Here is a 461,373-nt window from a genome sequence, read left to right as displayed (position 1 = left end):
CCGACGCACTCGGCCCCGCCGCGGGCGATGGCGACCGTCGTGGCGCCGGTCCCGCAGCCGACGTCGAGCACCAGCCGCCTGCCCGCGACCTCCTTGGCCAACAGGTCCTCCAGCGGCCGGAACACGCCGTCCAGCAGCGCCTGCGCCTCGACCCAGGCGTTGCCCGCGGCCCCGTTCCACCGAGCGCGCTGTTCGTCTTCGAGCGTCATCTGCCCATTCTCCTTGATCGTCACCACCGGTCGGAGCTAGCTTCCTACTTCAAGCCGACTTAAGGTCAAGGTCATGCTCGACATCGGTGAGGTGGTGCGGCGCACCGGCGTCCCAGCCTCCACTCTGCGCTACTACGAGGAGAAGGGCCTGCTCGCCGCGAATGGCAGACACGGTCTGCGCCGCCAGTACGACGAGGGCGTGGTCGACCGGCTCGCGTTGATCGCTGTGGGCCGCGCGGCGGGCTTCTCCCTCGACGAGATCGCGGGCATGTTCGCCCCCGACGGCACCCCGCGCATCGACCGCGTTCTCCTCACCGCCAAGGCCGACGAACTCGACGCGACGATCACCAGACTCACCGCCCTGCGCGACTCCCTCCGCCACGCCGCTGCCTGCCCAGCGCCCAGCCATCTGGCATGCCCAACCTTCCGCCGCATCCTGGACGAGGCCACCTGGAACCAGCAGCCGAGCTCGCGACGAAGTCGATTGGTGCCCATCCAGGAGTGACAGGAGCGCGCGGCATCCTGATCGGCTGGATGAGCGACCTCGCCGTGGCGGGGATCCACGTCGCTGCCCCGTGAAGGGTCCCTGGTGACGATCGACGGTGTCGCCACGCTTGTCCAGCGGCCGCCGCGAGAGCTGAGCACGCTCGACGGACAGGGCCACTCTCTTGGGGAGTTCGACCTTGCCGGGACCCGCGGTTTCGAGGCGTCCCAACACTATTGGGTCGATGTCACCTTCGAGTCATCGACGCGGCGGAAGTCGGCCTCGACCTCCTGGTCGGCGAAGGCCACGCCACCAGACTCAGGTGCGACACCTCGAACCGGGCAGCTGACCCTTGACCGCACCCGGTCCGCCGATGAGCTCGACCGTCATTCGGTGAGCGGCACCCGATTCAGCGCGAACCGCTCCGCGGCGGCAGCCGCCAAGTCGTCAGCCTGCCGCGTGCGTGGTAGCCCATCGCGGTGTTCAGGGCGGTCATGGGCGTGTTCGCCTCACTGTTGGTGGTGTCGACGAACCGAGCCGAGGGTCTCGCTCGGCGGGCGTTGGCCAAGTTGGTCAGCTTGAGCGCGAGGCCCAGTCCATGGCCCCGGTGGGCGTGGTGGACGACCGTCATCCCCTGGAACAGGTGCTCCCGGTTGGCCTCGACCGTGGTGATGTTGGTGTAGCCGACCAGCATCCCGGTCGCCTCGTGGATCGCGCCGACGTGGTGGGCGTGCCGGGCCCGGCCCGCGCGCATGTGTTCCAGTCCGCGCAGATAGCTTGTCTCGACGGGTTCGGCGGGCGGTTCGACGGCATCGTCGCCGAGCGTGCGTTCGAGCCAGGCGGCGCCGAGGACATACCGGTCGGGGGCGGTGTCGCCCCAACTGGTCAGCCGGTACCCCGTGGCCGTGGGTTGGGGATCCAGCGGCCCGTGGGTCGACAAGTCCATGCGCATCCGCAGGTAGGTCCCCGGGAGCGGGACCGCGCTCACCGCGCGGGCGAAGGCCGTGTCCAGCACCAAGGCGGTGATGTCGGTGCGGTCACGGGCGTTCGACCGCGCCAAGTCGAGCAGCAGCCTGCCCAGGCCCTGGCCGCGCAACGCCGGGTGCACCAGCAGGCGGTCGACTCTGGCCGCGGTGGCGCCCTCGTCGAACGCCATCCGGAGGGTGCCGACGACCTGTCCTTCGCGGCGCACCACCCAGTCGGCCAGGTCGATGCCCGGCGGGGGAAAGCGCAGCGACCCGGCCAGGTCCGACGGGCACAGCGGCGGGTCGTCGGGGGTGTCGGCCGCGCCCGCCGCGAGCAGGGCGAGCCAGCTCGCCACCTGGTCGGCGTGGTCGCGGTCGAGCGGCTCGGCGGGCGTGGTCAACTCCGGTCTCCTCACTCGGCGGCGGCGAGTCGGTCGGCGATGGTGGCGAACAGCGCGTTGGACACCTTGGTCTTCTCCGGCTCCGGGAGATCCTCGAACGCCGCCGACACGGTCATCCACTCGTTGAACACCGGGCCCGCGTCCGACAGCAGCCAGTCGATGCACAGGTACGGGCTCTCCAGATCTCGGGCCAGCCGTTCGCTGTGCTCGCGGATCTCCGCGGGCACCGACATCGCCGAGCCGGACCCGCCCTGGCTGACGTTCGCCAGGTAACTGCCCGAGGCGGGTTTGCGCAGCAGCCCGGCGATGACCTCGCCGCGGTGCACGTACACCCGCAGGTCACCGGAGTTGGCGTAGAACGGCTGCACGACGCAGCCAAGGCCGCTCGGGGTGAGCAGGTCGATGGTCGCGGCGAGCTGCTCGATGGTGTCGACCTTGAGCACGCCGAACCCGCGGGCCATCTCGCGCGGCTTCACCAGGTATCCGTCGGCGCGCAGGTGCTTGGCCGCGGGTTCCAGCGCCGCGCTCGCGTGCCTGCCCCACGGGATGGCCACGGTCGGCAGCACGGGCACACCGCGCTCGCCGGCGAAGTGGTACATCGCCAGCTTGTCGCCGCCCAGGCCTTCCGGGTCGAGGATGCCGTCGGTGAGCAGCACCGACGACGACGCGCGGATGGCGCGGGAGATGGCGCTGATGTGGGTGGCCGCGGCGGCGTCCCACGTCCAGCCGGTGACGATGAAGCCGCGGCGCTCGTCGAGCAGGTCCTCGCCGTCGACCCACAGCCGCGGCCCGCCTGCCCAGCCTGCGACGATCAGCGACGACTGCACCACCCGCAGCGTGTAACCGTGGTGGGCGAACAGGTTGAGCCGTTCCCGCGCGTTCGCGCCGATGCCCTGCAGCGTCGCGGGGCGGTAGTTGTCCGGGTGGGAGATCCAGACGATGTCCACCGAGGAGTCCTTCCAGTCAGGGTGTGCCTGCGGGCACCGGAAGGTGGCGCAGGGTGCGGAGAGGGGAGAAGTACAGCCAGAGAGCGGAAAGCGAGGTTCCCGCCGCGCCGACCCACACCGCGTAGCGGACGCCGACGACGGTGGCGACCAGCCCGCCGACCAACGCGCCGAGCGGGCGGGCGCCCCAGGCGAAGAACCGGATCGTCGCGTTGACCCGGCCGAGCAGCTCGGCGGGCACCGTGCGCTGCCGGTAACTGACCTGGGCGACGTTGTAGACGACCAGGCCCGCGCTGATGGAGAAGGTCGCCACCGCGATCAGCCACACCCGCCAACCGGGTTCGGCCAGCGGTGCGAGCAGGGTGCACGGCCCGGACAGGGCGATGCTCCAGCGGATCGCGGCGCCGTCGCCGAAGCGGTCGATCAGCCCGCGCACGACCAGGGTCGCGGCGATGCCGCCCGCGTTGCCGACGGCGAACAGCACCCCGATCATGGTCGCGGACACCGCGAGCGTGCTCGCCAGCAGCACGATCAGCATCGAGCCCGCGATCGCCCAGAAGAACGTCAGACTCGTGGAGCACAGCGCGATCGGCCGCAGCAGCGGGTTCTGGATGATCGCGCGCACCCCGTCGGCGATCTCCCCGCGCAGCGGCGTTCCCGGCGTGCGGTCCGGTTTCGGCTCACGGTCGCGGATGCGGGACACGCACACGGCCGACCACACCCAGCCGAGCACGGCCACCACGGTGGCGAACGGTGCGGTGAGCCGTTCGATGAGCAGCCCGCCCAGCCCGGGACCGAGGGTGCCCGCCACGGAGTCGATCACCACGAGCTTGGAGTTCGCCGAGACCAGCTGGTCCGGACCCACCAGCCGGGTCAAGTAGGTCTGGTTGGCGACGTCGAAGAACACGGTGAACACGCCGAGCACCAGCGACGCCGCGCACAGGAACGGCACCGACATGCCGCCCACCAGCCACATCAGCGGCAGCGTGAGCAGCACGCCCGCCCGCACGAGGTCGCTGACGATCATGACCCGCCTGCGGCGCAGCCGGTCGACGATCGCGCCCGAGGGCAGACCCACGAGCAGGAACGCCCCCATCTGGCACGCGGCGATGACGCTCACCTGCAGCGGTGTCGCCCCCAGCTCGGTCACCGCGATCAGCGGGATGGCCAGCACCATGACGCGGAAGCCGAGCTCGCTCAGTGACAGGGCTAGGAGGAGCTGCCGCAGACCGTGTCCCGAGGCGGGTGTGACGACGGCGGTCACACCCGCCCGCCCAGGGGCGTGTGCGGGACACGACCTAACGCCACAGCGGGTCCCGGAAGTCGGCGTCCGGCCAGGTCGCGCGCTGCCAGGCGCGCTGCTCGCGCATCGGCACCCCGTACGGGGCCATGATCAGCCGCTCGTCGAACCAGGCGGTGACCTCGGCGAGCCGCCGCCGCAGCGCGGGCTCGGACTCCGCGGCCACCAGGACCTGTCCGACTCGGTGGTTGGTGCTGTCGACCTCGTCGCCGAGTTGGCTGCCGAACGCGTACTCGATGCGCACGTATTCCACCCCGGGCAGCGCCCGCATCTCCGCGGGCGAGGGGCAGTGCAGCAGCGTGCCGGGCCTGCCCAGCAGGTAGGCGCCGCCGACCGCGCCCGGCCGGACCCGCACGTCCAGGACGGGCTCGCGGCCCAACGCGCTGAGCAGCGTCGCCTCACCCATGTCGACGTTGAACTTCGCCTGGATCTCCTCGTGGATCAGGGCGCCGCCGCGTCGGGCGGCGCACTCGCCGAAGGTCAGGACGCCGGTCGCGGGATCGTGGAACAGTTCCAAGTGGAACGCGCCGTCGCGCAGGCCCAGTGCCGCGATCGTGGCCCGCACGAACGGTTCACCGCGCTCGTAGGCCCAACGCTCCTGTTCGGGGTCGAACCGGCGCAGCCGCAGGGGCAAACCGTTGTCGACGGCGGTCAGGCAGGGCGTGCCGTAGGCCCCCAGGGCGAAGAAGACGATCTCACCGTCGAAGACGATGCCGTCGGCGACCCACTCGTCGCCCTCGACGTACTCCTCCAGTGCGAAGGTGCGCTGCGCGACGCGTTCACGGCGGTACCGGGCGCTCTTCGCCCGCAGCTCCTCGATTCCGGTGATCAGCGAGGTCTGCAGGGTGGCGAGTCCGGCGATCGGCTTGAGGACGGCCCGCCGGTACGGCAGCTCGTCGAACGCCGAGACGTCGAAGATGTCGTCGATCACGGTCGTGCGGGCCGTGGGCAGGCCCGCGGCGGCGATCCTGGCCTTCTGCAAGGACTTGTCGCGGAAGCCCAGCCCGGTGACGGGGTCGATCGCGCGGGCGCCGAGGTGGCAGGCGAGGATCCCCGCGGTCACCACCGCCCGCTCGTCGCTGGTCAGGACCGCGGCGAACCGCCGCTCGCCCAGGCCCGCCCGGTGCAGCGCGGCGAGCACCGACTCCGGGTTGACCACGTCGTCCACCCGCACGACGGTGGTGCCGTCCGGGACGGGCATGAGGCCGAAGTCGTACATGGCGTTGCCCATCACCACGACCGCCTCGACGCCGTGCCGCTCGCACGGGTCGAGGAGGTACTTGTCCGCGTTGAGCAGCAGGACGGACTCGCTCACGGCCGCTCTCCGATCCGGTACACCTGGTCCTTGAGCGTCTGGATGGTCTTGTAGTCCAGGTCGAGCTCGACGGTGTCCGGTGAGGTCATGAAGATCCGCAGCGGGCTGGTGAGCAGGTCCTCGGTCGGCCGGATTCGCTTGCCCGGGGCCAGTTTCACCCCGACCAGGTGCACGCTGGGCAGCTCGCTGATCGCGTCGACGGCGGCTTGGTCGACCTCGCTGACGATGCCGTCGAGGTCGGTGGTGGTGCTGTGCACGATCGCGGGCTGCAGCCGGGTGTAGACGCGGTCGGCGTAGCGCTCGACGAACTCGTCGGGTCGCGCGTACGCCAAGGCGATCAGGTCGGCCTGGTTCGCGCCGAGGCACACGTCATGGAAACCCGGGTTCATGTTGCCGTTGAGCCGGGCGCCGATCTCCACCAGCGCCGGGCCGTCGGGGGTGATGATCACCTCGGCGTGCGCGGGCCCGTGGACGATGCCGAGCGCGGCGAGGACGGTGTCGAGGTAGGCGACCAGCTCGGGCACCGGCGACTCGGCCGAGTCGAGCAGGATGTCGCGGTCGTAGGTCCGCTTGCCCGCGGGCGTGGTGGTCTTGTCGTACTCCCAGACGCCGCACACGTACCGCCTGCCCGCCACCGCGACGGTGTCCACGATGTACTCGGTGCCCGAGAGGAACGACTGCACCAGGACCTCGGTGTTGGGCCGGTCGAAGATGTCGACCGCGGCGAGCACCGCTGCCGCGCCCGCGGCCACCTCGCCTGCGTCGCGGCACACGCTGACGCAGTCCGACGACGCCGAGCTCAGCGGCTTGACCACGACCGGGTACTCGCCGCGCTCCTGCGCCCAGGCGACCGCCTCCGCCGCGGTCGTGGCGAGAACCTGGTCGGCGCAGTGGATGCCGGCCGCGCGCAGCGTCTCGATCATCGTGTACTTGTCGCGCCGCGCCCGCGACAGCGCCGACCCGTTGGTGGCCAACCCCAGCCGTTCGCTCAGCGCGTCGGCCAGCGGCACACCCGGCTCCTGGCCGGTGAGGACCGCGACTGGCTTGAGCTCGGCCAGCTGGGCGCAGGTGCGTTCGAAGGCCTCGGCGTCGGGGCAGACGAACTCGGCGTCGTAGTGGGCGATCGACGGCGCCAGCATCGACGCCATGAGCTCCGCCGAGCTGCGCACGTGCACCACGCGGACGCCGATGCGGGCGAACGCGGCGGGCAGGAAGTTGCCCGTGGAGTAGCCGTCGACGATCACGGCGGTGGGCTGGTGGGGGACACCGGTCATCTGGTCATCGCCTTTCGGTGGTCGGGCGGGGCCCGCGGCGGTCAGGACAGGGTGGTGGTCAGCCCAGGGCGAGCATGACCGGGGTGAAGCCGCGGGTCGGGTCGGCCGCGATGTCGGCGCCGAGGACCATCACGGCGGTGGTGAAGCGGTGCGCCAAGCCGTGCTCGCCCGCCCAGGCCAGGACTTCGGGCCTGCGGTGGTCGATGTCCATCCGCACCGGACCGGGAGCGCCCGCCGCCAAGTCGGCGAGCAGGGCGAGCGCGGTGTCGCTGTCCTGGGCGGTCACCGGCCCAAGGACCGTGGTGTCGATGTTGAGCCAGGCGCCGCCGAAGCCGCTGATGCCGTCGGGAGACTCGACGACGCGGAAATCGCCTGCGAACTCGGGCAGGGCGGCCACGAGGTCGTCGCGTGGCGCGCCGAACACCTCGGTGTCCAAAGTGGACACGTGGGCGTGATCGGCTTCGGTGTAGGACCGCGACACACCCGCCGGGGTGAGTCCGGTCGGCGTGCCGCTGAACGTCGAGCACTGCCCGACCGTGCGGAACCCCATGGCCTCGTAGAGCGGCTTTCCCATCGGGGTGGCGGTCAGCAGGGCGCTCGCGGTCCCGGTCTGTTCCAGGGTGTGCGCCAGGACCCGCCTGCCCAGGCCGCGCCGCTCGTGCTTGCGGGCGACGAGCATCATGCTGACCGCCGTGACCGCCGTGCCGTACGGCGCGCCGACGACGACCGCGGCGAGCCCGCCGTCGGGGTCGTCGATGCCGTAGACCTGCCCGATGGCGAAGAGCAGCCGCCACTTGTGCTCCTCGCGCGGCCAGTCGCGGTCCGCCCCGAGGTCGAGGCACGCGGTCAGGTCGTCGAGGTCGAGTGGGCGGATCGGCGCGGTGATGGTCACGAGTTTTCTCCGATGGTCGTCTTGTCCCTCAGCGTGCCCGTCTAGCCCGGCATGCCCTGGGAGGCCGGGACCAGCAGCGAGTCGCGGATGACGTCGAAGGGGCGGTGCCGGATGAGGTAGAAGTGCTCGCCCGGCAGGACGTGCCGGTCGAAGCCCGCGGTGGTCAGCTCGCTCCAGCGCTGGGCCCGGTCGCCGGTGACGTGGGAGTCGTCCGCGCCGTTGACGGCGGTGATCGGGCAGCTCAGCGGCGCCCCGGGCACGTAGTCGTAGTTCTCGAACATCATGAAGTCGGCGCGCACGTAGGGCATCACCAACTCGGCGAGCAGCGGGTCGTGGAGGAGATCGGCGTGCGTGCCGCCGAGTTTGGCCAGCGACCGCATGATGCTCTCGTCGCTGCGCTGGGCGGCGCCGACCGGCGCGAAATCCGGGTCGTGCGCGGCGCGGGCGCCGGAGACGAACAGATGGACCACGCGCGCGCCGTCGGCGAGCAGCATCCGGGCGACCTCGAAGGCCACGACGGCGCCCATGCTGTGGCCGAACAGCGCGATCGGCCGGTCCAGCAAGGGTTCCAGCGACTCGCGGACACCACGCGCCATCTCCAGCATGTCGGTGGGCAGGTCGTCGGCCATCCGGTCGGCCCGGCCTGGGTACTGCACGGCGTGCACGTCGAACTCGGCGAACTCCTTGTCCCAGTCCCGGAAGAAGGAGGCGGAGCCCGCGGCGTGCGGGAAGCAGACGAGCACGCGGTCGGCGTCGGGACGCGGGTCGACACTGCGGAGCCAGGTCATCGGCGGGTGCCTTTCTCGGTAGGGGCGGTCATGACAGCGCCGACTCGGCGGACCGGACCAGGTCGCGCAGTTCGTCGAACGAGCGCAGGCCGTAGACCTCGGCGAAGTCGAGTTCGACGGCGAAGCGGGTATCGATCTCCTCGATCAGCTGGATGAGCCCCAGCGAGCTGCCGCCGCAGTGGAAGAAGTCCTTGCCCGGCGCCGGGGGCGAGCCCGCGAGGGTGGTCCACAGCGCGCTCAGCGCGGCGGTGTCCTCGTCGGTGTCCTCGCCGCCAGGCGCGGCCGGTTCGGCGTCGGGACGGTTGGCCCAGAGGTGGACCAGCGCGCGCTTGTCGACCTTGCCGGTGGGGCCGAGGGGATACGTGTCGAGGATCATGATCTTGTCGGGCACGACGTGCCGCGGCGCGCGTTCCCATGCCCGCTCGCGCAACGCGTCCACGTCCACGCCCGCGGTGTTCGGGCGGACGAACCCGATCAGTGAGCGGTCGCCGGGATCGCCGACGGCCACCACGACCGCCTGGGCGACCTCGGGGTCGGCGGCGAGGACCACCTGCGACTCGGTCAGGTTGACCCGGTAGCCGCGCACCTTGACCTCGGCGTCGGTGCGGCCGAGGAATTCCAGCGCGCCGCCTGCCAGCATGCGGACCCGGTCGCCGGTGCGGTACATGCGCGCGCCCGGCTGGTCGGAGAACGGGTCGTCGAGGAACCGGCTCGCGGTGAGTTCGGCGTCGTTCGAGTACCCGATGGCGATGCGGTCGCCGCCGACGAACAGCTCGCCCGCGACGCCGTCGGGCACCGGCGCCAGCGCGTCGTCGAGCACATGGCAGACCGAACCGGCGAGCGGGTGTCCGATCGGGACGGTCGCCGACTCGGTCTCGTCCCAAGTGGACACGTCGAACACCGTGCTGACGACACAGGCCTCGGTCGGTCCGTAGCTGTTGACCAGGAGCAGCCCCGGATGGGCGGCACGCACCCTTGCCGACTGCGCGGTGGGCATGACATCCCCGCCGGAGCCCAGCAGCCGCAGCCCGCCGAGGGCGTCGAGATAGTTGTCGACCATCAGGGCGAACAGGACGGGACTCAGGTGCGCGACGGTCACCCGGGGGTCCGCGACAACCGCGGCCAGTCCCTGCAGGGTGGTGCTCGACCCGCGGGCGCAGATGACCGACGCGCCGACCAGCAGCGCCGACCAGATCTCCAGGACCGAGGTGTCGAAGGCCAGTGTGGCGCTCGCCAGGACGCCGTCTCCGGGCTCCGTCCGCAGCGGGCTCGGTCGCAGCAGCAGCGCGGTGATGCCGCCGTGCGGGACGGTGACGGGCTTGGGCACTCCGGTGGAGCCGGAGGTGAACATCATGTACACCACCGAGTCCGGCGATCCGGTGGGGGCGACCCGCGGTGCGCCCGCGGTCGCCTCACGCACGTGGCGCGCGGGCACGCCGAGGTCGGTCGCGGGCCGGTGGTCGTCGGAGAGCAGCACCAGCTTCGCGCCGGAGACCTCGAGCAGCCACCGCGCCCGCTGGTCGGGGAACGTCGGGTCGATCGGCACGTAGAACGCCCCCGCGACGAGGATGCCCAGCATCGCGGTGATGGCCTCGCGGCTGCTCTGCGCGTACACGGCGACGGGGTCTCCCGGCTGGATTCCCCAGGCGCGCACGGCGGCGGCCAGGTCCTGGGCCTTGTCCCAGAGCTCGCCGTAGGTGAGGTCGCCGCCCGCGTCGGACACGGCGACCTTGTCCTGACTCGCCGCGGCGACCCGGCCGACAATGGTGTCGATGCGGTCGACGTGGCTCAGTGGGTCGGCCCTCAGAAGGTCGGACATAGTGCGCCTTTCTCGTGCGTGAGGCTGTCGACCAGGGCGATCTGTCCGCCCAGGGTGCGTGCGGTCGCGAAGTCGCGGATCGGGATGGTGATGTCGAGTTCCTTGGCGAGCCTGCGGACGAGCCGGATGGCGACCAGGGAGTCGCCGCCGAGATCGAAGAAGTCGGCGTCGTCGGCGAGGTCGGGGTAGCCGAGCAGGTCGGCCCACAGTGCGGTCACGAGCGCGCGCGGCGTGTTCGGCGCCTCGGAGTCGGCGACCTTGCTGTGATCCGCCGTGTTATCCGCCGTGTGATCTGCGGTCTTGACCGGCTGGGCGAGGGCCTCGGGGGCGATCCACCTGGGTCCGGCGAACGGGTAGGTGGGCAGCCGGGTGGGCTTGCCCTGGCCGCTGACCGCGCCGAGGTCGACCGGCTGGCCGAGGGTCCACAGCTCGGCCAGTGCGCTCAGCGGCTCGGCCTGCCCGCCGCGGCCGGGCGCCATCGCGACGGTTGTCAGGCCGACGGCCGCGGCCATGCCGCTCAGCGCCCGGCCGGGCCCGACCTCCACGGCCACCGCGTTGGGGAAGCGCGCGGCGAGCGCGGCCAGCCCGTCGGCGAAGCGGACGGTGCCGCGCGCCGACTCGGCGAACATCCGCGGGTCGACGGCAGCGCCGGTCGGGATGAGCCCGCCGGTGGCGTTGGCCAGGAACGGGATCGCGGGGGCGCGCGCGGTGAGCCGGTCGAGTTCGATGGTGAGCCCGGTGACCGCCGGGTCCATGAGCGCGCTGTGGAAGGCGTGGCCGGTGGCGAGCGTCTTGTGGAAAACCCGGTCGCCGATCCACCCGGCGAACGCCTCGACCGCGGCCGTCGGCCCGGCGACCACGCAGCTGTCGTCGGTGTTGACCGCGGCGATCTCCAGCGCGGAGACGTCGACGGTGTCCGCGGCGTCTTCGAGGAGTTTGACCGCCTCGTGCTCCGCGCAGCCGACGGCGAGCATGGTCCCCGGCGGGCAGTGCCGCATGAGCCTGCCGCGGGCGGTGACCAGTCGCAGCGCGTCCGCGCGGCTGAGCACACCGGCCAGGCACGCGGAGGTGATCTCGCCGAGGCTGTGCCCGGCGACGGCCACCGGCGTGAGCCCGAGTCCCCGCAATGCTTGCGCGGCGGCGTATTCGAGGACGAACAGCGCGGGCTGGGCCAGTTCGGTGCGTTCGATTCGCTCGCGGGTGAGTTCCGGGTCGAACAGGGCGGCCTCGATCTCTCCCGCGAGCTCGGATGGCAGCTCCGCGAGACAGTCGGCGACGGTGTCGGCGAACCCCGGCAGGTGCGCTCGCCACGGCAGGCCCATCCCGGGCCGCTGCGCGCCTTGACCCGGCAGCAGAAACACCAGTGGCGCGGCCCCGGTGGCCGGGCGGGTGCCGGTGACCTGGTCGGCGGGGGAGCGCAGCCGGTCCGCGACCTGCGCCGTGGTCTGCCCGACGACGGCCATCCGGTGCGGCTGGGCGGCCCGGCCGCGGCGCAGCGTGTGCGCGACGTCGGCGAGGTCGTCGGTGTCGGCGAGGTGCGCCGAAAGGCGGGCGGCGGCCCGTTCGACCGCGGTCGGGTCGGCCGCGGACAGCACCACGATGGTGTCGCGGGCCGGGGCTGCGGCGGGCGGTGCCACGGGATGCGGCGCTTCGATGACGACGTGGGCGTTGGTGCCGCCGATGCCGAACGCGCTCACGCCCGCGCGGCGCGGTGTCGGGCCGGTCCACGGGCGTTCCTCGGTCGGGACGAGCAGCGGCACGCCCGCCGTGGCGAGCAGCGGGTTGAGCTCGGTGAACCCGGCGACCGGGGGCACCACGCCGTGCTTGACCACGTGCAGGGCCTTGACCAGCGACGCCAGCCCGGATGCGGCGTCGAGGTGGCCCATGTTGGCCTTGACCGCGCCGAGGGCGATCTGGCCTTCGGGCACCCCGGCCAGTGCGGCGCACATCGCGGTCCACTCGATCGGGTCGCCGACATAGGTGCCCGTCGCGTGCGCCTCCAGGTAGCCCAGGGAATCGGCGCGGACATCCGCGGCACGCAACGCGGCCCGGATCACCGCTTCCTGCCCCAACGCGGAAGGCGCGTTGTACCCGGCCTTCGTCGAGCCGTCGTTGTTGACCGCGGTGCCGAGGATCACCCCGTGCGGGGTCACGCCGTCGGCGCGGGAGTCGGCGAGCCTGCGCAACACGACAGCGGCGACGCCCGCGCCCGCGAGGGTGCCGTCGGCGCCCGCGTCGAACGGGCGGCACACGCCGCCCGCGGACATGATGCCGCCGCGCACCCGCAGGTGTCCCTCCTGCGGGAAGCCGACGGACGCGGCGACGACGACGGCCTGGTCGCACTCGCCGTTGAGCAGCGCCTGCACCGCGGTGTGCACGGCGACAAGCGATGACGAGCAGGCAGTGAGGACGCTCAGGGCCGGTCCGCGCAGGCCGAGCTTGTAGGCGATGCGGGTGGCCATGTAGTCCTGGCCGGTGCTGACTTCCAGCCGGTCGTGCATGTCGTGCGGCAGCCTGCCGCCGACCAGGATGCGGCGCTGGTAGGCGCTGCTGCTGGAGCTGGCGTAGACCCCGGTGCGCACCGAGTCGTCGGACGGGTCGCGGCCCGCGTCCTCCAGTGCCGACCACGCGGCCTCCAGCATGAGCCGGTGCTGCGGGTCGGTCAGCTCGGCGTCGCGAGGGCTGAGGCCGAACAGGGTGTTGTCGAACCGGTCCGCGTCGTCGAGGTAGCCGCACACGGGAACGTAGTCGGGATCGGCGACTTGCGCCTCGGGCACGCCCGCGGCCAGGAGCTGGTCGGGGGTGCGCCGGGTGGTCAGCACTTCGCCCGCGCGGATGGCGGCCCACCAGCCTGCCAGGTCGGCGGGTCCGGGGAACCGGGCGGACAGGCCGGTGACGGCCACGTCGAAGGCGTCGTCGCGGGTCACTGGGACACCTCGTCGCGGCGGCGGGACCGGGCGGCCATCCGCGCCCGACGGTCGTCGGGCGCGGGCTCGACGGCCGCCACGGCGGCGGTGCGCACCAATTCGGTTTGGGCGGTGATGGTGGTGGCGGTGAAGAGGTCCACGATGGACAGTTTCGCGCCGGTTTCGGTTTCCAGGGCCGCTTGTAGCGCCGGCACCAAGAGCGAGTGGCCCCCTACGTCGAAGAAGTTCGCGTCGACCGCGACGGTGACACCACCCAGGAGTTTCGACCACGCGGCGGCGACCTGTGCCGATACGTTGTCGGCGGTCTTCGCGGCGTTGACCAGTTGGGTTTGGGCGGTGATGGTGGTGGCGGTGAAGAGGTCCACGATGGACAGTTTCGCGCCCGTTTCGGTTTCCAGGGCCACCTGGAGTGCGGGGACCAAGAGCGAATGACCGCCCACGTCGAAGAAGTTCGCGTCGACCGCCACGCTCACGCCACCGAGGACCTTCGACCACGCGGCCGCCACCCGTGCCGTCACATCATCCCCGGCGCCTGCCGAGTTCGGGGCAGGCGCTTCGGCGAGCTTCGCGAGTGCGGTGCGGTCCACCTTGCCGTTGGGGGTGCAGGGAAACGCATCGAGGACATGGAGGGTCCGTGGGGTCATCGGCTCCGGGAGCTGGTCGGCCAGCCGACGCTGGGCGGCCGTGGGGTCGAAGCCCGCGTCGGCGACGACGAAGCCGATGAGGCGGGCACCCGCTGTGTCCGGTAGCACCGCCGCGTCGCGGACGCCGACCAGCGCGCCGAGTGCGGTCTCCACCGCACCCAGCTCTACCCGGTGGCCGCGGATCTTGACCTGCTGATCGGCGCGGCCAAGGAACTCCAGGGTGCCCGCGTCGGTCCAGCGCACCCGGTCGCCCGTGCGGTAGACCCGCGCACCCGGCGTGTCGGCGAACCGGTCGGCGCCGAAGGAGCGTGCGGTGTCGGCGTCGCGGCCGAGGTAGCCGCGGGCCACACCGGCGCCGCCGACGTGCAACTCGCCGACCGCACCGTGCGGCGACAGGCCGCCCTGGCTGTCGACGACATAGAGCCGTGCCCCCGCGATGGGACCGCCGATGTCGATCGGGCCGGGCCGGTCGTAGCGCCGGTAGCTCGCCCACACCGTGGCCTCCGTCGGCCCGTACTCGTTGACCAGCTCCGCGTCCGGCACGAGCGCGAAATGCTCGCGCGGCAGGGCTTCGGGCAGCGCCTCACCCGCGACGATCACCCGGCGCAGCGAGCGCAGCGCGGCGCCGTCGCCCGCGCGGGAAAGCACCAGGCGGTACAACGTCGGCACGCACAGCAGGTCGGTGACCTGGTGGCGGCGGACCAACGCGATCAGCCGCTCGGGGTCGCGCACGTCGTCGCCGTCGGCGACCACCACCGCGCCGCCCGCGGTCAGCGTGCCCCACAGGCCCGCGACCGAGGAGTCGAACGCGAGCGGGGACACGTGCAAGAACACGGGCGCGCCCGGGTAGGCGGCCCGCCGGGCGGCGGTGGACGCCGCCAACTGGCCGTGCTCGACGACGACACCCTTCGGCTCGCCGGTCGTGCCGGAGGTGTAGATCACGTACGCCGCGTCACCCAGGGCGGGTGCGACCTGAGGGGCCGTGGTCGGCACGCCGCGCTCTTTGTCGACCCGGATGCTCGCCACCACCGTCCGGGTCGCCGTGGTGTCGGTGACCAGCACGCACGTCGCGCCCGCGTCGGCCAGGACCGCCGCGATCCGCTCGTCGGGATGCGCCGGGTCGAGCGGCACATAGGCGGCGCCCGCGCGCAGCACGCCGAGCACGGCGGCCACCATCGCGGGCGATCGCTCGGTCAGCACACCCACCGTCGCGCCCACGCCGATGCCCCGCTCTCCCAGGCGTTGCGCGATGACCCCCGCCCAGTCCTCGAGTTCGCGGTAGTCCAAGCTCGCGTCGGCCCAGATCACCGCGGCCCGGTCCGGATGCGCCTCGGCGATCTGGGCGACGAGCACCGGTACCGTGGTGTCGGCTCCGGCGACCGGTCCACCCTCACCGAGGGCGATGGCCCTCGCGGTCTCGGCGGCGTCGAGCATGGGCACGGTGTCGACGCGAGCCGCGGGCCCGGCGACCAGACCCGCGAGCACGGTGCGCAAGTGCCCGGTGAACTGCCGGATCTGCGCCTCGGTGTACTGCTCGGCGCGGTACACCGCCGCCAGCTCGGCGGTCTCGCCCGCGCCACGCAGCCACATGGTCAGGTCGTACTTCGACACCTCGACCGGGAAATCCAAGGTGGTGACGTCCAGGTCGGGAACGGTGAAGTGGGCCGGACCGCCGACATAGTTGAACAGCACCTGGAACACCGGGCTGCGGCCCGCCGCGGGGGTGGCCCCCAAGCCGCGCACCAGTTCCTCGAACGGCAGGTGCCGGAAGGTGAAGGCGCGCAGCAGCGCGCGGTGCGCGGAACGGAGGTAGTCGGCCGCGGTGTCGTCGTCCGCCACGCGCAGGCGAACCGGCGTGGGGTTGATGAACATGCCCACCGTGTCGGCGTAGGTGCCGGTGCGGGTGTCCATCGTGCCGCCGAGCACGATGTCGGGGGTGTCGGTGTAGCGGCGCAGTGTGAGGCCGAGCGCGGCCATACCGATCACCTGCGGGGTCGTTCGCAGCTCCCGTGCGGCTTCCCGCACGGCCGCCCAGAGCGCGGCGTCGAGCCGAACCCGCACGACCGCGCCGCGCTTGCCGTCGACCGGGCGCGGTTCGCCCAGGCCCAGCGGCCGGTCGGCGATGGGGACGCGCAGCTCCTCGACCCAGGCGGCGATCTTGTCGGCGGCGGGCCGCGACGAGGCCTCCTCCCACGCGGCGTAGTCGACATAGCTCGCCGCCGGCGTGGCCTCGGCATCGCCCGCGTAGAACCGGAAGAGGTCGTCGGTGATCAGGTGGACCGAGCGCCCGTCGGTGACGATGTGGTGCGCCGTCAGCAGCAGCACGTGGTCGTCCGGTCCGACGCGAAGAATCTCCAGTTCCGCCAACGGACGTGCGGACAGGTCGAACACCCTGCTCGCCGCGCGGCGCAGTTCCTCGTCGACCTCGGCGGCGTCGACCGCGCGGACCTTGGCGGGCAGGTCGTCGACCGCCCACTCGGCGCGACCGGGCTCGCCCGCCTGGTCGGTGACCCGCAGCCGCAGTTCGGCGTGCCGCTCGACCACCGCCCGCCAGGCGGCGGCGAGCGCGGCGGCGTCGAGCGGGCCACGCACGCGCGCCGCCCAGGGAACCGTGAACTCGAAGCTGTCCGGTTCGACCTGAGCCGCGAGCCACAGCCTCCGCTGGGCCGCGGACAGCGCCGGACTCACTGCGGCCGTGAGGCTGCCGTGCACCATTGATGAACTCCTCTTGGAACTGCGACTACGGGATGGAATGAGTGAAGGTCGGGCGGAACGCGTCCTCGACGCGGGCGGCGAGCGCGGCGAGCGCGGCGTGGTCGGGGACGCGGCCGTAGGCCGTGCCGAGCCTGCCGAACGCGCCGTCGCGCCAGTCGACCCGCTGGCCGCGCGCCACCCGCAGGTCGAGCAGGTCGATCCCGGCGACGGCGCGCAGGTCGGCGAGCCCGTCGACCGACACCACGGTGCCCGCCTCTTGGGGCGGCAGGAACACGTATTGGAAGGTCACGTCCGCGCAGCCCCGCTCCGGCGCGGCGGGCGCCTCGCCGAGGGCGAGCCGGAACGCGGTCTCCACCACCGAATAGCCCAGCGCCCGGTCGAACAGGTCGGGCACGTGGCCGCCCGCCCGGCCGTTGACCTCCAGCACCCGCGGCCCGGCCGCGGTGAGCTTGAGCTCGGTGTGGACGACGCCGTCGCGCACCCCGACGGCTCGCACGGCCGCGTCGGCCACGGCCAGCACCCGCTTGGTCGTGGCCGCGTCGATGGTGGCGGGCAGGAAGAATCCGCGCTCCCGAAACGGTGCCACCAAAGGGAACTTGCCGACCACGCCGAGCGGCAGGCAGTGCCCGTCGTGCACGGCCGCCTCGACCGAGACATAGTCGCCGAACGCGGCCCCCGCCACCGTCGGGTCGCCCGACAGGAGCTCTTCGGCGACCATCTCGGCGCCGGGTGCCGCGTCGAGGAAGAACCGGCGGGCGGCGGCCCGCGCCTCGTCGACGCTGTCGACCCGGCTGACGTGCTGACCCGCGGTGCCGCCACGCGGCTTGAGCACGGCGGGCAGGCCGACCGCGGTCAGCGCGGAGTCCACTTCGGACTCGGTGGCGACCACGGCGTGCCTGGTACTGTCCAAACCCGCGGCCGCCCATGTCCGGCGTTGCGCCGCCTTGTCCAAGAGCACGGCGGTCACCTCGGGCGAGTGCCACCGTCGGGTGCCCAGTCGCTCGCCGATCGCCGCGGCGATGGGCAGGCAGAGGTCGCTGAAGGTGACCACGCCGGCGGCGCCCCGACCGGCGATCGCGTCCGCGGCGTCGGAAAGGGACAGCCCGGCGGTGTCGAGGACGTCGAACCGCCTGCGCAGCACGGGAAGCACCTGTGCGACATGGTCGGACGTCGAGTCGACCACGAGCCGGACCTCGACCCCGCACGCCGTGGCCGCGGCCGCCAGCTCGGTGGGACCCGCCGACCCGCGGTCGTAGCCGACCGCCAGCACCGCGTTCACGGCGCCGCTACTTCGTGCGGGTCGGGACGACCGCGTCGGAGCCCGCGGGCCAGCTGCGCTCCGCGGTGATGTAGAGCAGCTCCGAGGGCACGCCACGACGGCCGCACAGCTCCGTGAGCAGCGTGGACTGCTTGATCTGCTCGGCTTCCGGGTCGTACCAGCAGCCGCTGAGGTGCTTGAGCCACGGCTCCATGCCCAGCGCGTAGACGAACACGTTGCGCGCGCCGACCTGCTGCGCCACCTTGTCGGCCGGGCCGGCGAACGAGCCCTTGAGGCCGCGGTCGTTGTCGTGGTCGCGGCCGATCGGGGTGTCCAGGAACGGGCCGTAGAGCCAGCTCATCGGCGCGCCGACGCACTCCAGGCCGATGAACAGCGCGTCGATGGTGCCGATCTCGCGGCCGACCAGCTCGTAGATCGACGGGTCGATCGGCGAGGTGTCGGTGGCGAAGAGGAACCCGCGCCCGCCCAGGCGCACCATCGGCACCATCTTCGCCCGGATGTCCATGTCGCCGTGCTCGCCGAGGAACGGCAGCGCGGTGATCCGTGCCGCGCCGAGGTCGACCGACTGGACCTCGCCGAGCTCGACGACGTTACGGAAGCCGAAGCCCTCCAGGAACACCCGCAGGTTGAAGTCGGGCAGGGTGCCGCCGGAGGTCTGCGGCACCACGATCGTGCCGATCCGGTCGCGCAGCTGCAGCAGCGTCTCCAGCGAGAAGTGGTCGGAGTGGCCGTGGCTGATCACCACGACGTCGATGCGTTCGGGCAGGTCGGCGAAGGTGAAGTGCTCGTGTCCGTCGTCGTCGTAACCCAACGTCGGGTCGGTCATCACCGTGCAGCCCTCGAACTCCAGCAGCACGCTGGCGTGCCCGAAGTAGCGCATGCGCACCTCGCCCGCCGCGGCGTGGTCGTAGGGGCGGGGCTCGCGGTCGGTGAACAGGCCGCGGAAGATGTCGAGCTGCCCGCCTTCGAGCTTGAACAGCTCGGCCAGTTGCTCGACGTCGACCTTGCGACGGTGGCCCGCGAACAGCTCGCCGAGTTCCGGCGCGGAGAACGGGACGTTCAGCTCGGCGCGGCCATGGGGCAGGACGGGGGAGCCGTAGACGAACGGCTGGTTCGGGTCGTGCCGGGGCAGCAGCGAGACGCACTGCGCCTCCGGCTGCAGCGCCGCGGTGCGGTACAGCAGCGACTCGAAGAAGCGCAGCGACGCGTTGCCCGCGGTGTCGTAGACCAGTTCGGACACTCCGTGCAGGCTCGGCGGGAGCTCGGCGTAGAGCGGGGCCAGCGACCCGCCGTCGGCCTTCGCCTTGAGGACCGCGCGCATGGTGTCGATGTCCTCGGCGAGCCGCAGTCGCGGCGTGCCTTCCTTGAGGGTGCGCTCGACGAGCTCTTCGATGGCGGCCGGGCCACCCTCGCGGGCGTTGACGAAGGGGGCGCCGAACATGTCGCGGTTGGTCAGCGCCATGGCGTGCGCCTCGGGCGCGGCGAGGTAGCCGCGCAGCGCGGGCAGCTGCCGCTTGGCGAGGTTGAGCGCGCCCGTGTGCGGGGCGGCGAAGTAGGGCACGGCATACCACCGGTGGATCAGCGGCTGCACCACGGTCGATGTGGCGAGATAGCGCATGGCGGCATTGCTCGAACTCATCGGGATTCCTTAGACAGTGTGAGCGCGTCGCCTGCCGCGGCAGGCGACGACTGAATACGTGCGTTTACCAGCGGAGTCGACGACATTCTTCGACGCGGGTCCGCGGGAAACGACGGCCACGCGCGAGCCGAGTTTATCCGCCAATCGGGTTCATGCGGTGGTTTGAATCAGCACTCGTGAGGAAATCATGTGCACCCCACTGTGCGGGGGCCATCCCGTGAGCGACCGCTGAGTCGTCCGAGGAGGCGTGGTTACCGTCGAACTGCCTTGAAAAGTTGCCAGAATACGCTCCCATATTGCGACTCGCCGAAACTCCGCATTCTCGGAGTAGTCGGGCATATAGGCAGTATTGAGGAAGACATCCTGGTTGGCGCCTGCCATTCTATCGTCTCGATGTTCGACTTCCTCTTGTCCGCTGTTCGGGCCTTGGCCCGGTCATACCGGAAATGCGATGGATCAGATGACCGCTGCACCCAGACCGCTGGTGTTGATGCTCGGCGTGGACAAGTACGTCCTCGAAGCCTGCCAACGCCATGACGTCGAAGCCGTGGTGGCCTGGGGCGCGGGCGCGCACGACTATGGGCTGCAGCTGGTGCCCGACGGGATGACCGTGCTGCGCGTCGACCAGGTGTCGAGCCCGGAGGCCGTGCTGAGCGCGCTGCACCGCGCCGGGCTCGGCGACCGCCGGTTCGACGCCGTGCAGACCAGCGACGAGTGGGCGATGGTGACCGCCGGTGTGCTCGCCGAACACCTTGGGGCGCGGGCGATCGACCCGGTCACCGCCGTGCGCTTCCGCGACAAGACCCTGCAGAAGCAGCGGGTGCGCGAGGTCGGGATCCCCGCCGCGCGAACCACGGTCATCGACGACATCCATGACGTGAGCGGGATCGAGGCGCTGCCCTACGAGCGCGCGGTCCTCAAACCCATCGCGGGCGCGGCCACGGCCATGACCACGGTGGTCACCTCGCTTCAGCAGCTGCGCGATCTCAGCGACAAGTACCGCGCGGAGCGCACCGCGCAGCGCACGTTCGCCCTGGAGGAGTTCGTCGACGGCGGCGAGGAATGGGTCGCCGACGGCATCGTCCACGACGGCGAGGTCATGTTCTGCGCGCTGGGACGCTACGGCCTGCCCTGTCTGTCCACAGTCGACCAGGCGCTGCCGCTCTGGCTGCGCCGGTTCGACCCGGACACCGAAGCATGGGCTTACGAACTCGGCGAACCCGTCGTCCGGCGCGCCCTGAAAGCGCTGGGGCTGCGCGACGGCGTGTTCCACATGGAGTTCTTCTACGACGCCGAGGCGGGCACGCTGACCTTCGGCGAGTGCGCCGCCCGCCGCGGCGGCGCCTTGGTGCACGAGGAAGTCCAGGCCAAGTTCAACGTCCACCTCGGCGAGGCCGCCCTGCTGGGCGCACTGGGCCGCAAGCCCGACCTCGACATCCAGATCCGACCGGAGACCATCGGCGGCACCTACCTGATGGGCAGGCCGGGCACGCTGTTCAGCTGCCCGTCGCCCGCGGCGATGCGGGAACTGCCCGGGGTCGAGTACGTGCGCGTCGAGTTCGCCTTCGGCGGCCAGATCGCCGCGGGGGTGGGCAGCACGAACGCCCGCATCGCCCAGGTCCTGGTCTCCGCGGAGTCGGAGGAGGCGATGCTGCGCCGGTTCGACGAGCTGCGCGTGTGGTTCGACGAGCGGCTGCTCATCGCGCCGTCCGGCGGGCCGATGCGCGAGCTGCGCGCCTGGCAACGCGACACCTGGCCCGACGAGGACTACAAGGACCAGCTGTGGAGCTGACCGAGGCTCCGGCCAAGCCCGGCCCGGTGGCCAGGCTCCTGCCGGAGACCCCGCCGCAGAAGGCGCTCGCGGCGGCGTCGTTCGTCAACGCGCTCGGCAGCGGCATGTTCATGGCGGGCAGTGTGCTCTACTTCACCCGCATCGTCGGGCTGCCGATGGCGCAGGTCGCGCTGGGGCTGTTCGTCGGGGCCATGGTCGGCCTGGTCGCGGGCGTGCTCGCGGGCCGGATCGCGGACCGCTTCGGCGCCCGCGAAACCCAGATCGTGGTCATGGTCGCGGGCGCGGCGGCCATGACCGGCTACATGTTCGTCACCACCCTGGTGCCCTACATCCTCGTCTCGATCCTGGTCGGACTGGTGTTCGCCGCCGACAAGTCGAGCAAGGCCCCGCTCATCCGGGGCTTCGGCGGGGACAATCCCGCGAAGTTCCGGGCGTATCTGCGCTCGGTGGTCAACCTCGCCCTGGCGCTCGGATCGCTGGCCGCGGGCATCGCGATCCAGCTCGACACCGAAACCGCCTACCTGGCCCTGATCGGCGGCCGCGTGCTGGCCTTCGTCGGCGGCGCGATCATGCTCACCCGCCTGCCCCGACTCGCCCCGGTCGCCGCACCGGTGCTTGTCGGCCGGTGGGAGGCGCTGCGCGACCGCCCGTATCTCACCGCGACCGTCCTGAACTCCATGATGTCGCTGCACTTCGCCGTGCCGACTTTCCTGATGCCCCTGTGGATCGTCGACCACACCGCCGCGCCGAGGTGGATGGTCTCCGTGGCGCTCGCGCTCAACACCGTGATGGTCATCACCTTGCAGGTGGTGGTCAGCCGGGACGTGTCCGACCACGAGACCGCGGGCCGCCGCATGCTGTGGGCGGGGGCGGCCGTGGCCGCGGGCATGCTGATCATGGCGGCCGCGGGCGACCGGCCCGCGGGCATCGCGATCGCCCTGCTGCTGGCGTCGATGGCGGTCTACACGATCGGCGAGCTGTGGCACTCGGCCGCGTCGATGGAGTACTCGTTCGGCTTGGCCGCACCACACGCGCAAGGCCAATACTCGGGTGTGTTCGGCCTCGGCGGCGGGGTCGCCGAAGCGCTGGCACCCGCCGTCCTCGGTCTCGCGCTCACCTACGGCACGCCCGCGTGGCTGGCGATCGCCGCCGGATTCCTCCTGGTCGGCGCGGCTTGCAAGCCGCTCGTCGACTGGTCACTGCACAGGTGGCGTCCCGCACACCTGTGATCTCCGCACATCACAACCGTTCCAAAGGGGTGCGTCTTGTCCCAGTCCGTTATCGAATCCGTGAACATCGAGATGGTCGAACTGGTGCCCGGTCTCCAGTTCGAACACGAGGAAATCCTCAAGGCCTACCAGCAGGTCGTCGACCGGGTGCCGGTCACCGACCCGGAGAACCCCGACCACCGGCTGCGCAGGCTCGGCCTGACCCACCGCGCGAACGCCGAGGACCCGTGGCACGACGCGGGCAACGGCCAGTTCAACCAGGTGACCGGGGAGAAGAACTTCGAGGAGGCCGACTTCGCCTTCTTCAACGAAGAGCTGAAGGACACCTACTTCTACGAGATCTACCAGAGCCTGCCGTTCCAGATCGGCCGCATGCGCCTGGTCGCGCTGCACCCGTCGGAGATCTACCACATGCACACCGACGCCTCCCGTGTCGCGCACATGGCCATCACGACCAATGAGGACTGCAGGCTGCTGCTGCGGACCGGGCACACCTACCACGTCCCGACCGACGGCCGCATCCACATCCTCAACACCAAGCTGCACCACTCGGCGTACAACGCCGGTGGCGACACGCGCATCCACCTGACCATGACGAAGGTCGAGTGACCGCGTTACCCACCCGCGCAGCCCAACGAGAAACCCTGAGTAGGAACATGTCTGAACAACCGCGCCCAGTCGCCGCGATCGTCGACGGGTACACCTCGGGCAACCACCTCCCTCCCGCGTTCGCGCGGGCGGGGGCGGACGTGGTGCACGTGCAGAGCAGCCTTGAGCTGATGACCTCGATGATGCTGCCGGATCTGACCGCGTATCGGGCCACTATCGCGTGCGCGACGCCGGAGGAGGCCGCGGCCGAACTCGCCGAGTACTCCCCGGTGGCGGTGGTCACCGGCCAGGAGCCCGGTGTCGAGTGGACCGACCGGCTCAACGAGCTGCTAGGCCTGCCCGGCAACGCGAGCGCGGGATCCAAGGCCCGGCGCGACAAGTACGAGATGATCGAAGCGCTGCGCCGGGCGGGCGTGCGGTGCGCCGACCAGTTCAAGAGCGACGACGCCGAGGAGATCGTGGCCTGGGCCGAGCGCCGCGCGGACTACCCGGTCGTGGTCAAGCCGCTCGCGTCGGCGGCCACCGACGGCGTCGCCGTGTGCACCTCGCCGCAACAGGTTCGCAAGGCCGCGGAACAGGTGTTGGGCTCGGCGACCATCTTCGAGGACGCCAACCGCGAAGTGCTCGTCCAGTCCTATCTGGCCGGTCACGAGTACTCGGTGGACATGGTGTCCCTCGGTGGTCGGCGCTACACGAGCGCGGTCTGGAAGTACCGCAAGCGCTTGGTGGGCGTGCACAACATCTATGACCGGGACGACATCCAGGACCCGGCGTCGCCGGAGGTCGCGGAGCTGATCGCGTACACGTCCGCGGCGCTCGACGCGCTCGGCATCGACCACGGTCCCACCCACGCCGAGGTGATCCTCACCGCGCAGGGACCCACTCTCGTCGAGGTCGGCGCCCGGATGACCGGCGGCGTCGTGCCCGCGTACAACGACGCGTGCCTCGGCGCGAACCAGGCGGACCTCACCGCGCTGGCGGCCGTGCGCCCGACGGAGTTCCTGGAGCGCTATGCGGGCCGCATCTACGAGCGGCTGCTGCACGGGTGCATGGTGATCACCCCGACCGAGCTCGACGGGGTGATCGAGAGCATTGATGAGGACGTCGTCGCCGAGATCAACTCCCTACCATCGGTGCTTCACCTGCGGGTCAAGCTCAAGCCAGGCGGGCGGATCAAACCGACGATCGACCTCTACACCAGCACCCTGGCGGTGCACCTGGGTCATGACTCGGCTGAGCGACTGGAGCGCGACTACGAGCGCGTGCGGGAACTCAAAGACCTCGTATACCGGCTGCGTTGACCCCGCCCGAGCACGGAGAAGTCGAGCATGACCACTGAAAGCGAAGCAGGTCGCCTGCTACTGGTCGGCGGGGCGGGTGACATGTCGCTGAGCGTGGACGTCGCGATCGCGGCGCTGCGCCAGGCGAGCGACCGCGGCCTCAGTACGCACGTGACCAACCAGGAGACCACCCTGGCGGCCACCCCGTCGGTCGCGGCGGCCGCGGACCGAGCCTCCTCTGTGGACCACGCGGACCCCGGCGCGGTCGCGCGGTGGGCCCGCGAGCAGGCAGGAGGGTTCGCCCTCGTCTTCGGCGTGCGGGAGATGGCTCAGGTCTCGGTCGCCGAGGCGGCCGAGGCGCTCGGGCTGCCGGGCAACTCCCCGCACGCGGTGCGGCGGATCCGGACCAAGGACGCGTGCCGGGCCGCGCTCACCGCGGCCGGTTTCGCCCAGCCCGCGGTGCGCTTGTGCGCGGCACTGGCCGACGCCGAGGAGTTCGCCCGCGGCACCGCCGGGCCTTGGGTGGTCAAGCCGCGCGACGGGTCGGGCAGCGAAGGCGTGCGCAAGGTGTCCACAATGGACGAGCTGGCGGCCGCGGTGGCCGCGCAGCCGAACCCGGCGGAGTTCCTGATCGAGGAGTTCGTCGAAGGCCCCGAGTTCAGTGTCGAGGGTGTGTTCCTCGGCGGCCTGCCCACCGTGCTGGCCATCACCGCCAAGGAGAAGCTGCCTCCGCCGCACTTCGTGGAGATCGGCCACGTCCTGCCCGCCGACCTCCCGGCGGCTGACAGCGAACGCGTGGAGCACGAGGTGCTCGCGGCGTTGAAGGCGCTGGAGCTGCGCTTCGGGCTCTTCCACGTCGAGTTGTGGCTGACCGCGCGCGGTGTGGTCATCGGCGAGGTGCACGTGCGCGTCGGCGGCGGCTGGATCCACCGCATGCTCGAACACGCCATTCCCGGGATCGAGCTCTACGGCCTGGTCTACGACGACGCCCTCGGCACCGCCGAGCCCGGCCCGCGCACCCCGGTGCGCGCGGCGGCGTCACGCTACTTCGCCCCGCCGCCGGGCCGCGTGCTCGGCATCACCGGCTGGGACGAGGTCCGGGCCCACCCCGCGGTGGTCTACGCGGAGCTCGCCGTCGGTGAAGGCGACGTGATCAACGAGTTCCGCGACGGGGAGGACCGGGTCGGCGCGATCGTCGTCGGCGCCGACACTCCGGCCGCCGCGCGCGCTCTGGCCGCGGAGCTGGCGGCCTCGGTCGAGTTCACGGTGGCCCCGCCGGTCACCGCGGAACGGAGGGACCTGGCATGACGAGCACTTCCCTGGCCGACGGCGCCATCACGGTCGCCGTGGAGCAGCTGCGGCTGCCGCGCTCCTTCGAGATCTCGCACATGACCATCGAGACGGTCGACATCATCGCGCTCACCGTCGGCGACACCGGCGACGGGCACACCGGCGACGGCGAGATCGCCGCCGATCTCGGCTACGGCCAGGACGCCCGGGTGATCGCCGAGGAGGCGGCGGCGATGGCGGCCGCCGTGTCCGCGCGCGGGCCGCTGGAGTCGGACCGGCTCTTCACCGCGCTGCTCGACGTGGCCGCCTCGGTGTCCGGACCGGCCAGGATGCTGGTCGAGATGGCGTTCCTCGACCGGGCCGCCCGCCGCGCGGGCGTGCCGGTGTGGCGGCTGCTCGACCTGCCCGAGCCGGGGGAGGTGCGGCTGCTGCACACCGTCCCCATCGGCGAGGAGATCCCGGCCGACGTCCGGCCGGTCAAGATCAAACTTGGCGGCCCGGACGACGACGCGGTGCTGCGCGGCCTGGTCGGCGTGCCCGGCCCGGTCATCCTCGACGTCAACCGCGGCTGGGGAGCGGGGGACTGGGCGCGGCTGCGCGGCCTGGTCGCCGAGATCGCCCCCGCCGTGCTGGAGGACCCGGTCCACGACCGTGACCTGCTCGCCGAGGTGCGCGCCGCGCTCCCCGGCACCGCGGTGATCCTGGACGAGGGCGTCAACACCGTGGCCGACGTCGAGGCCGCCGTGGCGGTCGCGGACGGCGCGAACACCAAGCTCATGCGGCTGGGCGGACTCCTGCCCGGCAGACGGGTCCTCACCGACCTCGGCGCGCGGGGCGCCACCCGGATGCTCGGCTGCTTCCTGGAGCCGCCGCGCGCCATCGCCTATGCCGCGCAGCTCGCGGGCCTGTGCGAGTGGACCGACCTCGACGGGCACTTCTGGCTCACCGACGACCCGTCGGTCATGTCCTACCGGCTCGACAGCTCGGTGCCCGGCGTGCCGCGCATCGCCTACTGATCGCGCCGAGCCTCCTGATCTCGCTGACCCGCACCACTGGCGGGCGGTTCTGTTTACACCGAAAGGGAACACCCAACCGATGGACCATGTCCGCAGCACGGCCCCCTATGGCACGTGGCCCTCTCCCGTCGACGCCGACAGCGTCGCGGCGGGGGAGGCGCTGCTGGAATGGGTGGGCTTCGTCGGCGACGAGGTCTGGTGGACCGAGGTCCGACCGGAGGACGGCGGGCGCAACGCGCTCATGCGCCACACCGACGCGGGCGTCGTCGACGCCTTGCCCGGCTGGGACGTGCGCAGCCGGGTGATCGAGTACGGCGGCAGGCCCTGGGGCCCGACCGCCGACGGGATCGTGTTCACCCACTACGCCGACCAGCGCGTATACCGCTGGCGGCCCGGCGCCGAACCGGAGCCGCTGAGCCCCGAGAGCGACGAGATCTCCTTGCGCTACGCGGACTTCGCGGTCCGCGGCGCGGAGGTGTGGTGTCTACGCGAGACGGTGTTCGACCCGGAGAGCACCAAGGTCACCCGGCACCTGGTGGCGCTGCCGCTCGACGGCTCCGCGGCCGCGGAACCCGACGCCGTGCGGGTGCTCGCCGCGACCCACGACTTCATGACCGGGCCCAAGGTGGAGCCCGGCGGCGACCGAGTCGCCTGGCTCGGCTGGGACCACCCGGCGATGCCGTGGGACGGCACCGCGCTGATGGTCGCTGACATCTTGCCCGACGGAACGCTCGGCGAGCCCCGGCAGGTGCTCGGCGGTGAGCGCGAGTCGGTCACCCAAGTGGACTGGGGAACCGACGGCGGAACCCTTTACGCGCTCAGCGATCCCGATGGCTGGTGGAACCTGCACACCGTCCACATCGGACCCGACACCGAGAGCCGTGCGCTGTGCTCGCGGCCCGAGGAGTTCGGCGAAGCGCTGTGGCGGATCGGACTGCGGTGGTCGCTGCCCCTGGCCGACGGCACCGTCGCGGTCATCCACGGCACGAGCGGGCGCGAACTCGGTGTGCTGGGCGCCGACGGGTCGCTGCGCGACATCGCCACGCCGTACACCGAGTGGGCCTACCCGGCCACCGACGGCACCCGGATCGCCGTGGTGGCAGCGGGTCCTCGGCATCGGCGGGCGGTCGTCCTGGTCGATCTCGCCGAGGGCACCACCCGGGTGCTGCGCCCGCCGACCGGATCCCACGACGAGTGCACCGCGGTTCCCACGCACCGGACCGACCGCGGGCCCGACGGCGCCGACGTGCATTCGCACGTCTACCCGCCGACGAACCCGGACTTCGTCGCGCCCGAGGGGGAACTGCCGCCCTACGTGGTGTTCGTGCACGGCGGGCCGACAAGCCGCAGCCACCGGATCCGCAACCAGGAGATCACCTACTTCACCAGCCGCGGCATCGGCGTGGTGGACGTGCAGTACCGGGGGTCCACCGGCTTCGGCCGCGCCTACCGCGAGGGGCTGCGCGGCACCTGGGGCGTGGTCGACGTCGCCGACTGCGCGACCGTCGCCCGAGCCCTCGTCGCCGACGGGGTCGCCGCGGCGAACCGGATCGCCATCCGCGGCGGCAGCGCGGGCGGCTGGACCGCGGCGGTGTCGCTGACCACCGAGCCCACCCTGTACCGCGCGGCCGCCATCTACTACCCGGTGCTCGACCTCGAGGGCTGGCGCACCCGCGGCACCCACGATTTCGAGTCCCGCTACCTCGACGGGCTGGTGGGCCCATGGCCCGACCGGCGCGCGGTTTACCGCGACCGCTCACCGGTGCACCACGTCGACCGAATCACCGCCCCTTTCGTTCTGTTCCAAGGGCTCGACGACACGGTGTGCCCGCCCGCGCAGGCGGAGCGGCTGCTGGCCGGGCTCGCGGGCAGCAGCCGCTCCGCCCGCGCGGGCGGGCACGAGTACCTGACCTTCGAAGGCGAGGGGCACGGCTTCCGCCGCGCCGAGACCATCGCCCGCTGCCTGCGGGCCGAAATGCACCTCTACGGCCGAGCCCTCGGGTTCGCGCCCGCCGAAGATTTATGACGCGTGGCCGCCACGGCGGCGCACGCGATCGGAAGGAGCCGAGAATGCCGTTACGGGAGATCTCTACGGGACCTAAGGGTCTGGACTCCGTGCTACAACTCAGCTTCGACCGGTTGGAGCCGAAAGTCCGCCGTGGACTCAAGCAGCTGTGCAAGCTGGACAACTTCCACGGCCTGCTGGCCGTGTTGTTCGAATTCGCGCTGGTCGCGCTGGCGATGACCCTGTGCGTCGGAGTGTCCTATTGGTTCTACCCGGTGGCGCTGGTCCTGATCGGGTCGACACACCGGTTCCTGGCCCACCTGTTGCACGAGTCGTCGCACAAGACGTTCGCGCGCAACCCGATTCTCAACGTGATTGGTGGCACTGTCCTGAGTGGATACCTGGTGTTCCACTTGCAGGGCCCCTATCGCAACACCCATGTCGGGCTGCACCACCGCAATCTGGGGGACCCCGACCTGGACCCGGATTACCGCTTCCACATCGAGTGCGGGCTCTACGACAAGAGCAAGTCGAGTCGGGCGTTCGTGGTGCGCGAGGTGTTCCTCTCCGCCATCGGCCTGCGGACCTTCTCCTACCTGGCCTACCTGTTCCGTGACCGGTTCTGGTCGGACTCGTCGGTGCCCCAGGTGTCCACCCCGGTGCCGCTCAAGGTCGAGCGGATCATCCTGATCGCCGAGTGGGCGCTGATCATCGGCTTGTGCGCCTGGTTCGGCGCGCTGCCGGAGCTGCTGCTGTTCTGGTTCGTCCCGCTGTGCACGGTCAACGTCGCGATCGGGTGGCTCTCGGAGCTGGCGGAGCACTACCCGTTGCCCGAGGGCGAGTCCAAGCGCGTGCTGCTGACCCGCAACCGGCACGGCAGGCTGTGGGAGCGATTCCTGCTGAGCAGGCACAACGACCGCTTCCACCTGGTGCACCACCTCAACACCGGGGTGCCGTTCTGGAATCTGCGCCGGGCGCACGAGGTGCTGCTCGACGACCCCGCCTACGCGCGGTGGGACGGGATGTGGGCCGGGGTGTTCAGCGTTCCCGCGTCGCGGCGGGGCAAGGAGACGGTGATCAGCTACGCCGCGAAGTACCGCGAGTGGCGGCAGGCGGGCGGCTCACCCGGGGTGGGCCCGAGCTTCGCCACCCTGATGATGATCACCGCCGAGGCGGACACGCAGCAGTCCGACGTAGGCGACGACCGGAAGGCAGCCTGATGACACAGTCCATAGTAGACACCGAATCGGCCCTCGCGGGCCGCGCGTTGCGCGCCTTGGCGGCCAATCCCGCCTGCCGCACGGCGTTCGCCGAACCCGACGCGCTGCTGCGGACCCTGCTCGCCCCCGCTGCCCGCCGCTACGTCGCCGCGGCGAACGCCGACGAGGTGCTCGACCGCGCCGCCACCCTGCAGGCCAAGGGCTACCAGGTGTCGGTCGAGGCGGTCGGCGAGGAGATCACCGACTCGGGTGAGATCGAGGACGTCGTCACCGGCTACGTAGACCTGGTGCGGCGCTCGGCGACGCCCGTGCAGCTCGGCTTCGACCTGTCCAACGTCGGGCTGCTGCTCTCCACCAAGCTCGCGCTGGAGAACACCGCCCGCATCCTCACAGCCGCCGCCGCGCACGGCAGCGACGTCGTGATCAGCATGGAGCGCTCCGGGTTCGTCGACAACGTCCTCGACGTGTTCGCCAAGCTCGCCGAGCACCACACCAACGTCGGCATCACCGTGCAGGCCCACCTGCACCGCACCGCCGACGACCTGCCCGCCATCCTGGCCACCGGCGCGAAGATCCGATTGGTCAAGGGCGTCTACGTCGAGCCCGCCGACATCGCGCTGCCGCGCGGCGCCGAACTTGACGCGCACTACCTCGACCTGGCTCAGCAGGCCATCGACGCGGGCGCCAGGGTCGCGCTCGCCACCCACGACGCGGCCCTGCTCGCCCAGGCCGCCAAGACCGGGGTGCTGGCGGGGGCCGCCGAGATCGAGATGTTGCACGGCGTCTGTCCCGAACTGCTGCGCGCGCACCACGAAGCGGGCCACACTTGCCGCGTCTACCTGACCTACGGCGAGAACTGGTGGCTGCACCTGCTGCACCGCATCGCGGAACACCCGCCCATGGCGATCACCGCGCTGGCCGACCTCGCCGACCCGGACCGAGTCGTCTTCGGCGCGGACTACTAGGACGAACAGCCGCCGAAACCCTCGGCGGTAAACACCTAGGGGCACACCCAGCCCCGGGAAAGGCTCTTGATGATCCACCTGAACACCGCGGGCGCGGGCCTGATGCCCGAGTCGGTCGCGACCGCCATGGTCGATTGCGTGCGCCGCGAGGTCGAGCACGGCGCCTACGAGACCGAGCTGCACTACGACAAGATCCTTCAGCAGGAGGTCTACGAGCGGATCGCCGCGCTGGTCAACGCGCCGGGCGAGGATATCGCGTTCTTCGACAGCGCCACCCGCGCGTGGTGCGCCGTGGTGTGCAGGCTCGATCTCAAGGCGGGCGAGAAGGTCTGGGTGACGCCGTACGAGTACGCAGGCAACCTGATCTCGCTGCTGGCGCTGCGCGACCGCACCGGGTGCGTCATCGAGACCATCCCGACCACCGGCACGGGTGACCTGGACCTGGAGTGGATGGCGGCGAACATCAGCGACGACGTCGCGTTCGTCTCCCTCACCTACATCCCGTCGGGCTGCGGCATCGTCAACCCGGTGGCCGAGATCGGCCGGATCCTCGCGCCCTACCGCGCGTTCTACGCCGTCGACGCCTGCCAGGCGATCGGCCAGGTCAAGGTCGACGTCGCCGAGATCGGCTGCCACCTGCTCAGCGGCGCGGGCCGCAAGTTCCTGCGCGGCCCGCGCGGCACCGGCTTCGCCTACGTGGCCCCCGAACTGCGTGCCGCGCTGATCACCGACACCTACGACCTGCATGTGGCCCGAGTGGTCTCGTCGACCGAGTACGTCGTCGAGGACACCAGCGCCCGCGGTCTCGAACTGGCCGAGCGCACCACGGCCGCGGTGCTCGGGTTCAACGCGGCCCTCATCCATTTCGACTCGGTGGACGCCTTCGCCCAGCACGAGGTGTTCCAGGCGCTGCGCTCCACCCTGGCCGAGCTGCCCGTCGAGCTGATCGAGCCGGGCACCCGGCACTCCGGCATCGTCTCGTTCCGGCACGCGAGCATCCCCGCCGAGCGCATCCGCGACGAGCTCGGCGCCCGGGGGATCAACGGGTGGAAGATCCGGGGCGACCACACGCCGATCTTCATGGCCGAGCGCGGCATCGACACCGCGGTCCGGCTTTCGGTGCACTACTACACCAGCCTCGACGACGTGGCCGAGGCAGGCCGCGCGCTGAGCGAGATCCTGAGCGCGGGCGCCTGACCGTGTCGGTCGACGCCCCCACCAAGCCCTCCCGCGTGCGGTCCGGGGTCAGTGGGTTCGTCAACGCGCTCGTCCCCGGCACCCGGCCCGGGCGGGTGCTGGCCTACTGCGCGACGGTCGACTCGGTCACCATCGGGCTGTTCCTCGCCGCGACGACGCTGTACTTCGTCGCGGTGCTGGGCATCCCGGCGGTGACCATCGGCGCCGCGCTGGCCGCGGCCAACATCGCCGGGCTGATCGCCCCGGTGCCGCTGGGCGGGCTGGCCGACCGGATCGGCGCGCGCAAGGTGTACGTGGCGCTGATGGGGGTGCGCGCGGTCGGGTTCCTCGGGTACGTCTTCGTCACCGAGGTCGTCGGGTACCTGGTGGTCACCTGCGTGATCGCCGGGGCCACCCGGTCGTGCCTGCCGCTGCTGCAGGTGGTGGTGGGCGAGGTCGAGAGCGAGGCCGCGCGCACCCGCACCATGGCGTCGATGCGGGCATTCAACAACATCGGCCTCACCGCGGGGTTCCTGCTCTCCGGGCTCGCGCAGCTCACCGCGTCGCGGGTCGCGTTCCAGGCGTCGTTCGCGTTCAGCGCGCTCGCCTTGGCGTCGGTCGGCGCGGGGATGCTGCTCGTCGGCAGGCTCGTGTCGGCGACGCCCAAGGCCGCGGTCGCGGTGGAGCAGACGCCGGGGCGCACCCCGTTCCGCGACCCGCGCTACCTGGTCCTCATCGCGGGCAACGCGGTGATGATGTCGCACGACGCGATCCTGTTCATCCTGCTGCCGCTCTGGGTCGTGCGGCACGGGCTGCCCGGCATGGTCAGCTCGGTGCTGTTCGCGGTGAACACCGTGCTCACGATCCTGTTGCAGATCTACGTGTCCCGCTACGCGAGCGGGGCGACCGCGTCGCTGCGGCTCTTGCGGTGGGGGCTGGTGGCGCTGCTCGGATCGTGCGCGCTGTTCGTCGCCGCCGACAGCCAGGGGACCGTGGTCGCCGTCGTGCTGGCCGTGCTCGCGGTGATCACCCTGACAGTGGGGGAGAACCTGCACGCGATCGCGGGCTGGGAGATGTCATTCGTCATGTCGCCGACCAACGCGCGCGGCCGCTACCTGACGCTGTTCAGCGCGGGCACGAGCACGCAACTGGTGTTCGGGCCGGTCCTGATGACGGCGGTGATCCTGCCCGCGGCGACGCTGGGCTGGGTGATCATGGCCGGCCTGTTCCTCACCGCCACCGCGGCGATGGTCTTCGCCGTCACGCCGTTCGTCGCACGGCAACAAGCCCAAGGAGAGTCATGATGGCCGAGCACGTGCTGATGTTCGGCAGCGGACCTGTGATCGACTACGGGAGCAGGCTGCGCGCGATGGACGAGACGGTGACCACGACCATGGTCTGCCGCCTGGACTACGTGCCCCGGCTGCTGGAACCGGGCGGGCACCAACAGGTGCTCGCGGTGCGCAAGGACGCGCCGGTCGAGGAGGTCGTCACCCTGGCCCGCGCGCTGCACGCGGTCCGCCCGGTCACCCGGATCACGTCGTTCTGGGAGTACGACCAGGACCGCGCCGCCGCCGTCGGCGCCGCACTGGGCCTGCCCGCGCACGCCGTCGAGACCGTGCGAGCGGTCCACGACAAGGACGTCATGCGGGAGCGGCTGCGCGAGTCCGGTGTGGACGACACCCCGGCCGCGCTGGTCACCAGCTCGGAGGAGGCCGCGGAGTTCGGCGCCCGGCACGGCTACCCGTTCGTGGTGAAGCCGGTCGCCGCCGCGGGCAGCTGCGGGGTGCGCATCGTCCGCGCCGAGTCGGAGACCACCGACGCGTTCCTCGCCGCGTCCGGCGACTTCGCGGGCGTCACCCGTGCCGAAGTCCTGGTCGAGGCTTATCACGACGGACCGCAGTACAGCGTGGAGGCGTTCTCCGAAGCGGGGGAGCACGTCATCGTGGCGGTGACGAAGAAGTACTCCGATCCGGTGACCCTCGTCGAGCTCGGGCACGTGACCCCGGCGCCGCTCGATCCCGTGGAGCGCAAGGAGATCGAGAGCTACCTCCACCGCGTCTTGGACGCCCTCGCAGTGGCGTTCGGTCCCACCCACACCGAGATCGCCATGACCGCGGCCGGGCCCCGGATCATCGAGACCCACCTGCGCGTCGGCGGCGACGACATCTTCGACCTCGTCCGCGACGCGGTCGGCGTCGACCTGATCGACCTGCAGGTCCGGCAAACCCTGCGGCAGCGGGTGCTGCCGGGCATCCGGGCGACCCTCGACAGCGTCCGCGCATCCCGCTGCGAAGCGATCTGGTACGCGCCGCCCGCCGCGGTCGGGACCTTCGTCGGGATGGTCGACCCCGGCGCGCCGGACGCCACCGTCACCGCGTTGATCGAGCCCGGCGTCGATCTGGCGACCCTGACCGGATCACTCGCCCGGCTGGCGAAGGCGCGCGCCAGCGGCCCTACCGCGGAGGCGGCCGTCACCGCCGCGCGGTCGGCCATCGCGTCGCTCGCCTTCGATGTTCGCCTGACCCCGGCGAATCCACCGACCATCTGACGAGGTCAGTTCCACAAAGGCAGCACCAGAGCCCTGCCATTGAGCGGCTGGACCGCTCGGGCGTTGCCGTCGGCGAACATGCCCTGGAAGCGCGCGATCGTCGCCGGGGACACGGTGATGCCCGTGGTCAGGAACCACTGCGAAGATCCAACTCGCGCAGCCGCCACGACCTGGAGATCTCCCGGTTGGGTGTCCGAGGCCGGATTTCGTGCGTACCGGGTTCCTACCCGCACCTGAAGAACGACCGTCCACTTGACACGGTCGAGACCGGTGCCGATCAGGTCGTGGTGTGGGTGAGCAGGCACCAAGCTGGCCCGGCCCGTTCCCCTTCGGCCGCGGTCCACGCCCGCCAGGACAAACCCGCAGGGCGGGTGTCGGCACACCGACGACCAGACCGGGGCGATCGTGACCGTCGCGGCCGGAACCCTGGGCTGACCGTGAAGGGGTGGTCGGTGCGGGCGGGGCGCACTCAGGTCCGGCTTGCCCAGACCTGGTCGAACTCGACGCCTGCGAGCCGCGCCGCGTGCACGCGGTCGATCACGGCGTCGGCGAGGAACAGCGGTCCCCGTAGAAGTTGCGGGACCTTGAAGACCGCCGCGACCGCGTCGGGCTGGAACTCGTAGCGTTCGACGTGCATGATCTCGCCGTCGTCGAACCGGATCAGCTCTGAGGCCTCCTCGTCGAGCGCGTCGACCACCGTCAGGACGTTGAACAGCCAGAGGTCCGCGTCCGGGCAGTCGAGCGGTAACAATTCGCCGTGCGGTTCCAGGACCGGCCGCAACGCCGTGGCCGCGCGTTCACGCAGGACCAAGACGTGGCTGCCGAGCCACGGGAGGTCCGACTCCGCGCGCGGGGCGCCCTCGTCGTCGACCGACAGCCTGGCGACCGGGATCGGTCGCCAGGCCGCTTGCCGCGAGGTGCCGTCCAGGCCCCAGAGATACTCATGGTCGGTGTCATTCACCGGGAGCACCCACTCGAAGCCTGGACAGACCTCCGGCTGGTAGACCCTCAATACTTCCTCCGGATCACGGGAATCCGCCGGACAACAGCTTCTGCCGGATGTAAGCCAACGACTGAACCGCCTGTTCCCGGCTCTTCGCCCTGCCGAGCAACTGGTTGACCGCAGCGTAGTACCTGTCGGTGTGCAGCGTGGAGTGCACAGCCGCACCCGTCGGGTTCGCCGACCGGAGATTTTGCGGCAGGAACACACCGTTCGCCGCGTCATTGATGTGGATGCCAAAACGCTGCAGCACGGCCTGCGCGGGCCGGGATGCCTCCGCGCCGCCTGCGGCGATATGGTGCGCCGCGGTCTCGGCGGGCCGGACAGTGCCCGCGCGGACCATATTCAGCCCGAGTCTCGTCGATGAGTGCTTCACCACCGCCCCGGTCGCGGTGATCGTCGGCGCCACCGCCCTCGGCGCGTTGGCTATCGCCGAGGTGCCCATCGACCCGACGATCGACACGCCCGCGTCGACGAGTTCGGCGTTCTCCCTGCTCATGCCTGCCGCCTGCAGGCCCTGGCTGGTCAGCGAGCTTTCCTGCTCGCCGCTCAAGATCTGGCGCAGCCCGGATCCGGCGACGTCGGCGCCGTGCACCACGACCACCGCACCAGCCACCGCGCCGACGCCGGTCCACGACGTTGCCGCGCCGCCCGCCGCGCCCGCGGCCATCTCCAGCACGCCGCCGACCAGCTTGACCCCGCCCATGACCCGGTTCCAGTTGCTGGCGCCGGTCGGGTCGGTCATGCGGACCGGGTTGTTGTTGCCGTAGGTGTAGGCCGCGAGGTTGAACGGCTGGTAGACGCCGTCGTTGGGGGATCCGTCGAGGTAGCTGTCCAGGGCCGGATCCGGACTCTGCCACAGGTTCGTCTTCGGGTTGTAGTACCGGGCCCCGTGGTAGTAGAGGCCGGTCTCCTCGTCGAGTTCCTTGCCGCCGAACTGGTAGGGCACCGGGGTGGGCTGAGCCGGGTGCTCGTTGACCCACGTCTCGCCGAAGGCGAAGAACTCCAGGTGCTCGGTCAGGTTGGCGTGCTCGTCGGTCACGTAGCTCGACGAGCCCAGGTGGTCGGCGTGGAAGAAGAACTGGTGGTTCTCGTAGGACTCGATGGGTTTGACGGTCTTGGTGGCCAGCCGGGTCTCGCCGACGAACACGTGCTTGAACCCGGTCCCGTTGCGCTCGCTGAAGTTCTGGTTCGGGTAGATGTGCTGCGGCCCCGCGTCCTTGACCACCCGGTTGCCCTGGTCGTCGTAGACGTAGCGCACCGTCGGCGGCTGCTTCGGATTCGAGCAGGTGCTCGGGTTCTGGGCCACGGTCGTGTTGCGGCTGTGGTCCTGGTTGCAGGCGAGCCGGTTCTCCTCGTCCCACACCAGCTGCCTGCGCTTGCCCGGCGCGGGCGGCTCGGTGTTGACCGTGTCGATCAGGTTGCCGTTCTGGTCGTACTTCTGGTCGACCGGACCGACCTTGCTCGCCGCGTGCGGCTTGCCGCCCGCATAGGTGTAGTCGTAGGAGTAGCTCGTCTTGCGCTGCGGCTGCACGGTCTGGCCGCCCGCCTGCGCGGAGGACTCGGCGGTCGGCTCGGCGACGAGGGCTTCCTCCGGCTCCTCCACCGGTCCGACCGGCGCGAGCGTCGGGTCCGTGCTCGCGTCGACCGGCTCGGACACCGTCGTCATCGACGTCTCGTCGGCCTGCTGTGACATCGGGTCCGGGTTGACCACGATCTCGTGCACCTGCGTCTTGGCCGTGGTGTTGTGCACCGTGTCGTAGCGCAGGGTCAGCTGCTGGCGGTCCAGCTTGTTGTCCTTGTTGCGGTACTCGCCGGTGGCCGACGTGAGCTGGTACAGGTCGTCGTAGGCGAAGGTCTGCCCGCTCGGTCCGCCGATCGGCTTGCCGTGCGGCAGCGCGACGTCGTTGCGGATCTTGGTGATGTTCCCGACCTTGTCGTAGCCGTAGGTCAGGTTCTGGAACTCGTGCCCGTCGGGCAGCCGTGCCTTGAGGCCTGCCAGCTGGCGGTCTGCCGGGTCGTAGGCGTAGCTGGTGCGCACGCCGGTGCCGGTCTCCATCAGCGCCCGCTGCCCGAACTTGTCGTAGTCCAGGCGGGCGAGATAGGTGTAGTTGAACGCGCCCTTGACGCCGGTGGCCCGGTTGACCTGGCCGCCGGTGTCGTAGTCGTAGGTCAGAGCCTCGCCGTCGGGGTAGGTCAACTGCAGCACACGGTTGAAGGCGTCGTACCGGTAGGACGTCGTGTAGCTGCGCGCGGGCCCGTTGATGGCGGTGACGGTCCGGCTCTCCCTGATCATCTCACCGAGGGGGCCGTAGGCGCGGTTGACCGTGCCCGCGGCGTCGCGCACCGAGGCGATCCGGTTGGCGGTGTTGTCCGCCGCGCCGGGGGCGCCGTAGGTGTAGGTGATGTTGTTGCCGGGGAACGTCGGGTACCGGATCGCGGTGGGTCGGTTGAACTCGTAGTCGTACTCGATCGCCTGGTTGGCCGCCCGCAGCTTCGCGGTGACCTTGGCGATGGTGTTATCCGCCAGGTCGTAGCGGGTCTCGGTGCGGCCGCTGTCCGGACTGTCCACAATGGTGCGACGGCCGAGGTTGTCGTAGGCCGAGGTCGTCGTGCTGCCGCGGTCGTCGACGACGGCGGTGATCCGACGCAGCGGGTCGTAGCCGTAGCTGGTCCAGATCACCGGCTGGCCCGCGGCCGGGTTGAACTCCTTGACCGAGGTGGTCACGCCGCGCACGTCGGCGTAGGTGCGCCGCTGCTTGGCGTTGGCGTCGGTGGCCACGGTCTCGAACCGGGTCGTGCCGGAGCGGTCCGCGCCGAATCCGTAGACCATGGTGGAGGCGGTGTGGTCCGGGATCACCGTGCGGGTGGTCCGGTCGAGGATGTCGAAGCTCTGCCGGGTGGGTTGGACCGAGTCGATGGCCGGGTTGAAGGTGGTGTTGTTGTCGCCCTTGGGTTCGGTGACCGGGTAGTAGTGCTCGATCCCGCGCCCGACGAAGTCGAGGACGCTGCGGCCGGAGACCGTCATCACCTGTTGCGAGTCGGCCCCGGCCGCGGTGACGACACTGGCGTCCTTCTTCGTCTGCAGTGTCCTCTTGAGACCGTCGGCAAACATCACGGTGTCGATGGTGTCGGCACGCACTTCGCTCGCGGTCCGGTCGACGTGTCGGGTGATCGCATACGGCACGACCGCTTCGGGGTGGTACTCGAAGTCGATGGTGGCCCGGTTCTCGGCGATCTCGTACGGCCCGGTGACGGCGTCGACCCGGCCGACGGTGTCGTAGACCGTCCGCACCCGCTGGTTGTTCTGGTCGGTGGTGCTGTTCGGCAGGCCGTACTTCAGGTTGTGCGTCGAGGTCGACCGGTAGCCGAAGCTGTCGGTGATGGACTCGATGTGCACGCCGACGACGCTGTCGTAGCCGTAGTCGAGGCGGAAGCGTTGGCCGGTCTTGTTCGCCGGACCGGTGAACGCCTTGAGGTTGCCGTCGCCGAAGTACTCCATGTCACTCACCGCGGCGGCGCCGTCGGCGAGGTATTTGCGCACCTGCGTGACGTCAGCGGTAACACAGTCCACTGTGGACTGGGTGTGCCGCAGGCGGACACTGGGCGAGGTGCCCCGGACTTCCTCGAAGTTCGCCACACCGACGATGTGCCGATCGCGGCAAGCCTGGATGGCAGAGGAGTAGCCCAATCGGGTCTCCACGTCGTCGGACGCGCCGTCGTCGGCAGCGTCGAACGTGCGGGTCAGGTTGCCGAACTCGTCGTACTCGTGCTCGGTGTATGTGGACTTCCCGGCGACCGGTTGGCCTTCGTAGAACCGCTTGTCGGTGCGGGAAAGCAGCGGGAACACCGTGGCGGTCGCACCCGCCGGGTCGGCGGGTGCGCCGGTGGCCACGTCACGCAGCTGGTAGGTGTGCGCCGTCTCCAGGAAGGGTTTCCCGGCACCGTCAGCGGTCAGCGCGCGGGCAGGCAGGCCGCGCGTGTAGAAGCTGTCGGTGCGGTACTCGTTGGTCGCGGTGCGGTACACCGCGTCGCCCGCACCGGCGTCGCGCTGTTCGGTGACGACCTTGCCGAAGCCGAAGAACTCGCGCTCCAGCCGGTCGTACTTGCCGTTCTCGTAGCGGAACGTCGACACCTGCAGGTCTTGGCCGTCGCCCGGGTGTCCGTCGAACAGGGTCGAGCGCGACAGCACCCAGCGCGACTCGGGCGAGTCGTAGGTGTTGCCGTCGCGGGTGTAGTCGAGATCGATGCGCGCGCCGAGCGGTCGGGCCACCGACCGCAGCAGGTTGGTGCGCCCGGTCCGGTTCTCCGCGACCACCAGCTCGTGGTCCTTTGTGGACTTCACGTGGTCGACGTAGCCGTCGCCGTTGACGTCGCGCAGCGCGACCTCGGTGCGGCCGATCCCCGCGGTCACGTCGGCGCCGGGGTTGAACACGATGCAGCCGAAGAAGAAGCAGAAGCCGAAGGTGAAGTACGCGCCGCCGCCGACCGAGGCGTTGGCGTCGGCGTTGACCCCGGCCATGCTGCCGCGAAACGGCGTGGGCGCGGCGAAGCCGTTGCCGGTGTTGATGGCGACGCCGACCGGGTTGCCGCCGTTGGCGAACACGCGGTCCATCAGGCCGTCGCCGTTCATGTCCATCAGGCTCGCGTCGGTCTTCGACGTCCCGACCGCGGCGGACACACCGCCGGCGAATCCGTAGTAGTCGGTGTTGAAACCGAGGTTGACCCCGCCGTTCTTCGTCTCGCCCGCGTTGAGCGGACCGCCCGGCCACGGCTCGCGCCCCGCGAAGGAGTAGCCGAGGTTGAGCGCGGCATCGCCGTTCTCGAAGACCTTGTCGGGCAAGCCGTCGCCGTTGATGTCGATCAGGTCGTGGGCGGTGTCCGAGTCACCGCCGCCGAGGTTGCCGCCGACGCCGAGCGTGGGCATCTCGGTGCCGGCCTTGGCGGTGTTGGCGTTGGTGCCGCCGGCAGGAATGTCCTGGCCGCGCGCGGTCGAGCTGGTGCGCGCCGGGCTGCCCGCGTTCGCCGAGACGCTGTAGGCCAGCGATTGCGACTCTCGGACGCTGCCGCCGACGCTGCCGCGGGTGCTGCCCAGGCCGCCGACCATGTCGGAGTACTGCACCCCGGCCGAGCCGACGACGTCGGGGAACCGGTCGCCGTTGAGGTCGAGGAAGTCGACCTGGCCGGTGCTGCGGCCCTTGGCCACGCTGCCGCCCGCGCCGATGCCCGGCCCACTCACGCCGAGCGTGGTCGAGATCTGCTGGGTCCGTCCGCGCCGGGTCACACCGGTCGCGCCCGCGAAGTCGTTGTCGCTCACGACGTCGATGGTGTCGAGCCCCAGGCGGGAGCTGGCCGCGCCGTCGGCGGTGACCCAGGTGTTGTCGTCGGCGCCCGCCCAGCGGCCCTGCGCGGGCATCGGGGCGAACACCACGATCTTGGGCGCGGTCACCTTCGGGTCGGCGGTGAAGCCGGGGACGTCGGCCTCGGTCGGCCCGTCGGGCAGGGAGTCGCGGTAGCTCTCGTCCAGCACCAGGTCGGCCTGCACGATCGGGCTGGTCGCCCGGCCGCGGTTGCCCTGGTAGCCGATGGCCGCCCAGCCGCGGTACGGCTGGGCGAAGGCGCCCTGCTCGACTGCGGCGTGCAGCGCGCTGGGCGCTGCGGCGCCGTTGACCGTCACGGACTGCCCGGTGAGCTTGGACAGCAGCGAGGTGTCGACAGTGGAGTAGTCGAAGAACAGCTCGTCGCCCTCGGTCACCGCGACGCTAAGCGGCTGCAGTGCGGGGACCTGTCCGTCGACGATGTCGATCAATTTCTTGGCCAGCAGCGCGCCGCGCTTCTTGACGGTGAAGACAACTCGGGCGTCCGGTGTCTGGCCCGCGAAGTCGAAGGCCAGGCTCGGCTGGACGGAGAGCTGGCCGGTGTCCGCCGCGGTGTAGAAGCCTTGGGGGGCAGTCAATGTGGACGCCGGGTAGACGTCGAGGTCGTACGGCGCGCTGATCGTCAGCGTCGGGTTGCCGTTCTCGTCGACGACCTGGTCGACACCCTGCGCCGCGGTGTAGTGCGCGCGCGGCACCCAGCGCAGGGCGCCCGCGTCGATCGGCGAGTCGGCTTTCAGCCGCCAGGACAGCGTGTCGTTGGCGGTGACCGGGATGTCGAGGTCGACCGCGACGGCGCCGCCCGCACCGCCCGGTAGCGGTGCGCTGAGGACCTCGGCGCCGTTACGGGTGATCACGACGGTGACGTCGTCGCTGGTCGGGCCGGTCTTGGTGACATCACCGGACAGGTGCAGTGTGCCGGTCAGCGGCGCGGTCACCAGCGACGGGCGGCCCGCCAGGGTGAAGTCCCGCGAGGCGAGATAGCGGTTGTTGTCGAGACCGTTGACGTCCCTGCTCGCCGGGGCGGCGACGTAGCTGATGTCGGGATCCCAGGCGACCTGGTCGTAGCTGCCGTCGAGCACTGACTGAACGCGGAAGTAGATCGCGTCGCCGCGGCGGACCTGGATCGAGTCGACCCCGGTGGGCGCGAACTCGATGTAGTCGTCGGGCCCGATGCGCTGCGCCCACAGTTCGGTGTCCCCGTGCTGGATCGTGGTCCGGACACCGTCGGCGGAGCGGTAGGCGGCCCGCTCGGGGCTGGTGTCCTGGACGAGCCTGACCCGGCCGTTGACCCTTACCGCGCCGTCATACGGCGCGACCCAGCGGCGCACGCTGTCCAGCAGCGGGAACGTGTCGATCTGCCGCTCGAACTCGGCGGTCTGGTCGCCGACGATCGTGCCGGACACCGCGCCCGCGCCGATCGGGACCGGGGTGTCGTGGCTGTTGGCGCTGTAGGCGGGATTGCCATTGGCGTCGAGGTGGCCGAAGAGAACGCCGCCGTTGTTGACCAGGTCGGTGATGCCGTCGCCGTTGACGTCGGCGAAGTAGCGGTCGGACTTCGTCGTGGTGGACACGTAGTCCAGTTGGGCGGCGACACCGAAGTACGACTCGATGCCGACGGTGCCCGAGCGGGTCTTCTCCGAGGAGATCGCGGGCAGGTTGTTCAGCCGGACCGGGGTGTCGGCGAAGCGGGTCTCGCCGCCGGGACCGGAGAGGTTGGCGCGATAGAAGATGCCCCCGCCGGAGCGGAACACCTTGTCCGGCAGGGTGTCGCCGTTGACGTCGGCCAGCGCGAGCAGCCCGTCGGACGAGCCTGTGTTGTAGCCGACCTTGACCCCGGCGGAGTTCGCCTTCTTCGGCGCGGTCGGGTTATAGCCCACGTAGAGGTGGCCGCCCGCGCCCTTGGACGTGCTCGACGACAGCGCGCTCGCTTCGCCGTTGCCCCGCAGGCCGACACCGAGGCCGTCGTCGGGGATGGACCAGCCCTTCGACTCGGCGAATGCGTTGTAGGCGCCGGAGTCGTCGCGGATGTCGTCGAAGTAGTCGAACGTATGGGTGTTGAACAGCGCGTTGTCTTCGCCGAACCGCGACACCGAGTGCAGCAGGGTCTTGTGGAACGCACCGGTCCGATAGTTCAGCTCATAGGCGCGCACCAGCTGGTCGTCGAGCTTGACCTCGACTCGGCGCAGCAGGTCGGCGGAGACCTTCTTGAAGCCGCTGCGGGCGTCGATCTGGACGTCGGCGCGGCGGGGCTCGCCGCGCTCACGGTCGCGGGTGAACGTCACTGAGTAGCGGCCCTCGGCACTGCCGTGGCCGGTGTAGGTGATGCGCTGCGGGTAGAGGTTGACGCCAGGCACGGTGGAGTTCGCGACTCCGCCGTCACCGACCCGGATGTTGTGGTAGCGCACGAAGTTGTCGTTGGCGTCGCGGGTCTCGTGCAGCGCCCAGGTGGCGATGTTGCCCGAGCCGTCGGTGAGGGTGGCGTTCTCGGTCGCGGAGCCGCTGCCGCCGAAGAGCTGCCGGGTGCCGCTCTTGTCGGTGACCTCCCACCAGTAGTTCGACGGGCTGTCGCCGTGGCGCACGATCTTGCTGAACCGGCCTTCCACTCTGGTGTGGAACACCTTCTCAGCGGTGCGCGCCTTAAGTTCGCCGCGGTGGGCCACCGGGGTGAGCTGCTCACCGTTGAGCAGGTAGGTCTCGGTCTCCAGGCCGCCGTGGTAGCGCGGCACGCCCCAGCGGGTGTCGATCGTGATCGAGGGCGTGGCCAGGTCCCAGCCCGTGCCAGTCCACCCGTTGCCGCCGCCGGAGTTGTACTGCACCGCGACCTGCGGCTGCAGCCCCGCCCGTCCCGGCGGCACCTCGATCGGATAGCCGAGGCGGGCCTGACCCAGGTTGTTCGCCCCGGGCGCCTCGATCAGGGTCACCCCGGCGCCGGGGTCGGCCGCCTTGATGTCCTTGATCTGGTTCGGGTTGAAGGACGCGCCCTCGGGATGTTCGGGCGCCTCGATCGCACTGGTCCCCGCGGTGGGCGCCGCGGAGTCCTGCCGCTGCAACGGGGTCAGCCCGGCGGCGACAAGGGCGAGGATCACCGCCAGAACCACACCGCTGCGACGGACGGATAACGGACGACGTCTGCGATCCCGAACGATCATGGCGCGGTGACTCCCTCAGTGGACGACTCCCGACCCTGCATCGCCACGACCCGTGGGAGAGTTACCGAACATGAGCAATCGGATTCACGTCTCCGCCGAATGGCGGCACCACACACGGTGATCTCGCAAGGGCCGGAGTTCGGCCTGCGTCGAGTCAAGTCCATAATGGATAGTGCTGGGGTCGCAGGCAACCCCAGGGTGTCGGGCGTTCCGCCGAGCGGGCTGGTAGTGGCCAGTCAACTCACCGTGGGTGATCGTCGGCGGGTAGGCGAGCCGCCACCACCTATGGCGACTGACAACCGCGTAGTGCGCAGGAATGAAACCCGCGACGGCGCGCTCGATGACCTACGGGCGGACCTTGTCGTAGGTGAGGATGGCGTCGACCTCGTCGGACATCGTCGCTCTCAGCCGTTTGAGCAGGGTTCCTCGTCCCAGGTGTGGCAGGCGATCGCGTCGGTGACGTCGAACAGCGGCAGGGACAGCCGATCGCGGGTTGACTGGTAGCCGGCGAACAGGGGACCGTGCCATCGCCGGAATCGCGGAACGCCCGGAGATCTTTCCCCAATCGATCTCGCCGGACATGGGGCCGAGGTGGCTCCCTGGACGACGACCGGGCCGCAGACCTCCGCGCGGTCGTCGCGACCTGTCCCCTCGGGAGCGCTGCGTATCGAGGAGCACTGACCTGGGTCAGTGCTCCTCGATGTGCGCGCGGAGCGCTTGGACCCGGTCCTCGCGCACCGGGGAGTCCCAGCCGGACCGCACAAGGCCGCCTACGTGGATCGCGTCGACCCCCATCGCCCGCAGCACTGGGACATGCTCGGGCCGCAGGCCGCCGCCCGCTATCAGCCTGACTCCCTCCAGCGGTCGCGCCGCGCGGTCGGCGAGCACGGGAAGGCCGGTGGGCAACCCCGCGGTCGATCCCGCCGTCAGGACGAAGTCGAGGCCGGGCAGGCCGTGCAGCGCCGACCACGCCGACTCCTGGTCGGCGGCGTGGTCGATGGCCCGGTGGAAGGTCCACCGCGCCCCGTCCAGCCCCTCGACGAGGGCCGTGGTGGCCTCGATGTCGATCCGGCCGTCGGCGGTGAGGAATCCGAGAACGAACTCGTCCGCGCCTGCCGCACGCATGCGCTTCGCCGTTCGCGCAAGGCAGGCGACTCCTTCGCGGTCGATGGTGAAGCCCAAGCGGTCGCGCAGCATCACGCGCAGCGGGATGTCCACCGCCGACCGCATGCGCTCGACCAGGTCGTTAGCCGGGGTCAGTCCGTCGGCTGCCATGTCGCTGACCACCTCGACCCGGTCGGCGCCACCGCGTTCGGCCGCGCGGGCGTCGGTCACGGTCAGCGCGATGACCTCAAGCAGACAGCCGGTCAATCAATCCTCCTTCGCCGGAACTATGGTTTAGACCATAGTGCGATCGCGAACCTACGCCAATGTGCTCGGCGGAGGCTTCGTCGGTCAGGCGCAAAGAGGCCTGTAGCGCGCACGCGGATTGGCCGGTCCAACCGGTCGACTAATTAGGTCTCCGTGCTGCTGCGCCTCGGAGGAACCACTACGCCGTCGGCGGGGGCGTGGCGTCGGGGTCGATGAGGACGAGGTCGATGTCCCACCGGCCCTCGCAGTCGCCGCGCCGCACCAGCGCCTGGCCCGCCGCGTACGAGCCGGAGGTGAAGAAGACCTCCGCCTCGAACCCCTCGTTGTCCATCCCCGCCGGTCGGTAGCCCGCGGCGGTCACCGCGTCCTGGATCAGCACGGTGACCTCGTCGATGGGCTTGGTCGTGACCGCCCGCACCGTCACGTGCCCCCGCGTGCTCACGACGTGCGTGACTGTGCCGACCCGCTCGAAGGACAGCCCGGCGGGCATGAGAGCGGTCTGCGCCGGGGGAGCCGGGGTCGGGGCCGGACAGCCCGCGTCACCTTCGGACCCAGCCGAGCACCCGGCCGCGACGACCGCCACCGTCCACATCAGTGCCAGAGCGCGCATGCCACCTTCGATCATGGCGGCCACTCTAGGCAAAACTCGCAAATCGCGAGCCTATCATCCGACCTTCTCGGTGTACGGTGACCTCCGCCACGCCACACACCTCCGCGGCCAGAAGCCGCGGAAGCGGTGATCGGCACGGCGGAGTGGGCGCAAGGGCGCGCCCGACTTGACCCTGGAGGCATGCGTGGCCTTACGCAGAAAAATCCACGTCCCGATCTTGGCCGCGACGGCCCTCACGGCGCTGTTGGGCGCCAGTGCCGTCTCGGTCCCCCGGTCCGAGAGCCCGGAGCAGGCACAAACCGTCACGGCCGACCCGGTCGGCGCCGAGGAGTGGATGTACCTCCAACGCGCCAACGCCGACGGCTCCATCCCGGACTCCGCCGTCAACGAGGCGATCGCGCAGTCCAAGCAGATGGGCGAGGCGAGCATGGGCTCGCCGAGCACCGCCCAGGTGTGGACGGGGCTCGGACCGAGCAACATCGGCGGCCGCATCCGTGACATCGCCGCCGACCCCACCACCAAGGACGTCGCCTACATCGCCACCGGCACCGGCGGCCTCTGGCGCACGGCCGACGGCGGCGCGACGTTCACGACCGCGTGGGACGACCTGCTGCCCCAGTCGATGGGCGCGGTCGCGGTCGACTCCAAGGGAACCGTCTGGGCGGGCACCGGCGAGCCCGACCACGGCGGCGGCTCGTCGTACTACGGCAAGGGCGTCTACAAGTCGACCGACGATGGCGCCACGTGGGCCAACATGGGCCTGAAGGACGGCGACACGGTCGGCCAGATCGTCATCGACCCCCGCGACGACAACCGAGTGTTCGTCGCCGTCATGGGCGCGCTGCACGACACCGCGCCGACCCGCGGCCTGTTCATGACCGAGAACGGCGGGGCCACCTGGACCCGCGTCATCGTCCCGGGCAGCGCCTCCACCGGCGCGATCGACGTGACGATCAACAAGTCGAACCCCGACATCATGCTCGCCACGACGTGGGACAAGATCCGTGACGAGAAGTCGCGCATCTACGGCAAGAACTCCTACGTCTACCGCTCCACCGACGGCGGCCGCACCTGGGCGAACGTCCACCAGGCGCCGCTGCCGCAGAGCGTCGACATCGTGGGCCAGCCGGTGACCGCGACCTACGTCGGCCGCATGGGCGTCGACTTCAGCGACAGCGACCCCAACCGTGCCTACCTCATTTCGAGCACGGCAGGCGGCAACTTCAACGGCTTCTTCACCAGCACCGACGCCGGCGCCACCTGGGTCCCGGTCGGCCCCACCTCCGGCGGCACCCTGCAGAGCATCAGCGGCGGGTTCGCCTGGTGGTTCGGCCGCGTCTACGTCGACCCGACCGACCCGCGGCACGTCTTCGTCGCGGGCGTCAGCCTCGCCGAGAGCCTCGACGGCGGCCTCACCTGGACGACGTCGCAGACCCCGCACGCCGACCAGCACGGCCTCGAATGGGACCCGTTCACCCCGGGCACGGTGTTCCTCGGCAACGACGGCGGCTTCTACCGCTCGACGCAGAACGGCGCCGCGCGCGGCCTGTGGTCCAAGACCCCGCACCTGCCGGTGACCCAGTTCTACGCGATGGACGTCTCGGTCCAGGACGGCAAGCGGCTCAACGCCGGCTCCCAGGACAACGGCTCGCTGAAGTCCTGGGCGGCGGACAACACGGTCAACGGCGACTGGTTCAACTTCGTCGGGGGCGACGGGATGATGAACCGCATCGACCCGACGAACGACCGCAAGTACTACGGCTGCTTCCAGAACGGCGGCTGCCGCGGCTTCGTCGACGGCGTCGGGTTCGTCATGACGATCCCCGGCGCACGCAAGAACTGGGTGGCACCGCTCGAATTCGGCGCCGACTCGCGCGTCATGTTCGGCGCGAGCGAGTTCGTCAGCCGGATCAACACCGACGCGGGCCAGCGCGTGTGGCAGCGGATCAGCCCGGACCTGACCGAGGGCACTGAGCCCCGGGCTCCCGGCTTCGGCACCGTCACCGCGCTCGGCACGACGACGGCCGACCCGAACCTCGTTTACGCGGGCACCGACAGCGGCCTGATGTGGGTCAGCCGCAACGCGATGGCCGCCCCCGACCAGGTGACCTGGGAGAAGATCACCAGCCCGGTGTTCCCGGGCCGCTGGGTCACCCGGGTGACCGTCGACCCGCAGGACCCGAAGGTGGCGTGGGCCAGCTTCTCCGGCTGGCGCTCCGGCGACCCGTACCCGCACCTCGTCATGACCACCGACGGCGGCCGGACCTGGGCCGACATCGCGGGCAAGCGCGTCCCGCAGGCGCCGATCAACGACGTCATCCGGCACCCGTCGAAGAAGAGCTGGCTCTTCATCGCAACCGACGTGGGTGTCTTCCGCACGACCAACCTCGGTCGGACGTGGGTCAAGGTCGGGGCGAACCTGCCGCTCGTTCCGGTCAACGACATCGACCTGCCCGCGGGCAGCGAGACGCTCTACGCGGCGACCTACGGTCGCAGCATCTGGACGACCTCGCTCGCCGACGCTTCCTGAGGCCGGTTGAGTCCTGAGTAGACAGCGCGAGACCCGGTCACCCCGGCGGACCACCACTTGGTGGGCTGTCGGGGTGACCGCGCTGTGCGTGGTGTTCCTCGCGCCGATGGTCGTCATGGTGCTGGGTTCGCTGCAGCGCCCGCTGCAGCCGCCGCCTGACGGACTCGACCTGTGGCCCAGCCCCGCCGAGTGGTCGAACTACCTGGCCGTGCCGCGGTTCCTGCCGCTCGCCCGGCTGCTGCTGAACTCCCTGCTGCTCGTCGTCGTCGCCGTCCCGCTCACCGTGGTCGTCACCTCGATGGCCGGGCTCGCGATCGTGACCGCCCACGGCAGGCTCCGGCGCGGGCTCATCGGCGTGTCGGTGTTCATGCTGCTCGTGCCCGCCGCCGCGCTCTGGGTGCCGCGGGTCGTCCTACTGCGCGGTGTCGGCCTCGCGGACACGCCGCTCACCGTGGCCTTGCTCGCGCTCGCGGGCACGACACCTTTCTATGTGCTGCTTTTCGCGCTCGCGTACTCGCGCATCCCCGTGTCGCTGCTAGAGGCGGCCACGCTCGAAGGGCTGAGCCCTTACGCCGTGTGGCGTCGGGTCGCGCTGCCGCTGGGCCGTCCGGCGGCGGTGGCCGTCGCCGCACTGTCCACTTTGTACTATTGGTCGACGTTCATGGATCCGCTGACCCTGGTGTCGTCGCCGGGAAACTGGCCGGTGGCACTGGGTCTGCGAAGTCTCAGCGAGATGGAGGCTGCTCTGTACCCGATCTACCTCGCCGGCGCGGTCATCGTGACCGCCCCCGCGCTGCTCGCGTTCGCCATCGGCCAGCGGTCGTTCTTCTCCGCGGTGGAACGCTCATGAGCGCCCGGAGGCTGGTCGCGGTGCTGACGGTGCTGGTCGCCGTGGCCTGCTGCGCCGCGGAACCGGCCGGAAGCGATGTCGCTCCGATCAAACTCCAGGTCAGGGCCGACCCGGAGGAGGCGGCCGTCTACCGCAGCTTGGTCTCCGCCTACAAGGACGCGGGCGGTGGTGAGGTCGAACTGGTGACGGTCGGCCGCAAGGACCACCTCACCCGCCTCTCGACCGCCTTCGCGTCAGGGGACGCGCCGGACGTCTTCCTCATCAACTACCGGGATTACTCCCCGTTCGTGCAGCGCGGAGCCGTGCGGCCCGTGGGCCCGCTGCTCGAGCAGGAGGGTGTCTCCACTTCGGACTATTACGAGCAGCCACTGCGCGCGTTCACCTATCAGGACGCGCTGCAGTGCATGCCGCAAAACATCTCGTCCCTTGTCGTCTATTGGAACCGGGCGTTGTTCAAGCAGGCAGGCATCGCCCCGCCCGCGGTGGGCTGGACTTGGGACGAGTTCGTGCGCACGGCCCAGGCGTTGACGACCGGCGGGGTGAAGGGTGTCGGCATCGACCCGTCGATCACCCGGATGGCGCCGTTCATCTGGAGCAACGGCGGCGCCATCGTCGACGACGAGAAGGCCCCGACCCGCACCACCCTGCACGAGCCCGCCGCCCGGGCGGCGCTGCGAGCCGTCGTCGACCTCATCGCCACCGGCGCCACACCCACCAAGGACCAACTCGCCGCGCAGGGTCTCGAAGAGCAGTTCATGACCGGGAAAGTGGCGATGTTCCTGAGCTCGCGGGTCGAGGTGCCCGCGCTGCGGGAGCAGCGTGGCCTCGACTTCGACGTCGCCGCCCTGCCGGTGATGGGCGCACCCGCGTCGGTGCTGCACTCCGACGCCTACTGCGTGGCGAGCACGTCGAAGAACACCAAGGCGGCAGCGAAGTTCATCGCGTACGCCGTGGGCCGACAGGGCCAGACCGTCACCGCACTGGGCGGGCGCACGGTGCCGTCGCTGCGCTCGGTCGCGGCCTCGCCCGCGTTCCTCAGTCCGGCCCGGCCGCCCGCGTCGTCGCAGGTGTTCCTCGACGCCATCCCGCACCTGCGGCACACGCCGGTGACACCGTCGTGGCCGGAGGTCGAGGACGTGATCGGCACCCAGCTGCAGCGGGCCTTCGAGGACGGGGTCCCGCTCGACGAGGTCCTCGCCGAGATCCAGAAGCAGGCCGACCCACTCTTGCGGCGCCGATGAGCCTGCGGATCCTCGGCGCCCACAAGGTTTTCCGCGCCCGTGGCGGGACGCGGGTGACAGCCATCGACGGGATCGACCTCGAGGCCAGGGACGGCGAGCTCCTCGTCATCGTCGGGCCGTCGGGGTCGGGCAAGTCGACCCTCCTGCGCGCCGTCGCCGGCCTGCAGCCGCTCGACACCGGTCGGATCCTGATCGGCGACCGAGATGTGACCGGCGTGCCCGCCGGCCGACGGGATGTCGCGATGGTGTTCCAGGAGGCGGCGCTGTTCCCTCACCTGAGCGTGGCCGCGAACATCGGCATCGGTGAACGCGCCCGCGGTTCCGCCCGCCGCGCCGTCGAGGCCCGCGTCCGAGAGGTGGCCGGGACTCTCGCCGTCGACCATCTCCTGGGCCGGATGCCGGGCGAGCTCAGCGGTGGGGAGCGGCAGCGGGTGGCGCTCGCCCGGGTCATGATCCGCGCGCCCGCGGTGTGCCTGCTCGACGAACCCCTGGCGTCAGTGGACGCGGAGCTCCGACTGCGAATGCGCGGCGAGATCCGGACGGTGCAGCGGTCGCTGGGCGTGCCGATGGTGCACGTCACCCACGACCAGGTCGAAGCCATGGCGATGGGCGACCGAGTCGCCGTCATGGACGCCGGGCGCGTCCTCCAGTGCGACACCCCCGCCGAGGTCTACGCCCGCCCCGCGACGATGGCGGTGGCCCGCATCTTCGGCCCGCTGCCGATGAACCTCCTGCCAGTCGGAAAGGAGACGGTAGTGGGGCTGCGGCCCGAGCGGGTGCTGGTGTGCGGGATCGAGGCAAGCGGTCGCGCGGGGTCGGTGGTCGAGGTGGAACCCGCGGGGGAGGAATGCCTCGTGCGAGTGCTGCCAGACGACGCGAACACCGCCCTGCTCGCCCGCCTGCCGTGGGCCGACGCCCCGACCGTCGGGGACCGAGTCACGGTGGCTTGGCGCCCGGAGGACGAACACCACTTCGACGCCACGACGGGCGAACGCCGATGATCGGCAGGCATCGAACCGGAGATGGCTCACCCCACGCCACCTCACCGATGCGTGTCGATCATGGCATCATTCATCGCCCGCGCCTGCCACGGTGTCGAGCCGGCGGCGGTCCACCCCACGCCCTCTTACGGATGTGCGCGGATCACGGCATCGAACTCGACTCGCCTTCTCGACGCCTACGCGCGTCCCAGAATCGAGCCGGTGGCGGGTCACCCCACTTCTTCTCACCGAAGCGCGCCGACCACGGCACCGACTCGAATGCCGGGTTCGACCACGACACACCCGCCCGCCACCCACGCCGAACCGGCGCGCGCCGGTGAAGCGGCATGTGGAGACCGTCGTCGGGCCGGAGGCGGGCACGGGCACCGCCCCGAGCACCTTGTCCCGCGTCCGCGGCGTGGTCGCGGCCATCCGGCGATGGCCCCTCGGCATCCCCTACCTCCTCGGCTCGCTCCTCCTCGTCCTCGTCCCTCTCGCCCTGGCCGCCGCCCTCGCCTTCACCGACTACTTCGGCTTTCGGGCACCAGAGTTCACCGGCGCCGACAACTTCGTCCGCCTGGCGGGCGACCGCGCGTTCTGGGACGCCGTCGGCGTCAGCGCGGTCATCGCCATGATCGTCGTACCGCTGCGGCTGTTCCTCGCGGTCGGCGCGGCGCTACTGCTGGCTCGGCCTCGTGGCGCGCGGACGGCTATCGGCCGGGCCGCCGCCTACCTGCCGTCCGCGATCCCGGACGCGGCATGGGCGTTGCTGTGGCTGTGGATCCTCAACCCGCTCTACGGCCCGCTGCCCGCTGTCCTCGGCGCACTCGGCGTGCCGGATCCGGGTTTTCTCACGACACCGTGGGGCGCGCGCGTAGGGCTGGTGCTGGTCATGGCCTTCCAGGTGGGGGAGGCGTTCATCGTCGCTCTGGCCGCGCGGGCGGCTATCCCCAACAGGCTCTACGAGGCCATCGAAGTCGAAGGCGGTTCCGCCTGGTTCGCGATGACCCGGGTGACCCTGCCGCTCATGGCGCCCATCGTCCTGGTCCTCGCGGTCCGCGACATGGTCGTCGTGGTGCAGAACGCGTTCGTGCCCGCGATGCTTGTGACCGACGGCGGCCCGGCGAACGCGACCCTCACCGCACCGCTGCTGATCTACCGCCGGGCGTTCGAGTACGGCGAACTCGGCTATGCGAGCACGCTGTCGGTCACCCTGCTCGTGCTCACCGGCATCGCGGCGGCACTCCCGCTGTGGCTCGCCGCGCGTCTCGCCGCCCGTCAGCGAACCCGCGCCTGATCATGGCCTCTAGAGTGGACCTGTGGGACGCGTGGGCCAACGGTGACCGGCGACTGGCTGTAAGACCTGCTCATCGGCTATAGCGTTGCTGGTGGCCTGGAGCGCCTCGATGAACGGGCCGGTCAGGCGATGCGGTTGCTGGCGACCGTGGTGGGCCAAGACATCACCAGGGGCGATGACGGGACCTTTCGGATCGCCCGCAAGGTCGCCGGAGACCGGATCATCTCCATCGCCCAGCCCACGACGGCCTTGGTGTGGCAGTCGATGACGGTCGCCAGATCGACCCAACCTTCCCACGTTTCGATGTAGGTTATGTCGCCCACCATTTTCACGCCGGGGGCGTCGGCGGTGAAGTCCCGCTCGAGAAGGTCCGGGATGTGGTGCTCTTGCCCGTCGTACTCGGTGAGGCTGAACCGCCAGGGCTTGGGCTGGCAGGGCTCCAGGCCCAGCTCACGCATGACGGACCGGACGAGTTCGGGCCCGCATGGCACGCCCCAGGCGGCGAGATCGGCGTGGACCCGCCGATACCCGTAGGTGCCATCGGAGTCGTCGAAGGGCTTGGCGACGAACAGTGCCAGTTCCTCGCGCCTTTCCGCTGTCGCGGATGCCGGACGGTTTCTCCATTCGTAGAATCCGGAGCGAGAGACCTCCATCTTCCGCAGGCGCAACGCTGCCCGATTGGCCTTGCTGCCATAGGCTTTGTCCCCGGTCAGCGAGTCCGGTCGCTGCCGAGGCCGACCAACACCACCAGGCCGGCGCACCGCGATCTGCTCCAGCAGCGGCACCAGCTGGGTCACGTCAGCGGCTTGACCTGGTGTGACCCGGGTCGCCAGTGATCTTCCCCGACCATCGGTGATAGTGTGGATCTTGGACGTGAGACCACCCCGAGACCGGCCCAGTCCTTGCGCTGCCCGCGATTCCTCGGCACTCAGCCCCCTTTACGGGCACCTGCGGCGTGCTGATGAGCCCGCACGATCGTGGAGTCGACCTGGGCGTCCCAATCGATCTCCTCGTCGACTTCGGCACGCCCGATGACCTGCTGCTTGAGCTGCGCCCATGTGCCATCCGCAGCCCACCGCCGATACCGTTCATAACAGGTCTTCCACGGCCCATACCGTTCCGGCACGTCCCGCCAGGGCGCACCAGTGCGCATCCGCCACAAAATCCCGTTGATCACCCGACGTCGATCTCCCCAACGCCCGCCCCGGCTTTGGCTCACCGCCGGCAGCAACGGCTCCAAGATCGCCCATTCCGCATCTGTCAGATCACCACGCGCCACACCAGTATTTGATCAGATGCTCCGGCGGACACGCCCTAGTCCCGGACGTCGTGCTGGGGCAACGGAGATCTCCGTCCACGTCGACATCCCCCTTCGCGAGGCACACCGACTCGCCGCTCAGCGGGAGACGATCCGTCGCTCCACCGACGCCCTCGCCGAACTAGCCGCCCGAGAGTGAGTCGGCGAGGCCTGCCGAGTGGCATCCGAGGTGGTTCTACAAGTCCATCTGGACCAGTGGGCGACGGCAGGGTCGATGGCCGTCGGCTTGGGACGTGAATCGGCTGCTGAGCCAGACGAGTGAAAGCGCATTCCGGCGCGCTGTCGTGCCACATGGTCGGATGCGACGAAGGTGCGCTGGTGGATACCGAAAAGGGTCGGTTTCTGGTGAGTGTCAACCCGGTTATGTGTGATCTCGGTCACGGTAACGGCCGTGATCACGGTGTCGACGTCGCTCGGGAAGGTTCCGCGAACGAGGGGGACGAAGATGTCCGTCCGAGGCCAGTCTCGCCGTCGCCAGTTGAGCGTCCGCCGCTCCAGCGTCGTGCTCGGGGTGATCCTGGCCGTCGTTGCGGGCAGCCTCACGCCACCAGACCTGGGCGCGTCCATCGCCTCCGGCGACGGTGCGGACGCCGTGAGCGTGCCGGACCATCCCGAAGGTGCGTCGTTCAACCCCAACCAGCTCAAGGGCATCAAGGCGGCTACGCCGGGATCGGGTGTCAACCTGATCGGCGCCCCGTCGGCCAACAACATGGGTGATGCCAAGTTGTCCTACCCGTTGGAGACCCCGCCCGGTCGTGCGGGCATGCAGCCGCAGCTGTCCGTGCGGTACAGCTCGTCCGGGGGGAACGGCTGGACCGGCGTCGGCTGGGATCTACCCGCACCGGCGATCACCCTGGACACCCGTTGGGGCGTCCCGCGCTACCACGCCGGTCTGGAGACCGAGACCTACCTGCTCAACGGCGAGCAGTTGACTCCGGTCGCGCACCGCTCCGAACTCCAGGCACGCACTGCCGAGAAGGTGTTCCACACCAGGGTGGAAGGTCGCTTCGAGCGGATAGTCCGGCACGGCGACAGCCCGGCCAACTACTGGTGGGAGGTCACCGACAAGCAGGGCGTCCGGACAACCTACGGCGGTGGCCAGGACGCCACGTTGACCGACGGGGTTGGCAACATCGCCACCTGGGCGATGCGGGAGACCCGCGACACCCACGACAACTTCGTGCGCTACGACAACGTCCGCGTGGCCGACGGTGGCGTCGTGAACGGTTCGGTCCCCGGGAGCAACCTGTACCCGGCACGGATCACCTACACCGGGCACGGCGACACCGACGGTCGCTACTCGGTCACCTTCGTCCGGGACCGCGAGCGCGGCGAACCACGCCGCGCCGACGTGCAGATCGACGCCAGAGCCGGGTTCAAGCGGGTCACCGCGGACCTGCTGCGCCGCGTCGAGGTCAAGCTGGACGACCAGTTGATCCGCGCCTACGAGCTGAACTACCGCACCGGGGCGTTCGCCAAGACGCTGCTCGCGTCGGTGACCCAGTTCGGCGAGGACAACCAGCCGTTCACCACGCACACCTTCGACTACTACGACGACATCCGGGATTCCACTGGCAACTACGACGCCTTCGACACCGCCGGCGGCTGGGCGATCCCGGACGACGGCCTCGGCGGCGGCGTGCGCGACGGCGAAGCGGGCGCGGTGTCGGCGACCACGTCGAAGGGCGCGGGTGGGCACCTGTACGTCGGCTACAACCCGACGGCGCCGCGCAAGTCGAACTCGGCAGGCGTCAAGGTCGGCTACAGTTCCGGCTCCTCCGACGGGCTGCTCGCGCTCGCCGACGTCAACGGCGACAACCTGCCGGATAAGGTGTTCCGTACCGGCGGCGGCGTGTTCTACCGCCCCAACCTGTCCGGCCCGAACGGGCAGACCCGGTTCGGCGACACCCCGATCCGGCTGACCAACCTGCCAGGGATCTCCTCCGAGCGGACCCGATCCGGCACGGTCGGCATCGAGTCCTACTTCGGCGTCGCGGCACAAATCGACCACGTCTCCACGACCACGACATCGGGCCGCTATTTCGCCGACGTCAACGGCGACGGCATCACCGACCTGGTGAACAACGGCGGCGTCCTGTTCGGCCACCTGGACGCGAACGGCCAACCCGCATATTCGGCGAACAGCAACGACACCGGCGTCCCGGTCGGGACCGGCGTCGCATCCGGCACCATCGTCGGGGACCAGACCGCTGAGTTCGAGCGCCAGGTGAACGCGTTCCCATTGCTGGACAGCGTCCGCAGGTGGGTCGCGCCGTACGACGGCACAGTGCGGGTGGACGGCAGGGTCAGTCTGGTGCAGGACACCAGCCCGGAGCGGGCCGCGTACCGCGCCGCCGACGGCGTTCGGGTCGCGGTGCAGCACCGCGACACCGAGCTGTGGGCGCAGCGGATCGGACCGGACGACCACATCGAGTTCGCGCCGAGCGGGGTCAGCTCCATCGCCGTGCGCAAGGGTGAGGCGCTGTACTTCCGCGTCCAGTCCATTCTGGACGGTCAGTACGACACGGTGTCCTGGGACCCGAAAGTCAGCTACGTCGGCGTCCCGTCCGGCACCGACGTCAACGGGCTGAGCACTGACACTTACCTCGCCTCGCGGGACTTCACCCTCGGCGGCCGCCCGTCGCTGGTCACCGCGCCGCTCACCGGCGTCATGCACCTTTCCGGCGACGTGACCAAGACCGGGCCGACCACCGACGACGTCACGGTCGTGGTCACCCGCAACGGAACCGACGTGTACTCGCACACCCTCGCCCGCGGCTCGGCAGGCACCGCGCCGGTCGACCTGGACATCCCGGTCACCGCGAACGACATCCTGTCCTGGCGGCTGCGGGTCGACTCGCCGATCGACGCGGGCGCCTTGAGCTGGGTGCCGCGCGCGCACTACACGTCGGCGACCGGCGTCGACTCCGTAGTCGACGACAACGGCGACCCGGCCCTGGTCGTCAACCCGCCGTACGACCTGGACATGTACCCGGCGACCACGTTGGGCGCGCCGCAGGGGTCCCACCTCGCGACGCAGAGCGGCCACCTCACCGTCACGCCGAGCCTGGCGTTCGACTTCGCCGGGCAGACCCCGGACACCAAGGTCGTGTTCACCGTCAAGAAACGGGGCTCCCTGCTGGCCAAGCAGGTGATCGACATCGTCGACGGCCACATCCCGGCTGCTGAGCCGCTCGCCGTCGCCGTCACCGACGGCGACGAGCTGTTCTTCGACTTCGCCACCACCGACACCACACTGCTCGGCAAGCTGAGCGGCCAGTCCGTGACCGTGAGCCACGACGGCGCCACCGTCACCCCGGTCCCGAGCGCGCTGCACGCCTCCGCCGAACAGGGCGCGTTCGCCCAGCCGTACCGGGGCTGGGGCGCCATCGGCTACCAGGGCAACCGCGATCGCGCGACGACGCCCATCGTGCAGAGCGAGCTGGTGATCGACGAGAGCTACCGCGACCAGTTGCCTGGCGCGCCGACCGAGGCCGACCTGCCCGGCTTCACCGCGAACCCGTCGGTCACCCAGCCGAGGATCGTGGTGTTCGCACCGCTCCCGGCGCAGGGCCGCTGGTCCGGGGCCGACGACAACACCTGGGTCGCCGCCGACTCCTCGGCAAGCTCCCGGCTCGGCCTGGACAGCATCGACGTGGTGACCGACGCCGACTTCGCGGGCGCGACCTCGGTGTCCCGACGCGGACGCACCCAGCAGATCTCCACGACGTTCGGGGTCAGCGTCCTCGGCGGCAGCGTCGCCAAGGGCCGCACCGTCGGGCAGGTCGACTTCCTCGACCTCAACGGCGACCGGTTCCCCGACGTCGTCGGCTCCGGCGGGATCCAGTACTCCGACATGGTCGGCGGGCTCGGCTCCACCAGGGGCAGTCTCGGCGGCCCGGTGCGCGAGTCGGACTCGCTGGCCTACAGCGTTTCCGCCAACGCGGGCAGCCCGGCCAGAACCAGCGGCACCGCCCGCGGCGTGGACGCGCCGTCCGGGGCCAAGAACGCGAACACAGCCAAGTCCGGCGTGGAGATGCCCGCGCTCGGCGTCGGCGGCAACCTCGGCGGCGGCGACTCCGACGCAGCCCACGACCTGATCGACATCAACGGGGACGGCCTGCCGGACAAGGTGTACGAGAACGGCGACGCCGCACTGAACCTGGGCTATTCGTTCGCCGCGCGCGAGGCGTGGCCTGGTGGCCCGGTCAACGCGGGCAAGACCGAGAACGGCGGCGTCAACCTCGGCTTCAACACCGACTACTACGGCTTCGCAGGCGGTGTCTCGGCCGCGCTGGGCACGTCGGTGACCGACGCGACCCTGCTGGACATGAACGGCGACGGCCTGCAGGACCGGGTGTTCACCAACGGCGGCGCCCCGGTCGGGGTGGCGATCAACACCGGCACCGGCTTCGCCGCGCCGACCCAGTTCCGAGGCAGCCTCGGCGACATCTCGAAGGACAAGAACTCCACCCTTGGCGGTGGCGTGTATTTCACCTTCGGATTCTGTTTCCTCTTCGGTTGCATCGTCTTCAACCCTGGAGCCGACGTGTCGAAGGGCATCGGCCGCACCGAGGTGGCGCTGCGCGACGTCAACGGCGACGGTTACGTCGACCACGTCCGCTCCACCAGGGACAATGAGTTGGTCGTCGCCGGCAACCGCACCGGTCGCACCAACCTGCTGCGCACCGTCGGCCGTCCGCTCGGCGCCCGGATCGACCTCGACTACGCCAGGTCGGGCAACACCACTGACCAGCCGGAGTCGCGCTGGGTGCTGTCACGCTCGACCGTGTTCGACGGGCACCCCGGTGACGGGCAGGACGTGCAGCTGGCCACCTACCGCTACGAGCGGGGCCGCTATGACCGGCTGGAGCGGGAGTTCTACGGCTACGGCCGGGTCGTCGCCGAGCACCGCGACGCGGGCGCGGGCGACGCTCTGTACCGGTCCCTGACCAGCGATTACCGCACCGACAGCTACTACGCGCGCGGTCTGCTGTCCAGGACGCTCACCACCGACGCGGCGGGCAGGCCGTTCGTCGAGGAGGTCAACACCTACGCGCTGCGCGACACCGCGACCGACAGCGCGGCCGACCCGGCCGGCACGACGGCATCGGTGTTCCCGCTGCTGTCCAGGAAGGACAAACACTTCTACGAGGGGCAGCCCAGCCCGGGCAAGTCGACCCACGCCGAGATGGCCTACGACCAGTACGGCAACCTGACACGGTCGTTCGACGCCGCCGACGCGGGCAGTGCCGACGACGTCACGGCGACCTTCGGGTACACCTCGTCCACCCAGGCGTGTCGGGACCGACACATCGTCGGGGTGGCCAACACCATGCGCAAGGGCGGTGCCACGCCGCAGACGACGTCGCGGCACCGGGAGTCCGATGTGGACTGCGGGACCGGCGAGGTCCGGTCAGTGCGGGAGCACCTCGCAGGCGGCGCGGTCGCGGTGACAGACCTGGACTACTTCGCCAACGGCAACCTGCGCGTCGTGACCGGGCCCGCCAACAAGACCGGTCAGCGGTACCGGATGGAGTACGGCTACGACACCGCGGTCGGCGTGCACGTCGAGTCCGTCGTGGACAGCTTCGGCTATACCTCCGGTTCGACGCACAACATCAAGTACGGGCTGCCGAACCGCACCGTCGACGAGAACAACCAGGAACTGCTGGTGTCCTACGACAGTGTCGGCAGAGTGGACTCGGTGACCGGGCCGTACGAGATCGGCGGCGGCAAGCCGACGATCGACTTCGAGTACCACCCCGAAGCCGCGAAACCGTATGCCGTCACCAGGCACCTCGACCGGACCGCGACCGGCGTGCGCGACGACACCATCGACACGGTTCAGTTCGTCGACGGGTTGCTGCGATCGGTGCAGACCAAACAGGACGCGTCGGTCGCCGAGACCGCGGGCGCCGAGCCCGCCGCGGTGATGACGGTGTCCGGTCACGCCCGCTACGACTTCCTGGGCAGGGTCATCGAGCAGTCCTTCCCGGTGACCGAGCCGAAGGGCGCGGCGAACACCTCGTTCAACCCGGCCATCGATCCGGTTCGCCCGAGCAGGCTGACCTATGACGTGCTGGACCGAACCGTGCGCTCGGAGCTGCCGGACGAGACGGTGTCCACGCTGGCCTACGGGTTCGGTCAGGACCGGTCCGGGACCGCCAGGTTCGAGACGTTGGCCACCGACGCCAACAGCAAGCAGCGGCGCACCTACACCGATGTGCGCAAGCTGACCACGTCGGTGAAGGAGTTCAACCCGGCAGGCGGGCAGCCGCTGATCTGGACCAGCTACGGCTACGACCCGCTCGGCCAGCTCACCGCCGTCACCGACGACAAGAACAACGTCACTAGGGCGGAGTACGACAACGCAGGCCGCCGCACCATTGTGGACAGTCCGGATTCCGGTCGCACCGAGACCAGGTACGACCTGGCAGGCAACACCATCGCCAAGATCACCGCGACCTTGCGGGCGGCGAACAGGGCCGTCGAGTACGACTACCAGTTCAACCGGATCTCCGGGGTCCGCTACCCGGTCTTTCCCGGCAACAACGTCACCTACACCTACGGCGCGCCCGGCGCGGCGGACAACACGGCCGACCGGGTCGTGCAGGTGCGCGACGCGGCAGGCACCGTCACCCGCGCGTACGGCCCGCTCGGCGAGACGACCCGCGAGACCCGCACGGTCACCGCGCTGGTCACCCCGGCCAGGACGTACACCACCCAGTACCAGCACGACGCCTTCAACCGGGTGCTGCGGATGACCTATCCGGACGGCGAGGTGCTCACCTACGACTACGACAGCGGCGGCCAGGTCAACCGCGCCACCGGCCACAAGGGCACGTTCGACTACACCTACCTTGCTCGGCTCGACTATGACAAGTTCGGCCAGCGGCTGCTGCAGGAAACCGGGACCGGCGTGCGCACCACGTACGCCTACGACCCTGCCGACCGCCAACTCGCCACCCTGAAGTCAGCGCTGCCGGACGGGCACCGCTTCCAGGACATCGCCTACTCCTACGACAACGTCGGCAACGTGACGTCGCTGACCAACACCGTTGCGCTGCCGCACGGCAAGCCGATCGGCGGGCCTAGCACGCAGACGTTCGGCTACGACGACTTGTACCGGCTCACCTCGGCGGCGGGGGAGTACCGCAACAAGGAGAACAAGCTCGACCGGTACTCGATGAACCTCGGCTACGACTCCATCAACAACGTCACGGCCAAGAGCCAGCGCCACGACATCGTGGTGGACCCGGACTCGCCGCAGCCCGCGCCGGTCGAGGAGCAGCCGGTCGAGGAGCAGCAGCCGGTCGACTCGACGCTGCTCCCGCCGCTCGGCCCGATCGAGGAGCCGGGCGGAGCGACCAGCGGGGAGAGCACGTCCGGCACGGAGCCGGTGATCGAGCCGGTCGCCTTCACCATGAACGCGCCAGCCGAGAACGCACAGGAGCAGAAGCAGACCACCTATGACTACGCCTACGGCTATGGCAGCGGGAAACCGCACGCGCCGAACGCGGTCGGCCCGGTGAACCAGCGCTACGACGCCAACGGCAACCTGGTCGACACGGTCAACACGCTGCCGCCCGCGCCGGGCAAGCGCAGGCAGCTGGTGTGGGACGAGGAGAACCGGCTCGCCTGCAACCAGGACCACGCCCGGAACACGACGGTCGCGCAGGACCCGAGCACGTGCGTGAGCCCCAAGCAGCCCGCGACAGTGCGGTACGTGTACGACGCCGACGGCAATCGGGTGGTCAAGAACGCGGGTCCGCAGCACATCTACCCGAACCGCGGCTACAGCGAGCGCAACGGGACTGGGTTCAAGCACGTCTTCGTCGGCGACACCAGGATCGCGACGAAGACGGTCAAGCCCGACGGGACCTACGAGAACCACCACTTCTACTTCCACACCGATCACCTCGGCTCGTCCGGTTACGTGACCGACGAGCACGCGAACCTCACCGAGCACCTGGAGTACTTCGCCTTCGGTGAGACCTGGGTCAACGAGCACCCCGCGCAGCCGACCGCGGTGCCGTACCAGTACGGCTCGAAGGAGCTGGACGAGGAGACCGGGCTCTACTACTACGGCGCCCGCTACTACAACCCGCGCACCCAGCTCTGGCAGAGCCCGGATCCGATCCTGGGCAGCTACCTCGACGGTGCTCCCGGCGGCGGGGTCTACCAGCCGTCCACCCTCGGCCTGTACACCTACGCCAAGAACAACCCGGTCAAGTACACCGACCCGGACGGTAGGCAGACGATCAGGACGACGCCGCCGACGATGGGGCAGCGCGGCCCGTTCGGCCAGGGCGGTTCAACAGTGGTCGGCGACCGGATCGTGCTCACCCCGCGCGACCGGGGCGTGCCCAGCGTGTCGATCCCGAACAACACCAGGGCACAGGGCTTCGAGGTCGGCCCGATCTACGACGTGATCAGCAGCGACCACACTTACAAGACGGTCACGCTCACCCCGATCCCGTTCGGCGAGGCCGCCGACCTGGTCGGCCAAGCGTTCCACAACAACCCGGTGCCGACCTGGAAGGATCGGCCAGCCACGCCGGGCGGCACGCGCAACGACGCGCTGTACAACGACTACGTCCGCTCGTTCACGGTCCCGTCGCCCGATCGGAGCAGGTACACCGACATCACGGTGAACTACACGATCGCAGGTGAGCACCGCCTGCATGAGGGCTACGTGATCCGCTACGGCGAGCGTTCGGCGTTCGGCCTGACCAAACTGGTCAGCTATGGCGAGGGCAGCGGCGTGCTGCAACACCCGTTGATCCCGTTCAACAAAGAGGCCGCCGAGGCCGTGTGGGCGGTGAACCACGTCGAGATCATCGCCGAGGTGATGCGGAGGCGGAACGAGCCGTGACAGACCGAGGGAATCGGCACGGGCCGGTTCCCTCGGTCTGCGTCATCGCGGCACCGTTCGCGGGAACAGAGGCGCTCCGAACCTTCCGGACAGCGGCCCACGACCGCTACGACTTCCGGCCGGGTATCCCCGCACATCTCACCAATCCCGTGCACCGCAACGATTTTCTGACCGTCGTACGGGAGACCAGTATGTTCATCGGCGCTCACACGGGCGCCATCGCCCACCGGACCGTGAGGGTTTGGCTACGTGACCACCTGCGCATCGGGTGACGAGGGCCTGGCAGGCGCACAGCGTGGGCACGTCAGTTTCTGGGTCTATTGGCGGCGCGACGCCTACATCCGCGCAAGCGCCGGCATGCGGATGGCTAGTAGTGTGTCGCTGCTTAGTTGTGGTGCGTGTGGCTGGGAGGCTGGTGTCCGGCAGGTCCTTCTCCTGCCGGACGGGGATGGTTGTCGTGCGTTCGGAGTTGAAGCGGCCGGTCATGTTGACCGCGCGGGATCGTGAAGAGCTGTTTCGGTTGACCGTGACGGGTGTGCGGTCGGCGTCGTCGATCCGGCGGGCTCGGGTGCTGCTGGCGTTGGACACCTCGGTGGGTGAGGTCGATCCGAAGGAGGTGATCGCGGCCCGGCTCGGGGTCTCGGGTGAGATGCTGCGACTGGTGGCCAAGCGGTTCGCCGAGACCGGCGGCGATGTCCTTGCCACGATCTCGCGTAAGAAGCGTGACCTTCCGCCGGTGCCGTCCCCGGTGACCGGTGAGGTGGAGGCCCGGCTGATCGCCCTGGCGTGCTCGCAGCCGCCGGCGGGGCATGCCCGGTGGTCGTTGCGGCTGCTGGAAAAGCACGTCGAACTCACCGAGGACATCCCGAACCTGGACCACTCCACCATCGGCCGGGTCTTAAAAAAACGGAACTGCGCCCTCATCTGAGGAAATGCTGGAACATCCCGCCACGCGCGAACGCGGAGTTCGCGGCCCGCATGGAGGACGTGGTGGCGGTCTACGCCCGACCGTATGACCCCGCCCGCCCGGTCGTGTGCATGGACGAGAAACCCTTCCAGTTGCTCGGTCACGTCCGCGACCCGCTCCCGGCCCGGCCCGGCCGCGATGCCTGTCAGGACAGCGAATACGTCCGGTGCGGCACCTGCTCGATCTTCGTGTGGACCGAGCCCCTGCGCGGGTGGCGCCGCGTGCACGCCCTGGCCCAGCGAACCAAGATCGACTGGGCCGGGCAGGTCAAACAACTACTGACCGTCGACTACCCCGACGCCGAGACCGTGGTGCTGGTCATGGACAACCTCAACACCCACGCCCATCGCCTCGCTCTACGAGGCCTTCACACCCGAGGAGGCCTTCGCCCTCGCCCAGCGCCTGGAGATCCACCACACCCCCAAACACGGGTCCTGGCTCAACATCGCCGAGATCGAACTCTCCGCACTGACCCTCCCGATGGCCGGCCCCACATCGGCCTGGGCGAGGGCGGGGGCGTCGTTGATGCCGTCGCCGACTATACCGATGTCGCGCTCGACGACGCCCAGGCCCACGTGGTGGTGAGCATCGTCGCGGGCCTGGCGATCCTGGGCTCTTTGGTCCTCAACGTGGTCGCCTGGGGCAGTAGGGCCCAGGAGGATTGACGACCTTGGGTGGCCCGACCCGTCGGGGGCGAGTCGGGCCACCGCGGCCTCCCACCGGACTCAGTCGGCGATGGGCAGGTTCTCGATGTACTTCTTCGCCGCTTCCTCCGTCTTGGCTTCGACGACAGCCTTGACCGACGCGTAGTGCGACATGTCGAGGGTCTGGTCCGACGTCGCGTAGAAGATGCTCGTGTTGGCGGTCTTCAGGGTCGTGAACAGGATGTTCACGACGTTGGACTCGGCCGAGATCGCGAAGAAGACCGGCTTGAAGGTCGGCCAGCCGTGGTTGTCCGTGCCGACGACGCCGAGGTCGAAGTTGACCTCCTTGTCCGCGGCGTGGTCCTTTCCGAGCAGGCGGATCTGCTCATTGGACGAGTAGCCGGACTTCAGCACACTCAGCGCGGTGTCGAGCAGGGCCAGTTCCGGGCCGGTCAGCAGAACCGTCAGCAGGTCGACCAGCACCTTGCTGACTTCCAGACTGGAACTGCTGACGTTGTACTGCCGCCACTGGCTGTAGTTCTGCACCCAGCCGCAGTAGCCGAGGATCTCGACGTACTTCTGGTAGTACTGGTCGGTGTCCCGGTTGACGTCGAAGGCGGTGCGGGCGCCCATCTGCGCCAGCAGCTTCGTGCGCATGATGGCCGTGTAGTTGGCGTCGCTCATCGCGTTGGGGCTGACGATGGTGTCCTGGCCTGCCGAATTGCCGTTCGCCGGGGCCACCTTGGAGGTCCCGAAGGTGTCGCCGGTGGGCAGGAAGACCACGGGCGGGCCTGGGTGTCTTTGAGTGTCGAGGCTGTCGATTCGCAGGTTCTCCAGGAAGTTCACCGCACGGTCCCGCTGCTCGGGAATGGGCAGGTCGACCTGATCCGTGGGTACGAAGTGCTTTTCCTTGGTGATCATCGTTCTCCTCGTTTCACTTGATCGGTGTGCTGTAGAGGTATTTCTGCACGCGGTCGCCGAGCACCTCGCTGATCCGCTTCTGGATCCCGTCGTACCCCGCCGTGGTGGTGTCGATGGAGTACTTCGACACCCGCAGGAGCGCGTCCGCCACGTCGGCCCAGGGGCGGGACGCGAGCGGGTCGTCCACGGGCAGGTCGGACTTGAACTGGAAGGCGACCGTGCCCAGCACGACGGACAACACGCCTGGCCGCGCCGTCACGTCCGACACCGCGCAGAGCACGGCGACGTCCGTGCTCGCCACCGCGCCGAACCGCAGGGCACCCCGCTGCGGGTAGTAGTCCGCACGCAGGGCGACCAGCGCCTTTTCGGTGTCCGCAGTGCCGTTGGGAAGGAGTTGTGTCAGGTCGAACGTGCCACTGGTCCGGGTCACGCGTTTCCACGATCCCGCCTGGACGATCCACTCCGCGCCGGTCTGGATCGTGTCGTCGAACGTGCGGAACCAGTCGTCGCTCTGGGTCCCGATGTTGTACTTCGCACCGGCGGCGAGCACCGCGAGCAGCAGCACGTTGTCGATCTGCTTGCGGTTCACCTCCTGTACAGCGGCGGTGTGTCGGACCGACGCCACCGACGCCACCACGGTCAATGATTCGCCATCGTTTCCGATATTCGTCACGATTCGCCCACTTTCCATGCCGGTGATCAATGCAAGGCGAACGGATTCGCATGAGCAATCAGATGCTACTTGCGGGGCCCGTGGCGGCAACATGCAAAAGCCACGATTACCCGAAAGAGTGGCTCGGTATTGAAATGATTTCATGAGCAACCATCGGCAATTTTCGACACAACGACCGGCAATTGTTCCAAATGCGACCTATTTCGTGTGCTGAAATGCCGAATAGGGCGAATTCGCTAGGCCACTCAGGTGAGACCTCGCGATGCCATGAACACGGAAAGTCGTCTTTGGTGACGATCTGTCACCACACCACTCGGACGAAACCTGCCCTGAGCCACATTGATGCCGCGCTGAGCCGACATGGTTGCGCGTGGTGCCACGAGGTACCAGCAGGGTCAGCGCGGCGAACACGGTCAGCGCGCCCATCGCGGCGATGATGCCGCGCGGCATGTCCCGCTTCGGGTCGCGTGCCTCCTCCGCGGCGAGCGGAACCCCTTCCACGGCGAGGAAGAACCAGATTCCGTAGACGAGCGCCGCGAGCACGCCGGTGACGCCGAACGGCAGGAACGCGCTGGCGCCGAACGCGTCGGTCGCGGGGATGTCGAGCAGCTTCCCGGCGTCGAACTTCGGCACCATGCCGACCACGAAGGCCACCAGCGCCACGACCGCCACCGCGGTGATCGCGAACATCACCCGCAGCGCCTCGCCGACCCCGCGCAGGTGGATGCCGATGAAGATCAGGTAGCAGGCCAGGTAGACCGGCCAGCTGTTGGTCAGCCCGAACAGTCCGAGTGTCTCGACGTAGCCGCCGATGAACACCGCGATCGCGGCCGGGGCGATCGAGTACTCGATCAGGATGGCCACACCGGTGGCGAACCCGCCGAGCGGGCCGAGCGCCCGCCGCGCGAAGCCGTAGCCCGCGCCCGCGACGGGCAGGGCGGAGGACATCTCCGCGAGCCCGAACACCCGACGAACTCGGACGCCGCATCGACGACTTCGTCCTAATTTGCGGTACCGCACGTCAAGGACACTTTCGGTGCCTGTTTCCGATTTTCGGGCAAGTGGGTCACCGATCGTGTTACGTTGAGTGAGTACGAACTTACGTTCCGTGCGCATGCTTGATCTTCAAATCAACATATTCAGAAGGAACTGTCATGATCGTTATTCGCCCCTCCGTCTCTGCTCGATCGAAGCTTTCGGCTGTCCTGACCCTGTTTCTGACGGCGGTCCTGATCGGCGTGATTGGACCGCCTGTCGCCAGTGCGGCCACTCAGACGGTCCCGTTGGGCACCGCCGCTGATTTCGCGGTACTCGCCGGTTCGACGATCACCAACACCGGTGCCACGGTGATCACCGGGGATCTGGGACTGAGCCCCGGCACCTCGGTGACCGGATTTCCGCCTGGTGTGGTGAACGGGACCATTCACGCCGCCGACGGCGTGGCGGCGCAGGCCAAAAATGACTTGGACGCCGCTTACAGCAATGCCGCGAGCCGGCCGACCACGGCCACTGTGCCGGTGGAACTGGGCGGGACGACCAAAACTCCTGGTGTGTATGACTCGCCCGCCGGGACGTTCGGGATCACGGGCACGTTGACCTTGGACGCCCAGGGTGACCCGAACGCCGTGTTCATCTTCAAGGCCGCCTCCACTCTCATCACCGCTTCGGCAAGCGAAGTGGTTCTCGTCAACGGCGCCCGTTCTGCCGAGGTCTTCTGGGTGGTCGGTAGTTCCGCGACCCTGGGCACCTATTCGGTCCTACGCGGAAACGTGATGGCGCTCGCCTCGATCACCGTCACCACCGGCGTGCTGGTCGATGGCCGCACCATGGCTCGCACCGCCGCGGTGACCCTGGACACCAACAAGATCACTATTCCGGCCAAGAATCAGCAACCCGTCGCCACGACCACCCGCCTGACCTCCTCGGCCAATCCCGCCGCGTTCGGTCAGCCGGTCAGTTTCACCGCCGTGGTCACCGCGGCGACCGGCAGTGCCGTGCCGACCGGCATGGTCGTGTTCAGCGACTGGGGCGTGCCGATCGCCGTCGTGAGCCTCGACAGCACCGGCCACGCGGTGTTCACCACGTCCGCCCTGGCCACGGGGCTACACCCGATGACCGCCACCTACATCGGTGTGAACCAGTTCACCAGCAGCACGTCACCCATGCTCATCGAGGTAGTGAGCGTCTGACCGGCATCTCGGCGCTGACCCGAGTAGCGCGGCGAAGTTCGTCATGAACCTCTTCGCGCCCTGCTTGGGTACGCGCCGCGTTCGCACTGCTGATGCCGGCCTTCGCCGGGACTTCACCGAGGCACGGCTGTGTCCACAGAGGACTCCTGGTCTTCCGTCCCGGCGATGATCACGCCGACGACCGAGCGGCGGGTCGACACGTCGGCGAACGGGTCTACCAGCAGCCATCTCTTCTGCTCGTCCGAATCACACCCAGATCAACCTATCGCCGGTGTATATTATCAATTATTCGCTATCAAGATATTCAGTTGCTACGCTCGATCCAAATCTCACCTTCAGAACGAGACACAAAAGCCGCCAGGAGACCCGGGTCTCCCCTGGTCGACGCCCGCACCACGATGACATCGCCAGCATCCTCGACGCCCTCGATCGACAACGCCGAAAGCCCCGAGAACACCACACCAACGAACTTCGCCATCTCAGCCACAAATGATCATGACAAGCCGCCAGCTCACCCCAGCCGCGGACTCCGCCGCACCACCACCGAAAGTGCTCCAGAGCCGAACGTTTGACAGACCCACACGGCGCTGCCGCGCGCCGTGCAGGCTCAATACCGCCGCGCGATCGAAGACGGGCATGGCGCCGAGGGGTGGACCCGGATCATCGACGGTATCCGTGCCCCGCGAGTGAACCCAGGAATGCCGTCCGCCGTGCGTGGCGACAGGGCATCTCAGCCAGCTCGTTGGCCCAGCACGACGTCGAGCACGTGCAGTACGGCGGCGCCGATCAACGTGGTGCTCTGGCGGTGGGCCTGGTGGGGTTGCCCTGCGGGGTCGGGTATGGCGTCCTCGGCGGCGGTGACGGGTGGGCGGAGTCCGCGTTGCCCGCGGGCCGCGGCGACGGTGGCTCGGGCATGGTGAACCGGGTCGTCGAAAGACTCCGTCGGCGTCACATGGGTCAGCAGCCGGCTGAACTCGCGTAGGCAGAACGTTCTGGGCAGTGCGCCGGGGTACTGCCAGACGACGTGGGCGCGGTGCGTCCGCTCGGCGGTGAGCACGAGGTCCGCGCCTTCCACGTCGGCTGTGTCGAGTCGCTGCGCGAGGTGATCCAGCCCGGCCGCGCCGCGCATTCCCCACCGCACCAATTCGTCATGCGTGAACGGGTGAATCGGGGCGTCGGGCGTGGCGTGGGTGCCCGCGCTGCTTACCACGAAGCGGGTCGCGTCGGGCGGGGGGAGACGCATGGCGAGCGCGTGCCGCGCGAGCAGTTCGGCGAACGGTGAGCGGCAGATGTTCGCGGTGCACACGAACAGAATCCGGAAAGGGGAGCCGTCCACCCTCATCTGGGGGCACTGCCCAACACATTTTCGGGGTCGCCCCGCAGATATTCGGCGATCCGGTCGGTGCCGAGCGCGCTCCACAGGCTGTCTCCGCGGGCGCGGTCGAGGTACACCACCGACTGGGCGCCCTCCCGCCCCAACCTCGTCACCGGCGCGGTGAGGAACGTGACGCGGCCGGGGGACTGGTTGCGCAGGCTCATGGCCAGCGTCCGCAGGGTCTGGTCGTCGAGGGTGTCGTCCATGCTGACCGCCCTTGTCACGGAGTCGACCAGCCGGTAAAGGCCGAGGGGATCCTTCAATGTCCCCGCGGCCGAGATCTTCGCCATCAAGGCCCGCAGGGCGTTTTGCTGTCGCTGGACGCGGTCCAGGTCGCCGCGCGGCAGGCCATAGCGCTGTCGCACGTAAACCAGCGCCGTGTTGCCGTCGAGGTGGTTCGACCCGGCCTGGAAGGTCACGTCGCCCTCTCGGGTCTGCTCGGCGACGACCACGTCGATGCCGCCGACGGCGTCGACGACCGACTTGAAGCCCAGGAAGTCGACGGCCACGAAGTGGTCGACGCGGACGTGGGTGAGCGCCTCGACCGTCTGCACCATCAGGGTCGGACCGCCCCAGGAGTAGGCGGCGTTGATCTTCGCCATGCCGTGCCCGGGGACTGAAACCCAGCTGTCGCGGGGAATCGACGCGACGGTGACCGTGGTCCGGTCCTGGGACAACCGCACCAGCATGATCACGTCACTGCGTTGAGCGCCGGGCGTGAAGGACTGCTCGGCGGCCTCGGTTCCCGTCGTCGGCTCGGCCGAGAGGGAGTCGCTGCCCACGATCAGGAACGTCAGGCCCTGGCTTGCCGGTCCGGGCGGGACGGGCGGACGCTGTTCCGGGTCGAGTGGTCCGAACACGGTCGGCACCCGCTGCACGTTGCCGGTCAGGCGTTCGGTCAGCACATAGAGCCCGCCTGCGGTGGCGCAGACCAGCACGGAAACCAACACGACCGCCATCCGGAATGCGCGAAGCCATGTCGAGCGGACGCGCGCCGACTGGGGTCCCTGCTCACGTGCGCCCGTGTCCATGATCAGGCCTCCGAACGGCTCTTCTGCTGGTCCGTCTCCGGGACGGGTGAACCGTTGGGCTCCGGAGCGGGCCGCGGCGGGGCGAAGCCGAGAAGGGACGACCCGCATGACCTGATTCCGCCGGTTCACCCGCGCCCCCTGCCGTGCGGCTGCCTGCTTCCCGCACGCCGCCTATCGGGGCTGGGGCCCGGCTGCCCGTCGACGTCGAGCGTTTGGCGACGGGGCCTGGACGACACCCTTAGAAGTACTGTGGTGTACTTTTGTGGTCTTGGCCGCCGCCACGACGCGCCGATGCTGGAGGACGTCCTCATGACTAACCCGAACGAACAGTTGATCCAGCGCTTCTACCGCGCCTTCGATCGGGGTGACGGCGACGATATGGCCACCTGCTACGGCCCGACCGTCGCGTTCAGCGACCCCGTCTTCCCCGACCTGCGCGGAGATCGCGTCGGTGCGATGTGGCGAATGCTCACCCGTGGTCCCGGCGAGGTCCGGGTCGACCTGATCGACTGCCGTGCCGACGCGGAGACCGGTTCAGCGCGCTGGAGGGCAAGTTATGTGTTCAGCGATACTGGACGCCCAGTGGTGAACGACATCCAAGCCAGCCTGCGGTTCGCGGGCGGACTCATCGTGGAGCACCGCGACGACTTCGACTTTCACCGGTGGGCTCGCCAGGCGCTCGGCTCAACCGGTCTGCTGTTGGGGTGGACGCCGATGCTGCGCGCGGCGGTCCGGCGCAAGGCCGCCGTCCGGCTGGAGAGCTTCATCGCCGAGCCCTCGCCTCGTAACCGGCAGCAGTCCTGACGGGGCGGGCCGGGGGACGTTCTTAGTCGGCCCAGCCACGTAGGACGGCCACGTGCAGTTGTACGGCGGTGTCCTCAAGTTGCGGCAGTGTCGCCGTGGCGTCGGCGCGGACCCGGGCGGCAACGAGTTCGTGCATACCGCCGACCAATGCGACGAAGGCGTCTTCCGGGACCGGGGGCCACGAGGGGTCGGCCCGCCTGACGTCGGCATGCCAGTTCCGGTTCGTGGCAATGAAGCGCTCGTGCGCCGCGACGAACCGGGCCTGGGCGAGCGGACCCGCGGCCAAGCCCTCGATGACGAACGTCCGCGCGAACTCCGGCTCCTCGGCGAGGAACTCCAAGTAAGCCCGCAGGCCACGGCGCAATCGGTGCACCGGGTCATCGCAGGGCGTTTGAGTCGCCTGCTGAATCCGCGCGAACATAAGCTCGACGCCAAAATCGGTGGCGGCCAGTAAGCAGGACTCCTTGTCTGTGAAATGCGCGTAGAAGGCATTGCGCGACACACGCGCCCGGCGCACGACGTCGGCGATCATGACCTTGGCGTACCCCTGCTCTGCCGTGGCCGCGATCATGGCCCGAACGAGGCGGTCGCGCTGCGCCGACCCGACCACGTCTACGGGGAGGCTGCTCCGGCCCCGCGGCAGGCCGGGGAGTCCCGCCTGTGTGCGAGCCAGTGAACCGACAGGGAAGCTCTTGTTGTCCATCCCAGAAGTATCCTAGAGTACTTTTGAAGGTCTCGTGGTCCGGGCAATGCCGGAGGTGGCGCGGATGACTCGTCGAATCCTATCCCTGCTGATGGGCTTGGTGGCCGCGGCCACCGCCGTCGTCGCACCATCGATCGTTTCAGCGAAACAGGCCGAAGCAGCGGTACGCAAGCAAGTGAACACCGACTACACCCTACTTCGCCGTGGGCCGCGGTCCTACGTGATCGGCACGGCTACCGCGGACGTCCACGGCGAACAGGACGCGGGTTACCGATGGGCGCGAGTATACGGCGACATCAACACCTGCCTGTGGATCTACTCCGGTGCTGTCAGCGGCAGCAGTCCCGTCAACGCCAGCTGTGGTGACCCCACGGTCATGTCGACCACGCAGTTCACCAACGGCCAGATCGGCGGAAGCGCCGCCGACGGTGCCCTCGTGGCGACCACGCCTGGACCCGGATGCGCCACTTGGAACGGCACAAACATCATCGGTTACGGCAATGTGCGCCCGTGGCTGGTGCCGACGACCGCGAGCGCGGCGCTGGCGGGCCAGGTCGCCATCGGCCAGTCGGTGCGGGGGCGATGCGTGTCCAGGGACGGCCGCTGGGTCATGGTCCGCGATCCCAGGGCAGGCAGCACCGACGGTGTCGGGCAGCAGGGTTGGTACTTCATCCCACGAGGCTGCCTGCCCGCCACGCTGCCGAGCTGACCGGGACGGGCGGCGCACCTCGACAAATCGCCCCGTTGTTCCCGCACGAACCGATCCTGCCGATTCCCGGCCGGGCCGGACCATCATTCCCAGGAGGAACATTATGCGCCGAGCACTGCCCGTGGCTGTCGCGATCGGGGTGGCCTCACTGCTCTCCCCGCCAGCCGCCCAGGCGGCCGTCGTCCCCGACCACGCCATCGTCGTGTGCCAGAGCGCGAGCTTCTACGCCAACTACGACAGCAGCTCCGGCCCGGTCGGCCTCAAGCGCGTTCTGTACTACGGCGACAAGATCGGCCACACCCGTGGCGCCCACCCGGTCTACAACGGCTGGGCGGCCGCCTTCGACTTCGGGCCCAACGATTGGGGCTACATCCGTTACGAATGCATCGGCGGATACGGCTCCTGGTAAGCGACCCACCCACCGAACCGCCAGGGAGATCTCCATGCAGCGCACCGTCACCGTCCTCGCCCTCACCTCTGCCGTCCTCATAGCGGCAACCGGCACCGCCCACGCGGCCAACGGCACCGTCGGCCACCGAGAAACCGTTTGCGCGCAAAGCCTCGCCGTCCGCACCGAACCCCTCGGCGCCTGGATGGGCACCCTCACCTATCCCCAGACTTTCCTCGTTGAGCACATCTCCGGCCAATGGGTCTACGGCTTCGCCTACGGCAACATCAACCGCCGGGGCTGGGTCCAGGACGGTTGGTTCTGCTGAACCATGCTCGATGTGTCGGGCTACCAGGTCCGGATCGCGCCTGACAATCCCTGCTGACCCGCGCGCTGGCAACACCGACGGCATCGGCCCGCAAGGCTGGTATTTCACCCCACGTGGCTGCCTACGAGCGATGCTGCCGGGCTGAGCCCTTCAGGCACGGCTCAGCCCGGGAGCGGTTGGCGGGACCGGCACGTGCGCCCACTTCGTTGTAACGCGCAGCCGGTCGGTCGGAGGAGCGGAAGCAGGAGCGCACGGTCCAGCTCGCCGGACGGGGTGTATTGATGGATCTGGCCGGGCCCCACGGCTCGTCGCGCTAGGGCGTGTCCGCCGGAACATCTGATCAAATACTGGTGTGGCGCGTGGTGATCTGACAGATGCGGAATGGGCGATCTTGGAGCCGTTGTTGCCGGCGGTGAGCCAAGGCCGGGGCGGGCGTTGGGGAGATCGACGTCGGGTGATCAACGGGATTTTGTGGCGGATGCGCACTGGTGCGCCCTGGCGGGACGTGCCGGAACGGTATGGGCCGTGGAAGACCTGTTATGAACGGTATCGGCGGTGGGCTGCGGATGGCACATGGGCGCAGCTCAAGCAGCAGGTCATCGGGCGTGCCGAAGTCGACGAGGAGATCGATTGGGACGCCCAGGTCGACTCCACGATCGTGCGGGCTCATCAGCACGCCGCAGGTGCCCGTAAAGGGGGCTGAGTGCCGAGGAATCGCGGGCAGCGCAAGGACTGGGCCGGTCTCGAGGTGGTCTCACGTCCAAGATCCACACTATCACCGATGGTCGGGGAAGATCACTGGCGACCCGGGTCACACCAGGTCAAGCCGCTGACGTGACCCAGCTGGTGCCGCTGCTGGAGCAGATCGCGGTGCGCCGGCCTGGTGGTGTTGGTCGGCCTCGGCAGCGACCGGACTCGCTGACCGGGGACAAAGCCTATGGCAGCAAGGCCAATCGGGCAGCGTTGCGCCTGCGGAAGATCAAGGCGGTGATCCCGCAGCGTCGGGATCAGGTCGCCAATCGGCTGCGTAAGGGATCGGCCGGTGGTCGCCCTCCGAGTTTCGATGCCGAGCACTACAAGCGACGCAACCAGGTCGAGCGGGGTTACAACCGCCGCAAGCAGTTCCGGGCGTTGGCCACACGCTACGACAAGCTGGGTCTGCACTGGCAAGCGACCAACGACATCGTCGAGACCCTCGACTGGATCCGCGCTAAACCAGACAAATCACGACCTGATCCGGCGGACACGCCCTAGCCCCTTTGGCATCCCACACTTGTGCCGTCCGAGAGACCGGTCCGTCCCTTGGGCAGGCCGCCGGATCGGTCTTCCGGACTCAAGTTGCACTGAGCGCAACGCGGTGTTGTGGTCGGTGGCGCCGTGTGCGCAGGATGCATCCGCATGGATGCGACGGGGCGTTCGACGGCGGCGAAGCTGCTGGCCGCGCTGGAGGCGCTCGGTGTCGGCGCCGGCGGGCGGGACGGCCTGACGGTGGTGGGACTGGCCCGGGCGCTTGGCCGGGACAAGTCGGTCGTCTCACGGCAGTTGCGTGCTCTTGTCGATCTCGGCTTGGCGGAACGTGACGAGAATGGGCGACACCGTCTGGGGTGGCGATTGTTCACGTTGGCGTCGCGGGCCGGTGACCAGCGGATGCTGCTGCTGCACCGCGGATGATGCGCAGGTTGTCGGACATCACGCAAGAACGCGTTCACTGCAGCGTGCTGCACGGTGGCGAGGTCCTCACGATCCTCTCGGAGAGCTCGCTTGGACTCCCGGATCTCGGCAGCCATAACGAAACTGAGCGGTGCACGCGATCAGTCTCTTGTGGACACTTAGGGTCGACTTGTGGGACAGGGTAACGTCAGTGTGGCCAACCCATGAGTACCGCGTGGTGTAGCGCGACCGCGGCGTCCTCCAAGGCGGGTAGTTCGGCGGTGCGACCCCCTCGGACCCGAGTGGCCACAAGTTCGTGCATCGCGCCGACCAGTGCGACGTACGCGTCGTCGGGGACGTCCGGCCAAGAGGGGTGTCGATCGCGTGCTGCCCCGTACCAGCGCCGGTTGAGTTCGGCGAAGCGCTGATGGGCGGTGATGGACCGCTCTTCGGCGCGTGGGCCGGCGGCGGACGCGTTGAGCAGGAAGGTGCGGGCGAATTCCGGTTTCGTCCGCGAGGAATCGAAGGTACGCGCGCAGGCTGGCGCGCAATACCGTCCACGGCTCCGCTGAGTGGGTCTTGCGGGTCGCGTCGGCGAGCGTGGCGAACATCAACTCGACGCCGATGTCGGTGGCCGCCAGGAAGCAGGACTCCTTATCCGCGAAGTGTGTGTAGAAGGCCTTGCGCGACACGCGGGCCCCTCGCACGACGTCGGCGATCATCACCCGCGGCGTAGCCCAGTTCCGACGTGGCGGCGATCACCGCGCGCACCAGTCGGTCGCGTTGGGCAGTTCCGACGACGTCCGCGGGCAGGCTGTTGCGGCCTCGGGGCAGCCCCGGCTGGTTCTCGTGGGTTCGCGCGAGCGATCCCTGTGGTTCCTTGACTGGCATCACAAAAAAACCTTAGAGTACTTTTGGATGGCCTGGAATGATCGGAGGGACTGCGGATGCGACGACATGCGGCGATATTCCTAGGGTTGGCCACGGCCGCGATGGTGGTGGCGGTTCCGATGAACGGGAAAGCGCCCACGGCGGAGGCCGCCGTTCGCAAGAGCGTGACGACGGACTACACCCTGTTGCGACGGGGGCCCGCGTCTTACGTCATCGGCACCGCCTATCGCAATTGGACATTCGACGTGCATGGAGAGGCGCAGTCCGGCTATCGGTGGGGACGAGTGTACGGCGACCTCAATGTCTGCCTGTGGATCTACTCGGGCGCTGTCGCGGGCAGCCAGTCGGTCAACGCGAGCTGCTCTGACCCGGTGATCTTCTCCACCTCGCTGTTCACCAATGGCCAGATCAGCGGTGGCGCCGACGACGGGTCCAGCGTCGCCACTATCGCGGGCGCCGGATGCGGCACCTGGAACGGAACCCACATCATCGGCTACGGCAACGTCCGTCCCTGGCTGGTCCCCGCGTCCCCGAGCGCGGCGCTGGCGGGCCAAGTCGCGATCGGACAGACAGTGCTGTGGCGCTACGTCTCCCGCGACGGGCGCTGGGTCATGATCCGCGATCCGCGGGCGGGGAGCACCGACGGCGTCGGCCAGCAGGGTTGGTACTTCATCCCTCGTGGCTGCTTGCCCGCGGCGCTGCCCGGCTGAGCTACGAACCCGCTTATCCCGGTAGCAATGCTCCAGGGGGAGCCGACATGTGTCCCGACGACGTTCCGTTCGAGGAGTCGATATCACTGCCGCCTGAGCTCGTCGAGGTCTACCGGATACTGCTGGACGGGCCTTCCACCGCCGACGAGTGCGGCCAGATCGCCGGCCGCTCAGCCGAAGACATCGACGAGATCCTGCGCCGCCTCGTGGCACTCCGACTCGTCCGTCGCACGCTCGCCGACCGTTCCTATTGGGAGGCCGTGCCGCCGGACATCGCGATCGCCGAGACAGTCGCACCGATCCAGGCCCAGGTCCACCGGCTGGCCAGGCGTGGTGAGCAGGTGCGCGCGGAACTGGCTGGATTGAACTCCATCTACCAGGCCACCTTGCGCAAGCAGCTCGCCGCCGAAAGCAGCGAAGTGCTGTTCGGCTGTGATGACGTGCGCAGGCGGCTGCGAGACCTGGCGGTGCAGACTCAGCGCACCGCGATCGCGATGCACCCCACCATGGCGCCAGTGGAGATGCTGACCGCAGGATGGGAACTTGATCGGTGCTTGCTCGAGCGCGGCGTGCGGTACCGGGTTATCTGGCCGCACTCCGCGCGCCGCCAGTCCGAGTCGACGGAGCACCTCGGGCTGCTCCGGAGACTGGGGGGTGACATGCGGACCGCAGCCATGCTCCCGTCGCGGATGATGCTGCTCGACGAGACGGTCGCGCTCGTGCCGCTGCCCACCGACCACGGCCCCGGCGCGGCCATCGTTCGGGACCCGATGGTGATCGAATTCCTGGTCCGCGTCTTCCAGGACATCTGGGAGCGTGCTCAGCCGCTCGGCGGCGTGGCCACTGACGAGCCCGCCTTCGAGGAGATCGAGGTGGCGATCCTCAACGGCCTCGCGTCGGGCTGCGGTGACGACGCGATCGCTCGCAGGCTCGACATCTCCACCCGCACGCTGCGCCGCTACCTCAGCGCTCTTCTCGAGCGGCTCGGGGTGGAGACTCGGTTCCAGTTGGGACTCGCGGCGATGCGCCACGGCTTGATCACCTTGGTTGGTGACAACGGTCAAGACGGGACCGGCAACCATTGACGGCCGGGAGTGGTCAATGCGGCTCGATCCCGTAGGCGTACACCGCGCTCTCCTGCTCGACTGGGACGTCGTCATCAGCATGCGGATCGGAATTCCGCCCCACAGTTTCGTCGTCCTCGGCACTGGCCGGGCGGGCCAAGCTTCTCCAGTCCTTGGCCGTCGACGGATCGCCATCGTCACCTGGGACACGCGGGCGGGCCGCAGCGGCGGCGATGGCCGATTCTTGCCAGCCGATGACCTGGTCCGGACAGGCAGCCTACTGGCCATCGAGCTGCGCATGGGGTTCATTGATTACCAATCGCTGACACCGTCGCGACCGACCCGAGTCACGCGCCCGGTTACCCCGTTTCGGCGTGGGACTCGGTACGACCACGGATCGAGAACCAGATGAGCACTCCCATCCCGCAAACACGCAGAGATCCGCGGATCCGGCCGGAAGCCGCCGTGTGGTCGAAGGACCCGGTTGCGAGGAAGGTCCAGCAGTTCGACGAGTTCATCGAGCGACTGTTGACCCTCGGCGTGTGCCACGAGGCCCTGTTGTTGCTGCCCAGCTGCAGCACCTCCGCGATCAAGCTCTCCGCTCAGATCGCCGGTACCGTCCGGCGTCGAGGCGGGCGGATACGCTTGGTGATGCGAGCCGAACTGCGCGATATCCCTGAGATCGCGGAGCACGTGCGATGGTTGCGCGCCCATGATGTGGTTCCGCGAATGGTCGAGCAGGTACCCGTGATGGCGGCGGTCCTCGATCGACGCGTGGGCGTCGTGTTCGATCGGACGTCAGGACCGACGGTCCGTACCGGGTCGTCGGTCCGCTTCCTGTGTGGACTCGGTGACGCGCTCTGGGATCGCGGAACTCCCATGTGCGCAGCGATGTCGAGCAAACCGAACCAGCGCGCGGAGCTTGTCCTGCGCATGCTCGCAGAAGGTCTCACCGACGACGCGGTGGCTCGCAAGATCGGGGTCAGCGTCCGTACCGTCCGCGCTGATGTGGCGTTGGTCATGACGGACATCGCCGCGCACAGCCGCTTCCAGGCAGGAGTGCGCGCTGCGCGGCTCGGACTGATCTGAACACTTCACGAACTGCCGCTCCGGCGTCGTATGCGGCTGTCCGACCCTGATCCCAGCAGTTGCACCACTGTCAACAATCAGTCACCGAGGAGACCAATGGAAACGATCGCGCAGGTCCTCGTCGGAGTCGTCGCGGTGTTCCATCTGTACTTTCTTGTCCTGGAGATGTTCCTGTGGCAACGTGCACCAGGACGCAGACTCTCCGGCTTCGACGCGAAAACCGCCGAGTTGACCGTCCCTCTGGCTGCGAACCAAGGCCTGTACAACGGTTTCCTCGCCGGAGGTCTCGTCTGGGGACTGGTCGCCGGCCCTCCGAGCGGATTCGGTGTGCTGGTGTTTTTCTTAAGCTGCGTGGTGATCGCGGGTCTGTATGGGGCTGCGACAGCGAGCCGGACCATCTTGTTCGCGCAGGCGTTGCCCGGCGCGACCGCGTTGGTAGCGGTGCTCATCGCCCACTGACGATCAGGTCTACATCGGTCCGCGCCGTCCTGCCGAACAGCCGCTTTCCGAAGGTGCCAAGTGCTGCCGCGGGCGGTGGCGGTCGCCCTCGTGTTCGGCGGGTTAGCCGCCTTCCTCCAGTACGACGCGCGCAGCGAGGAGATCGCATCGCACGTCGCCGTTGCCAGCCCGGTCAGCGTGGAGGTCGTGGAGGTCAAGGATGCCCCTCGACGTCCAGGTCGCGCTGCCGAGCGGGCAGCGGGCATGGCTGGCTCCCCTTACCCCCGAGAACTTCCGGACAGGCAAGGCGGTGCCAGTGCTCGTCGACGGCGACTGGGTCCAATTGGCGACCGAGCCGGAGGACGTCACGTGGTGGCTGACCCTCGGGGCCGCCGCCCTGGTGCTCGCGGGCATGGTGATGGTGTGGGAGCGGCGCCGAACCCGGCTGTGGGCGGATCCGGTGACGGCGGTCCGGCTCCAGTCGGTCGGCCGAGGAGTCCTGATCACCGACGGCGGAGTCACGGTGGCCAGGGTGTCGGGGCTATCTGACGGGTACCGCGACGTGCTGGTGGCGGGGGAGTGGCACCATCGCGGCCAGGTCGTCGTCGTGGTCGACGGTGAGGTCGCGGCGACGGGCACCCTGAGGCGCGTCCGCTCCCGGGATCTCTTTGTGGCCGACCCGGGATCGGAGGTGACCGCGGTTGCGGTGACCGAGGGCGAGCCGGTCGACCTGCCACACGCGGTGTGGTCCACCCGACCCAACCAGCGGCTCGTGCCGTTGCTCGCGCTGGGCGCGTTCGCGTTCGCCTTGGCCGCGTACCTGTGGCGTGACGGGTTCGGGGTGCTGCTGGCCGGGGCGCAGTGCGTGCTGTGGGCTATCACCTGTACCCAGCCGATGATGCGGATGGACGAATCGGGGGCTGCAGCTCAACACGACGCTGTGGAGGTTCCGGGTGCCGTGGGGCCGGCACGTCGGCCTTGTCCTCGCCGCCGTCGACGCGGACCGTCGCCAGTCAGTCGTCCCAGTGCGCGGTGAGGTGCGTTCGGCCCACCGTGACAGACACGGACTTCTTTCGCCGCACGGTGTCGCGGTGGATCGCGGTGGTGGCGTCCCCCGACCTGATTCCGATCACGACGTCCTTCGGCGGGAAGCGGTCGTCGGTCGCCAATACCGGGAACAACGCCCCGTCCTCGACGTAGTAGCCGCTGCGCCGCGGATAGGAACCGTACGGGTCGGTGCCGTAGCGGCGCAGCGCCCCGGTCTCGGTCGAGAGCACCCGGGTGTCGGGATGCTTTGTCCGCCAAGCCTTCCACGTGGTCCACAGCAGCGGCACGGTGGCCAGGCGCCGCCCCTTGTGCGCTCCGCTGATGGCCGTGCCCAGCAGCTGCGGCCACCGGGAGTCGGTCTCCCGGTCATACATGAGCAGGTTCGAGTTGACCAGGTCGCCGCTGGTGCCGAAGGTCGCCGCCGGTCCCTCGCGCATACCGGTGAACCCGATGACCGTGCCGGTGAGTGGGCAGTAGGTGACCGAGATCGGCTGCCCTGCCACGGTGTCGTTGACGACTCGTGCCAGACCAGCACGAGTTGCGGATAGGCCCGGACCTCACCCCGGTAGGCCAAGCCGAACACAGGTTCGTCGTCGGTCAGGAACTCGGCCTGGTCCGCGGCGACGAACCGTGGGCGGTCGATCGGGGGGATACCGTCCTTGCCAGGGCCGCCGGAGGTGACCGCGGCCGCCAGAGCGTCGAGCGAGGGCGGTTCCCCGGGAGCCAATGGCGCCACGTTCCGCGCGTGCGACGACGGCCAGAGCGCTACTCCTCCCGCGACCCCGAGCGTGCCGAGCCCGCCGAGCACCACCGCGCCTTTGAGGAACTGCCTGCGCGACGGGGGCTGAGGTTCGAGAGCCATCGTGCATCACCTCCGCCAAGACCCATGGGACTCCCATAGGCGGCCGGATGCGGCGCGCACTGTCAGGCAGGTGACACAGCTTCGGGCTCTTCGCCGAGGGCGAGCAGTCCGCGCACGACGGTGACAAGGTCGCCTCCGGTGACGTCCGGTGGGTCGAACAGCTCGCCGAACCGGCCTTCCAGGCTGCTGACCCATCCGGTGAGCAGGCCTGCCTGGCGCGCGCCGTGGGTGTCCCAGGCGTGTGCGGCGACCAGTGCCAGTCGCTCGGCGTCGACACCGCAGGTTGTGACGGCGTGCCGGTACGGCTCGGGGGCGGGTTTCCACCGGCGCACGGCCTCCACGGACACCACCTGTTCGACGTAGCGGTCCAGCGCGGCACGCCGGAGCAGGGTGGTCGTGGTGGTGGCCGAGCCGTTGGTGAGCGCGATGACCCGGACACCCGCCTCGCGGGCAAGGTGCATCGCGTCGGCCGCCTCCGGGTGTGGGTCCAGGGTGGCGAAGGCGGCCACGACCCCGTGCGCGGCTTCCTCGGACAGGTCGCTGACGCCGCGCAACGCCCCGACGGCGACCTCGGCGAACGGGCGGAAGGCGCCTGATGCGGTGAGCGCGAACGCGTCGCGCAGCAGGCGGGTGAACCAGAGACGCAGCAGCTCCGGGGACTCTCCGGCCCGCTGGAGCACATCGCCGAGCGGATCGAGCGGGAAGAGCGTCTCCACCACGTCGAACGCGATGACCAGTGGACGCTGGGGCATGGTCACTCCTGGCCTGCCGGGCGGGCGGTGCGTCCACCGTGGCCGCCGACGAACTGGGCTGCCGCCTGCTGCACCGCCACCGACCACGTCGGGTAGGCGTGCACGGCTTGGGCGAGCCGACCGGTGAACATGCCGGTGTGCATGGCCAATGCCGGTTCGTGGATCAGCTCCCCGGCCCGCTCGGCCATGATCGTCGCGCCGAGGATCCGCCCGCCGCCGAGACCGCGCAGCACCGGTCGAGGGCCCGCGATCAGCTTGACGAACCCGGTGGTGCGGTCCGCCGTGATCGCCCGGTCCACTTCGGACAGTGGGAGAAACGCCACCCGCGCTCGGCCGCCGGTGAGCTCGTGCTCGGCGACGCCGACGGTGGCGATCTCGGGGTCGGTGAACACCACGCGCGGGACCGCGTCCGAGATGAAGGTGGGCCTGCGGGTGCGGCGCAGTGCGGCCCCGACCGCGACGCGCCCCATCGCGTAGGCGGCGTGGGTGTGCGGGAACAGGCCTGTGACGTCGCCCGCCGCGGACACGCCGTGGCCGGTGGTGGCCATGTGCCGGTCGACGACGATGAAACCCCGTTCGTCGGTGCGCACCCCGGCGGACTCCAGGCCAAGGCCCGCGGTGGCGGGCCGCCGTCCCACCGCCACGAGCAGCCGTCGCGCCGCCACCTCGGTGCCCGAAGTGGTCCGCAGCAGGACCTGGTCGCCGTCGCCCCGCACGGTGGTGACTTCGGCGTCGGTGTGCACCGTGATGCCTTCTTCGGCGAAGACCTTGGCGAGCAGGCAGGCGGCCTCCGGGTCCACATCGGACAGCAGCCGGTCGGCGGCCTCCACGAGGGTCACGGCCACCCCGAACCGGGCGAACGCCTGCGCCAACTCACAGCCCACCGCGCCGCCGCCCAGGATGGCGAGCGACTCCGGCCGCTCGACCAGGTCGAACACCGATTCCGTGGTCAGGAACGGGACCTCGGCGAGCCCATCGATCCGGGGCACCATCGGCGAGGCGCCGGTGGCGATCACGATGTGCGAACCCCGCACCCGCCTTCCACCGACTTCGACAGTGCCGCCCCCGGTGAGGCGGGCGTGCCCGCGCGAGACGTCGACGCCCTGCCCGCGGAGGACCGATTCGTCCTCGGTCGCGGCGATCCGCGCCACCGTGGCGCGAACACGGGCCATCGCGTCGGGAAACGACAGGCCCTGCGCGGCGGCGGCGATGAGCGTCTTCGACGGGACGCACCCGGTGAACGTGCAGTCCCCGCCGATCTCGCCCTCGGCGACCAGCAGCACCCGTGCCCTGGCGCGCGCCGCGGCGCTCGCGGCGGCCAGTCCCGCGGCGCCGCCGCCGATCACGATCACGTCGTAGTCCACGTCCCCAGCAAAGCAGAGTCGGGTCGGGTCGGCAGTGGGCTTGTCATCCGGCTGACACTCCGTGCCGCGGACACGGTGCGGCGATGTTCAGCTGGGTAGGTATCGACCGGCTCGGGAGTGAGGAAAGTTATGTCAGCGCGCAACGTCGACGTCGTGGTGATCGGGATGGGACCTGGGCGGGGAGGACGCGGCGGCCCGGCTGGCCAAGGCCGGGCTCGCCGTGGTCGGTGTGGAAGCCCGTCTGGTCGGCGGTGAATGCCCCTATTACGCCTGCATCCCGACGAAGATGATGATCCGTGCCGCGGACGCCCTCGGTGAGGCCCGCCGGGTCGCCGGGTTGGGCGGGACGGCGGCGATCCGGCCCGACTGGGCGCCGGTCGCCGCCCGGATCCGGGCCGAGGCCACCGACGACTGGGACGACACGGTCGCGGTCGAACGGTTCGAGAAGGCGGGCGGGCGGTTCGTCCGCGGCCGGGCGAAGATCACCGGGCCGCGCCAGGTCACGGTGTCGACGGCGAACGGGGACCAGGTCTTCGGTGTAGGGAAGGCGATCCTGCTCAACCCGGGCACCGAGCCCGCTGTCCCGCCGATCGATGGCCTGGCGGGCACGCCGTACTGGACCAACCGCGAGGCGGTGGCGGTCGAGCAGGTGCCGGAGTCGCTGGTCGTGCTCGGCGGCGGCCCGGTGGGGTGCGAGTTCGCCCAGGTCTTCGCCCGTTTGGGCGCGCGGGTGACCCTGGTGGAGGCCCAGCCCAGGTTGATGTCCGGTGATGAACCCGAGTCAAGCGAGTTGATCGAGGGTGTGTTCTCGGCCGAGGGAATCGACGTGCGCACCGGTGTCTCCGCGGCGCGGGTCGGCTACGAATCGGGTCGGTTCAAGGTTGATCTTGACGGCGGCGACGTGCTCAGCGCCGAGCGGGTGCTGGTGGCCACCGGCAGGCGCACCGACCTGGTGGCCCTCGGCGTGGGCGCGGTCGGCTTGGACGACCAGGCGCGGGGCATCGAGGTCGACGAGCGGATGCGCGCGGCCGACGGGGTGTGGGCGATCGGCGACGTCACCGGCAAGGGCGCCTTCACCCACGTGTCGATGTACCAGGCCCGGATCGCCGCCCCCGACATCCTCGGCGAGAACGCCGAGCCCGGCGATTACCGGGCGGTGCCTCGCGTGACGTTCACCGACCCGGAGGTCGGCTCCGTCGGTCTGACCGAGTCCGGCGCGCGCGAGCGCGGTCTCACCATTCGCACCGGCACCGCCCAGATCCCGTCCTCGGCTCGGGGGTGGATCCACAAGGTCGGCAACGAGGGGTTCGTCAAGCTGGTGGCGGACGCCGACCGGGGCGTCCTCGTGGGTGCGACCTCGGCAGGCCCGACCGGCGGGGAGGTGCTCGGCGCGCTCGCCGTGGCCGTGCACGCCGAGGTGGCCGTCGAGCGGCTGCGAGAGATGATCTACGCCTATCCGACCTTCCACCGCGCCATCGAGGACGCACTGCGCGACCTGGGCGACTGAGCCGCCGGGGTCGGCTCAGTCCGGCCCCGCCCGGCCGCCCCGCCTGGCCAGCCACCAGCCGAGCCCGGCGCCGATGGTGACCATCACCGCGGTCTCGGCGAGTGCTTCGTCGCCGCCGATGACATCGGGCCCGGCGAACAGCCCCCGCGACCGCGCCACGGCGGTGGCGGCGGAGGCGATCAGCAGGCTCACCGCGGCAAGAGCGGTGGCGGCGCGTGCGGGTACCGGGGTGCCGGTGAGCAGGCGCCGGGTGACCGGGGCCGCCGCGGCGACCAGGAGTGGGGCGAGGTGGTAGGTCGTGGTCGGCGTGCGTGATGCCAGCAGGAGCCAGAGCAGCGCGAAACCGAGCGCCGCGATGAAGGGACGCCACACCGGTGCGGCGGGCGCGGTGGTAGGCGCGAGGTCCGGCGCGTGGTCGCGGACCGCGGCCAACACTTGACGCATGCTCGGGTTGACCATGGCGTGGGAGCCGACGAACACCGTCGGGACGGTCTCGTTGCCGTCCGCGACCGAGCGCACCCTGGCCGCGGCTGCCGGGTCGGTCCAGATGTCGACCTCGCGCAGCGGCAGCCCGCTGCGCCGCAGCGGACCGCGCAGCGCCATGCAAAACGGGCAGCCCGGCCGCCAGTAGACCTCGACCACATCGGTCATGCGAACGTGCCCAACCAGGTGGTGAGCGCGTACAGCGCGACGTAGGTGCCCACGGCGACGGCCAGGACGGCGAGCAGCCGCCATCGCCACCGGCGCACCCCGGCGACGCTGCACTGGTCGCGGCGGCGCAGCGACCACCACACCAGCGCTGCCAGCACCGCCAAGCCGCCGAGGCGGAACCACCATGCGTAGTTGTCGTAGAGGTTCGTCGCCCACGCGAACGCCGTCCCCGCGCTGACGATTCCCACCAGCGCGAGCACGGTCGGGCCGACGCAGCACAGGATGCCGACGAGTCCGCCGGTCAGCCCCATCTGCCACACCGGCAGCCGATCCGACTTCGTCTTGCTGGAGGTGCCCGAGGCGTCTGTGGCGGCTGGGTCGCTCACCGCTTCCCGCCAAGCCACTGCGGCAGCCGCTCCAACAGACCGGAACGGTCGCCTTCGGGTTCGCCCTCGACCTGGACACCGTTCCAGAACGCGACGTGGTTCTTGATCCGCCGGGCCAGGGGACTGGGATGCGGGTAGTACCAGGCCGCGTCCGGGTTCACCTCGTCGTCGACGGCCACGGTGTAGTAGCGGGCCAGCCCCTTCCACAGGCACACCGACTTGCTTCGGCTCTCCATGAAGAACTCCCGGCGCAGCGAGTCGGGTGGGAAGTAGTGGTTTCCCTCCACCCGCACCGTCCGCGGCGCCTCGGCCAGCACCACACCGTTCCACACCGCACGCATCATCGACGATCGACCTCCATGGTCCAAGTCCACACCACCACGGGACTCCTCGCGCGACAAGTGTGGGCCGAAGCCCTCGAACCGGCTGAACTGTGCCTGATGAGCCGCACCGACGTCCGCGGACTGCTTGCCTGGACTGCGCGCACTGTCTGCGGCGCCGCAGCGCTCGCACGCCACGATGAGCGGCACCCCACACTCGCGCCGTGGCTGCGGGCCCGGCTCCAAGCCGTCCGCGACCACGTCATCGGCAAAGGGCTCCATGAACGCGGACTTCTCGCGTCGCTGCTGCGCCGGATCGACCGCCACCTGCCATAGCTAGTCGGTGCCCTGTGGGGTTTTGTCTGGTGCGCAACAGTTCTCCGATCCGGGTGGGCGGGCGGGTTCGCCCCGGACGCGTCGCACGACGACCGCGATAAGGGCCAGGACCGCGGCGCCGAGCAGCCATGGGTTGCCGAGAACCGTGCCGACGGCCCCGAACGCCGCCGCGGCGACCAGTAACGGCAGGCCGCAGCACAGGATGGGCAGCGACACCAGGCCGAGTGTGGTCAGCGTCCGACGTGTGCGTTCGGAATTGGCCACGGTCGGCTCCCGTCAGGCTGTCGGAGTGATACGCATGCACGCCGCCAGCGCGGCGGCGTTGTCCGCCGCCAGCGAGCGCGCCAGCGACACCAACTGGGCCACTCGCGGGTCGGCGACCCGGTAGTGCGCGAACCGTCCCTGCCGTCGAACCTCGACGTAGCCGCAGTCCGACAGACACCCGAGATGCGAGGACACCCGTCCCTGGGACAAGCCGACGTGGCTGACGCATTCGGTGACGGTGTGCTCGTCGTGGGCCAGGAATTCCAGCAGGCGCAACCGCACGGGGTCGCCGAGCGCGCGGAAGGACTTGGCCACCATCTCCACTCCGAGTTGCTCGGTGGGCAGCAGCGCCACTGGTTCGGAAACCGCGGCCATGTCGTGTCTCCTCCGAGATATGCGGATAGGCAAATATGACGTTACCATCATTCGTATCCGCCTAAGCGAATACGTCTGGGTCGAGGAGAGGAGCGCTGGAAATGCGGTACGACCTCGCGGTGATCGGATCGGGCGGTGGTGCGTTCGCCGCCGCTATCGCGGCACGACGCAAAGGCAGGACCGTGGTGATGGTCGACCGCGGCACGGTCGGCGGAACGTGTGTGAACACCGGATGCGTGCCGTCGAAGGCCTTGCTCGCGGCCGCTGAAGCCCGCCACGCCGCGATGGATCAACGGTTTCCCGGCATCCGCACCAGCGCGGCCGAGGTGGACGCGGCGGCCCTGTTCGGCGCCAAGCGTGCGCTGGTCGAGGGATTGCGCGCCGAGAAGTACCTCGATCTGGCCGCCGAGCACGGATGGGAGATCATCCAGGGGCACGCCCGCTTCCGCGACGGCCCCCAGCTGCGCGTCGTGCGCGCTGATGGCGGGACGCTCGACATCGAGGCCGACCACTTCCTGATCGCGACCGGGTCGAAGCCATGGGCGCCGCCGATCGACGGGTTGAGCCAGGTCGATTACCTCACCTCGACGAGCGCGATGGAACTCGAGGCACTGCCCCGGTCCCTGCTGGTCCTCGGCGCCGGATACGTCGGGCTCGAGCAGGCGCAGCTGTTCGCACACCTCGGAGTCGAGGTGACTGTCGTGGCGCGCTCGCGGCTCGCCTCCGCCGAGGAACCGGACATCTCCGCCGGCATCGAGCAGGTCTTCGTCGACGATGGCATCGCCGTGCACACCAACACGGTGGTGCACTCCGTGCGCACCCAACCGGACGACGCGATCGTGGCCACCGTGTCCGGTGGCGACGGACCGCCCCGGGACCTGGCCGCCGAGCGGCTCCTGGTGGCCACCGGGCGCATGCCCGTCACCGACGGCCTGAACCTCGACACCGTGGGCGTCAAGACCGGCCCGCGCGGCGAGATCGTCGTCGATGAGCGGCTCCGCACCCACAACCCGCGGATCTGGGCGGCGGGCGACGTCACCGGGCACCCGCAGTTCGTCTACGTCGCCGGCGCGCACGGCACCCTGGTCGCCGACAACGCCTTCGACGACGCCGGACGCACGCTGGACTATCACCACCTGCCACGGGTCACCTTCACCAGCCCGCAGGTCGCCTCGGCCGGCCTTACCGAAACCCAAGCCCGCGCCCAAGGTCTCGACTGCGACACCCGGGTCCTGCCGTTGAACTACGTGCCCCGGGCTCTGGTCAACCGGGACACCCGCGGCTTGGTCAAACTTGTTGCCGACCGCCACACCGGCAGGCTGCTCGGCGCCCACCTGCTCGCCGACGGAGCGGGCGAGGTCATCGCGACCGCCGTCTACGCATTGGCGAACAACATGACCGTGGGGCAGATGGCCGAGCTGTGGTGCCCCTACCTGACCATGGCCGAAGCACTCAAACTCGCCGCCCAGACCTTCACCCGCGACGTCGCGAAGCTCTCCTGCTGCGCGTCCTGAACACCCTCACGGAAACGGAATCGAACCATTTCCCGGTAGCTCCACGCATTTACGTTGCGTCACAGCGCATCTAACTCCTGCGATGAGGCCACAGTGGACATTGATAAGCGTCTCCGGAAACGCCCCCCGCTACCTGTGCGTGTCGCGTCCTGATAGGGGCGGTCGAGCGTCTCGACCTCGTATCCCGAGCAGGGCCGATGTCCGGAGGTTCCACAGGCCGGCCGCCTCGGCGGACCCGGGGGGAGTCGGTGTCGCGCCGGTCGGCTACGCCACACGCACGGGACGAACGGCGAAGGGGAACGGCTGCGTCTCGGCCTCCTTCCGCACGCACGGTGGACGACCGAGGGGACCCGTTACTAGGTCCAGCACCACACCAACGGCGGCCTGCCGCCCTTCGGCAGCGCGGCGGCGTGCTGGGCGGTGCGTTCCAGGCCGGGCACCCGCTCCATGGTCCGGCCAAGGTTGGCCGGGTAAGGACGGACGCCGGTGAGGGATTCGGTCACGTCCAGCGCCTGCGCGGTGGTGAACTCGCGGCCCAACAGACCGGCGGTGAACGCGGTGTCCCGCCACAGCCGGTCGGCGAGCATCGGGCGGCAGTCCTGGACGATGCGGTCGTGGTCGAACGCCAACGGCGGCACCTCGTCCAGCGGGGTCCACGTCGGGCCGTCGCCGATCAGCGGGCTCGCGTCGATCGTGGACCACAGCGCGATCGACAGCGTCGGTCCGCGTGGGTCTCGGGACGGCTCGTCGAACGTCGTCAGCTGACCCGACGCCGAGATCGCTTCCTCGGGCACGCCGAGCTTGCCGGTCACCGCACGCCGCGCCGCGTCTCGCAGCCGCTCGCCCTTGCCCAGCAGCACACCGGGCAGGGCGAGCGCGCCCGCGAACGGTTCGAACGCCCGGGGAGCGACACAGAGCAGCACGGCCCGCGATGTCGGGTCGAAGCGCAGCGCCAGCACGTCCACCGACACAGGGGTCGACTCGATCATGGCCCGATTCTCCCGCATCTCACCGGTGGACCGGTGTCCGCACCGCGTAGTCAGCCCGGTCCGGCCCGGCGCCGGTCACGACCACCGGCACGTCCAAGTCCTCCTCAAGCCACGCCACCGGGTCCGGCATGTCGACCAACGCCGCCCTGCGTTCGAAGAGGAACTCGGTAAGCCGAGAGGACGGCAGCGGCGCGTCGTACGAGGTGGCCACCTTGAGACCATCAGCGTCGAGGTGCGTCACCGCCAGCGCGTCCACGCCACCGCACGTGGCCACCGCGTACCGCAGCAGCACGGCGTCGAGGTGCCCCGCCCGCCACGCTCCCTGGTACTCGCCGGTGCCGTTGTGGCGCTCCGGGAACCGCGCCCGCACGCCGTGATCCTCAGTCGGGAGCGGCCCCGCGCCGTGGCGGGTCTGGTACGTCCTGGTCACGCCGATCACCGTGGCGCAGCGGTGCCCGAGCAGGCTCCGGGCGTTGTCCGGGGTCACCGTCGACCACGTCGTGTGCGGGTGGAACCCGTGCCACTGGTCGAGCAGCACGCCCTGGGCGCCCTCGAACACCAGCCGTCCACGATCGGCGAGCCTGCCGACCTCGTCACCGGTCGTCACGCGGACCGCACCCGCGAAGTCCCGGTACAACGCCACCAGGTCGTCCACCGACGGGCCCGCCCCGATCAGCGGCTCGTAGAAACGGGCCAGCGCGTCGAGCTTCCGCCGCAGCACCGAGGGTTGAGCGCAGTCGCCGACCACCAAAGGCAGACCCGCAACACCGGGCACCCGCTGGTTCTCCACCGTGTCACCTGGGACTGCACCGCGCGCCGCGAGCAGCGAGTACCACACGGTCTCGCCGATGCCCTTGCCGCACGACCCGTGCCGGGCGTGGCCGCGGGCGTCCTCCCGTGTCCGGTTCGCGGCCACGTGGATCGGGGTGGTGAGCAGGGCGTCGGCGTCGATCGACAGCAGCCGCAGCGGGTCGGCGACGCCCAGCGCCGCCAACTCCTCCGACTCGCGGGCCAAGGCGATCGGTTCGACCAGCACGTGGCGGGAGAGGTGGGTCGGCACGCCCGAGAGCGTGCCGGACCCGAACTGGCTGAACGTGTGGTGCCGGTCCCCGACGACCACGTTGTGCGCGGCCTGCGCGCCGCCGTTGAACCGCACCACCGACGTCACCGGGCCGTCGTGGCACAGCGCGTCGACGACCGCTCCCTTGCCTTCGTCGCCGAACCCCAGTCCGACGACGACGATGTGCCGGTCCATCAGGTCAGCGTCACGTCGTCGGGGCCGTCGAGCAGCGGGGGAGTGGCCGACTTGGTCAGTGCCTTCCCGCCCGCGTGGACGAGCGCCTTGCCGACCGCCTCGCTCTCCGCCGCCGACCCGATCTCGGCCAGGTCCACCATCGCCTGGTCCAGGTCGACTACCCGCTCCTCCATCCCGATGGTGGCGGCGATCAGCTCGCACACCGCGCCCGGGTCGTCCAGCTTGAGGAAGTTCTGGCCGAGCAGGTCGCGCCAGTGGTCGGCGATCTGCGGGTCGTCGTAGTACGACGACTGCTTGGGAAGCACGAAGTATACGTGCCACTTGCGGCTCAGTTCCCGGTACACCGAGGCCGGGTCGATGTCCTCCTGAACGTCGTCCCCGATGAGCCTGCGGATGTGCTTCGCCTCCAGCCGCGGCTTGTTCAGCTCGTCGCCGATCAGGAACAGATAGCCCTTGCGCCCGCGCTTCTGCCACGCGTCGGTCACCACGTGCCGGGCCACGAAGTAGGCCGCGAGTTCGTACGACTCGCTCTTCTGCCCGCCGCCGTTGCCCTCCAGGAAGATGGTGCGCAGCTGCTCGTCCATCCGGTTGTCCGACTCGAACTGCCCGACTTGGAGCGGTACGTGGTCGCTGTCCGCGTCGCCGATGCCGCCGAACATCAGCTGTGGGTCGGTCAGGTAGCCCTTGCGCTGCAACAGGCCGTGCAGCTTGCCCAGCTTGCCTTGCATGATCTGCGGCACCCTGCCCATCGAGCCGGTGACGTCGAACAGCACCGCGATCGGCGTCGAGTCGGCGTGGTCGGGCGAGTCGCGGCACTCGCGCGCCACCACGCCCTTCGGGTCGAGCGACGGGTCGGCCTTCCACTCATCTCTCGGACGCGACCGCAGCGCGGCGGTGTAGCCGAAGTCGTCGATGCCCTTGGCGGCGCGGAAGGTCCGGCCCGCCGCGTAGGCGTTGTCGTCCCACTTGCCGTGTCCCATGTCAAGCTCCTGTCCTGGGTAGCGCGAACGGGCGGAAGGTCCGTTCGCCGTAGAGTTCTTCGAGCAGTTCGTCGTACTCGGTGAGCAGGTCGGCGGCGTCGGGCCGGCGGTCCGGGTTGTCCTGCGCGCACCACCGCGCAAACGCACGCTGCCTGGGTTCGTTGTCTGCCACCATGTCCAGCATCAACGTGTGTGCCATGTGGACGTCTGTGGCGGCGGCGACCGGTCGTCCGCCGAGGACTTCCGGCGGGTAGGCGATCGTCTTGGCGGTGGCCAGGAGCCGTTCGCCTGCCGTGACGCCGAACGTCCAGCCTGCCAGCACGATCCCGTGCTGCTCCGGGTGTACCAGCACGTTGTCCGCGACGATCGCGCCGTGCACCAGGCCGATCCGGTGCGCGCCCGCGATCGCCCGCAGCAGCCTGCGGTGCATCCACGCGTAGTCTCGGCCGTCGAGCCCGCGGGGGAACGCCCGGCGCACGTCCGCCAGCGTCACGAACCCGTCCACCAGCGGTTCCAGCACGGTGAACGCGCGCTCGCCGCGCCCCACGTCGCCGGACTTGTCGACCAGTCGCGGGTAGTAGGGCCGGAGCCACCGGTGGTGGTCGGTGAGCTGGTCGAGTCGACGCAACGCGTCCCACTCGGCGTGCAGCAGCGGGTTGAGCGCGGGGTTGCGCACCACCTTGACCACGTGCGGGCCGTCGGTCCGATAGACGTTGGCGACGCTGCCGACCGCGTGCCGGTCGGAGATCCGGTAGGCGGCGCGTGCGGTGCGCAGTTCGACCGGCGTCGAGTGGAGCCAGTGGTGGTGCAGCCGGGTCAACTCCGCCGACGCCGCGTGCGCCCTGGTGTCGCCCGGGCCCACCCGGTCGGGGTGCAGCACGGCCGCCAACGCCCGGAACAGCCGCTGCACCTCCTTCTTTCGGGTCGCGTCGAACGGACCGAACAGGCCAGCCGGTGAGCCTGCCCGTTCGACCCGTTCGAGCGCTTCATCCCTGGTGAACATAGTTTGAGTCTACTGGACTCAAATTAACGGTGGGGTCGAACTGGAGTGTGTCCCCGGTCACGTTAGCCGGCTATCTGGGTGGCGGCGGCTTTGGTCGGCACCGCGTGGACGTGCGGTCAACCGTAGGGACAGAAGGAACTATCGACCGGCTACCGTCAGTTCCCTGATCGAATATCCGTAGTTGGTGGCGCGGTGGTTGCCCTGGATGCCGATATAGCGCGTGCGCAGGCCGTCGAGGGGGATGAAGTCGTGGTCGCCGTCGCCGGAACCGGTGTGGTGGGCGCTCGCCCAGGTGGTGCCGGTCCAGTGGATGACGTTGTAGTCGGTGGCGTAGCCGTCCTCCCAGGACACCTGGACGCCGTTGACGGTCTTGGTGGTGCCGAGGTCGACGTAGAGCCACGACGGGTAGGCGCTGGCCCACCGGGTGCCGTGGTCGCCGTCGACGGCGTTGGGGCCTTGGTACGCGGTGCTTTCCGTCGAGGAGACGGGTCACCGGGCGGTTGAGGGCGAGGTTGGTGTCGCCGGGCTTGCCGATGGCGTAGTCGCGCAGCGGCGGCTCCTGGGCCACCCAGGGCGCGGTGAAGATCGCCATGAGGACGTCGTCGAACAGGTCGAGGTAGGTGGTCTTGGCGGACTGGTCGACGCCGTCGACGTCCTGGGTGTGCTCGACGGCGGGTCGGCGCCCCGGTGGCCACAGGTCGGTGCTGGTGGTGCCGGTCCGCCGGTCGATGACGAGACGGCGTTCGCTGATCTCGGCGAGGCGCAGTGAGCGGCGGCGGCCCTGCGGATCGTCCCTGGCCATCGCGCAGTACCGCCGCTCAAGCCCGACGAGAGCACGATCGACCCGGCACGGTCCCGACACCCCACCACAGCCCGGCTGACCCGGCCAGAGAAGGCGATCGGGCCCGCGGGCCCGGGAGGAGACCTTCGTCCCCGTCCGGGCCTGACCCGTCAGCGCAGCAGGTCCTGGTAGCGGGCAATCTGAACCCGAGCCTCCAGTTGCTTCGCCGCGCGGAGCACGACGTCCACGGCGAAGATCACGCACATCAGGATCGCCACCCCGGCGAACGGGAACCGGGGCGCCGCGCCGATCACCACGAGGCCGAGCTCCACGACCAGCGCCGCGCCCGCGAGATACGCCGCGCCCGCGCGCGCAAGCCGCGTGTGCACGTAGGCGAGGTACTCCTCGGTCGGTGGGCCGGGGCGGATCCCGGGAATGAACCCGCCTGTCCTGGCCAGTTTGTCGGCGACCACGTCGGCGCGGAACTCCAGCCCGATCCGGGCGAAGGACAGCAGGCCGACCAGGACGGTGTAGGCGGCCAGGCGCACGGGGTGCGTCTCGGCGGCCCAGCCCGCGCCGAACGCGGCCGGGATCGCCACCAGGCACCCGGCTAGCAGGATCGGACCACCGTGCTGCGTCGCGCGCAGCGGCACGTAGCTGGGCGTGACGCCGTGCGGCAGGCGGGCCGCCATCCGCCGCTGGTACTGGATTGGCACCCGGCGCTGGGCCTGGGCGACCAGGATCGTCCCGAACGCCACGGCCGCCACGACGACCACGGCGACGGGGACGGCGATGAAGCCGTGGTCGTCGACCGCCCGGGACAGCTCCCGCCACGCCGTGGCCAGGATCTGGGTCAGCAGCAGAACCTGGAGGCCGTCGCCAAGCCCGCGCGTCGAGATCACGTGCGCGAGCACCAGCGCGACGACCGTGCCCGCCGTGCTGATCAGGACCACCACGCCCAACGCGAGCCCGCCGCGCCCGGTGAGCACGGCGACGCCGTGGTTCGGCACCCCCGGGAACACCTGCCCCGTCGACGCGCCGAACCACGCGAGGGCAACCGCCCCGGCGATCCCCAGCACGATGGCCACCGCCCGAGTCCGGCGCGCGAGGACGCGCGCGCCTTCGTCGCCTGCGGCCTTGAGGGCGCGCAGCCTCGGACTCACCACGATCGCGTACCGCATGAGAAACGGTGCGGCGACCAGCGGCAGCACGCCGAAGGTGATCACCGACCAGGACAGGACGCCACCCGCGAGCAGGTCGACCAGCCAGTACAGCGGACTGTCCACAGAGGACGACACGGTGCGCGCCGCGGTGTCGGTGAACGGCAGCGGCAGCGCCTGGCCGACCCGGAACCCGACCACCGCGAGCAGCGTCACCGCGACCCGGCCCGCCACCACCCGGTAATCCCGCTTGCGCTCAGCCACGACCAAACGCTGACATGATGGCCATAATCTGGATTAGGGTCATAATCTGATCTTAGCGGCCAAGCCCGACTGGAGACTGCCGCGCGGTCGTGGAAAGCGCCTAAAGCAGGGCGCATTTGCGCCAGTCGGAGTGGCCACGTCGATCCAGGGTCTGGATGCCCAGACTCGGATCATGGCAGGGCGACTGGCCAAGTTCACCCGTGACGGGCTCACCTTCGACGTCGTCGACCGCGGCCCCATCGGCGGCGAAGTCATCGTGCTCCTGCACGGCTGGCCGCAGACCGCCTCCGAGTGGGATCGCGTGACGCCCCTGCTGCACGAGCGCGGCTACCGGACGGTCGCCCCCACCCAGCGCGGGTACTCGCCCGGCGCTCGCCCGCGCCTGCGCCGGGACTACCGGGTGAGTGAGCTCGTCGGCGATGCCGCCGCGCTCGTCGACGCGATCGGGGCCGGTCCGGTCCACCTCGTCGGCCACGACTGGGGATCAACGGTCGCCTGGGCGATGGCCGCGCGCAACCCGGCGATGGTCAGGACGCTCACGTCCGTGTCGGTGCCGCACCGGATGGCGTTCATCCGGTCCATGCTCAGCAGCACCCAGGCGATCCGCTCCTGGTACATGCTGGCCTTCCACCTCCCGTGGCTCCCCGAGCTGGTCTTGCGGCAGCGCGGACAGCTGGGCCGGAGACTCGCCGGAACCGGCATGGACGACGAGCAGATCGCCCACGTCCTCGACGAGGTTCTCGACTCGGGCGCGCTCACCTACAGCGTGCACTGGTACCGCGCGATGTTCCTGACGAACCCGTTGCCGCGGGCCGGAATGTCCTTGGGCCGACAACGCATGCCGCGGGCACCCGCGACCGGTTCATCACCTGCCGCGCGGCGGACCTCGCCGGACGGTACGTCACCGCCGCGTACCACCTCGAGGTCCTCGACGCGTCCCATTGGATCCCCGAGGAGAAGCCCGCGGAACTCGCGGCGATCATCGCCGCGAGGGCGCGGTCCGCTGCCCCCGCTTGAACACTGGGTCGACCCGCCGGGTGCCCGCAGTCGTCGACGGCTTTGCTCTCGATCCACAAATGGTCGGACGGGGCGAAGCGCCGTTTTGGACCGCCATGGCCGCGCCTGCATAAATCTGCTCCATCCTGTTGACTCCTGATTGAAACGGGCAGAAACTGTGCAGAAATGTGCAGACACGGCGGATGGGAGTGCAGGCCATGACGGATCTTGCCCTGGCGGCTTGGTGTGTTGGCGGCCCCACCAGTGCTATGCCCGCCCGGCCGCTGTCGACCGACCAGGAGCTGTCCTGGGTCGACGGCGCCGCGGGGCGGCTGCACGTGACCCGCTGGCGGGACGGCCGGCCGGCGCACTACCTAAGCCTTGCCGTGGACGCGCCACTGGTGGCGGCTGTGCCGATCGCGGGTGGTCTGGGGTGGGTCGGTGTGGCGGGCACGCAGGTGCTGGCGCTGCGGCGGGACGGTGGGCTGGTCGCGGTCGGCGCCGCGCAGGACGTGCTCACCGATGCCGCGTGCGATCCGCTGGGCAGGCTGTGGGCCGTGGGCGGCGGCGTGCTCTACCGGTTCACCCTCCGCGGCACGGCCATCGCGGTCGATGCGGGGGTGGGCGGCGGGCCGTCGTGGAGCCCCGGCGGCGACCTGCTTTACCACGCCGTTCCCGGCGGGATCGCCGTGCGCGACTTCGACGTCCTCACCGGCGAAACCGGCGCGCCGCGGACTTTCGTCGATCTCGACGGCGACGCCGTAGGCCTGGCCGTGGACGCCGACGGCGGCGTCTGGGTCGCAAGCGGCGATGCGTGCGTCCGCGGGTACGGACCGGACGGTGCGCTGAGCACGGTCGTGCGCGTCCCGGTCAGCGGCGTCACCGGCTGCGCGTTCGGCGGCCCGGACCTCGCGACCCTCGTCATCACCACCGCCCGCGGGCCGGAACCCGACGCGGGCAGGCTCTTCCTCTGCGAACCAGGGGTCCGGGGCCTGCACGCCTCGACCTACGTCGGCCACACCGGGCGCGGCTACGGGTACTGACCCGTTCAGACCTCCGCGGCGATGCCTGCGACCGTGGTGGTGGACGTCGTCGTGTTGTTGGTGATGTCGGCTTCGGTGCCCGCAACCGACAGCGCGGTGCGCGCGGAGACCTCACCCGACACGTGGCGCTCGATCCGCACCCGGATCAGCACCGGCGGGAACGACTCCCCGGCCGCCACGGTCCGCCTCGACATGGCCGTGACCCTGTTCCCCGACACCGAGCAGCTCCACCCGTCGCCCTCGACGGACTCCGCGGTGATCCCCGATGGGAGGACGTGGGTCAGGCTCACCAGCTTGTCCGACTGGGCGTGCCCCGCGCCGGCGCTCACCACCAGCGTGTAGGTCCCGGTGCCGCCCGCCACCCACGGCCCGTCCCTCGTCGACTCCACCGTCAAATCCGCGACCGACATGGCTGCTCCTTCGTTGTCGGCGCCATGATCTCCGACCTGGCGTGGCGGCAGCGTGGCGGGGGCCCGGATGTCCGACAGGCGGGACATGTCCGCTGCCCAGTGGCGCGGTGGCGCGAACGACTTGTCCCCTCAACCGCAGGCCAAGGGGACCGCAAAGCAAAGCGCCCGGGGAACCCACTCATCGTGGTTCCCCCGGGCACTTGCGCCGTGGGATAAATCCGGGGAGGCGGACCTAGTCGGTGCCGGACTCCATGGCGGCGGCGTCGAGCAGTTCGTCGGTCTCGGAGTCCACGCCGCGGGAGGCGATAACCTCCGCGCCGCCCTCGGGCATGGTGCCGATCAGGTTGGTCGGCACCGGGGTCGGGATCAGCATCGCGTGCGCGCCGCCGACCATGCCGATGCGGGCGTAGTGCTCCAGCTTGGCTCGCGAGTCGGCGATGTCCAGGTTGCGCATGGTCAGCTGGCCGATGCGGTCGCCGGGGCCGAACGCGGTGTCCTCGGTGCGCTCCATCGACAGCTTGTCCGGGTGGTAGCTGAACGCCGGGCCGGAGGTGTCGACGATGGAGTAGTCCTCGCCGCGGCGCAGCCGCAGCGTGACCTCGCCGCTGATGGTGGTGCCGACCCACCGCTGCAGCGACTCGCGGATCATCAGCGCCTGCGGGTCCAGCCAGCGGCCCTCGTACATCAGCCTGCCCAGGCGCCTGCCCTCGGCGTGGTAGGCGGCCAGCGTGTCCTCGTTGTGGATCGCGTTGACCAGCCGCTCGTAGGCCGCGTGCAGCAGCGCCATGCCGGGCGCCTCGTACACGCCGCGGCTCTTCGCCTCGATGATCCGGTTCTCGATCTGGTCGGACATGCCCAGGCCGTGCCGTCCGCCGATGGCGTTGGCCTCCAGCACCAGGTCGACCGCGGAGCCGAACACCTTGCCGTTGATCGACACCGGGCGGCCCTGCTCGAACCCGATGGTGACGTCCTCGGGGACGATCTCCACCTCGGGGTCCCAGAACCGCACACCCATGATCGGCTTGACGATCTCGATGCCGGTGTCGAGGTGTTCCAGCGACTTCGCCTCGTGCGTGGCGCCCCAGATGTTGGCATCGGTGGAGTACGCCTTCTCCACGCTGTCGCGGTAGGGCAGGTCACGCTCGAGCAGCCACTCCGACATCTCCGTGCGGCCGCCGAGCTCGCCGACGAACCCGGCGTCGAGCCACGGCTTGTAGATCCGCAGGGACGGGTTGGCCAGCAGGCCGTAGCGGTAGAACCGCTCGATGTCGTTGCCCTTGAACGTGGAGCCGTCGCCCCAGATCAGCACGTCGTCCTCGAGCATCGCCCGGACCAGCAGCGTCCCGGTCACCGCGCGCCCGAGCGGGGTGGTGTTGAAGTAGGTCCGCCCGCCGGAGCGGATGTGGAACGCGCCGCACGTCAGGGCCGCCAGGCCCTCCTCGACCAGGGCCTCGCGGCAGTCGACGAGGCGGGCGATCTCGGCGCCGTACGCGGTCGCGCGGTCGGGCACGGAGGCGATGTCCGGCTCGTCGTACTGGCCGATGTCGGCGGTGTACGCGCAGGGCACCGCGCCCTTCTCGCGCATCCACGCGACGGCGACGGAGGTGTCGAGACCACCGGAGAACGCGATGCCGACGCGCTCGCCGGCCGGGAGGGAAGTCAATACCTTGGACACAATGGAAGAGTATGCACTCCACTGGATGGCTATGCAAATCGGGGGTCGTCGCAGGTCAGCGTGAGCGCGGCCCCGAAAAGCGCGGCACTACGTCTCCATTCCCTTGAGGCGTAACAGGTTGCGTACCCGGTTGTTACCCGGGTGGACCAGGTTCGAGTCCTGGCAGGGGAGCCGCGCCCAGCCGAGGCCGGGGGCTTGGGGGAACGCGCTGGGCGCAGGCGATCCTTGCACGATCGCCCGGGAGGGTCCGATTCCCTCGGATCTACGAGTTCGAGGTGTACGGCACCTGATCGCGGCGGACCTTGCGCGGAACCTGGCTTCGGTGTCAGGTTCCGCAGAAGGTCTGATAAGTCGTGCCGAAGTCGACCGGGGCGGGGGTGGCGTACCGCTCGCGGTCGGGGCGCTCGTCGTACGGGTTGGTCACCGCGTCGAGGAGTCGTTCGAGCGGTCCATGCTCGCCCCCGGTCGCGGCGGCGAGCGCTTCCTCGACGAGGTGGTTGCGGGGGACGTAGGCGGGATTGACCCGCCGCATCACGTCGGCGTCCGGTTCCATGGCCCGCCAGCGGGCCAGCCAGTCGTCGATCCCGGCGAGGTCGAGGAACAGTTCCCGCACCGGTTCGGCGTCGCCGTGGACGGCCCCGGCGAGGCGGCGGTAGACGGACGTGTGGTCGACGTGGTCGGCCTGGAGCAGGGTGAGAAGGTCGTCGACCAGCGGTGAGGTCACCGCGTCGTCGGACACACCGAGTTTGGTCCGCATACCGGTCGACCAGGCGTCGTCGTACTGCTTGCGGAACGCGCCCAGCGCCTCGACCGCCAGCGCGATCGCCTGCTCCTCCTCTTCGGCGAACAGCGGAAGAAGCGCTTCGGCGAGTCGCGCAAGGTTCCATTCGGCCATGGCGGGCTGTTGGCCGTAGGCGTAGCGCCCGGCGTGGTCGATGGAGCTGAACACGGTGGCCGGGTCGAACGCTTCCATGAACGCGCAAGGTCCGTAGTCGATGGTCTCACCGGAGATCGTCATGTTGTCGGTGTTCATGACCCCGTGGACGAAGCCGACGAGCATCCACTGGGCGACCAGGGACGCCTGGGCGGCGACCACGGCCTCGAACAGCGCGAGAGGGGGGCGCTCGGCGTTCGCGGCGGCGCGATGGTGCCGGGCGATCGCGTGGTCGGCGAGCCGGCGCAGGAGGTCGACGTCGCCCGTGGCCCGGGCGTACTGGAAGCTGCCGACTCGCAGGTGGCTGCTCGCGACCCGGGCGAGCACAGCACCCGGCAACAGGGTCTCGCGGCGCACCGGCTGTCCGGTCGCCACGACGGCAAGGGAACGGGTCGTGGGGACGTTGAGGGCGTGCATGGCCTCGCTGATGACGTACTCGCGCAGCATCGGGCCGACCGCTGCCAGACCGTCGCCGCCGCGGGAGAACGGCGTGCGCCCGGATCCCTTGAGGTGAAGATCGCGCGGCAGGCCGTCGGCGTGGACGAGCTCGCCGAGCAGCAAGGCACGCCCGTCACCCAGACGCGGGGAGTAATGCCCGAACTGGTGCCCGGCGTAGGCCTGGGCCACCGGAGTCGCGCCGTCGGGAACGTGGTCGCCGACGAGCACGCGCACCCCTTCGGGACCGCGTAGCCAGGCGGGGTCGAGGCCGAGTTCGGCGGCCAGTGGGTCGTTGAGCACGAGCAGGCTCGGCGCGAGAGCCTGCTCTGCCTGCCAGGGAAGAGCCATCTCCGGGAGCGCGCGGGCGAACTGGCTGTCCAGGGTGACGGTCGGCGGCGGGGTGATACTCACGCCACCCACGGTACGTGGCGTCGGCGGGCTTGCCGAAAGCGCGCCCGCGGTCACTTGGGCTGGGCTATCGCGATAGGACCACTGAAGCCGTTGGCTACAAACCCGGTATTCAATCCGGCGATCCGCACCACGGCGGCGTCATCAGCGTGTGGTGGTGACTGCCGTGGTCAGTGGTACTGATCGGTGGGGGACTCGTGGTGGTTGTCATGGTCGTGGCGGCCGACGGGGGAGTCGGAGCCTCAGCGAAGGCGCTGTAGCTGAACCAGATCGTGGCCCCGCTCTTGGGCTGGGTAGCGGTGACCATCCCCCGGACCGGGCTGCGGTCGATGACCCACACGAAGGACAAGACGGGTTCGATCTTCGGTTCGAAGAGCACGGTCCGAGCGGACGCGTCCGAGGGCATTGGCAGCCTCACCGCGCAAATCACCGCCGCGCTGCAGGGCAGCCCGGCGTCGGGGCGGCTCTCGGTCACCGACGTCCCGACGAAACTGGATTTCCAGATCACGACGTACTTCTTTGCCGTGTCGGCCTCTACGACCGTTTCGCGGGCCGGATCTTCAGCGCCACCGAGGTTTCCCACGGCAAGCCCGCGCCGGACCTTTTCCTGCACGCGGCCGCCAAGATGGGCGTCGCCCCGTCCGCGTGTGTCGTGGTGGAGGACAGTCGCTTCGGTGTCCAGGCAGCTCGCGCCGCAGGCATGCGCTGCCTGGGCTATGCGGGCGGCGTCACCCCCGCCGAGCGGCTCGAGGGGCCGGAGACCACCGTCTTCCACGATATGCGGACCCTGCCTCACTTGCTGCGGAAAGTCGCCTGACTGGCCAACGGCGGTCAGGAGGGGAGCGCGGCCCGGAAGGCGAGTCCGGTTCCGCTGACGTGCAGCGGGCCGCCCGCGGCGGGAATGAACAGCGCTTCACCGTGGCGCAGGGGCTCGTGGGTGGAGCCGCGTTCGACGGTCAGTTCGCCTTCCAGGCACAGCAGTGCGCCCGGACCGGGCTCGGTGATCTCGATCGTGCCGCCTGCCGGCTGGAGTCGGGTGAGTTGGAACTGGGCCGCCGCGGTGGGGAATAGGTCCTCACCGTTGCGCAGCCGAACCGCGGTCGTCAGCTCGGGCGTCGACGGGGTGAAGTCGGCGACGGCGCGGAGTTCGGCGATGTCGACGTGCTTGGCCGTCAGCCCGCCGCGCAGGACGTTGTCGGAGTTGGCCATGATCTCGACCGCGGTGCCGCGCAGGTAGGCGTGGATCGTTCGGGGTCGGGTGAACAGCGCCTGGCCGGGTGCGAGCGTCACCAGGTTCATCAGCAGCGCCATGACGACCCCGGGGTCCCGCGGGTGCAGCGAGGCCAGCCGGCGGGCCCACACCAGCTCGGCGGCGTCGGCCTGGCTCGCGCGCACCTCGACCACCAGCGCCGCGCGGTCGGTTTCAGGCCAGCGCGCCAGTGCCGTGACCGCCGCCCGCGGTCCGCCGTCGAGCAGCACGTCCGCCACTTGACGCAGCCGGGCGCCGCCCGCGGCGGTGAGCAGGTGCCATGCGCGATCGGAGAACCCGCACAGGGCTTCGAATTCGGTGAGCGCGTAGACGAGTTCGGGCTTGGGCCAGGCGTCGTTGTAACTGCCGCGCGCGTGGCCGGCGCGGGCCTGGTCGGCATCCGGGTGGACCTGAATGGACAGTGGGCGCTCCACCGCGAGGACCTTCAGCAGGAACGGGAGCCGGTCGGCGTCGGGTCCGATCATCGGGACCGGGTCGTCCGCGATCACCCGGTCCAGCGGTCGGCCGTCGGGCAGGCGCGACGGGGCCACGGGGTGCGCGCCGATCCACAGTTCCGCTTCGGGCCCGACTGTCGGGCGGCCGAGCAGCGCGGCCAGCACGGTGCGCGAGCCCCAGTCGTAGGCCCGGACCGGGTTGACCAGCCGCAGCAGTTCGCTCATGGCCACCTCCGGATGACAGGTCGCGCGTCCCGGATCGATCCCCGGGACGCGCGACGGCGGCTCACTTGGCGAGTGGGGACAGCTTCGGGTCGGTGGCGTACGCCTGCGCGGCGTTGGCCTTGGTGACGATCACCGGCGGCAGGAGGAACGACGGGACGACCTTGACGCCGTTGTCGTAGGACTTGGTGTCGTTGACTTCCGGCGTGCCGCCGCCCTGCAGGGCCTTGACCATCTTGATGGTCTCCGCGACCAGCTTGCGGGTGTCTTTGTTGATCGTGGAGTACTGCTCGCCCGCCATGATCGACTTGACCGACTCCACCTCGGAGTCCTGGCCGGTGACGGTCGGGAGCGGCTTGCCCGCGCCCTTCACCGAGGTGAGAACCGCGCGGGCGAGGGTGTCGTTCGGCGACAGGACGCCGTCGAGGGTCTTGCCGCCGCTGTAGGTCGAGGTCAGCAGCGAGTCCATGCGCTGCTGGGCGGCCTCGGCCTTCCAGCCCTGGATGGCGGTCTGCTTGACATCGGACTGGCCGGAGCCGACGACGACCTCGCCCTTGTCGATGAGCGGCTTGAGGACGTCCATCGCGCCGTTGAAGAACACCGCCGAGTTGTTGTCGTCCGGTGATCCGGAGAACAGCTCGACGGTCCACGGACCGGTGGCCTTCTTCGCCTTCATCCCCTCCAGCAGCGCCGTGCCCTGCAGTTGGCCGACCTTGAAGTTGTCGTAGGCGATGTAGTAGTCGACGTCCGGCGTGTTGGTGATGAGTCGGTCGTAGGCGATGACGACCGCACCGGATTCCTTGGCCTGCTTCACCTGGGTGGACAGCTGGGCCGCGTCGGTCGCGCCGATGACGATCACCTTGGCGCCCTTGGTGACCATGGCGGAGATCTGACCCTGCTGGTCGGCGACGGTGGTCGACGCGCCCGCGTACTGCACGTCGGACTTGAAGCCCGCCTCCTTGAGCCCGTTGGTGAACAGGTCACCGGCGAGGACCCAGTTCTCCGAAGTCTTGGACGGCAGCGCGACACCGATGAGGGCGTCCGCGGCGAAACCTTTGGCAGGCGCGTTCGCGCCGCCCTGGCCCTCGCGTTCGGTGGAGCAGGCGGTGGCGCCGAGCGCCAGCATGGCCGCGGCGCCGACCGCGATTGTCTTGGTGAAGTGGTTGCGCATCTTGAGGTCTACCTTTCTTGGTTACCGCTGGAGGTGGGCACGTCAGGCTGGGGCGGTCTCGCGAACCGGTTCGCTCGGCGACGCGACGGGCGGTGGCTCTGAGCGGCGGAACGGGCGCATGATCGAGTCGAGGACCGAGAAGCGGCCCTGGCTCTTGTTGTAGACGTCGAGCGCGACGGCGAGCAGCAGGACCAGGCCCTTGATGATCTGCACCAGGTCGGCGCCGACCCCCATGAGCTGCAGGCCGTTGTTGAGCAGGGCCATGACCAGGCCGCCGACGATCGAACCGCTGATGGTGCCGAGACCGCCGGAGACCGCGGCCCCGCCGATGAACACCGCGGCGATCGCGTCGAGCTCCCAGCTCAGTCCGTCCTGCGGGCCGGAGGCGGCCGACCGGGCCACGAAGATCATGCCCGCCAGTGCGGCGAGAACCGACATGTTCATCATGACAAGGAAATTGACTCGCTTGAGCTTCACGCCGGACAGCTCGGCGGCGCGCGCGTTGCCGCCCACCGCGTAGATGTGCCTGCCCGAGACGGTGTTGCGGGTGTAGAACGAATACGCGATCACCAGCGCGCCCAGGATGATGCCCGACACTGGAAGGCTGGTGCCGACCCGCCCGCCCGCGAAGCGCAGCGTGGCGAAGACGATGACGCCGAGCATCACCGCGAGGCGCACCCCGGAGATCCACAGTGGAGCGGGCATGGCGCCCAACTCCAGGCGGGTCCGCCGTGAACGCCACTCCCGCCACCCGACGGCGACGCAGGCGGCGAGGCCGAGCAGGAGAGTCAGGTTGTTGTACCCGGTGCTTGGCCCGACCTCGGGCAGGAAGCCCGCGCCGATGGCGCGGAAGCCCTCGGGGACCGGCACCGTGTCGGCGTTGCCGATGAACTGGTTGCCGCCGCGGAACAACAGCATGCCCGCCAGTGTGACGATGAACGCGGGCACTCCGATGTAGGCGACCCAGAAGCCTTGCCACGCGCCGATCACCGCGCCGACGAACAGTCCTAAGAGGATCGCGAGCGGCCAGGGCAGGTCGTAGTCCCGCATCGCTTTGGCGACCACGATTCCGGTGAACGCCGCGATGGAGCCGACCGACAGGTCGATGTGCCCGGCGACGATCACCATCAGCATGCCGATGGCGAGGATGAGGATGTAGGAGTACTGGCTGACGACCGCGATGAGGTTGCCTGACGTCAGGGTGAGGCCGTCGGTCAGGACTTGGAACAGCAGGATGATCGCCACCAGGGTGAAGATCATGCCGAACTGGCGGCTGATGGACGTGGTTCCTCCGAAGAGGTTCTTCTTGAGGTCTTGGTATGTGCTCATGAGATCGACATCTTCTTGTTGGTGGTCATCTGTTTCATGAGGAGTTCGGGATCCGCGTCGGCGCGCGCGACCTCGCCGGTGATGGTTCCCTCGAACACGGTGTAGACGCGGTCGCACAGGCCGATCAGCTCCGGCAGCTCCGAAGAGATGACGACGACGCCTTTGCCCTGCTTCGCCAGGCGCTGGATGATCGCGTAGATCTCGTACTTGGCGCCCACGTCGATGCCTCGGGTCGGCTCGTCGAGGATCAGCAGGTCGGGATCGGTGAACATCCACTTGGCCAGCACGACTTTCTGCTGGTTGCCGCCGGAGAGCTTGGTGACGTCCACGTCGACGTCCGGAGCCTTGATCCGCAGACCGCGGCGGTACTCCTCGGCGACCCGGTGCTCCGCGACCCGGTCGACGACTCCGCGTCGGGCCACTTTGGACAGTTTGGCCGCCACGACCGAGGTCTTGATGTCGTCGAGCAGGTTGAGCCCGATCGCCTTGCGGTCCTCGCTCACGTAGGCCATGCCGTGCCGGATCGCGTCGGCGACGGACTTGACGTGGATCTCCTTGCCGTCCTTGTGGACGCGGCCGCCGAGCCAGACCCCGTAGGACCGGCCGAACAGGCTCATCGCGAGTTCGGTGCGTCCGGCGCCCATGACGCCCGCGAAGCCGACGATCTCGCCGCGGCGCACGGTGAAGCCGGAGTTCTTGCACACCATCCGCTCGGTGGAGATCGGGTGGCGCACCGTCCAGTTCTGGACCTCGAAGAACACCTCGCCGATGTCGGGGGTGTGGTCGGGGAAGCGGCTGCTGAGTTCGCGGCCCACCATGCCGCGCACGATGCGGTCCTCGTCGACCCCTTCGGCGCGCAGGTCGAGTGTCTCGATGGTCCGGCCGTCGCGCAGGATCGTGATGGAGTCGGCGATCGCCTCGATCTCGTTGAGCTTGTGGGAGATGATGATCGAGGTGATCCCCTGCCGCTGGAACTCGCGCAGCAGGTCGAGCAGGTGCCGCGAGTCGGCTTCGTTGAGCGCCGCGGTCGGCTCGTCGAGGATGAGCAGCCGCACGTCCTTGGCGAACGCCTTGGCGATCTCGACGAGTTGCTGCTTGCCGACGCCGATGTCCTTGACCAGGGTGTCGGGGTCCTCCTTGAGGCCGACCTGCGCCATCAGCTCGAGGACGCGGCGCTGGGCGCGCTTCCAGTCGATCGCACCGCGCCTGCGCGGCTCGTTGCCCAGGAAGACGTTCTCGGTGATCGACATCCCGGGCACCAACGCGAGTTCCTGGTGGATGATGACGATGCCCGCCTGCTCGCTGGCCCGGATGTCGCCGAAGCGGACCTCCTCGCCCTGGTAGACGATCTCCCCGCGGTAGGTGCCGTGCGGGTGCACGCCGCTGAGCACCTTCATCAGCGTCGACTTCCCGGCGCCGTTCTCCCCGCAGACGGCGTGGATCTCGCCGGTGCGGACCACCAGGTCGACATCGGCCAGGGCGGTCACGCCGGGGAACGTCTTCGTGATCGAGCGCATCTCGAGCAGAACCGGTGCGCTGGGGCCGAACCATCCGATTGACATCAACCTCTCCCGTCGCTCGGGACTTCATGTCCTGCGGGTTACAGCGAGTGGCGAGGACTGTAAATCCATTTGATTTACTTAGTCAACGCTTTAGGGCAGAATGCTCGGCAGGCATCGAGCAGAGAGGATCTTCGGTGCGTCAAGCAGGCACGAATCTCCCCAAGGTGGGGCGCTACAACCGGGCCGTCGTGCTGGAGGAGATCCAGCGCGCGGACGGCGTGAGCCGCTCGGAGATCGCCGAGCACACCGGCCTCACCCCGCAGTCCGTCTCCGGGATCGTCCGTCGGCTGCTGGACGAGGGCATCGTGCGCGAGGACGGCGCCAGCCGGGTCAACAGCGCGGGGAAACCGCGCATCACGCTCCGGATCAACGCCGACGCGGGCAGCGCGGTCGGACTCCACTTCGACCCGGTCGAGCTCACCTGCGTCGTGGTCGACCTGCTCGGGCGAGCGCTGGTCACCAAGCGGATCCCGACGCCGCCGGGCGCGGTCCCGGCGGAGGTCGTCGCGGCCATGGCGGACCTGGTCGCCGACGTGCTCGCCGAAGCGGACGTGCCCCGCGACCGGGTGCTCGGGCTCGGCCTGGCCAGCCCCGGGCCGATCGACCAGGAACTCGGCATGATCGTCGCGCCGCCCCAGCTCGCGCACTGGACCCGGGTGCCGCTCAAGCAGCTGCTGGGCGAGGCCACCGGCTTGGCCGTGACCCTGGACAACGACGCCACCGCCGCCGCGGTCGGGGAACGGTGGTCCGGCGCGGGGCGCGGCGTCCGGAATCTCGCGTACTTCTTCTTCGGCACCGGCATCGGCGGCGGGCTGATCCTCAACCACCAGGTGTATCGGGGAGGCTCATTCAACGCCGCGGAGTTTGGGCACACGTCCGTGCTGCCGGACGGTCCCGAGTGCTACTGCGGCAACCGAGGCTGCCTGGAGACCCTGGTCGGCACAGCGGCGATCGTCGCCGAGACACACCGTCGGCTCAGCGCGGACCCGAGCGGGAGCGTGCTGTCGGCGCCGTTCGCGAGCGATCCGGCCTCGGTCGACCCGGCCGCGATCCGCGACGCCGCCGCGGCGGGCGATCCGCTCGCCACCGCGGTGTTCGAAGAGGCCGCGCAACACGTCGCGTCCGTCGCGGTCAGCATCATGAACATCACCGACGTCGACCTCATCGTGTTGGGGGGACACGGAATCCGGCACGTGGAGAAGCTCTTTGTCGACGCCGTCGCCGCCGCGGTGGCCACCAGGGTGATGTCCCGGCGCATCCGGGTGGTCGACGTCGCGCTCTCCCCACTCGGCGCGGACGCCGCCGTCGTGGGGGCGGCGGCGCTCGTCCTCCACACCACCTACTCACCGCAGCTGTCGGCGCTGCTTTCCGAGTGATCCCAACGGGAAGGACCTCGATGGACCAGGAAGTCGTGCTCGCGGTGGACGTCGGGGGCACCAAGATCAGCGCGGGCCTGGTCGACGCGGCGGGGCGCGTGCACCGGCACACCGAGGTCGCCACGCCGCGCACCGAACCCGACCTCGGCGCCGCGCTGCTCGGGGCGATCACCTCGGTGGCGGACGGCGCGACGCCCAGTGCCGTCGGGCTGGCCTGCGCCGGGCCGGTGGACCCCGCGCGCGGCACGGTGAGTCCGGTGAACATCCGGTCATGGCGGGACTTTCCTTTGGTGGAGCGGGTAAGCGTCATCGTGCCCGGTGTCGCCGTGAGCCTGGTCGGCGACGCCATCGCGGCCGCGGTGGGGGAGCACTGGCTGGGCGCCGGACGCGGCGCGGCGTCGATGCTCGGCATTGTGGTGTCCACCGGCGTCGGCGGCGGCCTCGTGCTCGACGGCACGGCGTACCCCGGCCCCAGCGGGAACGCCGGCCACATCGGACACGTGGTCGTCGACCCGGCAGGTCCGCCTTGCGGCTGCGGTGCGACCGGGTGCGTCGAGGCCTACGCGAGCGGCCCGTCGATGGTCCGATGGGCCCGCGGCAACGGCTGGACCGGGCCCGACGCCCGAGCGCTCGCGGCCGACGCCGCGGCGGGCGACGCGGTCGCCTTGGCCGCGTTCGACCGGGGAACCCAGGCACTGGCCCGCGGCATCGTCGACACCGCGACCCTGTGCGACGTCGACCGGGTCGTGATCGGCGGCGGGGTGGCCGCCGCGGGCCCGGTGCTGTTCGACCCGCTGCGCCGACACATCGCCCGCACCGCCACCCTGGCCTTCGTGCGGCGGGTGACCGTCCACCCGTCCGAACTCGGCCGACACGGCGGCCTGCTCGGCGCCGCCCGCACCGCTCTCCTCGACGCCACGTCGAGCAGCTTGGTCCCGTGACGTCAGTGCGCTACACCCGCCACTCACCGGCGACCATCAGGTCCCGGCCCGCGCTCTCGTCGACCTCGCGCCAGGCCTGGACCGGACCGGCCCGCGTTCATGGGCGAGCCACTGCGCGGGACACGGCGCTGATCCAGACACTCACGTTCGGTGGAACGTCGTACAACTGGGCGAAGTAGCGCAGGTTGTCCAACCGGACAGTCGTTCGTAGAGCCCCCGGTCACCACCGAAGACCCTACCCGACCTTCCGCCGAACCGCCCGCGCCTCGGCGACCACGTCGTGCCCCAGGACACGGGCCACACCGCCGCTGGGGATCAGCAGCGTGATCAGCATCTTGATGGTGGTGGTCTTCCCCGCGCCGTTGGGCCCGAACACCTCACCCGCCTCGACGTGCAGTCGACACCGCGAACAGCGGCAGCGCTGACTGGGCTTGGACGTATGCCTGCAGGAGTTCAGGGAGTTGTCGCGCTGCTCGTGCGGACACTATCTCGGCACCGTTCTTGGGTTAGAGAGCGGCGATGACGTTGTCCACGGCCGTGACCAGCACGCGGTCCAAGAGTTCGATGGTGGCCGCAGGAGGTGGCGAGTGCACGTAGGTCCACGTCACGCTCGCGTCTATGACGTTGTGTCCGACCGCGGCGATGTATTGGTTGTCGATGATGACGATCAGCGTCCCGTGCCGACGCCCCGAGAGGGAGATGTTCAGCCTGCGCGACGGGTAGGGCCGCTCCGGGACTGCTGCCATCGCGGCGGTGTTGTCGAGTTCGCCGCCGTCATAGAACGCGTCGGGGCTGCGGAAGTGGGCGCAGGCGTCGACTTCCTCGTCCAGCGGCGACAGGTCGGGTTGCGGGGTGACCAAGGACGTGACCTGAATCTTGACGATCGCACGGAGCAGCAGGCCCTCCGCCTCGAACTCGAAAACGCGGGTTTGATCGGCCGTGTGCGATTGGGCCAGGTCGGCATCGCGGTTGCGCTTGCTGATCGTGTCGCAGGAAGCTGGCGTGAGGGTGAGGGGCTGCACCGGACTGTCCTCAATAGGCTCCGCGCCCTCCGGAAGGGCCGTGGTCACCGCGTCCAGCGCGCTGTCTACTTCGGACTGGTCGAGTGGGCGGCCGTGGTCGCGGTGGTTGTGGGGCGGCGTGGGCGGGGGAGTCGAGGGCCTGCCGGTGGCGGCCAGGGACGTCTGCTGGTCGTGTTCGGACACGGTCACCGCGGACAGGAGCCCGCTGAGCAGGGCGACGGCGAGCACGACCGTCGCCGTGGCGGCGAGAGCGACCCTGAATCCTGGACCGCGGTCGCCCATCAGGCGCACGGCGAGGCCCAGGATGGGTGAGGTCGCGACGAGGGTGAGGAGCAGCAGCCATCCGGGTAGCTGCAACGAGTTCAGGTAGATGTCGGCGTTTGCGCCGTATCCGGCGAGCCGGGTGGCCACGCGTGTGATCACGCCCGCGAGGGCCGTGGCGGTGAGGCCGGAGGCGACTGCGAGCGGTGTGCTCGCCAACGCTGTGCGCTCACGCGCCCCGATCTGCACGGCGACGGTTGCGGCGAGACCGGCGAGCGCGCAGATCCACCAGCGCTGGTAGACCATCAGGTACGCGGTAGCGTCGGGCAGGTTGTCGTGCGGCTGGAGCAGCCGGCTCGCCGTCGCCGCGCCACCGCCGATCAGGCCGGTGACCACCACGACCGCCAGGGTCCACCGGCCGGGGCGCAACCGTTTGGAACGCGCTACCGCCAGCCCGAGTGCGACCAGGATCGCGGCCGGGACGAATTTCACGGCTTCGTCGCTGCCCAGGCCCCCGAGGGCGCCCCGGACCGCGGCGCTGTCCTTGATGATCAGGTAGGTGGTGGTCGAGGAGATGACCGCCCGCCACGTCACCACCAGCACGATGGCCACGGCCGAGATCCCGCCGATCCTGCTCAGCCGGTCGGTCACCGCTCCGGCGGCTGGCTCGGCGAGAGCGGTCGCCACGGCGGCGGTGAGCACCGCGACGGCGAACGCGGCGACCAGGAGGGGGCCGATGAGCAGCCATAGGTGCCCGGAGTAGATCGCGACGATGGTGGAGATCGCCCCCGGCGCCTCCAGGCAGTACCCGCCGACCAGGCCGACGACCGCGCCGACGACCGGCCACGTCCACCGGTTGCCGGGCCGGGCCGCACGGCGAGTCCACGCGGGCACGACTACCGCCGCCCAGAGCGCCGCCGCGACAAGCAAAGCCACGCTGACCGACAGCATGGGATAGGGCTCGACCACGCCGAGAAGCTTGCCCAACGCCGCGTAGACGGCGTGGAAGGCCAACATCGCCACGACCCCGACGGCGGCGGTGAAGACCGGCCCGCCGTCCCAGTCGGCGTCCTCGTCGTGTTCACCCACCTCCAGGCGCTCGGCGGCCGTGGGGTGGGTGGCAAACACCCGGCCCAGGCGCGTTTTCGGCGGCTTCACCGGACCGGTGATCAACGCGTGCACGGCTCGCGGATCACCCATCGCCCGCACGAGGTGGCGATCGGCGCCGAGTTCGCGGCGGCGCAGCAGCGCGGCCCGGGTGGCCAACAGCCCGACGGCGGAGAACACCGAGACCGCCAACCCCTCACCGTAGAACGTGAGCAGCACCGACGGTCGGGTCAGCACCGGAGCCAAGGCGATGAGCAGCACCGGGGCCACCAGCCACCCCGCCCACCAGACCGCCGAGGCCCACTGCACGTCGCGGGCCCGGACGTGCCCGATCTCATGGGTGGCCACCGCGTCGAACGCCGCGGGCGCCGCGTGGACGTACGCCTGCGGCACCACGACCCACGGCCGCGCGCCGGGCAAGCCGGTGGTGAACGCCTGACGGACACCGGTCGCGGGTGGGGCCACGACGAGCCGCGGTCGCCCGCCCACTCCCTGGCTCGCACACAGCTCGGCGAAACGCCTGCCCAGGGCGGCTGCGCCCGCGGCGGGGACCTCCGCGACCCGCCGCGGGCGCAGCCACCACCGAGCCCACAGGCCGCCGATGACCATCAGCAGCAGCGCCATAGCCGGAAGTGCGGCCGCCCCGATGAGTGTCACCCTGCCCAGGGCGTCGTTGTACTCCCCGGTGCAGGCGGCGTATGCGGGCGCATCGGTTTGCGGGTCGATTCCCCCGCCCAGGGAGAGCCCATTGCGAGACAGGCAGGTCTGCACGGTGGCGTAATCACCGAGGTCGAGCGTCACGAACAGCGCCTGCGCCGCGCCGGAGCCGCTCGTGGCCAGAGCCACCGCGGTCAGGAGATAGACCCACCACAACCGGTCAGGCGACGGTGCCCGACTCACGTCCCGTCCTGCGCACGCCCGCGCAGCAGAACCGCCTGGACCGCGTCGGCCAGCATCGTCGCCTCGGCCTCGTTCAACCCCAGCGTCACCCCGTGCCGCACACAAGCCCCGTGCGCCGCGTCCACCTGCCCGGCGGTCAACGTGATCAGGACCGTCGGCGGGATCGCCCGCCTGCGCCACCAGCGCCTGCGTTGCAGCCCGGCGAACGCCGCCGCGCCCGCGATCTGGGCGACAGTGCCGGTCAGCAGCGGATAGATCACGGTAGCGAGCACATTCGGGTCCGTGCCCGACCCCACCGTCCCACCCAGCCACGCCCATCGCCTGGGCCGCGCGGCCGTGACCTGCTCCAGGAAACCCAACTGGTCCGGAGCGGCCGCCGCCACCACTTCTCGGGCCAGATCAGCCAAGCCGATCGTCACACCCGCGGTCGGGCGTGCCATCTCCGTCATTCCAACATCCGATCATCAGTTCCGCGGCTCACGACCGTTCGCCTGGTAGTCGCGGAGAAAGATCGACTCGTTACGGCCCGTGGGCGGGTGTGACCACTGGATCGTTGTGCCTCGGCGCGCAGCACGATGATTAAGCACGACCCGCGGGAAGGGCGAAGCCGACCACTAGCAGTCCCACTTCACCCGTCTGAGGACGCGCGGTGCCCGTTGCCCGCCCTCTCGTCGCGGCCGACCGCGTTCCGGGACGTTCGAGCCGGTCTCGTCGACGGCCGACGGGCACCCCCACCGCTGGATTCCGGGCGTCTACTGCTGGGGTACGGACCCAGGCCGTCGTGTGGTCTTGGGTGGTCGAGGAGTCCACGTTCGTCGCGGTCCAGCGGATGCGGGCAGCTAGGTTGTCTCAGGATGGTGCGACACGGGAGTACGCGTTGGCCGGGTTGGTGGTGTGCGGGGTGCGCCAGCGGCGGATGGAAGCCCACTGGGTGCACGAACGGCCCGGGTACCGGTGCCGCCATGGGTACACCAGCGCCACACCCCGACCAAATGGGGCACCGCGCAACATTTCGAAGGCGTCGTCCGGCACGGCGCACGGGCCGGAATCCGGGTCGACGTCGTCAAACGTCCTACTGTCAAAGGGTTTCACGTGCTGCCGCGTCGCTGGGTGGTGGAGCGCACGCTGGGATGGCTGATGCAGCACCGTCGCCTGGTGCGCGACTACGACGCGTTGCCCCAGCGTTCGCGCGCGATGGCCCACTGGGCGATGACTAACATAATGAGCCGATCTCTGACCGGCGAATCCACCCAAACCTGGCGAAACGACCTACGCGAATCGAACAAAGCCACCCAAACGTAGATCAGATGCCCTCTTAGCTTGTTGTTTAAGGTCCGTGTCGGCGACGGGCGCCCCGGTTGATCATGGATGAAGCCCTTGGTTGATCATTCCTTCTTGCGACAGTTGGAAGATCAAACCAAGGGCTTCGGTGATCAGTGTGCATGATGGCGGTACGACCGGCGCACTCGGGGACTTGTCCGGGTTCCGCGAGGAGTTCCATCAGTGCCTCACTGTGCGGGCGGACGCGTTGTTCGAGCTGACCGACGCTGTGCTGTGTGCCGACGGGCCGATCACCTCACTGGTCGAGTTGTCGCTGGCGACCGAACACCGACGCGGCCACGGCAGCCTGTACGACGGCCTGAACTCCGGCCGGATCGACATCGGCCGATTCCGTAATCTTGTTGCCCGTCAGTCGATTCCCCGCTGCGGCGACGGTCGCATCGTGCTGGCCATCGACGTGAGCAACTGGCTACGCCCCGACGCGAACACCAGCCCGGACCGGCTGTTCTGCCACACCTACGCTCAGATGATCCCTGGGTGGCCCTATTCGTTCGTGGCGGCGTTGGAATCGGGCCGAACATCGTGGACGGCGGTGCTCGACATCGCGCGAGTGCGCCCCGATGACGACCACACCGATCTGGCCGCCACCCAACTGCGCACGGTGGTGCACGCTCTGATCGCCGCTGGGCACTGGTGTGAGGGCGACCCCGAGATCTGGATCGTCGGTGACAGCGGCTACGACGGTTCCCGGTTGGCGTTCCTGCTGGCCGATCTCCCGGTCCAGGTGTTGGTGCGACTGCGATCGGACCGGGTGATGGCCTTCCCCGCGCCACCCCGATCCCCGGGCACGCGCGGCCGCAGTGCACATCACGGGGCCCGGTTCGTGTTCAAGGACCCGCAGACCTGGCCGAGTCCGGCACACACCACGACGACCCCGACCACCCGCTACGGCGACGCGCAGGCCCGCTCGTGGGATCGGCTGCACCCCAAGCTGACCCGCACCGGCGCCTGGGCCGCCCATGAGGGCCGGCTGCCGATCACGGAAGGCACGGTGATCCGCCTGCAGGTCGATCGACTACCCGGCACGGGCACACCGAAACCGTTGTGGCTGTGGTTCTCCGACACCGCGACCCCCGCCGCACAGGTCGATCGACTCTGGCAAATGTTCCTGCGTCGCTTCGATCTGGAGCACACCTTCCGGTTCCTCAAGCAAACCCTGGGCTGGACCACACCTCGTATCCGTTCACCCGAAGCGGCCGATCGATGGACCTGGCTGATCATCGCCGCCCACACCCAACTCCGGCCGGCCCGTCACCTCGTGGAAGACCAGCGGCGCCCATGGGAAAGAAAACCCGTCACACCCGGCCGGTTGACCCCAGCCCGCGTCCGGCGAGCATTTCGCGCCATCCGACCGGCAACCGGCCTGCCCGCCACCGCACCGAAACCCTCCCGGCCCGGCCCCGGACGTCCCAAAGGATCACGAAACGCCCACCGAGCCCCCCAACACAACCCCGGCAAAACCACCAAAACGGACACCAAGGGTTAAACAACAAGCTAAGGCTTCTGACCAGGGTTTCCTGGTGGGGGGGTGCCGGTGGCGAACCAGCTGTTCGCGGACGAGGAGTTGGAGCGTCTGCGGGGCTTCCCGGACATCGGCCGGGATGAGTTGTTCCGGTTCTTCACGCTGATGCCCGCTGATCTGGCGTTTGTGGATCCGGGCCGCGATATCCGCCGTATTTCGGCCGATGCTACGGCGACCCCACCAAGGACGACTGTCAAGCGCAGGCCGCCGCCCTGCAGCCACCCGGCCGGGAACCGGTCGTCGTGCATGCACGTCAGGTTCGGTTCAGTCCCCCACCCGGCCGGTGTCGTACGCCCACATCGCGATCTCGACCCTGTTCCGGGCGCCGATTTTGGTCAGCAGGCTGGCGACGTGGGTCTTGGCGGTCGTCAAGCCGATGAATAGCTCGGCGGCGATCTCGGCGTTCGTGCGGCCACGGGCGACCAGCGTCAGCACCTCCTCCTCGCGTGCGGTGAGCGGCTCGATCGGTTGGGTCCGTCGGCTCGATGGTTCCCTGGCGGCGAGGGTGGCTAGCAGCCGCCGGGTGATGTTCGGCGCGATCAGGGCATCGCCGACGGCGGCGGCATGGACGGCCTGGACGAGCAGCTCCGGCCCGGCGTCCTTGAGCAGAAAGCCTCGGGCGCCGGCCCGGAGCGCGCCGTGGACGTACTCGTCGAGGTCGAATGTCGTGATCACCACTACCGCGATCGGGTCCGGGACGCCCCGCCCTGCGAGGAGCTCGGTCACCTCGATGCCGTCGAGCCCGGGCATCCGGATGTCGACCAGGCACACGTCAGGGCGGAGCCGACGGGCCAGCTCGACCGCGGCGTGGCCGTCGGCGGCCTGGCCGACGACCTCGATGCCAGGCTGGGCGTCAAGGATCATCGACAGGCCGGTACGCACCAGATCATGGTCGTCGGCCACGAGCACTCGCACCGTCATCGGCGTACCTCCGTCGGCAGCTCGGCGTCGACCGCCCACCCGCCCCCAGGCGCCGGCCCGGCACGCAGCGTGCCGCCGAGCAGCTGCACGCGCTCGGTCATCCCCAGCAGCCCGAAGCCGTGGCTCACCGACCGTGCAGGGTCGATCTGTCCGTCGTCGGTCACTCGTAACCGCAGCCTTCCTCCACCCTCGACGACCCGGATCTCCACGCGCGAGGCGTTGCGCGCGTGCCGCAGGGCGTTGGTCAGCGCCTCTTGCGCCAGCCGGTAGACCGCCGCGTCGACCTGGAGCGGAAGTTCGTCCAGGTCATCTGGCAACTCCACGTCGACGACCGGGACCGGGTCGCGGCGGGCGAGGGACACCAGGTCGGCAACGCCGGGCTGGGGGGCGTACTCCGCCGGCGCTCCGTCGCGCAGCACCCGGACCATCGCCCGCATCTCCGCGAGCGTCCGCGACGCTTCCCCTTCGATGACCGCCAGCGCCTCGAGCGCCGCTTCAGGTCGCTGCCCGGCCATCGCCCGGCCCGCCTGCGCCTGCACAGCGATCGCCGAGACGTGGTGGGCGACAATGTCGTGCAGCTCGCGCGCGAGGCCGACCCGCTCCTGGCTGCGGATCTGGTCCAGAGCCCGGCGCCGGCTCTCTGCGCGGTAGCGGAACGCCGCTCCGCCCGCCGCCGCCGCCGCCAGGACGGCGAACCCGCCGAAGAGCTCGGTCGGCCCGGTGTAGTCGGTCGCAATGCTGAATACCGCAGCGACCGCCACCACCGCCAGCCCGATCACGATCTCGCGCCCTGAGCCCCAGCGGACCAGCGCGTAGACGAGCACCAGGATGTAGATCATCGTGTTCAGGCCCACGCCCGGGACCCCGCCCAGCAGGCTCGCCAGTCCCAACGCCATGCCGGTGCCGAAGCCCACCACGACGCAGGCCAACGGCCGGGTACGCCGCCACAGCAGCACCGGCGCAAGTCCGACCGCCACGATCGTCACGAACGGCCGCCAGGTGACGTCCGACCGAAACGCTCCCTCGAGCAGCGCCGTCACCATCAACACCCCGACCAGCACCCAGTCGCGCCACACCCGTTCGGGAACGTCCGTGGCGCGGGGCTCGGCCCACAGCGAGCGCAGGGCGGTGGTGATCACACACCAAGTCTAGAGACCGCCGAGGCGTCGGGGACCGACCGAAAGAACGAGACACCGCTCCTCCCACCGAACGAGGCGGGTCCGGCCTCGACGCCGATGTGCCCGCCGCCGGGCTCAGCGATCGTGGACCTACCGATCCTCACCACAACAACGGAGCCCATGATGAGAACACGTCAACCCACCACCACCACACTGGAAGACCAGCGGATCCCGGTGAGAGCCAAGCTCGCCGCAGCGTGGACAAGCTTCATGTTCCTGTACGCCTACGTGGACATTCTCGGCTTCTTCACGCCCGGCATCGTCGAAGACATCCTCGACGGCCGGGTCTTCGAGTTCGATCTCTCTCAGGCCTTTTCGACCACGGCGCTGACCCTCATGGCCATCCCGATCTTCATGGTCGTGCTGTCGATGACGCTGCCCGCCCGGGTGAACCGCATCACGAACCTCATCGTGGCCTCGCTCTACGTCCCCGTCACGGCATTCAACGTGGCGGGCGGGTTCTGGCTGTATTTCTACGGCCTTGGTGTCGTACTGGAATTGATCGTTCTCGCCCTCATCGTGCGGTACGCCTGGACCTGGCCCCGCACCGCACCTTCGGCGACCGTGGCGACCAGCCCGGACCGTGAAACCGTTCGCGCCCAGCAGCAAGCGTGAACCCAAGAGCAGTCCCCGTCCTGTTCGGAGCCATCTGCCTCGGTGCCGCGGTGTGGGCCTCCTGGCGGTGGGACACCAACTACCACTGGGGCGTCGCGTAGGGGCTTTCCAAGGCCCCTACCGGCAGGTCAGGTCATCGGATGCGCACACAGGCCTACCGCATCGTCGACACCGACCCCAAGCGCGGCAACGTCGTCGTCCGCGTCATTGACACCCGCCACGACGAGCCGACGTATCAGGTCCGCCAGTCCCCACCGAACACCCAGGAGGTCCCCGGTCATGATCCAGGCACACCAGCTCACCAAGCGCTACGGCGACAAGACCGCCGTGCACACCCTCAGCTTCACCATCGCGCCCGGCACCGTCACCGGGTTCCTCGGTCCCAACGGTGCCGGCAAGTCCACGACCATTGGCCGACGTTTCGGGCGACCCGCGCCGACTCGAGGCAGTCTATTGCGGTGCGGGCGTGCATCGCCGGTTCAGTGCGTGGCGAGCGGGTGGGGTTATCCGGTCCATGACAGCGAGGGCAGTAGGTCAGCCAAACGTCGTCGGCAAAATGGAGATGCCTCGTGTGGCGATCCACGGGAGACGTTGGCTGTCGCGGTTCCAGAGGTGATCGAACCGGTTGCTGGTGATGCGCCGACCACTGCGGCAGCGTCGCCCGCTCCAGCAGGCCGCGGCCGGGCTGGCCGTGAGTTCCTACATTCATTTCGCCCTTGCCGCGGCCTATTACGGCAACGTGGCCGATATCAGTCAGGGCACCCTGTTCCGGGTTCAGGCCTCGGTTGCCGCTCTCGCCGCGGTTCTTGTCCTTGTCACCACCCGCCGAGTAGTGACGGCGCTGGCCCTGGTTGTGGCCGTGGCGTCGCTGGCTGCGGTCGTGGCGTCGGTGTACGTCGACCTCGGAGCGATCGGCCCGTTTCCGAACATGTACGAACCCGACTGGTATAGCGACAAGACCATCAGCGCGATAGCCGAAGCGGTCTCGACCCTCGCCGCCGCCGCCCTGCTCGTCTCCCGGCGTCGAACAGTGCGCGACACAGTGACCGACTGACCGCTGGACCGGTCACAGGCCCAAGTCCGCCCGGATCGCACGGATAGCCTCATCCACCAGCACGCCCACAGCGGGGTCGGCGGCAGGCAGGTCCGGGCTCAAGTGGACCATCCACACCAGACTGTCCGACCCGTGTGCGCGCCGAGCTGTGATCCGCGCTCCGCCGGTCCCGATCGGCACCCGCACGGTCGCCAGAACAGCGGCCGCCACAAGGTCACGGGCGATCGCCGCGATGCCGTCGCCCGGTGGCCGGGGCGAGCACGTGACGACCCGCCCGCTGAGGTGCCTCAATGTGAGCACACCGGTATCGGGCCGCCACAGCACGCGATCCACTTCCTCCCACCCGGTCCGCGCCCAAGGGCCGCGGCCAGTGTCGCGGTGATACAGCGCTCGCAGGGTCGCGATCAGGCCCAGCTCGGCGGTGCCGGACAGAATCCGCTCCCCCCGGGCGACCGGGGACTCCGACAAGGGCGAGTCGGCGGACACTTTTCTCAGCACCGTCATCGGCCAACCCGGTATCGCCACGTGAACGGCCATCAGCGCCTCCTGGTAGGTATGACTCCAGTGAACTCGCGAGCGACGCTCAGATGGTGACTTTCGCTTGTGCGGTAAGAACTTCGCAAGGTCGTCGACCAGACCACAGGCTGCTATCGGATCACTGGCCGGCGCGTTCGGATCCGCTCCGGTTTCCCACCCGTCACGGCTCGATCACTCGCTCCTGCCGCGGCTTATGCGGGCCGCGGGGTCGGCTGCCCTCACTGGCTGGTGGTCAGAAGTACGACGTCGAGGACGGCGACCGCGATGACGGCCCGGAATGGCGACTTCGACCCCCGAGTGTGCTGCCGGGCCTGAGCGCGGTGGGCGACTACGTGACCGCGCGCGGCAAGCCCGCGGTGCTGCTGTGCCTGGAGCTGCCATCGCTGCACCTGCGGCCCACGACCACCGACCCGCAACAATTCGTCACCCACGCCCTGTTCGGCGACGCCGCCGCGGCGGTCGTGGCGATGCCGTAGGGGCCGGGGTTGGAACTGGTCGACATCGCGGCGTTCACCAGTACTTCCACGAGCGACTACATGAGGTGGGACATCACCGACCACGGGTTCCGCATGACTCTCTCGCCCAAGGTCCCCAAGGTCCCCAAGGTCCCCGCGGTGCTCGCCGAGCACCTCCGGCCCACAGTGGCAGATTTGCTCGATCGCAACGGCCTGGCCATGACTGACGTCGCGGCATGGGCAGTGCACCCCGGCGGTCCAGCGGCCGGACAGTTTTTGGACGAGCTTGAGCAACCCGGAGTGGTCCCCGGATCCTCGACACCGCGGTCGAGCGCCTCGACCTGCTCCCCGACGCGCTCGACGCGTCCCGACAAGGATCCCGTGGTGGTGATGGCATTCGGACCCGGCCTGACGATCTACGCGGCCTTGCTGCGCCACCGTGCGTGACTTCCTTGGGCAGAGGTGCGAATGCCAGCTGATCGATACGCGCAGTGAGCGTTGGGCCGTCGAACCTCGGCGATCGACCTGGATCGGGTTAATCCGCGGTCCGACTCTTCTTTCGCGTGTGCCCGGGGCGACCCACCGATCAAGGAGCGTCTCACCAGCCCCGGTGACGGCGCGGTCCCGGTGGGCGCACCCCATCGGGACCGCAATTGGACGTAAGGGGACGGTAAGCATCCACGGCAGGCGGCTATGTCGCCCCGGGAGCATCATTGAACTACATCGGGAGCGCTGCCAGGAGGCTTCTACCCGGCTCGGCGTAGTGAGCCGTGGGCGAGTCCGCGAGCCGATCCTCCGGCGTGCGCCTGTTCGCGAATGGAAGCAGAGGTGGCCGCGATGGAGGGTGTCACTGAGCGGGTCGATCGCGAGATCGTGTCCCCCCGGGTGCTTGGCGGCGGGTTCGCCGTGCTGCGCGTCCTGTTCGGCGCGGTCTGGCTCAGCAACGGGTTGACCAAGGTGTTCTTCAACCAGGACAGCAACTTCGACTGGGGCTTCCTGTCGTTCAACCTCATCAACCAGCCCGCGGCCAGGTCGATCCTGGAAGGCGCGTCCGACGACACGTTCCAGCCGCTGCGGTGGATCTATCAAGACTTCGTTCTGGCCAACTGGGGATTCTTCCAGTGGTTCCTGACCATCGCCGAGATCACGGCAGGCCTGTCGTTGATCCTCGGGGTCGCTGCCCGGCTCGGTGCCACGATCGGACTGCTCCTCATCGGCCCGATCTGGGTCATGTTGCTCGACAGCAACCTTTACTTCTGGGAGTACCCGGTCGAGTTGCTCCCACTGCTTGTGCTGGCCATAGTGCCGAGCGGTCGCTGGTTCGGGCAGGACCGCAAGCTCGCACCCCGCTTCGGGTGGCGCTGGCCGTTCTGACCCGCCGGCGGGCGACTCTCCTCTTGCGAGGGTCCGCGTACGGCGATTCGATGGCCTTGGTCACAAGGAACATCAGGGAGATCGTCCGCTCACCAGAAAGGACATCGAACCAGTGGATCTGAACACACGCCTCGATCCGGTCCTGGCCATCGCCGCGAAGTCGGCCAGCGAGGTCGACGCGGACGCCCGCTTCCCCGACGAGGCCGTCGCCGCGCTGCGGGAGTCCGGTCTGCTCGGCCTCACACTGCCCGCCGACGTCGAGGGGCTGGGCGGCGGCCCGCACGAACTGGTGGAAGCGGTCGGGTCGCTGGCCGGGGTGTGCGGCTCGACCGCGATGATCTACCTGATGCACGTCAGCGCGGCGATGCCCGTCGCCGCGGCACCCCCGCCGGGATTGCCGGATCTGCTGTCGGACTTGGCAAGCGGCCGCATGCTGGCGTCGTTGGCCCTGTCCGAGGCGGGGTCCCGTTCACACTTCTGGGCCCCGGTGTCGCAGGCGCAGCGAAATGGCGCCGGGATCCGGTTGCGGGCGGCTAAAAGCTGGGTGACCTCGGCCGGGCACGCCGAGATGTATGTGGCCTCCACACTCGCGGCGGGCGTCGAGGGCGTCGACCTGTATGCGATCCCCGCAGACACCGATGGCGTCGACGTCGCCGGGTCGTGGCACGGGTTGGGCTTGCGGGGCAACGCTTCCGCGCCGATGAAGCTCGACGTCATGGTTCCCGAGAGCCACCGGCTCGGCCCGCCCGGCGGCGGGTTCGAACTGATGCTGCAGACGGTGATGCCGTGGTTCAACCTCGGCAACGCGGCGGTCTCAGTCGGATTGTCGCGGGCCGCGGTGGACGCGGCCGTGCGGCACGCGGGCGCCGCCCGGCTCGAGCATCTGGACGAGAGCCTGTCCGCGTTGCCCACCATCCGCGCCCAACTGGCCAGGATGTCGATCGAACTGGCCTGCACCCAGGCATATCTGACCCAGGCGGCCGGCAGGCTGGCCGAACCGGCCGAGGACACCATGTTGCACGTCCTTGGCGTCAAGGCTGCCGCCAACGACGCCGCGCTGCGCATCACCGATGCCGCGATGCGGGTGTGTGGCGGGGCCGCGTTCTCCGAGCACCTGCAGGTCGATCGGTACTTCCGCGACGCCCGCGCGGGCCACGTGATGGCGCCGACCGCCGACGTGCTCTACGACTTCTACGGCAAGGCCATCACCGGACTGCCGGTGTTCTGATCAAAGGAGCCTCAGTGGACAAGCCATTGATCGTCGGCGCGGTTGCCTACACGCCCAACGTGGTGACCATCTGGGAGGGGATGCGCGACTACTTCGCCGAAGGGCCCGCGGAGATGGACTTCGTCCTGTTCTCCAACTATGGGCGTCAGGTCGACGCGTTGATCGACGGCACGATCGACATCGCCTGGAACACCAACCTCGCCTGGCTGCGCACCCAGGCACAGACCGGCGGGGCGTGCCGGCCGCTGGCGATGCGCGACACCGACACGGTGTTCCAGACGGTGTTCGTCGCGCGCACCGGCAGCACCTTGCGAGGTCCCGGCGACCTGCGCGGCAGGCGGCTGGCGCTGGGTTCCAAGGACTCCGCCCAAGCGGCGATCCTGCCCGTGCACTTCCTGGCCCGCGCCGGTGTGGACCCCGACTCGGTCGAGTTCGTCCGGAGCAACAGCGATGTCGGCAAACACGGCGACACCGGCCGCAGTGAACTCGACGCGCTGCGCGCCGTCCTCGACGAGCGGGCCGACGCCGCGGCGATCGGCATCAACACCTGGGACGCGATCGGCCGTGACGAGCTGATGCCGGGCGCGTTCGAGGCGTTCTGGACCTCACCCACCTACTGTCATTGCAACTTCACCGCTCTCGCCGCAACACCCGAGGACCGCACCACAGCATGGGTCGAGCAGCTGCTCGCCATGGACTGGGACAACCCCGACCACCGGCCCATCCTGCAGATGGAGGGCCTGCGACAGTGGGTGCTCCCGGAACTGGACGGCTACGACTCACTCCTGGACGCGGTGCGGGAGCAGGAAATCCCGCTCCGATGGTGAACCACCGCCTGATCCTCGACCTCCTTGAGCGCACCCGCGCCGCGCCCCGAGGCGCCATGGTCACGATCGCGCTCGACGCGGACGACTCGCCGGACACCGTCAAGGCATGGTGCGCCCACGCGGGCCACGAACTCCTCGAGCTGCACGAGGACACGGCGACAATCCGATGTGGACCGTCAGTGGACGTCCTGGCGGAGATCGCGGTCGAGCAGGTGCCCGGAGCCCGGGTCTGGCTCTACACCAACTTCGACTGCAACCTCGCCTGCGACTACTGCTGCGCTCGCTCATCCCCGCGCACACCGCGGCGGGCACTGGGCATCGACCGCGTCCACCGCCTGGCCGCCGAAGCGGCCGAAGCAGGGGTGAGCGAACTGCTCCTCACCGGCGGTGAGCCCTTCCTCCTGCCCGACATCGACGAACTGGCCAATGCCTGCACCCGATGGCTGCCCACCACACTGCTCACCAACGGCATGCTGTTGCGAGGTGCCCGCCTCGACCGACTGCGGGCCATGGACCGCACCCGGCTCGCCCTGCAGATCAGCCTTGACTCCGCCACCCCCGCCCTGCACGACGAGCACCGCGGCCGCGGCACCTGGGAACGCGCCGTCGCCGGAATCCGCACCGCCCACGGGGAAGGATTCCGCGTGCGCGTCGCGGCCACCCTGTCGCCGGACCACACCCACCGGCTGGCGCCGTTGCACGACTTCCTCGACACCCTCGGCATCGACCGTCACGACCAGGTCATCCGCACCCTCGCCCACCGCGGCGCCGCCGAAGAAGGCGTCGAACTCACCGTCGAGACACTCATCCCGGAAGTGACCGTCACCGCCGAGGGCGTCTACTGGCACCCCGTCGGCGCCGACCACACCGATCAGCTCGTCACCCGCGACCTGTTCCCCCTGGCCGAGGCCATCACCGAGATCCGCAAGCGGTTCGCCGACCACCGGGCACGCGCCACGATGGCTGCCCAATGGTTCCCCTGCGCCTAGCCCACGGTGCTGCGAAAGGTGCTCTCGGGGCACGGCTCGAGGAATTCCACGTCGGTGCGGTGAGAATCCCACACCTCGACATCGACGGCTCCGGATGACGCGCCGCGGTTGAGTTTTCCGCGGTGTCTGAGCCGGGCGCTGGTGTCGTCGCAGCCCGGCCGCTCGGCGTGGTGCTGAGATCGCGCGCATGAACGCACCGGATCAGTTCATGATCTCACCGGTCCCGCTGCGGTCTTCGCCCTCTGGCGGGGATCAACCCCGGCGACGGCGGCCGGGGGCTGACCGGGACCGCCGGGCCGACAGTGTCGAGTGGGTGGCACACCCACCAACAGGTCAGCGGTTGAGCAGGGTCAGGCCGATGAGGGTGCTCAGTGCGCTCAGGTGGGCAAGGGCGGGGGCTGCGATGCCGCCGGTGCCCAGACGCAACACACCTAGTGTCGCGCCCCAGCACGTGGCCGCCGCGACGGCGAGTACGACCCATGGGCTCCACGTCAGCTGGGCGAGCAGGACAGTGTGCAGCAGGCCGAACGAGGCGGCCTGCACGGCCAGGGCGGGTATCACTCTGATGCGGTCGGTCAAGGTGGCCAGGAACATCCCGCGGTACAGGGTCTCCTCGACGGCGGCGTTGACGACGGCGTAGCCAAGGCCGAGGGCCGCGAAAGCCCACACAGCGGTGTCCGGGGCCAGCCGCAGGACCTGCGGCGGCATCGGTCTTGAGGCGACACTCAGCCAGGCCACCGCGCCTGCGAGCACGCCAAGAGCGACCGCGGTCGCGAGCCATCGGCCCAGGCGCCCTGCGGGCTGGTCCTTGCGCCAGGCAGCCAACCAGCCAGGGCGCCAGCGCAGCTGGGGTACAGCCCGGCCGATGAGGTAGGCGACGATGGCGGCGACGAGCGCGGGAAGCGGCCAGAATCCGAATACATCCACCACGGTCGCGGCGAACACCCCGTCGATGAGCACGACCACCCGAATCACGTCCGGGTCGCCACTGACAACACCCGCCGCGGTGAGCGCGACCAAGACCACGACTGCGGCGCTCAACGACACCGGGTTCCGACCGACCGTCGTGACCAGCCCGAACACCAGGACCGCCACAACCGCCGTGGCTGCGGCGAGCCGCACCCGCCGCACCGAGGTACCGCCCATGGCCGTCCTTTCCCGTATCACCGCCCGCGACGAGCAACGAACCAGGCGTTCCCACATCATTGTCGCTGGACAGACCTCCGACGGCGGGCCCGGCCGCAAGATCACCACCCAGAGGAACCAGGGCACACACCATTGAGAAGATCCTTTTCATGGCTGGAGGGCGGGGCCCTGGCCACGAAAGGTGCCCACACAGAGTGACTAACCGTGGTGTCCGAGCGGAACCCCGGCAGGCACGATTCCAAAGTCACGACCCCGTCGGCAGGTGCACCGAGCCCGCCGTGCGCTCGGCTCGACCCGCGGCGTGGCGGGCGGACACTGATCGAGTGGAGCGACAGGTCCGAATGGCTGTGCGGGTCACCGGCGTGATGCAGGGCGTCGGCTTTCGGCCCTTTGTCCACGGACTGGCCCGCGGGCTCGGTCTGGCGGGACACGTGGGTAACGACGCGGAGGGGGTGTTCGCCGAGGTCGAGGGGGGTGCGCGGGCCGTGGGCGAGTTCCTGGACCTGGTGCGGTCGCAGGCACCGCCGCTGGCGGTGATCGAGGACGTCCGGGCCGAAGAGGTGGTGCCCGCAGGCGCGGGCGGGTTCACGATCCTGCCCAGCCCGGCGGGCGGCGCGGCGCGGACGCTGGTTTCGGCGGACAGTGCGACCTGCGCGGACTGCCTCGTGGCGGGACATATCGACTCCGAGCGCCGGGATTCCGCGGGCGTGCAGCGCCTCGATCAGTCGTCCCGGTCCGCAGCCCAGATCGATGGTCGGACCGTGGCATTGGTCGAGGAGCCACTGGTCGCCCTCGTCGTCGCGATGGTGCCGGCGGTGTGGGTGCAGCGGCACTCGCCTGCCGTCGTTGAGTTCCAGTTGGCCGGCGGCGCCGCTCAACGCCGTGTCGAAGGCGCCGTGGCGAGGTTCGCGGACAAATACGTCGGTTCTCGCGTCCCCCTGGCTCACAGCAACTCCCGCACCGCGAAGGCGAACCGGGTCGCGGGCGCGTCGGCCGCCACCTGTCGCGCATCGGCCATTACGTCCACATCGGACAGCACCGGCGCGGTGGCCACCCTCAACCCGTGACGGCGCAGGGCGAACGCGGTGCGACGTCCGGTGTCGGGTCGGGAGGTCGGCACGGCGGTGATCACCTGGGCGGCAAGTGGATCGCGCAACCCGAGTATCCACCAGCCGCCATCGGTGGCGAACCCGAGCAGTGCGTCAGTGTCGGGGCGGGTCAAACTCACGCGGCAGGAATCGAGGAGTTCGGTGGAGATCTGCGGTGTGTCCATGCCGATCTGCAGGATCGGACTTCCCGGCAGCAGCGCGGCCGCGTCGGCGTGGGCGGCGGCGATCCGCTCACCTAGGGACCCGCCCCGTTGGGCGATGACTGGCAGGTCCCGGACCGCTTCGCGGATCTCATGTTCCCGGGTCGCACCGGTAAGGTCGCCGCTCAGCGCGATCACGGGCGCAAAACTCGGCGCGGCGCGCACGGCCGACAGGGTGTCCAGCAGTGCGGCGGCTGCCATACGAGCCGCCTGCTCGGGTGTGGCGGGCGGGCACAGCCGGGTCTTCACCCGGCCCGGGTGCGGCGCCTTGGCCAGCACCAGCAACACCGTGGGCACGCTCATGTGCGGATCACCACTATCGCCATGTCACGCACCGCGCGCAGGGTTCCACGCAACGAACCGGACACTTTGGACTTTCCAGCCGCGCGCGGGCGGTACTCGACGTCCACTTCCCGCAGGATCCAGTTCTTCTTTCCAGCCCGCAGCAACAGCTCCAGCGGGTAGCCGAAGGCTCGATCGGTCACCCCGAGGGACAACAGCGCATCGCGTCTGCCGACCCGGATCGGCGCGATGTCGTGCACCGGCACGCCTCGGCGGCGCAGCAGTGCGGCGAGCAGCGCGTTGCCTGCGCGCGCGTGCCAGGGCTGTACGGACCGGCCCACCGAAACTCGGCGACCCACGACGAGATCACACCCGCCGTCGGTGACCAACTTGACGAAGTCGGGCAACACGGCCGGATCCAGTGATCCGTCGGCGTCGAGCACGGCGACCACGTCACTGGTCGCGTTCTGCAACCCCGCGTGTACCGCCGCACCGTAGCCACGCCGCGGCTCGTCGATCACCCGTGCGCCCCACTCGCGCGCCACGTCCGCCGTGCCGTCGATGGAGCCGTTGTCCACGACCAGCGCGGTGAAGCCCGATGGCAGACCGCGAAGAACCGCTGGTAGCGCGTCGGCCTCATTGAGGCACGGCAGCACGACATCCACAGTGCTCATATCCAGCATTTCTACGCCTATCGCACTGAAGTTTCTCTTACGGCACACGTAAGATGATTCAAGTTGCGGCCGACGTGTCGCGGTGAGATCATTCGTGGCTCAATTCAATCGAGAGTCCACGGCGTGCGCGGAGCTTACGAGAGAGTTTCCATTCCGGACGGTGAGTACCGCTTCCCGACCGGAAACCGGCCGAAGCACCGAACCCGCCAAGCGGGACCTATTCTTCGACTTGATTGCTGTTGTGGTCGCCACGTTGGTGGTGGTTGCCGCCGCGCTGGCCGGCAGGCAGTTGAAACGCGACGAGATCGACATCTTTCTCCCGTTTCCGCCGTTACTGACCGAATGGCTGCCGCACCTGGGCCCTGGGACCGCCTTCGCGTTGATCATCGCGACGGTCGTGGTGGTGTTCGGGCAGTCGTTCGCGGCGCGTGCGCGGTGGCCGGTTCTGCTTGGTGGTGCCTGGCTCGTGTCGGCAGCTTGGACCACGTCGTTGGCACTGGTCGACGGCTATCGCGTGGGCATCGCCGGCCGATTGACCAGTCGCGACGAGTACCTGAACGACGTGCCGCTGGTCGACGACATTCCGGACATGCTCCGGGAATTCGCCACCCGCGTTCTTCCGGACCAACCCGATTCCTGGACCACCCATGTCGGGGCGCACCCGCCGGGAGCTTTCCTGGTGTTCCTGGGGCTGGACCGGATCGGTCTCGGCGGCGGCACGGCCGCGAGCATGTTGTGCATCCTGGTCGGCTCGTCCGCGTGCGTCGCGGTCGCCGCCACGCTCCGAGCACTAGGCTGCGAGGCCATCGCTCGGACCGTGCTGCCGTTCGGGGTGCTGTTCCCCGGCGCGGTGCGGGTCGGCGTGTCAGCCGACGGGCTCTTCGCGGCCGTCCTGGCCTGGGGCGTGGCCCTGCAGGCCATCGGCGCGATGGCGAAGGGTGCGCGCGCGGACCTCAGTGCGGTGTGCGGCGGAATGGTCCTGGGCTACGGCCTCTATCTGTCCTACGGACTAGCCCTGGGTGTATTGCTGTCCCTGGCGGTGATCGCGGTGACGCGGCGGTGGCGGCCAGTGCTTCTCAGCGCATTCGGCGCGGTTCTGGTGGTCGCCGCGTTCACCGCCAGTGGGTTCTGGTGGTTCACCGGTTACGAGCTGACCAAGATCCTCTACGCGGGCAGTGTCGCGGCCGACCGACCCTATTCCTATTTCCTGTGGGCGAATCTGGCCGCGTTCCTGTTCGTAATCGGACCCGCCGCCGTGGCGGGTCTGCGTCGCCTTGCAGTGAGTCCGCGGGTTCTGGGCACAGCGGCAGGTCTGCTGGTCGGCGCCGCCCTGGCCGCGGTGATCGCCGCCGACATATCCGGACTGAGCAAAGCCGAAGTCGAGCGGATCTGGTTGCCGTTCGCGGTGTGGCTGATCGTGGCGTGCGCACTGCTGCCGCACGCGCAGCGGCGGGGCTGGCTGGCGGGGCAAGCCGCGCTGGCGCTGTCGGTCAACCACCTTCTGCTCACCGTCTGGTAGCCGAAGACCTCAGCGGCGCCCGCGCGAACTCGTCCATGCCGTCGGCGAACGACACCGACGCTCGGAAACCGAGCCGCTGCGCGGCCAGACTCGGATCAGCCACGACATGGCGCACGTCGCCCGGGCGCGCACCACCCACCACACGGGGGCGCGGGCCGCCCATCGCGGCCGCGAGCGTCGCGGCAAGCTCGCCGACCGTGTGTGGCTGTCCCGAACACACGTTGATCGGGGTGCGAGCGCCGGCCGGGGCGGGCGTCGCCAGCGCCAGCACGTTGGCTCGTGCCACGTCCGCGACGTTGACAAAGTCCCGCAGCTGCCGCCCGTCCTCCATGACCTCGGGTGCGTCCCCGCGCTCCAGCGCCGAGCGGAAGATCGATGCGACGCCTGCGTATGGCGTGTCTCGCGGCATCCGCGGACCGTAGACGTTGTGGTAACGCAAGGCCCACACCCGACCCCCCGTCTGCCGAGCCCAAGCACCCGCCAGATGTTCCTGAGCGACCTTCGTCGCCGCGTACGTGCTGCGCGGATCCAACGGCGCGTCCTCGGACACGGTCCCAGGTGTCAACTCCAGGCCACAGACGGGGCACGCCGGATCGAACCGGCCGGCGGCGAGATCCTCGGCCAGTCGCGGCCCTGGATTCACCCGGCCGTGCTCCGAACAGGTGTAGCCACCCTCACCGTAGACCACCATGGAACTGGCCAGCACCAACATGTTCAGCCGATGAGCATGCATCGCGGCGAGCAGCACAGCCGTGCCGTAGTCGTTCACACTCGCGTAGTCCGGCCCATCCGACGGGTCCAGCCCATGGCCCACCATCGCCGCCTGATGACACACGGCGTCGACACCCGGCAACACCCGGTCCAGCACAGCACGGTCCCGGACGTCGCCCAACACCACATCGTGACCGTCCACCCACGACGGAAACTGGGCGCCGCCGTGCGCTTGAGGAAGCAAGACGTCCAGCAACACCACTGAATGACCCTCGGCGACCAGCGCGTCGGCAATGTGAGAACCGATAAAACCGGCGCCCCCAGTGATCAATACTCGCATCGCATAACGGTAACCGTCCCGCGCCCACCCCGCTGCCACGCGGCGCTTCGAGACCAGCTCTGGATCACATGTTTCCGAGGTTGGCCTGCGCACGTCCACAGCCTGAAGAGGAAATGAGAACCCACCGCGTCCGCGTCCGCGGTGAGCGCTGATATGTAAACGGTTGCGTCAATGCCTCGAGCCGCAACGGCAGGCACGCGAACCCAGCGCCCTCCTCCCCGCGGTCGGCGACGCCTATGTGCTTCGCGCCGAAGAACGCGCCACTCCACCCATCGCGGCGCCTACGGCAGCCCACGAGTCACCGTGGAACTGGGCCGCAGAGGTGAGCGGGTCAACCACAAGCGGGTCGAACGGATCATGCACGAGCGTGAGATCGTCGGCATCACTAGGCGCCGACGCAGATCACTGACCAAGCCCGACACCGCCGCCGTCCCGGCACCGGATCTCATCGGACGCGGCTTCACCGCCAAGGCGCCGGGTGAGCGCCTCGTCGGCGACATCATCTACCTGCCCACGCAGGAAGGCTGGCTCTACCTGGCCACGGTGATCGACTTGCATACCCGCGAGGTCATCGGGCCCGCGATGGCCGAGCACATGCGCGCCGACCTCGTCAGCGACGCGATCACTCTCGCCGCCGGGCGCGGTCTGACCAGCGATGACTCGGTATTCCACTCCGATCCGGTCAGGGAGCGGACGAGCCAGATGATGGCGAGTACAGACAAGGGCCAGCACTGCCAGTCCGATCACGGTTCGTTCCCTGTTGACCCGGTACTCGCGGTCGCCCCGCGTGACACGCAGCGCTGTGAGCTTTGCCGTAGGTCCACACTCGCCCATTCGGGATAACGTCACGGGTGGACGCCGCCGCTGGGTCGCTCGTGGCGTAGTCGAGTTTCACCCGAATCGGGAAGAGACGTGCACGCCGCTCAATGGAACGCTCAACTCGGCCGCACTATGGCGGCGCGCGCGTTTGAACTCCGACGGATGGGCCAAGATGGTAATCGACCGGACGTTGAACTACCCGGCAATCTGGAGCGCCATCGCCGAGTTGCGCGCCAGTCTCCACCCTGGTGAGACGTGCATGGATAGCAGCGGCAGGCACTCGCGGACCGACGAGGAAGAGGAGTCGTCGGCAACCGAGCCCGATGAGGACGACGAGGAGTGAATCTGCCGTCGCGGCGCTGCCCGAGGGCGACGCCGACCACACGCACTGAGCGTGCTCTCGCTGACCGCCATCCGACGCAGCACCCGGCCCCAACGAGACTGTCCCGGTGCCGCGTTTCACCGACCGCGGGGCGAGTTTCAGTCCTCTGGCCGTCAACGCCACGGCCACGGGTGACCGGCCGAACTTCCCAGCGGTCGCCATCTCGCCGGACAGCATTGGTGAACACAGCGACTTCCCGTCCTGTGCAAGGAGTCGTGCGCCACGTGGAGGTCTCCGCCGGTCGATGAGGGCGTCCAGCGGTGGCTTCTGGGAGCGATCTTCGATGAGCAGTCCGCCATTCGAGCCGCAGGCCGCCCGGATCCTGGATCCGTCTGACTACGCGGTATCGGCTTGCGGGGAGAGGCGGTCGGCCTCGGCGGATCCGAGGTCGCGGTAGATCCGGATCGCGTGGGCGCGGTGTTCGGCCGCGGTGACCGGGTCGGAGCCCGCGGCTATGCCCTCGTGGGCCCGGGCTTGCTGGATGTGGTCGTCGACCTCCTCGGCGATCACAAGAGCGTTCCGATGCATGGCGACGGCTTCCTGTGGTCGCGGCCCGCGGTGCAGGCAGTTGCCGAGGTGGTTCATCGCCGCCGCCTCGTGATCGCGGGCGCCGAGATCACGGGCCACGACGATGGCCTCGTTCAGGTGCCTGGTCGCGTCGTTGTACCGGCCGAGGGCGACTTCGGCCGCGCCGAGGGTGCCGAGGCTTTCGGCGAGTTGGGCGTGGTGCCCCAGCCGACGACTGGACTCGACCGCTTGCCGTGCGATGGGCTCGGCCTGGTCGGCGCGGCCGACGAGCAGGTGGAGTTCGGCGGCGTTGCTCAACATGATGCAGGTGAGCTGCTGATCACCGCCCGCGTCAAGGTCGAGCGCGGCGAGTTGGTGGGTGAGCGCTTCGGTGAACCGGCCCGTTCTGCGGCACACGGTGGCGAGGCTGTTCAGCACTGTCGAGACCCGGACCGGGTCGCCGAGTTCGCGTTCGATGTCGAGCACCGCTTGGAACAGGTCGATCGCCTCGCCGCAGCGGCCAAGCAGGTCGATCGCGATGGCGGCGGCGTGCGTGGTGGCGGCCTCGTTGCGCCGGTCGCCCAGGTCGCGGTAGATCGACATGGCGCGCTCGAGGTGAGCGGACGCTTCCTGATAGCGGGTGAGGCGGATGAGCGTTATTCCCAGGTGCCGCAAGGCGTTGGCCTGACCTGCCCGATCAGCATATGCGACCGCCGCCGTGTGGGCCGTCGTGTGCACGCGAAGCGCGTCGCGGAACTTTCCGGTGTAATTCAGATCCCAGGCGACGGCCGAGGCGAGCCGGATCGCGGCGGCCGGTGCGCCGGTGCGGGCGGCGTGGTCGATCACCGTCATCAGGTTCTGGTGCTCGGCGCTGAGCCAGGCCCGCGCCCGGTCCGGGTCGCCGGTGGGAAACACCCCTGCCGGTCGCGGCGGCAGATCCCCTCTCCGCGCGGGGTTGAGTGTGTGGGCGGCGGTTGTCGCCCAGTTCGCGTAGTGCTCGAACAGGCGGGTGAGCGCGGCCTGGCGGTCTGCTCCTCGGTCCTCGTCGTGCGAGCGGGCCATGGCGGCGGCGCGGACCAAGTCGTGCAGTTCGTACCGGTCCGATCGCCGCGACAGCATGGTGTTCGCGACCAGGTCGTCGATCCCGGCGCGCGCGGCACTGACACCGATGCCCGCGAGGGCGGCGACCGCGTCGGTGTCGACCGACTCCCCAGGATGGATGGCGATGAGCCGGAGCAGTCTGCGCGAATCCGGCGACAGGCTCTCGTAGGACAGGTCGATGGACACCTGCACGGCGGTCGGCAGCCGAAGATCGTCGAGTCGGCGCAGCAGCGGGTCGACATGGTCGGCGATCGTCCACTCCGGACTGGCCACGATTCGGGCGGCGGCCAGGCCGAGGGCGAGCGGCAGGTACCCGGTGGCCCGTGCGATGTCATCGGCGGCCCGCGGTTCCGCCGCGACCCTGGCGGGCCCGGCCGACCGCCGGAGCAACTCGGTCGCCTCGGCACTGGTGAACACCGGCAGGGCGAGCTGTCGGACACCGGCGAGCGCGCGTCTGCTGGTGATCAGGGTGACGCACCCCGGCTCGTCGACGAGCAGCGGTCGAATCTGCCGCTCGCTTGACGCGTTGTCCAGCACGATGAGCGTTCGGCTGCCGCGCAGCCGCCGCGCGTAGAGGGCGGCACGTTGGTCGAGATCGTGCGGAATCCGGTCGCTCGGCGTCCCGAGCAGGCTCAGGAACTGTTCCAGGACAGCGGAAGCGTTGGCCGGGGGCTGGTCGGGGTCCGGGTGGAAGCCGCGCAGGTTGACGAACAGCACCTTGTCGATGCGCCCGGCGTCGATGAGTGCTTGGCCTGCCCGGGTGGCGAGTTGGGTCTTGCCGATCCCGGCCATCCCGGTGATCGCGACGGTGCCGCCTGCCCGCTCCACCAGCTCGGCGAGCTCGGTCCGCCGACCGCTGAACTCCGGGACGGCACAGGGCAGCGTGTCCGACGCGGTGACGGTCGACGCGTCGGCGACAGCGGTGTCGGTAAGGAGGTCGGCATAGGCGCGGGTCAGCACCTGACCTGGGTCGATCCCGAGTTCATCGACCAGCGCGCCGCGAACGCGTTGGTACACGGTGAAGGCGCCTGCCCGATTGCCGGTCGCGGCATGCAGCCTCATCAGCAGGGCATGCAGGGATTCGTCAAGCGGATTGGTGGTGGCCGCGCGTTCGACCAATGCCACGACGTCGGCGGCGCGGCCGTCGGCGAGTGCCGCCCGCGCGCAGTCGGTCACCGCGAGCGTGTGCTCGGCTAGCAGGCCGGTCGCGAGCGGGCCATTGGCCAGAGAGGTTCCGGCGAGCGGGGGCCCGTGCCACAGGTCGAGTGCGCTGATCAACGTGGCTGTCGGGTCGTCGGCGTCGACCGTCCTGGTCAGCGCGCGGAACCGCCCGAGATCGGTCTCGAGTGGGTCGACGCGCAGGGCATAGCCCTCGCCGACCGTGGGCAGCACGGTGCTCGCCTGGCGTGCCGCGCGGTCGGGTTCGAAGCAGCGGCGCAGCCGTTTGAGATATGTCTGGATGACGTTCGCCGCCGCCGAGGGCGGGCCGTCCGGCCACAGCAGGTCGATCAGCTCCTGCTGTCCGACCACCCGGCCGGGGGTCATCGCCAGCACCGCGAGGACAGTGCGCTGCTGCGGGGACCCGAGGGCGATCTCCTGCCCGTCGCTCCAGGCGCGCACCTGTCCGAGTAGGCGGATACGCGGCATGTCGGCGGTCCTTCGGGTCGGTGGGCGCCCATTATGGCGTCCAGCGCACGTCCAGTGGTGCCGCGCACCCTGCTCGTCGGAAGGCAATCGACCGGATGAGGAGCAAATGTCGTGGGAATGATGGACGGGCTGATCGCGAAGCACATGGCGAACCTGCCCGACTACCGGGCTGCGCTGGCCGCCGAGTTGGGCCAGCACGACCGGGTGCGGGCGTTCGCGTTCGGCAACCATATGGCGCAGAAGGGCAACGACGGCGTCACCGACCTGACCTGGTTGACCGGCTTCAAGTTGTCGCACGTGCTGAACCTGGCGATGACGGTCTACAACGGCAAGAAGCATGTGGCCGGGCCTGACGGCTCGGACGCGCGGGCGATATCGCGCAAGGCCGCGTACCCGCTGCTGGTCATCAGCGAGCGCACGTTCTCGGTGTGGAACCTGGGCGCGGACGGCACGGACCTGCCGCCGGTCTGCTACGCCAGGTTCGGCCTGGAGCGCCTCGCGGGATTCACCGAGATCGGCGCGGTCAAGAGCATTCGCCACCCGATGCGGATCACGTTCCGGGACGAGTCGTTCATCGACTTCACCGTCTACGACGCGGGTGTGTTGACGACCCCGGACAAGTTCGGCGACTTCTTCGCCGCCGCGAGCTCGATCGGCTGAGCGCTCGGGTTGAGTGGTCCTCGTGGAGCCGCAACTGTCGTCGGTATTGGTTGTGAGGTGCCGTTCCCGCGAAGAGAGGCCTGAGCGGAACACTTGCCGATACCCCTGGAATATCCATGCGATGGGGGCATCGGCCACGCTCGGGAACAATGTTCGGCTCTCGGGGAAGGCATGGCCTCAGGATGGAAGACGACGGGTCGGGGCAAGCCCTTCGGATCGACGCGGCGATGGCCGCCGCGGTGGACCACGTTCGGTTGTCGTACCACTACCTGGACACCGGGGACGTGGAGGGTTACGGATCGCTGTTCGAGGACGGGGCGCTGCTGACCCTTCCCTGGTGCCCCACGGCCCGCGGCCGTGACCAGGTGGAGCGGTCGGCGGCCGATCCGGGCGTGGAGCATCAGGTGTTGCACGTGTTCGGTTCGAACCGGCGACTGGCTGTGGTGGGCCGAATGGTCGGCCCCAACCGTCGAGCTCGCGAGTTCATCGACGTGTTCGTCGTCTCTGACCGGGCCCTGTTCGTGCAGCGGCGGCGCTTTACAACGGTTGCGGAGAGTGACGGAATTCCGGTGTTGTAGTCAAGGTCCTCGGCAGTCCGGTGACGGCGCGGGGCCGACAAAGAAAGCCGGCCCGCCGCAACCTGAGCAAACATCACCTTCGCCGATTGTCGATGTCACAGCTGCTGATCGCTCACGAGACATCTCTTAGGCCGTTGGGCGTCATCTCTGATCTTGCCATTGTCAGCCTGTGGAGTCCCGGTTAGCGTTTGAGAGCGGCTATTGCGGCACTGGGGGCGAAAGCAAATGAACACGGCGGAGCAGAGCGATTCGATCCTGTTCCACATTCTCGGCCCGGTGGAGGTTCGCGCAGCTGGCGCGACCGTGCGGATTCCGCCCGGCCGCCAGCAGATCATCCTCGGTGCCCTGCTGCTCGAGCCCAACCGCGTCGTGCGCACCGAGCAGCTCATCTCGCTGGTGTGGGACGAGAGGCCGCCGAAGACCGCGCGCAGCCAGGTGCTGATCTGCGTCTCGGCGCTGCGCGCGACACTGGCCGCGGTCGGACTCGGCGAGTCGATCATTACCCGCGCACCCGGTTACCTGATCAAGGTAAACGTGGGCCAGGTCGACCTGGAGGTCTTCCGCGACCTCGTGCGCCGGGCCGGGGCGGCGTCCCGCGAGGGGCGACTGCCGGAGGCGGCAGACCTGCTGCGCCAGGGGCTGGCGTTGTGGCGGGGGCCCGCGCTCGGCGGTGACGTGGGCTCCGCGCTGGCCAACCGGGTCCTGCGGTTGGAGGAGGAGCGGCTCGGCGCGCTCGAGGACTGCCTCGACTGGGAGCTGCGGTTGGGCAGACACCACCGTCTCGTCGCCGAGCTGAGCACGCTGGTCGGCGAGCACCCGCTGCGCGAACGGCTGCGGGGGATGCTGATGCTCGCGCTGTTCCGCGCGGGCCGCTCCGCGGATGCGCTGGCCCTCTACCGAGAGGGCAGGCGGATCTCGGTCGATGAGCTGGGCATAGAGCCGGGGGAGGGCCTGCGCCGTATCGAGGCGGCGATCCTCACCGAGGACCACACGATGGACCCCGGGGCGACCGACGCCCCGCCCGCCCAGCCGAAGGTCGCCCCGCACCAGCTCCCCGCCGACCTCTCCGACTTCACCGGCCGCGGTGACGTGGTCAGCGACCTGTGCGCGGTGCTGGGTGAACCGGACGACCGGGCGGTCCGGGTGGTCGCGGTGACAGGCAAGGCCGGTGTCGGCAAAACCGCGCTGGCGGTGCACGTGGGGCACCTGATGGCGAAGGACCGCTTCCCCGACGGCCAGCTCTACTGCAACCTCGGCGGAACCCAGCACGCCCGCGTCGACCCCGCCGACGTGCTCGCCCGGTTCCTGCGCGGGCTCGGCCCGCCAGGCGTCAGCATCCCCGAGCAGGCCGACGAGCGCGCCGACCTCTACCGGAGCCTGCTGGCCCACAAGCGGGTCCTGGTAGTACTGGACGACGCCGGGTCGGACGCGCAGATCGCCCCGCTGCTGCCGGGCAGCCACACCTGCGCGGTGTTAGTCACCAGCCGCGTCCGGCTGACCGGGACCCCGGGAGCGCGGCTGGTCGGGGTGGACGTGCTCGGCCCTGACGACGGGATGGAGCTGCTCGGCCGGGTCATCAGCACCGAGCGCATCGAGCGCGAGCCCGCCGCGGCCCGGTCGCTGGTGCGCCTGCTCGGCGGGCTGCCGCTGGCACTGCGGATCGTCGCCGCCCGGCTCGCCGCCCGCCCGCACTGGTCGCTGGCCTCGATGCTGGGCAGGCTCGCCGACGAGCGCAACCGGCTCGACGAGCTCGCGCACGGCGACATGTTCGTCCGCGCCAGCCTGTCGCTGACCTACGACGGCCTCGACCCCGCCGCGGCGAGGCTGTTCCGGCTGCTGAGCATGGTGCCCGGCGACAGCGTGGCACCGTGGTGTGCCGCCGCCCTGCTCGACGTGGACGCGGCGCGGGCCACCGCGCTGCTCGACCACCTCGTCGACACCCAACTCCTCGACGTAGTCGGGATCGGCGTCGATCCGCGCTACGCCTTTCACGACATCATCCGGATCTTCGCCAAGGAGTGCCTCGCCGAGGAGGACCCCGCGGTGTCGGCCCCGGCCGGGGCCCGGCTGCTCGGCGGCTGGCTCGGCCTCGCCGAACAGGCCCATCGCAGGCTCTATGGCGGCGACTACACCGTGCTGTGCGGCACCGCGGACCGTTGGGCACCACCGGACGGGTTCGACCGCGGCCTGCTGCTCGACCCGCTGGCCTGGCTCGACGCCGAGCGGCCGAACCTGTGCGCGGCGGTCGAGCAGGCCGCCGAGGCGGGTCTGCACGAGACCGCGTGGGAGCTGGCGGTCAGGCTGGTGACGCTGTTCGAGGCCAACGGCTACACCAGCGATTGGGAGCACACGCACGAGCGCGCGCTGAGCGCGGTCCGCGCGGCGGGCGACGCGCTCGGCGAGGCCGCGCTGCTGTGCTCGCTGGGGTCGCTGCACCTGAGCCGGAACCGGTTCGGCGCGGCCAGGTCGGTGCTCGACCCTGCGCTGGAGCTGTTCACCGCTCTCGACCACCGCCAGGGCCTGGCGATGATCTGGCGCAACCGCGCCGCGATCGACTACCAGGAAGGCGCACGCGACCGAGCCGTCGCGGGGTTCCAACGGTCGATGGAGCTGTTCGTCGAGGTCGGTGACCTGGTCGGGCAGGCCCACGTGCTCACCAGGATCGCCAGGGGCGAACTCGACGCGGGGGAGTACACCGCGGCCACCGACCACCTCAACGCCGCGCTGGTGATCAGCCGCGACGCGGGCGGGGTGCGGGTCGAGGCCCAAGTCCTGTACTGGCTGGGCACCGCGATGCGGCTGCAGCGCCAGTACGCCCAGGCCGAGGTGATCATGGAGGCGGTGCTGGACCTGGTGCGCCGCAACCACGACGTCCTTGGCGAGTACTACGCCATGCAGTCGCTCGGGCTGGTCCTCAGCAGGCTCGACAGGCACGACGAGGCCGAGGCGGTGCTGCGGGAGGTGGTGGCGTCCTGGGAGAAGATCTTCGACCAGGTCGGCGCCGCGCGCGCCGCGGTGGACCTGGCCGTGGTGCTGGCCGCGCGTAACCGGGTGGAGCAGGCCGAGGCCCTGGCCGAGGCCGCGCTCGGCACGTTCCTCGAGCGTGGCCTACCGGTCTGGGTGGCCCGTGCCCGCGAAGTCCTCCACTCGGTGCGCACCGGCGCACCACTGGCCGACACCCCCCTCAACTAGCTTGAGTTTCGACCCCTGTGCGGTGTCGGCATGGTGTGCCCGGCTTGTCGTTTGACTGCGCTGGCGGTGACGACGTGCACGTCGTGGCGTGCTGCCGGGTGGCTGTTACCGCGCCGTGGCAGGCGTACAGGGCCGGATCGTGAGTGTTTCGGTGCGCACGGCCGCGTACAAGCTGCCGTGTCCTCGGCGGTGTTCGCCGGCCAACGACATCTCGACCAATGACCGCACGGGTCCCTCGGTGCGCAACACCGCGTCGGTCAGTTCGACAACGCGTCAACGCGCGGTGAGGCACTGATACAGCTACCGGCGAACGCCAGCAGCTCCCCGAATGCCGCAGATGTGTCGGGGTCATGCACTCCGATCATCGGAGCCCTTGGTGGATCATGGACACCCTCGCTTCACGTCCTCAGATGCCCCAGCCCTTGGAATCAATCATCTAGGACCAGGGCGTGTCCGACGAGATGACGGCGCTCCACGGGGTGTCCGAAGCGAGGGCGCTTAAGGTGGGGGCGGCCGACCACGGAGTGTCGCCCGCGGGCGAGGCGGACCACGGCGTGTCGTCGTTCGCCGCCGCCGCAGTCGGGGCGGCGGCCGCGGCGATCCCGATGGCGGTGAGTCCCACGATGACGACCCGGCGGACGGCGTACATGGCTGCTCCTTAGATGGTGTTCCCGGTCCCGCCGCTAACCGGCGGCCGGGCGACACTGACGTTAAGTTGCCCGGCCATCGTGGGTGTATCGCCGCCCTTACCCAATCGAACGCGGATTCATACCCCGCGTTGGTCCGGCGATATCGCACCAATATGCCGGGTCCGCACGATCAGCCCATGCAACTTGAGCACCACGGGCCGCCGCCTGCCGGGATCGGGCTCGACATCGTCGTCAGCAGTGTTGCCTCGGACGCGCACACCTGGAACCTGGTGTTCTTGCGGTCGGTGCTCGAGGAGCTCGGCCACCGGGTCACCAACCTCGGCCCCTGCGTCCCGGACACGCTCCTAGTCGACGAGTGCGTACGCGCCGCGCCCGACCTCATCGTGATCAGCAGCGTCAACGGCCACGGCCACCAGGACGGCCTGCGGCTGATCGAGCGGGTGCGGTCGCAGGCGCTGCTGGCGCACGTCCCGGTCGTGATCGGCGGCAAGCTCGGGGTCACCGGGGCGGTCGGCGCGGCCGAGCGCGGTGCGGCGCTGGTCGAGGCCGGGTTCGACGCGGTCTTCGGCGAGGACGTGGTGCACGTCGCCGGCCGCGGGGCGCTGGCCGTCGCCGACGGGCTGCAGGCCTTCCGTTCCTTCGTCGGTGCGTTACCCACCGCGGCACGGTCATGCTGACCACCCGCACCAGCTCGTTCGGGGAGTTCGTCGCCGAGCAGGCGGCGGCGGGTCGGTTGGTGGTCCAGACCAGGATGGGGTTCAGTGACCCGGCCGCCATGCGCGCGGGGCTCGCCGCCGTCCGTGGCGCCGGGGTGACCGCGGTGGGCACCCTCACCCTCGACAGCTACACCCGCGTAGGCGACCACGGCGCGGCCCTCGATGCGCTCGCCGCCCGCGCAGACCTCAACGGGTACCCGCTGGTCGCGCATGATTTGTCGACGACCCGCGCGGTGCTCGACGGGCTACACGGCCCGCGCTTCCCGGTCCAGGTCCGGCACGGCTCCGCCGACCCGCGCGAAATCATCGTGGCGCTGGCCCGCGCGGGGCTGCACGCCACCGAGGGCGGACCCGTCTCCTACTGCCTTCCCTACGGCCGTACCCCGCTCGCTGTGTCGGTCGACAACTGGGCCCGTTCGTGCGAGCTGCTCGCGGGCTACACCGAGCGCCCGCACCTGGAGACCTTCGGCGGCTGCCTGATGGGCCAGCTGTGCCCACCGAGCCTGCTGGTGGCGATGAGCGTGCTGGAGGCGATGTTCTTCCGCGCCCACGGCGTGCGCAGCGTCTCGCTGAGCTACGCCCAGCAGACCGACCCGGACCAGGACACCGAAGCAGTGCGCACGCTGCGCGCACTCGCGGGTGAATACCTGTCCGATGTGGACTGGCACGTGGTCGTGTACGCCTACATGGGCGTCTACCCGCGCACACCCGGCGGCGCGACCCGGCTCCTGGAATCGGCGGCCGAACTGGCGGTGCGCACCGGTGCCGAGCGGCTGATCGTCAAGACCGTCATCGAGGCGTTCCGCATCCCCACCATCGCCGAGAACATCGACGCGCTGCGCGTTGCCGCCGCGGCGGCCGAGCGGGCACAGGCGGTGGTCGCGGTCGCGGAACCCGACGGCGAGATCCAGCAGGAGGCCAGGGCGCTCATCGACGCCGTGCTTGACCTCGACACCGACATCGGCCGGGCGCTGATCAGCGCCTTCGCCCGCGGCCAACTCGACGTCCCCTACTGCCTGCACCCGGACAACGCGGGCAACAGCCGCAGCCACATCGACGGCGGCGGCAGGCTGCGGTGGTCGCGAACCGGGGCGATGCCCATCGCCGCGACCGCCCGGGAACAGCTCCGCCCCACCGCGGCCGCACTGATGAACGCCCTGTCGCACGTGCAGCGCCGGTACGACCTTGCCGATCGCCGACCCCCGAGGGAAATGGTGCAGTCATGACCCAGACCATCCGACCGGCCAAGCTTCCGGGCGAACCCGGTGCCCACCTGTCCGACCCGAACACCAAGGCGGTTTTGCGGGTGCAGGCCACGATCCTCGCCGCGGCAAGGGAGTTCCTCGCCGAGGAAGGATTCATCGAGCTGCTGCCGCCGATCATCGGCCCGGTCACCGACCCGGGCGCCCGCGGCGCCAAGCAGGTCGACGTGGACTACTACGGCCACCGGTACAAGCTGATGACCAGCGCGATCCTCTACAAGCAGGCGTCGCTGCTGGCCTTCGACCGGATCTTCTACGTCGCGCCGAACGTGCGGTTGGAACCGCTGGAGACCTGCAACACCAACCGCCACCTCGCCGAGTTCCACCAGATCGACGTGGAGATGGCAGGCGCCTCCCGCGACGACGCGCTCACCCTGGTCACCGGCCTGATCACGCACGCCGTGCGGCAGGTCGTCACCAGCAACCCCGCCGAGCTGGCGGTGCTGGACCGTGATCCCGCGGCGTTCACCGGGCTGCTCGAAGGGGTCTTCGGCAGGCGCACGCACGAGGCCGCCGTCGCCGAGTTGCGCGACCTGGGCCACGACCAGAGCCCGGACGCCGAGATCGACTGGGCGGGGGAGGCGATCCTCTCGCTCGCCGCGCCGAGCCCGTTCTTCGTCACCGACTACCCAAAGGGCTCCCGCGGCTTCTACGACCGCGAGGACCCGGCGCGGCGCGGCTCGCTGCGCAACTTCGACCTGATCGCCCCGGAGGGCTTCGGCGAGCTGATCAGCGGCAGCGAGCGCGAGTCCGACTACGCCAGGGTCGTCACCCGGATGCGCGAGACCGGCGAGAACCCGGCCAAGTACGGCTGGTACCTGCGGATGCTGCGCGAGGGCATCCCTGCCAGCGCCGGGTTCGGCCTTGGCGTGCAGCGGTTCACCCGCTACGTCACCGGGGTTGAGTCGGTGTGGCAGGCCACCGCGTACCCCAAGGTCCCCGGCGTGGTCGCCCCGTGAAAGCGCTGCGGGCGGAGGGGTTCGCCGAGGCGGAGATCCGGTCCAGGGCCACGGACGGCACGTCCGCGATCTTCCCGCCACACGGCGAGTATGGGCACACCCTCTACGGCGCCACCGAGCAACCGCCCGGCGACCGGCTCGACGCACTGCGCCTGGTGCCGCCGGTGTTCATGCCGCGGCGGCTGGAGAAGCTGATCGACCTGGGGCGGGAGCCGATGTACGGCGACGTCGACCTGGCCACCGGAATCGGCGGGTTCACCGCGCCGCTGCCGGTCTACCTCTCGGCGTTCGGCTCCACCCAGGTCGCGGGTGCCGATCTCGGCCGCGCGGTGGCCCGCCAGGCCGGTGCGGCCGGGCTGCCGATGGTGATCGGCGAGAACGTGGTCCCGGTCAACGGGTACGGCAGGCTCGACGCGGGCGAGAGCGCGCTGCTGGGCAGGCTGCGCGAGTACTGCGCGGCCGTTCCGGACGGGCTCGGCGGCGTCGTGGTGCAGCAGAGCACCGAGGACGCCGACGCCGAGGTGTGGAACCTGGTCTACAGCGACCCGTCGGCGCTGCTGCTGCTGGAGTCGGGCAGGTTGGGTTTCGAGCTGAAGGTTGGGCAGGGCGCCAAGCCCGGCCTGGGTGGCATGACGGTGCTCGACCGGCCCACCTCGCGCCGGGTGGGCGCGCAGTACGTCATCGACCCGGTGTTCGGTGCGGACGCGGACTGGGTGCTGCGCTCGGGCTCGCCGGGGACCTTCACCGAGGAGATCCTGGCGCACCAGATCCACCTGATGCGCAACAACTACCCGCGTGCCCGGGTCTGGGTGAAGCTGCACCCCGGCCGCGACGTCGGCAAGGCCGCCGCAGTGGCCTGGGCGGCCGGTGCGGACGCGGTCACCGTCGACGGCGCCGAGGGCGGCAGCGGGTGGGCGCCTACCGCGTTCCTCGACCACGTCGGCCTCCCGCTCGATGAGTGCCTGCGTCGGGTCGGCGCGCCGGTCGGGCCGGGGTCGCTGCTGGTCAGCGGCCGGATGTGGGCCGGTGCCCGCGCGCTCAAGGCGCTCGCCCGCGGGGCGAGCGCGGTGGGCCTCGGCCGGGCGGCGCTGCTCGCCGCCGACACCGACCCGTGCGCGGGCCTGAGCAGGGTGCTCGACTGCTTGGCGCTCGAACTGCGGCTGCTGATCAGCGCGCTGGGCAAGTACAGCGCGGCCGACGTGTCGACCGAGGACATCTGGGACCCCACCGCCATGGACAGGGAAAGAGAGTTCGTATGACCACCACCGAGGGGGCACGCGTGAGTGGTGCCCTGAAGCGCAACGGGGACTTCCGGTTGCTGTGGATCGGAGAGGCGGCCAGCAAGGTCGGCAGTGCCATCACCGGCGTCGCCTTCCCGCTCGTCGCGGTCGTCACGCTGGGGGCGACCCCGCTGGACACCGGCCTGATCAACGCGATGGCGTGGCTGCCGTGGCTGCTGGTCGGGCTGCCCGCAGGCGCCTGGATCGACCGGCTCTCCCGCAGGCGAACCATGTTGTTCGCCGACTACGTCTCGATCGTCGCGTTGCTGAGCGTGCCGATCGCGGCCTACCTCGACGTGCTCTCCATCCCGCACCTGATCGCGGTCGCCTTCGTCACCGGCGCGGCATTGATGTTCTTCACCACCGCCTACCAAGCGTTCCTGCCCGACGTGGTCGGCAAGGAGCACCTGTCGGAGGCTAACGCGAAGCTCCAGGGCACCGACCAGGTGGCGAACTTGGCGGGCCCCGGCCTCGGCGGTCTGCTCACCCAGATCGCGGGCGCGGTTTCCGGGCTCGTGGTCGACGCGGCCACCTTCGTGGTGTCGGCGCTGGTGCTGAGGAGGCTGCGGGTCGAGGAGACGGTGGACCGCACACCGCGCGAGACCACACTGCGCCAGCAGATCGGTGAAGGTCTGCGCTACGTCGGGCGGGACCGCTACCTGCGCGTCCTGGCGATCAGCGCGGCGGTGGACAACTTCACCCTCAACGCGATGTACGCGCTGACCATGGTCTTCCTGATCCGCACCGTCGGCGCGGAACCCGGCGTCGTCGGCTTCCTGTTCGCCGCCGACTTCGTCGGCGGCCTGCTCGGCGCCATGATCGCCCGCAAGGTGGCGGCGAGAATGGGCACCGCCCGCGCGCTGCTCGTCTTCTCCATCGGCACCGCCCCATTCGCCCTGCTGATCCCGGCCACCCAGGACGGCTTCGGGCTGGCGCTGTTCGTGCTGGGGATCATGATCCCCTCGATCGGCATGGTCGTCGGCAACGTCGTGGTGACCGGCTTCCGCCAGTCCTACTGCCCGTCGCACCTGCTCGGCAGGATGTACGCCAGCTCCAGGGTCATCCAGTTCGGCGTGATTCCGGTCGGCGCGGTCCTCGGCGGTGTCCTCGGCACCGTGCTGGGGGTGCGCGAGGCGCTGTGGATCATCACCGCCGCCGCCGTGCTCGGCAGGCTCGTCCGGCTGATCGGCCCCATCAAGTCCACTCGGGACCTGCCCACCCACCCCCCGGAGGAAAAGCCATGAGCACCAACCCTTTCGACGACGCCGACGGCACCTTCCTGGTGCTGGTCAACGCAGAGAACCAGCACTCGCTGTGGCCGGTGGCCATCGACGTGCCCGCAGGCTGGACGGTCGTGTTCGGCGAGGACTCCCGGCAGGCCTGCCTGGACTACGTGGAGGCCTCGTGGACCGACCTGCGGCCCGCGAGCCTCGCAACCGGCTGACCGCGCTGTTCCCGCTTTCCCGGCCATGACCGCCGACGCTGATCGGTGTGCGGCCCCGATCGGTTCCTACATCGAGCTTGTCGAGCAATGAGGTGGATGAGGGTGACCCAGTCGCGCGAACGGCTGACCGAGCACGACGAGGCCGTGGTGATCGACCGGCAGTGGAACGAGACTGCCGCCGCGGTGTCGGACCGGTGCCTGCACGAGTTGGTCACCGAGCAGGCGCACCAGGCGCCGCGCTCGGTGGCCCTCATCGCCGGCGACGACCGGGTCGACTACGGCGACCTTGACACCAGGGCCGACCGGCTGGCCGCGGTGTTGCGCGAGCGCGGGGTGCGCGACGGCGAGATCGTCGGGGTCTGCCTGGAACGAAGTGTCGACCTGGTGGTCACCGTCCTCGCCGTGCTCAAGGCGGGCGCCGGGTACACGCTGCTGGACCCGACGTTCCCGCCCGCCCGGCTGCGGTCGGTGCTCGCCGACGCGGGCTCGACCCTGGTGATCACCGAGTCGGCGTATACCGAGGGGCTGTGCGCGTTGGGCACGGCGTTCGTCTGCCTGGACACCGACGCGGCGGCGATCGCCACCGCTGAGCCACTCCCGCCGATTGTGGTCGACCCGGGTTCCGTGGCGTGTGTGCTGTTCACCTCGGGCTCTTCGGGCCGGGCGAAGGGTGTCGTGGTCTCGCACCGGGCTGTCGTGGGCACGTTGGTAGGCCAGTTCTTCCTCGGCGGCACGGAAGAAGTGTGGCTGCAGTGCGCCCCCGTCTCGTGGGACGCGTTCGCGCTGGAGTTGTTCGGTGGCCTGCTGGTGGGCGGGACCTGTGTGCTGTACCCGGGGTCTCAGGTGGTTCCGGGCGTAGTGGCTGAGTTGGTCGTGGACCACGGCGTATCGACACTGCACGTGTCGGCCAGTCTGCTGAACTTCCTGGTCGACGAATTCCCCAGTGCCTTCACGGGTTTGCGGTCGGTGCTGACCGGTGGCGAGGCCGCGTCGGTCGTGCACGTCGGTCGACTGCTGGAGTTATGCCCCGACCTGGTCCTGGTGAACGGTTACTCGCCCGCTGAAAACACGATCTTCACCGCGTGCCACCGGATCACCCCGGCCGACGTCGCCTCCGGCTCGATCCCGGTGGGCGGTCCCATCGCCAACAAGCGCGTGCATGTCCTCGACGGCGCCATGAACCGGCTCCCGGTCGGCGTCGCAGGCGAGCTGTACATGGCGGGCATCGGCCTCGCCGACGGCTACCTCGGCCAGACCGCGGCGACGGCGACCCGGTTCGTGGCGAACCCGTTCGGCGCGCCGGGGGAGCGGATGTACCGCACCGGCGACCTGGTGCGCTGGCGGGCGGACGGTGTCCTGGAGTTCCTGGGCCGGGCCGATGACCAGGTGAAGATCCGTGGCTTCCGGGTCGAGCCCGCCGAGGTGCAGGCCTGCCTCGCCCGACACCCCGCAGTACGCCAGGCCGCGGTGGTCGTCCGCGAGGATCGGCCGGGCGACAAGCGGCTCGTCGGCTACGCCGTCGGCACAGCTGAGTCGGCGGAGCTGCGGGCGCACCTGCGCGCCCACCTACCCGAGCACCTGGTGCCCTCCGTCGTGGTCGTGCTCGACGCACTGCCGATCACCCCGAACGGCAAGCTCGACCGCGCCGCCCTCCCGGCGCCCCGCGTCGAGGTGCGCGGCCGGGCGGCCCGTACCCCGCGAGAGGCCCGGCTTTGCGCGCTGTTCGCCGACCTGCTCGACGTGCCGAGGATCGGGATCGATGACGACTTCTTCTCCCTCGGCGGCCATTCCCTGCTCGCCGCCCGGCTGATCACCCTGGTCCGCGCCGACTTGGGTGCCGAACTCGACATCCGCGCCGTGTTCGCCGCGCCCACTCCGGCCGGGCTGGCCGAGGCCCTCACCGACGCCCCGGTGGCGCGCCCCGCGCTGCGTCCCCGGCTTCACCCCGCCGAGCTCCCACTGTCCGCCGCGCAGCGCAGGCTGTGGTTTCTCGATCGGTTCGAGCAGGCACCGGAGAAGTACAACCTCTGCCGTGTGCTGCGCGTCGACCACGAGCCCGACCCGATCGTGCTCTCCGCCGCGGTGGCCGACCTGGCCGACCGGCACGACGTGCTCCGCACGGTGTTCCCCGCCGTCGACGGCCTGCCCCGCCAGCATATTTCCCCCGAGGTCCGCCCGGTCGTGCGGTCGGCCGTCGCGGGTTCGGACTCGGCCGCTGCTGTGCGCGCGGAGGCCGAGCGGGTATTCGACCTCGCCACCGAGTCGCCGCTGCGCGTCACCGTGCTGACTGGCGGCGACCGCCCGCTCCTCGTGCTCGTCATGCACCACATCGCGGGCGACGGCTGGTCGATGCGCCCGCTGTTGCGCGACCTCGGGCTCGCCTACGCCGCCCGCTCGGCCGGGCACGCTCCCGAGTGGGACGCCCTGCCGGTCACCTACGCCGACTACACCCTCTGGCAGGAGGAACTTCTCGACAGCGGTCCCGCCCGCGACAGCCTCGGGCACTGGACCCGGCTGCTCGCCGACGCGCCCACCGAACTCACCCTGCCCACCGACCGCCCCCGGCCCACCACGCCCACTCACCGCGGCGACACCGTGCCGTTCGAGGTGGACCAGTCGGGCCACGCCGCGCTCGTCCAGCTCGCCAGGTCGGCCGGTGCCACCGTGTTCATGGCGCTGCGGGCAGGGTTCGCCGCCGCGCTGACCCGGCTCGGCACGGGCACTGACCTCCCCATCGGCTCCGCGGTCGCCTGCCGCACCGACGCCGCGCTGGAAGACCTCGTCGGGTTCTTCGTCAACACCGTCGTGCTGCGCACCGACACCTCCGGCGAACCGACGCTGCGCGAGCTGATCAGCCGGGTCCGCGCAGGCGACCTCGACGCGTTCGCCCACCAAGAAGTGCCCTTCGACCAGGTCGTCGAGGCGGTCAACCCGCCGCGCTCGACCGCGCGGCACCCGCTGTTCCAGGTCATGCTCGTCGTGCAGAACACCGACGGCGCCGACGCGGTACCCGGCCTGGCCGACGCCGTGCACGAGGTCCGCACCCGGCACACGAAGTTCGACCTGATGCTCGACGTCGCCGAGCGGTTCACCCCGTCCGGTGAGCCCGCGGGCATCTCCGGCGTCCTGGAGTTCGCCACCGACCTGTTCGACCGCGACACCGCCGAGTCGATCGCCACGCGGGTCCTGCGCGCCCTCACCGCCGACCCGGACGTCCCGATCACCCGCACAGACCTGCTCGACACCGCTGAGCACACAGCGCTGACCAGCTGGAACGACACCGCGGTGCCGATCCCGGACGTGACCTTGCACGGCCTCGTCGCCGAGCAGGCTGCTCGAACGCCCGCCGCGACCGCACTCGTCTGGGCCGACACGACGGTGACCTACGGCGAACTCGACGCCCGTGCCGACCGCCTCGCCCACGTGCTCGTGGCTCGCGGCGTGCGGTCCGGCGCCATCGTCGGCGTGCACCTCGACCGCGGTCCCGACCTCGTCGTCGCGCTGCTCGCGGTGCTGAAGGCAGGCGGCGCCTACACGCTGCTCGACCCGGCGTTCCCCACCGCCCGGCTGACGGCCATGGCGGCGTCGGCCCAGCTCGTGGTGACCGCGGCGGAGGGCTTCGGCCGCCCGACCGCGCACCCCGACGACCAGCTCGCCGCCGCATTGGCCGGACCGGTCCCCGACCGCGCGCAAGCGGGCGACCTCGCCTGCGTCATGTTCACCTCCGGCTCCACCGGCACACCCAAGGGCGTCGCCGCAGCGCACCGGGCACTCGTCGGTACCTACGCAGGTCAGACCTACGCCGACTTCGGTCCGGACGAGGTGTTCCTCCAGTGCTCGCCCATCTCGTGGGACGCGTTCGCGCTGGAGCTGTTCGGCGCGCTGCTGTTCGGCGGTGTCTGCGTGCTGCACCCCGGCAGCAGGCCGGAACCGGAGCGCATCGCCGAGCTGGTCGGCCGACACGGCGTGACGATGCTGCAGACCTCGGCAACCCTGTTCGACCACCTGGTGGATGAGCACCCCGCAGCCCTGCGCGGGCTGCGGCGGGTGTTCACCGGCGGCGAGCCCGCCTCACCGGGCCACGTGGCGAAGGCGCTGCGCGAGTTCCCCGGGCTGCGGGTGTCCAACGGGTACGGGCCGGTAGAGAGCCTCGGGTTCACCACCTGCCATGAAGTGATCTCTGTGGACGGCCCCACGGTGCCGGTCGGGCTGCCGGTCGCCAACAAGCGCGCGCACGTGCTCGACGCCCGGCTGGCGCCCGTGCCCGTCGGTGTGGTGGGCGAGGTCTACCTGTCCGGTGTGGGTCTGGCGGAGGGTTACCTTGACCTGTCGGGGATGACCGCTCAGCGGTTCGTCGCCGACCCGTTCGGCCCGCCCGGCACCCGGATGTACCGCACCGGCGACCTCGCCCGGCGCCACCGCGACGGCGCGCTGGACTACGCGGGCCGCGCCGACGAGCAGGTCAAGGTGCGCGGCTTCCGGGTCGAGCCCGGGGAGATCACCGCCGTCCTCGCCGAGCACCCCGCGGTCGCCCAGGCCGTCGTCCTCGCGTTCACCGACGCGACCGCCGGGACCCGGCTCGCGGCCTACGTCGTCGCCGACGGCGTCACGACCGCCGAACTGCGCTCGTACGCCGCCGACCGGCTGCCCGAACACCAGGTCCCGTCGTCTTTCATGCTGCTCGACGCGCTCCCGCTGACCCCCAACGGGAAGCTCGACCGAGCCGCGCTGCCCACGCCGGACCTGGCGGCCGAGTCGGCGGGCCGCGCGCCGCGGACCGCCCGCGAGACGATCCTCTGCGGACTGTTCGCCGAAGTGCTCGGCGTGCCCGCGGTGACCGTCGACGACGACTTCTTCGCCATGGGTGGGCACTCGCTGCTCGCCACCCGGCTGGTCAGCCGCGTCCGCACGACGCTGGGGGTCGAGCTGGCCCTGGCGGCGCTGTTCGCCGCGCCCACCGTGCGCGCCCTGACCGCCGCCCTCGACTCCGCCGTCGCGGCCCGGCCCCCGCTGCGGCCCTGCGCGGGCGAGGCACCACTGTCATTCGCCCAGCGGCGGCTGTGGTTCCTCGACCAGCTCGACGGCGGTGTCACCTACAACGCACCGCAGGTCATGTGGCTGCACGGCGACCTCGACGTCGACGCGCTCGGTGACGCGCTCGCCGACGTCGTCGGCAGGCACGACGCGCTGCGCACCGTCTTCCCGGTGGTCGACGGCGAACCCCGCTCGGTCATCCTGCCGCCGGGGCGCCCGCACATCACAACCGCCTCCTGTGCGCCCGACGAGGTGTCCGCCGCGGTCGCCGCCGCCGCCCGGCACCGGTTCGACATCGCCGTCGAACCGCCGCTTCGGGTCTCGGTGCTCGACGCGGGCCCCGGCGAGTGGGTCCTGGTCCTGGTGCTGCACCACATCGCCTCCGACGGCTGGTCGCTCGGCCCACTGCTGCGCGACCTCTCCACCGCCTACGCCGCCCGGTGCGCGGGGACCGAGCCGCACTGGGCGCCGCTTCCCGTGTCCTACGGCGACTACTCCTCGTGGCAGCGCGACCTCCTCGGCGCCGAGGACGACTCGGACAGCGTGGCCGCCACCCAGCTCGCGTACTGGGCGTCGGCACTCGCCTGCCTGCCCGAGGCGCCCGCGCTGGGCGCCGACCGAGCGCGCGACACCGCCGAAGACCCGGTGGGCGACACCGTGCCGCTGCGGCTGGGCGCGGACACCCACGCGCGACTGCGGGAGCTGGCGCGCGCCGAGCACGTCACCGTCTTCATGGTCCTGCACGCCGCACTGGCGGTCCTGCTCACCCGGCTGGGCGGTGGCACCGACATCCCGATCGGGACGCCGGTGGCAGGTCGGGTGGACGAGGCGTTGGACGAGGTGGTGGGGTTCTTCGTCAACACCTTGGTGCTGCGGACGGACTTGTCGGGCGACCCGTCGTTCCGAGAGCTGCTGGCCCGGGTGCGTGAGGTCGACTTGGCGGCGTTCGCCAACCAGGACGTGCCGTTCGACCGGGTCGTGGAGGCCGTCCACCCCGATCGGTCGACCGGCCTGCACCCGCTGTTCCAGACCATGCTCGTGCTGCAGAACACCGTCGAGGACGAACTCCACCTCGGTGCGATGTCCGCGCCGGTGGAGCCGGTGCGCACCGGAACCGCCAAATTCGACCTCGTCGTGGACGTCCGCGAGCGCCTCGACGACGCCGGCGCGCCCGCCGGGATCGACGGAGTGCTCGAATACTCCGCGCACCTGTTCGACCGCGACACCGCCACCGCGCTCGCCGACCGCTTCAGCACCGTCCTCGACGCCGTGACCTGCGCCGCGGACGCCCCGGTCGGCCAGGTCGACCTGATGGCGCCGGGCGAGCGCGACACCCTGGTGCGCCGGTGGAACGACACCGGGCCCGCCACCGCCGACCGCTGCCTGCACGAGGTCGTCCGCGACGTGGCCGCGGCGAACCCCGCCGCGACCGCACTTGTCTCAGGTGGCGAGTCGGTGTCCTACGGCGACCTCGACCGCCGCGCCAACCGGCTCGCCCGACGGCTCGCGGGCCGCGGGGTCGGTCGGGGAGACGTCGTGGGCGTGCACCTCGACCGCGGCATCGACTTGGTCGTCGCCGTGCTCGCCGTGCTCAAGTCCGGTGCCGGCTACACCATGCTCGATCCCGAGTTCCCCGTCGCCCGGCTGCGTGCGGTCCTCGCCGAGACCGGCACCCCGCTGGTGATCAGCGCGAGCCCGGAGGTCGCCGGTGTGCCCGCGATCCCCGCCACCGACCGCGCCGACGAGTGTTCCGACGATCTCGGCATCGCGGTCGACCCGGGTGCTGTGGCATGTGTGCTGTTCACCTCTGGCTCCTCCGGCCGGGCGAAGGGTGTCGTGGTCTCGCACCGGGCGGTTGTCGGGACGCTGGTGGACCAGTTCTTCGTCCGTGGCGCGGACGAGGTGTGGTTGCAGTGCGCCCCGGTGTCGTGGGACGCGTTCGCGCTGGAGTTGTTCGGCGCGTTGCTGGTGGGCGGGAGCTGCGTTCTCTACCCGGGTTCACGAGTTATTCCCGGTGTGGTGGCGGAGTTGGTCGCCGAGCACGGCGTTTCGGTGTTGCACGTATCGGCGAGCCTGCTGAACTTCCTGGTCGACGAACACCCGGAGACGTTCGCGGGCCTGCGGACTGTGCTGACCGGTGGTGAGGCTGCGTCGCTGGTGCACGTCGACCGGTTGTTGGAGCTGCGCCCCGATCTTGTCCTCCTGAACGGGTACTCGCCCGCGGAGAACACGATCTTCACGCTCTGCCACCAGATCCGACTCGACGACATCGCGCGGAAGTCCATCCCGGTGGGCCGGCCGATCCGGGGCAAGCAGGTGTTCGTCCTCGACGACCAACTGCGGGTCGTCCCCGTCGGGGTGGTGGGCGAGCTGTACATGGCCGGTGTCGGCCTCGCCGACGGGTACGCGCGGCAGTTCGGCCAGACTGCCCTCTCCTTCGTGGCGAATCCCTTCGTCGCCACGACGGGGGCGCGGATGTACCGCACCGGCGACCTGGTGCGATGGCGTGCCGACGGTGTCGTGGAGTTCCTCGGTCGCGCGGACGACCAGGTGAAGATCCGCGGCTTCCGGGTCGAGCCCGCCGAGGTGCAGGCTGCCCTCGCCGGGCTCCCGGGGGTCCGCCAGGCCGCTGTGGTGGTCCGGGAGGACCGCCCGGGGGACAAGCGGCTCGTCGGCTACGCCGTCCTCGATCAGGACGGCGCCCCGACCCCCGCCGCCCTGCGCGACGACATCGCCGCCCTGCTCCCGGCGCACCTCGTGCCGACCGTGGTCGTGCCGCTCGACGCGCTGCCGATCACGCCCAACGGCAAGCTCGACCGCGCCGCCCTGCCCGCCCCGGGAGCCGCCCCCGCCACCCGCCTGCCCACGACCGCCCGCGAACACATCCTCTGCGGACTGTTCGCTGACCTGCTCGACCTGCCCGAGGTCGGCATCGACGACGACTTCTTCGTGCTCGGCGGCCACTCGCTGCTCGCCGCCCGGCTCATCGCGAGGGTGCGGACCATGCTCGGCGCCGAGGTCGACATCCGCACCCTGTTCGCCACCCCCACCGTCGCCGGGCTCCTGCGCGGCATCGACCGGACCGGTCCGACCCGGCCGCCGCTGCGCCCCCGGAGCGACCCGGACGACAGCACCGCGGCGTCCTTCGCGCAGCAGCGCATGTGGTTCCTGCGCGAGGTCGACCACGCCGCCGCCTACAACGTGCCGCTCGCCTACCGGGTCTCCGGTGACCTCGACCGCGCCGCGCTCGTGCACGCCCTCGCCGACGTGGCCGACCGGCACCAGATCCTGCGCACGGTCTTCACCGCCGACGCGGGCGTGCCGCGGCCCACTGTGCTGCCCGGTGCGCGGCCGGTGGTCGAGGTGGTCGAGTGCTCGGCGGCCGACTACCCGGCCGCGCTCAGCCACGCGATCGGTGCCGGGTTCGACCTCGCGGTGGACATCCCACTGCGCGCGACCGTGTTCGACCTCGGCGACGGCCAATCGGTGCTGCTGCTCCTGCTGCACCACATCGCCTGCGACGGCTGGTCGGTCGGCCCGCTCACCCGCGACTTGGCCGCCGCCTACACCGCCCGGCGGTCCGGGGAGAGTCCAGAGTGGACGCCGCTGCCGGTCCAGTACGCCGACTACGCCGCGTGGCAGCAGCAGCTGCTCGGCGCGGAGGACGACCGGGACAGCGTCGTCTCGGCCCAGTTGCGATTCTGGACTGACGCGCTCGACGGCCTGCCCGCCGCCCCGGTCGTGCCCACCGACCGCGGCCGCCCACCGATCGCCGGGTTCGACGGTGGCACAGTGCCGGTGACCATCGACGCCGAGACCCGCACCAGGCTGCTCGCCCTGGCCCGCTCCGCCGGGGTCACCCCGTTCATGGTGCTGCAGGCCGCGCTCGCCGCGCTCCTGACCCGCCTCGGTGCCGGGACCGACATCCCGATCGGGACGCCCGTGGCGGGCCGGGTGGATGAGGCGTTGGACGAGGTGGTGGGCTTCTTCGTCAATACCCTGGTCCTGCGCACGGACGTCTCCGGGAATCCCTCGTTCCGCGAACTGCTGGCCCGGGTGCGTGAGGTCGACCTGGCGGCGTTCGCGAACCAGGACGTGCCGTTCGACCGCGTGGTCGAGGCGGTGAACCCGGCCCGGTCCACAGCGTGGCACCCGTTGTTCCAGACCATGCTCGTCCTCGGCGACGCCGCCGACGGCGACCTCGCACTGCCCGGGATGGACTGCACGGCCGAACCGGTCGACGTGCCGATCGCCAAGTTCGACCTGACGCTGACCCTCACCGAGGACGACATCGGCTTCACCGGCGGCCTGACCTACGCCACCGATCTCTTCGACCACAGCACCGCCGAGACGATGGTCGCCGGTCTCACCCGGCTGCTCGCCGCCGTCGTCGACGAGCCGGACCGGCCGGTCAGCGCGGTCGACCTGCTCGACCCGGCCGAGCGCAGGCGGATCGCGGTCGACTGGAACGACACCGCGACCGACGCCCCGCTGGATACCTCGCTGCCGGAGTTGTTCGAACGACAGGCTGCGGCCACCCCGACCGCGACCGCGCTGGTCTTCGGCGAGGCCCGCATCGGCTACAGCGAACTCGACGCCGGCGCCAACGCGATCGCCCGGCACCTCGTCGCGGCGGGGGTGCGGCCGGGTGTCGTGGTCGGCGTCCACCTCGACCGCGGTCCCGACCTGGTGGCCGCGCTGCTCGGCGTCCTCAAGGCGGGCGGCGCGTACACCGTGCTCGACACGGCGTTCCCGGCCGAGCGGCTGCGCGCGGTGCTCGCCGAGACCGACGCCCCGCTGGTCATCTCCGCTGAGAACAGCCTCGCCGACGCCGCCGACGTACTGCTGGTCGACGACCTGCGTGGCGACGGCGGTCCGGTCGGGATCAGGGTGCGCCCGGACTCGCCCGCCTGCGTGATGTTCACCTCCGGCTCCACCGGCAGGCCCAAGGGGATCGTCGCCCCGCACCGCGCGCTGGTGGGCACGTTCACCGGTCAGTCCTATGTGGACTTCGGGGACACCGAGGTCTTCCTGCAGTGCGCCCCGGTGTCCTGGGACGCGTTCGCGCTGGAGCTGTTCGGCGCGCTGCTGGCGGGCGCGACCTGCGTGCTGCACGAGGGCGCGCGCCCCGAGCCGGACACCATCGCCGCCCTGGCCGTGGCGCACGAGGTCACCATGCTCCAGATGTCGGCAAGTCTGTTCAACGTGATGCTCGAGGAGTATCCGGCCGCCTTCGCGACCCTGCGCTGGGCGATCACCGCGGGAGAGGCGGCTTCGGTGAGACATGTCGACAGAGCGGTGCGCGAACTGCCGCACCTGGCCGTGGTGAACGGTTACGGCCCGGCGGAGAGCATGGGGCTGACCACGGCGCACCGCGTCGAGGGCGCCGTCGGGTCGGCCACCGTCCCGATCGGCGTGCCGGTGTCGAACAAGCGGGCCTACGTGCTCGACTCCGCGCTGCGGCTGGTGCCGCCCGGTGTGGCGGGCGAGCTGTACGTCGCCGGGGTCGGGCTGGCCAACGGCTACATCAACCGCGCCGCGTTGACCGCGGAGCGGTTCGTGGCGAACCCCTACGGCGACCCGGGCGAGCGGATGTACCGCACCGGCGACCTCGCCCGCAGGCGAGTCGACGGCGTACTGGAGTTCCTCGGCCGCGTCGACGACCAGGTCAAGATCCGCGGCTTCCGGGTCGAGCCCGCAGAGGTCGAGGCCGTCCTTGCCCGCCACCCCGCCGTCGCCCAGGCCGCCGCAGTGGTCCGCGAGGACCGGCCGGGCGACAAGCGCCTGGTCGCCTACGTGGTCCCGGTGCGCGGCACCGACCCGGCCGCCGACCTGCGCCGCTACGCCGAGGACCGGCTGCCCGCGCACCTGGTTCCGGCCGCCATCGTGACCCTTCCCGCGCTCCCGCTGACCGCCAACGGCAAGCTCGACCGGCGTGCGCTGCCGGTCCCCGACATCGGCCCGGACGCCACCGGCCGGGGTCCGCGCACACCCCGGGAGGAGATCCTCTGCGGGCTGTTCGCCGAGATCCTCGACCTCGACCACGTCGGCATCGACGACGACTTCTTCGCCATGGGTGGGCATTCCCTGCTGGCCACCCGCCTGATCAGCCGGGTCCGCGCCACCCTGGGCGCCGAGCTGCCGATCCGATCGCTGTTTCAGGCTCCCACCGTGGCCGGTCTGAGCGGGCACCTGGTCGACGCCACCCGACCGGCGCTGCGCGCCCGTACTCGACCGGACCGGCTGCCGCTGGCCCACGCCCAGCGGCGGCTGTGGTTCCTCGACCGCCTCGACGGGCCCAGCGCCACCTACAACGCGCCACTGGCCGTGCGGCTGCGCGGCAGGCTGGACCTGGCCGCGCTGGCCGCGGCGGTCGCCGACCTCCTCGACCGGCACGAGGTGCTGCGCACGGTGTTCCCCGTGGACGACGGCGTGCCGTACCAGTGGATCCTCACCGACGCCGTGGTCGACTTGTCGATCGTGGACTGCTCGCCTGTCACCCTCCCGGACGCGCTGGCCGACGCCGTGGCCCAGGTTCACGACCTCGAACGCACCGACCGCGCGCCGATCTCGGCCACCGTGTTCGCCGTGGACACCGACGACCACGTCCTGCTCCTGTTGCCGCACCACGTCGTCAGCGACGGGTGGTCGCTCGGTCCGCTGCTGCATGACCTGTCCACCGCCTACGCCGCCCGCACCGCGGGGGCCGCACCGGATTGGGCTCCGCTGCCGGTGCAGTACGCCGACTACACCCTCTGGCAGCGGGACCTCCTCGGTGCCGAGGACGACCCGGACAGCCTGCTGACGCGTCAGCTCGCACACTGGACCGCCGCGCTGGCCGACCTGCCGGAGGAGCTCACCCTCCCCACCGACCACCCGCGGCCCGCTGTGCCCAGCCACCGCGGCGCCGTGCTGCCGCTGCGGCTCGATGCCGAGTTGCACACCCGGCTCGCCGATCTGGCCCGCGACAGCCAGACCACACTGTTCATGGTGTTGCAGGCGGCACTGGCCGCGTTGCTGAGCAGGCTCGGCGCGGGCACCGACATTCCGATCGGCACCCCGGTCGCGGGCCGCACCGACGAGGCACTCGACGAACTGGTCGGGTTCTTCGTCAACACCCTGGTCCTGCGGACCGACACCGCGGGCGACCCCACTTTCCGCGAGCTGCTGGCCAGGGTGCGCGAAACCGACCTGACCGCCTACGCCAACCAGGACGTCCCCTTCGACCACCTCGTCGAGGCGCTCAACCCGACCCGCTCGGCCGTCCGGCACCCGTTGTTCCAGGTGAACATGGTGCTGCAGAACAACACCCGCGCCGAGGCCGAGTTCGCCGGCCTGCGCGCCGAGATCGAACCGGTGGGCGCCGACGTCGCGAAGTTCGATCTGGCGCTCGCCTTCGAGGAGAACCGCGTGGACGGCAGGCCCGCCGGGATCGACGGGTACCTCGAATATGCCTGCGACCTGTTCGACCGCGCGACCGCCGAGTCGATGGGGGAGCGCCTGCTGCGGCTGCTGGCCACGGTGGCCGCCGACCCCGACCGGCGCCTCGGAGGTGTCGACGTGCTCGACCCCGCCGAGGCCGTGACCATGCTGGGCGAGTGGGCGGGCGAGCCCGCCGCGGTCTCGGCGGACGCCTGCCTACACGAGCTGTTCGAGGCGCACACCGCGCGCACCCCGGACGCGGCGGCCCTGGTCTTCGACGGCCGAACGGTCAGCTACGGCGACCTCAACGACCGGGCCAACCGGGTCGCGCACGCGTTGATCGCCGCGGGCATCGGCACCGGACGGCTGGTCGGCGTCCACCTGGAGCGTGGCCCCGACCTGGTGGCCTCCGTGCTCGGCGTCCTCAAGGCCGGCGGCGGCTACACCATGCTCGACCCCGACTTCCCCGCCGACCGGCTCGTCGCCATGCTCGTCGGCGCCCGCGCCGACCTCGTGCTCACCGACTCGGGTCTGCCGGGAACACCGGTCGCCGAGATCCGCTTCGCCGACGTCCCGGACGGCTCCCCAGGCGGCGCCCGGCCGGCGAACCCACCGAGCCGCGCCCGGCCGGGGGACTTGGCGTGCGTCATGTTCACCTCCGGGTCGACCGGCACGCCTAAGGGCATCGCCGCCCCGCACCGCGCGGTGGTTGGCACCCTCCTCGGCCAGGACTACGTCCACTTCGGACCGGACGAGGTGGTGCTGCAATGCGCCCCGGTGTCCTGGGACGCGTTCGCGCTGGAGCTGTTCGGAGCGCTGCTGTTCGGCGGCACCTGCGTACTGCAGCCGGGCGGCAAGCCCGAGCCCGCCGTCGTCGCCGACCTCGTCGTCCGGCACCGGGTGAGCACCCTGCACGTCTCGGCGAGCCTGCTCAACTTCCTGCTCGACGAGTACCCTGGCATGTTCGCGGGGGTGCGCCAGGTCATGACCGGTGGTGAGGCGGCGTCGGTCCCGCACATCGCCGCCGCCCTGCGCGAGTACCCGCACCTGCGCCTGGTCAACGGCTACTCGCCCGCTGAAAGCATGATCTTCACGACCTGCCACGTCATCACCTCTGCGGACCTCGCCCGGCCGTCGATCCCGGTCGGCACCCCGATCCGCGGCAAGCGCGTGCACGTCCTCGACGCAGGTTTGCGGCCGGTGCCGCCCGGTGTCGTCGGCGAGCTCTACATGTCCGGTGTCGGCCTGGCCGACGGGTACGTCGGGCAGGGCGGGGCGACTGCCCAGCGGTTCGTCGCGCACCCGTTCGGCGCTGCGGGGGAACGGATGTACCGCACCGGCGACCTCGTGCGGTGGCGCGACGGCGGGGTGCTGGAGTTCCTCGGCCGCGCCGACGACCAGGTCAAGATCCGCGGCTTCCGGGTGGAACCGGGGGAAGTCGAGGCGGTCGTCGGTCGGTACCCCACGGTGGCCAGGACCGCGGTCCTGGTGCGGGAGGCGGCCCCCGGCGACCGGCGGCTGGTGGCCTACGTGGTGCCCCGGCCCGGTGTGGCGCTTAGCGCGGGCGACCTGCGCGCCCACGTCGCCGCGCTGCTGCCCGAGCATCTGGTGCCCTCGGCGTTCGTCGTGGTCGACGCGTTCCCGCTGACCCCGACCGGCAAGCTCGACCGCCGCGCCCTGCCCGTCCCTGACTTCGCCGCTGCGGCCGACAGCCGCGCCCCGCGTACCCCGCGCGAGGAGATCCTGTGCGGCCTCTACGCGGAGCTCCTGCGGCTGCCCGGTGTCGGCATCGACGACAGCTTCTTCGACCTCGGCGGCCACTCGTTGCTCGCTGCCCGGCTCATCAGCCGCGTCCGGTCGGTGCTGGGCGTCGAACTCGTCATCCGCACGCTCTTCCAGGCGCCCACGGTGGCCGAACTGGCCGCCCGGCTCGACGACGCCGCCACCCGGCGGCCCGCGCTCGCGCGGCGGCCCCGGCCCGACCGGGTCCCGCTGTCCTCGGCGCAACAGCGGCTCTGGTTCATCGACCAGCTCGACGGCCCCAACGCCACCTACAACGCACCCGTCGCGCTGCGTATCACCGGCGCGCTGGACCTGCCCGCGCTGAGCGCCGCCGTCGACGACCTCGTCGAGCGGCATGAGTCGCTGCGCACGGTGTTCCCGGTCGCGGACGGCACGGCGCACCAGGTGGTCCTCCCGTTCGCGGGCGTTGCGGTCGCCGTCGGCCTCTGCGAGGAAGCCGACCTGGCCGGGGAACTGCGGCGGCTCGCGAGCACACCGTTCGACCTGGCCACCCAGCCACCGGTCCGCGCGGACCTGCTCGGTCTCGGCGGCGACGAGCACGTGCTCCTGCTGACCCTGCACCATATCGCGGCCGACGGCTGGTCGATGGGACCGCTCCTGCGCGACCTGTCCACCGCCTACACTGCGCGGTGCGCGGGCCACGCGCCCGACTGGGCCCCACTGCCTGTGCAGTACGCCGACTACGCCCTCTGGCAGGGCGAGCTCCTCGGCGCCGAGGACGACCCCGACAGCCTCCTCGCCCGGCAGTCGCAGTACTGGGCAGGCGCACTCGCAGGCTTGCCGGAGGAGCTCACCCTGCCGACCGACCGGCCGCGTTCGGTGGCCGACCACCGCGGCGCCGTGCTGCCGCTGCGGCTCGATGCCGAGTTGCACACCCGGCTCGCCGATCTGGCCCGCGACAGCCAGACCACACTGTTCATGGTGTTGCAGGCGGCACTGGCCGCGTTGCTGAGCAGGCTCGGCGCGGGCACCGACATTCCGATCGGCACCCCGGTCGCGGGCCGCACCGACGAGGCACTCGAGGAACTGGTCGGGTTCTTCGTCAACACCCTGGTCCTGCGGACCGACACCGCGGGCGACCCCACTTTCCGCGAGCTGCTGGCCAGGGTGCGCGAAACCGACCTGACCGCCTACGCCAACCAGGACGTGCCATTCGACCGGCTGGTCGACCTGCTGCGGCCCGCGCGGTCGCTGACCAGGCACCCGCTGTTCCAGGTGAGCCTCGCGCTGCAGAACAACACCGGCGGCGAACTCGTGCTGCCTGGCGTGTCGGTCCGCGTCGAGCCGGTGGGCACCGGGTCGGCCAAGTTCGACCTGACCTTCGCCCTGGCGGAGAACCACGACGAGGCGGGCGCCCCTGTCGGCATCGACGGCGCCATCGAGTACGCCTGCGACCTGTTCGACCGCGACACCGTCGAGGTGATCGGGCAGCGGCTCGTGCGGATGCTCGCCGCCGTCGCCGGGGACCCCGGCCTGCGGGTCGGCGAGGTCGAGCTGTTGACCGCAGCCGAACGGCACCGGCTGCTCGTCGAGTGGAACGACACCGCCGTCGACGCCCCGCTCGACCGCTGCCTGCACGACCTGTTCGCCGAGCAGGCCGCGCGCACCCCGGACGACACGGCTGTCGTGTGCCAGGGGCGGCTGATGTCCTACGCCGAGCTGGACAGCCGGGCCAACCGGCTCGCCCACCACCTGCTCGGTCTCGGTGTGCGCCGCGGCGTGCTCGTCGGCGTCCACCTCGAACGCGGTCCGGACATGGTGGTCGCCCTGCTGGCCGTGCTCAAGGCGGGGGCGGGCTACACCTTGCTCGACCCGGACTTCCCGGCCAAGCGGCTGCGCACCGCGCTGGCCGACACCGGGTCCCCGGTCGTGATCACCCGAGCCGCCCTGCTCGCCGCGGTCGACGCGCCGGGGGTGCGGCCCGTGCGGGTCGACACCGACTCCGCCGTCATCGCCGCCGAGCCCGACTACGACCCGGCCGCACCCACCGACCCGCGCGACGTCGCCTGCGTGATGTTCACCTCCGGGTCCAGCGGCAGGCCGAAGGGCGTCGCCGCGCCGCACCGGGCGCTCGTCGGCACCTTCGCCGGGCAGTCCTATGTGGACTTCGGGGACACCGAGGTCTTCCTGCAGTGCGCCCCGGTGTCGTGGGACGCGTTCGCGCTGGAACTGTTCGGCTCGCTGCTCTTCGGCGGCACGTGCGTGCTGCAACCCGGTCAGAACCCGCAGCCCGCGGGCATCGCCGACCTGGTCGCCGAGCACGGCGTGACGATGCTGCAGATGTCGGCCAGCCTGTTCAATTTCATGGCCGACGAGATCCCGGCCGTGTTCGATGGCCTGCGCTGGGCCATCACCGCGGGCGAGGCCGCCTCGCCGACCCACGTGGCCAAGGCGATGGACATGTTCCCCCGGCTGCGGGTCCTCAACGGCTACGGCCCGGCCGAGAGCATGGGGCTGACCACCGCCCACGAGATACCGCGCCGCACGGGGACCGTCCCCATCGGCACCGTGCCCATCGGCGCCCCGGTGTCGAACAAGCGCGGGTACGTCCTCGACGCCGTGCTGCGGCTCGTCCCGCCGGGCGTGGTCGGCGAGTACTACGCCGCGGGCGTCGGCCTGGCCAACGGCTACGTCAACCTGCCGGGCTTGACCGCGCAGTGCTTCGTCCCCAACCCGCACGGCGCCCCGGGGGAGCGGATGTACCGCACCGGCGACCTCGTGCGGTGGCGGGCGGACGGGACGCTGGAGTTCGTCGGCCGGGCCGACGACCAGGTCAAGGTCCGCGGGTTCCGATTGGAGCGCGGCGAGGTCGAGCGGGCCCTGCTCGACTGCCCCGGCCTCACCCAGGCCGCCGTCGTGGTCCGCGAGGACCGGCCGGGCGACACCCGGCTGGTGGCCTACGTCGTGGGTGTGGTCGACCAGCACGAGGTCCGCCGCCAGGTCGCGGACAGCCTGCCCGCGCACATGGTGCCCGCCGCCGTGGTCGTACTCGACGCGCTCCCGGTGACCGCCAACGGCAAGCTCGACCGCCGCGCCCTGCCCGCGCCGGAGTTCACCAGCCACGGGCGGGCACCGCGCACTCCGGACGAGGAGAGGCTGTGCGCGCTCTTCGCCGACGTGCTCGGCCTTCCCGAGGTCACCATCGACGACGACTTCTTCGCCCTGGGCGGGCACTCCCTGCTCGCCTCCGTCCTCATCGGACGGATCGGCCGCGAGTTCCCGACCGCCATCGGGGTCCGGGCGCTGTTCGAGGCACCAACGGTCGCCCGGCTGGTGGACCGACTGGGCGAGCGCTCCGACGACCTCGCGACGCTGCTGCCGCTGCGGGTGGAGGGCAGCAGGCCACCGCTGTTCTGCGTGCACCCCGCCGCCGGGTTCGGGCAGGTTTACGCAGGCCTGCTGCGCCACCTGCCCGACCGCCCGATCCACGCCCTCCAGGCACCCGGGGTGGCCGACCCGGCGCACCGCGCATTCGACGTCGACGCCGTCGTCACCGACTACCTCGCCGAGATCCGCGCTGTGCAGCCGCACGGCCCGTACCACCTGCTCGGTTGGTCCTTCGGCGGTGCGCTGGCGCACGCGATGGCCGTCCGCCTGCAAGCCGAGGGGGAGCGAGTCGAGTTCCTGGCGATCCTCGACGGCCACCCGTTCGCCCCCGACCCGACCAGGTTGCGAACCGACGACCAGCAGGCCCTGGCCGCCGTCCTCGACTCGCTCGGCCACCCCTTCCCCGACGGCCCGTTGCGGCCGCACGACCTGGCGCGGCTGCTCGACACCGACCGCCTAGGCGCGACGGCCGACGCCGTGCTCGGCGTGTTCGTCGACCACGTCAACCTGGCCAGGTCCACCACCTCCGGTGTCTTCGACGGCGACGTGCTCTTCTTCGCCGCCGAGGACTCCGCCGCCCCCGGCCTCTGGGGCCCGCACCTCACCGGCGCCTTCGAGGTGCGCCAGGTGCCCAGCACCCACGGCCGGATGACCAGTCCGCAGTCCCTCGCCCACATCGGCCCCGTCCTCGCCGCCGGGTTGGCCGCAGCGAATGGAGAAACCCCTGCCTGACAACGAGATCCGCGCCACGCACGCCGAGACCGTGCGCCGCTTCTTCGGCTTCGTCGACGACGGCGACCTGCACGGGGCGGTCGACCTGTTCGCCCCGGACGGGGTCTACCTCAGATCGGGGTACGAACCGTTCGAGGGCCGCGACCGCGTCGCCCACTTCTACCTAGACCTGCGCACGATCCGCTCCTGCAGGCACAGCCTCGACGTCGTCATCACCGAGGACCACCGCGTCGCCGTGCACGGCGGCTTCGTCGGCGAGACGTTCGACGGCGCACCGGTCGACCTGCGCTTCGCCGACTTCTTCGAATTCACCGCTGCGGGCGAGATCTCCCGCCGCGACACCTACTTCTTCGCCCCCGTGGCCTGAGAGGACACCGCCGTGACCATCACCGACATAACCGCCCCCGCCGCCGAGCACGGGGCTCTGTTCACCGAAACCCTGGTGACCGCCCACTGGACCGACACCGAGGGCTGGGGCCCGGCGCGCACCGGCCCGCTCACCGACTTCGCCATGCACCCCGGCATGATCGGCCTGCACTACGGCCAGGTCGTCTTCGAGGGTCTCAAGGCCCACCGCCAGGCCGACGGCTCGATGGCCGTGTTCCGCCCGCGCGACAACGCCCACCGCTTCCGCCGCTCCGCGGCCAGGCTCGCGATGCCGGAGGTCGATGAGGAGATGTTCCTGCACGCGGTCCGGGAAGTGGTGGCGGCCGACGGCCACCACATCGGTGACGACCCGGCCATGAGCCTCTACCTGCGCCCGCTGTTGTTCGCCAGCGAGGCCAACCTCATGCTGCGCCCGTCGCGCGAGTACACGTTCATGATGATGGCCTTCGTCGCGGGCGGTTTCTTCGGCGAGGTCGTCGAACCCGTCCGGGTCTGGATCGGCCGCGACCACCCCCGCGCCTTCCCCGGCGGCACTGGCGACGTCAAGTGCGCCGCAAACTACGCGGGCACCTTCCTGGCCCAGCGCCAAGCGCAGGAGAACGGCTGCCAGCAGGTCGTCTGGCTCGACGCGGCCGAGCGTCGTTGGGTGGAGGAACTCGGCGGCATGAACCTGTTCTTTGTCCGTGGTACCGGCGCCGACGCTGACGTCGTCACCCCGGAACTCACGGGCACCCTCCTCCCCGGGGTCACCCGCGACACCCTCCTCACCCTCGCCGACCGTCTCGGCCTCCGCGCGGGCACGACCCGCATCACCGTCGACGACTGGCGAGCCCAGTGCGCCGACGGCACCATCACCGAGGTCTTCGCCTGCGGCACCGCCGCAGTCGTCACCCCGGTGGGCACCGTCGCCGACGGCACCACCGAGTGGACCATCGGCGACGGCACCGCAGGCCCGGTCACCGCCCACCTCCGGCGCGCGCTCCTCGACCTTCACCACGGCAACACCCCTGACTCCGACGGCTGGATGTACCCGGTCCGCTGACCGGAGCGCCGCCCCGCGGCTGCGCCCGCACGCTGTGCTCAGTCGGGATGGCCGCCGATCGCGGCACCACCCTGCAGGTCAACCGGCGTCTGCACGGCCTTGTCCCGCAGGGCGAGCGCGACCGGGACGGACAGGCCGCCCGCGCCGCCGAGCGCGCCGATCACCGCAGCGGGCACGAGCGCGAACTCGTCGTCGGTGCAGCAGGAGCCGTGCTGCCGCCAAGTCGTCATCGATGTTCAACGTCGTGGTCCTTTGTGGATCGCACGCTCACGGCCCCCAGGGCGAGTCGCTCGTACCGTTCGCGCGTAGCCGGTCGTTAGATTGCCGGTCCAGAGATGCTGGTCCGAATTGCGAACAGGACGACCTGCTCGCTGTGACGGCGCCGGCTACGAGCGGGCGCGGACGGCGGCGCGTGTCGGGCGCGCTGGTCGCGAGCTGTAGGTGACGTATCGAGCGATGGATCCGCGCATGATTCCCTCGTGTCCCGCCTGCCCCCTGCAGGCGTGGTACTGCCCGGTCCTTGACGTTGTCGGCCCGAACCGGAGGTTCGGATCCGTGTCTCCCCAGACTGTCTGGACCTGTGGGCCACTAAACCGCAAAACTCACCCAGAGTCATCATTCGAGCTTGAGCGGCAAGCTATGCCGCTCCTAGGCACCGCCTCTGTCACGGAGTGTAAACAGAGTAGTGATCCATAGTTCCCTCGTCGCTCTTGGACCGGCCGGGGCACGCGGGGTGCGTCCATCCTCGAACCCCGGCAAAGTCCGGGTTCGTGCTCGCTGCGATGAACGACGTTGTGCGTCCTGGAGAGCCTGGGGCCTGGGGCCCACTGCCAAGTAAGGCCAAGAGGAGATCGGCTTTGGTGGTGGCGGACTGATCAACTGGACGTCAGGGGAAGCGGTACCGGGTCGGCTTTGCTGCACGTCCTAGCCATTGCTTTGGTGAGCGGTAGGACCGGTCGGGCCTGATGCCAGGTGGTGGACACCAGCACCCGACCGGTCTGTCCGATGAATATCGACTACAACGGGCGCGCTGGTGGAGCGCCTGGTTTTCGCGACCGGTGCCGCTGGTGGTGCCGATGGCGCCGCTGGTGTTGCTGGTGTTGCTGATGGCGAGCAGGGCGAGCAGGGCGAGCGGGGCGAGCAGGGCGAGCGGGGCGAGCAGGGCGAGCGGGGCGAGCAGGGCGAGCGGGGCGAGCAGGGCGAGCGGGGCGAGCGGGGCGAGCGGGGCGAGCGGGGCGAGCGGGGCGAGCGGGGCGAGCGGGGCGAGCAGGGCGAGCAGGGCGAGCAGGGCGAGCAGGGCGAGCGGGGCGAGCAGGGCGAGCGGGGCGAGCAGGGCGAAACCCGACACCAGCATGAGGCCGTCGAGCACCAGCGGGCCGACGCTTGCTGCCACCGGGTCGTAGCCCCAGGCGATGAGGTCGGCAGCAGCGGTTGGGTTCGGTCCAGCGCCTGGATCCCGGTCTTCTCGTCCACCGAGAGCACCACCGCGCCGCCGGGTGGGTCCAGATACAGACCGACGACGTCGGCGACCTTCTCGGCGAACGCGGGATCCCGCGACAGCTTGAACGTGCCATGCCGATGCGGCGCCATCGCCGCCGCTGGCGCTCAGGTATCGCCCGAGACATCGGTTGTCATCCGAGATTCCGTGACGCGCGCAGAATGCCAAGGCCTCGTTCCCGTCCCGAAACTCCTCACCGGAGTAGTAAAGGAACCAATAGCCGGGTCTGAGCGACGCGTAATCTGAGCTCGACACGCTGTAGACCTGGACATCCAACTCCGAGCTCAACTCCTTCAGCCGCTGCGCGACTTCTTCCTCGGTAACGGACGACTTCGCATAAGACCCGAGCTGTGCGACCCACTTCCCAGTACCGGGCATCAACGAAGAACCGCCGGTCCTTGGCCCGGTTGGCGCGGCACTCGACGTGAAGCCGATCTCCTTCAACCGCTCACGGAGACTGTCGATCGACGTCGAGTGATCACCGGACGAACTGGCGTCTGCGAGCATCATGATGTTCTGCTGGATGCAGCTGGTGCGGTCTACCCCTTGCCGCAGCCCCTCGTTGACCAATTCGACCACGCGATCCACGCCTGTGAAGCTCATCAGTATGAATTGGCTAATTAGTCGCGAGGACGTTGTCGGCCTCGCTTGTCGAACTTGGATCTGTGCCCGACGTTGACCGAGCTCCATGGGTGGCCGACGACGCGGAACCAGAACATGTGCCGCGCGGTGATGTCGCCGCTGCTTACCTCCACCAAGCCGAGTTTCAGCGGCCATCCGTCGCGACTGGCGTACTCGACGTCCAGCGCCACGAACGAGTCCTCGATACCGCTCATCCTTGAGCGACGTCGTGTCGGCTTGTAGCCGCTGCGCCGGTGAAGTGTGTCCTGGCTGTGTTCGACGGTATGGGGACCATCCGGAAGTCGTTCAGATTGGCCCAATGCCAGCCGTGGCCTTCGTCGTAGCTGACAAAGTCGAACGCGGCGGCGCCAGACACGAAGCGCTGGAACGCGGACATCGCCAGGTCGACGTCTCCGTCGGCATGGGCGGCGAGCATCGTCGCGACCACCTGGGCCGGTACGACGATCTCCAGTTTGCGCTGATGTTGGTAGGTGCCATCGGAGTCATGGCCGCGCACATGCAGTTCTCCGTCGATCACGACCAGCGCCGGGTTCGCCCGGGCGCACCCTCGTTGTCGCGAGCCCCTGGGTGATCATGTCCCGGCGTCGCGCTCGCACTATGTCGGCGGCGGGGGTCGGCGCGGTCGAAACTGTGGCATGGCGCGGATGCTCCCACTGGCTACCGACAATTCGCCGACGCCCGGAATCGGGTCTGGTCAGTTTACAAGCTTGTAGCCGCTGCCCGGGGTCGTGGCCGCGCAGCGCGCCCAGCAGGTCCTCGACGCCGCGTACTTGCGCCTCTGAGGCGATCAGACGGACTCGTAAGCGGTCCGCCCGTCACCCGACGAGCTTGGCCTCCGCGATCGTGCCGGCACAGCCCATCGCCGCGTCTGGCGCGGCGCCACCGTGGGTGCGCTGAAGGTGAGCCTCACCCCATACCCGCACTCCTTCGACGACGGGCAGGACAGTGGTCCCGTAGGGAGTGAGCCGGTAGATGACGCGCGCCGGAACCGGTCCGGTCACCACGCGTTCGACGAGCCCGTCGGCCTCCAGCTCGCGCAACTGTTCGGCCAACACCTTGGGCGTGATCGGTGCACCCCGGCGGCGAAGGCCGGCGAAATGGGACTCCCCATGGGCGAGCCAGTACAGCAGGGTCAGCTTCCACTTCCCGCCGATCGCGGCGAATGCCGCGGCCATTGGACAACCGGGCAGCGGGTTCGGGCGTGAGGGGTTACCTGCAGGTGCGTTCTTGCTCATGGTCGTGCTCCGCTCCGATAGTCGGACCATGACCTTGCCACACAGAGGGAACCTGGCCGAGGGCCATTCGGTGCTCGTGCCGATCGCGGCGGAGGCGTCGGCGGACGCCGCGACCTGAGCAGGGTCTCGGAATCCGGCGCTGTCCGCGCGGGCACCGGAAACGCTCGACGCAAGGCTTTCGTGGGCCGTATCGCCCGCGCGGACGAAGGCCGAACATGCCCGCTTGCCGTGCGCGTTGCCGGCGAGCGACAACTTCTCCCCGGGCAGATAGCCAACAGATATCCAGCGGTGTTCCGGGACACCAACCAATCAAGAGGGGTGGGTCTGTGGCTAGATCGCTGTTTCTGCGTGGTCCCGACAGTCGGGTGGCACGTCAGCTGTCGATCATGTTGATCGCGGTGGTGGCATTCGCGGCGGTGGAGGTCGCCGAGCCGCCGCAGGCGGCCGCCGGGCCGCAAACGGTCGCCGCGCCGCCGATCACGCCGGTGGAGTCACGGCCGGACGTGGTGTCGGCGGCGGTGTCGGCGCGGGCGCAGGGGTCCCGGGTCGAGGTCGAGTCCGAGCGCGCGGAGACCAGTTCTACGTGGGCGAACCCGGACGGGACGATGACCACGGAGGCCCACGCGGCGCCGATCCGGTTCAAGGACAAGGCGGGGCGTTGGCAGGCGATCGACCTGACGTGGCGCAAAGACCGTGACGGCGCGGTCGTACCGGGCGGTCACCCGCTGGGGCTGAAGCTGGGCGGGAAGAGCGCGAAGACGGGCATGGCGTTCGTCGCGACGGACCCGGCGGCGGACCGGCAGGTCGAGTGGGTGGCGCCGTGGGCACTGCCGGAGCCGGTGCTGGACGGGACGAAGGCCACCTACGCCGACGTCGAGCCGGGGGTTGACCTGGTCGTGCACACGCGTCGCTCGGGGTTCGAGTACGACTTCGTGGTCAAGCGCAAGCCGACGGCCGCGCCGGTGTGGCGGATCCCGTTGCGCATCAAGGGTTTGACCGTCAAGCCGCAGGCCGACGGTTCGATCCACTTCGTCGACGCGAAGGACCAGGTGCACTCGGTCATCCCGGTCCCGATGATGTGGGACTCGGTGATCGACAAGCGCAGCGGTGAGCACGTCAACCGCGCGCGGGTCGGCATGACGGTGGAGTCCACCAACAATGGCGCGGCGACCCTCGTGGTCAAGCCGGAACCTGCGTGGTTCAACGATCCAAAGAGGACATATCCGATCACCGTGGACCCGACCTACGCGGTCGGCACGGCGTATTCCAGCTTCGACACCTGGGTTCAGTCGGACTACACGACCGACCAGTCCGCGTCGTCGGAGTTGAAGCTGGGCACCTACAACGGCGGCGCGGTCAAGGCGCGATCGTTTCTCAACTTCTCCGTCGCCCCGTTCAAGGGCAAGCAGGTCCTGAGCGCGCACTTGTCCCTGTTCGAGACGTGGTCCTACTCGTGCACTCCGTCGACGATGATCGTCCGTAGCACTTACCAGTTGGCGTCCACGGCCACGCGGTGGACCGCGCAGCCGACGTTCGGCTCGCAGTACGGTTCGGCGAATGTGGCCAAGGGGCACGACAGCGGCTGCCCGGGCGGACGGATGTCGGTGCCGATCACCAGTCTGGTGCAGGCGTGGTCGAACGCGACCTACACCGTCGGCGGCATGGTGTTGATGGCAGGCAACGAGGCGGACTCCAACTCGTGGAAGAGGTTCCATTCCACGGAGGGCTCGGCCGACCCGTACATCTCCTACACCTACAACCGCCCGCCCACCGCACCCGCGATCCCGACCGTCTCCGGCACCGTCGGCTACGCCGCACCGGGTGGCGCCACCTACTACTACACCGCCAACCGACGGCCTTTCGTGTCGACGAAGGGCACCGACGCCGACGGCAACACGGTGCGCTATGAGTTCGAGTACCACACCTCCACGGTGGTGTCGTCCACGACGTTGAAGGCCACCTGCACCAGCTCGACCTACGCCTCCGGGACCACAGCGGGCTGCCTACCCTCGGTCGCCCTCCCGGACGACACGGCGATCGTCGTGCGCGCCCGCACCTTCGACGGCACGCTCCGTTCCGGCTGGTCAGGGTGGGTCCTGTTCCGCGTCGCGGCGGGCACACCGGCCCCGGCCACCGTCACCTGCCCGTACGCCAACGGTTCCTGGACCGACCCGCTGCCCGCGTCGAAGGTCCTGTGCACGATCACGGCCACCGGCACCGGCTTCAACGCGCCCGGCTACGTCCGGGTCAACGTCGACGGCTCGCCCTACCCGACCAACTTCGCCGGCGGTGCGCCCGGCCAGCTCAAGATCAACCCGACGAACCTGGGCGGCGACGGCAAGGCCCACGTCTGGGTCGGGCGGAACCCAGGGCAGCACTCGATCTCCGTGCGGGCCGAGAGCCCGTCCGGCAAGCTGTCCGAGATCACGCACTACTCGTTCGGCTACGGCTCGGCGACGTTGTCCAGCCCGGCGGCGAGCCCGCGCACGACCACCACGGGCGCAATCCGCATCAGCGCCTCCGGTCCGCCCAAGGGAACCTCCGGCAGCGTCGCGGCCACGGTGAAGTGGCGCCTGTCCGGCTACGGCGGCACCAGTGAGACCACCGGCTGGAACCTCGCGACCACCGCCCCCCTCACGGTCACCGACAACGGCGGCGCGGGTGTGACGGTCTCGGGCATCTGGAACACCTCGGCCGAGACCAAGGACGGGCAACTGGACGCAGACCCCGCCACCACGGGTGTCCAGCCGACACCGCTCAACGACCGCGTCCCCACCCTGCTCGACGTCCAGGTGTGCCTGGCGTACTCCGGCTCCACCCAGTGCACCTGGTCCCAGACGAGGACCACGGTGCTGCGGGTGCCGCACGCGTTCGGCAACGGATTCCCCACCGCTGAGGCAGGCCCGGGACAGGTCGCGCTGTGGACCGGCGAGTTCCACACCGACACCACCGACGTCTCGGTGCCCGGATACACCGGCGACCTGTCGCTGTCGCGCTCGCACTCGACGTTCGCAGGGACGACCGACCCGGTGACCGGCGTGTTCGGGCCGGGCTGGACCGCCCAGTTCGACGGCGCCGACACCGGAGTGGCCGGGATGCGGGTCATCGACAACACCCGGATCGACGGCACCATCGCGCTCCTCGACGGCGACGGTTCCGCGCTGGTCTACGAATCGCCCTCCGGCGCCCGGCGCACCACCGCGACCCTCCAGTCGGGCACCTGGGTGCCCGCCGACGAGGAGACCTCGCTCGACGCCGGGAAACTGACCGTCGCCGGCACCGGCGCGGCGACCACGATCGCCTACGTCCAGGACGACGGCACCACCACCACGTTCGCCACGACCGCCACCACCGCGCCGACCGCCACCACGGCCGGACAGTTCCGACCGGCGGGCATCACCGAGGCGGGCGTGACCGGAAAGACCACGTACACCTACGACCCCGTCACCGGCCGCGTCACCCGGATCCTGGCGCCCGCCGCACCCGGCATCGTCTGCACCGACGCCCAAGGCGCCTACACCAACGCGACCGGCTGCCGCTCGCTGCGGCTGGAGTACGGCACGGTGGGTTCGGCCGCGGGCCGCCTGGTCGCGGCGTGGCTCGACATCCACAACCCCGACCGCGCCGGTGGCGCGGGCATGGACGCGATCAAGGTCGCGGCCTACACCTACGACACGGTAGGACGCCTGGCCACCGCCACCGACCCGCGCAGCGGCCTCGGCACCGGCTACGAGTACGACTCCGCCAACCGCCTGACCTCGGTGACCCCGGCAGGCCAGGTCCCGTTCCAACTCGCCTACACCGCGGCACCCGACGTCAAGCTCGCCAACGTCAAGCGCGACCGCCCGGCGGGCGACCCGACCGGCGGAACCGCCACCCTGGCCTCGTTCGTCTACGACGTGGCCACCACCGGGACAGGCCTGCCGGACCTCTCGCCGACCTCGGTCGACCGCTGGAACCAGGCCAAGTCCCCGGTGAAGGGCTTCGCGGTCTTCGGCCCCGGCCACCCGGTGAACTCCACGACGCCCACCGGCATCGCCGCGGGCGACTGGGAGTACGCCGACCTGCGGTACACCGACTCCGAGGGCTACACCGTCAACACCGCCACGTACGGCGCGGGCGCGTGGCAGCTCACCGCCACCGACTACGACGCCCAGGGCAACGTGGTGCGCGAACTCGACGAACGCGCACTACGCCTTGTGGTGGACGACCAGATCCCACCAGGGGCGAGCGCGGACCAACTCGCCACCCTCACCACCTACAACGCCGACATCACGTCGGGCGACACCGTGCTCACCCCGGCGGGAACCCTGATCACCGACACGTACGGCCCGGCCAGGACCGCGTCCCTGCGCGACGGCAGCCTCCGCAGGCTGCGCACCCACACCAGGACCGACTACGACCAGGGTGCCCCCAACGCCGGAATCAATCCCGCGACCGCGTTGCCCTACCGGCTGCCGACCTCCCAGACGACGGCGGCCCACGATCCCGGGACGGGACAGGACGTCGAGGTCCTCTCCCGTGAACTCACCTCCTACGCCGCCCCGGTCGCGAGCGACCCGGACGGCTGGGCACTGGGCCAGCCGGGCATGACCACCACTGACATCGACCTCGACGGCGTCGTCTCCGCGGGCGACATCGTCAAGCTCACCCGCCACGACGCCGAGGGGCGGATCGTGGAGACCCGTCAGCCGACCTCCAACGGTGCGGACGCGGGCACCACCAAGACCATCCACTACACCGCCGCCGCCAACACCGCGCACCCCGAGTGCGGGTCGCGACCGCAGTGGGCGGGCATGGTCTGCAAGACCTACCCGGCTGCCGCGCCGACCTCAGGGCCGAGCCTGCCCTCGACCACCACCACCGGCTACAGCTACCTGCTGGAGCCCACCGCGGTGGTCCAGACCTCGGGAACGGTCACCCGGACCTCCACGACGACCTACCTGCCCGACGGCCGCATCGCCTCGACCTCCACGGCGGTCACGGGTCTGGCGGGCTCCACCGCGAACACCCGCAAGGAGAACGAATACGATCCGCTCACCGCCGCGTCGACGAAGGTCACCGCCCGCAACGCGGACGGCTCGGTGGCGGGGTCGGTGACCACCGGATACGACGGCTGGGGGCGCCAGACCAGCTACCAACCCTCCGGTGACGCGCCGACGACCACGGTGTACACGCCCTCCGGGGCCGTGGCGACCGTGACCGACCCCAACGGGTCGACCAGGTACACCTACGACGGTGCCGACGCGGCCGGGCGGACCGAGCGCCGGGGCCTGGCCACCAAGGTCGAGGTCGCCACCGCGGGATCGGTATGGACTTCCACCGGCGCCTATGACGCCGACGGCGCCCTGGTGACCCGGCGGTTGCCCGGCGGGATCACCCAGCACACCGACTTGGACAACGCGGGTGAGCCCGTCGGCCTGCGCTACACCGGCCGGATCGCCACGGTGAACGAGGACGGAACCACCACCGTCGACTCCGACGGCGGCTGGCTCGCCTGGTCACAGGACAACGACGTCGCCGGCCGCGTGACCCGTGAATGGACCCCCGACGGCGGCGCCTTCACCGGCCCGGCCGCCGGAGAGCCCACGGACGTCGGCGACGCCATCCCCTATGACCGCGCCTACGCCTACGACACCGCGGGAAGACTCGTCCAGGTCCGTGACCGGACCGCGACCGCGACCGGCGTGGACATCACGGACCCGGCGGAGACCCCCGCCTGCGTGACCCGCTCATACGGCTTCGACGGCAACCACAACCGGCTCACCAAGACGGTTTCCCCCGCCGCCGCTGACGGTTCCTGCACCGCGACCGGTGGTGCGATCACCAGGGCATTCGACTCCGCCGACCGCCCTGTCACCGGCGCGGGCGGCCAAGGTGCCTACGCCTATGATCCGCTCGGCCGCGGCCTGATCCTGCCCGCCGCGGACGCGCCGAATCCCCAGGGGGGTGACATCGCCTTGGCTTACCACCACAACGACCTGGTCAAGTCGATCTCCCAGGGCGGTGTCACCACGACGTTCGCCCTCGACGCCCTCGACCGCCGCGCGAGCGAGACCGTCGCGGACGCACAAGGCTCCAGCACGACGTTCCACCACTACACCGACGCCACCGACAATCCGACCTGGGTGACCGAGAACGGCGCCACCCGGCGCTACGCCGAACTGCTCGGCGGTGACCTGTCCCTGGCCGTCGACCAGGCGGGCGCGGCCGTCCTGACCATCGCCAATCCTCACGGTGACGTGGTCACCGAGGTCGACTTGCCCACCGCAGGCGCGCCGGCCACCTCGATCACCGGCTGGAGCTCCTACGACGAGTACGGCAACCCCGCCGCGGCCAACACCGCCACGACCGGCGAGGTGGAGTACGGCTGGCTCGGCACCAAGCAGCGGGCCGTCTCCGGCGCGGGTCTCACCCTCATGGGCGCGCGCGTTTACAACCCCGCCACCGGCCTGTTCACCTCCGACGACCCGGTGACCGGGGGCGGAGCGAACCGTTACGCCTATCCCACCGACCCGATCGGCATGACCGACCTGGATGGGAAGGCGTGGCCCGCGCTGGGGCTGCTCCTGGTCGCGTTCGTGCTGCGCGCGTGCGCGCGGTCCTTCCGGGTATGCCGGCAGGCGGTGAAGATCGCCAAGCGCTACATCTGGTCACAAATCAAGCGCGGTGCGATCTGGTTGGCCAAAAAGGCAAAGTGGCTCCTGGGCAAGGCGCTCGCCGCACTCGGAGGGGCGCACGCCGTCACCACTTGCTACAAGAACGGCAAACGGGGCTACCTGGAGAACCGCCGCAAGAACTGGTTCAAACGCATCTGGCGGACTGCCCGGCGCTGCGTGACAGGTTGATCATCCAGCTCCCTATCCGGTAGCAGAACGTGCCCGGTGTGCCGCCTGGCCTGCGGATGTCATGTGCCGCAGGCCAGGCGGCCCTTGTGGATAGTTCTTGGGGCGCTTGGGACTCCGCCGGAGAGAGTCCTTTGTGGTCCCAACCGGCGTCACTCCGGATACCGCGCGCCGTTGAAGGTCCTGAGGTTTCGCACTTTTCGCGGTGCCACGGTTGGTTGATCTTCGTGTGACACGGGGCGATGTCGGCGGTCATGGCCGGACATGGGGGAAGCATCGGCGTGGGCTTCCCCTCGTATCGTGGAGGCATCGCCTTTAAGGAGAGCGGCGATGACGATGGCGGAGTCACGACGGAAGTTTGATCAGGACTTCAAGGAAGGCGCGGTGCGTCTGGTGCGCGAGACCGGGAGACCGGCCGCGCAGATCGCGAAGGATCTGGGTATCAATGAGGGCACCCTGGCCAATTGGGTGGTGAAGGACCGGAGGGCCCGTGGCGGCGATGGCCGGTTGAGTGAGGACGAGCGGGTCGAGCTGGCGCGGTTGCGGCGGGAGAATGCCGAGTTGGCGATGGAGCGTGATGTCCTCAAGCGTTCGGTGGCCCTCTGGGTCACCGACGCGATGGGCCGGTAGACGTGGCCGCGTTCATCGCCTCCCAGAGGTGCGAGGTCGATGTCCCGCACGTGCTGGCCTGCCGGGCTCTCGGGGTGTCGCAAGCGTGGTTTTACAAGTGGCGCAACGGTGATGTGTCGCTGCGCCGGTCGCGGCGTGCGGCGTTGGCGGCGCTGGTAGCGCATCTGTTTCGGGTGCATCGTGGCACCTACGGGTCGCCGAGGATCGGCGCGGATCTGCGGGATCTGGGATGGCGGGTGTCGGTGAACACCGTCGCGGTGCTGATGGCCGAGCAGGGCTTGGTGGCCCGGCCGAAGCGGAAACGCCGGTCGTTGACCCGGCCGGACCGCTGCGCGCGGAAGGCGCCGGACGCGTTGGGCCGTGACTTCACCGCACCGGATCGGCCGGACTGCCGGTGGGTGGGTGATCTGACCGAGATCCCGAACGACGAGGGACGGTTCTACCTCGCCACGATCCTGGATCTGCACTCCCGCCGATGCGTCGGGTTCGCCCTCGATGCCCACCACGACGCGGCGGTGGCCACCGCCGCGTTGCGGGTGGCGATCGCCGTGCGCGGCGGTTCGGTCACCGGGGTGGTGTTCCACACCGATCAGGGTGGGGAATACACCGGTGGCGTGTTCGCCGCCGCCTGCGTTCGGGCCGGGGTGATCGGAGTCGATTGGCCGCACCGGGTCGGCGCTGGACAACGCGGTCGCCGAGTCGTTCAACTCCACCCTGGAGTTCGAACTGCTCCGCGTCCGGCACTTCGCCACCCGCGAGCAGGCCCGCAGAGCGGTCGCGGCCTGGATCGATGAGTACAACTCGATGCGCCGGCACTCCACCGACCGGATGCTGGCCCCGATCGACTACGAACTGGCCCAGGCCAACCACCGGGACGCGGCATGACCCGACCAACCGACAACGACACCATGGGGGCGGCAGCGCCGCCGCTGCCCGATCAGCGCCGCGCAGGCTACGGGGCCGCCCTCCCGCCTCAAGGGTCGCTCCGCGATCGCTACCGCGACGGCCCTGCGGGCCGCCCTTGACCCCGGAGCCTCTACGGCCCCCCTACACAGGAAGCGCGGCCAGGCCCAGAGGGCCTGCCCACCCCCAAACACGCGGCGCGAAACGACAAGACCCACCCAGTGAAGGGCGTCACCAGGGCGGACGCGCGCCGTATGGCTACGTGGTCGTTGACGGCGGGCCGCATCCGAATCCGAGGAAGGCGGCGGAGGGATTCCGACTGCGACTGCTCGCGATTGACGAGCCGTCCGCCGAGGCAGTTCGGCGCTGACCGGGGACAAAGCCTATGGCAGCAAGGCCAATCGGGCAGCGTTGCGCCTGCGGAAGATCAAGGCGGTGATCCCGCAGCGTCGGGATCAGGTCGCCAATCGGCTGCGTAAGGGATCGGCCGGTGGTCGCCCTCCGAGTTTCGATGCCGAGCACTACAAGCGACGCAACCAGGTCGAGCGGGGTTACAACCGCCGCAAGCAGTTCCGGGCGTTGGCCACACGCTACGACAAGCTGGGTCTGCACTGGCAAGCGACCAACGACATCGTCGAGACCCTCGACTGGATCCGCGCTAAACCAGACAAATCACGACCTGATCCGGCGGACACGCCCTAGCCGAATAGGCCCAGACCGCGCCAGCGGCTGTCGCCGACGTTGTCGTAGTGGTACCCGATGCGGTTGCGTAGCCGTGCGATCCCGGTGACCCGCTGGACGCGGCGGGCGATGTCCTCGGCTTCGCCGCTCCACTGAACCCGGCCGACGAGCAGCACGTCGGCGCCGTCGACGGCGGCGCGGACGAGGCTCGTGTCGACGCCGGGGACGTCGTTGAGGGCCGCCCGCACGCGCACGCCCAAGTCCGGTGGCCCGGGCGGTGTCCGTGGCGCTGGGATGTCTGTCTGGATCGTGTCCTGGATGGTCATTTCTCTCACCTCCACCCCAGGCTGTGTCATCCCACCGTGACCTTGAAGGGCCCAACCGGCTCGATCGGGATGGGTCAAAGGTCCCGCCGACGACCACTTTGGTCCCTGTCGAATGAGGTCTCCGGGCTGCGTCCCCGGCGAGGCCGGGCCGGTCATGGTTGGACGAAGCCGAAACGAGGAGACCTCCACCATGACCGTGTTTCCGATGACCGCACCGAGCGACGCCGACGAGCTGGCGCTGGGGCGGGTCGACGCGTGGTGGCGGGCGGCGAACTATCTGTCGGTCGGGCAGATCTACCTGCTGGGCAACCCGCTGCTGCGGGAGCCGCTGAGGCCCGAGCACGTCAAGTCGCGGCTGGTGGGGCATTGGGGCACGGTCCCGGGAATCACCCTCACCTACGCCCACCTCAACCGGGTGATCATGCGCAACGGTCTTGAGGTCATGCTGGTCACCGGGCCTGGGCACGGCGCCGCGGCGCTGAACGCGGCGGCGTGGTTGGAGGGGACGTACTCCGAGCTCTACCCCGAGGTCGGGCAGGACGAGGCGGGGATGGCGGCGCTGTTCCGCCAGTTCTCCTTCCCCGGTGGTGTGCCCAGCCACGCCTCGCCGCAGGTGCCGGGGTCGATTCACGAGGGCGGTGAGCTGGGGTATTCGCTGGCGCACGCCACTGGGGCGGCGTTCGACAACCCGGGGCTGGTCGTCGCGTGTCTCATCGGGGACGGGGAGGCCGAGACCGGGCCGCTGGCCGCGAGCTGGCAGGCGCCGAGGTTCCTGCACCCGTGGCGCGACGGCGCGGTGCTGCCGATCCTGCACCTCAACGGCTACAAGATCGCCAACCCGACCGTGCTGTCGCGGATTCCCCCGGAGCAGCTCGCCGGGTACCTCCGGGGCCAGGGGTGGGACCCGATCGAGGTCGCCGGGGCCGACGCCGCCCAGGTGCACCGCGCCTACGCCGCCGCGCTCGACGAGTGCGTGGCGCGGATCGAGCGCATCCGGCGGGGGACCGCGCACGGCGCGGGCAGGCCGATGATCGTTCTACGCACGCCGAAGGGCTGGACCGGTCCGTCCCATGTGGACGGGCAGGCGGTCGCGGGTTCCTGGCGCTCGCACCAGGTGCCGCTCACGAATGTCAGGGAAGACCCCGCCCGGCTGGACATGCTGCGGCGGTGGCTCACCGATTATCGGCCTGAGGAGCTGTTCGGCGCGGACGGCGGGCCGGCGCCGAGCCTGGCCGCGTGGCGGCCCGGGGGAGAGCGGCGGATGTCGGCCAACCCGCGGGCCCACGGCCAGGTGCAGCGGGATCTGCGGCTGCCCGCCCCGGCGGCGCACTCCGTCGCGGTCTCCGCCCCCGGCGAGGTGACCGCGCAGGCGACCAGCGTGCTGGGCGAGTACCTGCGGGAAGCGCTGCTGCGCAACGAGTCTAACGCGAACCTGCTGCTGTTCGCCCCCGACGAGCACGCCTCCAACCGGCTCGACGCCGCGTTCGACGTCACCAGCAGGCGCTGGCAGCTGCCCACCGAGCCGAACGACCAGTACCTCTCGGCGACCGGCCGGGTCGTCGAGGTGCTCTCCGAGCACTTGTGCCAGGGCTGGCTGGAGGGCTACCTGCTGACCGGCAGGCACGGCCTGTTCTCCACCTACGAGGCGTTCGCGCACATCGTGGACTCGATGGTCGCCCAGCATGCGAAGTGGCTGCTCACCGCCGACTCCGTGCCGTGGCGGCGGCCGGTGCCGAGCCTGAACTACTTGCTGACTTCCCACGTCTGGCGTCAGGACCACAACGGCGCCTCCCACCAGGACCCCGGGTTCATTGATCACATCCTGTCCAAGCGGCCCGAGGTGACCCGCGTCTATCTGCCGCCGGACGCGAACACCCTCGTGTGGGTCGCCGACCACTGCCTGCGCACCCATGGGCAGGTCAACGTGATCGTGGCGGGCAAGCAGCCCGCACCCCAGTACCTGTCCGCCGAGAAGGCCGCCGCGCACTGCGCGCAGGGCCTGGGTGTGTGGGAGTGGGCGAGCACCGACGGCGACGGCGAGGCCGACGTGGTGCTGGCCTGTGCGGGCGACGTGCCGACGCTGGAGACCCTCGCGGCCGTGCACGTGCTGGCCGAGCTGGCGCCGGACGTGCGGGTCCGCGTGGTCAACGTGGTCGACCTGACCCGGCTGTTCACCCCCGGCAGGCACCCGCACGGGCTGTCCGACCAGGACTTCACCGAGATCTTCACCGCCGACCGACCGGTGATCTTCGCCTTCCACGGCTACCCGTGGCTGATCCACCAGCTCACCTACGACCGGCCCAACCACGACAACCTGCACGTCCACGGCTTCCACGATCTCGGGTCGACGACCACGCCGTTCGACATGTGCGTGCTCAACGATCTTGACCGGTTCCACCTCGCCCTCGCCGCCCTGGAGCGGGTCCCGAGACTCGCGGGTCGGCTTGGGCATCTGCGGCAGCGGATCCTCGACCGCCTCGCCGAACAGGCCGAGTGCGTCCGGCGCACCGGCGACGACCTTCCCGCGGTCCGCGACTGGACCTGGCCAAGCCCACGCCCGGACGGAGCGATCTCATGACCATCCTCGACACCGAGAGCCCGCTGCGAACCGCGTTGTCGGCCGCGATCCGGGCGCCCTCGCCGCACAACACCCAGCCCTGGCGCTTCGAGGTGCACGGTGATCGCGTCGAAGTACTCCTCGACCGCGACCGCGTGCTGCCCGTCACCGATCCGGAAGGGCGTGAGGCCAGGCTCGCCTGCGGCGCCGCGGTGTTCAACATCCGGTTGGCCCTCAACGGAATCGGCCGCGCCGCCGTGGTGCACCTGCTGCCCGACCCAAACCGGCCCGACCTGCTCGCCATGGTGCGGATCGCGGGCAACCGCGTGGTGATCCCCAGCGAGCGGGCGCTCGCGGAGATGATCCCGACCAGGCACACCAACCGCAGGCCGTTCCTCGAACGGCCGGTGCCCGCCCCGGTGAAAGCCGCGCTCATGCGTGCCGCCGAGCGGGAAGGGGCGTGGCTGCGGCTGGTCGAGCGGCCGCCGGAGGTCGACGCCGTCGCCGCGCTGATCCGTCGGGCCGACACGCTGCAGAGCGAAGACCCCGCTTACCGGGCCGAGTTGCGCGACTGGGTCCACGACAACGCGAATCGTGTCGACGGTGTCCCGACCCGGGCGCTGGGCCCGCCGACACGGACACCCGGTCTCATCACCCTGCGCCGCTTCACCGACGACGAGGACCCCGCGCGTGAGCGCCCGTTCGAGCAGCAGCCGCTGCTGGCGGTGCTGACCACGCCCGGCGACACCCCGATCGACCACGTGCAGGCGGGCAACGCGATGCAGCGGGTCTTGCTCACCGCCGCGGACCTCGGCCTGTGCTCGTCGTTCCTGTCGCAGCCGATCGAGGTGCCCGCTGTCCGGGCGGCGCTGCGGACACTGCTGCGGGCGGGCAGCCCGCATGTGGTGCTGCGCCTGGGCTATGGGTACAGCGGCTCCCCGGCGCCGCGCAGGCCGATCAGCGAAGTCACCCGCTTCGTCTCCGACGAAGCCCCTACCGGCATGACACTCCATGGAGGAACGCAGTGACCATTCACGACCGCACCCGCCCCATCCTGGTCGGCGTCGACGGGTCGGCCTCGGCGATCACCGCGACCCGCTGGGCCGCGGCCGAGGCCGACCGCCACAAGGTGTCGCTGCACATCGTCAACGTCTACACCTGGCCGGTCTCCGGATACCCGGAGGCGCTGATCGCCGGACACGACCTCCTCGCCTCGATGAAGAAGGTCTCCGCAGGGGTCCTCGACGAGGCCCGCGCCGCCGCTGAAGAGGCTGCGCCCGAGGTGGCGGTCACGGTCACCTCGCATGGCGGCGAGGCGGTGCCGTACCTGCGTGCGCAGAGCAAGAAGGCGTCACTGCTGGTCGTCGGTTCCCGTGGACTCGGCGGGTTCAGCGGGCTGCTGCTGGGCTCGGTCGCGGTCGAGCTCGCCGCGCACACGCAGTGCCCGGTCATCGTGGTGCGCGGCGAGCCGAACGACGGCCCGGTAGTGGTCGGCGTCGACGGATCGCCGGTGAGCGAGGCCGCGATCGCGTTCGCCTTCGAGGAAGCCTCCGCCCGCGACGCGGACCTCGTCGCCGTGCACGCCTGGCACGACTCGCCGCTGGTGGACGTGTTCGAGAAGGGCTACGCCTCGCTGTACCTCGACACCGCCGCCGTCGACGCCGAGGAACTGCTCGCGCAGCGACTCGCCGGCTGGCAGGAGAAGTACCCCACCGTGTCGGTGACCCGGGTGGCGCCGCGAGGCCGCGCGGCGAAAGTGCTCATGGACCACGCCGGCGGCGCCCAGCTCCTGGTCATCGGCAGCCGCGGCCGCGGCGGCTTCACTGGCCTGACCCTGGGTTCGACCAGCCAGGCCCTCATCCACCACGCGCCGTGTCCGGTCGCCGTGCTTCGCGCCGCGGACGGCCAATGATGTCCACAGTGGACGACGTAGGTGCGCGGTCGCTCCTCCTGGACGGCTCGATCGTCGTGCTTCGGGAGATCGGCCCGGCCGATGCCGACGCGGTGCGCGAGCTGCACCGCGAGCTGCCGCCCGAGGACCGCTACCGGCGGTTCTTCACTCTCTGCGCGGTCAACGCCGACCTGTACACCGACAGCATCACCAGCGGGAATCCGCTTAACGCCGGCGTCGGCGCGTTCGCGGGCGGCAGGCTGCTTGGACTCGCCAGCTATGCGACGCTCTCCGGCGGCACCACCGCCGAGTTCGCCATGGTTGTCGCGCACGAGCGGCACGTGCACGGCATCGGGACACTCTTGATCGAGGAACTGGTCTCGTTGGCGCGCAGCCGCGGGCTGACCGAACTCAAAGCCGAGATCCTCACCGAGAACGCGCCGATGCTGCGGCTGCTCGACGAACTCGGGCTGCCCCGCACGCACCGCCGGACCGACGACGAGATCGAGGTGCTGATCCCGCTCGCGCCGACGCGCGAGTACGACCTGGCGGTGCACCAGCGCGAACAGGTCGCCGACCGGGCCAGTCTGAGCGCGGTGCTGCGGCCGGAGTGCGTCGCGGTGATCGGGGCGGGCCGCGCGCCCGACTCCATCGGTCACGCCTTGCTCGCCAACATCGTCGCGGGCGGGTACACGGGTTCGCTGTACGCGGTGAACCCCCATGCCCGCGAGGTAGCCGGGGTGCCCAGCCACCCGCGGGCGGCCGACCTGCCGGTCGTGCCGGATCTGGCCGTGCTGTGCGTGCCCGCGCGGGCCATCGCCGACACCGCGCGCGAGTGCGGAGAACTGGGTGTCCGGGCACTGCTCGTCGTCACCGCGGGGCTCAGCGCCGACGATTCGGCGAGACTGCGCGCGACGGCCCGGGAGTTCGGGATGCGGCTTGTGGGGCCGAACTGCATCGGCGTCTACAACGGCGATCCGGTGGTGCGGCTTAACGCCACCTTCGCCCGCAACCGGGTCCAGGCGGGCTCGGTCGGGGTGGTGACGCAGTCCGGGGGAGTGGCGATCGCCCTGTTCTCCGCGCTCGACCAAGTCGGCCTGGGTGTGTCGAGTCTGGTCTCAACCGGGGACAAGTACGACGTCAGCGGGAACGATCTGCTGCTGTGGTGGTCCGGGGAACCCGAGACCAAAGCCGCTGTGCTGTACCTGGAGTCGTTCGGCAATCCCCGCAAGTTCTCGTCGCTGTGCCGACGGCTGTCGAGGACCAAGCCGATCCTGGCCGTCCGGCCGCCCGCGACGCCCGCGGCGCAGCGCGCGGCCAGTTCGCACACGGCCGCGCTGGCCACGCCGGCGGTCACCGCCGACGCGCTCTACCGGCAGGCAGGCGTCATCGCGGTCGACCGGCTCTCCGAGTTGCCCGAGACCCTCGCCGCGCTCGTCGACCAACCGCTGCCCAAGGGCCGCCGCGTCGCGGTGATCAGCAACGCGGGTGGGGCGGGCGTGATCGCCGCCGATGCCTTGGGACGCCAGGGATTGGTGCTGCCCACGCTGCCCGCGCGGGTCGTCGAAGCCCTGCGGGCGCACCTGCCGGTCCAGGCCTCGGTCGCCAACCCGCTCGACACCAGCGCCGTCGTCTCCGCGCAGGTGTTCCAGCGGTGTGTCGAGTCGCTGCTGGCCGAACCGTCGATCGACGCCGTGGTCGCCATCGCGGCGCCGACCGCGCTCGGCGACCCGATCGATGCGATCGCCGCGTGCGGACCGGCAGCGGCCCGCACGGGCACGCCGCTGCTCGCTGTCCACCTTGGACAGTCGGCTGCGGTCACCCGGCTGCGCGGCGCGGTTCCCTGCTACAGCGACGCGGTCGCCGCGGCCACCGCGCTGAACCGGTGCGTGCAGCGGCGCGAATGGCTCGACCGACCAGTGGCAGACGCACGCGAGCCGGAGGGTTTCGACGCCGCCCCGGCCACCGGGATCGTCCGTGAGTTCCTGGCGTCGAACCCCGACGGCGGATGGCTCGACCCGGCGCGGTGCCTGCGCGTCCTCGACGCGGTCGGCGTCCCCACCGCGCCGGGCGTCGTGGCCGACTCCGCCGACGCGGCGGTCGCGGCCGCGACCAGAGTGGGCGGACCGGTGGCCCTCAAGGCGGTCGCCGACGGCCTGCTGCACAAGAGCTCCGGTGGCGGCATCGTGCTGAGCGTCGCGGGAGAGCACGCGGTTCGCTCGGCGTACGAGACGTTCGCCGAGCGCTTCGGCGGCGCGCTGCGCGGGGTGTTCGTGCAGCCGATGATCGACACCGAGGGCGTCGAACTCCTCGTCGGCGTCAAAGGCGACCCGATGTTCGGGCCGCTGGTCGTCTTCGGTCTCGGCGGCACCAGCACCGACACCATCGCCGACCGCACGGCGCGACTGGCCCCAGTCTCGGCGGCAGACCTCGACGAGATGCTGCGCGGCCTGCGCGGCTCCCAGGCCATCTTCGGCCACGCACGGGCCGACGAGGCCGAAGTCCGCGACGTGGTCGCGCGCGTCAGTTGGCTGGCCCAAGCCGTCCCGGAGATCGCCGAACTCGACGTCAACCCGCTGATCGCCACCGAACACGGCTGCGTCGCCATCGACGCCCGCATCCGGCTCGCACCGGTCACGGCCTACGACCCGCTCCTGCGCCACCTGCGCATCTGAGGTCCCACGGCGGGACCTCAGGACCGGTCGGCGGGTCCTTTGGTCCCTCGTGGCCGAACCCCAAACGGTGGTGTCGTTGAGGTGTTCGTCCCACCAGAACTGATCAGAGGAGTTGACCGACCGTGGGCAGCACAGTCCCCTCCGTCGAGTGGAGCGTCGGCGAGGTCGCCCTGATGGCGGCGGCGGTCGGCCGGGCGCCGTCGGTGCACAACACCCAGCCCTGGTTCCTGGAGACCCACGGCCGGGTCGCGTCGGTGTTCGAGCGGTTCGACCTCACCCTCCCGCGCCACGACCGGGCGGGGGAGGGACCGGATGATCTCCTGCGGAGCGGCCGTGACGAACCTGCGGCTCGCGGTGCGCAGACTGGGCTGGGCGGCGACGGTGGCGGAGTTCGCCGACCCGGACCGGCCCGACGAGGTGGCCCGGGTGCGCGCGGGTAAACGGGTGCCACCCACTGCTCGGGAGCTGGAGCTGTTCCAGGCCATCGCGCGCCGACGCAGCTGCCGCGGCCGCTTCTCCGGCATGCCGAGCAAAGACGAGATTTCCGCACTCGCCCACGCCAGCACCACACCGGGGCTCAACGCGCACGTGGTGCGCGACACCACCGAAGTCCGTGCCATCGCCCACCGGCTCGTCTACGCGGCCACGACGCTGCAGCACGACCGTGCCTACCTCCGCGAACTCGCGGCGTGGACCAGCGATGCCACGCGACCCACATCGGATGGGATCCCGGAGGCGAACCTGCCGCGCGGCAGCCTGCCGTGGACCGGGCTGGTCGGCCCGTCGACGCGAATACCCGACGAGGACACCCTCACCGAGCGCATCGCCGCGGAGACGCAGCTGATCGTGCTCACCGTCGGCGACGGGCGCAGCGACCACCTGCACGCGGGTATGGCGCTGCAGGAGATGTGGCTCGCCGCCACCGCCGCCGGTCTCGCCGCGTCCGTGCTCACCCAGCCGCTGCACCTGCACGAGGTCCGCGCCGGGCTCATCGAGGCCATGGACTTGCCCGGCTACCCCCAAGCCATCCTGCGTGTCGGCCTGCCCTCCGGCGAGGTGCTGCCGACGCCACGGCGCCCACTTACCGACGTCATCCGACACCGGACGAAAGGCACGACATGACCACCCAGCCCCTCCGCCCGCCCATCGTCGTCGGCGTCGACGGCTCGGACTCCGCGCTGCGCGCCACCGAATGGGCCGCCGCCGAGGCGCTGCGGCGGAAGCTGCCGGTGCGCCTCGTGCACGTCTGTGTCCTGCCCCCCATCCGCCACCCGGCCACGATCTCCGATCAGGCACTGTGGATCGACGTGCTCGCCGACAACGGGCAGCACATCCTCGCCGAGGCCGCCGCCACCGCGCGGGCCGCCGCGCCCACCGTCGAACTCGTGACCGACCAGCGCATGGGCTTCGCGGCGGAGGTGCTCATCGAGGAGTCCAAGGGCGCCCACGCGATGGTCCTGGGCAGCCGGGGTCTCGGCGGGTTCCGCAGCCTGCTGGTCGGCTCCGTCGCCGTCGCCCTGTCCGCCCACGGGCACTGCCCGGTCATCGTCGCGCGCGGGGCGCTCCCCGGGCAGGCCGCCTCGTCCGCGGGCCCGGTGGTGGTCGGCGTCGACGGCTCGCCCGCCTCGGAGGCGGCGATCCGGTTCGCCTTCGACGAGGCCTCCGTCCGGCGCACCAACCTGGTCGCGGTCCACACCTGGCTCGACATCGCGTTCACCGGCGCGTGGACCGCGCTGCCCACCACGATCGACTGGGCCGCGGTCGATGTCGACGAGACCATGCTGCTCGACGAGCGCCTGGCCGGTTGGCAGGAGAAATACCCCGACGTCGCGGTGGAGCGGGTCGTGCTGCGCGACCGGCCGGTGCGGGCCCTGCTCGACAAGGCCGAGGGCGCGCAGCTGATCGTCGTCGGCACCCGCGGCCACGGCGCGCTGGTGGGTATGGGTCTTGCGGGTGCTGGCGCTGGCGGCGGTCGCGCTCTCCGGTGTGGTGGCGGTGTCCGGCCTGCTGCGTGGGGAGTCGTTGGCCGAGATGGCGTTGGTCGGCATCAGCCTGGCCGTCGCCGCGGTGCCCGAGTCGCTGCCCGCCGTGGTGACCCTGGCTTTGGCGCTCGGTGCGCACCGGATGGCCAAGCGCGGCGGAGTCGTGCGTTCCCTGCCCGCGGTGGAGACCCTCGGGTCGGTCACCGTGCTGGCCGCGGACAAGACCGGCACCCTCACCGAGGGCCGGATGCTGGTGGAACGGCTCTGGACCCCGGAGTGCGGCGAGGCCGCCGTGACCGGCGCCGGCTACGAACCGGTGGGGGAGATCAGCCCGGACACTGGACTGGCCCGGCTGCTGCGCGACGGCGCGCTGTGCAACGACGCGGACCTCGCGCCACCGGACGAGCCAGGCGGCGCCTGGCGGGCCGTTGGCGACCCGACGGAGGCGGCGCTGGTGGTGCTCGCGGCCAAGGGCGGCGTCGACTCGGCGGCGCTGGGGGAGCGGTACCCGCGGGTCGCCGAAATCCCGTTCGACCACGACAGCAAGCGGATGACGACCGTGCACCGCGCACCCGACGGCTGGCTTGTCGTGTGCAAGGGCGCGCCGGAAGTCCTGCTCGACACCCCCGGCCTGCTGTGCGAGGTGCCAGTTCAGGCGCGGGAGACGGCTCTGTCCCTCGCGCGACAGGGGTACCGGGTGCTCGCCGTGGCCGACCGCGCCTATCCGGAGGGTCCGCGGCCCAGTGCCGGTGACCAGGGCCTGGTGCTGGCCGGGTTGGTCGCGATCATCGACCCGCCGCGCGAGTCCGCCGCCGACGTGGTCGCCACGTTCCGCCGCGCGGGTGTGCGGCTGCTGCTGATCACCGGCGACCACCCGCACACCGCGCACGCGCTGGCCGCCCGGGTCGGCATCGACGCGGAGGGTGTCTATGCGCGGACCCGACCCGAGCAGAAACTCGACATCGTCGCCGAGTTGCAGGCCCGTGGCGAGGTCGTAGCGATGACCGGTGACGGTGTCAACGACGCCCCCGCCCTGCGCCGAGCCGACATCGGCACCGCGATGGGCGGCGAGGGCACCGAGGTCGCCCGGCAGGCCGCCGACCTGGTCCTGACCGACGACAACCTGGGGACCGTCGCGGCGGCGATCGAAGAGGGCAGGCGCATCTACGCCAACGTCCGCACCTTCCTGCGCTACGCCTTGGCCGGGGGAGTGGCGGAGGTCGTGGTCATGCTGCTGGGACCGCTGTTCGGGCTGGCGCTGCCGCTGCTACCCGCGCAGATCCTGTGGATCAACATGCTCACCCACGGCCTGCCCGGCGTCGCCATGGGCGCCGAACCCGCCGACCCGGCCATCATGCGAGCCCGGCCACGCCCACCCCAGCAGTTCATCCTCGGCGACGGCCTCTGGCGGCGCATCGCCTGGACCGGCGCCCTTATCGCGGCGGTGACCCTGGGCGTCGGCGTGTGGGCCTCCACCACCGGACGCCCGTGGCAGAGCCTGATCTTCCTGACGCTGGGTCTGGCTCAGCTGGGTGTCGCCCTCGCCGTGCGAACACGTGGAACGAATCTGCGGCCCCGCTTCCTCGACATCGCGGTCGCCTGCGCGGTGCTCCTGCAGCTGGGCGGGGTCTACCTCGCGCCGCTGCGCGCACTGCTGGGAACGGAGCCGGTGGGCCTGACGGACTTGGCCACCGTGACGGGATTCGCGCTGCTTCCCGCCCTCGCCGTGCTCACCGCCCGCCGCGCTTCACGGGCCACCTGAGGCCACTGCGTCGGCCTCGATCTTGGACAGCGCCCCGTTGCGACGTTTCAGGAGATCCTCCGCGTTCAGCCCACCACAGGCAGGCGTCCCAGTCTCGCTCGGCCCGCCACAATACGATCCGCGCACGCGCGTCGCGATCGTACCGCAAGCGCAGCCTTTCGCTTGCGTGCTTGGGAAAGCGCGTCAGCAACCAACCACCAGCCCGCACCACCCAAGGGCGCCAACAACCGGCAGGCAGGCTAGCAGCGGCCACACCTCACAGCCGCCCAACCTTGCGGGCCTGCCGGACAACGAACCTGTTCGCAAGTCGGATGACGAACACCCCACCGGCCACCACCAACACCACCAACCCGACACTCACCGGAAGTCCCGCGCGCTGGGATCGACCTCACGGCAATGCTTCGGCCGGTTCACGGCCGCCAGCAGCGTCGCCGAACTCACCCAGTCCATTCGGCTCAAGTCCAGCCCGGAGATCGTGCCAAGATAGGTCGTGGCCTTGGCCTGCATGTCCGCGACCGGTGGCCACTCGCCCCACACGCAGGTTGGTCGTTTGGTGTTCCGGTTGTGCCGGATGAGCACCACCACCCCGAAGTCCATGGACAGGTAGAACGCCAACCGCCTCAAGGCACCGTGACGAGTTGCGTTCTGCTTCGCCTTGTGGCGACGCAGCGGGATACTCACCCTGGCCACGCCTTCTGCCCCCGGCACAGCTTCTGCGCCACCTCCGGCAAGCCGCCGTCCTGCACCCAGACCGCCGCACCTGTCCGCCGAATTTGGGCCACCAGCGCTGCCGCCACATCCGCTCGGTAGGACAGGTGACAACTGTTGAGCAGAACGGCCGCACTGGCGGCTGGCAGGGTCAGCGCCTGCACCAAGCCGCGGAAGCCCACCCGGTCTTCGATGTCCAACGACGAGCCGACATCGGAGAACGTTGCCCGGGTGGGCACCACCGTGAGGGGCAGCTCCGGTTCAGCACCGAGATCCCCGCCGGAGCAAGTGTCGAACTGCGGCTCACCGGCCTCGCCTCGGACGTGGCCGCGACCTGGACCGCGCCGTGACCACGACACTCCCCTGGCCACTACACCATCAATCCAACTAACCTCTATTAACTATCAAGATATCCAGTAGGACCGTCCTTTGGTGACGGTTGCGCTTGCAGAACACCCAAAACGCCAAGACAGGGGACAGGGAGTTCTTTCTGGCCGAAGGAAGGCGGTGAGTCACATGAGCGCGGTTGTGATGGTGGAGGCAGTGTTGGAGGCGCGCGGTATCGAAAAGAGATACCGGCGCGGGGCGGGCCCGGGCGCCGGGGGTCATGGGCAGCCCGGCGACGGTGACCGTTCCGGCGTCGGCGGTGAGCAGCCCGCACACCATGCGGATCGTGGTGCTCTTGCCCGCCCCGTTGGGGCCGAGCAGCCCGTAGGTCTCGCCGGGGGCGATGCGCAGGCTCACGTTGTCGACGGCGAGCCGGTCGCCGAAGGAGCGGGTGAGGCCGACGCAGTCGAGGACCGCGGCGGGAGTGTCCGCGCCGCGGTCGGATCGGGTGTCGGTGAGGGTGAGTCCGCCGTCCATGGCGTCGTTCAGCCGGTCAGGGTGGATCGGCGGGCGCGGTACTCCTCGGCGTCGATCTCGCCGCGCGCGAAGCGCTCGTCGAGGATCGCGCGAGGGCCGGAGTCGTTGCGGTGCTTGCCGAAGTGGCGGATGACCAGGACGGCGACGGTGATCAGGCCACCCCAGAACACGATCATCGCGATGACCATCATCAGCGCACCAAGCCAGCCAATGCCGCCGTAGTTGCCGTAATCCCATCCATGCATGTCGAACTCCTTCGTGGGGCCGCGATCAGCGGGTCAGGTGGGTGGGCTGGTGGGTGACGGCCTCGATGTCGGTGACCGCGGCTTCGAGCAGCCGGTGGGCCAGGTCCGACAGGGCGCGGGCGGTGGCGAGTTCGTCGCCGATCTCGGGGACGTTGGTGTCGTCGGGGGAGAGTCGGGCGAGGCCGATGCCGACGAGAGTGGTGTTGTCACGGGTGGTCAGGCGTGCCTTCGCGCGGGTGCGCTCCTCGTGCTCGTCGATGAAGATCTCGACGCGCCAGTGCTTGGCTTCGAGCATGGTGTGCCTCCCGGGGTCGTGGTTCCAGGGTGCGCGCGGGTAGGTGGGGCGGCAGAGGGGCGAAAGTCCCGTCACGTCGGGACGATCGCCGCGCGTCAGCGGCGGGACGGCTTGCGGCGCAGCGAGTCGATGGCGGCCCACGGGTCGTCGCCGGTGCCGGCGGCGGCGGCGGCGAGACTGGCCCGGCAGGTGCGCACCAGCTGGCGGGTGGCGGCGGTGTCGGGGGTGCGCGCGCACTTGGGGCAGCGCAGCCGGACGTCGCCGGTGAGCGCGTCGATCGCGATGTCGACCGCGCGGGAGCAGTCGCGGCACCAGCGGTGTCCGGTCACGGGGATCACGTGCAGCGGCGAGGAGACGCAGTCGTGCAGCCAGCGGCGGTGGGTCCAGCAGGTCATCCGGTCGAGCGGATTCAGACCCGCGGCCTCCTGGCCGTCCTCAGTGGACAGTGCGGCGGCAAGCCGGCCATCGCGCATGTCGGTGTAGCGCTCGTGGACGCGGCCCGCCGGTTCGACGAGCGCCGTCCGAGTGGCGGTGGTGACTCGCTGCTGGGCGGACATTGTCGGTTCCTTTCACCGTGGTTTCGGCACCTGTCCACCATGACCGCCTGGCTGTGACCGTCACCACATTCCAACTCCCCGTTTGTGTCGCACCTTTCAGTCCTGGTCAGCGGGGTCCAACGGCGCGACGAGGGCCCTGGTGAACGGGGACCTTCGGCCGCCGTCGGCGGGGACTGCTGCTCTGCCGTCCCCTCGGGATGTGGGGTTGCGTGGCGGTGAGAGACCAACGACCCGGGAGGCGAACATGCCCGAACTGACAGTGGCGGCCGTGATGACGAAGAAGGTGGTCGCGGTCGACCCAGGCACACCGGTCAAAGAGGTGATCGCGACTCTCGCGCGCGAGGCGATCAGCGCCGTACCGGTGCTCGACGAACAGCTGCGACCGCTCGGGGTCGTGTCGGAGGCCGACGCGATGGCCAAGCGCGAGTACCACGCGGGAACCGACGACCCGCCGCCCTGGTATGCCCGGGGTGGGCGCAAAGCCCGGTGGCTCAAGGCGAAGGGCAGCACCGCGGCCGACATCATGACCTCGCCCGCGGTGACCGTCGTCGAGTACGAACCGGTGACCGTCGCCGCCCGCACGCTGGCCGAGAAGCGGCTGCGCAGACTGTTCGTCGTGGACAAGAAAGGCCGCGTCGTGGGGGTGCTGTCCCGCCGGGACATCCTGGCCACGTTTCTGCGTGACGACGAGGACATCCGCGCCGATATCGAGCGCCTGGTCCTGGCCAAGGGCATGTGGCTGATCCCGGGAACCGTGACAGTCAAGGTCCACGACGGCATCGCCACCCTCTACGGGACGCTGCAGCACCGCAGCACCGCCGAGGTCGCCCGCGTCCTCACCGGGGCCGTGGCAGGTGTCGTCGGGGTGCGCAGCAACCTGCGCTACGAGATCGACGACGCGGTCAGCACCGGTCTGTGAGTCAGGAGAATGACATGACCCGCAAGAAGTGGAGTGACCTCAAGCCGGGGCAGCGCCGGGGATTCATCGCGGCGAGCTTCGTCGAGTTCGCGCTCGCGGCCGCCGCGTGGACCGACCTGGCCCGCCGCACCCCGGCGCAGGTGCGCGGCCGCAAGCCCCTGTGGGCGGCGGCGATCGCGGTGAACTTCGTCGGCCCGATCGCCTACTTCTGCTGGGGCCGGGTGCCTGCCGACCGCGGACACGTGTCGGGTGGCGCGGACGTTCTTCGATTCCACGTCGGTTCGTGACCGGTGGGCCAATGCCCGCCGGTCACGTCCGTTTGCCCGGAGACTCAGTCGTGGGCGCGACGGGGTGCGGCACCGGGTAGGTACGCGGTGACCTGCTCGGCCGGGCGGCGCCTGCTGCGGGGCAGCGCTGGAGCCGCTATCGGCGCCCAGCCGACCCGCAGCACGAGGTGCGGCGCACCGGCCGAGTCGAGGATGTCCTCCTGGATGTCGCGCCTGGGGCCGGGCACCTCGAAGGCTTGCGACAGCGGGCAGGTGGCCAGCCCGAGGTCGGTGGCGGCGAGGAGCATCGCGCCGGCGGCCTCACCGGCGCGCAGGCGGGACACCGCATCGTCGTGGGGGGTGGTCAGGACGAGCAGTTCCCCACCGTCGAGCGCCGAGGGTTCCACTGTGGACTGGAGGAGCGCCCCTGCGGCGAAGGTGCGCATCCGGGTGTCGCCATGGGTCTGTCGGCCCGCGGGCGCGCTCGCGCTCAGCACACCTTCGGTGGCGCCGAGGCCGAGCCCGCTCCAGAGGGCCATCTCCGTGTTGTAGGCGGGGTCGCTTTCCTGCTTGTCGGCCGCGAGCCCCATGGCGGTGGCCAGCCGGTGCCTGCGGATCGGGTCGGTGACGGGCACCGCGACGACACCCTGCCGGGCGGCGTGCTCGACCAACAGGTCCAAATGGCCCTGGGGCACCGGCCACGACGAGTACCGGCGCCGGTCCGTGCGCCTGCCCATGATCGCCGCCGCCAGCGCGACGTCCTCATCGGAGGGATCGGCAGGGTGCAGCTCGATGGCCGCCAGGTGGTCGGTGTCGGCAGGGTTGGGGATGCGGTGCACCCGGCTCGCCCAGCCCAGCGCCGCGAACGCGACCCTGGCGTGGTGCAGGGTGGCGCCGCAGCTGAGCAGCAGGTCGTGGCCGTCAGGGTCGGTGACGGGCACCTGCCGGGTCCAGTCGGCCATCAGGTGCAGCGACTGCCGCCCGATGAGCCAGCGCCACGGCTGCGTGTTGTGCACCGACGGGGCGCGCGTGGCCAGGGCCAGCGCGCCGTACATCGTCTCGGGATCGGGCCGGTTCCTACTCATCGGTGTTCCTCGCGGCCACCAGTCAGCGCCGCGGCGAGGGTTCGGGCCCAGGCGAGGATCTCGTCCCAGTCGCGGGCGTCACCCGCCATCCGCTTGGCCAGCATCCGGTCTATCAGCCCGGTGGCCAGCTTCGGGTCGAGGCGCCCGCCGAACACCGTGGGTGCCGCGGCGCCGACGCGTCCCGCCCATTTCGTGGCGAATGGCGACGGGGTGATCGTCTCGGGTCGCTTGCCGAGCCAGCCGCTCTCGAAGAGCCACACGCTGCGGGCGGCCAGCCCCGGGGCGTTCCGCTTGAGGAAGCGGGACGCCTCCGGGCGCCACCGGCCCGCGTAGACCGCGCTGCCCAACACGACGCTGTCATAGCCTTCGAGCGTGGTCACGTTGTCCACGTCACGCACGTCCGCCGACACCCCGAGTCGCAGCAGTTCCACGCCGATGGCGTCGGCGATTTCCTTGGTGGAGCCCATTTTGCTCGCGTAAGCGATGAGTACCTGAGTCATGCGAACAGCGTCGCGCCCATGCGTGCGGTGGTGGCAGGGCAGTTGTTCCCGACCCGGGTCGACCTAAGTCACGCGGGCACCGTCACGACTGGGCAGTGAGCATGGCGCAGGCAGTACGACGCCACACTTCCGAGGACGAACTCGGCCAGCCGACTGTGTCGGGTCTTGCCGATCACCAGCATGGCGGCGGACTCGGCGACCCTGGTCAGTTCAGTCCCCGGATCACCGTCGACGTGCAGCCGCCGGACCTCCGGGGCGCCCCGCACACCCGCCCGGGCTCGCCACGACCACGTCGTAGAGGCGCGGGCTCCGGCGGGCCTGTTCGAGCGGGGGCGCGGTGCCGTAGGGCGTCGGGGCGAAGGAGGTGTCCGCGGCGACGGTCACCGGGTAGCCGACCTCCACCGCGGTCACCGGCGCCCCTGTCGTGGCCGCGAGTTCCACCGCCCAGCGCAGGGCGGAACGGCTCGCGGGCGAGCCGTCGACACCGACCACGATCACGTTGTTCGTCATTCGCGTGTGCCCCGGTGCGTTCATCGGGCGAGGTTCACGGGGATCTCGGCCACGACGACGCGGCTGCCGTCCTCGGCCGAGGAGTACCAGGCGATCAGCTTGCCGGTGCCTGACTGGGGCACGGTGAAGCGCAGGGTGACGTCGAAGGTGCCGCGGGTGCCGGTGCCCGACGTGGCCATTACCCGCCAGTCGGCGAGTGAGCGGCCCGCGGGGTCGACGACCTGGAGTTGGAAGACAGCTTCGAAGGTGTTCGCCGTGCCGTACACGCGCAGGGGGCTGCGCGCGGTGGTGCCGATGGTCGGCGATTCGATCAGCACGGCGGGGGAGAGGTCTTCGTAGTCGGCCCTGATCTGCGGGTGGTCGAGGATGATCCCCTCGCCGCCGAAGGCGGTCACCGGGACACCGTCGAGCCGGAAGTTCACCCGGTCGACCGTGGCGAACCGGGTCAGGGTGAACACGACCTGCGCGAGGCGCGAGGTCATCGACAGGGTGCCGCCGCCGGAGGCGAAAGTCCCCGACAGGTCGACGGTGGCGAGCCCGCCCTGCAGCGCGACGCCGCGCAGGGTGGTTCCCGCGGGGACGCTCGACGACATCCCCGCCTGCTGCTCGGCCGCTGTCGGCCCCTGCAGCAACGCGCTCACCGCCGCCGACGCGACCGCGGGTGTCTGGACCTGTCTGCGGGTCGCGATCAGCTTCTCCCCGCGCAGGAAGTACACCGACACGCCCGCAGTGGCGGCTGGCGGCTGGGTTGTCGCGGCGGGTGCGCTGGTCGTCGTCGGCACGCTGGGCGGTGTGGTGGGCGTCGAACTGGTGCCCGGTCCGCTGCTCGCGGTGCTGGTGCTGGTGGGAGGGGTCGGCTCTGGCACGCCCGGTTCCGAACGGCCGCAGCCGGTCGCGGTCGTGGCGACTGTGGTGACGGCGATGAGAACAGCGAGGCGGATGGACATGTGATGCCTCCATGGTCAGGTGACTTGATCGGACACGGAGACCGGATGGGCGCACAGTCGCGTAGGTCCCACCCTGACGGTGCCCTTGGACCGCAATGCACCCTCCGGGCGCGGATCCTGAGACCCACGACATCGACTGAAACCGTATGCGGTCCGCTGCGCACCGCACACCAAAATCGGCGCCCGCTGTGAAGGCGGACGCCGACGATCGGTCCTACGTGGTCACCGGGACGGACACCTCGGTGACGAGGTCCGCCACGCCCACCGCTTGGTCCGGGCCGACGAGATAGGTCTCCGTGGATGGGCCCGCCGCGTGCCTGCCCGACGTTCGGATCCAGTCGGCAAGGGCCTGGTGGGCGGCGCCGATGTCGTCGTAGGCGCCGAGGTGCCGGGTCGTGGCGACGGTGGCGGCCTCCTGCCGGATCACTCCGGCGGAGTCGTCCGCCGAGCCCACGGGGACGGTGAGGTCCACTTCGATCGGCTGGTCCGGGCGGAACTCGCCGCGGTAGCTGATGGCAGGCGGCCCGGTGATGGGCAGGTGGGCTTGGCCCGCCCCCTGGTACAGGGCCGCCATCGCCTCGGCGACATCTTCGCCCATGTTGTCCGTGCGCAAAGCACGGCTCATTTTCAGCATCAAGCGTGGAGCGGTGTCCACGACCGAGATCTCATACGCCATGGTGATCGCTTCTTCCGGGGATCAGAGGGAGGCGCAGATGTCGGCCACCGGGCGGCGCTGACTGGCCGGGAGCGGCTCGGCGGAGGTGGGTGCCCACCCCACCCGCAGCACCAGTTGGGGGATTGCGGCGCCGTCGAGGACGGTGTCGCGGATCAGGATTCGGCTGTCGGTGACCTCGACCGCCTGTGACAGCGGGCAACTCGCCAACCCGAGATCGGTCGCGGTCAGCAGCACCGCGCTCGCCGCCTCACCGGCCCGCAACCGTGACAGCGCGTCGTCGCCGGGGGTGGCCAGCACGATGAGTTCACCGGCGTCGGGCTCGTTGCGGCGCACCGGCGATTCGCGAAGCTCACCACCGACGAACGTCCGCATCCGGGTGTCGCCGTGGTGCTCGCTGCCCGCTGGTGCGGCGGCGGCGGCGGGGACCCCGTCGGTGCTCACCCGGCTCCGGCCGCTCCACTCGCCGATCTCCGCGACGTAGTCCGGATCGTGCTGCTGCCGCTCGGCGGCGAGTTCCATCGCCACCGCGAGCCGGTATCGGGTGTCCGCGTCGGTGACCGGGATAGCGATGACACCCTCATGTGCCGCGCGCTCCACAAGCAGGTCCAGCAGTTCGGCGGGGACCGGCCACGACGAGTACGCGCGCCGGTCGGTGCGCCTGCGGGTGATCGCCGAGGCCAGCGCGACGTCCTCACGTGACGGCTCGGCCGGCACGAACTCCACGGCGGCCAGGTGATCCGGCGTCGCCGGGTTCGGGACGCGGTGCACCAGCGTGGCGTATCCCAGCGCGGCGAACGCGACTCGTAGGTGGTGCAGGGCCGCGCCGCAGCTGATCAGCAGGTCCCGGCCCTGCGGGTCGGTGGCGGGCACCTGGCGGGTCCAGTCGGCCATCAGGTGCACCGAGTCGTCTCCGATCAGCCAGCGCCACGGCTGCGAGTTGTGCACCGAAGGCGCCCTCGCGGCGAGCTCGATCGCGTCGTTCACCGTGACGCGGTCCATATCCGTTGCGGCCATGGCCTTTCCCTCCACCAGCTCGTTTGCGGTCATCTCCACTGTCGGTCGCGCGCGGGGTGCGGGCGAGAGACCGAGGTCCCGCCGCGGCGGGTCCAGATGCCCTGTCGACGGCACGGCTCGGCAACGACCGTGATGGGTGAGACAGCGCCGAGCGGACGGAGGACCGAGCATGCACGCCGAACCTGGTGACTGGCTGGTCATCGAACGCTCCGACATCGAGCACCACGCGCGCCGCGGTCGCATCGAGCGGGTCCGCGGGGCGGGAGGCACGCCGCCGTTCGTGGTGCGGTGGCTCGACACCGACCGCGTCGTACTCGTAGGCCAGCGGGTGTTAGGCGGCTTCCGTGTCGGTCTTCTGGCCGGTGTCGTCGTCGGCTGGTCGGTTGATCCAGACGGTGTCGAGTAGATCGAGCATCTTCGGTGAGACGGACTCGGGGCATGCACGCATGATGAGCCACAGTGGTACTCATGGTCGAGTTCGTTGCTCGCGTCGTCGTCGCCCTGCCTCCAGTGTGTCGACCGCGGATGTCATGCCGGCAGTGGCGGTTTCCGGGACGTGGACATTGGTGAGCGTCGCGCCCGTGAGGTCGGTATCGGTCAGGATCGCATCGGTCAACACAGCCATCGTCAGGTCAGCGTCGGCCAGTACCGCACGTGTGAGGTCGGCGCCGGTCAAGTCGACGCGGGAGAAGTCCGTCGAGCTGAGATCCGCGCCGGAGAGATCGATTCGCACGTTCTTCCAGTACTCGTCCGGCTCGCTCACCCGTCGATGAGAGATCAGGATCCGCTGGGCGGCGACCCGCACCAACCGTTCTTGGACGAGTGCGGCCTGGTCGTCGGCATTGTCCTTCCGAGTTGGGGGATAGGGCATCCGCAGATACGCACACACGAGACTAAGCACAGTTTCGCGCTGGGATTCCGCGGTACGACCGAGCCGCTCCAAGGCGTAAAGACTCGCGAGCCGTACCGGGGCCTTGTCGGAGCCCAGTTGTTCCGCGGCCTTGGTGTACAGCTCCGTGATCCGCCGCTCGGTCGCGTCGTGGCGCAGGTCGGAGGTCGCGATCTCTTGGTGCCATTGGCGGCGCACCGCGAGCAGCAATGCGAACGCGGCGCCGATCCCCCCAGCGATAGTGAGCCCGGTTTTGACGGCGTCCACGCGCGCGGCAGCCGGGTCCGCGGCGTGAGCGGCCTGTTCGAGCAGCCATGTGGTGGTTTCCCAAGCGGCGGTGAGTGTCAACACGAGTCCAAGCCGGACAAGCCACCACCGCAGGGGTGCTGCTTGCCAGTTGGTGCGTCGGGCACGGTGGCGGACCAGAACGGCGTTCAACAGCAAGCTGGCGGCGAGACCGAACAGGATGATCTCCAGGGCGTATGGTGCGACCCAAGCCAGGACCGACGCCCAGTCCGGGTGACCGATGACCATGCTCAGGCCCCACAGCGCGAGCGCGCAGGCGACTGAGACCGGGCCTGCGATCCGACCGAGGGTGTCGTCGGTCATTTGTCCACCCGGAGCTGCCACACGTCGAGATAGCCGGATCGGAAGCCGGCCTCCGAGTACGCGAGGTAGAACCGCCACAGCCTGCGGAACGTTTCGTCAAAGCCGAGCGCATCGACCTGCTTCTCCGCCGCGTCGAACCGAACGCGCCATTCGAGCAGAGTGCGGGCGTAGTGCTCGCCTAGCCGCCGCCGAGCGCCGATCCGCAATGCTGGTCGTACGGCGATCTGGTCTTCGATGGCCCGCAGCGAGGGGATCTGTCCGCCAGGGAAGACGTACTTGCGAATCCAGGTGTGCACGTCCTTGGTGGCCAGCATCCGGTCGTGCGGCATGGTGATCGCTTGTAGCGCGATTCGACCGCCACGGACGAGGACCCTGTCCAGGGTGTCGAAGTACGCGGGCCAGTAGTCGGCGCCGACTGCTTCGATCATCTCGACCGACACCACCGCGTCGAAGTGGCCGTCGGCCTCCCGGTAGTCCTGGAACAGTACCTTCACCCGGTCACCGACGCCCGCGGCTGCGACGGATTGCTCCACTGCTTCATGTTGTCGCGCCGAGATGGTCATGGTCGTCACTCGCGCTCCCCGCAGGGCCGCCCGGATGGCTAGGGAACCCCACCCGGATCCGATCTCGAGCACCCGATGACCTTCGCGAACCCCAGCGTCATCCAGCACGGCGTCGATCTTGCGCAGTTGGGCGGCGCGCAGATCGTCGCCTGGACCGAACAAGGCCGACGAGTAGGTCATGGTCTCATCCAGGAACAGCGCGAACAGTTCGTCGGACAGGTCGTAATGCCGCTGGATGTTGGTCTGAGCGCCGTCAATGGTGTTGCGCTCGACGATGGGCAGGGCCTGGTCGACTGTGCGGCGGATCGCGGCACCGATCCGGGACGCGGGCCGGGCGAGACGGGCGGCGAACGGCGTCAGGACGCCTGCGATGTCAGTGCTTGTCCAGTCACCAGCCATGTACGCCTCGCCGAGCGCGACCGGGCCCGCCACGCCGAGACGGCGGAATAGGTGCTCCGGGCGGAAGATTCGCATCACCGGGGAGCTGGGGCCGCCTTGGCCGATCCGTTCCCCGCCGGGGAGTGTCACCATGATCGGCAAAGGTGCGGCGAGGGTCCGGAAGACCTTCTCGATCATCCATTCCCGGACCGGGGCAGGCGACGGTGCGGCCAGTGACGGCCAGGCATGTGACTGGGTGGCGATCGTCATTGGTCTTCTCTCTCCTGGCGGTTGTGATACCTGGGTATGATGCGAAGGCCCCGCAGTCGAAGCGTGATCCCGTGGAGCCGGATCAGGGCGCTCACCCGTTGCGGCATCATGGGAGTAGTGAGCGCGATCCGCAGCGCGTCGCGTGGGCGCGCGGGCAATCGTTCTCCGCTCAAGACGGCCGTGAACAACGTCCGACCGTGGTCGAGCAGGGAAATCGTCAGTGACAATCGTTCGCTCGGTTCCGGCAACCGCATCCGATAGCGGCCGCTCACTTCAAAGAACGGCGAGACGTAGAACTCCTTCTCCAACGCGGCCGAGTCGAAGGCGTCCGGGGGTACCAGATAGCAATGGCGTTCACCGTAGGTGTTGGAGACTTCCGCGATGATGCAGGCGAGCGTGCCATCAACATGGTGGCACCAATAGACGGTCAGCGGATTGAACACGTATCCGAGTACCCGCGCCGACGTCAGCATCGTCACCTGACCACCGTCGAGGTCGACGCCCCGATCGGCCAGCCACTCATCCACTTTGGTCCGGAGAGGACGGTCGGACTGGTCGAAGTGGTCGGTGGGGTCGAACCGCGCGAATGGCCGAACCCACCATGGGAGCGCTGGGAGGTTGTCCACGTCGACAAACCACAGGTACAAACGGTGCCGGAACGTCCTTGTGATCGGCTGCCGCCGGATGTGCACCAAGTGGCCGCGATAGATCGCCGGATGCGTTGTCACCACCGCACACCGAACCCTTCGGCCGCGCGAACTCCGGACCGGCATCCGTCCTCGTGAAATCCCCACCCGTGGTACGCGCCTGCGAACGCGGTCCGTCCGGAGTTCAGATCCGCCAAGTGGCGCTGGGCGGACATGGCCGCCACGGTGAAGATCGGATGCCGATATGCCATCCGCGCCAGGACCCGTGCCTCGTCGACTTGCCCTGCGCCGTTGAGGGTGACCACGTAGTCGATCGGTTCACTGAGCCGCATGATCCGGTTGAGGTCGTAGCTCACCACCACAGGCCCGCCGGTGTGACAGGTCGGTTTGACATAGTTCCAAGACGCGCGGATCCGGCGGTTGGCGGGAAGCACCCGCGTGTCGGTATGCAGCCACGTCTCGTTCTCGCTGTACTCGAAAGCGCCCAAGACCTGTTTCTCAGCAGGCGTCGGATCGACCAGGATTGTCAACGCCTGGTCGGCATGTGTCGCGAGGACGACCTTGTCGACGTGGTGGATCGCCCCCGCTTCGGTGATGACCTCGACACCGTCGAAGTGTCTTCGTACCGCACGCACTGCGCAGCCAAGCGCTACCCGCGGAACCCGCTCGACGACTTTGTCGACGTAGGTTTGTGATCCACCTGCCACAGTGCGCCAGGAAAGCGACCCAGTCGCGGACAGCATTCCGTGGTTGTCCAGGAACGTGAACAGTGACCGTGCCGGATACCTCATGCTGTCGCCCTCGCCTGCCGACCACACCGCTGAGACAACTGGAAGGGCGAAGTGGTCGATGAAGTACCGCGAGTAGGTCCCGGCCTTCAAGAACCCCCCGAGCGTGACGTTGTCGTCCGACGACGCGAGCAGCGCGCGCGCGGCTCGGTGGAAGCGCGGGATCTCGCTCAGCATCCGGGTGTATTGGGGCATCAAGCCGGGCGGACACAACGGGATCAAGCCGAATCCACGCTTCCCGCCCGCGTATCGCAGCCCGCAGCCGCGGCACCCGACGCTCATCGACATCTCCGTCGCTTGGGTGCGAACCCCTAACTCCGCGAACAGTCGGCGGAGTAAGGGATACGTCGAGTCGTTATGCACCAGGAAGCCAGTGTCTAGCGCGACCGATGTGCCATCCGGCGTGGCTACCACATGGGTGTCCGCATGGCCACCAGCCTTCGTCGCCGTGTCGAAGAGAAGGACGTCGTATTGCAGCCTCAGAAGATAGGCGGCGGTGAGGCCTGCTACCCCGGCGCCGATCACTGCCACTTGTTCGCGCGTCATCGCGGCGCCCCGAGGTCATAGTCCCGTCGGATGGCGCGAACTGCGTCGAGCGCGCTGCGCACAGCGCCTTCCGCAGCATCGATCGGATAAGAGTTGCGCATCGCGGAGCCTGCGAAGTACAGCCCGCGCATGGGGCGGCGCAACAGCCGGTCCGGACGCAGGTAGTCGCCGATGAACACTGCCTCGCCGGGACGCTGGTTGGCCCGGGATCGGACGTCCACCAGGTCGTGGTTCAACTCGAGGTAGTCCCTGACTTTCATCACCACATAGTCGCGATCGGTCCGCGCGGCCAGGGTGCACAGCACGAGACACCGGGCGTGGTTCGGCTGCACGAGGATGTTGACGCCCTCCCGGCAATACATCGCCGGGCTCGGGTCGATCAGGACCTGTTCGCGCGGATCGAGTCGGATCGTGTAGGCGACGCAATGGGTGTTGTCGGTATCGATTCCGGTGTGGTCGATCCTGGACGCGTCGAGCAAGTTCACCAGGTCGGGCACGAATGCGGTGACCACCACCGCGTCGAACACCTCGTCTCCCACCGCGGTCGTCACCGCCACGCCTGAGCCGCGCTCGGCCAGCCTGCTCACCCGACGGTTGGCCGTGAGGGTCACGCCTCGGCGCCGCAGCTCCCGTAGCCATGGCGTGATCAGGTACACGTCGGTCGGTCCGGGGAGGACGTAGCCGGTCTTGGAGCGCACGAGGTTCAGAGCCATGCGCAGCAGTCCGGCAGGAGAATAGTCCCGCAACGAGCCGAACCGGTTCGCGTTGCGGCTGTGAATGTCGGCAAGCAGTGGGGATGGCCGCCATTGCCAGGCCAGGGCGATCCGCTCAGTCAAGGGGATTTCCCTGGCAAGAACCCGATAGAGGTGGGAGATCTCCACCCAGCCGGCCCTGTCAGTGTGGCTGAACCGTCGAACCTTCTGCATCGTTGAGCGGACACTGGTTCCGTCGTCGCCCTCGATTGTGTCGAGTATGGCGAACAGCTCGGTGTAGTCGTCCATGAAGAACCGCGGACAGTGTTCACCGTCGGCGTCGACGTCCGCGCGTCCGCCGAAGTGCCCGGCCTGTTCCATAACACTGACCTCGACAGCGGGGTGATCACTGAGTCGCAGTGCGGCGGTGAGGCCCGAGATGCCGGACCCGATCACGCAGATCCTCATCGCGTGGCCTCCCCACGGTGGGCAGCGGTCCCGGCCAGGAACCCGCTATGGCCGTCGGCCCCGGTGCGGACGGCAAGCACCTGGTGCACGCTCATGCGATTCTCCTCGAACGCGAGTCCGCTTCCGGCGAGGTAGAGCCGCCAGATGCGGGCTCGGCGTGCGCCGAACCGGTGCAGGATGTCGTCCCATCCGTCGGACAGGCGTGCGGCCCACGCGTCGATCGTGCGTGTGTAGTGCTCGCGCATCGACTCGACCGAACGAATCTCGAGCCCGGCGTCCTCCAAGTGCCCGAGCGTGCGGTGCAGCGGCCGCATGGCCATGTCCGGCGCGATATACGCCTCGATGAACGCCCCTCCGCCGGGAGAGGGTCCGTAGCGGGACATCTGTTGGAGCACGAGCCTGCCACCCGGGCGCAGCGAGTTGGTGAGCGTGGCGCAGTAGGTCGGGTAGTTCCGGTCGCCGACGTGTTCGCCCATCTCGATCGACGCGACAGCGTCGAACGGTGGCCCAGTGGCGTCCCGGTAGTCTTGCAGTCGCACTTCGACCAAATCCGCGATACCCAACTCGGCGGCGCGTGTCCGAACGTAGTCACACTGTTGCGCCGAAAGTGTCACGCCGGTCGCTCGGACGCCGTAATGCCTCGCCGCGTGCAGGACCAGCGAACCCCAACCGCAACCGATGTCGAGCAGCCGTGCTCCTGGGCGCAGCTCCAACTTGCTGCACACCAGGTCCAGCTTGTTTCGCTGGGCATCCGCCAGGTCCTGCCCGGACTCCGGTTGGGTCCAGCAGGCGCACGAGTACGCCATCGATGGGTCAAGAATCGACGCGTAGAAGTCGTTGCCGAGGTCGTAATGGTGCGCGATCACCGCGCGATCGCGGCCCTTGCTGTGCCGCCTGCCTGCTGCAACAGCTTCCTCGCTTGGCTTACGCGGGAACGTGCCAATCGCACCCAGGCGCAAGGCCAGCGACACCACCGAGGGCCACCGCGCGACCGTCGGCGTGCCGCTCGCGCGGACCTGGTCGGCGAAGTCGCGGCACGACTTCAGTGCCGCTCGCAAATCACCGTCGACGTCGACGTCACCTACGACGAACGCACGGGCGAGGCCCAGTTCACCTGGACTCCGAAGGACATGGCGCACCGCCCGCGGAGACTTGATCACCATCTCCGGCCCGTCGGTTGGACCAGCCACGTCCCCGTCCCACGTGCGCAGCCGAAGGGGGAACGGCGCTCCGAAGACCGCCCGGGTCACCTGGGCGACGCTAGTGGCAATGCCCACGCGTTCGGTCCGCACTTGTGTCTCCGGCATTTCGGCCACCTTGTCTCCAGGGTCCGAACGAGCGGCCGCACGGACTTGTCGCGGCAACGACAACAGATCAAGTCCGTCGAACGACTCCAGGACTGGAGAACACTGAAATATGCTGAGCGGAGCCGGAGAGCGCCGTCGATAGGGGAGGAGCCTGGTGCCCGATGACGGTTCAGCGGTCGACGCGACGGCCTTACGGCACGCGGTGGCCGAAGAACTCACCCTGCTGATCATCCGGGCCGAACGGCGCACGGGCCACGGCATCGACCGCGGTGACCTGGCCCGACGTGCGCTCGTGTCGCCTTCGAGCCTGTACGCCTACCTCAACGGCGCGACCCTTCCCAGCGCCGACGTCTTCGCGCGCCTGATCGCAGAACTCGGGGTGACAGGACCGGAATTGGGTGTCCTCAGTTCGCGACGGGACTCTGCGGAACTAGCCCGCAAGCGAGCGAAGCCCGCTGGGAGAATCGGTGCAGTCGTCCTTGTGCCACAACAACTTCCCGCCCACGCCGACCAGTTCGTCGGGCGTGCCGACGAGATCGACGCCCTGGACAGCGTGCTTAGCGACGCAGGCCTTAGGCATGGTCCGATCGTGATCACGATCGACGGTATCGCCGGTGTGGGAAAGACGACGCTGGCACTCCGCTGGGCCCACCGTGTCGCTGCTCGCTATCCCGGTGGCCACCTCCACGTAAACCTGCGTGGCTTCGACGAGCGATCACCGATGACGCCCGGCGAGGCACTGCACGGATTCCTCCAGGCACTTGGCGTGGCGCCCTCGGCGATTCCGGCGAGCGTGGACGACAAATCCGCGCTGTACCGCACGCTGGTCGCCGGGCGCCGTATGCTCGTCGTCGCCGATAACGCCCGGTCGGCCGAACATGCCCGTCCACTGCTGCCTGGGACCCCGGGCAGCGTCGTCATCGTGACCAGCCGCAACCGCCTGGACAGCCTGGTAGTCCGCGACGGCGCGCGGCGGGTGACTCTGGACGTGCTTTCCACCGACGAGTCCACAGACCTCCTCACCCGACGCCTCGGAGTCCAGACCGCCGCGGCTTCCCCTGCGGCGGCCGAACTCGCCGACCTCTGCGGTCGGCTGCCCTTGGCGCTGAGCATCGCGGCGGCCCGGGCTGCGGCGCTGCACGACGAGCCACTGGACGTCCTGGTCGCCGGACTGCGGTCGCACCACGAACGTCTGGACGGACTCGGCCTCGGAGAACCCGATGTCGACCTGCGGTCGGTGTTCCGATGGTCATACGACGTTCTTCCCGGGCAGGCTGCGGCGTTGTTCCGACTGGTTGGGCTCCATCCGGGTCCGGACATCGACAGCAATGCTTGCGCAGTGCTCCTTGGTGTCGCCATGCCGCCGCGCGCGGAACTGAGCATCCTGTGCGCGGCCAATCTGCTGGTGGAGAAAAGGTCCGGACGGTTCGGCATGCACGATCTCCTCCGGGTGTACGCCCAGGAGTTGGCGGGTGAGATCGCTGCCCGCGAACGCGGCGCCACGGTCCTGCGAGTGGCCGACCACTACCTCGGCGCCGTCGAGCGCGCCGGTGACCTCATCCAGCCCTGCCGTCCCACGCGGGCGTCCGCCCCCGGGCCGGTCCCGACCGGTCCGGCGATAGATGGCTACGCCCAAGCGATGACCTGGTTCGCCGACGAATTGCCGGTACTGCAGGCCGTGATCCTGCTCGCCGCGGCCGAGGGGGCCGAGTCCCACGCATGGCGGATTGCTTGGGGCTGCACGGTCTTCCTGCGGCGGACCGGGCGACGAGCCGAGCGGGCCGCCATCCACCGGGCCGCATTGGAAGCCGCGCTTCGCGCGGGTGACCGCGGTGCCTACGCGACGACACTGCGGCTGCTGGGTGACGCGCTCGCCCGGTTGGGCCGCCCCGCAGACGCGCTCGACCTGCTGCATACCGCCCTGGCGGAATTTGAGACCTTGGGCGACAGCGACGGCGCTCGCCAGACGCATCTGTCCCTGGTCCGCGTCCACGAGAACGACCAAGGTGTCGAAGCGGCACTCCAGCACGCGGAGATCGCGGTCCGGCTTGCGCGATCGGATGTGGACCCGCTAGCGAAGGCTGACGGGTTCACCGCGTTGAGCAAACAGACTTGCGCGGCCCGTCCCGCCGACGCCCGCGCGCTCGGCCTGCGCGCGCTGGCGCTCTACACCCAGTTGGGACACCAGGAAGGCGAGGCGGACGTCCTGATGACTCTGGGCTTGGCCGAACAGCGTCTCGGTCGCCATGCCGAGGCGATGGCGCACTACCAGCGCTCGCTCGATCTCGACCGGCAGCTTGGGGACCGGTATTGGGAGGCGTGTGCGCTCGATCGCCTGGCGGATGTCCACTATCTGGTCGATGATGTCGATCAGGCTCGGTCACTGCGCCGGGAGGCGATCGGCGTCCTTGACGGGCTGCACCATCCGGACGCCGATGTCCTTCGGGCGAAGTTGGATGTCGACGCCTGATCAGCCATCAGGATGGCCCGCGCATGTCCGCGGGCAGTCCGGCCACACTGCGGCCAGGATCCGGCGGGCCGCCGCCACCCGACTTCGCTGCCGCGCGGCGTTGTCCCGGACGGCCGCGGCGGTGGCGAACGCGGCCACAGGGTCCCTGAGCACCGCTGCGACGTGGTGCCCCCACCGTGGGACGTCGATCCGCTGGTCCAACGTCATCGGGACCACCACGCGTTCGGCTAGTCGGGTTGGCAGGATCTCGCCCAGGAGCATGCCCAGGCCGCTGCGTCCGCTGACCAGCGCGGGAATTCCGCCGCAGATGGCTTCGGCGCCCACCAAGCCGAAACCTTCTGCCCTGGACGGCATCAGCACGAGGTGCGAGCGACTGAGGTCCTGCTCGAGCCGGTCACCGTCCACCGAATAGGGCCTCACGCTCACGTGGAGGCTCGGGTTGTCCGCCCATCCTCGGATGCGGTCCCGCAGCGCGGCACACTCACCGGGTGGCGCGCCTCGGACCAGCAGTTCTACCTCCATGTCGGCGGCCGCGCGTAACCCGATTGCGTGGGCCATGATCCTCGCAGCCAGGTCGACGCCCTTGATCTCGTGGTTCTCCAGCCTCCCCATCACCAGGACCTGCAGAGGTCCGCCGGGTGCCGGACCGCGTGCGTCGGTGGAGGGTACGTCGAAACCCGGGTCGTATCTGAGCGGTCGCGCGGCTTCGGGGTAAGCGTGCAGGTCGCGTTCGAACCGCATGTGCAGGCGAGGTCCCACCGCTACCACTTGGGTGGCGCCCCGACCAAGCGCGAGTTCGGCCTGGGTGCGCGCATCGGCGCGCTCGGCCGCATCGCGTTCGCGACCCGCTCGCCACCACTCCAGTTCGTCCGGGGCGGCGTGTACGAAGTGCAAACGGGCGGCGCCAGGATAGTGGTTCTCGACGAGTGCCTTGGCTTCGAAACCGCTGACTCGGCCATGGCCGATCACGATCTCCGGAATCACCCCACCAGGGAGACCGGGCTCGCGGCACAGGGCGTGTGACTCGGGTTCGCCCGCGGCCGGGCAGGCCTCGATCAATTGGACTCCGTTGGCCGCGGCATGAGCGCGTTCTTCCTGTGCGGCCCGCGGGACCAGGCAGAACACCGTGGCACCTGCGTCGACGAGACCCGCGCACAAGTGTCGGTTCAGTGTGCTGAGGCCGCCGTGTCCGGAGAACCACTCGTCGGCGACGGCGAGCACGGTGTGCGTGCGCGAACACGGACTCGAGGCCGGGGCGGTGGCGCGTGAGAAGATGGTCATGAACGGAGTCTGTGAGAGCCGGATCTTGTCCGGCGACCAGTGTCCGGCGGCTGCCAGGCCCGGACTCGCCGGTGCCCGCCGCGACAGCGCCCGATGACGCCCTCGTGTCCGGAAACTCGTCCGGCCCCGGACGACCACCTACCTCAGGGGATGCGCCAGATGTCTCGTCCCAACCCGACCAATCGGGAACGCTTCCAAGCAGGCGTCGTCAGGGCGGTGTCGGAGTTGGGCGGTGATCGCTCGGCCGAGGAGATGAGCGGAGTCAGCAAGAGCGTTTGGTACGACGCGAAGAAGGGACGCGCTATCCCGGATGAGGTCACCACGTGGCCCGCCATGCGCGACCTGCTCGCCACGGTCGCGGCTTCGCGCACCGGGGTCGCCGACTGGGATCGGCTGTATGAGGCGGTCCGGGTCGAGTCGGGCAGGCCCCGCCGCGCCCCACCAGCCGTCCGCGCTTCCGTCGACGTCGGCCAAGCCCGATCTCGGCCGCCGCGTCAGCTCCCGCCCGGACCCGGTGTGTTCGCCGCGCGTACCCGGGAGATCTCGTTGTTGGACAAGATGCTGCGCGATGACCCGCGGGATGACACGGTGCCGATCGCCGTCATCGTCGGCCAGCCTGGCGTGGGCAAGACCGCGTTGGCAGTGACATGGGCTCACCGGGTCAGTGAGGACTACCCCGACGGCGTCCTCTACACCGATCTGCGTGGTTGGGGGCCAGGTGAGCCGGTCGCCGTCGAGGAGCAGCTTCCGGCCTGGCTTCGGGTGCTCGGCATCAGTCCGGAGACCATGCCCGACGACAGCGACTCCCGATCGGCGGCGCTGCGCACCGTCCTGGCGGGGAAGCGGATGCTGTTGGTCTTGGACAACGCTCGTACGGAAGACCAGGTCCGGCCGCTGCTGCCGGGCACAGCCTCATGCGCGGTGTTGATCACCTGCAGGAACGGTATGCCCGGCCTGGCCATCCACCAGGGCGCCGGGGTCGTTCGTCTGGGACTGTTGACTGCGGACGAGTCGTGCGCGCTCCTGCGGGACCTGGTCGGCCGCCGAGTAGACGAGGAACCGCGGGCGGCGGCCGAACTCGTAGAGCTGTGCGGACACCTCCCATTGGTGCTGAGGGTCGTGGCCGAGTCCGCACGTGCCCGGGACGCCGTGACACTGGCGTCGCTGGTCGCCGAACTGGTCGACGTGTCGCGCAGGCTCGACCACCTTGACTCGGACGATCCCAGATCGGATACCCGCACGGTCTTCTCGTGGTCCTATGACGGCCTGACTGACGACGCGGCGGAGATGTTCCGCCTGCTCGGTCTGTCTCCCGGTCGTTTCGTCGACGCGAACTCCGCGGCCGCGCTCGCGGGCATCGCCCCTGCTGTGGCAGGCAGGCGGCTGCGCGCGCTCCAGCGCGCACACCTCGTCGAGGAGATCGCGGGGGAGCGGTTCACCATGCACGATCTGCTTCGCCTGTACGCCATGGAAGTAGCCGTTCGCGACGAGTCCACGTCGGTGATCGCCGACGCGCGCCTGCGGCTGCTGGACTACTTCCTGCACACCGCATGGCGCGCGGACGAACTGGTCGTCCCGCAGCGATACCGTGTCGCAGTCCCGGGCGCCACGCCGATCTCGCCCCCGTTCCACGACCACGACGGGGCGCTGGCCTGGCTGGACGCCGAGTACGGCAACGCAGTCGCGCTGTGCGGTCTGGACGTCGCGGAGCTGGACGGCAGGCGCTGGCGGCTGGCGTTTCTGCTGCGGGGGTACTTCTTCCTGACCAAGCGCGTGCACGAGTGGATCGTCAGCCATGAGAGCGCGTTGGCGGCGGCGACCCGGTGTGGCGAGTGGCTGGGCGTGGCGATGACCCACAGCAATCTCGGGGTCGCGTTGCACGAGCGCGGAGACGACGAGGCCGCGATGCGGCACTACGAGTCGGCGCAGCGTCTCTTCACCGAGATCGGCGACCATCACGGCGTGAGCAACGCGCTTGCCCATCAAGCGGCGATCTATCGGAGGCGGGGTGAGCCTGAACGCTCGCTGGAACTCAGTGAGCAGGCGCTGGACTTCTATCGTGCGGCCGGATCACTCCGCAACGTGGCGATCACCTTGCGCGGCATCGCTTTGGCGGAGATCGAATTGGGCAGGCTTGACGCCGCCGAGACGCATCTGGTCGAGTCGTTCGGTATCTGTGCCGACCTGCGGATGGACATGGACTCCGCCAGGTCGCGCAGCACGCTCGGCAGGGTGTTGCTGATGGCCGGGCGCCTTGAGGAGGCTGCGGGGACGTTTCGAGAGGCGGTCACCGCGGGCCAAGAGTGCGGTAGCGAGTTCGAGGAAGGCCTCGCGCACTGGGGCCTTGGCCAGGTGGCTGTTTCCCGAGGCGACGATCAGGCGGCCGAACGGCACCTCGAGACCGCGCTCGGGCTGCTCGAATCCGTAGGGGCGGCGAAGGCGGACCAGGTTCGCGACGACCTGGCCGATCTGGTCAACCGTCGGCGTACTCGATCTTCTCTCTGATCCACTCGACGATCTGCCGCACTGTTTCGACGTCGTCGGCTGTGACATGTTCCGCGCCGTCGTCTTGGGAGTCAGCCAGGCCGTCGTAGGCGTCTTGTGCCATGTACGCGGCCGCTTCCACTTGACCGTCCAGTTGGTCTCCAAGCGCCAGAGCGTAAGCGAGGTACGCGGTAGCCAACATCGTCCGCGGATCGTCTGGGCCGAAAGTGTTCACGCGGACCTCCTGCAGGTCGATCAGGTATCCCTGCAGGTCGATCTCCGCGTCGACGTGGTCGCCGTCGAGGCGCACGCCGTCCGGCCCGACCCCGATGGGCAGCGCGCCCGGTGTGCTGCCCGCGCTCGTGACGCCCAGAAGTGAGCCATGGACCAGATTGCGCAGAGTCATCCTTGTGCTGGGATGCCCCGGACCCTGCCCCCGCATTCGTGCCAGCAGCAGGGACTCGAACCGGCCTTCGAGGTCTACTTGGCACTCATCCTGGAGGATGAGCAGGTTCTCCAGTGAGTCGAGCGTGTTCGGGTGGCCTGGGCCGAGAACCCGTGACCGTCTCTGGTGCAGATCTCGCATCAACCCCAATGCCTCGCCTGGCATGGCGAGCGCTCGATAGCTCAGCGCTGTCCCGTTCCGGGTGTCGAGCGCGTACTGGTCATCCAGCCTGCCAACTTTGTGCCAGGCCGCCATCGCACCCAGCCAATATCGGTGGGCGACGCGGCGGTTCCTGTTCTGTTCGGCACGCGTGTCACCAAGACGTCCCTTGGTGATGGCCAGGTTGTTGAGAATCCGGAGTGTGTCCCTGTGCGTCGGGCCGAGCACACGCCTGCTTCGCCTGTACGTGTCCCGCAGAATCGAGTTCGCCTTGGTGTAGTCGCGGACGGCGAGGTGGGCGAGACCGAGGTTGGCCTGGGTAAGCAACACGTCCTGATCGTCGGGTCCCAGCTCGCGGGTCAGGCCAGCGGCCACCTCGTTCTCCAGGCGTAGGGCCCGTGTGTGATGGCCCTCAAGACCGTAGGCGACGGCAAGTCCACTGAGTACGCAAAGTCTGGTGTACGCGTCGACAGCAGGGGAGCCTTCACACGCGGCGTAGAGCGCCTCATAGGTGCGCAGCGAGGCGTCGGTATTGCCCGATTCCGCGTGCACCCGACCGGCTTCGCCCATGATGTGGCGTTCGTTCCCCGTCAACGCCCAGCGGTCACCACCTGGCAGCAGGCCCGCGACGGCGTGCACGTGTGGCAGGTGGTGGCCGACCTCACGATGCCGGTACTCGTCGCGGGTGGTCTCCATGACGGCGGCTAGTTCGTCCACTGCGGCCACGCGGAGCCGCGCGCGTCTGCTCGACGCCTCCGGGAGCACCCTGACCGCACGTGAGATCAACGCGTGGACGGTGGCCGCCGCAGGCGTCAATTCCTCGACCAGTCCGCGGTTCGCTGCGAGCCTCAGCCCGTCGGCGACCTTGTCGATGTCACCCCCCACTGCGCCCACCATCGCACTCAGTAGCCCGATCGGGATCAACGTCGGCGCGAGGACGCTCGCCGCGCAGAGCGCGTCCCTCGCCGAGTCGGTGACAGCGTGGTAGGCGCGCAGCAAGGCGTTTGAGAACGGGAGAGCGCAACCCGCGGGGAGTTCGCGTTCCATGTGCGCCGCGTGCTCGAGCTGTTCGGGCTCACTTGACGACAGGTCCGCCAACAGAGTTCGGTAGTCGGTGAAGTCCGGCAGCGTCGTCAGCCCGGCGGCGATGGTCAGCCCAAGTGGATGCTGGCCGAGCAGTCCGACGATTTCCGACACCGACCTACGGTCGGCGGGTTCGGCGGTCCGGTAGGCGGTGAGCACCACACGACTGATCTCCAGGCCGAGCGGTCCGAGTGATAGGCCATGGGAGGCGAACCTCGTCAGCGACCCGCGGGTGGTAACCAGTGTGCGACCTGCCCGCGTCGGTGCGTACAGATCCATCAGGACGTCGCCGGTCGTACTGGACGGCAGGTCGTCGAGCACCCACAGGTAGGGCTCGTCGAGTCGCTCAAGTGCCCTGGGCACGTCGTCCGGCCCCGAGACACCCAGCCGCAGGGCGATGAGCCTGAGTTGGTCCTCGAATCTGGACCGGACGAGGTTGTCCCCGACGTCGGCCGTGCCCGCGCTGCCTTCCAGCCTGATCACGAACACGCCACCCGGATGATCGCGCTCGAACAATCGCGCGTACTGCAGGCACATGGCGGTCTTTCCTTGGCCGCCCAGCCCGTGCACCACTACCACAGGGTGGCCTCGATCACGGTTCTTAGACCGTGCCAGCAGGCCCTCGTGCAACTCCCACATCTCGGCATAGCGGCCACGGAAGTAGCTGTCTCCCGGTAGTTCTCGGGGGTACCACTTCGGTTCGCGCGGCCTCGGCGCGTCTCCGAAGGTCTTTTCGTCGTGTTGGTGGACACCCGCGACGATCGATGCCACGAGCCCAGCCGCCGGCAGTCCGGAGCGGGGCAGCCTGAACCTGGTCAGCTGTCGAGGCCGGATGTCGTCGGGCGAGACACCCTGAGCCACGGCCATCACCCGTGATGTGTCGCCGGCGTCGAGGTGATACGCCGCGGTCAACGCGATATGCAACTCTTCGCGGCAGTGCGGGCTGATCGGGAAGTGTGGGGTGATGAGCGCGACGAGTGTGCGCGATCGCAGCAGCGCCTGTTCGATCGAGGTACCCAGCGGCGCCCAGTCGGCACCGCTGATCTCGTCGCGGAACACCGTCAAGCCCTTGTCGAGCAAGGCAAGCCGTAGTTCTTCTGCTGCCACGGCGTCCTCGGACTTGTAGCAGAGGAATACGTCATAGCCCGGGCTGTCCTCAACCATTAAGACCACTCACCGTGTCGACCCCCACCACGCACAAGCCTGCCCACTCGAACGGACCGAGCTCAGGATGGTCCGTCCGAACGCGGCGTTGGGCGAGGCGGACCGCCGCGCCGACCGATCCACCCTCGCCGATGATCGAGAGCGCTTGGGCGCTGACGGCCGCCGACCCCGCTCCACCGATGGAACCTGTGCCCGCGACGACGGTTCTCGCTCCACCGAGCAGGGCGCCGACCGCGACGCTCAGTGGGTCCGCACCGTACCGGCTTGCCGCGGTGCCACTCCAGCATCCGTTCAGGAAGACCAGAGACGGCAATTCCCGATGCGCCAGCTCGTGCATCGTGGTCCGCCCACTCCCCAGAGCCGATTCTTGGCCTGCTTCGTCACCGTGACCGCTGATGTAGAGCAACGACGCGGTCGAGAGCTCGGTCAGGTCCGAGATAGGACGGTGACCGTCTTTCCATGCCTCGAGTGCGGCCAGTTCCTGGTCGTATCCGCCGAGCGTGGGGTCCAGGATGCTCAGTGCGGGTCCGGCGGTGGCGCTGGTCCCGCGGCTCATCACAAGGCGGGAGGTGTCGAGGCTCGGTGTGAGCATCAGTTCCGCGACGTCTGATAAGTAGGTCTTCCCCCGGGTGAGTGCGCCGAGAGGGAGCTGCCACAGCCTGGGGTCAGGGCAGACGACGACCAAGCGGGGCTTGAGCTCGGTTCCCGACCAGATCTCGTCGGACGGGAAGAGGAACGATCCGAGTGCGTCCCAGGTCGCGCGGGTGATACCCCGGTGCGGCAACACCTCACCTGACCGCAATCGTCGCAGCAGGGCATGAATCGGGGGAGATGCCACCTGAACCGATGTCTGCCAACCGGTTTGGTGTGTCCAGATCGAACTGACGCAGCACCAGTGTTCGGTGTCCTCTCCGACCTGGACCATTACCACGACATCGCCGAGTTCACCGAGCATGTCCTCTGTGGGCAGGGTGCCCGCCAGCGGCAGATCGGGCAGCCGAATGTCGAGTAGCGGGGCTGGACCGGTATCCCGTAGCAGCGCGGCTCCGACCTCCGCCGCGGCGGAGAAGACGAGGTCAAGACGCGCCGTTTCCGTGGACGGCATCGTCATGTCGGTCAGGCCCGTGTCCGGATAACCGCCCACGAGCAGTTGGTTGAGCACGTCCGCGCGCCCGGTCTCGGTGATCTGGGCGACGGCCGCGGCATCGCCGGCCTCGGCGTGCACCAGCGCCGCCGCGAGATAGATCTGCTCGCGTTGGCCGTGCAACGACCAACGGGGCCCGGGCTCCCGCAGTTCACCCCGCTGGATGTCGGCACCGAGCAGAGCGGCCCGGCACGCGACGAACCTGATGTCGGGCGAGCGCAAAGCATGTTGGGGCACGCGGTAAATGGCGAACAGTGCCAACATGGTCCGGTTCAGGTCGCGTCGCACGCCTGCGGCAATCGTGAGGACGAAACCCAGGTGAGCTGCCGCGGCGTGCGGATCTTGGCCGAGGTCGAGGATGTTTCGGGCCAGATGGCGGCGCCACCGCAGTGCTTCGAGCCCGGAGTCGTCCAGGTATCGAAACGCCGCGGCGGCCAGAGCATCCGCGACTCCGTTGTGATCGCCCAGATCCTGGAGCACCTCGGCCTTCTCCAAGAGAATCTGGCCCAGTCCGTATGTGTCGCCCTCGGCTCTGCACGCCGCCTCCACCCGGATCGCCACCGGGAAAGCCTCTCTCGCCCTACCCGCTTCCCGAAGACAGGTGACCTGCCCGATCCGCGCGATCCGCACGTTGCCAGGGCTGCGGCCGGTGAAGATCGACTCAGCTCGCTGATACGCGGCCAGAGCGCGGTCTGGACGCCCGATTATCTTCTCGATCCCGGCCTCGCGCAGCGCCACCTGTCCCTCGGTGATCGAGTTCACGGCCTCGTCCCGGGCGAGCGTGCGTGCCAGTTCGACGCACTCGAGAGCGTCGCTGAGCGCTCCGCGCTGCCGGAGCAATGCTGAACGCTGTAGCAGAGTCAGTACGCGCGCCTGTGAAATAGCGGCGACTCGTGGGTACCGTTCGCACACATTGATCGACCGCGCGGAGCAGGCCAGTCCCGCGTCGTACTCGGCCGTGGCCTCACGGATCGCGGCCAGTTCCCGCCAGGCGCGGGCATGGTACAGCGCGGTCTCATCCCGCAGGGGCGTCATGAGCGCCACGTGGTTCCACATCTCCGCGGGGACGAAGCGGGCCCGTACCCGGTGGTGTTGGGCGAGGAAATGGACCGCTGAAGCCGTTTGCTCAGCATCGCCGTTGCGCCTGGCCGCGCTTCGCTCGGCGAGCAGCATCCGGACCGCTGTGCGGTCGTCGCCGCTGTGCATGGCCCGCACGCTTTCATCGTGGTACAGCGCGGCGAGGCCGCCGACATCCCCCGCAGCGAAGAGATCGCGTGCCTCGTCGTGGCAGACCCCCGTCCCGGCGAACGCGACGATCGGGTCGAGCAACGTGTCGAGCAGTTGCTCGGCTGGTCTGGCGCGCATCAAACCATGTAACCACGCGAGGTCGGCGGGATGACATCATCAGGTGATGACCAGTGGTCCGCTCGCCGCGGTGATCAGATTTCCCAACAATGTCGGTGAGGCCGCCCGAGAGGAACTGGCCGATGCGCTGCGTGCGCGTGATGTCCCGGTCGTCCACGGCCTTGACCTTGGCGATCGTGGGCCCCTCGACGAGTTCACGCAGGCGGTGGTCAGTGTCGCGGGCGGCTTGGCAGACAAGGTCGGCGACTTCGCCTTCGTCTCCCGGAACTGGCTCGACGCGCTTTCCCGCAACGCGACAGATGGCCTGCTCCGGTGCGTGGAACTCGAGGATCGGGACAGCGGTGTCACGGTCCGAATCACAGCGCACGACCCCGACGAGGCGATTCGGGTACTCAAGCCTTTAATGGCTTCGGCCGGGGATGAGCCGGTCAGCTGGCTCGGGACGTCTTGGGGTGTGCGCCCGCAAGCCACCCGCGCCCACGAACGACGGGTATTCGTGGTCCACGGTCGGGACAAGCGGGCCCGGCGCGGCCTGTATGACTTCTTGCGCGCGATCGGTCTTCAGCCAATCGAGTGGCCTGCCGCGCTGGGTTTGACTGGGCAAGGCGCTCCGTACATCGGCGATGTGCTGGACACCGTCCTCGCCACGGAGGTGCCGGTGATCGTGTTCCAGACCCCTGATGACGTCGCCTACCTCAAGGTCGAGCACGCAGACGACGAGGAGGACCTCGACCTGCGGCCCGCCGGACAGGCTCGGCCGAACGTGTTGTTTGAGGCGGGCATGGCCATGGCGCTGTGTCCGGACCGAACCCTGTTCGTCGAGTTCGGCAAGGTTCGTCCCTTCACCGATCTTGGTGGACGCAACGTCGTGCGGCTCTACGACTCGCCGCAGCGGCGAATGCTGCTGGCTCGGCGCCTGGCGGATATCGGATGTCCGGTGGATGACAGCGGAACGGACTGGCTGACGGCGGGTGACCTCACCCCGCCGAGCACGTCAACAGCGATGCCTCGGGGTGATGGCGGCGACGAGAATCCTGCAGTAAGGTTTGGACCAATCTGAGCGATTGTGCCGCCGCACATCTACTGCTACGCGCTATACAAGTCGACCGTTCTCAAACGTCTCGCGGCGCAGCACGGCACCAGGGAAGAGGTTATAGACGACCTCTTGCGCCGCATCACCCTGGTCAACCTCTACGTGTTGGTGCGCAAGGGAATCCCGGTCTCCAGCGGTCGTACTCGATCAAGGCACTCGAACCGCTCTACATGCCCGACGCCAGAGAAGCAGGTCGAACAGACCGAAGTTGACCAGCATTACGCCGTGGGTGTCGGTGGCGTGTTCGGTGACGGGGACGTCGGTGGCGTTGCCGAGGATCGTCGAGGACGTAGTGGGCCTCGCGATTGGTCGCGACGATGATCTTCGTGCCGTAGGTGGTGTGTTGGTCGGTGACGTGGGTGTAGGTGGAGAGGACTTGCCCGCCGTGGATGACCATGTCCCGGCCGTTCAACGTCTTGCCGCGCACCGGGAACCGCTGCCCGTCCGACGAGGACAGGGTGCCGGTGCCGAACACCGCGGCCAGCGGCAGGCTGGCGTGGTAGCCGATGATCGCCAGGTTCGCCGCGCGCAGCGTCTCCTCCCGCACATACCACTCCGCGGTCCAGGCCAGGATGTCGTAGGAGATCCCGCACGCATCTGCCATCCGCGTCAGGCCGAGGTTGGTGGAGTGGCTGATCACCACCGCGATCAGGTTCCGCTTCAACTCCGGTGACCTGGCCTGTTTGCCGCCGGCGTGGGTGAAGCAGTCCAGAAACCCGGTGCGCTTGTCCAGCTCGATCAGCAGCGACACGATCGGCGCGAACGGCAGCATCGCGGTCAGCTCCGCCTTCAACGCGGTCGCCTCGGCCGGGATGTCCTCCGCCGACATCGGGGAGATCACCAGGTCGCCGCCCTCGTCCAGGCGCACCGGCCCGTCACCGGCGGCCAGCACCGCCTCCAGCTCGCCGAGCGCCTGGCCCAGCTCGTCCTCGGCGGCCGCCAGCGCGCGGACCGGGTCTGCAGGCTTGCCCACCAGTCGGCAGAACTCCACCCGCTGCCCCACCCATTTCTCCGGGGTCAGCAGGTAGGTCGCGGGGTCGGAGTAGCGCCGCGACCCGGGCACGTACACGTCGCCGGTGCGCAGCCCGTCACGCAACCCGAGCAGGGTGCACAGCTCCCACTAGTGCCGGTAGGCGCTGGCGTTGCCGGACGTGCGGGCGGTGTCGAGGTAGCCGCGCCACCGTGTGGGCACGAACCCGTCTGGTGCGCCGTCGGGCACGCGGCGGGCGCCGGTGGCGTTGAGCTCGCGCAGGATTTCCACCGCCTCCAGCAACCCGGCTGCGGCGGTGCCGCTGGCGAACCGCACCGCCGCGAGCACCTGCGGAGTGAACTGGCGCAGATACCCGTACGAGCCGTCCAGCGCAGCGAGGTGCCCGTGATCGCGCGGCAACCTCGGCGCGGCCTGCGCCACCGCCGACCGCAGCCGCGGCCATCCGATCCGCTCGCCCCGGATCCACCCACCGATCTGCTCGTCGCTGATCTGCGGGTCGGTGATGATGGCCAGCAGATCGTCCAGCAGCGCTTGACGGTCCTCTCCGGCCTTGCCCCGCTCGGCCAGCGCCTCGCGCATCTTGCGTTCGGCCTTGCCCTCCCGCGCCGAAATCGCCTGGTCGAACAACCCCACGACCTCGTCGAGCACATCGGTCGCCGACTGCGCCAACAAGGTGAGCAGGATCGGATAGCGGTGCTGCGGATCACGTCGCTCCAGCGCTTGGGCGGTCAACCTGCGGCCGATGGTGGCCAGGAACCGAGGAGGCGCAGCGGGAGACCTACTTCCGGTTGGCGCACGAGTTCACCGACGACCGATGTGCCGCGCTGGACGGGCTGCTGGTCACCGACTCCGAGGTCAAGACCACCCGGTTGGGGTCGTTGGCCACCGGGCCGGTGGAGGCGTCCCTGGCCGCGATCAAGGCGGAGGTCGCGAAGCTGGAGTTCATGCGCGGTCTGGGCGCTGATGGGCTGGACCTGTCGGTGCTTCCGGCCGAGCGGCGGTCGAAGGTGGTGCTTGTCAGCCTCGATCAGGCGTCGCCGCGTGAGTGTGAGACGAGTACTCGGGTGCAGACGGCCGGCTACCGGCTCTGTTGACGGTCACCGCCTCACATGTGCGGTGAATATTCGCCGACCGCGGCGCCGGGCGCAGCGCGGCATCCATCGCCCACGACCTCAACGACCGGGGTGTGCATGCCCCGTCAAGCAGCGACCGTAAACAGCATCGGTCGAACACCGTGTGGTCGCTGCGCACGATCATCGAGATCGTGGAGAACCCGCTCTACACCGGCCGCCAGGTCTGGCGACGAACCAAGCTTCGCCGTGGGGGACACCGCTTCCCGACACGCGCTGAACGAGCGGCGCACTCCCTGGAGAGGGTCCGCGTAGACCCATCCGAATTGATCTGCCGTTGCAAAATCGACGTCGGCTGACCGACTGGCGGTGCCAGGTCTCCCACACGGACCGTCGCGACCAGATCGCTATTGCTAACTATCCTCTATTAACTATCAAGATATCTATTACTTCTCGTCACGGCGGTGTCTCACCTGCGCGACCAAGAACAAAGATGCCAGGACTGCTCGACGGCCGCACGGTCAGTCACCGTGGGACTGGCTACAGGGTGCTCGGTGCAGATTCCGCGTAGCCCCGGCTGGCCGCCGCTGCAGGTTTGCCGGTGATGTTGGGCTGTTCGGGTGCTTAGTCGGATGTGACGCGTCATGCGTGAGCCGGTGGTGCGGTCTCGTTCCCGACCTCGGAGGGAGTCGGGATGGCTTCGTCGGTCAGGACGCCGGTAGCGATCGCGGCCCAGAACCTCACACGGTCCGCGCGCCAGGCGATGGTTGGTCGACCCGGCGAGGGGATCTGCCCCCGATACTGACGAACCTGCTTCTGCCTCGGGCCAGCCATCGCTCCACCTCGCAATCAGGGGTGTTGCGACGATCAGTTGAATCCGCCACTTCTCTACATCGCTCATCGTTGATCAACAACATCGCCTACCTGATCACACATCCAATTGAGATGCGGTCTTAGGGGTTGGCTTCCCGGTGAAGCTGACAAGACTGGTGAGGCGGGGTCGTCGCAGGGGCGGTCTCGCCCAACCTTGCGGAGGTCTGTCATGGCAGTCCGACCCCTGATCGCTTTACTCGCCGGTGCCGTCGTCGCCGGTCTTGGCGTCCCGGCCACCGCCGAGGCCGCACCCCCTGATCTGTCGACCGTGGTCACCCAACGACTGATGGCCCACGCTTCCGACGGCACCAGCCCGGTGGTGACCCCGTCGCGACAGAACGGCGACTGGGCGTTCGGCACGGCGGTGCTGGCCACCGAACGCGGCGCCGACATCCACCCTGAAGGCTGGCTGTTCGTCGCCGAACGGGTGCGCGGACAGTGGCAGGTCGCGCTCGAAGGCGAGGCGGCGTTCGCCGAGAAGTCCCGCCGCGCTCCGATCGTGGCTGATCACGAGCGCGCGAACCTGGCGCCCGACGGGCCGCAGGTGTTGGCGGGCAGCGACTTCCGCACCGGCATGGCGCTGCCGTTCTCGGTCGGTCAGACCTGGACGATGTCGGGCGGGCCACACGGCTGGAGTGGCGCGGCGGCACCGTGGAGTTCGCTGGACCTGCACGGCGGCGACCAGGTGGTGCGCGCCGCGCGCTCGGGGACGGCGTACACGATGTGCAAGGGCTGGATCCGGGTCATCCACGACCGCGGCTACGCAACCGACTACTACCACCTGTGGAACAACATCAACGTCAACGGCACCGTAGTCGCGCAGGGCACGTTTCTGGGCAACACCGGCACCGACGTCACCTGCGGCGGGTCGGCCAGCGGCCGACATGTCCACTTCGGACTGCGGCAGAACAACGTCTATGTCGGCATCGCCGGGCACGACATCGGCAAATGGGTCTACGAGAACGGCGGCTCGGCCTACCAGGGCTCGGCCCGGCACGGCAGCAAGCGGGTCTACGCGGGCGGCGCGCTCTACAACTACGGCGCCCTCGGCCTGACCCAAGCCGTGATCGACACCAATGGCGGTACGACGGTGAACAAGCGCACTGGTCCCGGAACCAACTACGCGCTCGCGGGTTCGGTCGCCGACGGAGCCACCGTCACGGTGTCCTGCTCGGCGAATGGCACCACGCACACCGGCCGCTACGGCTCCACCAGTCTGTGGAACCGACTGTCGGACGGCACCTGGGTGACCGACGCCTTCATGTGGACCGGCGTGAACGGCCCCATCAACGGCTACTGCTGACCACGATCACTTGACCGGCCCTGGACACCGACAGGTAGGCAGTTCCCCACTACCGCCCGAGTTTCGTCACGGGTGAGGCCCACCCGGCTTCGATCGCCTCCGCGCGCGCTGATCCGGCGGCGCGGAGGCGTCGGATCAGGAGACCAGGTCCGAACAGGTGGAGGTCGAGTTTCGGACTTATTCCGCGGATTCGAAGTCGACGGACCGCGGCGTCCCGGTCAGTGGTGGCGTCCCGGGCTGGTGGCCTCCCGGGTGCGTGGCCACCGACGGCAAGGAGCACCGGTGAGCACTCCGCCTCCCGTCACCGTCGCCCTGACCACCGCCGCCGACGACGGCCGGGTCGTCGTCGGCCTGGGCGGCGAGATCGACCACGCCACCGCCGCCCGGATGCACGACGAGGTCTTGGCTCTGGTCGACGGCGGCAGGGAGCACGTGCTGCTGGACTTCTCGCACGTCCGGTTCTGCGACTCCTCGGGCATGAGCGCCCTGCTGGGCGTCTGGCGGCGCCTACACGCCGACGGCCGCACCCTTGCCGTCACCGCGGTGCCCGCCAACATCGCCAAAGCCCTGCACATCGGCGGCCTGGACCAGATCATCCCCGTTGTCGCACCCGAAACACCGGCCTGAGCACCCGCCGGGCGCGGCCCACGTGTCAATGACCATTCCACGGCACCAGCCGGGTTGCTGGACCCGGTCGCCGGACTTGCGGATGGCGGGACTCAGGGTGGTCACCACGGCCAAGACGATCATCGCCACGGCCAGCCCGACCGCCGTCGGCACCGGTCCCGGGCTCCGCGGGGCGAACCCGGCGGCCAGCGCCCCGAACGGAAGCCGGAACACCAAGTTGGGGACGGTTGCGGCGAATCCCGCCACACCCGCGTCGGCCGCCGCTGAGCCGCTCATGTCCAACACAACACACCATTGACGGCCCCTCCGGTCAGCGCCCGCTGCTGTTGCGCGCCAATCCCTGAGCGTCAGTCGACGACATCCGTCCGCCTCCCGGGTGCGGGATATCGAGAGGAACCGCCAAGCGGGATTCGGTGATCGGTCAAGGTGAATGTCCCGGGTTCATGCCGCCTCCTTTGAGGACCGCAGGAAACCCGGGACCGTTCACGGATCGAACTCTTCGAGTATTCGGGTACGCCGGTCAAGGACCTATATCGCGTCGGATGCGATATTCGCACCGTTGAGATATGGGGCCGCACAAACTGTTCATCGCTGGTCGTCCCTGTCCTGTCGCCGACCGGAAACCGCACCCGGGTTCCGCTCCGCGGATGTCGATCCCGGTGGTCGACTTCGTGGCCGACTGGCTTGACCGTGTGCATGGCTGCCGCCGATTTTGGGAGCATGGTGTCAAAAAGCCCGTGGCTGGAGGACTCGAACAGCTGGACACGAAGGCGGACTCGGCGACGGTGCGCGAACGCGTCGGTGGTGCCGCGACCGCCGAGACAAGCAGACGGCCGACGATCGTCACGAGTCTCCGGGGGCGGCCCCGTCAAATTTTTCATTGACCACAATCCGCCCTGGGAATCGGACGATCCAGCGATCAACCTCGACTGATCGCTCCTCCTGCCCGGCCTGCCGCACGCAAGGCGCGCATTAGAACGTCATCCATGTCAACCCCTGAATCATTGTTGTTGATTAAACCTCGGAAAGCGGTTGGCCGCCACGAGATATGGATCAATCCCGATGCGAGCGAGATGATGTTCGAATACGCCCGCTGCCCCGGGCGGGTGAGAGAAGGAGATACCTGATGAAGCGATGGCCCAATGTCACCGTGCTCGTGATCGCGATGTTCTCTGTTCTGATCGGCGGTGCGGGAACAGCCGCGGCGACCGGTCCAGCGGGCGCGACCGCAAGGCCCACCGAGGTATACAGCCAGATCACGTCCGCCGACATCGCCGACCCAAACGCCGTTCTGCCCGCAGGCAGCGATGAGTTCGGCACACTGCAGACAGTCGAAGGCGCCATCGGCTGGTTCCGGGCCCGCCAGGGCAGCACCGCCTATGAAGGCTACTGCGAGCGCGCCGTACGCCTCGCCTGGGACCGAAGCACCCACCACGCCAGCGCCATCGCTCACTGGAACTCCTCCGACGGTGCCCGCCACACCGGCACGAACCCGCCGCGTGGCGCGTTCGTCTTCTGGAACATCTCCTCCTACGGCCACGTCGGCCTTTCCGACGGTAACGGTGGCGTCTGGGCCACCAGCGTCAACGGACGCATCGGCCACGTGTCCCGCACCTACTTCGCCAACTACCTCGGCTGGAAGTGGGGCAACAGCAACTAACAGCGATGAGCAGGTTCGCGCTCCGGCACCACTGGCCCCAACGGTCTCATCCAAGGTCGGGTCCAGCGGCCGGTAGATGATTGGAAAGTGTCGGGGTACGACGCTGTTGGTTCGATGTTGGTACGACGCGGTGTCGGTGGTCGGAGATCAGTCCGACCACCGGCTCGCTCGGTGTGGTCGGAGGTACTCGGCGGACGAGGTGCCTGGCCATGGGACACCAGTTCTTCAGGTGCACAACGGGTGCCCCCTACCCACCGATCGCACGCCCTGGCCCTGGCTGGCACCCACGCGACAACCGACACGGTCGGCCACCCCGCGACCGCTCGACGGTGAGCGGTGCCAGCCCGGTTCGAGCGAAGTGCGGCGCACGCGCCATCGGGATCGTGGCGGCGGCGGCCATGCTCGACCACACCAGCCTCCCAGCCTCGCCCTGGCCGTCGTCGGCCTGCTGATCGGGTCGGCCACCTGTCTGAACATCATGGACCGCGGCGCACAACCATGGCTCGGCCTGGTGTACCTGGCGGGCAACTTCACCTACACCTACCTCAACGAGTCCCTCCCGACGGACGGCTCAACCTGGCTGGCCCTCCTCGCCACCGCCGCCTACACAACCCGCGAAGCCTCGACCCACTGGCGCGAGTGGACCACCCTCGACGAACAACCACGGCACAGCCCGTGACTTCGCGCCTGCCTGCCAGGCACAGGCGACCGCGCTCGGACGGGTAGCGGGCGGAAGCACCCCCCAACGTCATCGTCGTCCGCGAGCGGGAGACCTACCCGGACAGATCGTCGAATTCGTAGCGGACCTGGCCCGCCACGGCCAACATCGGCACCCCGGACGCGGCAAGCTCGTGGGCGCCCATCATGTGGTGACCACGCGGCCACGGGGCGCGGGCGCCGGTCAGCGGGTTGACCACTGTGGCGCCGTGGTGCATCCGAGACTTCGCGTCGCGGATCAAGGCTCGCCACAGCTTCATCGCGACCGGGTCCTCGCCTGCCGCGGAGAGCTCCGATTCCCGCAAGCCCTCGGCGGTTCGCTCCCCCACGTCGATCACGAACGACTCGGGGTTGCGGGTCAGGAACGTGTGCGGGGCGTCGGCCGTGAGGTCGAACGGTGCGCGCGCCAGGATGATCCGCCGCACCCCCTCGACCTCGGCGGGCCACGGCTTCACCACGAATTCCGGCGTGATCCACTGGACGACCGCGTTCAGCTCGTGCCGCGAGATCCACGCGGAGGCCAGTGCCACCAGCTCACCGGCCTCCGCGTGGAACTGCAGTCGTATTCCCGCCATCCTTGCCACTCTGTCAGTTGTACGGCTCGAACCGCATCTCCAGACCCGTGCCGCGCAAGTCCTCGAGCGCTTCGACCTCGCGCTTGATCGGCTCGCCGGTGGTCTTGTACCGCTTGCCGACGTTCACGCCGTAACGCGACCCGTCCGGCCGCTCGACCAGGATATCCGGCCGCCGCGACCCCTTGTGCCCGCCCGGTGTCGGGATGACCGCCTCCCTCTTCCCGGGCACCTGGCCACCGGCGACCACCTTGTCGCCGGGCGGCAGGTTGTCCGCGATCTCGGAGATCTTCTGGTTGTGCGGGCCGGTGCCCGCGGGCTTGGGTCCGCGCTTGGCCCCGCCGCAGTTGTGCACGAGCAGATCGGCCGCGCCCGCCTGCACGTAGTACGTGTGCACGCCGTCGACGGTCAGGTTGTGCACCCGCGCCTGGGCCGAGTACGGCCGCGCGCCCACCACCTCCAGCAGAGTCCCGTCCGGCGCCCGCAGGCGGTCGCCCGCGGACAGCTGTGCGGCGTCGACCCACGCGCCATCGTCGTCCACCCAGAACGGGTGGCCGTCGGTCGCGATCACGACGCCCTCGGCGGACCCGAGGGGGCCGTCGGTGTCGACCGTGATCTCGACCAGCGCCTTCTGACCGTCGCCGGTGATCAGCGCGGTGACCGGCCGGGCCACCGTCTCGCCCGTGTCCGGATCGGTGGCGAGCACCTGGTCGCCGACTGCGACGTCCGCGATCGGCTTGCGGGAGCCATCGGCCATCAGCACGGGGGTGTCCGGTGTGAAGCTGTTCGGCACCGGGCACGGCGAGCCGGACGGCGCCGCCTTCGTCGCCGTCTTCGCGGCGTCACCGCCCGCGTCGACGGCCTTCGCCCCGGTCCGCGCACCCTCCACGGCGCGTTCCGCGTCGCGGGCGCGGTCCACGGCCTTCACCACCTCGACGCCCTTCTCCGCCGCGCGGCCCGCCTTGATCAGCGCGCCCGCGCCGCCGGGCACCACCGGCAGGATCAGCGCCGCGCCGTCGGCGACGATGCCCACAGCGTCGAGCGCCGCGCCCCAGCCGTTGCCCTCACGGACGTTGCTGACGAAGCTCGCCACGCCCATGCCGAGGCTGACCGCGTCCCAGGCGCTCTCGATCCACTGCCCGTCCGGGTCGGTGTACTTGACCGGGTTGTTCCCCGCGTACGTGTAGGACGCCAGGTTCACCGGCTGGTACACGCCGCCCGCCGGGCCGCCGTCGAGGTACGGGTCCAGGATCGGGTCCGGGCTCTGCCACAGCTGTGTGCGCGGGTTGAAGTAGCGCGCGCCGTAGTAGTAGAAGCCGGTCTCCTCGTCGAGTTCCTTCGACGAGTACTGGTACGGCACCGCGGTGGGCTGCGCCGGGTGCTCGTTCACCCACGTCTCACCGAAGGCGAAGTACTCCAGGTGCTCGGTGAGGTTGGCGTGCTCGTCGGTGACGAACCCGGACGAGCCGAGGTGGTCGGCGTGGAAGAAGAAGTGGTGGTTCTCGTACGACGAGTCTGGGTTGACCGTCTTCGTCGCGATCCGGGTGTCGCCCACGAACACGTGCTTGAACCCGGTCCCGTTGCGCTCGCTGAAGTTGCGGTTCGGGTAGATGTGCTGCGGCCCGGCGTTCTTCACCACCCGGTTGCCGTCGGCGTCGTAGACGTACCGCACGGTCGCGGGTTGCTTGGGCGCCACGCACGCGCTGGGGTCCTGCGCGACGGTGGTGTTGCGCGCGTGGTCCTGGTTGCAGGCGAGGCGGTTCTCCTCGTCCCACACCAACTGCCTGCGCTTGCCCGGCGCGGGCGGCAGCGTGTTGACCGTGTCGATCAGGTTGCCGTTCGCGTCGTAGCGCTGGTCGATCGGGCCGATCTTGCTTGGCGCGTGCGGTTTCCCACTGCCGTAGGTGTAGCCGTAGTCGTAGGTGGTGCTCTTCTGCTCCTGCGCGGTCTCGCCGGTGGCCGTGGTGAACGAGACCGGCGCCACCACCGGGTCAGGCTCAGGCTCGGTGGGCGTCGCCGTCTCGCCGCTGGTCTCTCCGTCCGGATCCTCGATCGGACCGAGCGGCGGCAACAGCGTCGGATCGGACGCAAGCGGCTCCTCCGCCACCGGCGCCGGGGGCGGCGCGTCCGGGTTGACCACGATCTCGTGCCGCTGCGACTTCGCGGTGAGGTTGTGGATCGAGTCGTAGGCGAGCGTCATCGAGTATCGGTCGAGCTTGTTGTCCTTGTTGCGGTACTCGCCGCTCGCCGACGTGATCCGGTACAGGTCGTCGTAGCCGTAGGTCTGCGTGCTCGGCCCGCCGACCGGCTTGCCGTGCGGCAGCGGCACGGTGTTCGTCAGCGACGTCACGTTGCCGACGTTGTCGTAGGCGTAGGTGAGGTTCTGGAAGTGGTGTCCGTCGGGCAGCTTCGACTTGAGATTGGCCAGTTGGCGATCGGCCGGGTCGTAGGCGTAGGTGGTGCGCACGCCGGTGCCGGTCTCCTGCAGCACCCGCTGGCCGAACTTGTCGTAGTCGAGCCGGGCGAGGTAGGTGTAATCGAACTCGCCTTGCGCCCGGTGGCCCGGTGGCCCGGTTGACCTGGCCGCCGCTGTCGTACTCGTAGGTAAGCACCTCGCTGTCGGGGTAGGTCAGGCGCAACACCCGGTTGAACGAGTCGTATTGGTACTCGGTGGTGTAGGTCCGCTCGGGCGTGACCAGCGCGGTGACCGTCCTGGTCTCGCGGGTGGTCTCACCGAGCGGGCCGTAGGAGCGGGTCACCGTGCCCGCCGCGTCGCGGACCTCGGCGATCCGGTCGGCGGTGTTGCCGGGCGCGCCCGGCCCGCCGTAGATGTAGGTCACGTTGTTGCCGGTGAACGTCGGGTACCGCACGCCGGACAGTCGGTTGTACTGATAGTCGTACTCGATCGCCTTGTTCTGCGCGCGCAGCACCGAGGTGACCTTGGCGGTGAGGTTGCCCGCCAGGTCGTAGCGCGACTCGACACGGCCGTGGTCGGGACCGTCCACAATGGTCCGCCGGCCGAAGTTGTCGTACTCGGCGCGGGTGACGTTGTTCTTGTCGTCGATCACCGTGGTGAGCTGACCCATCGGGTCGTAGGCGTAGCTCGTCCACACGGACGCGCCCGCGTTGAACTCGCGCACGGACATGGTCAGCCCGCGCACGTCAGTGTGGCTCTCGCGCTGCTTGCCGTTGGCGTCGGTGCCGACCGTCTGGAACCGCGCGACCCCGGCCCGGTCCGTCCCGAACCCGTAGGACAGGGCGGACGCGGTCTGGTCGGGCAGCTCGGACCGTGTGGTGCGGTCGAGCACATCGTAGGTCAGCTTCGACGGCGTGACCGAGTCGAACGCGGCGTTGAGCGTGGTGTTCGCCGGGCCCTTCGGCTCCGCGAGCGGATAGAACTGCTCGACGACGCGGCCGAGGAAGTCGACCTTCGCGCGCCCGGAGACCGTCATCGACGCCACCGGGTCGTCGCCCGCCGCCGCGGCGACCGACGCGTCCTGCTTGGTCTGCAGGGCACGCTTGACGCCGTCGGCGAACGTCACCGTGTCGATGGTGTCCTCACGGACGCCGTTCGCGGTGCGGTCGATGTGCCGGGTCACCGCGTACGGCACGGCCGATTCGGGGTGGTATTCGAAGTCGATCGTCGGGCGGCCACCGCCGATCTCGTACGGCCCGGTCACGTCATCGACGCGGCCGACATTGTCGTACGACGTGCGCAGCTCCTGGCTGTTCTCATCGACGACAACCGTCGGCAGGCCGTACTTGATGTTGTGCGTCGTCGTCGACCGGTAGCCGAACGCGTCGAGGACCGACTCGACGTGCACGCCCACGGCGGTGTCGTAGGTGTACTCCAGCGTGTAGCGCTCGCCGTTCTTGTTGGTCGGCTCGGTGAGTTTGCGGAGATTGCCGTTGTCGAAGTACTCCAGGTCGGTCACCGCGACCGAGCCGTCGGCCAGAAACTCCTTGACCGTCCGGATGTCACCGTTCGCACAGTCCACATCGGACGCGCGACGCCGGGTGGTCGTGGCAGGCGACGTGCCGCCCTCGCGCAGGGAGTTCGCCACGCCCACGATGTGCTTGTCCCGGCACGCCGGATCGGCCGCGCTATAGCCGAACTCAGCCTCGATGTCGTCGGCGGGCCCGGTGTCCGCCGCGTCGAACGAGCGGGTCAGGTTGCCGTACCCGTCGTAGGTCATCTCGGTGTAGGTGGACTTCCCCGGATTCGGTTGGCCCTCGTAGAAATGCTTGTCGGTGCGGGCAAGCAGCGGGAACACCGCGCCACTCGGCTCAGTGCGCAGCTGGTAGGTGTTGACCGTCTCCAGGAACGGTCTGCCCGCGCCGTCCGTGGTCAGCGTCCGCGACGGCAGGCCCTTGGCCGCATAGGCGTCGGTGCGGTACTCGCCGATCACCGTCCGGTATACGGCGTCGCCCGCGTCACGGACCTCGCTGACAACCTTGCCGTAGCCGTAGAACTCGCGCTCCAACCGGTCGTAGCGGCCCTGCTCATAGCGGTAGGTCGACACCTGGGTGTCCACACCGTCGCCGGGATGCCCGTCGAACACCGAGGAACGCGAGAGCACCCACCGCGAGTCCGGCTGGTCGGCGGTGTTGCCCGACCGCGTGTAGTCGAGGTCGATCCGGGCGCCCATCGGGCGGCTCACGGTGCGCAGCATGTTCGTGCGCCCGGTCTTGTTCTCCGCCACCTGCAGCTCGCCGTCGTTGCCCGACCGCAGGTGGTCGACGTAACCGTCGCCGTTGACGTCGCGCAGTGCGACCTCGGTGCGGCCGACGCCGGTGGAGACGTCACCACCCGGGTTGAACACAAGGCAGCCGAAGACGAAGCAGAAGCCGAAGGTGAAGTACACGCCGCCGCCGAGGGTGGCGTTGCCGTCCTTCGAGATCTCGGTGAGGCTGCCGCGGAATGGTGTGGGCGCGGCGAACCCGTTGCCGGTGTTGATCGCGACGCCCACCGGTCCGCTGTCGTTGGCGAACACGCGGTCGGCAAGGCCGTCGCCGTTCATGTCCTGCAGGCTGGCCTTGGTCACCGACGTGCCGAGCGCGGCCGACACACCGCCGGCGAACCCGTAGTAGTCCGTGTTGAAGCCGAGGTTGAGGCCGCCGTTGGTGGTCTTGCCCTCGTTGACCGGGCCGCCCGGCCACGGCTCGGCCGCGGCGAACGAGTAGCCCAGGTTGAGTGCGGCGGTGCCGTTCTCGTACACCTTGTCCGGCAGGCCGTCGCCGTTGATGTCGACCAGGTCGTACCCGGCGTCGGACTCGCCGCCGCCGAGGTTGCCGCCGACGCCGAGCGCGGGCATCTCCACGCCCGACTTGGCTGTGTTGGCGTTGCGGCCGCCGGAGGGCGCGTCGAGGCCCCGGGCCGTGCCGCTGGTGCGCGCCGGGCTGCCCGCGTTCGCGGACACGCTGTAGGCCAGCGAATCCGACTCACGCACCGCTCCGCCCAAGTCGCCTCGCCTGCTACCGAGACCGCCGACCATGTCGGAGAACTGGATCCCGCCGGAGCCGACGACATCAGGGAGGCGGTCGCCGTTGACGTCGAGGAAGTCGACCTGGCCCTTGGTCGCGCCCTTGGACAGGCTGGCGCCCGCCCCGACCGGAACACCGGGAATGCTCACACCGAACGTGGTGGAGATCTGCTGGGTTCGGCCGCGACGCGAGACCGCCGTCGCGCCCGCGAAATCGGCGTCGGTTGCCACGTCGATGGTGTCGAGCCCCAACCGCGAGCTGGACGCGCTGGTGGCCGACACCCAGGTGCTGTCGTCCGAACCCGCCCAGCGATCCTGCGCGGGCAGTGGTGCGAACACCACGACCCGGGGCTGGCTCACGGTCGGGTTCTGGGTGAAGTCGTCGACGTCGCCCTCGGTCGGGCCGTCGGGGAGCTGGTCGCGGTAGCTCTCGTCGAGCACCAGGTCGCTCTCGATGATCGGGGTGGTGGCCCGGTTCCGGTTGCCCTGGTAACCGATGGCGCCCCAGCCGCGGTACGGCTGGGCGAACGCGCCCTGCTCTGCGGAGGCGTGCACCGCGGTCGGCATGGCGACGTCGTCCAGCGTCGCGGAGTGGCCGGTGATCCGGCCGAACTGCAGCGGGTCGAGCGCGGAGAAATCGAAGAACAACTCGTCGCCCGCGGTGACCGACGCCGTGACCGCGAGATCGGCCGGCGACGGGAACCACGCCACCCGCGATGTCGATCACTCGCTTGGCCAGCAGCGCGCCGCGCTTCTTGACCGTGAACACCACTCGCCCGTCCCCGCCGCTCACCGCGAGCGCGGGCTTGACGGTGACCGTGCCGTCCGCGGTGGCGGTGTAGGAGGCCTGCGGCGCGGTGAGCGTGTTCACCGGGTACATGTCGAGGTCGTACAGCGGGTTGATGACCAGCGCGGGATTGCCCTGGTGGTCGACGATCGACTCGACGCCGGTGGCCGCGGTGTAGTGCGCGCGGGGGGTCCAGTCGAGCTTCGCGGCGTCGATCGGTGAGTCAGTGCGCAGCTTCCAGGAGAGCAGGTCGTTGGCGTTGACCGGGATCTCCAGGTCGACCTGCGCCGTGCCCTGGCCGTCGCGGGCGAGTGTGTGCGTGTAGACGGCGGCGTTGTTGCGGGTGATCTCGTCGGCATCGGTTGGCTGACGGCTGGCAGGGCAGCACGATTCGCGCGATCTTGGAGAACCCGCGCTATACGGGCTATGCGGTGTTCGGTCGGTGGGTCAAACACGAGACGTTGGTGAACCCGGACGACGTGGCGGCCGGGCACGTCGTCCGCTTCCGCCGCTCGGCTCCGGAACGGATAGTTCGGTCCCGAGAGCAAGCGCACCCGGAGATCGTTTCGGTGGAGGTCTTCACACAGGCTCAGTTGATCCGCCGATCACGAGGTTCGGGCGGGATGCGCGGGATCGCGAAATTGGAACGGACGCGCACAGGCGGTAAGCGCCCGTATTTGCTCCGCGGTTTGATGAGGTGCGGTGTGTGCCTGCGGAAGATGCAGGCGGAGGGAATTCGGAACGGCGTTTACTACCGCTGCATTGCGCGAACACTCACACCCGGATCGGCGGCGCTGGCCGAACATCCGAAGACGGTCAATCTTCGTGAGGATCATGTTGTGCCCGCGCTGAACAAATGGTTGGGGACTCGGTTCAGCCGGGACAACGTCGAGCACACCGTGGCGGAGCTGATCGGCTCCCAGGACGCGAAGGTGGAGACAGGGAAGCACGAGAGCGCCAAACAGCGCTTGGCGGACGCTGAGACACGTCTGAAGCGGCATACAGCGGCCATCGCGGCTGGTGTGGACCCGGCTGCGCTGGTCGAGGCCATCAATGACACCCAGGCCGACCGAGAGGCCGCGCGGGCCGAGTTGGCTTCCACGCCCGCCGAGCCGACGATCAGCGAGGCAGAGGTTCGCGCGTTGGTGGACAAGCTCGGAGACGTGGGAACGAAGATCGAGACGGCTCGACCGGAGCGTCTGCCCGAGATCTACGCGGAGATGGGCCTTGAGCTGCGATTTGAGCAAAAAGAAAGGGCCGTCTATGTGACGGCCCGTCCCCGTGTGTTTAACGACTGTGTCCGAGGGGGGACTTGAACCCCCACGCCCGCTAAGGGCACTAGCACCTCAAGCTAGCGCGTCTGCCATTCCGCCACCCGGACTTGCGGTCTCCCGCTGGTGTGCGCACAGAGTATCGGATGGGGTTGCGTGGTCCCAAATCGGGGCCGCCTTACCGCTCCGGTGGTGGTAGGAAAGCGGTGTGACCGAGCATCAGAGCGACACCAGGGCTGTGGCTGAGGCCGAGTCGGTGCAGCTGACCAGTGAGTTGATCCGCATCGACACCACCAACACCGGAGATCCCGCGACGGTGGTGGGGGAGCGGGCCGCGGCGGAGTATGTGGCGGAGAAGTTGGCTGAGGTGGGGTTCGACACCACCTACGTCGAGTCGGGGGCTAAGGGCAGAGGGAACGTTTTCGCTCGGTTGGAGGGAGCCGACCCGTCTCGGGGGGCGTTGTTGGTGCACGGGCATCTGGATGCCGTGCCTGCTGACCCTTCCGAATGGTCGGTTCATCCGCTGTCCGGCGCCGTCCAGGACGACTATGTGTGGGGCCGGGGCGCGGTCGATATGAAGGACATGGTCGCCATGACGCTGGCTACCGCGCGGCGGTTCAAGCGGGATGGGGTGGTGCCGCCTCGGGACATCATTTTCGCCTTCCTGGCTGATGAGGAGGCCGCCGGCGACTTCGGGTCGCAGTGGCTGGTGCGGAATCGGCCGGAGTTGTTCGAGGGGGCGACCGAGGCGATCAGTGAGGTGGGCGGGTTCTCGATCACCGTCAAGGACGACGTCCGCGCCTACATGATCGAGACCGCGGAGAAGGGCATCGCCTGGTTGAAGTTGCGGGTCCGCGGGCGCGCCGGGCATGGGTCGATGGTTCATGAGGACAACGCGGTCACGAAGTTGACGCAGGCTGTCGCCCGGTTGGGGACACACAAGTTCCCCCTGGTGCTGACCGAGTCGGTGCGCGAGTTCCTCGCCGCGATGAGCGAGATCACCGGCATGGACTTCGACGAGGACGACCTCGACGGCGCCGTGGGCAAGTTGGGGGCGGTGGCTCGGATCGTGGGGGCGACCATTCGCGACACCGCTAATCCGACGATGTTGACCGCCGGGTACAAGGCCAACGTGATCCCCTCGGTCGCGGAGGCCGTTGTGGACTGTCGGGTGCTGCCGGGGCGGGAAGCCGCGTTCGAGCGGGAGTTGGACGAGATCCTGGGTCCTGACGTCGAGCGGGAGTGGGTGGCGAAGCTTCCGGCCGTCGAGACGACCTTCGACGGTGCCCTCGTGGACGCGATGACCGCCTCGATCGTGGCGGAGGACCCAGGCGCCCGCACGGTTCCCTATATGTTGTCCGGTGGGACCGACGCGAAGGCGTTCGACTCGTTGGGGATTCGGTGCTTCGGGTTCGCGCCGCTGCGGCTGCCCGCGGACCTGGACTTCGCGGCGCTGTTCCATGGGGTCGATGAGCGGGTCCCGGTGGACGCGCTGAAGTTCGGGACGCGGGTGATGGATCGGTTCCTGCGGAGCTGCTGAGGGCATGCCAGGATTCGGCGGTGCCCACCACCACTAAACGCTTCGCCCTGTCCGACGGGGCGAAGTTGTCCGTTCAGCGCGCGGGGGAACCCGGGGCGGGGGTCACCGTCGTCCTGGCGCACAGCTACGCGATGGACCAGCGGGAGTGGCACAAGATCATCGCCGCGCTGCCGGACGCGACCGAGCAGCCGGTGCAGGTGTTGTCCTACGACCACCGCGGCCACGGGCAGTCCAGCGCGGCCGACGAGAAGACCGCGACGGTCGAGCAACTCGGTGACGACCTCGCCGAGTTGCTCGACGGTGGGGTGCCGCATGGCCTGGTCGTATTAGCCGGGCACGGGATGGGCGGGCTGGTGGCGATGGCGCTGGCCGCCCGCCACGCCGCGCTGTTCGAGGCCCGGGTGGCGGGGCTGGCCCTGCTGTCGACCCCCGCCGGTTGGGTCGCGGAGGCGGCGATCCCCAGTTCGCTGGGCAAGATCGTGCAGGACCTGCGGGCGATCCTCGGGGCGAAGATCGTCGAGCGGGTGGCGCAGCGGATCGACAAGGCGAAGACGATCGGGCTGCGGTGGCTGCTGCTCGGTGAGGACCCCGAGCCCGACGACGTGCGCCTGGTGGCGGAGATGATCGCGGCGCACTGGCCGGACACGGTGGCCCTGTTCCGGCCCGCGCTCGACCGGTACGACCAGGAGGCCGCGCTGTCGGTGGCGGCGGGCACACCGGTGGTGGCGATGGTCGGGGACCGGGACCGGGTGGTGCCGGTGTCGCATGTGGAGGCGTTGGCGGGGGCGGTGGCGGACGGGACGGCGGTGGTGCTGCCGGGGCTCGGGCACATGCTGCCGCTGGAGGGTGTGGCCCAGGTGCTGCCGCGGCTGGTGGGGCTGGCGCACGCCGCGTTCCGGCGCTGAGTCCCGCTCGGGGCGCGATAACCTCCCTGGTCAGCTACGCGCGGGATGACGCCTGAACTGCGAACTCGTTGTCGTGAACGGGCGACTCGCGGGTCAGGCGGGCTTGTCCGGTTCGGCCAGTGGCTCGACCTCCGCTGCCCGCGCTTTGCTGCGCTGGAATGCGTGCCCTCGCCAGGTGCGCCTCCGGGACGCGCGATGCCGCGAACGTATCGCCGAGGCGACGGCGCGAGGAGCAGACCTGATCGCCTTCTGGAGGCGCCTACTCGGGCGGGCCGATAGAGGCACCGCGGCTGGACCGTAGCCGCCGACTGAGCGCTTTCGTCGCAGCGGGGCTGGTCGCGAGTGAAACCCTTGCCCTACGCCGCGAGGTCCCGCACCAGGTGCAGGGACCCGATGGGGGTCACGACAACCCGTGCGTCCCTCGCGCCGCCGGTAGGCACAATCGCCACCAGCCTCTTACGCTCCAGGATGGTCAAGGCCTCGGACTCCCATTGCGGAACGTGTCCTGCCGCTGCCCCGTCTGAGCCTGCCCAGACGAAGCCCATCGGGCCGCCCCACAGCCCGCTGTGGAACAACACCGACCCGGCAGCACAATGCCGCAAAGCCTCAGCTTCGCTGCCTGTCATCTCACACCTCCGACACACGTTGTGTCCTACCTGTCCTATCTGAACAGTGCGCCCCCGAGGGGATACGGGGCATCGGGGGGAATACCTATACGGGTACTTAATCGCGCCCCTAGGTGTTCGGCCTTCGCGATCAAGTCGGCAAACGGGTGAAGGAGGTCAGGGCTGGTAACAACGGGCAGTCGCCGCCCGACGGCAAGGCCAAGCCCTGGCCCTTCAGCTGCTGATTGGGATGTGCGCATTGTTCGGTACCAAGACCAAGAAGATCACCGACCTGGAACAGGCCGCGGCAGGCCTGAGTGCGCACCTGCACCAGGCCCAGGAGCAGCTCGCCCGAATCGGGGGTCTTGAGCACTGGCAAGTCCGCCAGCAGGTCGACCAGATGCGTTCCGAGCTAGCCCAGTTGGGACACGCCCAGGCGCTGGAGCGGCAGCGGCACGCGGAGCAGTTGGCGCAGATCCGCGTCGCGCATGACAAGCGGCTCGCCGCCGTCCAGGCCGAAATCGTCCAGGCACAGCAGGAGTTGGTGCCGTTCACCGATGAGCTCGTGTTCCAACAAGCTGGAGTCTTCCGCTACCAGCACGTGCTGGAGAACGCGGAGGCCTACAAGACGCGCCTTGACCTCATTTCCGCCGCAATGAAGGAGATGATCAAAGACAAGTCCGCAGTCGTGGCGAACTCCAACTTCACCTTCAACAATTCCGCGGCGCAAGGCAAGAAGATGGTCAACGACTGGTGCAAGGTCATGCTGCGCGCCTACAACTCCGAGGCCGAGAACAGCCTGCGGGTGATGAAGGCCGGGTCCGTCGACGCCGCGAAGAAGCGTCTCGACCGAACCGGTGAGGCGATCGAGAAGCTGGGCGCGATGCTCAATATCCGTATCGCCACCCGCTACCGGGCCCTGCGAATACAGGAGCTGGAGTTGACCGCGGACTACCTGCAGAAGAAGCAGGAGGAGAAGGAAGCTGAGCGGGCCGAGCGCGAGCGACTGCGCGAGGAAGCCAAGGCCCAGGCCGAGTTCCGGCGCGAAATCGAGAAGCTCGAAAAGGAGCGGCGACACCTCGCCACCGTCTACAAAGCACTGCTGGAGAAAGGCGATACGGAGGGGGCCGCGAAGATGCGGCTCGAACTCGACAGTGTCGAATCGGGCATCCAGGGCGTCCACGAGCGTGAAGCCAATATCCGGGCCGGGTACGTCTACGTCATCAGCAACATCGGCGCGTTCGGGGCGAACATGGTCAAGATCGGCATGACCCGGCGGCTCACCCCCGCCGAGCGCGTGCTCGAACTCGGCGACGCCTCGGTCCCGTTCCGGTACGACACCCACATCATGTTCTTCTCCCACGACGCGGTCAGCCTGGAGAACGCACTGCACCGGGAACTGTCCGAGCGGCGCGTGAACCGGATCAACATGCGGCGGGAGTTCTTCTACGCCACCCCGGCCGAGGTGCACGCGCTGCTGGCCAAGCACGCTGGCGAGGTCCTTGAGTACGTCACCGAACCGGAGGCGCTCGAGTACCGCCAAGGCAGCCCAGTCACAGTGACCAGGAATGGCGCCCAGTAGATGGGTGCACGGTGCCCGAGTCGTCCAGCACGGCGGGGTGACGTCGCCGTTTAGGTGGGAGCGGTAGAGCTCGCCGATGAGGGCGATGCCATTGAGCGGGTGCACGCCGGATTCCGGCGGGTGCCCCCGGGAGCGATTCGCCTGGTCGCGACATACGGCGTGAGGTGGAGTGCGCAGGCCACGTCCATGACACCGGGGGGCGTGACGGGTGCCGGGGTGCGGCCGCCTTTTAATCGTCGTGCCGTAAACGGTTTGCGGGTGGTGGGCGGGAACCGTGAGGGTGGGGTGGTGACGACGCCACCGGTGGCCGCGCCTGAGCGGACCGTGAGTCGGCGGGTGATCTTCCTGTTGGCCGTCACTTGTGGTGTGGCCGTGGGGAACATCTACTTCCCGCAGGCGGTGACCCCACTGATCGCCTCCGGGTTGGGTGTCCCGGCTGATTCCGCGGCGATGGTGGTGACCGCGGCGCAGGTTGGGTATGCGGTGGGGATCTTCCTGCTGGTGCCGTTGGGGGACCGGTTCGCGCATCGGCCGTTGATCGTCACGCTGTTGGGGGTCAGCGGGGTGGGGCTTCTCGCGGCGAGTTCGGCGTCTTCGTTGGTGTTCCTGCTGGGGGCGAGTGTCCTGGTGGGGATCACGACCGTCGTCGCGCCGATCATCGCGCCGATGGCGGTGGGGTTGGTGCCTGACGACCGGCGCGGGGCGGTCACCGGCACCTTGCTGGCTGAGTCGATCGGCGGGATGCTGCTGTCGCGGGCCTTCGGCGGGGCGGTCGGGGAGTGGCTGGGGTGGCGGGCTCCTTACCTGTTGGCCGCGGCGATGGTGCTTGCCATGGCGACGATCCTGGTCTTCGTCGCGCCGCGGACCGTGCCTTCCACGCGGCAGCGCTATCCCTCGTTGTTGGGTGAGGCGTTGCGGCTGCTGCGAAGCGAGCGCGAGTTGCGGCGGTCGTGCTTCTATCAGGCGACCATTTTCGGCGCGTTCACCGCGGTCTGGACCGGGCTCGCTCTGCTGCTGACCGGCCCCACCTACGCTTTGGGCGCGCACGTGGTGGGGGCTTTCGCGTTGGTCAACGCGGCCACGATGTTCTGCACGCCGCTTGCCGGGCGGTGGATCGATCGCCGTGGGCCGGACCCGGTGAACCTCGCCTGCATGCTCGCCGTCCTCGCGTCCGCTGTGGTCCTCGCGGGCGGAGTCCGAGGTGGCGTCGCGGGGCTGGTGGCGCTCGCGGTGGGGACGCTGGTGCTCGATGTGGCCATGCAGAGCGGGATGGTGGCCAACCAGGTGCGGATCTTCGCCCTGCGGCCTGAGGCGCGCGGCAGGCTTAACACCGCTTACATGACCTGTGCCTTCTTGGGCGGCAGTATTGGCTCCTGGTGCGGTGTTCGTGCCTTCGCGCAGTTCGGCTGGCCGGGTGTGTGCGGGTTGGTGGCGATACTGTCCGGGGCAGCGCTGACCCGTCACCTCCTGCGCTGAACCGGGCGGAGTCGCCGCGCGTAACTACGAGTCGGAGGTGGCCCCATGCCTGAGTTCGTCAACGGACTTCCGCTGCACGCGTTGATCGTGCACCTCGTGGTCGTGATGGTCCCGCTGTCGGCCCTGGGCGCGGTGGTCATCGCCGTGTGGCCCGCCGCGCGGGCGCGGTTCGGGTGGCTGGTGGTGGCCGGTGCCGCTGTGGCGGCCGCGGCGACGCCGGTGGCGACCAACAGTGGGAAGAAGTTGGAGCGCAGGCTGCCCGAGAACGAGCTGATCAACGCCCATGAGCGGCTCGGCGACCTGATGATCTACTTCACGCTGCCGCTGTTCGTGGTCGTCCTCGCCCTGATGCTGGCGCACCGGGCCGCCACCCAGGTCGAGCCCGCTTCGTGGAGCAGGGTCGCGGTGATCGCCGCGGCGGTGCTCGCGGTGGGGTTCGGGGCGGCCTCAGGCGTGCACGCCTACCGCGTCGGCGACGCCGGGTCGCGCGCGGTGTGGGACGGGTTCGACCAGCTCCCCGTCAGGTGATGATGCCTGGCTGCGGGTGCGGACGCCGTTTGCGCCGCAGCCAGACTTTGCGGGTGCCGTCGGAGTAGAGCCGCACGTTCGACAGCTCCCATCCGGCGAACTCCGCGTGGATGGCCAGTTGTGTGGCCGCTGTCAGCCGCGACACCGCCGGTGGCAGCCGCAGCGGCCGGTACTCCCAATCGCCTTCGACCACCCCGTCACTCATGGTTCGATCACCTGAACACCTCCTCCGTTGGCGGACGCCACGACCACGCGCCCACTAGCCGGGTCGACGGCCACCGAGTTCGGCTGGCCGACGGTAGGGAACCGGTAACGCTGCTCGGGTTGTTCGCCTGCCACGTCGAAACCGACCACTTCATTGGTCTCGGTCAGGGTCACCCACGCCAGGTCGCGGCGGGGGTCGAAGGCGATCGCGAACGGGCCGCCGGGCACGGGGAACCGCTGGCGCATCAGCAGCGGGTCCAGGGAGAACGCCAGCAGCGCGCCGCCGCGGGTGTCGGTGACCAGGATGCGGCCGAACCGGTCGACGGTGCCGTTGGTGGCGCCCTGCCCGGCGCGCAGGCCTTCGCCGACGGTGCCCTTGGCGACGTCGAGTTCGAACACCGCGTTGCGCAGCCGGTCGAGGACCGCGGCGCGGTCGCCCACGGCGTAGACCTGGTCGGCGCTGAGCAGGCCACCGGTGATCGTCCGGGTGCCCGTGCCCTCGATGACGGCGACGGACTTGCGGTCGCGCACGGCCACCAGGGTGCTGTCGCGGTACGCGGCGGCGTTGGCGGCGGTGCCGTCGACGGTGGCCGGGGTGACTTCGGCTGAGGTCAGGTCGACCCGCACGACCGTCTTGCCGGTCGCCGCGAGCAGCGGCCCGCCCTCGGCGGCGAGGGCGAGTGACTCGGCGGCGGTGGCCAGGTCGACCGTGCGGGGTTCCCCGTCCAGCTTGTCCAGGTCGTAGAGCCGCAGGCCAGGGGGGTTGTCGACGGCGACAGCCAGGGTGCGGGTGCGGTCGTCGATGATGGCGGCGGACACCGCGGCGAGCGGCAGGACCGTTCCGGCGGGGGTTGTCGCGGGCGCGGGGGAGTGCGCGGCGGTGGCGGCTACCGGGTTGTCGGACACCATCAGCTCGTCTTGCGGCTGCCCGTTGGACGAGCACCCGGCAAGGGTGGCGATAGCGACAACGGCGGCGCCCAAGCGTCGCGACAAGTTTCCTCCGGTGGCCGACGGGGTATGTATCTCCCATAAGCATCCCGCACCATGCCCGAGGAGGCCACGTTCCGCGCCGACATGTGTCTCACATCCGGCCACCGATTCGACACCAACCTGTAACAACCACCCAGTCGGCGTCGACGGAGTGGACACGGAGGTATCAATGTCGATAGATCCGGCCCATCTGCCCATCTTCGGCGACCCGCGGCCCAGCGAGGCGCCGGCGGCGGTTCGCACCGCCCGCGGGCTGTTCATCACCCAGGTCGCGCTGTCCACGGTTCACCTGACCGTGGTCTGGGCGCGCAGCGGGCTGGACCTGTCGCTGTACCTGGTGCCGCTCGCGGTGACCGTGTGGCTAGCGGTGAGCATGTCGGCCGGGCGTGACTGGGCGCGGGTCGGTGTGGTCGTCGTGTCGGGCCTGTCGGTGTTGTTCTCGATCGGGCTGACCTCGGGGCCGCTCGACGTCGCGCTGCTGGTGCCGATCGTCGCCTCGGTCGCCGTCGGCACCTATTTGGTCTACCGGCCCGACGTGCGCGGGTTCTTCGAGCCCGCCGACGCGGAGAAGGTCAGGACTCGATGGTGAGGATGCCCTCGGGCATGCCGGGCATCGTGACGCTGAGCCAGCTGTTGCTCCAGTTCTCGACCTCGAGGTAGCGGCGCAGTTCGCCGAATCCGCTGAGCCAGCCCATCCAGGAGCCGTAGGGCGGGTGCTCGAATCCGCTCTGCACGAACGTGATCCGGGTCTTGCCGTCGCTGCCGTCGAGTTCCCAGGTGGACACACCCGCGCCGCCCAGGTCGATGGCGAGTTTGCGGCCCGGGTCGAAAGCCACGACGGTCCCGGGGTTGTCCTCGATCTCGAAGCCGCCCATGGCGAACCGGCCGCCGACGTAGGGCTCGATGTCGCACCGCGCGCCGAACCAGGCGCTGAACTTCTCCGGGTCGACCAGGGCGTCGAACACCGCCGCGGGGTCGGCGGCGATGTCGAATCGGGCGCGCAGGTCGGTGGTGGTGAAGTCGCAGAGAGCGATCGGCGTGCGGTTGTCGAGGTGGTCGACGAGGTTGGCCACGGCCAGCGCCCAGAAGGTCTGCAGGGCGCCGCGGTCGCTGTTGTCCTCCATCATCTCCGCCCAGGTCGGCATGTCTGACTGGGTCAGGGTGAGGACGGTCGTGTGGTCGGTTTCGGCTTCGAGGCTGATCTCGGTGGTGGTCTCGGTGTCGTCGAGGGTCCAGGCGAAGCGCAGGGTGGTGTCGTCGGCGTGGAGCAGGCGCTGGCGGGGTTTGTCGCCCGCGGGGGTGTAGCGGCCCCAGAACGCGTAGGTGTGCGGCAGGTCGACCTCGGCGTGTTCGGCGAGCCAGGTCGACAGCTCAGCCGGGTCGGTCAGGGCGTGGCGGACGCGGGCGAGAGGTGCGGGGACGCGGACGCGGAAAGTCATGTCAGTCATCGGGTTCTCCTGTCGGGTAGCAGGCCATGACGAGCTTGAAGGCGTCACCTTCGGCGCCGCCGTAGCGGGTGAAGAGGTCCTGCAGCGTGGTGCGCAGGTCGTCGAGGAACTCCTGGCGGCGTTCGGGCTCGACCCGGATCGCGCCGGACACCCCGATCGAGGGCAGGTCGGGTGCGGTGCGGTCGAGGGCGGCGATGTCGGCCTGGACGTCCTCCATCAGGTCGAGGAGGTAGCCGAGGCTGAGTTCGTCGCGATTTTTGGGCAGGCCGACTTTGCCGACCAGGCGGGGTGAGAGCCAGTAGGTGCGGGCGGAGGCCTGGTAGACGCCTTCGGCGATCCCGCGGACCCGGCGTTCGCTCACCAGGGTCACCAGACCGGCGTCGACCAGGCGTTTGACGTGGTAGTAGACGCGTTGCGGGGTCTGGTCGAGGCGGGTGGCGACCTCGGTGCACGAGCGTGGCTCGGCGAGTTGCCGCAGCACTTCGATGCGCTGCGGCTTGAGCAGGGTCTCGGCCTGCTCGATCTGGTCGAGATAGAGGACTTCTCTCATGGCAAAGTCAAGTTTTGACGTAAAAATCTATTTTGTCAATGGAGCCTGCCGAAGCTTTTCGGGGTTTCTACAGAGCGGTGCGGAGCTTGCCGACCCAGCAGGACAGGCGCCAGGCGGCGACACCGACGGCGAGGGTGATCGCCAGGACCGCGGCCGCGGGGACGTGCGGGAGCAGGGGCAGGAACACGACGTAGTGGGTCAGGTAGATGTAGAGCGAGCCGCCCGCCAGCAGGCCGCTGAGCCGCACGACCGGGCCGGGGACATGCAGGCGCGGCACGAACAGCACCAGCAACAGGCCGACGACGACGATGGCGTCGCGGACCGGGTCGTCGAAGTAACCGGGGACCACGAGCAAGGTGACGATCACGGCGGCGACCCGCTGCGAGGACGTCGCCGCGCGTTGCACGACCCAGCCCAGGACGAACAGCCACAGAACCCCGTGCACGCTCATGTCGCGCGGAGAGAAACCGGGAACGTGTTCCGCGGGCGCGCGCGCGATCAGCGACAACACCAACACGCCCAGGGCAAGCGCGAAGCCGTGGGTGATGGCGAAGCGGCGGACCGCGGGGACGGCGAACAGCAGGGTCATCAGCACGAGGATCTGGACGAGCACCTCGACGTACCAGTAGGCGATCGTGCCCGACTGGACGAAGTTGTTGACCAGCAACACGTTCGACACGGTCACGTTCTCGGCCTCGACAGACCGCCAGGCCAGCCACAGCGACGACGGGACAGCGATCCGGGCGGCGGCGCGGCCGATGCGACCGGCCATGCGGTCGGGGTCGACGGGGGCGATGGCGAAGCGGGCGAAGCTCCAGCCCGCGATGACGAGCAGCAGGTGCGCGCCGCCCCATACCTGGGTCAGGCCGATGTGCGTGGCCACGATCAGGGTGATCGCCAGGGCACGCAGGACGATGTTGGTCTCCAGCGACCGCAGCCTGCCGCGCTTGGGCTGGGCGCGTTCGAGGTCGGCGACCGGGATGGTGTGCCAGCCGTCGGGGACGTGGCCGAGGAGACGTTCGAGTTCGATGGACGCGCGCACGTAGGTCAGGGAATCGCCGCCGAGGCTGACGAAGGTGGCGTCGTCGGGGATGTCGGCTCGGTTGAGCGCCCGCCGGTACACCGCCCGCACCGAATCACTCGACCCGCCCGAAGACCCGCCCGACCCGCTCGAAAAACCGCGAGAATCGCGAGAATCGCCCCCGCGCAGCCCCCGCCCTTCCCTGGGGGGACGGCCCTTGGCCAGTCTATCGGGGTGGGGGGACGGGTGATCTTGGTTTGGGTGGGGGTGTGGACAAGTCGGCGGGTGGGGATGGTCGGGTGTTGGTGCGTGGATGTTGGCGGTGGAGTGTCCGGGGGGTGGTGTAGGGGAGTGCGCGGGGCAGGTGGCGCCGGCGTGGATGGCTGCGTAGTCGAGTTTGCCGGTGCTCAGGCGGGGGAGGGTGGCGTACTCGCCGACTCGGATCACGTGGTGCGGTAGGCCGGTGCGGGCGGTGACGACGTCGACGGCGGCGGTGGTGTCCTGGCCGTGGGTCAGAGCGACGGTCAGGGTGGTGTCGTCGCCGGTGACGGCGGCGGCGAAGCCGGCGGTCGTGAGGATCTTCTCGATGCGGTCCAGGTCGACGCGCAGACCGAAGAGTTTGACGAAGCGGCTTTTGCGGCCGATGACCTCGTAGAGCCCGTCGGCCGCGCGGCGGGCCAGGTCGCCGGTGGGGAGGGCGCCGAGGGTGGCGCCGAGTGCCAGGTCCGCGGGGGTGCGGGCGTAGCCGAGCATGACGTTGGGGCCGCGGTAGACGAGTTCGCCGTCGGGGCGGATCTCGAAGGAGCCACCGGGGACGGGCACGCCGATGGCCTCCGGGCGGGCCGCGGCCAGTTCCGGCGGGAGGTACGCCATGCGCGCGGTGGCTTCGGTCTGGCCGTACATCACGAAGAACCGCCAGCCGCCCGCGTCGGCGAGGGCGGCGTAGCGGCGGACCTGCGACGGGGCGAGACGCCCGCCCGCCTGGGTGACGTAGCGCAGCGTCGGGAGGTCGCGGTCGGCGAAGCCCGCGCGGTCGAGCAGGTCGAACGTGTACGGCACGCCGTGCAGACTGGTGCCGCCGTGGGCACGGAAAGACTCCCAGAAGCACCTGTCGACCACCGAGTGGTCGCTGAGCAGCAGCGCCGCCCCGCGTGAGAGGTTGCTGTTGATGACCGACAGCCCGTAGCAGTAGTGCATCGGCAGGGTCGTGGCCGCACGGTCGGTGTCGCGGATGTCCAGGTAGGACGCGATCGACTCCGCGTTGGCCTGCACGTTCGCCGCCGACAGCCGCACGAGCTTGGGGGAACCGGTGCTGCCCGAAGTGGACAGCAGCAGCGCCAGATCCGGGTGCAGGTCATGCGCGGTGCCCTCGCGCCGCTCGCGCAGACCGGCCGCGGTCTGCACGACGTCCGGGTCGTAGGCCGCGGTCATCTCGTCCACCTGGGAACCGGTGAGCAGCACGGGATGACCGCCGCGCAGCGCGGCCAGGTAGGTGACCAGGGAATCGACATCGTTGGCCACCGCGACCAGCACCAGTCTTCGGGTGGTTCCGAGGGCGTCGGCGGTGGACTCGACCCGGTCGGCGAGTTCCCGGTAGGTCAGCGAACCCTCTCGGGTGACGACCGCGACCCGGTCACCGAAGTCCGCCAGCGCTCGGACGAATGGGACCCCGAGAGCCACGGGCGCGCTGAGCAGCTCCATGGATGATCCTCGGCGTCGACGGTGGGGCACATGCCGAGGTGAGCATAGGCTAACCAACCTTGCGGGTCATCCGTCATTCGCGTCACAGATCACCCGAGGCGGCGCTCCGGATACCCGAGTTCGATATCGCTGACGTCGTCGAGCGCGGCCCGGATGGCGGGCGGCAGGACCAGCTCCTCGGCCATCAGCGACCCCAGCAGCTGCGCGGTGTCCCGCGCGCCGACGACCGGTGCCACCACGCCCGGCCGGTCACGCACCCACGCCAGCGCCACGGCCAGCGGCGAGGTGCCCAGCCCATCAGCCGCCGTCGCGACCGCCTGCACGATCCGCCCCGCCCGGTCCGTGCGGTGCTGCTCCACATAGGACGCGTACTTCGCCGAAGCGCCTCGGGAGTCCGCGGGGGTGCTGGTGCGGTACTTGCCGGTGAGCACACCTCGGCCCAGCGGCGCCCACGGCAGGATGCCCAGCCCGTGGTGCTCGGCGGCGGGCACGACCTCGCGTTCGACTCCGCGTTCCAGCAGCGAGTACTCGACCTGGGTGCTGACCAGGGGCGCGGCCCCGGCGGTTAACCCCTGGCGGCTCGCGGCGGTCGCGGTCTGCCAGCCGGTGTAGTTCGAGATGCCCGCGTAGCGGACCTTGCCGCTGCGCACGGCCGCGTCGACCGCGGCCAGGGTCTCCTCCAGCGGCACCGTCGCGTCCCACGCGTGCAGCTGCCACAGGTCGACATGGTCGGTGTCGAGCCGGTTGAGCGACTGCTCCAACGCCGTGAGCAGCGCGCCGCGGGACGCGCCGCCGCCGAAGGGGCCGTCGGTGCGCCGCGCGACCGCCTTCGTCGCCAGCACCACCGAATCCCGGGGGACCACGTCGTCGAGCAGGGCGCCGAGGATGTTCTCCGCTTCGCCGTCGGAGTACACGTCGGCGGTGTCCACAAAGGTGCCGCCCACGTCGACGAACGCCGTCAGCTGGCTGGCGGCTTCATCCGGCTCGGTGTCCCCGCCCCAGGTCATCGTGCCCAAAGCCATCCGGGACACCCGCAGCCCACTACGTCCCAGGTGTCGTTGCTCCACGGGCAGGGAGCCTAGGCGGCGGGTGCGCCTGAGTGCGCACGCCACTCCGAGTCCCGTTGCGAGTGCGAGAACTCTGGTGAGTTCCTGTCTCGCAGCCCGCCGTTGCCAGCGAGCGGTCCCCGTCTTGCCCACCGAAATGGTGCGGGGGTTGACGCTTCACAGCCACCTGCCGAGCCAGGCTCGGTCTTCTGGTCGGCTCCACGTCCGTTTACCGTCTCCCGGCCACTCATCGAGGTCATAGGAGCGTTCCGCCTCCCGCTGCCCGAGGTTGGCCTTCACCCGCGCCAACGCCCAGTTGTAGGCGAACCGCGCCGCCCCGGCATGCCGTTGCAGATCCCGGGCCTGCGTAGGTGTGGGGTCCAGGGCGAACCGGTATGCGCGCACCACCACCGTGGCACTCACCCCGGCCCACCGGTCTCAGCCACGGCCACCACCACAACCTGGCGACCGCAGGCGGCCACCAACGCCATGAGATTCCCGAACCCGAACGGCACCAACAGATCACCATGCTCCACGGCGACGACCGTAACGGCACGGACCGACAACCTGGAAAAAGCCGCAACGCCCGTTAATCCCGGACTCGACCTCGTTCACAACATGGCCCACTACCAACCGGTCGCAGTCATCGGGTGCGCCCCCGCTCCAACGCCCACTCTCCAGAAGACCGACACGCGCAACCGCTCCTCACCGGACAACAGTTGGCAACCCCTGGCAGCCGGTGCTACCGACAAGTAATGTCGCCGGAATGCGACTCGGATTGAACATGGGCTACTGGGGTGCCGGAAACGACGCCGCGAACCTCGAACTGGCCAAGGAAGCCGACCGACTGGGCTACTCGGTGGCCTGGGTGGCCGAGGCCTACGGCAGCGACGCGCCGACCGTGCTCGCCTGGGTCGCCGCGCAGACCGAGCGGATCGACATCGGCAGCGCCATCCTGCAGATCCCCGCGCGCCGCCCGACCATGACGGCGATGACCGCGGCCACCCTCGACACCCTCTCCGGCGGCCGGTTCCGCCTGGGCCTGGGCGTGTCCGGGCCGCAGGTCTCCGAAGGCTGGTACGGCGTCAAGTTCGACAAGCCGCTGGGCCGCACCCGCGAGTACGTCGACATCGTGCGCCAGGCGCTGCGCCGCGAGCGCGTCGACTACCAGGGCAAGCACTTCGTGCAGCCGCTGCCCGACGGCCCCGGCAAGCCGCTGAAGCTGACCGTGCACCCGGTGCGCGAGCAGATCCCGATCTACCTGGCCTCCATCGGCCCGAAGAACCTCGAGCTGACCGGCGAGATCGCCGACGGCTGGCTGGCGATCTTCTACTCGCCCGAGCACGGCCGCGAGTCCCTCGAGCTGATCACGAAGGGCCGGGCCAAGGCGGGCAAGACCCTCGACGGGTTCGACGTCGTCCCGACCACCCCGATCGTCGTCGGCGACGACTGGAAGGCCGCCGCGGACACCGTGCGCCCCTACGCCGCGCTCTACGTCGGCGGCATGGGCAGCCGCGAGCAGAACTTCTACAACCAGCTCGCCTGCCGCATGGGCTACGAGGCCGAGGCCACCGAATGCCAGGACCTCTACCTCGCCAAGGACTACGCAGGTGCGGCCGCGAAGGTGCCGCTGGGCTTCATCGACGACACCGCGCTGCTCGGCCCCAAGGAGCGCATCGCGGAGAAGATGCAGGCCCTGGCCTCGTCGGGGGTCACCACACTGACCGTTTCGCCCATCCTGCAAGATTTGGAGCAAGCCAAGGCGGCCCTGCGTGTCGCCGTCGATGCTCTGGATCTCGCGGGAGTCGGTAGTTGACCTGGTTTCAAGCCATTGTCCTGGGCATCGTCCAAGGCCTGACCGAGTTCCTCCCGATCTCCTCGTCGGCGCACATCCGCATCGTCTCCGAACTGTGGTTCGGGGGCGACGCGGGCGCCTCGTTCACCGCGGTCATCCAGCTCGGCACCGAGGCCGCGGTGATCATCTATTTTGCCAAGGACATCTGGCGGCTGATCAAGGCGTGGTTCCGCGGGCTGCTCAACGCTGACGCGCGCACGGACCCGGACTACAAGCTCGCCTGGTACGTGATCATCGGGTCGATCCCGATCAGCCTGCTGGGCGTGCTGTTCAAGGACGAGATCCGCAGCGGGCTGCGCAACCTGTGGATCACCGCCATGGTCCTGATGATCTTCGCGGTGATCCTGGCCATCGCCGACGAGACCGCCAAGCTCAAGCGGGACACGCTGACCATGAAGGACAGCATCTTCATGGGCCTGGCGCAGGCGATGGCGCTGATCCCCGGGGTGTCGCGCTCGGGCGGAACCCTCACCGCGGGCCTGTTCCTCGGGCTCAACCGGGAATCAGCGGCCACCTACTCGTTCCTGCTGGCCATCCCCGCGGTCTTCGGCGCCGGGATCTTCTCCATCCCCGACGTCCTCGACCGCAGCGGACCCGGCCTGCAAGCCGACATCCCGCAGACCATCGCGGCGACGGCGGTGTCCTTCGTCGTCGGCTACGCCTGCGTGGCCTGGTTGCTGCGCTACGTCTCCAAGCACAGCTACATGGTGTTCGTCTGGTACCGGATCGCTGTGGGCGCGGTGCTGTGCGGCCTGCTCGCCACCGGCGTCGTCGACCCGATCTAGCGGGCCGGTCCGGGCCGCGCATTAAGCTCGGACCCGTGGCCACAGTCGTTCTGCTCCGACATGCCCGATCCACCGCCAACGGCTCCGGGATCCTCGCCGGGCGCTCCGAAGGGGTGCACCTCGACGACACCGGACGCACCCAGGCCGACGGACTCATCGCCCGCCTCGCCGACGTCCCGCTGCGCGCGATCGTCTCCTCGCCGCTGACCCGCTGCGCGGAGACCGTCGCCCCGCTCGCCGCCGACCGCGGACTCGTCCCCGTCACCGAGGACGCGTTCGCCGAGGTCGACTACGGCTCCTGGACCGGACGCGCGCTCAAAGACCTGTTCTCCGAACCACTGTGGAAGGTCGTGCAGCAGCACCCGTCCGCCGCGGTGTTCCCCGGCGGCGAAGGGCTGGCGGCGGTGCAGTCCCGCGCGGTGGCCGCGGTCCGCGCGCACGACGCGAAGATCACCGCCGAGCACGGCGACCACGCCGTCTGGCTGCTGTGCAGCCACGGCGACGTCATCAAGGCGATCCTGGCCGACGCGTTAGCGCTGCATCTGGATGCGTTCCAGCGGATCATGGTCGACCCGTCCTCGGTGTCGGTGGTGCGCTACACCGAGACCCGGCCGTTCGTGCTGCGGATGAACGACCTAGGCAACGCGCTCACCGGCATCGTCCCGCCCGAGCCCAAGCCCGAGGACGACGCGGTCGCCTCGGGTGACGCCGTCGTCGGCGGCTCCACCGGCGCCTGATTTCGTAAACCCACTGATGACCCCGGACCGGCCAGGTGTGGCGCTGTCGGCCGCGGTGCTGGCGTTCGTCCAGGCCTCCGCGACCGCGATGACGACGATCTACATGCTGATGGTCGGCTTCCTGCGCGACGACTCCGCGGCCCCGGCCGTCCTGGGACTCGCGGTGCTGCAGGTCATCGGCCTGTACCTGCTGGTCCACGGCGGGATCGTGCTGCTCCAACGCCGCGGCCGCAAGGTGCTGACCAGCGGCAACGCCGTGCAGCTCGGGCTGTCGTGCCTCTGGATCGCCACCGCGGTCGAGTTCGGCGGCGACATCGAGGTACACGACCCCGCGGGTGGGCAGGCCGTGGTCACCCGCTTCGCCGTGGCGTTCGCCGTGCTGCCGGTCATCAGCCTGATCCAGACCTGGCACCGCGACACCGGTGACTGGCTGCGCTCGCACTGACGGATACTGGGCACCCGAGCCGACCGGATCGGCTCGCGAACGAGGAGCGCTGATGACGCACAACTGGGGAGACGAACAGCCCGGCGGCTACCCGCAATTGGGTGGTCTGCCGATGGCGCCCGTCGACCACTCGCGACCGATTGTGACCCGGCCGGGGATGGTGGTGTCGGCGGCCGTGCTGGCCTTCGTCCAAGGCGGCTTCACCGCGATCACGACGCTCGTCATGGTCGGAATGGCCATGCAAAAGACCGGAACGCATGCCGTGATGGCGCACGCTCTCTGGGGTCTGCAGCTCATCGCCATGGTGGCGCTGATCGCCGGCGGTGTCCTGCTGATCTTCGGCAAGAACCGGGCGGTGCTCATCGCGGGCAACGCCATCCACCTTGTGCTGTCGCTGCTCTGGATCGTCGTCGCCGTGCGGGTTCCCGGCACCGACCTTGATCCCGAGGATCCCGCCGGCGCCAAGAGTGGCCTCGTCCTCATCGCGATGGTCTTCAGCGTGCTGCCGGTCATCAGCCTCATCCAGGCAGGCGTCCAAAGCACTGGCACCTGGCTGCGCTTCCAGCGCGGCCGCTACTGAGCCAGCAGCTCGATCTGGGCGAGGCAGGCGACACCGTCGAAGACCAGTGAGTAGCGGCGGTACGGGCCCGGCGCCTTCACCTTGAAGGGCCGGGTCTGCCTGCGCCACGGGAATTTCTGGTCGGTGCGCTGGTCCAGCTCATCCCAGGTCACCCCGTCGATCGACCCGCGCAGCACCCAGTCGGTCGGGTCCGGGCCTTCGCCGCTCGAGGTGAGCGTGTAGATCAGCACCTCGGCCGGGCCCGTCTCGATCTCCACCGGACCGTCCACAACGGACTCCGTGCGCGTGGTGTCGTCGAACAGCGGGCCCGCCATGCCGCGCGTGACGTCGCGCAGCGGTGGGCCCGCGCCCAGCGCCGGGGGAGTGGCGTCGGGGCCGGTGCCCCAGTCCGAGGGCTCCGGGCCCATCTCGAACTCCAGTCGCGCGCCCTCGGCGAGCACCTCGTGGCTGATGTAGGTGAGCCCGTACGGTTCCCCGTTGACCCGCAGGCTTTGCACGTACACGTTGCGCCTGCCATGGTTCGCCGCGCTCACCACCAGCTCCCGCCCGTTCTCCAACCGCACCACCGCGCGCGGGAACAACGGCGAGCCGATCACATAGGTCGGGCTGCCCACGCGCAGCGGGTAGAAACCCAGGGCGCTGAACAGGAACCAGGCCGACATCTCGCCGTTGTCCTCATCACCCACATACCCCTGGCCGATCTCACTGCCCTGATAAAGCCGGGCCAGCACGTCACGCACCCTCTCCTGGGCGCGCGCCGGCTGGCCGGCCTGGCTGTAGAGGTACGGGATGTGGTGGGCGGGCTGGTTGCTGTGCCCGTACTGCCCCATCCGCACGTCGCGCGCCTCGGTCATCTCATGGATGACCCGGCGGTAGGACCCAGGGTGCCTGCCGGTCTCGGGGGTGGCGAAGTACTCGTCGAGCTTCGCGGCGAGCTTGTCCGGGCCGCCGTACAGCTCGGCCAGGCCCGCGCCGTCGTGCGGGACGGCGAACGCGGCGGTCCACCCGTTGGTCTCGGTGTAGTCGTGGCCCCAGACCTTGGGATCGTAGGACGCGGGCGACCACCGCCACCCGTCGGCCGGACCGCGGCCTTGGAAGAAGCCGATCCGCTGATCAAAGTGGTGAAGGTAATGGCGGGCCCGGTCGAGGAAGTAGGCGTGGTTGTCGTCATCGCCCAAGGCGGCGGCGAGGTTGGCGATGCCGAAGTCGTTGACGCAGCCCTCCAACGCCCACGACAGGCCCTCGTGGGTGCTGGTCGGCGTGTAGTGCAGGAAGATCGACCGCTCCAGCCCCTTGCGGCCGACCGACTCGTCCGGCGGCGTCACCGTCGCGTTGCGCAGGGCGGCGGCGTAGGCGTCACGGACGTCGAAACCGCGCACACCCTTGAGGTAGGCGTCGGCGAACGCGACGTCGGAACTGGTGCCGGTCATCAGATTCGCGTAGCCGGGGGAGGACCACCGGGAGACCCACCCGCCGTCGCGGTACTGCTGCAGGAACCCGTCGATCAGCTCACCGCAGCGGGTCGGGGCGAGCAGGGCGTAGGCGGGCCAGCAGGTGCGGTAGGTGTCCCAGAACCCGTTGTTGACGAACACCTTCCCGTCCACGATCGCGGGCGGGCTCACCGGGCTGGCGTAGCGCGGGCCCGACGCGGTCTCCTCGTATCCGGAATTCGGATAGAGGAACAGCCGATACAGACACGAGTACAGCGTCGTCAGCTCGTCCTCGCTCGCCCCCTCGACCTCGACCCGGCCGAGCAGCTCCGCCCAGTGCGCCCGCGCCCGATCCCGCACCGACTCGTACGTGTCGTCCGGGCCGATCTCCGCCTCCAGGTTGCGCCGCGCCTGCTCCGGGCTGATCAGCGACGTCGCGATCCGCACCGTCAGCACCGTCTCGCCCTCGGCCTCCGGCTCGAACCGCACCAGCGCGGTCCGCGCCCACGCCAGCCCCCGCAGCCGGTGCCCCGCCTCCCGGACCGGGCGGTCCACGGTGGCGTGCACGAACATCCGGCCCGCTCCCGCCGACAGCCCGCTGCGGACATCGGAGTGCCCGGTGATCGTCCCGTCCGGCGCGACCCGCACCGCCCCACCGAGGCCCACGTTGTCCAGCACCAGGTTCGCCTGACCCGGCGGGAAGGTGAACCGCAGCACCGCCGCGTGGTCGGTGGGCGCCACCGCCGCGCGGATCCCGTTGTCGAACCGCACCTCATAGCAGTGCGGGCGGGCGATCTCGTGCTCCCGGCGGAACGTCAGCGCCCGCGCCTCCCGCCCTACCTTCGTCTCCCGCGTCGGCATCAGGTGGAAGGTGTGCCGGTCGCCCATCCACGGACTGGGCTGGTGGCTGATCCCGATCGCCTGCAGCGCGGGCCGGTTCCTCGGGGTCGACCCGCGGTGGTACTCGTAGAACCAGTTCGTCACCGCCGCGTTCGTCACCGGCGTCCAGAAGTTGAACCCGTGCGGCACCGCCGTCGCCGGGAAAGTGTTGCCCCGGGAGAACTCGTTCGACGAGTGCGTCCCGCGCGTGGTGAGCACCCGGTCGACCGGGTCGAGCACCCGCCGCGGCACCGACTCCACCGCGAGGTCGTCGATCCACCCCGCGAACTCCACCGGGCCCTCCGGGCCGCGGTAGGCGACCAGGATCCGGGTGATCGTCCGACCCGCCGCGACCTCGCCCAGCCGCACCGACCGGTGATTCCACTGATCCGGGAACAGCGCCCGCGACCCGCCCTGCCCCAACGGGGTCATCGGGAACCCCAACTGGTCGACCGCGCCGAGCTCACTGAGGTACGTGCCGTCGTCGAACAGCAGGTCCACGGCCACATACGTGCTCGGATACCGCAGGTCGCCGCCCACCAGCTCCGGGAAGACCACGTAGCTCAGCACGGTGTCCGAGACCACCGGGATCTCCGTCCAGAACACCCGGTTCGTCTGGTGCCCGACACCCGACGCCGTGTGCGCGCCCTCGTACCGAAGCGCACACGAACCGGTGAACCCGGCCCCCGATCGGGCGGCCAGGGCGTCGGCCGGGCCGCCCTCGACCCTGGTCCGCAACGTGGCCCCGTCGGAGACCGCCGAACCGCGCGCGGACACCTCCACGGTGTCCGACCAGGTCGGGACGGCATCGTCGGGCTCGAACGACGTGCGGAAGGTCATTGATCAAGGGTAGGCCGAAATTCGAGTGGTCGGCGCCGCGACCCACCCGGCATGATGGGCAGCGGCGGGTGTCGACGAGGAAGCGGCGCCCGCCCACCCATTTTCCACGGTGACCGAGCTCATCCCACCAGCCCGGCGGGTTGGACCAGCCGGTACCCGCCCGGCCCATAAGGTTCGCCCCAACATCGAACTCTGTCGGGGAGGACCATGCGATGACGTCTGGGGCCGGAGAATCGTTCGTGGCCGATGTCGACCTCGAGGCCTGGCGGCGACCACTGGTCCCCTGGGTCGCCGGCGGCGTGATCGCCCTCCTCGCGGTGATCATCGCCACGGTCGCCGACGTGATCGGCGCCGGCGCCGCGATCCTCCTCATCGGCGCCGCGCTCGCCACCCCCGGTGCCAAACTCGGCGCCTACTACTTCCGCCGCCACCGCCGCGAGTCGCCGCTCCTGATCGACGTCGAAGGCGTGCGGCTGCCCACCGGCCAAGGCCCCGCGTTCCTGCCATGGGACACCCTGCGCGAGGTCGTCATCGACGGTCCCACCCTGCGCTTCCGGCTCCGCGCGGGCGTCACCCCCGGCACCGCCGGGGTGACCGGCCTGCACCGGCGCGACGCGTGGCCGGTCGCCTCCGGGCCCGGCCTGCCCCTGGACACCCGGCTGTTCACCCGCAGCCGCGGCGAGATCCTCGAAGCCATCGACCGCTTCTCCGCGGGCCGAGTCAAGTCCTCCACCGGCTGAACGTTCACTCGCTTGGAGTGATCACACAGCGACGTCCCGCCGCTACAGTTCGCGATGCCCGGCGGAGACCTCCGCAAGGCCGAGACGACGGCTGGAGGTGTGCGGCCATGATCGGAACACGCCGCCGCGTTCGTTCACCGCTGCTCGACCTCGTGCGGCTGCCCCCGGTCCGCCGCCACGGCGCGGGGTCACCCGACATCGCCATCGGACTCATCAGCGGCGACAACGACATCACCGCCCTCGCCGGCGTCCTGAGCGGCGACGCGCTCTCGGTCAGCCCGTTGTGCCCGATCCTGCCCCGCACCTGCCCCGACGCGGGCGTCACCCCGGGCGAGTTATCGGTCATCCTGGGCGAACTGCTCGACGGACCGGCGAACGTCATCGCCATCGGCACCGGCCTGCTCGACCCCAGCGGCGACCGTGATGTGCGTGAACGGCGCACCCTCGCCGAAACCCTCGACCGCGCCGCCGAACGCGGTGTCCTCATCGTCGCCGCGGGTGGCGCCCACACCGACCTGACCACCCACTCCTGGGTGCTGCCCGTCTCCTCCTGCGCACCGTCGGGCCGGGTCAGCTGGTTCGTCGACCTCGAAGACGACCCCCGCGGCCTCCTCGCCCCCGGCGAGAACCTCCCCGGGCCCACCGGGCCCGCCTCCGGCAACGGCGTCGCCGCCGCCCTCGTCGCCGGAACCGCCGCCCTCCTGCTCTCGCTGCACCCCCTCGCCGGCGGACACCGGGTCCGCTCCGCGCTGTCCATCGGCGCCACCAACCCCCGCCGAAGCGGCCCACCCCTGCTCGACGCGACCCGCGCCCACGAACACCTCGGCCTGCTCAACTTCGCCGCGGGGTGACCCGGCGGACTGTGTGTGACCGCTCACCCCAGCGACCGACCCGCCGCACGTGAGCCGTTCGGCGGCTACCCGAGGTGACCAATCGCACGCGCGCGGTACCGCCGTAATGACCATTGCGCGAAAGCGGTCCGCGTGCCCTGTGTAATCTCAACCCACGATGGCCACCACCACAGATCCGTCTCCAGACGTGGAAGAGTCCTTGGTCGCAGAGAAGATTGAGCACGCCGAAGCCCCCGTCGCCGATGAGCGCAGGGGCCCGCTTCCCGTGCGCACGATCGCCCTCGGCACGATCGGCAGCCTGATGATCCTCATCAGCGCGTTCGGCGCCGCGGGCATCCTCGTCAGCGACCCCGTCCTCGGCCACGGCCCGTTGTCGTGGATCAGATACGGCCATGGCCGCATGCTGGCCACCGTCGTGCTCTACCTCGGCTTCGCGCTGGTCGTGTGGGCGTGGATCCGGCTGGGCAGGCACGTGCTCGCGGGCCGGGTCGGCTCCCGGCCGGTCCTCGTCGCCGCCGCGTGCTGGATGGGCCCGCTGCTCATCTCGCCGCCGGTGTTCACCCGCGACGTGTTCTCCTACCTCGCCCAGGGCGCGCTGCCGCTCTACGGCGAGGACCCGTACGCGGTCGGCCCGATCGTGCTGGGCCTGCAGGAACTCGTGCAGAACGTGCACCCCTTCTGGCAGACCACCCCGGCGCCCTACGGGCCGCTGTTCATCCTCATGGCCAAGGGCATCGCCGCGATCGCCGGGACGAACATGATCCTCGGCGTCATCCTCATGCGCCTGGGGCTGCTCATCGGCCTCGGACTGCTGCTGTGGGCGCTGCCCGGCCTGGTCCGCCACCTCGGCGGCAACCTGCCGACCACCCTGTGGCTGGCCGTCGCCGGCCCGATGACCGTCGTGCACCTCGTCGGCGGCCCGCACAACGACCTGCTGATGGTGGGCTTCCTCGCCGCCGGAACGCTGTGCGTCCTCGAACGCAAGCACGTCGTGGGCATCCTGCTGGTGACCCTCGGCGCCGCGGTCAAGGCCACCGCCGCGATCGCCCTGCCGTTCCTGGTGTGGGTGTGGGCCGGTCACCTGAACTCGACGTTCTGGAAGAACTTCACCCGCGCCTGCGCCGCCGCCGTCGCCATCTTCGTCACCGCGTTTGCGGCCACCACATGGCTCGCCGGGGTCAACCTGGGCTGGTTCAAGGCCCTGCAGGCCCCCGCGATGATCGTCAACTGGCTCTCGCTGCCGACCGCCGTCGGCGAGATCATCCACACGATCGTCAACGTGGTCATCGACGCGAACAAGAGCTGGTTCGTCAACACCACGCGCGCGATCGGCGGCCTGCTGTTCTTCACCATCGCGATCCGCCAGTGGTGGCTCTCCCGACACGGCGGCTCCGACGCGGTCCGCCGCATGGCGTTCGTCCTGTTCGCCGTCGCGGTCCTCTCGCCCGCCACCCTGCCGTGGTACCTGACGTGGGGCTTCGTGATCGCCGCCGCGCTGCCGTGGCAGCGCCGCCAGCTCGCGATCCTGGCCAGCGCCGCGGTGTTCCTGGTGCTGACGTACTCGCCCGCCGGTGAGGACCTGCTCTACAACTGGCCGTTCATCGCCGGTGCCATCGCCGTGTCGGTGCTCGCGGGAATCTCCCTGCTGCGCAACGACCCGCTTGGCCTGTTCGGCGAACGGCAGGAACTCGTCACCCTCCCCGCGAAGGTCTGACTCCGCTCTCCGCGAAACGACGGGCTAGGCGCGTGAACACGCGCCTAGCCTCGCGGACATGCTGATCACCGAAAACCTCACCCTGATCCGTTTCCCCATCGGCCAGGCCTACCTGTGGCGCGACGGCGATGATCTGACGCTGATCGACACCGGCACGGCGGGCTCAGCCCAGACGATCGCCGACGCCGTCACCGGCTTAGGACTGACCACGGCCGCGATCAAGCGAATCGTGCTCACCCACGGGCACAACGACCACACCGGCAGCGCCGCCGAGGTGCGCGGCAGGCATGGAGCACCCGTGTTCGCCCACCGCGCCGACGCCCCTCTCGTTCGTGGGGAAGCGGGGCCGCCGGAGCCGGTGCTGCAGGACTGGGAACGCCCGCTCTTCGACGAGATCGTGCCTACCGTCCCCGATGCGGTGCCGTGTCCGGTGGATGTGGAGCTGGAAGGTGGGGAAGTCCTGCCGTTCGGCGGGGGTGCCCAGGTGGTGTCGGTGCCGGGCCACACCGACGGCAGCATCGCGATCTTCCTGCCGGAACACCGGGTCTTGTTCACCGGCGACACCATCGCGTACTACGAGGACAAAGTGATCCTCGGCGTCTTCAACTCCGACCCGGACCGCGCGATGGAGTCGTTCCGACTGCAGGCGGAACTCGACGTCGACATCGCCTGCTTCGGCCACGGCGACCCGGTGGTGGGCGAAGCCGCAGCCGTCCTGCGCTCAGTGATCGCCGCACACACTGCCTCTTAAGCCGCTACGGGCTGGTGGCCAACACAGCACATCCCAACCCCACAGACCCCCACCGCCGACCTTCATCTAAACGAGTTCTAAACGAGCGCGGGCGAAGAGAGCGTCAAAGTCCCGTTATCGGCGTCCAGCACAGCCGCAGCCCCGAGCGGCACGGTGAGCTGCCCAGGGCAATGCCCAAACCCGAGTTCCCACACCATCGGCACACCCAAGCTGCCCAACAGATCCGCCACCACCGGCCGAACGTCACCACACCCAGCCCAAGACCCCAACGCGATCCCGGAAACACCGGTAAACCACCCAGCCCGAAGCAGCTGGGTCAGCATCCGATCAACTCGATAGGGCTTCTCGGTCACATCCTCCAGCAGCAAGATCGACTCATCCGGCGGCGGAGCAGATCCAGGCGCCCCAAGCGTCCCGACAATCAGGCTCAACGTCCCGCCGACAGTCACACCCGAAGCGACCCCATGCCCCGCAGTCGCAGCGCGAGGACCGATCAGCTCAAGCACAGACTCCGGTGAGAACAACGTCGACCGAAAATGCTCTTGCGCCGCAGAGTCGAACAAGTGCCCCGCGATCATCGGCGAGAACAAGGTCGACAGGTTCAGCGCCGCTCCAAGTTCGTCGTGCAAGATCGTCACATCGCTGGACCCGGCGAACACCTTCGGGCCCGCCGCGGCCATCGCGTCGAGGTCGAGCAGGTCGACCATCCGCTGACACCCGTAACCCCCGCGAGCACAGAACACCGCGTCGACATCCGGGTCGCACCAGGCGCGGACCAGGTCCGCGGCCCGGTCGGCGTCACGCCCAGCCAGGTACGGCAGGGAGGGATGCCGGTCGAGGACGTGTTTGCCGACCTCGACCCGCAGTCCCCACGACTCCAGCACCGCCACGCCCCGCTCCAGCTGCTCGGGGTCCACCGGACCGGCGGGCGCCACCACGGCGACCGTCGACCCGGGGCCGAGCCTGCGTGGGCGGGACCGCGTCACCGTCGCAGCTCCAGCACGGGCACACCGGGTGGGGTGAACCCGAAGACCTGCCCGTAGAACGACATCTCGCCCTCGTGCGCGGCGATGATCGACTCGGACTTGCGGAACCCGTGCTGCTCGCCCTCGAAGGTCAGGTAGGCGTGCGGGATGCCGGTGCCGTCGAGCCCGGCGACGAACCGGTTGGCCTGCTCCGGCGGGCACACCTCGTCCTCCAGGCCCTGCAGCAGCAGCACGGGGCCTGCGAGCTCGTCGATGTGGTTGATCGGGGAGCGCTCGGCGTAGCGGTCGGCGTGCTCGGGCAGCGACCCGACCAGGCCCTCCAGGTAGCGAGACTCGAAGTCGTGGGTCTCGCCGCCGCCGCTGGTCCAGCTCGACAGGTCGAGGATCGGGAAGTGGATGGCGCCGCACGCGTAGGTGTCCACCGTGGTCATCGACGCCGCCGCCGTCCAGCCGCCCGCGCTGCCGCCGCGCACCGCGAGGCGCTCCACGTCGGCCGTGCCCTCCGCGGCGAGCGCGGCCGCGACCGTCGCGCAGTCCTGGACGTCGACCACACCCCACTGTTCTTTGAGGACGTCGCGGAACTCGCGGCCGTACCCGGTGGAGCCGCCGTGGTTGACCGCGACGACACCGACGCCGCGGCTGGTGAAGTACGCCAGGCTCAGGCTCAGCACAGGGGAGTAGGCCGAGGTGGGCCCGCCGTGGACGTGCACCACATACGGGGGCAGCTCACCCTCGGGCGCGGCGAAGTCGGGGTTGGTCGGCGCCAACACGTACGCGGGGATCTTCCGCCCGTCGGCGGAGACGAACGTCCGCTCGACCGGGCGCGGCAGGTACCGCTCGTCCGGTATCCCGGTCGACGGTTCGGACAGCACGGTGAGCTCACCGTTGGACAGGTCCAGCGACACAACAGCGGGCTCGGACACTGGTCCGCCTGCGACCGCGGTGACGACCCCGTCGACGGCGCTGATGTCCGACGCCCAGCTCGGCAGGTCGGTGTCGATGTCGGTGACCGTGCCGCTGCGCTCGTCGAGCACCGCGAGCCGCCCGCCGCGCAGCACCGCGAACCGGCCGCGGCCCAGCGGGGCGAACCAGCGGTAGCCCAGCATCCACAGGGGGCCGCCGAGTTCCTCCTCGCAGGGGGCGAGGTTGACCGCCGTGCCGTCAAGGCCGACGCGGTGCAGGTTCCACCAGCCGTGGGGGTCGGTGAGCACCAGCAGCGAGTCCTCGGCCTCCCACTCCACCTGGCACACCGCCTCACCGGCACCACCGACCACGACGCGGTGCGCGCCGAACGTGCCGTCCGCGAGGACCTCGGCGACGCACAGTGCGGCGCTGTCCCACGGCATGTCCGGGTGCTCCCAGCCGAGCCACGCGGCGTAGCGGCCGTCGGGGCTGGGCTTGGGCGCGGTCATGAAATGGTGCGACGCGGCCAGCACCTGGGGCTCGCCGCCGGAGAGCGGCACGGCGACCAGGTCACGCCGCACATCGATCGGCCGGTCCCCGGTGACGGTCTCGCGCACGCACCACACGTGCGCACCGTCCGGCCCGGCGATCAGGTCGGCGTAGCGCGCGCCCTGCGGCCGCTCCGGCACCGGGCTGATCGGCGCGGGCTCACCCTTGCCCTCGATGTCGACGGTGTGGATCCGCTGGTCGTCCCAGTTGGTGAACGCGACGATGTCGTCGAAGACCACATACGGGTTGCCGCCGTACTCGTGGACCCGGTTGCGCACGTTCCAGGGGGCGGCGACCACATCCCGCGCCCCGGCCCCGTCGTGGCGCACCAAGGCCAGGCGCCCGCCGTCGGCGGGCCTGCTCTCGGTCCACCACACACCGGAGGCGTGCGTGCTCGTCCACCCGGGGCGTCGGCCCGACTGCGCCACCACGGCCGCGTCGATCGGCGATGCCCATGTCCCATACGAAGCGATCTTCACCACAGCGATGACACTACCGATCACCGTCGCCGAAGCGGATACCGTGGAGGGGTGACCCTCCCGACGGGGGCAGGGCCTGCCGGCCACAACGATGTGCAATAGGGTTTGGGGTGCCATGGCCCGTGTGATCCACGTCTTCCGCCAGCCCGACCGCTTCATCGCAGGCACGGTCGGGCAGCCCGGCGACCGCGTTTTCTACCTGCAAGCCGTCGAGAGCGCCCGCACCGTCAGCGTGACCATCGAGAAGCAGCAGGTCGCGGTCCTCGCCGAACGCATCGGCTCACTGCTCGAAGAGGTCCACCGCCGCTTCGGCGCGGAGCTGCCCGGCGACGTCCCCGACGACCAGGTCGACGCCGACCCGCTGCAGGTGCCCGTCGAGGAGGAGTTCCGCGTCGGCACCATGGGCCTGGGCTGGGACGCCGAGAGCAGCGCCGTCGTCATCGAGCTGCTCGCGGTCACCGAGGGCGAGGTCGACGAGTCGGTCGTGCTCGACGACACCGAGGAAGGCCCCGACGCCGTCCGCGTGTTCCTCTCGCCGCTGGAGGCCCGCGCCTTCGCCGACCGGGCGGGCAAGGTCGTCAACGCCGGCCGCCCACCGTGCCCGCTGTGCGCCGAACCGCTGGACCCGGCCGGGCACGTGTGTCCCCGGCAGAACGGGTACCGCCGCACCGAAGAGGCCTGACCAGCCGTGCGCCCCACCGACCCGGCCGCCGGGGACTTACTGCTGCACGGCTCGATCGACATCGAGGGCAGGCTCGTCGACGCCTCGAACACCACCCTGTTCTGCGCGGTCGAACTCGACGGCGTGCGGGCGCAGTGCGTGTACAAGCCGGTCGCCGGTGAGCGCCCGCTGTGGGACTTCCCCGACGGCACCCTCGCAGGCCGCGAGGTCGCGTCCTACCTGGTGGCGCAGGCGGCCGGGCTGGCGCTGATCCCCCCGACGGTCTTGCGCGACGGCCCGGTCGGCCCTGGCATGGTGCAGCTGTGGGTCGACACCAAGGACGGCGACGACCTCGTCGACGTGCTCCCACCCGACGAGGTGCCCACCGGGTGGCGCCCCATCCTGCGCGCCCACGACCGCCGAGGCGAACCCGCCGTCCTGGTCCACTCCGACCACCCCGACGTCGCCCGCCTCGCCGCCCTCGACGTCGTGATCAACAACGCCGACCGCAAGGGCGGCCACGTCCTGCACAGCACCGACGGCGGCGTCTACGGCGTCGACCACGGCATCAGCCTGCACGCCGAGAACAAGCTGCGCACGGTGTTATGGGGCTGGTCGAGCGAACCGCTGCCCGAGGACACCCTCGACGCCTTGGCCACCCTGCGCACCGCCTTGGACGCGGATCTCCCCGAGGCGTTGTCGCCGCACCTGACGAAGCGTGAGATCAAGGCATTGCGCTCCCGGGTGACACGGTTGCTGGCCGCCCCGATCTACCCGAGGCCAGACCCCGAACTCCGCCCGATCCCATGGCCCGCGTTCTGACGTGATCGCAGTAGTCATGGCGGATGCCACCGCCGTGAACGCGTGCCAGAACAGGGGCGGCAAGTTCCCGTCCGACCGGAAGAAGACCGAGGTCAGCAGCCCGGTCAGCGCCAGTGGTGAGTTCACCTCCGGCAAGTACGGCAAGGTCTCCGGGTCGCTCACCCTGGTGTCGCCGAGCGCTACCCTGAACTGCCCAGGTGGACAGCGAGAGGTCATGTTGTCGGTCACCTACACCAACGTCGCCGTCTCCGGCGGCGGTGACACCGCGCCCATTCCGGGCACGTTCTCCCGGACCTTCATCACCGTCTAAGGCGCTTCCCACAGCTGGAACCGGGTTCCCTGGTCGTCCGCGCACTCGACCAGCAGCCCGTACGGCTTGCGTTGAATCTCCTCGGCCGTGCCGTTGTTGGCGCGGACCCGCTCCAGCGCGGCCTCCAGGTCGCTGACCCGGTAACAGAGCTGCACCTCGGGTCGCTGCGACCGGTCGCCCCAGATGCCGAAGTCGGCAAGCCCCGGCACTCCCCACGCGTGGGGGAGTGACCCGGGTTCGAACTCCCAGCCCAGCACCGCCCCGTAGAACGCCTTCGCCTTCTCGTCGTCAGCCACGACCATCGTCGTGTACGACACCTCACCAGGACGGTGGCGCGTCGCCGTGGGCGGTGGCGTGTTGAGCAGCCAGCGGTGGCCGAACGGGTCGACAAACGCCGCCACCCGTCCATACGGCTGGTCCTCAGGCCGCCGCTCGATCGCCGCGCCCCGCTGCTCGGCGAGCGTGACCGTGGCGTCCACATCCGGGACCTGCACGTGCAAGGTCGTGCTGAACGTGCGCGGCGAATCAGGCGCGGCCACCGGAACCTCCCCGACACCGCCCTCGGCGAGCATCAGCACCGCGTCGCCGATGCCGATCTCGGCGTGCCCGATGGCGCCGCCCTCCATCTCGTACACCTCGCCGCGCTGGTGGCCGTCGAACACCTCGATATACCAGTCGATCGCGGCGCGGGCGTCGCTCACCGCGATGTACGGGCTCAGCGTCGGCCCCCACCCCAGTTCGCTTTCCGGAACCACGGTCTTGGTCTTCTGTGCGGTCATCTCACTCGCTCCTGTCGGGCCGAGGACCGCGCGGCGCAGGCGCTCACGCAGGTCGTCGGCGAAGATCGGGTCCGGGTCCACCGGCTGGATCGGTGCGCGGAGGGCGTCCATCGGATCGGTCATGCCAGCCCTCCTTCCCCTGGTAGGTCTTGCGGAACGCGCCCCGCGCGCGCACGAGCAACGCCTCGGTGGCGTGCACCGTGCGGCCGAGGCAGTCGGCGACCTCGGGAACCGGCAGCCCGTCGAGGTACCGCAGGGTGAGCGCGGCCCGGTGGTGCGGGCCGAGTTCGGCGAGAACGTCGCGGGCGGCCATCACGTCCAGGTGGACCTCCCACGGGTCCTCGACGTGCTCTGTCTCGCCGTCGAGCGCCGCCAGCCCGCGTTCCTCGCGCCGCCAGTGGTCGGCGAGCTTGTGCCGAGCCACCCCGATGAGCCAGCCCGCTGTTCCGCCTCCCCGAAATTTTTGGGTTAGTCACCTAGCGTCTCATGGGGCGGTCTGGTGGGCACCGTGGTCGGGTTCCGTCACGGTCCCCTTAGGTCCAGTTGGATGGGGGCGGCGAGCGCGGTACCACCGTGGCCGCGTGCTCACCTCCCCATCGTCGCTCGGGGCACGACTCCAACGGGTGCACCCCGGACTTTCTTTCGCACCACCCGCGAGTCGCCCCTCCAGACAAACGAGTCGCCCTTTCGGGCAGGTGAGTTCGCCATTCGTGCCGCGCGAATGTTGAACTCACTCGCCTGGAGGGGCGACTCGCGGGTGGAGGGCTTGGCGGCGTGCCTGGCCCCGCGCCGGCGGTGGGCTCGCTACCTTGGCGGGCGTGCGCTCACATGACTATGGCCGCGACATCCTCTCCGGTGGGCGGGCCCGCAAGCAGATCCCCGAGGTGCTCGCCGAACCTGGCGTGGTGGTCGAAGACCCGGCCAGCGGGTTCTGCGGCGCGGTCGTCGGCTTCGAGTACGGCAACGTCGTGCTCGAAGACCGCCGCGGCGGGCGCAGGCTCTTCCCGCTGAACCCGGCCGGGTTCCTCCTCGACGGCGCCCCCGTCACCCTGATCCGCCCACCGGCCGCGCCGGCGCCGAGCGCGCCGAAGGTGTCGGCGTCCGGGTCGGTGAAGGTGCAGGGTCACCGCGCGCGGACCGCGCGGGAGAGCCGGATCTGGGTGGAGGGCATCCACGACGCCGAGTTGGTGGAACTGGTGTGGGGGCACGACCTGCGGGTCGAGGGCGTGGTGGTCGAACCCCTCGACGGCATCGACCATCTCGCCGACCGGGTCGCGGAGTTCGGCACCGGCCCGGGCAGGCGCCTCGGGGTGCTGGTCGACCACCTGGTGTCGGGCAGCAAGGAGTCCCGGGTCGTCGACGGGCTGCGCGACGACAACGTGCTCGTCACCGGTCACCCCTATGTGGACGTGTGGGCGGCGGTGAAACCGTCGGTCGTCGGGATCGCGGCGTGGCCCACGGTGCCGCGCGGGATCGAGTGGAAGGTCGGGGTGTGTGACGCCCTGGGTTGGGGTGAGCCCGCCGACGGGTGGCGTCGGGTGCGGGCCGCGGTCACCGGGTTCCGCGACCTGGAACCGCCGCTGGTGGGGGCCGTGGAAAGGCTGATCGACTTCGTCACCGACCCGGGGGAGAACTGACTGGTCACGACACGGTTCGAGTTGGTCCGATCAGCCGATGCGGGTCGCGGATATCTGTCACGATGTGCCCATGGCGCTGATTTGGCTCATCGCTGGAATCGTCCTGATCGCGGCCGAGATCCTGTCGGGTGACTTCTTCCTGCTCATGATCGGTTCGGCGGCGCTGGCCGGTGCGGGGGCCGAGGCTCTTTTCGGCAACACCTTCGTCTCCGCCGCTGTCTTCGCGGTCACGGCGCTCGGGTTGATCACCGTGGCCCGGCCGTGGCTCAAGGCCCGGATGCACGGCGCGCACATCCCGGACAACGTGGCCGCGCACATCGGCGGCACCGCCACCGTGGTGTCCACAGTGGACGTCAACGGCGGGCGCATCAAGCTCAAGGGCCAGGAGTGGTCGGCGCGCGCGTTCGACGAGTCGCAGGTGTTGGAACCGGGCACGGCCGTGACGGTCGTGGAGATCTCCGGTGCGACCGCGGTGGTCTGGGCCGAGCGTCTGTAATCGCGCGCATCGTCGCGCCGAAAATTGGAGGTACCGGTGGATCCCACCACCATCATCGTCGCCGTGTTCGTGGTGCTCTTCGTGCTCACGGTCGTGGTCAAGTCCATCCTGGTCATCCCGCAGGCGCAGTCGGCGGTCATCGAGCGGCTGGGGCGCTTCCGCACCGTCGCCGAGCCGGGCCTGAACTTCCTGGTCCCGTTCCTGGACCGGGTTCGGGCCCGCATCGACCTGCGCGAGCAGGTCGTGTCGTTCCCGCCGCAGCCGGTGATCACCCAGGACAACCTGACCGTCTCGATCGACACGGTCGTGTACTTCCAGGTCACCGACTCGCGGGCCGCGGTGTACGAGATCTCCAACTACATCATCGCCGTCGAGCAGCTCACCACCACGACGCTGCGTAACGTCGTCGGTGGCATGAGCCTGGAGCAGACGCTGACCTCCCGTGACCAGATCAACGGCCAGCTGCGCGGGGTGCTCGACGAGGAGACCGGCCGCTGGGGCATCCGCGTGGCCCGCGTCGAGCTCAAGGCGATCGACCCGCCGCCCTCCATCCAGGACTCGATGGAGAAGCAGATGCGCGCCGACCGTGAGAAGCGCGCCATAATCCTCAACGCCGAGGGCCAGCGGGAAGCGGCGATCATGACCGCCCAGGGCCAGCGCCAGAGCCAGATCCTCTACGCGGAGGGCGCCAAGCAGGCCACCATCATGGCCGCCGAAGCCGACCGCCAGTCCCGCATCCTGGCCGCCCAGGGTGAGCGGGCCGCCCGGTACCTGCAGGCGCAGGGCCAGGCGAAGGCGATCGAGAAGGTGTTCGCCGCGATCAAGGCGAGCCGCCCCACCCCGGAGGTGCTGGCCTACCAGTACCTGCAGACCCTGCCGCTGATGGCCCAGGGCGACGCGAACAAGGTGTGGCTGATCCCCAGCGACTTCAACAAGTCCCTCGAGGGCTTCGCCCGCATGCTCGGCGCCCCCGGCGAAGACGGCGTCTTCCGCTACGAGCCCCCGGCCCCGGACCCGGAGGCTTCCCGCGCGGAGGACGACGACGCGGCAATCGCCGAATGGTTCGACACCTCCACCGACGCGCGCATCGCTGAGGCGGTCCGCAAGGCGGAAGCCGTGGTCGACGCCGATGTATCCGCTGGGTCGCCGGTGCCGCCCGCGCCTAAGCAGACGTACGAGCAGCCTGCGGGTATCGGTCCGTCGGTGCCGCAGTCACCGATGCCGGGGATGCAGTTCCCGATCGCGGCCCCGGACAGTGAGCGCACTCAGGCCATGCGGCCGCCACCGCAGCCTGGTCAGTAACGCGGATGTGATTCCGGCCCCTCTTCCTGGTGGAGTAGGGGCCGGAGTGCGTTGGGAGGTCTGTCCCGCAGAGGATGGGCGAGTTCGTCCTGAGGCAGCTTCGCCCACACGATCGCCACCGCCGCCACCACCGCGGGCACCAGCCCGGCGATGAGGAACGTGTTCGTCAACCCGATCGCCTCCGACACCGGCCCGGCCACGGCCATCGACACCGGCATCAGCGAGATGGACACGAAGAAGTCCAGTGACGCGACCCGCCCAAGCAACGCGGGCGGCACCCGTCGTTGCAGCAAGGTTCCCCAGATGACCATCGGCGCCGAGAACATCGCGCCGAGGACGAAGGCGGCCGCGACGACCACCCATACCTGGGTGGCCATGCCCATCACGACCATAGGCAGGCAGCCGACACCCCAGGTCAGGTTCATGGTGGTGAGGTACCGCCGGGGCATGGGCAGCGACGCCATCGTCAGCGAGCCGACCGCCCCTCCGATGCCGAACGCGGCCAGGACCCAGGCGTGGTCGTCCGGGCCGCCGCCGAGGCGGTCCTTGACCAGGAACGGGACGAGCACGTCAAGCGGGCCCATGATCACGAACACCATGACGCTGGCGAACAGCAGTGTCGCGAGCAGCCAGGGTGTGCGGACCATGTAGACGAAGCCCTCACGCATGTCGGTCAGGGCGCTCCTGACCGGGTGCACGGGGGCGGCGTCGGGGTCGATCTCGCGGCGGACGACGGTTTTCGGGACGGCGGTCAACGCGACGAACCCGAAGGCCGCGGTGGCGGCCGCGAGAGCGACGGCGATGCCGGGGGAGAAGGCGCCGACGGCCATGCCCGCCACGGCCGGTCCGGCGGCTTGGCCGATGGTGGGGCGGACCATGCCCTCGAACCCGTTGACGGCCATCAGGTCCGACTCGGGCACCAGGGCGGGCAGCCACGCCGAGTACGCCGGGTAGTAGAACGCCATGCCCATGCCGGTGATGAACGAGACCACCGCGAGGTGCCAGATCTGCGTGGTGCCGGTCAGCGACAGCAACGCGACCAGGGTCATGCCGCCGAGTTCGATCGCGGCCACGCACAGCAGGATCGTCTTCTGCGGGACCCGGTCGGCCACAACACCCGCGAGCAGCGCGGGCAGCAGGACGCCGATGGCCGAGGCAGTGGAGACGATCGACAGTTGGGCCGGGCCGCCGCCGATGCGGATGACCTCCCACACCAGGGCCACGATCCACACGCCGTGGGCGAAGGTGTTGAGCACCAACGCGAGCGCGAGCCGCCGGTAGGCCGGGGTGCGGAACGGGCGCAGCACGCGCGGCAGCTGCTTGGGTGCCGCGGTGGTCGCGAGGTCGGGTTGCTCGGCGGCGGTGGTGGGTGCGTCGCCCTGGTCGGGCATCGGTGTCTCCGTCGGGTGGTGGGTGTGGTCCCGATTGTGTCGGGACGCACCGACAACTATCGGGTCATTCGGAAAGTGAAGTAGTCGACGTGCCAGCCGTCCTTGTCGATCCCGTGGGTGGCGATGGTTTTCACGCTGAACCCGGCGGCTTGGGCGCGCAGGTGGTCGACGTCGCCGGAGGTGCCGAAGAAGATCAGCATGCGCCCGTCGTCGGCCAGGTGGTCGCCCACGTTGGCGAAGAACGCGTTGAGCGCCCGGTAGCCGGGGTCGGTGCTGGCGTTCTCGAGGTGATCGCGCGGGGTGAACCAGCGGAACGGCGGGTCGAACACGATCAGGTCGAACACGCCGGAGACATCGCTGAACACGTCGCTTTGGCGGACGTGGACGCGGTCGCCGACACCGTTGCGCTCGGCGTTGGCCTTCGCGGCGGCCAAGGCGTGCGGGTTGGTGTCCACGGCGGTGACGTCGGTGGAGCGGGACGCGGCGAGGACGGCGTTGACTCCGCAGCCGGTGCCCATGTCGAGAACCCGGTCAGCGGAGGTGACCTCGTCGAGCACCGCCTGGCCCAGCAGGTGCGACACCGGGGTGATCGGGTGCACGCGCGGCGGGACCACGAACGTGCGGCCCAGGTAGTCGAAGGTCTGGTCGGTGTCGACCTGCGCGGAGCGGTACGCGGACTCGTGCCAGCGTTCGATCCGGGCGACGTCCTCAGGGCCCATGGTCGGCTGGTGTTCCATCCTTCGAACCTAACCGTGCCCGCCACCGGTTTTAGGCGAGCCGACGACGGCGTCGGCAACCCCTCGGGCGCGCGCGACGTGCTCGGCTTCGGCCTCGATCGCCGCGGTGATCGGTTTGGTCAACCGCTGGAACGGGGTCACCGTGATGGTGACCTTGCGGGCCGTCGCCTTGGCCCGCCACGCGCCCACGATCTCACCGTCGGCCAGCACGGCGCCGGGGTTGCCGATGGGACGCCACAGTTCCTTGCGGCGCAGGGCGTCGGGCACGAGCAGGTCGCGGTCGCGGGCCTGCAGCAGCGGGTCGAACGGGGGCAGCAGCCGCACCAGCCGCGGGTCCGGCGCGTCGCGCAGCGCGGCGACCGCGTCCTCGGGGAGGTAGGCGGTGCGCCCGTCGACGGTGACCTCGCCCAGCCCGTCGGGCCACATCGCGGCGGCCTCGGTCCTGGTCGTCTCCAGGAACGCGGCGGCCTCGGCTCTGCCCGCGGGCCCGTGCAGCCGCAGGTAGGCGCTGATCAGCGACCCGGCGCCCGCGGTCTTCTTCGGCACCCGGTGCCGCCCGGGCAGCGGGCTGAGCATCGTGGGGCGGGACTGGCCGTGGACTTCGACCCCCGCGGCCAGCCCGACGAGCTGGAACAGGCTGCCGTAGACGTGGGTGGCCTCGCAGGTGCGGCAGTCGTAGGAGTACTCAGCGGGCAGCCGGGCGGTGACCTCAGTGCTGACCTCACCGCGGGTCTTCTCCCGGTCGACGACCGCGCGCATCGCCTCCGCGCCCGCGGTGAACGCGGTCAACCCCGGGATGCCCGCCTTCTTGAACACCACACCCGCGCCGCTGAGCCGGGCGATGGCGTCCGCGTCGCTTCGCGGCCACAACCGGGCGGCCATGGTCGCCACCTCGGCGCGGCGAACCATGTGCGGCGCACCACGGAAAGTCCACACCGTGCCTAACGCCGGGTCGTCGAGATCGGCGCCGCCGGGAAGCCGGGCCGCCATGGCCACGCGCGGGGAAGACGCACCGGCGTCCTGGATGCCGAGGTCGAGTACCGGCAGGTCAGCGCAGCGCTCGGTGTCTCGGTGCAGGCCGTGCGCGGCGATGCGGTAGGCCAGAACTCGGGTGCGGTCGACGTCCACCGACCCATGATGACGCAGGGAACCGACAGTTACCTGGCTTGCAGGGAGGGCCGGGGCCGGGGCAGGCCGCGGCTCCAGCGGACGAAGTCGGCCGGGTCGAACCGGTCGGACTGCTCGTCACACTCGCGGCGGTCGAGCGTGGCGCGACGGAGGATGCGGACCAGGCCGACGTGCTGCAGGCGGCCCCGACGGACCTCGAACCCGGTCCATTGCTGCGTCACGTGCCGTCCCTTTCCCTGCCATGTCCACGAAACCTCTTCGCAATCATGCCTGGTGGGAACGCGGCTTGGCCTATACCAACCGACTATCACATGATCCTATGGGCCATATGAGTGACGGCCGGTCCCGGCGTCGCGCCGCAGCTCGCGGGCCGGTTGACCGGCTCCAGGCGTTCGCTGACCGCGACCCGCCACACCCGGCCGTCACGGTGGGTCACCGGGATGAGCCAGTCACCGTCACCGCGCTCGGGGGCACCCACGACCAGGTCATCGGCGCCGCGAACGCCCAGGTGGTCGCGGACGGCGAGTTCGGCGACCTGACCGGGCGCACCCCAGGTGGACCGGCCACGGCAGCGCTCGGTGGCGACGCCGACACCGGAGAGCAGCCCGTGGGCGAACCCCGGGTCCAAGGCGCCGTAGGCATACCCCGTGGGCAGCAGCAACGCGGTCGGCGCGAACCGGTGCCCACCGAGATGGGTCGCCTCCCACACCGCGTCCCCATGCTCGACAGCGAGACCCTCCGCGATCGGGCGGCCCAGCAGCGCGCAGCACACGTCACGGCGCCCATTGGTGCACACCAGCAGCAGGGGACCCGCGTGCGCCGTCCCGAAGTCTTCGACGTCGCCCGCGCCCCAGGCGGCGAAGTCGTGGTCGAGCAGGTGCTTCGCCTCGACCACCGCTCCCGCCCGCAGCTGGGTGCGGCCCGGCGCGGTGTGCGCGAGGTAGACGCGCGCGGGCCTCGGGGTGTGCCGGTCGGGGTGTCTGCCGGGACGGCGGATGAGGACGACGCGCACACCGGTGCCCTTGGCCCGGTCGGCGAGTTCGGCGCCGACGGCCGGGTCGAGGTGGCTTTCACGCAGGGCGTCGCGGCCCCACGGGCCGGGCTGTTCCAGGCACAGCCAGGTCGCCGCGGTCGCGGCCGTGCCCGCGAGTGGTTCGTTCAGCGTGCGGGACAGCACCGAGCAGGCGGTGTCGGGCAGCGCCGGGGGAGTCGTCGCCATCGGCCCAAGACTCTCACGCGCATACCGCCGTCCGTTTGGCATCCTCCTCCGGCTGAAGCAGAAGGATTCCAACGCGACTACCGCACAAGGAGGTGGTGACGTTGAGGTTCACGGCTCGCGGGCTCGCCCAACGGCGGGCCTCCCCGTGCAGTCACGGCATACCCTGCCGCGAATCGAATATTCAGTGCCGCGTTCACGTCGGCGTTGGCGGCGAAACCGCAGGACCGGCAGCGGTAGGCGGCTTGGCTCTCGCGCGCCTCCCGGTCCACGGTCCCGCATGCCGAGCAACGCTGACTGGTGAATTGCGGGTCGACTTTTACCACCCGCGCCGGGGCCTTGTGCTCTACGCGGGTCACCAAGTGCCCCCACCCGTTGGCGAGGATTCTCCGGTTCAGGCCCGCCTTCTGCCGCACACCGCGACCCGGCGCTTCCCGGGTGCCTTTCGCCGACCGGGTCATGTTGGTGATCTTGAGGTCTTCGACTGCGATCACGTCGAAGTCTCGGGCCAGGCGAGTGCTGGTCTTCTCGACCCAGTCCTTGCGCCGGTCGGTTTCGCGGGTCTTGAGCTTCGCGATCGCAGTTTTGACCTTGCCGCGCCGGTTGGAGCCGCGTTGGGCCCGGGCGAGTTTGCGTTGCAGCCGCAGCAGGCGGGCCTTCTCGCTGTCGCGGAGGGTGGGAACGGTCAGCAATTCTCCGGTGGACAGCGCGGCCGACACCGCGACGCCTCGATCCACACCCACCGCCGCACCCGTGCCCGGTCCGGCGATGGGCTCGGGCACCATGGCGAACGCCGCGTGCCAGCGCCCCGCCTGGTCGCGGGTGATGCGGTAGGACTTCACACCGTCGGCGACCGCACGTGACCAGCGGAATCGCACCCACCCCACCTTGGGCACCTTCACCTCGCCGACCTTGCGGGAGACCCGTCGTACATCGCCCGGTTTGACCGCCACGATCCGGAATCCCTCGGCCCGTCCGCGTCGGCGCCAGGTCGGGCGCCGGTGGGTCCGGCCGAAGAAGTTGGCCATCGCCTGGGCGAAATCCTTCAACGCCTGCTGCTGTACAACCACCGACCCGGCCGCCAACCACGGGTTCGCCGACCGCGCCTGCGTCAACTGACGACACTGCTCGACAAACCCCGGCGCGGCCTTGCGCCCCGACTGCCAGTGAGCGTGCTGCTCCACCGCGAGATTCCACACGAACCGGGCATGCCCACAATGCTCCAACAACACCCGCTCCTGAGCGGGTGTCGGCTGAAGTCGGAACCGGGACATGCCGATCAACCTAGCGACCAGCACCGACAGAATCGGTAGACACCGGTGAGACCCCAGGCCTGAACACAGGGAGCATCCTCGGTGGATCCTGGTGAAGTTCAGTTCGAGGTGTCGGCTGCTCGACCGATCCGGTCCGCCAGACCGCGCAGGCGCTCGATCAACTCCGGGGGTTCGCGCACCTCGAACTCGCAGCCGATCATCGAGATCCACACCGCGATCCCGTCGAGATGATTCGCACCTACCCGCAGCGTGCAGGTGTTCTCGTCGATCGGTTCGAGCACCCCGGCCGACGGCGAGACGTGCTCCGCGGCCGCCTGCGCGGACAGATGCAGGGTGATGACCGCCTGGTACTGGTACGCGGCGTTGGACAAGCCGTAGCTGGTGTAAGCGGCCAGGTCTTTGTCCGGCGGGTCACGCGGGACGAACTTCGGGCCGGTGGGGACGCGCGGGGTGAGCCGATCCACCCGGAAAGTCCGCCAGTCGTCGCGGTCTACGTCGAACGCGACCAGGTACCAGCGGCGCCCGGTGTGCACGAGCCGGTGCGGCTCCACACTGCGCAGCGTCTCCTCACCGTCGTGGTTGCGGTAGTCGAACCGCAGGCGCTCGTTGTCCCGGCACGCGTTCGCGATCGCGGTCAGCGTGCTCGGATCGACCGTCGGACCGCCGCGGTGGATCGGCACGGTGATCGACTGCAGCGAATGCACCCGGTTGCGCAGCCGCGAGGGCAACACCTGTTCGAGTTTCGCCAGCGCCCGCACCGAGGTCTCCTCGATACCCGCGATCGTGCCCCCGGACGCCGTCCGCAGGCACATGGCCACCGCCACGGCCTCCTCGTCATCAAGCAGCAGCGGCGGCAGGTCGGCCCCGGCGCCGAGCCGGTAGCCGCCCGCGGTGCCGGTGACCGCGTGCACCGGGTAGCCCAGGGAACGAAGTTTGTCGACGTCGCGGCGCACAGTCCGGTCGGTGACCCCGAGCCGGTCGGCCAGGTCCGCACCCGACCAGTCCCGCCGGGTCTGGAGCAGTGACAGCAGCCGCAACAGGCGGGCCGAGGTTTCCAACACGGTGTCAGTCTCTCAGCTATTGCGGACAACCAGTGTCCGCCAGGCACTCCCGCAACCGGGCCAAGCCCTCGTCGATCTCCTCATACCGGATGGTCCCGAACCCCAAGGCGAACCCCGACCGCCCACCGGTGTGCTCACACAAACCCTCCACAGTGTTCACACCAACCCCACGCGCCGCCGCCACCGCCGCGTCCACCGCCGCCGGCGTCTCCGCGAACACATGCAGTCCCGCCGCCGACGGCACCACCCTCGCCACCCCGGCGAAATCCCGCTCCAGGACCCCCACGATCCGCGCGTGCCTGCGCCCGTACTCCCGCCCCGCACGCCGAACATGCCGCGCGAGCAGCCCCTCATCGATGAACTTCGCCAACGCCAGCTGCCCGGTCACCTCCCCATGCCAGTCGCACAGCTGCCGCGCCGCCCGCACCGCCTGACGCACCGCCGGGGGAGCGACGAGGAACCCCAACCGCAGCGCGGGCAGCAACGTCTTGGAGAACGTCCCCACATAGACCACCCGCCCCTGCCCGTCGAGGCTCTGCAATGGCTCCAGCGGACGGTCGGAGAACCGGAACTCACTGTCGTAGTCGTCCTCCACCACCACCGCACCCCGACGCCCAGCCCACGCCAACAACTCCGCCCGCCGCGCCACCGACATGGGAATGCCGAGCGGGAACTGGTGCGACGGAGTCGTGTAGACAACCCGCGCCGACGACGGCAGCGCCGCCACCACCAACCCCTCGGCATCCACCGGCACACCGACCACACGCGCGCCATGCGCGGCGAACAACCGCCGGGCGGGCAGATACCCAGGCTCCTCCACGGCGACCACGTCACCCGGGTCGATCAACACCCGCGCGATCAAGTCCAGCGCCTGCTGCGCGCCCTGGGTGATCACCACATCGTCGGGCCCCGCGTGCACCGACCGCGCCAACCCGACATGCCGGGCCACCGCCTCCCGCAGCACCCGCTCACCCGCCGGGTCGGCGTAATCCGCGGAACGCACCGCCGAGCGCCGCAGACTCGCCGACACCAGCCTGCGCCACGTCGCCCACGGGAACAGATCCACATCCGGCACACCCACCCGGAAGTCGAACCGCGGCTCCCACGACGGCGACTCCACGGGCACCGACCGCCACCGGGCACGGGGGAGCACCTCCGCCGACGCCCGCGCCGACCGCGACCGCGTCGCAGGCCGATCACACACGAACGTGCCCGCACCGACCCGGCCCACCAGGAACCCCTCGGCGGTCAGCCGGTCATAGGCCACCCCGACGGTGTTGCGCGACACCGACAGGCGCACCGCCAACTCACGGCTCGGCGGCAGCCGCTCACCCGGACGCAACCGCCCATCAAGCACCGCGTCGAGCAGCTGCCGGTAAATCTGCGCCGCCAGGTCACCCCGACCCGACAAGGTCACATGGATGTCCACCGACACCTCCATATTGGCCCAGTCAGAACGGTTCGAATTGGAGCTTATCCCTAGCCAATCCGATCCCTAGATTAGTCCTATGACCAGCAGGATCATCCCCCCGGCGGGACCCGCGAGGACCCTGGCGCTCGCCCAGTTCACCAACTCCGTCGGCGACGGCGCCTTCTACGTGACCTCAGCCCTGTTCTTCACCCGCGTCGTCGGACTCTCAGCCGCCCAGATCGGACTCGGCCTCACCCTCGGCTGGGGCGTCGGGATGTTCGCCGGAATCTGGCTCGGCCAAGTCGCCGACCGACACGGACCCCGCCGCATCGCCGTCGCGCTCGCCGTCGCGACCGCCATCGCCATCAGCGCGTTCCTCGTCGTGCGGTCCTACCCGCTGTTCATCGCCGCCGCCATCGTCTACGCCGTGTGCCAGTGCGGCCTCACCGCCGCCCGCCAAGCCCTCCTCGCAGGCACCATCGACCCCACCCGGCGCACCGAAGTCCGCGCCCACCTGCAGTCCACCCTCAACGCGGGCCTCGCCGTCGGCGCCGCGCTCGGCGGACTCGCCCTGCAACTCGACACCGCCGCCGCCTACCTCGCGGTCTTCGCCGTCGACGCCATCGGCTTCCTCGCCTGCGCGCTCATCCTGCGCGCCGCACCCGCCGTCCCCGGGGCCACCGCCACCGCGGGAGAGCCACGGCTCGCCGTGCTCCGCGACCGCCCCTACACCGTCGTCGCCCTGCTCAACATGGTCCTGCAACTGCACATCCCACTGATCAACCTGGCGATCCCGCTGTGGATCGTGCAACGCACCAACGCACCCACCGCCATGGTCTCCACCCTGCTCGTCCTCAACACCATCGGCGTCGTCCTGTTCCAGGTGCGCCTCGCCCGCCGCGTCACCGACCTGCGCACCGCGACCCGCTCCATCCGCCACGGCGGCGCCATCCTGCTCGCCGCGTGCACCGCCTTCGCCCTGACCGCCGCGGGCGCCTCACCCTGGGTGGCGGCCACCGTCCTGCTCGGCGCGGCGACACTGCAGGTGCTGGGGGAGATGCTGCACAGCGCAGGCACCTACGCCGTCAGCTTCGACCTCGCCCCCGCCGACAAGCACGGCCAGTACCAGGGGTTCTTCGGCTCCGGATTCGCCATCGCCCGCATGCTCGGCCCGCTGCTGCTCACCACGATGATCCTCACCTGGGGCACCGCGGGCTGGCTCACTCTCGGGGCGCTGTTCCTCGCCGCGGGCATCGCCATGGGACCCGCGGTCCGCTGGGCCGAACGCACCCGCGCACTCCCAGTCCCCGCCTGATCAGGACGTCAGCAACCGCGTCCCCGCCCGCGTCGCCTCCACCCGCGCGTCCCGCGTGCCCACCCCCGGAAGGATCACCACCAGACCACGCCGCTCCAACAACGTCAGCGCGTCGGACTCCCACTGCGGCACCTGCCCCGCCGGGGCGCCGTCGGCACCAGCCCACAGGAAACCCATCGGAACACCCCATAGTCCACTGTGGAACAACACCGATCCCGCCGCGGCATGGTCCAACGCCCGCCGCTCGTCCTCGGTCATCGCGCACCTCCCGGCGAAATTCTGGTGTCTTCCTGTGTCTCCCATCACATTCGTAGCACCGGGCACCGACAAAACCGGGACCGACACGCACCCGTCACCCGAGCCAGTCAGCGACTCCGGCCAGCAGTTCACGCTTCACCCCATCCGGGGCGAACGACGCCTCGACCGACGCCAGGGCGAACCCGGCCAACACCTCGTCGTCGAAGCCGAACACCGACCGGGCCAGCTCGAACTCGGTCGTCAACGTCGTCCCGGTGACATTCGGGATGTCCGTGTTCAGCGTGACCACCAGCCCGGCGGCGACAAGCCGGGGGAGCGGGTGCTCCGGCAGCGACCCCACCAACCCCAACGCCACGTTCGACGACGGACACACCTCCAGCGCCAGCCCCAGATCCCGCACCTCGGCCAGCACCTCCCGGTCGGCCAACACCGAGATCCCGTGCCCGATCCGCTCCGCCGACCCCACCCGCACGGCCTCCCGCACGCTGTCCGGACCGCCGCACTCGCCCGCGTGGTGCACCACCCGCAACCCCAACTCCCGGGCCCGCGCGAAGACCTCCGCGAATGGCGCCGCCGGATAAGCCTCATCACCGGCCAACCCGACCCCCACCACAGCCTCGAACCGCGCCGCCAACCCCAGCGACCGCCACGCCCGCTCGACCGACCGCCGCCGAGAGTGGTCCAGGATCAGCCCGACCTCGACGCCGAACCGCCGCCGCCCCTCGGCCAACCCGTCCAACACCGCCGCCAACGGCATCTCCAGATCACCCAACCGCTCACCGTGCGACGCCGCGGTGAACATCGCCTCCGCGTACCGCGCGCCCTGAGCGGCCTCGTCCGCGCAGAACTCCACCGCGATCCGACGGAAGTCCTCCGGGGCGCGCAGACACTCCCGCACCCGCGAGTTCTGATCAGCGAACGCCCGGAACCCATCGAACGCGAACGGGCCGTCCGACACCTCCGGCGGCACCTCGATCCCGTGACCCGCGCCGATCTCCACCAGTGTCGCCGGGCGGATGGTGCTCTCCAGGTGGACGTGGAGATGAACCTTGGGGAGATCGATCAGTGACCGCATCCGGCCCACCGTAGGAACCGCGGCGGCTCGCCGCACCCCAATTCCCCCTTCAACCTCAACTAGAAGGTTAAGTGGCGAAAGCCTCAAGTGGAGGTTGAGCTAATTTGACAAAAGAGCAGGTCAGAGGCTTGGCGGGCCGCGAACGCGCGTGCCAGGGAGCGTCGGCGGCGTGCGAGCGCCAGCCGCGGGTGACGGTGGTGGATGCCTCAACCGTTACCACGTCCGCCCTGGGCATGGCAGGTCGAAACAAATAGGAAATCGTTGGCAACCTTTCCGGGCCCACACTGATCAAGGGGGAGTAGGGCGCACTCCGCCGGAGAACAGGGGACACCGCAGTGGCGTTGAAGTTCGCACGGACACCGGCCGAGCAGGCCCGCCGCGCCGTCAAGATCACCGTCGAACGCACGGGCCGCACCGTGTCCATCGCCGCCTCCGGCCGCATTGACCTGGCCACCGAAGGCCCCTGGTACGACCAGATCATGGCCGCCTGCACCGACGACACTGACACCAAACGGGTGGTCATCGACCTCACGTCGGTCACGTTCCTGAGCTGGGCGAGCACCGCCACACTGGTTCGAGCGCACCGGGCGTGCGCCAGACACGGCCGCACCCTGCGGGTGCTCGCGTGCGGACCGGTGCTGGCCTGCCTGCACATGACCCACCTCGACGAGGACGTCACCATCACGGCCACGACGCCGCAGGTGAAGGAACCCCTTCCGCACGGAACGTCGAGCTGGCTGATCGCCTGAGTCGGGGGGCCCAGCCCCGCTACTTTACATAATGTCGATTATCGAACTTACGAGATATCGAGTTCGAGGTCCGCTGACCCAGGGCAGAAACGTCACTGTGACGTTTCTAGGGTGGTACGCCGGGACGTCCGAAAAGGCCTCCAGGAGGCGCCTCAGCGCGATTCCGAGACTCATCGTTCATCGGCGAGTTCGAACCGAGCGCGTGCGGGGCGCGTGTCGCGGACGCGCAGAGCATCTGTGCGAGACGGCTTGAGGCCACCCATGCCCCGAAGTCAGCCGACGCCCTCTCGAACGTATGTTTCATGCATAATGCCTATTATGCATGAAAGATCAACTTGGTGATCCAGGTCAGAGGGAGAGCTTGAAGCCCTCGTGCGTCGCGCTGAAGCCGAGGCGTTCGTAGAACCGGTGGGCGTCCTGGCGGGCCTTGTCCGAGGTGAGCTGCAGCATCACACAGCCCCGCTTGCGAGCCTCCTCGATCGCCCAGCGCATCATCGTCTCCCCCAGACCTTCTCCCCGTGTCGACGCGGCCACGCGCACGGCTTCCACCTGCGCCCGGAACGCGCCCATCCGGGACAAACCCGGCAGCAACGACAGCTGGAACGTCCCGACGATCTCGCCGTCACGTTCCGCTACGGCCAGGAACTCATGGTGATCGGCGTCGATGACCGCGAAGGCGTCCTTGTACGGGGTCAGGTCATCCGCGGACTCCCGGGTCGCGCCGATCGCGTCGTCCATGAGCAGGCCCACGATGGCCGGGACGTCGTCGATGGTCGCGCGGCGGATGTTCACGTCTGTCACAAGCACTCCTTTTGGACAACTGCTGTTCGGCGCCAGCCTTCCATTTCCTTGCCCCGGTCGCGGCGGATTGGGTTTTTGTCGGTGTCACATTGTATGTACTAACCGTGAAGTTGATCGACGCCCAGGAGGCGTTCTTCGTCGCGAGGCGGACGCGTAAGGACTCTCCGCACACGACGGCGGCCTATCGGCGGGACTTCGCGGGCGTCTCCGCCCAGGTGGCGGCGGTGTTGGAGGTCGAGGTCACGGACATCGAGTTGGTCGCGGTGTCGGCGCAGCCGCTGCGGGCGGCGTTCGGGGTGTTCGCCGACACCCACGCCAAGAGCTCCGTGGCGCGCGCTTGGTCGACGTGGAACCAGTTCTTCCAGTTCTGTGTGGCCGACGGGTTGTGCCCGGGCAATCCGATGGGGGCGATCGGACGGCCGCGGGCCGCTCCCCTGTCCCCCAAGCCGCTGCGCGGGGAGTCCACACCGGAGCAGCTGCTCTCGGCGATCGCGTCGGGGGCGCGGCGGTCGCGGGCGGCGTGGCCGGAGCGGGATCTGCTGGTGTTGGCGCTGGGCCTGGTGGCGGGGCTGCGGGCCTCGGAGATGCGGGCGCTGACCCGGTCGGCCATGGTGGGCCGTCCCGGTGAGCGCAGGCTGTTCGTGCACGGCAAGGGGAACCGGGAGCGGTCGATTCCGATCGAGGCGCCGTTGGAGCGGGTGATCGAGTCCTATGTGGCGTCCTGTGATGAGCGGTTCTCGGCCCGGTTCACCGCCGAGTCGCCGCTGCTGCTGGGTTCTGACGGGGCCGCGATCGGGCGTGGGGCGCTGGATTACCTGGTGAAGTCGTGTTTCCGGTGGGCCGGGATGCACGACCGGGTTCCTGCGGGGGCAAATCTGCACGCTCTGCGGCACACGTTCGCGACCCGGCTGGCCGAGGATGGGGCGAACGCGGTGGAGATCATGACCCTGTTGGGCCACGCGAGTCTGAACACGAGCCAGAACTACATCGAGGCGACCGGCACCCATCGCCGGGCCGCCGCGGCGAGCAATCGGACGTACCGGGTCTTGGCTGATCTGTCCGATCCGGACCCTGCCCTTTAGGAGCCCTCTAGGGCCGTAAGACCCCAGTAAGACTCCTTCCGGTATCCCCCGCTGCTGCGCGGGCCTCTTTTCGCATGTCAGGGCGTGTGACGCGCCAGGCTGGGATGGAGGCAATGCGATGACCGACCCGAGCCCGTCGGGTGAGCCGACGGCGGTCCGACTGCTATTCGAGTACGAGGGTGACGAGGTGCGGCTGCTGATGCAGCAGCCGGTCGACGTCGCCGTCAGCGGCTTCGACCTGCCGCGCGAGGACGTGGTGGGCAATCACGTCGAGGTGCGGGACGCGAACGAGGAGATGCTCAGCCGCGTCCCGATCCGGTCCGGGATGGACACCAGTGTCGAGGTGTTCCCCGAGGACCCGGACGAGCCGATCACGCGCACCGACGTGCCGCGGGCGCAGGGCGCGTTCACCGTGGTCGTGCCGACGACCGAGCGGGCCGACCACGTGACCGTGGTGCGGATCCCGCCGACCGGTGACGTGGCTCTGGCCGAGGCCGGCGCAGGCGATGTGGTGGAGCTGGGCACGTTCCCGCTGGTCGGGGGTGCGCGATGACCACATCGGACGGCGCCGTCCAGGGCACAACGCAGATCGCGGGCTCCGCGCCGCGCAATCGGGCGTTCAACATCGTGCTGCTCGCCGAGGGGTTCACCGCCGGGCAGCAAACCGCGTTCAACACCGCGGCGCAAGACTTCGTCAACGCGTTGAAGGCGACGCCGCCGTTCGACGAGCTGAGCCCGGCGATCAACGTGTTCCGGGTGAACGTGACGTCCACGGACTCCGGTGCGGACGACCCGGTCGCGGCCGGCGGGACCGGTGCGACGGCGCGGACGTATTTCGACGCGACGTTCGGCGGCAACGGGATTCGCCGGCTGCTGCTGTGCAACCAGTCGACGGCGTTGCAGGTGGCGACGGCGCAGGTGCCGGAGCACAGCTTGGTGCTGGTGGTCGTGAACTCGACGGTCTACGGCGGCGCGGGTGGGTCGATCGGGACGTACTCGCTGGCCAATGGGGCGACGGAGATCGCGATCCACGAGGCTGGGCACACCGCGTTCGGCCTGGCCGATGAGTACGCCTACTACGCGGGCGGCAACGAGACCGGGCACGACCGCCACCCGGCGGGTGAGCCGTCGGAGCCGAACGTGACGGTGAACAGCAACCGTGCCACGTTGAAGTGGCGGTGGGCGGTCGCGTCGAGCACGGCGATCCCGACGATGAGCAACCCGGACTGCACCACTGTGGACAACCGGCCCAGCCCGGTTCCCGCGGGCACGGTCGGCGCGTTCGAGGGCGCCCACTACTACCACTGCGGCGCGTTCCGGCCGGAGCACAACTGCAAGATGCGGGCGCTTGGGGCGCCGTTCTGCCGGGTGTGCCGCCAGGTGATCTGGAACCGGCTGGAGCCGTTGAGCACCCTGCAGTCGCGGGGTCGGACACCGATCAGTGTCCTGGCGCGGTACCAGAGTCACCTCGATGTGTTCGCGGTGGCGAGCAACGGGCGGACGATGAGCAACTGGTGGGACCAGTCGTCCGGGTGGGCGGGGTGGTTCCACGTGTCCGGTGGCATCGCGTCGCCGGGCGGGTCGGGCTCGCCGGTCACGTCGATCGCGCGGTACCCGAACCACCTGGACCTGTTCACGGTCGGCACGGACAACCGGGTGTGGAGCGCGTGGTGGGACGTGACCACGGGGTGGTCCGGCTGGTTCCGCATCGGCTCGCTGACGGCGAAGGCGGGGTCGACGGTCAATGTCGTGGCCCGCAACCGCGATCACCTGGACTTGTTCACCACGGCTTCTGACGGCCGGACGATGTCGGCGTGGTGGGACGTGTCGTCGGGGTGGTCGAACTGGTTCCACGTCTCCGGTGGCGTCGCCGCGGATGGTGCGTCGGTGACGGCGATCGCCCGAAACCCGAACCACCTGGACCTGTTCACCGTCGGCACGGACAACCGGATCTACAGCACGTGGTGGGATGCGGCTTCGGGGTGGGCTTCGTGGTTCCGCCTGGGCACGCTGACCGCGCGGCCGAACTCGACGGTGAACGTGGTGGCCCGCAATCCGAACCACCTCGATCTGTTCACGACCGCTTCTGACGGTCGGATCATGTCGGCGTGGTGGGATGCGGCTTCGGGGTGGTCGAACTGGTTCCAGGTTTCCGGTGGGTTGGCGTCGCCGGGGTCGTCGGTGACGGCGATTCCTCGGGGTGCGAACCATTTGGATCTGTTCACGATCGGGACGGATAACCGCATCTACAGCACGTGGTGGGACGCGGCGACCGGGTGGGCGAACTGGTTCAACATCTCGGGTGGGATCGGGCAGCCCGGTGGCCATGTCGCGGCGATCGAGCGGTTCAGCAATCACATCGATGTGTTCGCGGTGGGCTCGGACGGGCTGATGTACAGCGCTTGGTGGGACATCCGGACCGGTTGGTCTCGGTGGTTCCGGCTCAGCATCACCTGACTGCGGGGTGGACGGCCAGTCGACCGATCTGGTCGGCTGGCCGTGCCGCTGTGACCAGCGCAAGGGTGGAGATCCAGCCGTTATGTAGGCTGACCTGCGATGAGACGCAAACTTCGTTCCCCTCTCCCCCAGCGCCACGGGCTTGACGCTGCCCGTCTTCGGCTGCCGGAGGAGGGCGAGTGGGCGACGATTCGTGATCATCTCGTCGAGCGGCTGCCGCGGGTCGAGCCGGAGCGGATCGACATGATGTTGCGTGAGGAGCGGATCGTCGGCCTGGACGGGCCGGTGGCCCTGGACGCTCCTTATGTGCCGGGGTCGTTCGTGTGGTTCCACCGCGATCTTCCGGTCGAGGTTCCGGTGCCGTTCGACATCGGCATCGTCTATCGGGACGACGACATCCTCGTGGTGGACAAGCCGCATTTCCTGGCGACGATTCCGCGTGGGCAGCACATCGTGCAGACGGCTCTGGTGCGGTTGCGGCAGGAGTTGGGGATTCCGACACTGAGCCCCGCGCACCGGTTGGATCGGGTGACTGCCGGATTGTTGATGTTCGTGGTCCGCCCGGAGTTGCGTGGTGCGTATCAGACGTTGTTTCGGGATCGGTTGGTGCGCAAGGAATACGAGGCTGTCGCCCGACACGACCCCGATCTTGGGCTTCCCGTGACGGTGGAGAGCCGGATCATGAAGGAGCGCGGGGTGATCACCGCGCAGGAGGTCCCCGGTGAGGTCAACGCGCGCACCCGGGTTGAGCTGATCGAGGCGCGCGACGGTGTTGGGCGCTATCGGCTGGCGCCGGAGACTGGGCGCACGCATCAGCTGCGGCTGCACATGTCCGGGTTGGGTGTGCCGATCCTGGGTGACGACTTCTACCCGGTGCTGACGGAGAAGCCGCTGGGTGACTTCACCGCTCCCCTGCAGCTGCTGGCGAAGGTTCTGGAGTTCACCGACCCGGTGTCGGGGTCGCCGCGGCGGTTCGAGAGCCGGTTGCGGTTGGCGGCGTGGGAATCGCCTGGTGAGTGGGTCAAATCGGGTGCCGCGCCGGTCGGGGTCGGTTAGTCTCGGCGTATGCCTTTCCTTTGACGTAGGCCTCCGGAGTCCGTGCGCGGGTTGGTGCGGGTGTCGCTGTGGTGGGCGACGCTGACCTACCTGGTCCCGATCTACCCGCTGTACGCCGTTCTCTTCGCCGACACCGGTCTGTCCGGGGCGGAGATCTCGCTGCTGTTCTTGATCTGGTCGTCGGTGTCGATCCTGGCTGAGGTGCCGCTGGGTGCGGTGGCCGACCGGTTCTCGCGGCGGTCGTCCCTGGTGGGCGCGAGTCTGCTGCAGGCGCTCGGGTATGTGCTGTGGATCGGGTTGCCGGGGTTCACCGGGTTCGCGGTCGGGTTCGTGCTGTGGGGACTTGGTGGTGCACTGGAGTCGGGCGCGTTCGAGGCGTTGCTCTATGACGGGCTGGCCGATCAAGGCGAGGAATCGACGTTCGCGCTGGTCAACGGGCGGGTGACGGCGGTCAATCTGCTCACCGAGCTGCCGACGGCGGCGTTGGCGTCTGGTCTGTTCGCGCTTGGTGGGTATCGGCTCGCGGCGTGGGTCAGTGTCGGGGTGTGTTTGGCGGCGGCCTGGGTGGCGTCGCGTTTCCCGGAGCCCGCGCGGGGCGCTGACGATGATGAGCTCGGTTATGTCGAGATGCTCAAGGTGGGTCTGCGGGAGGCGGCGGACAACCGGGTGGTGCGGCACGCGCTGATCGTGGTGGCGTTGCTGGGCGGGTTGGACGCGTTCGAGGAGTACTTCCCGCTGATGGCCTTGGCGTGGGGTGTGCCGGCGGGGCTGGTGCCGCTGGCGATGGTCGGTATCCCGTTGGCTGGTGCGGCCGGTGCCGCGCTGGGTGGGTTCGGGAGCCGGCTGCGGACGCGGACACTCGGGGTGCTGCTGGGTGTCGCGGTGGCGGTGTTGGTGGTGTCCGGGGTGTTGCGCTCCCCCGCCGGTCTGCTGGTGGTGGCCGGGTTCTATGGGCTGTACCAGCTGGTGTTGGTGGTGGCTGAGGCGCGGTTGCAGGACAGCATCGAGGGTCCGGCGCGGGCGACGGTGACGTCGGTGGCGGGCATCGGGATCGAGGTGTCGGCGCTGGCGGTGTACGGGGTGTGGGCGGTGGGTGAGGTGTTCGGGGTGGCCGCGTTGGTCGCCATGGTGGCGTTGCTGCTCCCCCGGTGGCTGCGGCAGGCGCCGGTCGCCGAGCGCCTGGCGCGGTAGGTCAGCCGGCGATCAGTTCGTGGCGGTGTCGTTCGACGAAGACGCCCTGGTTGCCTGCGATCGGGTGTTCGGTGTGCGGGGTTTGAGGGCTACGGCGGCGGCCTCGGCGATGGCTCGCGCGGCGGCGGCCAGTGGTGGGGAGTCGAGTTTCCACTGCTGCCAGTAGAGGGGGACGTCGATGGGGCGGCCGATGTCGAGGAGGGTGCCGGCGGTGATGCGGGGGCGGGCTTGGACTTCGGGGACCATGCCCCAGCCGAGTCCGGCGGCGACGGCGTCGACGAAGCCTTCGGAGGAGGGGATGTAGTGCCGGTGCGGGCCTGCTTCCTGGCCGGGGGCGACGGTGTGGACGAAGTGGTCTTGGAGCTGGTCGCGGCGGTCGAAGACGAGGACGGGCGCGTCGGCGATCAGGTCGGGCGGGCCGTCGAGCCAGTGGGCGGCGAAGGCGGGGTTCGCGCAGGGCAGGTAGCGCATGTTGCCGAGGGCGCGGACCAGGCAGCCCTGCACCGGGTCGGGGGTGGAGGTGACCGCGGCCATGACGAGGCCTTCGCGGAGCAGCGCGGTGGTGTGGCCTTCGTCTTCGCGGTGCAGTTCGAAGCGGATGTCGGGGACCCGGGTCAGGGCGGGGATGAACCAGGTGGACAGCGAGTCGGCGTTGACGGCGATGGCGAGGCGGGCGGCTTCGCCCGCGGTGGGCAGGCCGAGTTCGGTGAGGGTGTCTTGTTCGAGTTGGAGCAGCTGGCGGGCGAAGCGGACGACGACTTCGCCGGACTCGGTGGCGCGGGCCGGTTTGGTGCGCATGAGCAGGACCCGGCCGGTGCGCTGTTCGAGGGCTTTGACTCGTTGGCTGACCGCGGACGGGGTGACGTGCAGGGCGGCCGCGGCGGCGTCGAAGGTGCCTTCGTCGACGACGGCGAGCAGGGTGCGGACGAGGTCGAGCGGCAGGTCGGGCATCACGAGCGCTAATGATACGTCAAAATCTTGAACTGGACTGTTGACGTGGGGCTTCCTAGCCTCGGGGTATGGGACCGTTTCTGTTCGCCGTGGCCGCTGGATTCGGCACGGGACTCTCGCTCATCGTCGCCATCGGCGCGCAGAACGCGTTCGTGCTGCGCCAGGGCATCCAGCGGCACGCGGTCCCGGTGATCGTCGCGATCTGCGCGGGGTCCGACGCGGTCCTGATCACGTTGGGGGTCGCCGGGGTCGGTGTCATCGCGGGCGCGTGGCCCGCGGCGACGACGGTGTTGACGCTGGTCGGCGCCGCGTTCCTGCTCACCTACGCGGCGATGGCCGCCCGGCGCGCTCTGCGGCCGTCGGTGCTGGTCGCCGCGGGCGGGTCAGCTCGGCCCGCGGTGTTGACGGCGGTGGCGTTGACGTGGCTCAACCCGCACGTCTACGTCGACGTGCTGCTGCTGGGGTCGCTGGCCGCCGCGCACGGGTCGCTGCGTTGGGGGTTCGCGGTCGGGGCGGTGTTGGCGAGCCTGTGTTGGTTCTCCGCGCTGGGGTTCGGTGCGCGGCTGCTCACGGGGTTCTTCGCCAAGCCTGCCTCGTGGAAGGTGCTCGACGGGCTGGTGGCCGCGACGATGCTCGCCTTCGGGGTGCTGCTGCTCAGCCAGCTCCGGTGATGGCGTCGGCGACGAGGTCGACGGCGCTGCGCTCGGGGGTGCGGGCGGCGGCGTTGTAGGTGCGGTTGGTGGTGTCGACGCTGGCGTGGCCGACGTCGGCCTGCACGGTGACCAGTTCGGCGCCCGCTTCGACGGCGGCGGTGACGTAGAAGTGCCGTAGGGCGTGGGGGTGGATGCGCGTGGCGACATCGGCGAGGTCGGGTCCGGCGGAGGCGGCGATGCGGCGCAGCAGCGCCCACACGTCGGTTCGGGCCATGGGTTTGCCGTCGCGGGTGCTGATCAGCGGTTCGGTGCCCGCCTTGACCTGACCGCGGGTCGCGGGGGCGGTGTCGGTGGCGCGGTGGTGCAGGTAGGCGTTGATGGCGTCCTGGGCGAGGCCGGAGAGGTAGACGATGCGGGGCTTGTCGCCTTTGCCGGGCACGCGCAGGGCGGCGCGGCCGCGGGTGGAGTGCAGGTCGGCGCGGGTCAGGTCGCACAGCTCGGAGACGCGGATGCCCAGGGTGAACAGGGCGACGACGGCGGTGGCGCGCAGGGTGCCGAGCCGGTCGCGGCCGGGGCGTGGGGCCGCGGCGGCGGCGAGCAGGGTGTGGACTTGGTGGGCGGTGAGGGTGACGGTGCGGGTGGTGTCGTGGTCGGTGGCCACGGCGAGGCGGCGCCGGGACAGAGCGGCGGGGTTGGCGGTGATGACGCCTTCGTCGGCGAGGTGGCCGTAGAAGGCTTTGAGGGTGCCGAGCATGCGGTCGCGGGTGGCTTTGGCGGCGCCGTCGACGGTGAGGTCGTCGAGCCATTCCTTGACGTGGGTGGTGTTGGCGGCCAGCGGGTCGAGGCCGCGGGCGCCGCACCAGCGCAGCCAGTGCAGGTGGCGCAGCCTGCCGCGGCGGGCCGGGGGTGGGCGGTTCGCGGTCGTCGCCTGCGCCTGCGTGGGGATGCCCAGGGTTTGGGCGTAGGCGTGCACCACGGGGGCGATCTCGGGACGTTCGCGCCACGGATCGAGGTCGCCGGCACTGACGGGCAGGCCCAGCGATTCGGCGTACTTGTGGCGGGTGGCGCGGTTGGCGTAGCCGAGGAGCCAGTCGCTGAGCAGGGCGAGCAGGCGGGCCGGATCGTCGACGCCGGGCCACACGCCGTCATCGACAGCGGCGGCGAGCAACTCGGTCACGTCCGCTCCCCTTTGGCTCCGGAGTTGATCAGCATACGTGTGCGGGTGCCGCTGACCGGGGCATTAGCCTTCTCGCATGAGTGAGACCTTGCCGCCGTGCCCGGCCTGTGGCAGCGAGTACACCTACGAGATGGACCCGCTGCTGGTGTGCCCGGAGTGCGCCCACGAGTGGACGCCCGCCGTCCCCGAGGAGGCCAAGGTGATCAAGGACGCGGTCGGCAACCCGTTGGCTGACGGGGACACCGTGACCGTGGTGAAGGACCTCAAGGTCAAGGGGTACCCGACGGCGATCAAGGTCGGGACGAAGGTGCGCGACATCCGGCTGGTCGACGGCGTGGGTGATCACGACATCGACTGCAAGGTCGACGGGTTCGGGCCGATGCAGCTCAAGTCGAGCGTGGTCAAGAAGGTCTGACCGTCTTCACCAGTCGGATGTGGGCGACCGAGTCGACGGTGATGGACTCGACGCAGTCGAAGTCGGTGATGCCGTCGTCGAAGAGCCGCTCCCCCGCGCCCAGCAGCAGCGGCACGACCGCCAGGTGCATCTCGTCGACCAGACCCGCCCGCAGGTATTGCCGCACCGTCGACGCTCCCCCGCCCAGCCGCACGTCTTGACCGTTCGCGGCGTCGACCGCCTTGGCCAGTGCGGACTCGATGCCGTCGTCGACGAAGTGGAACGTGGTCCCGCCCTCCATCGTGATGGACGGGCGCAGGTGGTGGGTGAGCACGAACACCGGGTGGTGGTAGGGCGGGTTCGGCCCCCACCAGCCGGTCCAGGTTTCGTCGTCCCACGGTCCGCGGAACGGGCCGAACATGTTGCGCCCCATGATGGTGGCGCCGATGCCGTCCTCACCACGGTCGATCATCGAGTCCACGGCCGGGTCGCGTCCCTCGGCGAAGACCCACTCGTGCAGCTCTTCGCCGCGGACGCCGAGCGGGTCGCCTGCGCTCTGGGCGGGTCCGGCCGCATAGCCGTCGAGTGATATCGCGTAGTTGTGGACCCTCAGTCTCGCCATCGGTGTCTCTCCATCGGTTGTCGTTGTCAGTTCACGTCGAGTCACAGGTCTCATTCTGGAAGAGGCTCCGTTTCATCACGTCGACGGAGCTCATCCCAACTGACACGTTGAGCAGGGTCAGCTCGCTCGTCGATGAACCGAATGCCCTGCGCTTCGAGCAACTTCTGACAGTAGTCAGGACCACGGTCCTGGCTATCGTGCCAGTTCGGGTTGATCAAACCGCCGTCCATCAGAACGCGTTCAGGATGGGGGAAGTGCGGCAGAGCGGCAGCCGCTCTGCCGACTCCACGAGCAGCCTTGGTGTCGTCCCGCACAGCAATGGAAATGTCTCCGTATGTCGTCCACTCCCCTTCCCGCACACGAGACGCCACTCGCATGAAGACCGCCCCGGTCGTGCGATATCGAGGTGCCAGACGCCAACGCTGAGGTGATGCCCCCGCGATCATCTCGACAAGGCCGCCTCGTTCAAGCACCTGCAGAGTTGAATGGGTGTTGGGAACCTCGTAATTGATGCCTGTCGCTACTTCGGAAGTCTTCATACCGGCCTCGGTAGCGAGACCCGGCAGATCCAAGATCTGCTGCTGACGCTGCCCACGTCCAACTGCGACATCCACACTGACAGCGATGTCGGGAACGTCGGTAGCCGCTTCAAGATCCTTTGCGAATACGAGCAACGCGTCACTTACGGCCCGTGCCAGCTTCGCTGCGGCCGCGTCTCGATCTGACATGTGTCCTCCTGTGAGCCAATTGTCACAACAGAAGACTAATCAGACCTGTGATGCACTGTCAATTGCATGTCACAAGCTCTAACATCAGGTCCTGAATGCGGCTCGCCACAGCGGCCTGGACCACGTCGGCTGTTCCGGCAAGCCGGGTGCCGCGCAGTGAAGCCAGGGTTGCCAGTAGCGGCTCGCGCATCAGCCCACCGTGCGAGCTGTGGCGAACCCATACTCGCGCAGGATCGCCCCATCCTGGGCGTCGACCCAGGCTTGGGCGACGAAGTCCAAGGTATCGGCGGGCAGATCATCCGGGTCGGCCCAGACCAATTCCGTGCACTTGTGCGGTTCGAGGATCTCCGGTGTGCCGGACCAGGTGGTGGCGGTGAAGAAGATGTCGATGCGCGGCTCGAGGGATCGGCGAAACATCGTTCCCCCTGCGTGCAGGTCGGCGGGGTCGAGGGTGATGCCGAGTTCCTCGGCGACCTCGCGGACCGCACACGCGGTGAGGGTTTCGCCGAGGTCGACGTGTCCGGCGGGGAGTCCGAGTCGACCGTCGGCATAGCCGCTACCCGCCCTGCGCATGAGCAGGATTTTCCCTTGCTGAACAAGGAAGGCATGTACGGCGAGCGGATAGCGGTCGTGCTTGGTGTCGAACACGTACTCCGAGCCGGACACGTCGGTTCTCCTTAGCTGGCGAGAGATTGGGGCTGGATGTCGCGGGATCCGTCGACGTAGACGGTAATGCCCTTGCAGCCCAGCTCCCATGCGGTGATGTAGGTGTCGTACACGTCGATTGACCGGGCGGAACCCGGCAGGTTGACGGTCTTGGACACCGCCTCGTCGACGCAGGCCTGCACCGCGGCGGCCATGGCCAGGTGCCCGCTGGGGCTGATCTGAGTCGCGGTCGCCAGCACCGCTCGCAGGTCGGCGGGCAGAGTCGGGTCGGCGGGCAGTTTGCCATTGGTGGACACGAACCCGAGGACGTCGGTGCGCCCAACTCGGTGCAACGCGGCGACCACGCCGGCCCGGTAGTGGCCGATTCGGTCGTGCGAGAGTCGGAAGAGCGGCTCGATTCCGGTGGACGCGCCCACCACGGGCGCTGAGCGGCCGGTGGGCGGGATCGCGATGGTGGACGAGTTGCGCAGCAGCCCGGTGCCAGCGATTTCTTCTGACAGCGCCTCCCAGTCGGCTCGTGTGACGGTGGTGGTGTCGACTTCGGCGAAGCGGCGAAGGAATGCCGGGTCGGCGTAGCGGGAGCGGCCGCCGATCACGGCCGGGCAGCCGCCGCGGGCCTGGGCAAGGTCCATTGAGGCGATCTTGGACGTGTGGTTGATCAGGGCGAGCACTTCCTGGGCGAGGCGGCGGCCCTCGGCGCTGTCATACGGGAGCCCGGCCGCGAGGAGCAGGTCGGCCAGCCCGCACACGCCGATGCCGATCTTGCGTTTGGTGCCCATGATCAAGGAGGACAGCTTGGTCGGGTAATGCGCGGCGCTGGCCTCGATCGCGTCGTCCAGGGCGCGCACCAGAGTGCGGGTCGTGTCGGCCAGCGCGTCCACGTCCACGGGGACGGTGCCGGTGCCGGTGCCAGTGTGGAAGCGGCCGAGATTGAGGTAGCCGAACTGGCACGTCTCCCCGGCGACCAGGCCGACCTCGGCACACGGCGCGGTCGAGACGTACGCGCCGACCTCCGGTGTCGGGTTGGCTTCGTTCATCCGATCGGCGAACAACAGCCCCGGGTCGGCGCAGCCGTGCGCTGCCTGGGCTGCGGCGAACAGCAGGCCCCGCTCCCGCTCGGCCCCGCCGATCGCGGCGCGCATCTCGGCGTCGGTGACGTGCAGGCTGATGTTGAACTTCCAGCGCTCGCCGCGGCCGTCAGCGCCGATCTTGCAGCCGATGAATTCGGCTGCTCTGGGGTGGGACAAGGACAGGATGGCCATGTTGCCGACCGGGCGGTCCTCGGTCCCGGAATCCGCCCCGGCCACAGCGACATCGTTGAGGTAGCGCAGCACCGCCACCGGGTCATCGACGTCGTCAAGCGCGAACCCGGTGCCCATCCCGGCCCGGTGATAGTCGTCGACGATGGTCTTGACCTGGCTGAGGTCGCCGCGTAGGTCGACCGGCGGCACCGCGCACGCGGACAACGGTCGGTCGTGGTGGCGGCCAGCGTTGGTCATGATCGGGGTGGAGAACACAATCCGCTGGGTGTCAAGCGCCCATCCCAGGCGCTCGCCGAAGGCCGCGGCCCCGTCTGGATCGAAGCGAGCATCCGCCGTCTCCAGGGCAGCGACGATGCGGGTGACCATGTCTTGCGCGGTCTCCTCCTTCGAGATCATCCGCTGGTCACGTAGGTAGGCGTTGACGTCAGGGCCTGCGGGGAACATCAATTTGTACACCGGTATCTCCATCTCCGTGGTGGTGGTGGGAGATCGAGAACACCGCGTGAGGCGGGCGTGCCTCTAGGCTGAGAGGTGGCTCACGGTGCGTTCACGCACACTCACGGCAACGAAGGAGGTCGACGTGCCCCATGCGGCCGGCACCGGCACCCAAGCAATGGACGACGCACCAGGCGAGGTCAACGTGTTCGCCGTCGAACTGCGCCGCTGGCGCGACGTGCGGGGGCACTCGCGCACCACCCTGGCCAAAGCCATGGGCTACGACCGCTCCTACGTGTCCAAAGTGGAATCAGGGTCGGAACGGCCTTCGGAGGCATTCGCCGCGCACGCCGAAAAAGCGTTGCGCGCCGGTGGTGCGCTGCTCACCGCGTTCCGCGACTACGAGACCAACCGGTCCAACCGCACCCGGCACACCCGCCGACCGCCGACGCCACCGAGCAGGCCGGCGTAGGCAGCTTGGTGGTCGACCACGACGATGCGACCTTGCGCTACGACGACGGCGTGTACCGGCTCGCCCAGAGACGTCGCCTGGTCAACGGCGGGACCGAGCCCATCAGTCGTTATTTGATCCGCATCTCCGTCGACCGATACCCCGGCGACCCAGAACGCTCCAACCAGCTCTACAGCGAGAACCCACTGACCTGGGACGAGATCGACCTGCACGCCTGGCATGGGTCGGACCGCGCCAGCCCTATGGACTGGACCGCCCACCACGACCGGGCCGCGTTCAAGGAGGTGTGGCTACTGTTCTCCGGCGAACAGGGGCACTTCCCGCTCTACCCGGGCGAGGCGTGCTGGATCGAGTACGAATACACCGTCAGCGAACAGCATTGGGGCAACTGGTTCCAACGGGCCGTGCGGTTGCCGACACGCACCCTGTCAGTGTGTCTGGACTTCCCCGCCGAACTCGCCCCCGTGGTGTGGGGACTGCACACGTCGATGACCGCACAGGCCATGCCGTTCGCCACCGCCATCAACCGCACCGAGGGTAACGAGCCCACCGGCGAACGACACGTGTTTTCCTGGTCCTGCACGGATCCTCCACTGCACGCCCGCTACCGACTCGAATGGGACTTCCGGGGCCGTGGCGGCACACCGGGGCAGCCGCACGCGAAGCCCAGCGAGGTCATGGCAGCTCTTGGCATCGTGCAAGACAACGACCCTGCGCTGCGCAGGGTGGCTTGTCGGTTCGAACTGCCTGCCGAGGCCGAAGACGCCCGGCGGGTCGTCACCGCCCTGAACTCCGCGGCCGAACGGGTCGCCCAAGCGCACACGTTCGGCAAAGGTATGGGTATCGCCGCACCGCAGATTGGGATCGATCGAGCCGCCGCGATCATCCGAACCCCGGACGGCGAATCGATCACCCTGTTCAACCCCACCATCATCGAGTCCAGTGGCGACATTGACGAGCAATACGAGGGCTGTCTGTCATTCTTCGACGTCCGTGGCCAAGTACCCCGTCCGCACGTCATCGATGTCGAACACACCAGCATCGAGGGCACTACCCGAATTGCCCGCTTCCAGCGTGGCCTCGCGCGTCTGGTCGCCCACGAGGTCGACCATCTCCATGGGCATCTATACGTGGACCGGATGCGCGAGGACATCGACCCGATTCCCGTCGAGCAGTATCGCGGCACCGGGTCAACCTGGAAGTACTGACCAACCCGACCGCCAGGTGCATCTCGTCGACCAGGCCCGCGCGCAGGTATTGCCGCACCGTCGACGCTCCCCCGGCGAGCCGCGCGTCCTGACCGCCCGCGGCGTCGCACGCCAGGGCCAGTGCGGTGTGTCGATGCTCTGATCGACGAAGTGGAACGTAGTGCCGCCGTCCATGGGGATGGAGGGCCGCGGGTGATGGGTGAGCACGGACACCGGGTGGTGGAACGGCGGGTTCGGCCCCTACCAGCCGGTCCAGGAGTCCTCGTCCCGCGCTCCGCGGGGCGGGCTGAACATGTTGCGGCCCATAATGGTCGCGCCGATCCCGTCGGTGCCCCCGGCCGACGACCGTGTCCACCGCAGGGGTCGCGGTCCTCGGCAAACATCCACTCGTGCAACTCCTCGCCATAGACGCCCAGGGGATCCTTGTGCTCTGGCGGGCCCCGGCCGCGTAGCCGTCGAGCGAGAGCGCGAGGTTGTGGACCCGCAATTTCGTCACGGTGACAGTTTCCCGGATTCGGCCCCAGTTTCGGGCCCGTTTCAGACCGACATTCCGGCCGTCGTGCCACCTCTACGAGCCTCGCGACGGGTTACCAACGAAAGGTCTGTTTCGTAGGCAAGGCAGGTTTAGGTTAGTTATCTGTAACCTCAGTTGGTGGTTATATATCTGATCAACTAGAGTTGGTGGAATGCAGCCAGGGTCGGATGGAAACGCGTTGTGTGGGTTCAGTCGGTGTCGCAACCCGCTCCCCCCGCCAGGACCGCGCGGCGGCCGGCCGTATGAGTTCTGCCCGGAGCGGGTGTGGCCGGGCAACGCCGGCTGCAAGCAGCTCGCCGCGGCGGAGAGCTCGCTGAGGGCCGCCCTCGGGGTGGATCCGGGGACACTGGCGCTGGGCGGGTTCGCCACGGACGTTCGGGAGCACGTGGAGCGGGTCCTCGCGCCTGCCGACGCGCTCAAAGGGGTGTTGGAGCAGGTCGTGACGCGGCTGGACACGGAGGTGCGTGCCGCTCTGGCGGCTGTGGAGTCCTCCGAGAAGACGGCCGCCGAGGACCGGGGGCTGCGTGAGCAGGCCGAACGGCAGGCAGCGGAGTCCGAACAGGCAGCGGCGGAAGCCCGGGCGCTCGCCGAGGAACACACCGCCGCCCGGCTGGCCGCCGAGCACGCCCGCGACGAAGACGCGGCCAAGGCGCGCGCCGCCGAACTCAAACAAGCCCGCGCCGAATCCCGCCGCGACGCCGAACACGAACGAGCCGAACAAGCCGAACACCGAGCCCGCGACGCCGCACAGCGCGAACACACCGCCCAACTGGCCGCGGCGACAGCCGGTCAGGAACTGGCGGGCGTCCGGGCGGAACTGACAGGCCTGGAACAACGGCTGGTCGACGACCGGGCCGCCGCCACCTTGGCCCTGGCCCGCGCCGAATCCGCCACCGAAGCCGCGCGTGCCGACACCGCCGCTGTCCGCGCCGAACTTGCCCGGGCGGAGGAACGCCACCGCACGGAACTGGACCGGCACGCCACCCGCGCGGAGACCCGGTTGTCCACCCTCACCCGCGAACACCAGGCCACGGTCGCCGACCTGCACCAGAAACTGGGCGCCGCCCTACAGCGCGCGACACTCGCCGAAGCCGACGCCACCGCACTGCGTGAAGCCGCCACGGTCGCCTCGGCCGCCGAGGTCGACCAGGAGTCGGGGAAGGCGGGAGATCACCCGCGTGATCCTGCGCAAACCTTGTGAACTCGAAACCTGACGCAACTGACGAGTGGGACGTTGACTGGATCACCATCGCGAAGTGAGCCCGTCCGGGATGGGCCGCCGTCAGCCGACGTTGTGGTGGATCCGGGATAGGGCGTGCGGGCCGCGCGGTCAGCTGAATGTTCGTCGGCGTTGTCGGTGGCCCGCGACCACCGCGGCCGTGACCGCGCAGGCCCAGATCACGCCCAGAGCGATCGCCAAGCCGAGCCAGTAGTCGCGGTCGTGCAGGCCAGGGTTCTCCGGGACACCGAATGGGCGCCACACCAGCGGCGCCGCCAGCAAGATCAGCACTCCGGTCACCACCGCGCCGGTGGCGACCGGGGCCCGCCAGTACGTGGGCAGGCGGGTGGCGATCACCAGGCCGATAGCGCCGACGACCGGGGCCACCACCACGTCGTGGGCGATGGGGCCGCCGACGAACCACAGCGCCGCTTGCCAGGCGTCGCGGGTGGAGGCGAGGGCGAACTCGGCGAGCAGGTAGCCGCCCCAGGCCAGGGCGGCGAGCCCGGCGACGGCGAGCAGTGTCCTCATCGGACCTCCAGTCGGGACACCCATTTGGTCTGCAGCACGCCCGGGCGGTTGGGCGCGATGATCCGGCAGGGGTAACCGTGGTCGGGTGCGAGGTCGTCACCGTTGATCCGCAGCGCGAGCAGCGTCTGCGGGTCGGCGGTGTGCGGGCCGGGCAGGGTGCTCGCCCGGTACAGCCCGATCGGCTCCAGCGACTCCACCCGCACCGCGGCTCCCGGTGCGACCCCGACGAGTCGCAGCAGGTCTGCGATGGGGACGCCGGTCCACTCGGCGGTGGCGCTCCAGCCTTCGACGCAGGCGATCGGCAGGTGCGCGGTGGTCTGTGGCAACGCGGCCAATTCGGCGCGGGTGAACCTGCGGATGCCTGACGGCGCGCGGACTTCCAGCCGCCAGTCGTCGGGCACGACGATCCCGGCGGCGCGCGCGGTCCGGTTCACCGGGACACCCTGGGGGCCGCGGTCCGAACGGGTCGACAGCGGGGACACGGGGCGCAGGAACGCGACCGTGCCGCCCGCGGTCGCGAGGACCGCCGCCCCCGACGCCAACCAGGTCGTGCGCAGGAACGTTCGCCTGGAACCGTCGACTGGGCGCGCCAGCCCGCGGCGGAGCACGGGCAGCTTCACCGCGACGTGCACCAGGATCGACCCGATCGCCACCCACGCGACGGCGTAGTGCGCGGTCGGGAAGTAGAACCCCCACAGGTAGTTCTGCGCGACGTTGAACACCCCGGTGACCGTCTCGAAGAACACTGCCCCGGAAAGGACGAGGATCGACCCGCGCTCCAGGGCGTGCGGCACCGAGCGCACGAGTGGGCGTTCGAACAGCTTCGGGTAGACGCTCCACAGCTTCGCGAGCAGCAGCGGGATGGCCGCGACACCGGAGGTGACGTGCAGCCCTTGGGTGAGGCGGTACAGGTGGACCGGTCGACTCGGCCACCAGAACCAGGAGTGCTGGATGCCGTGGCTGATCAGCCCGGTGAGGAAGCAGACCCCGAACGCCACCGCGAGCCACACGCCGATCCGTGAGCTCACCCGCTCGTCGTGCGCCGAGGACCTGAACCGGATCACAACCGGACCAGTTCGGTGAACCAGCGGTCCCCGCGGTGGGCGAGCCAGTTGACGTCGAAGCCGGCGACGCGTGCGGCGGCGGGGACGGCGTCGGCGCCGAGGATCGCCCAGTCGAACCAGGGGCCGGTGCGGGTGCGCCTGGCCAGCCGGGCCCGGGACGGCCGCAAGCCGATCCCGGGGCGGTGGGCTTCGATCAGCGCGGTCCCGCCTGGGGTCAGCAGCTGCCGCAGTCTGCGCAGTAGCCGCACGGGGTCGCCGCCGATGCCGATGTTGCCGTCGGCGAGCAGCACGTGTCGCCAGCGGCCTTCCCCGGGCAGGGGGCCGTAGACGTCGCGGCGCAGGGCCGTGGCGCCGCGGGCTCGGGTCATGGCGACCGCGATGGGTGAGACGTCCACGCCGAGAGCGGGTACGCCGCGGCGGGTGAGTGCGGCGGTGAGCCTGCCGGGGCCGCATCCGACGTCGAGGGTGGGGCCCGCGCACCGGTCGAGGATGATCTCGTCGGCCGGGCAGGCGGCAGCGCGCCAGCGGTCGGTGGACAGTTCGATGCGTTCGCCGGTGGCCAGTTCCAGCCAGCACACGGTGTCGCGCAGGCTTGGGCCGAAGATGTCGTTCATACGATCGCCCCGACGCGGGCGAGTGCGGCGGCGAAGCGGGTGCCGGGGATGTCCGCGGCGACCCTGGTGGCGTCGGCCATGGTGTCCACATCGGACAGTACGGGCAGCTCGCGCACGGTCAGGCCGTTGTCCCGCAGGGCGTCCAGGGTTCGGGCGCCGGTGTCGGCCCTGGAGGTGGGGATGACCCGCAGGACCTCGGCGTGGGCGGGGTCGCGCAGGCCCAGCGCCCACCAGCCGCCGTCGGTGGCCAGGCCGAGGGCGGCGTCGGCGGTGTCGAGGTGGGTGGCCGCTTCGGAGAGGAGCCTGCGCGTGATCTGCGGGGTGTCCATGCCGACCTGGACCACGCGGCGGCCGGGAAAGCGGGCGGCGGTGTCGGCGTGTGCGGCGGCGAGCCGGGCGGGGAAGTCGGCGCCGCGTTGTGGGATCACCGTGCACCGGCGCAGCACTTCGGCAAGTTCCCACGCTCGGCGCGCTTCGAGCAGGGAGCCGGCGAGGGCGACGACGGGGATTGTGGCAGGGGTGGCGAGGACGGCGTCGAGGGTGTCGAGCAGGGCGGCCGCGGCGAGGTCGGCGGCCTGGTGCGGGGTGGCCGCGGGACACAGCCGGGTCTTCGCCTGCCCGGGGACGGGTGCTTTGGCCAGGACAAGAAGGCAGGTCATCGCAGCACCCCCGCCATGTCGCGGATCGCCCGGGCGGTGCCGCGCACGGACCCGGACACCTTCGACTTCGTGCCCGCGGTGCGCGGCCGGTAGGCGACGTCGAGTTCGGTGACGGTCCAGTTCGCCTGGGCGGCGAGCAGCAGCAGTTCCAGCGGGTAGCCGAAGGCGCGGTCGCGCACGCCCAGGTCCAGCAGGTCGGTGCGCCGCACGGCGCGGGCGGGGGCGATGTCGGAGACCGGGAGTCCGCGTCGGCGCAGCATGGCGGCGAGCACGGCGTTGCCCGCGCGGGCGTGCCATGGCCAGGCCCCTGGGCCGGTGGGGACGCGTCTGCCGACGGCGAGCCGGGTTCGGTCGAGTGCGGCGACCAGGGCGGGCAGTTCACCGGGGTCGAGGGACCCGTCGGCGTCGAGGAAGCACACGACGTCGGTCCTCGCGTGTTCCAGGCCGGTGTGCACGGCCGCCCCGTAGCCTTTGCGCGGTTCGTGCACGACGGTCGCGCCGCATCGGGCGGCCACCTCGGGTGAGCCGTCAACCGATCCGTTGTCCACCACGATCGCCCGGTATCCGGGGGGCAGGGCGGCGAGCACGCCGGGCAGGGCGGCGGCTTCGTCCAGGCATGGAAACACAACATCGACTGGGTCCATGAGCTGACGGTAGGTCCGCCGTGGACGGTCGGGAACCGTTGCGGTGCTTACTAAATCATGACGTCACCGCAGATCTTACGAAGTGCTGACGAACCAGTCCGGCGTCGAGCGGGTTCCCCGTGGGCCGGCTATGGTCGGGCCGGTGCCCGCCCCCGCGCCACCGCGCTCCCGCTTGTCCGCGAACCGCCCCGATCTGCTCGCCGCGGCGGGGGCGCTGGTGTTGGTCGCCGTGGCGGCGGGCGTGGGATGGGTGTTCGGCATCCGGCTTTCCGGTGACCGGCATTTCCCGGGTGCGCCCTCGACGTTCGGCGAGTGGCCGGTGCTGGGCGAGTGGCTCCCCCACGTCGGGCCCGGCACCCCGGCCGCCGTGGTGCTGGCGGTCGGCGCGGTGGTGTGGGGTCCGGCGCTGGTCGCCCGGCTGAGCATGCGTGCCGCGTTGGCCATCGGTTATGGGTTCGCGGTCGCTTGGACGTTCGCCCTGGCCATGGTCGACGGGTGGGACCGCGGCTTCGCCACACAGCTGACCTCACAGGACGAGTACCTCGCCGCGGTCCCCGGGATCACCGATGTGTCGGTCATGCTGCGGACCTTCGCCGACCGCATCCTCGACTTCCAGCCGGACTCGTGGATCACCCACGTCGCCGGGCACCCGCCGGGCGCGACGCTGGTGTTCGTCGGCCTGGACCGGGTCGGGCTCGGCGGCGGGGCGTGGGCGGCGGTGGTGTGCGTGCTCGTGGGCGCGCTTGTCGCGGTGGCGGTGCCGGTGACGCTGACGGCGGTGGGCAAACCCGATGTGGCGCGCTCGGCGGTGCCGTTCGTGGCGCTGTTCCCGGGTGCGGTGTGGCTGGGGGTGTCGGCGGACGCCCTGTTCGCGGGGGTGACCGCGTCCGGGGTGGCGCTGCTGGCTCTCGGCGCGCGCAGGCCGGCGGCGGCGGTGGCCGGTGGGGTGCTGCTCGGGTTCGGGCTGTTCCTGTCCTATGGGCTGGTGCTGATCGGGGTGGTCGCGTTGGCGGTCGTGGTCGGCGGCCGGGACTGGCGGGGTCTGGGGTTGGCGGCGGTCGGCACGCTCACAGTGGTGGGGGTGTTCGCCGCGGCGGGGTTCTGGTGGTTCGACGGGTATGACCTGGTGGTCGAGCGGTACTACCAGGGGATCGCGAACGACCGGCCGTACGCGTACTGGGTGTGGGCGAACCTGGCGTGTCTGGTGCTCGCGGTCGGCCCGGCGGCGGTGGCGGGGCTGCGGCGTGGGCGAGCGGTGCCGATGGTGGTGTGGGCGGCGGTGGGCGCGGTGGTGCTGGCGACGCTGTCTGGGTTGTCGAAGTCGGAGGTGGAGCGGATCTGGTTGCCGTTCGCGGTGTGGGTGGTGGCCGCGGCGGCGGTGCTGCCCGCGCGGTCGCACCGGTGGTGGCTGGCCGCTCAGGCGGCGACCGCGCTGGTGGTGAACCATGTGCTGCTCACGAATTGGTGAGTTCTGACGGTTGTCTTACGCGGCGCCCCGACCGGGGGCGGGGCGCGGGGTGTGGTCGTAGCGTCGACCGTATGCGAGTGTTGATCACCGGCGGCGCCGGTTTCGTCGGATCCCATGTCGCCGACCTGCTGGTCGAGCGCGGCCACGATGTCGTCCTGCTCGACAATCTGCTCCCCCAGGCCCACGGGTCCGGTCAGGTCCCGGAGTGGACCCGGGAGTTGGTCCGAGGCGATGTCCGCGACGCGGACCTGCTGTCGCGGGTGTTGCGCGGTGTGGACGTCGTGTGCCATCAGGCGGCGGTCGTCGGCCACGGTGTCGACCCGTCCGACGCGCCGGAGTACGCCTCGCACAACGACTTCGGCACCGCGGTCCTCCTGGCGGCGATGCACCGGGGCGGGGTGCGCGGGCTGGTGCTGGCCTCGTCGATGGTCGTCTACGGGGAGGGCCGCTACGAGTGCGCCGAGCACGGTGTCGTGCGGCCCGCCGCACGACACCGGGTCGACATCGACGCGGGCCGGTTCGAACCGGGGTGCCCGCGGTGCTCGTCGCCGTTGGTGTGGCGGCTGGTCCCGGAGGACGCGCCGTTCGATCCGCGCAGCACGTATGCCGCGACGAAGGCGGCGCAGGAGTACCTGGCGTCGGCGTGGGCGCGGCAGACCGGCGGGCAGGCGTGGGCGTTGCGGTACCACAACATCTACGGGCCCCGGATGCCGCGCGACACCCCGTATGCGGGGGTCGCGTCGCTGTTCCGGTCCTGTTTGGAGCGTGGGGAGGCGCCCACGGTCCTGGAGGACGGCTTGCAACGGCGTGACTTCGTCCACGTCACCGATGTCGCCATGGCGAACGCGCTGGCCGTGGAGACCGCGGTCGCCCCGGGGACGCTGGTGCCGGTCAACATCTGCTCGGGCACCCCGCACACGGTCGGGGATATGGCGACCGAGCTGTCGAAGGCGTGCGCCGGTCCCCCGCCGCGGGTCATCGGTGGCGCCCGCCCGGCCGACGTCCGGCACATCGTGGCCGACCCGAGCGCGGCGCGCGCGTTGCTCGGGTTCACCGCGAAGGTGCCCTTCAGCCTCGGGGTCCGCGAGTTCGCCACGGCACCGCTGCGCCTACCCGTGGGGTGAGTTATCGGTTGAGCCCGTGCGGTGATCCGCTACCTCCGCGAGGAAGGCCCGACATGGGGCCTTTCGTTCGTGGACACAGCACTAGCCGCGACCGTATCTGTCGTAGATCTCTTCGAGAAGGCGGTCCATCTCGGGTGGGAGTTGGTTCGCTGCCCTGGCATGACCCTCGATACGAACGGGCGGAGCGTCGACACGCTGGTGTCGAACCTGATCGCCGGCGGTCTGATCGACGACCTGCACCTGATCGTCAACCCGACCGCGATCGGCGCCGGTCTGCCGGTGTTCCCCGCGGCGGCTACCAGGCGCTCAAGCTCGTCGGCGCGCATCCGTTCAAGTGCGGCATGGTCGCCGTGCACGTCCTGCCCAAGCGCTGACGGCTACGTGACCTCGATGGTGACGCTTGGCGGTGCGCTCGCCCCTGGCGGGCACGGGTCGGATTTGCACGCCGCGCGGCGGGGGTCTTCGGTGTAGAGGGTGGTTCGGCCGGGGCCGGTGGCTTGGAAGACGAGTTTGCCGTCGTCGCGGGACTCGGCGAGGGTCAGCACGACGGTGTCGGGGTGCTGGCCTACCTCGCGGGTGCGTTGCACGACCAGGGTGTCGCCGACCTTCATGGTCACGGTGCCGGTTTTCCCGGTGTGCAGCACGGTCTGTTCCCCTTGGGGCAGCCGGTACCCGTGGGTCTTCGGCCCAGTCGACGTCGTGGGTTGGGTCGTGGTCCGGGTCGGGATGGGCTCGCCGGGTTGGGTGGTGGCGCACGCGGTGACGGTGAGCAGGGTGAGCAGGGTGAGCAGGGCGCCGGTCAGGCGGGTCCGAGGACGACCCATGGCCGCTTCCCCTCCTCCGTGAGCACCGCGGAGATCAGCACGTCGCGCTCCCCTACCCGCACCGGGACACCTTTGACCGCGTGCACGACGGTGGCGGGCTCGTCCCCGTGCCAGCAGCGCAGTTCGACCCGGTCGCCGTCGATGGCGGCGACCGCGTAGTTGACGCCGTCGGGGTCGGTGGCGACGCCGCCCAGTGGGATCAGCAGGCCCTGGGGTGCGCCCACCCGCTTGGTGTAGTCGTCCATCACTTCCCCACCGTCATGTAGGTCGTGTGCTCGCGCAGGTCGTTGAGCGGCATCGCGATGTGCTCACTGCCCCACGGGTTGCGCAGGTGCGCGGTCGGCGGGGTGGTGCTCCAGTCGACCCGCTCCAGCGAGTACACGTGGTTGTTGACCAGATTGGTGCCATTGGGGTCCTTGTACGGCTCCTCCCCGAGGATCGTGACGGTGACCGGCTTGCCGTCGCGTTCCAGCTGGCGGAGCTGGTCGTCGGTGACGTTGGGGCTGTCGACCTTCTCGGGGCGCTCGCCGGTCACCCGGGCCATGTCTTCCTCGGGGAACCCGCCGTTGAGGCCGGGGTAGCCGCGGTTCTCGTTCTGCCCGTGGCCGCTCTCGATGGACGGCTGCTGCGAGAGCTCGGCGTTGGTCTGGGCGAGGGCCTTCTCGTAGAGCTGCACCCAGTTGGCCTGGTTGCCGTCATATGTCGACTGCCAGCCCGCGCCGTTGCGCTGGACCGGGGTATCGGGGGTGACCACGACCGGCACCGGTGTGCCGTCGTTGCGGTACAGCGTCACCGTGTAGGTGCCGTTGGAGTTGAGCTGGATGTTGTCGGCGAGCTGCTGCCTGCCCTCGGGTGTGCTGGCCAGCGAGTACAGGGTGGCCTGCAGGTGGCAGTCGCCGAGGCCGCGCTGCTGCACGTCGTTGGGGTCGATCGTGTCGGCGGTGACCGGTTTGCCCGCGTCGGGCAGCGGCTGCCAGCTCAGGTTGGTGCCGTCGGGGCGCAGGTCGTCGCCGAGCTGCGGGATGTCGCCGTAGGGGTCCGGGTGCCAGTAGTCCTCGGGGAGCTGGTCGGCGAGCCCGTTGAGGGTGTCGAGGTCGACCTTGCTCGCGAGCTTGTTGTAGAACTCGCGCTGCGCGGCGGTGTCCTCGGGGCCGCCGCCGAAGGGCATCCAGTCGACGGCCATCGCGTTGTGCAGGTCGTCGGTGTCGAGGTGGTCGAGCAGGTAGTCGAGTTCGGCGGCGGTGAGGTCGTCGGCGGCCTGCAGCAGCAACAACCGGCGGGCGAAGTCGTTGTCGGCGTTGTTGAACTTGTCGGCGTAGTCGCGGGCGCGTTCGCTGTCGCCGGTCTTGTCCAGCGTCTCGTTGACCTCACCGGAGAGGGCCTCCACGGCGGCGCGCTGAACGGGGTCGGCGATCTGGGAGGCGTCCGGTCCGCGCGGCGGGCGCACGCCGAGGAGGGTTTCCTCCTGGGCTTTGAGGAGTTCGGTGAGCAGCTTCAGCGCCTCGTCGCGCTGGCCGCGCACCCGGCCCAGCGCGCCCATGGCCTGACCGCGCATCACGGCGACCTGGGTGACCTCGACGAAGTCCAGGTCGTCGTTGTTGGGCCCGTTCATCTGGTCGACGGCGGCCTGGAACCGGTTGAGCTCCTCGGCGGTCTCGGTGGCCGGGTTCCGCAGCGCCTCAAGGGTTCCCGCGGCGCCCGAGGTGGCGTGGTGGCTGTCCTCGGCGATGGCCATGGTCTTGAGGACGGTGCCGCGCAGGTCGCTGAGGTAGGCGCGGTAGGCCTCGGCGGCGGGGCCTTCCCAGGGGACGCGTTCGAGTTGCTCGATGACGTTGGTGATGCCGTCGGCGCTCGCGGCGATGGCGCCGAACCCGTTCGCGACCTGTTCGCCGCCCGCGGGGTCGGAGATCAGGACGAGGTCCCACGTCCAGGGGCCGGGGGTGGTCATGAGCCGGTCCTGGCGGTGAGGCTGTGGGTGTTGGACTGCTCGGTCTTCTCCAGCAGGTCCGCCGACCGGCCGAGGGCGTCGATCACGTCGTCGGTGAGCGCGGACAGCTCGGCCAGAGCTTCCTGCAGCCGCTCCGCCATCGTGTTCATGGTCGGCGTGGCGCCTTCGTGGCGGATCAGCGCGGACCCGGCTTTGACCTGGGTCTCCCCGGTCGTGGCGGGCGGCACGGCGGCCAACGCCTTGCGCGCGTCGCCGGCGATCCGGCGCACCCCATCGATGTCCATCTGGGCGACCACGCGCTACCCCCGGGTTGAAGACCTGTTTCGGCTTTCCGACGCACGTCCGGGCCGTTTCGTTCCGGTCGCGCGCGGGGTGATCATAGGCAGCCGCGGCTACCCCAGTGCGGCGGACAGCTCCGCGGCGATTCCCTGCAGGGCGGGGACCACTTCGCTGTAGCGGGCCTCGCTGACCCGGGCGGCCGGGCCCGAGATGGAGATCGCGGTCATCGTCGGCGCGTCGGGCACGGCGACGGCGATGCAGCGCACGCCGAGTTCCTGTTCGCCGTCGTCGACGGCGTAGCCCTGCTCGCGGATCACGGCGAGCTGCTCGACGAACGCGGCGGGCGTGGTGATCGTGTGCTCGGTGTGCGCGGGCATCCCGGTGCGGCGCAGCAGGTCGGTGACCTGGCGCTCGGGCAGTTGGGCGAGCAGGACTTTGCCCACGGCGGTGGAGTGCGGCAGCACGCGCCTGCCGACCTCGGTGAACATCCGCATCGAGTGCTTCGACGGGATTTGGGCGACGTAGACGATCTCGTCGCCGTCGAGCATGGCCATGTTGGCCGTCTCGCCGATCTCGTCGACCAGCCGCGCCAGGTGCGGCCGCGCCCAGGTGCCGACGAGCCTGCTGGCGGTCTCGCCGAGGCGGATCAGCCGGGGGCCCAGCGCGTATTGCCGGGACTGTTCCTGGCGAACGTATCCGCGGTTGACCATGGTCCGCACGAGCCGGTAGATCGTCGGCATCGGCAGGCCCGACAGCTTGGCCAGCTCGCTGAGCGGCACTTCGCGGCCCGCGTCCGCCATGTGTTCGAGCAGGTCGAAGGCACGTTCGAGCGACTGCACGCCGCCTGCTGGGGATGCCTTGGACTTCTCGGTCTCCTGGGATGCCACGGAACCATCTTTCCATGATGCGAAAACTTCTGGCGATTTCGTATGGCGAAAGTTATTGTTCGAGATACGAAACGCCGACCCGAAGGACTGACGTGACTGACATCCGGATCAACGGCGCCCCCGTGGAGCGCGGCGACGACATCCTGACCCCGGCGGCCCTTGAGTTCGTCGCCGATCTGCAGCGCCGCTTCGGCGGCACCCGCGACGCGCTGGTGGCCGCGCGCGCCGAGCGCCGGACCGAGGTCGCCCGCACCGGCAGGCTCGACTTTCTCGACGCCACACGGGACATCCGTGCGAGCGACTGGACCGTCACGCCTGCGCCTGCTGACCTGACTGATCGGCGGGTGGAGATCACCGGCCCGGCCGAGGCGAAGATGGCGATCAACGCGCTGAACTCCGGGGCCCGGGTCTGGCTCGCCGACCTGGAGGACGCCAGCACCCCGCACTGGGCCAACGTGGTCTCCGCCCAGGTCACCCTGGCCGACGCGGTGCGCGGGAAGCTGACGTACACCGCACCGGACGGCACGCGGTACCGGCTGCGGGAGGACACCCGGCTCGCGACGATCGTGATGCGCCCGCGCGGCTGGCACCTGCCCGAACGGCACGTCGTGGTCGACGGCCGCCCCGCGGTGGCCGCCCTGGTCGACTTCGGCCTGTACTTCTTCCACAACGCGCGCGAGCTGATCGAGCGCGGCAGCGGCCCCTACTTCTACCTGCCGAAGATGGAGAGCCACCTCGAGGCCCGGCTGTGGAACGAGGTGTTCAACCACGCCCAGGACACACTCGGCATCCCGCGCGGCAGCGTCCGCGCCACCGTGCTGATCGAGACGATCCCGGCGGCGTTCGAGATGGACGAGATCCTCTACGAGCTGCGCGAGCACGCCTCCGGGCTCAATGCCGGCCGCTGGGACTACCTGTTCAGCGTGATCAAGTACTTCCGGGACGTCGGCCCGGACTTCGTGCTGCCCGACCGCAACGGTGTCGGCATGGCATCGCCGTTCATGCGCGCCTACACCGATCTGCTGGTCCGCACGTGTCACCGGCGCGGGGCGTTCGCGATGGGCGGGATGTCGGCGTTCATCCCGTCGCGCCGCGACCCGGAGCTGACCGAGGTGGCCCTGGCGAAGGTCCGCGCGGACAAGGAACGCGAGGCCCGCGACGGGTTCGACGGCTCCTGGGTGGCGCACCCGGATCTGGTGCCGGTGTGCCGCGAGGTGTTCGACGGCGTACTGGGCGAGCGGCCCAACCAGCTCGACCGCACCCGTGACGATGTGTCGGTGACCGCCGAGCAACTGCTGGACGTCGCGAGCACACCGGGCGAGCCGACCGCGGAGGGCTTGCGCGGCAACGTGGCTGTGGCCCTGCGCTACTTGGAGGCGTGGCTGCGGGGCAGTGGCGCGGTGGCGATCTTCAACCTCATGGAGGACGCGGCGACCGCGGAGATCGCGCGCTCGCAGATCTGGCAGTGGCTGCGCAACGACGTCAAACTCGCCGACTCCGGTGAGCTGGTGACCGCGGAGCTGGTGCGGCGGATCGAGGACGAGGAACTGGCGGGCATCCGCGAATCCCTTGGCGTTGACCAGTTCGACGCGGGCCGGTTCGGCGACGCGCGGGCCCTGTTCGAGCGGGTCGCCCTGTCCGACGACTTCGTCGACTTCCTGACCCTGCCCGCCTACGACCTGATCGACTGACCATGGACGAGCTGCTGAGCGAACTGGACGCCCTGCTCGCCCCGGTCGACGCGGACCTGCTCCGGCGGTATCCCGGCGACAGCCCGACCCGGCAACCGGTGCACACCGTGTACGTGCCCGCCGACCGGTTCCACGCCGACCTGTGTCTCGAGTGGGGCGCGGAGGCGACCCGGGCGCTGGCCGAACACCCACTCGATCTCGACGACGAGGTGCGCGCCCGGGTTGTCGACAAGCTGGATCGCGAGCCGATCGAGGACCTGCGGGTCGACTTCGAGGACGGCTACGGCAACCGACCCGACGACGAAGAGGACACCGCCGCCCGCACAGCCGCGGCGGCGATGGCGCGGGGCCACATGCCGCCGTTCGTCGGAATCCGGTTCAAGGGCCTGGAGGCCGCCACCCGGCGGCGCGGTGTACGCACCCTCGACCTGTTCCTGGGTGCGCTGCTGGACGCCGGTCCCCTGCCCGAAGGTTTCGTGGTGACGCTGCCGAAAGTCACCGCGGTCGAGCAGGTCGCGGCCATGACCGTCGTGTGCGAACGGCTCGAAGTGGCGCACGGACTGCCGCCCGGCAGGCTCCGCTTCGAGATCCAGGTGGAGACACCGCAGGCGATCCTCGGCCATGACGGCACGGCGGCGGTCGCCCGGATGATCGACGTGGCCGTCGGGCGCTGCACCGGCCTGCACTACGGCACCTACGACTACAGCGCGGCCCTGGGCATCTCCGCCGCCAACCAGAGCATGGAGCATCCCGCGGCCGACCACGCCAAGGCGGTCATGCAGCTCGCCGCGGCGGGCACCGGGGTCCGGCTCTCCGACGGGTCCACCAACGTCCTGCCGGTCGGCGACAGCACCCCCGACGCGTGGCGCCTGCACGCCCGGCTGGTGCGCCGGTCGCTGGAACGGGGCTTCTACCAGGGCTGGGACCTGCACCCCGCCCAACTGGTGACCCGGTACGCCGCGACCTACGGGTTCTTCCGGGAGGGCCTTCCCGCCGCCGCCGCACGGCTGCGGGACTACGTGGAACAGACCGGAGGTGGGGTGCTTGACGAGCCCGCCACCGCCCAAGCCCTCGCCGCGTTCGTCGTGCGCGGCCTGAACTGCGGCGCCACCGACGACACCGAGGTCGCCGAGCTCACCGGGCTCGACCGCGCGACCCTCGACAGCTTCGCCTGCCGCCGAGTCGGCTGATCCCAGCACCGGAGGGCCTTGATTCTCGACGCCCCGACTCGTACTGTCGTTTTCACACAGCAAAACATTAATTCCACAATACGAAATCCCGGAGGTCGCGGTGGGTCACTCGCTCCGCTTCGAGGTGAACTGCTCGATCCTGTTCACCGAGTTGCCGCTGCCGCAACGGCCGCGCGCGGCCAAGGACGCGGGCTTCGACGCGGTCGAGTTCTGGTGGCCGTTCGCCGAGGCTGTCCCCGCCGACCGCGAGGTCGACGCGTTCATCGCGGCCCTGGAAGACGCCGACGTGAAGCTGGTCGGCTTGAACTTCTTCGCCGGCGACATGCCCGGCGGCGACCGGGGGCTCGTCTCCTGGACCGGTCGCGAGCAGGAGTTCCGCGACAACGTCGCACTGGTCACCGAGATCGGCGTGCGCACCGGCTGCCGAGCCTTCAACGCCCTGTACGGCAACCGGATCGCCGATGTCGACCCCGCCGCCCAGGACGACGTGGGCGCGGAGAACCTGGCGCACGCCGCCGAATCCGTCGCCCGCATCGGCGGCACGGTCCTCATCGAGGCGGTCAGCGGCCCGCAGCCCTACCCGCTGCGCACCGCGGCCGACGCCTTCGCGGTGATCGACCGAGTCGGCGCGGCGAACGTCCGGTTCCTCGCCGACCTGTTCCACCTGTCTGTGAACGGAGATGACCTGGACAAGGTCATCGACGAGTACGCCGACCGCACCGCGCACGTCCAGATCGCCGACGCCCCCGGCAGGCACGAGCCGGGCTCCGGTGACCTCGCTGTCGACGCCGCCCTGGCGCGGCTGGAGCAGGCGGGCTACCGCGGGTGGGTCGGCCTGGAATACGTCCCGAGCACCACGACCGTCGAGAGCTTCGCGTGGCTGCCACGCGAGCGCCGGTCAAGCAAGTAGAGGAGAAGTAGACATGACCACGATCGGATTCATCGGACTCGGGATCATGGGTGGCCCAATGGCCGCCAACCTGGTGCGGGCCGGGTACGACGTCGTCGGCTGCAACCTGAGCCAGCCGCCGATCGACCGGCTCGTCGCCGCCGGTGGGCGCGCGGCGAGCGGCATCGCCGAGGCCACCCGCGACGCCGACATCGTGATCACGATGGTCCCCGACTCCCCCGACGTCGAGGACGCGGTCCTCGGCGACGACGGTGTGCTGGCCAACGCGAAGCCCGGGCTGCTGCTCATCGACTGCAGCTCGATCCGCCCGGCCACCAGCCGCGCGGTCGCCGAAGCCGCTGTGGCACAAGGTGTCCGGGTGCTGGACGCACCGGTCAGCGGCGGCGAGCAGGGCGCGATCGACGCCACCCTGTCGATCATGGTGGGTGGAGACTCCGCCGACTTCGAGACCGCGAAGCCCATCCTGGACGCGGTCGGCAAGACGGTCGTGCACGTCGGGCCGCACGGCGCGGGGCAGACGGTGAAGGCGGCCAACCAGCTCATCGTCGCCGGCACCATCGAGCTGGTCGCCGAGGCGATCGTGTTCCTGGAGGCGCACGGCGTCGACATGGACGCGGCGATCAAGGTCCTCGCCGGCGGGCTCGCGGGCAACGCGATCCTCGACCGCAAGGCCGCGAACATGCTCAAGCGGGACTTCACTCCCGGCTTCCGCCTTTCCCTGCACCACAAGGACCTCGGCATCGTGCAGGCCGCGGCTCGCGACGCCGGTGTGGCGATCCCGCTGGGCGCGGTGGTCTCCCAGCTCGTCGCGTCCCTTGTCGCGCGTGGTGACGGCGCCCTGGACCACTCCGGGTTGCTCAAGCTCGTCCAAGAACTGTCCGGCCGCTGAGTAGGGGAACTCTGCTATGAAAGGGAAACAGCAATGCCACGCATGACCGCCGCGCGCGCCGCGGTCGAGATCCTCAAGCGCGAGGGCGTCACGCACGCCTTCGGGCTGCCCGGCGCCGCCATCAACCCGTTCTACGCCGCGCTGCGTGCCAGTGGTGGCATCGACCACGTCTTGGCCCGTCACGTCGAGGGCGCCTCGCACATGGCCGAGGGCTACACCCGGGCCAAGCCGGGCAACATCGGTGTCTGCGTCGGGACTTCAGGTCCCGCGGGAACCGACATGATCACCGGCCTGTACGCCGCGGCGGCCGACTCGATCCCGATCCTGTGCATCACCGGGCAGGCCCCGGTGGCCCGGCTGCACAAGGAGGACTTCCAGGCCGTCGACATCACCTCGATCGCCAAGCCGGTCACCAAGATGGCGATGACCGTGCTGGAGGCCGCCCAGGTGCCGGGCGCGTTCCAGCAGGCCTTCCACGTGATGCGCTCGGGTCGTCCCGGGCCGGTGTTGCTGGACCTGCCGATCGACGTGCAGCTCACCGAGATCGAGTTCGACCCCGACACCTACGAGCCGCTGCCGGTCTACAAGCCGGCGGCAACCCGCGCGCAGATCTCCAAGGCGCTGGACATGCTCGCCGCCGCCGAGCGCCCGCTGATCGTCGCGGGCGGCGGGATCATCAACGCCGACGCCGCCGACCTGCTCGTCGAGTTCGCCGAGCTGACCGGTGTCCCGGTCGTGCCGACGCTGATGGGCTGGGGCGCGATCGCCGACGACCACCCGCTGATGGCGGGCATGGTCGGCCTGCAGACGGCGCACCGCTACGGCAACGCCACCATGCTGGAGTCGGACTTCGTGTTGGGCATCGGCAACCGCTGGGCCAACCGGCACACCGGCGGCCTCGACACCTACCGGCAGGGCCGCAAGTTCGTCCACGTCGACATCGAGCCCACCCAGATCGGGCGCGTCTTCGCCCCCGACTACGGGATCGCGTCGGACGCGCGGGCGGCGCTGGAGCTGTTCGTCGAGATCGCGCGGGAACGCACCCTCCCGGACCGCACCGAATGGGCCGAGTCGTGCCAGGCCCGCAAACGCACGCTGCAGCGACGCACGGACTTCGACAACACGCCGATCAAGCCGCAGCGGGTGTATCAGGAGATGAACCGCGCGTTCGGCCCCGACACCCGTTACGTCACCACGATCGGGCTCTCGCAGATCGCGGCGGCGCAGTTCCTGCACGTGTACCGGCCGCGGCACTGGATCAACTGTGGCCAAGCCGGTCCCCTGGGCTGGACGCTGCCCGCGGCGATCGGCGCGAGTGTCGCCGACCCGGACACCCCGGTGGTCGCCCTCTCGGGTGACTACGACTTCCAGTTCATGATCGAGGAGCTGGCGGTCGGCGCGCAGTTCGCCATCCCGTACATCCATGTGGTCGTGAACAACGCCTACCTCGGGCTGATCCGGCAGGCGCAGCGCGGGTTCGACATGGACTTCTGTGTGCAGCTGTCCTTCGAGAACATCAACTCCCCGGAGCTGGGCGCCTACGGAGTCGACCACCTCAAAGTCGCCGAAGGGCTGGGCTGCAAGGCGATCCGGGTGACCGACCCGGACGACCTGCTCTCCGCGTTCGAGAAGGCCAAGTCGATGATGGCCGAGTTCCGGGTGCCCGTGGTCGTGGAGGTCATCCTGGAGCGGGTCACGAACATCTCGATGGGCACGGAGATCGACAACGTGGTCGAGTTCGAGGAACTCGCCACCCGACCGGAGCACGCGCCGACCGCCGTCCTCACGCTCGATTGAGCGAGGATCAGGGTATGGACGTGCTGGTCGCTCCGGACAAGTTCAAGGGCTCGCTGACCGCCCGCGAGGTCGCCGCGCACATCGCCGCCGGGTTGCGGTCGGTGGCGCCCGGTCTCGCGGTGCGGGAGGTGCCCGTGGCCGACGGCGGCGACGGCACCCTCGACGCGGTGGTCGCGGGCGGGTTCGACCTGGTCAGGGTCCGGGCGAGCGGCCCGACCGGGGCGCCGGTCGACACCGGGTACGCCCTGCGGGACGGGGTCGCGGTGGTCGAGCTGGCCGATGTGTCGGGACTCGCGCGGCTGCCGGGCGGCGTGCTGGAGCCGGTGCGGGCGTCGTCGTACGGGACTGGGGAGGTGGTGTGCGCGGCGCTCGACGCGGGCGCGCGCACCGTCGTCGTCGGTCTCGGCGGGTCGGCGTGCACCGATGGTGGTGCGGGTCTGCTGCGGGCACTCGGTGCACGCTTCCTTGACCGGCACGGCATCGAGGTCGACGCCTGGACCGAGGCGGAACGCGTCGACCTGAGCGGGCTGCACCCAGGGGCGCGAACGGCGGAGATCGTCGTCGCCTCCGACGTGGACAACCCGCTGCTCGGCCCGCACGGGGCCGCGGCGGTGTACGGGCCGCAGAAGGGCGCGGACCCCGCCCAGGTGCGGATGCTGCAAGACGCGCTGGCCCGGTGGGCGGTGGCGGTGCGGCAGGCGACCGGTGTCCATGCCGCCGACCAGCCCGGGGCGGGCGCCGCGGGCGGGGTCGGGTTCGCCGCGCTCGCCCTCGGCGCCACCCTGCGACCGGGTATCGCCTACCTGCTCGACGTGCTCGGGTTCGGCAAGCACCTGGCCGAGGCCCGGCTGGTCGTCACCGGTGAGGGCTCGCTCGACGAGCAGACTTTGCGCGGCAAGGCACCCGCTGGGGTGGCCGCGGCGGCAAGATCGGCTGGGGTCCCGGTGGTCGCCGTGGCGGGTCGGATCCAGTTGGCCCGTGCGGACCTGACGGCGGCGGGGTTTGCTGGGGCGTACGCCCTGACCGACCTGGAACCCGACCCGGACCGCTGCATGGCCGAGGCTGGCCCACTGCTCGAACGGCTCGCCGCCCAGCGGGTCGCCACCCACTTGGAGGTTTCTCCATGACCGACTTCGACCTGGTGTTGCGGGCGCGGCGGGTCATCACCGGGTCCGGTGAGCAGGCCTGCTGGGTGGGTGTCCGCAGCGGGCGCATCGCCGCCATCGAACCCTTCGATACCCCGGTGCGGGCCGCTCAGGTGATCGACCTGGCCGACGATGAGGTGCTGCTGCCCGGGCTGGTCGACACCCACGTGCACGTCAACGAACCCGGCCGCACCGAATGGGAGGGCTTCGCCAGCGCCACCCGCGCCGCTGCCGCCGGTGGGGTCACGACGATCGTCGACATGCCGCTCAACAGCGTTCCCCCCACGGTCGACGTCGACGCGCTGCAAGTGAAGCGCAAGGCCGCCGAGGGGCAAGTGTGGGTCGACACCGGCTTCTGGGGCGGCGCGGTCCCCGGCAACGTCGCGGCACTGCGACCACTGCACGACGCTGGGGTGTTCGGGTTCAAATGCTTCCTGCTGCACTCCGGTGTCGACGAGTTCCCGCACCTCACCGCCACGGAACTCGACGAGACCATGCGCGAGGTGGCCGCGTTCGACGGACTGCTGATCGTGCACGCCGAGGACGCCGACACCATCGACCACGCCCCCCACGAGCCCGGCGCCGCCTACGCCGACTTCCTGCGGTCCCGGCCCCGCGTCGCCGAGGATGTGGCTATCGCGCAGGTCATCGAGCTGGCCCGGCGCACCGGGTGCCGGGCGCACATCCTGCACCTGTCCAGCGCCGACGCCCTGCCGATGATCGCGGGCGCGCGCGGCGAAGGTGTCCGGCTCACCGTGGAGACCTGCCCGCACTACCTGAGCTTCACCGCCGAGGAGATCGGCGACGGCGCCACCCAGTTCAAGTGCTGCCCACCGATCCGGGAAGCCGACAACCGCGAACAGCTGTGGCAGGCATTGGCCGACGGTGTCATCGACTGCGTCGTGTCCGACCACTCCCCCTGCACCCCGGAGCTGAAACGACTCGACCTCGGTGACTTCGCGGTCGCGTGGGGCGGGATCTCCTCGATCCAGCTGGGTCTGCCCGCCGTCTGGTCCGGCGCCCGCGAACGCGGCCACACCCTGGCGAACGTCGTTGAGTGGATGGCCGAGCGGCCGGCGAGTTTGGCCGGGCTGAGCAACAAGGGTCGCATCGCGGTGGGCGCCGACGCCGACTTCTGCGTGTTCGCCCCCGACGCGGAGTTCGTGGTCGACCCGGCGGCCCTGCACCACAAGAACCCCATCACCCCGTACGCGGGCCGCGCGTTGATCGGTGTCGTCCGCGACACCTGGCTGCGCGGCACCCGCATCGCCGAACGGCCGCACGGCCGGCTGATATCCCGAGGAGAGTCATGACCGACTTCACCGACCTGCCCGACTTGGCCGTGCGCACCCTGGGCGGCGGCGTGGTCGCCGCCAACGACGAACTCTTCGCCGAACGGGAAAACCTGATCCGCCCCACGGCGGCCGTCTACCAACCCCACACCTTCGGCCACAAAGGCCAAATCTACGACGGTTGGGAAACCCGCCGCAGGCGCTCACCGGGGCATGACTGGGCGATCGTGCGGCTCGGTGTCCCCGGCATTGTCCGTGGCGTCGTGGTGGACACGGCGTGGTTCGTCGGGAACTACCCGGAACACTGCACGGTCGAGGGCGCGGCGGTCACGGGCTACCCGAGCCCGGAGGAACTGGCCGACGCCGACTGGGTGGAGCTGGTGGCGAAGTCCGCGCTCAAGGGCGACACCCGCAACCTCTTCGCGGTCGACTCGGCCAAACGGTTCACCCACGTGCGACTCAACATCTTCCCCGACGGCGGTGTGGCCCGACTACGCGTGCACGGCGAGGTCGTGCCGGACCCGGCGTTGTTCGACGGGGTTCCGCTGGACCTGGCGGCGATGGAGAATGGCGGCGTGATCACGGGCTGCTCCAACATGTTCTTCGGCGGCCCGGCGAACCTGCTGCTGCCCGGCAAGGCCCGAACCATGGGCGAAGGCTGGGAAACCGCCCGGCGCCGCGATGACGGCAACGAGTGGGTCGAGGTACGACTCGCGGAGGAAGGTGTGGTCCGGCAGGTCGAGATCGACACGACGCACTTCGTGGGGAACGCCCCCGGCTGGTTCCGGCTCACCAGCGGCGATGTGGAGCTGATCCCGCGCACCCGGCTGCAGCCAGACACCCGACACCTGTTCATGGTCGAGGTGCCCACACCGGTACGAGACATCCGAGTCGACACCTACCCGGACGGCGGGTTCGGGCGGCTGCGCGTCTACGGATCACTCACCGCGCAGGGGCAAGCCCGACTGATGCAGCGCTACACCGACTCCCAGCGCTGAGTGGTCAGCGGGGTCGGTTGACGGCCGCGAGGATGCGGTCGGAGTTGATCCATTCGACGCCGGTGAGATCGAGCCGGGCGTTGGTGCGCTGGAACCGCGCAGACGAAGCCCTCGCGCTGCTGCTCGACGCGGAGCACTACGCCCCCGAGCAGGTCCGCTACCACCGGCTCTCCCGCATCCTCGTCCGCGAGATGATCCGCCACCCACGCCCGTCGGAGCGAGCGATCGAGCTGGCGTACCGGATGGGCGTGCACGGCACCGACCCCGCGCCGGCCGTAACCTTCCCGGTCATGGCGACCACCGAACTGCCCGCGAACCTGCGGGCCGATGTCGAAACCCTGTGGGCCTACCACGACATGGGCCACCAGCCCCGCCGCTGCGACGTCGGCATCGGCCTGGGCTCCCACGACCTTGGCGTCGCCATCCACACCGCGCAGCTTTACCAGCAGGGCCAGTTTGAGCGGATCGTGTTCACCGGCGCCAACGCCCCCACCACCATCGAGCGGTTCCCCCGCGGCGAAGCCGTCCACTACCGCGAGCATGCCATCGAACTCGGCGTCCCCGCCGACGCGATCCTCATCGAGACCGAGGCCACCAATACCAGTCAGAACCTCACCAACACCCGCGAAGTTCTTGCCGACGCAGGCATCCACCCGACCTCGGTCATGCTGATCTCCCGGCCCTACCAGCAACGCCGCGCGTACGCGACCTGCCGCAAGGTCTGGCCTGAGGTCGAGGTCATCTGCTCATCCCGGCCGCTGCCGCTCGACGAGTACATCGCCACGATCGGCGACGTCGACCGCGTCATCAACATGCTTGTCGGCGACACCCAACGCATCACCGAGTACGCCCGCCTCGGCTTCGCGATCGAGCAGGACGTGCCCGAGCCCGTGCACGCCGCTTACCAGCGGCTCGTCGACGCGGGCTTCACCAGCCGCCTGATCTAGCTCGCGGGCGCCTTCGCACCGCGACCCAGCGCCGGGGCGGGACCTTGGTGTCTGAGAACAGCGGCAAAGCCGAAGCAGTGCCGCCTAGGCCCGGTTACCGATATCTGCGCGGACGTCGCGCTCCCGCGCGCGAGGCCCAGCGGTCGGTCACCCAGCTGGACTTGATCCGCCGGTCGATACCCGCGTCGGCCGCACTCGCCGAGGCCGGGCGCCGGGGTGGTCATGTCCAGCTGGGCAACCGCCCGTTGATCAGTCCGACGGCATCTCACGGTTGGAGTAGTACGGGTTCTTGAACGGCAGTTCCGCCAGCCAGTGCCGCAGGGCGCGGTACAGCTTGGTGTAGTAGCCCTGGTCGTAGGCGGTCGGTGTGACCCACCAGCTCACGTCGACGTCATGGTCGAGGTTTTCCTCGGTCAGCGGGGTGCGCCCGCCCATCGGGTACAGGTAGCAGCAGCCGAGGTACCGGTCGTCGGTGTCGTACAGGGCGTAGGTGTAGGAGCCGCCGTCGCGGAACTCGGCTTCATGCCAGACCAGGTCGACGAAGTTGTACTCCTCGGTGACCGGCTCGGTCGGCCACTGGCCGCCCCGGGTCTGCCGGATGAGGTCAAGGCTGGCGTTGATGCCGCGCACGTCCTCGCGCAGGTCCGCGCGGGTGATCGCTTTGGCGACGACATCCTCGTACGTCAGCCGCTCCGGGACCGCGTCCGGCGGCGCGTCGAGTTTCCGTTTGAACGTGCGGTAGTCCATCTCGCTCCTCGTCGTTGGGATTCCCACGCTAACCGGTGCGAGCCACCCGGACCCCTCGACCGGTGAAGCTCCGCACGCAGCGAGAAGACCCCTCGAAGTGGCGTCGTGATACTGCGGTCGACGCCGCCGAGGTGAGGGGACCACCATGAGCATCGATCACGCGGACGCCGAGACCGAGCGGGCGGGCCCGCGATTAGGCGGGCTGTCGGCGGCTGCCTGGGACGGATTCGTCGGGGCGCACTTCTATTCGTCCGCGGACTGGTTGGGGTACTGCGCGGCGGAGTTCGGTGGGGAGAGCGCCGCCGCGGTGTCCTATCGGGACGGTGCGCCGGTGTGCGCGGTCCCCTATGCGCGGGCCGGGGACTCCCTGTTCGGGCGGTATCGCTGGCACGGCGTCCTGACCGCCGCGGGTCTGCCTGCCCCCGCCCCGGAGGGGATCCTCGTCGGCCCGCGGGAGGGGTATCAGGCGCACATTCTCGGGTCGTCGAGTCCGCCCGCGCTGGGTGATGTGGTCGACCAGCTGCGGGCGGCGGCCAAGGGGCAGTCGTGCGTGGCGATGTACGTCACCACCGAGGACGCGCTCGCCTTGCGTCGCGCGGGGGTGACGACGACACCGGTCCTGCTCGACGCGGACGCCTGGGTCGAGGTGCCGGGGGGCGACCGGACGGCGTGGGAGGCGTCGCTGTCAAGCAAGCGGCGCACGATGGTCCGCCGTGAGCAGCGCAAGTTCCGCGACAGCGGCTACCGGATCGAGCAGGTGCGGCTGACCCGGTGCTGGCAGCGCCTGGGTGCGGTGGCCAGCGCGACCCAGGCGAAGTACGGGCACCCCACCGCACCCGAGGTCGAGCTGGCGGCGCTGCGCAGCCACGCGGTCCACATGGGCGACGCGGCGCAGGTGGCGCTGCTGTCCACACCGGACGGATCGGTGGTCGGCTTCTGCCTCTACTACGTGTGGCGGGGCACGGCGTTCCTGCGGTGGGTGGGATTCGACTACGAACGGCTGGCGGGCTGCGAGTACTTCAGCGTGGTCTACTACGCCCAGATCGAATGCGCCGCCCAACTCGGCATCCAGTGGCTGCACGCGGGTGTGGGCGCGATGGAGGCCAAGGCGATGCGCGGCGCCCAACTGCGGCCGCTCTGGCTGGTCGACCTCACCGAGGACAGCGTGCTCGCGGGCGCGGAGCAGGCGATTCGCGCGCACAACGCGGCCGCGTACGGCGAACTCAAAGCCGCCTCGGCGACGGCGAACGCGGTCGACGACGACGCCTGGCAGCCATTCCTGTAGTCCGCGCACTGAGCAACCACGAAGAACCACGTCCGCCGCCTGCGAAGGACAATCCGATCATGTCTTCCGACGCGGTGACGCGCGCGTACCTCACGGCCGCCGGTGAACCCGGATCGCGCCTGAGCGCGGCGATCGAGCAGGTGCGGAGCGCGGCGTCACTCGCCGCCTGGGGCGGGCAGTTCCTTGACCGGCCGCTGTTTGTGGGCGAGGCGGAGCTGCGGGCCTTCGGCGAGGACCTGCACCAGCTGACCGGGTTGCTGCTCGACCTACCGCGGCGGCTCTTCAACGGCGACCTCGAACGGTTCGCCGACGCCGCGGGCGTCGACGGGGAGCGCGGCGCGCTCATGCGGCGGCTGGGGGTGGCGCCGCCCGCGACCGGGCGCGCGGACGTCTACCACGACGGCGAGGCCTACCGGGTGCTGGAGCTGGGGATCGGCAGCGACCACGGGGGCTGGGACCGCAGCGGCGAGGTGCCCCGCGCGTTCCTGCGGGACGAAGCGTTCGCCGCGTTCGCCGCCGAACACCGCCTCGGCTACACGCACAGCCCGACGGAGTTGGCGGCGACGCTCCGCGGCGTCGCCGGTGACGACCCGGTCGTCGCCTTGGTCGAGGGGCCCGGCGCTCTGGGCGAGTGGATCGCCGCCTGGCAGCCGCTGCGCGACGCCCTGCGCGACTGCGGGATCCGGTGCCACCTGGGCGAGCTGGGCGACCTCACCGTGCGCGGTGACCGGCTGTTCTTCGGCGGCGACCGGGTCGACATCGTCTACCGGTGCTTCGACACCGAGCAGGTGCTCGCCGACCCGGCGGCGCTCGCCCTCGTCGAGCGGATCTGCAAGCTGCACGAGACGGGCGACGTGGTGCTCTGGACTCCGCTGGAGTCGAACCTGTTCGTCGAGAAGGGGTGCCTGGCGCTGCTGTCCGACCACGGTCGGTCGGGTGCCTTCTCGGCGCAGGAGCGGACCATGATCGACCGGGTGGTCCCGTGGACCCGGCTGCTCAGCGAGGCGTCCCTGCGGACCGACCCCGACCTGCTCGACCGGTGCCGCGCCGAGCGCGAGCAGCTGATCCTCAAGCCCACCGACCAGTTCGGCGGACACGGCATCGTCGCCGGGTGGGAGACCCCCGAGCGCGAGTGGCACGACGCGCTGCGCACGGCGGCGTCGACGAGCGCGGTCATCCAGAGCAGGGTCATCCCCAGGACCGAACCGGCCATCGGCGCCGACGGGCAACCCGAGGCCTGGGCCGACGGGCAACCCGAGGCCTGGGCCGACGGGCAACCCGAGGCCTGGCACGCCGTCTACGGGTTCTATTACACGCCAACGGGTTTCGCGGGCGTGCACGCCCGGGTGGCGCCGGTGGACCGCAGCGCCGTCATCGGCCTGGCCACCAATCGCAGCGTCCGCTCGGCGGGCGTTTTCCACATCGAGGAGAACCGATGACGCAGACAGGAGCGGTGGCGCCCGCCCGCACGAAGCTGCCCGGCGCGTTCCACTACCTGTGGGGGGCCAGTTTCATCGCGACGCTCGGCGACGGCGTGCTCCTGGCCGCGCTCCCGCTCATGGCCAAGTCGCTGAGCGCCGACCCGCAGCTCATCGCCGGGGTGGCCACCGCGGGCACCGCACCCTGGCTGCTCGCGCTGGTCGTCGGGGTCGTCGTCGACCGACACGACCGCAGGCGGCTGATGACACTGGCGCAGCTCACGCAGTGCGCGTTGGTCGTCCTGATCGCCGTGATCGCCACCACCGGCATGACCCAGCTGTGGATGCTGTTCGTCCTGGCGTTCGGCATCGGCTCGGCCGAGGTGCTGTTCACCGCGGCCAGCCAGGCGTTCGTGCCCTCGATCGTGGGGCGGGACAACCTCGAGACCGCCAACGGCAGGCTCATCACCACGCAGATGGTATCCAAGCAGTTCCTCGGCCCGCCGCTGGGCGGGGCACTGTTCGCCTTCGCCATGCCGCTGCCGTTCTGGCTCAACACGATCACGTTCGCGGTCTCGGTGATCCTCATCGCACGGGTGCGCCGGGTGGGCGCGCCCATGGCGACCGGCCCGCGGCGGTCGATGGCCGCCGAGATCGGCGAAGGCCTGCGCTGGCTGTTCCGCAACCGCCTGCCGCGGGTGCTCACCCTGGGCGCGGGCGCGGGAAACTTCTGCGAGTGGATGGCGTTGTCGGTGCTGGTGCTGTTCTCCAGCGAGGTCCTGCACCTGGGCGACCAGGGGTTCGGTCTGCTGCTGGGCGCGATGGCCATCGGCGGGGTCTTCGGCGGCCTGATCAGCGGCCGAGCCGTCACCCGATTCGGCGCCCGCCAAGTGGCGATCGGCGCGCAGATCGTCTGCCCGTTCGCCTGGCTGGCCATCGGGCTCGTCGGCCGGGACCCGGTCACGGTCGTGCTGCTGTTCACCGCGTTCTCCACCGCGGTGACCCTGTGGAGCGTCGTGTCGCTCTCGGCGCGGCAGCGGCTGATCCCCGACGCCCTGCTGGGCCGGGTCACCAGCGCGAGCCGGATGCTCACCTACGGCGCGATTCCCCTCGGCGCCCTGTGCGGCGGCTTCATCGCCAAAGAGTTCGGCCTGATCGCCCCGTGGATCGTCGGTGGCGTGCTGTCCATGCTGGTCACCATCGTCTCGATGCCCGCCATGCTCCGCTGGGACAAGGAGGACTAAGTTCCCCGAACTAGTGAATCCGCAGGGCCAGAAACAGATCCACCCGATCCTCCAAAGAGGACAACGACCGCCCGGTCAACTCCTCGACCCGCTGCATCCGGTACCGCAACGTGTTGACATGCACATGCAGCAGCTCAGCGGTCCGCTGCCAAGACCCGGAACACTCCAGGAACACCCGCAACGTGGCGACAAGCTGTGAGTTGTGCGACGAGTCGTAGCGCAGCACCGGCCCCAGGACCCGCGTCTGGAACGTCTGCCGCACATCGTCGGGCACCGAGGCGATGAGCAGCATGTGCGAGTCGACCTCGTCGGCGGTCGCCACCGCCACCCGGGCGTGCCGCAGCTGCGCGAGCCCCCGCACGTGCCGCGCCTCTTCGATCGCCCCACGCAGCGCCGCTGCCCCCAGCGCGGCGCCGCTGACCCCGATCACCAGCCGCCGCCTGCCCATCGCCGCTTGCATTCGGTCGCCCGCGTTGCGCAACAGGTCGGCGACCGCGGGGGCGTGCGCGGCTGAACCCACGGGGATCAGCCCGACCGTCTCCACCCCCACGCGCGCCACCATCAGCGACGGGAACACCGGCCCCAGCAACTCATCGAGCAATGCTCGCGGCACGTCCACCGGGCCGGTCATGCCCTCCGCCGTCACCACCACCGCGACGAACGCCCCCTCCGGTTCAAGATCCGCCGCCCGCAGCCGGGCCGCCAGTTCCGCCGGATCACGCACCGCGGAGGTGACCAGCGGGATGATCTGGTCGCCGAACCGGTGCCGTGCCCGTGCCCCCTCTTCAGTCCGCGAGCGCTCCACCCCGGCCAGGCTGCCCAGTTCCAGCACCGATTCGCGCGCCTCACGCGGCCACTGATCATGCACGCCTTCACCAGCGAGGAACCACCCGACTAGACCGCGCGTCCCGACCGGGAACACACTCATCCGCCGGTCACCGGCCAACCGAACCACCGCCGGAACCTGTTGCACCGTAAGGAAAGCACGCACCAGCAAGTCCACATCGGACTCGGCGAGGGCAGCCGCTGAGGTGACCTGCCGCCCCGAGGTGGACAGCAGCGCGCACGGGATCTCGTTGTCCTGCGACCACACCCGCACCAGCCCGGCCAGGCCCGCGCCCTCGGCGATCGCGTTGACCAGCCGCCGCCGCTTGCTCAGCACGCCGGCGATCCCGCTGCCGCTCTCCTCGGCGAGCCTGCGGCTGACGTCCTCGGTGACGGTCGCGAACGAGATGGCGATCGGCACCTCGATCAGCGTCACCCCATGCCTGCGGCACGCCTCGACCAGGTCGAGAGGAATCTCGCCGTAGACCGCGTCACCGGCGGCGACCGCGGCCACATCAGCGGCGGCGACGGCGGCGGCGAACGTCTCCGAGTCCTCGGCCGAACGCCGCCAGATCAGGCCGGTGAGCACCAGTTCGCCGCCGCTCAGATACCGGCCGGGGTCGAGCAGGTCGGTCGTGTAGACCCACCGGATGGGCCGGTCCAGCGACTCCTGCCCCGCCAGCACGGTGAGCCCCAGCTCGGGCTTGTCGACCAGATCGCGGACCCGCATCCACAGATCCTAGTTGGAGGATCCTCCAAATGGGGCGCTCCACATCGGACTTGTTTCGTGGTCGCCGCCCCTAGGCCCCTCCCCCCTCGAACTGGTGTGCTTCTGCTCACAGCGACACGAGATCGAGGGGATCACCGCGATGACCGCTATACCCGGCCTGACCTGGCTCAACGGCCTGGCACCGGAGGACGCCGAACGGGAGTTGCGCACGTGCTGCGCCTCCCGTGTGTGGGCGGGCAAGGTGGCGGCCGGGCGGCCGTTCACCGACCTGTCCGCGGCGGCGCACGCGGCGGACACCGCGCTCGACGATCTCGGCTGGGCCGACATCACCGAGGCGCTCGCCGCGCACCCTCGCATCGGTGACCGTGCCGGTGGCACTGACCGGGAGGCCGCCTGGTCTCGGGGCGAGCAGTCCGCCGCGAGCCAGGCGGCCAGTCAGACCCTGCAGGACGTGGCCGAGGGCAACCGGGCCTACGAGGAGCGCTTCGGGCATGTGTTCCTGATCTGCGCGACCGGGCTGGCCGCGGCGGAGATCCTGGCGAACCTGCGGGCCCGGCTGGGCAACGACCCGGCGACCGAGCGCGGTGTGGTGCACGCCGAACTCCGCAAGATCACCCACCTGCGGCTGCACAAGCTGGTGACCATCCCATGAGTCTTTCCACGCATGTCCTGGACAGCACCCGTGGACGACCGGCCGCGGCGATGTCGGTGCGCCTGGAGTCCCCGGAGGGCACCACCACCGCTGTCACCGACGCTGACGGGCGGGTCCGTGACTTCGGCCCGCTGACCGCCGGGACGCATCGCCTGGTGTTCGACACCGGCGCCTACTTCTCCGGTCTCGGCGTGCCCGCCTTCTACCCCGAGGTCGTCATCACCTACGGCATCGACGACCCCGAGCAGCACTACCACGTTCCGCTGCTGCTGAGCCCATTCGCCTACTCGACCTACCGAGGGAGCTGACCCTATGGCCATCATCTTGGGCCCGAACCAGTACGGCAAGGCCGAGACCCGCGTGGTGCACGTGACCCGCAACGGCTCCGTGCACGAGATCAAGGATCTCAACGTCAGCGTCGCCCTCAGCGGCGACATGACCGACACGCACATCACCGGCGACAACTCCAAGGTCCTGCCGACCGACACGCAGAAGAACACGGTGTTCGCCTTCGCCAAAGAGCACGGTGTCGGCGAGATCGAGGAGTTCGGCCTGCGGCTGGCGAAGCATTTCGTCGACTCGCAGCCCACCATCCACTCCGCCCGCGTGGCGATCGAGGAGTTCGCCTGGGAGCGGCTGTCGGTGGGCGGTGCGCCCGCCCCGCACTCGTTCCAGCGCTCCGGGGTCGAGACCCGCACCGCCACTGTCACCTATGACGGCACGAAGGCGTGGGTGGTCTCCGGCCTCAAGGACCTGGTGGTGCTGAACTCGACCGCGTCGGAGTTCTGGGGATATATCCGCGATCCGTACACCACGCTGCGCGAGACAGCGGACCGTGTGCTGGCCACGGCGGTCACCGCGCGCTGGCGGCACGCCTCGGAGGACAGCGACTGGGGCAAGTCCTACGCGCAGGCGCGGCAGCACCTGGTGGAGGCGTTCGCCGAGACGCACAGCCTCTCCCTGCAGCAGACCCTCTACGCGATGGGTCAGCGGGTGCTGGAGAACCGGCCGGAGGTCGCCGAGGTGCGGCTGACGCTGCCGAACAAGCACCACTTCGTCGTGGACCTCTCGGCGTTCGACCTGGACAACGACAACGAGGTGTTCTTCGCCGCCGACCGCCCCTACGGGCTGATCGAGGGCACCGTGCTCCGCGACGACTCGCCGGAGCCGGGACTGGCCTGGAGCGAATGATGGAGTTCTTCAAACCCGCCACCTGGTCCGAGGCGTTGGCCATCAAGGCCGAGCACCCGGACGCCACCCCCATCGCGGGCGGCACCGACATCATGGTCGAGCTGAACTTCGACGTCCGCCGGCCCGGCGCGCTGCTGGATCTGACCGAGATCGCCGAGCTGCGGGAGTGGTCCGCGGTGGGCGACGGGTTCCGGGTCGGCTCGGGGGTCAGCTACGCGCGGATCATCGAGGAGCTGGGGGCGTCGCTGCCCGGTCTGGCGATGGCGGCCCGCACCGTGGGGTCGCCGCAGATCCGCAACCGGGGCACGGTCGGCGGCAACCTCGGGGCGGCCTCACCGGCCGGGGACTCCCATCCGCCGCTGCTGGCCGCGGCCGCCGAGATCGAGGTCGCCTCGGTGCGCGGCACCCGCCGCATCCCGGCCGCGGAGTTCTACAAAGGTGTGAAGCGCAACGCGATGGAGCCCGACGAGCTGATCGCCGCGTTCCACATCGCCGCCGCCGACGGTCCGCAGCAGTTCGCGAAGATCGGCACCCGCAACGCCATGGTGATCGCGGTCTGCTCGTTCGGGCTGGCGCTGCACCCGTCGACCCGCACGGTCGGCACCGGTGTCGGCTCCGCCGCGCCCACACCGCGTCGGGCGTTGGACGCGGAGACGTTCATCGCCGGCGAGCTGGAGTGGGACTCGCCGGGTCCGCTGCGCGACAGCGTGTTGGTCCGCTTCGGCGAGCTGGTCGCCCAAGCCGCGTCACCGATCGACGACGTCCGCGGCACCGCGGACTACCGCCGCCATGCCCTGTCCGTCATGGCCCGCCGCACGCTCGGCTGGGCCTGGGACTCCTACCGGAGGAACTGATGCGACTTCGCTGCAAAGTCAACGGCGAGGCCCTTGAGGCCGACGACGTGTGGCCTGGGGAGTCCCTGCTGTACGTGCTGCGTGAGCGGATGGGTCTGCCCGGCTCGAAGAACGCCTGTGAGCAGGGCGAATGCGGGTCGTGCACGGTGTACCTCGACGGGGTGCCGGTGTGTTCGTGCCTGGTCGCCGCGGGTCAGGTCGAGGGCCACGAAGTGACCACTGTGGAGGGTCTGGCCGATGGGGATCGGCTCGACCCGGTGCAGCAGGCGTTCGTGGAGAAGGGCGCGGTGCAGTGCGGTTTCTGCACACCCGGCCTGATCGTCGCCACCCACGACCTGTTGGAGCGCCGGTGTCAGCCCAGCGACCCGGAGATCCGGGAGGCGCTGGCCGGGAACCTGTGCCGCTGCACCGGGTACGAGAAGATCCTCGACGCCGTGCGCCTGGCCGCCGACCGCAAGGCCGCATCATGACCATTTTGGTGATCGAGGACTGCGCGGTGGCGACCGTCGACGCGGCGGGCACTGAGCACGAGTCCGGGCATGTCGTGGTCGAGGGCGACCGCATCGTCGCGGTCGGCCCCGGTTCCGCGCCGCCCGTGCGGGGCGGGGACGTGCGGCGCATCGACGGCAGCGGCTGTGTCGTCACCCCCGGCCTGGTCAACACCCACCACCACCTCTACCAGTGGGCCACCCGGGGGCTGGCGCAGGACGCGACCCTATTCGGCTGGCTGAGCGAGCTGTACCCGGTGTGGTCACGCATCGACACCGGTGTCCTGGCCGGTGCGGCCGAGGCCGCACTCGGCTGGCTCGCGAAGTCCGGGTGCACCACCACGACCGACCACCACTACGTGTTCCCCCGCGACGGCGGCGACCTGTTCGCCGAGGAGATCGCCGCCGCGGGCCGCATCGGTGTCCGGTTCCACCCGGCCCGCGGGTCGATGGACCTGGGCCAGTCGGACGGCGGGCTGCCGCCGGACTCGGTCGTCGAGGACCGCGACGAGGCACTGGCCGCGACCGAGGCCGCCATCGACCGCTGGCACGACCCGTCCCCTGGCGCGATGGTCCGGGTCGCGGTCGCGCCGTGCTCACCGTTCTCCGTGACGCCCGAGCTGATGCGCGACGCCGCGGAGTTGGCCCGCCGCAAGGGTGTCCGCCTGCACACCCACCTCGCCGAGACCCTCGACGAGGAGGAGTTCTGCCTGCAGCGCTTCGGTCGCACCCCCACGGAGTACCTGGACCAGCTCGGCTGGCTGGGTGCCGACGTGTGGCTCGCGCACTGCGTACACCTGTCCGACGTGGCGATCAAGCGATTCGGCGAGACCGGCACCGGGGTGGCGCACTGCCCCACCTCCAACGCCCGCCTCGGCGCCGGCATCGCCCCGGTCCGCGCCCTGCTCGACGCCGGTGTGCCGGTCGGCCTCGGGGTCGACGGCGCCGCGTCCAACGAGCAGAGCTCCCTGATCGACGACGTCCGCGAAGCGCTCCTGGTGGCCCGCCTGCGCGGCGGCCCCGCCGCGCTGACCGCACGGGACGCACTGCGCCTGGGCACCATCGGCGGCGCCGCCTGCCTGGGCCGCGCCGACGAGATCGGCTCGATCGAACCCGGCAAACTCGCCGACCTCGCCGTATGGCGGATCGACGGCTTGGGTCACGCCGGTATCGAGGACCCGGTCGCCGCCCTCGTCCTGGGCCCACGCCCACCACTGGACCTGCTCCTCGTCGGCGGCAAGCCCGTCGTCGAGGACGACCACCTAAGCATGGCCGACGAACGGCGACTCGCCGCCGCCGCCCGCGCCGCCCACCGCACGCTCCTGTCGAGGTGTTCCGGATGAACGAACCTGCGAGCGAACCAATGTCACAGTGCCTTCGCGAGTGGAGTCACCGAACTTGTGAGGTGACCGCATGAGCCGACCCACCACCGCCCCGGACCGCATCACCACGCCCATCAGCGGCGGCGTGGGGGCCAGCCCGCTGCGCCCCGACGGCACCCTGAAAGTCAAGGGCGAGTTCGCCTACTCCTCCGACATGTGGATGGACGACATGCTGTGGGGCGCCACGCTGCGCTCCCCGCACCCGTACGCCCGCATCAACTCCGTCGACCTGACCGAGGCACTGAAAGTGCCCGGCGTGTACGCCGTGCTCACCCACGACGACGTGCCCGGAGAGATGCTGTTCGGTCTCGAGCACTCCGACCAGCCCGTCCTCGCCACCGACATCGTGCGCTACCAAGGCGAAGCGGTCGCGATCGTCGCCGCTGACCACCCGGAGACCGCGCGCCGGGCGATCGCGAAGATCGTCGTCGACTACGAGGTCCTCGAACCGCTCACCGACATGGAGGAGGCCGTCCACTCCACCGACGCGCCGGACCTGCACCCCGGCGGGAACGTGGTGCGGCACCTACCGATCCGCCGCGGCGACCAGGACGTGACCGCTCCGGTGGTGATCCGGGGCGAGTACGAGGTCGGCATGCAGGACCAGGCCTTCCTCGGCCCGGAGTCCGGGCTCGCCGTCCCGGCCGAGGACGGCGGCATCGACCTCTACATCGCGACCCAGTGGCTGCACGTCGACCAGAAGCAGGTCGCCGCGTGCCTGGGTCTGCCGACGGAGAAGGTGCGCCTGACCCTGGCCGGTGTCGGCGGCGCGTTCGGCGCACGGGAGGACCTGTCGATGCAGGTGCACGCGTCGATGCTGGCGCTGCGGACCGGTCGCCCGGTGAAGATGGTCTACTCCCGTGAGGAGTCGTTCTTCGGCCACGTGCACCGCCACCCGGCGAAGATGTACTACGAGCACGGCGCCACCCGCGACGGGAAACTCGTCTACGTCAAGGCGCGGATGTTCCTCGACGGCGGCGCGTACGCGTCGAGCACCGGCGCGGTCGTCGCGAACGCCGCGACCCTCGGTGTCGGCCCGTATGAGGTGCCGAACGTGTCGATCGACTGTTGGGGCACCTACACGAACAACCCGCCGTGTGGTGCGATGCGCGGGTTCGGCGCGGTGCAGGCCGCGTTCGCCTACGAGTCCCAGATGGACAGACTGGCCGCCGAGCTCGGGCTCGACCCGGTCGAGGTGCGGGTGCGCAACGCCATGTCCGAGGGTTCGATGATGCCGACCGGGCAGGTCATCGACAGCCCCGCCCCCGTGGCGGAGCTGCTGCGCCGGGTCCAGGCGATGCCGCTGCCCGCCGCCGCCCCCACCGACAGCTACGACCTTCGGCAACTGCCCGGAGGGGTGTCGAACACGACCCACGGCGAAGGTGTCGTGCGCGGTGTCGGTTACGGCATCGGCATCAAGAACGTGTGCTTCTCCGAGGGGTTCGACGACTACTCCACCGCCCGGGTGCGGCTGGAGATCATCGCAGGTGAACCCACCGCCATGGTCCACACCGCCGCCGCCGAAGTCGGGCAAGGCCTGGTCACCGTGCAGGCGCAGATCGCCCGCACCGAACTGGGCGTCGAGCGGGTCACCATCCACCCCGCCGACACCCAGGTCGGCAGCGGCGGCTCCACCTCCGCCTCCCGGCAGACCTATGTGACCGGCGGCGCGGTGAAGGCCGCCTGCGAGAAGGTCCGCGCCATGGTCCTCGACCTCGCCCGGGAACGACTCAACGTCGACGGCGAGCTGCGCCTCGACGGCGGGAAGATCGTCTCCGACCGGCTCGGGGTGCTCGCCGACCTCGCCGACGTGCTCGGCGACGACGCGATCGACGAGACCGTCGAGTGGCGCCACCGCCCCACCGAGGCACTCGACCCCACCACCGGGCAGGGCTTCGCCCACGTCCAGTACGCCTTCGCCGTGCACCGCGCCGTGGTCGACGTCGACGTCGACCTCGGCCTGGTGCGCGTGGTCGCCCTGGACTGTGTGCAGGACGTCGGCAAGGCGATCAACCCCGACGCCGTGGTCGGGCAGATCCACGGCGGCTCCGCCCAAGGCCTCGGCCTCGCGGTCATGGAGGAAATCCAGGTCAAGGGCGGCAAGATCCGCAACCCGTCCTTCACCGACTACCTGATCCCCACCATCCTCGACATGCCCCCCATGAAGGTGGACGTGCTCGAACTGGCCGACCCGCATGCGCCATACGGCCTGCGCGGTGTCGGTGAACCGCCGACGATCTCGGCCACCCCCGCGATCGCCGCCGCCATCCGAGCCGCGACCGGACTCGCCATCCCGCGCGTCCCCGTCCGTCCGGAAGACATCACCGGGACTGCCTAGAAAGTTGGCCGCCATGTCCGCCAAGAACCGCCATACCCATCCCGTGGACGAGGTACTGCCCGCGGGCAAGCTCGCCCTGTACGGCTTCCAGCACGTCCTCGCCTTCTACGCAGGCGCCGTCATCGTCCCGATCCTGCTCGCCAACGCGATCGGGCTGACCGACGAGCAACTGATCCACCTCATCAACGCCGACCTGTTCACCTGCGGCATCGCGTCGATCATCCAGTCCATCGGGTTCTGGAAGGTCGGCGTCCGGCTGCCGCTGCTCCAAGGCGTCACGTTCACCGCCGTGTCCCCGATGATCGCGATCGGCATGGCGGCCGGTGGCGGCACCGAGGGCCTGGTGACGATCTACGGCTCGGTGATCGTCGCCGGCCTGTTCACCTTCTTCATCGCACCGTACTTCAGCAAGCTCGTCCGGTTCTTCCCACCGGTCGTCACCGGCACCGTCATCTCGGTCATCGGCATCGCGCTGCTGCCCGTCGCCGCCAACGACGCCGCCGGCGGCAACATGAGCTCACCGGACTACGCGAGCCTCACCAACCTCGCCTACGCCGGTGGCACCCTAGCCATCATCCTGGTGATCTACCGACTCTCCCGCGGGTTCTTCAGCACCGTGGCCGTCCTCATCGGACTGGTCTGCGGCACACTGCTCGCCACGATCCTCGGCCACGCGCACTTCGACGCCGTCGCCAGCTCCGACTGGTTCGGCGTGACCACCCCGTTCCACTTCGGATGGCCCAAGTTCAGCGTCACCGCGATCATCTCCATGATCGTCGTCATGCTGATCACCGCCGTGGAGACCACCGGCGACGTGTTCGCCACCGGGGAGATCGTCAAGAAGCGCATCACCCGCGACGACATCTCCCGCGCGCTGCGCGCCGACGGCCTGGCCACCACCCTCGGCGGTGTCCTGAACTCCTTCCCGTACACCTGTTTCGCCGAGAACGTCGGCCTGGTTCGGCTGACCCGCGTCAAGAGCCGCTACGTCATCGCCGCGGCCGGTGTGTTCATGATCCTGATCGGCCTGATCCCCAAGGCGGGCGCGATCGTCGCGGGCATCCCGCACCCGGTACTCGGCGGCGCGGGCCTGGCCATGTTCGGCACGGTCGCCGTCGTCGGCTTCCAAACCCTGGGCCGGGTCAACTTCCACGACCAACGCAACGTCATGGTCGTAGCGGTCAGCGTCGGCTTGGCGCTGATTCCGGTGGGGGTGCCGAAGTTCTTCAGCAACGTGCCGGACAGCCTGCAGATCATCGTGGGCAGCGGCATCACCCTCGGCAGCCTCTCCGCGATCTTCCTCAACCTGCTGTTCAACGTGTGGGGCGGCAAGAAGACCCCCGACTCGGTGTCCTCGACACCGGAGCCGGAGAAGGTCACCCTCGACCAGGTCAACCAGATGTCACGCGAAGAGTTCACCCGCCGGTTCTCCGTGCTGTTCCAGAACGGCCCGTGGATCGCCGAGGAAGCCTGGTCCGCCCGCCCCTTCGACGGCGTCTACGCCATGCGGCACGCCTTCCACACCGCCCTGTTCAACGCCCCGGACCGCGTCGCGCTGGAGCTGATCAAGTCCTACCCGGACCTCGCGGGCAAAGCCCTCGTCGAGCGGGTGCTGGGCCCGGAGTCGCTGCGCGACCAGTGCGCCGCGGGCCTGGACCGGCTCACCTTCGAGGAATACGACCGGTTCCACGACCTGACCGACGCCTACCACGAGAAGTTCGGCTTCCCGCTGGTCATCTGCGTCCGCGAGAACACCAAGGAGACGATCCTGCCCGTCGCCGAGGCGCGGCTGCAGAACTCGCTCGGCCAGGAACGCGCCACCGCCCTGGTGGAAATCGCCAAGATCGCCAACCTGCGGCTGCGGGACCTCGTCGAGGAACCCGAGCACGCCGATTCGCTCGCCATCTCAGAGAAGTAGGGAAAGCCAGTGTCCGCACAGTCCGCGCAGTCCTCCGACCTCAAGCCCTGGCTCGACCGGGCGGTCGCCCTCGCCACCGAGAACGTCGCCGACGGCGGCGGCCCCTTCGGCGCGGTGATCGTCCGCGACGGCAGCGAACTGATCTCCGTCGGCGTCAACCGGGTCACCCGCGACTTCGACCCCACCGCCCACGCCGAAGTGGTGGCGATCCGCGAGGCGTGCCGCAAGCTGTCGAGCTTCACCCTCGACGGCTGCGTCCTGGTGACCTCGTGCGAACCATGCCCGCTGTGCCTGGCCGCGGCCCTGTGGTCACGGGTCGACCAGGTCGTCTACGCCGCCGACCGCTACGACGCCGCCGCGGCCGGATTCGACGACCTGGCGTTCTACAAGCTGTTCGAGTCCCCCAGGGACACCTGGACCGTGCCGGTCGCCCACCTCTCGGTCGACCAGCACAACGCCCCCTTCGACGCCTGGACCAACAACCCCGGCCGAGTGGAGTACTGACCGTGCGCGACGTCCTCGACCACATCCGCCCCTGGTACCGCGACGGTGAACGGTTCGCGGTGGCCACGGTGATCGACACGTTCCGGTCCGCCCCCCGCCAACCCGGGGCCGCCATGGCGGTCTCGGCGGCCGGGGAAGCGGTCGGCAGCGTGTCCGGCGGCTGTGTCGAAGGCGCCGTGTACGAACTGGCCAGGGAAGTCATCGAAACCGGACAGCCGGCGGTGGCCCGGTACGGGGTCGCCGACGACGACGCGTTCGCCGTGGGCCTGACCTGCGGCGGAATCATCGACATCCTCGTGCAACCGGTCGACGCCGCCACCTTCGCCGAGTTCGACGACGTGGCGGCGTCGATCGACACCAACCCGGTGGCGATCGCGACCGTCGTCAGCCCAGGCGTGAGCTTGGGCGAGCGGCTCATCGTGTGGCCGGACCGGGTGTCCGGTGGCCTGGGCGACGCGGCGCTGGACGCGGCGGTCATCGAGGACGCGGTGGCGATGCTGGAACAGGGCACGACGGCGGTGCGCCATTACGGGCCCCGGGGCGAACGGATGCGGGAGGACATCTCGGTGTTCGTGCAGTCGTTCGCCCCACCGGCCCGGATGGTTGTCTTCGGGGCCATCGACTTCGCGGCGGCAGTGGCTCGGATCGGCAAATTCCTCGGATACCACGTGACGGTGTGCGATGCCCGGCCGGTGTTCGCCACCCGGAAGCGATTCCCGGACGCCGATGAGGTCGTGGTCGATTGGCCGCACAGGTATCTCGCCGACACGATCTCCCGGGGACTGATCGACAGGCGGACGGCGCTGTGCGTGCTGACCCACGATCCGAAATTCGACGTGCCGCTACTGGAACTCGCGCTGCGCACCGAAGCGGGATTCATCGGGGCGATGGGATCACGGCGAACCCATGAGGACCGGCTGGCCCAATTGCGGGAATTGGGCCTGACCACGGCCGAACTGGCCCGACTGTCCTCACCGATCGGCCTAGACCTCGGCGCCCGCACCCCAGAGGAGACGGCGGTATCGATCGCGGCGGAGATCATCGCAGCCCGATGGGGAGCTACCGGCCAACCCTTGTCAAACACCACCGGCCGCATCCACGGGGAATCAGTCGACCACCTCCCCCAACAAACCATGTGAGAAAGGCAAGAACACAAAAGGCAACGGGCCGAACAAAGCGGGCGAACAGGCACCCACACGCCCAAGACGCCCGGATCAATCGGTGCTGGCGACCAACGGCTCCAAAAGAATGTCAGGATTCAGCCGACGCATCACACCCATAGCCGTAGCGTCGATGAACAACGCCAAATCCACCCCATCGGTGCGAGTGAGAACCTCACTACGCGTCCCACCGTCCACAATCGACCGCTGCTTGGGATCAGCCAACCGCCGCACCACCGAGTACGGCAACGGCTCCAACCGAACCGGCGACTTGAACTCAGCGTCCATCCGATGCGTCGCGACTTCGAACTGCATCGGGCCGACCGCGGCGAACACAGGTGCGCCGTCGCCTCGGCGCAATGAGCGGAGAATCTGGATCACACCCTCAGACTCCAACTGATCCACACCCTTGCGGAACTGCTTGGCCCGACTCAGATCCGCGGGCCGCGCCACCGCGAAGTGCGCAGGCGCGAAACTCGGCAAACCCGGATACCGCACCGCAGGCTTGTCCGCGTAAAGCGTGTCCCCCACACGCAGCGAAGTCGCGTTGACCAAACCGATCACATCACCAGGAAACGCGCTGTCCAAAGTGGTGCGCTCGCGACCGAACACCTGCTGCACGTACTTCGTGGCGAACGGCTTGCCAGTCGTGGAGTTGGTGACGACCATCCCCCGCTCGAACATCCCCGAGCACACCCGCGCGAACGCGACCTGGTCTCGGTGCGACGGGTCCATCCCCGTCTGGACCTTGAACACGAACGCCGAGAACGGCGACTCCAACGGCCGCGGCCGCTCCTTCACATCCAGCCGCGGCGCCGGCCGGGGCGCCAACTCGACCAGCAGGTCCAGCAGATGCCGCACCCCGAAGTTCAGCACCGCCGACCCGAACAGCACCGGCGTCGCCGAGGCCTCAAGGAACCGGTCGAGGTCGAACTCGCCACCGGTCTCGGCCAGCAAGTCGGCTTCCTCGACCGCCCGACTCCACTCCGCGCCCTCGGCCTCTTCCGCCGCCGTCGGATCGAGGCGTTCCTCTCCAGCGGCCGTGGCGCCACCAGCGGTGCGGGCGTAGCGGATGAAGTGACCGTCACGCCGGTCGACCACGCCACGGAAGTGGCCCGCGTCGCCGACGGGCCAGGTCAGGGGCATCGGCTGCAGGCCGATCCGCTCCACGAGCTCGTCACACAGACGCAGGGCGTCCATGCCGGGGCGGTCCCACTTGTTGATGAACGTGATGACCGGGATCCCCCGGTGCCGACACACGTCGAAGAGCTTCAGGGTCTGCGGCTCCAGGCCCTTGGCTGCGTCGAGCAGCATGACCGCGCAGTCCACGGCGGACAGGACCCGGTAGGTGTCCTCGGAGAAGTCCGCGTGACCCGGGGTGTCGAGCAGGTTGATGACCGAGTCGCCGTAGGAGAACTGCAGGGCCGCCGAGGTGATGGAGATCCCACGGGAGCGTTCCATCTCCATCCAGTCCGACACGACGCCGCGCCGACCGGCCTTGCCGTGGACCGCGCCCGCCTCCGAGATGACCTTGGCGTGCAGCGCCAGGGCCTCGGTGAGCGTCGACTTGCCCGCGTCGGGGTGGCTGATCACCGCGAACGTGCGGCGGCGGCCCGCTTCCCACACCACATCCGAGGTCGAGGCGGTCACCGGACTGGCGGCGGTCATGCGAGTTCCCCACGTTCTGGTCGGATTCCGGACAATCCTACGTGGCCGGACCCGCGGGCCTCTCGCCGCGCATGATCAGGACGGCCGATTTCCCTCAGGAAACGCCCGCACGTAGCGTTAAGGGGTGACTATGGCCCGCATCTCCGCCCCGCCCCCACCACTGGAACCGGGTGCCCTCCGGGTGCTCGCCTTGGGCGGGCTCGGTGAGATCGGCCGGAACATGACCGTGTTCGAGCACGAGGGCAAGCTGCTCATCGTCGACTGCGGCGTCCTGTTCCCCGAGGAGCACCAGCCCGGCGTGGACGTGATCCTCCCCGACTGGAGCTGCATCCGCGACCGCCTCCACGAGGTCGTCGCCCTGGTGCTGACCCACGGCCACGAGGACCACATCGGGGCCGTCCCCTACCTGCTGCGTGAGCGCCCCGACATCCCGATCGTCGGGTCGCGGCTGACGCTGAGCCTGCTCGCCGCGAAGCTCGTCGAGCACCGCATCAAGCCGGTGCTGGTCGAGGTCAAGGAAGGCGAACACCTCGCCAAAGGCCCGTTCGACCTGGAGTTCCTCGCCGTCAACCACTCCATCCCCGACGGCCTCGCCATCGCCATCCGCACCCAGGCAGGCCTGGTCCTGCACACCGGCGACTTCAAGATGGACCAGTTCCCGCTGGACAAGCGGATCACCGACCTGCGCGGCTTCGCCCGCCTCGGCGAGGAAGGGGTCGACCTGTTCCTCACCGACTCCACCAACGCCGACGTGCCCGGCTTCACCATGTCCGAACGCGACCTGTCCCCCGCGATCAACGAGGTGTTCCGCACCACCCCGCGCCGGGTCATCGTCTCCAGCTTCGCCAGCCACGTGCACCGCATCCAGCAGATCCTCGACGCCGCGGCGGCCCATGGCCGCAAGGTCGCGTTCGTCGGCCGCTCGATGGTCCGCAACATGGCCGTCGCGACCGAACTGGGCTACCTGAACGTCCCGCCCGGGCTGGTCGTGGACGTCAAGGCCATGGACGGGATGGCGCCGAACAAGGTGACGCTGGTCTGCACCGGGTCCCAGGGCGAGCCGATGGCCGCCCTGTCCCGGATGGCCACCGGCGACCACCACATGATCACCATCGAGGAAGGCGACACGGTCCTGCTGGCCAGCTCGCTGATCCCCGGCAACGAGAACGCCATCTACCGCGTCATCAACGGGCTGACCGACCTCGGCGCGAACGTCGTCCACAAGGGCAACGCGAAGGTCCACGTCTCCGGGCACGCCAGCGCGGGCGAACTCGTCTACTGCTACAACATCGTGCAGCCCTCCAACGTGATGCCCGTGCACGGCGAGGCCCGCCACCTGCGGTCCAACGCCGAACTGGCCGTGCGCACCGGGGTCGCCCGCGAACGCGTCCTCATCGCCGCCGACGGCCACGTCGTCGACCTGCAGGACGGGCTCGCCTCGATCACCGGGAAGATCAAACTGCACTACGTCTACGTCGACGGGCAGACCGTCGGCGGCGTCACCGAAGCCTCCCTGGCGCAGCGCCGCACCCTCGGTGAGGAAGGCGTCATCACCGTCGTCGCCATCATCGACATGGAGACCGGCGGCCTCGCCGAGGAACCGGACTACATCGCGCACGGCTTCGAACACGACACCGAGACCTTCCGGCCCGCGACCTCCGCCATCGAGAAAGCCCTCGCGGGCGCCGCCGAGCGCGAGATCAGGGACCTTGAGGAACTCGAGAAGATCATCGGCCGCGAGGTCAGGCAGTGGGCGCAGCGCAGCTACAAGCGCCGGCCGGTGGTCATCCCCGTGGTCATCGAGGCCTGAGGACTCAGGCCAAGGCCAGCGACCCGGCCGCGGGGGCCAGGTAGAGCAGCGGGAACGGGATGTGCGCGTACCGGCCCGCCCGGACCACGGTGATCACGGCGCCGACGAAGTACAACACCAAACCGGCGGCCGCGAGCACACCGATGACCGGCACGAACAGGCCGACCACCAGGCCCACGGCTCCCGCGGCCTTCGCCGCACCGAGCCAGGGCCACCACGAGCGCGGCACGCCGTAGTCGACCAAGGACGCCACGGCGAAGCCGAGGTTCAGGAAACTGGCGACCGCCGAGAACGCCGCCATGGCGGCGGCGACCAGGGTGACGACGACGTACGGGGTGGACATGGGACTCCTGTCGATCGCGGATACCGGGTGTCGGCCAGTCGCTGAACAGACGGCACCCGACCCCGCGGATGTGACAGAAACCCAGCCGTCACCACTTCCGCGGGATCAGCAGGTGGCGCATCGCGTCCTCGCCGAAGCAGCGAACCATCCAACCTTGCCGCGGAACGCCGCGGTCCCGTCAGCACCCGCCACGAACGACGACGGGTCCGGCGCCTGAAGCGCGTCGGTGCTGGGCAGCGCCGGCGTCCGCTCCACCCTTGGGCACAGCGGGTTCTCCGAGTCGGGCAGCAGCGTGCCCCAGAACACCGAGTACACACCGCCCGGGACCAGCCCCGTGAACCCGAGCCGGACATCCGTGCGCGGCGACCGCCCACCGGAGCCGCGCACCACCGACGACGCCGACGCGGCGAACCACTGGCCCCACGTCCGCTCCAGCGGCACACCGGAGCTGCTGAACAGCGGGGCCGACAGGTCGGTCGTCGCCGTGGGATTGCGCAGCGTCCTTACGGGGTCATGGGGAAGTCCAATCAGGCTCGCGTCCAAGCGAACCTCGCCTGCCCCTCGAACGCGTGCTCGGACCCCACCCTCGTCGGCTGATCCGCGATACGGTTCCCGCCGGACAACTGGGGAGGACATCCGATGCGCGTCGATCCGACCAACACCGAACAACTGACCGCCTGGGACGGTGACCAAGGCGCGTTCTGGGCCAAGCGAGCCGACCGCTTCGACGAAGGAGTCGCCGCCTACCGCGACCACTTCCTCACCGCGGCCGCGATCCAGCCCACCGACACCGTCCTCGACATCGGCTGCGGCGCGGGCCAAACCACCCGAGACGCCGCCCGACTGGCCACCGAAGGCTCCGCCCTCGGCGTCGACCTCTCCTCCCCCATGCTCGACCTCGCCCGCGAGCGCGCCGAACACCTCGCGAACGTGACCTTCCTGCAGGCCGACGCCCAGGTGCACCCGTTCCCACCAGAGTCCTTCGACCTCGCGCTCAGCCGCCACGGCGCCATGTTCTTCGGCGACCCACCCGCCGCGTTCACCAACCTCGCCCGCGCCCTGCGCCCCACCGGACGCCTGGTCCTGCTGACCTGGCAACCCCCACACCGCAACGAATGGGTCAGCACCTTCCGCGCCATCTTCACCGGCCCCGACCAGCAGGCGCCGAAGTCACCACCCCCGTTCTCCCTGAGCGACCCGGACCACGTGCGAACCCTGCTGACCACCGCGGGATTCACCGACGTGCGACTGCGAGGCCTGGAAGAACCGATGTACTTCGGCCGCGACGTCGACGACGCCTGCGACTTCCTCAGCGGACAGTTCAACTGGGCCCTACGCCCGCTCGACGCCGACGCGCGAACCCGCGTCCTCGACACCCTCCGCATGAACTTGGCCGACCACCAGACACCCCACGGCATCCACTACGACTCCGCCGCCTGGCTCATCACCGCCCAAACGCGCCTGAGCCTCTGACCACGACCGCAGTCGGTCGTCGACGTCGCGGCCGAAGTACATCGGCTCCTCCAGGCCTCCAGTCGCACGTCGGTGAATCCCGCGGTGGTTGGTCCGCGTTCTTGGCTCGCCACCGCGAGGACACGACGGTGTGCCCTGGTCCGTCGGGGCGCTTTTGGCTAGGCATCACAACCGCACCCGGCTTGCGGCGGCTCCATCGGATATCTTGATAATGGATAGTAGATAGCGAGATGGGCGATTTGAGCGCAACGAAAGAGGGGAGAGTTCGACCATTGGTCCCGCTGGGCCGGTGCTGGGACACGCCCTGGAGCGCTGGGAGTCCTGGCAGGTCGCGGACGACGACCCCTGGTTCGCCCGCCTCGACGCCGCCCGTGGTCCGGGCGCGGAGGGCGGGCGGCGTCCGGCTCGCGTGACACTGGGCGACGGACCTGCTGTGGGGCGAGAGCGACTGGTTCGGCTGGTTCACCGACGACCCGGTGACCCCGGTCCGCGAGTGGACCCCTCGCGGCGAGGAGCAGAGTCGCCCGGTTCGCCGAAGCCCATCCAGGGGGCAAGACCGCACGCGACACTCTCATGGGCCTGCCCGGCAGCTACGGTCGGCTCACGCCCAGCGAGAAGACCACGTAGGCCACGGGGACCGCTCCCCCGAAATGGAAGCGGTCCCCGTGCCGACGCCGGTCAGGTCAGAGCGTCAGAGCGTCAGAGTCCAGCTGTCGATGCTGCCGATGTCGACGGGCGCCGTGTCCTGGACCTTGAGCTTCCAGGCTCCCGCGCGCGCCTCAGCCGAGAGGTTCACCGTGTAGACGGTGTCGACATTGTCGGCGCTGTCGCTGCTACTCGCGCTCTTCAAGCGGTAGCTCGTGCCGTCCGGTGCGACCAGGTCGATGACCAAGTCGCCGCGCCACGTGTGCTTGATGTGCACCTCCGCCTTGCTGGTGGCCGAAGCGTTGCCCGAGCAGGAGACGGTGATCGTGCTCGTCACCGCCGCGCCCGCGTCCGGAATCGCCACGTCGGTGCCGTTGGTCTGCGCCGGGCAGCCTGTCACCGTGGTGACCGTCCAGGTGAACGACGTCGAACCGGTGCGGCCCACGGCGTCCTTCGCGGTGGCGGTGACGGTCGACGTGCCCGCCGCCGTCGGGGTGCCGGAGATGGCGCCCGTCGAGGCGTTGAGGGACAGACCCGCGGGCAGGCCGGTGGCCGTCCACGTGTACGGCGTGGTGCCCCCGGAGGCCGAGAGCTGCACGGGCGTGATCGCGGTCCCGACCGTCGAGGTCTTGTCGCCGGGGTTGGCCACCGCGACGGTGGTCGTTCCGCCGCCGCTGACCGCGGTCACGGTCTTGGTGGCGTCGACCAGGCCGCTGCCGCAGCCGCCGGAGCAGGTGCCCGGCAGCGCGCGGGTGTTGGCCTTGAGCAGGCTCTCCACCTCGGCTGGGGTGAGCGTGGACTTCTTCGCCACCATCAGCGCGGCGACCCCGGCGACGTGCGGGGCGGCCATGCTGGTGCCCATGTAGGGCTCGTAGTTCTCGGTGGTCGGGGCCTGGTCACCGGCGTTGAGGGTCGACCAGATGCCGTTCTCCGGCGTGGTCACGCTGCCCGGCGGGTCGGACTCGAGGCGCACCTCTCCGCCGGGCGCGGTGACGTCGATCTTGGCGCCGAAGTTGGAGTAGAACGCCCGGTCTCCCCCGCGGTCGCTCGACGCGACGGTGACGACGTTGGCGCAGTTGGCCGGGGTGAACCCGGAGACGTCCACGTTCGAGTTGCCCGCGGCGATGACCACCGTGCTGCCGCGCTGCACCGCGCCGTTGATGGCGTTCTGGTAGGTCGTCTGGCAGGTCGACGACGCGCCACCCAGGCTCAGATTCAGCACCTTCGCCGGGGTCGGGTTGGCGGGCACGCCCGTGACCGTTCCGCCCGAGGCCCAGGTGATGGCGTCGGCGATGTCCCCAGTGGACCCGCCGCAGCGGCCGAGCACGCGCACGGGCTGGATCTTGGCGTTGTAGGCGATGCCCGCGACGCCCTTGTTGTTGTTGGTCTGGGCCGCGATGGTGCCCGCGACGTGCGTGCCGTGCCAGGAGGAGGTGGGCTTGGCCGGCAGGAACAGGCAGTCGTCCGCCGCCCGGTAGTCACCGGGGTCCGACGGGTCGGAGTCGCGGCCGTCGCCGTCCGTGGCGTTGTTGGTGTCGGAGATGAAGTCGTAGCCGGGCACGATCTGGGCGGCGAGGTCGGTGTGCGCGACGTAGCCGGTGTCGATGACCGCGACTGTCACGCCGGAACCGGTGGACTGCGACCACGCACCGGGGACGTTCATGCCCGCGGCGGCCTCGAACAGGTCCCACTGCTTGGCGTACTCGGTGTCGTTCGGCGTGACCTGCTGGGCGTGCACGATCAGGTCCTGCTCGACGTAGGCGACCGCCGGGTCGTTCAGGTAGGACCGCATGGCGGATTCGACGGTGCCGCGGTCGGTCGAGCCGACGTCGACGAGCGCCGCGCCGGTCGACAGCCTGCGCACCAGCTTGCCCTTGTTGGTGGTCTTGCCGGAGGCGTCCTGCGCCGCGGCCACATCGGACAGTGCCGCACCGGCGGAAGCCTTGTAGCCGACGATGATTCGCGACGTCGTCCCGTCAGCCCGGGCGACCGCGGTGTCGGCCGCGGTGGCCGACCCGGTCGACAGCGCGATCACCACCCCGGTCGACGCGGTGATGCTCGCGACCGCGGCTGCGAGCACTCTCTTGGTTTTCTTCTGCACAGGAAGTCCTTTCCATTGCCCTCGTGCGCGGGCACGGTAATTCGGCGAATGGTCGGAACACAGTGCCGAACCGGACAATGCGCGGAACCGGACATCACCAGATTTCCCCATTGCCACCGGGAACACCGGTCCGGTGTCCGGTTTCACCCGTTGTCGGGTTCGGCACTGGACCACCGGTGACGCCGGTGAATAGCGTTCGCGGGGCAGGGCCGTACCGCGCGGGCTCTGGGTCACGGTCCCCCTCCATGCCGAGGTCCGTGCGGTGGCTGTGCGGCTGGGACGCCTTACAGCCAGCCACGACGGGCGGCGAGCACACCGGCCTGGAACCGCGTCTCCGCCCCGAGGACGCGCATGAGTTCGGTGACTCGCCGCCCGATCGTGCGATCGGTGACCCCGATCGTCCTGGCGATCGCGATGTCCTTCATTCCGGCGGCGAGCAGCGCCATCATTTCCTTGTCGCGCGCCGTGACGCCGTCCTCGTCCGGAATGTCGAGCGAGATCGGCCCGGCGCTTTCCCACAGCGCCTCGAAATGCGAGCACAGCGCCGCGAGCATCGACTCCGAGCGGACCACGAGCCTGCGGACAGCGTCGGCGGGGTCGAACGAGACCGGCAGCACCGCGACCTGTCGGTCGGCGATCACCAGCTTCGGCCGGGCACCCGCGAGGATCCGCGCCAGCTCGCCGCCGCGCACGCAGTCGTGCATCTGCTGGACCTGCGACGGTGTGGCCAGGGATTCCGGTGAGTAGACGACGCGGAAGGCGACTCCCTCGGCCATCCGGTCCAGTTGGATCACGTTGGGCCCCGACTGGCCGCCGAGATAGGGCGGGGAGTCGATGATCAGCACCTCGTCGGTGGCCTCGAGCTGCAGCTTGGCCAGCACGGCCACCACCGCGTCCTCGCCCTCGACCAGCTCGACCGGGTTGCGGGTCCCCGGGCCAACCGACCGCCTGCGCGCCGCCAGCTCCTCGACGCGGACCTGCAACTGGGCCAGTTCGCCTCGACGGCGGTCGACGAGGGCGGCCACCGCGACCTCCGGCGCGACCGGGGTGAACTGGGCGGGTTCGAAGCCGATCTGAAACGCCAGCCCAGCGACCACCAGCCGCCGCAGGCACGCGCTGGTCTCCTCCGCCGACCTGCTGATGCGGCCGCCGACTTCCGCACCGGTGGCGCGACCCAGTTCGAGCAGGGCAAGGTACGCCTCGCTCTCGGCCTGCCCCAAGCCGACGGGTTCCAGCAGTAACATGCGCACCTCGCCCGAGGTCACCGGATCCGCCCGGTCGGGGCGGGGCATCCGTGGTTCGGAGAACATACAGAACCGCGGCGCCAGGAGACCCGCGACAGCTCAGAGGTAGGCGAACAGCGGCGGGAAGACCAGGACCACGATCCACGCCCACACGGCGTACACGGGCAGATACGCGGTCTGCCAGCGTTCAAGGGCGGCGAACGGGACGCGCCCGCGGACGAGGTCCAGCATCAGCCACGCCGACCAGGCGAGGTTGGCCAGCAGGATGATGTTCTCGCCGAGGGCCGCCGCCTTGTTGGGGGTGGTGCCGAACTCGGTGATGCGGCCGGTGATCTCCAGCAGCACCAACACATCGATGGCCAGCGCGGAGAACACCCAGTTCTCCTTGACGAAAATACCGTGGTTCTGCCGGTTGCGGTCGGAGAATTCGGGATTCGCCGGCGGATAGCGGTTGGCCAGGCTGATGAGGGTCAGCGCGGTGACCCCTGCTGCGGACAGGTGGGTGGCGCGGGCGAATGCCGCGGCCCGGGCCGCGAGTTGCTGGGCGGGGTAGAACGCTGTTTCCGTGAATCGGCGGGATGGGTGCGCTCACGACGATCACCGCCGGACTGGCTTGTGGTGTGCTGCGTGGAGTACCGGCCGGGACGCGGTGAGTGAGCAGGTCCTTGTACCCCTGCCGGTTCCCCGGCCGCAGGCGGAGGCTTAAGGGAGCGTGTCCGCGCGGGTATGGTGAGGAGTTGGGTTGTCATGCTGCTACACAAGATTGTGCGGCCGATCGCCACGCTGGCGATGGTCGTGGCGTTGGGTCTCGGCGGTGCGGTCACCGCGTTCGCCGAACCGTCCCCGCCCACCAACGGAGGCAACGGCTCGGGGCAGAGCGGGCAATGCACCGGTCCGCAGGATCTGCGCCCCGCTTCGTGTAAGAGCCAGGGTGGCCCTGGATCCCCGTAGACCGAACGTAGACCGAACGATGTTCCGGGATGCGCACCGTGTCCCGGAACGGCCTTGTCCGGCCGTCTGTTCGGGGGCATTCGTGGATGGAGTAGTTCTGAACCGGCTATAGCGTGTCGTTGGCGCGAGGAACCGCGGCGCCAGCCTCGGCTCAGGGCCGTTGGGCTGATCGTCGGTGGCGGGCTTGGGCTTGCGGCGCCCGCCGCGGGACAACTCCCGCACCCGGGCAGTGGCGGTCGAGGGCACGTCGACGACGGACTCACCTCGGGCGATCAGCCACTGCGCCAGATTCCGGCCCAGACCGCACGCGTTCTCCACCGCCCACCGGCGCTGCGGAAAACGCTTGGCCCACAACAACATCCGCCGGTATTCGGCCAACGACGCATCGATCCGGATCGTGTCCACCGATCGGCCCGTGACCGGATCCGACGCCGAAGCGGTGTGCGTCGACTTGTGCGGATCAACACCAATGATGACCATCAAGGGCCAGCCGGTCGGCGATCTCGTCCGGGTCGTGGACCGCTGCGATCCGCACTGGCCCTGGACTGCGGGGCCGTACGCGGCGCCACCCAACACCCCTAGCCCCAAGGCCGTGTAGTTATAAAAGTCTTTGTCGTCGCTGTCAAGATCTTTGGTGGGGCCAGGATGTCGGTGGCCAGGGTGGCTTTGTAGCTGGTCCGGTCGATGACCGGGCCTCTGGCCTGGTATTTGGAGATGGCTCGTTGACGATGCGGGGACACTGTCGCAGCCGTCGGGCGGGTAGGAGGTTGGCCAGGACGTGCCTACCAGAGCTTGGCTGCGACGTCGTCCGGAACCACGTCAAAGGCGGTCGGCCGGGCGACCTCGGCGCCCGCGGTGAAGGGGCGGGAACCGAATACGCCAGAAAGGGGCCGCGGCCCGGTGTAGGCCCTGGTCAGGCGTCGTTGTCAGCGAGGGCGCGGTAGAGCGAGGCGACTGAGGGGTGTTGGCCGGCGTTCTTGCCGGTTTTGATGGTCAGCTTCTTGACGATGTCGGGCATTGGGGTGCCCTTGTCGCGTAGTGCGCGGGCGAAGAGCACGTCGTCTTCGTCGATGACTTTGGGCCGGCCGCCGTGGTTGCCGCGTGCGGCGGCGGCCTGCTGGCCTTCGAGGGTCTTGTCGCGGATGTAGTCGCGGTCGAGCTGGGCGGCGACGGCGAGCACGGCGAAGAGCATGGAGCCCATGCCGTGCGGGTCGTAGATCCCGGTCAACGGCCCGCCCAACAGTTCCAGCTGTATCCCGCCACCATGGAGCTGCGCGGAGAGGGTCATCAGTTCGGCGGCGTTTCGCGCCAGGCGTTTCATCTCGTGCACGGTGAGGATCACCGGCTGGTCCGGCGCGGCGGTCTTGATCTCGCGCGTGAGCGTGAGCGCCTTCTCGAGCTCGGGGCGGATCTTGATGCGGGTGCTGATCTTCTCGGAGAACACTCGCGTGCACTTCGCGGCCGCGAGCGCGTCAAGCTGGGACTGGAGTTCCTGGGTGGCCGTCGAGCAGCGGGCGTAGCCGATCCGGATCGGCGCCCCGCTCGTCTCCGGTGCCGCCGGAGCGACCTGGGCGCCCTGGGTCCACTTCTTGCCCGGTCCGCGATCGGCTGGAACGGGAACGGTGAGTTCGTCGCGCAGCGCGGGCACGAGGATGAACCGCGCGGTGTGGTATCTCGCGGCGGTCTTTCCGGCGCGGGTGCGGCAGGCGCTTCCGGCGGGAACGTCGCATTGCGGGCAGGGGTGGCGTTCGACCGCGGCCGCAGTGTCCTCAGGTCCGAGTTGCATGCCGCCAGTCTCTCAGAACTCTCTCAAAACTAGGGGTAGTTCTGCGAGGTGTTGTGCGAATCGCGACCTGGGATCTCCGGCCCGGATCGGGCGGTTCGCAGAACTGTCACAACTGGTCATTTATGCGAAGGACCGGGGCTCTCGCCGGCATCGGCGATAGGGGCCCATCGGCGTGTGAGGCGTTGGCACGCGTGGACAAGTTCGGGTGGGTGGAGATCGGTGAGTTCGGTGTCGAAGGTGGCGAGGATGCCTGCGATGCCTGCCCAGGACCAGGCGCCGAGGGTGAGTCGGCAGTGGTCGGTGTCGAGGTGTTCGACGACGGAGCCGCCTGGTGTCCAGCGGGCCACGATGTGAGCGGGCAGATTGAGCCGGGCCGTGCCGGTGCATGGCCAGGCGGCGGGGGTGTCGCCGCGGTCGTGACTGGTCATCACGAAGTGGGCGAGGTCTTCGCCGGGGAGGTCGCGGGCGGCGAAGCGTTGGGTGGTGGGGCGGGGGTGTAGTCGGTCGACGCGGTGCACTCGCCATTGGTGGTCGGTGAGGTCGTAGGCGACCAGGTACCACCGGGCGGCCCAAACGACCAGGTGGTGGGGCTCGATGCGGCGGGCGGGCTGGAAGTCGGGGTCGTCGGGTTCTGGGCGGACGCCGTCGGGACGCAGTGTTTCGGTGATGAGTTGGTGGCGGTGGCGTACTGCGGTTCCGACGGCGGTAAGCGCGGCAGGGTCGATGGGCGGTGCGGAGAATTCCCAATAGTTCTGCAGGCGGGTCAGGTGCAGGGCTTCCATGGATGCGCGCAGAGCGGGGGGCATGACCTGGTGCAGGGTGGCCAGTGCTCGTGCCGCGTCGTCGTCGAGGCCGAACATGGTGCTGGGCGCGGTTTGCAGAGCCACCGCGACCGCGAGGGCCTGGTCGTGGTCGAACAGCAGCGGCGGCAGGGTGTGTCCGGTGCCGAACTGGTAGCCGCCGGCGGGACCGTGGATGGTGGTGATCGGGTAGTCGAGCCTGCGCAGGGTCTCGATGTCGCGGCGGACGGTGCGCGTACTGGCCCCGAGCCGGGCGGCGAGCTCGCGTAGTGGCCACTGCCGTCCTGTTCCCAGCAGGGACAGCAGGCGCAATGCCCGGTGTGCGGTGTCCGCCATAGTTCTCATCTTGCACTAGTAGTGGCCACTCGATGTCCACCACTGATGTCAGGGTGGCCCTGTTCTGGCAAAGCGGTAGCGAAAGGACGGTCGGGGTATGCGGGTGGTCGTGGTCGGTGGCGGGATCGGTGGGCTCGCGCTGGGAGCGGGGTTGCGTCGTCGGGGGTTCGACGTGGCGGTGTTCGACCGTGACACCGATGTAGCGGCGACGGGCGGCTACCACATCACCCTGGACGAACGGGCTCAGTCGGCGCTGGAGGAGTTGGTGGCACCCGAGATCATGCGGCGCCTGCTGGCATCGGGCTCGGCGCTACGGCTGCGGCCGCGTGACACATTGTGGGACCGCCGCGGCCGACTGCTTGGTCACGGCCCGGACCTCAGCGACAGCGCCAGTGTCGATGTCGATCGGATCACCCTGCGCATGCTGCTCGCTGAAGCGGTCGGCGATGACCTACATCTGGGACGCGGCGTTTCCGGCCTCGGCTGTGATGATGCCGGCCTGCCACGGGTGCTGTTCACCGACGGCGCGCCGGTGTCGGCGGATCTGGTGGTGGGCGCGGATGGCACCCATTCGGTGATCGCCCGCCACCTGGCGGGCGGGCCGACCAACAAACCGGCGGGCATCATGGGGTTCTCCGGACGCACTCGTCGTCAGGACCTGAGTCCCGGCGAGCAGCGGCGGCTCGGGCCGCGCTCGGGAATGGGGATCGGCCCGCGCGGAGCCGCGCTCTACACCGGCTTCCTCGACCCAGTCGGCAACACCGCCCTCGACGCCCCAGAGCTGCGGATGTCGGTGACCACCGGACCCACCTACATCTGGGGCGCCATGTTTCCCGAATCGGCCGCGACGGATGCCCTGCGGGACCTGCATGGCACCGAGTTGCAGGCCGCGCTGCTGGGCCGGTTCCGCGAACGGGGCTGGGCCGAGCACACACTTGAGGTCATCACCCAAGCCGACCCGCGCAGCGTGGCCGGGTTCCGCTTCAACGCCGCCTCCACCCACGCGGCCGATCTTGCACCCTGGCCCGCAGGTCGGATCACCGCGCTCGGTGACGCCGTCCACGCCACACCACCCACCGCCGGAATGGGAGCAGGCGCGGCCATCCGCGACGCCGCCAGCCTGCTCAAGCACCTCCGCGACGCCACCGGCGGCACCACCACCCTCAGCGACGCCATCGGCGAGTTCGAGGCAGGCATGCGTCAACGCGGCGCCGAAGTCCTCACGCTGGCCATGAAAACCGTCCGCTGGATCCTGGCCACCGACACCACACTCGGCGCCGCAATCACCGCCATGAGCACCCCGATCCTGGCCGCAGCCACCCGACTACGCCACTGACGAATGCTCGGTGTGATCGCGCTGTGGTCGATCTTGCTATGCTCGTCGCCGAATAGCCCCGATCTGCCCCTGACCTGCTGGTCACGCCGCCGGGACTGTGACACTTCCGCTCATGTACGTGGGGCGAACAGCACCCGTGGTTCCAGGTCGAGCCGGGTCACCGGCGCTTCGGCCGGCGGGGAACAGGTTGAGCACGAGATCGCCCATCCGCCGGATGGTGTGGGTGATGTAGGGCGTGATGGTCACCAGATCGGCGGTGTCGACGGGGTGGCCCTCGGCGGCGAGCTGGTTGACCACGTCGGTGATGTCCAGTGCGGTCGAGTAGATCGCGCAGTTGGCCATCAGCTCGTTGAACTTGATCACCCGCTCCTGGTGCTCGGGATCGTCGTGGCCGATCAGCTTGCCGCCGATCATCAGCCATTCCGAGTAGCCGTGGAACGCCTCGGTCTTGTTCGTGACCGCGGTGATCTGCTCCCGCAAGCCCGGATCCGACAGGTACCGCAACAGCGTCACCGTACGAATCACCCTGCCCAACTCCCGGAACGCCCGGTAGAGCCGGTTCTTGTGCGAGTGGTTGCCCAGCCGGCGCAGCAGCGTCACCGACGACACCCGGCCCTCCCGGATGGAGATGCTGGTGCGCAGCAAATCCGTCCAGTGGCGCTCGATCAGGGCCCAGTCGATGGCGTTGTCGCCGAACAGGGAATCGATGTGGTCGTAGCGGGTCGCGGCGTCCGGGCGGTAGAAGTTCAGGTCGTGCCAGTTGCGGATCCTCGGCAGAAGCTCGAATCCCAGCAGCGCCGCGAGCCCGAAAACAGGCAGCGATTGCCCTTGCGTATCGGCGTGGATGGTGTCCGGTTGGACGTCGGAATCGTTGTGCAGCAACCCATCGATGATGTAGACGGCCTCCCACGCCCCACAGGGAACGAAGTGGCTGAACAGCGCGATGTAGGAATCGGACACGAACCTCATCGCCAGCCCGCCGTAGCCGCCGTAGCGGATGTGGGACTCGGCCAGCAGGTTGTTCTCCCAGGTGTCGACCTGCGACCCGTCGACGGCGACCACCTGCCCGTCGCCCCACATTCCGGCCACGTCCAGCGTGTGGAAGGCGTTGATCACGTCCGCCGAGCACTTGTGGACCTTGTCGGCGGTGGAGTGCTTGTTGCCCGCGGTGTAGAGCTCGTGCGCGGAGACCTTGCCTCGCATGTGCCGGGCGACCTCGGTCGCTCCTAGATTCCCGCCGTAGGCGTAGGCGGTCAGGACGTAGCGGCCGAGCGCGTCGCCGCGGATCTTCGGGTCCGACCCCGACGCCGGGCCCAGATGGCGCGGCCACCTGGTCAGATACGCCGCGCGGGTCAGGATGTCGAGCAGGCTGCGCTCCGGGAGCCGCTGATGCACCGCCTGCTCCAGCGCCAGCGCGGACGGACGCCGCTCGGCGCCCTTGCGGCGTTTGAGCGTCGGTTTGCCCTCCTCCAGCGTCAGGTCGGTGTTGGCCGGATACCCGGCATCGACCTCGGCCGCGGTCGTGGCCAGCTGACGACAGTAGAACGCGACCAGCGCCGAGGCCTCGGCCGGGATACCGGCCTGCTCGCAGAACTGCGCGGCCAGCAGCTCGCACTACTCCCAGCTCATCAGCTGGGCGCCCAGGTTGGCGTAGGAGTCCGACCCCGCCACGGCGATGTCGCCCGAGCGCAGCTCGGCGGCCAGGTGGGAGAACACGCACACTTCCAGGTGCCGGCGCGAGAGCATCCCCGGCCGGTCCCGCTCCCGCAGTACCTTGCGCCACCCCAGCGAGGCAAACGCGTCGACGTCGATCGCCACGGTGACCTGCTGCCCGTCGCGGGTGTGGGTGGTCTTCTCCTCGATCCAGTCGCTGCGCCGGTCACGGTTGGCGCGGATGAAATCCACCGCGTCGATCACACTGCGGTCCGCGGTCGTCGGTTCCATCTCCAGCGCGTCGACCAGCGTGAACAGCGTCGGGCGGTGCGAGCGGTAGAACCGTTCCAGCAGCGGCAGGTAGTTGTTGCCGTGATACGCCGACACCGCCTCGAACGCCGCCGACAGGTGCTCCAGCCCACCGGCGGCCTCCAGCGTCTTCAACAGCGACCGCCCGGCCCGCTCCGCGACCTCGCCATCCACTGCCGCATCACCGGCAACCGTGCCGCCGTCGCCGTCGGCCGTTTCGGGTGGGGTGATCGCCTCGTGGGCGCCGGCCAGGACCTCGCCGAACACCCCGACCAGCCGCTCGGTCTCCGCGCGGTATGCCTCCTGTAGCTCCGCCAGGCGCTCCTTGGCCTTCTTGTGCAGGGCGGCCATGCGCTTGCAGAACATGGTCACCACCTCGTCGCGCGCCTCGATACGTTGCTGGTGCAGCAGGCTAATCAGCAACGTCACCCGCTTCGCGTCGCCGGTCTTGCGTATGTCGTCGACACCGGCCATCCGCGCCTCGCCGGCGAAGTGCACGACCTTCCCCGGCGGCACACCCCTCAGCCACACCTCGGTCGGGCCGATCGCGTCCAGCGCCTGCAAGTGCACCAGCCGCGCCTTGAACTTGCCCAGCGTGGCCGACTGCGCCGGGGTTTTGACCCGGTCGAACTCGCTGCGCCGCGTGGCCGGGTCCACCACCAGCATCCGATCCAGCCGGGCTCGCTCGGTCCAGTCTGGCCGGGCCGCGACCATTCCGAAGAACCCGGAGTTGACCTCCGTGCGGATCGTGGCGGCCATCGCGTCCAGCGTCGTGTAGCCCGGCAGCTCGCAGCGGGCCCGGACCAGCTCCTCCAGCGCCACGTTGATCAGGTCGGCCGGGTTGTCCTTCGTCTGCACCGCCGTGCGGATTGCCGCCTCAGCGACCGCCCGCACTTTCGCCGCCTCGTACTTCACGCCCAGGTGTTCACGCACGAACTGCCGGTGGCGCTTCGCGGTCCGGTCCGCGTCGGTCTCCGCCGCCACCTCGTCAGGCAGCTCCAGCACACTGCGCACCTGATCGACCACCACGGACGGCACGTCCGCGAGCTTCGGGAAGTACCCGAGCCGCTGATACGCCTTCAGTCGCACCACCAGGGCCAGCAGGTGCTGATCGTTCTGGGTCTTGTCCTGTGCCCATGCGAGCTCGTCCACGGTCGGGCTGAACGCCTCGACCAGCTCCCGCCCGGACACCATGCGTTTGAACCGCGGGTAGGCAGTTCGATCGATCGACGCCACACCCGCCACCCCAGCAAGATCACCACCCGGACAGCGAAACCTTAGCCACCCCGGCGATCCTCACCACGGACTGGTCCTGACCAGCGGTCGAGCACTGCCGCGGCCCCTTTCTGGCGTATTCGGTTCCCACCCCGTGAACACGGGGATTCCACCGAGGGCGAGCGCCGCGCCGACCGCCCCGCCGATGCGCAGGAAGTTACGGCGGGAACGGCCGGCTAAGTCGTCCGGGAACGAGGAGGGTGTCGCTGTCACCGGGGTCCTTTCCTCAGACCGGAGGCAAACGTCCGATCAATGGCGGAGCCAGGTCGCAGGTCTTCCATGTCTTGTGCGACACAGTGGGTGATACGTCTGATCTTCTGGCAATACCCGAGAGGGGATGGTGCCGATCAGTGGTAGGCGAACAGCGGCGGGAAGACCAGGACCACGATCCACGCCCACACGGCGTACACGGGCAGATACGCGGTCTGCCAGCGTTCAAGGGCGGCGAACGGGACGGCTCCGCGGACGAGGCCCAGCATCAGCCACGCCGACCAGGCGAGGTTGGCCAGCAGGATGATGTTCTCGCCGAGGGCCGCCGCCTTGTTGGGGGTGGTGCCGAACTCGGTGATGCGGCCGGTGATCTCCAGCAGCACCAACACATCGATGGCCAGCGCGCTGAGGACGAGGGCGAGTTGCAGCTTGTCGAACACGCCTGCCGGGGCCAGCGGGTCGCGGGCGGAGATCGAGTAGAGCAGCAGCCCGAGGACCACGACGAGCAGGAGGTCGAACAGGATCAGCGCTTCCCGTTCGACGTCGATACCGCCGCTGGTGACGGCGAAGGCGACGAGGAAAGCCAGCAGTGCCACGGTGAACAGCGGGGTGAACAGTCGCGTGAGGACTGGGGCGATGTTCTCGACGACGCTCTGCTTGGCCTCGACCAGCCACCCGGCCACCACGACCGCCGCCGCGGCCCCACAGGGGGCGACCCACTGCGCGATGAAGCTCTCCGGGGAGATCCCGATGGCCTCGAAGGTGCCGAACAGGAAGGCGATCAGCACCCCGCCCCCGAGGGCGATGAGGACGTAGTAGACGAACCACTCGCCGGTGAAGCGGATGAAGTCCATCCGCCGGCGCGGCGCCCGCAGGTCGTCGGCCACGTAGGCCAGGCCGACCACGAACCACAGGGCGATGGGGAGGTGGATGCTGGTCAGGACCAGTGATTGGGACTCGTCGGTGAGCGGGTAGGCGTTGGCGGCGACGGCGCCGATCGCGAAGAGGGCCAGCAGGACACCGGTCAAGGCCTTACTGGCTTGCCTGCGCCACGCCAGGAAGGCCGCGAGCCAGGGCAGCGCGAACAGACTGAGGTTGGCGGCGTAGAAGCCGCCGTCCTGCTCGAAGCCCAGGCCGAACAGCTCCGGCACCTTGATCGACGCCGCCGCGCCCGCCGCGCAGACGACCATGGCGATCAGGTCGCGCCGCGCCCGGGTGTCCGCTGCCGGGCTGTCGGTTTCCCCGGTCAGGACCAGTTGCTTCCACAGCCGTTCCGAGTGCTCCCGGGCGAACTCGCGGGACAGCTCGTCGAGGCTGCCCATGCGTTTGACCGCGACCAGGAACGCCTCGTCGGCGCGCAGACCCGCGGCGACAAGTTCGTCGACGGACCCGCGGAGGTGGTCTTCGAGCTCATCGGCGTCGGCGCTCGTCAGCTCGCGTCGGCGCTGCACATAGTGCCGCCACTGCGCGAACTGGGCTTCCAGTTCAGCCTGGTCTTCGGTCATGCGGTCCCCCCCAGGGGTATCGAGTACAGCGGGATCGCGGTCAGCGGCCGGGAATCGCCCCGGCCGAGCCAGATCTCCTTGAGCGTGTCGACGACGGTGTCCCACTGGCGGCGCTGCTCGGCGAGTTCGGCCAGGCCGCCGCGGGTGATGCGGTAGTACTTGCGGCGCCGCTCCCCCGCGACCGACCGCCAGTCGGACTCGACATGCCCGAGGCGCTCAAGGCGGTGCAGCAGCGGGTAGAGCAGCCCCTCGGTCCAGTCCAGCTCGCCGCCGGACAGCTCGTTGATCCGCCGCAGGATCGCGTAGCCGTAGTTGTCCGCCTCGGCCAGGATGCCCAGCACCATCGGCGTCGCCGAGGCGGCCACGAGATCTTTGGTGACTTTCACACGACCTCCGACCGGCTCGTACCCTAGATCTACAATGCATAGTAGTTCTAGGTATCGGTTGTCGCAAGGCGATCACGCGCACCGGGTCAGCGGCGATAGAGAAGTCGACCCAACTCCGAGCGGCGGGGGCGACACCATGACCGTCAAAGTCGGCACCTTCAACGTCCTGAATCTCGCCCTGCCCGAGGTCCCCTACTACCCCGATGAGCTGCCGTACTCGGTCGCGGAGTTCGATCGGAAGGCGGCGTGGATCGGCGAGCAGTTACGGCGGATGGACGCCGATGTGGTCGGCTTCCAGGAAGTCTTCGCCGAGGCGGCGCTGCGCGAGGTGTGTGCCCGCTCCCAGGCGTTCGCCACCGCGACCGTGGTCGCGCCCGGCGCCGACGGCGACAGCGGCCCGCGGGTCGGCCTGGCCACGAACCTGCCGCTGGCCGAGCCCGCCGTGTCGATCACCGCCTTCCCGCCGGGCCTGCACACCGCCGTCGACGGCATCGCCCTGCCGGTGGGCACGTTCAGCCGCCCGGTCCTGCGCGCCCGCGTCGCCTTCTCCCCCACCGTCACCGTGACGGTGTTCGTCGTGCACCTGAAGTCCAAGCGCCCCATCGTCGACGTCACCATCCCGCCACACGACCCGCGCGAAGAGGCGCTCGGCAAGGCGAGGTCGCTGATCCGCCGCACCGCCGAGGCGGCCGCGCTCCGGTTCCTGGTGCTGGACGAGGTCGTGGGCAACAGCGGGCCGGTGATCGTGCTCGGCGACCTCAACGACGGGCCGCGCGCGGTCTCCACGGAGATCATCGCGGGCGACCTGCCGTCGCGGTTCTGGCCGCGGGGCCCGGAGCTGCGCAAGGCGTACTGGGGCCGGGCGCTCTATTCCGCCCACGAACTCCAGGCCAGGAATATCGGCCGCGACGTCGGGTACTCGCACATCTTCAACAGCCACTACGAGAACCTCGACCACATCCTGGTGAGCCAGGAGTTCCACGACCGCAACCCGAACCGGCTCGGCGAACTCGCCAACCTCCGGCACTTCAACGACCACCTGGTCGACAACCAGCTCAGCAACGACCGCCCCGACCGCACGACCTCCGACCACGCCCAACTGGTAGCCGAGATCGACCTGCGCGCCTGAGGCCGTTCGGATCCCTAACATTGAGTCATGACCACTCTCGACTCCCCCATCCCGCGATTCCACCTGGCCGTGCCCGTCGACGATCTCGATGCCGCGCGCCGCTTCTATGGCGAGGTGCTCGGGCTGGCGCGGGGCCGCAGCGCGGAGACCTGGGTGGACTGGAACCTGCACGGCCACCAGTTCGTCACGCACCTGGCGCCCGGCCGCGCCGAGCGGGTGCACAACCCGGTCGACGGCCATGACGTGCCGGTCCCGCACTTCGGCCTGATCCTGACCGTGCCGGCGTTCCGCGACCTCGCCGACCGTCTGCGGGCGGCGGGCACCCAGTTCGTCATCGAGCCCTACGTGCGGTTCGAGGGGCAGACCGGCGAGCAGTGGACCATGTTCCTGCTCGACCCGGCGGGGAACGCCCTTGAGTTCAAGGCGTTCGCCGACGACTCCCAGGTGTTCGCCACGGGAAAGGACTGACACGATCATGAAGGTGTTCCTGATCGGGGCCGGTGGCGGTGTGGGACGTCGGCTCGCCGCCCTGCTGACCGCCCGCGGTGACCAGGTGACCGGAATGCACCGCGCGCCCACCCAGGTCGACACCGTGCGCTCGGTGGGCGCGACGCCAGTGCTCGGCGACCTCATCGCCGACTCGGTGGACGTGCTGGCGGAGAAGATCCGCGGGCACGACGCCGTGGTGTTCTCGGCGGGCGCGCACGGCACCGGCAGGGACAAGACCACCGCCATCGACGGTGAGGGCTTGGAGAAGACGGCCGCCGCGGCCGCCCGCGCCGGGGTGTCGCGGCTCCTGCTCGTGTCGGTGTTTCCCGAAGCCGGTCGTGATCGTGAGACCAGTGAAGGTTTCGAGCACTACATGAAGGTCAAGAAGACCGCCGACGTCCATCTCGCGGGCACCGATCTCGACTGGCTCATCGTCCGGCCGGGCACGCTCCTGGACGAGCCCGGCACCGACAACGTCACCGCCGGCCTGGCGATCGAGTACGGCGCCATCCCCCGCGACGACGTTGCCGCGTTCCTCGCCGCCGCCCTGCGCGAACCGGCCCTGAACCGCGTCATCGTCGAACTCACCGCAGGCGAGACGCCCGTCGCCGACGCGGTCACCCACCTCGTGACCTGACCCAGTCCGCGCCCGCCGGGAGTTGTGCGGGAGTCTCACACTGCAAGCGATCAATTCCGGGGAGGCGGGCTTGTCTCTGCTCGAACGCGATGAAGCCGTTGGGCGGCTCAAGGCCGCCATGGACTCGGCGGCGGAGGGCACCGGGCGGTTCGTGGTGGTCGAAGGGCCGCCGGGCATCGGCAAGACCCGGCTGCTGGGGTGCGCCCGCGACCTGGCCGAGGCCGACGGGTTCGACCGGCTCACCGCCACCGCCGACGACGCCGAGCGGGAGATCCCCTGGGGGATCGTCCGCCAGCTCGTCGAACGCTCCGTGGCCCGGGTCGGCGCCGGCGAGCGGCGGGCCGCGCTGGCCGGGCCGGCGGGTGCGGCGCTGACCGCGATCGAGCAGGCCGAGGCGGGCGGGCACGACGAGGGCGAGCGCATGCGCACCCTGCACGCGCTGTGGTGGGCGGTCGCCGACCTGGTGGGCGACCGGCCGACCCTGATCACCATCGACGACCTGCAGTGGGCTGACGCCCCGTCGCTCGGGTTTGTCGGGTACCTGGCGCGCAGGCTGTCGGACCTGCGGATCGCGCTGGTCGTCGGCAGCAGGCCCGCGCGGGTGGAGGACGGCGCGCTCGCCGAACTCACCTCCGGCAGGCTCGGCGACCTGCTGCGTCCCGCACCGCTGTCGGTGGCGGCGGTGGGCGAGCTGGCGCCGGAGCACCCGCCTGGCACGGTCGCGGCGCTGCACGAGGCCAGCGGCGGCAACCCGTTCCTCACCCAGCAGCTGCTCGCCGAACTCGCCGCCCAGGGGTTGGCCGCCGACGACCCCCGCACACCTGAGGTGATCAGCACGCTCGGGCCGCGCAGCGTGTCGCACGCGCTGCTGGCCCGGCTCACGCCGCAGGCGCACGCGGTCGCCGCCGCGGCGGCGGTTCTCGGGGTGCGCTGCAACCCGCTGCAAGCCGCCCGACTCGCCGAGGTCGACGACCCGGCCGCCGCCGTCGCCGAGCTGGCGCGCGCACATGTGCTGGTCGGCGCCGAGTTCACCCACCCGGTGATCCGGGAGGCCGTGCTCACCGAACTGCTGCCCACCGACCGGGCCGAACTCCATGCCCGGGCCGCGGCCGACCTGCGGCGCACGGGCGCGTCGGCGCCGCGGGTGGCCGCCCACCTCGTCGAATCACCACACCGCCTCGACGCCGACGGCGTGCGGGTGCTCGCCGAGGCGGGCCGCACGCTGCTCGCCGATGGCATGGGCGAGACCGCGGGCCGCTACCTGCGGCTCGCCTTCGACGCGGGGGTCCCGGATGTGCGCGGCGACCTGGGCGAGGCGCTGCTGATCGCGGGCCGGTTCGCCGAGGCGCGCGCGGAGCTGATCGCCGCCGCCGATGCCGACCCCGACCGCGCGGGCACGCTGCTGGCGCAGGCCGCGACGGCGATGATGCGGCTCGACGGGCACCAGGCCACGATCGCGTGGCTGCGGGCGACGCTGGAGACCTTCCCCGGCGACCCGCTGCCGATGGAAGCCAGGCTCGGGCTGTTCAGCTCTTATGTGCCCGACGAGTTCGAGCGTTCCGGCCGCAGGCTGCGGCGGTTCGCCGACCTGCCGGGGACCACGCCGATCGAGCGGTTCCTCCTGGCCCTGCTGGCGCAGCGGGCCTACGCCGAGGCATGGCCCGCCGCCGAGGTGCGCAAGCTGGTGCCGCGCACGTTTGGCCCCGATCTGCTGCGTCTCGACGGACATGAGGGGGCGGTCGCCTGGGGCAGCGCGCTGCACGCGCTGATCATGGCCGACGGTGTCGCCGTCGCGGCCAGGGAGATCGACCGGGCACGGGCCGCGGTCCTGCCCGATGGGTCGCCGATGGACTACGCGATCATCGGTGCTGTCGCCACCCTGCTCGCTTGGCGTACCGGCGACGTGCGCGGATGTGAGACCGAGGCGGCGGCCGCGACCAGCGCCGTGGCCGCGGCTGAACCGGGGTACCTCGCCACCGCGCTGTCCTCGGTGCTGACACGGTTCGCCGTGCTCGCGGCGGTCGAGCGGGGCGACGTCCCCGGCGCCCGCGCCTACCTGCGCACCCACGACGAGGCCCTGTCCGGCCCGACCACCGTCCCGGCGAACCGGGTGGGCCACGCCCGCGCATACCTGGCCCTGGCCGAGGACGACGCCGTGACCGCCCTGGAGGAAGCGCTCGCACTCGGGGCGGCGGAAGCCGCGGCGGGGACGGACAACCCGGTGGTGCCGTGGCGGGCCCAGGCCGCGCTGGCCCACCTGCGGCAGGGCGACACCACAGCGGCAAGAGCACTCGCCGACGAGCAGTACCAGCGGGCCCTGCGCTGGGGCGCGGCCACCGACATCGGCGCCGCGCTGCGGGTGCTGGCCGTGGTCGGTGGCGACCACGATCGGATCGACCTGCTCAGACAGGCACACGAGGTCTTGGACGAGTCTCCCTGTGCGCTTGAGCGGGTCATGGTCGAACGGGACCTCGGCGAGGCCCTGCGGGTCGTGGGCAGACGGTCCGACGCCCGCGAGTATTTGGTGAGCGCCGCCGAACGAGCCACCGAGATCGGTGCGGGCAGGTTGCGCGCCGCAGCTGTGGATGCCTTGGACCGCCTCGGGGACCGTCCCCGGAAGCTGGCCATGGCGGGCGCGGATGCCCTGACCGCCAGCGAACGCCGAATCGCGGCGCTGGCCGGGGCGGGGCGATCGAATCGGGAGATCGCGCACGAGATCTTCGTGACCCCGAAGACCGTGGAGAACCACCTGGGGCGCATCTACCAGAAACTCGGCATCAGCAGCCGCCGCGACCTCGGTGCTGCCCTACACGCGTAACGGGCGGCTCACCTAGGTTGATCAGCACGCTGAGGGAACTGCCGGGACAGAAAGCCTTCTTGGGATTGGGTTTTCTCGTCCCGGTCAGCACACCTCAACGGCTCTCGATCGCCGCAGTTCTCCCATCACCACCCACGGCCCTTGGGGTTCGTGCCGGACAAGGTGTCGTCGGCGCCGCCGGTGGCGGTGGCCAGGCCGGCTGATCAGCTCGGTGTCGACTCGGGAGAGTTGCGGTCCTATGGGCGGGGTGCGAAGACCCGGACCGGGCATCTACCGGGTGCCACCCAGTTCAGTCGCGTCAGGCCGTGAGCCACCCCGCCACACGTGCGGCAGCTCGAATTCCTGGTAGCTCAGCGGCGGCCCGCCCTCGATGCCCAACTGCTGCAGCGCCGGCAGCATGCGCTCGGTGAAGAAGCGTTCGGAGTCCTCTTTGCTCTCCCACACGTCGAGGCTGTGCACGCCGCGTTGGCTCGGGCCGCCCGCGTGGAAGATGAGTCCCTTCACGGGGGCGTCGCCGAGGGCGTCTCCGATCTTGATGTGGGTGTCGAGATCGACGTCGAACTCCATGAGCACCGCATATGCCATGACCTTCTCCTTTTCCATAGAGTCTAACTCTATTCATTAGACTGCTACTCTATCGATGTGTCTGTCAAGAGGTCGTACTCATCCGCCAAACGCGATGCCCAGGCTCGGGAGACCCGCCGGTCGATCCTCGATGCGGCCCGCGAGCTCTTCGTCGCCACCGGGTATGCCGCCACGACGATCCAGGCGATCGCCGAGCGAGCAGCCGTCGCCGTCCAGACGGTGTACGCGGTGTTCGGCAACAAGCGCGAACTTCTGCGGCAGTTGATCGAGAGCACGATCACCGGCGACGACGATTCCCTGCCGATCACGGAGAGGGCCGAGGCTCAAGCGGTCGCCGCCGAACCCGACGCCCGCCGGCGGGCCGAGCTCGACGCCGCCTTGAGCCTGTCGATCATCGAACGCGTGGCGCCGATCGTGCGGGTCGCGGAGCAGGCCGCGGCCTCCGATCCCGAGCTGGCCGCGATGATGGAGGCGATCAAAGCAGCCCGCCGGAAGGAAATGATCGCCTCGGCGAAGATCATCGCCGGTCCCGACGGCCTGCGCGTGAACCAGGAGGAGGCCGCCGCGACCCTCTACGTCCTCTACAGCCCCCAGGTCGCCGACATGCTCATGGGCGACTACGGCTGGTCCGCGCAGCGCTACGAGAGGTGGCTGGCGCGGATGCTTCTGGACGCCGTCATCCGGTGACGGACGAACACTCGCGGATCAGGCACCACCGACAGACATTCACGCAGGTCAGCAGCCAAGTCCGGCGTCTCGACCACCACACAGGCAAGGGCCAACCGGTCCAGCTCGACCGGAATCAGGGATGATGCAACAGCAGGCACGGCTCCTCTCACATGATCATGCGACTCAGACAATCACATGATCAACGAGAGCCGTGCCTGACCTTCACCCGGCCTGATCAGGTCCTACCCGACTTTGCCGGGGCCGTGCACCCCACCCCCGGGCGAGCGAACCTTCACGGACAGTGCCTTGCCCTTGCACCCCGAACGAGCGAGCCCAAGGGGACGGCTCTTCGCCCCTGCGCTTCCCTTGCCCCTCGTCCTGGCCGCCGCTAATTCTCGAGCCAGCCGGGCTCACGTTCTCATGGCCCGAGTTCTCGTTGGCGTCAACGGGAAGTCTCCCTCGGCCATAATTGTTTAACGATGGCCAGGACGAGGGAGCAGGGGGAAGAGCAGGGATTAAAGCCAAAGCTCCTTTGGGTTTCCTCGTCCGGGGTGGGGCTGTGGGTGGTGCCGTCGGCTGTTCGGCTCGGCTGGGGTGTTGATGGCCGGGCTGGGCTGGTGATGTGGGTGGTGCGGTGAGGGTGCGATGTCTTGTTATCGGGCGGGGCAGTTGGCAGGCGGTGCGGTGCACGCCTGGAAGGGGCGGCCCAGGTGGGCCGCCCCTTCCAGGTCAAGCTGTCAAATTATTCAGCTGGTCGCGGTCTTCACCGCGTCGAGCAGGATGCTGCACTGGTAAGAGCCCAGCACCTTGCTGTTGACCAGCACGGTGGCCTCCACGTTGCCGGGGAACTTGGCCTGGCAGCTGTGCTGCTCGCGGTCGCCGCCGAGGAACAGGTCACCGCCGTGGCTGAAGGTCCCGGCCCACGAGCCGGTGTTGGACATGGTCTCGAACCAGCCGAGGCGGAACGAGTCCATCTGCTGGCGGACGGTCGGCGAGACCACGGTGCCGTGTCGCAGGTGCGCCTGCCAGCGGACCATGTCCACGGCGGACAGGTGCAGACCGCGGTGGCCACCGCAGGCCTCGAAGTCGGTCCCGTCGAGCTGGACCAGCACGCCGCCCTTTGCCGTGTCGGTGATGTCGTAGGCGTGGGCGGCCGTGTCGGCGTTCGCCACGCACGTGGTCGGGGCGATGCCTGCCGGGGCGAGGAGCCGCTCGTTGATGTAGGCCAGCGTCCACGGTCCCGAGTTGGTCGAGTTGATCGAGTCCGGCACACCGCGGGTCGGCTCGGTCAGGTCCCACAGCTTCGGGATGATCAGCCGGGCGATCGCGTAGTTCATGTTCTTGTACGACCAGTCCGAGTCGACCACGATCGGCTTGGTCATGGCGAACTTGATGCCGTCATACAGGTTGGACGTCTTCGCCCGGTCGGCGTCGGACAGGCCGGCCAGCATCTGCTCGATGCCCGACCGGTGGCCGAGGATGTGCTTGATCGTCAGGTTCTTCCACGACTCGTGCATGGTCGACCGCATGTCCAGCGGCAGGTAGCCCCACAGCTTGGTGTCGAGGGTGACACCGCGCTTCTCGACCAGCTTGAGCAGCGCGGCGGCGGAGATGTTCTTCGTCGCGCTGGCGATGTCCATCCGGGTGTTCGCGGTGAAGGCGATGTTCTTGTCGATTCTCGCCTTGCCGCCCGCCCCGGTGGCGGCGAGCTGCCCGTCCTCGGTGATGGCGAACGCGTAGCCGACCGTGTTGCCGCCGCCGAGCTTGGTGTGCAGGGTCTGCGCCACCTTCGCGGTGTCGACCTCGGCGGTCGGGTTGATGATGTCGGCCCCCGCCGAACCGGCCCCCACCAGTGCCGTCGCGACCATCGCGACTGCCACCGCGGTCCCCTTGATGCTGCTCTTCATCTCTGACTCCCCTGTCTCGCCTCCGGCCCCTCCGTCGGCGTTGGGACAACCTTCGCGCAGCCCGCTGCCCCCTCGCGTGAGGGAAGATCCCTCAACTGGTGGGGCCGAAATTGGGGGGTGGGAGAGGGACAACCCGGGCACCGTCGGGGCGTCCCTTATTCGTTGGGCACGCGGATGGGGGAAACATCCTGACCGCTGACGCGATGGAGAGGCCAGGCCATCAGGTCGAGCACAACGTATGTCCGGAGGACCGCCATGACCAGCACCGAGCAGCAACAGGCGTCCGAAGTGGAGACGGTCATCCGGGACACCCTGGCGGCCCACCACTCGATGTTCCTGGCGACAGCGGGCACCGCGGGCCCGTGGGCCGGCGGCGTGTACTTCGCCGAGGTCGACCCGTTCACCCTGGTGCTGGTCCTGGAGGCGCGAGGCCGGACCCTCACGGCGATTCGCGAGAATCCGGTGGTGGCCCTCGTCGTGTCCACCGGCTCACCCGCGCAGCCATTCCTCCAGGGGCGCGCGAACGCGGAGATCCTCGAGGGCGAGGACGACGAGGAAGTGCGGCGCGTGCTGTTGGCGAAGGTCCCCGAGGCGGCGGCGTTCATGGACGCCCCGATCGTGGCCGTGCGGCTGACGGTGCCGTCATGGCGGGTCACCGACGTGATGAACGGGTGGCTGCCCGGCAAGGAACTCGCCGCTCCCGGTTCCTGACGAACGCGACCTGACCGGGGTGAGCCGAGCTCACCCCGGCAGGCCATCACGTCAAGGGGTCAGCCCGCCGAACGGCTGATCTGGACGTTGTCGATCGCGGCCTCGATGAGACTCCCGGTGCCCGCGTCGACCGTTTCGACGAGCAGGCGGACCGTCTGCCCGGCGTAGGGCGTCAGGCTGACGTCCGCGGCGGCGAACGTGCCGCCGACGTTGCTCGCGGCGGCCTTGCGCTCGAACACCGTCGTCGTCCCGCCGTCGTGCACGACGCGGACGCGGAGGAAGTCCTCGGCGGTCGCGTTGTCCAGGTGCGCGAGGTAGTGGCTGAACCGCAGGCGGTACGAGACGTCTGCGGCGAGGGTGATGGCGGGTGACTGGACGCTGGTCACGCCTCCGTCGACGTCGTTCGCGCCCACCTCAGAGCCCGCCGCCGCGCCCGTGACGAGATCGTGGGTGCCCGGGCCCGGTGTGGATCCGTTCTGCACGGTGATCCCGTTGTGGGTGGTGGACTGCGGCTGCGCCCGCTCCCACCGGCCGCTGCCTGCGGTGTCGGTCCCGTTCGGGTTGACCCGCCAGCCCTTGTCCGACTCGAAGTCGTCGGCGAAGTCGACGGTGGGCGGCGCCCCGACGGTGAGGGTGAACGCGGCCGTTCGGCTCGCGGTCACCCCGCGGCCGGTGACGCTGACCGGGTAGGTGCCGTTCGGGGTCGACGCCGTGGTGCTGATCGTCATCCGGGACGACCCGCCCGCGGTCACCTCCGAGGGCTCGAAGACCACCGAGGCTCCCGACGGCAGGCCGGACGCCGACAGCGCCACCCGCTGCGCCGCCCCGGAGGTCACCGACGTCGCCACGGTCGCCGACGTCGACCCACCCGGGGTGACCTGGCCCGCCGAGGGCGCGACCGACATGGCGAAGTCGTCGGCCGCCGGGGTGCCGAAGGTCGCCCGGACCGTGTAGTCGTTGCCGGACTTGGCCATCACCTGGATCCGCACCTGGTTGGCGGTGTCGGTGAACGTGGACACCTCGCCGGTCCCGAGGTCATACGGCGCGTCGTTGAGGCCCTGGTTGCCGCAGCCCGTGTTCGGGTGTGAGTCCATCACCCGCACCGGTCCGCTGCCGCTGGGCGTGCGCGAGTCGACCCGGTAGATCAGCACACCGGTGTCACAGGCCCGGGTGTCGAGCCCGAGGCGCTGGCGCACTTCGGCGATGTAGGCGGTGTTGGTCCCGTACCGGACGACGACCGCCTTCGTTCCCCCTGGGGTCTCCACCGGGGTGACCGTGTGCTCGATGACCGCGTTTCGCGTTGCCAGGCAAGCGATCTGGGCGTCGTCGAGCCAGCCGACCTTCCACTTGTGCCAGGCGAACTGGTCGGGCGCCGGGCCCCACATGTGCCCCATGACGTCCCAGCCGCCGGTCCAGCCGAAGCCGCCCGGCCCACCGTAGGTGTCCGGCAGGCTGATCAGGTGGCCGCCCTCGTGGTTGAGCAGGATGTGCCCATCGCGGTAGCGCGAGGTGGCCAGGTTCGTCTCGGCCAGGATGGTGTTGCCGTCGGCGCTGATGTGCTCGAACGTGGCGTAGCCGCGCGAGTAGCTGGAGCGCCGCGACGGCACCAGCAGCAGCGCGTCGGTCTGGGAGAAGTCGAAGTTCGGGTCGGCCAGCTGCACGGCGTTGCGGAAGATGCTCGCCAGCATCGGGTCGTCGGTGACCACGTCCGGCCTGCTGTCCCGGGCCGTCATCAGCGGATGCGTGCGCGCATGCTCGTTCAGCGACGACGGCAGGCGGAGCCATCGCTTGTACGGCACGATGTCGAGGTCGAATTTGCCGTAGGAGCTGGTGGCGTACCAGTCCTCGCTCTCGGTCGAGAAGATCTCCAGCTCGGAGTCGACCGACGTGTCCGCGGGCGCCTCGGCGAAGTCGACGAACAGCATCGCCATCTTCACTTTTCCCAGCGGGCGCGGGAAAGAGCGCCAATCGGTCGGGCCCTCGGACAGGAACCCGCCCGGCGCGACCATGCAGGACCGGGCCGGGTCCGCCACCGGTGCGGCTGCCGACGCCCGCTCGGCGGCGAGAAACATGCTGAGTGGTAAGGCGGTCAGGACCGCCAGGGCCATGATGAGCAGGCGAAGCAGACGGCCGCGTCGCCCAAGGTCGATCGACATGGGTACCTCCGTGGGGATCGGGAGATGCCCAGCGTGTCGATCGAGCAGGCACGGATCACTGGCGTGCTGTCGCGAATCCCCAACCCCACCGCGACAGGTGTCGCACCCGGTCAGCGATCACCCGGGGTCGCCCTGGCGATCCCCGTGGGCGCGGGCGGGTAGCGGCCGGCGAGGCGGCCGAGTTTGAGCGCGGCGTGCAGGCTCAGCCGCTCACCCCCGTCTTTGAGGGTGGACTTGGAGAGCTCCTCGATCCGGCGCAGCCGGTAGTAGAGCGTTGCCCGGTGAAGGTGCAGTCGCGCGGCCGTCATGGGTGCGTTGCCGCCCAAGTCGAGGTAGGTCTCCAGGGTCTCCAGCAGCGGCAGGCTGGTGTGGTCGGCGAAGAGCCGTTCCAGCCCGGGGTGGACCCGAACCTCGGCCAGCGCGTCATCGGAGAGCCTGCTCAGCACCCGGTAGATGCCAAGGCCCGACCAGCGCACGACCGTCCCCAGGTCCGGCACCCTGGCCGCGACCCTCGCCGCGGCGATCGCCTCGCGGAGACTGTCCCGGGCGTCCTGCAGCCGTGGCCGCGGCCGGCCCACGCCGACGACGGGCCTGCCGTCGGTGCGCGTGCCGACGCTCTCGGCGAGCAAGCCCGCGAAACGCGCCGCCACCGCGTCACCTTTGCCGGTCGGGAGGAACAGCACCTCGTGGTCGGACTCCCGCACATGCAGCCCCGGCCAGGTGCGGACCGGGCCGGGCCCACTTCGGCCCGCGACGAACGCGCCCCCGGGTCCCACGACCGCGGCGACCAGCGCGACCACACCCGCCGCGTCCAGGAATCCAGCCCCTTGACCGATCGTGCGCGCGGCCCGCGTTCGCGTGACGTCGTCCTCGGCGAGCAGGTCCGCGACCGGGCCGGGCGGATTTCTCGGCGAGCCAAGACCGTCCAACTGCCCGGCGAGGCCACCGACGGCCAACTCGGCGAGAGCGACCTCGGCGTCGGACATGGGCTCGTCCGCGTCGATGAACCACACGAAGCCGCGGAGCGTGTCCCGGGAGCGAACCGGCACGCACACCCTGGGGAGCATGTGGAGTTCGCCGCAGGCCGGGACCCGCAGCGCGTGTCTGGCTTCGAAGACGCCTTGCCGCACCAGCCATCGCGCCACCTCGGGCGTCGCGCGCCGGGCCATGATCGACTGCTGTCGGACTTGGTCACCCGGGATGTGGTGGGCGCTGTGGGCGAGCAGGTCGAGGCCGGGGCCCTCGATGACGGCCGGTCTCGCGAGCGCTGTGCTGAGGCTGTCGACCGCAAGCTGGAGCAGGGCGAGCGGCGCCGACGGAACGCAATCAGGCATGTCGACCTCTAAAAGTGTGGCCAGGGGCCACTTCGCAGGGTTCGATCACCCTACGGTCGAGTGATCATTCCCCGTCTCCGCCGAGACCGCTTTGTCAAGAGCTGTCAAGGCTCCCCTACTGGCGAGGCGGGCCCGGAGCCCGGCCAGCTCCCGACCGATCAGCGCCATCCGGACCCGCTGGGCGTCGGCGACGACGGGACGGGCCGTCGCGACCGCGGCGTCGAGTTCCCCGGCGCACGCGTGGCTGTCCGCGAGCCGCAGGGTCAGCAGGACCCGCGACGGGTACATCTGTCGCGGCAGCGTGACCAGGGAATGCCGGGCGAACTCGGCCGCCCGGGCGGCGGGGCGGACATCGCCGCTCCGCTTGGCCAAGTCCCGCAGCCCACCGGCGAGGAACGAGCTGACGAAGGTCTGTCCCTCGGCGCCGCACAGCCAGGGCGCCTCGACCTGGTCGCGCCCGTCGAGCCGTTCGGCCAGGGTCAGCACCTCACCGGCGAGGCGGTCGAACTCGGGCCCGTCGCCGAGCAGGGCGTGTCCCCTCGCGGCGTGCAGTTGCCCGTACTGCGCGGCCCATCGGCGGCGCGGGTCGGTGGCCTGGGCCGCCTTGGCGTAGGTGATGGCCGAGTGGCCGTCGCCCTCCAGCCTGGCCACACCGCTCATCCGGGCGTACAACCCGCATTGCGCGGGAACGTTGTCCGAGGCGCGCGCCCAGTCCAGGCCCCGCTGGAACCACGCCATGCCCAGCCCGTTCTGGCCGCTCTCGACCCGCAGCCACCCGGCCAGGTCGGCGAAGTGCGCGGCCAGGCTCGACAGCGCGACCGCCACCGGCTCGCCCGCGGTGTCCATGGCCCGGGCGATGGCGTGCACGCAGCGCTCCACCGGGACGGTGATGTCCGTCGTGGCGTGCTCGAGGTTGAGTTGGCTGTACCCGGCGAGCAGCGCGGCGAACCCGTGCACGACCGCCGCGCCCGCCTTCACCGATGGCTGTGGACCGAGCAGATCCGCGATGGGCGTGTCAGCCGCGCTGGCCGTGCATCCCGTGCGGCTGTGCAGCGGACAGACGATGCCGTACACGGGGAACCGCGCGCTCCAGTGTTGGACCGCCGCGTCCGAATGCTCCGCCGCGAGTCCCGTTCCGGGCAGGGGATCCACGATCGAACCAGGGTCGCCGGTGAGCGGCCACATGCCGTCCGACACCGACCGCGCGAACCTGGCGAGTTCACCGCCCGCGCCCAACAGCTCGTCGGCTCGCCGCGGCAGGTCCGAGGGCGGTCGTCGGGCACCGCTCTCCAGCTTGGAGATGTAGGTGTGGTGATAGCCGAGGCGGTCCGCGAGCTGGGTCTGCGTCAGCCCCGCCACTTCGCGCCAGCAGCGGAGCCGCGCGCCGAACTCGGCACCGACCAGACGCTCCGGACGCATCCGCACCTCGCCGGGATCGTGGCGTGGGTTCAAGGGCGGATCGCATGGTAGCAGCGACTATCCGGCTTTAGTGATCTTGATGTCGTCGAGGGCGGCTTCGATGAGGCTGCCGGTGTCGGCGTCGGCCGCCTCGACCACGAGCCTCACCTGCTGCCCGCCGAACCGGCTCACGTCGGCCTCGGCGCGCTGCCACGCGCCCGCGGTGACCGCGGCGGCTCCGGATCTCTCGAAGACCGTCGTCGCCACTCCCCCGGCCAGCACCCGCACCCGCAGGTAGTCGGCGGCCGAGGCGTTGTCGAGGTGCGCCAGGTTGTAGGCGAAGGAGAGGGTCAGCGTCCCTTCCGGCAGCGCGATGGTCGGTGACGCGATCGAGGTGCTGCCGCCGTCGAGGTCGTCGGCCCCCACCGCCGTGCCCGCGAGTCGCCCGGTCACCAGACAGTTGCCGCCGCTGGGTGTGGTGCCCAGTTGCAGGGGCTTGCCGTCGAATACCGTCGCCTCCGGGTCGCCGCGCTCGACGCGGCCCGAGGTCGCGGTGTCGGTGCCGTTCGGGTCGGCCGTCCAGCCGGCGGCGGTCTCGAAGTCGTCGGCGAAGACCTCGGTCCCGCCGGTCACGCCGACCAGCGGCACGGTCAGGGAACTGCCGCCGGGGACCACGCGCAGCCTGCTGCCGCCGAGAGGGCGAAGGGTGAAGTCGTAGTCCGTGGAGATGACCACCAGACCGATCCGCCGACCGGCGGCGAAGACATAGTCCTTGGGTTCCAGGTCGAACCGCATCGAGTACTCCTGGCCTTGGACCACCCGTTCGCTCGACGACTGCGAGGTCCGGTTCTGCGGGTCGATCCAGCCGCGGGTCACGATCACCGGCGTCCCGCTGCCGTAGTCGACCAACAGCGCCGTGAGGTTGGCGTCGTCGCGGTTCTCGACCGCGGCACGCAGGGTGACGCTCGCGATGCCGGACATGCGCGTGGCGGTGGCCAGCGGCTGCGACCGGTACACCAACCGGTTGCCGTTCGCGCTGTCCGGGTTGGCCACCAGGGTGGCGGCGGTGTTGCTCCGGCCTTGGTCGACGAAAGTCTGCGCGACCCCGCCGCCGGGGCCGGTGCTCAGCCGTCCCGGCGCGGTCGCCGAGCCGGTGCCCAGGTGGTACGTCACCGGCCGGGCGGCCGGGTCGGGCCAGTCCGCCAGCTTGCGCCAGGCGCCGCCCGCGTCCTGCACCTCGGCCATGGGCTCACGCATGATCCCGGTGTCGACGCCCTTGAGCCAGTGGTCGAACCAGCGCAACAGCGTGGCCTGGTAGTCCGAGCGCGACGGCGGCGCGTGGCCGCCCCGGTGCAGCCAGATCTTGCGCGGCACACCGTGTTCGCCCAGCGCGTCCCACCACTGGGAGTACTGCTTGCCGCGGACGTTCCAGTCGGAGTGGCCGTGCATGACGAACACGCTCGCGCGCACGTTGCCCGCGAGCCGCGTGTAGTCGCGCTCCTGCCAGAACGCGGTGTAGTCGCCGGTGATCCGGTCCTGCCGCCGGGTGAGCTCGCCGATCTCGTCGGCGCAGCCGTCGCGGGTGAGCACCGCCTTCGCCAGCGCGTCGGTGTCCTCGCCCTGCCAGCCGCCCGGCGCGACCACCAGGCCGTTGGCCCGGTAGTAGTCGTACCAAGTGGACTGAGCGGCGATCGGGACGATCGTGCGCAGGCCCGGAACACCAGTGGTGGCAACCATATTGGGCAGCGTCCCGTTGTAGGACACACCGGTCATGCCGACGTTTCCGCTGCTCCACCCGGCGGTGACGAGCCGCCCGGCCGAGTCGAACGCCCGCGCCCGCCCGTTGAGCCAGTCGATCACCGCCTTCGTGCTCAGCGTCTCCTGCTGGTCACCGCTGGTCGGGCAGCCCTGGGAATCCCCGGTGCCGATGCTGTGGCCCAGCACGACCGCGTAACCGCGCGGGACGAAGTAGTCGTCGAGCCAGCCCGGGAGGTCCGGCGCGGCTTTGCGCACCATCGGACCCTCAGCGGTCGCACCCGCCGCCGGGAACAGGCCCTCCTGCGGGAGCCGGTCCACGTTCACCGGGTGGAACAGCACGGGCCCGAGGCCGGAGCGGTAGGGGCTGTGCTCGAAGATCACCGGCACCTTCGTGGTTCCCGAGGGACGGGAGATGTCGAGCGCGACCCGGTCGGGCCTGCCGTTCCGGTCACTGTCCACTGTGGTCTCGACGTAGACGCGCTGCTCGATGGCGGCCGAGCCGGTCTCGGCCTCGGCAGGCAAGGGCGTGAAGCACAGCGTCAAGACAAGCGCGGATGCCAGGTGCCGCCGGGGAAACGACCGTTGTCGCATAGTGCCTCCTTGCCGGGGACCCAAGGTAAACACGCGACGCCCGGCAAGATCACTGGACAGCTGTCGCGTGCTTCGTGCCGGTTTCGACAGGTGTCGCTTCCCGTCCCCGACTAAGATCACTTCGGTGGACGAGGTCGCGGAGATCGCCGCGCGTTACGGTCTGGAGCCCTTGCCGGTCGAGGGCGGCCTGTTCCGGCGGACGTGGGCCGGGCAGGCCGATGAGACGGGTCGGCCCGCGGGGTCGGCGATCATCGCGCTGTTCGCGGCCGGTGAGCTGTTCTCGGCGATGCACCGGCTGCCGATCGACGAGGTCTGGCACTTCTACCAGGGCGACCCGCTGGAGCTGCTGCTCCTGGGCCCCGACGGTGCCCGGGTCGTCACCCTCGGTCCGTCGCTGGTGCAGACCGTCGTCCCCGCAGGCACGTGGATGGGCGCGGCGGTCGCGCCCGGTGGGCGGTGGTCGCTGTGCGGGACCACGATGGCCCCGGGATTCATGCCGTCGGACTACGAAGGCGGCGACGCGGACGACCTGTGCGCGCGGTACCCCTCGATGGCCGACCGCATCCGCGCGTTGTGCCGTCCCGAGGCCCCACTGCGCTTCGACGCGTGACCGCGGCGCGGGAAGGCGCGTGGCTGTCGGCGCGATCCGGCGGAGCGGCTGATCGCCGAGGAATAATGACCGGTAACGCAGGGCCGAGGTAGGTCGAGGCCGCCGCCGCTCCGAAAGGAAGGTCATGAATCCGCGCGTGATCGTTGCAGGCGAGGCGCTCATCGACCTGATCGTGGGCGAGGACCCGCGCCACCCCACGGCCATCCCCGGCGGAAGCCCGGCCAACACGGCCATCGCGCTGGCCCGGCTGGGCACACCGGTCGCGTTCCTCGGGCGGTTCGGCAACGACCCGTTCGGCGATCTGCTGCTGACGAACCTCGCGGCAAACGGTGTCGACCTCGCCTATGCCGTGGAGGCGGGCGAACCGGCGAGCCTGGCCGTGGTCACCCGCACCCCGCACGGCCCGACTTACGGCTTCCACGTCAGCGGCACCGCCGACTGGGCCTGGCAGCCGACCGAGCTTCCCGCTGACCTTCCCGCCGATGTCAGAGCGGTGCACACCGGCTCGCTGGCGCTCGCGCTGGAACCGGGCGCGAGCGTGCTCGGCCGGTGGTTCGCCGGGCAGCGCGAGCACCGGGTCACCAGCTTCGACCCCAACGTCCGACCCGCCCTGGTCGGGCCGCGCGCCGAGTACGCCCAGCGGCTGACGGCGCTCTGGTCGGTCAGCGACATCGTCAAAGTCAGCGTCGAGGACCTCCAGTGGGTCTACCCGGACATGGACCCCGTCGCGATCGCCCGGAACCTACGGGACGACCTCGGCACACCGCTGGTCGTGGTGACACTCGGCGGCGAAGGCGCGGTCGCGCTCCACAGCGGACAGACCTATCGACGGCGGGCGGAACCGGTGTCCGTTGTGGACACTGTCGGCGCGGGCGACACATTCGCCGGCGGGCTGCTGCACTGGCTCGACGAGAGCGGCTCGCTGAGCCACGACGGTCTGCGGTCACTCACCGGCCTGGAGATCGATCAGGCGCTGCGGTTCGCGATCACGGTGGCGGGCCTGGCCTGCACACGGCCCGGCGCCGACCCGCCGCGGCGCGCGGAGGCCGAAGCCGCTCTCGGGCGATCGCAGGCCGGGTGAGGCACACCAGTGTCCGGGCAAGGCATGATGGGGCCATGATCGAGACGCTGGTCGGGTGGCGGTAATGCCGGACGTCCATGGGGACCAAGCGCTCGGTGGCACCGTGCGCGAACTCCTCGGAGATCGGCACCCGGTCGTCGCCGTGGCCGTCATCTCCCCGCGGGGAACCAGGGTGGCGAGTGTGGGTGCCGGGCCCGCCGCGGACTTCGAGATCGGGTCGATCTCCAAGGGGATCACCGGCCTGCTGTACGCCGACGCGCTCGCACGCGGGGAGATCACGCCGTCGACGACCGTGGGCGACCTGCTGCCGGTCGGCGGGACCCCGGTGGCGGGGGTGACGCTGGCGTCGGCGACCACACACCAGTCGGGTCTGCCGAGACTGCCCGCGTCATCGGATTCGCCGCGTCGCAGCTTCGCGCTGTGGCGGCACGGCACGAATCCCTACGGCGAGCCCCTGGACGAACTCATCGCCCAAGCCCGGACGGTCCGGCTGAAGAAGCCGCGGACCCGGTACTCCAACCTCGGTTTCGAACTGCTCGGCCACGCGATCGCCCGTGCGGCCGACACGACCTTCGAAGACCTCGTTCGGCGGCGGATCGCCGAACCTCTCGGCCTCGACGGCCTGTATGTGCCCGCGACGCCGGAACAGCTGCGGCCCGGCGCCTTGCCCGGGCGGACCAAGTCCGGCCGGGCGCGGCAACCGTGGACCGGCGAGGCCCTCGGACCGGCGGGCGGTATCCGCGCGTCGATCGGGGACCTGGCCCGGCTCGCGACCGCGCTGCTCGACGGGTCCGCGCCCGGCCGCGCCGCCCTCGATCCGGTGGCGACGTTCCGCGGGCAGGCCCGCATCGGCGCGGGCTGGCTCACCCTGCCGCACCAGGGTCGGGTCGTCACCTGGCACAACGGCGCGACCGGCGGGTTCCGCTCGTGGCTCGGCCTGGACCGCCCGGCCCGGACCGGTGTCGTCATCCTGTCCGCCACCTCGGCGTCGGCCGACCACCAGGGATTCACCCTGCTCGCGCGGGTGGCCGCCGACGAAGGCCAGTAGCGCTACGCGGCCACGCCGGCTTCGTCGAGGGTGTCGTAGAGGTCGAGCAGCACGTCGAAGCCGACAATGCCGAGAATCCTGCGGATGCCGGACGTGACCACCACCCGCATGGGGCACTTCGTCCGACGGTCCGCCTCGATCAGCGCGCTGATGCCTGCCGAGCCGAAGAAGCCGACCTCGCTGAGGTCGACCACCAGGACGGCGGGCTTCTTGTCCAGCGCGTCGTCGATGCCGGTGACCAAGGTGGCGGCGGTGGCCGTGTCCACCTCGCCGACGACCCGTACCACGAACACGCCACCGGGCAGCCCACTACCGGTGACCAACAAGCCCCCGACCTCGTGTCGCGGCGCACCTGGTTCGGACACCACGCTCATCGTCTCCCTCACCCGCCTCAAAGGTGTCTGGCTGCTGCTCTGGACCTGGAGAACCGTGCTCGTTCACTCCCGTGAAATGGCATCATGAAGTAAGGTACATGAAGTTCGCTTCATGGCAAGTGTCGGCAAGAAAATGGGAGGTGGAGCGCTCGTGCCCTACGTCGACGCGCTGTGCACCCTGCTGGAGCGGTTGATCCGCGAACGGCAGGCCGAACCCGACCACCCAACGGACCTGATGGGCGAGGTCGTGCCGCAGCTGCGCACCGTGCTGGCCCAGGCAGGCCACCACGACACGCACGACGTGAGAGCCGAGGCCAAGCCCGACAACGGCTGCACCGAGGTCGACCCGGGCGCCGCGCTGGCGGTGGTCTCCGCCGCGAGAGCCGCCCAGGAACACCTGGCCGCCATCGAACGCGCCGCCGCGGCCATCGCCCGCGACAGCGGCATCACCCTGCGCAGACTCGCCGACGCGGCAGGCATCACCGAACGCGCCGCGGCCGACCGCTACAAGAAGCCAGTCGCCTCCGGCCGCACCTGACCCCCTGTCGGGGGACCTCCAAGACCCCGGAGGCTCCCCCGACGCGCGCTCAGAGTGAGCCGGTGCGCCACGGTCCGGTGACGGCGACGGTGAGGCCCGGCGACTGGATGTTGAGGAACAGCCAGTTGCCGTTGCGCGGCTCGAACGTCGAGCCGCACCACTCGGAGCCGGTGTAGTTGCCCGGTGCGACGGCCTTTCCGGGGACGCCTCCAGCCGGGATGACAACGGAGTTGAGGGCGAACGGGAAGATCTCGCCATCGGTGGTCAGGCCGTGGACGTACTCGCCTTCGCTGCCGTCCTCGCAGAGCACGATGCCGCCGCGGGGGCTCACGCAGATGTTGTCGGGGTTGTTGAGGACCTTCGCGTCGGGGGACGCGAACAGGACGGACATCCGCTCGGTCCGCGGGTCGTACTCGAAGACCTGGCCCTGGCCCTTCGGACCGCCGTTGGTGGACACGACATACACGCGCTCATTGCCCCACCACGCGCCTTCGAGGCGCTTGAAGACCGCGCCGCCGAGGGCCGCGCCCTGCAGTGCCGGGCGGGTCTCCCCCGGCGCGTAGTCCGGGTTGGCGATGGTCACCCAGGAGGTGCGGTACTCGGTGCCCGTGCCGTCGGCGTAAGTGGAGTACGACGCGCCGCCGCCCGCCTCGATGGCCATCATCTGCAGCACGCCGCCCGCGGCGAGGTTGCCGCGCTGGTTGGGCAGGTAGCGGTAGAGCCCGGACGGCGTGGCGTCCTCGGTGAGGTAGACGATGCCGGTCGCGGGGTCCACGGCGACGGCCTCGTGGCTGAACCGACCCATGCCCTTGAGCGGAGTGGGATCGCCCTTGCCCTCGAACGGGACCTCGAAGACGTAGCCGTGGCGGGTGCCGTCCGGTCCGGTCTCGGTGGTCTCCTCACACGTCAGCCAGGTGCCCCACGGGGTTGGCCCGCCCGCGCAGTTGCGGATCGTGCCGGACAGGCTCGCCCACGACTCGGTGAACGCGCCCGCGTCCGGGTCGAACACCAGGGTGGTGGTGCCGCCGCCCGCCGCCGGATTGTAGGCAGGTTTGGTGAAGGCGCCGCGGTAGGAGCCGACCTCGTGGTTGCGGACCAGCGCGACCTTGTCGTCGGCGCGCTGGAAGGCGGCCATGCCGTCATGGCTGCCGGGGGTGCGCACACCGTCGGACATCATGTCGCCGGTCCAGCCGTGGGTGAGGTACTCGAATCCCTTGGGCAGCGCGAGTAACTCCAGCCCGGTGGTCTGGTCCCGCGTCGGGTGCAGCGGCCCGTAGTCGGGGCTCGCGGGCAGCTTGGCCATCGGCTCGGCGCCCGCGGTCCGGGCGCCGAGCGCGGCGAGCGGACCGACGGCGGCCACGGCGGCGGCCGCGGTGAGACCCTGCTTCAGGAACGTGCGACGCGCGGGGGCGGTCGGGGAACTGTCGGCCACAGGTGCTCCAGGTGGTGGTTCGGGAACGGGTGGCCTGACCCTAGGTCGGCCTGATTCTGGGCACATCGCGGGTTTCCGACCACCGGGTGAACAGCCGATGTCCACTGTGGAGACTGTGTTCGCCGGTCACGACCGCGCACTTGACCGAGGGGTCGGTCGTCCACAAAGGCTGGAAGTGGGCGTATCCCAGCCGACGTCACCGGTGACGCGATCGGGTGATCGCGGCGTCACCCGAAGAGCTACCTCTGCGCTGATCTCGTTGCCTCCCGTCGACCCGACCTGTCACCGTCGATCGGTCTCGTCGGGAGGTGAGTCGTCGGACGGACGGACCGGCCGGGCGAACCACCGGCCATCCCGCGGCCTCGGGCGAACCCGCGCGTCGTGCGGCTGGTCGGCGCCGGGGTGCTGCGCACCGTCTTGGCGGCCGGGCTCGCCGCCCTGGGGTGGACCTGCGTGCGCGACCCGGCCGGGATGGCGGCCTGCGCGGCGGTGATCGTCCACGAGCACGGGGTGCTGTCGAGCGACCTCGTCGCGGAGTGCGTCGCCCATGCGATGCCCACGGTGGTGGTCGGGTCCGTGCGGTGCCCACGGGAGCTGATCATCGCCGTGCACGCCGGGGCGACCAGCGTCGTCGACCGGGACCTGCCGGTCCCCGATCTCCTGGCCGCCGTGCAGCACGGCCTCACCGACACCTCGCACCGCGACGCGCTGATGGAGGGCCTGCGCTTGCGGATACGCCTGCAGGAGCGCCTCGACCGGCTCACCCCGCGCGAGCGCACAGTGCTGACCGACCTGGCCGCGGGCCTGGCGGCGGCCGAGATCGCCCACCGGGAACACGTGAGTCTCACGACCGTCCGCACGCACATCCGGTCGATCCTGCTCAAGCTCAACGTCTCGTCCCAGTTGGCCGCGGTAGCCGCGGGACGGGCGGGCTGGCAGGAGCTGAACCTGCCCGACCATGCCGTCCATGCCGTCGCCGGTCGTCAATTTTGACGATGCCGGGCGCATACGGACGGCCACACACTTGCCGGATGTACGGCGGCAGGGACCGTACCCACACCCAGGAGACGACCCATGTGTAGGACGTTGAATGTGGCAGGCGTGACCATGGCGGGCTGGCCCGGCGTCATGGTCCTCAGGTACGACGGCGGCGGCAAGTTCGTCCGGGACGACGAGTGGGGATGGTCCCCGAGCATCCACTGGCACTACGAGGTCGCGTCCTTCGACGAAGGGTCCTACTGGGTTCCGGCCTCCACCAACCCACCGCGCGCGTGGGACAAGGTGACCATCGAGGGCGACGCTCCGACGAACGGCAAGGCGGTGAATCCCACCGGCCGGGAGTACAGACCCAGCGGCGTGTACATCTGGATCCCGGCCATCCCGTCCCAGTACGGGCCCGGCAAGACGGACAACAAGGTCAAGTGCCACCCGCCGGAGTCCGCCCCCGTGGTGACGACCTTCGCACCCGGCGGTGACGGCGTCGCCTCGGGGAATGGTCTGGCCGCCGCGGGGAACGGCGCCGCCGCAGGCCCGGTCTCCCCAAACGGCAGCGGTATCGAACTCGCCCGCCAACGGCTCGACGCGATCCTCGCCCAGCCCACCGTCCTCGCCGCCGACACCGGAGGCAACGCGTTCCAGGACTCCGACGGCCTGATCTCGTTCGTCAACCTCACCTCGGACCTGGTGAACAACAGCGACGCGTTCAAGACCGGGACCGCGGTGTTCGACAAGATCGCCAACTTCTTCTCCACGCTGCGGATCAAGGTCTACACCGCGATGAAGAGCGGAACCGCCAAACCGCTGCAGGGAGACACCCCGCCCACGTCCCAGTGGGATCCCGCCGTCACCCACTACATGCAGTTCCTGCTGCAGGAGACAGGCGGGCTCACCGACTACTCGATCACCCAGGAGACCTACTCGGACACCCAGGTCCTCGCCGAGTTCAGCACCAGCTTCATCAAGCTCTTCTTCGACGCCGCCACGGTGCCCAGCTCCATCATCAGCGGCATCTCCACCTTCATCTCCGGCGTCGGCAAGTCCCTGCAAATGGGCTGGGACAACAAGCAGCGCGACTACCAGGTCGCCCTCCTCGGCCAGTGCCACGAGGCCGTGCAGGAGAACTCGGACGGCACCCCGGTGTACCGGTACTTCCCGAAGCTGAAGTACTACTTCCTCCGGGTCTCCAGCTCGCAGACCGAGTTCACGTCGGACTGCGCGACGGTTCGGAAGATCACGTTCAACTTCCAGTACGAGTACTACGTCACCGCGGTGGCGGCGGCCGTGCTGGACAAGACAACTGACGACTACAAGAACTTCACCGATTTTCTGAACACCGCTCAGGCCGCCAACTACAAGGACGCGAAGGACAAACTCGACGCCATCCTGAACGGCACGGTGTCGAACGGTCCGGGTCATCAGCTGAGCACGTTCAACGTCGAACTCGGCGCCTACCCCGAGGTCACGGCGGCGGCGAAGACGCAGGCGAAGCGGCTGGTGCCCGCCTGACCGCCTGCCGGCGTAGGGCGGCACCCGACGCCGGTCATTCGCCCGCGTAGGCCCGGAACAGCGCGCGGTAGGCGCGTTCGGCGGTGTCGACGTCGTCGGGCCGTGGGGACACGAGGTGGTGGAGGGTGAATCCCTCGGCCATGGCGGCGAAGGCCCGGGCACCTTCAGCGGGCCTCGCCGCGCCCGCCGCGCGGAGTGCGGCCTCGGCGACGCCGTGGATCGTGTCGATGATCCGGGCCAGCGCTTCGGACCGTTCGGGTGAGCGTGCCGCTTGGAGCAGCACCTCGTAGCGAGCCAGTTCGAGGGACGGCGGAAAGAACGTCAGCAGTTCGGCGACGTGGCGGGCGATCTCGTCGGGGCGCACCCTGGCGGCGGCAAGGTCGGCGGCGAGGGCGTCGAGCCGGGCGATGAGGTCGTCCGCGGCGAGTTGGAGTGCCTCGACACCGAGTTGCTCGATCGTGCCGAAGAAGTACGACACGGACGTATAAGGGACGCCCGCCCGCTCGGTGACGGCGCGGTGGGTGACCGCGGCGATGCCCTGTTCCGCGGCGATCTCGATGGCGGCGCGGAGCAGTCGTTCGCGGCGCTGCTCCCCCTTGGCGTAGCGCTTGTCCGGGTGTGGCACGGCACAACGGTACGCCAATCTTGTAGATTCCTTCAAGATTGGCGTACCGTTGTGGGTGTGACCACACCAACGACTCCCCGACCACCGCTGGTGCACGCCTTCGGTGACGACGCGCTCGGCGACCACGACGCGGTCGCGCTCGCCGGCATGATCCGCGCAGGCGCGGTCAGCGCTCAGGAACTCGCCGACGCGGCGCTCGCCCGGGCCCGGCGGGTCGAGCCGCTGCTCAACGCCATCGCCTGCGAACCGGACACACCGCGCGTCGCGCCGGACAAGACCGGCGCGCTCTATGGCGTGCCCACCTTCGTCAAGGACAACACCGACTTGCGCGGCCTGCCGACCAACCACGGCAGCGAGGCCTACACCGCCGCGCCCGTGAAGAAGGACGGCGCCTACGCCACGCAGTACCTCAGCACCGGGCTGACCGTGGTGGGCAAGTCCCGGCTGCCGGAGTTCGGGCTGAACGCCACGACCGAGTTCATGACCGGGGAACCGACCCGAAACCCTTGGCACACCGACTTTTCCGTCGGTGCCTCCTCGGGTGGTTCGGCCGCGCTCGTCGCCTCGGGTGTCGTCCCCATCGCCCACGCCAACGACGGCGGCGGCTCGATCCGGATCCCGGCGGCCTGCGCCGGGCTCGTCGGCCTCAAGCCGACCCGGCACCGCCACATCGACGGCGAACAGGCCCGCCGGCTGCCGATCAACATGGTCTCCGAAGGCGTCCTCACCCGCAGTGTCCGCGACACCGCGGCCTTCCTCGCCGCCGCCGAAGACCACTGGCGCAACCCGAATCTCCCGCCGATCGGCCTGGTGCACGGGCCCGCCCAGCGGCGGCTGCGGATCGGCCTCGTGCTCGATCCGCTCAGCGGCACCCTCGACGAACACACCCGCGCCACGGTCGAGCACACCGCTCGGCTGCTGGAGAAGGCCGGCCATCACGTGGAGCCGATCGGCCTGCCCGTCACCGAGCAGTTCGCGGCGGACTTCCTGCAGTACTGGGGTCTGCTCGCCCAACTCGCGGTGGACACCGGCAAACTCACCTTCAACCGGACCTTCGACCGGCAGCGCGTCGACGGGCTCACCCGAGGCCTGCGCCTGCACCACCGCGCCAACCTGCGCCGCACACCGGGAGCACTGCGCCGCCTGCGCCGCATACCCGGCGCCTACGCGGACCTGTTCGCCCGCCACGAACTTGTGCTCTCACCGGTGCTCGCGCACACCACGCCGCGCATCGGGCACATCAGCCCCACCGTCGACTTCGACGAGCTGCTCGACCGGCTGACCAGCTACGTCGCCTACACCCCACTGAACAACATCGCGGGCACCCCGGCGATCTCCCTACCCCTGGGCATGACACCGGAGGGCCTGCCGATCGGCGTCCACCTCAGCGCCGCCCACGGCGACGAACGCACCCTCCTCGAAGTCGCCTACGCCCTCGAAGCCGACCACCCCTTCCCCAAAATCCACACCCCCACCTAACCCCCACCCCGCGAGTCCCCCCTTCCCGACACCGAGTTCCCCCTTCCCGACACCGAGTTCCCCCTTCCCGACACCGATGAAGCGGGACGGGGCACCGGAACAACGTCGAAGACCCGACGTCATGCCCGATGCCCCGTCACCGCAACCAATTTCGGGAGGCGGACTAGAACCTGCCGAGGTTCATGACCTTGTCCCAGGCCGCCACGAAGTCGCGGACGAACTTCTCCCGGGAGTCATCAGCGGCGTAGACCTCGGCGACCGCGCGCAGCTCGGAGTTCGAGCCGAAGACGAGGTCGGCGCGGCTGCCGATCCACTTGACGGTGCCGGTGGCGAGGTCGCGGCCCTCGAAGGTCTCCGCGTCCTCCGACGTCGCCGACCACTGCGTGTCCATGTCGAGCAGGTTCACGAAGAAGTCGGTGGTCAGCGACCCCGGCGTCGAGGTGAAGACGCCCAACTGGGACTGCTGGTGGTTCGCGCCCAGGACCCGCAGGCCGCCCACGAGGACGGTCATCTCGGGCGCGGTCAGGGCCAGCAGGTTCGCGCGGTCGACCAGGAGGTACTCCGACGGCAGCCGGTTGCCCTTCCCGCGGTAGTTGCGGAACCCGTCCACGGTGGGCTCGAGCGGCGCGAACGACTCGACGTCGGTCTGCTCCTGCGTGGCGTCCGTGCGGCCCGGGGTGAAGGGGACCTCGATGTCGAAGCCCGCGTCCTTGGCGGCCCGCTCGACCGCGGCGCAGCCGCCGAGCACGATCAGGTCGGCGAGGGAGACCTTCTTCCCGCCCACCGGCTGTGCGCTGTTGAAGCCCGCCTGGATGCCCTCCAGGGCGCCCAGCACCTTCGCGAGCGTGTCGGGGTTGTTGACCTCCCAGCCGCGCTGGGGCTCAAGCCGGACCCGCGCACCGTTCGCGCCGCCGCGCTTGTCGCCGCCGCGGAACGTCGAGGCCGACGCCCACGCGGTCGAGACGAGCTCGGCGACCGACAGCTCCGAGTCGAGGATCCGGGCCTTGAGCGCGGCGATGTCGGCCGCGTCGACGAGTTCGTGGTCGACGGCGGGCACCGGGTCCTGCCAGATCAGCGTCTCCTGCGGCACCAGCGGTCCGAGGTAGCGCTGGATCGGGCCCATGTCGCGGTGGGTGAGCTTGAACCACGCCCGGGCGAACGCGTCGGCGAACTGGTCCGGGTTCTCCAGGAAGCGCCGCGAGATCGGCTCGTAGACCGGGTCGAGCCGCAGCGCGAGGTCGGTCGTGAGCATCGTCGGGGGCCGGGTCAGCGAGCCGTCCTCCGGGTCGGGCACGGTGTTCGCGCCCCCGCCGTCCTTGGGCTGCCACTGGTGGGCGCCCGCGGGGCTCTTCGTCAGTTCCCACTCGAAACCGAACAGGGTCTCGAAGAAGGTGTTGTCCCACTTGGTCGGCGTGGGCGTCCAGGTGACCTCGAGGCCGCTGGTGATCGCGTCGCGGCCCTTGCCGCTGCCGAAGGTGTTCTTCCAGCCGAGGCCCTGCTCCTCGATCGAGGCGCCCTCGGGCTCGGCGCCGACGAACTCGTCGGGGTCGGCCGCACCGTGCGCCTTGCCGAAGGAGTGCCCGCCCGCGATCAGCGCGACGGTCTCCTCGTCGTTCATCGCCATCCGGCGGAACGTCTCGCGGATGTCGCGGGCCGAGGCCAGCGGGTCCGGGTTGCCGTTGGGGCCCTCGGGGTTGACGTAGATCAGGCCCATCTGCACAGCCGCCAGGGGGCTCTCCAGCTCCCGGTCGCCGGTGTAGCGCTCATCGCCGAGCCAGGTGCGCTCCGGACCCCAGTAGACGTCCTCGTCCGGCTCCCACACGTCCGCGCGGCCGCCGGCGAAGCCGAAGGTCTTGAAGCCCATGGTCTCCAGCGCGCGGTTGCCCGCGAAGATCATCAGGTCGGCCCAGGAGATCTTGCGGCCGTACTTCTGCTTGATCGGCCAAAGCAGCCTGCGGGCCTTGTCGAGGTTGCCGTTGTCGGGCCAGCTGTTGAGCGGCGCGAAACGCTGCATGCCCGCGCCCGCGCCGCCGCGGCCGTCCTCGATGCGGTACGTGCCCGCGCTGTGCCACGCCATCCGGATCATGAACGGCCCGTAGTGGCCGAAGTCGGCGGGCCACCAGTCCTGCGACGACGTCATCAGCTCGTCGACGTCGCTGGTCAGCGCGTCAAGGTCGAGCGTGGCGAACTCGGCGGCGTAGTCGAAGTCCCCACCCATGGGGTCGGACGCGGTGGAGTGCTTGCGCAGGATCGCCAGGTTGAGCTGGTTGGGCCACCAACCGCGGTTACCGCCGCCCTCGGTCGGGTGGTTGAGCTTGCCTGCCGAGACCGGGCACCCGCCCGCCCTCTCCTCGTTCATCTCTCCAACGACGGCGTCAGGACTGTCAGACACAGGAATCCTTCCAAGATGAGATGCGTGCTCAGGAACTGGTGGTGGTGGAGCAGCCAGGGCACAGGCCCCAATAGATGACCTCGGCCTCGTCGATCGTGAAGCCGTGGTCGTCGGAAGCGGTGAGACACGGTGTGTCGCCGACAGCGCAGTCGACATCGGCGATGGCACCACACGATCGGCACACGACATGGTGGTGGTTGTCGCCGACCCGCGCCTCATAGCGCGCCACGGAGCCCGGCGGCTCGATCCGCCGCAGCAGACCGGCTGTGGTCAACGCGCGCAGCACGTCGTAAACGGCCTGGTGGGACACCCCGCCCAGGCCCTCGCGGACCGCGCCGATGATCGAATCCGTGTCGGCGTGCGGCCGGTCGTGCACCACGGACAGCACCGCCACCCGGGGCCGCGTCACGCGCAGCGAAACCCCGCGGAGCATGCGCTCGAAGTCCGTTGGAGTGGGCACGCCCCCGAGTGTGCCCCATTTTCTGGAATCAATCAAGATTTGGCCGGAGGCTCAGTGCTCCTCGACGCGCAGCGCTCCCGAGGGGCAGGTCGCGACGACCGCGCGCAGATGGGCGGCCCGGCGCCGTAGACCTCGGTGTGCGTGAAGACGATCAACTTCTCGGTGAGCTGGTATTCGGCGAAACCCGCCAGCTCGTCACCGACCCGTGCCTCGAAGCGCGTCCGCTCACGTTTGTCCACCACGTCGACCATCGTCACCTCACATCCGGGGATCCAGGTGGTCCACCCTAAGCCAGCCGAGAGGCCTGTTGATCAGGCTCAGGTCAGGTCCGAGCACCGGGTGGCGTCGGGGTCGGTCGCGGCCTCGGGCACCCACCGCACATTGGCGAAGGACGCCTGGAACGGGCCGTCGGTGTAGACCAGGAACGGTGTGTTGACGTTCTCCAAGTCCAGTCCGACGGCGGCGAAGCAGTCGACGGGGATCTTGACGGTCGATTTCACGCCGATGGGCAGGCCTTGGAACAAGGTCGTGGCCGCCACTTCCGACATGCACGGGTATCCACAGTGGACTCCAATGACGGTTCGGTTGGCCGGGGGCTGATGGACGATCACATCGAACACCACAGCGCTGTCGGCGTTCAGGTAGGGCCGCAGATCCGTTCCACCGTTGGGATTCTGGAGGTAGACCTGCCCAGGGCCGGTGCCCGTCCAGGTCGTCTTGAGGGCGTCGCCTTGGACGTTGACGTCGGCCGGAACAACCGAGATCGAGCCGTGCGCCTCGGTCAGGTCCGGGCCGATCTCGGTGCCGCCCCAGTTATCGGGCGATCCGAGGAAACTCTTGTACGGTGCGACATCCTGCCGGACGAAGACCTCGAGTTCCTCGTCGGCGTCGCCGCCTCCCCCGCCGCAGCTATAGCCGGGCGAGGCCTCATCCAGGGTCGGCACGGACCCGGTCTGGCCGTCGCGCAGGCCGTAGCCCAAGGTGAACAGCGGGTCGTAGCCGTCCATGCCGGGGTTCAGCGGTGTCTGACACGCCGAGCGGGGCCACGAGTACGACAGCGACCCGGTGAAACCACGGCCGTGGTTGGGACCCCGAACAAGCAGGTCGGCGACGCCGCCGCCCTCGGTGCCGGGGAGCCAGGCCGCCACGAACGCGGCCGAGCGGTTCAGCTCGCGGTTGACGTGCAGCGGGCGGCCGGACACCAGCACGGTGACCACCGGTGCGCCTTTGCCGCTTACCTTGTCCAGCACCGCGATGTCCGCGGGCTGCAGGCGGGCCAGCTCCAGCGTGCGGCGGGTGAGGTCGCCGACGCCTTCGGCGTACGGGGTCTCGCCGATGACGGCGACCACCGCGTCGAAGCCAGCCGGGTCGACGTCGCCGGTCTCGCTGAACGTGACGTTGCCCGCGCCCAGCACCTCGCGCAGACCGCCGAGGATCGTGGTGCCGACCGGGAAGTCGTCGTTGGTGTTCCCGGTTCCCTGCCAGGTCAGCGTCCAACCGCCGGTCTGGTTCTGCAAGCTGTCGGCGCTCTTGCCGACCACCAGCACCTTCGCGTCTCGGGCCAGCGGCAGCACGTTCCCGTTGTTCTTCAGCAACACCTGCGACTTGCGAACCGCGTCGCGGGCCAGTTCCCGCGCCCGCAAGGCGTCGGTCGAGCCGGCGTGTTCGCGGGCCGACGGCTTCGGCGCGTCGAACACCCCCGAGCGCAGCTTCACGCGCAGGATTCGGGTGACGGCGTCGTCGATGCGGGCCGTCGCGATCTCGCCGCTCTCAACCTGGGCGATGGTGTTCTGAATGAACGCCTTCCAGTCGTTGGGCACCATCACGATGTCGATGCCCGCGTTGATCGCCCTGGCGCAACTGGCGTTCGTGCAGCCGTCGACCTGGCCGATGCCGTTCCAGTCGGACACGACCAGCCCGTCGAAGCCCATCTTGCCTTTGAGGATGCCGTTGAGCGCGAGGTCGCTGCCATGCAGCTTGCCCTCGGTGATGCCCAACTCGGGGTTGGTCCAGCTGTTGAACGACACCATGACGGTCTGCGCGCCCGCCGCGAGTGCGCCGTAGTACCCCTGCCCGTGGATGTTGATCATCTCGGCGTGCGACGACGGGTTGACCCCTTGGTCGCGACCGCCTTCGGTGCCGCCGTCGCCGATGAAGTGCTTGGCGGTGCCGATCACGCCGTCCGCGCCGATGCGCAGCGGGTGGTGGCCCTGCAGCCCGCGGATGGCCTCCCAGCCGTAGGCGCGGGTGATGCGCGGGTCTTCGGAGAAGCCCTCGTACGTGCGGCCCCACCGGTCGTCGCGGGCCACGGCCAAGGTGGGCGCGAACGCCCAGTCCTGCCCGGTGGCCCGGATCTGCTCGGCGGTGGCGGCGCTGACCGCGCGCACCAGGCACGGGTCGTGGGCGGCGCCGAGACCGATGTTGTGCGGGAAGACGGTGGCGCCGTAGACGTTGTTGTTGCCGTGCACGGCGTCGATGCCCCAGATCACCGGCACCTTGGTCCGGGTCGCCTTCGACGCCGTCCAGTAGGCGTCGGCCGGCGCCAGCCAGTCCCCCGGCGCGGCGTGCTTGTTCGCATCAGGCCAGGAGCCGCCGCCGTTGAGAACGGAGCCGATGCCGTACTCGCGGACCTCGTCGGGGGTGATCGCCGAGATCTCCGGCTGCGCCATCTGGCCGACCTTCTCGGCGAGGGTCATGTCCGCGACCATCCGGGCGACGCGCCGTTCGTCCACGGGGTTGCGCACGAAGCGGCTGCGCACCTTGGGCCAGTCCGACAGCGTGGGTAACCGCTCCTCGATCCGGGCGCACCCGTCCGGCCCGAGCGCGGGTTGCCCCACCACCGGCTGCCCACCCGCGGCGCTCTCCGCGGCCGCGGCCCCACTGACCAGCGTGGCGCCCAGCACCACCGCGAGCACGACTCGTCCCGCACGTTCCGCATACCCGTGTGCCATCTGTCAGTCCTCGCGAATCGGCGGCGACGTCCCGCCCCGGCGGGCGGCCCTGTCGAATGCTCTTCCACCGCCACCCGCTCCGTCAATAGAACTTTCGGTGGAACGTGGGAGCGCTTTCACGACCGATGTCCGCAGGCCGCGCTATGACGTCGAGGGTTCAGCGGTCCCGTTGGGCGCTAGTCCGCCAGCAGCTTGTCCAGCAGAGCTTCGAGTTGTGCGCGTTCAGCCTTGGCCAGGCGGGCGGACACCGTGGAGCCCGCGGCCACCCGGTCGGCGAGTTCGGCGCGCAGGGACATTCCCTGTTCGGTGAGGCTGAGCAGCTTGACGCGGCGGTCGGCGCCGGGGGCGCGTTCGATGAGCCCGAGCCGTTCCAGACGGTCGGCCAAACCGGTGACGTTAGAGGCGTCGCAGGACATTTCTGACGCCAGGTCGCGCATCGGGATTGGTTGTTCCAGGCCCAGCAGCGTGCGGGCCTGCAGGGGCGTGAGGCCCAGCGACGCGGAGACGGCCTCGAAGTCCTGCTCCATCCGCCGCACGACACGGAAGAGCTTGACGCTGAGGTCGCGCGCTTCTGCCAAGCGGGCGGCGTTCATGGACCCAGTCTACCCACCACCTCAATATTTGACGACCTCAACTACTTGTGCCAGACTTTCGGCAGTTGCTTGATGTGGTCAATCTTCTAGGAGGTCAACATGTCTGTCCTTACTGCCGCTCCCCGGTCCCAGACGATTCGGGGCGCGCTGAACATCGGAGGCATGGCCGTGATCGGTGCGGTCCTGGGCAATCTGCTGGTTCTGGTTGGCGGACGGCTGGCCGGTGCGGACATGTCGGTTGCCCAAACCGGCGCGACGGAAGCAATGGAGCTCGGCGCCGGGACCGTCGCGCTGATGACCGTCCTTCCGCTCGCGCTCGGCACCGCGGCACTCGCGCTGGCCACCCGATGGGGCCGACGCGGGTGGACCACGGTGGGGTGGCTGGGACTGGCGGTCGGACTGCTCACGACGGTGGCGCCGTTCACCGTGGAGGCGTCGGCCAGCACGTCCGTCACACTGGCGGCCATGCATGTGGTGGCCGGAGTCGTGTGGTTCGTTCTGATTCGACGGACGCGCCAAGACGTCTGACAGTCACAGGTCGGTGGCGATGATCTTCTCGATGTTCCGCTCGGCGAGCGCGGTGATGGTGACGAACGGGTTGACGCCGGTGTTGCCCGGGATCAGCGCGCCGTCGATGACGTACAGGCCGGGGTGTCCGTGCAGCCTGCCGTAGTTGTCGGTGGCCTTGTTCAGGACCGCGCCGCCGAGCGGGTGGTAGGTGAGGTGGTCGCCCCAGATCTTGTACGAGCCGAAGAGGTCGGTGCGGTAGATCGTCCCCTCCTTGGCGTTGATCTTGTCGAAGATGGTCCTGACCGCGTCGATGGACGGCTGCTTCCACGCGGTCTGCCAGTTCAGGTCCACCTTCCCGGTCGCGGCGTTCCAGGAGAACGCCGCGCGGTTCGGGTTCCTCGTGATCGACAGGTAGAGCGAGGCGTAGGTCTCGATCCCGGTGGGCAGCGGCGCGACCTCGGCGAACGCGCCGCCCGCGTCCCAGTTGTCGATGCCCGCGGTGGGCATGGACGCCTGGACCTTGCCGGTCGGGTCCCACATGTGGTTGGCGCGGCCGCACATGACGTTCCCGTTGTCGCCCCAGCCTTTGCCGATCTCGTCGTTCAACCCGGGTAACGCTCCGGTGGCCTTGAGCTTCGTCAGCAGCTTGCTGGTGCCGACGCTGCCCGCGGCGAAGAAGACCTTGTCCGCGGTCATGGTCACCGACGCCACGACGCCGCCACCGGTGTCGAGCCGGTCCATGGCCACGGCGTAGCCACCGCCTGCCGCCTGCGCGACCGACGTGACCTTGTGCAGTGGCGAGATGGTGACCTTGCCGGTGGCCATGGCCCGCGCGAGATAGGTCTCCCGCAGCGTCTTCTTGCCATGGTTGTTGCCGTAGATGACCTCGCCCGCCAACGCGGACTTGGGAACCGTCCCGGCCGCTTCCCGCTTCATGTAGTCGAAGTCGTAGACGTTGGGCACGAACACAAACGCGAAGCCGGACCGCTGCGCGTGCTTACGGCCGACCCGGGCGAACTGGTAGCAGTCGGCCGTCTCCCACCAGGCCACGTCGACATGGTTGACGCCGAGCCCGGCGTTGGCTCGCGGGTAGTAGCGGTCGTACATCTCGTCGGCGTTCACCGACGGGAGGACAGCCGCGAACCTCTCACGCCTGGGCGTGACGGCCATGCCGCCGTTGACGAGGGACCCTCCCCCGACACCGCGACCCTGGTAGACCGTGATGCCGCCGAACTCCTCGGCGTCGAGTATCCCGGTGTACCGCGGGACGTCCTTGTCGAGCGGGAATCCCAGGAAGTTGTTGATGGGCTGCTTGGTCCGGGTGCGCAGCCAGAAGGAGCGGTAGTCCGGTTTGGTCGTGTTCGCGAAGATCTTGCCGTCGGGACCTGGGGTGTCCCAGGACATGCCCATCTCGACCATGCGCACGTCTACGCCCGCCTGAGCCAGGCGCAGAGCGGCCACCGCTCCCCCGTATCCGGTGCCGATCACCAGCACCGGAACATGTGCCGCAACGGACGCACCCGCACGCCCGCCGAGCGCGGCGGCGGCCAGAATGGAACTTGTTCCTGCCATGAGTGCGCGCCGGGAGACGCGTCTACAGTCGTTACCGATTCGCGGTTTGCTCGTCATGTGACGTTCACCACTCTCGCTCGAATGAGAACAAGTTATACTTTGGTTCGCGCGCGAAGTCACGACATACCTGAAGACATTTTGCGTTCGATGCGGTCGTCGCGTCGCCCACTTGGGGCCGAGGTCGCGCCGCGCCCCGGGCTAGCGTGTCGGGTGTGGAGACTCCGGACGGTCCTCGTCCACTTCGGGACGTCGCGGCGCCGCACTGGCTGCGGCAGTTGGCGCGGCTGCGGCCCGCGCCCGCGGACTGGCGGCTGGCGGCCCGCGCCGCGCTCGCCGTGGCGACGCCGATCGCCGTCGGTGTGGCGTTCGGGCGCCTCGATATCGGTGTGCAGGCTTCGCTCGGGGCGCTGTGCGCGACGTTCATGGCCCGGTCGGGGCCGTACCGGTTCCGGCTGCGCCGCATTGGTTTCTCCGCATTGGCCGGGGCGACGGGCTTTCTCGTCGGTGGGCTGGCCGCGAGCCACGGGTGGATCGCCGCGGCGGTTGTCGTGGCGCTGGCGGCGATCTCGGCCGTGGTGTCCTCGATCGGGGCGAACGCGTCCGCGGCCGGACTGATGCTGCTGGTGTTCGGTGTGCTCGGCACCGGGCAGGCAGGCGTCTGGCATCCCGTCGCCGCGACCGGGTGGTTCGTGCTGGGGGCGGCTTGGACGCTGTTCCTCGCGATCGCGGCCTGGCCGGTGCGGGCGACCGTCCCCGAACGGGCCGCGCTCGCGTTCGTCTACTCGCGGCTGGCCGACCTGCTCACCGTGGTGGGCACGCGGGAATCGGGCTTCGCCCGGCAGCGGCTCACCGCGGCCATGAACGACGCCCACGACGCGCTGCTGACCGCGCGGTCGCGGTTGGAGGGCCGCGACGCCGACTACCGGCGGCTGTTCGTGCTGTTGTCGGAGACCACGCCCGTGGTCGAGGCCGCCGTCGCGCTGCACAACAAGCGGACCGCGCCGCCGGGAGCGCTCGTGTACGCGGTGATCGCCATCGGCGCCGCCATCCAGGAGGACGTGCCCGCGCCGCCGCTCGACCTGGTCGATGACTCCCCCTTGGCCGTCGCGCTGCGCGGGGTCGCGCGAGAACTCGGGGGTGAACCCCCGCCCGCGCCCGCGAGCCGGTCCCGACCCGACCGGCGTGAGCGATTCGCCGGGTACCTGGACGCCCTGCGGCCGGGTCCGGCCACGTGGCGGTTCGCCGCACGGCTGGCGTTCTGCGTCGGGCTCGCCGAGGTGGCGTCACGGCAGCTGCAGCTTGACCGGTCGTACTGGGTCACGCTGACCGTCGCGCTGGTGCTCAAACCGGACTTCGGCTCGGTGTTCGCGCGGGCCGTGCAGCGCGCAGTCGGCACGGTGTTCGGCGTCGCGCTGGGTGCGGCGGTGCTCGCGGTGAATCCGGGTGGCTGGGTGCTGGTGGCCCTGGCCGCCCTGTTCGCCGGGCTCCTGCCGGTGGGGCAGGCCCGCAACTACGGCCTGTTCTCGATCTTCGTGACGCCGCTGGTGATCATGCAGCTCGACCTCCGCCAGGCGGGCAGCTGGTCGCTGGTCTCCGCCCGGCTGGTCGACACCGCCGTGGGCTGCGCGATCGTGCTGGTGTTCGGCTACCTGCTCTGGCCCGGCAGCCGCACACCCCGGCTCGGCACCGAGATCGCCGCCGTCACCCGCACCCTCGCCGGGTACGCCGGCCGCGCGCTGGGCGCCGACCGGGGCGACTGGTCGGCATCGCGCCGCAAGACCTACCGCGAGCTGTCGGACCTGCGTGTCCAGGCGCAGCGGCTGATCTCCGAGCCGTCCCGGGCGGGCAGGCACGCGGCCGCGTGGTGGCCCGCGATCGTGGGGCTGGACCGGATCACCGACGCGGTCACCGGGGTCGCCGTCGATCTCGCGCACGGGTCCGCGCCACCCGAGCGGGCCGAGGTCGACCGGGTCGTGGCCGCCCTCGACGAGGTCGCCGCGGCCATCAGCGAGGAGCGCGCGCCCAGCGACACGCCGCCGCCCACGTCACCGCACCTGACCGCGGTGGCCACCAACCTGCTCGCCCTCTACGACGCGCTGCGCGGACCGAACTTCAGCGGCAGACGGCGATGACCGACCAAGTGGCCTGCTGAAATGACGCAGCGGTGGCCATACTGGAAGGCCACCTGCCGCCTTTAGCGTCGACGCGTGAACGACTGGCAGCACCGACCGACCTTGTCCGGCACCTTCGTCGACCTCGCCCCGCTCACCGAGGACCACTCCCCCGGCCTGTTCGAGGCGGGCAAGGAGCCGGCCATCTGGACCTGGCTCAGCACCCGCCAACCCCAGTCCCTCGCCGACACCGAGCGGATGGTCGCGGCCGCCCTGGCCGACCCGACCCGGCTCCCCTTCGTCCAGTTGGACGCGGTCACCGGCGAGGTCGCGGGCACCACATCGCTCTACGAGATCGACGAGCGCAACCGCGGGCTCTACATCGGCCACACCTGGATCGGCGCGCGGTGGCAGCGGACCGCGCTGAACACCGAGGCGAAGCTGATGCTGCTGCGGTGGGCGTTCGACCACCTGGGCGCGCTGCGCGTCGGCTGGCACACCGACAACCGCAACGAGCGGTCGCAGCGGGCGATCGAGCGGCTCGGCGCGTCCCGCGAAGGCGTGCTGCGCGCCCACAAGATCCGGCCGGACGACACCCTGCGGGACACGGTCGTCTACTCGGTCACCGCCCCGGAGTGGCCGGCTGTCCGAAGTGGACTCGAAGCGAGGCTGGACGAGCGCCCGGCGCGTTGATCGACCTGGTCATGACCTTGCGGGGCGCCTGCCCCTACGATTCCGGAGTGACCGCCTACGACGACTTCGGTGCGTTCAAGCACCTGGACACCTCGACCCTGCCGCCGCGTCAGCAGCGGATCCTCGCCACGATCCAGGAGTGGGTGGTCCGGCACGGGTATTCGCCGAGCACCCGGGAGATCGGCGACGCGGTCGGCCTGCGGTCCTCGTCGTCGGTGTCAAAGCACCTGGCGAGCCTGGAGGAGCGCGGGTTCCTGCGCCGCGGCGCGGGAGTGTCGCGGCCGATGGACGTGCGCGTGTTCCTGCGCGAGCACCCGTCGCGGCAGCCCGCGGCCGACTCGGTGTCGGTGCCCGTGGTCGGCCACATCGCGGCGGGGACGCCCATCACGGCCGACGAGCACCTCGACGACACCCTGAACCTGCCCCGCGAACTCACCGGGCGCGGCGACGTCTTCGGCCTGCGCGTGCGCGGCGACTCGATGGTCGACGCCGCGATCTGCGACGGCGACATCGTCGTGGTGCGCAGGCAGCACGAGGCCCACTCCGGCCAGATCGTCGCGGCGATGATCGATGACGAGGCCACTGTCAAGGTCTACCGCCGCCGCAACGGCCACGTCTACCTTGAGCCGCGCAACCCGGAGTACGACGTCATCGACGGGGACAACGCTGTCGTCCTGGGCATCGTCGTATCGGTCCTGCGCAGCATCTAGGCAGCATCTAAGCCGACGAACGGAGCCCCGGTGTCCCTCGACCGGGTCCTCGATCCCTTACGCGCGACCGCCTTCACCCTGTTCGGGGCGCCCACCTCGTGGATGGAGGTGGTCGGGTTCCTGACCGGGGCGCTGTGCGTGTGGCTGGTGGCCCAGTCGAGATCCACAACGAACTCATGCGGCGTTTCGTCGTCGAGGCCGCAGCGCTGTGTCTGACGGGCACGCCGATGCTGCAGCGCTTCCTGGCCGACACCTGGGCCTGGTGCGGCGGCAGCCGCGAATGGCACGCCACGACCAAGCGCTACCACGCCGAAAACGCCGCCTCGGTCCGCTCGCCGGCGTGCGGGAGACCGACATCGTCATTCGCAGTCTGGTTGAGCGACGATGTCGTCGGGCCCCGCCGCCGGGTGTCGCGCGTGGACAGGGTGACCGATCAGGAGCCAGTCGGAGAAACGCGTCCGGCTCCAGGGGTGCGAACACCCGGACCCGGTCTCTTGTCAAGAGCGTGGACGACGCTCCGGCTTGTCCGCCTTCGCCGCCTTGATGCGCGCTTCTTCCTTGCGGACCTCGGCCTGGGTCTCCCGCTCCTGCCGCAGCCAGTCCGGGTTCTCGGTCTTCAGCGCGTCGATCTGCTCGGTGGTGAGGGCCTCGGCGATTCCGCCGCGGGCGAGACCGCCGATGGAGATGCCCAGCTTCGCCGCGATGACCGGGCGGGGATGCGGGCCGTTGCGGCGCAGGTCGCGCAGCCACTCCGGTGGGTCGGCCTGCAGCGAGTTCAACTCGTCGCGCGAGACGACACCCTCCTGGAATTCCGCGGGGGTGGCTTCGAGGTACACGCCCAGCTTCTTCGCCGCGGTCGCGGGCTTCATCGTCTGGGGTGTCTTGTGCGACGTCATGGCGTTGAGGGTATCGGGCGTGTGCGCCAACGCCATTCACGCCCGGTAATCTGACCTGGTGACAGGCCCGGACGTACCCCGATCATTCACGCTCGCGTACGTCCCGGGGGTCATCCCCGGCAAGTGGGTGCGGACCTGGAACGAACGCACACCTGACGAGCCGCTGACCCTCCTGCAGGTCCCCGCCGCCGACGCCGCCGCCATGGTGCGCGACCGTGGTGCCGACGCGGTCCTCCTGCGGTTGCCGATCGACCGGACCGGCCTGCACGCGATCCCCCTCTACACCGAGACGACCGTGGTCGTGGTCCCCAAAGACCACCTCGTGGCCGCCGCCGACGAGGTGTCGGTCGACGACCTGACCGACAGCATCGTGCTGCACCCCCTCGATGACACCCTGGACTGGGACCGCCCGCCCGGGCTCCCGGCGATCGACCGCCCCGCCGCCACCCTGGACGCCATCGAACTCGTCGCGGCGGGCGTCGGGATCCTTGTCGTCCCCCAGTCACTGGCCCGGCTGCACCACCGCAAGGACGTCACCTACCGCCCGCTCACGGACGCCCCGCAATCGCAGGTGGCGCTGTCGTGGCTGGAGGACGAGACCACCGACGCAGTCGAACGTTTCATCGGCATCGTGCGCGGCCGGACCGACAACAGCACCCGGGGACGCCAACCGGCCACCCCGGAGAAGGCGAAGCGTCCCGCGGCCGAGGCGGGGAAGCAGGCGGGGAAGCAGGCGGGTGCCGCCAAGCGCCGCACTTCCGGTGCCGCACAAGACAAGCGCGGCAAACCCCGCCGCCGCTCCTAGCGGCTTCCCATCGCCCGCCCTGGCGCTTCTGGCCTTCATTCCAAGCCGCCTCCCGCTCTCCTCGCCTGGCGCTTCTGCCTTGGCCGCCCTGGCGCTTCTGGCCTTCATTCCAAGCCGCCTCCCGCTCTCCTCGCCTGGCGCTTCTGCCTTGGCCGCCCTGGCGCTTCTGGCCTTCATTCCAAGCCGCCTCCCGCTCTCCTCGCCTGGCGCTTCTGCCTTGGCCGCCCTGGCGCTTCTGGCCTTCATTCCAAGCCGCCTCCCGCTCTCCTCGCCTGGCGCTTCTGCCTTGGCCGCGCGGGCCAAGAGCGGCGCCCAGTTCCCCGCCGACCAGGCGCCCATTCCAAGCCGCGTCCCGCTCCCGTCCTGGCGCTTTTGGCTTTCGTCCCAAGCGGAGCGGTCTCCCTAATCCACCTTCATCCGATATCTTGATAGTAAATAGGGAATAGTCGAGATAAGCGACGGTATGGCGGGCTGGCCCGTTGGCGACTCCGGCATTCGTGTCCAGGCACCGACATAGGGCGGTGCCGGTTGTCGGTGTGTGCCGCTACGGTCTGCGGTTGTGGAGTTCCGTCTGCTGGGGCCGTTCGAGGTGCGTGTCGGGGAGCGGAAGGTGCTCATCCCCCGGCGGCGCGAGCGTGCCCTCCTGGCGGTCCTCGCCCTTGAGCCGGGCAAGGCCGTGTCGGCTGATCGGCTGACCGACCTGCTCTGGGAGGCCGATCCGCCCGCCGCCAGCGCCGCCGCGCTGCGCACGCACGTGAGCAGGCTGCGCACGGCTCTCCCCGCCGAGCTGGCCGTGATCGAGCGGCAGGGCGCCGGGTACGCGCTGCTGGTCGACCCGGAGCGGGTGGACGCCCACCGGTTCCGGGCGCTGCTCGCCGCCGGGGCCGACGCCGACGACGCCACCACCCGGGCCGACCTGCTGCACGCCGCGCTGCTGCTGTGGCGTGGGCCCGCGCTGGGCGATCTCGGGCCCGATTTGGCCGAGCGGCTCTGTCGTGGCCTGCGGGAGTCCCGGCTCGACGCCCTGGACCTGCGGATCGAGGCCGATCTGGCGCTGGGCAGGCACCGTGAGGTGATCCCCGAGCTGCACGCCCTGATCGTGGAAACACCCGAGCGCGAGCGGTTCACCTCCCATCTGATGCTCGCCCTGCACCGCGACGGCAGGCGCACCGAGGCGCTGGCCGCGTACGCCGACCGCAGGCAGGTGCTGGCCGACGAGTTCGGCCTCGACCCGGGCCCGGAGCTGCGGGCCCGCCACGAGCAGGTGCTGCGCGACGACCCGGGGCTCGCGCTGGTCCTCCCCCAGGAACCGAAGGGCCCGAACACGCTGCCGTACGGCGTCGCCGACTTCACCGGCCGCGCCGCCGAGATCGACGAGCTGCTCGACCGGGTCAGCGCGGGCCCCGGGGGCAGCGTGGCCATCTCCGCCATCGACGGCATGGCCGGGGTGGGCAAGACCGCGCTCGCGCTGCACGTCGCCCACCGGCTCACCTCGGAGTTCCCCGACGGGCAGCTGTTCCTCGACCTGCACGCGCACACCGGCTACCAGGGTCCGGTCGAGCCGGGCAGCGCGCTGGAGCGGCTGCTGCACACCGTGGGCGTGCCCGCCGACGCGGTGCCCGCGCGGCTGGAGGAGCGGGCGGCGCTGTGGCGCTCGCGGCTCGCGGGCAGGCGCATGGTGATCGTGCTCGACAACGCGGCGAGTGCCGACCACGTCCGGCCGATGCTGCCGGGCGCCCCGGGGTGTCTGGTCCTGGTCACCAGCAGGCGCAGACTCACCGGGCTGGCGGGCGCGGCGCCGCTTTCATTGGAGCCGCTGCCCACCGACGACGCCGCCGCACTGGTGCGCCGCGTGGTGGGCCGGGCGGCGGCCGAGCCTGCGCCGGTGGCCGAGTTGGTCGGCCTGTGCGGGCACCTGCCGCTGGCGATCCGGGTCGCGTCGGCCCGGCTGCTGCACCGTCCGTCGTGGACAGTCGGGCACCTCGTCGACCGGCTGCGCGGCGAACGCGACCGGCTCGCCGAACTCGCCGCCGAGGACCGGGGCGTGGCCGCCGCGTTCGCCTTGTCCTACCACCAGCTCGACACCGACCAGCGGCGGATGTTCCGGCTGCTGGGCACCCACGTGGGCGCCGACGTCGACGTGTACGCGGCGGCCGCGCTGGTGGACCTGTCGGTGGAGAAGGCCGAGCTGCTGCTGGAAAGCCTGCTCGACGTGCACCTGCTCACGCAGCGCACCCACGGCCGCTACGCCTGGCATGACCTGCTGCGGGAGTACGCGGCCGGGGTGGCCGTCGCCGAGGAGTCCCCGGAGTGCCTCGACCGCGCGGCTGGGCGGCTGCTCGACTTCTACCTGTTCACCTCGGACCTGGCCAACCAGGTGCTCATGCCCAGCCGCGAGCCCGGCCCGTCGCCCCTGACCACCCGGCCCGCCGACCACCCCCGCTTCGAGGGACATCCCGCGGCCACCGACTGGTTCCACGCGGAACGCGCCAACCTCGTCGCGGCGGTGCTGAGCGCACCAACGCTGCGCCGCGCCGCGCACGCCTGGGCGATCACCCGGAACATGGCGATGTACCTCATCATCGGCGGCCACCTCGACGCCCACCTCGCCACCCACACCGTGGCCATAGACCAGGCCCGACTCGCGGCCGACACGGGCGCGGAGACGACGGCGCTGCTCAACCTCGCCACCGGCTGCTGGATGTCCGACCGCTACCAACTGGCCATCGACCCGCTGACCAGGGCGCTCGAACTGACCAGGGCGGCAGGTGACCGCTTCAGCGAAACGGTCGCCCTCAACCGGCTCGCCGTCCTGCACGACAGCCTCGGCGACTCCACGAAGGCCATGGACCTGGCCCGGGAGGCGCTGGCGGTCGCCCAGGAGAGCGGCAACCCCCGCGAGGAGATCTTCGCCGAATGGGCCCTCAGCGGCCTGCACTGCGAGCAGGACAGCCCGGCCGAGGCCCTGGCCGCGGGCGAACGCGTGCTGGAGATCGCCGAGCGCATCGGCGAGTCGATGTGGGCGGTAGCGGGCCGAATCCGCCTCGCGAACGCGACCGCGCGCCTCGGCGGCGACCCCTGGCCGATCTTCGCCGAGGCGGTGGAGATCGGCCGACGCATTGGTGACCCGATGCACGTCGCGGAGGCTTTGGTCGACCAAGCCGAATGCCACCTCCTGCTGTCCGACCCACAGGCCGCACTGGCCGACGCCACGGAAGCCATGGACCTGATCAGCCAGGGCAGCAGACCATCGGTGACGAGCGCCGCCCACGGCGCCCTGGCCTCGGCTCACCTCGCGTTGGGAAACCTCGCCACGGCAAGGGAACACGCCGACCTGGCGTTGGCCGCCGCCGCTGGGGTGGGCCACGTCCGCTTGCGGGAGAAGGCTGAAGCGACACTCGCCGCGTTGGCTGACCACCTTTGATCCATCCGGGACTTCAGGCACGTCGATGGTGACGGACCAGACCGTCCTCCGGTCTCGGTGCCTGCCAGTTCGAGCGACACACCACCACCCCGAAACGCAAGGGGCAGAACGGAACGGTCTGTTTGGGTGGTTCGCCTTGATCCGGGGTGAGAAGGACCTGAACTCTCGCGGCGCGGGGCAGTTTCCTCACCCGAACCCGCTGACCATCAGCCAGTCCACCGGTACCGCCGCTCCGGCCGTCCAGTTCCCCCATACCGCAACCGAACCTCAGCCCGCCCAGTATCGACGAAGTGCTCCAAATACCGCCGAGCACTGACCCGGGACAACTGAGCCACCGCGGCACATTCAGCCGCGGACATGTCCTCCGAAGAAGAAGCCCGCAACACCTGCTCCACCAACTCCGCGGTCTGAGCCGTCAACCCCTTGGGCAAGTTCGAAGATCCACGAGGCCGAGACCCGAACACCTGGTCCACATCGGACTGCCCGGCCGTGGACAACGCCCCAAGTTTCGTATGCAGCGAAGCGAAATGCTGCAACTGGTCATATAGCGCCGGATACGTGAACGGCTTGATCAAATAGTGCAGCACCCCACCCCGCATCGCCCCGCGCACGGTGTCCACATCGTTCGCGGCGCTGATCACGATCACGTCAGTATCGTCGTGGCCTGCCCGCAGGTGGCGCAGGACAGTGAGCCCGTCCATGTCCGGCAGGTAGATGTCGAGCAGCACCAGGTCCGGGCGCAGCTCCCGAACCAGCCGAAGCGCATCAGCGCCCGTGTGTGCCACACCGACGACCTCACACCCGGGCGTCCGGGCGACATAGCCGCTGTGCACCTTCGCGACCATGAAGTCGTCGTCGACCACCAGCACCCGGATCATGCGGGCACCTCTGTCGGCAGCGTGGCCGTGAACACCGCTCCATCAGCGTTGTGCACCGAGACCGTGCCGTTCCGCCGGACGCAGGTCTGCCGGGTCAGCGCCAGGCCCAGGCCACGCTGCCCGCCCTCCTCTGCGGCCTTCGTGGTGAACCCGTGCCGGAACACCTCCTCGACGATCTCCGGCGCCACCCCCGGCCCGGAGTCGCGCACGGTCACCGCCACCTCCGCCGCGCCGTGCCGGATGTCGACCTCGATCCACCCGGGACCGTCGGAAGGCTGCCCGCGCAACGCGTCCAGGGCGTTGTCGACCAGGTTGCCCAGGACTGTCACCAGGTCGCCGGACAGGGCGTCGTCCACATCCCCAAGGGTGCTCGCAGGCGAGAGCCGCAGCCCGACACCCTGTTCCGCGGCCAGGCTGGCTTTCGCGATGAGCAGGGCGGCGACCGCGGAGTCGGCGATCCGGCCGCTGACCTCGGCGTGCCACTGGTCCTGGGTGGCGCTGACCCGGTCGACGTAGTTGCGGACCTCGTCGTACTCGCCGAGTTCGATCAGGCCCGCGATGGTGTGCAGCCGGTTGGTGAACTCGTGTGCCTGCGCCCGCAGGGTCTCGGTGATGTTGCGGTTGGCGTCGAGCTGGTCCTGCAGCTGAACCAGCTCGGTGCGGTCGCGCAGGGTGACCACGGCACCAAGCGACCGGCCATCGCGCGCGATCGGCATGCGATTCATGACCAGTACCTTGCCGCGCCGCAGGCCGATCTGGTCGGCGCCCCTCGCCCGGCCGGTGAGCACGTCGACCAGCCGGTCGTTGAGGTCGAGTTCGTCCACAGTGCGCCCCACGGCGTCCGCGCGTAGTGACAGCAGGCTGCGCGCCTGGTCGTTGACCAGCGTGACGCGGTGCTGCTGGTCCAGGCCGAGCACGCCCTCCCGGATGCCGTGCAGCATCGCCTCGCGGTGCTCGACCAGCCCGGTGATCTCGTGCGGCTCCAGTCCGAGGGTCTGCCGCTTGACCCACCACGCCAGCCACAGCGACCCGGCCACGCCGAGACCGGTCGCTATCCCGAGCAGCACCACCAGGTTGCCGGGCGAGTCGACCAGCGCCTGCCACAGGCTCGGCTGCTCGCGGCCCGCGACCACGATGCCGATGATCTCGCCGTTCTTGGTGACCACGGGGACATGCGCGACGACGGACCCGTCGATCACCCCGACCCAGGACCGCCCGGAGGTGACCGTGCTGTCGCCGATGGGCAGGGGCAGCCCATCCTGCCGCGGGTCCGAGGAGGTCAGGACTACCAGGTCCGACCGGGTGATGACCATCGAGTCGGCCCCGGACAGCGCCCGCCCGGACTCGGCGAACGGCGCCAGCGTCTCGTGCCGGGCCGGGTCCTCCAGCGCGGACCGCAGCCCCGGGTTGGCCGCGACGTCCTCGGCGACGCCGAGCATCCGCCTGCCCTCGGTGTCGCGGAAGGACGCCGACGCCTGGGCGATGCCGACCGCGGCCACCGCCACCAGCAGGACCAACACGATCCCGAGTTGCAGCACGAGAAGCTGACGCGCCAGCGAGCCCTTCTTGCCCATGCGCCACCTCCGGCCACGTCGACGGGCCTTGAGTGTGGCCCCCAATACGCGCGCGTGCACGTGAACACAACGACCACAACGATCTATGCGGCCGCAATGCAGACGTAACCGGCGCGACACCGCACGATTCGGGGAACTTGGCAAAGAGAGGCAGGGATCACAATGAGGCTGCGCAAGCTGCTCCCGCTGGCCGCGGCACTGGTCGTCGCGGCGACCGGAACCGCGTGCACCCAGGCGGGCGGCACCGGCGGTCAGTCCGGCGGACAGAACAAGGTCACCGGGTTCCGCGTCATGGTGCCCAACACCCCCGGTGGCGGGTACGACGTCACCGCCCGGACCTCGGCCAAGGCCATGGAGGAGGCGGGCCTGGCGCGCAACGTCGAGGTGTTCAACCTGCCCGGCGCGGGCGGCACCGTCGGCCTCGGCAGGCTCGTCGGCGAGAAGGGCAACGGCAAGCTGGCCATGCAGATGGGCCTCGGCGTCGTCGGCAGTGTCTACACGAACAAGTCGCCGTCGACGCTGCAGGACACCACGCCCATCGCCCGGCTGATCGAGGAGCCCGACATCATCGTGGTGTCGAAGAACTCGAAATACACCGACATCAAGCAGCTCATCGAGGCGTGGAAGGCCGACCCCGGCGCGGTGCCCGTGGGCGGCGGCTCCTCCCCCGGCGGCCCCGACCACCTCGCGCCGATGCTGGTCGCCGACGCGATCGGGCTGGAGCCGAAGAAGGTCAACTACGTGCCGTTCGACGGCGGCGGTGAGCTGCTGGCCTCGGTGCTGGGCAACAAGGTCGCCTTCGGCGTGTCCGGTGTGGGCGAGTACATGGACCAGATCAAGGCCGGTGAGCTGCGGGTCCTCGCGGTGACCGGCAAAGACCGGGTGTCCGGTGTGGACGCCCCGACGCTGAAAGAATCCGGTGTGGACGTCGAGTTCACCAACTGGCGCGGTGTGGTGGCCCCTCCCGGCATCAGTGACGCCGACCGGAAAGCCATGATCGACCTCTACACCAAGCTGCACGCCTCGGAGCAGTGGAAGCAGGCGCTGGCGAAGAACGGCTGGCAGGACGCGTTCACCACCGGCGACGACTTCGCCGCCTTCCTGAAGAAGGAGAACGACCGGGTCGGCGACGTGCTCACGAAGCTCGGCCTGACGGCGTGAACACCATGACCGAACACGAGACCGGGTCGGCCGCCCCCGCGGCGGCCGACCCGGCCCCGGCCGGCGCCCGGCAGTGGCTGCGGGAGCACTCGGAGCTGGGTGTGGCGGTCGTGCTGCTCGCCCTGGGCGGGCTGGTGGTCGTCGACGCGCTGTCGATGTCCACGTCGTTCGCCCAGCGCGGCCCGGTCGGACCGCGCGCGGTCCCGCTGGCTGTCGGCGGCCTGCTGGTCGCCATCGCGGTCGCGCTGACCGTGGACGTGCTGCGCGGCGGCAAGGGCGAGGCCGAGGGCGGCGAGGACGTCGACCTGTCGACCCCGCCGGAGTGGCGCACGGTGCTGCTGCTGGCGGCGGCCTTCATCGCCAACATCGCGCTGGTCGACCTGGTCGGCTTCCCGATCTCGGGCGCCATCCTGTTCTGGGGCTCGGCGTACGCGCTGGGCAGCAGGCACTGGGTCCGCGACCCGGCGATCGCGGTGGTGCTGTCGGTTTCGGCGTACCTGCTGTTCCAGAAGCTGCTTGGCGTGCCGCTGCCCGGCGGTCCGCTCGAAGGGATCTGAGATGGACACCCTGTCCAACCTGATCGAGGGCTTCGCCACCGCGCTGACCCCGACCCACCTGCTCCTGGCCGCCCTCGGGGTGCTGCTCGGCACCGCGATCGGCGTGCTCCCGGGCATCGGCCCGGCGATGGCGGTGGCGCTGCTGCTGCCACTGACCTACAGCATGGAGCCGACCGGCGCGTTCATCATGTTCGCGGGCATCTACTACGGCGGCATGTTCGGCGGCTCCACCACCTCGATCCTGCTGAACACCCCAGGGGAAACCGCGGCGGTGGTGACGGCGATAGAAGGCCATCCCATGGCCCGCAAGGGCCGCGGCTCGCAGGCGCTGGCCGCCGCGGCGATCGGCCACTTCATCGGCGGCATCATCGGCACCACGCTGCTCGTGCTGCTGGCGCCGATGGTGGCGAAGATGGCGGTCAACATCGGGGCGCCGGACTTCTTCGCGATCATGCTGCTGGCCTTCATCGCGGTGACGTCGGTGCTCGGATCGTCGCGAATCCGCGGGTTCGCGTCGCTGGCGATCGGGTTGGCCATCGGCCTGGTCGGGCTCGACCCGATGACCGGCCAGGCCCGGCTCACGTTCGGCTCGCTGCACCTGGCCGACGGCATCGACGTCGTGGTCGTCGCGGTAGGACTGTTCGCCGTCGGCGAGGCCCTGTGGGTCGCCGCGCATCTGCGGCGCACCACCGGAAAGCCAATCCCGGTCGGCCGTCCCTGGCTCAGCCGCGCCGACCTGTCCCGGTCGTGGCGGCCGTGGCTGCGCGGCCCGGTCATCGGGTTCCCGTTCGGCGCGGTCCCCGCCGGCGGCGCGGAGATCCCGACGTTCCTGTCCTATGTGACCGAGAAGCGGCTTTCCAAGCACCGTGAGGAGTTCGGCCACGGCGCGATCGAGGGCGTCGCCGGTCCTGAGTCGACCGCTAGCGCGTCGGCGGCCGGGACCCTCACGGCGATGCTGACCCTGGGCCTGCCGACCACGGCGACGGCCGCGGTGATGCTGGCGGCGTTCCAGCAGTACGGCATCCAGCCGGGCCCGCTGCTGTTCCAGCGCGAGTCGCAGCTGGTGTGGGCGCTCATCGCGAGCCTGTTCGTCGGGACCGTGCTGCTGCTGGTCCTGAACCTGCCGATGGCCCCACTGTGGTCGAAGCTGCTGCGCATCCCGCGCGCCTACCTGTACGCGGGCATCCTGTTCTTCGCCAGTGTCGGCGCCTACGCGGTCAGCGGCGACGTGTTGGACTTGGTGCTGCTGTTGGTGATCGGGCTGCTGGGATTCATGATGCGACGCTTCGGCCTGCCGGTGCTGCCCGCGATCATCGGCGTCATCCTCGGCCCCAACGCCGAACAGCAACTCCGCCGCGCGCTGCAGATCAGCGACGGACACCTCAGTGGCCTGGTGAACACCACTTTCTCGGTCACGGTCTACGCCATCATCGCCCTGATCCTGCTCTGGCCGCTGTACGGCAGGTTCCTCACCCGCACTCGCCCGCGCACCCCCGAAAGTGTCCGTTGACAACCTTCAGCGGTGGTATCCGTCGCTAACTCTCGAAGCCCTAGGAGTGAACAGCCCGTAACGGGGTAGTCCGAATGGGCGATTGGTTCACTAGAGGCTGAGACAGCTGGAGGGTCATCATGCGCGTGCGAAACATTCTGACAACGGTCGTGCTGAGCGGCGCGCTCGTCGGCGGGCCAGGGTTGGCCATGGCTTGGGCGGAGCAGCCGGAAGACAGACCCGGCAACGTGGGTCAGTCGGGCCAGGTTCACGGCAAGCCCGCCCCGGCGAACACCACCGTGCCGCAGCCCGCGTCCAACGCGGACTTCAGCGGCAACGGCGCCAACACCCACGGCCCGTACGACTCCACTCGGGACGGTTCGCCCTCGGGCAACGGCAACGGCGGCGGCGAAGCCGTCGGCAAGCCGTGCGCGGGCTGTGTCGGCAAGGCCGACAACAAGAACCCGAGGGGCCAGCTCCCCGGCCCGCAGGACCGCAACAAGGGCTATGAGTGCGACGCCAACAAGGGCATCGGCCGGGGCAACCCGGCGCACACCGGTTGCAAGTCGACCACCACGACCACGACGGTGCCGACCACGACCACCACAACGACGACGACGACGACCACCACCACAATGTCGACTACCACGGGGACCAACCCTCGCTCGTCGACCGCCCCGGCACCGCAGCCTGGCATCAACCCGGCCGCGGGATCCGCCGCGGCGACCGGCACCACCTCCCTCGCGGACACCGGTGTGAACATCGGAGTGCCGGTGGGCGCGGGCCTTCTTCTGCTGGGCGCGGGAACCGGCTTGATCGTGCTGGGCAGGCGCAGGCTGGCCGACTGACGTTCGTTATCTGCCGAAAGACACGCGACCGGATGGACACGCCATCCGGTCGCGTTTTCGTTGTCACCGCGACACAACCACCTGGCTTGTCCCCGCCCACCGGGCGATCAGCGGCCAGCCGTGGCCAGTATCAACACATACGCGGTCACCGCCCCGCCGTCAGCGTCAGGCCGACCAAGAACGCGCCCACCCATCCACTCATGATGGCGAACGATCAGCGACAACGAGGGGTCACTGCCCATTCGGGCGAAAGTTGACCGTGGCGGAGTGATTGTCCGTCCACTTTGGGTACTCCACGTGCACGATCCAGCTCATGAAGGGGTTAGCCATGGCACAGCCACTTCCTCCGCAGAACACCCGACCGCAGGACCGCCCGCCGGTGCAGTTGGCCGCCCTGGTGGTCGCCGCGGTCTTCCTCATCGTCGGTATCGCCGGGTTCATCCCTGGGGTGACCACCGGATACGACGGGATGACCTTCGCCGGACACGAGTCCACAGCGCTGCTGCTGGGCGTGTTCCAGGTGTCGATCCTGCACAACATCGTCCACCTGCTCTTCGGCGTCGTCGGCCTGGCGATGGCCCGGACATCGGCCGGGGCCGCGGCCTTCCTGGTGGGCGGTGGCGTGGTCTACCTGGTGCTCTGGGTCTACGGCCTGGTCATCGACTTGACGAGCGACGCGAATTTCGTTCCCTTCAACACCGCGGACAACTGGCTGCACCTGGCCTTGGGTGTCGGCATGCTCGGCCTCGGCCTCGCGCTGGGCAGGCGCCGGGTGGCGGCGTCCAGAGTGGACACGGTCTGACCGAAGGGAAGGGGCCGTCGAGGCCCCTTCCCTTCGCATTCAGTCGTCCAGGTGCTCGCCGGTCAACTTGCGGTAGCCCTTGGCGCCCGCGCGGTCGATGCTCGCCTTGACCACCCCGAAGATCGCGCCCTGCAGCAGGGCCGCGACGAGGACCTCCCGGGTGCGATGGTCCGGTGACGTCGCCTCAGGCGCTTCGTCCTCACCGGAGACACCGCGCCAGATCCGCCTGAACAACGCGGCCGCGACCAGTCCGCCGAGCGCGCTGATCAGCATGCTCAGGGGTCGGTAGAGCAGCTTCATCGCGCTCACCTCGCCCGACGATGGGTGATCAGGGCGATCAGCGCGCCGATCAGCAGCCCGATCGCGCCCGCCTGCACCGGCTTGCGCCGCACCAGCGCGGTGACCTGGCCCAGCGGGTGACTGCCCGACGGGTCGTCGGCTCGATGCCGCATGGAGTCGACCCGGCTGTCGATCCCCCAGCCGTCGACGGCGCCGTCGTCGGTGTGCGTCTTGCGGCTCGCCATGACCTTGACCTCGTGGGCCTTGGTCTCGACGCGTTCCCTCACCTCGTGGGCCTTGGAGTCGGCGCGCTGCTTGACCTCATGCGCCTTCTCCGCGGCCGCTACCTTGACCTCATGGGCTTTCTCGGCGGCCCGCTCCTTGAGCTCCTGGGCCTTGTGCACGGCCCGGTCCTTGACGTCGTGGGCCTTCTCCTCGGCCCGCCGCTTCACCTCGGTCTTGGCCACGAGCGCGTCCACGGTCTCGGCGAGATCGCCGCGCACCCGCTGGATGTCCTCGCGCAAGTCGTCCGGTCGGCTCATCGGTGTGCACCCTCCTTGATCGCCTCGATGTCACGCCGCGTGCTGCGGATCGCCTGCTCCGGGACCGGCGGGCCGGCGTGCTTGATCTTGCGCATCCCGATCAGCCCCAGCACGCCCGCGACCAGCAGCAGCACGCCGCCGACGATGAGCGCGGACGCCCACACCGACAGCACCAGCGCGAGGGCGGCGATGGCGGCGATGACCAGCGCCGCGACGCCGAACCACGCGGTGACAGCCGCGGCCCCGCCCAGCGCGGCACCACCGCCCGCTTCTTTGCCTTTCTCCTTCAGTTCGTCGGTGGCGAGGGCGAGCTCGTCGCGCACGAGTCGCGAGACCTGCTCGCCCAGTCGCCCCACCAACTCCGCGGTGGACAGTTCAGCGACACTGCGATTGGGCACGTTCATGCGGTCGGAATACCCACGACGGGTGGAAACTACGCCTCGCCGCCGGGGTCGCGCGCCGGGTAGCGGGTCAGGAAGGCGTCCGCGGCCATCGCGGCGAACTTGAGGACGCGCTCCGGCGGGTACTTGTCGGGCGCTTCCAGCAGCAGCCTGCCCATTTCCTCCGCGACCCGCACCAGGCTCCGCGCGAGGAGTTCGACGTCGACGTCGTCGGCGTTGCCCCGGCCGCGCAGGAACCGCCGAGCCACCCCCGCGAACTGCGTCATCACCGCCTGCTCGCCGCGGCGACGGTACTCGCGTACCGGAGCGGGGACCGCGCCGACCGGAAGCAGGATGGCCCGCCAGGTCGCGGGCCGCTCCTGCACGGCGCCGACAAGCGCGCGGCAGACATCGGCGAACCACTTCGCCGGGTCGGCGAGGTCGACCGGCAGCGCGGCGGCCGCGGCGAGTTGCCCGAGAGCGTGCTTGGCCTCGCGGTCGAGCAGCTCCTTGAGCAGGTGGTGGGCGTCGGTGAACTGGCCGTAGACGACTGGCCGGGTGACATCGCAGGCCTTCGCCACGGCATTGATCGAGACAGCGGCGAGACCCCGGGTGTTGATGATCTCCAGCGCCGCGTCGAGCAGCTGCTCGCGGCGTTCGGCCGCGGGCATGCGCGGTGCGTAGGGACGCTTCCCGGTCGCTTCCTTCGTCGCGGTCACCAGAGCAGTCTAGCCTTGCTTTGCTACACCACTGTAGCTACAGTCCTGTGACGGCGGGTCACACCTTTCGTCCACTCTCACGGGAGCGCGCATGAGCATCGAACCGACACCCAAGCCCGTTCCGCGCGTGCGCCGCATCCGGTTCGCCTACCCCACGGGCGCGCTCGACCGACACTTCGTGAAGAAAGAGGGCGAAGGCGAGGGCGACCTGGTGATGAGCCACATCGTCGCCGTGCTCTCCGCGATGTTCCCCGAGGGTGAGGACTTCTTCGTCCGCTCGGTGCGGCGCTACGCCGACAAGGTCGACGATCCGGAGCTCAAGGCGCAGGTCGCGGGGTTCATCGGCCAGGAGGTCACGCATGGGCGCGAGCACCGAACGCTCAACGAGCGGCTGCAGGAGATGGGCTACCCGACCCGCCGGGTCGATCGCCGTACCAAGATCGGCCTGGGGCGGGCCGAGCAGAATCTGCCGGGCCTGAGCTGTCTGGCGATGACCGCGGCCTTGGAGCACTACACGGCGGCGCTGGCCGAGACCCTGCTGACCGACGAGCGCGCCCAGCGGCTGCTCGGGTCGACCGAGGTGCGCTCGCTGCTGCTGTGGCACGCGGTCGAGGAGTCCGAGCACAAGGCCGTCGCCTTCGACGTCTACCGCGCGGCGGGCGGCACCGAGCGCAGGCGTGTCCGGACCATGCACTTCGTGACCGTCGCGTTCATCTTGGGCGTGCTGGGCCACACGCTGCTGTCGCTGCTGCGGGACCGGGCCGCGTACAACCCGGTCCGACTGGTCCGCGGCATCGCCGCGCTGCGGCACTCACCGTTCCTGACCCGGCAGGTGTTCCGTCGGATCGCGGCGTACAACCGGCCGGGCTTCCACCCCGACGACCACGACAACACCGTGCTGCTCGAACGCTGGACCGCCGAACTCTTCGGCGCCGAGGGCAAGCTCGCCGACAAACTTCGCTGATTCGCGCCATCCCCTGGACAAAGCTACTCCACTGAAGCATATTTACTACTCGGGAGTAGTAAGCGGCACCGAGGGAGAACCGATGGCAGCCCACACGCGACAGCCCGAGCCGATGCCCCGGCGACTGGACTATGGGTTCTTCGGGCCGGGCTCGCCGTCGTGGAAGGTGTGGACGAACCCCACCGCGCTGATCGGCTTCCAGCGTGCGGTCGTGTTGGAACACTTCGACCCGTTCCTCACCGCCGCGGTCGCGGACTCACGCGGGATCTACAACGACCCGTATGGGCGCCTGGACCGGACGCTGGCGTACTTCCTGACCGTGGCCGTCGCGGACTCCCGGACCGCGATCGAGGCCTCGGACTTCCTGCTGCGCGTGCACGCCAAGGCGACCGGCGTCGAGCCGATCAGCGGGCAGCGCTACAGCGCGAACAACCCGACCTCGCAGCTGTGGATCCACATCACCGGCTGGCACTCGGTTCTCAAGTGCTACGAGATGTACGGCCCAGGCCTGTCCCCGGAAGAGGAGGACCGGTTCTGGGCCGAGTGCGTCACCGCCGCCGAACTGCAGACCTGCAAGCCCGCCGACGTGCCGCGCTCACGGGACGAGGTCCGCGAGTACTACGCCGAGGTGCGGCCCCGGCTGTGCACGTCGGAGCGCGCCAACGAGGGGATGCGCTACCTACTGCATGTGCCGTGGGAGAAGGGCGTCAAGGCGTGGGGCGGCAGCCGGATAGTGGCCCCCGCCGCGATCGCGACCCTGCCGAAGTGGATGCGCGAGCTGGGCGGGTTCGACCAGCCCGCCGTGCTGGACCGGGCGATCGTCCCCGCCGCCAAGCTCGCCGTGAAGGTCATCGGAACCCAAATCCGACCCGACGCCGAAGCCAAAGGCCCCATCCGCAAGGGAATGCTCGCCGCGACCGGCCTGCTCGGCCCCGCCACCTCCCGAATCCTGACCATGCACCTGCGCGACGAACCCCCAGTCCGCCCCGAAACCCTGACCCCCACCCAGGCCCGCGCCCTCTACGGCAAGGGCGCCCACGCCCACCTGGCAACCCAATGACCCCACCCCACCCCCCACCCCACCGCGAGTCGCCCCCTCAAGTAAGCGAGTCGCCCCTCCCGGCAAACGAGTCGCCCCTCCCGGCAAACGAGTTCGACGGTCCGGCCGGCGAATTCAACTTTCCCGCCGGCGAGTCGCCCCCTCAAGCAAGCGAGTCGCCCGTTCCGGTAAGCGAGTTCGACGGTCCGGCCGGCGAATTCCGCCTTCTGGCTGGCGAGTCGTCGCCCCAAGCCGGCGAGTCGTTCCCTCAGGCGGGCGAGTCCTGCCTTCGGGCAAACGAGTTCGACCTTCGTGTCGGGCGACCGTTGCTTCGGCTGGTCAGCTCAGCTGACGGGAACGTCCGCACGCAGGGTGGCGAAGTGTTCGGTGAGCATGCGGTTCGCTCGACGGCGGAGTCGGTCTCGGGTGGCGGGGTCGGATCCGGACAGCAGGCCCATGCCCGCCACCAGGGTGACGAGTCGGCTGACCTCGTGGCGGAGGTCGAGGTTCGCGCGCAGTTCGCCGTCGTCAACGGCCTCTTTGAGGTGTTGGTGGGCGAGTTCCCCCCAGGCCCGGTAGCCGAGTCCGAAGCCGCCGGGGGTCGGCGAGCGCTGTGGGTCGTCGGACCAGAAGGCGAGCCAGACGCGCCAGATGGCGACGCCGTCGGGGTCGGTGGGAAGCACTCCCAAGGCGGCCCGGTTGACGGCGGCCAGACCGCGTCCGCGGCCCACCGAGGCCCGCACCCGCTCGGCGGCGAGTCTGCCGTTGTAGCGCTGGATAGCGCCCATCAGCTCGGCTTTGTCCTCGAAGTAGTGCGTGACGGACCCGGTGGTCACCCCGGCCTCGGCCGCGATGGTGCGCATCGTGGCCGCCGCCGCGCCGCGGGTGCTGATCAGCCGCCTGCCCGCGGCGATGATCAGCTCACGACTTCGTGGATCCCGGATCTGTCGCGCCACCACTTCACCTCCGACGACTCATGGGCATAACACCATAACGACTGTTCCGTAACCAACGATACGTAACGCTCGTTGTGACTTGATACGCACCGGCGAAGGAGGCTCAGCGAGTGCTCTTGGAGACACCGCCGTCCCGCGGGCCGGTGGCCGACGCGGCCCTGCAGATCGGGCACATGCTCGACTTCGCGGTCCTCACCCTGCTCGCCGGCCTGCAATCGCTGCGCTACCGGCGGTTTCCCTGGCGTGAGTGCGTCCACCAGATGTGGTTCCTGGCCACCGTCACCACGCTCCCCGCCGTGCTGGTCACCGTCCCGCTCGGTGTGATGGTCGCGGTGAACATCGGTTCGCTGGCAGGGCAGCTCGGCGCCCAGGGCTACGGCGGCGCGGTGGTCGCGTTCGTCATCGTCGGCCAAGCGGCGCCGCTGATCTGCGCGCTGATGATCTCCGGCGTCGGTGGCTCGGCGATCTGCGCCGACCTCGGGTCCCGCAAGATCCGCGAGGAGACCGACGCGCTCGAAGTCATGGGTGTGTCCACAGTCGAGCGGCTCGCGGTGCCCAGGGTGGTCGCCGCGACCGTGGTGACCGTGCTGCTCAACGGGGTGGTGATGGCCGTCGGGATCGGCGTGAGCTTCGCCTTCCAGGTCATCGCGCTGAACAACTCCCCCGGCAGTTTCCTCGGCGCGCTCACCGAGTTCTCCCGCCTGTCGGACTTCCTCGTCGCCGAGATCAAGGCCGCCGCGTTCGCGGTCTGCGCCGCCATCGTCGCCTGCTACAAGGGCCTCACGGTCAAAGGCGGGCCCAGCGGTGTCGGCGACGCGGTCAACGAAGCGGTCGTGCTCGCGTTCGTGCTGGTGTTCATCGTCAACGTGGTGGTCACCGAGCTCTACACGGTGATCGTCCCGGCGCGGGGGGCCTACTGATGGCGGGAACCGCGGTACGGCGCGGAAGCCGGCTGGTCCAGCCGGTCACCGGCGGATTGGTCAGGCTGGGAATCCAGGTCAGCTTCTACGCCTACGCCCTGGCCGCCGTCCCGCGCGCGGTCACCCACTACTGGCGGCACGTGGTCAAGCTGGTCGCCGAGGTGAGCTTCGGCCGGGCGTCGCTGCTCGCGGGCGGCGGCACCATCGGCGTGGTCTTCGCGATGTCGTTCGTCTCCGCGACCCAGCTCGGCCTGGAGGGCTACCGCGGCCTCGACCTGATCGGCCTGACCCCGATGTCCGGCCTGATGACCGCGCTGGTCAACACCCGCGAACTGGCGCCCCTGGTGGCCGGGATCGCGCTGGCGGCGAAGGTCGGCACCGGCTTCACCGCGCAGCTGGGCGCGATGCGGATCAGCGACGAGGTCGACGCGTTGGAGGTCATGGCGATCCCGTCGATGACGTTCCTGGTGAGCACCCGGATCGCGGCCGCGTTCATCGCGGTGATCCCGCTGTACCTGATCGGCCTGTTCGCCTCCTACCTGGCGACCAACGTCGCGGTGGTGGGCATCAACGGGCAGTCCCAGGGCACCTACGACTTCTACTTCCACCTGATGCTCACCCCGGGCGACGTCCTCAAGTCGCTGCTCAAAGTCCTGATCTTCGCCGTGATCATCACCCTGGTGCACTGCTTCTACGGCTACACCGCCACCGGCGGCCCCGAGGGCGTCGGCCGGGCCGCGGGCGCGGCCCTGCGCACCAGCATCGTCACCCTGGCGGTCGCCGACATGCTGCTGTCGTTCACGTTCTGGGGTCTGCACCCGTCGCTGCCCGGTCTGGGGGTGCAGTGATGCCGGACCTCACCCGAGGCGGAGTCAGCCGCACCAGCCTTCTTTCGCGCGGGATCGCGGGCGTGACCGCGCTCGCCGCCATCTCCGTCCTCACCCTGATCAACAGCGCCGGCGGGTTTGCGGCCGAACCGGAGATCACCGCCGTGCTGCCCGCGGCCAGCGGCCCGATCCAGGACAACGTGCCGGTGCAGTACCGGGGTGTCCCGATCGGCCGGGTCGTCGACATCCGGCCCGGAACCGACAGCGCGACCCTGACCTTGCGGATCAAGGACGGCCAACTCGACCGCATCCCCAATGGCGTCCAGGCCCGCCTGCTGCCGCGCACCCTGTTCGGCGACCAGTACCTCGACCTCGCCGTCCCGCAGGGCCAAGCGTCGGCGGGCACGCTGCGGCCGGGCGCGGCGCTGCGCCCGGACACCTCGGCGCAGACCGTGCAGCTGTATGTGGCCTACACCAAGCTCTACGACCTCATCACCGCCCTGGAGCCCGCGAAGATCCAGGTCGCCCTCGGCGCGATGGCCGACCTGCTGCGCGGGCGCGGCGCCGAGTACGGGCGGATGATCGACGACGCCGCCGCCCTGGTGAACGGCTCCCGGCCACTGGTCGACTCGCTGGGCGAGGACATCACCGAGGTCGCGGGCATCACCCGGCAGCTCGCCGCGAGCGCGCCCGACCTCCTGGCCACCCTCGACAACGCCGTCGCACTCTCCCGCACCGTGGTCGACAAACAGCAGAACCTCGCCGCCCTGCTCGTCGGCGGTGGACAGGTCGCCGACCAGGCGCAGCGGATGCTCACCGACAACTCGGGCCGGTTCATCCAGCTGGTGCGCACGACCGCGCCGGTGACGAAGGTGATCGGCGCCCAGCCCGAACTGCTCGGCACGATGCTCGACAGCACCAACGACTTCCTCGAAGCCGCCAACCGCGGCTTCTCCACCGGGCGGCTCAAGATCCGCGTCGCGATCACCATGGACCAGCCCTACCCGTACACGCCCGCCGACTGCCCGCGCTACCCCGGCCTGGCCGGACCGAACTGCGGGCAGGCCGTCCCCATGGCGTCGAGCGGGACCACCGGCCCGGTCGGCAGCCCCCAGGAGCAGCAGACCTTGCAGCAGCTACTCCCCTATCTGCCAACGGATACACCGCCTCTCGGCACGCTCCCCGAACAGTCGGCCCAGCCGGATCTGTTCAGCCTGCTGCTGGGTCCGCTCGTGCGCGGGAGCCAGGTGTTGATCCCATGAAGATGACCGCCGTCTCGATCAAGCTCGCGCTCTACGTGGTGATCGCCGTCCTCGCGGGCGTGGTCGTGGTCAACACCCTGACCGACCCGATCGGACACCCGACCGACGACTACCACGCCGTGTTCACCGACGCCGCGGGGCTGATCAACGGCAGCGACATCACGATCGCCGGGGTCCGGGTCGGCACGGTCAGCGGGGTGCGGCTGGAGAACGGACTGGCCACAGTGGACTTCGACCTGCGCGAGGACCAGCGGATCCCCGCCGACGCGCGCGCGGTGATCCGCTACGCCGATCTGCTCGGCGCCCGGGCCGTCGCGATCGTGCCGGGCCCGGGCGGCGCGGGCGACCTGCCGCCTGGCTCGACCATCCCGGTCGAGCGGACCGCCCCGGCGCTGGACATGACGTCGCTGTTCAACGGGTTCAAGCCGCTGTTCAACGCGATCGACCCGAAGGAGGTCAACCAGCTCGCGGGCGAACTGGTCGCGGTGTTCCAAGGCGAGTCGGGCACCATCGCGAGCCTGCTGCGGCACGTGGTGTCGGTGACCGCCACGATCAACGGCAAGGACCAGGTGATCGGCCAGTTGCTCGACAACCTCACAGCGGTGCTGAGCACGATCAACAGCCACCGCGACGACCTCACAGCCCTCCTCGACGGGCTCGCCACGCTCACCGACAACGTCGCCGCGAGCCGTCAGCAGATCGCCGAGGCGCTCGACTCGGGCGCCCAGCTGGCGGGCACCCTCTCGGATCTCCTCGGTGACCTCACGCCGACCCTGACCCGCGACGTCCGCTCGGTCGACGCCCTCGCGCGGACGCTGCTGCGCAACTCCGACGGCATCGACGCGGCGCTCGCGGCCACGCCCGGGTTCTTCGCCGACCTGAACCGGGCAGGCGATTACGGCTCCTGGATCAACATCTACGTCTGCAACCTCAGCGTCACCCTCGCGAGCACCCCGACCGATCTCGGCTTCGGACCGCACTCGGCGGTGTGCCGATGAGACACCGCAACCCGATGGTCACCGGCGCGCTCGCGGGCGCGGTGCTGTTCGCGCTCGTCGCGGCGGCGGTGATCGCGCCCAAGCTGGTGTTCCTGGCCCGCACCGACGACTACACCGCCGAGTTCGCCAACGCGGCCGGGCTCACCGCCCACGACCAGGTCTATGTCGCCGGGGTGCCATCCGGCCGGGTCACCGAGGTGAGCCTGGCGGGCGACCGGGTCCACGTGAGGTTCCGGCTCGACAACGACCAGCCGCTCGGCGAGAGCTCCAGCGCGTCGATCAAGCTGCTCACGATCCTCGGCACCCGGTACCTCAGCGTGCAGCCCGCGGGCAGCGGCAGGCTCGACGAGGACGCCGTCATCCCGCTGGAGCGCACGTCGGTGCCCTACAGCCTCGACGAGCTCGCCGGCGCGGCCACCGGCACGGTCGAGCAGCTCGACTTGGCCGCGCTGCGGAAGATGGTCCACACGATGCGCGAGGTCATCCCGCAGGACACGGCGCTGGTGAACCACGCGCTGACCGGGGTCGCCGCGGCCTCGGACCTGATCGCCCGCCGCGACAGCCAGTTCGACCAGCTGCTGGAGGCGACCAAGACTGTCACCAGCGACCTGCTCGGCAGGCGCGACACCCTGATCTCCCTTGTCGGCGACGCCACGGCTGTCGCGCAGATGCTCGACTCGCGGCGGACGGTGATCCGGCAGCTGATCGCCGACGTCGGGTCGCTGGCCGGGCACCTGCGGAAGTTCCTCGCCGACAACGCCGAAGTCCTCGGCCCGCTGCTGAACCGCCTGCACGAGCTGGTGACCGCGATGTCGGCCAACGAGAAAGCCCTGTCGGACACGTTGACCCAGCTCGCCCCGACCAGCCGCTACCTCGCCAACGCCACCGGCAACGGGCCGTGGGCCGACGTGGTGGGACCGGCCGGGCCGCTGCCGGACAACCTGCTGTGCGTGTCCGGACTCATCCAGGGGTGCCGATGAAGAGCCGACTTGCCGCCGTGCTGACCGGGGTGTGCGTGTTCACCCTGCCGGCCGCGGGCGCGTGGTACACGTTCAAACCCGGTGCGGTGCTGCGGGTCTCGGCCGACTTCACCGCCGCGGACCAGGTCTACCCGGGCAACCGGGTGGCGATCCTGGGCGTGCCGGTGGGCACGGTCGAATCGGTCACGCCGCTGGGATCGGTGGTGCGGGTGACGATGACGCTGCCCGGCGACACCCACATCCCCGACAGCGCGCAGGCCTACATCATGAGCCCGCAGGTCGTCAGCGACCGGTTCGTGGAGCTGAGTCCGCCGTACCGGACCGGCGGCGAACTGCGCGACGGCGCGGTGATCCCGGTGGAGCGCACGCACGCGCCGATCAAGTGGGACCAGCTCGTCGGGGCGATGGACACCCTGGCCACGGCGCTGGGACCGAACGGCGCCAACAAGGACGGCGACCTGACCGCGCTGCTGCACTCCGCGGCGGTCACCGCGCAAGGAAACGGCCCTGCCCTGCGCGACGCGGTCGCGAAGATCAGCCAGGCGACCGGTCTGCTCGCGGGCGACACCGGAGACTTGGGCGCGGTGCTGGGCAACGTCGACAAGCTGGTGCAGGTCTTGGCCGACCACAAGGCGGAGATCGCCACCCTCACCCAGGTCGTGACCCGGCTCGGCACCGACCTGTCGACCGAGCGCGACGGCATCTCCCGCACCATCGGCGACCTGTCGGCCGTCCTGTCCGAAGTGGACAAACTGGTCCGCGCGCACGGCGGCGCATTGAGCGAGGACCTGACGAACCTGGCCAACCTCACCGGAATGCTCGCCGCGCACCAGCAGAACCTCGCCGAGACGCTCGACGTGCTGCCGCTGGCGATGGGCAACACCGCGCGGGCGGTGTCACCGGACGAACGGCTGCGCCTGCGCATGGACATATCGACCAACCTGAGCCAGTTCCCCGCCTCGGCAGCGCTGTGCCGGCGGCTGCCCGTGCCGCTGTGCTCCGGGCCGGGGCTGGTCAACCCGATCCCGCTGCCGCCGTCGGGCCTGCCCCTGGGCGGTGGCTGATGCGGTGGCTGATCCGGCGCCTCCTGCTCGGCGTGCTCACCGCGTCGCTGCTGAGCGGCTGCGGCCTGAGCATGCAGAACCTGCCCATCGGCCGCTCCCCCGACGGCCCGACCTACCACGTGACCGCGGTGTTCGCCGACGCCTCGAACGTGCCGATCGGCGGCATGGTCAAGATCGGCCAGGCCACGGTCGGCCGTGTCTCCAGCATCGACACTCGCGACTTCCAGGCGGTGGTCGGCCTGGAGATCACCACGGACACCGTGCTGTCGCCCGGCACGACCGCGCAGCTGCAGCTCACGTCCGCGCTGGGTGAGGAGTTCGTGGACCTGCGGCCACCCGCGACGCCCGCGCCGGGCGAGCCGCTGAGCGACGGGGACGTGATCCCGCTGTCGGCGACCTCGCGCGGTCCCGATGTGGAGAACATGCTGGCCGCGGTCGGCGGGCTGCTCAACGGCAGCGGCCTCGACCACGTCCGCACAATCGTGACCGAGCTGAACACCATGCTCGGCGGGCGCGAGGACGAGGTCCGCGACCTGCTGCACCAGCTCGACGGCGTGCTGGCGTCCCTCGACAGCCACGGCACCCAGATCGCCGGACTGATCGACTCGATGAACACCCTGGCCGCCGACACCGCCGCCCAGCGGCCGCTGTTGGAGGCCGCTCTCACCGACATCACGCCCGCGCTGCAGGTGTTGATCTCCCAGCGCGACCAGTTCACCGGGCTGCTCACGAAGGTGACCGCGCTGAGCACGTCGGCGAACGGGATCCTCGGGGAGACCGGGCAGGCGTTCACCACGCAGCTCCACCAGCTGCGGCCGGTGCTCGACTCGCTCAGCGCGTTCGACCAGCGGCTGGAACCGACCCTGGCCCGGCTCACCACCTTCGGCGGCCTGCTCGACCGCGCCGTCCCGGGCGACTACCTCAACGTCGACCTGGAGCTCGACGTGCCGAACTCGATCCTGCAGCTGATCCAGTCGACCGGCGGGCTGCCGCTGCCCGTGCCGCTCGGAGGTGGGGTCCGGTGAACCGCACGGTCATCGTCCAGCTCGTCCTGTTCGCCATGATGGGACTCGCCGCGGGGCTCTACGTCGTGGACAACGTGCTCGGGCCGCAGGCGTTCGGCACCCCGATGAAGGTGACCGTCCGGCTGCCCGACGCGGCGGGCCTGGCCCGCGAGTCCCAGGTGACGTATCGCGGCGTCGACGCGGGGACGGTCAGCTCGGTCGACATCGACCCCGACGGCTTGGGCGTCACCCTCGAACTGACGCTCGACCCGGGTCTGCGGATTCCCGCCGACACCCAGGCCGTGATCAGCATGGACACCCCGGTCGCCATCCAGCACGTCGACCTGCGGCCCACCCATGACCGGCCGCCGTACCTGACCGAGGGCAGCGTGATCCAGGCCAAGGACACGGCCGTCCCGCTGCCGCTGAACACGCTGCTCGTGCACTTCATGGAACTCGCCGACAGCATCGACCCGGAAGACCTGCGGGTGCTCACCGACGCGCTGGCCACCGGGCTCAACGGGATGGGCCCGGAGCTGCGGCAGATCATGACCAACACGCAGACCCTGATGGACGCGCTGCGCGCCAACGACCCTGTCCTGGTCAACCTGCTCACCAACGCCGACTCGGTTCTGGGCGCCGCGGACGGGCTCCCGAAGCTGGCCGCGGGGATGCGTCGGCTGACCGACCAGGTGCGGGCGCAGGACCCGGCGATCCGCTCGATCCTCGACACCGCCCCCGGCTTCACGGCGACCCTGGCGCCGCTGATGGCGAACAACCAGCAGGCCGCGGCGGCGCTGCTGGGGAACCTGCTGACGACCAGCCAGATCGTCAGCGTCCGGATTCCCGCGCTGAAGGAGACGATGGTCGCCCTGCCCAAGGCGCTCGACGCGCTGGCGAGCACGGCGCACGGCGACACCGTCGACATGTACCTCGTCGGCGCGCAGGGACCGGTGTGCTTCAACGACACCGCCCGCCGGACACCCACCGACACCTCGTCCCGCGACCCGCAGCTGGGCTGGCACTGCCAACCGGGTCCCGGCTTGTCGCAGCGCGGGGCGATGAACGCGCCGCGTCCGGTGGCGACCTACGACCCCGCGACCGGGCAGGGCAGCACCCCGTCCGGTGAGCGGTTCTCCGTGGGCGCGGGCGGCGGCCAGGCCGAGGTGCTCGGACCCCGTTCGTGGCAATCACTCTTCTTGCAGGGAGTCAGCTGATGACGACACCGACCGACACCGACGAGTCCACCGAGACCGAGTCCACCGAATCCACCGCGGAACCGGAAGAGTCCACTGAGGACACACGACGGCCGCGCGCGCTGACAATCGCCCTCGCGCTGGTGATCGTCGTGCTGTTGGCGCTGTCGGGGTTCCTGGGGTGGAAGTTCCTTGAGCGGCGCCAAGCCGACTCGGCCCGGGCCGCCGCCGTCGACGCGGGCACCCGCTACGCCACGGACCTCGCGAGCTATGACTTCAACAACCTCGCTGGCAACTTCACCACCGTCACCGCCAACTCGACGGAGAAGTTCGCCCAGCAGTACAAGCAGGTCAGCGACAACCTCACCCAGCTGATCGTGCAGATGAAGGCGACGTCGAAGGGGTCGGTGACCCAGCTCGGCGTGGTCGAGTCCGACGCCGACAGCGCGGTGCTGATCCTGTTCCTGGACCAGACGATCACCAACACGAACTCGCCGCAGCCGCGGGTCGACCGCAACCGGATGCGGCTGAGCCTGGTCCAGAGCGGCGACCGCTGGCTGATCGACGACGTGCAGCTGCTCTGAACGCGGCGCTTTAAAAACGCCCACCTGGGTATTGCTGATGGCATGACTGTCTTCGGCTTCCATGCTTCGCATGAACAGGTCCACCCACGGGCGCTGCTCGACGCCGCGGCCAAGGCCGAGCAGGCCGGGTTCCGGGCGGCGATGTGCTCGGACCACTTCTCGCCGTGGAGCGCGCGGCAGGGCCAGTCCGGGTTCGCCTGGTCGTGGCTGGGTGCGGCGCTGCAGGCCACGACCCTGCCGTTCGGCGCGGTGAGCGCGCCCGGGCAGCGGTACCACCCGGCGATCCTGGCGCAGGCGATCGGAACGCTCGGGGCGATGTTCCCCGACCGGTTCTGGGTGGCCCTGGGCTCCGGGGAGGCCAGCAACGAGCACATCACCGGCGACCGGTGGCCGCGCAAGGACGTCCGCAGCGCGCGGCTGCGCGAGTGCGTCGACGTCATCCGGGCGCTGCTCGCGGGCGACGAGGTCAGCCACGACGGGCTGGTGACGGTGGACCGGGCGCGATTGTGGACGCTGCCGGAGACACCGCCACCGCTGATCGGGGCCGCGGTGAGCGTGGAGACCGCCCGCTGGTGCGCGGACTGGGCCGACGGGCTGATCACCGTCGGCGGCCCGGTGGAGCACCTGCGGCGCATGGTCGGTACCTACCGCGACGCCGGTGGGCGCGGCAAACTGGCGCTGCAGGTCCACCTGTCCTGGGCGCGGGACGAGGACACCGCACGGCACCTCGCGCACGAACAGTGGCGCAGCAACGTGTTCGGGCCGCCGATGGCGTGGGACTTGGAGCTGGCGGAACACTTCGACGCGGCGTCGCGGTCCGTCAGCGCGGACGACGTGGCCAAGGTCGTCAACATCTCCGCCGACCTGGGCAGGCATGCCGAGTGGCTGCGGGCCTACGTGGACCTCGGATTCGACGAGATCTACCTGCACCACGTCGGACAGCACCAGGACGAGTTCATCGCCGCGTTCGGCGAGTCGGTGCTGCCCGAGCTGGCGGAGGTGGGGTCGTGGAGCTGACCCGGACCGCCGACCTGTGGTGGAAGACCGCGATCGTGTACTGCCTGGATGTGGAGACCTTCTTCGACGGCAACGGCGACGGGCACGGCGACTTCCGCGGCCTGTCGCAGAAGATCGACTACCTGGACCGGCTCGGCGTCACCTGCCTGTGGCTGATGCCGTTCTACCCCTCCCCCGACCGCGACGACGGCTACGACATCACCGACTTCTACAACGTCGACCCGCGGCTGGGCACGCTCGGCGACTTCGTCGAGTTCCTGCGCACCGCGCGTGACCGGGGAATCCGGGTCATCGCCGACCTGGTCGTCAACCACACCTCCGACCAGCACCCGTGGTTCCAGAGCGCCCGGGAAGGCCCGGACTCGCCCTACCACGACTGGTACGTGTGGCAGGACAAGCCGCCCGCGGACGCGAAGAAGGGCATCGTCTTCCCCGACAAGGAGACGAGCCGGTGGACCTACGACCGCAAGGCGAAGCAGTACTACCTGCACCAGTTCTACAAGCACCAGCCCGACCTCGACGTGGCGAACCCGGCGGTGCGCGACGAGATCGCCCGGGTGATGGGCTTCTGGCTGGAGCTGGGGCTCTCGGGGTTCCGGGTCGACGGGGTGCCGTTCCTGCTCGACACCGCGGGCAGCGACGACGCGGAACACCTGCCCGACCCGCACGAGTACCTGGCCGACCTGCGCGCGTTCCTGGGCCGCCGCCGCGGCGACGCGGTGATGCTGGGCGAGGTGAACCTGCCGTACAAGGACACGATGAAGTTCTTCGGTGACGGCGGCGGTGTCGCCGACGAGCTGACGATGTGCTTCGACTTCATCGGCATGCAGAAGATGTACCTGTCCCTGGCCCGCGGCGACGCCAAGCCGCTGGCGTCGGCCCTGCGCCAACGCCCACTCCCCCCGCGCGACGGGCACTGGGCGACGTTCGTGCGCAACCACGACGAGCTGACGTTGGACAAGCTGACCGAGTCCGAACGCCAGGAGGTATTCGAGGCGTTCGGCCCGGAGAAGGACATGCAGCTCTACGGCCGCGGCCTGCGCAGGCGGCTCCCGTCGATGGTCGACGGTGACGAGCGGCGGATCCGGATGATCTACAGCCTGCTGTACTCGCTGCCCGGCTGCCCGGTCCTGTTCTACGGCGAGGAGATCGGCATGGCCGAGGACCTCAGCGCCGAGGGGCGGCTCGCGGTCCGCACGCCGATGCAGTGGAGTCCCGGTCGCAACGGCGGCTTCTCCACCGCGGATCCGTCGGAGTTGCCGGGGCCGATTCCCGCTGGGCGGTTCGGGCCGGAGCACGTCAGCGTCAGCGCGCAGGAGGGTGACCGGGATTCGCTGCACTCGTGGATCAGGCTCCTCATCGACCGGTACCGGGAGACCCCGGAGCTGGCGTGGGGCCGCTACGAGGTGCTCGACTCCGGCGAAGCGTCCGTCCTGGCCCACCGGTGCGATATCGACGGGACCGTGGTCGTGCTGCACAACTTCGCCGACCGCGCGGTCTCCCCGGAGATCACTCTGGACGATGTGGACGACTCACACGTGCTCGTCGACCTGCTCCACAGCGGGGAGATCCCGGTGTCGGAGAAGGGGGTGGCGACGGTCAACCTGGACCCGTACGGCTGCCGTTGGCTGCGGGCCACCGAGCGGTAGGCCTGCGTGCCGTGGTCAGTGCTGCTCGGGCGCGGTCAACCGCTCCCGGACCCGGACCGTGGCCTCGACGCTCAACGCGAGGAAGCGGTCGATGATCTGGCGCTCCGACTGTCCGAACTCGGCCCAGACGCGGCTCATCTCCGCCCCGAGCGGGGCGAAGAACGCCCGGCCCACGTCGAGGGCGCGGTCGTTCACCCGAAGCTCGACGCGGCGGCGGTCGACGGTGCCGCGCTCGCGGCGGATGTGGCCCGCGGCTTCGAGGCGGTCGAGCAGCGCCGTCACCGCCGACGCGCTCAGGTGCAGCGACTCGGCCAGGTCGCCCGGGCTCAGGGAGCGGCCCGCGTGGTCGGCGTGCATGATCACGGCGAGCGCGTTGAGGTCGGTGCGGTGGATGCCGCGGGTCTCGCCGAACATCTCCGCGAACCTGTCGGACTCCACGACGAGCTGCCTCAGCCTTGTGACCAACTGCTGGTCGGTGTACCCGGCGTGCGCGCGCGGTCCGACGCTGGAGCCCATTGACCCACCTTCCGGCTTGCCCATCGAGCGAACCCACCTTACTCTTTCGATCGTCGAAACATTCGACAATCGAACTACTTGTCCCGGCGAGACCGAGGGTAGTGAGTGTGAACACCACGTCCGACACCGCGCGCCCCAGGACGGCGCGGTGGCTGCTCCCCGCGTTGCTGATCATCGGCTGGCTGGTGGTCGGCGCCGTCGGCGGGCCCTTCGCGGGCAAGCTGAGCGAGGTCGCCGAGCAGGACAGCACCACCTTCCTGCCCCGCTCGGCGGAGGCCACCCGAGTCGGCGAGCTGCAGCGCGCGTTCGCGGGCAGCCGCGCCGTTCCCGCGATCCTTGTCGCCGAGCGGCCGAACGGGATCACCGCCGAGGACGACCGCTACCTCGCCGACCGACTGGCCGCGATCGGCGACGTGACCGGCGTGGACCAGGCGACCCCGACGTGGCTGCCCGCGCCCGACTCCCCCGCCGCCCGGCAGGCAGTCATCTCCGTCGACGCGGGCGTCGACCCCGGTGCGGCCATCGGCGAGGTGCGGGACCGACTCGACGCAGGCAGACCGGACGGACTCACCCTGCTGGTGACCGGACCCGCCGCGCAGGCCGCCGACCTGGGCGAGGCGTTCGGCGGGATCGACGGCCTGCTCCTGCTGGTCGCGGGCGCCGTCGTCGTCCTCATTCTCGTCGTGGTCTACCGCAGCCCGATCCTGCCGCTGGTCGTCCTGCTGTCGGCGGTGTTCGCCCTCGGACTAGCCAGCCTCGCGGTGTACCTGCTCGCGACGAACGATGTGCTCGACCTCAACGGCCAGAGCCAGGGCATCCTGTTCATCCTGGTCTTCGGCGCCGCCACCGATTACGCCCTGCTGCTGGTGTCGCGGTTCCGCGAGGAACTACGCGACACCGACGACCGCCATCGCGCGATCCGGACGTCCTTGCGCTCCACGATCGAGCCCATCGCGGCGTCCGCGGGCACGGTGGTCCTGGGCGTGCTGTGTCTGCTGTTCAGTGACCTCAACTCCAACCGCGGCCTCGGACCGGTGGCCGCGATCGGCATCGCCGCGGCTTTCCTCACCACCACGACATTCCTGCCCGCGGTGCTCGTCGTGCTCGGCCGGACGGCCTTCTGGCCGCGGCGGCCCACGCTCGGATCACCGCACCCGGAGACCTCAGGCCTGTGGGGCCGGATGTCCGGCTGGGTCGGCCGGGCCCCGCGCACCATCTGGATCGTCACCACCGTGGTGCTGCTGGTCGGCGCCGCCTTCCTACCGCAGCTGCGGGCGAGCGGGACCGCGCAGTCGGAGGTGTTCCTCACCGAGGTCGACTCAGCCGCGGGGCAGCAGGTGGTCTCGCGCTATTTCCCCGGCGGCACCGGCGCGCCCACCGTCGTGATCGCCCGAGCGGACCGAGCCGACCAGGTCCTGGCCGCGTCCCGCGTCGACGGCGTCTCGACCACGGCGGTGACCATGTCGAACGGACAGCCGAAGGTCGTCGACGGTCAGGTCAAGATCGATGTCGTGCTCTCGGACCCCGCGGACTCCGACGCCGCGATCGACACCGTCACCCGCGTCCGCGAGGCCGTGCACGCGGTCCCCGGCGCGGACGCGCTCGTGGGCGGACCGACCGCGAGCCAGCTCGACACCCGGGCGACCTCCGAACGGGACCGCGCGGTGATCATCCCGATCGTCCTTGTCGTGATCTTCGCGGTCCTCGCGCTGCTGCTGCGGTCGCTGCTGGCGCCCGCGCTGCTGATCGCCACCGTGGTGTTGTCCTTCGCCGCCACGATGGGCGTCTCCGCCCTGGTGTTCAACGAGATCCTGGGCTTTCCCGGCGCGGACCCCGTGGTCCCGCTGTTCGGGTTCGTGTTCCTGGTCGCCCTGGGAATCGACTACAACATCTTCCTCATGACCCGGGTCCGCGAGGAGACGCGCACGCTGGGCACCCGGGAAGGCACGCTCCGCGGTCTGTCGCTGACCGGCGGGGTGATCACCTCGGCGGGCGTCGTCCTCGCCGCGACCTTCGCCGCGCTCGCGGTGATCCCGATCCTGTTCCTCGCCCAGCTCGCCTTCATCGTCGCCTTCGGGGTGCTCGTGGACACCCTGATCGTGCGGTCGCTGCTGGTGCCCGCCCTGGTGGTCGACCTCGGCCGGATCGTGTGGTGGCCCTCGCGCCTCGACAAATCCTGATCAGATTCCCGGTGCTGGGTGCAGAACGTCGTCGAACGGCGTCCGCCACAACCTCCCCGACGGGCTGGGTGTAGGTCAGCAGCGGGCCGCGCGGACGGGTCGGTGGTGGTCGGGCCTGGGGCCTGTCCATCGTGCAAGCCGTCGCCTGAGCCCACGGCGGCGACGCCCACGCCGAACCGAGACCGGGCGGCGGGCTGATCGTCACGGTGTCGCTGCCGATTGCGGACGCCCCGAAGGTGACCGGCGACCGTATCGCGCTGATCAAGCCTTCATGCCTCATCCTGGTGATATTCCCGAGGAGGCAGCCATGGCCATGACCCTCACTCCCGAACAGGATGCCGCGTTGGCCAGGCTCGTCGCCGACGGGGTGCTCACCGCCGAGCAGAGAGACGCCGTGCGGGCCGCGCTCGCGGTGGACGAAGGCGTGCCGCGGCGGGTGGCGGAGGTGCTCGGGTACCTGGGCGGCGCGCTCGTCCTGGCCGGGGCCGCGTTGCTGATCGGGACCTCCTGGGAGGAGTTGACCCGGGGCGCGCGGATCGGGGTGTTGTCGCTGTCAGCGGCGGTGTTGCTGGTCGCGGGGGTGCTGATCGCGGGTGGGCCTGGGGCGTTGCCGCCGCGCGCGGGGTCGGCGCGGACGCGGGTCGCTGGGGTGTTGTTCGGGTTGACCGCGGTGGTGGGTGGGATCACCGCCGCCACGATCGCAACCAGTCATGAAGGGCTGTGGGCTACCTCGACCATGCTCGTGCTCGCAGGGTGCGGCTACCTGGTCCTGCCCTCACTGGCCTGTCTCGCCGTCGCGGCCGTGGGCAGTGTGGCGGTCGTGTGGCAGGTGGTCGTGGAACTCCTCGACGCCGACGCTCCCTGGCTGGCGGGGGCGCTGATCGTGGTCGGGGTGCTCTGGGGTGCGCTGACCGCCGCCGGCGTGGTGCGGCCGGGGTGGGCCGGGTTCACCGCCGCCGCGGGGATCGCGCTGATCGGCGCGCAAGTGCCGCTCGGGTCCTCCGAATGGACGGCGTGGGGGTACGTGCTGACCGCCGGGGTCGCGGTCGCCGGGTTCGTGGCCTACCGGCTGACCCGGTCGCCCGTGCTGCTCGCGGCCGGGGTCGTCGGGTTCACCCTCGCGGTGCCCGAGGCGATCTGGGACTGGACCGGTGGCTCCGTCGGCGGCGCCGCGATCGTGCTCATCGCGGGGGCCGTCCTGCTGGCCCTGGGCGGGCTGAGCCTGCGGCTACGCCATTAATTGACCAATTTGCCCGCCTTCCGCGCAACAACTGGCAATTGGTGACAGTTCAGCGCAGGTAGGCAAGGCCGCCCGCAGTGCCTAGGTTCCCTACGTCACCGGATCGAGGGCTCCGGTGACGGAAGGAGCACCACAATGAGGGCACGTACCCTGCTCGTGGGCCTGGTCGCCGCCGCGGCGACCGCGCTCACCGCGCCGATCGCGGGCGCCGCACCCGCCGACGGTCCGGTCTCGCCGATGATCGTCGGCGGCGGAAACGCCACCCAGACCTACAGCTTCATGGCGTCCATGCAGAGCACCACCGGCTCGCACGTCTGCGGCGCCTCCCTGATCAAGGCCGACTGGGCGGTCACCGCCGCGCACTGCGTCACGGGCCGCACCCCGGGCAACACCCAGCTGCGCGTGGGCACCACGGACCGCACCAGCGGCGGCACCGTGGTCGGCGTCAGCCGGATCATCATCCACCCCAACTACCGCACCACCGGGGACATCGCGCTGCTGCAGCTGAGCAGCGCGGTCTCGCAGACCCCGATCCGCATCGCCGACGCCTCCGGCGCGGTGGGCACCAGCAGCCGCATCATCGGCTGGGGCCAGACCTGCCCGGTCCGGGGCGGCTGCGGCGCTCCCGTGATCTTGCAGGAGCTCAACACCTCCATCGTCGCGGACACCGAGTGCAAGGGCGGGCGCATCGACGGCCCGACCGAGATCTGCACCGACAACCCGAACGACAACGCGGGCGCCTGCTACGGCGACTCCGGCGGACCGCAGATCAAGGCCGTCAACGGCACGTGGGAGCTCATCGGGGCGACCAGCCGCGCGGGCGGCCGCACCAGCACCTGCGCCGTCGACCCGTCGATCTACTCCGACGTGCCCGCCTACCGGACCTGGATCACCGGGTACACCGGCACGCTCGCTTAAGCAGGACACGGTGACAGGCCCTCCCGGCGACGGGAGGGCCTGTTTCGTTGGCGGAGTCGTCGGGAAGATCGACCGCGGCCGCGCCAGCCGTTCATCAAGAACTAAATGACCGCCTCCGCGCCTACCGCCGACACAGCCGCGTGTTCGGTGCGGCTGGAGAAGTGCAGGTGCTCGTCGGCGACGGCGCCGTGGCGCATCTGTTCGCGATCCTCGTGGTAGTCCATCGCCATCAGCCAGGGGGCCGCCGGGCCCTGCTTGGGGAGCCGGGCCAGTGAGCGCTGGACGTAGCCCGCGCCGAAGTCGAGGAGCGGGCGGGTCGGCAGGTCGGGGTCGGCGACCGCCCACACCGCGTCGTGGCCGTTGTCGTCGAGGTGGCGCAGCAGGCGGCAGAAGTATTCGCAGAGCAGGCCGATCTTGAGGGTCCACGACGAGTTCGTGTAGCCGATGGCGATGGCGAAGTTCGGCACCCCGCTGAGCATCATGCCGCGGTAGACGACCGTGTCGGGGTAGGACACCGGCCGGTCGTCGACGGTGAGTTCGATGCCGCCGAAGAGCTGGATGTTCAGCCCGGTGGCGGTGACGATGATGTCCGCCTCGACCTCCTCGCCGCTCTCCAGCCGGATCCCGGTCTCGGTGAAGGTCTCGATGCGGCCGGTGACGACTGACGCCGTCCCCTGGCGGATCGCGCGGAACAGGTCGCCGTTGGGGACGGCGCACAGGCGCTGGTCCCATGGGTCGTACGGCGGGTTGAAGTGCTCGTCGACCGGGAAGCCCTCGGGCAAAAGCTTGACGTTGAGGAACCGGATAACCTTGCGGGCCGCGTTCGGGAAGCGTTGGCAGAACCGCCAGATGGCCCGGGCCTGGGCGATGTTCTTGCGCCGGGTCAGCGCGTACCCGCGTTCGGCGCCGAACACCCGGCTGAGCAGGGACGCGACCTTGTCCTCCTTGGGCACCGGCACGATGTAGCTCGGTGTCCGCTGCAGCATGGTCACGTGGCCCGCTGTGTCCGCCATGGCGGGCACCAGGGTCACCGCGGTGGCGCCGCTGCCGATGACCACGACCCGCTTGCCCGCGTAGTCGAGGTCCTCGGGCCAGTGCTGCGGGTGCACGATCCGACCCGCGAACCGGTCCCGCCCTTCGAAATGCGGCGTGAAGCCCTCGTCGTAGTCGTAGTAGCCGCCCGCGGCGAAGATCCAGCCCGCCGAGAGCCGGAACCGCTCCCCGGTGTCGGTGCGTTCTACGTCGACGAGCCAACGCGCGTCCTCAGTGGACCAGGCGGCGGCGAGAACCTTGTGGTGGTACCGGATGCGGCCGTCCAGGTCGTTCTCGGTCGCGGTTTCCCGCAGGTAGGCCAGGATGCGGTCCGCTGAGGCGATCGACTCCTTGTCCCGCCACGGCTTGAACTCGTAGCCGAACGTGTGCAGGTCGGAGTCCGAGCGGATGCCCGGATACCGGAACAGGTCCCAGGTGCCGCCCGAGGCGGCCCGGGCCTCCAGGATGACGACGCTCTTCGAGGGGTGCTCGGTGCGCAGGTAGCGGCCCGCGCCGATGCCGGAGATGCCCGCGCCGACGATCAGGACGTCGACGTGCTCGAGTGAGGTGGTCATGAATGGCTCCCTTGTGCGGCTGCCGCAAGAATCCCGTCTCATCACCCCTTCGGGCCAGAACGATCTGCCCCTCGTTCGCGCGCTTGTGGTGCACTATGCCCATGAGCCAGCCGTGGCCGACGCCGTCGCCCCGAGTGCGTGACCTGCTCCGGCAGGGCGCGGAGATCGCGCTGAACCCGCGCGCGGAGTGGATCGAAGACCTGCACGCGGCCGCCCTGAGCGGGTCGCGGATGCGGGCGGTCGCGGAGGACCCGGTCCTGCGCGAGGGCGTCCGGCGGACCAACCTCGCCAACCTCCTGCACTGGGCGTCGGCCAACGCCCAACACCCCGGCCGCCGCGTGCGGCCGTACATCGGGCCGGAAGCGCTGGAGAACTCCCGCGACCTGGTGCGGCGCGGTCTGGACGCGGGCGCCCTCGACTCCTACCGGACCGGCCAGAACGCGGCGTGGCGGCGGTGGATGGAGATCTGCTTCGGACTCACCACCGACCCCGCGGAGCTCCACGAGCTGCTCGACGTGTCGTCCCGCTCGATCTCGGCCTTCCTCGACGACACGGTCGCCGCCATCTCCGAGCGGATGGACGCCGAACGCCACGAACTCGTCCGGGGCACCCACGCCGAGCGCCGCGCCACCGTGGCGCTGCTGCTCGAAGGCGCGCCCATCACCCGTGCCCGAGCCGAGGCGCAGTTGGGCTATCCCCTGACCGGGAGCCACACGGCGGCGGTCGTGTGGACCAGCGAACACGCGAGCATGGACCAGCTCGAAAGCGCGGCGGAGCAGCTCGTGCGGGTCAGCGACGCGCCGCGCAGGCTCACCGTCGTGGCGGGCGCGGGCACACTCTGGGTGTGGCTGCCGGTGACCCGCGCACCTCGGTCGGCCACATATCTCGCGGCCTACCCCGAGATCAGGGTCGCCGTCGGCAGGCCCGGTCGCGACGTCGACGGGTTCCGCCGCAGCCACCTCGACGCGCTCACCACGCAGCGCATGCTCGCCCGCCTGACCTCACCACAGCAGTACGCGCGCTACGAGGACGTCCAGCTGGTCGCGCTGCTGACCGCCGACCCCGCCCAGGCCGACGAGTTCGTCACCGACACCCTCGGCGACCTGGAACACGCCGACCAGGACATCCTCGACGTCGTCCGCGCCTACGTGCGGGAGCAGTGCAACACCTCCCGCACGGCCGAGCGCCTTTACAGCCACCGCAACACCGTCATCCGCAGGCTGGCCCGAGCCGACGAACTGCTGCCCCGGCCGCTGGCGGAGAACCTCGTGGCCGTCGCCGCCGCACTGGATCTGCTCAAGTGGCGGCAGGCCAAGAGCTAACCCGGCACCCGTCCGGCCACGAACAGGACGCACGCGACTTCCAGCATGACCAGGTTCGGCGGGGGCTCACTGTCGATCTCCACGCGCCAGCGGTCGAACAACGCGAGAACGTCATCATCGCTGATCACCGGCGCCTCCTCTGTGGAAGCTACGTCGGCGTTGATCAATGCCTTGTTACCGGTTTCGCCCCGCCGGATGTCTGAAGTGGACAGCCGAAGCGGTCTCACATGGACCGAACGGCACGCTCCGACCTACCGGCGGTGCCGGTGCGCGACGGGCCTAGGCGGCAGCGCTTCGGGCGGCCCCGGCCGTCGGTGTCGGTCTCGACGCGCTCCTTGCGGACCTCGCCACTCACGCGCACGGTGCCGGTGACTTCTTCCTTGGACAGCCGGCGCCTCGCAGTGTGGCGACGCCGGCCGCGCCCTGGCGCGTCCAGTGCGGCCACACCTCGCCGCCGTCCAGGCGCTTTTGACCCCCTTCATAACCCGCCTCTTTGACCAGGCCGCTCTACCGAATATCTTGATAGTTAATATTCAATAGAATCTTTGTGGTACCGAGAAGGGTTGGTGATCAAGCCGCTACGCTGCACCGGTGCGCAAGCAGCCCGCGTTGACCTTCGAAGACGCCCTGCGAATCCTGGGCAAACACGACCCCGCCGTCGTCGGCAAGTTGGACAAGCTCCTCGGCGGCTTGGTCCTCGGCGCCGGAGTGGCGGGCGCCGTCGCGGTACCCGCCCTCGCTCCCCTGGCGTTGCTTTGGGGCTGGGTCGACCAGAAGAACGAGGCGATCAGCCAACTCCGCGGCCTGGTGCGGAAACTGTCAACCAAATTCGCGGGCGTATCCGGCCTGGAACGACGAGATTTGATCGCCGCCGCGCACACCGTGATCGCGGTGTCGGCGTACTTCGAGGTGTTCGAAGAGACGGTCGGCAAGAAGGTGATGAAGTCCTTCACCGTCCTTCACTGTCACCGGAGCCGACAGCGGGTTCCTGTCAAACACCACCAATCAGCAGAACCTGAACGAGCTTCTGTATAGCAAGCCCATCCCGGGTCCGTCTCCCCTGTGGGGGTTCGAGGAAAACGCCTGCCATCTCGGCGATTGGTATGCCAGCCTGCACAATTTCAGCTTGGCCTTCCTCGAGAGCATCGAAACGTGGACTAGTGACACACATCTGCAGAACGCGCTCTCCCTCCCCAAAGTGCTGCGCAGATACGAGTCGCACTACATCGACCTGGCGTCCTTCGCCGACGCGAAACTCACCGGCACGAACCTGAGTTCCGCCGCCCTTTCGAATTTCGTGATCCTGTCGGGGTCGGACTTGTCCGGCGCACGGCTGGACTACGCGAAAATCGGACCCGCCAGCCTGACCGACGTCAACCTGACCAATGCCGACCTGCGTGGCGCGGACCTTCGCTACGCGACGTTCGCCAACGTGATCCTGACTGGCGCCCAACACGACAAGGGCACCAACACCGAGGGCGCCGAGCACGACGCCGCACCGTCGGCGCGTGGTGGTGAGTGCGCGGTCTTACCCCAATGGGCGTTCTCGGCGGTGAATGCTTGCGCCTAGGTCGTCCGGGTGGCCACAGTTGTCTGCCCCGACCATTGAGGAAGTGCCCGTGCCCTACACCGCCGAGCAACTCGACGCCCTGCGTTTCGAAGGGGATCCGCCTGCCGACGCGGTGATCGCCGACCTGGTCGAGACCGGGCAGGTCGACGAGGTCAACGCGGTGCTGGCCGAGTTCCGCGGCAACGACACCCCGATCCCGGAGAACCTGCCCGCGTCAGTGCGCTCCTATCTTGTCGCGACCGACGACCCGCCCGCATGGGCCGACCTCGACCGGGTCGCCCGCGCGTACGCGTTCTTCGCCGACGACGGCGTGCACGTCGCGTCGGTGCTGTCGTTCGGCGCGATGGTCAACTGCTACGCGCAGCCGCGGCCGTCGCGGGTGCTCGACCTCACCCACCGGCTCAACCAGCCGCACCGCAGGCTGTCGGAGACCTCGCAGTTCGTGGTGAACATGATGGCGCCCAACCCCTTCGGCTCGGGCGGGGCGTTCGTCCCGACCATCCAGAAGACCAGGCTCATCCACGCCGCGGTCCGCCATTTCGTCTCGCGGTCACCGGAATGGGACGCCGAGCAGGACGGCGTCCCGGTCTGCCAGCAGGACCTCTTGGGCGCGCTGCTGATCTTCTCCGTGCAGGTGCTCGAAGGCATGCGCCGCATCGGGATCTCCGTGACCGAGCAGGAAGCCGCCGACTACTACTACGTCTGGCGGGTGACCGGCGCCCTGCTCGGCATCAAGACCGACGCGATGCCGGAGACACTCGCCGAGGCCGAGCACCTCAACGCGACGCTCGTGCGGGCGAGCTACGGCCCATCCCCAGAGGGGATCAAGCTGACCAAGGGCCTGCTCGACCTCTACCGGAACCTGTTCCCCGGCAAGGCTTTCGACGCCGCCGTCCCCGCGATGGTGCGCCAGGTGGTCGACCCGGACGTCGCCGATTGGCTCCAGGTACCGAAGTCACGCGGCTGGACGCGCGCCGTCGGCGCGGCAAGCCGGGTCATGCGCTGGATGGAGCGCCGTGAGGACGACAACCGTGTGGCCCGCGCGGTCTTGGACAAGGCGGGCACACTCCTGCTCACAGGCAGCGTTCGCACCCTGACCAACGGCCAGTCCACGACGTTGTCGATCCCAGAAGACCTGCGCGGGCACTGGAACCTGCCGACCTGCCCGGTCAAGCACCCGTAATCCGTTTTGCGGAAAGCCCGGCACGACCGAGTATCGACGGATGAACGACATGCTTCCGCAGTGGCCGTCGACGGCTCCACGATGCGGTCCGGTCGTGCTGCGGGCGTTCGCCGAACGCGACATGCACCTCGCGTTCGAGCTCGGGGATGATCCGTATGTGCCGCTGATCGGCAGCCTTCCGGCGAAACCGTCCGCCCAAGAGGCGATGGCGTGGATTCACCGCCAGCAGGGCAGGCTCGCCGAGGGCGCCGGGCTGTCTTTCGCCATCGCCGACGCGCGAACCGACGAGGCGGTCGGGGCCATCGGCCTCTGGTTGCAGAACCTGGCCGCCGGCCGGGCGACGGCCGGGTACTCCGTCGCCGCCGCGCACCGGGGGTGCGGTTTCGCGAGCAGCGCCTTGACGGCGTTGACCGCGTTCGCGTGGACGATCCCCGTGCTGCACCGGGTCGAGGTCCACATCGAGCCGTGGAACCTGGGATCGATCCGGGTCGCGGAGAACGCGGGCTACCAGCGGGAGGGCTTGCTGCGAAGCCACCAGGAGATCGGCGGTGTTCGGCGGGACATGCTGCTCCACGCGACGATCCGCGCGAAGCCGTCAGCCCGGTAGTGCCGCCATGGCCGCCGCCCGCGACGCCAGCGCGTCGAGCACGTCGACCCGCGCGTCCGGGACCCGGATGTCCAGCGTCAGCGCACCGTCGGCCGCCACCAGCGCGAAGATGAAGAACGAGCAGCAACCCGTCTCGCGCATCACCAGGTCGGCCGCCCGCGCGGCGGTCTCCGGAGTGGGGTCGAGATCCATCCACAGCCCGGTCGGCGAGTACCGGCCGAGGCCCCGCAGCGACGTAGCGAACAGGTCGTCGAACTCCGCCACCCGCAGCGGCCGGTCTGCCGCGGGCAGGGTGCAGGCCCGCGGCACCCAGGCGGCATCCGGATCGAGCGGTTCGGTACTCATGGCCTCACGGTAAACCCGCACCCGCGTAACGGATGCAAGACGGAAGTAGGGAATTTCAACGGCCGGATGTCCCAAGGTCAACCGCGACCTGTCGACGGCGATGGGGCGACCCATAGGGTTCGGCCATGTCATCTAGCTACCACCATGAACTCCCCGGCGGCGCCGCGTGGTCCGCGCCGGTGCGCGCGGGCAGGCTGGTCACGCTGACCGCCCTGGGCGCCGACGCGAACGCCGCGCTGCTGGTGTTCGGCGCGGACCGGCTGGACCGGTTGAACATCCCCGACACCGTGAAGTCGCAGATGTCGGCGTGTGTGAAGCCGCCGATGGTCCTGATGTCCGACCGCGGGCTCGCGCTCGCCTCCGTGATCGCCTCCACCCTCGACTGGCACGACTGCCTGACCGGCTTCGGCCACGACCGCCACCTGGAGCGGTTCGGCCCGAGTTCGTACGCCGAGCACCGCAACGAGTGGCGCCGGTCCGCGCGGACGGGGCTGGTCTCCGAGCTGACCAAGCACGGGCTGGGTCCAGCCGATCTGCACGGCTGCGTGAGCTTCTTCAGCAAGGTGGCGATCGCCGACGACAAGCGGGCGTCGCTGACGCTGGTCACCGGGCACGCCGCCGCGGGTGACACGGTCACTTTGCGCACCGAGCAGGACGTGCTGATCGTCCTGTCGACGGCGCCGCATCCGTTGTCCGCGGCCGATTACGCGCCCGCCGGGGTGCGGGTGGAGGTCTCCCCCGCACCTGCGGTGAACGCCGACGACGCGAGTGCCGTGTTCCGCGCGGAGTCCGCCCGCGCGCTCGAGATGGCCAGGAGGGCGCAGGCATGACGGCGGCACTGGATCTGGTCGTCCCACCCGGCGACGGCGCGTTGATCACCGTCCCCGAGGGCGGCAGACTGCGGATCGTGGACCTGCACGGCAATCAAGCCGTCGACACCCTGCTCTACGACGCGGCCGACATCGACAACCGGTACTCGGCGTTCGACACCGTGCGGGAGCAGGGCGCGGTGTACCTCACGACCGGGTCGCGGCTGCTGTCGACCGCGCTCGACGAGCTGGCCGTGATCACCGACGACACCTGCGGCAGGCACGACACCGTCGGCGGCGCGTGCGCACAGGAGTCCAACGTCATCCGGTACGGCGAGCACACCCGCCACCAGCACGCCTGCAGGCAGACCTTCCTGCGCTACGGCGCGGAGAAGGGCATCGGGCAGCGCCAACTCGGGCACAACATCAACTTCTTCATGAACGTCCCCGTCGACGGCGCAGGCAATCTCCGGTTCGATGACGGCCTGTCCGCGCCGGGCAAGTACGTCGAGCTCACCGCGAGCCGGGACATCCTGGTGCTGATCAGCAACTGCCCGCAGCTCAACAACCCGTGCAACGGCTGGAATCCGACGGCGGTCCAGCTGATCGGGTGGTGGGCGTGATGGCGGTGCTCGACGTCCTCGACCCGGGGACGCAGACCACCGTGCAGGATCTCGCGGGCCGCACCGGGCTGTGGGACGTGGGCGTGCCGCCGTCCGGGGCGTTTGACGACGTGACGTTCGCGCTGGTCAACGCCGCGGTGGGCAACCCAAGTCACTTGGCGGGCCTGGAATGCGTCGTGCGCGGGCCGGTACTGCGGGTCGGCGAGCCGCGCCTGGTGTGCGTCGGCGGCGCGGCGACCCGGGCCACGGTCGACGGGCGGGCGCTGCTCCCCGGCACGGTGGTTCGGTTGCCCGCGGGGGCGACGCTGGATGTGGGGCCGCTGGAGGGGCCCGGCATGCGCGGGTACGTCGCTGTCGAAGGTGGGCTGGATGTGCCGCGGGTGCTGGGAAGCCGGTCGACGTTCGTGCTCGGCGCGTTCGGCGGGGTCGACGGGCGGGCGCTGCGGGCCGGGGACTCGGTGCCGCTCGGCCGCCGGGAGAACCTCATCGCCCCGGTCCCGATCACGCTCCCTGAACTGACGGACTCCTGGACGCTGCGCGTAATCGCCGGCCCGCACGGCACGCCGGAGTACCTCACCGCCGAGGGGGTCGACGAGTTCTTCGCCGCCGCCTGGACCGTGGACCACCGCGCCGACCGCACCGGCATCCGGCTCATCGGGCCGACCCCGGGCTGGGCGCGCGCGGACGGCGGCGAAGCCGGGCTGCACCCGTCGAACCTGCACGACTCGGCGTACCCGGTCGGCGGGATCATGCTCGCGGGCGACACCCCGGTGATTGTCGGCGTGGACGGCCCGTCGCTCGGCGGGTTCGTCGTCGCGGCGGTGGTGATCGAGGCGGACCGGTGGAAACTCGGCCAGCTGCGGCCCGGCGACACGGTCCGGCTCGCGCCGGTCGGCCCCGACTCCACGAGGCCCGACGCGCTGCACGGCGGCGACGCCACGGAGACCGGGCCCGCGTTCACCATCAGGCGGTCGGGCGACCGGCATCTGCTGGTCGAAGCCGGTCACGCCGAACTCGACCTGACCGTGCGAATGTGGGTGCACCTGCTCGCCGAGGCGCTGCGGGCGGACCGGCCCGACGGGGTCACCGAGATCGTCGAAGGGGTCCGCTCGCTGCTGGTGGCGGTCGACTCGGCCGCCCGCGACCTCGCTCCCCTGGCCAAGCACCTGGGCGCGCTCGCCGACGACCTGGCCGACCCGTCGACGGCCGTCGTGCCCGCGCGCGAGGTCGTCCTGCCGATCGCGTTCGACCACCCCGAGGCGCACGAGGCGATGCGCCGCTACGCCGCGTCCGTGCGGCCCGACGCGCCTTGGTGTCCCGACAACGTGGAGTTCATCCGCCGGGTCAACGCTCTGCCCCGCCGCGACGACGTCTTCGACATCGTGGCCGCGGCGACCTACCTCGTCGTCGGCCTCGGCGACGTCTATCTGGGTGCCCCGGTGGCGGTTCCGCTGGACCCCAGGCACCGGTTGGTCACCACGAAGTACAACCCGGCCCGCACCTGGACCCCGCAGAACGCCGTCGGGATCGGCGGCATCTACCTGTGCGTCTACGGCATGGAAGGCCCCGGCGGCTACCAGCTCGTCGGGCGCACGGTTCCGGTGTGGCGGCTGGGCGACGAGCGGCCGTGGCTGCTGCGGCACTTCGACCGGCTCCGCTTCCGGCCGGTGACCGCCGACGAGCTGGCGGACCACCGCGCCGACATCGCCGCGGGCCGAGCGGACCTCGACGTCCGCCCCACGACGTTCTCGGTCGCCGAAGTCCGCCGGATCGAACACGAGGCCGCCGACGAGATCACGGCCGTCCGGGCGCGCAGGCGGGCCGCCTTCGACGAAGAGCGCACGCGCTGGAACTCCTGACGCAGGCAAGGAGTTCACGTCAGCGAAACCATCGGGGCGGCCACGCCGTCCTACAGTTTTCCCATCTTGGACGACATCGATCCCTTCATCGGAACGGCTCCGACCGCGCTGCCCCCGGCGCAGGGTCTGGCGGCCACCTGGTGGTGGCCGAAAGCGCAGATCGGCAACACCCACCCGGGGGCGGTCTCCCCGCTGGGCATGGTGTCCGCCTGCGCGTACTCGGGCGCCTACCCCACGGGGTACGGCCTCTACACGAAGAACACCGAGGGCCTGCCGGAGCCGATGTTCGACCACCCGCAGGCCTCCGGGTTCACCCACTTCCAGCAGTCCGGCACCGGCGCCATCCGCAAGTACTACAACTACGTGCGGGTGACCCCGATGGTGCAGCCGCTCGACACCCTCGGCCAGTCCTGGCCGCTGCGCGACGAGACCGCCGAGGCCGGGTACTACGCGGCCACCCTGGACACCGGCATCCGGTGTGAGATCACGGTTGGCGCCAAGGTCGCCGTGCACCGGTACACCTTCCCCGAGCACCGCAGCGCCCGGGTGGTCGTGGACCTGTCCTGCGGCGGGCTGGCGATCGACCACGGCCGCACGGTGCCGCTGCGCGCGCATGTGGAGAGCCTCGGCCACGGCCGCGCGCAGGGGACGGTGGTCGTGGAGGGTGTGCCGCTGTCGGTGTACATCGAGGTCGACAGCCCGGACTGGCGGCAGATGGTCTGGCACGACCGCAGGCTGATCGAGGGCGGCACCCGGCTCGACTTCGACCGCATCCGGCAGACCACGTTGCGCCCCTTCGGTTTGCTCTTCATCGGCCCGGCCGCGGCCGGGCAGAGCGTCGAGGTGCGGATCGGCTTCTCGCTGCGCGGCTGCGAACAGGCGCGGGAGAACCTGCGCCGCGAGTGCGGTGAGGCGCCGCAGGCCTTCGACGCCATCCAGGCGCACACCCAGGCCAAGTGGCGCGACCACCTCGGCCGGATCGAGGTCGAGGGCGGGTCGCCAGCGCGGCGCGAAGTGTTCGCCACGGCCCTGTACCACTCGCTCGTCAAGCCGTGTTTCGGCGACGACGAGAGCCCGTTCTGGCCGACGTCCGGTCCGTTCGCGTTCGACGTCTGCACGATGTGGGACATCTACAAGACCCAACTGCCCCTGCTGATGGCGATCTGCCCGGACCGGGCGGTCGACCTGCTGGAGTCGCTGATCCGGGTCTGCGAGGAGGAGGGCAACTTCCCCATCGGGTACCGGATGGCCCGGGGCGCGGACCGGTTCTTCCGGCAGGCGAGCGCCCTGACGCACACCGCGCTGGCCGACGCGCACGCCATCGGACTCGGTGAGCTGGACTGGAACTGGGCGCTGGTGCACATGGTGGACGACCTGCGCCGGATGTACGGCGAGGACTTCTACGAGCACGGCGTCGTGCACCCGATCTCGCACACGCTCGACCTCGCCTACGCCTACCACTGCACGTCCGGGGTCGCCCGGGCGCTCAACGACGCCCCGCTCGCCGACCAGCTCGATGAGCGGGCCCGCCTGTGGCCCAACGCTTTCGACCCGGCCACCGGCCTGCTGCACGACTCGTCGTTCTACGAGGGGGGCAAGTGGAACTACTCGTTCCGGATCCTGCACGACATGGCCGGGAGGATCGCGTTGGCGGGCGGTGACGAGAAGTTCGTCGCCATGCTGGACGCGTTCTTCGGCTACGGCGCCGCCCGGGTGGTGCAGCCCGGCCACCGGCCCGACGCGGCGCAGATGGCGGTCGGGTACGCGCTGAACCGGTTCGAGGGGCTGAACAACGAGCCCGACATGGAAGCCCCGTGGTCGTATCACTACGCGGGTCGGCCGGACCGCACCGCCGAGGTCGTGCACGCGGCGCTCACCTGGCAGTTCGGCACCGGCCCCGGCGGGCTGCCGGGCAACGACGACTCGGGCGGGCTGAGCAGCTGGTACGTGTGGGCCTCCCTCGGGCTCTTCCCGATCGCCGGGCAGAGCCTGTTCCTGGTCAACGCGCCCGCGTTCGCGCGCGCCACGATCCACTTGGGAGACAAGGACTTCGTCATCGAGACCAGCGGGCACCGCGAGACGCCGATCAGCTCCGACGGGCTGGACCGGGTACCGCCGCCGCAGTACGTGCAATCCGCGCGGCTCAACGGGAAGGCGCTCGACGTGACGCACCTGAGCGCGTCCGACGTCCACGCGGGCGGGACGCTGCACCTGGAGCTGGGCCCGGAGCCGTCGAGCTGGGGGCGGGCGAATCGGCCGCCGTCGCTGTCCACCGGAGTGCACCGGTGAACCGCCGGCTGGTGATCGTGGTCCGGGCGGACCCGGTGATCTGCGGGCACTCGGGCGAGGCGCGCAATCTGGCCGAGGTCGCGCTCACCCGCGGCTTCACCGACGTGCGCCTGCTGACCTGGCCGATCCCGGCGCTGCAGGCGGCGGGGCTGCCGCTCAAGCCGCTCGACCGGATCATGCCCTACAGCGCGGGCATCACCGTGGAGCGGCCGGAGCCGGTCGGCGACTACCGGGTGCCCGACGGGCGGTTCATGGCGGGCCTCACCGGCAGGCTGGTCGAGTTGCTCGCCGAGCCGGTCCCGACCACGTGCCTGTCGATGTACCTCGCGCCGCACACCGCGGTCGTCCAAGACGCGGTCGCGGCGGCGCGCGCGGCGGGTTATGCCCCGGATGTGCACACCATGGCGAAGGCGGTGGGCTCGGACGTCACCAACGTGATCCGCTCGTGCCTGCGGGAGGGGCGGTTCGGGGCGGCCGTCGTCCTGTTCACCACGTTCCTCGCCAACGACGAGGTGCTCGCGGTGTCGGAGTACACCCGGCAGGAGATCATCGCCTCCGCCGAGGAAGTCGACTCCTACTGCGGCACCCGGCTCGCCGATGAGTGTCGGAACCGGGTGTCGGTCAGCTACCCGCCGATCGACACGTCGGCGTACTTGGATCTCGACCCGGTGCTGGTGGACACCGCACTCAAACGCCGAGGCCTGGAGCGCGACGGGTACGTGCTGTTCCTGTCCCGCGTGGCGCGGGCCAAGGGCATCTTCGACCTGGTGAACGCGTTCGCCCGGGCCAAGGCGCGGTCGCGGGTGCGGCTCGTCGTGGCCGGGACCGGACCGGCGCTCCCCGAGGTCCGCGCGCTCGCCCGCGACGACGACCGGATCGTTTTCCTCGACGATGTGGACGACGAGGAGAAGCCGCTGCTGATGCGCGGCTGCGCGGCGTACGCGCTGCCGACCAGGCCGGAGCCGGACTTCGTCGAGACGTTCGGCATCGCGCTGACGGAGAAGATGCTGGCGGGCGGCGGACCGGTGATCACCACCGTGACGGGCGGGACCGGCGAGGCCGTGGGCGACACGGCGGTCATCGTCGAGGCGGGCGACGTCGCGGGCATCGCCGCCGCCCTCGACCGGGTGGTGCTGGACATGGGCCCGACCGAGCGCCGGCTCATGGAAACCCGGTCCCGCGCCCACGCCATGGCATTCGACCGCACCCAAGTATTCGACGACTTATTCGCATCAGTCAACACCAGCCCGTAAACCGCACCCCAACATGCCGCGGGTTCTCGATCGCGGCCAGCCAGGTCGGGCACTACACGCGGACCCTCGGCTACTCCCGGCGCCCGCTCGGTCGCGGCCAGCCAGGTCGGGCACACACGCGGACCCTCGGCTACTCCCGGCGCCCGCTCGGTCGCGGTGGCGTTTCGGGGGTCCCGCACAAACACGCCATCGAAGTTGGCAGTGTTTGTGCGGGACCCCCGAAACGTCACCACAAAAGCGACCGAGCCGCGCCGGCGGAGCCGGCGCCATGTTACAGAACTGAATTGTTAAAAACCCATTGTTGTTCTCTTCTTCCCTTGCGCGGCTTACCTTCGGCCTCCCTGCAGTTGTCCCGATAGGAGGCCGCATCCGTTATGCGTATGCGTGTGAGAGTCCTGAGTTCGGTCAGCGCGGCCGCTGTTGTCGCCGGCGCGATCGTTCTCAGCCAAGGCGCGGCCAATGCCGCTGATCCGCCATCCCAGAACGATTTCCCGCCCGCCATGGTCGACGGTGTCGCCCGTGACCTGGGCATCAGCCGGGAGCAGGCCCGCAAGACGCTCGGCGAGCAGGCCGCGGCGCGGGACGTGCTCGACCGGCTTCCCGAGGTGCTCGTGCGGCAGGCGCCTGGCAAGTGGTTCGACGACAAGACCGGCGCGTTGACCGTCGCGGTCACCGACCAGGCGACGGCGGACGCCGTGCGGGCCGCGGGCGCCCGGCCCGCTTTTGTCGGGCGGAGCAAGGCGCGGCTTGACTCGCTGGTGGCCAGGGTGGCCGAACTGGCGGCGAACGACGTGCCCGGCCTCAACGGCTACGGGGTGGATGAGGTCCGCAACGACGTCCTGGTGCGAATCAACGCGACGAAGAAGACCGCGGCGACCGAGGCGTTCCTGCGCGAGTTGCGTGGCGTCGACGGTGTCCGGGTCGAGGAGACCGACACGTCGCCGGTGCAGCAGGCGGGCGAAGTCAACCCGGGTGACGGCTGGTGGCCGGGCTCGGAGACAGCGTGCTCGGTCGGCGTGGCCGCCACCGATGCCAACGGGGGCAAGCACTTCATCACCGCCGGCCACTGCACCAACGACGCCAACCAGGCCGCTTATGGCCAAAGTGGACAGACGAATCGGATCGGCACCGGCAATGTCGGCGGGTCCCGCGGCATCAACGGCCGTGAGGGCGACATGGGCGTCGTCGCGGTCACCGAGGCAGGCTGGACGCTGTCGTCGGCGGTCAACACCTGGGGCCAGCCCGCGATCAGCGTGACCGGCTCGAAGGACGCCATCGTCGGTGAGACCGTCTGCCACTCGGGCAACACCGCGCCCAACTGGGAGTGCGGCCGGGTCACGAAGCTCAACCACACCATGGACTACGGCAGCGTGGTGGTCGAGGGCCTGACCGTCACCACCGCCTGCTCCCAGGGCGGCGACTCCGGCGGTGTGTGGCTGGCCGGGGACAAGGCGATCGGCCTGCATGAGGGCGCCATCAACGGCAACAGCTGCCCCACCGGGGACAACGCCGTGTTCCAGCCCCTCAACGAAGCCCTCGCGAAGTGGAACCTGACGCTGTATACCGGCGGCGGCACGACCGGCGTCACCGTGGCGAACCCGGGCAACCAGAGCGGCACCGTGGGCACCGCGGTCAACAAGACCAACAGCGCCTCCGGCGGCACCTCGCCGTACACCTGGTCAGCCACCGGCCTCCCCGCCGGACTGTCGATCAGCGCCTCGACCGGCACCATCACCGGCACCCCAACCGCGGCGGGCACGTCCAACGTGACCATCACCGCCACCGACAGCTCCAGCCCCACCAAGTCCGGCTCAGCTTCATTCACCTGGACGATCGGCACCACCGGCGGAACCTGCTCGGCAGTCACCAACACCACCGACTTCGCCATCACCGACAACACCACCGTCGAAAGCCCGGTCACCGTCACCGGCTGCACCGGCAACGCCTCAGCCACCGCCAAGATCGACGTCAACATCGTCCACACCTACATCGGTGACCTCACCGTCTCGCTCATCGCACCCGACGGCACGGCCTACGTCCTGCACAACAAGACCGGCGCGGACACCGACAACCTCATCACCTCCTACACCGTCAACCTCTCCGGCGAGACCGCCAACGGCGACTGGAAACTCCGGGTCAACGACTCCGGCCCCGGCGACACCGGCAAACTCGACACCTGGACCCTCAACACCGGATCCAGCGGCGACGGCGGCAGCTGCGCCCCGGCCGGCAACGGCACCAACGTCAACATCGCCGACAACACCACGGTGGAAAGCACGATCACGCTGTCCTGCACCGGAACCGCCTCGGCGACCAGCAAGGTCGACGTCACCATCGTCCACACCTGGCGCGGTGACCTCGTCATCGACCTCGTCGCCCCGGACGGCACCGCCTACCGGCTGAAGAACTCCTCAAGCAGCGACTCAGCCGACAACGTCAACGCCAGCTACACGGTGAACCTGTCCTCGGAATCCCGCAACGGCGCATGGAAACTGCGCGTACAGGACGTCGAAACCAACGACACCGGCTACATCGACACCTGGACCCTCACCACCTGATCCACCCAACACGGAAAACGCCCGGCGAGTGCCCTCGCCGGGCGTTTCCGTTGCCTGGGAACGGAAGGGTCAGGCCGCTTTGGTGCCGACAACGACAGTCGCACCCAGTTCCTCACAACTGACCACCCGAACAACGAGCCCATCCCGCTCAACCGCCGCCGCGGTGCACCCAGCCTGAAGTTCACTGGTCTCGATCAGCAGATGCCCACCGGGCGCCAGCCACGCACCCGCCGCCGCACTGACGCGGCGCTGGACCGCGAGGCCATCAATACCGCCGTCCAACGCGTGCCGAGGTTCATGGATGCGCGCTTCCGGAGGCATGCGCACGATCGCGTCGGTCGGAACGTAAGGGGCATTCGCGACCAGAACGTCGACCCGCCCACGCAGAAACTCAGGCAGCGGCTCATAGAGATCGCCCCTGTACACATGGCCCCGAACATTGCGCCGGGCGCACGCGACAGCGGCCGGGTCGATGTCCACGGCGTACAGATCGACCCCGGTGACCTCAGCCGACACGGCCGCGCCGACGGCGCCCGAACCGCAGCACAAGTCGACGACGACGGCGCCCGGAGAAGCGAGCGCGGCGGCATGGTGGGCGAGGAACTCGGTGCGCCGTCGGGGGACGAAAACGCCCTGGTCGACGGCTATGCGCAGGCCGCGGAACTCCGCCCAGCCCAGCACGTGTTCCAGCGGCTCCCCCGCGACCCGGCGGGCGAGCATCTCGGCGAGGTCTACGGGGGTCGCGGCGGTGGTGAGGAGCAGGTGGGCCTCGTCCTCGGCGAAGACACAGCCCGCGGCACGAAGGGTGGTGACGATCGGGGACGACATGGAACGCCTTTCGGGGATGCCGACGGGCGCTCTCGTGGTCACCGAACCCGGTGGACCCTGTGGCCGTGAGAGGAGAGCACCCGACCTGACCTGACGGTCATGGGTTCCCACCTCCTTCGATGCCTTCGATACCGGCGTCGCCACCCTACTCGATGTTGCGCTCGGGCCGGGGCACAGTCCATGATGAACGAGAGTTCATGAACGGACGTTCAGGAGGGGATTCACGATGGAGACGATCAATACCGGCCAGGCCGAAGCGTGGAACGGCTACGAGGGGAAGCACTGGGCCGACCACCACGACCGCTACAACGCGATCAACCGCGAGTTCAACGGCGCCGTCCTCGACTTGATCGGACCGAACGACCGCGTCCTCGACGTCGGCTGCGGCGCGGGCCAACTCACCCGGCTCGCCGCGGCGCGCGGCGCGGGCGCGATGGGTCTCGACCTGTCCGAGCCGATGCTCGACCGGGCCCGGCGAGTCGCGGCCGAAGACGGAGTCGACAACGTCACGTTCGTCCAGGGCGACGCCCAGGTGTTCGCGTCCACTCGCGAGTTCGACGTGGCGGTCAGCCGGTTCGGGATCATGTTCTTCGCCGACCCGGTCGCCGCGTTCGCCAACATCGGCACCGCACTGCGCCCCGGCGGCAGGCTCGCGATGCTGAGCATGCGCTCGATCGCCGAACACGACCTCGCCGAGGTCATCGGCGCGGCCAAGCAACTGCCGTGGATCAACGACGAGGCAGGCGACGCGGGCCCGCTGTCGATGAGCGATCCTGATGTCGTGCGCGGAATCCTTGACCAGGCAGGCTACACCGACATCGCGATCGGCCCCGTCGACGCCGACCAGGTGTGGGGCCGCGACGCGGCCGACGCGGGCGCCTTCCTCGCCGACTGGGGACCGGTCCGGTTCAACCTGGGCAATGCCAGTCCTGAGGTCGCCGACCTGGTCCGCGCCGAATTCACCGAGTCGATGCGCCGCTTCGAGACCCCCGACGGCGTACGGCTGCGCGGCGCGTCGTGGCGAATCCAGGCGGTGCGGGCCTGATGGCCCCGCGCAAGGTGGCGGCCGCGGGCGACCAAACCCTGCGCGAACACCTGATCACCACCGCCGAACGCCTCCTCGCCCGCCGCGGCGCCACCCCGACCGTGCGCGACATCGCACAGGAGGCCGGGGTCGCGACCGGAGTGCTCTACAACCACTTCGCCGACAAGGAAGACTTGCTGGCCCTGGCGTTGCACGCCCACGTCCGCTCGGTCGAGACAACACTGGGCGACCCACCCCGACCTGGAGCAGAACCGGTCGAGACAGCCCTGACCACGTTCGTCGAACGCGGCCTGACGCTCCACAAAGCGATCCTGCCCGCCTTCACCGCACTGTTGGCGCAACCCGAGGTCCTGGTCCGTTTCCGAGCGCTGACCAATCCCACCGCCGACGGCCGGGGCCTACGGCAAGAGCTCGCCGACTTCCTTGCCGCGGAACAGAAACAGGGTCGCATTGCCGCCGACACCGACCTCGAAGCAGCCGCCACGATGATCATCGGCGCGTGCCATGAGGTGGTCCTCCCCCACCTCTACGGAGGGACAGAAGTAGTGGTACCAAACGACTTCGCCGCCAAGGTGACCCGTACCGTCCTCCATGGAATCGCGGCCCGCTGATCCCACCCACCCCGAAACGCCAGGGGCAGCACCCACCAGCCAAACAGCCGGCTACCGCAGCGCCGACCGATCCGTCGGCTCCAGCGTGAGCGTCTCCACCCGCGAGGACATTGCCGGCCCGGCGCCGAAGGTCACCAACACGTGCTCCCCCAACCGAACCGGCAACGCGGGAAACGTGTTCTCGCCGTACTCCCCACGAAACACCGCGAGGAACGGTTCGGCAGCCGCTTTCTCCACGAGATCATCAGCCACCGGCGCATCGAAATAATGGATCATCGCGGTGAGCGGCGAGCCGGTGGCCGAGTTCGCGAAGTCCCGCACCACGCTTAACAGCAGCACATTGTCCGAGTCGATCATCGTCGCGTTCGCCTCGTCCCGATGGGCCTTCCACACCGGTCCGCCGTAGAACGCCTCAAGCGCCGCCTTGCGCGCGGGCATGTCCGCGAACCCACGCATCCACACGAACCGATCCGGGTCGCCCGCGTCGCGGAACAGGCCAGGCAGTGTCATTCCCAAGGCCAGTTGCGACTCGACGAACTCCCGCTCGAACAGCGAGATCAGCTCGTCGCGACGGCCTGGGTGCAGGGTGTACTGCCGGAGTTCGAGGACCATGCCCCGAACTTAGCCGCGCCCACCGACAATTCCGCGCGAGGCGGCCTCGGCCCGGGCGTCCGACTCGGCTCGGGCAGCCGCGGAGTCCATGGTGTCGAGGTCCTGCATCAGGGTGGGCCTGCGCATCCACACCCCGTGCGGCCGGGCCAGCAGCGTCTCCAGCGGTTCCGGCTTGCCCAGGTGGAACCCCTGGGCGACGCGCACTCCGAGCCGTGAGAGCGCCTCGACCTGGGTGGCGCGCTCCACCCATTCGGCCACGACGGAAAGACCAAGGCCGCGGGCGATGTCGACGATCCCCTGCACCAGCACTGTGTCGCGGCTGCCGTAGTCGATGCCGTGGATGAACTCGCCGTCGATCTTGAGCCCGGTGATCGGCAGTTCCTTGAGGTGCACGAACGACCCGAATCCCGAACCGAAGTCGTCGAGGGTGATGCGGCAGCCGCTGGCGCGCAGCTGCTGCGACAGACTTCGGGCGGCGTCAAGGTTGGTGACGGCGGCGGTCTCGGTGATCTCGAAGCCGAGACGGCCGGGGGCGACGCCCGCGGCGGTGAGCCGGTCGAGGACGAAGTCGCCGAAATCCTCGTCCTCCAGGGTGCGGCCGGAGACGTTGACGTTGAATCTCAGCCCCGGATACGGGTGCTCGACCAGGGTCTGGATCGCCTTGTCCGCGACCCAGCGGTCGATCTCGAAGACGAGGTCGCTGCGTTCGGCGGCGAGGAGGAACTCGCCGGGGCCCAGGTGCGGGTCCTTGCCGTCCTCCAGCCGCAGCAGCAGTTCGTGGCCTATGACCCGGCCGCTGCCGAGCTTGACCATCGGCATCGCGTGCAGCACGAAGCCGCCGTGCTTGAGCGCCGCGCGGACCCGTTCGATCACCGTGACGCGCAGGGCGGTGTCCTGGTAGTGGCCCGGTTCGTAGACCGTGACCCGGTTGCGGCCCGCCGCCTTGGACGCGTAGAGCGCCATGTCGGCGTTGGCCAGCACCTCCTGCCACGACACGCCCGAGTCGAAGGTGGCCACGCCGATGGACACGGTGATGCGGCTGGCCCCGGCGACACCGGTCATCGGGATCGCGGCGATGGCGTTGCGCAGCCGGTCGGCCGCCGCCACGGCGTCGCGTTCGTCGGAGTCGGCCAGCACGGCGGCGAACTCGTCGCCCGAGAGCCTGCCGAGGACCTGGCCGCTGCCGATGCGGTCGCGCAGCAGCGACGCCAGCGTGCACATGACGCGGTCGCCCGTGGGGTGGCCGTGCAGGTCGTTGACGTCCTTGAAGTGGTCGAGGTCGAGCAGCAGGAACGCGCCGCGCACCCCGAGGGCGAGCTGGCGCTCCAGCTCCCGGGTCAGCGCGCGCCGGTTCGGCAGCCCCGTGAGGGGGTCCTCGTCGACGAGGCGCAGTAACTCGTCCTGGTGATTCGCCAGACCGACCGAGTCGAGTTCGCGGTTGCGCCATCGGGTGACATCGGTCGCCCGGTAGAGCAGGCCGTCCTCGGTGGCGGTGCACCGGATCTCGAGCCAGCGATAGCTGGCGCCGTCGATCGCGGGCTGCGGCAGCATGACGTCGTCGTCGCGCGGGCCGTCCGGCGCGCCCGCCAGCAGCGCGGTCAGTGATCGGCCGATGCTCTGCTCGACGCTCAGCCCGAGCAGCACGGCCATCGCGGGGTTCACCCAGCGCACGGTCGAGGCTCGATCGGTGAGCGCGAAGGCCGTATCGGTAGCGGACAGGATCTCCGCGGGGGCGGTCTCGTGGTCCGTCACCCGGTCTCCCTCACCCATTCTCGTGGGGACATGCGCACGAAGCGTAGTGGACCGAACGTGGTCAGCGCAGGCGCTCAAGCCCCTTGGCGCTGATCTCGATGGCTTCGGCGAGGCCGATCAGCTCCGCCGCGCTCGCGCCGTCGCGGGCCGCGGTCACCACGTCCTCGGCCGCGCAGCGCAGCTGAAACAGGCGATCCTGCAGGTCAGCGAGTTCCGCGGCGGACAACACGACCGCGTCCTCGGGGAGCCCGCCGCGCTGCACCGCGGTCCGCCGCTCATACGCGCGCTGCCTGCAAGATTGGGCGCAATAGCGGCGTGGCCTGCCCGCGCGCGGGTCGCCCGGCAGCTGTCGGCCGCACCAGCCGCAGTGCCGGGGTTCGTCACGGCGACGCACGACGTCCACCGGCTGGGTCACCACTACCATGGCGGTGGACGCTATCTGGACACCCTGAGTACACCGCGACCGCCACGCCGTTGAGGCACACTCAGCAGGTGCGATCCGATCACGGCTTCTTCGCCGGCCCCTACCCGCGGGCCTTCGTCCACCGGGGCTGGCACTACGACGACCTCGACGGCCTCGAGAACTCCCTCGCCGCGTTCAAGCGCGCGGTCGACGAGGGATACCGGTACCTGGAGACCGACGTGCACGCCACGAGCGACGGCGTGGTCGTCGTGCACCACGACGCGATCCTCGACCGCACCACCGACGCGTCCGGCGCGGTCGCGCTGCTGCCGTGGGCGACCGTGCGCCAGGCCAAGATCGGCGGGCGGGAACCGGTCAGCAGGTTGGAAGACCTGCTCGAAGAGCTGCCCGACGCACTGATCAACATCGACCTCAAGACCGACGCCGCGGTGGCGCCGACGCTGGAGTTGCTGCGGCGGATGGACGCGTTCGACCGGGTGTGCCTGGCGTCGTTCTCCGAGGCGCGCATGGCGCGGGTGCGCAAGCTGGCGGGCCCGCCGGCGCTGACGTCGATGGGGATGGGCGCCATGGCGCGGTTCTGGGCGACGGGCAAGCTGCCGCAGTTCTTCGCGCGGCGCTCAGACCGGCCGCTGGTGTGCCAGGTGCCGGTGCGCCAAGGCCGGATCACCGTGGTCAGCCCGCGGCTGGTCGCGGTCGCCCGCCGCCGCGACGCCGAAGTGCACGTGTGGACGATCGATGAGCCGGAGCAGATGCGCGAGCTGCTCGACCTTGGCGTCGACGGCCTGATGACGGACAAGCCCAAGGTGCTCAAGGACGTGCTGATCGAGCGGGGGCTGTGGGCGCACGCGTGATTCTTCGTCGTTCTTGACCTCCAGCGCGCTGGAGGTGATCCCATGAACGCATGACGCTCTCCCCCACCCCGGACTGGGCCATCGACGACCTCGACCTCGACAGTTACCTCGCCCGCATCGGCCACCCTCGGGTGGCGCCCACGCTCGACGCGCTGCGCTCACTGCACATCGCGCACGTGCGGGCGATCCCGTTCGAGAACATCAGCGTGCTGCTGGGCGGACCACCCGACCTGAGCGTCAAGGCGGTGGCGGCGAAGATGGTCGACCGGGCCCGCGGCGGGTACTGCTTCGAGCACGCCCCGCTGTTCGCCGCCGCCGCCGAGCAGCTCGGCTTCACCGTGCGGCGCAGGCTCGGCCGGGTCAGCCCGCAGCGGTCCGGTCCGCGCACGCACGCGCTCCTGGTGGTCACCGTCGACGGCGCCGACCACCTCGTCGACGTCGGGTTCGGGGCATCGATCTGGGAGCCGATGCCGCTGGTCCACGGCGCGGAGGTCGACCAGGCGGGCTGGTCCCACCGGATCGAGCGCACCGAGCTGGGCTGGTCGCTGTGGCAGCTGACGAAGGAGGGCTGGGATGTCCAGCACGAGTTCGAGGACGTCCCGCAGCTGAGCGTCGACTTCGAAGTGGGCAACCACTACGCGGCGACCGGACCGCGTTCGCCGTTCCCCGGCAAGCTGATCGTGAAGCGGCTCAGCGAGGGCGTCAGCCGCAGGCTGGTCGGCAACGAGCTCAGCGTGGAATACGCCGACGGCCGGACCGAGACGACCACGATCGGGTACGACCAGCTCGGCGAGGTGCTCCCCGGCCTCGACATCGACCTGACCCCAGACGAGCTCGACGCCCTACGCGGGAAGCTCGCGGCCTGACGCGCGAAAGACACCGCCGCCCGGGGAAGCGGGGCGACGGTGTCTTTCGCGCCATTCTCAGCCTGCGAGGGTCTTGCCGGTCTCCAGCAGGGACTTGAGGTCGCTGAGGATCCACGGGTGCCCGCCGCCGCCCTGTCCGGGGTCGCCGTTGTCGCCCTGAATCATCGCGGCCACGGTGGGCGCGTTGGTGACGTCGTGGGACACGGTGAGCGCGCAGTAGCCGCCCTCGACCTCGCTGATCTCGTGGGTCAGGGTGGTGAAGCCCTCGGCGGCGCACGTCGGGTCCATCAGCATCCGCCAGGTCATGACCAGCTTGTGCGGCGCGTCGGCTTCGAGAACCTCGCCGTCGATGAGGAGGTCGGGGATGTCGTAGCCCTGCTCCTTGCCCGCCTCGCGCATCGCGTCGCTCGGGTAGGTCTTCGCCGCGCCGCCGGGCTTGAGGTCATAGTCGACCACGCCCGTGTACCCGTACTTGGCGGTCCACTCCGGTTTGGTGATCGCGTCCCAGATCGCCTCGGGGGTGGCCTTGATGTAGATCTTGTAGACCTGCACGGTCTCCTGCGTGGTCATGTCTCGTCCTCCAGTTGCGCCTTGAGCTCGATCAGCGCGCTCACGTGACGCTCGTCGGTGTACTTGTCGATCCAGCGGTCATGAATCAGTCGAATGGGCACCGGGTTGAGGAAGTGCAACTTCTCCCGCCCGGAGCGGCGCGTGACGACCAGCCCGGCCTCTTCGAGGACCTTCAGGTGCTTCATGACGCCGAAGCGCGTCATCTCCTGGTCGGCCTCCAGCTCCCCGAGCGTCTGTCCGTCGCGAGCGAACAGCCGATCGAGCAACAGGCGCCGGGTGGGGTCGGCCAATGCCTTGAACACCCGGTCGTCGTTCACGTGACCAGAATAGGTGACCAAATGGTCACATGTCCAGTCCTGATTTTCACGGCTTCGGCGCGACGCCCTGCCAGGCCGCCCGCCAGGTCTTCGGGCCGAGCTTCCCCGAGGCGGTGATCCCGTTGGCCCGCTGCAGGGCGAGCACCGCGCGCTCGGTCTCGGCGTAGTAGCAGCCACTCCCCTGGAACTGGTAGCCGTGCGCGTTCATCCGCAGCTGCCACTGCCGCAGCGCGGGCGCGCAGTCGCCGAAGACGTAGACCACCCCGGGCCAGGGCGGCATGGTGAGCGGCGGGGCGGAGGACCCACCGCCGATGTAGGCGGAGTCGCCGTAGGTCGGCACGCGCTTGCTGCGTGCGTCGCCATCGGGCTGAAGGCCACGCATGCCCGCGCACTCCCAGGGCTGCCAGCCGCGCATCCGGTAGAGATACAGCGCGCGGTAGTCCTGTTCGGCGGGCGCGGCCTCGTGCGGGTAGCCCTTGCCGCCGACGCTGCTCCACGTGGGCAGGTCGAACTGGTAGGCGCCGTAGTACCCGGAGCCGGTGTTCACCGTGTACCGGTTGCTGGACTCGCACATCCGCAGCTCGGCCCAGTCGGCGGCGGACGGATCCGCGGCGGCCCCGGAACCGGCGACGACGGCGGTCGAGGCGACCGCCACGATCAGCAGGAGCATCCGCGCGACAACCCGTCTACCAGCCATAAACCAGGACGGTAAGCCTGAGTCCCACCAGCCACAACCGCAACACCCGCCTCACGTATCACCCGCACGGGTAGCGGGGACCCACCCGCGGCGATGATGAAGGTGACCGTTTGGACTCGGCCGGGCGATGCCCACCGCATCCGGTGGCGGGGCCAGTACTCTCCGCCGTGCCGGGCGTGCGCACGCCCGGTGCCGGTCATTTCGCGGAGGCAGCGTGAGCATGGTGGACGACAACACCCCAGTCGCCGATGAGGCGGCGCGCAAGCGCGAGCAGCGCGGCTGGGTCTGGTACGACTGGGCGAACTCGGTGTTCCCCACCTCGGTCACCACGGTCTTCGGGTCGCTCTACCTCACCGCCGTCGCCGCGTCCGCCGCGCAGGCCGACACCGCGCGCAACGGGCCCAACCCGTGCCCGGCCGACGCCGCGGGGAACACCGACAAGCTCAAGGACTGCGACATCAGCCTGTTCGGGCTGGACTTCGCCGCCGGCTCGCTGTGGGGCTACCTGCTGTCCTTCGCCACGGTCATCCAGGTGCTGATCGTGCCGCTGATGGGCGCGATCGCCGACCGTACGGCCAACAAGAAGCCGATGCTGGCCTTCTTCGCCTTCGGCGGCTCGATCGCGACGGTGGCGATGGCACTGGTCAGCGGGTCGAATTGGGAGCTCGGGGTGGTGTTCTTCATCCTGGGCAACATCGGCTACGGCACGTCGGTGGTCATCTACTACTCGTTCATCCCCGACATCGCCACGGCTGACGAACGCGACGGCCTGTCCACCCGCGGCTGGGCGTTCGGCTACCTCGGCGGCGGCGTGGCCCTGGCCCTGCAGCTGGTCATCTACCTGTTCCGCGACAGCTTCGGCATCACCGAGGGCAACGCCGCGCAGATCGCGTTCGTGCTCTCGGGCATCTGGTGGGCGGTGTTCACCACGATCCCGCTGCGCAGGCTGCGCGGCCACGACCCGGCCAAGGCCATGCCCGCCGACGGTTCGGGGATCACCGCGGGCTTCCGCGAACTGCGCGGCACCCTGCGCCACGCCCGCGCCTACCCGCTGACCTTGGCGTTCCTGGGCACGTACCTCATCTACACCGACGGCATCGCCACCGTCGCCAACGTCTCGGCCCAGTACGGCCGCGAGGAGCTCAAGTTCTCCGCCGACGTGCTGATCACCACGATCCTGATCGTGCAGTTCGTCGCGTTCCTCGGCGGCATGCTGCACGGCCTGGTCGCCAAGCACATCGGCGCCAAGAAGACGATCATGATCAGCCTGGGCGTGTGGGTGCTGGTCATCGGCGCCGCGTACTTCGTGCAGGCCGGTCAGGCGATGCAGTTCTACCTGGTCGCGGGCGGCATCGGCCTGGTCCTCGGCGGAACCAACGCGCTGTCGCGGTCGCTGTTCAGCCAGATGATCCCGCCGGGCAAGGAAGCCCAGTACTTCTCGGTCTACGAGATCGGCGAGCGCGCCACCTCGTGGCTGGGCCCGCTGCTGTTCGCCTACATGGCGGGCGCCACCGGCTCGTACCGGTACGCGATCATCTCCCTGGTCATCTTCTTCTTCGTCGGCCTGGTCCTGATGTACTTCGTGCCGATCCGCCGGGCCATCCAGGCCGTCGGCAACCCGGAACCGGCGATACTCTGAGACCGATAGGGTTCCCGCCCGTGACCATGGAGCCCACAGCCGATCCCGACCCGACCGACGCCCTCTCCGCCGTGCCCGCCGCGGGCTCGCGCCGGGCCGTGCCCGTCACCGGGCACCTGCGCTTCTACTACGGGCCGATGGACTGCGGGAAGTCGACGCTCGCGCTGCAGGTCGACCACAACCACGCCCGGCAGGGCCGCAAGGGCCTGCTCCTGGTCCACCTGGACCGCTCCGGGAAGCCGCAGATCTCCAGCCGCATCGGGATCTCCCGGTCCGCCATCGAGGTCAACGCTGAGGTCGACCTGCGCGAGCTGGTCCGGTCGACCTGGGCGGCCGGGTCGCGGGTGGACTACCTGATCGTCGACGAGGCCCAGTTCCTCGCCCCGGCCCAGGTCGACCAGCTCGCCGAACTCGCCGACGACTCACAGGTCGACGTGTACTGCTTCGGCATCGCGACGGACTTCCGCAGCACCCTGTTCCCGGGGTCGCGGCGGCTGTTCGAACTGGCCGACGACTTGCAGCCGGTCCAGGTCGACGTCCTGTGCTGGTGCGGTCTCCCGGCCCGGTTCAACGCCCGCGTCCAGGACGGCCAGGTGACACGCGCCGGGGACACCGTTCTTGTGGCGGACACAGGGCACTCTCGTGTCGGTACGGACAGTGAACCCCTACCGGGGCAGTGGTCTACTACCGTCCGTTACCAGGTTCTCTGCCGCAGGCACTTCCGTCTGGGTGATCTGGGGCTCAGCCAGGGGGTCCAAGGTCAACTCTCGTTCGCCTGACTAGGGCTCTTGCGGCTACCATCACCCGGAGGGGTGATATGTCAAAGCCGAATGTGCGATAGCGCGTCACAAAACCGGCGCGCGGGCATCCCTTAAGAGGATGCTGTTGTTGACGGGTGAAGCTTGTCACCGTAAGCGACCGCAGCGGCGAATCGGGAATCAGATGCCCGATTCGCACGTTGCTCTGGGTAAGCAACACCCCTGGCCCGCACCGGGCCGAGCGAAAGGACACCGCCATGGCCGACCGTGTGCTTCGTGGTAGCAGGCTGGGAGCGGTCAGCTACGAGACTGACCGCAATCACGACTTGGCCCCGCGCCGGACGGTTCGCTACGCGTGCCCGAAGGACCACGACTTTGAGGTGCCGTTCTCGGACGACGCCGAAATTCCCTCGGTCTGGGAGTGCCGCCTGCACGGCACGGAGTCGAAGATGATCGACGGCTCCGCTCCCGAACCGAAGAAGACCAAGCCGCCGCGCACGCACTGGGACATGCTGCTCGAACGCCGCACGATCCCGGAGCTGGAGGACTTGCTGACCGAACGTCTGCAGGAACTCCGCGGCCGCCGAGGCGCCCGCAGCGCCTGACCCGCACCACAGACCAGACAGCCGCCCGGGACCCCCAGCCGGGCGGCTGTCGCCTTTGGTCGCGAGTCGCCCCTCCCGGCAACTGAGTCGCCCCTCCCGGCCAATGAGTTCGACATTCGCCCGGCGTGGGCGTTGAACTCATTCGCCTGGAGGGGCGACTCGGTTGCCGGGAGGGGCGACTCGCGACTCAGGGCTTCTTGCGGACCAGGGTTTTGAGCTGGTTGCCGCGGCGGCGCAGGCCCCACTTGGTGACGCGGAGCAGGGCCTCGCGGACGATGTTGCCGCTCATCTTCGACTCGCCGCGGACGCGGTCGACGAAGGTGATCGGGACCTCGACCACCGTGAACCCGGCCTCCACGGTCCGCCACGCCAGGTCGATCTGGAAGCAGTACCCGGCCGACGCCACGTTGTGCAGCTTCAGCTTCTCCAGCACGACCCGCCGGTAAGCGCGGTAGCCGCCGGTGATGTCGTGGATCTTCGCGCCGAGCGCCAGCCGTGAGTACAGGTTCGCGCCGCGGGAGAGGATTTCGCGGCGGATGGGCCAGTTGACGACCTTCCCACCTGTGACCCAGCGGGAGCCGAGCACGAGGTCGGCGTCGCCGAGCGCGTCGAGCAGGCGCGGGAGGTCCTCCGGGGCGTGCGAACCGTCGGCGTCCATCTCGACGATGACGGCGTAGTCGCGCTCCAGCGCCCATCCGAAGCCCGCGACGTAGGCGGCGCCGAGGCCCGCCTTCTCCGTGCGGTGCAGCACGTTGACCCGCTCGTCCGCGGCCGCCATGGCGTCGGCGAGCTCGCCGGTGCCGTCGGGGCTGCCGTCGTCGACGACCAGGACGTGGGTCGTGGGCAAAACGGCGTGCAGCCGCTCGACGATCGGCCCGAGGTTGTCCCGCTCGTTGTACGTCGGGATCACCACCAGGACCGGCTCGAGCTGCGAAGGGCCGTTCGGCTGGTCCGTCATCCGTGTTCCTCCTCGCCGGCGCGTGCGCGCACCGGGCAAATATGACTATCCGTGGGTGTCCGCCGCGGCCGGCATGTCCCCGGCGGACCGTGAGCGCCTGCCGCGCACCAGTGCGATCACCAGCGCGGCGAGGCCCGCGGACACCATGGTCCACTCGGGCCACACACCCAGTCGGTCCGCCATCGTAGTCGCTGATCGTAACGGCACGCGCTCGACCAGCGCCGCAGGCGTGAACAGGCCCGTGCTCTGCGTCACCGTGCCGTCGGGAAGGATGATCGCGCTGACCCCGCTGGTGGCCGCGACGACGACCGTGCGGCCGTGTTCCACCGCGCGGATCCGGTCCATCGCCAGCTGCTGGTAGGTCATCTCGGTCCGGCCGAAAGTCGCGTTGTTGGTGGGCACGGCCAGCAGGTTCGACCCGTTGAGGACCGACTCGCGGACCACGCCGTCGAAGGCGACCTCGTAGCAGGTGACCAGGGCGACCCTGGCCTGGCCCATCGTGAACACCGTGGCCTCGTCGCCGGGTACGAAGGTGCCCGCACGGTCGACGGTAGGGCTGAACAGCCGGAAGAACTCGCGCATCGGCATCGTCTCGCCGAAGGGCTGCAGCTGCCGCTTGACGTACTCGTCGACCGGGCCGACACCTGGCTCCCAGAGGATCACGGAGTTGCGCGGCCCGTCCGGGCGCACGAGGACCGCGCCGAACGCGACCGGCGCGTCGATCGCCTTGACCGCCCGGGCGATCGCCTCGGCGGCGTCGCGGTTGCGGAAGGGGTCGATGTCGGACGCGTTCTCCGGCCAGATGACCAGGTCGAGTTTCGTGTCGCCGAGTTCGGCGGCGAGCTGCTCGGTGCGCTTGACGTGGTTGTCGAGCACCGCGCGGCGCTGGGCGTTGAAGTCGAGCCCGGCGCGCGGCACGTTGCCCTGGATGGCGGCCACGGTGACCTCGCCCGCGTCGGCGTCGGTGCCCACGGCGGGGATGGCGGCCACGCCCGCGGCCAGCGGCAGCACCGCCGCGAGCGCGGGGATCACCAGCGCCCGGGGTGCGCGGGTGATGAGGGCGCGGCGGACGAGTTCGCCGAGCCCGAACCCGGTGAGGGTGACGGCGAAGGCGATCAGCGGCGTGCCGCCCAGCGCGGCCAGTGGCAGGTAGAGGCCTTCGGGCTGGCCGAAGGCGAGCTTGCCCCACGGGAACCCGCCGAACGGGACGTAGGCGCGCAGTGTCTCCCCCGCGACCCACAGCAGCGCGGCCCACAGGTACCAGCCACGCAGCCTGGTGACCACGGCGATCGCGGCGCACGGCACCCCGACGAGGGCGGCTTCGAGCGCGCTCAGCGGCAGCCAGGCGATGGGGCCGACGAACACCCCGGTCCACGCGAGCAGCGGGACCATGAAGCCGAGGCCGAACAGCGTCCCGTAGCCGAAGCCTGCGCGGGCCCGGCGGTCGTGCAGCAGCAGGGCGAGCACGGCGAACCCGACCGGCGCGAGCCACCAGGTCGGCCGCGGCGGCACGCTGAGGAACACCAGCGCACCCGCGGCCAGTGCGGCCAACGAGCGCAGGGCGACTGTCCGGCGACCCCGGCGGGCTGGGGCTTCGGGGCGGGAGGCCACATCTGGCTCCTGGGGCACGGCGGGGGCGACCACGCGCTCAGCGTACGGGGGTGGGGCCGCTCACTCTCCGGCACTCCGTTCGTTGAATCTCAGTGATTCTTCCTGCTTCGCTGACCGTTGCTCCGGCCAGGGCCGGAGGCTGACATGGTCTCCACAGGCGTTTCGTCTCTCCGGGGAAACTTCCCAACGAGAGGCTCGGTCACGCGGCATCGGCGAGCACCGCCGCCAGGAGGTTCGTGGCGGCGTTGTGGTCGCGGTCGTGGACGGGCCCCCCGCACCCGGTGCAGGTCCAGGTGCGGTCGGCGAGGGTGAGCCCACCGTGCCACTGTCCGCACTCGGGGGTGGAGCGCTGATGAGTACCCCAGCAGGTATTAGCCCCCGCAGGCGCTGCCTCAAGGTCAGGTTGAGGGTGTGAAGCATCACCCTAACCCTCAAGTCGACAGTGAGTCTTTTCTTTGTTTGTGCAGGTCAGCGTATTTGCGTTGGGGTTGTCGGACCGGCGAATTAGGGTTCGCCCCGTGACCGATGAGACTGAGCAGTGGCGCGTCGAGTTCGACGCCGAGGTGGCTTTCCGCAACGGCGGCTCGCTGAGCGTCGAGGGTTTCCGCCTCGACTCCCCCACACCGGACCTGGACGACGCGGCGACCGGTGAGCTGCTCGTGCGGCACCTGGGCCTGCTGATGGTGGGCGAGGTCCGGGTGTCGAACCGCCGGATGATCGCCGAGGCGCACAAGGGCTCACGCGGCGTGGAGACCGCCCGCGCCCGGACGTCGCGGCTGGTCGAGCTGAGCCACCCGGTGGAGCACGGCATGGCGACCCTGCCCGGCGTCCCGGGACCGGAACTGGGCGACTACCTGACCCGCGAGCAGTCGCGCTCGGTCTACGGCCCGGACACGGAGTTCCACATCGGCACCATCTCGATGGTCGCCAACACCGGCACCTACGTCGACTCCCCCGCCCACCGCTTCGACGGCGAGCCCGACCTCGCCCGGCTGCCCCTGGAGCGGGTCGCCGACCTCGACGGCATCGTCGTGCGGGTCGCCGGGGACGGGCAGCGCGCGGTGGACAAGGCCGCGCTGCTCCCGTTCGATGTGGCGGGGCGGGCAGTGCTCATCCACACCGGCTGGGACCGCAACTGGCGCACCCCGGCGTACTTCGAGGGTCACCCGTACCTGACCGCCGACGCCGCCGACTGGCTGGTCGAGCAGGGCGCCGCCCTGGTCGGCATCGACAGCCTCAACATCGACAGCACCGACGACCCGCTGCGCCCGGCACACACCCGCCTGCTCCGCGCGGGCATCCCCATCGCCGAACACCTACGCGGCCTGGAGCAGCTCCCACCCTCCGGCTTCCGCTTCCACGCGGCACCAGTCCCGGTGATAGGCCTAGGCACGTTCCCAGTACGCGCCTACGCGGTGGTCTAACACCCACTCGGCCTCTTCGCATTGGCTACCCCACCCGCCCGGTCGGCGGTGCCGTCGCCATGTAGCAACCGTTTTACGACCTTGCCGGTGGCGTTGCGGGGGACGCGGCGGACGAAGAAGACGTCCCTGGGGACGGAGAACCGTTCCAGGTGGTCGCGGACGTAGTGGCGCAGGTCGACGGCCTCCATGTGCGCGCCGCGGCGGAGCACCACGTAGGCGGCGAAGCGCTGCCCGTAGTCCTGGTCGGGGACGACGACGACGGCGGCGTCCTCGACTTCGGGCAGCCTTGTCAGCAGTCCTCCACCGGCTGGGGGAACACGTTCTCGCCGCCGGAGACGATCATGTCGTCGTCGCGCCCGCAGACGAACAGCCTGCCGTCGGCGTCGAGGTAGCCGCGGTCTCCGGTGACCATCAGGTCGTCGTGCATCCGGTTGCGGGTGCCGTTGGTGTAGCCCTCGAACAGCAGCTCGTTGCCGACGCAGACGCTGCCGATGTTGCCCGGAGGCAGCGGCACGCCGTCGGCGTCGAGGATGCCGACCCTGGTTCCGGCCGGGCAGCGGCCCGCGGTGGTGGGCGCGGCCCTCAGGTCCGCGGGGTCGAGCGTGTGCTCGACTTCGATGAGCTCGGTCGACCATGACCCTCCGTCATGCGCCTGCGCGATTCCTCGCTGCTACCACCTGCGTGTTTGCGGTAGTTATCAGCGCAGCGTCACCCGACACAAGCAGCGACTCGGCCGTTCGGCCCAGTACTGATCACCGCCACCCAATTGGCGTAACCAGCGGTCCGAATGGCCGCTTGAGAGTTGTCACGCGCGACACAAATCGACGGCACGCGATTGTCTGATCCGCCGCCTACGGTCCGTGATCAGCGCAGGCGGCGGCCGAGCGTCAGGCGGTCAGGTCCTGATCGGCGAGGAGCCGCTTGACAACCTTGCCGGTGGCGTTGCGGGGCACCCGCCGGACGAAGAACACGTCCCTGGGCACCGAGAACCGCTCCAGGTGGTCGTGCACGTAGTGCCGCACGTCGGTCGCCTCGAGCCGGGCCCCCGGCCGCAGCGCCACATACGCGACGAACCGCTGGCCGAACTCCCGGTCGGGCACGCCGACCACGGCCGCGTCGTCGACCTCGGCCAGGCCCATCAGCAGGTCCTCCACCGGCCGTGGGAACACGTTCTCCCCACCGGAGATGATCATGTCGTCGTCCCGGCCGCAGACGAACAGCCGGTCGTCCGCGTCGAGGTAGCCGCGGTCGCCGGTGACCATCAGGTCGGAGTGCATCTCGTTGCGGCTGCCGTTGGTGTAGCCCTCGAACAGCATCTCGTTGCCCACGCAGATGCTCCCGACGGCGCCGGGCGGCAGCGGCTTGCCGGACGGGTCGAGGATGCCCACGCGGGTGCCGACCGGGCACCGGCCGGCGGTGGTGGGGGCGGCGCGCAGGTCGGCCGGGTCGGCGATGCTCGCCCAGGAGACCTCGGTGGAGCCGTAGAAGTTGTAGAGGATGTCGCCGAAGGTGTCCATGAACCGGGTGACGAACGACCCCGACATGGCCGAGCCGCTGCTGGCGACCACGCGCAGCGAGGACGTGTCGTAGCGGGCCCGGACGCGGGCGGGCAGGTCGAGGATGCGCTGCAGCATGATCGGCACGGCGAACATCGACGTGCAGCCGAACTCGGCGATGGCGCGCAGCGCGGACTCGGGGTCGAACCGGCGCTGCAGCACGAGCGTGGCCTGCAGCGGCATGCCCAGTTGCACCGCGGCCAGCCCCCAGGTGTGGAACATCGGCGCCGGGATCAGCATCGTCTCGTGGAAGCGCAGCGGGATGCGGGAGTACACCGACGCGGCGGCGCTGAGCCCGGGCGGGTTGCGGCGGCGCGCGCCCTTGGGGACGCCCGTGGTGCCCGAGGTCATGACGATGATCTTGCTGGGCGTCGCGGGCGGGCGCAGGGCGGTCGAGGTCGCGTCCTGGGTGATGGTGTCGGTGCTGACCTGTCCGGGCGCCGCGCTCCAGGTGGAGATCCACGGCAGCGAGGCGGGCAGGTTGTGGAACAGCGGGCCGAACTCGTCATCGGCGAGCAGCGCGATCGGGCGGTGCTGGTCGACAAGGTCGGCGATCTGGTCCGCCGAGAGCCCGGTGTTGACCATGAGCACGTCGGCGCCGAGCTTGCCGCAGGCGATGACGGCCTCGACGATCCCGGCGTGGTTGCGGCACATCAGCGCGACCCGGCGACCCGGCCGGACCCCGTGCTCGGTCAGGCCGTTGGCCAGCCGGGTGGTGCGCCGGTCGATCTCGTCGAAGCTCAGCTCGCCGCGCTCGTCGATGATGGCCGGGTGGTCGGGGTTGGCCGCGGCGGCGGCCCGGTAGCCCCCGGCGAAGGTGGGGCCCCAGCGGGCCAACGCGTTGAGCTGGCGGACCAGCCGGTCTGGGCGGCCGGGGGTGAACACCCCGGCGCGCGCCAGGGTGAGTGCGACGTTGAGCGCGGACTGGCTGCGGGAGGACTGGTCGATCCGCGTCGGCGAGCTGGTGACGGCCCGTCCCGCGAGGTGGTGGTCGATCACCGACAGGGCCTTGCGGACCCGTCTGCGCACCCAGGAGTTGGTCAGCACGGTCCCGGCGGTGATGCCCTCGGGAAGCGAGAGCATCACCTGCACGAGCGTGCGGCCGCGGGAGGCCGGTTCGAGACGCACAGTGAGGTGCCCGCCTTCCCACCGCGGGCTGACGAGCACCAGGTGCTCGTGTGGGCGGTGGACGAGGATCTCCACCTCGTCGAGGACCGGCTTGGCCGAGCCCACGCTGAATCGCACCCGGAACTTCGCGCCGCGGCCCGGCGCGGTGGCGCCGAAGCGGTCGACCGCGGCGACCTCACGGGCGAAGCGCGGGTACAGCTCCAGATCACTCAGGACATCCCAGACTTGCTCAGGCGAATGATCGAGAGTGAGCTCCACCTCGACGAGCTCGGTCGGCATGGTCCTCCGTCATCGCCCGACCTGAGTGCCCCAGGCCACAACTGACAAGTGTGGGACCGGTTGTTATCAGCGAACGACTATTCGGCGCAAGCATCCGTTCATCCATTCGGCCCAAACTGCTCGGTTTCCGTCACTATCCGGGCACGACCACGGTGCCTTTTGCTCGCGTCGCCACGATCGGCGGATCGAGGACGTCGGCGGCCGAGTCGCCGCGCTCGGGCGCCGCGCGGCAGACCACGCGGACCTCGAAGTCGAGGTCACGGGATCGGGTGCCTATCCGGGTGAGCGTCGCGGTCGCCTCGACGACGTCGCCCGCGCGGATCGGCGCGAGGAATTCGACCGCGTTGTAGCCTGCGAAGAGACCTTCGTCACCATCGGTGCGGATGCACATCTCGGTGGCCACGTCGCCGAAGAGCCCGAGGCCGTACGCGCCGTCGACGAGACTGCCGCCGTAGTGGGCGTGCGAGTGCGGCACGTAGTTCCGGTGGGTGACGGTGAAGCCGACCTCGCGGGTCATGCGTGGTGTTCCTTTCGCTGGGAGATGGCGTGCGCCAGGTAGCTGGCGACCTCGCCGGGGGTGGTGCCGCGACTGAAGACGCGGTCGACGCCGAGTTCGGCGGCCATCAGCGGGTCGAAGCGGGGTCCGCCGGCGATGAGCAGCGGGCAGCGCTCCCCCATCGCCTCGCGGAACGCCGCCGACATCTCCTGGGTGTTGAGGATGTGCGCGTCACGCTGGGTGACGACCTGGGAGATCAGGACGGCGTCGGCCTTGTCGGCGCGGGCGGCCTTGACGAGCTCCGGGATGGACACCTGGGCGCCGAGGTTCACCACGCGCAGCTCCCGGTAGTACTCCAGGCCCTTCTCGCCCGCGAAGCCCTTGATGTTGAGGATCGCGTCGATGCCGACGGTGTGCGCGTCGGTGCCGATGCAGGCGCCGACGACGACCATCTTGCGGCGCAGGAGACGCTTCACAGCTGTGTTGACTTCCGATGGCGGCAGCAGGGGGTATTCGCGTTCGACGACCTTGACGGCGTCGAGGTCGACGATGTGCTGCACGGAGCCGTAGACGACGAAGAACGTGAAGTCCTCGCCGATGGGGTGGCTGTGCACCACCATCGCCGGGTCCATGCCCATCTTGTTCGCCAGCTGCTGGGCGGCGCCGTCGGCGCGGGGGCCGAACGGGATGGGCAGGGTGAACGACATCTGCGCCATGCCGTCGCCGGTGGTGTCGCCGTAGGGGCGCACGTACCGCTTTGTCTTAGGTGTCGCGACCTTGGGATCTTCTGTCGTGGTCACTTGGTCGCTCCCTCGTCGAGCAGGGTGGTGGCGGGGTTGAGGTAGCCGTCGGCCTTCTCGATGACGCCGTCGGCGCCCTTGCCCTTGTCCGCGGGCCGCTTCATCAGGCCGAAGGTGCCGTCCGCGATGGCGTTGAGCAGGCCGTCGTCGACAATCCGGTCCAGCAGGTCGACAGCCTCACCGAGGACTTGGTGGGCGCGCTTGACGATCAAGCCGTCCGGGGCGGGGCGGAAGTCCTCGCGGAGGCTGCCCGCCGCGTCCAGGACGTAGCGGACGT

The 461,373-nt window shown here is 69.9% G+C and carries 399 protein-coding genes, 2 tRNA genes and 13 pseudogenes (2 of these 414 only partly in view); 222 read left to right on the top strand and 192 right to left on the bottom strand.

Annotated features, from left to right (window positions below; genetic code table 11):
• A protein-coding gene (locus ACUZ2Y_RS05175; protein WP_476327416.1) for a class I SAM-dependent methyltransferase crosses the window boundary here: on the bottom strand, nt 1–209 show its 5' end (the start). It extends 607 nt beyond the left edge of the window; 209 of the gene's 816 nt are visible here — the first part of the coding sequence; the start codon lies at nt 207–209; its stop codon lies beyond the left edge, outside the window.
• Between the two features lie 73 nt (nt 210–282).
• On the opposite strand from ACUZ2Y_RS05175, the gene ACUZ2Y_RS05170 reads away from it, so the two are divergent.
• Nucleotides 283–714, top strand: coding sequence for a helix-turn-helix domain-containing protein (locus tag ACUZ2Y_RS05170; RefSeq protein WP_476327414.1), 432 nt, complete (start codon nt 283–285; stop codon nt 712–714).
• A 388-nt stretch (nt 715–1,102) separates the two neighbouring features.
• Here the strand turns inward: ACUZ2Y_RS05170 and ACUZ2Y_RS05165 are convergent, their stop codons facing one another.
• Genes ACUZ2Y_RS05165 through ACUZ2Y_RS05110 form a run of 12 tightly spaced genes read right to left on the bottom strand, consistent with a single transcriptional unit; the run spans nt 1,103 to nt 19,595 of the window.
• Nucleotides 1,103–2,059: a GNAT family N-acetyltransferase gene (locus ACUZ2Y_RS05165; RefSeq protein WP_476327412.1), complete on the bottom strand. Its 957-nt coding sequence runs from the start codon at nt 2,057–2,059 to the stop codon at nt 1,103–1,105.
• A gap of 11 nt (nt 2,060–2,070) precedes the next feature.
• Nucleotides 2,071–3,006 (bottom strand): ATP-grasp domain-containing protein, encoded by a 936-nt coding sequence (locus ACUZ2Y_RS05160; protein WP_476327410.1) that lies wholly within the window; start codon nt 3,004–3,006, stop codon nt 2,071–2,073.
• A gap of 16 nt (nt 3,007–3,022) precedes the next feature.
• Nucleotides 3,023–4,267, bottom strand: coding sequence for an MFS transporter (locus tag ACUZ2Y_RS05155; protein WP_476327408.1), 1,245 nt, complete (start codon nt 4,265–4,267; stop codon nt 3,023–3,025).
• Nucleotides 4,268–4,301: 34 nt separating this feature from the next.
• Nucleotides 4,302–5,618 (bottom strand): hypothetical protein, encoded by a 1,317-nt coding sequence (locus tag ACUZ2Y_RS05150; protein ID WP_476327406.1) that lies wholly within the window; start codon nt 5,616–5,618, stop codon nt 4,302–4,304.
• The gene (locus tag ACUZ2Y_RS05145) at nt 5,615–6,892 is read right to left on the bottom strand and encodes an ATP-grasp domain-containing protein (protein ID WP_476327404.1); all 1,278 of its coding nucleotides are present in this window, start codon (nt 6,890–6,892) and stop codon (nt 5,615–5,617) included. Before ACUZ2Y_RS05145 ends, ACUZ2Y_RS05150 begins: the two co-directional genes overlap by 4 nt.
• 58 nt (nt 6,893–6,950) lie before the next feature.
• A complete protein-coding gene (locus ACUZ2Y_RS05140) occupies nt 6,951–7,784 on the bottom strand; it encodes a GNAT family N-acetyltransferase (protein WP_476327402.1) in 834 nt (277 codons plus the stop codon).
• 41 nt (nt 7,785–7,825) lie between these two features.
• On the bottom strand, nt 7,826–8,572 hold the full coding sequence (locus ACUZ2Y_RS05135) for a thioesterase II family protein (protein WP_476327400.1): 747 nt from the start codon (nt 8,570–8,572) through the stop codon (nt 7,826–7,828).
• Between the two features lie 28 nt (nt 8,573–8,600).
• Entirely contained in the window at nt 8,601–10,391 is a 1,791-nt protein-coding gene (locus tag ACUZ2Y_RS05130; protein WP_476327398.1) for a non-ribosomal peptide synthetase, read from the bottom strand.
• The gene (locus tag ACUZ2Y_RS05125; RefSeq protein ID WP_476327396.1) at nt 10,376–13,318 is read right to left on the bottom strand and encodes a type I polyketide synthase; all 2,943 of its coding nucleotides are present in this window, start codon (nt 13,316–13,318) and stop codon (nt 10,376–10,378) included. Before ACUZ2Y_RS05125 ends, ACUZ2Y_RS05130 begins: the two co-directional genes overlap by 16 nt.
• The gene (locus ACUZ2Y_RS05120) at nt 13,315–16,677 is read right to left on the bottom strand and encodes a non-ribosomal peptide synthetase (protein WP_476327394.1); all 3,363 of its coding nucleotides are present in this window, start codon (nt 16,675–16,677) and stop codon (nt 13,315–13,317) included. Before ACUZ2Y_RS05120 ends, ACUZ2Y_RS05125 begins: the two co-directional genes overlap by 4 nt.
• A 25-nt stretch (nt 16,678–16,702) precedes the next feature.
• The gene (locus tag ACUZ2Y_RS05115) at nt 16,703–17,956 is read right to left on the bottom strand and encodes an ATP-grasp domain-containing protein (protein WP_476327392.1); all 1,254 of its coding nucleotides are present in this window, start codon (nt 17,954–17,956) and stop codon (nt 16,703–16,705) included.
• A gap of 7 nt (nt 17,957–17,963) precedes the next feature.
• Nucleotides 17,964–19,595 carry an MBL fold metallo-hydrolase gene (locus ACUZ2Y_RS05110; protein ID WP_476327390.1) on the bottom strand — a complete coding sequence of 544 codons (1,632 nt, stop codon included), beginning with the start codon at nt 19,593–19,595 and terminating at the stop codon, nt 17,964–17,966.
• 460 nt (nt 19,596–20,055) lie between these two features.
• Between ACUZ2Y_RS05110 and ACUZ2Y_RS05105 the strand changes: the two genes are divergently transcribed.
• The 12 genes from ACUZ2Y_RS05105 to ACUZ2Y_RS05050 all read left to right on the top strand — a co-directional run bounded on the left by ACUZ2Y_RS05105 (nt 20,056) and on the right by ACUZ2Y_RS05050 (nt 34,728).
• Nucleotides 20,056–21,387 carry an ATP-grasp domain-containing protein gene (locus ACUZ2Y_RS05105; RefSeq protein WP_476327388.1) on the top strand — a complete coding sequence of 444 codons (1,332 nt, stop codon included), beginning with the start codon at nt 20,056–20,058 and terminating at the stop codon, nt 21,385–21,387.
• Nucleotides 21,378–22,616, top strand: a complete 1,239-nt coding sequence (locus ACUZ2Y_RS05100; protein WP_476327386.1) for an MFS transporter — start codon at nt 21,378–21,380, stop codon at nt 22,614–22,616. Before ACUZ2Y_RS05105 ends, ACUZ2Y_RS05100 begins: the two co-directional genes overlap by 10 nt.
• A gap of 36 nt (nt 22,617–22,652) precedes the next feature.
• On the top strand, nt 22,653–23,225 hold the full coding sequence (locus ACUZ2Y_RS05095) for an aspartyl/asparaginyl beta-hydroxylase domain-containing protein (RefSeq protein ID WP_476327384.1): 573 nt from the start codon (nt 22,653–22,655) through the stop codon (nt 23,223–23,225).
• Nucleotides 23,226–23,272: 47 nt separating this feature from the next.
• On the top strand, nt 23,273–24,526 hold the full coding sequence (locus tag ACUZ2Y_RS05090; protein WP_476327382.1) for an ATP-grasp domain-containing protein: 1,254 nt from the start codon (nt 23,273–23,275) through the stop codon (nt 24,524–24,526).
• A 27-nt stretch (nt 24,527–24,553) separates the two neighbouring features.
• On the top strand, nt 24,554–25,813 hold the full coding sequence (locus tag ACUZ2Y_RS05085) for an ATP-grasp domain-containing protein (protein ID WP_476327380.1): 1,260 nt from the start codon (nt 24,554–24,556) through the stop codon (nt 25,811–25,813).
• Nucleotides 25,810–26,811 carry an enolase C-terminal domain-like protein gene (locus ACUZ2Y_RS05080; protein ID WP_476327378.1) on the top strand — a complete coding sequence of 334 codons (1,002 nt, stop codon included), beginning with the start codon at nt 25,810–25,812 and terminating at the stop codon, nt 26,809–26,811. Before ACUZ2Y_RS05085 ends, ACUZ2Y_RS05080 begins: the two co-directional genes overlap by 4 nt.
• Before the next feature lie 79 nt (nt 26,812–26,890).
• The gene (locus ACUZ2Y_RS05075; protein ID WP_476327376.1) at nt 26,891–28,837 is read left to right on the top strand and encodes a S9 family peptidase; all 1,947 of its coding nucleotides are present in this window, start codon (nt 26,891–26,893) and stop codon (nt 28,835–28,837) included.
• 89 nt (nt 28,838–28,926) lie between these two features.
• Nucleotides 28,927–30,036, top strand: coding sequence for a fatty acid desaturase (locus tag ACUZ2Y_RS05070; protein WP_476327374.1), 1,110 nt, complete (start codon nt 28,927–28,929; stop codon nt 30,034–30,036).
• Nucleotides 30,036–31,001, top strand: coding sequence for a proline dehydrogenase family protein (locus ACUZ2Y_RS05065; RefSeq protein WP_476327372.1), 966 nt, complete (start codon nt 30,036–30,038; stop codon nt 30,999–31,001). The genes ACUZ2Y_RS05070 and ACUZ2Y_RS05065 overlap by 1 nt, the downstream gene beginning before the upstream one ends.
• A gap of 69 nt (nt 31,002–31,070) precedes the next feature.
• Nucleotides 31,071–32,198, top strand: coding sequence for an aminotransferase class V-fold PLP-dependent enzyme (locus ACUZ2Y_RS05060; protein WP_476327370.1), 1,128 nt, complete (start codon nt 31,071–31,073; stop codon nt 32,196–32,198).
• Between the two features lie 2 nt (nt 32,199–32,200).
• Nucleotides 32,201–33,481 (top strand): MFS transporter, encoded by a 1,281-nt coding sequence (locus tag ACUZ2Y_RS05055; protein WP_476327368.1) that lies wholly within the window; start codon nt 32,201–32,203, stop codon nt 33,479–33,481.
• Entirely contained in the window at nt 33,481–34,728 is a 1,248-nt protein-coding gene (locus ACUZ2Y_RS05050) for an ATP-grasp domain-containing protein (protein WP_476327366.1), read from the top strand. Before ACUZ2Y_RS05055 ends, ACUZ2Y_RS05050 begins: the two co-directional genes overlap by 1 nt.
• A gap of 5 nt (nt 34,729–34,733) precedes the next feature.
• On the opposite strand, the gene ACUZ2Y_RS05045 is transcribed toward ACUZ2Y_RS05050, so the two are convergent.
• From ACUZ2Y_RS05045 to ACUZ2Y_RS05025, 5 genes are all read right to left on the bottom strand, one after another.
• Nucleotides 34,734–34,895, bottom strand: a complete 162-nt coding sequence (locus tag ACUZ2Y_RS05045) for a hypothetical protein (protein WP_476327364.1) — start codon at nt 34,893–34,895, stop codon at nt 34,734–34,736.
• A gap of 302 nt (nt 34,896–35,197) precedes the next feature.
• Complete coding sequence (locus tag ACUZ2Y_RS05040; RefSeq protein WP_476327362.1) at nt 35,198–35,689, bottom strand: imm11 family protein; 492 nt, start codon at nt 35,687–35,689, stop codon at nt 35,198–35,200.
• Nucleotides 35,690–35,753: 64 nt separating this feature from the next.
• Entirely contained in the window at nt 35,754–44,192 is an 8,439-nt protein-coding gene (locus tag ACUZ2Y_RS05035) for a SpvB/TcaC N-terminal domain-containing protein (RefSeq protein WP_476327360.1), read from the bottom strand.
• Nucleotides 44,193–44,942: 750 nt separating this feature from the next.
• On the bottom strand, nt 44,943–45,626 hold the full coding sequence (locus tag ACUZ2Y_RS05030; protein ID WP_476327358.1) for a copper homeostasis protein CutC: 684 nt from the start codon (nt 45,624–45,626) through the stop codon (nt 44,943–44,945).
• Between the two features lie 178 nt (nt 45,627–45,804).
• Nucleotides 45,805–46,251 (bottom strand): hypothetical protein, encoded by a 447-nt coding sequence (locus ACUZ2Y_RS05025; RefSeq protein WP_476327356.1) that lies wholly within the window; start codon nt 46,249–46,251, stop codon nt 45,805–45,807.
• Between the two features lie 169 nt (nt 46,252–46,420).
• Here ACUZ2Y_RS05025 and ACUZ2Y_RS05020 point away from each other — a divergent pair, with 169 nt between their 5' ends.
• The 5 genes from ACUZ2Y_RS05020 to ACUZ2Y_RS05000 all read left to right on the top strand — a co-directional run bounded on the left by ACUZ2Y_RS05020 (nt 46,421) and on the right by ACUZ2Y_RS05000 (nt 53,134).
• The gene (locus ACUZ2Y_RS05020; RefSeq protein ID WP_476327354.1) at nt 46,421–48,766 is read left to right on the top strand and encodes a WD40/YVTN/BNR-like repeat-containing protein; all 2,346 of its coding nucleotides are present in this window, start codon (nt 46,421–46,423) and stop codon (nt 48,764–48,766) included.
• Nucleotides 48,767–48,839: 73 nt separating this feature from the next.
• Complete coding sequence (locus tag ACUZ2Y_RS05015) at nt 48,840–49,616, top strand: carbohydrate ABC transporter permease (protein WP_476327352.1); 777 nt, start codon at nt 48,840–48,842, stop codon at nt 49,614–49,616.
• Nucleotides 49,613–50,857 (top strand): ABC transporter substrate-binding protein, encoded by a 1,245-nt coding sequence (locus ACUZ2Y_RS05010; protein WP_476327350.1) that lies wholly within the window; start codon nt 49,613–49,615, stop codon nt 50,855–50,857. The genes ACUZ2Y_RS05015 and ACUZ2Y_RS05010 overlap by 4 nt, the downstream gene beginning before the upstream one ends.
• On the top strand, nt 50,854–51,858 hold the full coding sequence (locus ACUZ2Y_RS05005) for an ABC transporter ATP-binding protein (RefSeq protein WP_476327348.1): 1,005 nt from the start codon (nt 50,854–50,856) through the stop codon (nt 51,856–51,858). The genes ACUZ2Y_RS05010 and ACUZ2Y_RS05005 overlap by 4 nt, the downstream gene beginning before the upstream one ends.
• A 316-nt stretch (nt 51,859–52,174) precedes the next feature.
• The gene (locus ACUZ2Y_RS05000; protein WP_476327346.1) at nt 52,175–53,134 is read left to right on the top strand and encodes a carbohydrate ABC transporter permease; all 960 of its coding nucleotides are present in this window, start codon (nt 52,175–52,177) and stop codon (nt 53,132–53,134) included.
• Nucleotides 53,135–53,256: 122 nt separating this feature from the next.
• Here the strand turns inward: ACUZ2Y_RS05000 and ACUZ2Y_RS04995 are convergent, their stop codons facing one another.
• Both ACUZ2Y_RS04995 and ACUZ2Y_RS04990 read right to left on the bottom strand, forming a co-directional pair.
• A complete protein-coding gene (locus ACUZ2Y_RS04995; RefSeq protein ID WP_476331607.1) occupies nt 53,257–54,033 on the bottom strand; it encodes an IS3 family transposase in 777 nt (258 codons plus the stop codon).
• 29 nt (nt 54,034–54,062) lie between these two features.
• Nucleotides 54,063–54,413 (bottom strand): IS5 family transposase, encoded by a 351-nt coding sequence (locus ACUZ2Y_RS04990; protein ID WP_476327344.1) that lies wholly within the window; start codon nt 54,411–54,413, stop codon nt 54,063–54,065.
• 484 nt (nt 54,414–54,897) lie between these two features.
• Between ACUZ2Y_RS04990 and ACUZ2Y_RS04985 the strand changes: the two genes are divergently transcribed.
• The 3 genes from ACUZ2Y_RS04985 to ACUZ2Y_RS04975 all read left to right on the top strand — a co-directional run bounded on the left by ACUZ2Y_RS04985 (nt 54,898) and on the right by ACUZ2Y_RS04975 (nt 64,962).
• Nucleotides 54,898–63,330, top strand: coding sequence for a SpvB/TcaC N-terminal domain-containing protein (locus ACUZ2Y_RS04985; RefSeq protein ID WP_476327342.1), 8,433 nt, complete (start codon nt 54,898–54,900; stop codon nt 63,328–63,330).
• Between the two features lie 457 nt (nt 63,331–63,787).
• Nucleotides 63,788–64,258, top strand: a complete 471-nt coding sequence (locus ACUZ2Y_RS04980) for a helix-turn-helix domain-containing protein (protein ID WP_476327340.1) — start codon at nt 63,788–63,790, stop codon at nt 64,256–64,258.
• A 62-nt stretch (nt 64,259–64,320) separates the two neighbouring features.
• Nucleotides 64,321–64,962: a transposase gene (locus ACUZ2Y_RS04975; RefSeq protein ID WP_476327338.1), complete on the top strand. Its 642-nt coding sequence runs from the start codon at nt 64,321–64,323 to the stop codon at nt 64,960–64,962.
• A 60-nt stretch (nt 64,963–65,022) separates the two neighbouring features.
• On the opposite strand, the gene ACUZ2Y_RS04970 is transcribed toward ACUZ2Y_RS04975, so the two are convergent.
• From ACUZ2Y_RS04970 to ACUZ2Y_RS04960, 3 genes and pseudogenes are all read right to left on the bottom strand, one after another.
• On the bottom strand, nt 65,023–65,862 hold the full coding sequence (locus ACUZ2Y_RS04970) for a hypothetical protein (protein WP_476327336.1): 840 nt from the start codon (nt 65,860–65,862) through the stop codon (nt 65,023–65,025).
• Nucleotides 65,863–65,875: 13 nt separating this feature from the next.
• Entirely contained in the window at nt 65,876–66,535 is a 660-nt protein-coding gene (locus ACUZ2Y_RS04965; protein ID WP_476327335.1) for a hypothetical protein, read from the bottom strand.
• Between the two features lie 375 nt (nt 66,536–66,910).
• Nucleotides 66,911–67,501, bottom strand: a pseudogene (locus ACUZ2Y_RS04960) (amino acid permease); the annotation flags it as partial.
• A 317-nt stretch (nt 67,502–67,818) separates the two neighbouring features.
• On the opposite strand from ACUZ2Y_RS04960, the gene ACUZ2Y_RS04955 reads away from it, so the two are divergent.
• Entirely contained in the window at nt 67,819–68,724 is a 906-nt protein-coding gene (locus tag ACUZ2Y_RS04955) for an ice-binding family protein (protein WP_476327334.1), read from the top strand.
• A gap of 304 nt (nt 68,725–69,028) precedes the next feature.
• Here the strand turns inward: ACUZ2Y_RS04955 and ACUZ2Y_RS04950 are convergent, their stop codons facing one another.
• A complete protein-coding gene (locus tag ACUZ2Y_RS04950) occupies nt 69,029–69,202 on the bottom strand; it encodes a hypothetical protein (RefSeq protein WP_476327332.1) in 174 nt (57 codons plus the stop codon).
• 109 nt (nt 69,203–69,311) lie between these two features.
• Between ACUZ2Y_RS04950 and ACUZ2Y_RS04945 the strand changes: the two are divergent.
• Nucleotides 69,312–69,389, top strand: a pseudogene (locus tag ACUZ2Y_RS04945) (imine reductase family protein); the annotation flags it as partial.
• 65 nt (nt 69,390–69,454) lie between these two features.
• On the opposite strand, the gene ACUZ2Y_RS04940 reads toward ACUZ2Y_RS04945, so the two are convergent.
• Nucleotides 69,455–70,030 (bottom strand): arsenate reductase/protein-tyrosine-phosphatase family protein, encoded by a 576-nt coding sequence (locus ACUZ2Y_RS04940; protein ID WP_476327330.1) that lies wholly within the window; start codon nt 70,028–70,030, stop codon nt 69,455–69,457.
• A gap of 32 nt (nt 70,031–70,062) precedes the next feature.
• Entirely contained in the window at nt 70,063–71,058 is a 996-nt protein-coding gene (locus ACUZ2Y_RS04935) for an LCP family protein (protein WP_476327328.1), read from the bottom strand.
• 381 nt (nt 71,059–71,439) lie between these two features.
• Here ACUZ2Y_RS04935 and ACUZ2Y_RS04930 point away from each other — a divergent pair, with 381 nt between their 5' ends.
• A complete protein-coding gene (locus tag ACUZ2Y_RS04930) occupies nt 71,440–71,934 on the top strand; it encodes a nuclear transport factor 2 family protein (RefSeq protein WP_476327326.1) in 495 nt (164 codons plus the stop codon).
• A gap of 22 nt (nt 71,935–71,956) precedes the next feature.
• On the opposite strand, the gene ACUZ2Y_RS04925 is transcribed toward ACUZ2Y_RS04930, so the two are convergent.
• The gene (locus tag ACUZ2Y_RS04925; RefSeq protein ID WP_476327324.1) at nt 71,957–72,637 is read right to left on the bottom strand and encodes a TetR/AcrR family transcriptional regulator; all 681 of its coding nucleotides are present in this window, start codon (nt 72,635–72,637) and stop codon (nt 71,957–71,959) included.
• Between the two features lie 64 nt (nt 72,638–72,701).
• Here ACUZ2Y_RS04925 and ACUZ2Y_RS04920 point away from each other — a divergent pair, with 64 nt between their 5' ends.
• The 5 genes from ACUZ2Y_RS04920 to ACUZ2Y_RS04900 all read left to right on the top strand — a co-directional run bounded on the left by ACUZ2Y_RS04920 (nt 72,702) and on the right by ACUZ2Y_RS04900 (nt 75,733).
• Entirely contained in the window at nt 72,702–73,346 is a 645-nt protein-coding gene (locus tag ACUZ2Y_RS04920) for a hypothetical protein (RefSeq protein WP_476327322.1), read from the top strand.
• 103 nt (nt 73,347–73,449) lie between these two features.
• The gene (locus ACUZ2Y_RS04915; protein ID WP_476327321.1) at nt 73,450–73,755 is read left to right on the top strand and encodes a hypothetical protein; all 306 of its coding nucleotides are present in this window, start codon (nt 73,450–73,452) and stop codon (nt 73,753–73,755) included.
• 34 nt (nt 73,756–73,789) lie between these two features.
• Nucleotides 73,790–74,062 (top strand): hypothetical protein, encoded by a 273-nt coding sequence (locus tag ACUZ2Y_RS04910; RefSeq protein ID WP_476327319.1) that lies wholly within the window; start codon nt 73,790–73,792, stop codon nt 74,060–74,062.
• A 352-nt stretch (nt 74,063–74,414) separates the two neighbouring features.
• Nucleotides 74,415–75,316, top strand: a protein-coding gene (locus ACUZ2Y_RS04905) for an IS5 family transposase (RefSeq protein WP_476327317.1) whose coding sequence is annotated in 2 segments (ribosomal slippage) — nt 74,415–74,763 and nt 74,763–75,316 — 903 coding nt in all. Because the reading frame shifts where the segments join, the coding sequence is not laid out codon by codon here.
• Between the two features lie 144 nt (nt 75,317–75,460).
• Nucleotides 75,461–75,733 (top strand): helix-turn-helix domain-containing protein, encoded by a 273-nt coding sequence (locus ACUZ2Y_RS04900; protein ID WP_476327316.1) that lies wholly within the window; start codon nt 75,461–75,463, stop codon nt 75,731–75,733.
• A gap of 158 nt (nt 75,734–75,891) precedes the next feature.
• On the opposite strand, the gene ACUZ2Y_RS04895 is transcribed toward ACUZ2Y_RS04900, so the two are convergent.
• A complete protein-coding gene (locus ACUZ2Y_RS04895; RefSeq protein ID WP_476327314.1) occupies nt 75,892–76,434 on the bottom strand; it encodes a TetR/AcrR family transcriptional regulator in 543 nt (180 codons plus the stop codon).
• 288 nt (nt 76,435–76,722) lie between these two features.
• Here ACUZ2Y_RS04895 and ACUZ2Y_RS04890 point away from each other — a divergent pair, with 288 nt between their 5' ends.
• From ACUZ2Y_RS04890 to ACUZ2Y_RS04870, 5 genes are all read left to right on the top strand, one after another.
• Nucleotides 76,723–77,313 carry a hypothetical protein gene (locus tag ACUZ2Y_RS04890; RefSeq protein WP_476327312.1) on the top strand — a complete coding sequence of 197 codons (591 nt, stop codon included), beginning with the start codon at nt 76,723–76,725 and terminating at the stop codon, nt 77,311–77,313.
• Nucleotides 77,314–77,360: 47 nt separating this feature from the next.
• Complete coding sequence (locus tag ACUZ2Y_RS04885) at nt 77,361–78,398, top strand: helix-turn-helix transcriptional regulator (RefSeq protein WP_476327310.1); 1,038 nt, start codon at nt 77,361–77,363, stop codon at nt 78,396–78,398.
• A 387-nt stretch (nt 78,399–78,785) separates the two neighbouring features.
• Nucleotides 78,786–79,466, top strand: coding sequence for a helix-turn-helix transcriptional regulator (locus ACUZ2Y_RS04880; protein ID WP_476327308.1), 681 nt, complete (start codon nt 78,786–78,788; stop codon nt 79,464–79,466).
• A gap of 96 nt (nt 79,467–79,562) precedes the next feature.
• On the top strand, nt 79,563–79,925 hold the full coding sequence (locus ACUZ2Y_RS04875) for a DUF1304 domain-containing protein (protein WP_476327306.1): 363 nt from the start codon (nt 79,563–79,565) through the stop codon (nt 79,923–79,925).
• Nucleotides 79,926–80,124: 199 nt separating this feature from the next.
• Entirely contained in the window at nt 80,125–80,940 is an 816-nt protein-coding gene (locus tag ACUZ2Y_RS04870) for a hypothetical protein (protein WP_476327304.1), read from the top strand.
• Here ACUZ2Y_RS04870 and ACUZ2Y_RS04865 read toward each other — a convergent pair.
• From ACUZ2Y_RS04865 to ACUZ2Y_RS04855, 3 genes and pseudogenes are all read right to left on the bottom strand, one after another.
• Nucleotides 80,918–81,813: pseudogene (locus tag ACUZ2Y_RS04865) on the bottom strand (DUF3179 domain-containing protein). The gene ACUZ2Y_RS04870 and the pseudogene ACUZ2Y_RS04865 sit on opposite strands and share 23 nt — an antisense overlap.
• Nucleotides 81,814–81,875: 62 nt before the next feature.
• Nucleotides 81,876–82,565, bottom strand: coding sequence for a haloacid dehalogenase type II (locus ACUZ2Y_RS04860; protein WP_476327302.1), 690 nt, complete (start codon nt 82,563–82,565; stop codon nt 81,876–81,878).
• Nucleotides 82,566–82,567: 2 nt separating this feature from the next.
• Nucleotides 82,568–83,929, bottom strand: coding sequence for a dihydrolipoyl dehydrogenase family protein (locus ACUZ2Y_RS04855; RefSeq protein WP_476327300.1), 1,362 nt, complete (start codon nt 83,927–83,929; stop codon nt 82,568–82,570).
• Nucleotides 83,930–84,158: 229 nt separating this feature from the next.
• Here ACUZ2Y_RS04855 and ACUZ2Y_RS04850 point away from each other — a divergent pair, with 229 nt between their 5' ends.
• Complete coding sequence (locus ACUZ2Y_RS04850) at nt 84,159–85,436, top strand: dihydrolipoyl dehydrogenase family protein (RefSeq protein ID WP_476327298.1); 1,278 nt, start codon at nt 84,159–84,161, stop codon at nt 85,434–85,436.
• A 15-nt stretch (nt 85,437–85,451) separates the two neighbouring features.
• Here the strand turns inward: ACUZ2Y_RS04850 and ACUZ2Y_RS04845 are convergent, their stop codons facing one another.
• Genes ACUZ2Y_RS04845 through ACUZ2Y_RS04835 form a run of 3 tightly spaced genes read right to left on the bottom strand, consistent with a single transcriptional unit; the run spans nt 85,452 to nt 86,817 of the window.
• A complete protein-coding gene (locus ACUZ2Y_RS04845; protein WP_476327296.1) occupies nt 85,452–86,087 on the bottom strand; it encodes a glutaredoxin domain-containing protein in 636 nt (211 codons plus the stop codon).
• Nucleotides 86,084–86,473, bottom strand: coding sequence for a hypothetical protein (locus tag ACUZ2Y_RS04840; RefSeq protein WP_476327294.1), 390 nt, complete (start codon nt 86,471–86,473; stop codon nt 86,084–86,086). The genes ACUZ2Y_RS04845 and ACUZ2Y_RS04840 overlap by 4 nt, the downstream gene beginning before the upstream one ends.
• The gene (locus ACUZ2Y_RS04835) at nt 86,470–86,817 is read right to left on the bottom strand and encodes a DUF427 domain-containing protein (RefSeq protein ID WP_476327292.1); all 348 of its coding nucleotides are present in this window, start codon (nt 86,815–86,817) and stop codon (nt 86,470–86,472) included. The genes ACUZ2Y_RS04840 and ACUZ2Y_RS04835 overlap by 4 nt, the downstream gene beginning before the upstream one ends.
• A 15-nt stretch (nt 86,818–86,832) precedes the next feature.
• On the opposite strand from ACUZ2Y_RS04835, the gene ACUZ2Y_RS04830 reads away from it, so the two are divergent.
• Entirely contained in the window at nt 86,833–87,129 is a 297-nt protein-coding gene (locus ACUZ2Y_RS04830) for a hypothetical protein (RefSeq protein WP_476327290.1), read from the top strand.
• Here the strand turns inward: ACUZ2Y_RS04830 and ACUZ2Y_RS04825 are convergent, their stop codons facing one another.
• The gene (locus tag ACUZ2Y_RS04825; RefSeq protein WP_476327288.1) at nt 87,130–87,393 is read right to left on the bottom strand and encodes a hypothetical protein; all 264 of its coding nucleotides are present in this window, start codon (nt 87,391–87,393) and stop codon (nt 87,130–87,132) included.
• 12 nt (nt 87,394–87,405) lie between these two features.
• A complete protein-coding gene (locus ACUZ2Y_RS04820) occupies nt 87,406–87,768 on the bottom strand; it encodes an ArsR/SmtB family transcription factor (RefSeq protein WP_476327286.1) in 363 nt (120 codons plus the stop codon).
• 101 nt (nt 87,769–87,869) lie between these two features.
• Between ACUZ2Y_RS04820 and merA the strand changes: the two genes are divergently transcribed.
• Nucleotides 87,870–89,282 (top strand): mercury(II) reductase, encoded by a 1,413-nt coding sequence (merA, locus tag ACUZ2Y_RS04815; protein ID WP_476327284.1) that lies wholly within the window; start codon nt 87,870–87,872, stop codon nt 89,280–89,282.
• A gap of 356 nt (nt 89,283–89,638) precedes the next feature.
• On the opposite strand, the gene ACUZ2Y_RS04810 is transcribed toward merA, so the two are convergent.
• From ACUZ2Y_RS04810 to ACUZ2Y_RS04790, 5 genes and pseudogenes are all read right to left on the bottom strand, one after another.
• Nucleotides 89,639–90,271 (bottom strand): NUDIX hydrolase, encoded by a 633-nt coding sequence (locus tag ACUZ2Y_RS04810; RefSeq protein ID WP_476327282.1) that lies wholly within the window; start codon nt 90,269–90,271, stop codon nt 89,639–89,641.
• Nucleotides 90,272–90,290: 19 nt separating this feature from the next.
• Nucleotides 90,291–91,526, bottom strand: a complete 1,236-nt coding sequence (locus ACUZ2Y_RS04805; protein ID WP_476327280.1) for an adenylosuccinate synthetase — start codon at nt 91,524–91,526, stop codon at nt 90,291–90,293.
• Nucleotides 91,526–92,506, bottom strand: coding sequence for a hypothetical protein (locus ACUZ2Y_RS04800; RefSeq protein WP_476327278.1), 981 nt, complete (start codon nt 92,504–92,506; stop codon nt 91,526–91,528). Before ACUZ2Y_RS04800 ends, ACUZ2Y_RS04805 begins: the two co-directional genes overlap by 1 nt.
• 1 nt (nt 92,507) lies before the next feature.
• Nucleotides 92,508–93,509 (bottom strand): protein kinase family protein, encoded by a 1,002-nt coding sequence (locus ACUZ2Y_RS04795; protein ID WP_476327276.1) that lies wholly within the window; start codon nt 93,507–93,509, stop codon nt 92,508–92,510.
• Nucleotides 93,510–93,647: 138 nt separating this feature from the next.
• A pseudogene (locus tag ACUZ2Y_RS04790) lies at nt 93,648–93,932 on the bottom strand (discoidin domain-containing protein); the annotation flags it as partial.
• Nucleotide 93,933: 1 nt separating this feature from the next.
• On the opposite strand from ACUZ2Y_RS04790, the gene ACUZ2Y_RS04785 reads away from it, so the two are divergent.
• A complete protein-coding gene (locus ACUZ2Y_RS04785; protein ID WP_476327274.1) occupies nt 93,934–94,278 on the top strand; it encodes a hypothetical protein in 345 nt (114 codons plus the stop codon).
• A gap of 182 nt (nt 94,279–94,460) precedes the next feature.
• Here ACUZ2Y_RS04785 and ACUZ2Y_RS04780 read toward each other — a convergent pair whose 3' ends face one another.
• The gene (locus ACUZ2Y_RS04780; protein WP_476327272.1) at nt 94,461–95,714 is read right to left on the bottom strand and encodes a preprotein translocase subunit SecY; all 1,254 of its coding nucleotides are present in this window, start codon (nt 95,712–95,714) and stop codon (nt 94,461–94,463) included.
• Nucleotides 95,715–95,886: 172 nt separating this feature from the next.
• Between ACUZ2Y_RS04780 and ACUZ2Y_RS04775 the strand changes: the two genes are divergently transcribed.
• Together ACUZ2Y_RS04775 and ACUZ2Y_RS04770 are read left to right on the top strand one after the other, a co-directional pair.
• Nucleotides 95,887–96,870: an alpha/beta fold hydrolase gene (locus ACUZ2Y_RS04775; RefSeq protein ID WP_476327270.1), complete on the top strand. Its 984-nt coding sequence runs from the start codon at nt 95,887–95,889 to the stop codon at nt 96,868–96,870.
• A gap of 58 nt (nt 96,871–96,928) precedes the next feature.
• Nucleotides 96,929–97,753 carry an SMP-30/gluconolactonase/LRE family protein gene (locus ACUZ2Y_RS04770; protein WP_476327268.1) on the top strand — a complete coding sequence of 275 codons (825 nt, stop codon included), beginning with the start codon at nt 96,929–96,931 and terminating at the stop codon, nt 97,751–97,753.
• A 5-nt stretch (nt 97,754–97,758) separates the two neighbouring features.
• On the opposite strand, the gene ACUZ2Y_RS04765 is transcribed toward ACUZ2Y_RS04770, so the two are convergent.
• Together ACUZ2Y_RS04765 and argG are read right to left on the bottom strand one after the other, a co-directional pair.
• Nucleotides 97,759–98,163 (bottom strand): hypothetical protein, encoded by a 405-nt coding sequence (locus tag ACUZ2Y_RS04765; RefSeq protein ID WP_476327266.1) that lies wholly within the window; start codon nt 98,161–98,163, stop codon nt 97,759–97,761.
• Nucleotides 98,164–98,395: 232 nt separating this feature from the next.
• Nucleotides 98,396–99,838 (bottom strand): argininosuccinate synthase, encoded by a 1,443-nt coding sequence (gene argG, locus ACUZ2Y_RS04760; RefSeq protein ID WP_476327264.1) that lies wholly within the window; start codon nt 99,836–99,838, stop codon nt 98,396–98,398.
• Between the two features lie 99 nt (nt 99,839–99,937).
• Between argG and ACUZ2Y_RS04755 the strand changes: the two genes are divergently transcribed.
• Nucleotides 99,938–100,009 (top strand) — tRNA-Asn (locus ACUZ2Y_RS04755).
• A gap of 154 nt (nt 100,010–100,163) precedes the next feature.
• Here the strand turns inward: ACUZ2Y_RS04755 and ACUZ2Y_RS04750 are convergent.
• Together ACUZ2Y_RS04750 and ACUZ2Y_RS04745 are read right to left on the bottom strand one after the other, a co-directional pair.
• Entirely contained in the window at nt 100,164–101,621 is a 1,458-nt protein-coding gene (locus ACUZ2Y_RS04750) for a protein adenylyltransferase SelO (protein WP_476327262.1), read from the bottom strand.
• A 109-nt stretch (nt 101,622–101,730) separates the two neighbouring features.
• A complete protein-coding gene (locus ACUZ2Y_RS04745) occupies nt 101,731–102,231 on the bottom strand; it encodes a hypothetical protein (protein ID WP_476332163.1) in 501 nt (166 codons plus the stop codon).
• Here ACUZ2Y_RS04745 and ACUZ2Y_RS04740 point away from each other — a divergent pair.
• On the top strand, nt 102,175–102,435 hold the full coding sequence (locus ACUZ2Y_RS04740; RefSeq protein WP_476331604.1) for an HAD family hydrolase: 261 nt from the start codon (nt 102,175–102,177) through the stop codon (nt 102,433–102,435). The genes ACUZ2Y_RS04745 and ACUZ2Y_RS04740 overlap by 57 nt on opposite strands.
• 14 nt (nt 102,436–102,449) lie before the next feature.
• On the opposite strand, the gene manA is transcribed toward ACUZ2Y_RS04740, so the two are convergent.
• The 4 genes from manA to mmsA all read right to left on the bottom strand — a co-directional run bounded on the left by manA (nt 102,450) and on the right by mmsA (nt 107,606).
• A complete protein-coding gene (gene manA / locus ACUZ2Y_RS04735; protein ID WP_476327260.1) occupies nt 102,450–103,547 on the bottom strand; it encodes a mannose-6-phosphate isomerase, class I in 1,098 nt (365 codons plus the stop codon).
• A gap of 61 nt (nt 103,548–103,608) precedes the next feature.
• Nucleotides 103,609–104,715: a substrate-binding domain-containing protein gene (locus ACUZ2Y_RS04730; RefSeq protein ID WP_476327258.1), complete on the bottom strand. Its 1,107-nt coding sequence runs from the start codon at nt 104,713–104,715 to the stop codon at nt 103,609–103,611.
• Between the two features lie 42 nt (nt 104,716–104,757).
• Nucleotides 104,758–106,044 carry a multiple monosaccharide ABC transporter permease gene (gene mmsB / locus ACUZ2Y_RS04725; protein WP_476327256.1) on the bottom strand — a complete coding sequence of 429 codons (1,287 nt, stop codon included), beginning with the start codon at nt 106,042–106,044 and terminating at the stop codon, nt 104,758–104,760.
• On the bottom strand, nt 106,041–107,606 hold the full coding sequence (mmsA, locus tag ACUZ2Y_RS04720; RefSeq protein WP_476327254.1) for a multiple monosaccharide ABC transporter ATP-binding protein: 1,566 nt from the start codon (nt 107,604–107,606) through the stop codon (nt 106,041–106,043). Before mmsA ends, mmsB begins: the two co-directional genes overlap by 4 nt.
• 134 nt (nt 107,607–107,740) lie before the next feature.
• On the opposite strand from mmsA, the gene ACUZ2Y_RS04715 reads away from it, so the two are divergent.
• Together ACUZ2Y_RS04715 and ACUZ2Y_RS04710 are read left to right on the top strand one after the other, a co-directional pair.
• The gene (locus ACUZ2Y_RS04715; protein WP_476327251.1) at nt 107,741–108,982 is read left to right on the top strand and encodes an ROK family transcriptional regulator; all 1,242 of its coding nucleotides are present in this window, start codon (nt 107,741–107,743) and stop codon (nt 108,980–108,982) included.
• A gap of 20 nt (nt 108,983–109,002) precedes the next feature.
• A complete protein-coding gene (locus tag ACUZ2Y_RS04710; RefSeq protein WP_476327249.1) occupies nt 109,003–109,923 on the top strand; it encodes an ROK family protein in 921 nt (306 codons plus the stop codon).
• A gap of 235 nt (nt 109,924–110,158) precedes the next feature.
• Here the strand turns inward: ACUZ2Y_RS04710 and ACUZ2Y_RS04705 are convergent, their stop codons facing one another.
• From ACUZ2Y_RS04705 to ACUZ2Y_RS04695, 3 genes are all read right to left on the bottom strand, one after another.
• On the bottom strand, nt 110,159–110,320 hold the full coding sequence (locus ACUZ2Y_RS04705) for an ATP-binding cassette domain-containing protein (protein ID WP_476331602.1): 162 nt from the start codon (nt 110,318–110,320) through the stop codon (nt 110,159–110,161).
• A 109-nt stretch (nt 110,321–110,429) separates the two neighbouring features.
• Nucleotides 110,430–113,213, bottom strand: coding sequence for a M48 family metalloprotease (locus ACUZ2Y_RS04700; RefSeq protein ID WP_476327247.1), 2,784 nt, complete (start codon nt 113,211–113,213; stop codon nt 110,430–110,432).
• A complete protein-coding gene (locus ACUZ2Y_RS04695; protein WP_476327244.1) occupies nt 113,210–113,662 on the bottom strand; it encodes a hypothetical protein in 453 nt (150 codons plus the stop codon). The genes ACUZ2Y_RS04700 and ACUZ2Y_RS04695 overlap by 4 nt, the downstream gene beginning before the upstream one ends.
• A gap of 989 nt (nt 113,663–114,651) precedes the next feature.
• Here ACUZ2Y_RS04695 and ACUZ2Y_RS04690 point away from each other — a divergent pair.
• Nucleotides 114,652–116,040, top strand: a complete 1,389-nt coding sequence (locus tag ACUZ2Y_RS04690) for an NF041680 family putative transposase (protein WP_476327242.1) — start codon at nt 114,652–114,654, stop codon at nt 116,038–116,040.
• A gap of 300 nt (nt 116,041–116,340) precedes the next feature.
• Here ACUZ2Y_RS04690 and ACUZ2Y_RS04685 read toward each other — a convergent pair whose 3' ends face one another.
• The gene (locus ACUZ2Y_RS04685) at nt 116,341–116,997 is read right to left on the bottom strand and encodes a response regulator (RefSeq protein ID WP_476327241.1); all 657 of its coding nucleotides are present in this window, start codon (nt 116,995–116,997) and stop codon (nt 116,341–116,343) included.
• Nucleotides 116,994–118,136, bottom strand: coding sequence for a sensor histidine kinase (locus ACUZ2Y_RS04680; protein WP_476327239.1), 1,143 nt, complete (start codon nt 118,134–118,136; stop codon nt 116,994–116,996). The genes ACUZ2Y_RS04685 and ACUZ2Y_RS04680 overlap by 4 nt, the downstream gene beginning before the upstream one ends.
• A gap of 123 nt (nt 118,137–118,259) precedes the next feature.
• On the opposite strand from ACUZ2Y_RS04680, the gene ACUZ2Y_RS04675 reads away from it, so the two are divergent.
• From ACUZ2Y_RS04675 to ACUZ2Y_RS04665, 3 genes and pseudogenes are all read left to right on the top strand, one after another.
• On the top strand, nt 118,260–118,790 hold the full coding sequence (locus ACUZ2Y_RS04675) for a DUF6326 family protein (RefSeq protein ID WP_476327237.1): 531 nt from the start codon (nt 118,260–118,262) through the stop codon (nt 118,788–118,790).
• A gap of 279 nt (nt 118,791–119,069) precedes the next feature.
• A pseudogene (locus tag ACUZ2Y_RS04670) lies at nt 119,070–119,258 on the top strand (ATP-binding cassette domain-containing protein); the annotation flags it as partial.
• Between the two features lie 157 nt (nt 119,259–119,415).
• Nucleotides 119,416–119,844: a hypothetical protein gene (locus ACUZ2Y_RS04665; RefSeq protein WP_476332161.1), complete on the top strand. Its 429-nt coding sequence runs from the start codon at nt 119,416–119,418 to the stop codon at nt 119,842–119,844.
• 12 nt (nt 119,845–119,856) lie between these two features.
• Here the strand turns inward: ACUZ2Y_RS04665 and ACUZ2Y_RS04660 are convergent, their stop codons facing one another.
• Nucleotides 119,857–120,381, bottom strand: a complete 525-nt coding sequence (locus ACUZ2Y_RS04660) for a hypothetical protein (RefSeq protein WP_476327235.1) — start codon at nt 120,379–120,381, stop codon at nt 119,857–119,859.
• A gap of 299 nt (nt 120,382–120,680) precedes the next feature.
• Between ACUZ2Y_RS04660 and ACUZ2Y_RS04655 the strand changes: the two genes are divergently transcribed.
• From ACUZ2Y_RS04655 to ACUZ2Y_RS04630, 6 genes are all read left to right on the top strand, one after another.
• On the top strand, nt 120,681–120,857 hold the full coding sequence (locus ACUZ2Y_RS04655; protein WP_476327233.1) for a hypothetical protein: 177 nt from the start codon (nt 120,681–120,683) through the stop codon (nt 120,855–120,857).
• Nucleotides 120,858–120,866: 9 nt separating this feature from the next.
• Nucleotides 120,867–121,283, top strand: a complete 417-nt coding sequence (locus ACUZ2Y_RS04650) for a hypothetical protein (protein ID WP_476327231.1) — start codon at nt 120,867–120,869, stop codon at nt 121,281–121,283.
• 390 nt (nt 121,284–121,673) lie between these two features.
• Nucleotides 121,674–122,210 carry a hypothetical protein gene (locus ACUZ2Y_RS04645; RefSeq protein WP_476327229.1) on the top strand — a complete coding sequence of 179 codons (537 nt, stop codon included), beginning with the start codon at nt 121,674–121,676 and terminating at the stop codon, nt 122,208–122,210.
• Between the two features lie 112 nt (nt 122,211–122,322).
• The gene (fadE16, locus tag ACUZ2Y_RS04640) at nt 122,323–123,438 is read left to right on the top strand and encodes an Rv1679 family acyl-CoA dehydrogenase (RefSeq protein WP_476327227.1); all 1,116 of its coding nucleotides are present in this window, start codon (nt 122,323–122,325) and stop codon (nt 123,436–123,438) included.
• A 14-nt stretch (nt 123,439–123,452) separates the two neighbouring features.
• Complete coding sequence (locus ACUZ2Y_RS04635; protein WP_476327225.1) at nt 123,453–124,265, top strand: Rv1680 family SBP-like protein; 813 nt, start codon at nt 123,453–123,455, stop codon at nt 124,263–124,265.
• Entirely contained in the window at nt 124,259–125,254 is a 996-nt protein-coding gene (locus tag ACUZ2Y_RS04630; RefSeq protein WP_476327223.1) for an Rv1681 family radical SAM protein, read from the top strand. Before ACUZ2Y_RS04635 ends, ACUZ2Y_RS04630 begins: the two co-directional genes overlap by 7 nt.
• A gap of 333 nt (nt 125,255–125,587) precedes the next feature.
• Here ACUZ2Y_RS04630 and ACUZ2Y_RS04625 read toward each other — a convergent pair whose 3' ends face one another.
• Nucleotides 125,588–126,400 carry a CPBP family intramembrane glutamic endopeptidase gene (locus tag ACUZ2Y_RS04625; protein ID WP_476327221.1) on the bottom strand — a complete coding sequence of 271 codons (813 nt, stop codon included), beginning with the start codon at nt 126,398–126,400 and terminating at the stop codon, nt 125,588–125,590.
• A 149-nt stretch (nt 126,401–126,549) separates the two neighbouring features.
• On the opposite strand from ACUZ2Y_RS04625, the pseudogene ACUZ2Y_RS04620 reads away from it, so the two are divergent.
• Nucleotides 126,550–126,978 (top strand): annotated as a pseudogene (locus ACUZ2Y_RS04620) (acylphosphatase); the annotation flags it as partial.
• A gap of 365 nt (nt 126,979–127,343) precedes the next feature.
• On the opposite strand, the gene ACUZ2Y_RS04615 reads toward ACUZ2Y_RS04620, so the two are convergent.
• Together ACUZ2Y_RS04615 and ACUZ2Y_RS04610 are read right to left on the bottom strand one after the other, a co-directional pair.
• A complete protein-coding gene (locus tag ACUZ2Y_RS04615) occupies nt 127,344–128,012 on the bottom strand; it encodes a TIGR04282 family arsenosugar biosynthesis glycosyltransferase (RefSeq protein WP_476327219.1) in 669 nt (222 codons plus the stop codon).
• Nucleotides 128,009–128,665, bottom strand: a complete 657-nt coding sequence (locus ACUZ2Y_RS04610; protein ID WP_476327217.1) for a glycosyltransferase family 2 protein — start codon at nt 128,663–128,665, stop codon at nt 128,009–128,011. Before ACUZ2Y_RS04610 ends, ACUZ2Y_RS04615 begins: the two co-directional genes overlap by 4 nt.
• 160 nt (nt 128,666–128,825) lie before the next feature.
• Between ACUZ2Y_RS04610 and ACUZ2Y_RS04605 the strand changes: the two genes are divergently transcribed.
• Entirely contained in the window at nt 128,826–130,184 is a 1,359-nt protein-coding gene (locus tag ACUZ2Y_RS04605; protein ID WP_476327214.1) for a hypothetical protein, read from the top strand.
• Here ACUZ2Y_RS04605 and ACUZ2Y_RS04600 read toward each other — a convergent pair.
• A complete protein-coding gene (locus ACUZ2Y_RS04600) occupies nt 130,171–131,235 on the bottom strand; it encodes an NAD-dependent epimerase/dehydratase family protein (protein WP_476327212.1) in 1,065 nt (354 codons plus the stop codon). The genes ACUZ2Y_RS04605 and ACUZ2Y_RS04600 overlap by 14 nt on opposite strands.
• Before the next feature lie 171 nt (nt 131,236–131,406).
• On the opposite strand from ACUZ2Y_RS04600, the gene ACUZ2Y_RS04595 reads away from it, so the two are divergent.
• Both ACUZ2Y_RS04595 and ACUZ2Y_RS04590 read left to right on the top strand, forming a co-directional pair.
• Complete coding sequence (locus tag ACUZ2Y_RS04595) at nt 131,407–132,078, top strand: IS3 family transposase (RefSeq protein WP_476327210.1); 672 nt, start codon at nt 131,407–131,409, stop codon at nt 132,076–132,078.
• Nucleotides 132,079–132,226: 148 nt separating this feature from the next.
• Nucleotides 132,227–132,397 carry a hypothetical protein gene (locus tag ACUZ2Y_RS04590; protein WP_476327208.1) on the top strand — a complete coding sequence of 57 codons (171 nt, stop codon included), beginning with the start codon at nt 132,227–132,229 and terminating at the stop codon, nt 132,395–132,397.
• 375 nt (nt 132,398–132,772) lie between these two features.
• Here ACUZ2Y_RS04590 and ACUZ2Y_RS04585 read toward each other — a convergent pair whose 3' ends face one another.
• On the bottom strand, nt 132,773–135,691 hold the full coding sequence (locus ACUZ2Y_RS04585) for an AfsR/SARP family transcriptional regulator (protein ID WP_476327206.1): 2,919 nt from the start codon (nt 135,689–135,691) through the stop codon (nt 132,773–132,775).
• Between the two features lie 111 nt (nt 135,692–135,802).
• Between ACUZ2Y_RS04585 and ACUZ2Y_RS04580 the strand changes: the two genes are divergently transcribed.
• The 13 genes from ACUZ2Y_RS04580 (at nt 135,803) to ACUZ2Y_RS04520 (ending at nt 166,179) form a co-directional block, all read left to right on the top strand.
• Nucleotides 135,803–136,351 (top strand): hypothetical protein, encoded by a 549-nt coding sequence (locus tag ACUZ2Y_RS04580; RefSeq protein ID WP_476327204.1) that lies wholly within the window; start codon nt 135,803–135,805, stop codon nt 136,349–136,351.
• Nucleotides 136,352–136,578: 227 nt separating this feature from the next.
• Entirely contained in the window at nt 136,579–136,929 is a 351-nt protein-coding gene (locus ACUZ2Y_RS04575) for a nuclear transport factor 2-like protein (RefSeq protein ID WP_476327202.1), read from the top strand.
• A gap of 225 nt (nt 136,930–137,154) precedes the next feature.
• Entirely contained in the window at nt 137,155–140,121 is a 2,967-nt protein-coding gene (locus ACUZ2Y_RS04570; RefSeq protein WP_476327200.1) for an AfsR/SARP family transcriptional regulator, read from the top strand.
• A gap of 449 nt (nt 140,122–140,570) precedes the next feature.
• Complete coding sequence (locus tag ACUZ2Y_RS04565; RefSeq protein ID WP_476327198.1) at nt 140,571–140,783, top strand: hypothetical protein; 213 nt, start codon at nt 140,571–140,573, stop codon at nt 140,781–140,783.
• Between the two features lie 164 nt (nt 140,784–140,947).
• Complete coding sequence (locus ACUZ2Y_RS04560) at nt 140,948–141,448, top strand: cobalamin B12-binding domain-containing protein (protein ID WP_476327196.1); 501 nt, start codon at nt 140,948–140,950, stop codon at nt 141,446–141,448.
• Nucleotides 141,442–142,713 (top strand): methylaspartate mutase, encoded by a 1,272-nt coding sequence (locus ACUZ2Y_RS04555; protein WP_476327194.1) that lies wholly within the window; start codon nt 141,442–141,444, stop codon nt 142,711–142,713. The genes ACUZ2Y_RS04560 and ACUZ2Y_RS04555 overlap by 7 nt, the downstream gene beginning before the upstream one ends.
• Nucleotides 142,710–143,708, top strand: coding sequence for an asparagine synthetase A (locus tag ACUZ2Y_RS04550; RefSeq protein WP_476327192.1), 999 nt, complete (start codon nt 142,710–142,712; stop codon nt 143,706–143,708). Before ACUZ2Y_RS04555 ends, ACUZ2Y_RS04550 begins: the two co-directional genes overlap by 4 nt.
• Complete coding sequence (locus ACUZ2Y_RS04545) at nt 143,705–144,967, top strand: glutamate synthase-related protein (protein ID WP_476327190.1); 1,263 nt, start codon at nt 143,705–143,707, stop codon at nt 144,965–144,967. The genes ACUZ2Y_RS04550 and ACUZ2Y_RS04545 overlap by 4 nt, the downstream gene beginning before the upstream one ends.
• Nucleotides 144,968–144,987: 20 nt before the next feature.
• Nucleotides 144,988–146,232, top strand: coding sequence for an MFS transporter (locus ACUZ2Y_RS04540; RefSeq protein WP_476327188.1), 1,245 nt, complete (start codon nt 144,988–144,990; stop codon nt 146,230–146,232).
• Entirely contained in the window at nt 146,229–146,432 is a 204-nt protein-coding gene (locus tag ACUZ2Y_RS04535; protein WP_476327186.1) for an MbtH family protein, read from the top strand. The genes ACUZ2Y_RS04540 and ACUZ2Y_RS04535 overlap by 4 nt, the downstream gene beginning before the upstream one ends.
• A 102-nt stretch (nt 146,433–146,534) precedes the next feature.
• Complete coding sequence (locus ACUZ2Y_RS04530; RefSeq protein ID WP_476327184.1) at nt 146,535–164,750, top strand: non-ribosomal peptide synthase/polyketide synthase; 18,216 nt, start codon at nt 146,535–146,537, stop codon at nt 164,748–164,750.
• On the top strand, nt 164,731–165,117 hold the full coding sequence (locus tag ACUZ2Y_RS04525) for a nuclear transport factor 2 family protein (RefSeq protein WP_476327182.1): 387 nt from the start codon (nt 164,731–164,733) through the stop codon (nt 165,115–165,117). The genes ACUZ2Y_RS04530 and ACUZ2Y_RS04525 overlap by 20 nt, the downstream gene beginning before the upstream one ends.
• Before the next feature lie 12 nt (nt 165,118–165,129).
• Nucleotides 165,130–166,179 (top strand): branched-chain amino acid aminotransferase, encoded by a 1,050-nt coding sequence (locus ACUZ2Y_RS04520; RefSeq protein ID WP_476327180.1) that lies wholly within the window; start codon nt 165,130–165,132, stop codon nt 166,177–166,179.
• 38 nt (nt 166,180–166,217) lie between these two features.
• Here ACUZ2Y_RS04520 and ACUZ2Y_RS04515 read toward each other — a convergent pair whose 3' ends face one another.
• From ACUZ2Y_RS04515 to ACUZ2Y_RS04490, 6 genes and pseudogenes are all read right to left on the bottom strand, one after another.
• Nucleotides 166,218–166,409 (bottom strand): hypothetical protein, encoded by a 192-nt coding sequence (locus ACUZ2Y_RS04515; protein WP_476327178.1) that lies wholly within the window; start codon nt 166,407–166,409, stop codon nt 166,218–166,220.
• 656 nt (nt 166,410–167,065) lie between these two features.
• A complete protein-coding gene (locus ACUZ2Y_RS04510) occupies nt 167,066–167,572 on the bottom strand; it encodes a hypothetical protein (RefSeq protein ID WP_476327176.1) in 507 nt (168 codons plus the stop codon).
• 2 nt (nt 167,573–167,574) lie between these two features.
• A pseudogene (locus ACUZ2Y_RS04505) lies at nt 167,575–167,778 on the bottom strand (IS630 family transposase); the annotation flags it as partial.
• A gap of 519 nt (nt 167,779–168,297) precedes the next feature.
• Nucleotides 168,298–168,513, bottom strand: a complete 216-nt coding sequence (locus ACUZ2Y_RS04500; protein ID WP_476327174.1) for a hypothetical protein — start codon at nt 168,511–168,513, stop codon at nt 168,298–168,300.
• Entirely contained in the window at nt 168,510–168,836 is a 327-nt protein-coding gene (locus tag ACUZ2Y_RS04495) for a hypothetical protein (RefSeq protein WP_476327172.1), read from the bottom strand. Before ACUZ2Y_RS04495 ends, ACUZ2Y_RS04500 begins: the two co-directional genes overlap by 4 nt.
• A gap of 298 nt (nt 168,837–169,134) precedes the next feature.
• Nucleotides 169,135–169,863: a winged helix-turn-helix transcriptional regulator gene (locus ACUZ2Y_RS04490; protein WP_476327170.1), complete on the bottom strand. Its 729-nt coding sequence runs from the start codon at nt 169,861–169,863 to the stop codon at nt 169,135–169,137.
• A 77-nt stretch (nt 169,864–169,940) separates the two neighbouring features.
• Between ACUZ2Y_RS04490 and ACUZ2Y_RS04485 the strand changes: the two genes are divergently transcribed.
• The 5 genes and pseudogenes from ACUZ2Y_RS04485 to ACUZ2Y_RS04465 form a co-directional block, all read left to right on the top strand.
• Complete coding sequence (locus tag ACUZ2Y_RS04485) at nt 169,941–176,402, top strand: DNRLRE domain-containing protein (protein WP_476327168.1); 6,462 nt, start codon at nt 169,941–169,943, stop codon at nt 176,400–176,402.
• Between the two features lie 327 nt (nt 176,403–176,729).
• Nucleotides 176,730–177,029: a transposase gene (locus ACUZ2Y_RS04480; RefSeq protein ID WP_476327166.1), complete on the top strand. Its 300-nt coding sequence runs from the start codon at nt 176,730–176,732 to the stop codon at nt 177,027–177,029.
• A gap of 2 nt (nt 177,030–177,031) precedes the next feature.
• Nucleotides 177,032–177,823 carry an IS3 family transposase gene (locus ACUZ2Y_RS04475; protein ID WP_476327164.1) on the top strand — a complete coding sequence of 264 codons (792 nt, stop codon included), beginning with the start codon at nt 177,032–177,034 and terminating at the stop codon, nt 177,821–177,823.
• Nucleotides 177,744–177,914 carry an integrase core domain-containing protein gene (locus ACUZ2Y_RS04470; protein WP_476331599.1) on the top strand — a complete coding sequence of 57 codons (171 nt, stop codon included), beginning with the start codon at nt 177,744–177,746 and terminating at the stop codon, nt 177,912–177,914. Before ACUZ2Y_RS04475 ends, ACUZ2Y_RS04470 begins: the two co-directional genes overlap by 80 nt.
• Nucleotides 177,915–178,298: 384 nt before the next feature.
• Nucleotides 178,299–178,634, top strand: a pseudogene (locus ACUZ2Y_RS04465) (transposase); the annotation flags it as partial.
• Here ACUZ2Y_RS04465 and ACUZ2Y_RS04460 read toward each other — a convergent pair.
• On the bottom strand, nt 178,631–178,939 hold the full coding sequence (locus ACUZ2Y_RS04460) for a BON domain-containing protein (RefSeq protein ID WP_476327162.1): 309 nt from the start codon (nt 178,937–178,939) through the stop codon (nt 178,631–178,633). The pseudogene ACUZ2Y_RS04465 and the gene ACUZ2Y_RS04460 overlap by 4 nt on opposite strands.
• Nucleotides 178,940–179,144: 205 nt before the next feature.
• Here ACUZ2Y_RS04460 and ACUZ2Y_RS04455 point away from each other — a divergent pair, with 205 nt between their 5' ends.
• The 8 genes and pseudogenes from ACUZ2Y_RS04455 to ACUZ2Y_RS04420 all read left to right on the top strand — a co-directional run bounded on the left by ACUZ2Y_RS04455 (nt 179,145) and on the right by ACUZ2Y_RS04420 (nt 189,806).
• Nucleotides 179,145–181,517, top strand: a complete 2,373-nt coding sequence (locus ACUZ2Y_RS04455; protein WP_476327160.1) for a phosphoketolase family protein — start codon at nt 179,145–179,147, stop codon at nt 181,515–181,517.
• Nucleotides 181,514–182,524 (top strand): Acg family FMN-binding oxidoreductase, encoded by a 1,011-nt coding sequence (locus ACUZ2Y_RS04450; protein WP_476327158.1) that lies wholly within the window; start codon nt 181,514–181,516, stop codon nt 182,522–182,524. The genes ACUZ2Y_RS04455 and ACUZ2Y_RS04450 overlap by 4 nt, the downstream gene beginning before the upstream one ends.
• A complete protein-coding gene (locus ACUZ2Y_RS04445; RefSeq protein ID WP_476327156.1) occupies nt 182,521–183,408 on the top strand; it encodes a universal stress protein in 888 nt (295 codons plus the stop codon). The genes ACUZ2Y_RS04450 and ACUZ2Y_RS04445 overlap by 4 nt, the downstream gene beginning before the upstream one ends.
• Nucleotides 183,408–186,062, top strand: a complete 2,655-nt coding sequence (locus ACUZ2Y_RS04440; RefSeq protein ID WP_476331596.1) for a bifunctional acetate--CoA ligase family protein/GNAT family N-acetyltransferase — start codon at nt 183,408–183,410, stop codon at nt 186,060–186,062. Before ACUZ2Y_RS04445 ends, ACUZ2Y_RS04440 begins: the two co-directional genes overlap by 1 nt.
• A 122-nt stretch (nt 186,063–186,184) precedes the next feature.
• Nucleotides 186,185–186,502 carry a hypothetical protein gene (locus tag ACUZ2Y_RS04435; RefSeq protein WP_476327154.1) on the top strand — a complete coding sequence of 106 codons (318 nt, stop codon included), beginning with the start codon at nt 186,185–186,187 and terminating at the stop codon, nt 186,500–186,502.
• Nucleotides 186,396–187,184 carry a nitroreductase family protein gene (locus ACUZ2Y_RS04430; protein WP_476327152.1) on the top strand — a complete coding sequence of 263 codons (789 nt, stop codon included), beginning with the start codon at nt 186,396–186,398 and terminating at the stop codon, nt 187,182–187,184. Before ACUZ2Y_RS04435 ends, ACUZ2Y_RS04430 begins: the two co-directional genes overlap by 107 nt.
• Nucleotides 187,181–187,942: pseudogene (locus ACUZ2Y_RS04425) on the top strand (universal stress protein); the annotation flags it as partial. The gene ACUZ2Y_RS04430 and the pseudogene ACUZ2Y_RS04425, both read left to right, overlap by 4 nt.
• A 73-nt stretch (nt 187,943–188,015) precedes the next feature.
• Nucleotides 188,016–189,806 carry a cation-translocating P-type ATPase gene (locus ACUZ2Y_RS04420; protein ID WP_476331593.1) on the top strand — a complete coding sequence of 597 codons (1,791 nt, stop codon included), beginning with the start codon at nt 188,016–188,018 and terminating at the stop codon, nt 189,804–189,806.
• Between the two features lie 357 nt (nt 189,807–190,163).
• Here the strand turns inward: ACUZ2Y_RS04420 and ACUZ2Y_RS04415 are convergent, their stop codons facing one another.
• The 6 genes from ACUZ2Y_RS04415 to ACUZ2Y_RS04390 all read right to left on the bottom strand — a co-directional run bounded on the left by ACUZ2Y_RS04415 (nt 190,164) and on the right by ACUZ2Y_RS04390 (nt 192,475).
• Nucleotides 190,164–190,430: a hypothetical protein gene (locus tag ACUZ2Y_RS04415; RefSeq protein ID WP_476327150.1), complete on the bottom strand. Its 267-nt coding sequence runs from the start codon at nt 190,428–190,430 to the stop codon at nt 190,164–190,166.
• Between the two features lie 53 nt (nt 190,431–190,483).
• The gene (locus tag ACUZ2Y_RS04410) at nt 190,484–190,753 is read right to left on the bottom strand and encodes a hypothetical protein (protein ID WP_476327148.1); all 270 of its coding nucleotides are present in this window, start codon (nt 190,751–190,753) and stop codon (nt 190,484–190,486) included.
• A gap of 148 nt (nt 190,754–190,901) precedes the next feature.
• Entirely contained in the window at nt 190,902–191,378 is a 477-nt protein-coding gene (locus ACUZ2Y_RS04405) for an ATP-binding cassette domain-containing protein (RefSeq protein WP_476327146.1), read from the bottom strand.
• A gap of 8 nt (nt 191,379–191,386) precedes the next feature.
• A complete protein-coding gene (locus tag ACUZ2Y_RS04400; RefSeq protein WP_476327144.1) occupies nt 191,387–191,623 on the bottom strand; it encodes an SHOCT domain-containing protein in 237 nt (78 codons plus the stop codon).
• 25 nt (nt 191,624–191,648) lie between these two features.
• Nucleotides 191,649–191,918, bottom strand: a complete 270-nt coding sequence (locus tag ACUZ2Y_RS04395) for a DUF1876 domain-containing protein (RefSeq protein WP_476327142.1) — start codon at nt 191,916–191,918, stop codon at nt 191,649–191,651.
• 95 nt (nt 191,919–192,013) lie between these two features.
• On the bottom strand, nt 192,014–192,475 hold the full coding sequence (locus tag ACUZ2Y_RS04390; protein ID WP_476327140.1) for a hypothetical protein: 462 nt from the start codon (nt 192,473–192,475) through the stop codon (nt 192,014–192,016).
• A gap of 244 nt (nt 192,476–192,719) precedes the next feature.
• On the opposite strand from ACUZ2Y_RS04390, the gene ACUZ2Y_RS04385 reads away from it, so the two are divergent.
• Both ACUZ2Y_RS04385 and ACUZ2Y_RS04380 read left to right on the top strand, forming a co-directional pair.
• Complete coding sequence (locus ACUZ2Y_RS04385; RefSeq protein WP_476327138.1) at nt 192,720–193,394, top strand: CBS domain-containing protein; 675 nt, start codon at nt 192,720–192,722, stop codon at nt 193,392–193,394.
• 14 nt (nt 193,395–193,408) lie between these two features.
• A complete protein-coding gene (locus tag ACUZ2Y_RS04380; RefSeq protein WP_476327136.1) occupies nt 193,409–193,681 on the top strand; it encodes a PLDc N-terminal domain-containing protein in 273 nt (90 codons plus the stop codon).
• Between the two features lie 44 nt (nt 193,682–193,725).
• On the opposite strand, the gene ACUZ2Y_RS04375 is transcribed toward ACUZ2Y_RS04380, so the two are convergent.
• From ACUZ2Y_RS04375 to ACUZ2Y_RS04355, 5 genes are all read right to left on the bottom strand, one after another.
• Complete coding sequence (locus tag ACUZ2Y_RS04375; RefSeq protein WP_476327134.1) at nt 193,726–194,745, bottom strand: Acg family FMN-binding oxidoreductase; 1,020 nt, start codon at nt 194,743–194,745, stop codon at nt 193,726–193,728.
• A complete protein-coding gene (locus tag ACUZ2Y_RS04370) occupies nt 194,742–195,245 on the bottom strand; it encodes a flavodoxin domain-containing protein (protein ID WP_476327132.1) in 504 nt (167 codons plus the stop codon). Before ACUZ2Y_RS04370 ends, ACUZ2Y_RS04375 begins: the two co-directional genes overlap by 4 nt.
• Nucleotides 195,246–195,313: 68 nt before the next feature.
• The gene (locus ACUZ2Y_RS04365) at nt 195,314–195,511 is read right to left on the bottom strand and encodes a universal stress protein (protein WP_476327130.1); all 198 of its coding nucleotides are present in this window, start codon (nt 195,509–195,511) and stop codon (nt 195,314–195,316) included.
• The gene (locus tag ACUZ2Y_RS04360) at nt 195,468–195,779 is read right to left on the bottom strand and encodes a universal stress protein (protein ID WP_476327128.1); all 312 of its coding nucleotides are present in this window, start codon (nt 195,777–195,779) and stop codon (nt 195,468–195,470) included. Before ACUZ2Y_RS04360 ends, ACUZ2Y_RS04365 begins: the two co-directional genes overlap by 44 nt.
• Nucleotides 195,776–196,477 carry a GerMN domain-containing protein gene (locus tag ACUZ2Y_RS04355; protein ID WP_476327126.1) on the bottom strand — a complete coding sequence of 234 codons (702 nt, stop codon included), beginning with the start codon at nt 196,475–196,477 and terminating at the stop codon, nt 195,776–195,778. Before ACUZ2Y_RS04355 ends, ACUZ2Y_RS04360 begins: the two co-directional genes overlap by 4 nt.
• A 7-nt stretch (nt 196,478–196,484) precedes the next feature.
• Between ACUZ2Y_RS04355 and ACUZ2Y_RS04350 the strand changes: the two genes are divergently transcribed.
• Entirely contained in the window at nt 196,485–196,706 is a 222-nt protein-coding gene (locus tag ACUZ2Y_RS04350; protein WP_476327124.1) for a hypothetical protein, read from the top strand.
• 210 nt (nt 196,707–196,916) lie between these two features.
• Here the strand turns inward: ACUZ2Y_RS04350 and ACUZ2Y_RS04345 are convergent, their stop codons facing one another.
• Both ACUZ2Y_RS04345 and ACUZ2Y_RS04340 read right to left on the bottom strand, forming a co-directional pair.
• Nucleotides 196,917–197,378 carry a GyrI-like domain-containing protein gene (locus tag ACUZ2Y_RS04345; RefSeq protein WP_476327122.1) on the bottom strand — a complete coding sequence of 154 codons (462 nt, stop codon included), beginning with the start codon at nt 197,376–197,378 and terminating at the stop codon, nt 196,917–196,919.
• Nucleotides 197,379–197,399: 21 nt separating this feature from the next.
• Nucleotides 197,400–198,392: an Acg family FMN-binding oxidoreductase gene (locus ACUZ2Y_RS04340; RefSeq protein WP_476327120.1), complete on the bottom strand. Its 993-nt coding sequence runs from the start codon at nt 198,390–198,392 to the stop codon at nt 197,400–197,402.
• A 169-nt stretch (nt 198,393–198,561) separates the two neighbouring features.
• Between ACUZ2Y_RS04340 and ACUZ2Y_RS04335 the strand changes: the two genes are divergently transcribed.
• Nucleotides 198,562–198,798, top strand: coding sequence for a DUF1918 domain-containing protein (locus ACUZ2Y_RS04335; RefSeq protein ID WP_476327118.1), 237 nt, complete (start codon nt 198,562–198,564; stop codon nt 198,796–198,798).
• A 60-nt stretch (nt 198,799–198,858) separates the two neighbouring features.
• Here ACUZ2Y_RS04335 and ACUZ2Y_RS04330 read toward each other — a convergent pair whose 3' ends face one another.
• From ACUZ2Y_RS04330 to ACUZ2Y_RS04305, 6 genes are read right to left on the bottom strand one after another with little or no spacing between them, the layout of a single operon-like run.
• Nucleotides 198,859–199,890: a pentapeptide repeat-containing protein gene (locus ACUZ2Y_RS04330; RefSeq protein WP_476327116.1), complete on the bottom strand. Its 1,032-nt coding sequence runs from the start codon at nt 199,888–199,890 to the stop codon at nt 198,859–198,861.
• On the bottom strand, nt 199,887–201,101 hold the full coding sequence (locus ACUZ2Y_RS04325; RefSeq protein WP_476327114.1) for a class I SAM-dependent methyltransferase: 1,215 nt from the start codon (nt 201,099–201,101) through the stop codon (nt 199,887–199,889). The genes ACUZ2Y_RS04330 and ACUZ2Y_RS04325 overlap by 4 nt, the downstream gene beginning before the upstream one ends.
• Entirely contained in the window at nt 201,098–201,829 is a 732-nt protein-coding gene (locus ACUZ2Y_RS04320; RefSeq protein WP_476327112.1) for a DUF1365 domain-containing protein, read from the bottom strand. The genes ACUZ2Y_RS04325 and ACUZ2Y_RS04320 overlap by 4 nt, the downstream gene beginning before the upstream one ends.
• Nucleotides 201,826–203,082, bottom strand: coding sequence for an NAD(P)/FAD-dependent oxidoreductase (locus ACUZ2Y_RS04315; RefSeq protein WP_476327110.1), 1,257 nt, complete (start codon nt 203,080–203,082; stop codon nt 201,826–201,828). Before ACUZ2Y_RS04315 ends, ACUZ2Y_RS04320 begins: the two co-directional genes overlap by 4 nt.
• Complete coding sequence (locus ACUZ2Y_RS04310; RefSeq protein ID WP_476327108.1) at nt 203,079–204,242, bottom strand: FAD-dependent oxidoreductase; 1,164 nt, start codon at nt 204,240–204,242, stop codon at nt 203,079–203,081. Before ACUZ2Y_RS04310 ends, ACUZ2Y_RS04315 begins: the two co-directional genes overlap by 4 nt.
• The gene (locus ACUZ2Y_RS04305; protein WP_476327106.1) at nt 204,239–205,519 is read right to left on the bottom strand and encodes a class I SAM-dependent methyltransferase; all 1,281 of its coding nucleotides are present in this window, start codon (nt 205,517–205,519) and stop codon (nt 204,239–204,241) included. The genes ACUZ2Y_RS04310 and ACUZ2Y_RS04305 overlap by 4 nt, the downstream gene beginning before the upstream one ends.
• 184 nt (nt 205,520–205,703) lie before the next feature.
• Here ACUZ2Y_RS04305 and ACUZ2Y_RS04300 point away from each other — a divergent pair, with 184 nt between their 5' ends.
• The gene (locus ACUZ2Y_RS04300; protein ID WP_476327104.1) at nt 205,704–208,019 is read left to right on the top strand and encodes a tetratricopeptide repeat protein; all 2,316 of its coding nucleotides are present in this window, start codon (nt 205,704–205,706) and stop codon (nt 208,017–208,019) included.
• Here ACUZ2Y_RS04300 and ACUZ2Y_RS04295 read toward each other — a convergent pair whose 3' ends face one another.
• Nucleotides 208,020–209,300, bottom strand: coding sequence for a glycosyltransferase family 4 protein (locus tag ACUZ2Y_RS04295; protein WP_476327102.1), 1,281 nt, complete (start codon nt 209,298–209,300; stop codon nt 208,020–208,022).
• A gap of 159 nt (nt 209,301–209,459) precedes the next feature.
• Here ACUZ2Y_RS04295 and ACUZ2Y_RS04290 point away from each other — a divergent pair, with 159 nt between their 5' ends.
• Entirely contained in the window at nt 209,460–211,805 is a 2,346-nt protein-coding gene (locus ACUZ2Y_RS04290; RefSeq protein WP_476327100.1) for an ATP-binding protein, read from the top strand.
• Here the strand turns inward: ACUZ2Y_RS04290 and ACUZ2Y_RS04285 are convergent.
• Both ACUZ2Y_RS04285 and ACUZ2Y_RS04280 read right to left on the bottom strand, forming a co-directional pair.
• The gene (locus ACUZ2Y_RS04285) at nt 211,774–214,635 is read right to left on the bottom strand and encodes a tetratricopeptide repeat protein (RefSeq protein WP_476327098.1); all 2,862 of its coding nucleotides are present in this window, start codon (nt 214,633–214,635) and stop codon (nt 211,774–211,776) included. The two genes, ACUZ2Y_RS04290 and ACUZ2Y_RS04285, sit on opposite strands and share 32 nt — an antisense overlap.
• Nucleotides 214,628–216,517 (bottom strand): CHAT domain-containing protein, encoded by a 1,890-nt coding sequence (locus ACUZ2Y_RS04280; protein WP_476327096.1) that lies wholly within the window; start codon nt 216,515–216,517, stop codon nt 214,628–214,630. The genes ACUZ2Y_RS04285 and ACUZ2Y_RS04280 overlap by 8 nt, the downstream gene beginning before the upstream one ends.
• Nucleotides 216,518–216,901: 384 nt before the next feature.
• Between ACUZ2Y_RS04280 and ACUZ2Y_RS04275 the strand changes: the two genes are divergently transcribed.
• From ACUZ2Y_RS04275 to ACUZ2Y_RS04265, 3 genes and pseudogenes are all read left to right on the top strand, one after another.
• A complete protein-coding gene (locus ACUZ2Y_RS04275) occupies nt 216,902–217,156 on the top strand; it encodes a hypothetical protein (protein ID WP_476327094.1) in 255 nt (84 codons plus the stop codon).
• A gap of 34 nt (nt 217,157–217,190) precedes the next feature.
• Nucleotides 217,191–218,204 (top strand): TIR domain-containing protein, encoded by a 1,014-nt coding sequence (locus tag ACUZ2Y_RS04270; protein ID WP_476327092.1) that lies wholly within the window; start codon nt 217,191–217,193, stop codon nt 218,202–218,204.
• 15 nt (nt 218,205–218,219) lie between these two features.
• Nucleotides 218,220–218,425: pseudogene (locus ACUZ2Y_RS04265) on the top strand (hypothetical protein); the annotation flags it as partial.
• Here the strand turns inward: ACUZ2Y_RS04265 and ACUZ2Y_RS04260 are convergent.
• Nucleotides 218,404–219,009, bottom strand: a complete 606-nt coding sequence (locus tag ACUZ2Y_RS04260) for a Tn3 family transposase (RefSeq protein WP_476331590.1) — start codon at nt 219,007–219,009, stop codon at nt 218,404–218,406. The pseudogene ACUZ2Y_RS04265 and the gene ACUZ2Y_RS04260 sit on opposite strands and share 22 nt — an antisense overlap.
• Before the next feature lie 348 nt (nt 219,010–219,357).
• Entirely contained in the window at nt 219,358–219,960 is a 603-nt protein-coding gene (locus ACUZ2Y_RS04255) for a hypothetical protein (protein WP_476327090.1), read from the bottom strand.
• 56 nt (nt 219,961–220,016) lie between these two features.
• Here ACUZ2Y_RS04255 and ACUZ2Y_RS04250 point away from each other — a divergent pair, with 56 nt between their 5' ends.
• From ACUZ2Y_RS04250 to ACUZ2Y_RS04220, 7 genes are all read left to right on the top strand, one after another.
• A complete protein-coding gene (locus ACUZ2Y_RS04250) occupies nt 220,017–220,322 on the top strand; it encodes a hypothetical protein (protein WP_476327088.1) in 306 nt (101 codons plus the stop codon).
• Between the two features lie 26 nt (nt 220,323–220,348).
• Entirely contained in the window at nt 220,349–220,657 is a 309-nt protein-coding gene (locus ACUZ2Y_RS04245; RefSeq protein ID WP_476331587.1) for a recombinase family protein, read from the top strand.
• 683 nt (nt 220,658–221,340) lie between these two features.
• The gene (locus ACUZ2Y_RS04240) at nt 221,341–222,474 is read left to right on the top strand and encodes a peptidoglycan DD-metalloendopeptidase family protein (protein WP_476327086.1); all 1,134 of its coding nucleotides are present in this window, start codon (nt 221,341–221,343) and stop codon (nt 222,472–222,474) included.
• Nucleotides 222,475–222,756: 282 nt separating this feature from the next.
• Entirely contained in the window at nt 222,757–223,101 is a 345-nt protein-coding gene (locus ACUZ2Y_RS04235; protein WP_476327084.1) for an STAS domain-containing protein, read from the top strand.
• A 647-nt stretch (nt 223,102–223,748) separates the two neighbouring features.
• A complete protein-coding gene (locus tag ACUZ2Y_RS04230; RefSeq protein WP_476327082.1) occupies nt 223,749–223,985 on the top strand; it encodes a hypothetical protein in 237 nt (78 codons plus the stop codon).
• A gap of 242 nt (nt 223,986–224,227) precedes the next feature.
• Nucleotides 224,228–224,761 (top strand): hypothetical protein, encoded by a 534-nt coding sequence (locus ACUZ2Y_RS04225; protein ID WP_476327080.1) that lies wholly within the window; start codon nt 224,228–224,230, stop codon nt 224,759–224,761.
• A gap of 358 nt (nt 224,762–225,119) precedes the next feature.
• The gene (locus tag ACUZ2Y_RS04220) at nt 225,120–225,440 is read left to right on the top strand and encodes a hypothetical protein (protein ID WP_476327078.1); all 321 of its coding nucleotides are present in this window, start codon (nt 225,120–225,122) and stop codon (nt 225,438–225,440) included.
• Nucleotides 225,441–225,534: 94 nt separating this feature from the next.
• Here ACUZ2Y_RS04220 and ACUZ2Y_RS04215 read toward each other — a convergent pair whose 3' ends face one another.
• From ACUZ2Y_RS04215 to ACUZ2Y_RS04205, 3 genes are all read right to left on the bottom strand, one after another.
• The gene (locus tag ACUZ2Y_RS04215; protein ID WP_476327076.1) at nt 225,535–226,053 is read right to left on the bottom strand and encodes a hypothetical protein; all 519 of its coding nucleotides are present in this window, start codon (nt 226,051–226,053) and stop codon (nt 225,535–225,537) included.
• 13 nt (nt 226,054–226,066) lie between these two features.
• The gene (locus ACUZ2Y_RS04210; protein ID WP_476331584.1) at nt 226,067–227,410 is read right to left on the bottom strand and encodes a polymorphic toxin-type HINT domain-containing protein; all 1,344 of its coding nucleotides are present in this window, start codon (nt 227,408–227,410) and stop codon (nt 226,067–226,069) included.
• A 637-nt stretch (nt 227,411–228,047) separates the two neighbouring features.
• Nucleotides 228,048–232,244 (bottom strand): RHS repeat domain-containing protein, encoded by a 4,197-nt coding sequence (locus ACUZ2Y_RS04205; RefSeq protein ID WP_476327074.1) that lies wholly within the window; start codon nt 232,242–232,244, stop codon nt 228,048–228,050.
• A gap of 5 nt (nt 232,245–232,249) precedes the next feature.
• Here ACUZ2Y_RS04205 and ACUZ2Y_RS04200 point away from each other — a divergent pair, with 5 nt between their 5' ends.
• Together ACUZ2Y_RS04200 and ACUZ2Y_RS04195 are read left to right on the top strand one after the other, a co-directional pair.
• Nucleotides 232,250–232,375 carry a hypothetical protein gene (locus ACUZ2Y_RS04200; RefSeq protein ID WP_476327072.1) on the top strand — a complete coding sequence of 42 codons (126 nt, stop codon included), beginning with the start codon at nt 232,250–232,252 and terminating at the stop codon, nt 232,373–232,375.
• A 307-nt stretch (nt 232,376–232,682) separates the two neighbouring features.
• Entirely contained in the window at nt 232,683–233,636 is a 954-nt protein-coding gene (locus ACUZ2Y_RS04195; RefSeq protein WP_476327070.1) for a recombinase family protein, read from the top strand.
• Here ACUZ2Y_RS04195 and ACUZ2Y_RS04190 read toward each other — a convergent pair.
• Nucleotides 233,618–233,701, bottom strand: a tRNA-Leu gene (locus ACUZ2Y_RS04190). The genes ACUZ2Y_RS04195 and ACUZ2Y_RS04190 overlap by 19 nt on opposite strands.
• 98 nt (nt 233,702–233,799) lie before the next feature.
• On the opposite strand from ACUZ2Y_RS04190, the gene ACUZ2Y_RS04185 reads away from it, so the two are divergent.
• From ACUZ2Y_RS04185 to ACUZ2Y_RS04165, 5 genes are all read left to right on the top strand, one after another.
• On the top strand, nt 233,800–235,131 hold the full coding sequence (locus ACUZ2Y_RS04185) for a M20/M25/M40 family metallo-hydrolase (RefSeq protein ID WP_476327068.1): 1,332 nt from the start codon (nt 233,800–233,802) through the stop codon (nt 235,129–235,131).
• Between the two features lie 20 nt (nt 235,132–235,151).
• Complete coding sequence (locus tag ACUZ2Y_RS04180) at nt 235,152–236,036, top strand: alpha/beta fold hydrolase (RefSeq protein ID WP_476327066.1); 885 nt, start codon at nt 235,152–235,154, stop codon at nt 236,034–236,036.
• Between the two features lie 864 nt (nt 236,037–236,900).
• Nucleotides 236,901–238,223: an SNIPE associated domain-containing protein gene (locus tag ACUZ2Y_RS04175; RefSeq protein ID WP_476327064.1), complete on the top strand. Its 1,323-nt coding sequence runs from the start codon at nt 236,901–236,903 to the stop codon at nt 238,221–238,223.
• Between the two features lie 288 nt (nt 238,224–238,511).
• Nucleotides 238,512–239,699 (top strand): MFS transporter, encoded by a 1,188-nt coding sequence (locus ACUZ2Y_RS04170; protein ID WP_476327062.1) that lies wholly within the window; start codon nt 238,512–238,514, stop codon nt 239,697–239,699.
• A gap of 45 nt (nt 239,700–239,744) precedes the next feature.
• Complete coding sequence (locus ACUZ2Y_RS04165) at nt 239,745–240,227, top strand: DUF2231 domain-containing protein (RefSeq protein WP_476327060.1); 483 nt, start codon at nt 239,745–239,747, stop codon at nt 240,225–240,227.
• Here ACUZ2Y_RS04165 and ACUZ2Y_RS04160 read toward each other — a convergent pair.
• Both ACUZ2Y_RS04160 and ACUZ2Y_RS04155 read right to left on the bottom strand, forming a co-directional pair.
• Nucleotides 240,220–240,432 (bottom strand): DUF5703 family protein, encoded by a 213-nt coding sequence (locus tag ACUZ2Y_RS04160; protein ID WP_091369063.1) that lies wholly within the window; start codon nt 240,430–240,432, stop codon nt 240,220–240,222. The two genes, ACUZ2Y_RS04165 and ACUZ2Y_RS04160, sit on opposite strands and share 8 nt — an antisense overlap.
• Nucleotides 240,429–241,424: a YncE family protein gene (locus ACUZ2Y_RS04155; RefSeq protein WP_476327057.1), complete on the bottom strand. Its 996-nt coding sequence runs from the start codon at nt 241,422–241,424 to the stop codon at nt 240,429–240,431. The genes ACUZ2Y_RS04160 and ACUZ2Y_RS04155 overlap by 4 nt, the downstream gene beginning before the upstream one ends.
• A gap of 166 nt (nt 241,425–241,590) precedes the next feature.
• Between ACUZ2Y_RS04155 and ACUZ2Y_RS04150 the strand changes: the two genes are divergently transcribed.
• Complete coding sequence (locus ACUZ2Y_RS04150) at nt 241,591–242,010, top strand: hypothetical protein (RefSeq protein ID WP_476327055.1); 420 nt, start codon at nt 241,591–241,593, stop codon at nt 242,008–242,010.
• On the opposite strand, the gene ACUZ2Y_RS04145 is transcribed toward ACUZ2Y_RS04150, so the two are convergent.
• From ACUZ2Y_RS04145 to ACUZ2Y_RS04125, 5 genes are all read right to left on the bottom strand, one after another.
• Nucleotides 241,994–242,869, bottom strand: a complete 876-nt coding sequence (locus ACUZ2Y_RS04145; RefSeq protein ID WP_476327053.1) for an SRPBCC domain-containing protein — start codon at nt 242,867–242,869, stop codon at nt 241,994–241,996. The two genes, ACUZ2Y_RS04150 and ACUZ2Y_RS04145, sit on opposite strands and share 17 nt — an antisense overlap.
• Nucleotides 242,862–243,419: a helix-turn-helix domain-containing protein gene (locus ACUZ2Y_RS04140; protein WP_476327051.1), complete on the bottom strand. Its 558-nt coding sequence runs from the start codon at nt 243,417–243,419 to the stop codon at nt 242,862–242,864. The genes ACUZ2Y_RS04145 and ACUZ2Y_RS04140 overlap by 8 nt, the downstream gene beginning before the upstream one ends.
• 67 nt (nt 243,420–243,486) lie before the next feature.
• Nucleotides 243,487–246,141 carry an AMP-binding protein gene (locus ACUZ2Y_RS04135; RefSeq protein ID WP_476327049.1) on the bottom strand — a complete coding sequence of 885 codons (2,655 nt, stop codon included), beginning with the start codon at nt 246,139–246,141 and terminating at the stop codon, nt 243,487–243,489.
• An 89-nt stretch (nt 246,142–246,230) separates the two neighbouring features.
• Entirely contained in the window at nt 246,231–247,208 is a 978-nt protein-coding gene (locus ACUZ2Y_RS04130; RefSeq protein WP_476327047.1) for an aldo/keto reductase, read from the bottom strand.
• Between the two features lie 156 nt (nt 247,209–247,364).
• Complete coding sequence (locus tag ACUZ2Y_RS04125; protein WP_476327045.1) at nt 247,365–247,610, bottom strand: helix-turn-helix domain-containing protein; 246 nt, start codon at nt 247,608–247,610, stop codon at nt 247,365–247,367.
• Between the two features lie 343 nt (nt 247,611–247,953).
• Between ACUZ2Y_RS04125 and ACUZ2Y_RS04120 the strand changes: the two genes are divergently transcribed.
• The 5 genes from ACUZ2Y_RS04120 to ACUZ2Y_RS04100 are packed head-to-tail and all read left to right on the top strand — an operon-like array spanning nt 247,954 to nt 251,589.
• Complete coding sequence (locus tag ACUZ2Y_RS04120) at nt 247,954–249,003, top strand: LLM class F420-dependent oxidoreductase (protein WP_476327043.1); 1,050 nt, start codon at nt 247,954–247,956, stop codon at nt 249,001–249,003.
• Complete coding sequence (locus ACUZ2Y_RS04115; protein WP_476327041.1) at nt 249,000–249,827, top strand: undecaprenyl-diphosphate phosphatase; 828 nt, start codon at nt 249,000–249,002, stop codon at nt 249,825–249,827. The genes ACUZ2Y_RS04120 and ACUZ2Y_RS04115 overlap by 4 nt, the downstream gene beginning before the upstream one ends.
• 35 nt (nt 249,828–249,862) lie before the next feature.
• Complete coding sequence (locus ACUZ2Y_RS04110) at nt 249,863–250,564, top strand: histidine phosphatase family protein (RefSeq protein WP_476327039.1); 702 nt, start codon at nt 249,863–249,865, stop codon at nt 250,562–250,564.
• A gap of 16 nt (nt 250,565–250,580) precedes the next feature.
• Nucleotides 250,581–251,009 carry a hypothetical protein gene (locus ACUZ2Y_RS04105; RefSeq protein ID WP_476327037.1) on the top strand — a complete coding sequence of 143 codons (429 nt, stop codon included), beginning with the start codon at nt 250,581–250,583 and terminating at the stop codon, nt 251,007–251,009.
• A gap of 52 nt (nt 251,010–251,061) precedes the next feature.
• On the top strand, nt 251,062–251,589 hold the full coding sequence (locus tag ACUZ2Y_RS04100; protein WP_476327035.1) for a hypothetical protein: 528 nt from the start codon (nt 251,062–251,064) through the stop codon (nt 251,587–251,589).
• Here the strand turns inward: ACUZ2Y_RS04100 and ACUZ2Y_RS04095 are convergent.
• Entirely contained in the window at nt 251,583–254,738 is a 3,156-nt protein-coding gene (locus ACUZ2Y_RS04095; RefSeq protein ID WP_476327033.1) for a GH92 family glycosyl hydrolase, read from the bottom strand. The genes ACUZ2Y_RS04100 and ACUZ2Y_RS04095 overlap by 7 nt on opposite strands.
• 212 nt (nt 254,739–254,950) lie before the next feature.
• Here ACUZ2Y_RS04095 and ACUZ2Y_RS04090 point away from each other — a divergent pair, with 212 nt between their 5' ends.
• From ACUZ2Y_RS04090 to ACUZ2Y_RS04075, 4 genes are all read left to right on the top strand, one after another.
• Entirely contained in the window at nt 254,951–255,478 is a 528-nt protein-coding gene (locus ACUZ2Y_RS04090; RefSeq protein ID WP_476327029.1) for a hypothetical protein, read from the top strand.
• 107 nt (nt 255,479–255,585) lie between these two features.
• A complete protein-coding gene (locus ACUZ2Y_RS04085; RefSeq protein WP_476327027.1) occupies nt 255,586–256,329 on the top strand; it encodes a S8/S53 family peptidase in 744 nt (247 codons plus the stop codon).
• 157 nt (nt 256,330–256,486) lie between these two features.
• Nucleotides 256,487–258,043, top strand: a complete 1,557-nt coding sequence (gene mptB, locus ACUZ2Y_RS04080) for a polyprenol phosphomannose-dependent alpha 1,6 mannosyltransferase MptB (protein WP_476327025.1) — start codon at nt 256,487–256,489, stop codon at nt 258,041–258,043.
• 58 nt (nt 258,044–258,101) lie between these two features.
• Nucleotides 258,102–258,794 carry an MBL fold metallo-hydrolase gene (locus tag ACUZ2Y_RS04075; RefSeq protein WP_476327023.1) on the top strand — a complete coding sequence of 231 codons (693 nt, stop codon included), beginning with the start codon at nt 258,102–258,104 and terminating at the stop codon, nt 258,792–258,794.
• A 77-nt stretch (nt 258,795–258,871) separates the two neighbouring features.
• On the opposite strand, the gene ACUZ2Y_RS04070 is transcribed toward ACUZ2Y_RS04075, so the two are convergent.
• Together ACUZ2Y_RS04070 and ACUZ2Y_RS04065 are read right to left on the bottom strand one after the other, a co-directional pair.
• Nucleotides 258,872–259,780 (bottom strand): S66 peptidase family protein, encoded by a 909-nt coding sequence (locus ACUZ2Y_RS04070; RefSeq protein ID WP_476327021.1) that lies wholly within the window; start codon nt 259,778–259,780, stop codon nt 258,872–258,874.
• A complete protein-coding gene (locus tag ACUZ2Y_RS04065) occupies nt 259,777–261,714 on the bottom strand; it encodes a prolyl oligopeptidase family serine peptidase (RefSeq protein ID WP_476327019.1) in 1,938 nt (645 codons plus the stop codon). The genes ACUZ2Y_RS04070 and ACUZ2Y_RS04065 overlap by 4 nt, the downstream gene beginning before the upstream one ends.
• 112 nt (nt 261,715–261,826) lie before the next feature.
• Between ACUZ2Y_RS04065 and ACUZ2Y_RS04060 the strand changes: the two genes are divergently transcribed.
• From ACUZ2Y_RS04060 to ACUZ2Y_RS04050, 3 genes are read left to right on the top strand one after another with little or no spacing between them, the layout of a single operon-like run.
• Nucleotides 261,827–262,393, top strand: a complete 567-nt coding sequence (locus ACUZ2Y_RS04060) for a DUF3090 domain-containing protein (protein WP_476327017.1) — start codon at nt 261,827–261,829, stop codon at nt 262,391–262,393.
• 6 nt (nt 262,394–262,399) lie between these two features.
• Nucleotides 262,400–263,194, top strand: coding sequence for an SCO1664 family protein (locus ACUZ2Y_RS04055; RefSeq protein WP_476327015.1), 795 nt, complete (start codon nt 262,400–262,402; stop codon nt 263,192–263,194).
• Nucleotide 263,195: 1 nt separating this feature from the next.
• On the top strand, nt 263,196–263,504 hold the full coding sequence (locus ACUZ2Y_RS04050) for a hypothetical protein (protein ID WP_476327013.1): 309 nt from the start codon (nt 263,196–263,198) through the stop codon (nt 263,502–263,504).
• On the opposite strand, the gene ACUZ2Y_RS04045 is transcribed toward ACUZ2Y_RS04050, so the two are convergent.
• Both ACUZ2Y_RS04045 and ACUZ2Y_RS04040 read right to left on the bottom strand, forming a co-directional pair.
• Complete coding sequence (locus tag ACUZ2Y_RS04045) at nt 263,501–264,406, bottom strand: VOC family protein (RefSeq protein ID WP_476327011.1); 906 nt, start codon at nt 264,404–264,406, stop codon at nt 263,501–263,503. The genes ACUZ2Y_RS04050 and ACUZ2Y_RS04045 overlap by 4 nt on opposite strands.
• 4 nt (nt 264,407–264,410) lie before the next feature.
• Nucleotides 264,411–264,728: pseudogene (locus tag ACUZ2Y_RS04040) on the bottom strand (RNA polymerase sigma factor); the annotation flags it as partial.
• A gap of 373 nt (nt 264,729–265,101) precedes the next feature.
• Here ACUZ2Y_RS04040 and ACUZ2Y_RS04035 point away from each other — a divergent pair.
• The 3 genes from ACUZ2Y_RS04035 to ACUZ2Y_RS04025 all read left to right on the top strand — a co-directional run bounded on the left by ACUZ2Y_RS04035 (nt 265,102) and on the right by ACUZ2Y_RS04025 (nt 267,718).
• Nucleotides 265,102–265,920, top strand: a complete 819-nt coding sequence (locus ACUZ2Y_RS04035; RefSeq protein ID WP_476327009.1) for a DUF3097 domain-containing protein — start codon at nt 265,102–265,104, stop codon at nt 265,918–265,920.
• 70 nt (nt 265,921–265,990) lie between these two features.
• Nucleotides 265,991–266,416 carry an NfeD family protein gene (locus ACUZ2Y_RS04030; protein WP_476327007.1) on the top strand — a complete coding sequence of 142 codons (426 nt, stop codon included), beginning with the start codon at nt 265,991–265,993 and terminating at the stop codon, nt 266,414–266,416.
• A gap of 36 nt (nt 266,417–266,452) precedes the next feature.
• On the top strand, nt 266,453–267,718 hold the full coding sequence (locus ACUZ2Y_RS04025; RefSeq protein ID WP_476327005.1) for an SPFH domain-containing protein: 1,266 nt from the start codon (nt 266,453–266,455) through the stop codon (nt 267,716–267,718).
• Here the strand turns inward: ACUZ2Y_RS04025 and ACUZ2Y_RS04020 are convergent.
• From ACUZ2Y_RS04020 to pdxR, 8 genes are all read right to left on the bottom strand, one after another.
• On the bottom strand, nt 267,712–269,109 hold the full coding sequence (locus ACUZ2Y_RS04020) for an MFS transporter (protein WP_476327003.1): 1,398 nt from the start codon (nt 269,107–269,109) through the stop codon (nt 267,712–267,714). The two genes, ACUZ2Y_RS04025 and ACUZ2Y_RS04020, sit on opposite strands and share 7 nt — an antisense overlap.
• A 56-nt stretch (nt 269,110–269,165) precedes the next feature.
• Nucleotides 269,166–269,846: a methyltransferase gene (locus tag ACUZ2Y_RS04015; protein WP_476327001.1), complete on the bottom strand. Its 681-nt coding sequence runs from the start codon at nt 269,844–269,846 to the stop codon at nt 269,166–269,168.
• Nucleotides 269,847–269,855: 9 nt separating this feature from the next.
• Complete coding sequence (locus ACUZ2Y_RS04010; protein WP_476326999.1) at nt 269,856–270,974, bottom strand: winged helix DNA-binding domain-containing protein; 1,119 nt, start codon at nt 270,972–270,974, stop codon at nt 269,856–269,858.
• Between the two features lie 29 nt (nt 270,975–271,003).
• Entirely contained in the window at nt 271,004–271,195 is a 192-nt protein-coding gene (locus tag ACUZ2Y_RS04005; RefSeq protein WP_476326997.1) for a hypothetical protein, read from the bottom strand.
• Between the two features lie 86 nt (nt 271,196–271,281).
• Nucleotides 271,282–272,193: a sucrase ferredoxin gene (locus ACUZ2Y_RS04000; protein WP_476326995.1), complete on the bottom strand. Its 912-nt coding sequence runs from the start codon at nt 272,191–272,193 to the stop codon at nt 271,282–271,284.
• A gap of 77 nt (nt 272,194–272,270) precedes the next feature.
• On the bottom strand, nt 272,271–273,464 hold the full coding sequence (locus ACUZ2Y_RS03995; RefSeq protein WP_476326993.1) for an RNA-guided endonuclease InsQ/TnpB family protein: 1,194 nt from the start codon (nt 273,462–273,464) through the stop codon (nt 272,271–272,273).
• Nucleotides 273,465–273,562: 98 nt separating this feature from the next.
• Entirely contained in the window at nt 273,563–274,525 is a 963-nt protein-coding gene (locus ACUZ2Y_RS03990; protein WP_476326991.1) for a helix-turn-helix transcriptional regulator, read from the bottom strand.
• Nucleotides 274,526–274,541: 16 nt separating this feature from the next.
• Nucleotides 274,542–275,954, bottom strand: a complete 1,413-nt coding sequence (gene pdxR / locus ACUZ2Y_RS03985) for a MocR-like pyridoxine biosynthesis transcription factor PdxR (protein WP_476326989.1) — start codon at nt 275,952–275,954, stop codon at nt 274,542–274,544.
• A gap of 79 nt (nt 275,955–276,033) precedes the next feature.
• On the opposite strand from pdxR, the gene ACUZ2Y_RS03980 reads away from it, so the two are divergent.
• Nucleotides 276,034–277,251, top strand: coding sequence for an MFS transporter (locus tag ACUZ2Y_RS03980; RefSeq protein ID WP_476326987.1), 1,218 nt, complete (start codon nt 276,034–276,036; stop codon nt 277,249–277,251).
• On the opposite strand, the gene ACUZ2Y_RS03975 is transcribed toward ACUZ2Y_RS03980, so the two are convergent.
• Complete coding sequence (locus ACUZ2Y_RS03975) at nt 277,252–277,509, bottom strand: hypothetical protein (protein WP_476326985.1); 258 nt, start codon at nt 277,507–277,509, stop codon at nt 277,252–277,254.
• Nucleotides 277,510–277,603: 94 nt separating this feature from the next.
• Nucleotides 277,604–278,584, bottom strand: coding sequence for an adenosine deaminase (add, locus tag ACUZ2Y_RS03970; RefSeq protein ID WP_476326983.1), 981 nt, complete (start codon nt 278,582–278,584; stop codon nt 277,604–277,606).
• 335 nt (nt 278,585–278,919) lie between these two features.
• Here add and ACUZ2Y_RS03965 point away from each other — a divergent pair, with 335 nt between their 5' ends.
• Nucleotides 278,920–279,333 (top strand): STAS domain-containing protein, encoded by a 414-nt coding sequence (locus ACUZ2Y_RS03965; RefSeq protein ID WP_476326981.1) that lies wholly within the window; start codon nt 278,920–278,922, stop codon nt 279,331–279,333.
• A 348-nt stretch (nt 279,334–279,681) separates the two neighbouring features.
• Here the strand turns inward: ACUZ2Y_RS03965 and ACUZ2Y_RS03960 are convergent, their stop codons facing one another.
• Entirely contained in the window at nt 279,682–280,125 is a 444-nt protein-coding gene (locus ACUZ2Y_RS03960; protein ID WP_476331581.1) for an N-acetyltransferase family protein, read from the bottom strand.
• Between the two features lie 113 nt (nt 280,126–280,238).
• Here ACUZ2Y_RS03960 and ACUZ2Y_RS03955 point away from each other — a divergent pair, with 113 nt between their 5' ends.
• The 5 genes from ACUZ2Y_RS03955 to ACUZ2Y_RS03935 all read left to right on the top strand — a co-directional run bounded on the left by ACUZ2Y_RS03955 (nt 280,239) and on the right by ACUZ2Y_RS03935 (nt 285,920).
• Complete coding sequence (locus tag ACUZ2Y_RS03955; RefSeq protein ID WP_476326979.1) at nt 280,239–281,216, top strand: tyrosine-type recombinase/integrase; 978 nt, start codon at nt 280,239–280,241, stop codon at nt 281,214–281,216.
• A 118-nt stretch (nt 281,217–281,334) separates the two neighbouring features.
• Nucleotides 281,335–281,769, top strand: a complete 435-nt coding sequence (locus ACUZ2Y_RS03950) for a hypothetical protein (RefSeq protein ID WP_476326977.1) — start codon at nt 281,335–281,337, stop codon at nt 281,767–281,769.
• Complete coding sequence (locus ACUZ2Y_RS03945) at nt 281,766–283,673, top strand: M64 family metallopeptidase (protein WP_476326975.1); 1,908 nt, start codon at nt 281,766–281,768, stop codon at nt 283,671–283,673. Before ACUZ2Y_RS03950 ends, ACUZ2Y_RS03945 begins: the two co-directional genes overlap by 4 nt.
• Before the next feature lie 99 nt (nt 283,674–283,772).
• Nucleotides 283,773–284,729 (top strand): RluA family pseudouridine synthase, encoded by a 957-nt coding sequence (locus tag ACUZ2Y_RS03940; RefSeq protein ID WP_476326973.1) that lies wholly within the window; start codon nt 283,773–283,775, stop codon nt 284,727–284,729.
• A 42-nt stretch (nt 284,730–284,771) separates the two neighbouring features.
• A complete protein-coding gene (locus tag ACUZ2Y_RS03935; RefSeq protein ID WP_476326971.1) occupies nt 284,772–285,920 on the top strand; it encodes an MFS transporter in 1,149 nt (382 codons plus the stop codon).
• A 12-nt stretch (nt 285,921–285,932) separates the two neighbouring features.
• On the opposite strand, the gene ACUZ2Y_RS03930 is transcribed toward ACUZ2Y_RS03935, so the two are convergent.
• Nucleotides 285,933–286,871, bottom strand: coding sequence for a LysR family transcriptional regulator ArgP (locus ACUZ2Y_RS03930; RefSeq protein WP_476326969.1), 939 nt, complete (start codon nt 286,869–286,871; stop codon nt 285,933–285,935).
• 68 nt (nt 286,872–286,939) lie between these two features.
• Between ACUZ2Y_RS03930 and ACUZ2Y_RS03925 the strand changes: the two genes are divergently transcribed.
• Nucleotides 286,940–287,542: a LysE/ArgO family amino acid transporter gene (locus ACUZ2Y_RS03925; RefSeq protein WP_476326967.1), complete on the top strand. Its 603-nt coding sequence runs from the start codon at nt 286,940–286,942 to the stop codon at nt 287,540–287,542.
• Here ACUZ2Y_RS03925 and ACUZ2Y_RS03920 read toward each other — a convergent pair.
• Entirely contained in the window at nt 287,526–288,701 is a 1,176-nt protein-coding gene (locus ACUZ2Y_RS03920; RefSeq protein ID WP_476326965.1) for a tyrosine-type recombinase/integrase, read from the bottom strand. The two genes, ACUZ2Y_RS03925 and ACUZ2Y_RS03920, sit on opposite strands and share 17 nt — an antisense overlap.
• A 76-nt stretch (nt 288,702–288,777) precedes the next feature.
• Here ACUZ2Y_RS03920 and ACUZ2Y_RS03915 point away from each other — a divergent pair, with 76 nt between their 5' ends.
• Nucleotides 288,778–289,116, top strand: coding sequence for a zinc ribbon domain-containing protein YjdM (locus tag ACUZ2Y_RS03915; protein ID WP_476326963.1), 339 nt, complete (start codon nt 288,778–288,780; stop codon nt 289,114–289,116).
• Here ACUZ2Y_RS03915 and ACUZ2Y_RS03910 read toward each other — a convergent pair.
• From ACUZ2Y_RS03910 to ACUZ2Y_RS03895, 4 genes are all read right to left on the bottom strand, one after another.
• Nucleotides 289,103–289,717, bottom strand: a complete 615-nt coding sequence (locus ACUZ2Y_RS03910) for a dihydrofolate reductase family protein (RefSeq protein ID WP_476326961.1) — start codon at nt 289,715–289,717, stop codon at nt 289,103–289,105. The genes ACUZ2Y_RS03915 and ACUZ2Y_RS03910 overlap by 14 nt on opposite strands.
• Nucleotides 289,718–289,767: 50 nt before the next feature.
• Nucleotides 289,768–290,445, bottom strand: a complete 678-nt coding sequence (locus ACUZ2Y_RS03905) for a hypothetical protein (RefSeq protein WP_476326959.1) — start codon at nt 290,443–290,445, stop codon at nt 289,768–289,770.
• A 189-nt stretch (nt 290,446–290,634) separates the two neighbouring features.
• Nucleotides 290,635–291,111, bottom strand: coding sequence for an NUDIX hydrolase (locus ACUZ2Y_RS03900; protein ID WP_476326957.1), 477 nt, complete (start codon nt 291,109–291,111; stop codon nt 290,635–290,637).
• 11 nt (nt 291,112–291,122) lie between these two features.
• Complete coding sequence (locus tag ACUZ2Y_RS03895) at nt 291,123–292,829, bottom strand: hypothetical protein (RefSeq protein WP_476326955.1); 1,707 nt, start codon at nt 292,827–292,829, stop codon at nt 291,123–291,125.
• Between the two features lie 124 nt (nt 292,830–292,953).
• On the opposite strand from ACUZ2Y_RS03895, the gene ACUZ2Y_RS03890 reads away from it, so the two are divergent.
• From ACUZ2Y_RS03890 to ACUZ2Y_RS03880, 3 genes are all read left to right on the top strand, one after another.
• Nucleotides 292,954–293,280, top strand: a complete 327-nt coding sequence (locus ACUZ2Y_RS03890; RefSeq protein ID WP_476326953.1) for a helix-turn-helix domain-containing protein — start codon at nt 292,954–292,956, stop codon at nt 293,278–293,280.
• Between the two features lie 32 nt (nt 293,281–293,312).
• Nucleotides 293,313–294,488, top strand: a complete 1,176-nt coding sequence (locus ACUZ2Y_RS03885) for a peptide deformylase (RefSeq protein ID WP_476326951.1) — start codon at nt 293,313–293,315, stop codon at nt 294,486–294,488.
• Nucleotides 294,489–295,285: 797 nt separating this feature from the next.
• On the top strand, nt 295,286–296,224 hold the full coding sequence (locus ACUZ2Y_RS03880) for a hypothetical protein (protein ID WP_476326949.1): 939 nt from the start codon (nt 295,286–295,288) through the stop codon (nt 296,222–296,224).
• A 129-nt stretch (nt 296,225–296,353) separates the two neighbouring features.
• On the opposite strand, the gene ACUZ2Y_RS03875 is transcribed toward ACUZ2Y_RS03880, so the two are convergent.
• Genes ACUZ2Y_RS03875 through ACUZ2Y_RS03855 form a run of 5 tightly spaced genes read right to left on the bottom strand, consistent with a single transcriptional unit; the run spans nt 296,354 to nt 299,754 of the window.
• Nucleotides 296,354–296,773 carry a hypothetical protein gene (locus ACUZ2Y_RS03875; protein WP_476326947.1) on the bottom strand — a complete coding sequence of 140 codons (420 nt, stop codon included), beginning with the start codon at nt 296,771–296,773 and terminating at the stop codon, nt 296,354–296,356.
• Nucleotides 296,770–297,801, bottom strand: coding sequence for a molybdopterin-dependent oxidoreductase (locus ACUZ2Y_RS03870; protein ID WP_476326945.1), 1,032 nt, complete (start codon nt 297,799–297,801; stop codon nt 296,770–296,772). The genes ACUZ2Y_RS03875 and ACUZ2Y_RS03870 overlap by 4 nt, the downstream gene beginning before the upstream one ends.
• Nucleotides 297,802–297,833: 32 nt before the next feature.
• Complete coding sequence (locus tag ACUZ2Y_RS03865) at nt 297,834–298,451, bottom strand: class I SAM-dependent methyltransferase (RefSeq protein WP_476326943.1); 618 nt, start codon at nt 298,449–298,451, stop codon at nt 297,834–297,836.
• A complete protein-coding gene (locus ACUZ2Y_RS03860; RefSeq protein ID WP_476326941.1) occupies nt 298,448–299,110 on the bottom strand; it encodes a TIGR04282 family arsenosugar biosynthesis glycosyltransferase in 663 nt (220 codons plus the stop codon). Before ACUZ2Y_RS03860 ends, ACUZ2Y_RS03865 begins: the two co-directional genes overlap by 4 nt.
• A complete protein-coding gene (locus ACUZ2Y_RS03855) occupies nt 299,107–299,754 on the bottom strand; it encodes a glycosyltransferase family 2 protein (protein ID WP_476326939.1) in 648 nt (215 codons plus the stop codon). The genes ACUZ2Y_RS03860 and ACUZ2Y_RS03855 overlap by 4 nt, the downstream gene beginning before the upstream one ends.
• A 130-nt stretch (nt 299,755–299,884) precedes the next feature.
• Here ACUZ2Y_RS03855 and ACUZ2Y_RS03850 point away from each other — a divergent pair, with 130 nt between their 5' ends.
• Nucleotides 299,885–301,222 carry a hypothetical protein gene (locus ACUZ2Y_RS03850; RefSeq protein WP_476331578.1) on the top strand — a complete coding sequence of 446 codons (1,338 nt, stop codon included), beginning with the start codon at nt 299,885–299,887 and terminating at the stop codon, nt 301,220–301,222.
• A gap of 71 nt (nt 301,223–301,293) precedes the next feature.
• Complete coding sequence (locus tag ACUZ2Y_RS03845) at nt 301,294–302,346, top strand: NAD-dependent epimerase/dehydratase family protein (protein ID WP_476326937.1); 1,053 nt, start codon at nt 301,294–301,296, stop codon at nt 302,344–302,346.
• 377 nt (nt 302,347–302,723) lie between these two features.
• On the opposite strand, the gene ACUZ2Y_RS03840 is transcribed toward ACUZ2Y_RS03845, so the two are convergent.
• The 5 genes from ACUZ2Y_RS03840 to ACUZ2Y_RS03820 all read right to left on the bottom strand — a co-directional run bounded on the left by ACUZ2Y_RS03840 (nt 302,724) and on the right by ACUZ2Y_RS03820 (nt 306,197).
• Nucleotides 302,724–303,170, bottom strand: coding sequence for a hypothetical protein (locus ACUZ2Y_RS03840; protein WP_476326935.1), 447 nt, complete (start codon nt 303,168–303,170; stop codon nt 302,724–302,726).
• Complete coding sequence (locus tag ACUZ2Y_RS03835) at nt 303,146–303,415, bottom strand: hypothetical protein (RefSeq protein ID WP_476326933.1); 270 nt, start codon at nt 303,413–303,415, stop codon at nt 303,146–303,148. Before ACUZ2Y_RS03835 ends, ACUZ2Y_RS03840 begins: the two co-directional genes overlap by 25 nt.
• Complete coding sequence (locus tag ACUZ2Y_RS03830; RefSeq protein WP_476326931.1) at nt 303,415–305,118, bottom strand: C2 family cysteine protease; 1,704 nt, start codon at nt 305,116–305,118, stop codon at nt 303,415–303,417. The genes ACUZ2Y_RS03835 and ACUZ2Y_RS03830 overlap by 1 nt, the downstream gene beginning before the upstream one ends.
• Nucleotides 305,115–305,402: a hypothetical protein gene (locus tag ACUZ2Y_RS03825; RefSeq protein WP_476326929.1), complete on the bottom strand. Its 288-nt coding sequence runs from the start codon at nt 305,400–305,402 to the stop codon at nt 305,115–305,117. Before ACUZ2Y_RS03825 ends, ACUZ2Y_RS03830 begins: the two co-directional genes overlap by 4 nt.
• A 108-nt stretch (nt 305,403–305,510) precedes the next feature.
• Entirely contained in the window at nt 305,511–306,197 is a 687-nt protein-coding gene (locus tag ACUZ2Y_RS03820) for an IclR family transcriptional regulator (protein WP_476331575.1), read from the bottom strand.
• A gap of 188 nt (nt 306,198–306,385) precedes the next feature.
• Between ACUZ2Y_RS03820 and aceB the strand changes: the two genes are divergently transcribed.
• From aceB to ACUZ2Y_RS03775, 9 genes are all read left to right on the top strand, one after another.
• Nucleotides 306,386–307,975, top strand: coding sequence for a malate synthase A (aceB, locus tag ACUZ2Y_RS03815; RefSeq protein ID WP_476331572.1), 1,590 nt, complete (start codon nt 306,386–306,388; stop codon nt 307,973–307,975).
• 2 nt (nt 307,976–307,977) lie between these two features.
• Complete coding sequence (locus ACUZ2Y_RS03810; RefSeq protein ID WP_476326927.1) at nt 307,978–309,165, top strand: DUF6986 family protein; 1,188 nt, start codon at nt 307,978–307,980, stop codon at nt 309,163–309,165.
• A 100-nt stretch (nt 309,166–309,265) separates the two neighbouring features.
• Nucleotides 309,266–310,075, top strand: a complete 810-nt coding sequence (locus tag ACUZ2Y_RS03805; protein ID WP_476326925.1) for a hydroxypyruvate isomerase family protein — start codon at nt 309,266–309,268, stop codon at nt 310,073–310,075.
• Between the two features lie 13 nt (nt 310,076–310,088).
• Nucleotides 310,089–310,964 (top strand): 2-hydroxy-3-oxopropionate reductase, encoded by an 876-nt coding sequence (locus tag ACUZ2Y_RS03800; protein ID WP_476326923.1) that lies wholly within the window; start codon nt 310,089–310,091, stop codon nt 310,962–310,964.
• Nucleotides 310,965–310,997: 33 nt separating this feature from the next.
• A complete protein-coding gene (gcl, locus tag ACUZ2Y_RS03795; RefSeq protein ID WP_476326921.1) occupies nt 310,998–312,761 on the top strand; it encodes a glyoxylate carboligase in 1,764 nt (587 codons plus the stop codon).
• Between the two features lie 14 nt (nt 312,762–312,775).
• On the top strand, nt 312,776–313,888 hold the full coding sequence (locus tag ACUZ2Y_RS03790; protein ID WP_476326919.1) for a glycerate kinase: 1,113 nt from the start codon (nt 312,776–312,778) through the stop codon (nt 313,886–313,888).
• Entirely contained in the window at nt 313,885–315,219 is a 1,335-nt protein-coding gene (gene allB / locus ACUZ2Y_RS03785) for an allantoinase AllB (RefSeq protein ID WP_476326917.1), read from the top strand. Before ACUZ2Y_RS03790 ends, allB begins: the two co-directional genes overlap by 4 nt.
• Nucleotides 315,216–316,196: an allantoicase gene (alc, locus tag ACUZ2Y_RS03780; protein ID WP_476326915.1), complete on the top strand. Its 981-nt coding sequence runs from the start codon at nt 315,216–315,218 to the stop codon at nt 316,194–316,196. Before allB ends, alc begins: the two co-directional genes overlap by 4 nt.
• A 290-nt stretch (nt 316,197–316,486) precedes the next feature.
• Complete coding sequence (locus tag ACUZ2Y_RS03775) at nt 316,487–317,143, top strand: YdcF family protein (RefSeq protein WP_476331569.1); 657 nt, start codon at nt 316,487–316,489, stop codon at nt 317,141–317,143.
• A gap of 249 nt (nt 317,144–317,392) precedes the next feature.
• On the opposite strand, the gene ACUZ2Y_RS03770 is transcribed toward ACUZ2Y_RS03775, so the two are convergent.
• A complete protein-coding gene (locus ACUZ2Y_RS03770) occupies nt 317,393–317,890 on the bottom strand; it encodes a GNAT family N-acetyltransferase (protein ID WP_476326913.1) in 498 nt (165 codons plus the stop codon).
• Between the two features lie 145 nt (nt 317,891–318,035).
• Here ACUZ2Y_RS03770 and ACUZ2Y_RS03765 point away from each other — a divergent pair, with 145 nt between their 5' ends.
• The 3 genes from ACUZ2Y_RS03765 to ACUZ2Y_RS03755 are packed head-to-tail and all read left to right on the top strand — an operon-like array spanning nt 318,036 to nt 321,837.
• The gene (locus ACUZ2Y_RS03765) at nt 318,036–319,175 is read left to right on the top strand and encodes a GNAT family N-acetyltransferase (protein ID WP_476326911.1); all 1,140 of its coding nucleotides are present in this window, start codon (nt 318,036–318,038) and stop codon (nt 319,173–319,175) included.
• 59 nt (nt 319,176–319,234) lie between these two features.
• Entirely contained in the window at nt 319,235–320,614 is a 1,380-nt protein-coding gene (locus tag ACUZ2Y_RS03760) for a hypothetical protein (protein WP_476326909.1), read from the top strand.
• Nucleotides 320,611–321,837 carry an MFS transporter gene (locus tag ACUZ2Y_RS03755; RefSeq protein ID WP_476326907.1) on the top strand — a complete coding sequence of 409 codons (1,227 nt, stop codon included), beginning with the start codon at nt 320,611–320,613 and terminating at the stop codon, nt 321,835–321,837. The genes ACUZ2Y_RS03760 and ACUZ2Y_RS03755 overlap by 4 nt, the downstream gene beginning before the upstream one ends.
• A gap of 10 nt (nt 321,838–321,847) precedes the next feature.
• On the opposite strand, the gene ACUZ2Y_RS03750 is transcribed toward ACUZ2Y_RS03755, so the two are convergent.
• Nucleotides 321,848–323,392, bottom strand: a complete 1,545-nt coding sequence (locus tag ACUZ2Y_RS03750) for a PucR family transcriptional regulator (RefSeq protein ID WP_476326905.1) — start codon at nt 323,390–323,392, stop codon at nt 321,848–321,850.
• A gap of 139 nt (nt 323,393–323,531) precedes the next feature.
• Between ACUZ2Y_RS03750 and uraD (ACUZ2Y_RS03745) the strand changes: the two genes are divergently transcribed.
• The 10 genes from uraD (ACUZ2Y_RS03745) (at nt 323,532) to ACUZ2Y_RS03700 (ending at nt 333,858) form a co-directional block, all read left to right on the top strand.
• Nucleotides 323,532–324,044, top strand: a complete 513-nt coding sequence (uraD, locus tag ACUZ2Y_RS03745; protein WP_476326903.1) for a 2-oxo-4-hydroxy-4-carboxy-5-ureidoimidazoline decarboxylase — start codon at nt 323,532–323,534, stop codon at nt 324,042–324,044.
• Nucleotides 324,041–324,352, top strand: a complete 312-nt coding sequence (gene uraH / locus ACUZ2Y_RS03740; protein ID WP_476326901.1) for a hydroxyisourate hydrolase — start codon at nt 324,041–324,043, stop codon at nt 324,350–324,352. Before uraD (ACUZ2Y_RS03745) ends, uraH begins: the two co-directional genes overlap by 4 nt.
• A 4-nt stretch (nt 324,353–324,356) precedes the next feature.
• Nucleotides 324,357–325,235 carry a factor-independent urate hydroxylase gene (pucL, locus tag ACUZ2Y_RS03735; protein ID WP_476326899.1) on the top strand — a complete coding sequence of 293 codons (879 nt, stop codon included), beginning with the start codon at nt 324,357–324,359 and terminating at the stop codon, nt 325,233–325,235.
• Nucleotides 325,235–326,089 (top strand): FAD binding domain-containing protein, encoded by an 855-nt coding sequence (locus ACUZ2Y_RS03730; protein WP_476326897.1) that lies wholly within the window; start codon nt 325,235–325,237, stop codon nt 326,087–326,089. The genes pucL and ACUZ2Y_RS03730 overlap by 1 nt, the downstream gene beginning before the upstream one ends.
• Nucleotides 326,089–326,559 (top strand): (2Fe-2S)-binding protein, encoded by a 471-nt coding sequence (locus ACUZ2Y_RS03725; RefSeq protein WP_476326895.1) that lies wholly within the window; start codon nt 326,089–326,091, stop codon nt 326,557–326,559. The genes ACUZ2Y_RS03730 and ACUZ2Y_RS03725 overlap by 1 nt, the downstream gene beginning before the upstream one ends.
• Nucleotides 326,556–327,920: an 8-oxoguanine deaminase gene (locus ACUZ2Y_RS03720; protein WP_476326892.1), complete on the top strand. Its 1,365-nt coding sequence runs from the start codon at nt 326,556–326,558 to the stop codon at nt 327,918–327,920. The genes ACUZ2Y_RS03725 and ACUZ2Y_RS03720 overlap by 4 nt, the downstream gene beginning before the upstream one ends.
• A gap of 70 nt (nt 327,921–327,990) precedes the next feature.
• A complete protein-coding gene (gene pucD, locus ACUZ2Y_RS03715; protein ID WP_476326890.1) occupies nt 327,991–330,297 on the top strand; it encodes a xanthine dehydrogenase subunit D in 2,307 nt (768 codons plus the stop codon).
• A 13-nt stretch (nt 330,298–330,310) separates the two neighbouring features.
• On the top strand, nt 330,311–332,215 hold the full coding sequence (gene uraD, locus ACUZ2Y_RS03710) for a 2-oxo-4-hydroxy-4-carboxy-5-ureidoimidazoline decarboxylase (RefSeq protein WP_476326888.1): 1,905 nt from the start codon (nt 330,311–330,313) through the stop codon (nt 332,213–332,215).
• Nucleotides 332,216–332,224: 9 nt separating this feature from the next.
• Nucleotides 332,225–332,719, top strand: coding sequence for a nucleoside deaminase (locus ACUZ2Y_RS03705; protein ID WP_476326886.1), 495 nt, complete (start codon nt 332,225–332,227; stop codon nt 332,717–332,719).
• A 2-nt stretch (nt 332,720–332,721) separates the two neighbouring features.
• Complete coding sequence (locus ACUZ2Y_RS03700) at nt 332,722–333,858, top strand: XdhC family protein (protein WP_476326884.1); 1,137 nt, start codon at nt 332,722–332,724, stop codon at nt 333,856–333,858.
• Between the two features lie 75 nt (nt 333,859–333,933).
• Here ACUZ2Y_RS03700 and ACUZ2Y_RS03695 read toward each other — a convergent pair whose 3' ends face one another.
• Nucleotides 333,934–335,547, bottom strand: coding sequence for a peptide chain release factor 3 (locus ACUZ2Y_RS03695; RefSeq protein ID WP_476326882.1), 1,614 nt, complete (start codon nt 335,545–335,547; stop codon nt 333,934–333,936).
• Nucleotides 335,548–335,677: 130 nt separating this feature from the next.
• On the opposite strand from ACUZ2Y_RS03695, the gene ACUZ2Y_RS03690 reads away from it, so the two are divergent.
• Nucleotides 335,678–337,357 carry a ribonuclease J gene (locus ACUZ2Y_RS03690; protein WP_476331566.1) on the top strand — a complete coding sequence of 560 codons (1,680 nt, stop codon included), beginning with the start codon at nt 335,678–335,680 and terminating at the stop codon, nt 337,355–337,357.
• 4 nt (nt 337,358–337,361) lie between these two features.
• Here the strand turns inward: ACUZ2Y_RS03690 and ACUZ2Y_RS03685 are convergent, their stop codons facing one another.
• Both ACUZ2Y_RS03685 and ACUZ2Y_RS03680 read right to left on the bottom strand, forming a co-directional pair.
• Entirely contained in the window at nt 337,362–337,700 is a 339-nt protein-coding gene (locus ACUZ2Y_RS03685) for a DoxX family protein (protein ID WP_476326880.1), read from the bottom strand.
• A gap of 105 nt (nt 337,701–337,805) precedes the next feature.
• Nucleotides 337,806–338,243 (bottom strand): hypothetical protein, encoded by a 438-nt coding sequence (locus ACUZ2Y_RS03680; RefSeq protein WP_476326878.1) that lies wholly within the window; start codon nt 338,241–338,243, stop codon nt 337,806–337,808.
• 96 nt (nt 338,244–338,339) lie between these two features.
• Between ACUZ2Y_RS03680 and ACUZ2Y_RS03675 the strand changes: the two genes are divergently transcribed.
• Nucleotides 338,340–339,173, top strand: coding sequence for a class I SAM-dependent methyltransferase (locus tag ACUZ2Y_RS03675; protein WP_476326876.1), 834 nt, complete (start codon nt 338,340–338,342; stop codon nt 339,171–339,173).
• 691 nt (nt 339,174–339,864) lie between these two features.
• Here ACUZ2Y_RS03675 and ACUZ2Y_RS03670 read toward each other — a convergent pair.
• From ACUZ2Y_RS03670 to ACUZ2Y_RS03660, 3 genes are all read right to left on the bottom strand, one after another.
• Nucleotides 339,865–341,919, bottom strand: a complete 2,055-nt coding sequence (locus ACUZ2Y_RS03670) for a S8 family serine peptidase (RefSeq protein WP_476326874.1) — start codon at nt 341,917–341,919, stop codon at nt 339,865–339,867.
• A 284-nt stretch (nt 341,920–342,203) separates the two neighbouring features.
• Nucleotides 342,204–343,163 carry a helix-turn-helix transcriptional regulator gene (locus tag ACUZ2Y_RS03665; RefSeq protein ID WP_476326872.1) on the bottom strand — a complete coding sequence of 320 codons (960 nt, stop codon included), beginning with the start codon at nt 343,161–343,163 and terminating at the stop codon, nt 342,204–342,206.
• A 99-nt stretch (nt 343,164–343,262) separates the two neighbouring features.
• Nucleotides 343,263–343,538, bottom strand: a complete 276-nt coding sequence (locus ACUZ2Y_RS03660) for a hypothetical protein (RefSeq protein ID WP_476326870.1) — start codon at nt 343,536–343,538, stop codon at nt 343,263–343,265.
• Nucleotides 343,539–343,910: 372 nt separating this feature from the next.
• Here ACUZ2Y_RS03660 and ACUZ2Y_RS03655 point away from each other — a divergent pair, with 372 nt between their 5' ends.
• A complete protein-coding gene (locus ACUZ2Y_RS03655) occupies nt 343,911–344,114 on the top strand; it encodes a hypothetical protein (protein WP_476326868.1) in 204 nt (67 codons plus the stop codon).
• A 913-nt stretch (nt 344,115–345,027) separates the two neighbouring features.
• Here ACUZ2Y_RS03655 and ACUZ2Y_RS03650 read toward each other — a convergent pair.
• Nucleotides 345,028–345,900, bottom strand: coding sequence for a recombinase family protein (locus ACUZ2Y_RS03650; RefSeq protein ID WP_476326866.1), 873 nt, complete (start codon nt 345,898–345,900; stop codon nt 345,028–345,030).
• A gap of 116 nt (nt 345,901–346,016) precedes the next feature.
• The gene (locus tag ACUZ2Y_RS03645) at nt 346,017–347,036 is read right to left on the bottom strand and encodes a helix-turn-helix transcriptional regulator (protein WP_476326864.1); all 1,020 of its coding nucleotides are present in this window, start codon (nt 347,034–347,036) and stop codon (nt 346,017–346,019) included.
• Nucleotides 347,037–347,133: 97 nt separating this feature from the next.
• Here ACUZ2Y_RS03645 and ACUZ2Y_RS03640 point away from each other — a divergent pair, with 97 nt between their 5' ends.
• On the top strand, nt 347,134–348,372 hold the full coding sequence (locus ACUZ2Y_RS03640; RefSeq protein ID WP_476326862.1) for an FAD-dependent oxidoreductase: 1,239 nt from the start codon (nt 347,134–347,136) through the stop codon (nt 348,370–348,372).
• Nucleotides 348,373–348,453: 81 nt separating this feature from the next.
• Here ACUZ2Y_RS03640 and ACUZ2Y_RS03635 read toward each other — a convergent pair whose 3' ends face one another.
• From ACUZ2Y_RS03635 to ACUZ2Y_RS03615, 5 genes are all read right to left on the bottom strand, one after another.
• Nucleotides 348,454–349,767, bottom strand: coding sequence for a transposase (locus tag ACUZ2Y_RS03635; protein WP_476326860.1), 1,314 nt, complete (start codon nt 349,765–349,767; stop codon nt 348,454–348,456).
• 219 nt (nt 349,768–349,986) lie between these two features.
• The gene (locus tag ACUZ2Y_RS03630; RefSeq protein ID WP_476326858.1) at nt 349,987–351,570 is read right to left on the bottom strand and encodes a DUF4158 domain-containing protein; all 1,584 of its coding nucleotides are present in this window, start codon (nt 351,568–351,570) and stop codon (nt 349,987–349,989) included.
• 60 nt (nt 351,571–351,630) lie between these two features.
• Nucleotides 351,631–351,822, bottom strand: a complete 192-nt coding sequence (locus ACUZ2Y_RS03625; RefSeq protein WP_476326856.1) for a twin-arginine translocation signal domain-containing protein — start codon at nt 351,820–351,822, stop codon at nt 351,631–351,633.
• A 134-nt stretch (nt 351,823–351,956) separates the two neighbouring features.
• Nucleotides 351,957–353,324, bottom strand: a complete 1,368-nt coding sequence (locus ACUZ2Y_RS03620; RefSeq protein ID WP_476326854.1) for a permease prefix domain 1-containing protein — start codon at nt 353,322–353,324, stop codon at nt 351,957–351,959.
• Nucleotides 353,321–353,710 (bottom strand): PadR family transcriptional regulator, encoded by a 390-nt coding sequence (locus ACUZ2Y_RS03615; protein ID WP_476326853.1) that lies wholly within the window; start codon nt 353,708–353,710, stop codon nt 353,321–353,323. The genes ACUZ2Y_RS03620 and ACUZ2Y_RS03615 overlap by 4 nt, the downstream gene beginning before the upstream one ends.
• Before the next feature lie 136 nt (nt 353,711–353,846).
• Here ACUZ2Y_RS03615 and ACUZ2Y_RS03610 point away from each other — a divergent pair, with 136 nt between their 5' ends.
• The 4 genes from ACUZ2Y_RS03610 (at nt 353,847) to ACUZ2Y_RS03595 (ending at nt 358,783) form a co-directional block, all read left to right on the top strand.
• Nucleotides 353,847–354,839: an endonuclease/exonuclease/phosphatase family protein gene (locus ACUZ2Y_RS03610; RefSeq protein WP_476326851.1), complete on the top strand. Its 993-nt coding sequence runs from the start codon at nt 353,847–353,849 to the stop codon at nt 354,837–354,839.
• 27 nt (nt 354,840–354,866) lie between these two features.
• Nucleotides 354,867–355,307 carry a VOC family protein gene (locus tag ACUZ2Y_RS03605; RefSeq protein ID WP_476326849.1) on the top strand — a complete coding sequence of 147 codons (441 nt, stop codon included), beginning with the start codon at nt 354,867–354,869 and terminating at the stop codon, nt 355,305–355,307.
• A 7-nt stretch (nt 355,308–355,314) separates the two neighbouring features.
• Nucleotides 355,315–355,965: an NAD(P)H-binding protein gene (locus ACUZ2Y_RS03600; RefSeq protein ID WP_476326847.1), complete on the top strand. Its 651-nt coding sequence runs from the start codon at nt 355,315–355,317 to the stop codon at nt 355,963–355,965.
• Nucleotides 355,966–356,035: 70 nt separating this feature from the next.
• On the top strand, nt 356,036–358,783 hold the full coding sequence (locus ACUZ2Y_RS03595) for a helix-turn-helix transcriptional regulator (protein WP_476326845.1): 2,748 nt from the start codon (nt 356,036–356,038) through the stop codon (nt 358,781–358,783).
• A gap of 270 nt (nt 358,784–359,053) precedes the next feature.
• On the opposite strand, the gene ACUZ2Y_RS03590 is transcribed toward ACUZ2Y_RS03595, so the two are convergent.
• Complete coding sequence (locus ACUZ2Y_RS03590) at nt 359,054–359,368, bottom strand: hypothetical protein (protein ID WP_476326843.1); 315 nt, start codon at nt 359,366–359,368, stop codon at nt 359,054–359,056.
• Nucleotides 359,369–359,425: 57 nt separating this feature from the next.
• Here ACUZ2Y_RS03590 and ACUZ2Y_RS03585 point away from each other — a divergent pair, with 57 nt between their 5' ends.
• Nucleotides 359,426–360,055: a TetR/AcrR family transcriptional regulator gene (locus ACUZ2Y_RS03585; protein ID WP_476326841.1), complete on the top strand. Its 630-nt coding sequence runs from the start codon at nt 359,426–359,428 to the stop codon at nt 360,053–360,055.
• A 728-nt stretch (nt 360,056–360,783) separates the two neighbouring features.
• Here the strand turns inward: ACUZ2Y_RS03585 and ACUZ2Y_RS03580 are convergent.
• A complete protein-coding gene (locus tag ACUZ2Y_RS03580; RefSeq protein WP_476326839.1) occupies nt 360,784–361,944 on the bottom strand; it encodes a serine hydrolase domain-containing protein in 1,161 nt (386 codons plus the stop codon).
• A gap of 255 nt (nt 361,945–362,199) precedes the next feature.
• Between ACUZ2Y_RS03580 and ACUZ2Y_RS03575 the strand changes: the two genes are divergently transcribed.
• Entirely contained in the window at nt 362,200–362,655 is a 456-nt protein-coding gene (locus ACUZ2Y_RS03575) for a pyridoxamine 5'-phosphate oxidase family protein (protein ID WP_476326837.1), read from the top strand.
• A gap of 59 nt (nt 362,656–362,714) precedes the next feature.
• On the opposite strand, the gene ACUZ2Y_RS03570 is transcribed toward ACUZ2Y_RS03575, so the two are convergent.
• The 4 genes from ACUZ2Y_RS03570 to ACUZ2Y_RS03555 form a co-directional block, all read right to left on the bottom strand.
• Entirely contained in the window at nt 362,715–364,811 is a 2,097-nt protein-coding gene (locus ACUZ2Y_RS03570; protein WP_476326836.1) for a hypothetical protein, read from the bottom strand.
• A gap of 110 nt (nt 364,812–364,921) precedes the next feature.
• Complete coding sequence (locus ACUZ2Y_RS03565; protein WP_476326834.1) at nt 364,922–366,145, bottom strand: PucR family transcriptional regulator; 1,224 nt, start codon at nt 366,143–366,145, stop codon at nt 364,922–364,924.
• Between the two features lie 45 nt (nt 366,146–366,190).
• Nucleotides 366,191–367,564, bottom strand: coding sequence for a helix-turn-helix domain-containing protein (locus tag ACUZ2Y_RS03560; protein WP_476326832.1), 1,374 nt, complete (start codon nt 367,562–367,564; stop codon nt 366,191–366,193).
• 57 nt (nt 367,565–367,621) lie between these two features.
• Nucleotides 367,622–369,892, bottom strand: a complete 2,271-nt coding sequence (locus ACUZ2Y_RS03555; RefSeq protein ID WP_476326830.1) for a Xaa-Pro dipeptidyl-peptidase — start codon at nt 369,890–369,892, stop codon at nt 367,622–367,624.
• Nucleotides 369,893–370,016: 124 nt separating this feature from the next.
• Between ACUZ2Y_RS03555 and ACUZ2Y_RS03550 the strand changes: the two genes are divergently transcribed.
• The 3 genes from ACUZ2Y_RS03550 (at nt 370,017) to ACUZ2Y_RS03540 (ending at nt 372,631) form a co-directional block, all read left to right on the top strand.
• A complete protein-coding gene (locus ACUZ2Y_RS03550; protein WP_476326828.1) occupies nt 370,017–370,502 on the top strand; it encodes a cupin domain-containing protein in 486 nt (161 codons plus the stop codon).
• Between the two features lie 124 nt (nt 370,503–370,626).
• Nucleotides 370,627–371,583: a carbohydrate kinase family protein gene (locus ACUZ2Y_RS03545; RefSeq protein ID WP_476326826.1), complete on the top strand. Its 957-nt coding sequence runs from the start codon at nt 370,627–370,629 to the stop codon at nt 371,581–371,583.
• A gap of 64 nt (nt 371,584–371,647) precedes the next feature.
• Complete coding sequence (locus ACUZ2Y_RS03540; RefSeq protein ID WP_476331563.1) at nt 371,648–372,631, top strand: serine hydrolase domain-containing protein; 984 nt, start codon at nt 371,648–371,650, stop codon at nt 372,629–372,631.
• Between the two features lie 2 nt (nt 372,632–372,633).
• Here ACUZ2Y_RS03540 and ACUZ2Y_RS03535 read toward each other — a convergent pair whose 3' ends face one another.
• Nucleotides 372,634–372,996, bottom strand: coding sequence for an STAS domain-containing protein (locus ACUZ2Y_RS03535; protein WP_476326825.1), 363 nt, complete (start codon nt 372,994–372,996; stop codon nt 372,634–372,636).
• A 160-nt stretch (nt 372,997–373,156) separates the two neighbouring features.
• Between ACUZ2Y_RS03535 and ACUZ2Y_RS03530 the strand changes: the two genes are divergently transcribed.
• Nucleotides 373,157–373,543 carry a hypothetical protein gene (locus ACUZ2Y_RS03530; RefSeq protein WP_476326823.1) on the top strand — a complete coding sequence of 129 codons (387 nt, stop codon included), beginning with the start codon at nt 373,157–373,159 and terminating at the stop codon, nt 373,541–373,543.
• 49 nt (nt 373,544–373,592) lie between these two features.
• On the opposite strand, the gene ACUZ2Y_RS03525 is transcribed toward ACUZ2Y_RS03530, so the two are convergent.
• Complete coding sequence (locus ACUZ2Y_RS03525; RefSeq protein WP_476326821.1) at nt 373,593–374,975, bottom strand: alkaline phosphatase PhoX; 1,383 nt, start codon at nt 374,973–374,975, stop codon at nt 373,593–373,595.
• 381 nt (nt 374,976–375,356) lie between these two features.
• On the opposite strand from ACUZ2Y_RS03525, the gene ACUZ2Y_RS03520 reads away from it, so the two are divergent.
• Both ACUZ2Y_RS03520 and ACUZ2Y_RS03515 read left to right on the top strand, forming a co-directional pair.
• The gene (locus ACUZ2Y_RS03520) at nt 375,357–375,968 is read left to right on the top strand and encodes a LuxR C-terminal-related transcriptional regulator (protein WP_476326819.1); all 612 of its coding nucleotides are present in this window, start codon (nt 375,357–375,359) and stop codon (nt 375,966–375,968) included.
• Nucleotides 375,969–376,049: 81 nt separating this feature from the next.
• Nucleotides 376,050–377,480: a hypothetical protein gene (locus ACUZ2Y_RS03515; RefSeq protein ID WP_476326817.1), complete on the top strand. Its 1,431-nt coding sequence runs from the start codon at nt 376,050–376,052 to the stop codon at nt 377,478–377,480.
• Nucleotides 377,481–377,514: 34 nt separating this feature from the next.
• Here ACUZ2Y_RS03515 and ACUZ2Y_RS03510 read toward each other — a convergent pair whose 3' ends face one another.
• Nucleotides 377,515–378,105 carry a TetR/AcrR family transcriptional regulator gene (locus tag ACUZ2Y_RS03510; protein WP_476326815.1) on the bottom strand — a complete coding sequence of 197 codons (591 nt, stop codon included), beginning with the start codon at nt 378,103–378,105 and terminating at the stop codon, nt 377,515–377,517.
• Between the two features lie 57 nt (nt 378,106–378,162).
• Between ACUZ2Y_RS03510 and ACUZ2Y_RS03505 the strand changes: the two genes are divergently transcribed.
• On the top strand, nt 378,163–379,584 hold the full coding sequence (locus ACUZ2Y_RS03505) for an amidase (RefSeq protein ID WP_476326813.1): 1,422 nt from the start codon (nt 378,163–378,165) through the stop codon (nt 379,582–379,584).
• Between the two features lie 163 nt (nt 379,585–379,747).
• On the opposite strand, the gene katG is transcribed toward ACUZ2Y_RS03505, so the two are convergent.
• The 5 genes from katG to ACUZ2Y_RS03480 form a co-directional block, all read right to left on the bottom strand.
• Nucleotides 379,748–381,976: a catalase/peroxidase HPI gene (gene katG / locus ACUZ2Y_RS03500; protein ID WP_476326811.1), complete on the bottom strand. Its 2,229-nt coding sequence runs from the start codon at nt 381,974–381,976 to the stop codon at nt 379,748–379,750.
• 28 nt (nt 381,977–382,004) lie between these two features.
• Nucleotides 382,005–382,436, bottom strand: coding sequence for a Fur family transcriptional regulator (locus tag ACUZ2Y_RS03495; RefSeq protein WP_476326809.1), 432 nt, complete (start codon nt 382,434–382,436; stop codon nt 382,005–382,007).
• A 32-nt stretch (nt 382,437–382,468) separates the two neighbouring features.
• Nucleotides 382,469–382,687: a GNAT family N-acetyltransferase gene (locus ACUZ2Y_RS03490; RefSeq protein ID WP_476331560.1), complete on the bottom strand. Its 219-nt coding sequence runs from the start codon at nt 382,685–382,687 to the stop codon at nt 382,469–382,471.
• Nucleotides 382,688–382,753: 66 nt separating this feature from the next.
• Nucleotides 382,754–385,387 (bottom strand): glycoside hydrolase family 3 N-terminal domain-containing protein, encoded by a 2,634-nt coding sequence (locus ACUZ2Y_RS03485; protein WP_476326807.1) that lies wholly within the window; start codon nt 385,385–385,387, stop codon nt 382,754–382,756.
• A 176-nt stretch (nt 385,388–385,563) separates the two neighbouring features.
• Nucleotides 385,564–385,980, bottom strand: coding sequence for a MarR family winged helix-turn-helix transcriptional regulator (locus ACUZ2Y_RS03480; RefSeq protein WP_476326805.1), 417 nt, complete (start codon nt 385,978–385,980; stop codon nt 385,564–385,566).
• 162 nt (nt 385,981–386,142) lie between these two features.
• On the opposite strand from ACUZ2Y_RS03480, the gene ACUZ2Y_RS03475 reads away from it, so the two are divergent.
• The gene (locus ACUZ2Y_RS03475; RefSeq protein WP_476326803.1) at nt 386,143–386,508 is read left to right on the top strand and encodes a DUF6069 family protein; all 366 of its coding nucleotides are present in this window, start codon (nt 386,143–386,145) and stop codon (nt 386,506–386,508) included.
• A gap of 3 nt (nt 386,509–386,511) precedes the next feature.
• Here ACUZ2Y_RS03475 and ACUZ2Y_RS03470 read toward each other — a convergent pair whose 3' ends face one another.
• Entirely contained in the window at nt 386,512–388,062 is a 1,551-nt protein-coding gene (locus ACUZ2Y_RS03470) for a GMC oxidoreductase (protein ID WP_476326801.1), read from the bottom strand.
• A 212-nt stretch (nt 388,063–388,274) separates the two neighbouring features.
• On the opposite strand from ACUZ2Y_RS03470, the gene ACUZ2Y_RS03465 reads away from it, so the two are divergent.
• The 3 genes from ACUZ2Y_RS03465 (at nt 388,275) to lexA (ending at nt 391,576) form a co-directional block, all read left to right on the top strand.
• The gene (locus ACUZ2Y_RS03465; RefSeq protein ID WP_476326799.1) at nt 388,275–390,194 is read left to right on the top strand and encodes an FUSC family protein; all 1,920 of its coding nucleotides are present in this window, start codon (nt 388,275–388,277) and stop codon (nt 390,192–390,194) included.
• Nucleotides 390,195–390,269: 75 nt separating this feature from the next.
• Entirely contained in the window at nt 390,270–390,866 is a 597-nt protein-coding gene (locus ACUZ2Y_RS03460) for a GNAT family N-acetyltransferase (protein WP_476326797.1), read from the top strand.
• Between the two features lie 47 nt (nt 390,867–390,913).
• Complete coding sequence (gene lexA, locus ACUZ2Y_RS03455; protein ID WP_476326795.1) at nt 390,914–391,576, top strand: transcriptional repressor LexA; 663 nt, start codon at nt 390,914–390,916, stop codon at nt 391,574–391,576.
• Nucleotides 391,577–392,073: 497 nt separating this feature from the next.
• Here lexA and ACUZ2Y_RS03450 read toward each other — a convergent pair whose 3' ends face one another.
• Nucleotides 392,074–392,445, bottom strand: a complete 372-nt coding sequence (locus tag ACUZ2Y_RS03450; protein ID WP_476331557.1) for a DUF5997 family protein — start codon at nt 392,443–392,445, stop codon at nt 392,074–392,076.
• An 85-nt stretch (nt 392,446–392,530) separates the two neighbouring features.
• Between ACUZ2Y_RS03450 and ACUZ2Y_RS03445 the strand changes: the two genes are divergently transcribed.
• On the top strand, nt 392,531–393,277 hold the full coding sequence (locus ACUZ2Y_RS03445; protein WP_476326793.1) for a LysR family substrate-binding domain-containing protein: 747 nt from the start codon (nt 392,531–392,533) through the stop codon (nt 393,275–393,277).
• 559 nt (nt 393,278–393,836) lie between these two features.
• Complete coding sequence (locus tag ACUZ2Y_RS03440; RefSeq protein ID WP_476326791.1) at nt 393,837–396,701, top strand: AfsR/SARP family transcriptional regulator; 2,865 nt, start codon at nt 393,837–393,839, stop codon at nt 396,699–396,701.
• Nucleotides 396,702–396,907: 206 nt separating this feature from the next.
• Here the strand turns inward: ACUZ2Y_RS03440 and ACUZ2Y_RS03435 are convergent, their stop codons facing one another.
• Nucleotides 396,908–397,579: a response regulator gene (locus ACUZ2Y_RS03435; RefSeq protein ID WP_476326789.1), complete on the bottom strand. Its 672-nt coding sequence runs from the start codon at nt 397,577–397,579 to the stop codon at nt 396,908–396,910.
• Nucleotides 397,576–399,153, bottom strand: coding sequence for a sensor histidine kinase (locus tag ACUZ2Y_RS03430; RefSeq protein WP_476326787.1), 1,578 nt, complete (start codon nt 399,151–399,153; stop codon nt 397,576–397,578). Before ACUZ2Y_RS03430 ends, ACUZ2Y_RS03435 begins: the two co-directional genes overlap by 4 nt.
• 162 nt (nt 399,154–399,315) lie before the next feature.
• Between ACUZ2Y_RS03430 and ACUZ2Y_RS03425 the strand changes: the two genes are divergently transcribed.
• From ACUZ2Y_RS03425 to ACUZ2Y_RS03405, 5 genes are all read left to right on the top strand, one after another.
• Complete coding sequence (locus ACUZ2Y_RS03425; RefSeq protein ID WP_476326785.1) at nt 399,316–400,314, top strand: Bug family tripartite tricarboxylate transporter substrate binding protein; 999 nt, start codon at nt 399,316–399,318, stop codon at nt 400,312–400,314.
• A gap of 5 nt (nt 400,315–400,319) precedes the next feature.
• Nucleotides 400,320–400,871: a tripartite tricarboxylate transporter TctB family protein gene (locus ACUZ2Y_RS03420; RefSeq protein ID WP_476326783.1), complete on the top strand. Its 552-nt coding sequence runs from the start codon at nt 400,320–400,322 to the stop codon at nt 400,869–400,871.
• A 1-nt stretch (nt 400,872) separates the two neighbouring features.
• On the top strand, nt 400,873–402,381 hold the full coding sequence (locus tag ACUZ2Y_RS03415) for a tripartite tricarboxylate transporter permease (protein ID WP_476326781.1): 1,509 nt from the start codon (nt 400,873–400,875) through the stop codon (nt 402,379–402,381).
• Nucleotides 402,382–402,500: 119 nt separating this feature from the next.
• On the top strand, nt 402,501–403,208 hold the full coding sequence (locus ACUZ2Y_RS03410) for a hypothetical protein (protein WP_476326779.1): 708 nt from the start codon (nt 402,501–402,503) through the stop codon (nt 403,206–403,208).
• 328 nt (nt 403,209–403,536) lie between these two features.
• Nucleotides 403,537–404,010, top strand: coding sequence for a DUF4383 domain-containing protein (locus ACUZ2Y_RS03405; protein WP_476326777.1), 474 nt, complete (start codon nt 403,537–403,539; stop codon nt 404,008–404,010).
• Nucleotides 404,011–404,049: 39 nt separating this feature from the next.
• On the opposite strand, the gene ACUZ2Y_RS03400 is transcribed toward ACUZ2Y_RS03405, so the two are convergent.
• From ACUZ2Y_RS03400 to ACUZ2Y_RS03385, 4 genes are read right to left on the bottom strand one after another with little or no spacing between them, the layout of a single operon-like run.
• Nucleotides 404,050–404,310 carry a DUF4235 domain-containing protein gene (locus ACUZ2Y_RS03400; protein WP_476331554.1) on the bottom strand — a complete coding sequence of 87 codons (261 nt, stop codon included), beginning with the start codon at nt 404,308–404,310 and terminating at the stop codon, nt 404,050–404,052.
• Nucleotides 404,311–404,315: 5 nt separating this feature from the next.
• Nucleotides 404,316–404,831 (bottom strand): DUF3618 domain-containing protein, encoded by a 516-nt coding sequence (locus tag ACUZ2Y_RS03395; RefSeq protein ID WP_476326775.1) that lies wholly within the window; start codon nt 404,829–404,831, stop codon nt 404,316–404,318.
• Nucleotides 404,828–405,235 (bottom strand): phage holin family protein, encoded by a 408-nt coding sequence (locus ACUZ2Y_RS03390; RefSeq protein ID WP_476326773.1) that lies wholly within the window; start codon nt 405,233–405,235, stop codon nt 404,828–404,830. The genes ACUZ2Y_RS03395 and ACUZ2Y_RS03390 overlap by 4 nt, the downstream gene beginning before the upstream one ends.
• A 29-nt stretch (nt 405,236–405,264) precedes the next feature.
• Nucleotides 405,265–405,930 carry a TetR/AcrR family transcriptional regulator gene (locus ACUZ2Y_RS03385; RefSeq protein ID WP_476326771.1) on the bottom strand — a complete coding sequence of 222 codons (666 nt, stop codon included), beginning with the start codon at nt 405,928–405,930 and terminating at the stop codon, nt 405,265–405,267.
• Between the two features lie 91 nt (nt 405,931–406,021).
• Here ACUZ2Y_RS03385 and ACUZ2Y_RS03380 point away from each other — a divergent pair, with 91 nt between their 5' ends.
• Together ACUZ2Y_RS03380 and ACUZ2Y_RS03375 are read left to right on the top strand one after the other, a co-directional pair.
• The gene (locus ACUZ2Y_RS03380) at nt 406,022–406,894 is read left to right on the top strand and encodes a metal-dependent hydrolase (RefSeq protein ID WP_476326769.1); all 873 of its coding nucleotides are present in this window, start codon (nt 406,022–406,024) and stop codon (nt 406,892–406,894) included.
• 82 nt (nt 406,895–406,976) lie between these two features.
• The gene (locus tag ACUZ2Y_RS03375; RefSeq protein WP_476326767.1) at nt 406,977–407,954 is read left to right on the top strand and encodes an oxygenase MpaB family protein; all 978 of its coding nucleotides are present in this window, start codon (nt 406,977–406,979) and stop codon (nt 407,952–407,954) included.
• Nucleotides 407,955–408,277: 323 nt separating this feature from the next.
• Here ACUZ2Y_RS03375 and ACUZ2Y_RS03370 read toward each other — a convergent pair whose 3' ends face one another.
• Nucleotides 408,278–408,889, bottom strand: a complete 612-nt coding sequence (locus tag ACUZ2Y_RS03370) for a TetR/AcrR family transcriptional regulator (RefSeq protein ID WP_476326765.1) — start codon at nt 408,887–408,889, stop codon at nt 408,278–408,280.
• 110 nt (nt 408,890–408,999) lie between these two features.
• Between ACUZ2Y_RS03370 and ACUZ2Y_RS03365 the strand changes: the two genes are divergently transcribed.
• From ACUZ2Y_RS03365 to ACUZ2Y_RS03315, 11 genes are read left to right on the top strand one after another with little or no spacing between them, the layout of a single operon-like run.
• Nucleotides 409,000–409,809, top strand: a complete 810-nt coding sequence (locus ACUZ2Y_RS03365) for an MlaE family ABC transporter permease (protein ID WP_091369811.1) — start codon at nt 409,000–409,002, stop codon at nt 409,807–409,809.
• Complete coding sequence (locus tag ACUZ2Y_RS03360) at nt 409,809–410,657, top strand: MlaE family ABC transporter permease (RefSeq protein WP_476326760.1); 849 nt, start codon at nt 409,809–409,811, stop codon at nt 410,655–410,657. The genes ACUZ2Y_RS03365 and ACUZ2Y_RS03360 overlap by 1 nt, the downstream gene beginning before the upstream one ends.
• The gene (locus ACUZ2Y_RS03355; RefSeq protein WP_476326758.1) at nt 410,657–411,898 is read left to right on the top strand and encodes an MCE family protein; all 1,242 of its coding nucleotides are present in this window, start codon (nt 410,657–410,659) and stop codon (nt 411,896–411,898) included. Before ACUZ2Y_RS03360 ends, ACUZ2Y_RS03355 begins: the two co-directional genes overlap by 1 nt.
• Complete coding sequence (locus ACUZ2Y_RS03350) at nt 411,895–412,896, top strand: MCE family protein (RefSeq protein WP_476326756.1); 1,002 nt, start codon at nt 411,895–411,897, stop codon at nt 412,894–412,896. The genes ACUZ2Y_RS03355 and ACUZ2Y_RS03350 overlap by 4 nt, the downstream gene beginning before the upstream one ends.
• Nucleotides 412,893–413,876: an MCE family protein gene (locus tag ACUZ2Y_RS03345; RefSeq protein ID WP_476326755.1), complete on the top strand. Its 984-nt coding sequence runs from the start codon at nt 412,893–412,895 to the stop codon at nt 413,874–413,876. The genes ACUZ2Y_RS03350 and ACUZ2Y_RS03345 overlap by 4 nt, the downstream gene beginning before the upstream one ends.
• A complete protein-coding gene (locus tag ACUZ2Y_RS03340; protein WP_476326753.1) occupies nt 413,873–414,940 on the top strand; it encodes an MCE family protein in 1,068 nt (355 codons plus the stop codon). The genes ACUZ2Y_RS03345 and ACUZ2Y_RS03340 overlap by 4 nt, the downstream gene beginning before the upstream one ends.
• On the top strand, nt 414,940–415,965 hold the full coding sequence (locus ACUZ2Y_RS03335) for an MCE family protein (protein WP_476326751.1): 1,026 nt from the start codon (nt 414,940–414,942) through the stop codon (nt 415,963–415,965). The genes ACUZ2Y_RS03340 and ACUZ2Y_RS03335 overlap by 1 nt, the downstream gene beginning before the upstream one ends.
• Entirely contained in the window at nt 415,962–417,161 is a 1,200-nt protein-coding gene (locus tag ACUZ2Y_RS03330; RefSeq protein ID WP_476326749.1) for an MlaD family protein, read from the top strand. The genes ACUZ2Y_RS03335 and ACUZ2Y_RS03330 overlap by 4 nt, the downstream gene beginning before the upstream one ends.
• Nucleotides 417,161–417,724, top strand: a complete 564-nt coding sequence (locus ACUZ2Y_RS03325; protein ID WP_476326747.1) for a VirB8/TrbF family protein — start codon at nt 417,161–417,163, stop codon at nt 417,722–417,724. Before ACUZ2Y_RS03330 ends, ACUZ2Y_RS03325 begins: the two co-directional genes overlap by 1 nt.
• Nucleotides 417,725–417,766: 42 nt before the next feature.
• Nucleotides 417,767–418,741 (top strand): TIGR03885 family FMN-dependent LLM class oxidoreductase, encoded by a 975-nt coding sequence (locus ACUZ2Y_RS03320; RefSeq protein ID WP_476326745.1) that lies wholly within the window; start codon nt 417,767–417,769, stop codon nt 418,739–418,741.
• Complete coding sequence (locus tag ACUZ2Y_RS03315; RefSeq protein WP_476326743.1) at nt 418,732–420,390, top strand: alpha-amylase family protein; 1,659 nt, start codon at nt 418,732–418,734, stop codon at nt 420,388–420,390. Before ACUZ2Y_RS03320 ends, ACUZ2Y_RS03315 begins: the two co-directional genes overlap by 10 nt.
• A gap of 15 nt (nt 420,391–420,405) precedes the next feature.
• On the opposite strand, the gene ACUZ2Y_RS03310 is transcribed toward ACUZ2Y_RS03315, so the two are convergent.
• Nucleotides 420,406–420,906, bottom strand: a complete 501-nt coding sequence (locus ACUZ2Y_RS03310; RefSeq protein ID WP_476326741.1) for a MarR family winged helix-turn-helix transcriptional regulator — start codon at nt 420,904–420,906, stop codon at nt 420,406–420,408.
• A 107-nt stretch (nt 420,907–421,013) separates the two neighbouring features.
• Between ACUZ2Y_RS03310 and ACUZ2Y_RS03305 the strand changes: the two genes are divergently transcribed.
• From ACUZ2Y_RS03305 to ACUZ2Y_RS03295, 3 genes are all read left to right on the top strand, one after another.
• The gene (locus ACUZ2Y_RS03305) at nt 421,014–423,086 is read left to right on the top strand and encodes an MMPL family transporter (RefSeq protein ID WP_476326739.1); all 2,073 of its coding nucleotides are present in this window, start codon (nt 421,014–421,016) and stop codon (nt 423,084–423,086) included.
• Between the two features lie 307 nt (nt 423,087–423,393).
• On the top strand, nt 423,394–424,326 hold the full coding sequence (locus ACUZ2Y_RS03300) for a DUF2157 domain-containing protein (RefSeq protein ID WP_476326737.1): 933 nt from the start codon (nt 423,394–423,396) through the stop codon (nt 424,324–424,326).
• 135 nt (nt 424,327–424,461) lie between these two features.
• Nucleotides 424,462–425,244 (top strand): S1 family peptidase, encoded by a 783-nt coding sequence (locus ACUZ2Y_RS03295; protein ID WP_476326735.1) that lies wholly within the window; start codon nt 424,462–424,464, stop codon nt 425,242–425,244.
• Nucleotides 425,245–425,345: 101 nt separating this feature from the next.
• On the opposite strand, the gene ACUZ2Y_RS03290 is transcribed toward ACUZ2Y_RS03295, so the two are convergent.
• A complete protein-coding gene (locus ACUZ2Y_RS03290; RefSeq protein WP_476326733.1) occupies nt 425,346–426,851 on the bottom strand; it encodes a flavin-containing monooxygenase in 1,506 nt (501 codons plus the stop codon).
• Nucleotides 426,852–426,952: 101 nt separating this feature from the next.
• Here ACUZ2Y_RS03290 and ACUZ2Y_RS03285 point away from each other — a divergent pair, with 101 nt between their 5' ends.
• Nucleotides 426,953–428,173 (top strand): PucR family transcriptional regulator, encoded by a 1,221-nt coding sequence (locus ACUZ2Y_RS03285; protein ID WP_476326731.1) that lies wholly within the window; start codon nt 426,953–426,955, stop codon nt 428,171–428,173.
• Here the strand turns inward: ACUZ2Y_RS03285 and ACUZ2Y_RS03280 are convergent.
• Nucleotides 428,170–428,301 (bottom strand): hypothetical protein, encoded by a 132-nt coding sequence (locus ACUZ2Y_RS03280; protein WP_476326729.1) that lies wholly within the window; start codon nt 428,299–428,301, stop codon nt 428,170–428,172. The two genes, ACUZ2Y_RS03285 and ACUZ2Y_RS03280, sit on opposite strands and share 4 nt — an antisense overlap.
• A 463-nt stretch (nt 428,302–428,764) precedes the next feature.
• On the opposite strand from ACUZ2Y_RS03280, the gene ACUZ2Y_RS03275 reads away from it, so the two are divergent.
• From ACUZ2Y_RS03275 to ACUZ2Y_RS03260, 4 genes are read left to right on the top strand one after another with little or no spacing between them, the layout of a single operon-like run.
• Nucleotides 428,765–429,208: an NACHT N-terminal helical domain 7-containing protein gene (locus ACUZ2Y_RS03275; RefSeq protein ID WP_476326727.1), complete on the top strand. Its 444-nt coding sequence runs from the start codon at nt 428,765–428,767 to the stop codon at nt 429,206–429,208.
• On the top strand, nt 429,162–429,743 hold the full coding sequence (locus ACUZ2Y_RS03270) for a pentapeptide repeat-containing protein (RefSeq protein WP_476331551.1): 582 nt from the start codon (nt 429,162–429,164) through the stop codon (nt 429,741–429,743). The genes ACUZ2Y_RS03275 and ACUZ2Y_RS03270 overlap by 47 nt, the downstream gene beginning before the upstream one ends.
• Before the next feature lie 43 nt (nt 429,744–429,786).
• Entirely contained in the window at nt 429,787–430,926 is a 1,140-nt protein-coding gene (locus ACUZ2Y_RS03265) for an oxygenase MpaB family protein (RefSeq protein ID WP_476326725.1), read from the top strand.
• Between the two features lie 40 nt (nt 430,927–430,966).
• Nucleotides 430,967–431,533: a GNAT family N-acetyltransferase gene (locus ACUZ2Y_RS03260; RefSeq protein WP_476326723.1), complete on the top strand. Its 567-nt coding sequence runs from the start codon at nt 430,967–430,969 to the stop codon at nt 431,531–431,533.
• On the opposite strand, the gene ACUZ2Y_RS03255 is transcribed toward ACUZ2Y_RS03260, so the two are convergent.
• On the bottom strand, nt 431,522–431,878 hold the full coding sequence (locus ACUZ2Y_RS03255) for a hypothetical protein (protein ID WP_476326721.1): 357 nt from the start codon (nt 431,876–431,878) through the stop codon (nt 431,522–431,524). The two genes, ACUZ2Y_RS03260 and ACUZ2Y_RS03255, sit on opposite strands and share 12 nt — an antisense overlap.
• A gap of 125 nt (nt 431,879–432,003) precedes the next feature.
• On the opposite strand from ACUZ2Y_RS03255, the gene ACUZ2Y_RS03250 reads away from it, so the two are divergent.
• From ACUZ2Y_RS03250 to ACUZ2Y_RS03225, 6 genes are all read left to right on the top strand, one after another.
• The gene (locus ACUZ2Y_RS03250) at nt 432,004–432,708 is read left to right on the top strand and encodes a DUF1989 domain-containing protein (protein ID WP_476326719.1); all 705 of its coding nucleotides are present in this window, start codon (nt 432,004–432,006) and stop codon (nt 432,706–432,708) included.
• Entirely contained in the window at nt 432,705–433,310 is a 606-nt protein-coding gene (locus ACUZ2Y_RS03245; protein WP_476326717.1) for an urea amidolyase associated protein UAAP2, read from the top strand. The genes ACUZ2Y_RS03250 and ACUZ2Y_RS03245 overlap by 4 nt, the downstream gene beginning before the upstream one ends.
• Nucleotides 433,310–435,169, top strand: coding sequence for a 5-oxoprolinase/urea amidolyase family protein (locus ACUZ2Y_RS03240; protein ID WP_476326716.1), 1,860 nt, complete (start codon nt 433,310–433,312; stop codon nt 435,167–435,169). Before ACUZ2Y_RS03245 ends, ACUZ2Y_RS03240 begins: the two co-directional genes overlap by 1 nt.
• Before the next feature lie 66 nt (nt 435,170–435,235).
• Nucleotides 435,236–437,458 carry a glycoside hydrolase domain-containing protein gene (locus ACUZ2Y_RS03235; RefSeq protein WP_476326714.1) on the top strand — a complete coding sequence of 741 codons (2,223 nt, stop codon included), beginning with the start codon at nt 435,236–435,238 and terminating at the stop codon, nt 437,456–437,458.
• Nucleotides 437,455–438,711 (top strand): glycosyltransferase, encoded by a 1,257-nt coding sequence (locus ACUZ2Y_RS03230; protein ID WP_476326712.1) that lies wholly within the window; start codon nt 437,455–437,457, stop codon nt 438,709–438,711. Before ACUZ2Y_RS03235 ends, ACUZ2Y_RS03230 begins: the two co-directional genes overlap by 4 nt.
• A gap of 380 nt (nt 438,712–439,091) precedes the next feature.
• A complete protein-coding gene (locus tag ACUZ2Y_RS03225) occupies nt 439,092–441,269 on the top strand; it encodes a proprotein convertase P-domain-containing protein (RefSeq protein WP_476326710.1) in 2,178 nt (725 codons plus the stop codon).
• 69 nt (nt 441,270–441,338) lie between these two features.
• Here ACUZ2Y_RS03225 and ACUZ2Y_RS03220 read toward each other — a convergent pair whose 3' ends face one another.
• A complete protein-coding gene (locus tag ACUZ2Y_RS03220; RefSeq protein WP_476326708.1) occupies nt 441,339–442,097 on the bottom strand; it encodes a putative protein N(5)-glutamine methyltransferase in 759 nt (252 codons plus the stop codon).
• A gap of 226 nt (nt 442,098–442,323) precedes the next feature.
• Between ACUZ2Y_RS03220 and ACUZ2Y_RS03215 the strand changes: the two genes are divergently transcribed.
• Nucleotides 442,324–443,142 (top strand): class I SAM-dependent methyltransferase, encoded by an 819-nt coding sequence (locus tag ACUZ2Y_RS03215; RefSeq protein ID WP_476326706.1) that lies wholly within the window; start codon nt 442,324–442,326, stop codon nt 443,140–443,142.
• The gene (locus ACUZ2Y_RS03210; protein WP_476326705.1) at nt 443,142–443,753 is read left to right on the top strand and encodes a TetR/AcrR family transcriptional regulator; all 612 of its coding nucleotides are present in this window, start codon (nt 443,142–443,144) and stop codon (nt 443,751–443,753) included. Before ACUZ2Y_RS03215 ends, ACUZ2Y_RS03210 begins: the two co-directional genes overlap by 1 nt.
• 51 nt (nt 443,754–443,804) lie before the next feature.
• On the opposite strand, the gene ACUZ2Y_RS03205 is transcribed toward ACUZ2Y_RS03210, so the two are convergent.
• The 3 genes from ACUZ2Y_RS03205 to ACUZ2Y_RS03195 form a co-directional block, all read right to left on the bottom strand.
• Nucleotides 443,805–444,365, bottom strand: a complete 561-nt coding sequence (locus tag ACUZ2Y_RS03205; RefSeq protein WP_476326703.1) for an NIPSNAP family protein — start codon at nt 444,363–444,365, stop codon at nt 443,805–443,807.
• 9 nt (nt 444,366–444,374) lie between these two features.
• Nucleotides 444,375–446,117, bottom strand: coding sequence for a putative bifunctional diguanylate cyclase/phosphodiesterase (locus ACUZ2Y_RS03200; protein WP_476326701.1), 1,743 nt, complete (start codon nt 446,115–446,117; stop codon nt 444,375–444,377).
• Between the two features lie 61 nt (nt 446,118–446,178).
• Nucleotides 446,179–446,541 carry a hypothetical protein gene (locus ACUZ2Y_RS03195; protein WP_091369874.1) on the bottom strand — a complete coding sequence of 121 codons (363 nt, stop codon included), beginning with the start codon at nt 446,539–446,541 and terminating at the stop codon, nt 446,179–446,181.
• Between the two features lie 68 nt (nt 446,542–446,609).
• Here ACUZ2Y_RS03195 and ACUZ2Y_RS03190 point away from each other — a divergent pair, with 68 nt between their 5' ends.
• Together ACUZ2Y_RS03190 and ACUZ2Y_RS03185 are read left to right on the top strand one after the other, a co-directional pair.
• Nucleotides 446,610–447,392 carry a glycerophosphodiester phosphodiesterase family protein gene (locus tag ACUZ2Y_RS03190; protein WP_476326699.1) on the top strand — a complete coding sequence of 261 codons (783 nt, stop codon included), beginning with the start codon at nt 446,610–446,612 and terminating at the stop codon, nt 447,390–447,392.
• A gap of 50 nt (nt 447,393–447,442) precedes the next feature.
• The gene (locus ACUZ2Y_RS03185; RefSeq protein ID WP_476326697.1) at nt 447,443–448,258 is read left to right on the top strand and encodes an arylamine N-acetyltransferase family protein; all 816 of its coding nucleotides are present in this window, start codon (nt 447,443–447,445) and stop codon (nt 448,256–448,258) included.
• A 57-nt stretch (nt 448,259–448,315) separates the two neighbouring features.
• On the opposite strand, the gene ACUZ2Y_RS03180 is transcribed toward ACUZ2Y_RS03185, so the two are convergent.
• Genes ACUZ2Y_RS03180 through ACUZ2Y_RS03170 form a run of 3 tightly spaced genes read right to left on the bottom strand, consistent with a single transcriptional unit; the run spans nt 448,316 to nt 449,842 of the window.
• Nucleotides 448,316–448,828, bottom strand: a complete 513-nt coding sequence (locus ACUZ2Y_RS03180; protein WP_476326695.1) for an SRPBCC domain-containing protein — start codon at nt 448,826–448,828, stop codon at nt 448,316–448,318.
• Complete coding sequence (locus ACUZ2Y_RS03175) at nt 448,825–449,145, bottom strand: ArsR/SmtB family transcription factor (RefSeq protein ID WP_228769646.1); 321 nt, start codon at nt 449,143–449,145, stop codon at nt 448,825–448,827. The genes ACUZ2Y_RS03180 and ACUZ2Y_RS03175 overlap by 4 nt, the downstream gene beginning before the upstream one ends.
• 46 nt (nt 449,146–449,191) lie before the next feature.
• Complete coding sequence (locus ACUZ2Y_RS03170) at nt 449,192–449,842, bottom strand: transglycosylase family protein (RefSeq protein WP_476326693.1); 651 nt, start codon at nt 449,840–449,842, stop codon at nt 449,192–449,194.
• 220 nt (nt 449,843–450,062) lie between these two features.
• On the opposite strand from ACUZ2Y_RS03170, the gene ACUZ2Y_RS03165 reads away from it, so the two are divergent.
• From ACUZ2Y_RS03165 to ACUZ2Y_RS03155, 3 genes are all read left to right on the top strand, one after another.
• Nucleotides 450,063–451,481, top strand: coding sequence for an MFS transporter (locus tag ACUZ2Y_RS03165; protein WP_476331548.1), 1,419 nt, complete (start codon nt 450,063–450,065; stop codon nt 451,479–451,481).
• Nucleotides 451,482–451,507: 26 nt separating this feature from the next.
• Nucleotides 451,508–452,260, top strand: a complete 753-nt coding sequence (locus tag ACUZ2Y_RS03160; protein WP_476331545.1) for a thymidine kinase — start codon at nt 451,508–451,510, stop codon at nt 452,258–452,260.
• Between the two features lie 236 nt (nt 452,261–452,496).
• Nucleotides 452,497–452,844, top strand: coding sequence for an RNA polymerase-binding protein RbpA (locus ACUZ2Y_RS03155; RefSeq protein WP_091369889.1), 348 nt, complete (start codon nt 452,497–452,499; stop codon nt 452,842–452,844).
• Between the two features lie 187 nt (nt 452,845–453,031).
• On the opposite strand, the gene ACUZ2Y_RS03150 is transcribed toward ACUZ2Y_RS03155, so the two are convergent.
• From ACUZ2Y_RS03150 to ACUZ2Y_RS03140, 3 genes and pseudogenes are all read right to left on the bottom strand, one after another.
• Entirely contained in the window at nt 453,032–453,802 is a 771-nt protein-coding gene (locus ACUZ2Y_RS03150; protein WP_476326691.1) for a polyprenol monophosphomannose synthase, read from the bottom strand.
• A 45-nt stretch (nt 453,803–453,847) separates the two neighbouring features.
• Nucleotides 453,848–455,446, bottom strand: coding sequence for an apolipoprotein N-acyltransferase (gene lnt, locus ACUZ2Y_RS03145; RefSeq protein WP_476326689.1), 1,599 nt, complete (start codon nt 455,444–455,446; stop codon nt 453,848–453,850).
• 166 nt (nt 455,447–455,612) lie between these two features.
• A pseudogene (locus ACUZ2Y_RS03140) lies at nt 455,613–455,759 on the bottom strand (zinc ribbon domain-containing protein); the annotation flags it as partial.
• Between the two features lie 172 nt (nt 455,760–455,931).
• Here ACUZ2Y_RS03140 and ACUZ2Y_RS03135 point away from each other — a divergent pair.
• Nucleotides 455,932–456,837 (top strand): cyclase family protein, encoded by a 906-nt coding sequence (locus ACUZ2Y_RS03135; RefSeq protein ID WP_476326687.1) that lies wholly within the window; start codon nt 455,932–455,934, stop codon nt 456,835–456,837.
• Here ACUZ2Y_RS03135 and ACUZ2Y_RS03130 read toward each other — a convergent pair.
• From ACUZ2Y_RS03130 to kamD, 5 genes and pseudogenes are all read right to left on the bottom strand, one after another.
• Nucleotides 456,834–457,432: pseudogene (locus ACUZ2Y_RS03130) on the bottom strand (AMP-binding enzyme); the annotation flags it as partial. The gene ACUZ2Y_RS03135 and the pseudogene ACUZ2Y_RS03130 sit on opposite strands and share 4 nt — an antisense overlap.
• Nucleotides 457,433–457,724: 292 nt before the next feature.
• Nucleotides 457,725–459,800, bottom strand: a complete 2,076-nt coding sequence (locus tag ACUZ2Y_RS03125; protein WP_476326685.1) for an AMP-binding protein — start codon at nt 459,798–459,800, stop codon at nt 457,725–457,727.
• A 133-nt stretch (nt 459,801–459,933) separates the two neighbouring features.
• The gene (gene kal, locus ACUZ2Y_RS03120) at nt 459,934–460,317 is read right to left on the bottom strand and encodes a 3-aminobutyryl-CoA ammonia lyase (protein WP_476326683.1); all 384 of its coding nucleotides are present in this window, start codon (nt 460,315–460,317) and stop codon (nt 459,934–459,936) included.
• Entirely contained in the window at nt 460,314–461,096 is a 783-nt protein-coding gene (gene kamE / locus ACUZ2Y_RS03115; RefSeq protein WP_476326681.1) for a lysine 5,6-aminomutase subunit beta, read from the bottom strand. Before kamE ends, kal begins: the two co-directional genes overlap by 4 nt.
• Nucleotides 461,093–461,373: the final stretch of a lysine 5,6-aminomutase subunit alpha gene (kamD, locus tag ACUZ2Y_RS03110; protein WP_476326679.1), read on the bottom strand. It continues 1,306 nt past the right edge of the window; the window shows 281 of its 1,587 coding nt (coding positions 1,307–1,587); the start codon falls outside the window, past its right edge; it ends in the stop codon at nt 461,093–461,095. Before kamD ends, kamE begins: the two co-directional genes overlap by 4 nt.

It is taken from the genome of Actinokineospora sp. UV203 (genome assembly GCF_056323665.1).
The sequence above is the reverse complement of the archived record's forward strand: the minus strand, read 5'-3'. Positions and strand labels throughout refer to the sequence as shown.

Coding starts and splice junctions, on each gene's coding strand:
- ACUZ2Y_RS05170 (WP_476327414.1), top strand. CDS start 283: ATGCTCGACATCGGTGAGGTGGTGCGGCGCACCGGCGTCCCAGCCTCC.
- ACUZ2Y_RS05145 (WP_476327404.1), bottom strand. CDS start 6,892: ATGACCGGTGTCCCCCACCAGCCCACCGCCGTGATCGTCGACGGCTAC.
- ACUZ2Y_RS05135 (WP_476327400.1), bottom strand. CDS start 8,572: ATGACCTGGCTCCGCAGTGTCGACCCGCGTCCCGACGCCGACCGCGTG.
- ACUZ2Y_RS05130 (WP_476327398.1), bottom strand. CDS start 10,391: ATGTCCGACCTTCTGAGGGCCGACCCACTGAGCCACGTCGACCGCATC.
- ACUZ2Y_RS05120 (WP_476327394.1), bottom strand. CDS start 16,677: ATGGTGCACGGCAGCCTCACGGCCGCAGTGAGTCCGGCGCTGTCCGCG.
- ACUZ2Y_RS05110 (WP_476327390.1), bottom strand. CDS start 19,595: ATGAGTTCGAGCAATGCCGCCATGCGCTATCTCGCCACATCGACCGTG.
- ACUZ2Y_RS05105 (WP_476327388.1), top strand. CDS start 20,056: ATGACCGCTGCACCCAGACCGCTGGTGTTGATGCTCGGCGTGGACAAG.
- ACUZ2Y_RS05090 (WP_476327382.1), top strand. CDS start 23,273: ATGTCTGAACAACCGCGCCCAGTCGCCGCGATCGTCGACGGGTACACC.
- ACUZ2Y_RS05085 (WP_476327380.1), top strand. CDS start 24,554: ATGACCACTGAAAGCGAAGCAGGTCGCCTGCTACTGGTCGGCGGGGCG.
- ACUZ2Y_RS05080 (WP_476327378.1), top strand. CDS start 25,810: ATGACGAGCACTTCCCTGGCCGACGGCGCCATCACGGTCGCCGTGGAG.
- ACUZ2Y_RS05075 (WP_476327376.1), top strand. CDS start 26,891: ATGGACCATGTCCGCAGCACGGCCCCCTATGGCACGTGGCCCTCTCCC.
- ACUZ2Y_RS05065 (WP_476327372.1), top strand. CDS start 30,036: ATGACACAGTCCATAGTAGACACCGAATCGGCCCTCGCGGGCCGCGCG.
- ACUZ2Y_RS05060 (WP_476327370.1), top strand. CDS start 31,071: ATGATCCACCTGAACACCGCGGGCGCGGGCCTGATGCCCGAGTCGGTC.
- ACUZ2Y_RS05050 (WP_476327366.1), top strand. CDS start 33,481: ATGGCCGAGCACGTGCTGATGTTCGGCAGCGGACCTGTGATCGACTAC.
- ACUZ2Y_RS05025 (WP_476327356.1), bottom strand. CDS start 46,251: ATGATCGAAGGTGGCATGCGCGCTCTGGCACTGATGTGGACGGTGGCG.
- ACUZ2Y_RS05010 (WP_476327350.1), top strand. CDS start 49,613: ATGAGCGCCCGGAGGCTGGTCGCGGTGCTGACGGTGCTGGTCGCCGTG.
- ACUZ2Y_RS05005 (WP_476327348.1), top strand. CDS start 50,854: ATGAGCCTGCGGATCCTCGGCGCCCACAAGGTTTTCCGCGCCCGTGGC.
- ACUZ2Y_RS04985 (WP_476327342.1), top strand. CDS start 54,898: ATGTCCGTCCGAGGCCAGTCTCGCCGTCGCCAGTTGAGCGTCCGCCGC.
- ACUZ2Y_RS04970 (WP_476327336.1), bottom strand. CDS start 65,862: ATGATCACCAAGGAAAAGCACTTCGTACCCACGGATCAGGTCGACCTG.
- ACUZ2Y_RS04950 (WP_476327332.1), bottom strand. CDS start 69,202: ATGGCGAAGTTCGTTGGTGTGGTGTTCTCGGGGCTTTCGGCGTTGTCG.
- ACUZ2Y_RS04935 (WP_476327328.1), bottom strand. CDS start 71,058: ATGGCGGTCGTGTTGGTTTCCGTGCTGGTCTGCGCCACCGCAGGCGGG.
- ACUZ2Y_RS04930 (WP_476327326.1), top strand. CDS start 71,440: ATGACTAACCCGAACGAACAGTTGATCCAGCGCTTCTACCGCGCCTTC.
- ACUZ2Y_RS04925 (WP_476327324.1), bottom strand. CDS start 72,637: ATGGACAACAAGAGCTTCCCTGTCGGTTCACTGGCTCGCACACAGGCG.
- ACUZ2Y_RS04920 (WP_476327322.1), top strand. CDS start 72,702: ATGACTCGTCGAATCCTATCCCTGCTGATGGGCTTGGTGGCCGCGGCC.
- ACUZ2Y_RS04915 (WP_476327321.1), top strand. CDS start 73,450: ATGCGCCGAGCACTGCCCGTGGCTGTCGCGATCGGGGTGGCCTCACTG.
- ACUZ2Y_RS04910 (WP_476327319.1), top strand. CDS start 73,790: ATGCAGCGCACCGTCACCGTCCTCGCCCTCACCTCTGCCGTCCTCATA.
- ACUZ2Y_RS04900 (WP_476327316.1), top strand. CDS start 75,461: ATGGATGCGACGGGGCGTTCGACGGCGGCGAAGCTGCTGGCCGCGCTG.
- ACUZ2Y_RS04895 (WP_476327314.1), bottom strand. CDS start 76,434: ATGATCGCCGACGTCGTGCGAGGGGCCCGCGTGTCGCGCAAGGCCTTC.
- ACUZ2Y_RS04890 (WP_476327312.1), top strand. CDS start 76,723: ATGAACGGGAAAGCGCCCACGGCGGAGGCCGCCGTTCGCAAGAGCGTG.
- ACUZ2Y_RS04885 (WP_476327310.1), top strand. CDS start 77,361: ATGTGTCCCGACGACGTTCCGTTCGAGGAGTCGATATCACTGCCGCCT.
- ACUZ2Y_RS04880 (WP_476327308.1), top strand. CDS start 78,786: ATGAGCACTCCCATCCCGCAAACACGCAGAGATCCGCGGATCCGGCCG.
- ACUZ2Y_RS04875 (WP_476327306.1), top strand. CDS start 79,563: ATGGAAACGATCGCGCAGGTCCTCGTCGGAGTCGTCGCGGTGTTCCAT.
- ACUZ2Y_RS04870 (WP_476327304.1), top strand. CDS start 80,125: ATGCCCCTCGACGTCCAGGTCGCGCTGCCGAGCGGGCAGCGGGCATGG.
- ACUZ2Y_RS04860 (WP_476327302.1), bottom strand. CDS start 82,565: ATGCCCCAGCGTCCACTGGTCATCGCGTTCGACGTGGTGGAGACGCTC.
- ACUZ2Y_RS04845 (WP_476327296.1), bottom strand. CDS start 86,087: ATGACCGATGTGGTCGAGGTCTACTGGCGGCCGGGCTGCCCGTTTTGC.
- ACUZ2Y_RS04835 (WP_476327292.1), bottom strand. CDS start 86,817: ATGATGCGTGCGGTGTGGAACGGTGTGGTGCTGGCCGAGGCGCCGCGG.
- ACUZ2Y_RS04830 (WP_476327290.1), top strand. CDS start 86,833: ATGGTCCAAGTCCACACCACCACGGGACTCCTCGCGCGACAAGTGTGG.
- ACUZ2Y_RS04820 (WP_476327286.1), bottom strand. CDS start 87,768: ATGGCCGCGGTTTCCGAACCAGTGGCGCTGCTGCCCACCGAGCAACTC.
- merA (WP_476327284.1), top strand. CDS start 87,870: ATGCGGTACGACCTCGCGGTGATCGGATCGGGCGGTGGTGCGTTCGCC.
- ACUZ2Y_RS04810 (WP_476327282.1), bottom strand. CDS start 90,271: ATGATCGAGTCGACCCCTGTGTCGGTGGACGTGCTGGCGCTGCGCTTC.
- ACUZ2Y_RS04805 (WP_476327280.1), bottom strand. CDS start 91,526: ATGGACCGGCACATCGTCGTCGTCGGACTGGGGTTCGGCGACGAAGGC.
- ACUZ2Y_RS04800 (WP_476327278.1), bottom strand. CDS start 92,506: ATGGGACACGGCAAGTGGGACGACAACGCCTACGCGGCGGGCCGGACC.
- ACUZ2Y_RS04795 (WP_476327276.1), bottom strand. CDS start 93,509: ATGTTCACCAGGGATGAAGCGCTCGAACGGGTCGAACGGGCAGGCTCA.
- ACUZ2Y_RS04775 (WP_476327270.1), top strand. CDS start 95,887: ATGGCAGGGCGACTGGCCAAGTTCACCCGTGACGGGCTCACCTTCGAC.
- ACUZ2Y_RS04770 (WP_476327268.1), top strand. CDS start 96,929: ATGACGGATCTTGCCCTGGCGGCTTGGTGTGTTGGCGGCCCCACCAGT.
- ACUZ2Y_RS04765 (WP_476327266.1), bottom strand. CDS start 98,163: ATGTCGGTCGCGGATTTGACGGTGGAGTCGACGAGGGACGGGCCGTGG.
- manA (WP_476327260.1), bottom strand. CDS start 103,547: ATGAGCGAACTGCTGCGGCTGGTCAACCCGGTCCGGGCCTACGACTGG.
- ACUZ2Y_RS04730 (WP_476327258.1), bottom strand. CDS start 104,715: ATGCGCAACCACTTCACCAAGACAATCGCGGTCGGCGCCGCGGCCATG.
- mmsB (WP_476327256.1), bottom strand. CDS start 106,044: ATGAGCACATACCAAGACCTCAAGAAGAACCTCTTCGGAGGAACCACG.
- mmsA (WP_476327254.1), bottom strand. CDS start 107,606: ATGTCAATCGGATGGTTCGGCCCCAGCGCACCGGTTCTGCTCGAGATG.
- ACUZ2Y_RS04710 (WP_476327249.1), top strand. CDS start 109,003: ATGGACCAGGAAGTCGTGCTCGCGGTGGACGTCGGGGGCACCAAGATC.
- ACUZ2Y_RS04695 (WP_476327244.1), bottom strand. CDS start 113,662: ATGACGGAGATGGCACGCCCGACCGCGGGTGTGACGATCGGCTTGGCT.
- ACUZ2Y_RS04685 (WP_476327241.1), bottom strand. CDS start 116,997: ATGACGGTGCGAGTGCTCGTGGCCGACGACCATGATCTGGTGCGTACC.
- ACUZ2Y_RS04660 (WP_476327235.1), bottom strand. CDS start 120,381: ATGGCCGTTCACGTGGCGATACCGGGTTGGCCGATGACGGTGCTGAGA.
- ACUZ2Y_RS04645 (WP_476327229.1), top strand. CDS start 121,674: ATGGAGGGTGTCACTGAGCGGGTCGATCGCGAGATCGTGTCCCCCCGG.
- ACUZ2Y_RS04630 (WP_476327223.1), top strand. CDS start 124,259: ATGGTGAACCACCGCCTGATCCTCGACCTCCTTGAGCGCACCCGCGCC.
- ACUZ2Y_RS04625 (WP_476327221.1), bottom strand. CDS start 126,400: ATGGGCGGTACCTCGGTGCGGCGGGTGCGGCTCGCCGCAGCCACGGCG.
- ACUZ2Y_RS04615 (WP_476327219.1), bottom strand. CDS start 128,012: ATGAGCGTGCCCACGGTGTTGCTGGTGCTGGCCAAGGCGCCGCACCCG.
- ACUZ2Y_RS04610 (WP_476327217.1), bottom strand. CDS start 128,665: ATGAGCACTGTGGATGTCGTGCTGCCGTGCCTCAATGAGGCCGACGCG.
- ACUZ2Y_RS04600 (WP_476327212.1), bottom strand. CDS start 131,235: ATGCGAGTATTGATCACTGGGGGCGCCGGTTTTATCGGTTCTCACATT.
- ACUZ2Y_RS04595 (WP_476327210.1), top strand. CDS start 131,407: ATGCCTCGAGCCGCAACGGCAGGCACGCGAACCCAGCGCCCTCCTCCC.
- ACUZ2Y_RS04590 (WP_476327208.1), top strand. CDS start 132,227: ATGGTAATCGACCGGACGTTGAACTACCCGGCAATCTGGAGCGCCATC.
- ACUZ2Y_RS04585 (WP_476327206.1), bottom strand. CDS start 135,691: ATGCCGCGTATCCGCCTACTCGGACAGGTGCGCGCCTGGAGCGACGGG.
- ACUZ2Y_RS04575 (WP_476327202.1), top strand. CDS start 136,579: ATGGCCGCCGCGGTGGACCACGTTCGGTTGTCGTACCACTACCTGGAC.
- ACUZ2Y_RS04570 (WP_476327200.1), top strand. CDS start 137,155: ATGAACACGGCGGAGCAGAGCGATTCGATCCTGTTCCACATTCTCGGC.
- ACUZ2Y_RS04560 (WP_476327196.1), top strand. CDS start 140,948: ATGCAACTTGAGCACCACGGGCCGCCGCCTGCCGGGATCGGGCTCGAC.
- ACUZ2Y_RS04555 (WP_476327194.1), top strand. CDS start 141,442: ATGCTGACCACCCGCACCAGCTCGTTCGGGGAGTTCGTCGCCGAGCAG.
- ACUZ2Y_RS04550 (WP_476327192.1), top strand. CDS start 142,710: ATGACCCAGACCATCCGACCGGCCAAGCTTCCGGGCGAACCCGGTGCC.
- ACUZ2Y_RS04535 (WP_476327186.1), top strand. CDS start 146,229: ATGAGCACCAACCCTTTCGACGACGCCGACGGCACCTTCCTGGTGCTG.
- ACUZ2Y_RS04525 (WP_476327182.1), top strand. CDS start 164,731: ATGGAGAAACCCCTGCCTGACAACGAGATCCGCGCCACGCACGCCGAG.
- ACUZ2Y_RS04515 (WP_476327178.1), bottom strand. CDS start 166,409: ATGACGACTTGGCGGCAGCACGGCTCCTGCTGCACCGACGACGAGTTC.
- ACUZ2Y_RS04500 (WP_476327174.1), bottom strand. CDS start 168,513: ATGAGCGGTATCGAGGACTCGTTCGTGGCGCTGGACGTCGAGTACGCC.
- ACUZ2Y_RS04485 (WP_476327168.1), top strand. CDS start 169,941: ATGTTGATCGCGGTGGTGGCATTCGCGGCGGTGGAGGTCGCCGAGCCG.
- ACUZ2Y_RS04480 (WP_476327166.1), top strand. CDS start 176,730: ATGACGATGGCGGAGTCACGACGGAAGTTTGATCAGGACTTCAAGGAA.
- ACUZ2Y_RS04460 (WP_476327162.1), bottom strand. CDS start 178,939: ATGACCATCCAGGACACGATCCAGACAGACATCCCAGCGCCACGGACA.
- ACUZ2Y_RS04455 (WP_476327160.1), top strand. CDS start 179,145: ATGACCGCACCGAGCGACGCCGACGAGCTGGCGCTGGGGCGGGTCGAC.
- ACUZ2Y_RS04450 (WP_476327158.1), top strand. CDS start 181,514: ATGACCATCCTCGACACCGAGAGCCCGCTGCGAACCGCGTTGTCGGCC.
- ACUZ2Y_RS04440 (WP_476331596.1), top strand. CDS start 183,408: ATGTCCACAGTGGACGACGTAGGTGCGCGGTCGCTCCTCCTGGACGGC.
- ACUZ2Y_RS04405 (WP_476327146.1), bottom strand. CDS start 191,378: ATGGACGGCGGACTCACCCTCACCGACACCCGATCCGACCGCGGCGCG.
- ACUZ2Y_RS04400 (WP_476327144.1), bottom strand. CDS start 191,623: ATGCATGGATGGGATTACGGCAACTACGGCGGCATTGGCTGGCTTGGT.
- ACUZ2Y_RS04395 (WP_476327142.1), bottom strand. CDS start 191,918: ATGCTCGAAGCCAAGCACTGGCGCGTCGAGATCTTCATCGACGAGCAC.
- ACUZ2Y_RS04390 (WP_476327140.1), bottom strand. CDS start 192,475: ATGTCCGCCCAGCAGCGAGTCACCACCGCCACTCGGACGGCGCTCGTC.
- ACUZ2Y_RS04385 (WP_476327138.1), top strand. CDS start 192,720: ATGCCCGAACTGACAGTGGCGGCCGTGATGACGAAGAAGGTGGTCGCG.
- ACUZ2Y_RS04380 (WP_476327136.1), top strand. CDS start 193,409: ATGACCCGCAAGAAGTGGAGTGACCTCAAGCCGGGGCAGCGCCGGGGA.
- ACUZ2Y_RS04375 (WP_476327134.1), bottom strand. CDS start 194,745: ATGAGTAGGAACCGGCCCGATCCCGAGACGATGTACGGCGCGCTGGCC.
- ACUZ2Y_RS04370 (WP_476327132.1), bottom strand. CDS start 195,245: ATGACTCAGGTACTCATCGCTTACGCGAGCAAAATGGGCTCCACCAAG.
- ACUZ2Y_RS04360 (WP_476327128.1), bottom strand. CDS start 195,779: ATGAACGCACCGGGGCACACGCGAATGACGAACAACGTGATCGTGGTC.
- ACUZ2Y_RS04345 (WP_476327122.1), bottom strand. CDS start 197,378: ATGGCGTATGAGATCTCGGTCGTGGACACCGCTCCACGCTTGATGCTG.
- ACUZ2Y_RS04340 (WP_476327120.1), bottom strand. CDS start 198,392: ATGGCCGCAACGGATATGGACCGCGTCACGGTGAACGACGCGATCGAG.
- ACUZ2Y_RS04335 (WP_476327118.1), top strand. CDS start 198,562: ATGCACGCCGAACCTGGTGACTGGCTGGTCATCGAACGCTCCGACATC.
- ACUZ2Y_RS04330 (WP_476327116.1), bottom strand. CDS start 199,890: ATGACCGACGACACCCTCGGTCGGATCGCAGGCCCGGTCTCAGTCGCC.
- ACUZ2Y_RS04325 (WP_476327114.1), bottom strand. CDS start 201,101: ATGACGATCGCCACCCAGTCACATGCCTGGCCGTCACTGGCCGCACCG.
- ACUZ2Y_RS04315 (WP_476327110.1), bottom strand. CDS start 203,082: ATGACGCGCGAACAAGTGGCAGTGATCGGCGCCGGGGTAGCAGGCCTC.
- ACUZ2Y_RS04310 (WP_476327108.1), bottom strand. CDS start 204,242: ATGAGGATCTGCGTGATCGGGTCCGGCATCTCGGGCCTCACCGCCGCA.
- ACUZ2Y_RS04295 (WP_476327102.1), bottom strand. CDS start 209,300: ATGACCATCTTCTCACGCGCCACCGCCCCGGCCTCGAGTCCGTGTTCG.
- ACUZ2Y_RS04290 (WP_476327100.1), top strand. CDS start 209,460: ATGTCTCGTCCCAACCCGACCAATCGGGAACGCTTCCAAGCAGGCGTC.
- ACUZ2Y_RS04285 (WP_476327098.1), bottom strand. CDS start 214,635: ATGGTTGAGGACAGCCCGGGCTATGACGTATTCCTCTGCTACAAGTCC.
- ACUZ2Y_RS04270 (WP_476327092.1), top strand. CDS start 217,191: ATGACCAGTGGTCCGCTCGCCGCGGTGATCAGATTTCCCAACAATGTC.
- ACUZ2Y_RS04260 (WP_476331590.1), bottom strand. CDS start 219,009: ATGCTGCCGTTCGCGCCGATCGTGTCGCTGCTGATCGAGCTGGACAAG.
- ACUZ2Y_RS04240 (WP_476327086.1), top strand. CDS start 221,341: ATGGCAGTCCGACCCCTGATCGCTTTACTCGCCGGTGCCGTCGTCGCC.
- ACUZ2Y_RS04230 (WP_476327082.1), top strand. CDS start 223,749: ATGTCGATCCCGGTGGTCGACTTCGTGGCCGACTGGCTTGACCGTGTG.
- ACUZ2Y_RS04225 (WP_476327080.1), top strand. CDS start 224,228: ATGAAGCGATGGCCCAATGTCACCGTGCTCGTGATCGCGATGTTCTCT.
- ACUZ2Y_RS04215 (WP_476327076.1), bottom strand. CDS start 226,053: ATGGCGGGAATACGACTGCAGTTCCACGCGGAGGCCGGTGAGCTGGTG.
- ACUZ2Y_RS04200 (WP_476327072.1), top strand. CDS start 232,250: ATGTCGATCACTCGCTTGGCCAGCAGCGCGCCGCGCTTCTTGACCGTG.
- ACUZ2Y_RS04165 (WP_476327060.1), top strand. CDS start 239,745: ATGCCTGAGTTCGTCAACGGACTTCCGCTGCACGCGTTGATCGTGCAC.
- ACUZ2Y_RS04160 (WP_091369063.1), bottom strand. CDS start 240,432: ATGAGTGACGGGGTGGTCGAAGGCGATTGGGAGTACCGGCCGCTGCGG.
- ACUZ2Y_RS04150 (WP_476327055.1), top strand. CDS start 241,591: ATGTCGATAGATCCGGCCCATCTGCCCATCTTCGGCGACCCGCGGCCC.
- ACUZ2Y_RS04145 (WP_476327053.1), bottom strand. CDS start 242,869: ATGACTGACATGACTTTCCGCGTCCGCGTCCCCGCACCTCTCGCCCGC.
- ACUZ2Y_RS04140 (WP_476327051.1), bottom strand. CDS start 243,419: ATGAGAGAAGTCCTCTATCTCGACCAGATCGAGCAGGCCGAGACCCTG.
- ACUZ2Y_RS04135 (WP_476327049.1), bottom strand. CDS start 246,141: ATGGAGCTGCTCAGCGCGCCCGTGGCTCTCGGGGTCCCATTCGTCCGA.
- ACUZ2Y_RS04120 (WP_476327043.1), top strand. CDS start 247,954: ATGCGACTCGGATTGAACATGGGCTACTGGGGTGCCGGAAACGACGCC.
- ACUZ2Y_RS04105 (WP_476327037.1), top strand. CDS start 250,581: ATGACCCCGGACCGGCCAGGTGTGGCGCTGTCGGCCGCGGTGCTGGCG.
- ACUZ2Y_RS04100 (WP_476327035.1), top strand. CDS start 251,062: ATGACGCACAACTGGGGAGACGAACAGCCCGGCGGCTACCCGCAATTG.
- ACUZ2Y_RS04095 (WP_476327033.1), bottom strand. CDS start 254,738: ATGACCTTCCGCACGTCGTTCGAGCCCGACGATGCCGTCCCGACCTGG.
- ACUZ2Y_RS04090 (WP_476327029.1), top strand. CDS start 254,951: ATGACGTCTGGGGCCGGAGAATCGTTCGTGGCCGATGTCGACCTCGAG.
- ACUZ2Y_RS04085 (WP_476327027.1), top strand. CDS start 255,586: ATGATCGGAACACGCCGCCGCGTTCGTTCACCGCTGCTCGACCTCGTG.
- mptB (WP_476327025.1), top strand. CDS start 256,487: ATGGCCACCACCACAGATCCGTCTCCAGACGTGGAAGAGTCCTTGGTC.
- ACUZ2Y_RS04075 (WP_476327023.1), top strand. CDS start 258,102: ATGCTGATCACCGAAAACCTCACCCTGATCCGTTTCCCCATCGGCCAG.
- ACUZ2Y_RS04060 (WP_476327017.1), top strand. CDS start 261,827: ATGGCCCGTGTGATCCACGTCTTCCGCCAGCCCGACCGCTTCATCGCA.
- ACUZ2Y_RS04045 (WP_476327011.1), bottom strand. CDS start 264,406: ATGACCGATCCGATGGACGCCCTCCGCGCACCGATCCAGCCGGTGGAC.
- ACUZ2Y_RS04030 (WP_476327007.1), top strand. CDS start 265,991: ATGGCGCTGATTTGGCTCATCGCTGGAATCGTCCTGATCGCGGCCGAG.
- ACUZ2Y_RS04020 (WP_476327003.1), bottom strand. CDS start 269,109: ATGCCCGACCAGGGCGACGCACCCACCACCGCCGCCGAGCAACCCGAC.
- ACUZ2Y_RS04015 (WP_476327001.1), bottom strand. CDS start 269,846: ATGGAACACCAGCCGACCATGGGCCCTGAGGACGTCGCCCGGATCGAA.
- ACUZ2Y_RS04000 (WP_476326995.1), bottom strand. CDS start 272,193: ATGGCGACGACTCCCCCGGCGCTGCCCGACACCGCCTGCTCGGTGCTG.
- ACUZ2Y_RS03995 (WP_476326993.1), bottom strand. CDS start 273,464: ATGTCCCGGTTCCGACTTCAGCCGACACCCGCTCAGGAGCGGGTGTTG.
- ACUZ2Y_RS03980 (WP_476326987.1), top strand. CDS start 276,034: ATGACCAGCAGGATCATCCCCCCGGCGGGACCCGCGAGGACCCTGGCG.
- ACUZ2Y_RS03975 (WP_476326985.1), bottom strand. CDS start 277,509: ATGACCGAGGACGAGCGGCGGGCGTTGGACCATGCCGCGGCGGGATCG.
- add (WP_476326983.1), bottom strand. CDS start 278,584: ATGCGGTCACTGATCGATCTCCCCAAGGTTCATCTCCACGTCCACCTG.
- ACUZ2Y_RS03950 (WP_476326977.1), top strand. CDS start 281,335: ATGACCGACCCGAGCCCGTCGGGTGAGCCGACGGCGGTCCGACTGCTA.
- ACUZ2Y_RS03945 (WP_476326975.1), top strand. CDS start 281,766: ATGACCACATCGGACGGCGCCGTCCAGGGCACAACGCAGATCGCGGGC.
- ACUZ2Y_RS03940 (WP_476326973.1), top strand. CDS start 283,773: ATGAGACGCAAACTTCGTTCCCCTCTCCCCCAGCGCCACGGGCTTGAC.
- ACUZ2Y_RS03930 (WP_476326969.1), bottom strand. CDS start 286,871: ATGCCCGACCTGCCGCTCGACCTCGTCCGCACCCTGCTCGCCGTCGTC.
- ACUZ2Y_RS03925 (WP_476326967.1), top strand. CDS start 286,940: ATGGGACCGTTTCTGTTCGCCGTGGCCGCTGGATTCGGCACGGGACTC.
- ACUZ2Y_RS03915 (WP_476326963.1), top strand. CDS start 288,778: ATGAGTGAGACCTTGCCGCCGTGCCCGGCCTGTGGCAGCGAGTACACC.
- ACUZ2Y_RS03910 (WP_476326961.1), bottom strand. CDS start 289,717: ATGGCGAGACTGAGGGTCCACAACTACGCGATATCACTCGACGGCTAT.
- ACUZ2Y_RS03905 (WP_476326959.1), bottom strand. CDS start 290,445: ATGTCAGATCGAGACGCGGCCGCAGCGAAGCTGGCACGGGCCGTAAGT.
- ACUZ2Y_RS03875 (WP_476326947.1), bottom strand. CDS start 296,773: ATGAGGACACTGCTCGCCGTCGCCGGGCTCGCCGCCCTGGCCTGGGGC.
- ACUZ2Y_RS03865 (WP_476326943.1), bottom strand. CDS start 298,451: ATGAACGACATCTTCGGCCCAAGCCTGCGCGACACCGTGTGCTGGCTG.
- ACUZ2Y_RS03860 (WP_476326941.1), bottom strand. CDS start 299,110: ATGACCTGCCTTCTTGTCCTGGCCAAAGCACCCGTCCCCGGGCAGGCG.
- ACUZ2Y_RS03855 (WP_476326939.1), bottom strand. CDS start 299,754: ATGGACCCAGTCGATGTTGTGTTTCCATGCCTGGACGAAGCCGCCGCC.
- ACUZ2Y_RS03850 (WP_476331578.1), top strand. CDS start 299,885: ATGGTCGGGCCGGTGCCCGCCCCCGCGCCACCGCGCTCCCGCTTGTCC.
- ACUZ2Y_RS03845 (WP_476326937.1), top strand. CDS start 301,294: ATGCGAGTGTTGATCACCGGCGGCGCCGGTTTCGTCGGATCCCATGTC.
- ACUZ2Y_RS03840 (WP_476326935.1), bottom strand. CDS start 303,170: ATGGGTCGTCCTCGGACCCGCCTGACCGGCGCCCTGCTCACCCTGCTC.
- ACUZ2Y_RS03835 (WP_476326933.1), bottom strand. CDS start 303,415: ATGGACGACTACACCAAGCGGGTGGGCGCACCCCAGGGCCTGCTGATC.
- ACUZ2Y_RS03830 (WP_476326931.1), bottom strand. CDS start 305,118: ATGACCACCCCCGGCCCCTGGACGTGGGACCTCGTCCTGATCTCCGAC.
- ACUZ2Y_RS03825 (WP_476326929.1), bottom strand. CDS start 305,402: ATGGACATCGATGGGGTGCGCCGGATCGCCGGCGACGCGCGCAAGGCG.
- ACUZ2Y_RS03820 (WP_476331575.1), bottom strand. CDS start 306,197: ATGGCGGACGCGGGCCGCGAAGTGCCGCTCAGCGAGCTGGCCAAGCTG.
- ACUZ2Y_RS03810 (WP_476326927.1), top strand. CDS start 307,978: ATGGACGAGCTGCTGAGCGAACTGGACGCCCTGCTCGCCCCGGTCGAC.
- ACUZ2Y_RS03800 (WP_476326923.1), top strand. CDS start 310,089: ATGACCACGATCGGATTCATCGGACTCGGGATCATGGGTGGCCCAATG.
- gcl (WP_476326921.1), top strand. CDS start 310,998: ATGCCACGCATGACCGCCGCGCGCGCCGCGGTCGAGATCCTCAAGCGC.
- ACUZ2Y_RS03790 (WP_476326919.1), top strand. CDS start 312,776: ATGGACGTGCTGGTCGCTCCGGACAAGTTCAAGGGCTCGCTGACCGCC.
- allB (WP_476326917.1), top strand. CDS start 313,885: ATGACCGACTTCGACCTGGTGTTGCGGGCGCGGCGGGTCATCACCGGG.
- alc (WP_476326915.1), top strand. CDS start 315,216: ATGACCGACTTCACCGACCTGCCCGACTTGGCCGTGCGCACCCTGGGC.
- ACUZ2Y_RS03775 (WP_476331569.1), top strand. CDS start 316,487: ATGGCGACCACCGAACTGCCCGCGAACCTGCGGGCCGATGTCGAAACC.
- ACUZ2Y_RS03770 (WP_476326913.1), bottom strand. CDS start 317,890: ATGGACTACCGCACGTTCAAACGGAAACTCGACGCGCCGCCGGACGCG.
- ACUZ2Y_RS03765 (WP_476326911.1), top strand. CDS start 318,036: ATGAGCATCGATCACGCGGACGCCGAGACCGAGCGGGCGGGCCCGCGA.
- ACUZ2Y_RS03760 (WP_476326909.1), top strand. CDS start 319,235: ATGTCTTCCGACGCGGTGACGCGCGCGTACCTCACGGCCGCCGGTGAA.
- ACUZ2Y_RS03755 (WP_476326907.1), top strand. CDS start 320,611: ATGACGCAGACAGGAGCGGTGGCGCCCGCCCGCACGAAGCTGCCCGGC.
- ACUZ2Y_RS03750 (WP_476326905.1), bottom strand. CDS start 323,392: ATGCGGGTCCGCGATCTGGTCGACAAGCCCGAGCTGGGGCTCACCGTG.
- uraD (WP_476326903.1), top strand. CDS start 323,532: ATGACCGCTATACCCGGCCTGACCTGGCTCAACGGCCTGGCACCGGAG.
- uraH (WP_476326901.1), top strand. CDS start 324,041: ATGAGTCTTTCCACGCATGTCCTGGACAGCACCCGTGGACGACCGGCC.
- pucL (WP_476326899.1), top strand. CDS start 324,357: ATGGCCATCATCTTGGGCCCGAACCAGTACGGCAAGGCCGAGACCCGC.
- ACUZ2Y_RS03730 (WP_476326897.1), top strand. CDS start 325,235: ATGGAGTTCTTCAAACCCGCCACCTGGTCCGAGGCGTTGGCCATCAAG.
- ACUZ2Y_RS03725 (WP_476326895.1), top strand. CDS start 326,089: ATGCGACTTCGCTGCAAAGTCAACGGCGAGGCCCTTGAGGCCGACGAC.
- ACUZ2Y_RS03720 (WP_476326892.1), top strand. CDS start 326,556: ATGACCATTTTGGTGATCGAGGACTGCGCGGTGGCGACCGTCGACGCG.
- pucD (WP_476326890.1), top strand. CDS start 327,991: ATGAGCCGACCCACCACCGCCCCGGACCGCATCACCACGCCCATCAGC.
- uraD (WP_476326888.1), top strand. CDS start 330,311: ATGTCCGCCAAGAACCGCCATACCCATCCCGTGGACGAGGTACTGCCC.
- ACUZ2Y_RS03695 (WP_476326882.1), bottom strand. CDS start 335,547: ATGACCGCCGCCAGTCCGGTGACCGCCTCGACCTCGGATGTGGTGTGG.
- ACUZ2Y_RS03690 (WP_476331566.1), top strand. CDS start 335,678: ATGGCCCGCATCTCCGCCCCGCCCCCACCACTGGAACCGGGTGCCCTC.
- ACUZ2Y_RS03685 (WP_476326880.1), bottom strand. CDS start 337,700: ATGTCCACCCCGTACGTCGTCGTCACCCTGGTCGCCGCCGCCATGGCG.
- ACUZ2Y_RS03675 (WP_476326876.1), top strand. CDS start 338,340: ATGCGCGTCGATCCGACCAACACCGAACAACTGACCGCCTGGGACGGT.
- ACUZ2Y_RS03665 (WP_476326872.1), bottom strand. CDS start 343,163: ATGTTACTGCTGGAACCCGTCGGCTTGGGGCAGGCCGAGAGCGAGGCG.
- ACUZ2Y_RS03655 (WP_476326868.1), top strand. CDS start 343,911: ATGCTGCTACACAAGATTGTGCGGCCGATCGCCACGCTGGCGATGGTC.
- ACUZ2Y_RS03650 (WP_476326866.1), bottom strand. CDS start 345,900: ATGCAACTCGGACCTGAGGACACTGCGGCCGCGGTCGAACGCCACCCC.
- ACUZ2Y_RS03645 (WP_476326864.1), bottom strand. CDS start 347,036: ATGGCGGACACCGCACACCGGGCATTGCGCCTGCTGTCCCTGCTGGGA.
- ACUZ2Y_RS03640 (WP_476326862.1), top strand. CDS start 347,134: ATGCGGGTGGTCGTGGTCGGTGGCGGGATCGGTGGGCTCGCGCTGGGA.
- ACUZ2Y_RS03620 (WP_476326854.1), bottom strand. CDS start 353,324: ATGACCGAAGACCAGGCTGAACTGGAAGCCCAGTTCGCGCAGTGGCGG.
- ACUZ2Y_RS03610 (WP_476326851.1), top strand. CDS start 353,847: ATGACCGTCAAAGTCGGCACCTTCAACGTCCTGAATCTCGCCCTGCCC.
- ACUZ2Y_RS03605 (WP_476326849.1), top strand. CDS start 354,867: ATGACCACTCTCGACTCCCCCATCCCGCGATTCCACCTGGCCGTGCCC.
- ACUZ2Y_RS03600 (WP_476326847.1), top strand. CDS start 355,315: ATGAAGGTGTTCCTGATCGGGGCCGGTGGCGGTGTGGGACGTCGGCTC.
- ACUZ2Y_RS03590 (WP_476326843.1), bottom strand. CDS start 359,368: ATGGCATATGCGGTGCTCATGGAGTTCGACGTCGATCTCGACACCCAC.
- ACUZ2Y_RS03580 (WP_476326839.1), bottom strand. CDS start 361,944: ATGAAGAGCAGCATCAAGGGGACCGCGGTGGCAGTCGCGATGGTCGCG.
- ACUZ2Y_RS03575 (WP_476326837.1), top strand. CDS start 362,200: ATGACCAGCACCGAGCAGCAACAGGCGTCCGAAGTGGAGACGGTCATC.
- ACUZ2Y_RS03570 (WP_476326836.1), bottom strand. CDS start 364,811: ATGTCGATCGACCTTGGGCGACGCGGCCGTCTGCTTCGCCTGCTCATC.
- ACUZ2Y_RS03565 (WP_476326834.1), bottom strand. CDS start 366,145: ATGCCTGATTGCGTTCCGTCGGCGCCGCTCGCCCTGCTCCAGCTTGCG.
- ACUZ2Y_RS03560 (WP_476326832.1), bottom strand. CDS start 367,564: ATGCGTCCGGAGCGTCTGGTCGGTGCCGAGTTCGGCGCGCGGCTCCGC.
- ACUZ2Y_RS03555 (WP_476326830.1), bottom strand. CDS start 369,892: ATGCGACAACGGTCGTTTCCCCGGCGGCACCTGGCATCCGCGCTTGTC.
- ACUZ2Y_RS03545 (WP_476326826.1), top strand. CDS start 370,627: ATGAATCCGCGCGTGATCGTTGCAGGCGAGGCGCTCATCGACCTGATC.
- ACUZ2Y_RS03540 (WP_476331563.1), top strand. CDS start 371,648: ATGCCGGACGTCCATGGGGACCAAGCGCTCGGTGGCACCGTGCGCGAA.
- ACUZ2Y_RS03515 (WP_476326817.1), top strand. CDS start 376,050: ATGTGTAGGACGTTGAATGTGGCAGGCGTGACCATGGCGGGCTGGCCC.
- ACUZ2Y_RS03490 (WP_476331560.1), bottom strand. CDS start 382,687: ATGGTCGACGTGGTGGACAAACGTGAGCGGACGCGCTTCGAGGCACGG.
- ACUZ2Y_RS03485 (WP_476326807.1), bottom strand. CDS start 385,387: ATGGCACACGGGTATGCGGAACGTGCGGGACGAGTCGTGCTCGCGGTG.
- ACUZ2Y_RS03480 (WP_476326805.1), bottom strand. CDS start 385,980: ATGAACGCCGCCCGCTTGGCAGAAGCGCGCGACCTCAGCGTCAAGCTC.
- ACUZ2Y_RS03475 (WP_476326803.1), top strand. CDS start 386,143: ATGGCCGTGATCGGTGCGGTCCTGGGCAATCTGCTGGTTCTGGTTGGC.
- ACUZ2Y_RS03470 (WP_476326801.1), bottom strand. CDS start 388,062: ATGGCAGGAACAAGTTCCATTCTGGCCGCCGCCGCGCTCGGCGGGCGT.
- ACUZ2Y_RS03450 (WP_476331557.1), bottom strand. CDS start 392,445: ATGAAGCCCGCGACCGCGGCGAAGAAGCTGGGCGTGTACCTCGAAGCC.
- ACUZ2Y_RS03435 (WP_476326789.1), bottom strand. CDS start 397,579: ATGATCCGGGTGCTGGTGGTCGACGACGACTTCATGGTCGCGAAGGTG.
- ACUZ2Y_RS03430 (WP_476326787.1), bottom strand. CDS start 399,153: ATGGGCAAGAAGGGCTCGCTGGCGCGTCAGCTTCTCGTGCTGCAACTC.
- ACUZ2Y_RS03425 (WP_476326785.1), top strand. CDS start 399,316: ATGAGGCTGCGCAAGCTGCTCCCGCTGGCCGCGGCACTGGTCGTCGCG.
- ACUZ2Y_RS03420 (WP_476326783.1), top strand. CDS start 400,320: ATGACCGAACACGAGACCGGGTCGGCCGCCCCCGCGGCGGCCGACCCG.
- ACUZ2Y_RS03415 (WP_476326781.1), top strand. CDS start 400,873: ATGGACACCCTGTCCAACCTGATCGAGGGCTTCGCCACCGCGCTGACC.
- ACUZ2Y_RS03410 (WP_476326779.1), top strand. CDS start 402,501: ATGCGCGTGCGAAACATTCTGACAACGGTCGTGCTGAGCGGCGCGCTC.
- ACUZ2Y_RS03405 (WP_476326777.1), top strand. CDS start 403,537: ATGGCACAGCCACTTCCTCCGCAGAACACCCGACCGCAGGACCGCCCG.
- ACUZ2Y_RS03400 (WP_476331554.1), bottom strand. CDS start 404,310: ATGAAGCTGCTCTACCGACCCCTGAGCATGCTGATCAGCGCGCTCGGC.
- ACUZ2Y_RS03395 (WP_476326775.1), bottom strand. CDS start 404,831: ATGAGCCGACCGGACGACTTGCGCGAGGACATCCAGCGGGTGCGCGGC.
- ACUZ2Y_RS03390 (WP_476326773.1), bottom strand. CDS start 405,235: ATGAACGTGCCCAATCGCAGTGTCGCTGAACTGTCCACCGCGGAGTTG.
- ACUZ2Y_RS03380 (WP_476326769.1), top strand. CDS start 406,022: ATGAGCATCGAACCGACACCCAAGCCCGTTCCGCGCGTGCGCCGCATC.
- ACUZ2Y_RS03375 (WP_476326767.1), top strand. CDS start 406,977: ATGGCAGCCCACACGCGACAGCCCGAGCCGATGCCCCGGCGACTGGAC.
- ACUZ2Y_RS03360 (WP_476326760.1), top strand. CDS start 409,809: ATGGCGGGAACCGCGGTACGGCGCGGAAGCCGGCTGGTCCAGCCGGTC.
- ACUZ2Y_RS03355 (WP_476326758.1), top strand. CDS start 410,657: ATGCCGGACCTCACCCGAGGCGGAGTCAGCCGCACCAGCCTTCTTTCG.
- ACUZ2Y_RS03350 (WP_476326756.1), top strand. CDS start 411,895: ATGAAGATGACCGCCGTCTCGATCAAGCTCGCGCTCTACGTGGTGATC.
- ACUZ2Y_RS03345 (WP_476326755.1), top strand. CDS start 412,893: ATGAGACACCGCAACCCGATGGTCACCGGCGCGCTCGCGGGCGCGGTG.
- ACUZ2Y_RS03340 (WP_476326753.1), top strand. CDS start 413,873: ATGAAGAGCCGACTTGCCGCCGTGCTGACCGGGGTGTGCGTGTTCACC.
- ACUZ2Y_RS03335 (WP_476326751.1), top strand. CDS start 414,940: ATGCGGTGGCTGATCCGGCGCCTCCTGCTCGGCGTGCTCACCGCGTCG.
- ACUZ2Y_RS03325 (WP_476326747.1), top strand. CDS start 417,161: ATGACGACACCGACCGACACCGACGAGTCCACCGAGACCGAGTCCACC.
- ACUZ2Y_RS03320 (WP_476326745.1), top strand. CDS start 417,767: ATGACTGTCTTCGGCTTCCATGCTTCGCATGAACAGGTCCACCCACGG.
- ACUZ2Y_RS03310 (WP_476326741.1), bottom strand. CDS start 420,906: ATGGGCTCCAGCGTCGGACCGCGCGCGCACGCCGGGTACACCGACCAG.
- ACUZ2Y_RS03300 (WP_476326737.1), top strand. CDS start 423,394: ATGGCCATGACCCTCACTCCCGAACAGGATGCCGCGTTGGCCAGGCTC.
- ACUZ2Y_RS03295 (WP_476326735.1), top strand. CDS start 424,462: ATGAGGGCACGTACCCTGCTCGTGGGCCTGGTCGCCGCCGCGGCGACC.
- ACUZ2Y_RS03290 (WP_476326733.1), bottom strand. CDS start 426,851: ATGACCACCTCACTCGAGCACGTCGACGTCCTGATCGTCGGCGCGGGC.
- ACUZ2Y_RS03285 (WP_476326731.1), top strand. CDS start 426,953: ATGAGCCAGCCGTGGCCGACGCCGTCGCCCCGAGTGCGTGACCTGCTC.
- ACUZ2Y_RS03260 (WP_476326723.1), top strand. CDS start 430,967: ATGAACGACATGCTTCCGCAGTGGCCGTCGACGGCTCCACGATGCGGT.
- ACUZ2Y_RS03255 (WP_476326721.1), bottom strand. CDS start 431,878: ATGAGTACCGAACCGCTCGATCCGGATGCCGCCTGGGTGCCGCGGGCC.
- ACUZ2Y_RS03250 (WP_476326719.1), top strand. CDS start 432,004: ATGTCATCTAGCTACCACCATGAACTCCCCGGCGGCGCCGCGTGGTCC.
- ACUZ2Y_RS03245 (WP_476326717.1), top strand. CDS start 432,705: ATGACGGCGGCACTGGATCTGGTCGTCCCACCCGGCGACGGCGCGTTG.
- ACUZ2Y_RS03240 (WP_476326716.1), top strand. CDS start 433,310: ATGGCGGTGCTCGACGTCCTCGACCCGGGGACGCAGACCACCGTGCAG.
- ACUZ2Y_RS03225 (WP_476326710.1), top strand. CDS start 439,092: ATGCGTGTGAGAGTCCTGAGTTCGGTCAGCGCGGCCGCTGTTGTCGCC.
- ACUZ2Y_RS03220 (WP_476326708.1), bottom strand. CDS start 442,097: ATGTCGTCCCCGATCGTCACCACCCTTCGTGCCGCGGGCTGTGTCTTC.
- ACUZ2Y_RS03215 (WP_476326706.1), top strand. CDS start 442,324: ATGGAGACGATCAATACCGGCCAGGCCGAAGCGTGGAACGGCTACGAG.
- ACUZ2Y_RS03210 (WP_476326705.1), top strand. CDS start 443,142: ATGGCCCCGCGCAAGGTGGCGGCCGCGGGCGACCAAACCCTGCGCGAA.
- ACUZ2Y_RS03205 (WP_476326703.1), bottom strand. CDS start 444,365: ATGGTCCTCGAACTCCGGCAGTACACCCTGCACCCAGGCCGTCGCGAC.
- ACUZ2Y_RS03195 (WP_091369874.1), bottom strand. CDS start 446,541: ATGGTAGTGGTGACCCAGCCGGTGGACGTCGTGCGTCGCCGTGACGAA.
- ACUZ2Y_RS03185 (WP_476326697.1), top strand. CDS start 447,443: ATGACGCTCTCCCCCACCCCGGACTGGGCCATCGACGACCTCGACCTC.
- ACUZ2Y_RS03180 (WP_476326695.1), bottom strand. CDS start 448,828: ATGACCACGCAGGAGACCGTGCAGGTCTACAAGATCTACATCAAGGCC.
- ACUZ2Y_RS03170 (WP_476326693.1), bottom strand. CDS start 449,842: ATGGCTGGTAGACGGGTTGTCGCGCGGATGCTCCTGCTGATCGTGGCG.
- ACUZ2Y_RS03165 (WP_476331548.1), top strand. CDS start 450,063: ATGGTGGACGACAACACCCCAGTCGCCGATGAGGCGGCGCGCAAGCGC.
- ACUZ2Y_RS03160 (WP_476331545.1), top strand. CDS start 451,508: ATGGAGCCCACAGCCGATCCCGACCCGACCGACGCCCTCTCCGCCGTG.
- ACUZ2Y_RS03155 (WP_091369889.1), top strand. CDS start 452,497: ATGGCCGACCGTGTGCTTCGTGGTAGCAGGCTGGGAGCGGTCAGCTAC.
- ACUZ2Y_RS03150 (WP_476326691.1), bottom strand. CDS start 453,802: ATGACGGACCAGCCGAACGGCCCTTCGCAGCTCGAGCCGGTCCTGGTG.
- ACUZ2Y_RS03125 (WP_476326685.1), bottom strand. CDS start 459,800: ATGCCGACCGAGCTCGTCGAGGTGGAGCTCACTCTCGATCATTCGCCT.
- kal (WP_476326683.1), bottom strand. CDS start 460,317: ATGACCCGCGAGGTCGGCTTCACCGTCACCCACCGGAACTACGTGCCG.